304 protein-coding genes, 5 tRNA genes, 1 other RNA gene and 4 pseudogenes (1 of these 314 cut by a window edge) are annotated in these 350,032 nt (G+C 66.6%); 120 read left to right on the plus strand and 194 right to left on the minus strand.

What is annotated here, in order from left to right:
• From L5G33_RS09420 to L5G33_RS09435, 4 genes are all read right to left on the minus strand, one after another.
• Window positions 1-101: the 5' end (the start) of a type II secretion system F family protein gene (locus tag L5G33_RS09420; RefSeq protein ID WP_236997922.1), read on the minus strand. Its footprint begins 688 nt before the window's first position; the window shows 101 of its 789 coding nt (coding positions 1-101); the start codon lies at window positions 99-101; the stop codon falls past the left edge of the window.
• The gene (locus tag L5G33_RS09425; RefSeq protein WP_236997923.1) at window positions 98-1,276 is read right to left on the minus strand and encodes a TadA family conjugal transfer-associated ATPase; all 1,179 of its coding nucleotides are present in this window, start codon (window positions 1,274-1,276) and stop codon (window positions 98-100) included. Before L5G33_RS09425 ends, L5G33_RS09420 begins: the two co-directional genes overlap by 4 nt.
• Window positions 1,273-2,322 carry a septum site-determining protein Ssd gene (gene ssd, locus L5G33_RS09430; RefSeq protein WP_236997924.1) on the minus strand — a complete coding sequence of 350 codons (1,050 nt, stop codon included), beginning with the start codon at window positions 2,320-2,322 and terminating at the stop codon, window positions 1,273-1,275. Before ssd ends, L5G33_RS09425 begins: the two co-directional genes overlap by 4 nt.
• A 127-nt stretch (window positions 2,323-2,449) precedes the next feature.
• A complete protein-coding gene (locus tag L5G33_RS09435; RefSeq protein ID WP_236997925.1) occupies window positions 2,450-3,400 on the minus strand; it encodes an esterase/lipase family protein in 951 nt (316 codons plus the stop codon).
• A 343-nt stretch (window positions 3,401-3,743) separates the two neighbouring features.
• Here L5G33_RS09435 and L5G33_RS09440 point away from each other — a divergent pair, with 343 nt between their 5' ends.
• Complete coding sequence (locus L5G33_RS09440) at window positions 3,744-4,562, plus strand: HAD family hydrolase (RefSeq protein ID WP_236997926.1); 819 nt, start codon at window positions 3,744-3,746, stop codon at window positions 4,560-4,562.
• 406 nt (window positions 4,563-4,968) lie between these two features.
• Here the strand turns inward: L5G33_RS09440 and L5G33_RS09445 are convergent, their stop codons facing one another.
• Window positions 4,969-5,721 carry a Fic family protein gene (locus L5G33_RS09445; protein WP_236997927.1) on the minus strand — a complete coding sequence of 251 codons (753 nt, stop codon included), beginning with the start codon at window positions 5,719-5,721 and terminating at the stop codon, window positions 4,969-4,971.
• A 251-nt stretch (window positions 5,722-5,972) separates the two neighbouring features.
• Here L5G33_RS09445 and acs point away from each other — a divergent pair, with 251 nt between their 5' ends.
• The 3 genes from acs to L5G33_RS09460 all read left to right on the plus strand — a co-directional run bounded on the left by acs (window position 5,973) and on the right by L5G33_RS09460 (window position 9,607).
• The gene (gene acs / locus L5G33_RS09450; RefSeq protein ID WP_236997928.1) at window positions 5,973-7,913 is read left to right on the plus strand and encodes an acetate--CoA ligase; all 1,941 of its coding nucleotides are present in this window, start codon (window positions 5,973-5,975) and stop codon (window positions 7,911-7,913) included.
• 205 nt (window positions 7,914-8,118) lie between these two features.
• Window positions 8,119-8,646, plus strand: coding sequence for a phage holin family protein (locus tag L5G33_RS09455; protein ID WP_236997929.1), 528 nt, complete (start codon window positions 8,119-8,121; stop codon window positions 8,644-8,646).
• A 22-nt stretch (window positions 8,647-8,668) separates the two neighbouring features.
• Window positions 8,669-9,607: an alpha/beta fold hydrolase gene (locus tag L5G33_RS09460; RefSeq protein WP_308191558.1), complete on the plus strand. Its 939-nt coding sequence runs from the start codon at window positions 8,669-8,671 to the stop codon at window positions 9,605-9,607.
• 22 nt (window positions 9,608-9,629) lie between these two features.
• Here the strand turns inward: L5G33_RS09460 and L5G33_RS09465 are convergent, their stop codons facing one another.
• From L5G33_RS09465 to nth, 4 genes are read right to left on the minus strand one after another with little or no spacing between them, the layout of a single operon-like run.
• Window positions 9,630-10,841 (minus strand): MarP family serine protease, encoded by a 1,212-nt coding sequence (locus L5G33_RS09465; protein ID WP_236997930.1) that lies wholly within the window; start codon window positions 10,839-10,841, stop codon window positions 9,630-9,632.
• Window positions 10,838-11,629 (minus strand): NUDIX hydrolase, encoded by a 792-nt coding sequence (locus L5G33_RS09470; protein WP_236997931.1) that lies wholly within the window; start codon window positions 11,627-11,629, stop codon window positions 10,838-10,840. The genes L5G33_RS09465 and L5G33_RS09470 overlap by 4 nt, the downstream gene beginning before the upstream one ends.
• Window positions 11,626-12,330: a TlpA family protein disulfide reductase gene (locus L5G33_RS09475; protein WP_236997932.1), complete on the minus strand. Its 705-nt coding sequence runs from the start codon at window positions 12,328-12,330 to the stop codon at window positions 11,626-11,628. The genes L5G33_RS09470 and L5G33_RS09475 overlap by 4 nt, the downstream gene beginning before the upstream one ends.
• Window positions 12,327-13,013 carry an endonuclease III gene (gene nth / locus L5G33_RS09480; RefSeq protein WP_236998213.1) on the minus strand — a complete coding sequence of 229 codons (687 nt, stop codon included), beginning with the start codon at window positions 13,011-13,013 and terminating at the stop codon, window positions 12,327-12,329. Before nth ends, L5G33_RS09475 begins: the two co-directional genes overlap by 4 nt.
• Before the next feature lie 201 nt (window positions 13,014-13,214).
• Between nth and L5G33_RS09485 the strand changes: the two genes are divergently transcribed.
• Window positions 13,215-13,469, plus strand: a complete 255-nt coding sequence (locus L5G33_RS09485; protein ID WP_372476879.1) for a hypothetical protein — start codon at window positions 13,215-13,217, stop codon at window positions 13,467-13,469.
• Between the two features lie 129 nt (window positions 13,470-13,598).
• Entirely contained in the window at window positions 13,599-14,273 is a 675-nt protein-coding gene (locus L5G33_RS09490) for a Crp/Fnr family transcriptional regulator (protein WP_183369883.1), read from the plus strand.
• Between the two features lie 131 nt (window positions 14,274-14,404).
• Here the strand turns inward: L5G33_RS09490 and L5G33_RS09495 are convergent, their stop codons facing one another.
• Genes L5G33_RS09495 through sp36 form a run of 3 tightly spaced genes read right to left on the minus strand, consistent with a single transcriptional unit; the run spans window position 14,405 to window position 15,872 of the window.
• Window positions 14,405-15,220: an MBL fold metallo-hydrolase gene (locus L5G33_RS09495; RefSeq protein WP_236998214.1), complete on the minus strand. Its 816-nt coding sequence runs from the start codon at window positions 15,218-15,220 to the stop codon at window positions 14,405-14,407.
• 8 nt (window positions 15,221-15,228) lie between these two features.
• On the minus strand, window positions 15,229-15,702 hold the full coding sequence (locus L5G33_RS09500) for a RidA family protein (RefSeq protein ID WP_236997934.1): 474 nt from the start codon (window positions 15,700-15,702) through the stop codon (window positions 15,229-15,231).
• A 5-nt stretch (window positions 15,703-15,707) separates the two neighbouring features.
• On the minus strand, window positions 15,708-15,872 hold the full coding sequence (gene sp36, locus L5G33_RS09505) for a Sp36 family protein (protein WP_236997935.1): 165 nt from the start codon (window positions 15,870-15,872) through the stop codon (window positions 15,708-15,710).
• Between the two features lie 50 nt (window positions 15,873-15,922).
• On the opposite strand from sp36, the gene bagA reads away from it, so the two are divergent.
• Window positions 15,923-16,951, plus strand: coding sequence for an ATPase BagA (gene bagA / locus L5G33_RS09510; protein ID WP_372476880.1), 1,029 nt, complete (start codon window positions 15,923-15,925; stop codon window positions 16,949-16,951).
• A complete protein-coding gene (gene bagB, locus L5G33_RS09515; protein WP_236997937.1) occupies window positions 16,951-18,054 on the plus strand; it encodes an ArsA family ATPase in 1,104 nt (367 codons plus the stop codon). The genes bagA and bagB overlap by 1 nt, the downstream gene beginning before the upstream one ends.
• 51 nt (window positions 18,055-18,105) lie before the next feature.
• Here the strand turns inward: bagB and L5G33_RS09520 are convergent, their stop codons facing one another.
• Complete coding sequence (locus L5G33_RS09520) at window positions 18,106-18,438, minus strand: WhiB family transcriptional regulator (RefSeq protein WP_236997938.1); 333 nt, start codon at window positions 18,436-18,438, stop codon at window positions 18,106-18,108.
• 279 nt (window positions 18,439-18,717) lie between these two features.
• On the opposite strand from L5G33_RS09520, the gene L5G33_RS09525 reads away from it, so the two are divergent.
• The gene (locus tag L5G33_RS09525) at window positions 18,718-21,153 is read left to right on the plus strand and encodes a penicillin-binding protein (RefSeq protein WP_236998215.1); all 2,436 of its coding nucleotides are present in this window, start codon (window positions 18,718-18,720) and stop codon (window positions 21,151-21,153) included.
• A gap of 36 nt (window positions 21,154-21,189) precedes the next feature.
• Window positions 21,190-22,167, plus strand: coding sequence for a metallophosphoesterase (locus tag L5G33_RS09530; protein ID WP_236997939.1), 978 nt, complete (start codon window positions 21,190-21,192; stop codon window positions 22,165-22,167).
• A gap of 26 nt (window positions 22,168-22,193) precedes the next feature.
• On the opposite strand, the gene L5G33_RS09535 is transcribed toward L5G33_RS09530, so the two are convergent.
• The 11 genes from L5G33_RS09535 to L5G33_RS09585 all read right to left on the minus strand — a co-directional run bounded on the left by L5G33_RS09535 (window position 22,194) and on the right by L5G33_RS09585 (window position 32,435).
• Entirely contained in the window at window positions 22,194-23,081 is an 888-nt protein-coding gene (locus L5G33_RS09535) for an ABC transporter ATP-binding protein (RefSeq protein ID WP_236997940.1), read from the minus strand.
• Between the two features lie 256 nt (window positions 23,082-23,337).
• Window positions 23,338-23,691 carry an immunity protein CdiI family protein gene (locus tag L5G33_RS09540; RefSeq protein WP_236997941.1) on the minus strand — a complete coding sequence of 118 codons (354 nt, stop codon included), beginning with the start codon at window positions 23,689-23,691 and terminating at the stop codon, window positions 23,338-23,340.
• A 145-nt stretch (window positions 23,692-23,836) separates the two neighbouring features.
• Window positions 23,837-23,910, minus strand: a tRNA-Pro gene (locus L5G33_RS09545).
• A gap of 108 nt (window positions 23,911-24,018) precedes the next feature.
• On the minus strand, window positions 24,019-25,470 hold the full coding sequence (locus L5G33_RS09550; RefSeq protein WP_236997942.1) for a hypothetical protein: 1,452 nt from the start codon (window positions 25,468-25,470) through the stop codon (window positions 24,019-24,021).
• Window positions 25,467-25,925 (minus strand): hypothetical protein, encoded by a 459-nt coding sequence (locus L5G33_RS09555; protein ID WP_236997943.1) that lies wholly within the window; start codon window positions 25,923-25,925, stop codon window positions 25,467-25,469. The genes L5G33_RS09550 and L5G33_RS09555 overlap by 4 nt, the downstream gene beginning before the upstream one ends.
• A gap of 43 nt (window positions 25,926-25,968) precedes the next feature.
• On the minus strand, window positions 25,969-26,400 hold the full coding sequence (locus tag L5G33_RS09560; protein WP_236997944.1) for an organic hydroperoxide resistance protein: 432 nt from the start codon (window positions 26,398-26,400) through the stop codon (window positions 25,969-25,971).
• 60 nt (window positions 26,401-26,460) lie between these two features.
• Window positions 26,461-27,111, minus strand: coding sequence for a hypothetical protein (locus L5G33_RS09565; RefSeq protein ID WP_236997945.1), 651 nt, complete (start codon window positions 27,109-27,111; stop codon window positions 26,461-26,463).
• Window positions 27,108-28,514 (minus strand): hypothetical protein, encoded by a 1,407-nt coding sequence (locus tag L5G33_RS09570; protein WP_236997946.1) that lies wholly within the window; start codon window positions 28,512-28,514, stop codon window positions 27,108-27,110. Before L5G33_RS09570 ends, L5G33_RS09565 begins: the two co-directional genes overlap by 4 nt.
• Window positions 28,515-28,684: 170 nt before the next feature.
• The gene (locus L5G33_RS09575; protein WP_236997947.1) at window positions 28,685-29,977 is read right to left on the minus strand and encodes a lipase family protein; all 1,293 of its coding nucleotides are present in this window, start codon (window positions 29,975-29,977) and stop codon (window positions 28,685-28,687) included.
• 135 nt (window positions 29,978-30,112) lie between these two features.
• Window positions 30,113-31,138, minus strand: coding sequence for an aspartate-semialdehyde dehydrogenase (locus tag L5G33_RS09580; RefSeq protein ID WP_236997948.1), 1,026 nt, complete (start codon window positions 31,136-31,138; stop codon window positions 30,113-30,115).
• Window positions 31,139-31,169: 31 nt separating this feature from the next.
• A complete protein-coding gene (locus L5G33_RS09585; protein WP_236997949.1) occupies window positions 31,170-32,435 on the minus strand; it encodes an aspartate kinase in 1,266 nt (421 codons plus the stop codon).
• A gap of 248 nt (window positions 32,436-32,683) precedes the next feature.
• Here L5G33_RS09585 and L5G33_RS09590 point away from each other — a divergent pair, with 248 nt between their 5' ends.
• The 3 genes from L5G33_RS09590 (at window position 32,684) to leuA (ending at window position 37,427) form a co-directional block, all read left to right on the plus strand.
• Complete coding sequence (locus tag L5G33_RS09590; RefSeq protein ID WP_236997950.1) at window positions 32,684-33,835, plus strand: hypothetical protein; 1,152 nt, start codon at window positions 32,684-32,686, stop codon at window positions 33,833-33,835.
• A 120-nt stretch (window positions 33,836-33,955) separates the two neighbouring features.
• Window positions 33,956-35,452 carry an MFS transporter gene (locus tag L5G33_RS09595; RefSeq protein ID WP_236997951.1) on the plus strand — a complete coding sequence of 499 codons (1,497 nt, stop codon included), beginning with the start codon at window positions 33,956-33,958 and terminating at the stop codon, window positions 35,450-35,452.
• A 127-nt stretch (window positions 35,453-35,579) separates the two neighbouring features.
• On the plus strand, window positions 35,580-37,427 hold the full coding sequence (leuA, locus tag L5G33_RS09600) for a 2-isopropylmalate synthase (protein WP_236997952.1): 1,848 nt from the start codon (window positions 35,580-35,582) through the stop codon (window positions 37,425-37,427).
• 54 nt (window positions 37,428-37,481) lie between these two features.
• Here leuA and L5G33_RS09605 read toward each other — a convergent pair whose 3' ends face one another.
• Entirely contained in the window at window positions 37,482-38,462 is a 981-nt protein-coding gene (locus tag L5G33_RS09605; protein WP_236997953.1) for a helix-turn-helix transcriptional regulator, read from the minus strand.
• 129 nt (window positions 38,463-38,591) lie between these two features.
• Between L5G33_RS09605 and L5G33_RS09610 the strand changes: the two genes are divergently transcribed.
• Window positions 38,592-40,034 carry an MFS transporter gene (locus L5G33_RS09610; RefSeq protein WP_236997954.1) on the plus strand — a complete coding sequence of 481 codons (1,443 nt, stop codon included), beginning with the start codon at window positions 38,592-38,594 and terminating at the stop codon, window positions 40,032-40,034.
• Between the two features lie 119 nt (window positions 40,035-40,153).
• Here L5G33_RS09610 and L5G33_RS09615 read toward each other — a convergent pair whose 3' ends face one another.
• Both L5G33_RS09615 and L5G33_RS09620 read right to left on the minus strand, forming a co-directional pair.
• Window positions 40,154-41,212 carry an alpha/beta hydrolase gene (locus tag L5G33_RS09615; RefSeq protein ID WP_236997955.1) on the minus strand — a complete coding sequence of 353 codons (1,059 nt, stop codon included), beginning with the start codon at window positions 41,210-41,212 and terminating at the stop codon, window positions 40,154-40,156.
• Between the two features lie 45 nt (window positions 41,213-41,257).
• Window positions 41,258-42,715, minus strand: a complete 1,458-nt coding sequence (locus L5G33_RS09620; RefSeq protein WP_236998216.1) for a sugar porter family MFS transporter — start codon at window positions 42,713-42,715, stop codon at window positions 41,258-41,260.
• Between the two features lie 157 nt (window positions 42,716-42,872).
• Here L5G33_RS09620 and L5G33_RS09625 point away from each other — a divergent pair, with 157 nt between their 5' ends.
• Together L5G33_RS09625 and L5G33_RS09630 are read left to right on the plus strand one after the other, a co-directional pair.
• On the plus strand, window positions 42,873-44,219 hold the full coding sequence (locus L5G33_RS09625) for a MurT ligase domain-containing protein (RefSeq protein WP_236997956.1): 1,347 nt from the start codon (window positions 42,873-42,875) through the stop codon (window positions 44,217-44,219).
• Window positions 44,212-44,925 (plus strand): type 1 glutamine amidotransferase, encoded by a 714-nt coding sequence (locus L5G33_RS09630; protein WP_236997957.1) that lies wholly within the window; start codon window positions 44,212-44,214, stop codon window positions 44,923-44,925. Before L5G33_RS09625 ends, L5G33_RS09630 begins: the two co-directional genes overlap by 8 nt.
• A 53-nt stretch (window positions 44,926-44,978) precedes the next feature.
• Here L5G33_RS09630 and L5G33_RS09635 read toward each other — a convergent pair whose 3' ends face one another.
• The 7 genes from L5G33_RS09635 to L5G33_RS09665 all read right to left on the minus strand — a co-directional run bounded on the left by L5G33_RS09635 (window position 44,979) and on the right by L5G33_RS09665 (window position 49,937).
• Window positions 44,979-46,556 (minus strand): alpha/beta fold hydrolase, encoded by a 1,578-nt coding sequence (locus tag L5G33_RS09635; RefSeq protein WP_236997958.1) that lies wholly within the window; start codon window positions 46,554-46,556, stop codon window positions 44,979-44,981.
• 68 nt (window positions 46,557-46,624) lie between these two features.
• Window positions 46,625-47,182 (minus strand): uridine kinase family protein, encoded by a 558-nt coding sequence (locus tag L5G33_RS09640; protein WP_236998217.1) that lies wholly within the window; start codon window positions 47,180-47,182, stop codon window positions 46,625-46,627.
• A gap of 6 nt (window positions 47,183-47,188) precedes the next feature.
• Window positions 47,189-47,800 carry a recombination mediator RecR gene (gene recR, locus L5G33_RS09645; protein ID WP_236997959.1) on the minus strand — a complete coding sequence of 204 codons (612 nt, stop codon included), beginning with the start codon at window positions 47,798-47,800 and terminating at the stop codon, window positions 47,189-47,191.
• A 6-nt stretch (window positions 47,801-47,806) separates the two neighbouring features.
• Window positions 47,807-48,160, minus strand: a complete 354-nt coding sequence (locus tag L5G33_RS09650) for a YbaB/EbfC family nucleoid-associated protein (RefSeq protein WP_236997960.1) — start codon at window positions 48,158-48,160, stop codon at window positions 47,807-47,809.
• Window positions 48,161-48,183: 23 nt separating this feature from the next.
• A complete protein-coding gene (locus tag L5G33_RS09655) occupies window positions 48,184-48,513 on the minus strand; it encodes a hypothetical protein (RefSeq protein ID WP_236997961.1) in 330 nt (109 codons plus the stop codon).
• Window positions 48,514-48,571: 58 nt separating this feature from the next.
• Entirely contained in the window at window positions 48,572-49,432 is an 861-nt protein-coding gene (locus L5G33_RS09660; RefSeq protein WP_236997962.1) for a pseudouridine synthase, read from the minus strand.
• Window positions 49,433-49,499: 67 nt separating this feature from the next.
• The gene (locus tag L5G33_RS09665; protein WP_236997963.1) at window positions 49,500-49,937 is read right to left on the minus strand and encodes an SRPBCC family protein; all 438 of its coding nucleotides are present in this window, start codon (window positions 49,935-49,937) and stop codon (window positions 49,500-49,502) included.
• Between the two features lie 97 nt (window positions 49,938-50,034).
• On the opposite strand from L5G33_RS09665, the gene L5G33_RS09670 reads away from it, so the two are divergent.
• Window positions 50,035-51,453 (plus strand): FAD-binding oxidoreductase, encoded by a 1,419-nt coding sequence (locus L5G33_RS09670; protein WP_236997964.1) that lies wholly within the window; start codon window positions 50,035-50,037, stop codon window positions 51,451-51,453.
• On the plus strand, window positions 51,450-52,718 hold the full coding sequence (locus L5G33_RS09675) for a class I SAM-dependent methyltransferase (RefSeq protein WP_236997965.1): 1,269 nt from the start codon (window positions 51,450-51,452) through the stop codon (window positions 52,716-52,718). The genes L5G33_RS09670 and L5G33_RS09675 overlap by 4 nt, the downstream gene beginning before the upstream one ends.
• A gap of 29 nt (window positions 52,719-52,747) precedes the next feature.
• On the opposite strand, the gene L5G33_RS09680 is transcribed toward L5G33_RS09675, so the two are convergent.
• From L5G33_RS09680 to ffs, 4 genes are all read right to left on the minus strand, one after another.
• Window positions 52,748-55,036: a DNA polymerase III subunit gamma and tau gene (locus tag L5G33_RS09680; RefSeq protein WP_236997966.1), complete on the minus strand. Its 2,289-nt coding sequence runs from the start codon at window positions 55,034-55,036 to the stop codon at window positions 52,748-52,750.
• Between the two features lie 9 nt (window positions 55,037-55,045).
• Window positions 55,046-56,323 carry a glycosyltransferase 87 family protein gene (locus L5G33_RS09685; RefSeq protein WP_236997967.1) on the minus strand — a complete coding sequence of 426 codons (1,278 nt, stop codon included), beginning with the start codon at window positions 56,321-56,323 and terminating at the stop codon, window positions 55,046-55,048.
• Window positions 56,324-56,332: 9 nt separating this feature from the next.
• Entirely contained in the window at window positions 56,333-57,604 is a 1,272-nt protein-coding gene (locus L5G33_RS09690) for an aspartate aminotransferase type Ic (protein ID WP_236997968.1), read from the minus strand.
• Between the two features lie 57 nt (window positions 57,605-57,661).
• Window positions 57,662-57,756, minus strand: an RNA gene (ffs, locus tag L5G33_RS09695) — signal recognition particle sRNA small type.
• Window positions 57,757-57,816: 60 nt separating this feature from the next.
• Between ffs and L5G33_RS09700 the strand changes: the two genes are divergently transcribed.
• Window positions 57,817-57,901: transfer RNA gene (locus L5G33_RS09700), tRNA-Ser, on the plus strand.
• Window positions 57,902-57,994: 93 nt separating this feature from the next.
• On the opposite strand, the gene L5G33_RS09705 is transcribed toward L5G33_RS09700, so the two are convergent.
• On the minus strand, window positions 57,995-59,233 hold the full coding sequence (locus tag L5G33_RS09705; RefSeq protein ID WP_236997969.1) for a tyrosine-type recombinase/integrase: 1,239 nt from the start codon (window positions 59,231-59,233) through the stop codon (window positions 57,995-57,997).
• Entirely contained in the window at window positions 59,230-59,937 is a 708-nt protein-coding gene (locus L5G33_RS09710; protein WP_236997970.1) for a hypothetical protein, read from the minus strand. Before L5G33_RS09710 ends, L5G33_RS09705 begins: the two co-directional genes overlap by 4 nt.
• A gap of 90 nt (window positions 59,938-60,027) precedes the next feature.
• Between L5G33_RS09710 and L5G33_RS09715 the strand changes: the two genes are divergently transcribed.
• The 6 genes from L5G33_RS09715 to L5G33_RS09740 all read left to right on the plus strand — a co-directional run bounded on the left by L5G33_RS09715 (window position 60,028) and on the right by L5G33_RS09740 (window position 68,364).
• The gene (locus tag L5G33_RS09715; RefSeq protein ID WP_236997971.1) at window positions 60,028-60,273 is read left to right on the plus strand and encodes a helix-turn-helix domain-containing protein; all 246 of its coding nucleotides are present in this window, start codon (window positions 60,028-60,030) and stop codon (window positions 60,271-60,273) included.
• A gap of 164 nt (window positions 60,274-60,437) precedes the next feature.
• The gene (locus tag L5G33_RS09720) at window positions 60,438-60,944 is read left to right on the plus strand and encodes a hypothetical protein (protein WP_236997972.1); all 507 of its coding nucleotides are present in this window, start codon (window positions 60,438-60,440) and stop codon (window positions 60,942-60,944) included.
• The gene (locus L5G33_RS09725; RefSeq protein WP_236997973.1) at window positions 60,941-61,975 is read left to right on the plus strand and encodes an AAA family ATPase; all 1,035 of its coding nucleotides are present in this window, start codon (window positions 60,941-60,943) and stop codon (window positions 61,973-61,975) included. Before L5G33_RS09720 ends, L5G33_RS09725 begins: the two co-directional genes overlap by 4 nt.
• A 289-nt stretch (window positions 61,976-62,264) precedes the next feature.
• The gene (locus L5G33_RS09730) at window positions 62,265-62,576 is read left to right on the plus strand and encodes a hypothetical protein (protein WP_236997974.1); all 312 of its coding nucleotides are present in this window, start codon (window positions 62,265-62,267) and stop codon (window positions 62,574-62,576) included.
• A 260-nt stretch (window positions 62,577-62,836) separates the two neighbouring features.
• Window positions 62,837-63,280 (plus strand): ribosome modulation factor, encoded by a 444-nt coding sequence (locus tag L5G33_RS09735; RefSeq protein WP_236997975.1) that lies wholly within the window; start codon window positions 62,837-62,839, stop codon window positions 63,278-63,280.
• A gap of 167 nt (window positions 63,281-63,447) precedes the next feature.
• Window positions 63,448-68,364 carry a DEAD/DEAH box helicase gene (locus L5G33_RS09740; RefSeq protein WP_236997976.1) on the plus strand — a complete coding sequence of 1,639 codons (4,917 nt, stop codon included), beginning with the start codon at window positions 63,448-63,450 and terminating at the stop codon, window positions 68,362-68,364.
• A gap of 505 nt (window positions 68,365-68,869) precedes the next feature.
• On the opposite strand, the gene L5G33_RS09745 is transcribed toward L5G33_RS09740, so the two are convergent.
• The 6 genes from L5G33_RS09745 to L5G33_RS09770 form a co-directional block, all read right to left on the minus strand.
• Window positions 68,870-70,051 (minus strand): AI-2E family transporter, encoded by a 1,182-nt coding sequence (locus L5G33_RS09745; protein ID WP_236997977.1) that lies wholly within the window; start codon window positions 70,049-70,051, stop codon window positions 68,870-68,872.
• Between the two features lie 145 nt (window positions 70,052-70,196).
• Window positions 70,197-71,399 carry an acetate kinase gene (locus L5G33_RS09750; RefSeq protein ID WP_236997978.1) on the minus strand — a complete coding sequence of 401 codons (1,203 nt, stop codon included), beginning with the start codon at window positions 71,397-71,399 and terminating at the stop codon, window positions 70,197-70,199.
• Window positions 71,396-73,489, minus strand: coding sequence for a phosphate acetyltransferase (pta, locus tag L5G33_RS09755; RefSeq protein ID WP_236997979.1), 2,094 nt, complete (start codon window positions 73,487-73,489; stop codon window positions 71,396-71,398). Before pta ends, L5G33_RS09750 begins: the two co-directional genes overlap by 4 nt.
• A 182-nt stretch (window positions 73,490-73,671) precedes the next feature.
• Complete coding sequence (locus L5G33_RS09760) at window positions 73,672-74,217, minus strand: TetR/AcrR family transcriptional regulator (RefSeq protein ID WP_236997980.1); 546 nt, start codon at window positions 74,215-74,217, stop codon at window positions 73,672-73,674.
• A gap of 54 nt (window positions 74,218-74,271) precedes the next feature.
• Complete coding sequence (locus L5G33_RS09765) at window positions 74,272-74,631, minus strand: DUF5709 domain-containing protein (RefSeq protein WP_236997981.1); 360 nt, start codon at window positions 74,629-74,631, stop codon at window positions 74,272-74,274.
• A gap of 18 nt (window positions 74,632-74,649) precedes the next feature.
• Window positions 74,650-75,546, minus strand: a complete 897-nt coding sequence (locus L5G33_RS09770) for a cation diffusion facilitator family transporter (RefSeq protein ID WP_236997982.1) — start codon at window positions 75,544-75,546, stop codon at window positions 74,650-74,652.
• 96 nt (window positions 75,547-75,642) lie between these two features.
• On the opposite strand from L5G33_RS09770, the gene L5G33_RS09775 reads away from it, so the two are divergent.
• Window positions 75,643-76,212 (plus strand): hypothetical protein, encoded by a 570-nt coding sequence (locus tag L5G33_RS09775; RefSeq protein ID WP_236997983.1) that lies wholly within the window; start codon window positions 75,643-75,645, stop codon window positions 76,210-76,212.
• Between the two features lie 102 nt (window positions 76,213-76,314).
• On the opposite strand, the gene L5G33_RS09780 is transcribed toward L5G33_RS09775, so the two are convergent.
• Window positions 76,315-76,878 (minus strand): HdeD family acid-resistance protein, encoded by a 564-nt coding sequence (locus L5G33_RS09780; protein WP_236997984.1) that lies wholly within the window; start codon window positions 76,876-76,878, stop codon window positions 76,315-76,317.
• A gap of 24 nt (window positions 76,879-76,902) precedes the next feature.
• Between L5G33_RS09780 and L5G33_RS09785 the strand changes: the two genes are divergently transcribed.
• The 3 genes from L5G33_RS09785 to L5G33_RS09795 all read left to right on the plus strand — a co-directional run bounded on the left by L5G33_RS09785 (window position 76,903) and on the right by L5G33_RS09795 (window position 80,571).
• Window positions 76,903-77,775: an acyl-CoA thioesterase domain-containing protein gene (locus tag L5G33_RS09785; RefSeq protein ID WP_236997985.1), complete on the plus strand. Its 873-nt coding sequence runs from the start codon at window positions 76,903-76,905 to the stop codon at window positions 77,773-77,775.
• 51 nt (window positions 77,776-77,826) lie between these two features.
• Window positions 77,827-78,594: a deoxyribonuclease IV gene (locus L5G33_RS09790; RefSeq protein WP_236997986.1), complete on the plus strand. Its 768-nt coding sequence runs from the start codon at window positions 77,827-77,829 to the stop codon at window positions 78,592-78,594.
• Window positions 78,595-78,744: 150 nt separating this feature from the next.
• Window positions 78,745-80,571 carry an acyl-CoA dehydrogenase gene (locus L5G33_RS09795; RefSeq protein WP_236997987.1) on the plus strand — a complete coding sequence of 609 codons (1,827 nt, stop codon included), beginning with the start codon at window positions 78,745-78,747 and terminating at the stop codon, window positions 80,569-80,571.
• Between the two features lie 87 nt (window positions 80,572-80,658).
• Here the strand turns inward: L5G33_RS09795 and L5G33_RS09800 are convergent, their stop codons facing one another.
• The 6 genes from L5G33_RS09800 to L5G33_RS09825 all read right to left on the minus strand — a co-directional run bounded on the left by L5G33_RS09800 (window position 80,659) and on the right by L5G33_RS09825 (window position 87,677).
• Window positions 80,659-81,174 (minus strand): glycine cleavage system transcriptional repressor, encoded by a 516-nt coding sequence (locus L5G33_RS09800; RefSeq protein WP_236997988.1) that lies wholly within the window; start codon window positions 81,172-81,174, stop codon window positions 80,659-80,661.
• A gap of 106 nt (window positions 81,175-81,280) precedes the next feature.
• On the minus strand, window positions 81,281-82,057 hold the full coding sequence (locus L5G33_RS09805; protein WP_236997989.1) for an SDR family NAD(P)-dependent oxidoreductase: 777 nt from the start codon (window positions 82,055-82,057) through the stop codon (window positions 81,281-81,283).
• Between the two features lie 84 nt (window positions 82,058-82,141).
• Window positions 82,142-83,836, minus strand: coding sequence for a VanW family protein (locus tag L5G33_RS09810; protein WP_236997990.1), 1,695 nt, complete (start codon window positions 83,834-83,836; stop codon window positions 82,142-82,144).
• A 129-nt stretch (window positions 83,837-83,965) separates the two neighbouring features.
• Window positions 83,966-84,445 carry a MarR family winged helix-turn-helix transcriptional regulator gene (locus tag L5G33_RS09815; protein WP_236997991.1) on the minus strand — a complete coding sequence of 160 codons (480 nt, stop codon included), beginning with the start codon at window positions 84,443-84,445 and terminating at the stop codon, window positions 83,966-83,968.
• Window positions 84,445-86,040 (minus strand): MFS transporter, encoded by a 1,596-nt coding sequence (locus tag L5G33_RS09820; protein ID WP_236997992.1) that lies wholly within the window; start codon window positions 86,038-86,040, stop codon window positions 84,445-84,447. Before L5G33_RS09820 ends, L5G33_RS09815 begins: the two co-directional genes overlap by 1 nt.
• Before the next feature lie 293 nt (window positions 86,041-86,333).
• A complete protein-coding gene (locus L5G33_RS09825; RefSeq protein ID WP_265743697.1) occupies window positions 86,334-87,677 on the minus strand; it encodes an acetyl-CoA C-acetyltransferase in 1,344 nt (447 codons plus the stop codon).
• A 147-nt stretch (window positions 87,678-87,824) separates the two neighbouring features.
• Here L5G33_RS09825 and L5G33_RS09830 point away from each other — a divergent pair, with 147 nt between their 5' ends.
• Both L5G33_RS09830 and L5G33_RS09835 read left to right on the plus strand, forming a co-directional pair.
• Window positions 87,825-89,186: a 3-oxoacyl-ACP reductase gene (locus tag L5G33_RS09830; protein ID WP_236997994.1), complete on the plus strand. Its 1,362-nt coding sequence runs from the start codon at window positions 87,825-87,827 to the stop codon at window positions 89,184-89,186.
• Window positions 89,186-90,067 carry a MaoC/PaaZ C-terminal domain-containing protein gene (locus tag L5G33_RS09835; protein ID WP_236997995.1) on the plus strand — a complete coding sequence of 294 codons (882 nt, stop codon included), beginning with the start codon at window positions 89,186-89,188 and terminating at the stop codon, window positions 90,065-90,067. The genes L5G33_RS09830 and L5G33_RS09835 overlap by 1 nt, the downstream gene beginning before the upstream one ends.
• A 74-nt stretch (window positions 90,068-90,141) precedes the next feature.
• Here the strand turns inward: L5G33_RS09835 and L5G33_RS09840 are convergent, their stop codons facing one another.
• Window positions 90,142-90,756: a TetR/AcrR family transcriptional regulator gene (locus tag L5G33_RS09840; protein ID WP_236997996.1), complete on the minus strand. Its 615-nt coding sequence runs from the start codon at window positions 90,754-90,756 to the stop codon at window positions 90,142-90,144.
• Window positions 90,757-90,785: 29 nt separating this feature from the next.
• Complete coding sequence (locus L5G33_RS09845; RefSeq protein ID WP_308191559.1) at window positions 90,786-91,781, minus strand: glycoside hydrolase family 3 N-terminal domain-containing protein; 996 nt, start codon at window positions 91,779-91,781, stop codon at window positions 90,786-90,788.
• Between L5G33_RS09845 and L5G33_RS19415 the strand changes: the two genes are divergently transcribed.
• Genes L5G33_RS19415 through L5G33_RS09855 form a run of 3 tightly spaced genes read left to right on the plus strand, consistent with a single transcriptional unit; the run spans window position 91,756 to window position 96,611 of the window.
• On the plus strand, window positions 91,756-91,971 hold the full coding sequence (locus tag L5G33_RS19415; protein ID WP_308191560.1) for a hypothetical protein: 216 nt from the start codon (window positions 91,756-91,758) through the stop codon (window positions 91,969-91,971). The two genes, L5G33_RS09845 and L5G33_RS19415, sit on opposite strands and share 26 nt — an antisense overlap.
• A 49-nt stretch (window positions 91,972-92,020) precedes the next feature.
• Window positions 92,021-92,224, plus strand: coding sequence for a DUF2613 family protein (locus L5G33_RS09850; protein ID WP_236997998.1), 204 nt, complete (start codon window positions 92,021-92,023; stop codon window positions 92,222-92,224).
• 25 nt (window positions 92,225-92,249) lie between these two features.
• Complete coding sequence (locus L5G33_RS09855) at window positions 92,250-96,611, plus strand: DUF3367 domain-containing protein (protein ID WP_236997999.1); 4,362 nt, start codon at window positions 92,250-92,252, stop codon at window positions 96,609-96,611.
• On the opposite strand, the gene L5G33_RS09860 is transcribed toward L5G33_RS09855, so the two are convergent.
• Window positions 96,500-97,690 carry an acyltransferase family protein gene (locus L5G33_RS09860; protein WP_236998000.1) on the minus strand — a complete coding sequence of 397 codons (1,191 nt, stop codon included), beginning with the start codon at window positions 97,688-97,690 and terminating at the stop codon, window positions 96,500-96,502. The genes L5G33_RS09855 and L5G33_RS09860 overlap by 112 nt on opposite strands.
• A gap of 68 nt (window positions 97,691-97,758) precedes the next feature.
• On the opposite strand from L5G33_RS09860, the gene pgfA reads away from it, so the two are divergent.
• Window positions 97,759-98,838, plus strand: coding sequence for a cell envelope lipid trafficking protein PgfA (pgfA, locus tag L5G33_RS09865; protein WP_236998001.1), 1,080 nt, complete (start codon window positions 97,759-97,761; stop codon window positions 98,836-98,838).
• Between the two features lie 39 nt (window positions 98,839-98,877).
• On the opposite strand, the gene L5G33_RS09870 is transcribed toward pgfA, so the two are convergent.
• A complete protein-coding gene (locus L5G33_RS09870; protein ID WP_236998002.1) occupies window positions 98,878-100,074 on the minus strand; it encodes a polysaccharide biosynthesis protein in 1,197 nt (398 codons plus the stop codon).
• 101 nt (window positions 100,075-100,175) lie between these two features.
• Here L5G33_RS09870 and L5G33_RS09875 point away from each other — a divergent pair, with 101 nt between their 5' ends.
• On the plus strand, window positions 100,176-101,087 hold the full coding sequence (locus tag L5G33_RS09875; protein ID WP_236998003.1) for an HpcH/HpaI aldolase/citrate lyase family protein: 912 nt from the start codon (window positions 100,176-100,178) through the stop codon (window positions 101,085-101,087).
• 4 nt (window positions 101,088-101,091) lie between these two features.
• Window positions 101,092-102,786: an MmpA family trehalose lipid delivery protein gene (locus L5G33_RS09880; protein ID WP_236998004.1), complete on the plus strand. Its 1,695-nt coding sequence runs from the start codon at window positions 101,092-101,094 to the stop codon at window positions 102,784-102,786.
• Window positions 102,787-102,822: 36 nt separating this feature from the next.
• Here the strand turns inward: L5G33_RS09880 and L5G33_RS19420 are convergent, their stop codons facing one another.
• Window positions 102,823-104,013, minus strand: a complete 1,191-nt coding sequence (locus L5G33_RS19420) for a DUF418 domain-containing protein (RefSeq protein WP_236998005.1) — start codon at window positions 104,011-104,013, stop codon at window positions 102,823-102,825.
• A gap of 101 nt (window positions 104,014-104,114) precedes the next feature.
• On the opposite strand from L5G33_RS19420, the gene L5G33_RS09890 reads away from it, so the two are divergent.
• On the plus strand, window positions 104,115-104,891 hold the full coding sequence (locus L5G33_RS09890; protein WP_236998006.1) for a TetR/AcrR family transcriptional regulator: 777 nt from the start codon (window positions 104,115-104,117) through the stop codon (window positions 104,889-104,891).
• A gap of 9 nt (window positions 104,892-104,900) precedes the next feature.
• On the opposite strand, the gene L5G33_RS09895 is transcribed toward L5G33_RS09890, so the two are convergent.
• Window positions 104,901-106,025 (minus strand): glycosyltransferase family 4 protein, encoded by a 1,125-nt coding sequence (locus tag L5G33_RS09895; protein WP_236998007.1) that lies wholly within the window; start codon window positions 106,023-106,025, stop codon window positions 104,901-104,903.
• A 28-nt stretch (window positions 106,026-106,053) separates the two neighbouring features.
• On the opposite strand from L5G33_RS09895, the gene L5G33_RS09900 reads away from it, so the two are divergent.
• Window positions 106,054-106,815, plus strand: a complete 762-nt coding sequence (locus L5G33_RS09900) for a class I SAM-dependent methyltransferase (RefSeq protein ID WP_236998008.1) — start codon at window positions 106,054-106,056, stop codon at window positions 106,813-106,815.
• 23 nt (window positions 106,816-106,838) lie between these two features.
• Here L5G33_RS09900 and L5G33_RS09905 read toward each other — a convergent pair whose 3' ends face one another.
• The 7 genes from L5G33_RS09905 to L5G33_RS09935 all read right to left on the minus strand — a co-directional run bounded on the left by L5G33_RS09905 (window position 106,839) and on the right by L5G33_RS09935 (window position 115,057).
• Window positions 106,839-107,354, minus strand: a complete 516-nt coding sequence (locus L5G33_RS09905) for a hypothetical protein (RefSeq protein ID WP_236998009.1) — start codon at window positions 107,352-107,354, stop codon at window positions 106,839-106,841.
• Between the two features lie 48 nt (window positions 107,355-107,402).
• Window positions 107,403-109,973 carry an ABC transporter permease gene (locus L5G33_RS09910; protein WP_236998010.1) on the minus strand — a complete coding sequence of 857 codons (2,571 nt, stop codon included), beginning with the start codon at window positions 109,971-109,973 and terminating at the stop codon, window positions 107,403-107,405.
• 2 nt (window positions 109,974-109,975) lie between these two features.
• Complete coding sequence (locus tag L5G33_RS09915; RefSeq protein ID WP_236998011.1) at window positions 109,976-110,764, minus strand: ABC transporter ATP-binding protein; 789 nt, start codon at window positions 110,762-110,764, stop codon at window positions 109,976-109,978.
• Between the two features lie 173 nt (window positions 110,765-110,937).
• Window positions 110,938-112,758: a phosphoenolpyruvate carboxykinase (GTP) gene (locus L5G33_RS09920; RefSeq protein WP_236998012.1), complete on the minus strand. Its 1,821-nt coding sequence runs from the start codon at window positions 112,756-112,758 to the stop codon at window positions 110,938-110,940.
• A 114-nt stretch (window positions 112,759-112,872) separates the two neighbouring features.
• Window positions 112,873-113,214 carry a DUF6802 family protein gene (locus L5G33_RS09925; protein WP_236998013.1) on the minus strand — a complete coding sequence of 114 codons (342 nt, stop codon included), beginning with the start codon at window positions 113,212-113,214 and terminating at the stop codon, window positions 112,873-112,875.
• Window positions 113,215-113,225: 11 nt separating this feature from the next.
• Window positions 113,226-114,371 (minus strand): hypothetical protein, encoded by a 1,146-nt coding sequence (locus L5G33_RS09930; RefSeq protein ID WP_236998014.1) that lies wholly within the window; start codon window positions 114,369-114,371, stop codon window positions 113,226-113,228.
• The gene (locus L5G33_RS09935) at window positions 114,368-115,057 is read right to left on the minus strand and encodes a hypothetical protein (protein WP_236998015.1); all 690 of its coding nucleotides are present in this window, start codon (window positions 115,055-115,057) and stop codon (window positions 114,368-114,370) included. Before L5G33_RS09935 ends, L5G33_RS09930 begins: the two co-directional genes overlap by 4 nt.
• Before the next feature lie 102 nt (window positions 115,058-115,159).
• Between L5G33_RS09935 and trmB the strand changes: the two genes are divergently transcribed.
• The 5 genes from trmB (at window position 115,160) to L5G33_RS09960 (ending at window position 121,594) form a co-directional block, all read left to right on the plus strand.
• Complete coding sequence (trmB, locus tag L5G33_RS09940; RefSeq protein WP_372476881.1) at window positions 115,160-115,996, plus strand: tRNA (guanosine(46)-N7)-methyltransferase TrmB; 837 nt, start codon at window positions 115,160-115,162, stop codon at window positions 115,994-115,996.
• On the plus strand, window positions 115,993-116,649 hold the full coding sequence (locus L5G33_RS09945) for an NYN domain-containing protein (protein ID WP_236998017.1): 657 nt from the start codon (window positions 115,993-115,995) through the stop codon (window positions 116,647-116,649). The genes trmB and L5G33_RS09945 overlap by 4 nt, the downstream gene beginning before the upstream one ends.
• A gap of 116 nt (window positions 116,650-116,765) precedes the next feature.
• Window positions 116,766-119,975 carry an MMPL family transporter gene (locus L5G33_RS09950; protein WP_236998018.1) on the plus strand — a complete coding sequence of 1,070 codons (3,210 nt, stop codon included), beginning with the start codon at window positions 116,766-116,768 and terminating at the stop codon, window positions 119,973-119,975.
• A 21-nt stretch (window positions 119,976-119,996) separates the two neighbouring features.
• Window positions 119,997-121,160 carry a lysylphosphatidylglycerol synthase transmembrane domain-containing protein gene (locus L5G33_RS09955; RefSeq protein ID WP_236998019.1) on the plus strand — a complete coding sequence of 388 codons (1,164 nt, stop codon included), beginning with the start codon at window positions 119,997-119,999 and terminating at the stop codon, window positions 121,158-121,160.
• Between the two features lie 23 nt (window positions 121,161-121,183).
• Window positions 121,184-121,594, plus strand: coding sequence for a DUF3054 domain-containing protein (locus L5G33_RS09960; RefSeq protein ID WP_236998020.1), 411 nt, complete (start codon window positions 121,184-121,186; stop codon window positions 121,592-121,594).
• Here L5G33_RS09960 and L5G33_RS09965 read toward each other — a convergent pair.
• The gene (locus L5G33_RS09965) at window positions 121,591-123,237 is read right to left on the minus strand and encodes an NTF2-like N-terminal transpeptidase domain-containing protein (RefSeq protein WP_236998021.1); all 1,647 of its coding nucleotides are present in this window, start codon (window positions 123,235-123,237) and stop codon (window positions 121,591-121,593) included. The two genes, L5G33_RS09960 and L5G33_RS09965, sit on opposite strands and share 4 nt — an antisense overlap.
• Window positions 123,238-123,367: 130 nt before the next feature.
• Here L5G33_RS09965 and L5G33_RS09970 point away from each other — a divergent pair, with 130 nt between their 5' ends.
• From L5G33_RS09970 to L5G33_RS09980, 3 genes are read left to right on the plus strand one after another with little or no spacing between them, the layout of a single operon-like run.
• A complete protein-coding gene (locus tag L5G33_RS09970; protein ID WP_236998022.1) occupies window positions 123,368-124,093 on the plus strand; it encodes a pirin family protein in 726 nt (241 codons plus the stop codon).
• Between the two features lie 60 nt (window positions 124,094-124,153).
• Window positions 124,154-126,136: a M13 family metallopeptidase gene (locus L5G33_RS09975; RefSeq protein ID WP_265742740.1), complete on the plus strand. Its 1,983-nt coding sequence runs from the start codon at window positions 124,154-124,156 to the stop codon at window positions 126,134-126,136.
• Window positions 126,137-126,187: 51 nt separating this feature from the next.
• The gene (locus L5G33_RS09980; RefSeq protein ID WP_236998024.1) at window positions 126,188-128,239 is read left to right on the plus strand and encodes an MMPL family transporter; all 2,052 of its coding nucleotides are present in this window, start codon (window positions 126,188-126,190) and stop codon (window positions 128,237-128,239) included.
• On the opposite strand, the gene L5G33_RS19425 is transcribed toward L5G33_RS09980, so the two are convergent.
• Complete coding sequence (locus L5G33_RS19425; protein ID WP_236998025.1) at window positions 128,184-129,116, minus strand: DMT family transporter; 933 nt, start codon at window positions 129,114-129,116, stop codon at window positions 128,184-128,186. The two genes, L5G33_RS09980 and L5G33_RS19425, sit on opposite strands and share 56 nt — an antisense overlap.
• 104 nt (window positions 129,117-129,220) lie before the next feature.
• On the opposite strand from L5G33_RS19425, the gene L5G33_RS09990 reads away from it, so the two are divergent.
• Window positions 129,221-130,111, plus strand: coding sequence for a LysR family transcriptional regulator (locus tag L5G33_RS09990; protein ID WP_236998026.1), 891 nt, complete (start codon window positions 129,221-129,223; stop codon window positions 130,109-130,111).
• A gap of 22 nt (window positions 130,112-130,133) precedes the next feature.
• On the opposite strand, the gene L5G33_RS09995 is transcribed toward L5G33_RS09990, so the two are convergent.
• Window positions 130,134-131,294, minus strand: a complete 1,161-nt coding sequence (locus tag L5G33_RS09995) for a L,D-transpeptidase (protein WP_236998027.1) — start codon at window positions 131,292-131,294, stop codon at window positions 130,134-130,136.
• Window positions 131,294-131,602: a hypothetical protein gene (locus L5G33_RS10000; RefSeq protein ID WP_236998028.1), complete on the minus strand. Its 309-nt coding sequence runs from the start codon at window positions 131,600-131,602 to the stop codon at window positions 131,294-131,296. Before L5G33_RS10000 ends, L5G33_RS09995 begins: the two co-directional genes overlap by 1 nt.
• Window positions 131,603-131,654: 52 nt before the next feature.
• Here L5G33_RS10000 and L5G33_RS10005 point away from each other — a divergent pair, with 52 nt between their 5' ends.
• Window positions 131,655-132,512: an alpha/beta fold hydrolase gene (locus tag L5G33_RS10005; protein WP_236998029.1), complete on the plus strand. Its 858-nt coding sequence runs from the start codon at window positions 131,655-131,657 to the stop codon at window positions 132,510-132,512.
• Window positions 132,513-132,551: 39 nt separating this feature from the next.
• Here L5G33_RS10005 and L5G33_RS10010 read toward each other — a convergent pair whose 3' ends face one another.
• The 5 genes from L5G33_RS10010 to L5G33_RS10030 are packed head-to-tail and all read right to left on the minus strand — an operon-like array spanning window position 132,552 to window position 135,957.
• Window positions 132,552-133,166, minus strand: coding sequence for a TetR/AcrR family transcriptional regulator (locus L5G33_RS10010; protein ID WP_236998030.1), 615 nt, complete (start codon window positions 133,164-133,166; stop codon window positions 132,552-132,554).
• Window positions 133,163-134,347, minus strand: a complete 1,185-nt coding sequence (locus L5G33_RS10015; protein WP_236998031.1) for an NAD(P)/FAD-dependent oxidoreductase — start codon at window positions 134,345-134,347, stop codon at window positions 133,163-133,165. The genes L5G33_RS10010 and L5G33_RS10015 overlap by 4 nt, the downstream gene beginning before the upstream one ends.
• The gene (locus L5G33_RS10020) at window positions 134,344-134,523 is read right to left on the minus strand and encodes a rubredoxin (RefSeq protein ID WP_236998032.1); all 180 of its coding nucleotides are present in this window, start codon (window positions 134,521-134,523) and stop codon (window positions 134,344-134,346) included. Before L5G33_RS10020 ends, L5G33_RS10015 begins: the two co-directional genes overlap by 4 nt.
• A gap of 1 nt (window position 134,524) precedes the next feature.
• A complete protein-coding gene (locus L5G33_RS10025) occupies window positions 134,525-134,692 on the minus strand; it encodes a rubredoxin (RefSeq protein ID WP_236998033.1) in 168 nt (55 codons plus the stop codon).
• A gap of 2 nt (window positions 134,693-134,694) precedes the next feature.
• A complete protein-coding gene (locus tag L5G33_RS10030; protein ID WP_236998034.1) occupies window positions 134,695-135,957 on the minus strand; it encodes an alkane 1-monooxygenase in 1,263 nt (420 codons plus the stop codon).
• A 166-nt stretch (window positions 135,958-136,123) separates the two neighbouring features.
• On the opposite strand from L5G33_RS10030, the gene L5G33_RS10035 reads away from it, so the two are divergent.
• Window positions 136,124-136,963, plus strand: a complete 840-nt coding sequence (locus L5G33_RS10035; RefSeq protein ID WP_236998035.1) for an SGNH/GDSL hydrolase family protein — start codon at window positions 136,124-136,126, stop codon at window positions 136,961-136,963.
• 69 nt (window positions 136,964-137,032) lie between these two features.
• On the opposite strand, the gene L5G33_RS10040 is transcribed toward L5G33_RS10035, so the two are convergent.
• Together L5G33_RS10040 and L5G33_RS10045 are read right to left on the minus strand one after the other, a co-directional pair.
• Window positions 137,033-137,108 (minus strand) — tRNA-Arg (locus L5G33_RS10040).
• 62 nt (window positions 137,109-137,170) lie between these two features.
• Window positions 137,171-137,260, minus strand: a tRNA-Ser gene (locus tag L5G33_RS10045).
• Window positions 137,261-137,371: 111 nt separating this feature from the next.
• Here L5G33_RS10045 and hisC point away from each other — a divergent pair.
• Window positions 137,372-138,433, plus strand: a complete 1,062-nt coding sequence (gene hisC, locus L5G33_RS10050) for a histidinol-phosphate transaminase (protein WP_236998036.1) — start codon at window positions 137,372-137,374, stop codon at window positions 138,431-138,433.
• Window positions 138,434-138,436: 3 nt separating this feature from the next.
• Here hisC and L5G33_RS10055 read toward each other — a convergent pair whose 3' ends face one another.
• Window positions 138,437-139,432 carry an alpha/beta hydrolase gene (locus L5G33_RS10055; RefSeq protein WP_236998037.1) on the minus strand — a complete coding sequence of 332 codons (996 nt, stop codon included), beginning with the start codon at window positions 139,430-139,432 and terminating at the stop codon, window positions 138,437-138,439.
• 98 nt (window positions 139,433-139,530) lie between these two features.
• Here L5G33_RS10055 and L5G33_RS10060 point away from each other — a divergent pair, with 98 nt between their 5' ends.
• Window positions 139,531-139,962 carry an acyl-CoA thioesterase gene (locus L5G33_RS10060; RefSeq protein WP_236998038.1) on the plus strand — a complete coding sequence of 144 codons (432 nt, stop codon included), beginning with the start codon at window positions 139,531-139,533 and terminating at the stop codon, window positions 139,960-139,962.
• Between the two features lie 6 nt (window positions 139,963-139,968).
• Here the strand turns inward: L5G33_RS10060 and L5G33_RS10065 are convergent, their stop codons facing one another.
• The 6 genes from L5G33_RS10065 to L5G33_RS10090 all read right to left on the minus strand — a co-directional run bounded on the left by L5G33_RS10065 (window position 139,969) and on the right by L5G33_RS10090 (window position 145,990).
• Window positions 139,969-141,171 (minus strand): hypothetical protein, encoded by a 1,203-nt coding sequence (locus L5G33_RS10065; RefSeq protein WP_236998039.1) that lies wholly within the window; start codon window positions 141,169-141,171, stop codon window positions 139,969-139,971.
• A 113-nt stretch (window positions 141,172-141,284) separates the two neighbouring features.
• Window positions 141,285-142,367: an acyltransferase family protein gene (locus L5G33_RS10070; protein WP_236998040.1), complete on the minus strand. Its 1,083-nt coding sequence runs from the start codon at window positions 142,365-142,367 to the stop codon at window positions 141,285-141,287.
• Window positions 142,368-142,384: 17 nt separating this feature from the next.
• Window positions 142,385-142,999 carry a response regulator transcription factor gene (locus tag L5G33_RS10075; protein WP_236998041.1) on the minus strand — a complete coding sequence of 205 codons (615 nt, stop codon included), beginning with the start codon at window positions 142,997-142,999 and terminating at the stop codon, window positions 142,385-142,387.
• Window positions 142,996-144,213, minus strand: coding sequence for a sensor histidine kinase (locus L5G33_RS10080; protein WP_236998042.1), 1,218 nt, complete (start codon window positions 144,211-144,213; stop codon window positions 142,996-142,998). Before L5G33_RS10080 ends, L5G33_RS10075 begins: the two co-directional genes overlap by 4 nt.
• Before the next feature lie 41 nt (window positions 144,214-144,254).
• The gene (locus L5G33_RS10085) at window positions 144,255-145,022 is read right to left on the minus strand and encodes an ABC transporter permease (protein ID WP_236998043.1); all 768 of its coding nucleotides are present in this window, start codon (window positions 145,020-145,022) and stop codon (window positions 144,255-144,257) included.
• Between the two features lie 62 nt (window positions 145,023-145,084).
• Window positions 145,085-145,990 (minus strand): ABC transporter ATP-binding protein, encoded by a 906-nt coding sequence (locus tag L5G33_RS10090; protein WP_236998044.1) that lies wholly within the window; start codon window positions 145,988-145,990, stop codon window positions 145,085-145,087.
• 148 nt (window positions 145,991-146,138) lie between these two features.
• Here L5G33_RS10090 and L5G33_RS10095 point away from each other — a divergent pair, with 148 nt between their 5' ends.
• Window positions 146,139-147,392: a sigma-54-dependent transcriptional regulator family protein gene (locus L5G33_RS10095; RefSeq protein WP_236998045.1), complete on the plus strand. Its 1,254-nt coding sequence runs from the start codon at window positions 146,139-146,141 to the stop codon at window positions 147,390-147,392.
• A gap of 3 nt (window positions 147,393-147,395) precedes the next feature.
• Here the strand turns inward: L5G33_RS10095 and L5G33_RS10100 are convergent, their stop codons facing one another.
• Window positions 147,396-150,758, minus strand: coding sequence for an arabinosyltransferase domain-containing protein (locus tag L5G33_RS10100; RefSeq protein WP_236998046.1), 3,363 nt, complete (start codon window positions 150,756-150,758; stop codon window positions 147,396-147,398).
• A gap of 13 nt (window positions 150,759-150,771) precedes the next feature.
• Window positions 150,772-154,008 carry an arabinosyltransferase domain-containing protein gene (locus tag L5G33_RS10105; RefSeq protein WP_236998047.1) on the minus strand — a complete coding sequence of 1,079 codons (3,237 nt, stop codon included), beginning with the start codon at window positions 154,006-154,008 and terminating at the stop codon, window positions 150,772-150,774.
• Between the two features lie 152 nt (window positions 154,009-154,160).
• Between L5G33_RS10105 and exaC the strand changes: the two genes are divergently transcribed.
• Window positions 154,161-155,684, plus strand: coding sequence for an acetaldehyde dehydrogenase ExaC (exaC, locus tag L5G33_RS10110; protein ID WP_236998048.1), 1,524 nt, complete (start codon window positions 154,161-154,163; stop codon window positions 155,682-155,684).
• 117 nt (window positions 155,685-155,801) lie between these two features.
• Entirely contained in the window at window positions 155,802-156,215 is a 414-nt protein-coding gene (locus L5G33_RS10115) for a DUF779 domain-containing protein (protein WP_236998049.1), read from the plus strand.
• Between the two features lie 53 nt (window positions 156,216-156,268).
• On the opposite strand, the gene L5G33_RS10120 is transcribed toward L5G33_RS10115, so the two are convergent.
• From L5G33_RS10120 to L5G33_RS10130, 3 genes are read right to left on the minus strand one after another with little or no spacing between them, the layout of a single operon-like run.
• Entirely contained in the window at window positions 156,269-156,853 is a 585-nt protein-coding gene (locus tag L5G33_RS10120; RefSeq protein WP_236998050.1) for a TetR/AcrR family transcriptional regulator, read from the minus strand.
• A 13-nt stretch (window positions 156,854-156,866) separates the two neighbouring features.
• Window positions 156,867-158,099 carry a hypothetical protein gene (locus L5G33_RS10125; protein ID WP_236998051.1) on the minus strand — a complete coding sequence of 411 codons (1,233 nt, stop codon included), beginning with the start codon at window positions 158,097-158,099 and terminating at the stop codon, window positions 156,867-156,869.
• Window positions 158,100-158,108: 9 nt separating this feature from the next.
• Complete coding sequence (locus L5G33_RS10130; protein WP_236998052.1) at window positions 158,109-159,644, minus strand: NAD(P)/FAD-dependent oxidoreductase; 1,536 nt, start codon at window positions 159,642-159,644, stop codon at window positions 158,109-158,111.
• 152 nt (window positions 159,645-159,796) lie between these two features.
• Here L5G33_RS10130 and L5G33_RS10135 point away from each other — a divergent pair, with 152 nt between their 5' ends.
• Complete coding sequence (locus L5G33_RS10135) at window positions 159,797-161,554, plus strand: penicillin-binding transpeptidase domain-containing protein (protein ID WP_265742789.1); 1,758 nt, start codon at window positions 159,797-159,799, stop codon at window positions 161,552-161,554.
• 158 nt (window positions 161,555-161,712) lie between these two features.
• Here the strand turns inward: L5G33_RS10135 and L5G33_RS10140 are convergent.
• Window positions 161,713-161,790, minus strand: a pseudogene (locus tag L5G33_RS10140) (hypothetical protein); the annotation flags it as partial.
• On the opposite strand from L5G33_RS10140, the gene L5G33_RS10145 reads away from it, so the two are divergent.
• Entirely contained in the window at window positions 161,770-162,030 is a 261-nt protein-coding gene (locus L5G33_RS10145) for a TetR-like C-terminal domain-containing protein (protein WP_236998054.1), read from the plus strand. The pseudogene L5G33_RS10140 and the gene L5G33_RS10145 overlap by 21 nt on opposite strands.
• 60 nt (window positions 162,031-162,090) lie before the next feature.
• Here the strand turns inward: L5G33_RS10145 and L5G33_RS10150 are convergent, their stop codons facing one another.
• Together L5G33_RS10150 and L5G33_RS10155 are read right to left on the minus strand one after the other, a co-directional pair.
• Complete coding sequence (locus tag L5G33_RS10150; protein ID WP_236998055.1) at window positions 162,091-163,575, minus strand: HNH endonuclease signature motif containing protein; 1,485 nt, start codon at window positions 163,573-163,575, stop codon at window positions 162,091-162,093.
• Window positions 163,576-163,705: 130 nt separating this feature from the next.
• The gene (locus L5G33_RS10155; RefSeq protein WP_236998056.1) at window positions 163,706-164,695 is read right to left on the minus strand and encodes a YeiH family protein; all 990 of its coding nucleotides are present in this window, start codon (window positions 164,693-164,695) and stop codon (window positions 163,706-163,708) included.
• 118 nt (window positions 164,696-164,813) lie between these two features.
• Between L5G33_RS10155 and L5G33_RS10160 the strand changes: the two genes are divergently transcribed.
• The 4 genes from L5G33_RS10160 to L5G33_RS10175 all read left to right on the plus strand — a co-directional run bounded on the left by L5G33_RS10160 (window position 164,814) and on the right by L5G33_RS10175 (window position 168,594).
• A complete protein-coding gene (locus tag L5G33_RS10160) occupies window positions 164,814-165,734 on the plus strand; it encodes a LysR family transcriptional regulator (protein WP_236998057.1) in 921 nt (306 codons plus the stop codon).
• 600 nt (window positions 165,735-166,334) lie between these two features.
• On the plus strand, window positions 166,335-166,829 hold the full coding sequence (locus L5G33_RS10165) for an MspA family porin (RefSeq protein ID WP_308191565.1): 495 nt from the start codon (window positions 166,335-166,337) through the stop codon (window positions 166,827-166,829).
• Between the two features lie 688 nt (window positions 166,830-167,517).
• On the plus strand, window positions 167,518-168,201 hold the full coding sequence (locus L5G33_RS10170) for a hypothetical protein (RefSeq protein ID WP_236998058.1): 684 nt from the start codon (window positions 167,518-167,520) through the stop codon (window positions 168,199-168,201).
• 12 nt (window positions 168,202-168,213) lie between these two features.
• Window positions 168,214-168,594, plus strand: coding sequence for a hypothetical protein (locus L5G33_RS10175; RefSeq protein WP_236998059.1), 381 nt, complete (start codon window positions 168,214-168,216; stop codon window positions 168,592-168,594).
• A 629-nt stretch (window positions 168,595-169,223) separates the two neighbouring features.
• Here the strand turns inward: L5G33_RS10175 and L5G33_RS10180 are convergent.
• Together L5G33_RS10180 and L5G33_RS10185 are read right to left on the minus strand one after the other, a co-directional pair.
• Entirely contained in the window at window positions 169,224-169,460 is a 237-nt protein-coding gene (locus L5G33_RS10180; protein ID WP_236998060.1) for a hypothetical protein, read from the minus strand.
• A 20-nt stretch (window positions 169,461-169,480) separates the two neighbouring features.
• A pseudogene (locus tag L5G33_RS10185) lies at window positions 169,481-170,794 on the minus strand (ISL3 family transposase).
• 296 nt (window positions 170,795-171,090) lie between these two features.
• Between L5G33_RS10185 and L5G33_RS10190 the strand changes: the two are divergent.
• The gene (locus L5G33_RS10190) at window positions 171,091-171,708 is read left to right on the plus strand and encodes a class I SAM-dependent methyltransferase (protein WP_236998061.1); all 618 of its coding nucleotides are present in this window, start codon (window positions 171,091-171,093) and stop codon (window positions 171,706-171,708) included.
• Between the two features lie 48 nt (window positions 171,709-171,756).
• Here the strand turns inward: L5G33_RS10190 and L5G33_RS10195 are convergent, their stop codons facing one another.
• Window positions 171,757-172,497: a LysR family substrate-binding domain-containing protein gene (locus L5G33_RS10195; RefSeq protein WP_236998062.1), complete on the minus strand. Its 741-nt coding sequence runs from the start codon at window positions 172,495-172,497 to the stop codon at window positions 171,757-171,759.
• 47 nt (window positions 172,498-172,544) lie between these two features.
• Here L5G33_RS10195 and L5G33_RS10200 point away from each other — a divergent pair, with 47 nt between their 5' ends.
• Together L5G33_RS10200 and L5G33_RS10205 are read left to right on the plus strand one after the other, a co-directional pair.
• Window positions 172,545-172,937, plus strand: coding sequence for a DUF5997 family protein (locus L5G33_RS10200; RefSeq protein WP_236998219.1), 393 nt, complete (start codon window positions 172,545-172,547; stop codon window positions 172,935-172,937).
• Between the two features lie 28 nt (window positions 172,938-172,965).
• Complete coding sequence (locus L5G33_RS10205; protein WP_236998063.1) at window positions 172,966-173,385, plus strand: nuclear transport factor 2 family protein; 420 nt, start codon at window positions 172,966-172,968, stop codon at window positions 173,383-173,385.
• Window positions 173,386-173,420: 35 nt separating this feature from the next.
• On the opposite strand, the gene L5G33_RS10210 is transcribed toward L5G33_RS10205, so the two are convergent.
• Together L5G33_RS10210 and L5G33_RS10215 are read right to left on the minus strand one after the other, a co-directional pair.
• Window positions 173,421-174,332: a D-isomer specific 2-hydroxyacid dehydrogenase family protein gene (locus tag L5G33_RS10210; RefSeq protein ID WP_236998064.1), complete on the minus strand. Its 912-nt coding sequence runs from the start codon at window positions 174,330-174,332 to the stop codon at window positions 173,421-173,423.
• A 45-nt stretch (window positions 174,333-174,377) separates the two neighbouring features.
• Entirely contained in the window at window positions 174,378-174,971 is a 594-nt protein-coding gene (locus tag L5G33_RS10215) for a TetR/AcrR family transcriptional regulator (protein ID WP_236998065.1), read from the minus strand.
• A gap of 68 nt (window positions 174,972-175,039) precedes the next feature.
• Here L5G33_RS10215 and L5G33_RS10220 point away from each other — a divergent pair, with 68 nt between their 5' ends.
• Both L5G33_RS10220 and L5G33_RS10225 read left to right on the plus strand, forming a co-directional pair.
• On the plus strand, window positions 175,040-175,663 hold the full coding sequence (locus tag L5G33_RS10220) for an NADPH-dependent FMN reductase (RefSeq protein ID WP_236998066.1): 624 nt from the start codon (window positions 175,040-175,042) through the stop codon (window positions 175,661-175,663).
• The gene (locus tag L5G33_RS10225) at window positions 175,660-177,081 is read left to right on the plus strand and encodes a DHA2 family efflux MFS transporter permease subunit (protein WP_236998067.1); all 1,422 of its coding nucleotides are present in this window, start codon (window positions 175,660-175,662) and stop codon (window positions 177,079-177,081) included. The genes L5G33_RS10220 and L5G33_RS10225 overlap by 4 nt, the downstream gene beginning before the upstream one ends.
• Before the next feature lie 2 nt (window positions 177,082-177,083).
• Here the strand turns inward: L5G33_RS10225 and L5G33_RS10230 are convergent.
• A pseudogene (locus L5G33_RS10230) lies at window positions 177,084-177,500 on the minus strand (cysteine hydrolase family protein); the annotation flags it as partial.
• Between the two features lie 66 nt (window positions 177,501-177,566).
• Complete coding sequence (locus L5G33_RS10235; RefSeq protein WP_236998068.1) at window positions 177,567-177,971, minus strand: PaaI family thioesterase; 405 nt, start codon at window positions 177,969-177,971, stop codon at window positions 177,567-177,569.
• Between the two features lie 122 nt (window positions 177,972-178,093).
• On the opposite strand from L5G33_RS10235, the gene L5G33_RS10240 reads away from it, so the two are divergent.
• Window positions 178,094-178,564, plus strand: a complete 471-nt coding sequence (locus L5G33_RS10240) for a winged helix-turn-helix transcriptional regulator (RefSeq protein WP_236998069.1) — start codon at window positions 178,094-178,096, stop codon at window positions 178,562-178,564.
• 55 nt (window positions 178,565-178,619) lie between these two features.
• Here L5G33_RS10240 and L5G33_RS10245 read toward each other — a convergent pair.
• From L5G33_RS10245 to L5G33_RS10260, 4 genes and pseudogenes are all read right to left on the minus strand, one after another.
• A pseudogene (locus L5G33_RS10245) lies at window positions 178,620-179,534 on the minus strand (MFS transporter).
• Between the two features lie 126 nt (window positions 179,535-179,660).
• Complete coding sequence (locus L5G33_RS10250; RefSeq protein ID WP_236998070.1) at window positions 179,661-179,957, minus strand: hypothetical protein; 297 nt, start codon at window positions 179,955-179,957, stop codon at window positions 179,661-179,663.
• Window positions 179,958-179,983: 26 nt separating this feature from the next.
• Entirely contained in the window at window positions 179,984-180,799 is an 816-nt protein-coding gene (locus tag L5G33_RS10255; protein WP_236998071.1) for a mycofactocin-coupled SDR family oxidoreductase, read from the minus strand.
• A 36-nt stretch (window positions 180,800-180,835) separates the two neighbouring features.
• Window positions 180,836-181,645 (minus strand): MaoC/PaaZ C-terminal domain-containing protein, encoded by an 810-nt coding sequence (locus L5G33_RS10260; protein ID WP_236998072.1) that lies wholly within the window; start codon window positions 181,643-181,645, stop codon window positions 180,836-180,838.
• A gap of 190 nt (window positions 181,646-181,835) precedes the next feature.
• On the opposite strand from L5G33_RS10260, the gene L5G33_RS10265 reads away from it, so the two are divergent.
• From L5G33_RS10265 to L5G33_RS10275, 3 genes are read left to right on the plus strand one after another with little or no spacing between them, the layout of a single operon-like run.
• Complete coding sequence (locus L5G33_RS10265) at window positions 181,836-182,714, plus strand: LLM class F420-dependent oxidoreductase (protein WP_236998073.1); 879 nt, start codon at window positions 181,836-181,838, stop codon at window positions 182,712-182,714.
• Window positions 182,711-183,181: a nuclear transport factor 2 family protein gene (locus L5G33_RS10270; RefSeq protein WP_236998074.1), complete on the plus strand. Its 471-nt coding sequence runs from the start codon at window positions 182,711-182,713 to the stop codon at window positions 183,179-183,181. The genes L5G33_RS10265 and L5G33_RS10270 overlap by 4 nt, the downstream gene beginning before the upstream one ends.
• Before the next feature lie 43 nt (window positions 183,182-183,224).
• Window positions 183,225-183,794, plus strand: a complete 570-nt coding sequence (locus L5G33_RS10275) for a TetR/AcrR family transcriptional regulator (protein WP_236998075.1) — start codon at window positions 183,225-183,227, stop codon at window positions 183,792-183,794.
• A gap of 52 nt (window positions 183,795-183,846) precedes the next feature.
• Here the strand turns inward: L5G33_RS10275 and L5G33_RS10280 are convergent, their stop codons facing one another.
• The 8 genes from L5G33_RS10280 to L5G33_RS10315 are packed head-to-tail and all read right to left on the minus strand — an operon-like array spanning window position 183,847 to window position 191,894.
• Window positions 183,847-185,022 (minus strand): lipid-transfer protein, encoded by a 1,176-nt coding sequence (locus L5G33_RS10280; protein WP_236998076.1) that lies wholly within the window; start codon window positions 185,020-185,022, stop codon window positions 183,847-183,849.
• Entirely contained in the window at window positions 185,019-185,453 is a 435-nt protein-coding gene (locus L5G33_RS10285) for a MaoC family dehydratase (RefSeq protein ID WP_236998077.1), read from the minus strand. The genes L5G33_RS10280 and L5G33_RS10285 overlap by 4 nt, the downstream gene beginning before the upstream one ends.
• Window positions 185,450-185,866 (minus strand): Zn-ribbon domain-containing OB-fold protein, encoded by a 417-nt coding sequence (locus L5G33_RS10290; protein WP_236998078.1) that lies wholly within the window; start codon window positions 185,864-185,866, stop codon window positions 185,450-185,452. The genes L5G33_RS10285 and L5G33_RS10290 overlap by 4 nt, the downstream gene beginning before the upstream one ends.
• Window positions 185,863-186,402, minus strand: coding sequence for an FAS1-like dehydratase domain-containing protein (locus L5G33_RS10295; protein WP_236998079.1), 540 nt, complete (start codon window positions 186,400-186,402; stop codon window positions 185,863-185,865). The genes L5G33_RS10290 and L5G33_RS10295 overlap by 4 nt, the downstream gene beginning before the upstream one ends.
• Complete coding sequence (locus L5G33_RS10300; RefSeq protein ID WP_236998080.1) at window positions 186,399-188,081, minus strand: AMP-binding protein; 1,683 nt, start codon at window positions 188,079-188,081, stop codon at window positions 186,399-186,401. The genes L5G33_RS10295 and L5G33_RS10300 overlap by 4 nt, the downstream gene beginning before the upstream one ends.
• The gene (locus tag L5G33_RS10305; protein ID WP_236998081.1) at window positions 188,078-189,577 is read right to left on the minus strand and encodes an MFS transporter; all 1,500 of its coding nucleotides are present in this window, start codon (window positions 189,575-189,577) and stop codon (window positions 188,078-188,080) included. Before L5G33_RS10305 ends, L5G33_RS10300 begins: the two co-directional genes overlap by 4 nt.
• Window positions 189,574-190,716, minus strand: coding sequence for an acyl-CoA dehydrogenase family protein (locus tag L5G33_RS10310; protein ID WP_236998082.1), 1,143 nt, complete (start codon window positions 190,714-190,716; stop codon window positions 189,574-189,576). The genes L5G33_RS10305 and L5G33_RS10310 overlap by 4 nt, the downstream gene beginning before the upstream one ends.
• Complete coding sequence (locus L5G33_RS10315) at window positions 190,713-191,894, minus strand: acyl-CoA dehydrogenase family protein (RefSeq protein WP_236998083.1); 1,182 nt, start codon at window positions 191,892-191,894, stop codon at window positions 190,713-190,715. The genes L5G33_RS10310 and L5G33_RS10315 overlap by 4 nt, the downstream gene beginning before the upstream one ends.
• A 481-nt stretch (window positions 191,895-192,375) precedes the next feature.
• On the opposite strand from L5G33_RS10315, the gene L5G33_RS10320 reads away from it, so the two are divergent.
• On the plus strand, window positions 192,376-193,467 hold the full coding sequence (locus L5G33_RS10320) for a YdcF family protein (RefSeq protein WP_236998084.1): 1,092 nt from the start codon (window positions 192,376-192,378) through the stop codon (window positions 193,465-193,467).
• A 63-nt stretch (window positions 193,468-193,530) separates the two neighbouring features.
• Here the strand turns inward: L5G33_RS10320 and L5G33_RS10325 are convergent, their stop codons facing one another.
• From L5G33_RS10325 to L5G33_RS10335, 3 genes are all read right to left on the minus strand, one after another.
• Window positions 193,531-194,508 (minus strand): alpha/beta hydrolase family protein, encoded by a 978-nt coding sequence (locus L5G33_RS10325; RefSeq protein WP_236998085.1) that lies wholly within the window; start codon window positions 194,506-194,508, stop codon window positions 193,531-193,533.
• Window positions 194,505-195,404 carry an ABC transporter substrate-binding protein gene (locus L5G33_RS10330; RefSeq protein WP_236998086.1) on the minus strand — a complete coding sequence of 300 codons (900 nt, stop codon included), beginning with the start codon at window positions 195,402-195,404 and terminating at the stop codon, window positions 194,505-194,507. The genes L5G33_RS10325 and L5G33_RS10330 overlap by 4 nt, the downstream gene beginning before the upstream one ends.
• Before the next feature lie 74 nt (window positions 195,405-195,478).
• The gene (locus L5G33_RS10335) at window positions 195,479-197,593 is read right to left on the minus strand and encodes an FAD-dependent oxidoreductase (protein ID WP_236998087.1); all 2,115 of its coding nucleotides are present in this window, start codon (window positions 197,591-197,593) and stop codon (window positions 195,479-195,481) included.
• A gap of 598 nt (window positions 197,594-198,191) precedes the next feature.
• Between L5G33_RS10335 and L5G33_RS10345 the strand changes: the two genes are divergently transcribed.
• The 4 genes from L5G33_RS10345 (at window position 198,192) to L5G33_RS10360 (ending at window position 202,448) form a co-directional block, all read left to right on the plus strand.
• Entirely contained in the window at window positions 198,192-198,596 is a 405-nt protein-coding gene (locus tag L5G33_RS10345) for a hypothetical protein (protein ID WP_236998088.1), read from the plus strand.
• A 314-nt stretch (window positions 198,597-198,910) separates the two neighbouring features.
• Complete coding sequence (locus tag L5G33_RS10350; protein ID WP_236998089.1) at window positions 198,911-199,480, plus strand: hypothetical protein; 570 nt, start codon at window positions 198,911-198,913, stop codon at window positions 199,478-199,480.
• Between the two features lie 298 nt (window positions 199,481-199,778).
• The gene (locus L5G33_RS10355; protein ID WP_236998090.1) at window positions 199,779-201,290 is read left to right on the plus strand and encodes a carboxylesterase/lipase family protein; all 1,512 of its coding nucleotides are present in this window, start codon (window positions 199,779-199,781) and stop codon (window positions 201,288-201,290) included.
• Window positions 201,291-201,866: 576 nt separating this feature from the next.
• Complete coding sequence (locus L5G33_RS10360) at window positions 201,867-202,448, plus strand: CPBP family intramembrane glutamic endopeptidase (protein ID WP_236998091.1); 582 nt, start codon at window positions 201,867-201,869, stop codon at window positions 202,446-202,448.
• Window positions 202,449-203,419: 971 nt separating this feature from the next.
• Here the strand turns inward: L5G33_RS10360 and L5G33_RS10365 are convergent.
• Window positions 203,420-203,504: transfer RNA gene (locus L5G33_RS10365), tRNA-Ser, on the minus strand.
• A 128-nt stretch (window positions 203,505-203,632) separates the two neighbouring features.
• On the opposite strand from L5G33_RS10365, the gene L5G33_RS10370 reads away from it, so the two are divergent.
• Window positions 203,633-204,598, plus strand: coding sequence for an NAD(P)H-quinone oxidoreductase (locus L5G33_RS10370; protein ID WP_236998092.1), 966 nt, complete (start codon window positions 203,633-203,635; stop codon window positions 204,596-204,598).
• A 67-nt stretch (window positions 204,599-204,665) separates the two neighbouring features.
• Here L5G33_RS10370 and L5G33_RS10375 read toward each other — a convergent pair whose 3' ends face one another.
• Both L5G33_RS10375 and L5G33_RS10380 read right to left on the minus strand, forming a co-directional pair.
• A complete protein-coding gene (locus L5G33_RS10375; RefSeq protein ID WP_236998093.1) occupies window positions 204,666-205,151 on the minus strand; it encodes a MarR family winged helix-turn-helix transcriptional regulator in 486 nt (161 codons plus the stop codon).
• A 99-nt stretch (window positions 205,152-205,250) separates the two neighbouring features.
• Window positions 205,251-206,447 carry an aminotransferase class V-fold PLP-dependent enzyme gene (locus tag L5G33_RS10380; protein WP_236998094.1) on the minus strand — a complete coding sequence of 399 codons (1,197 nt, stop codon included), beginning with the start codon at window positions 206,445-206,447 and terminating at the stop codon, window positions 205,251-205,253.
• Between the two features lie 71 nt (window positions 206,448-206,518).
• On the opposite strand from L5G33_RS10380, the gene L5G33_RS10385 reads away from it, so the two are divergent.
• From L5G33_RS10385 to L5G33_RS10415, 7 genes are all read left to right on the plus strand, one after another.
• Complete coding sequence (locus tag L5G33_RS10385) at window positions 206,519-207,064, plus strand: bacterial proteasome activator family protein (protein WP_236998095.1); 546 nt, start codon at window positions 206,519-206,521, stop codon at window positions 207,062-207,064.
• 22 nt (window positions 207,065-207,086) lie between these two features.
• Window positions 207,087-207,965, plus strand: a complete 879-nt coding sequence (gene wzm, locus L5G33_RS10390; RefSeq protein ID WP_236998096.1) for a galactan export ABC transporter permease subunit Wzm/RfbD — start codon at window positions 207,087-207,089, stop codon at window positions 207,963-207,965.
• Window positions 207,966-207,976: 11 nt separating this feature from the next.
• Window positions 207,977-208,786: a galactan export ABC transporter ATP-binding subunit Wzt/RfbE gene (wzt, locus tag L5G33_RS10395; RefSeq protein ID WP_236998097.1), complete on the plus strand. Its 810-nt coding sequence runs from the start codon at window positions 207,977-207,979 to the stop codon at window positions 208,784-208,786.
• The gene (gene glfT1, locus L5G33_RS10400; RefSeq protein ID WP_236998098.1) at window positions 208,783-209,703 is read left to right on the plus strand and encodes a galactofuranosyltransferase GlfT1; all 921 of its coding nucleotides are present in this window, start codon (window positions 208,783-208,785) and stop codon (window positions 209,701-209,703) included. Before wzt ends, glfT1 begins: the two co-directional genes overlap by 4 nt.
• Before the next feature lie 159 nt (window positions 209,704-209,862).
• Window positions 209,863-210,747, plus strand: coding sequence for a TIGR03619 family F420-dependent LLM class oxidoreductase (locus tag L5G33_RS10405; RefSeq protein WP_236998099.1), 885 nt, complete (start codon window positions 209,863-209,865; stop codon window positions 210,745-210,747).
• Between the two features lie 50 nt (window positions 210,748-210,797).
• Complete coding sequence (locus L5G33_RS10410; RefSeq protein WP_236998100.1) at window positions 210,798-211,817, plus strand: fused (3R)-hydroxyacyl-ACP dehydratase subunits HadA/HadB; 1,020 nt, start codon at window positions 210,798-210,800, stop codon at window positions 211,815-211,817.
• Window positions 211,818-211,882: 65 nt separating this feature from the next.
• Window positions 211,883-213,004, plus strand: coding sequence for a DUF5685 family protein (locus L5G33_RS10415; RefSeq protein ID WP_236998101.1), 1,122 nt, complete (start codon window positions 211,883-211,885; stop codon window positions 213,002-213,004).
• Window positions 213,005-213,079: 75 nt separating this feature from the next.
• Here the strand turns inward: L5G33_RS10415 and L5G33_RS10420 are convergent, their stop codons facing one another.
• Window positions 213,080-213,511 (minus strand): GtrA family protein, encoded by a 432-nt coding sequence (locus L5G33_RS10420; protein WP_236998220.1) that lies wholly within the window; start codon window positions 213,509-213,511, stop codon window positions 213,080-213,082.
• Between the two features lie 197 nt (window positions 213,512-213,708).
• On the opposite strand from L5G33_RS10420, the gene L5G33_RS10425 reads away from it, so the two are divergent.
• A complete protein-coding gene (locus L5G33_RS10425) occupies window positions 213,709-214,926 on the plus strand; it encodes an alpha/beta hydrolase family protein (RefSeq protein ID WP_372476882.1) in 1,218 nt (405 codons plus the stop codon).
• On the opposite strand, the gene L5G33_RS10430 is transcribed toward L5G33_RS10425, so the two are convergent.
• Window positions 214,916-215,326, minus strand: a complete 411-nt coding sequence (locus L5G33_RS10430; RefSeq protein ID WP_236998102.1) for a universal stress protein — start codon at window positions 215,324-215,326, stop codon at window positions 214,916-214,918. The two genes, L5G33_RS10425 and L5G33_RS10430, sit on opposite strands and share 11 nt — an antisense overlap.
• A gap of 112 nt (window positions 215,327-215,438) precedes the next feature.
• On the opposite strand from L5G33_RS10430, the gene dprE1 reads away from it, so the two are divergent.
• The 4 genes from dprE1 to L5G33_RS10450 are packed head-to-tail and all read left to right on the plus strand — an operon-like array spanning window position 215,439 to window position 220,378.
• A complete protein-coding gene (gene dprE1, locus L5G33_RS10435) occupies window positions 215,439-216,857 on the plus strand; it encodes a decaprenylphosphoryl-beta-D-ribose oxidase (RefSeq protein ID WP_236998103.1) in 1,419 nt (472 codons plus the stop codon).
• 37 nt (window positions 216,858-216,894) lie between these two features.
• Entirely contained in the window at window positions 216,895-217,656 is a 762-nt protein-coding gene (gene dprE2 / locus L5G33_RS10440; RefSeq protein WP_236998104.1) for a decaprenylphospho-beta-D-erythro-pentofuranosid-2-ulose 2-reductase, read from the plus strand.
• A 49-nt stretch (window positions 217,657-217,705) separates the two neighbouring features.
• On the plus strand, window positions 217,706-219,625 hold the full coding sequence (locus L5G33_RS10445) for an arabinofuranosyltransferase (protein ID WP_236998105.1): 1,920 nt from the start codon (window positions 217,706-217,708) through the stop codon (window positions 219,623-219,625).
• A gap of 6 nt (window positions 219,626-219,631) precedes the next feature.
• On the plus strand, window positions 219,632-220,378 hold the full coding sequence (locus L5G33_RS10450; RefSeq protein ID WP_236998106.1) for an MBL fold metallo-hydrolase: 747 nt from the start codon (window positions 219,632-219,634) through the stop codon (window positions 220,376-220,378).
• Between the two features lie 80 nt (window positions 220,379-220,458).
• On the opposite strand, the gene L5G33_RS10455 is transcribed toward L5G33_RS10450, so the two are convergent.
• From L5G33_RS10455 to aroQ, 3 genes are all read right to left on the minus strand, one after another.
• Entirely contained in the window at window positions 220,459-221,415 is a 957-nt protein-coding gene (locus L5G33_RS10455; RefSeq protein ID WP_308191562.1) for a type IV toxin-antitoxin system AbiEi family antitoxin domain-containing protein, read from the minus strand.
• Between the two features lie 127 nt (window positions 221,416-221,542).
• A complete protein-coding gene (locus tag L5G33_RS10460; protein ID WP_236998107.1) occupies window positions 221,543-223,042 on the minus strand; it encodes a DEAD/DEAH box helicase in 1,500 nt (499 codons plus the stop codon).
• Window positions 223,043-223,339: 297 nt separating this feature from the next.
• Complete coding sequence (gene aroQ / locus L5G33_RS10465) at window positions 223,340-223,783, minus strand: type II 3-dehydroquinate dehydratase (protein WP_236998108.1); 444 nt, start codon at window positions 223,781-223,783, stop codon at window positions 223,340-223,342.
• A 211-nt stretch (window positions 223,784-223,994) separates the two neighbouring features.
• Here aroQ and thpD point away from each other — a divergent pair, with 211 nt between their 5' ends.
• From thpD to L5G33_RS10490, 5 genes are all read left to right on the plus strand, one after another.
• The gene (gene thpD, locus L5G33_RS10470) at window positions 223,995-224,852 is read left to right on the plus strand and encodes an ectoine hydroxylase (RefSeq protein ID WP_236998222.1); all 858 of its coding nucleotides are present in this window, start codon (window positions 223,995-223,997) and stop codon (window positions 224,850-224,852) included.
• A gap of 79 nt (window positions 224,853-224,931) precedes the next feature.
• The gene (locus L5G33_RS10475) at window positions 224,932-228,240 is read left to right on the plus strand and encodes an arabinosyltransferase domain-containing protein (RefSeq protein ID WP_236998109.1); all 3,309 of its coding nucleotides are present in this window, start codon (window positions 224,932-224,934) and stop codon (window positions 228,238-228,240) included.
• Window positions 228,241-228,387: 147 nt separating this feature from the next.
• On the plus strand, window positions 228,388-229,434 hold the full coding sequence (locus L5G33_RS10480) for an NAD-dependent epimerase/dehydratase family protein (RefSeq protein WP_236998110.1): 1,047 nt from the start codon (window positions 228,388-228,390) through the stop codon (window positions 229,432-229,434).
• 35 nt (window positions 229,435-229,469) lie between these two features.
• Window positions 229,470-232,835, plus strand: coding sequence for an arabinosyltransferase domain-containing protein (locus tag L5G33_RS10485; protein ID WP_236998111.1), 3,366 nt, complete (start codon window positions 229,470-229,472; stop codon window positions 232,833-232,835).
• The gene (locus tag L5G33_RS10490; protein WP_236998112.1) at window positions 232,828-236,172 is read left to right on the plus strand and encodes an arabinosyltransferase domain-containing protein; all 3,345 of its coding nucleotides are present in this window, start codon (window positions 232,828-232,830) and stop codon (window positions 236,170-236,172) included. The genes L5G33_RS10485 and L5G33_RS10490 overlap by 8 nt, the downstream gene beginning before the upstream one ends.
• A gap of 49 nt (window positions 236,173-236,221) precedes the next feature.
• On the opposite strand, the gene L5G33_RS10495 is transcribed toward L5G33_RS10490, so the two are convergent.
• Window positions 236,222-236,692: a DUF2231 domain-containing protein gene (locus tag L5G33_RS10495; protein ID WP_236998113.1), complete on the minus strand. Its 471-nt coding sequence runs from the start codon at window positions 236,690-236,692 to the stop codon at window positions 236,222-236,224.
• A 65-nt stretch (window positions 236,693-236,757) separates the two neighbouring features.
• Here L5G33_RS10495 and L5G33_RS10500 point away from each other — a divergent pair, with 65 nt between their 5' ends.
• Window positions 236,758-237,519, plus strand: coding sequence for a TSUP family transporter (locus tag L5G33_RS10500; RefSeq protein ID WP_236998223.1), 762 nt, complete (start codon window positions 236,758-236,760; stop codon window positions 237,517-237,519).
• 46 nt (window positions 237,520-237,565) lie between these two features.
• On the opposite strand, the gene L5G33_RS10505 is transcribed toward L5G33_RS10500, so the two are convergent.
• The 16 genes from L5G33_RS10505 to L5G33_RS10580 form a co-directional block, all read right to left on the minus strand.
• Window positions 237,566-237,886 carry a putative quinol monooxygenase gene (locus L5G33_RS10505; protein WP_236998114.1) on the minus strand — a complete coding sequence of 107 codons (321 nt, stop codon included), beginning with the start codon at window positions 237,884-237,886 and terminating at the stop codon, window positions 237,566-237,568.
• 8 nt (window positions 237,887-237,894) lie between these two features.
• Complete coding sequence (locus tag L5G33_RS10510) at window positions 237,895-239,448, minus strand: acyl-CoA carboxylase subunit beta (protein WP_236998115.1); 1,554 nt, start codon at window positions 239,446-239,448, stop codon at window positions 237,895-237,897.
• Window positions 239,445-244,706, minus strand: coding sequence for a polyketide synthase Pks13 (pks13, locus tag L5G33_RS10515; protein ID WP_236998116.1), 5,262 nt, complete (start codon window positions 244,704-244,706; stop codon window positions 239,445-239,447). Before pks13 ends, L5G33_RS10510 begins: the two co-directional genes overlap by 4 nt.
• Before the next feature lie 95 nt (window positions 244,707-244,801).
• Window positions 244,802-246,700 (minus strand): long-chain-fatty-acid--AMP ligase FadD32, encoded by a 1,899-nt coding sequence (fadD32, locus tag L5G33_RS10520; RefSeq protein WP_236998117.1) that lies wholly within the window; start codon window positions 246,698-246,700, stop codon window positions 244,802-244,804.
• A 114-nt stretch (window positions 246,701-246,814) separates the two neighbouring features.
• Window positions 246,815-247,822 (minus strand): LLM class F420-dependent oxidoreductase, encoded by a 1,008-nt coding sequence (locus L5G33_RS10525; RefSeq protein WP_236998118.1) that lies wholly within the window; start codon window positions 247,820-247,822, stop codon window positions 246,815-246,817.
• Window positions 247,823-247,955: 133 nt separating this feature from the next.
• Window positions 247,956-248,933: a cutinase family protein gene (locus L5G33_RS10530; protein WP_236998119.1), complete on the minus strand. Its 978-nt coding sequence runs from the start codon at window positions 248,931-248,933 to the stop codon at window positions 247,956-247,958.
• 4 nt (window positions 248,934-248,937) lie between these two features.
• Window positions 248,938-249,492, minus strand: coding sequence for a hypothetical protein (locus L5G33_RS10535; protein WP_236998120.1), 555 nt, complete (start codon window positions 249,490-249,492; stop codon window positions 248,938-248,940).
• 107 nt (window positions 249,493-249,599) lie between these two features.
• On the minus strand, window positions 249,600-251,066 hold the full coding sequence (locus tag L5G33_RS10540) for an alpha/beta hydrolase-fold protein (RefSeq protein ID WP_372476883.1): 1,467 nt from the start codon (window positions 251,064-251,066) through the stop codon (window positions 249,600-249,602).
• Between the two features lie 286 nt (window positions 251,067-251,352).
• On the minus strand, window positions 251,353-252,351 hold the full coding sequence (locus L5G33_RS10545; RefSeq protein WP_236998121.1) for an alpha/beta hydrolase: 999 nt from the start codon (window positions 252,349-252,351) through the stop codon (window positions 251,353-251,355).
• Between the two features lie 328 nt (window positions 252,352-252,679).
• A complete protein-coding gene (locus tag L5G33_RS10550; protein ID WP_236998122.1) occupies window positions 252,680-254,707 on the minus strand; it encodes an arabinofuranosyltransferase AftB family protein in 2,028 nt (675 codons plus the stop codon).
• Window positions 254,694-255,617: a decaprenyl-phosphate phosphoribosyltransferase gene (locus L5G33_RS10555; protein WP_236998123.1), complete on the minus strand. Its 924-nt coding sequence runs from the start codon at window positions 255,615-255,617 to the stop codon at window positions 254,694-254,696. Before L5G33_RS10555 ends, L5G33_RS10550 begins: the two co-directional genes overlap by 14 nt.
• Window positions 255,618-256,199, minus strand: a complete 582-nt coding sequence (locus L5G33_RS10560; RefSeq protein WP_236998124.1) for a phosphatase PAP2 family protein — start codon at window positions 256,197-256,199, stop codon at window positions 255,618-255,620. It lies immediately after the preceding gene.
• Entirely contained in the window at window positions 256,180-258,090 is a 1,911-nt protein-coding gene (locus tag L5G33_RS10565; protein ID WP_236998125.1) for a glycosyltransferase, read from the minus strand. Before L5G33_RS10565 ends, L5G33_RS10560 begins: the two co-directional genes overlap by 20 nt.
• Window positions 258,091-259,290, minus strand: a complete 1,200-nt coding sequence (glf, locus tag L5G33_RS10570) for a UDP-galactopyranose mutase (protein ID WP_236998126.1) — start codon at window positions 259,288-259,290, stop codon at window positions 258,091-258,093. It lies immediately after the preceding gene.
• 227 nt (window positions 259,291-259,517) lie between these two features.
• Window positions 259,518-261,143: a SpoIID/LytB domain-containing protein gene (locus L5G33_RS10575; RefSeq protein ID WP_236998127.1), complete on the minus strand. Its 1,626-nt coding sequence runs from the start codon at window positions 261,141-261,143 to the stop codon at window positions 259,518-259,520.
• Between the two features lie 175 nt (window positions 261,144-261,318).
• On the minus strand, window positions 261,319-261,708 hold the full coding sequence (locus L5G33_RS10580) for a DUF5313 family protein (RefSeq protein WP_236998128.1): 390 nt from the start codon (window positions 261,706-261,708) through the stop codon (window positions 261,319-261,321).
• Window positions 261,709-261,808: 100 nt separating this feature from the next.
• On the opposite strand from L5G33_RS10580, the gene L5G33_RS10585 reads away from it, so the two are divergent.
• Together L5G33_RS10585 and L5G33_RS10590 are read left to right on the plus strand one after the other, a co-directional pair.
• On the plus strand, window positions 261,809-262,261 hold the full coding sequence (locus L5G33_RS10585) for a MarR family winged helix-turn-helix transcriptional regulator (protein WP_236998129.1): 453 nt from the start codon (window positions 261,809-261,811) through the stop codon (window positions 262,259-262,261).
• Between the two features lie 157 nt (window positions 262,262-262,418).
• Complete coding sequence (locus L5G33_RS10590) at window positions 262,419-263,792, plus strand: MFS transporter (protein WP_236998130.1); 1,374 nt, start codon at window positions 262,419-262,421, stop codon at window positions 263,790-263,792.
• 30 nt (window positions 263,793-263,822) lie between these two features.
• On the opposite strand, the gene L5G33_RS10595 is transcribed toward L5G33_RS10590, so the two are convergent.
• The 5 genes from L5G33_RS10595 to L5G33_RS10615 form a co-directional block, all read right to left on the minus strand.
• Window positions 263,823-264,785, minus strand: a complete 963-nt coding sequence (locus tag L5G33_RS10595) for a D-alanine--D-alanine ligase family protein (RefSeq protein ID WP_236998131.1) — start codon at window positions 264,783-264,785, stop codon at window positions 263,823-263,825.
• Window positions 264,786-264,795: 10 nt separating this feature from the next.
• Entirely contained in the window at window positions 264,796-265,941 is a 1,146-nt protein-coding gene (alr, locus tag L5G33_RS10600) for an alanine racemase (protein ID WP_236998132.1), read from the minus strand.
• A gap of 185 nt (window positions 265,942-266,126) precedes the next feature.
• A complete protein-coding gene (locus L5G33_RS10605; RefSeq protein WP_236998133.1) occupies window positions 266,127-266,996 on the minus strand; it encodes an SGNH/GDSL hydrolase family protein in 870 nt (289 codons plus the stop codon).
• 188 nt (window positions 266,997-267,184) lie between these two features.
• Complete coding sequence (locus tag L5G33_RS10610) at window positions 267,185-270,586, minus strand: pyruvate carboxylase (protein ID WP_236998134.1); 3,402 nt, start codon at window positions 270,584-270,586, stop codon at window positions 267,185-267,187.
• Window positions 270,587-270,813: 227 nt separating this feature from the next.
• Window positions 270,814-270,984: a hypothetical protein gene (locus L5G33_RS10615; protein ID WP_236998135.1), complete on the minus strand. Its 171-nt coding sequence runs from the start codon at window positions 270,982-270,984 to the stop codon at window positions 270,814-270,816.
• A 112-nt stretch (window positions 270,985-271,096) separates the two neighbouring features.
• Between L5G33_RS10615 and L5G33_RS10620 the strand changes: the two genes are divergently transcribed.
• On the plus strand, window positions 271,097-271,687 hold the full coding sequence (locus L5G33_RS10620) for a TetR/AcrR family transcriptional regulator (RefSeq protein ID WP_236998136.1): 591 nt from the start codon (window positions 271,097-271,099) through the stop codon (window positions 271,685-271,687).
• A gap of 18 nt (window positions 271,688-271,705) precedes the next feature.
• Here the strand turns inward: L5G33_RS10620 and L5G33_RS10625 are convergent, their stop codons facing one another.
• The gene (locus tag L5G33_RS10625; protein WP_236998137.1) at window positions 271,706-272,236 is read right to left on the minus strand and encodes a GtrA family protein; all 531 of its coding nucleotides are present in this window, start codon (window positions 272,234-272,236) and stop codon (window positions 271,706-271,708) included.
• A gap of 401 nt (window positions 272,237-272,637) precedes the next feature.
• Between L5G33_RS10625 and L5G33_RS10630 the strand changes: the two genes are divergently transcribed.
• Window positions 272,638-274,581, plus strand: a complete 1,944-nt coding sequence (locus L5G33_RS10630) for an SDR family oxidoreductase (RefSeq protein WP_236998138.1) — start codon at window positions 272,638-272,640, stop codon at window positions 274,579-274,581.
• Here the strand turns inward: L5G33_RS10630 and L5G33_RS10635 are convergent.
• From L5G33_RS10635 to L5G33_RS10655, 5 genes are all read right to left on the minus strand, one after another.
• Window positions 274,578-275,468: an oxidoreductase gene (locus tag L5G33_RS10635; protein ID WP_236998139.1), complete on the minus strand. Its 891-nt coding sequence runs from the start codon at window positions 275,466-275,468 to the stop codon at window positions 274,578-274,580. The genes L5G33_RS10630 and L5G33_RS10635 overlap by 4 nt on opposite strands.
• Window positions 275,469-275,514: 46 nt before the next feature.
• Window positions 275,515-276,885 (minus strand): NADP-dependent succinic semialdehyde dehydrogenase, encoded by a 1,371-nt coding sequence (locus L5G33_RS10640; RefSeq protein WP_236998140.1) that lies wholly within the window; start codon window positions 276,883-276,885, stop codon window positions 275,515-275,517.
• 87 nt (window positions 276,886-276,972) lie between these two features.
• Window positions 276,973-277,881: an MBL fold metallo-hydrolase gene (locus tag L5G33_RS10645; protein ID WP_236998141.1), complete on the minus strand. Its 909-nt coding sequence runs from the start codon at window positions 277,879-277,881 to the stop codon at window positions 276,973-276,975.
• Window positions 277,882-277,950: 69 nt separating this feature from the next.
• Window positions 277,951-279,168, minus strand: coding sequence for a CoA transferase (locus L5G33_RS10650; RefSeq protein ID WP_372476884.1), 1,218 nt, complete (start codon window positions 279,166-279,168; stop codon window positions 277,951-277,953).
• 2 nt (window positions 279,169-279,170) lie between these two features.
• On the minus strand, window positions 279,171-280,358 hold the full coding sequence (locus tag L5G33_RS10655) for a CaiB/BaiF CoA transferase family protein (protein ID WP_236998143.1): 1,188 nt from the start codon (window positions 280,356-280,358) through the stop codon (window positions 279,171-279,173).
• Window positions 280,359-280,490: 132 nt separating this feature from the next.
• On the opposite strand from L5G33_RS10655, the gene L5G33_RS10660 reads away from it, so the two are divergent.
• The 5 genes from L5G33_RS10660 to L5G33_RS10680 are packed head-to-tail and all read left to right on the plus strand — an operon-like array spanning window position 280,491 to window position 284,645.
• On the plus strand, window positions 280,491-281,663 hold the full coding sequence (locus tag L5G33_RS10660; protein ID WP_236998144.1) for an acyl-CoA dehydrogenase family protein: 1,173 nt from the start codon (window positions 280,491-280,493) through the stop codon (window positions 281,661-281,663).
• Window positions 281,660-282,487, plus strand: a complete 828-nt coding sequence (locus L5G33_RS10665; protein WP_236998145.1) for an HpcH/HpaI aldolase/citrate lyase family protein — start codon at window positions 281,660-281,662, stop codon at window positions 282,485-282,487. Before L5G33_RS10660 ends, L5G33_RS10665 begins: the two co-directional genes overlap by 4 nt.
• 54 nt (window positions 282,488-282,541) lie before the next feature.
• Window positions 282,542-283,285, plus strand: a complete 744-nt coding sequence (fabG, locus tag L5G33_RS10670; RefSeq protein WP_236998146.1) for a 3-oxoacyl-ACP reductase FabG — start codon at window positions 282,542-282,544, stop codon at window positions 283,283-283,285.
• A gap of 2 nt (window positions 283,286-283,287) precedes the next feature.
• Complete coding sequence (locus L5G33_RS10675; protein ID WP_236998147.1) at window positions 283,288-284,178, plus strand: HTD2 family dehydratase; 891 nt, start codon at window positions 283,288-283,290, stop codon at window positions 284,176-284,178.
• Between the two features lie 11 nt (window positions 284,179-284,189).
• The gene (locus tag L5G33_RS10680) at window positions 284,190-284,645 is read left to right on the plus strand and encodes a MaoC family dehydratase (protein ID WP_236998148.1); all 456 of its coding nucleotides are present in this window, start codon (window positions 284,190-284,192) and stop codon (window positions 284,643-284,645) included.
• A 70-nt stretch (window positions 284,646-284,715) separates the two neighbouring features.
• Here L5G33_RS10680 and L5G33_RS10685 read toward each other — a convergent pair whose 3' ends face one another.
• From L5G33_RS10685 to L5G33_RS10720, 8 genes are all read right to left on the minus strand, one after another.
• Complete coding sequence (locus L5G33_RS10685) at window positions 284,716-285,396, minus strand: GntR family transcriptional regulator (protein ID WP_236998149.1); 681 nt, start codon at window positions 285,394-285,396, stop codon at window positions 284,716-284,718.
• 69 nt (window positions 285,397-285,465) lie between these two features.
• Complete coding sequence (locus L5G33_RS10690) at window positions 285,466-286,677, minus strand: acetyl-CoA C-acetyltransferase (RefSeq protein ID WP_236998225.1); 1,212 nt, start codon at window positions 286,675-286,677, stop codon at window positions 285,466-285,468.
• Window positions 286,678-286,706: 29 nt separating this feature from the next.
• On the minus strand, window positions 286,707-287,855 hold the full coding sequence (locus L5G33_RS10695) for an acyl-CoA dehydrogenase family protein (RefSeq protein WP_236998150.1): 1,149 nt from the start codon (window positions 287,853-287,855) through the stop codon (window positions 286,707-286,709).
• A gap of 92 nt (window positions 287,856-287,947) precedes the next feature.
• The gene (locus tag L5G33_RS10700; protein WP_236998151.1) at window positions 287,948-288,712 is read right to left on the minus strand and encodes a crotonase/enoyl-CoA hydratase family protein; all 765 of its coding nucleotides are present in this window, start codon (window positions 288,710-288,712) and stop codon (window positions 287,948-287,950) included.
• A gap of 5 nt (window positions 288,713-288,717) precedes the next feature.
• The gene (locus L5G33_RS10705; protein WP_236998152.1) at window positions 288,718-289,452 is read right to left on the minus strand and encodes an SDR family NAD(P)-dependent oxidoreductase; all 735 of its coding nucleotides are present in this window, start codon (window positions 289,450-289,452) and stop codon (window positions 288,718-288,720) included.
• 62 nt (window positions 289,453-289,514) lie between these two features.
• A complete protein-coding gene (locus L5G33_RS10710) occupies window positions 289,515-290,345 on the minus strand; it encodes a mycofactocin-coupled SDR family oxidoreductase (protein WP_236998153.1) in 831 nt (276 codons plus the stop codon).
• 20 nt (window positions 290,346-290,365) lie between these two features.
• Window positions 290,366-291,247, minus strand: coding sequence for a DUF6282 family protein (locus L5G33_RS10715; protein ID WP_236998154.1), 882 nt, complete (start codon window positions 291,245-291,247; stop codon window positions 290,366-290,368).
• Window positions 291,244-292,017: an SDR family NAD(P)-dependent oxidoreductase gene (locus tag L5G33_RS10720; protein WP_236998155.1), complete on the minus strand. Its 774-nt coding sequence runs from the start codon at window positions 292,015-292,017 to the stop codon at window positions 291,244-291,246. The genes L5G33_RS10715 and L5G33_RS10720 overlap by 4 nt, the downstream gene beginning before the upstream one ends.
• 135 nt (window positions 292,018-292,152) lie before the next feature.
• On the opposite strand from L5G33_RS10720, the gene L5G33_RS10725 reads away from it, so the two are divergent.
• Window positions 292,153-293,382 (plus strand): cytochrome P450, encoded by a 1,230-nt coding sequence (locus tag L5G33_RS10725; RefSeq protein WP_236998156.1) that lies wholly within the window; start codon window positions 292,153-292,155, stop codon window positions 293,380-293,382.
• A 66-nt stretch (window positions 293,383-293,448) separates the two neighbouring features.
• Here L5G33_RS10725 and L5G33_RS10730 read toward each other — a convergent pair whose 3' ends face one another.
• From L5G33_RS10730 to L5G33_RS10740, 3 genes are read right to left on the minus strand one after another with little or no spacing between them, the layout of a single operon-like run.
• On the minus strand, window positions 293,449-293,649 hold the full coding sequence (locus tag L5G33_RS10730) for a ferredoxin (RefSeq protein ID WP_236998157.1): 201 nt from the start codon (window positions 293,647-293,649) through the stop codon (window positions 293,449-293,451).
• Window positions 293,650-293,704: 55 nt separating this feature from the next.
• Complete coding sequence (locus L5G33_RS10735) at window positions 293,705-295,150, minus strand: MFS transporter (protein WP_236998158.1); 1,446 nt, start codon at window positions 295,148-295,150, stop codon at window positions 293,705-293,707.
• 49 nt (window positions 295,151-295,199) lie between these two features.
• On the minus strand, window positions 295,200-296,213 hold the full coding sequence (locus L5G33_RS10740; protein WP_236998159.1) for an LLM class flavin-dependent oxidoreductase: 1,014 nt from the start codon (window positions 296,211-296,213) through the stop codon (window positions 295,200-295,202).
• 167 nt (window positions 296,214-296,380) lie between these two features.
• On the opposite strand from L5G33_RS10740, the gene L5G33_RS10745 reads away from it, so the two are divergent.
• Window positions 296,381-297,508, plus strand: coding sequence for a CaiB/BaiF CoA transferase family protein (locus L5G33_RS10745; RefSeq protein ID WP_236998160.1), 1,128 nt, complete (start codon window positions 296,381-296,383; stop codon window positions 297,506-297,508).
• A gap of 55 nt (window positions 297,509-297,563) precedes the next feature.
• On the opposite strand, the gene L5G33_RS10750 is transcribed toward L5G33_RS10745, so the two are convergent.
• The 4 genes from L5G33_RS10750 to L5G33_RS10765 all read right to left on the minus strand — a co-directional run bounded on the left by L5G33_RS10750 (window position 297,564) and on the right by L5G33_RS10765 (window position 302,222).
• The gene (locus L5G33_RS10750; protein ID WP_236998161.1) at window positions 297,564-298,379 is read right to left on the minus strand and encodes an SDR family NAD(P)-dependent oxidoreductase; all 816 of its coding nucleotides are present in this window, start codon (window positions 298,377-298,379) and stop codon (window positions 297,564-297,566) included.
• 176 nt (window positions 298,380-298,555) lie between these two features.
• Window positions 298,556-299,011 (minus strand): nuclear transport factor 2 family protein, encoded by a 456-nt coding sequence (locus tag L5G33_RS10755; RefSeq protein WP_236998162.1) that lies wholly within the window; start codon window positions 299,009-299,011, stop codon window positions 298,556-298,558.
• A 37-nt stretch (window positions 299,012-299,048) separates the two neighbouring features.
• Window positions 299,049-299,858, minus strand: coding sequence for an SDR family NAD(P)-dependent oxidoreductase (locus tag L5G33_RS10760; RefSeq protein WP_236998163.1), 810 nt, complete (start codon window positions 299,856-299,858; stop codon window positions 299,049-299,051).
• Between the two features lie 6 nt (window positions 299,859-299,864).
• On the minus strand, window positions 299,865-302,222 hold the full coding sequence (locus L5G33_RS10765) for a CaiB/BaiF CoA transferase family protein (protein WP_265742743.1): 2,358 nt from the start codon (window positions 302,220-302,222) through the stop codon (window positions 299,865-299,867).
• Window positions 302,223-302,458: 236 nt separating this feature from the next.
• Between L5G33_RS10765 and L5G33_RS10770 the strand changes: the two genes are divergently transcribed.
• Genes L5G33_RS10770 through L5G33_RS10780 form a run of 3 tightly spaced genes read left to right on the plus strand, consistent with a single transcriptional unit; the run spans window position 302,459 to window position 304,806 of the window.
• Window positions 302,459-303,190 carry a FadR/GntR family transcriptional regulator gene (locus tag L5G33_RS10770; protein ID WP_236998165.1) on the plus strand — a complete coding sequence of 244 codons (732 nt, stop codon included), beginning with the start codon at window positions 302,459-302,461 and terminating at the stop codon, window positions 303,188-303,190.
• A gap of 1 nt (window position 303,191) precedes the next feature.
• A complete protein-coding gene (locus L5G33_RS10775; protein ID WP_236998166.1) occupies window positions 303,192-303,611 on the plus strand; it encodes a Zn-ribbon domain-containing OB-fold protein in 420 nt (139 codons plus the stop codon).
• A 7-nt stretch (window positions 303,612-303,618) separates the two neighbouring features.
• Complete coding sequence (locus L5G33_RS10780; RefSeq protein ID WP_236998167.1) at window positions 303,619-304,806, plus strand: thiolase C-terminal domain-containing protein; 1,188 nt, start codon at window positions 303,619-303,621, stop codon at window positions 304,804-304,806.
• Between the two features lie 90 nt (window positions 304,807-304,896).
• Here the strand turns inward: L5G33_RS10780 and L5G33_RS10785 are convergent, their stop codons facing one another.
• Both L5G33_RS10785 and L5G33_RS10790 read right to left on the minus strand, forming a co-directional pair.
• On the minus strand, window positions 304,897-305,676 hold the full coding sequence (locus tag L5G33_RS10785; protein WP_236998168.1) for an SDR family NAD(P)-dependent oxidoreductase: 780 nt from the start codon (window positions 305,674-305,676) through the stop codon (window positions 304,897-304,899).
• Window positions 305,669-306,613 (minus strand): zinc-binding dehydrogenase, encoded by a 945-nt coding sequence (locus L5G33_RS10790; RefSeq protein WP_236998169.1) that lies wholly within the window; start codon window positions 306,611-306,613, stop codon window positions 305,669-305,671. The genes L5G33_RS10785 and L5G33_RS10790 overlap by 8 nt, the downstream gene beginning before the upstream one ends.
• Window positions 306,614-306,824: 211 nt before the next feature.
• Here L5G33_RS10790 and L5G33_RS10795 point away from each other — a divergent pair, with 211 nt between their 5' ends.
• On the plus strand, window positions 306,825-308,015 hold the full coding sequence (locus L5G33_RS10795; RefSeq protein ID WP_236998226.1) for a CoA transferase: 1,191 nt from the start codon (window positions 306,825-306,827) through the stop codon (window positions 308,013-308,015).
• Complete coding sequence (locus tag L5G33_RS10800) at window positions 308,012-309,400, plus strand: amidohydrolase family protein (protein WP_236998170.1); 1,389 nt, start codon at window positions 308,012-308,014, stop codon at window positions 309,398-309,400. Before L5G33_RS10795 ends, L5G33_RS10800 begins: the two co-directional genes overlap by 4 nt.
• Before the next feature lie 30 nt (window positions 309,401-309,430).
• Here L5G33_RS10800 and L5G33_RS10805 read toward each other — a convergent pair whose 3' ends face one another.
• The 15 genes from L5G33_RS10805 to L5G33_RS10875 form a co-directional block, all read right to left on the minus strand.
• Entirely contained in the window at window positions 309,431-310,537 is a 1,107-nt protein-coding gene (locus tag L5G33_RS10805; RefSeq protein ID WP_236998171.1) for an acyl-CoA dehydrogenase family protein, read from the minus strand.
• A 71-nt stretch (window positions 310,538-310,608) separates the two neighbouring features.
• Window positions 310,609-311,868 (minus strand): acyl-CoA dehydrogenase family protein, encoded by a 1,260-nt coding sequence (locus L5G33_RS10810; protein WP_236998172.1) that lies wholly within the window; start codon window positions 311,866-311,868, stop codon window positions 310,609-310,611.
• Window positions 311,869-311,873: 5 nt separating this feature from the next.
• Window positions 311,874-314,237: a CaiB/BaiF CoA transferase family protein gene (locus L5G33_RS10815; RefSeq protein WP_236998173.1), complete on the minus strand. Its 2,364-nt coding sequence runs from the start codon at window positions 314,235-314,237 to the stop codon at window positions 311,874-311,876.
• A gap of 145 nt (window positions 314,238-314,382) precedes the next feature.
• On the minus strand, window positions 314,383-314,523 hold the full coding sequence (locus L5G33_RS10820) for a hypothetical protein (RefSeq protein ID WP_236998174.1): 141 nt from the start codon (window positions 314,521-314,523) through the stop codon (window positions 314,383-314,385).
• Window positions 314,524-314,566: 43 nt separating this feature from the next.
• A complete protein-coding gene (locus L5G33_RS10825; RefSeq protein ID WP_236998175.1) occupies window positions 314,567-314,716 on the minus strand; it encodes a hypothetical protein in 150 nt (49 codons plus the stop codon).
• 194 nt (window positions 314,717-314,910) lie between these two features.
• The gene (locus L5G33_RS10830) at window positions 314,911-315,894 is read right to left on the minus strand and encodes an ABC transporter substrate-binding protein (protein ID WP_236998176.1); all 984 of its coding nucleotides are present in this window, start codon (window positions 315,892-315,894) and stop codon (window positions 314,911-314,913) included.
• Between the two features lie 192 nt (window positions 315,895-316,086).
• Entirely contained in the window at window positions 316,087-316,941 is an 855-nt protein-coding gene (locus L5G33_RS10835; RefSeq protein WP_236998177.1) for an ABC transporter permease, read from the minus strand.
• A 43-nt stretch (window positions 316,942-316,984) separates the two neighbouring features.
• Entirely contained in the window at window positions 316,985-317,824 is an 840-nt protein-coding gene (locus tag L5G33_RS10840) for an ABC transporter ATP-binding protein (protein ID WP_236998178.1), read from the minus strand.
• An 11-nt stretch (window positions 317,825-317,835) separates the two neighbouring features.
• A complete protein-coding gene (locus L5G33_RS10845) occupies window positions 317,836-318,861 on the minus strand; it encodes an ABC transporter substrate-binding protein (protein WP_236998179.1) in 1,026 nt (341 codons plus the stop codon).
• Window positions 318,862-319,003: 142 nt separating this feature from the next.
• Window positions 319,004-320,296 (minus strand): acyl-CoA dehydrogenase family protein, encoded by a 1,293-nt coding sequence (locus tag L5G33_RS10850; protein ID WP_236998180.1) that lies wholly within the window; start codon window positions 320,294-320,296, stop codon window positions 319,004-319,006.
• A 52-nt stretch (window positions 320,297-320,348) separates the two neighbouring features.
• Window positions 320,349-321,113 (minus strand): SDR family NAD(P)-dependent oxidoreductase, encoded by a 765-nt coding sequence (locus tag L5G33_RS10855; protein ID WP_236998181.1) that lies wholly within the window; start codon window positions 321,111-321,113, stop codon window positions 320,349-320,351.
• A gap of 68 nt (window positions 321,114-321,181) precedes the next feature.
• Window positions 321,182-322,219, minus strand: coding sequence for an NADP-dependent oxidoreductase (locus L5G33_RS10860; RefSeq protein WP_236998182.1), 1,038 nt, complete (start codon window positions 322,217-322,219; stop codon window positions 321,182-321,184).
• Window positions 322,219-322,980 (minus strand): 3-hydroxyacyl-CoA dehydrogenase, encoded by a 762-nt coding sequence (locus L5G33_RS10865; protein WP_236998183.1) that lies wholly within the window; start codon window positions 322,978-322,980, stop codon window positions 322,219-322,221. The genes L5G33_RS10860 and L5G33_RS10865 overlap by 1 nt, the downstream gene beginning before the upstream one ends.
• Window positions 322,981-323,048: 68 nt before the next feature.
• Window positions 323,049-324,227 (minus strand): thiolase family protein, encoded by a 1,179-nt coding sequence (locus L5G33_RS10870; RefSeq protein ID WP_236998184.1) that lies wholly within the window; start codon window positions 324,225-324,227, stop codon window positions 323,049-323,051.
• 44 nt (window positions 324,228-324,271) lie between these two features.
• Window positions 324,272-325,750 carry a class I adenylate-forming enzyme family protein gene (locus tag L5G33_RS10875; protein WP_236998185.1) on the minus strand — a complete coding sequence of 493 codons (1,479 nt, stop codon included), beginning with the start codon at window positions 325,748-325,750 and terminating at the stop codon, window positions 324,272-324,274.
• Window positions 325,751-325,993: 243 nt separating this feature from the next.
• On the opposite strand from L5G33_RS10875, the gene L5G33_RS10880 reads away from it, so the two are divergent.
• The 4 genes from L5G33_RS10880 (at window position 325,994) to L5G33_RS10895 (ending at window position 329,784) form a co-directional block, all read left to right on the plus strand.
• Window positions 325,994-327,040 carry a phosphotransferase family protein gene (locus L5G33_RS10880; RefSeq protein ID WP_236998186.1) on the plus strand — a complete coding sequence of 349 codons (1,047 nt, stop codon included), beginning with the start codon at window positions 325,994-325,996 and terminating at the stop codon, window positions 327,038-327,040.
• 16 nt (window positions 327,041-327,056) lie between these two features.
• Complete coding sequence (locus L5G33_RS10885) at window positions 327,057-327,983, plus strand: enoyl-CoA hydratase (protein ID WP_236998187.1); 927 nt, start codon at window positions 327,057-327,059, stop codon at window positions 327,981-327,983.
• Between the two features lie 181 nt (window positions 327,984-328,164).
• Window positions 328,165-328,905, plus strand: a complete 741-nt coding sequence (locus tag L5G33_RS10890) for a FadR/GntR family transcriptional regulator (protein ID WP_236998188.1) — start codon at window positions 328,165-328,167, stop codon at window positions 328,903-328,905.
• Window positions 328,906-328,977: 72 nt separating this feature from the next.
• Window positions 328,978-329,784 carry a hypothetical protein gene (locus L5G33_RS10895; protein WP_236998189.1) on the plus strand — a complete coding sequence of 269 codons (807 nt, stop codon included), beginning with the start codon at window positions 328,978-328,980 and terminating at the stop codon, window positions 329,782-329,784.
• 69 nt (window positions 329,785-329,853) lie between these two features.
• On the opposite strand, the gene L5G33_RS10900 is transcribed toward L5G33_RS10895, so the two are convergent.
• Both L5G33_RS10900 and L5G33_RS10905 read right to left on the minus strand, forming a co-directional pair.
• Window positions 329,854-330,363 (minus strand): SRPBCC family protein, encoded by a 510-nt coding sequence (locus tag L5G33_RS10900; protein WP_236998190.1) that lies wholly within the window; start codon window positions 330,361-330,363, stop codon window positions 329,854-329,856.
• A gap of 190 nt (window positions 330,364-330,553) precedes the next feature.
• Complete coding sequence (locus L5G33_RS10905) at window positions 330,554-331,138, minus strand: TetR/AcrR family transcriptional regulator (protein ID WP_236998191.1); 585 nt, start codon at window positions 331,136-331,138, stop codon at window positions 330,554-330,556.
• Between the two features lie 82 nt (window positions 331,139-331,220).
• Here L5G33_RS10905 and L5G33_RS10910 point away from each other — a divergent pair, with 82 nt between their 5' ends.
• Window positions 331,221-332,309, plus strand: coding sequence for a saccharopine dehydrogenase NADP-binding domain-containing protein (locus L5G33_RS10910; RefSeq protein WP_236998192.1), 1,089 nt, complete (start codon window positions 331,221-331,223; stop codon window positions 332,307-332,309).
• Window positions 332,310-332,462: 153 nt separating this feature from the next.
• Here L5G33_RS10910 and dnaB read toward each other — a convergent pair whose 3' ends face one another.
• The gene (gene dnaB, locus L5G33_RS10915; protein ID WP_504864847.1) at window positions 332,463-334,676 is read right to left on the minus strand and encodes a replicative DNA helicase; all 2,214 of its coding nucleotides are present in this window, start codon (window positions 334,674-334,676) and stop codon (window positions 332,463-332,465) included.
• A 484-nt stretch (window positions 334,677-335,160) separates the two neighbouring features.
• Window positions 335,161-336,360 (minus strand): oxygenase MpaB family protein, encoded by a 1,200-nt coding sequence (locus L5G33_RS10920; RefSeq protein ID WP_236998228.1) that lies wholly within the window; start codon window positions 336,358-336,360, stop codon window positions 335,161-335,163.
• A 123-nt stretch (window positions 336,361-336,483) separates the two neighbouring features.
• Here L5G33_RS10920 and L5G33_RS10925 point away from each other — a divergent pair, with 123 nt between their 5' ends.
• Entirely contained in the window at window positions 336,484-337,041 is a 558-nt protein-coding gene (locus L5G33_RS10925; RefSeq protein WP_236998193.1) for a TetR/AcrR family transcriptional regulator, read from the plus strand.
• A 16-nt stretch (window positions 337,042-337,057) separates the two neighbouring features.
• Here L5G33_RS10925 and L5G33_RS10930 read toward each other — a convergent pair whose 3' ends face one another.
• Complete coding sequence (locus L5G33_RS10930) at window positions 337,058-338,272, minus strand: acetyl-CoA C-acetyltransferase (protein WP_236998194.1); 1,215 nt, start codon at window positions 338,270-338,272, stop codon at window positions 337,058-337,060.
• A gap of 94 nt (window positions 338,273-338,366) precedes the next feature.
• Here L5G33_RS10930 and L5G33_RS10935 point away from each other — a divergent pair, with 94 nt between their 5' ends.
• A complete protein-coding gene (locus tag L5G33_RS10935; RefSeq protein ID WP_236998195.1) occupies window positions 338,367-339,551 on the plus strand; it encodes an acyl-CoA dehydrogenase family protein in 1,185 nt (394 codons plus the stop codon).
• A gap of 55 nt (window positions 339,552-339,606) precedes the next feature.
• Here L5G33_RS10935 and rplI read toward each other — a convergent pair whose 3' ends face one another.
• The 4 genes from rplI to rpsF all read right to left on the minus strand — a co-directional run bounded on the left by rplI (window position 339,607) and on the right by rpsF (window position 341,348).
• Window positions 339,607-340,056, minus strand: a complete 450-nt coding sequence (gene rplI / locus L5G33_RS10940; RefSeq protein WP_236998196.1) for a 50S ribosomal protein L9 — start codon at window positions 340,054-340,056, stop codon at window positions 339,607-339,609.
• 18 nt (window positions 340,057-340,074) lie between these two features.
• Entirely contained in the window at window positions 340,075-340,329 is a 255-nt protein-coding gene (gene rpsR / locus L5G33_RS10945) for a 30S ribosomal protein S18 (protein ID WP_236998197.1), read from the minus strand.
• Between the two features lie 42 nt (window positions 340,330-340,371).
• Complete coding sequence (locus tag L5G33_RS10950) at window positions 340,372-340,932, minus strand: single-stranded DNA-binding protein (RefSeq protein WP_236998198.1); 561 nt, start codon at window positions 340,930-340,932, stop codon at window positions 340,372-340,374.
• 134 nt (window positions 340,933-341,066) lie between these two features.
• Window positions 341,067-341,348 (minus strand): 30S ribosomal protein S6, encoded by a 282-nt coding sequence (gene rpsF, locus L5G33_RS10955; RefSeq protein ID WP_236998199.1) that lies wholly within the window; start codon window positions 341,346-341,348, stop codon window positions 341,067-341,069.
• A 139-nt stretch (window positions 341,349-341,487) separates the two neighbouring features.
• Between rpsF and L5G33_RS10960 the strand changes: the two genes are divergently transcribed.
• Complete coding sequence (locus tag L5G33_RS10960; RefSeq protein WP_236998200.1) at window positions 341,488-343,728, plus strand: GNAT family N-acetyltransferase; 2,241 nt, start codon at window positions 341,488-341,490, stop codon at window positions 343,726-343,728.
• On the opposite strand, the gene L5G33_RS10965 is transcribed toward L5G33_RS10960, so the two are convergent.
• From L5G33_RS10965 to L5G33_RS10975, 3 genes are all read right to left on the minus strand, one after another.
• Window positions 343,682-345,199, minus strand: coding sequence for a glycosyltransferase family 87 protein (locus L5G33_RS10965; protein WP_236998201.1), 1,518 nt, complete (start codon window positions 345,197-345,199; stop codon window positions 343,682-343,684). The genes L5G33_RS10960 and L5G33_RS10965 overlap by 47 nt on opposite strands.
• A gap of 28 nt (window positions 345,200-345,227) precedes the next feature.
• Window positions 345,228-347,495 (minus strand): transglycosylase domain-containing protein, encoded by a 2,268-nt coding sequence (locus L5G33_RS10970; protein ID WP_236998202.1) that lies wholly within the window; start codon window positions 347,493-347,495, stop codon window positions 345,228-345,230.
• A 123-nt stretch (window positions 347,496-347,618) separates the two neighbouring features.
• Window positions 347,619-348,026, minus strand: coding sequence for a DUF5318 family protein (locus L5G33_RS10975; protein WP_236998203.1), 408 nt, complete (start codon window positions 348,024-348,026; stop codon window positions 347,619-347,621).
• Window positions 348,027-348,174: 148 nt separating this feature from the next.
• On the opposite strand from L5G33_RS10975, the gene L5G33_RS10980 reads away from it, so the two are divergent.
• Together L5G33_RS10980 and L5G33_RS10985 are read left to right on the plus strand one after the other, a co-directional pair.
• Window positions 348,175-348,822 carry a PadR family transcriptional regulator gene (locus L5G33_RS10980; protein ID WP_236998204.1) on the plus strand — a complete coding sequence of 216 codons (648 nt, stop codon included), beginning with the start codon at window positions 348,175-348,177 and terminating at the stop codon, window positions 348,820-348,822.
• Window positions 348,815-349,909 carry an inositol-3-phosphate synthase gene (locus L5G33_RS10985; RefSeq protein WP_236998205.1) on the plus strand — a complete coding sequence of 365 codons (1,095 nt, stop codon included), beginning with the start codon at window positions 348,815-348,817 and terminating at the stop codon, window positions 349,907-349,909. The genes L5G33_RS10980 and L5G33_RS10985 overlap by 8 nt, the downstream gene beginning before the upstream one ends.
• Window positions 349,910-350,032 lie beyond the last annotated feature (123 nt).

The raw sequence follows: 350,032 nt of genomic DNA on the forward strand, positions 1-350,032 counted from the left end.
TTCTGCCGATGCCGCTCGGCAGACGGAAGCCGCGACCAGACGGCGGGCCTCGGCCACAACAGCAGACCGATCCCGCCTGCCGCGAGAAGGGCGGCGGTCATCGCGGCCGCCTGTCGGCGATCAATGCGTCGATCCGGGCTCGCGCCGCCGTGAACCCCGACCGCCGAGACCACGCCCGTTCGATCGTGGTGAGTCCGTCGTCGGCCCGGGTCAGAACACCGATCTCGAGGAGACCTCGGTGTCCGTCGCGGTCCCGACCCAACCCGAGGACGAGTTGGATCGCCGCGGCCAGCTGACTGTGCAGCGCGGCCCGGTCCATGCCACCCAGCGCGGCGAGCGCCTCCATCCGAGCCGGGACCTCCGACGTCGAGTTCGCGTGCAGAGTTCCCGCACAGCCGTCGTGCCCGGTGTTGAGCGCGATCAGGAGGTCGATCACCTCAGCGCCCCGTACCTCGCCGACGACGATCCGGTCCGGCCTCATCCGCAACGCCTGCCGGACGAGGGCCCGGACCGGCACGTTCCCGACCCCTTCGACGTTCGCGTTCCGGGACACGAGCCGCACGATGTGCGGGTGCTGCGGCGCGAGTTCGGACGCGTCTTCGACGGTGACGACGCGGTCACCCGGATCCACCTGGCCGAGGAGTGCGTTGAGCAGCGTCGTCTTCCCGGATCCGGTGCCGCCGACGATGAGGAACGCGAGCCTGGCCGCGACCGCCTCACGGAGCAGGTCGGCGGCTTCGCCGGGGATCGAGCCCGTCTTCACCAACGCGTCGAAGGTCTGTGTCGCGCCGCGCAGAACGCGCAACGAGATGCACGTGCCGTCGACAGCCAGCGGCGGGATCACCGCGTGCAAACGGACGGTCACGTCCCGTCGTCCGACTCCCGCCAACTGTCCGTCGACCCAGGGCTGAGCCTCGTCGAGTCGTCGGCCCGCGCCGAGGGCCAGACGACCCGCGAGTCGCCGCACCGAGGCCTCGTCGTCGAACCGCACGCCGGTCAGCTCCAGCCCGTCGCCGCGGTCGGCCCAGACGCGGTCGGGCCCGACGACGAGGACGTCGGTGACATCCGGGTCGGCGAGCAGCCCCTCCAACCGTCCCGCACCGACCATCTCGGTCTGCAGATACCGCAGCACGTCGAGCAGATCGGTGTCGCCGAGCAGCCCGCCCGACTCCGCCCGGATCGCGTCCGCGATCACCGCGGGCTCGGGGTCACTGGTCTGTGTCGCCAACCGGTCGCGCACCCGATCCAGCAGGTCGGCGCGTCCGACGGCGGTCATCGCGCCGCTCCCGCATGCAGCCGACGGTAGACGTCCTGCGCGGCCGCCGTCAGCGGGCTGCGGGACCGCAGCGACAACCCCGAGCCCTCGCACCGCTGTGGGAGGGCCCGCTCGGGCCGGTACCCGCCGAGCAGCGGCAAGCCGATGGCGGCCGCCACGTCGCTCGCCCGAAGGCCGCCGGGCGATGGGCCGCGGACCACGAGCACGACGTCGCGTTCGGGAACGAGCCGAGCGGCCGTACGACGTGTGGCCGCGACGGAGTGAACGGATGCGGTGGTCACGACGACGGCGAAGTCCGCGCTGTCGACGAGGGCCGCAGCGACCGGCCCCGGTTCGCGTCCCACGTCGGCGACGACCACATCACCCGCGCTCCGTCCGGCGTCGACCACGGCGAGCACGGTGTCGGGCCGCAACGGTTCGACATCGTCACGCGCGGACGTCATCACGCTGACCCGCCCGACCCCGGGAAGTGCGGCGCGCAATGCCGGCCCCGCGATGACTCCGGTCTCGCCGGTGACGTCCGGCCACCGCAGGCCCGGTTCGTCCTCCACCCCCAGAATCAGGTCGGCTCCAGCACCGGACTGGTCGGCGTCGAGCAGCAGGACGCGCTCACCGTCGCGCGCAGCGACCAGCGCGACGGCAGCGGCCAGCGACGACGCCCCCGCTCCCCCGTGCCCGCCGATCACCGCGACCGCGCCCGCGGGCCGACGGACCGGCCGCCGGAACTCCGAGAGGGCGCCGACCAGGCCGGCCTCTTCGTCCGGGAGGATGAATCCGCCCTGCGCCCCCAACGCGAGTCCGGTCTGCCACGCGCGCGGGTCGTCGTCGGAGGCTCCGACGACCACCACGGCCGGACGCTTCGGCGGGTGCAGGACGGCGAGGACCGCCGTCGCGTCGGCGTCGACGACCACCGCGCACGCACGCAGCCAGTCGTGGCGGCACGACGCCGCGTCGCCGATCACCATTGTGTATCCGGCCGCCGCGGCGCAGCGTGCGAGGTCGGAGTGGAGTGTGTTGTCGGTGAGGACCAGCAGGGCATCAGTCATGGCCTGATAATGCGTCGATCACCGCACATCGAAAAGCCCGTTATCCACAGGCTGGTATCTCTCCAGGTCAGTAGCCCCGTCGGGTACTCAACAGCCAAGGCAGTCGCTCAACCACCCCGCCCGTAACTCAGAAGTGCTGCCCGGTGAACGGTGCGACGTACTCGCATGGCACTGTGACCGGATGCGCCGGATCGAGCGCATTGAGCACTAGGTAGGCGGCGCGGCGCGAACTCGCGATGGCCAAATGGTCGCTGAAGTCCTTGGCGCAGCCCTGCTGGACGACGATGTTGGCGACCGATTCGCCTGCGCGCGGCTTCACGTAGCCCGAGGTGTACGGGACGACGAACTCGTCGCCGCGCGTCATGATGTTCGTGTAGTCGATTCCCGTCACGTACGGGCTGCCGCCTGCCCATATCTTCTTGTTCATCGCCGACCCCGCCATCATGCCGCCGCAACCGGTGCAGACCGGCATGTCGATCGCACCGAGCATTCTTCCGATGTTCGGGATGGGGACGGTGCTCGCCGCGCCACGCCACAGTGGTGCGAGCGAGACGTACTTGGTCACCTTCTCGGCTCCGCCGAGGAACTTCACGTAGTACGTCGGCATGTAGGTGCCCTGGGAATGGCCGATGAGATCGACGGTTTCGGCACCGGTGGCTGCGAGAACCTTGTCGACGAAGCGGTCGAGCTGTCGAGCGCTGACGTCCTGCTTGCCCATGCCGCCGATCTGGTTGACCGGCCACGGAGCTCCCGGGATCGCTCCATAGGTCAGGGCGAAGACGCAGTATCCGCGATTGGAGAGGAGCGCCGGGTACGGCCCCCAGTTGGTCGCCTGCGCGCCGCCGGTCCCGTGCACGAGAATCACCGGGCGCGGATGCTCCGGCGTCGGCGTACAGCCGAAGTCATTGGACCCGGGCAGCGATCCGCCGGGATGCTGCAGTTCATAGGGGATTCCGCTGAAGAAATTGTAATGCTCCGGCAGCTTGTCGTTCGGCGCGGCCGACGTTGGCCCGGCGACGGCGACGACGGCTAACAGCGCCGCACAGACTGCGATCAACGAACGTTTGACAGGCTTCATGTGCGACCCCCTGAGTATTGCCAAAGCAATTGTTCGGCGCAGTAGAACCTACGCCCGGAGCGCGACGAATACTGGGAAACGTCTCAAACAGCCTGGAGAATTCGATTCACGGCGAGAGCAATGCTCGATCAGCCGTACAGAAAGGCCTCAGAATAGAAGACGACCCCGGCCAGGGGGGAGGAGGCCGGGGTCATCAGCAGTTCAGCCCCGGGGGGTCGGGCTGAATGCTTCCGGCATTGCCGGACAAACCCCAAGTTACACGCGCCGACGCGAAGATTGCAAGTCCAACTATTACCCATTTCGTGTTCCGTGGATCACATTCCGGCGATGTACGATATCGAACGTGACCACGGCAGAGCCTACGCGCATCGCCGCCTTCTTCGACCTCGACAAGACGGTCATCGCGCGCTCCAGTGCCCTCGCATTCACGCGCCCGTTCTACGAGGGCGGACTCCTGTCGCGCCGCACGATGTTGCGGTCCGGAATAGCGCAACTCCAGTTCCTACTGACCGCCGCCGACGAGAACCACGTCGACAAGCTCCGCAAACACGTGACCGCCATGTCCACCGGTTGGGACGCCGCGCAGGTGCGGTCGATCGTCGCCGAAACCCTCGACGACGTGGTGCGCCCGGTCGTATTCCCGGAGGCCCTCGAACTGATCGAGCAACACAAGGACGCCGGCCACGACGTCGTGCTGATCTCGGCATCGGGCATCGAGATGGTCGAGCCGATCGGCGAACTGCTCGGCGTCGACATCGTCCGCGCCAGCATCATGCGCGTGATCGACGGCCTCTACGCCGGCGATCTCGACTTCTACTGTTACGGCGACGAGAAGGCCACCGTCGTCGAAGAGTTGGCGGCCGAGCGCGGATACGACTTGAGCCAGTGCTACGCCTACTCCGATTCGGCCACCGATCTCCCCATGCTCGACGCCGTCGGCAGGCCGGCCGTCGTTAATCCAGGCAGAACTCTCCGCCGTCACGCCGCCGATAACGAATGGGAGATCCTCGACTTCGCTACGCCCGCAGCCGCCTCCCACCGGCCGAGTCCCGGCACACTCGGACGAGGAGCACTGTGCGCCACAGGGATCGGAGCGATCGCCGCTGCAGCGGTCATATATCACCGCCACCAGGCCCGTCACCTGCAGCTTCGTGCCGCCTGATCGATCTCGATCGATTTCCGTCGAACCCCTTGCAGTGACGACGGTCACAGGGTAAGAATGTGGTTACGGAATCACAGACGGCAAAGTTCAGGCCAGCAGAGAAGGCCTGAGCCCCCGGATCTGAGGTTCCCAGCACGGGCGGCAAGCACCCACGCGGAGCACGCCGCATTGGCAGAAGCGTTGTGCGCCTGCGAACCCTCGGCCACCATTCGTGAACTCACACAGGGAAAGCGTCGCTGTATTTCGAGTACACGTTGAGGTGGACTTGGGAACGCCGAGGCGGCCCACACAACCCACCCAGCACGCCTGGTAACTTTCGCTCGTGCTCGCGGGCGGTGCCCGGTCGAGATGACAATCGACCAACGGCATCGCCCGCAATCGTGTGCGGCTCGTTATCGTGTGCAGCTCAGCCAGCGGCCGCGTCGGCGATCGACTTGGCTTCGACGGCCCCCGCCTCCATCGCCTCACAACACAGGACGATCCACGCTCCGATTGCGGAAGGGTCGCCGGTGCCAAACGTCGTCGACAGTTCGCGGTACTCGCCGATGCGTTTCAACCACGTCACCTCGGGGACGCCGAGCAGATGCGGATCCAGGCCCGTCGACGCGGACACTAGGCGCGACGCCCCGCGTGCGACCACACCGTTCCCCTCGGTGAACGGCGCCAACGACAGCAGTTCGCCGTGGACGATCGCCGCCACCACCGGTGCGGGGACCGTCGTCCCGCCGGTGATGAGCTGGCCGAGGAAGTCCAGACGCTGCGCGATATGAGGATCCGACCGTGGACGGCCGAGCAGTTCAGGATCGTCGACGAGACCGGCGGCGGCGAGCGTGTGCAGTCGAGCGAGAGCCTGTGCAGGGGCGCGACGAAACACCGACACAAGCTGGTCGATTCCGTCGGTGTCAAGAGCCTGGGCCACCCGGATCGCACCTTCGGTGATCGGGTCGTTGAACTGTGCGTCGCGCTGCAGTTCGACACTGCCGCCTTCGATGGCGGCGGACGAACGACCCGCACGCCACGACGCCTCGCGCGATGTCTTATCCCACCCGCGCAGGTTGGTGCGATGCCGATGCACCACACCCAACGCGTCCCTTGCCAACTCCGCGGCATCGCGGACGTCGGGCAGGTCAAGCAACGGGGCCAGCGGATCAACACTCACACCGGCCACGATATATGCGTCCGCCGCGCCGTCGTGCGATGCGTCGACGGCTCGACCTCGCGCAGCATCCACCCATCGCGCTCGAGCGACCGCTCATCGCGCCAGTGCCGCTCACGGTCGCTACCCGCTACGCGCTTGCAACGTACGGTGACTACCCTCACAGGTAGGCGGCATCCGGTGCCAGACAACACTGTGCGCGGTGGCCGACGTGCTCTCAGCGCGGCAGTTCGACAAGGAAAGGCAGACGAGGAATGACCGAAGCCAGCAAGGTGTACCCACCCTCGAAGGAGTTCGCCGACAACGCGAACGCGACCGTCGAGATGTACGACCGCGCCGACGCGAACCCCGACGAGTTCTGGGCCGAGCAGGCGCGGCGCCTCGACTGGACGACGCCGTTCGGACAGGTCCTCGACTGGTCGAACGCTCCGTTCGCGAAATGGTTCGTCGGAGGCGAGTTGAATGTCGCGGTGAACTGCGTCGACCGCCACGTCGCCGCGGGCAAGGGCGATCGGGTCGCGATCCACTGGGTCGGCGAGCCGCTCGACGACACACGGGACATCACCTACAGCCAGCTCAAGGACGAGGTGTCGCGCGCCGCGAACTACCTCTCATCGATCGGCCTGGTCGCAGGCGATCGCGTCGCCATCTACATGCCGATGGTCCCCGAAGCGATCATCTCGATGCTCGCGTGCGCACGCCTCGGTCTGACGCACTCGGTTGTGTTCGCCGGCTTCTCGGCCGCCGCTCTGCGCTCCCGCGTCGACGACGCCGAAGCGAAGGTCGTCATCACCACAGACGGACAGTTCCGTCGCGGGAAGCCCGCCCCATTGAAGGAGGCCGTCGACGAAGCCCTCGGCACCGGCGCCGACGCAGCGAAGTCGATCGAGAAGGTCATCGTCGTGCGCCGCACCAACCACGACCCGGACCTGAACTGGGTCCAGGGCCGTGACGTGTGGTGGGAGGACACCGTCGCCGAGCAGTCCCCCGAGCACGAGCCGGAGTCGTTCGACGCCGAGCACCCGCTGTTCCTGCTCTACACGTCCGGCACCACCGGCAAACCGAAGGGCATCGTCCACTCGTCGGGCGGCTACCTGACCCAGGCCGCCTACACCTTCCACAACGTGTTCGACCACAAAGAGGGCCGTGACGTCTTCTGGTGCGGAGCCGACATCGGCTGGGTCACCGGCCACTCGTACCTCGTGTACGGCCCGCTCTCGAATGGTGCGACCGAGGTGATCTACGAGGGCACCCCGAACTCGCCGGACGAGCACCGCCACTTCCAGATCATCGAGAAGTACGGCGTCACCACGTATTACATCGCACCGACCCTGATCCGCACGTTCATGAAGTGGGGCCGCGAGATCCCCGACGCGCACGACCTGTCGTCGCTGCGTCTGCTCGGCAGCGTCGGTGAGCCGATCAACCCGGAGGCGTGGCGCTGGTACAGCGACGTCATCGGCGGCGGGCGCTGCCCGATCGTCGACACCTGGTGGCAGACGGAGACCGGCGGCATCATGATCTCCCCGCTGCCCGGCGTCACTGCGACCAAGCCGGGATCGGCGATGCGTTCGCTGCCCGGCATCAGTGCGTCGATCGTCGACGACAAAGGCGCCCCCGTGCCCGACGGCGAGCAGGGCTACCTGGTCCTCGACCGTCCGTGGCCCGGCATGCTGCGCGGTATCTGGGGCGACCCGGATCGCTTCAAGGAGACCTACTGGTCGCGGTTCGCCGAGCAGGGCTGGTACTTCGCGGGCGACGGCGCCCGCTTCGACGAGGACCACGCGCTCTGGGTGCTGGGTCGCGTCGACGACGTGATGAACGTGTCCGGGCACCGCATCTCGACGTCCGAGGTCGAGTCGGCGCTCGTCGCACATCCTGCCGTCGCCGAAGCCGCCGTCATCGGCGCCGCCGACGAGACGACCGGCCAGGGCATCGTCGCGTTCGTCATCCTGATGGAGCATGCGGCACCGGGCGACGACCTGGTCGCCGAACTGCGCCAGCAGGTGGCCGTCGACATCTCGCCGATCGCCAAGCCGCGCGAGATCAACATCGTCCCGGAACTCCCCAAGACCCGATCGGGCAAGATCATGCGCCGCCTCCTCAAGGACATCGCCGAAGGCCGCGAACTCGGCGACACGTCAACCCTCGTCGATCCCGCGGTCTTCGAGGCGATCCGCGCCAAGCGGGCCTGACCGTCTTCACCGACTGGGTCGGCCCACCCTGATCGAGCGGAGTCGTGATAGCGACTCCGCTCGATCGGCTGCGGCCGGCCCCCTCCATAGAGCAGTCGTGCGGTCGACCGAGGAGGTTAATGCCCTCGATCCGCGTGTGGGCGTCGGATCGAAACTTCAGGCATGGCAACATGAAGGCCGACCAACGTTCAGCAAGGGAGAACTCGTGAGCGGCAATCAGGACACCTGGCCTCCGCAGCCCGCCGACGCTCCGCGCGTCCCGTCTATTCCGATGTCGGATGCCAACCTCGGCAAGGACGGCGAGCCGACCATCGGCAACCTCGTCAAGGACGCGTCGGCCAACGTGTCGACGCTGTTCCGGGCCGAGGTCGCACTCGCCAAGTCCGAACTCGTCAACGAGGCGAAGAAGGCAGGTGCGGGCACCGGCTTGATCGTCGGCGCAGCCGTCCTCCTCCTGTATGCGAGCTTGTTCTTCTTCGTATTCCTCGGCTTCCTGCTCGACCTGTGGCTGCCGACGTGGGCCGCGTTCGGCATCGTCTTCCTGATCTTGCTGTTCGTGTCGATCGCCGCGATCGTCGCCGGCTACATCTTGTTCCGGAAGCTGCGGAAGCCCGAGAAGACCATCGAATCGTTGTCGGAGATCAGCAGCGTGGTTCCGGGCCGGGAGAAGTCGTCGACGGGCGGCGTCGCCCACCCGCAGATCCCGCCGGCACGTGATCCGATGAGCCGCTGACGGCTCTTCACAGATCGACGAGTTGAACAACGACACTCCTCCGGACCCCACAGAGGTTCGGTTCGACGGGCCGTGGCAGCACTTCGACGTGCGTGCGGGCGGCCTGCGCTTCCACGCGGTCGAGAGCGACCGGTCGATCGCCGATCGGCCGCTCGTCCTGCTGCTGCACGGTTTCGGTGAGTTCTGGTGGACGTGGCGTCACCAGCTTCCCGCATTGACCGCTGCCGGATACCGCGCAGTCGCCGTCGACCTGCGCGGATACGGCGACTCCGACAAGCCGCCACGCGGCTACGACGGGTGGACGCTGGCAGGCGACACGCACGCGCTGATCCGGGCGCTCGGGCATTCGTCGGCGTCCCTGGTCGGGCACGCCGACGGCGGTCTCGTCTGCTGGGCGACGGCCACTCTGCATCCGCGCGCGATCGACCGGGTCGTCGTCGTGTCGTCCCCGCATCCCCGCGCCCTGCGTCAGGGCGTCCTGTTCAATGCGGAGGAGCGATCGTCGTTCTTGGCACCGTTCATCCACAATCAGCTACCCCGAATCGGGGAGCGACGGCTCACTCGCGGCAACGGCGCATTCATCGACGAGTACTTCCACGCCCAGTCCGGCGAGGCGTGGCAGGAGACCGCGGACTTCGCCGAGGCGATCGAACGCAACCGGCTGGCCATCCAGATCCCCGGCGTCGCTCACTGCAGCCTCGAGTATCGCCGATGGGCGTTCCGTTCCCAGTTCCGTCCCGACGGCTGGCGGTTCATGGAAGTGATGGACAAACGGCTCGACCAACCGTTCCTCGCGCTGCGCGGTCGGGAGGACGACTACATCCTCGATTCGTTGATGGCCGACAGTGAGCACTGGGCTCGCGACTTCACCTACCGCACGGTGGCCGGTGCCGGGCACTTCCTGCACCAGGAGGCGCCCGACGCTGTGAACGCCGAAGTGCTCGACCACCTCGGCGCCTGACGGCACACGACGGGCCCCGTGCTCAGTGCGCGGACACGCAGCGCTGCGTGTCGGCTTCGGCCGAACCCGAACGCTTCTCCGACTGGGCGAGGTCGCTCTGCACTTGGTCTGCGGTCAAGACGAACCCGGTGTGGTCGGCGGGATTCTCGGACGCGCCGAACACCACGCCGAACACCGATCCGTCACGGTTGATCATCGGGCCGCCCGAATTGCCGGACCGGATGTTCCCGCGGACCGTGTACACCTCCCGGGAGATCTGCTTGGCGTGCTGATAGATGTCGGGGCCGTTCAACTGCACGACGTTGCGGATCCGGACCGGCGTCACCGTGTACGGGCCGTTCTCCGGGTAGCCGAGGACGATCGCGTCATCGCCGGTGCCGCCCGCGTCGGTCGCGAACTTGAGGGCCGACGCCCGCAGACCCGGCACGTCGAGGACCGCGATGTCGTTGCGCGAGTTGAACCAGACGACCGTCGCCTCGAGTTCACGACCGTCGGCCACTTCGACGTTGACCGAGTCGGTGCCTGCGACGACGTGCGCGTTGGTCATCACCCGCTCGGGTGACACGACGAATCCGGTCCCCTCCAACGCTTGCCCGCAGCTGCGGGCGACGCCGTTGATCTTGAGGACGCTCGGCTGCACCTGCTGCACGACTGGGAGGTCGGCCAGCCGACCGTCCGGCGCGTCCACATTGGCGACCCGCGTCTCGCCGAACGGGCCGATGACTTCTTTGATCCCGGACGAGTCGATGAGGTCGGTCAGTTCGTTCGGCAGGTCACGCATCCACTGCGGGGCCACCGCGTCGACGCTCTCCACCACTTTCGATCCCGCGACGGCGTCGGAGATGCGGACTTGCCCGGAGCTGGCGAGCGGGAACGACAGCAGCCATGCGGCTACGAGGATTGCAATCACCTGCAGCACCGAGCCGGTTCCGCTGTCGAGATGCCGCAACGTCCGCGAGTGAATGCTGCTTCGGGCGGCGCGTCCGAGCACCATGCCGGACAGTTCGCCGACGACGATGAGCACCACGATCAGCATCACGCCGATCACGAGGCGGAGCCGTCGGTCGTCGAACTGCTCGATCACCAGTGGCGCCAACAGGATGCCTGCGACCGCACCGATCATCACGCCGATGAACGCGAGCGCGGACGCTGCAGCCCCCTGCCGGTAGCCACTGAACGCGGCGAGCAGGGCGACCGCGAGGATGATGAGGTCGACCCACAGCGACCCGCTCACCGGGGCGGCTCCACAGCAAATCCGGACACTTGGCGCCCACCGGTCTCGGAGATCATCTGCTCCAACGGACGGACGTCGTCACGGTCCCACGGCACATCCCAGCCTGCGGTCTCGGAGATCGCGGCGAGCAGACCGCCGGTGAACCCCCAGACCAACATGCCGTCGTAGACGAACGCCGGGCCCAGATAGGGTGCCATGCCCGGGATCTCGCGGATCACTTGGAATCGATGCTCCGGACTCAACAGCTCTCGCAAGTTCACTCGCGTCACTCGCGCCGTCTCTCCCTCGTCGACGACGCTCACCTGCGACGGTCGCGACCAGTGCGCGAGGACCGGCGTAACCTCGAAACCCGACGGGACGGGGAAGACGGGCAGCGTGGCGAGCACATCGACGCCGTCGGCGACCAACCCGGTCTCCTCCCACGCTTCGCGGAGCGCGGTCCCGACCGGGTACTCGTCGCCGGGGTCGCGGGCCCCGCCGGGGAACGCGATCTGTCCGCCGTGGGTGCGCAACGTCGTCGCGCGCTCGGTCAACAGGATGTCGGCGTCGGCGGGGACACCGCCCGGATAGTCGGTCGCGGCGGCGAACGATCCGCCGAACAGAACGAGCACGGCCGCCGAGCGAGTCGCGACGAAGTCGGCAGCGATCCGGGCTCGGTCGCCGCCCCGGTTGAGCACCTTCTTATTGACCACCGATACGTCGTCGGTGACGGAGCGCAGCCATTCGGGCACCTCGGTGCGGGGCACCAAGAGATTCGCGTCGGGCAGTTTCGGGTCGTGTCGAGTCACGATGCCTCCCCCACGTCGACGCCGAGGTGTTCGCGGACCGCTGAGGTCAGGTCCTGGTACGTGTCGAACACACGAGGCAGGACGGCGGCGACCGTCCCGTCGGCGCGGATCATCACCGTCGACGGGAACACGCGCGGCGCGGCGACGGCCTTGGCAATGTCGCCGTGCGGATCGGTCACGACCGGCAGGTGCGCGTTCAACTCCTGCAGGAACTTGAGCACGAAGTACTCCTTGTCCGCGCCCTCCTTGGCATGCACCGCCAGTACGTTCAATCGGTCGCCGGCCTGGGCTGCGAGCCGGTCGAACAGCGGAAGTTCGCGGCGGCACGGCAGGCACCACACCGCCCACATGTTGATCACGAGCGGTCGGCCCGCGGTGACCGTCCCGAGGTCGACCACTTGTCCGTCGGCCATGCACGGCGCCGAAACCCCGGCAAGCACGCCGGTCGCGGGCCCGGTTCCACTCGGGCATGCGGTGAGCGCGGCCGCCGCACGGGCCTGGGCCACCTCGTCCGCCGACGCGCCCGCATCGGTTACTCCCGATGTCGGAGCGGACGAGCTGGGCGCGGGCGCCGACGCGGGTTCGTCGCCGCCGCGCGGCCAGAGCGCGGCCACCAGCGCGATCATGACGACTACGAACGCGATCATCGCGCGCATCCCCGGTTGCGCCAACGCCTTCTTCGCCGTGTCGAGCCGACTCATGTGTTCACCCCGGCCAGTTCAAGGAGATGCTCAGTCTCCGGCCCCTTGACGAGAGCGGCGGCCTTCATCGGGTCGAGCTGTCCCTCGCCGTACGACGGACAGTCCTTGGCGAGCACACACACGCCGCACGCGGGCGTCCGAGCGTGACAGACGCGTCGCCCGTGGAAGATGATCCGGTGCGACAGGTCGGTCCACTCCTTGCGTTCGATGAGCTCCCCGACCGCGCGTTCCACTTTCACCGGGTCGGTCTCGTCGGTCCACTGCCAGCGTCGGACGAGCCTGCCGAAATGTGTGTCCACGGTGATGCCTGGCACACCGAAAGCGTTGCCCAGCACCACGTTCGCCGTCTTACGTCCGAATCCCGGCAGGGAGATGAGTTCCTTCAACGTGCCGGGCACCTCGCCGTCGAACCGTTCGACGAGCCCCTGGCCGAGACCGATGATCGAGTTCGCCTTGTTCCGGTAGAAGCCGGTGGAACGGATCATCTCCTCGAGTTCGGTGCGGTCGGCGCTCGCATATGCGAAGGCGTCCCGATACCGTGCGAACAATGCGGGGCTCACCTGGTTGACGCGGACGTCGGTGCACTGCGCCGACAGGATCGTCGCAACAGACAGCTCGAGTGGCGTGGTGAAGTCGAGTTCGCAGTACACGTGCGGAAACGCCACGTGCAGGGCCCTGTTCATCCGACGTGCTCGTCGGACCAGGCCCAATCGGGTCTCCGGTTTACGGCTGCTCACAAGATCCCAGGTTAGCGGTCGCCTGCCGACACGCGTCTGCACCCGCGCCGTGAGCGACGATGTGGTCACAACTCGGTGACGACGGGCCTTCTCGTTTCACCCTCGCCCCGACTTCGTGTTGACTGGGGAACCATGCAAGGACTGGCCGTGCTTCTGATCCCCCCGTTGCTGATGCTGTTCGCGCTCGCGATGGAGAAGGTCCAGAACGGTTTGGACCGACTGTCCGTCGGCCGTGCGCACGTCGAGGAGTTCCTCGACACGGCGGACGAGACCGACGTCGGCAATCTGGCGAAGGACGGTCTGCCCGCAGCGTTGGACGAACTCCGTCAGCGGCGGAACAACGACGAGGTAGGCGATCCGGTCATTCCAACCGGTTCCGATGCTCGCAACCGCGCGAGTTGATAGGTTCGAAATTCAGACATTGCGCACCATTGTCAATGCCTGCCGCACAAGTGATCAATTCAACAACTATGATTTTTGCCAGTAGTGTTGATCACTGAACATGCGTTCGGAACAAGAGAGGTTCTTTAGGTGGAAGAAGTACTCGCCAGGGCAGGCATTTTCCAGGGGGTTGAGCCCACGGCTGTAGCTGCACTCGCAAAAGAGTTGCAGCCGGTCGAGTTCCCTCGCGGTCATGTGATCTTCCACGAGGGTGAGCCGGGCGACCGACTGTTCATCATCCTCTCGGGCAAGGTCAAGCTGGGCCGGCGTTCGCCGGACGGCCGCGAAAATCTACTGACCATCATGGGTCCGTCCGACATGTTCGGCGAACTCTCGATCTTCGACCCGGGCCCGCGCACGTCGTCGGCCACGACGGTCACCGAGGTCCGCGCCGTCACCATGGACCGTGACGCGCTCAAGAAGTGGATCAAGGACCGTCCGGAGATCGCCGAGCAGCTCCTGCGTGTTCTCGCGCGCCGGCTGCGACGGACCAACAACAACCTCGCCGACCTGATCTTCACGGATGTGCCCGGTCGCGTCGCCAAGCAGTTGCTCCAGTTGGCGCAGCGCTTCGGCACGCAGGAGGGCGGCGCGCTGCGCGTCACCCACGACCTGACGCAGGAAGAGATCGCGCAGCTCGTCGGCGCATCGCGCGAGACGGTGAACAAGGCCCTCGCCGACTTCGCTCAGCGCGGTTGGCTGCGGCTCGAGGGCAAGAGCGTCCTCATCGCCGACTCGGAGCGTCTCGCACGACGAGCCCGCTGACCGACGGACAACAGCTGTAACGCAACGACTCAGCCCGGGAGACTGTGCACCGCATCGGTGCGAGTCGCCCGGGCTGAGTACGTTCTACCGAGTGCGTCGGTCCAGCGTCAGAGGGGCAGGCCTCAGGGACGTCAGAGGGTCCGCAGATACTCCAGTTGCGCCTTCACGCTCATCTTGGCTGCCGGCCACAGTTCCTCGTCGACGTCCGCGTACACAGTCTTGACGACCTTCATCGGCTTCGCCTCGTGCGGCGACTTGCCGAGTTCGACGAGGGCTGCGCGGATCTGCTCCAGCCGCTCCTCCCGGTGCTGTTTGTAGAAGCGCGCGACCGGACCGAGCTCGGCATGGTCGGGACCGTGGCCAGGCAGCATCGGAACGTCGGCCGCCTCCACGATCAACCGATTCAGTGAGTGGAAGTAGTCGCCGAGCGTCCCGTCCCTCGGGTCGAGGACTGTAGTCCCCGATCCGAGCACGGTGTCTCCGGTGAGGACGGCACGGTGTCCGTCACACTCGACGAGAAAGCTCGTCGAGTCGAGAGTGTGCCCGGGCGTGTGCATCACGGTGATGCGCAACCCGGCGGCTTCGATCACTTCGCGGTCGGTCAGCCGCGGCGCATCGAACGAGAAGTCCGACGAGTAGGCGCGCGTCGGAGCCCCGGTCATCTTCCGGAATCGTTTGAGGGCGCCCACATGATCATCGTGCCGGTGCGTGAAGAGCGTCAATTCCACCTCGCCCGCCTCGTCCAGCACATTCGCCAAGTGCTTGCGATGCTTACGCGGCCCGGGGTCGACGACGACGGCGCGCGACGCGCCTGGCGCCCGCAGGATCCACGTGTTGGTCCCGTCGAGCGTCATCATGCCGGGGTTCTCGCATAGGACGACCGACGCGAACGGGGTCACCCGGCGGGCCCGCCCGTAGGCGGGATGGGTGAGTTCGGCTGGGGCCATCTCCTCACTCACCGGACCTGGACGACCAACTCGACCTCCACGGGGGCACCGAGCGGGAGCTCGGCGACTCCGACGGCCGACCTCGCGTGGACTCCGGCGTCGCCGAAGATCTCACCGATCAGGTCCGACGCGCCGTTGATGACGGCGGGCTGGCCGGTGAATCCGTTCGCCGACGCGACGAAGCCGACCACCTTGACCACGCGCACGACCGCGTCGATGCCGACCTCGGCATGCACGGCGGCCAACGCGTTCAACGCGCACTGGCGCGCCGCCGCGTTCGCCGCATCAGGTCGGACGACGCCCTCCGCACCCTCAGACACCTTGCCGGTGACGTCGAGGGCCCCGTCGACCACCGGCAGCTGACCCGAGGTGTAGACCATGTCGCCGACGCGCAGCGCGGGCGTGTAACTGCCGACGGGCGCGACCACGTCGGGCAAGGTGATGCCGAGTTCCGCCAGCCGAGCGCTCCACTGTCCGCTCATCGCAGTCAGCTCTTCGGGCGCTTCAGGTATGCGACGTGCTGTTCGCCGGTCGGGCCGGGAAGCACGCTGACGAGCTCCCATCCGTCCGATCCCCACTGGTCCAGAATCTGTTTGGTCGCGTGCGTGAGCAGCGGAACTGTCACGTATTCCCAGGAAGTCGGTGCTGTCATGTCGCTCACCTTATCGGTTAACGAACTGTCACGTCGGCGAGGCCGATAAGGTGAACGGCGTGGTCGAGAAACATGTGACGGACGGTCCCACGAGTCAGTGGTCCGATCAGGCCCGCCAGGCACGACTGCATTTCGTGTCAGGCAAGGGCGGAACCGGTAAGACGACGGTCGCTGCCGCGCTCGCGTTGACGTTGGCCTCGCGTGGCCAGCGCGTCCTCCTCGTCGAATGCGAGGAGCGCCAGGGCATCGCGCAGCTTTTCGACACGCAGCCGCTGCCGCCGGTCGACACCCAGGTCGCGACTCTCGAGGGCGGCGGCTCGGTGTGGGCACTCGCCCTGCAGATCGAGCACGCGCTGCTGGAGTACCTCGACATGTTCTACAACCTCGGGTTCGCCGGTCGCGCGATCAAACGCGTCGGCGCGATCGACTTCGTGACGACCGTCGCGCCGGGCCTGCGCGACGTCGTGATCACCGGCAAGGTGAAGGAGCGCGTCATCGCCCTCGACAAGAAGGGGCACCGTCTCTACGACGCGATCGTCGTCGACGCACCACCGACCGGACGTATCGGAAACTTCCTCGACGTCACGTCCGCGATGCGCGACCTGGCCAAGTCCGGCCCGATCCGCAAGCAGAGCGAAGGCGTCGCGACGCTCCTGCACTCGGCCGACACCATGGTGCACCTGTGCACTCTCCTCGAGGCGATGCCGATCCAGGAGACAGTCGAAGCGGTCGACGAGCTGCGCGCCAAGGGTCTGCACATCGGCTCGATCATCATTAACCGTGTCGAGACCGCGCACCTCCCCGACGACGAGCTCGACGCGATTGCCGAAGGGAGGATCGACGCCGACCGGGTGCGGTCGACGTTAACCGATGCGGGGGTCGAGTTCACCGACGACGACCTCGCCGGGCTGCTGACCGAGTCGATCGAGTACGCCGCTCGCGTCCAAGCCCAGCAGGTGGCGCACGCCGAACTCGACGACGTCGACGCCCCGCAGATCTCCCTGCCGTCCATCGATCAGGGGATGGATCTGGGCGGCGTGTACGAACTCGTCGCCGTGCTGAAGAAAGCGGGAGCCTGATGCCTGACCTGAAGATGGGTGCGGTGCTCGCCGACCCGAGTACTCGCGTGATCATCTGTTGCGGCTCCGGCGGCGTCGGCAAGACGACGACGGCCGCGTCGATGGCGCTGCACGCCGCCGAGAACGGCCGCAAGGTCGCCGTCCTGACGATCGATCCGGCGCGTCGTCTGGCCCAGTCGCTCGGCGTCAGCGAGCTCACCAACGAGCCGCAGCCGGTTCCGATCGCAAGCGCGGCGGCATCGGGCGGGTCGCTCGACGCGATGATGCTGGACATGCGCCGCACCTTCGACGACATGGTCGTCGAGCATTCGACGCCAGATCGTGCCGAAGCGATCATGAACAACGCCTTTTATCAGACCGTCGCGTCGTCGTTCTCCGGCACCCAGGAGTACATGGCGATGGAGAAGCTGGGCAGGCTCCTCGACGAGGACCGGTGGGACCTCATCGTCGTCGACACTCCCCCGTCGCGGAACGCGCTCGACTTCCTCGACGCACCGCAACGTCTCGGGTCGTTCCTGTCGGGTCGGCTCATGAAGATGCTCGTCGGCGGCGGGCGCGGCGTCGGCCGCGTCGTGACCGGGGCGATGGGCATCGCGATGCGCGGCATCTCGACGATCGTCGGCGGCGACATCCTGCGCGACGTGGCGACCTTCGTGCAGTCGTTGGACTCGATGTTCGGCGGCTTCTCCGAACGCGCCGAACGAACCTACTCGCTCCTCAAACGGCCGGGCACACAATTTGTCGTGGTGGCGTCTCCGGAGGCGGACGCTCTGCGGGAAGCGTCGTTCTTCGTCGACCGCTTGTCGAAGGACACGATGCCGTTGGCGGGCTTGATCGTGAACCGCACGCACCCGAATCTGACATCATTGCCGACACCGGCCGTCGAAGCCGCGGCGAGCACGGTCGACGACGACCTGACGCGTGGCGTCCTGCAGGTGCACGTCGAGCGCGCCACCATGGCGAAACGCGAACTCCGTCTGCTGCAACGGTTCACGTCGTCACACCCGAGCGTCCCGACCGTCGGCGTGCCCGCACTACCGTTCGAAGTCGCCGATTCGGACGCGCTCCGCGCGGTGGCCGAGCAGATCATCAGCCGCGGCTGAGACCAGTTCAGCGAGAAGAGGCCCGGCGCATCAGCGCCGGGCCTTTTCGCGTCAGTTGTTGGTGTCGGGGACGGCGCCGATCCGCTGCCTGCGACGCTGGGCTTCGAAGAACGCCGCCCAGGAGGTCACCTCTGGGTGCTGGCGGAGCAGCGCGCGGCGTTGGCGTTCGGTCATGCCGCCCCACACGCCGAATTCGACCCGGTTGTCGAGTGCGTCGGCACCGCACTCCATCTGCACTGGGCAGTGCCTGCAGATCGTCGCAGCCTTGCGCTGCGCGGCCCCTCGAACGAACAGGTCGTCCGGGTTCCCGCCGCGACAGCGCGCTAGCGAGACCCACGTCAATCGAGTGTCAGTATCTCCGGACGGCAACGGTGCGAGAGTCATTGCGCGATCCCACCTTTCACAAACCCATCGACACGAACCGGCGCTCGGTACGCGCATAAGATCTCTTCAGTGAATCCACCCTACAAATCACTACTTTGTGGGGTACCTCACGTCCATCACACTATTGAGACCCTAATCGCAAATCAAGTCGAGATCGGGGAGCGAGGGTATCGAAGGTGGGATCGGCCAGGTCGCTACCGCGATGAGATTGCATTCACACGTATCCTGGCGACCGTGCGGAAGACATCGAACCTAGTCGGCCTGGCCGTAGCCTGCGTCATGGCGGGCGTCCTGGTGGCCGGCCTCCTCTTCCCCCTCGCGGGCGGGGTCGGGGTACTGACCAACCGGGCCGCGGCGACGATGGAGAACAGTTCGTCCGAACTGCTGAGTGGCACTGTCCCCGAAGTCACGACGGTGACCGACGCTGCGGGCAAACCCATCGCCACGCTGTTCGACCAGTACCGCTACCAGGTCGGATACAACGACATCTCCCAGGACATGATCCGCGCGATCATCTCGATCGAGGACCGTCGCTTCCTCGAGCACGACGGCGTGGACTGGCGCGGCACGATCCGCGCGGCGTTGAAGAACTCGTCGTCGGGCGAAGTGCAGCAGGGCGCATCGACGCTCGACCAGCAGTACATCAAGAATTATCAACTGCTGGTGCTGGCACGGACCGAGGCCGAACGACAGGCCGCGATCGAGACGACGCCTGCGCGCAAGCTGCGCGAGGTCCGGATGGCGCTGACCTTGGAGCAGACGCTCACCGATCAAGCCAAACGCGAACAGGGACTCGACGACGCGGCGGCCAAGCAGGACGCGAAGAAGCAGATCGTCACCCGCTACCTGAACGTCGTTCCGTTCGGCAACAACGCGTACGGCATCGAAGCCGCGTCGCAGACCTACTTCGGCCACTCGGCGAAGGAGCTGACAGTCGAGCAGGCAGCGATGCTCGCGGGCATGGTGCAGTCGAGCTCGGCGCTGAACCCCTACAGCGACCCCGAGGCCACCACCACGCGCCGCAACACCGTGCTCGACACCATGATCGGCAACTTCCCGGAGCGAAAAGCCGAGCTCACGGCGGCAAAGAACAAGCCGCTCGGCGTCCTGCCCTCCCCCCGCACACCCGTCCAAGGCTGCATCGGTGCGGGCAACGACGGATTCTTCTGCGACTACGTCCTGCAGTACCTCGCCGACAACGGCATCTCCCGCCAGACCGTGATGCGCGGCGGCTACGTCATCCGCACCACCCTCGACCCGCAGGTCCAAGAATCTGCGCTGCGCTCAGCCAAGGCACAGGCGAACCCGCACACCACCGGCATCGCTAACGTGATGAGCCTGGTCCGTCCGGGCAAGCAGTCCCACGATGTGGTCTCGATGGTGTCCAGCCGCGACTACGGACTCGACGCGGCGAAGGACGAGACGGTGCAGCCGCAGCCGTTCTCGATGGTCGGCGACGGCGCGGGCTCAATCTTCAAACTGTTCACGACCGCCGCCGCCATGGAGAAGGGCATGGGCACCGACGCAGTGCTCGCGATCCCGTCGAGTGTCGCCGTCTACGGGATGGGCGACAGCAACGGCCTCAACGGCTGCCCGGTCAACGCGTACTGCGTCAAGAATGCAGGCGCTTACCCGCCGAACGCATCGGTGACGCAAGCTCTCGCGACGTCGCCGAACACCACGTTCGTCCAGCTGCTCCAGCAGGTCGGCGTGAAGCCCGCCGTCGACATGGCGGTGCGCCTGGGGCTCCGTTCGTACAATTCCCCCGGAACGTCCGGCAACGGCGACCAGAGCCTCGCCGAGTACATCAAGAAGGGCAACTTCGGTTCGTTCACGCTCGGCCCGTTCGCCGTCAACGCGCTCGAACTGTCGAATGTCGCGGCCACGCTCTCGTCCGGCGGCGTCTGGTGCCCGCCGAACCCCATCCAGTCCATCCAGCAGGTCAAGCGCGACAAGTACGGCAACCGCGTGATGGATGAGAACGGCAACCCAGCGATGGTCCCGGTGCCGTTCACGCCGCCGGCCTGCGAGCAGGTCGTCGACTCGGGTCTGGCCAACACTCTGGCGAACGCGATGAGCGAGGACGACCGCGGCGGCGGCACCTCAGCTGCCGCGGCAGCGTCGACCGGCTGGACACTCCCCCTCTCGGGCAAGACGGGAACCACTGAGGCGCACCGATCGGCGGCGTTCCTCGGATTCACTAACCAGCTCGCGGCCGCGTCGTACGTGTACAACGACGGCCCGACCCCGAGCGGCATCTGCACCGCTCCGCTGCGCCAGTGCTACGACGGCGACGTCTACGGTGGTTTCGAGCCGGCCCGCACCTGGTACAACGCGGTGAAACCCGTCGCCACCAAGTTCGGTCCGGTCGCGATGCCGCCGAAGGATCCGTCGTATGTGGTCGGCAGCGATCGCGGACGGATCCCGAACGTGAGTGGCCTGCCCGCCAGTCAGGCGACGTCACGCCTGCAGGAGGCAGGGTTCAAGGTGAACGAGCTGGAGGTCGACAGCGGACGCCCCAAGGGCACCGTGGTGTTCACCGCCCCATCCGACAGTGCGATGCCCGGCAGCACCATCGCCATGTATGTGAGCAACGGCCGCGGCACCGAGAAGAACGACCGCGACGGCGACGGCGGCGGCGGGACCGGGTCGACGCAGAAGACCGTCGAAGTGCCCGGTGTGGGGCCTGTGGTGATCGAAGTCCCCGACGAGTGACCTGACCGCCGACGCGGGCAGCGCTATCGTGGAGGCATGGATTCTGGTTCCGGCACAGGCATCTCCGCGACGAGCCTGGCACGACTGTCCGCGGGGGCAGCAGGCGCCGCGGCGGCGGGTCTGCTCTACTCGACGGTGATCGAACGCAATGCGTTCGCGTTGCGCCATGTGACCGCCCCGCTGTTGGAGGCCGGCTCGTCACCGCTGCGGGTGCTGCACATCAGCGACATCCACATGACGCCCCACCAGCACCTCAAGCAGGCGTGGATCGCCGAACTCGACTCGCTCGAACCCGACTTGGTCGTCAACACCGGCGACAATCTGGCCCACCCCAACGCTGTCCCCGCCGTGGTGCAAGCGCTCAGCGGGCTCCTGTCGCGGCCGGGCCTGTTCGTGTTCGGGTCAAACGATTATTTCGGCCCGAAGCCCAAGAACCCGTTCAAGTACTTCAAGAAGGACCACAAGCGGACGCACGGCGAGTCGTTGCCGTGGCAGGATCTGCGCGCCGCCTTCACCGAACGCGGCTGGCTCGACGCGACGCACACGATCCGCGAGATCGAGGCGTCCGGTGTCCGCATCGCGGCCGCAGGCGTCGACGACCCGCACATCGAACGCGACCGGTACGAGACAATCGCCGGACGTCCGAACCCGCTCGCTCAACTGCGCCTGGGTCTGACCCATTCGCCGGAGCCGCGGGTCCTGGACTCGTTTGCCGACGACGGCTACGACCTGGTGATGGCAGGCCACACCCACGGCGGGCAACTCTGCGTCCCCGGGTATGGCGCGGTGGTCACGAACTGTCACATCGACCGGTCACGCGTGAAGGGTCTGTCCCGCTGGGGCGCAGACATGGCGTTGCACGTCAGTGCAGGCCTCGGCACGTCACCCTACGCTCCGGCCCGCTTCAGCTGCCGTCCCGAAGCGACGCTGCTGACCTTGACGCCCGTCTCCAACGGCGGCCACGACGCCGACGTCGATCTGCAACTCCCCAGCCTCCAGGGCGTCCCCGTCTAAGCTCGCGTGCCCCGTCACACACCCGGTCACACATTTGTGTGGCTGCGCCCGATCGGGACGATCATGGGACGATCGCTGACCGGGTCGTCGACGACACGTGACCGGAGGCCGAAGACGTCGAAGAGGAGTTCCTCGGTGATGACCTTCGACGGCGGGCCCTGTGCGATGACGGAGCCGTCCTTCATCGCGACGAGGTTGTCGCTGTAGCGGACTGCGAGGTTCAGGTCGTGGAGCACCATGAGGACGGTGCGGCCTTCCTCGTGAAGGTCATCGACGAGATCGAGGACGTCGAGCGCGTGCGACAGGTCGAGGAAGGTGGTCGGCTCGTCGAGCAGGATCATGTCAGTGCACTGAGCGAGCGTCATCGAGATCCACACCCGCTGCCGTTGTCCCCCGGAGAGCGAGTCCACGGTGCGATCGGCGAGATCCCGGATACCGGTCTGGGTGAGCACGGCGTCGACGATGTCGTCGTCCGTCGACGACCACTGTCGCATCCAACTCTGGTGCGGATGCCTGCCCCGGGCGACGAGGTCGGCGACGGTCAAGCCCTCGGGCGCGATCGGCGACTGCGGCAGCAGGCCGAGCTTGGTGGCGACCTCTTTGGTGCGGTACTCGGCGATGTCCTTGCCGTCGAGTACCACCGAACCCGCTGACGGTTTGATCAGCCGGGCGAGGGTGCGCAGCAGCGTCGACTTCCCACAGCCGTTGGGTCCGATGATCGTGGTGACAACCCCGGTCGGCACGTCGAGGTCGAGGTCGCCGATGATCGGCGTCCCGCCGTAGCCGGATGCTATCGAGCGGGCCGCCAGTCGAGTCTCGTCGGGGAAGGTGTCGATCGCCGCGAACTCCTGAGCATCTCGGACGGAGGCCGGGCTGCCGATCGATGCCAGGACGGGCGCGACTGCCTTACTCATATCCATTCTAGTAATGCTAGCCTTAGCTGCCTTATCGTGGTGACCTCGGATGGCGCGTTCCGGGCGAACGTGCCACTCGGACAACTGGTCGCGAACCCGCATAACCCCCGATCCGAGGTCGGCAACCTGAGGACCTCGCGACCATTTCGGAGCGGCAGCTGCAACCGGGAACGGTGGTGAGTCGCTCGGCGTGGCTGGCGCTGTGGCCCATCGCGGCCGAGCGGCTGGGCCGGCCAGTACCCGCCAGGCCAGAGTTTCAGTTGAGCATCCAATTTCCCCGTCTGTCGTGGGATAGATACCCCCGCTCGACGGTGAACTCCAGCAGTTCGGTCTCGATCATGTCGGCGAGGCGATCGCCTTCTGCCGTCCACGCGTCGACATCGAAATCCCGCGGCCAGGTGTGCTGCTCCTGTTGGGGCGACTGCGCGAAGTTGTTCTGCCATTGGTCGAGCCACGTGCGCAACGCGCTTTCGAGTTCCTCGCTGAACCCGAAGTTCTTCGGCCCGGGCAACCAGCCCCCAGGTTCCGGAATAGGTGCATCACCGGACCACAGCCCCCACGGAGCGCCGTAGTCGGGATAGAGCATGAGCCGTTTCGTCGTAGCCGGCATCGCCGACATCCTCCCCCAGTCACGTCCATCTCGGGTTAAAGGCCCTCCATCTCCGTCGCCGTCTGTGAAGGCATTGGAGAGACGAGGAGGCCCCCGGCTTGCGTCTCCGCAGGCCGGGGGCCTCTTCTGCTATCTCAACCTAGCGTCGGGGTGGCGGGATTCGAACCCACGACCTCTTCGTCCCGAACGAAGCGCGCTACCAAGCTGCGCCACACCCCGTGTGCAACCTGATACAGCCTACAACGACGACCTGCGAAGTATTAAATCGTCTGCTCAGAAGGGGTTTTCGGCCCTCACGCTGATATTCCCATCACGGATACGCCCCCATCACTGATACGACACGAACCATGGTTCCGGGTTCACTCGGAGAGTGTGACGGGGAGAGAACATCGGTTTGTCCTCGGTGTAGAAGTTCTTCCACCCGAGCCAGACATTCGGCGGCAGTCCTGCGATGATCCGCCGCCAGGTCTCCATCTTGACCGACGGCGTCCCGTGCCCGTCGGCGTGGATCACGGTGGCGAGCTCGGGGTGCGACGTGTCGATCAGACGGCGGTCGCCCAGCATCGCGGCGTCGAACTGGTGCAGGACGAAGGCCTTCTGCGGCAGGTTCTCGCTGCGGACGAGGCCGGCAAGCCAGTCGGCGGTCCGATTGACTTCGGCCGGTTCGACGGAGCCGATCTGCGTCAGATGCTTCTGGTTCGGTTTGAGTCGCCATTCGGGGTCCAACGCAAGCCCGACGTTCGGTCGGCGCAACAGGCCCCGATACTTTTTAGCCTGCGTGAGGAAGTCCATCCGCCCGGGCTGAAGGTCGAGCGTCACATAGACGCCCGCCTTCTCGGCGGCGTCGATCCACGGCCGAAGCGTCGCCGGGTCGAGCATGTTCGTGTAATCGCCCCGGCTTCCCGGGTCGGCGGACGCAACGGTCGCGATGATCTCGAACGCCGGGACCACCGGCACGTCCGACAGCGCATCGTACGGACGCGTCATGCGCTTGACTCGCCGGATCGACTCGTCCACTCCCTGCGCGCCGAGAGGACCGAGGTCGGCCGAGCCGGGCGACCCGTAGAGGGCGACAACGCGTCGTCCGGGAAACACGAGCTGGCCGCCGCCGGGGAGTTCGGGGACGGTCCGTGCGGCGTCGACCTGGCCGGCGAATGTCTTCTCGTCGCCGAACGCACCGATGGCGACGACGGGCCGTCCCTCGTCGGATTTCAGCGCGGCGACCGACTCCCCAGTGGCGCGCGCGTCGCCGACCGGCAGCCCGACGACGGACGTTCCGGCCGATTCGGCCGTGGTGACGGCATCGGGCCCTCCGGCGACAAGGACCAGCGCGTCCTGCCCGGCGACAGCGGAGACCACTGCGGGCGCAGGGGCGTCGTCCGAGACCGGGACCCCGAGGTCGGGCACGTCGCCCATCTCGATCAACCCGACGGTGCGCAGTCGCGCGAGCTCGTCTCGCACAGCGTGGACGTCCCGTCCGACCTCGAACATCGGGAGCCGGTTCTCGACGGCCGTGTCCCGGGCACGCTGCACTTCGGCGGCAGATGCGTCGGCGCCGAGCACGACGGCGGCCGGAGCCGAATCAAACAGGGTGCGGCTGACGAGAACCGCGGCGGGTACACCGGGATCACGGACGACGGTCAACGACGGCAGTCTGGTCGCCGCCGGTGCGGCTGCGCCGAGGATCGGAACCGACGACGCGGTGAGCGCTCCGACGACGATGATCACCAGTGCGGCGAGGATCGGGTGCCGCAAAGCCGTCGCCCGCCGACGAGTCATTCGTCGTCGGACGGTTCCGTGTAGGAGACGGTGACTCGCGGTGTGGTCGCAGCGTGGAAGATCGCGGCTCCGGCGTACCCGAGTGCGGCGAGCGCGAAGACGACCGTCGCGGCCAGGAGCACGCCCCACATGACCATCGCGACGACTCCGTCGAACGTGTCGAGGGCGAGGACGCCCGCTCCGGCGAGTACCGCGCCGAGCAGCGCCCAAGCGACACTGCGCAGCCGCGGCCCGATCACCGAACTGTAGAACAGACGCCGGTAGACCGTCGTCTCGAACTCGTCGACCGCTGCCAACCGCACGGCGTCACCGTCGGCCAGCTCACGCAGACTCCTCGCGAGCTCGGCTTCTCGCAGTAGCGAAGCCGCCTCTCGCTGGCGGTAGGCGACGAATGCGATCGTCGCGATGGTCACGGCGAAGATGCCGATGCCTGCTGTAAATGCCCAACTGTTCACGAGGGACAACCTACCGCCAGCGGGTCACGAATTGAAACGTGTTTCACACACGCGACGTGACGGTGCTGGCGATGTTGCCACGGGTCGCCTTCGAGTACGGGCAGAAGCCGTGCGCGGCGAGTGCCAGCTCGTTGGCCTGTGCGGTCTCCAGGCCCGGCAGGTACACCGAGATGTCGGAGGTGAGCCCGAATCCTTCGTCGGCGTCGTCTTTGCCGATGCCGACGGTCACGCTGACCTCGGCGCCCTCGGGCACTGTGACGCCGGCGTTCTTGGAGACGAGGCGGAGCGCGCCCATGAAGCACGCCGCCCAACCGGCCGAGAACAGCTCTTCCGGGTTGCTGCCGTCGCCGTTTCCGCCCATCTCGACGGGAGGCGCCAGGGTGAGGTCGATGCGCCCGCTCTCGGACACCACTTCGCCGTCACGGCCACCGCCGCGGGACGTCGACGATACTCGGTACACGGGGGTCACAGTCATGAGAGTCTCCTTGTTTTCGCGTGTCGTCGCCGACGGTCTTCGCGGCGCACGATCTCCAACCTACTCGCCACGGGCCACCCTGATGGGGCGCACGCGCATCGACTGCGGCAGCCACTGTCCGACGCTGCGCCGCAACGTCATCAGCGCGGACACGATGAGCAGCGCGAACTGGACCCATGCCATCGCCCACACCCATCGGGGCGAATCGGGATAGTTGAACAGCAGGTCCGCGCACACCGGAACGAACAGCAGGACCACCACGACAGTGGACAGATAGACACTGCGCAGATTACGGCTGTGTGCGCGTTCGATGCCGACGAGCATCAGCCACGAGAGCGCGACGACGACCGGGATGCCGATCAGGAACGCGAGCGGCCAGAAGTGCGCAAGCGACTCCGCCTTGGCCGCCGGGTCGACGTCGGGAACATCCTCGAGCCCGGGCTGCAACCGCCCGGCGAGCCGAGACGTCGTCGCCGACAGGTTCGTGAAACCGTAGACCACCCAGATCAGGCCTGCCGCCGCGGACAGCAGCCACGCGACCCGGGCGTCGCGGGCGAGTGCGGTCGGTGACGGCCCCGGGTCGGTGGGCCGTCCCGGGTAGCGGTCACGCTGCTCGGCATCCTTGGATCGACGGGCGATCTCGGCCATGTCCTGCGCATCCAGCTCGGCCTGCGTCGGGATGCGGTCGGGGTCGCCGTCGGGGAACGTCATGGGGCGATCTTAAGCATTCGCGTCACCGTCCCCTGCCAGAGCACGCCACCGGGCCCGATCATGCCCGTCAACTGCATCGGTTCGTCGACTGGTGCGTCGCCGACCTTGCGGGTGACTTTGCGTGCTCCGGTCCGGAAGTCGACGCCGACGTAGTTCACCGATCCGAGCTGTTGCGGGCCGAGCCGATACGGGCCATATGCGAGCCCGTGGATGAGCCCGTCGGCGCGCGAGAGTCGCGGCAACGTCGCCATCCGGTCGCGGTAGTTCTCCCAGACGCGCATGCATTTCCCGTCGACAACGTCGATACGCGTCATGGCGCCGGTGAACGGGGCGCCCGCCGGGCGACTCGGTCCGGTCACCGCCATCGGCGGGTACTGGTAGCCGTATGTGCTCGGGATGACGATACTGTCGCCCCACGCCATCGGTGAGTTCTCGGTTCCCTGCGGCGACCGGGTGAATGCGCGCATCGAACAGACCGGCGCGCCGGTGTCGGCGTTCAGGACGTGCAGGCGCGGCACGTGCGCGTTGTCGACAATCGCGACCCAGCTGTCGCCGCCCGACCCGAAGTAGGTGGGAGTGGTGCCCGAACCCCAGGTGAGTTGACCGGGCTTTCGTGCCGGTCCACGGTCGTACGCGCGGCGCCACACGGTGCGAGGGACGCCGTAGTCGCCGGCGCGCATCTCGTACAGCGCGTGGGTGGTGAGGACGGATGCGCCGTCCCGCCGGATGGTCAATCCGTTCCCGAGTCGCTCGCCGACGGGCAGACGGTTCGCGGCGACGCGGCCGTTCGGCGCGATGGTGCCGACCACTCCCTTCGTCGTCACGAACCAGACGCGTCCGTCGAAGTCGGGCGCCAGACCAGTCACCTGATCGCTCCCGATCCGTTTCGAGATGTCGACGCGACGGTCGACCGACAGCTTCCAGCCGTTCGGGGTCCGATGGTGTCCGACGTGCAGGACGGCTCCGCTCCCGTCGGCGACGACCACCCGGTTCTTCTCGTCGAGGTAGCCGTAGACGCCGCCGAGGAGCCCGCCCTTCGTGAGCGGCAGGGTCGCGAGGACTTTTGCGGAGTCGGGGTGGAAGAGGGTGACCACCGGAGTCGCGACCTGCGGCGGATCGCCGGCGAGGTACGAGGTGCACAGCGAGACCGGGTAGCCGTCGGTCCCAACGAACGTCGCCGCGCACACTCCGCCCGGAACGCTCGACGCGGCGAGATGCCCCGTCGTGCCCGGCCCGCGCAACTGCGTGCTGTCGGTCGACGCCGCGTCACCGTGCATGAGCGACGTCCACGGTGTCGCGACCCCGGGAGGCGAACCGACGGGCGGTGCGGCCTGTGCCGGTGCGACTCCGGCGGCGAGTGCCACGGTCGCCATGACGGCGAGGGCTCGAGTCAGACGTTTCACGCAATCGAGTGGAACACGTTTCACCGATTCTGGGAACGGTAATCCGGGGGATGCGCACAAAATGCACTTCGTCCGAGGGTTCGGGGATGTGACCCGAACTCTCGGACGAAGGAAGCTCGACTAGTCAGCCAGACAGGTTCCACTGCTCAGTCGGCTCAGCGGTTGAACACTCAGCGGTTGAACTCGGCCAGGAGGAAGCTCGTCGCCGGGAGCAGCTTGAACAGCATCGGGACCGCGTGGTTGACCACGAGGCCGGGGAAGATCGGCGGCGTGTAGTCACGGGTCAGGCGCACATTCGCACCCTGCTTGCGCCAGTCCTTGTACAGGGTGACGACCTGGCCGGTCGGGATGACGTCGTCGTTGACACCGGTGGAGATCAGGACGGGCGCGTTCGGTTTGAGCGAGCCGATGCGCTGGTCGTCGAGCATCTTCTGGACTTCGGGGTGCCGCTTGATCACCGACGCGAGGGACTTGCCGTCACGGGTCCACTGGTTGGTCCGCTGGAAACCGAACGCCAGACCGGAGTCGCCGATGCACTGGGTCGCCGTGTCATGGAGCACGCGTTTGCCCTGCGCGTTGGTCTCCTTCGTCAGGATCGGGCTGAGTTCCGGATAGCGGGCGTCGAGACCGTTGATCGCGTAGCCGATCGCCCCGGCGATGAACGTGCCGTCGATCTTCGTGATGACCTTCGACAGGTCGGCTGGCGGGGCACCCGCGTAGGTGGCCTTCACGTTGAGGTCGGACGCGTACGTCTCGGCGAGCTCAGCGGCCGACGCGGCGGCGCCGCCGCCCTGCGAGTAGCCGGTGAATGCGACCGGCGCGTCCTTCGAGGCCTTCGCAACCTTCAGTCCGGCGCGCGCGGCGTCGAGCATCGCCCGGCCGGATTCGAGCCGGTTCACGTACGTATGGATGCCGGGAGTCCCCATGCCGACGTAGTCGGTGATAACGACTCGGACACCGTTGAGCAGCATCAGGTACATCTCGGGCGCCGTGTAGTTGACACCGATACTCGGCTTGGTGAGGTCGATCGCCATCGGGAAGTTCATCATCTTGGACCCGGCACACTGGTCGCCCTGCCCGACGGTGCCCGGCCCCACCACCACGGTCGGGCGCTCCCCCTTGCCGTTCCACTTCGCGGTCGGCTCGACGACAGTGCCCGTCACCGCGGTCGGCTTCCCGTTCTGGAGCTTCGACGTGTACATGAGACGCGTCGCCGTGCCCGGCCACTGCCCCTTCATCCCCGGGAGTTGCAGCAGCAGGTCGCTGTGTTCGGTGCGGATGATCGAACCCGGCGTCGAATCGTACGTCGACGGAGGAACGTAGAAGTTCCGTGCCGCATCTGCGGTCCCCGAATCACCGACTGCGACAACCCCGGCAGCCGCGACGACGGTGACCAGACCAGCGGCGACGGCGTGTCGTGACGCCCGAACAGAACGTGAGACTACTCCCGAGTATTTTCTCATGGGTGCAATGTAGCGCACGATTGCCCGAAAGCTGTAACGGGGGACACCATCCGTGCGATACGCGCGAGCCATACGATTTCGGGGCGGTGACCGCCATGCGGTCACCGCCCCGAAAGGTGGAAATACGAGCCTGGACTACACCCGCCGCGCGGCGCTCTGACTAGTGGTGAACGCCGCACCCGTGCGCAGGTTGTCGCCCGAGACGAACAGCGCGAGACCAGTGCCGTCCGGGGCGCCCGGATCCTGACGGATGCGGCCAACCAGCGAGACGTCGCCGCCCGCCGCGTCGAGCGGCGTCGGAACGTCGACGACCTGCACCCCCGCGGCGTCGGCCAGGATGGCGCGCGCCTCGGCGGGAGTGACCGACTCGTCGAACTCGGCATTGATGGCCAGCGAGTGACCGGTGAACACCGGCACACGCACACACGTACCGCTGACCAGAAGATCCGGGAGGCCGAGGATCTTGCGCGACTCGTTGCGCAGCTTCTGATCCTCATCGGTCTCACCCGAGCCGTCGTCAACGTAGTCGCCCGCGAGAGCGACGACGTTGAACGCGATCGGTGCGACGTACTTGACGGGCTCGCCCAGGTCGACGGCCTTGCCGTCGTGCACCAGCTTCTCGGCGTCGTCGACGCCGTTGCGGATCTGTCCCGCGAGCTCGGCGACTCCGGCCAGCCCGCTGCCGGACACCGCCTGGTAGCTCGACACGATCAGTCGCTTGAGACCCTTCGCGTCGTGCAGCGGCTTGAGGACCGGCATCGCGGCCATCGTCGTACAGTTCGGGTTCGCGATGATGCCCTTCGGCGGATTCTTCGCGAGTTCGCCGTTCACTTCCGCGACCACCAACGGCACGTCGGGGTCCTTGCGCCACGCCGACGAGTTGTCGATGACAGTGACACCCGCCGCCGCGAACCGCGGAGCCTGCACCTTCGACATCGTGCCGCCTGCCGAGAACAACGCGATGTCCAGGCCAGTCGGGTCCGCCGTCGTAGCGTCCTCGATGACGATCTCCTCGTCACCCCATGGCAACGTCTTGCCCGCCGAACGCGGCGACGCGAAGAATCGGATCTCGTCGACCGGGAAGTTACGCTGCGCCAGGATCTCGCGCATCACGGCGCCGACCTGACCCGTCGCACCCACCACTCCAAGCTTCACGCCCATTACAATCCCCCGTCGCTTCGCTCGCCCATGATTACCGCCCCGTTCCTGCGTACACCACGGCTTCTTCTTCGCCGCCGAGGTCGAACGCCGCGTGCAGCACCTGGACGGCACGGTCGAGGTCTTCGTCGCCGACGAGCACGGAGATGCGGATCTCCGACGTGGAGATCAACTCGATGTTGATGCCCGCATCGCTGAGCGACTCGCAGAACGTCGCGGTGACGCCGGGATGGCTCTTCATACCCGCACCGACGAGCGACACCTTGCCGATGTTCTCGTCGAGCACGACCTCGGCGAAACCGAGCTCGTCCCGCAGCTTGCCGAGTTCGGTGACGGCGAGCTCGCCGAGCTCCTTCGGCAACGTGAACGTGATGTCGGTCTTGCCGGTGTCGATCCGCGACACGCCCTGCAGGACCATGTCGATGTTGATCTCGGCGTCGGCGACCGCACGGAACACCTTCGCGGCGAATCCCGGCTTGTCTTCGATGCCGACAATGGTCACCTGAGCTTCGCTGCGGTCGTGCGCAACGCCGGTGAGAATCGCTTCTTCCACGGGGATGTCCTCCATCGAGCCGGACACCACAGTGCCCGGGTTTGTCGAGTACGACGAGCGCACATGAACGGGAACGTTGTAAGCCCGTGCGTATTCCACGCAGCGGAGCATCAGCACCTTCGCGCCACACGCCGCGAGCTCCAGCATCTCCTCGAACGAGATGTTGTCGAGGCGGCGCGCATTCGAGACGATGCGCGGATCAGAGGTGTAAATTCCGTCGACGTCGGTGTAGATCTCGCAGACGTCGGCGTTCAGCGCCGCGGCGAGAGCGACGGCGGTCGTGTCCGATCCGCCGCGGCCGAGCGTCGTGACGTCCTTGGTGTCCTGCGAGACCCCTTGGAATCCGGCGACGAGCACGATCTTGCCGTCGTCGAGCGCGCTGCGGACTCGGCCAGGCGTCACGTCGATGATCTTGGCTTTGCCGTGGCTCGACGTCGTGATGACGCCAGCCTGCGAGCCGGTGAACGATTGCGCGTCCTCGCCGAGCGATTCGATCGCCATCGCCAAGAGCGCGTTCGAGATGCGCTCACCGGAGGTGAGGAGCATGTCCATCTCGCGCTGCGGCGGGTCCGGATTGACCTGTTCGGCCAGGTCCAGCAGCTCGTCGGTGGTGTCACCCATCGCCGATGCGACCACGACGACGTCGTTGCCCGCGCGCTTGGTCTCCACGATCCGTTCGGCGACACGGCGAATGCGCTCGGCGTCCGCCACAGAGGAGCCGCCGTACTTCTGGACCACCAGTGCCACGTCGTGCACCCTTCGTTGTCTTACGTTCGGTCAGGGGACAACCTTACCGGTCCGATTCGTCTGGCCACAGGTGCCGCGGATCGATGTGACCGCGGCTACGTCGGAGACGTCCTCATAGGAACAGTCGGAGACGTACTCATCTATACAGTCGGAGACGTACTCATCTATGCAGTCGGAGACGTACTCGTCCATGCAGTCGGAGACGTACTCATCGGAGCAGTCGTAGAGGCCCCGTAGGATTTGCGGCGATGACTCCCGCACTCCGATGGAATCCGGCTGCCACCGCCGTTGCCGTGTACCTCGGTGTACGCCTCGTCGGAGTGCTCGTCCTCGCATGGTTCGGAGCCATCCACGACCTCTCCCTCGACGATCTCTTGTCCAGGTGGGACGGGGTCTGGATGCTCGACATCGCCGACTACGGATACGACGGCGTACCCGAAACCGGTACGGATGCCCAAGGCGTGCACACAGATACGACGGCATACGCGTTCTTTCCCGGCTACCCGATCCTGGTCGGCTTGTTCGCGAAGCTCCCGTTGGTCAGCCCGTTCGGCGCAGGCATCGCACTCAACGTCGTGATCGGCGCCGTCGCCGCAGTCGGCGTCGCCCGCCTCGGCGCGGACTGCGCGAAACGCGTGCGTCCCGACACCGCGGACGTCACGGCCCGCAACACCGGCCTGATACTCGTCGTCTTGTTCGCGGCCGCCCCGATGGGTGTCGTCCTGTCGATGACCTACACCGAAGCGCTCTTCTGCGCGCTCGCCGTGTGGGCGCTCGTCGGCGTCCTAGAGGAGCGATGGCTGCTCGCCGGGCTCAGCGCCTTTGCCATCGGCCTGGTCCGTCCGACGGGCATCGCGGTAATCGTCGTCGTCATGATCGCCGCGATGATCACCCACCGCGACGGCACCCGGGCATGGATCGCAGGCATCATCGCACCACTCGGGTACATCGGTTACCTGTGCGTGGTTTGGGCGAAGACCGGGAGCCCGTCCGGATGGTTCCGCATCCAGACCGAAGGCTGGAACACCTCCTTCGACGGCGGGAAAGCCGTCGCGTCGTTCCTCTACGACACGCTCACCGGCTCGCTCGACGCGGTTTCGGTACTCACTGCGCTCGTGATCATCGCATCGCTTGTTCTACTCGTCTGGTCGTTCGCCGACCGCCTGCCGTGGCCAGTCCTCGCCTACGCGACACTCGTCATCGCGTCGGTCCTGTTGTCGAGCGGTCTGATGCCGTCGCGGCCACGACTGATGCTGCCGGCGTTCGTCATCGCACTGCCGATCGCGATCCGCCTCGCCCGGTCATCCCGAACCGCGGCGATCTCCACGGCCGTCGGGGCGACGCTCGCGTCCGCGTGGCTCGGCGCCTACATGCTGACGGTCTTCGACTTCGCCATCTGAAATCGATTCGGCGGATTTCGATTCGGCTGAAATCGATTCGACTGGGCGACCGGTCGAAACGTATCGTGACGGTGGAGTAGATCGCCTCAGCCCATCCGTGATTCGCAGGAGCGAAAACCCATGTCAGCGCCGCGTTCGGTCGCCCGGCCCGCGACTCGTCGCACGTGGTTCGGCCTCATCGTCTTGCAGTTGCCCGTGCTGCTCGTGTCGATGGACTTCTCGGTGCTCTACCTCGCGATGCCGACGATCAGCGACGCGCTCGAACCCACTGCCACGCAACAGCTCTGGATCCTCGACATCTACGGATTCATGATCGCCGGGCTGCTCATCACGATGGGCAACATCGGCGACCGGATCGGCCGCAGGCGGATCCTCCTGGCGGGTGCCGCCGTCTTCGGCGGGGCGTCCGCGCTCGCCGCGTTCGCCTCCGATCCAAGCTTGCTGATCGCCGCCCGCGCACTCATGGGCATCGGCGGTGCGACGCTGATGCCTGCGAGCTTGTCCCTGATCGCCAACATGTTCCCGCTGGCCCGAGAGCGGGCCCGCGCCATCGGCGTGTGGACCGCGGCGTTCGCGGGCGGAGCCGCCGTCGGGCCGGTCATCGGCGGAGCGCTCCTGCACCACTTCTGGTGGGGTGTGGTCTTCCTGATCAACGTGCCAGTGCTCGCCGTCCTGTTCCTGGCCGGTCCGTCGCTGCTCCCCGAGTTCCGTGCCGCCCGCACCGAACCATTCGACGTCTTCGGCGTCGTGCTGTCGCTCGCAGGCATCCTGCCGGTGGTCTACTCGGTGAAGACGTTCGCCGTGCACGGTGCAACCGCGACCGCCGTCGTCACCGGGTTGTTCGGCATCACGATGTTCGCCGCGTTCATCCGACACGAACGACGCGCCGCCGCACCCCTTCTGGTGCTCTCGTTGTTCTCCAACCCCTCGTTCAGCTCGTCGCTGGCGGTGGCGATGGTCGGGATGATGGCACAGGGCGGCCTCGCCTACCTGACGAACGTGTACCTGCAGTCAGTGCTCGGCTACGACGTTCTCACCGCGGCTCTCGCCGGCATCCCGATGGCGATCACCGTCGCCGTGTTCTCGATCTACGCGGACCGCGTCACGCGTCTGGTCGGCGTGCGGTTCGCGCTGGCCGGCGCCGTGATGCTCGCGGGCGCGTCCGCAATCGCGCTGGTGTCGTTGTCGACGTCCACCCCACTGTGGGTCTATCTGGTCATCACCGCAGTCGCAGGCATCGGTTTCGGAATCCAGTTCTCGCTGGTGAGCGACGTCGTCGTCGGTTCGGCTCCCCCGGAGAAGTCCGGTGCCGCTTCCGGCGTCTCGGAGACCAGTTTCGAACTGGGCAACGCCCTCGGCCTCGCGCTCCTCGGCTCCCTCGCCACTGCGGTGTTCCTCGCAGGCGACGGTGGACACGGGTTCGCCGACTCGCTCGGCGAGACGCTGAAACAGTCCGGCCGCACCGGTCCCGTCGCCGACGCCGCCCGCAGCGCGTTCGTGGACGGACTGCACGTCGCAGCTCTCACCGGCGGCGGTCTCCTCGTCGTGCTGGGTGTCGTCGTGGTGGTCGTCATGCGCGGCTCCACAGAGCGCCGAGAAGAACCGGTGCTACCATGACAGACATGCGCGCACTGCTTCTTCTCGGCTGCCGCGGCGGGGTCTGATTCGACCGGCCCTCCGTCGCGGGGCTTCTCTACGCGCCGGTCAACCCCATCATTTGTTCTGATCAGGAGATTGACCAATCATGGCACCAGCAGATGCTTTCACTTCCGGACCGAGCCGCATCGTAGAGCCGGCAGGCCCGATTCCCGACGGTCAGCCGAGCTGGAATCCCCAGCGCAATTCGGCGATGCCCGTCCACCGCTACCGCAGCTTCGCCGACGAGGTCGAGAACGTCGCCCTGCCCGATCGCACCTGGCCGGACAAGGTCATCGACCGCGCCCCCGCGTGGTGCGCCGTCGACCTGCGCGACGGCAACCAGGCGTTGATCGATCCGATGAGCCCGGCCCGCAAGCGCCGCATGTTCGATCTGCTGGTCCGGATGGGCTACAAGGAGATCGAGGTCGGCTTCCCGTCCGCGAGCCAGACCGACTTCGACTTCGTCCGCGAGATCATCGGCGACGGCGCGATCCCCGACGACGTCACCATCCAGGTGTTGACGCAGTCGCGTCCGGAACTGATCAAGCGCACCTTTGAGGCGTGCGCAGGCGCGACCAACGTGATCGTCCACTTCTACAATTCGACGTCCGTGCTGCAGCGCCGTGTCGTGTTCCGCGCCGACAAGGCGGCGATCACGAAGATCGCCACCGACGCCGCGAAGCTGTGCTTGGAAGAGGAGAAGAAGCACCCGGACACCAACTGGCGGTACGAGTACTCCCCGGAGAGCTACACCGGCACCGAGTTGAGTTACGCGAAGGAGGTCTGCGACGCCGTCACCGAGGTCATCGCGCCGACCCCCGAGAAGCCGATGATCATCAACCTGCCCGCGACCGTCGAGATGGCGACCCCGAACGTGTACGCCGACTCGATCGAGTGGATGCACCGCAATCTGGCTCGTCGCGACTCGGTCATTCTGAGCCTGCATCCGCACAACGATCGCGGTGAGGGCGTCGCCGCAGCCGAACTCGGTTACATGGCGGGCGCGGACCGTATCGAAGGCTGCCTGTTCGGCAACGGCGAGCGGACCGGAAACGTTTGTCTGGTGACGCTGGGCATGAACATGTTCAGTCGCGGCGTCGACCCGCAGATCAACTTCTCCGACATCGACGAAATCCGTCGCACCGTCGAATACTGCAACCAGTTGAACGTCCCCGAGCGCCACCCGTACGGCGGCGACCTGGTCTACACGGCGTTCTCCGGCAGCCACCAGGACGCCATCAACAAGGGCCTGGACCAGATGAAGTACGACGCGGACGCCGCCGACAAGGACGTCGACGATCTGCTGTGGCAGGTCCCCTACCTGCCGATCGACCCGAAGGACGTCGGCCGCAACTACGAGGCCGTGATCCGCGTCAACAGTCAGTCCGGCAAGGGTGGCGTCACCTACATCATGAAGGCCGACCACGGCCTGGACCTGCCGCGCCGCCTGCAGATCGAGTTCAGCCGCGAGATTCAGAAGATCACCGACGGTGAAGGCGGCGAGGTGAACCCGAAGGAGATGTGGGACGTCTTCGCTCAGGAGTACCTGGAGCCGGTGTCCCCGCTGGAGGGTGTCCGCAAGCAGCTCGACACGGCCGAAGGCGATGAGGGCGAGGACCGCATCGAAGCCATCGTCAAGGTGGACGGCGTCGAGAAGGAGATCAGCGGCAGCGGCAACGGTCCGTTGGCGGCGTTCGTCGCAGCGCTGGGCACGATCGGCTACGACGTCCGCGTCCTCGACTACCACGAGCACGCCATGACGGCGGGCGACGACGCGAGCGCCGCCTCGTATGTGGAGACCGAGATCAACGGCGAGACCGTCTGGGGTGTCGGCATCGCACCGTCGATCACCACCGCGAGCCTGCGCGCCGTTATCTCCGCGGTGAACCGCGCCAACCGTGTCACCACTCCGGACGAAACGGCCGCCGAAGGCGCACGCACCTACGCGCCGTAGACTGCGTCGCCGATCTCGATACGGCGTCGCCGATCTCGGCCCTACCTCGCCGGCCTACCCGCGGTCGGCGAGGTAGAGCGCCCGGGACTCACGCGCGTTGCGTCCACGCAACTCGTGAAGGACCTCGGGCGGGACGTCGACGAACTCGTAGTCGGCGTCCAAGCTGCCGACGGCCACTCCGATCCAGCGCGCGTCGTCGATCTGCATTGTGACGAGCGCGCCGTCTGCGTGGTCGGCGACCTCGGCGTGTCGCCCGATCCGCTGCCGGACGAGTCCCGCGTCGGCGTGCACGAGAACGACGACGGCGTGCTGCTCGCGTCCGGCCCGGAGGCTGTCTCGAACATATTCGGCGGCGTCGCCGCCCGGCACCTGCCGCGGGTTGAACCGGCGCTTCTCCGGGCGCGCGTCGTGGAGCCGGTCGAGCCGGAATGTCCGCCAGTCCTGCCGCTCGAGGTCGTATGCGAGGAGGTACCAGCGTCGCCCGACGGGAACCAGCCGCAGGGGCTCCACTCGACGGCGCCGGGGAGCGCTCCCCGACCGGGCGGCGGGCGCGTAGTGGAACGTCAGCTCGGTCGCATCGCGGCAGGCCAGCGCCGCGGTTGTTAGCGCCTCGGCTTCGACGGCGGGCGCGGTGACATCGTCGCCGACGGTCACGCTCATGGTGCGCAGGGCGTCGGCGCGACGACGCAGTTTCGGCGGCAGGACCTGGGTCACCTTGGCCAGCGCACGCACCGACGCCTCGGCGAGGCCTGCGGCGGGACCCGACGCGGCGCTCCGCAGTGCCGCAACGATCGCGACCGCCTCTTCCTCGTCGACGACCAGCGGTGGGAGCGAGCCGCCCGGAGCCAGCTGATATCCACCGCCCGCGCCGCGCACCGAATCGACGGGATACCCGAGCTCGCGTAGACGTTCGACGTCTCGCCGCACGGTGCGTTCGGTGGTGTCCAAACGCGCCGCGAGGTCGGCGGCAGCCCACAACCGGTGGGCTTGAAGCAGCGCCAACAGTTTCAGCGTCCTCGTCGTCGTATCGGCCATGACCTCATAGTGTCGCAGATTGCGGACAGTTCTTGACCTGTTGAATCACGATCCATTGCGGACGAATGCTGTCCACTTTGCTTCGTAGCGTCATCGGTGAGAATCCGAACACCACGTCAGGAGCGGCCGATGTCCACCACCGTAGATACCGTCACAACCGATTCGCCACCCGACCATTCCCCGGCGATCGGCGGACGAGCGCGGACGATCGCCCTCGTCTGCCTGTTGGCCGCGTCGTTCATGGAACTCATGGATGCGACGGTCGTCAACGTCGCATTGCACACCATCGCCGACGATCTCGGCGCGTCCGCGACGTCGTTGCAGTGGATCGTCGCCGGTTATCCGCTGGCCTACGCGGTAGGACTGGTCCTCGGCGCGCGGCTCGGCGACCAGTTCGGGCGTCGCCGACTGTTCGTGCTGGGGCTGGTGGCATTCGGTGCGGCGTCGCTTGCGTGTGGCGTCGCCGGTACACCGGAACAGCTGGTCGTGTTCCGGCTCGTGCAGGGCGCCGCGGCCGCGCTCATGGTGCCACAGGTCCTGACCAACATCCAGGTGTTGTACCCACCGGCCGAACGCGGCCGCGCGATGGGTCTGTTCACGTCGATCATCGGCATCGCAGCGGTCGCCGGACCTGTCCTGGGTGCGGTCATCACGGACGGCGACTGGTTCGGCATGTCGTGGCGCCCGGTGTTCCTGATCAACGTGCCGATCGCCGTGATCGCCGTAATCGCGGCGCTGGTCTTCATCCCGGAGACTCGGGCGGATAGACCTGCACCGATCACCCTCGGATCGGTCGCCCTGCTCGGCGGTTCCCTCGCCGCGATCATGGCTCCCATCACTCTCGGACCGGAATCCGACTGGCCTGCCTGGGGTTTCGTGGTCATCGCGACGGGTGTCGCGGGGCTGGGCGTCTTCGCTTACCGACAGGTCGCCACTGAGCGGGCGGGCGCGGTGCCGATGGTTCCGCCGTCGGTGTTCGCGACCGTTTCGTTCCGCAACGGCGTGCTCGCGTTCGCGGCACTGTTCATCCCGACCGGCGGCTACTTCCTCGTCCAATCCCTGCACATGCAACTCGCCCACGGCTGGTCAGTGCTGCACACGGGTCTCATGTGGATTCCGTTCTCGATCGCGGTCCCACTCGCGGCGGGCCTGTCGGCGACCGTTCTGGCCCAACGGTTCGGAAAGCATGTTCTTCAGGTCGGCGCCGTGGTCCTCATCACCGGGATCACGTCGATGATCGTCGCGAACGGGTCGGCGCATCCGGCGTTCTGGTTCACCGTCGCACTGATCGTCGCCGGCCTCGGGTTCGGCCTGATCGTCGGCGCTGCCGGACTCCTTGTCCTCAACGACGTGCCGGTCGAACAGGCGGGTGCCGCATCGGGAGTGTTCAACACGGTGCAGGCGTTGTCGGTCGCGGTCGGCGCCGCAGTGATCGGCACTGTCTACTCCACCGTCGCGGAGTCGTCGGGGTTCGACGCGGCCTATCGCGCGGCGATGCTCGCCATGATCGCGCTCCTCGCAGTGGGCGCGGTGATCGCGCAGTCGATGCCGCGCGTGGCCGTCACTCTGTAGCGACCGGCACTCGCTATTCGGGCACTGCAGGGGTCCCCGAGGGAAATACGCCCTCGGCGACCCCTGCATTGCCCGTATTTCTGGGTGACCCAATCGTGCGCAGCAGTACCGGGTGGGCCTCAGTTCACCGCGTCCATGGCGCGGGCTGCGGCGTCGGCCATGCGGCCGACGACTGCGCGGGCCGTCGGGCTGATCAACCCCATGTTGGCGAAGCCGTGGATCATGCCGCCGACGCGTTCGAGAGTCACCTCGACGCCCGCGCGTTCGAGTGCTGCAGCGTATTCGAGGCCTTCATCACGCAGCGGGTCGAACCCCGCGACCACGATGTGCGCGGGCGCCAGCCCGGCGAGGTCGCCCTTCAACGGGGTGGCCCGCGGATCGTCGAGCATCTCGGGAGACGGCAGGTAGGTGGCCGTGAAGAAGTCCATGTCGGCCTCGGTCAGGAAGAGCCCCTCGCTGAACTCGTGGACGGACGGGCGCTTCGTCGACAGGTCGACCGCCGGGTAGATCAGCAGTTGAAGGCACGGCACGACTGCGTCGTCCCGCACCTGCTGCGCGACAACAGTACTGAGGTTGCCGCCTGCCGAATCGCCCGCGACGACGATCTTCCGGGGATCGAGGCCCCAGTCTGCGGCTTTCTCGACGGCGAAACGGAACGCTGCGACACAGTCGTCGACCGCGGCGGGAAACACGTGCTCGGGGGCGAGACGGTAGTCGATCGACAGCACATCGGCGCCCGAGGCCACCGCAAGTGCGCGAACCAGCGAATCGTGGCTGGCACGGCTGCCGACGACGAACCCTCCGCCGTGCAGGAACACGATGAGCCCGCGCGCGCCCTTCGCCTCGACGCGGTACCAGGTCGCCGAGATCGGACCGTCGGGCGACGGGATCTCGAGGTCCTCCTCGATCGCGAACGGCGGGAAGTCCTCTGCCATCGCCGCCGACGCTTCGTCGAGTGTCACGCGGGACGCGCCGACGCTCCCGTTCATCAGCGCCGCGCCGGGCACGTGTCGCGACGCGAAGGCGACGACGGCGATCTCGGGCAGGAGTCGCTCGCCGTCGGCGTTGACTCGTGTCCGGCGCTGGAGGACGCCGAGCGGCGTCTTCGCGAGGACTCTCATCGCCGACCGCTGGACACGGCCTTGCAGGGACAGGTTGATCGACGTTGCGCGGCTCACACCCGAGAACCTATCACCAGACATTGACACGGTCGGTGACGGCGGTCACCTGATGCCCGCCATCTCGTCCATGTCCTCGAGAGTCTTGCCCTTCGTCTCCTTCACGAACTTGGCGACGAAGAGCAGACTCAGCACCGCGAAGATCGTGTAGAGGCCGTACGCCACGCCGAGGTTGAACGACTTGAGGCCGGGGAACGAGATCGTCACCGCCCAGTTCGCCGCCCACTGCCCAGCGGCTGCCAAGCTCAACGCCGCGGCGCGGATGCGGTTCGGGAACATCTCGCCGAGGAGCACCCAGACGACCGGTCCCCAACTCATCCCGAAGAAGACGACGAACAGGTTCGCGGCGACCAACGCGATCGGTCCGGCGACGTCGCCGAGCACCGGGTTGCCGTCCACGACGTCGGCCGTCGCGAAGCAGACCGCCATCGTGCCAAGTGAGACGGTCATGCCGGTCGAGCCGATCAGCAAGAGCGGTTTGCGCCCGATCTTGTCGACGAGCGCGATCGCGATGATGGTGACGAGCACGTTGGTAACGGAGGTGATGACGCTGATCAGGAACGATTGGCTCTCGTCGAATCCAGCTGCTTCCCACAGGATGTTGGAGTAGTAGAAGATCACGTTGATCCCGACGGCCTGCTGGAAGACCGACAGCAGCAGACCGACCCACACGATGGGGTACACGCCGCCGGTCGGCCGGATCAGGTCACGCCAGGACGATTTCCGTTCGGTGGCGACGCTCGTCTGAATCCGGTCGATTGTGATCTCCAGATCGTGTTCGCCGAGCAGCTTCGTGAGCACTCGCCGAGCTTCGGGGATCTTGTGCTGCGAGATCAGGTAGCGCGGCGATTCGGGGATGGTGCTGGCGAGCACCCCGTAAACGACGGCGGGGATCGCCATGACGATGAACATCCACCGCCACGCCTCCAGGCCCAGCCACAGGTCTTCGCCCGCGCCGCCTGCGAAATGCGCGAGCAGCCAGTCGATGAGCAGCGACGCGAAGATGCCGAGGACGATCGCCATCTGTTGCAGTGAGCCGAGCCGGCCGCGAAGCCGTGCGGGTGACGTCTCTGCGATGTACGCGGGGGCGATGACCGACGCGATGCCGACACCGACACCGCCGATCACCCGGAAGAAGACGAGCGTCCACAGGTCGTCGACAACCAGGTCGCCGAGGCCTGCGCCGAACGAGCTGACGAGGAAGAACACCGCCGCGATCTTCATGACGCGCAGGCGGCCGATCCGGTCGGCGATTCGTCCGGCGAGCATCGCGCCGGCGGCCGCACCGAGCAGCGCCGAGGCGACAGCGAAACCCAGATAGAGGTCGCCGACCCCGAAGTGGTCTTTGATCGACGAGTTGGCACCGTTAATGACGGCGCTGTCGTACCCGAACAGGAGCCCGCCGAGTGCGGCAACCGATGCGATCCGTACGACGCCCTTCGCGTTTGGTTCGCCGTCTCCGTGGATCGACTCAACCTCTGGGATCGCTCCGCCCTCCGCCATTCTCATTCCCCGTCTCGTCGTTGGACCTCGAGTCAGCGTAGTTCCGCAAACGGCGTCTGGCGGGTAGAAACGTCGACTCGCCCTGTCGCACTACCCTGTCGGGGCCGTCACACGACGCGTCCCGAGCGTGCGCGGCCGGGTGTGGGAAACTCGTGGAATGCCAGCAGCAACGCGTCTACCGCTTCGCACTCGCGCCGCGCTCGCCGCCGCAGCCTCCGCACGGTGGGCGTCGCGCACCGCCGGTCGCGGTAAGGGATCGATGATCGGCGGGCTCATCGCCGAGAAGATCGATCCGCAGATCATGCGCCGTCTCGCCGCAGGTAAGAAGACTGCTTTGGTGACGGGCACGAACGGAAAGTCGACGACCACCCGGATGACTGCGGCCGCGCTGGCCACGCTCGGCGAGGTCGCAACCCAGGACGACGGCGCCAACATGGATGCGGGGATCATCGCGACCCTCAGCCTCCACCAGGACGCGCCGCTCGCCGCGCTCGAAGTGGATGAACTGCATGTGCCGCAGGTCGCGGACAGCACGTCGCCGACGGTGATCACGCTGCTGAATCTCTCGCGCGATCAGCTCGACCGTGTCGGCGAGATCAATGTGATCGAGCGTCGACTCCGTGCGGCGGTCGCCGCCCACCCGGACGCGGTGATCGTCGCCAACTGCGACGACGTCCTCGTCGCGTCGGCCGCGTTCGATTCGCGCAATGTCGTCTGGGTCGCGGCCGGTGCGGGCTGGGTCGGCGATTCCGTCGGTTGCCCGCGGTCGGGCGAGCCGATCATCCGGCGCGGTGACGACTGGTTCTCCAGCGGCGACGAGGCGTTCCGCCGTCCGACGCCGCGCTGGTGGTTCGACGACGACAACGTCTACGGTCCCGACGGTTTCCAGGCGCCGCTCACGTTGAAGGTGCCGGGCCGCGCGAACCGCGGGAATGCGACGCAAGCGGTCGCGACGGCCGTCGCGATGGGTGTCGATCCGGTTGCTGCGGCCCGTGCGGTGGGCACGGTCGGCGAGATCGCAGGCCGGTACGGCGTGGTGCGTCTCGGAGACCACCGGGTCCGCACCCTGTTGGCGAAGAATCCGGCCGGATGGCAGGAGGCGTTGTCGATGATCGACGAGGACGCCGACAGTCTGGTGATCGCAGTGAACGGACAGGTTCCCGACGGTGAGGATCTGTCGTGGCTGTGGGACGTGCGGTTCGAGGCGTTCGAGAACACGACGGTGATCGCGGCCGGTGAACGGTCGGCGGACCTGTCGGTCCGCCTGCTGTACGCGGGCGCCGAGCACACGGTGGTCGACGATCCGTTGGCGGCGATCAGGTCGTGTCCGCCGGGTCGAGTCGAAGTCCTGGCGAATTACACGGCGTTCCGTGATCTGGCGATCGCGTTGGATCGCGCGGGCGCCGGGAGCGAAGCGAGCGGGCCCAATCGACAGGGCGCCGGGAGCGAAGCGAGCGGGCCCAATCGACACGCCGCCGGGCAGGAGAGGATCAGCGATGAGTGAGTCGAGTCTGCGGATCGGTCTGGTGCTGCCGGACGTCATGGGCACGTACGGCGACGGCGGCAACGCCCTGGTTCTGCGTCAGCGGGCCCGGATGCGCGGCATCGACGCTGAGATCGTCGAATTGACGTTGGACGACGACGTCCCCGACTCGTTGGACGTGTACACGCTCGGCGGAGCCGAGGACGCCGCGCAACGACTGGCCACTCGTCATCTCTCCGATCATCCGGGGCTGCAGCGTGCTGCGGAGAAGGGCACGCCTGTCCTCGCGATCTGCGCGGCGATCCAGGTGCTCGGCCACTGGTACGAGACGTCGTCGGGCGAGCGTGTGTCGGGCATCAGCATGTTCGATGTGACGACGTCGCCCCGCGAGGTCCGCGCGATCGGCGAGCTCATCACCGCCCCGTGTCTCGACGGGCTCACCCAGCCGCTGTCGGGTTTTGAGAACCACCGCGGCGAGACGGCTCTCGGTGCGGCTGCCAAGCCCCTCGGGAGGGTGCGGCACGGGGTCGGCAACGGCGGCGGCGATGCGGTCGAGGGTGTCGTCCAGGGCAGTGTGATCGGCACGTACATGCATGGCCCGCTGCTCGCCCGGAATCCCGAGTTCGCCGACTATCTCCTGGCGAGGGCGACCGGTTCCGAACTGGCTCCGCTCGATCTGCCGCAGGTGGACAGGCTGCGCCGCGAGAGGCTCGCTGTCGGGCGGTAGTGTCGCGGCGGCGCCGACTCGGTCGGCGTGGCCCAGCAGAGGACGCGCGAGTGTCAGGGAGCCTGGGTCAGCGAGGTCGTGATCGGAGCCTGCGGCACCGACGTCACGTTGGTGCGACCGGTCCGCAGATACTGGGCGGTCGCGGCGTCGAGCGGTTTGTTCGACCGTCCGAGCTGTCCGTGGTCGCCGCCGCCGACGGTGATCAGGTGTGCGCCCATCGCTTTTCGGGTCGCCATCGACGCGCGGTACGGGGTCTGCGGGTCGCCGATGCTCTGGATCTGCAGCGGTTGCACGGAGAGTTTGTTGCGCAGCGGGATCCGCGTGGTGACGGGCGCGGCGCCTGCACAGCCGATCCCTGACCCGAACGTCAGCCCGGCCGTCTCGAAGATGTCGCCGGTGACGAGGGTCTGCATCATCGCGGCCGGGGCCAGGAACGGGTCCTTGGCCGACCAGTCCTCGTTGCACAGCATGATCGACTGCATGTCCTGCGAGTTGGTGACCATCTCTGCCACGTCGGCGGGGAGCTTGCCCTGCCTGCTCTTGCCGGTCATCCGCTGCGCGACCATCGGCCAGTAGTTGCGGCTCGGCGCCACCTGGCGGGTCATCCCGAGCAGCGGCGACGTCGCCTGCACCTTGCCTGTCGTCAATGTCGCGACGAGATTCTCGATGCGAGCTCGCGCGTCGGCGGTCAGGTTCACGCCGGCGATGTACTGCTGCGCAATGGTCTTCAAGCCTGCAGGCACGTCACCGACGCGGGCGGGCGGAGCGCTGAACGACGGCGGCACACCCGCTTCTCGCTCCACCTGGGCGCTCCACCGCTGGTACACACTCAGCGGCGTCTTCCCAAGGTGGTACACGTCGTCGTGGTCGGCGATCCACGCCATCATGGCGTGCGCACGAGCCTTGTACCCCGATGTCTGGTCTTGGAGGAGCTGGCCCCATGCGCGTTTCGGGTCCATCGCGGAGTCGAGGACGAGGCGGTCGGTGTGGGACGGGAACAGCGTCGCATAGGTCGACATCAGCCACGTCCCGTACGAGATCCCGTACAGGCTGACCTTGTCGACGCCGAGGGCGCGTCGCACCTGTTCGATGTCGCGCGCGTTGGTCGCAGTCGTCAACGTCTTGGTGTATCCGGGCGTGTTCTTCTCGCACCGGTCGCGGTTGAGGGCTCCGGCCCCACCGGACGCGTCTGATGCGTCGACGCGATCGCATTTCACCGGGGTCGAGCCGAGGAGGCCGCGCGGTTGGACGGCGACGAGATCCCATTCCTGCCGGATCTCGGTGGACGGCGAGCTCGCGGTGAACATGCTGATGCCGTCGCCTCCGGGTCCGCCCGGATTGCCGACCAGCACACCACGTTTGGCTCCGGTCGCCGGAATACGACTGATGGTGATCGAGATCTGCGGGCCGTTCGGTTCGGCGTAGTCGCGGGGAACCTGCAGCGTCGCGCACTGGGTGTCCGGCGATGCCCCGTGGATCGGGTCGCACGCACCCCACGCGAGGGCGTGCGGTGCGGCGTCCGCTGCTGCGGGTACTGGAGCGAGGATCCCTGGGACGAGGAGCCCTGCAGCGATGGCGGAGGCGCCGACGGTCGCGGCTGCACAACGGATTGAGCGGAAGACGGGGATCACTCCTCGTGACACAGGTCGAATGGCGGGTCGATTGTTCGAACTACATATACCGCATCAGGGTTCGGGCACTAGCCGATAACCCGGCAACGCTCACGCGCACCGTCCACGGCGAACCAACCGTCCTCGAACTGCTGCCAGGCAGCGAGATGCCGTCGAGCGGGCTCGCCGTCGCGCATGATGGTCCGCTCCAACCGCTCCTGCGCGGACGGACCGTCGATCCAGTACGCGGCGGTCAGTTCGTCGGCGACGGCTCGCCGCGCCGCGGTGACGCCTTCGACGATGAGCAACGGCTGCCAGCGGATCCACACCGACGGACCGATCTCGGGCACCCCGTCCACCCAGACGCGCGGCCGGTACACGTAGTCGTGGCGGCGCTCGAACGCGCGAAGCACGTCACGTTCGAGTTCCGGCCACCACGACACTGGATCGTCCCAGGTCGCGAACTCGTCGGTGCTGATGAGAACGGACTTGCGTCCACGATCGGCGAGTGCGCGGACGAGTTCGGCGGCGAACGTGCTCTTGCCCGAACCGGAGCGGCCGTCGATCGCGATCAGTCCTGCGGTGAGACCGTCGCGCACCGCGACCTCGTCGGCGAGCCGGGCCCACCGGTGCGTCCAGTCGTCCAACACCGGTCAGACCAGGATGCGGCGACCGGACAGTGCGCGGCCGAGCGTCAGTTCGTCGGCGAACTCGAGGTCGCCGCCCATCGGCAGACCGGATGCGAGTCGTGTCACCGACAGACCGGGAAAGTCTTTGAGCATGCGAAGCAGGTATGTTGCGGTCGCTTCGCCTTCCGTGTTCGGATCGGTGGCGACGATGATCTCGCCGACCACCGAACCGTCGGACTGTTCGGCGAGACGCTTGAGGAGTTCCCGGATCCGCAATTGGTCGGGGCCGATGCCCGACAGCGGATCGAGTGCACCGCCGAGGACGTGGTACCGGCCGTCGAACTCCCGGGTCCGTTCGATCGCGTAGATGTCCTTGGGCTCTTCGACGACGCAGATCTTGGTCGCGTCTCGCCGCGAATCGCTGCAGATGCGGCACAGTCGGTCGGCGGCGATGTTGCCGCACTCGTCGCAGAACGTGACGTCGTCGCGCACTTTGCCCAGAGCCGCGGTCAGTCGATCGATCTCGGTCGTCTCGCCGGCCAGCAGATGGAACGCGATGCGTTGCGCGCCCTTCGGGCCCAGCCCGGGGAGTTTCGCGAGCTGGTCGATGAGGTCCTGGATCGGTCCTTCGTACATGAGTGGTCAGCCGAGTCCAGGTAGTCCGCCTGCGAGCGGACCCATCTTGTCCTGGGTGACGGTGTCACGGTTACGAGCGAGGTCGGCGAGTGCACCGACGATCAGGTCCTGCAGAGTGTCGATGTCGTCCGGGTCGACGACGTCGCGCGAGATCTCGACGCCGGTCACCTCGCCGACGCCGTTGCCGGTCACGGTCACCAGGCCGTTCCCGGCCTGTCCGGTCACTTCGGTGTTCGCTATCTCGTCTTGCGCGGCGATCACCTTGGCCTGCATCTCCTGCACCTGTGCGAGGAGTCCGGACATCGGGTTGTCATCGCCGCCACCGCCGAGCAGGGAGCTGGGATCGAATGCGTCAGTCACAGGGTCCACGATAGTCGGTCGCGTCAGCGGAGCAGTCGCTCAACATGCTCGGCGAGTTCATCGACGCTCACCTCACCGTCGGTGACGACGTCGAAGGAGAGGACCTCGTCGCCGAACAGTCGTGCGGCCCTTCCGATCAGCGCGAACTCGAATCGATCGCCGACGCGGCGCCACTGCGTCACGGCCCCGTACACAGGTGCGCTCGCTCCCGTCGTCAGACAGTATTCGTCGGCGCGCGGCCCGCCCGGCAGGTCCCGCTGCAACTGCACGCACGCGTCCGACTCCTCGTCGAGGAAGACGACGGCTTCGCATCCGAGGTCGCTGTGCCGCTCGTACGTTCCGAAGATCGCCATGACTGCAGGGTACGGGCGACGGCGTCCATCTCAGTCGGGCGACTGGGCCCGTAGGCGGTCAGAGCGTCGAGTCGCTCACGAACCGACGCGACACTCCGGTGTACGGGTCGTCGAACTCGATCGCATAGGCGAGCAGCTTCAGCGGACGGGAGAAGTCGTCGACGGCGGCGTCGACTCGTTCCCGATCGACCTCCGGGTACAGCGGGTCATCCACGATTGGAACCCCGACCCCCGCCATGTGCAGGCGCAGTTGGTGTGTGCGGCCGGTCGCCGGCAGCAGACGGTAGACGCCGAGGCCGTCGGCGCGCACCGAGTCCAGTGCGATGTCGCTGACTGCGTTGACCTCGCCGTCGACGACGCGAGCACGCAGGTCGCCAGAGTCCTTCTCGATGCGGTTCTCCACACGCACGCCGTCTGCCAACGCAGGGTCTGCGGGTGCGAGCGCCCGGTACTCCTTCCTCACGCGACGCTGTGCGAACAGGTCCTGGTACGCGGCACGCGCGTCGGGGCGTCGAGTGAACAAGAGGACGCCCGCGGTCAACCGATCCAACCGGTGAACGGGCGCCACGTCGTCGCCGAACTCGCGCCGCAGACGCACCAGCGCGGTCTGTGTGACGTGCGCGCCGCGCGGCATCGTCGCCAGGAAGTGGGGTTTGTCGACGACGATCAACCGGTCGTCGATGTGGCGCACCGGCATGTCGAACGGGACCGGCGGTTCGAACGGCAGGTCGCGGTAGAGGTAGACGGGGGCCGGGCGGACGACGGGCGCGTCCAGGTCGATGGGCGCGCCGTCGACGTCGACGATCTCGCCCGCCTGGGCGCGCCGCATCACGTCGTCGAGCGTCCAGCCCGCCAGGACCGGAGCCCGCAGCAACGTCTCGGCGACGGTCGTCGGCGCATCTCCGGCACGCAGAACCACCCGGGTGGCGTCGACGCCGTCCCGGGTGGCCAGAGGTTTGACGCGTCTGCGCCCTCTCCTGCTCAGATCACTTCTCGAGGCGCGACTTCAAGTTGCCGAGCAGCTCGGTCTGAATCCGGTTAAGGCCCTTGGGTGCGAACGTCTTCTCGAAGAAGCCGCCGATGCCGCCCGCACCCTTCCAGCTGGTGGTGGTCTCGACTCGTGCGCTGTCGCCGACCGATGTCACCGTGTAGGTGGTGACCATCGTCGAGTTGCGGTCAGTCTCGGTGATCCGGTCGCCTGCGACGGTGACGTCGGCGAGGACGTCGCGTGAACGCTTCTCGGTGGCCTGTAGAACCCAGTGCACGACGGTGCCCGCGCCCTGTCCGCCTTCGTCGACGCGGTAGTCGCGGTAGTTGGCCGGCAGGATCGTCGGACGAACCTGCGCGTAATCGGCGAGAGCGGCGAAGACCGTCTGCGCCGGTGCGCCGATCTCGACGGTGGTGGTAGCGGTGACCTGTCCCACAGTGGGTGACTCCTTCATGAATGTGCGATGCTCCCGCCGTCGAAGGTGGGAACCCGTGCGTGAACCACGGTACTGGGGCTAGGGCTAGCCTGGTTCTGTGACTGGCGATCGTTTGGAATACCGCGGCTCAGAGTTCGCTGAAGGAGTGGAGCGACTCGTCTCCAGTTATGCGGGAATCCCCGACGGTTCGACCGTCCGGCTCGCGAAGAAGACGTCCAATCTGTTCCGCAAACGCGCCGACACTGACACCCCCGGACTCGATGTCTCGGGACTCGGCAAAGTGATCTCGGTCGACCCGACGACTCGCACCGCGCAGGTCGCAGGCATGTGCACGTACGAGAACCTCGTCGACGCGACCCTCCGTTACGGATTCGCCCCGACCGTCGTGCCGCAGCTCAAGACGATCACCCTCGGCGGCGCCGTGACCGGGATGGGCATCGAGAGCACCTCGTTCCGCAGCGGACTCCCCCACGAAGCCGTTCAGGAGATCGAGATCCTCACCGGGGCAGGTGAACTCGTCGTCGCACGACCGGACAACGAGTATCGCGACCTCTATTTCGGGTTCCCCAACTCCTACGGCACGCTCGGCTATTCGGTGCGACTCGCGATCACACTCGAAGAGGTCAAACCATTCGTCGAACTGCGCCACGTCCGGTTCACCGATCTGCGTGCCATGCAGGACGCGATGACGGCGATCTCGTCCGACCGCGAGTACCAGGGCGAACCCGTCGACTATCTGGACGGCGTCGTGTTCAGCGCCGACGAGAGCTATCTCGTCCTGGGCCGGCAGACCGACGACCGTGGCCCGGTCAGCGACTACACCGACGACCACATCTTCTACCGATCGATCCAGCACGACGACGTCGAGACCCCCAAGCGTGACCGTCTGACGATTCGCGACTACCTGTGGCGGTGGGACACCGACTGGTTCTGGTGTTCGCGTGCGTTCGGCGCACAGAATCCGAAGATCCGACGGTTCTGGCCGAAGAAGTATCTGCGCAGCAGCTTCTACTGGAAGCTCATCGGCTACGACCATCGGTGGAACATCGGCGACCGACTCAACGCCCGCAAGGGTCTGCCCGCCAACGAGCGCGTCGTCCAGGACATCGAGGTCCCGATAGACCGTGCCGCCGACTTCGCCGAATGGTTCCTGACCGAAGTCCCCATCGAGCCGATCTGGTTGTGCCCGCTGCGCTTAGCCGAGCCGTCGCCCGACGGTTCAGCGAGCGTGCAGCCGTGGCCGCTGTACCCGTTGGAGCGCGCCCGCACCTACGTCAATTTCGGGTTCTGGTCCGCCGTGCCCGTCACACCCGGTGACCCCGGGTACACCAATCGGCGGATCGAGAAGAAGGTCGCCGAGCTCGGTGGACACAAGTCCCTGTACTCGGAATCCTTCTATCCTGAGGACGAATTCTATGAAATGTACGGGGGCGTCGCGTACCGCGAACTGAAGTCACGGTACGACCCGAAGGGACGCCTCCTCGGCTTGTATGAGAAGACGGTGAAGCAGAAGTGAAACTAGCCAACATTTTCGAGAAACTGGTCGGCCAGGATCTCAACGTCCGAATCACCGCGTACGACGGCAGTACCGCCGGACCGACGGACGCCGAATACGGGCTTGACCTGAAGACGCCGCGCGGGACCACCTATCTGGTGACCGCGCCCGGCGATCTCGGTCTGGCGCGCGCCTATGTGGCAGGCGACCTGGAGTTGATCGGCAACCATCCGGGCGACCCGTACGAGACGTTGCAGGCGTTGGCGGGCGACCTCAAGTTCACCAAGCCCAGCCCATTGGAGATGGCGCAGCTCGTCCGCGACCTCGGCGTCGAACATTTCAAGCCGATCGCGCCGCCGCCGCAGGAGTCCCTCCCCCGCTGGCGTCGGTTCGCCGAGGGCTTCCGGCACAGCAAAGACCGCGACGCCGAGGTGATCAGCTACCACTACGACGTCTCGAACCGATTCTACGAACTGGTCCTCGGCGAGTCGATGACGTACACCTGCGCCGTCTACCCGAATCGCGACGCCACCCTCGAGGAAGCCCAGGAGAACAAGTATCGCCTGATCTTCGACAAACTGCGTCTAAAGCCGGGCGACCGCCTCCTCGACATCGGCTGCGGCTGGGGCGGCATGGTCCGCTACGCGGCGCGACGCGGCGTCCACGCCCTCGGCGTCACGCTGTCGAAGGAACAGGCGCAGTGGGCGCAGCAGGCGATCGTCGACGAGGGGCTCACCGAGTTCGGCGAGGTCCGGCACAGCGATTATCGCGACGTCGCCGAGTCCGGCTTCGACGCGCTCTCGTCGATCGGTCTCACCGAGCACATCGGTGTCGCCAACTACCCGAAGTACTTCGGGTTCATGCGCGACAAGGTGCGCGACGGCGGCATGATCCTCAACCATTCGATCACTCGGCCCGACAACGCCGCCCGCAGCAAGGCGGGCCCGTTCATCGACCGCTACGTGTTCCCGGACGGCGAGCTCACCGGCAGCGGGACGATCATCTCCAAGATGCAGAACGTGCCCGGCCTCGAGGTGGTGCACGAAGAGAACTTCCGCAGCCACTATGCGATGACGCTGCGTCATTGGAACCGCAACCTCGTCGAGAACTGGGATGAGGCCGTCGCCGAAGTCGGCGAAGGCACCGCCCGGCTGTGGGGCCTGTACATGGCGGGCTGCCGGATCGGATTCGAACGCGACATCGTCCAACTGCACCACGTGCTCGCGACGAAGCTGCCTAACGACAAAGCCGACCTGCTTCCGCTCCGTCCGTGGTGGCAGCCGTAGGGCGAATCTGCTGGTAGGGCGAGAAGACCCTACTCGAGCGGACGCGCGCCGAGCTCGGACGTCATCAGATCGACCGCAACCTGGTGGGGGTCGAGACGAGGGTCCGGGCTCGCGTCGTGCGCCTGCGCAACCATCTCGGCGCGTTCGGCGTCGGTCAGATCCTCGTCAGCCGTGAGCGATTCAGGTTCGGGTTCCGGTTCAGGCTCCGGTTCGGGAGCCTGCTCCTCCTGCGGTCGGCTCGGACGCGTGAACGTCTGACGTCTCTGCGGTTCGGCGGCTGGAGCCGTCGCTGACGGCGGCGGAGTGTCCGGTGATGCCTGCACGACGCGGACGCTGTGCCCGGGGCCGAACACGTCGACGACTGCGGTCGTGAGAGTCCTCAGCCCGCGCTCGTCGGAGAGTCGGCCGACGAGCGCGGTGTGCGGGTGGCCGAGGACGATCTCGGTCCCGACGACGTCATGCACCGACGCCGACGACAACATCGCCTCGAGCACGGTGCTCTGTGCGCGGACCGCGGACCGGATGTCGGGCCAGCGCGTCGAGACCGTCTGCACCGTCAGGCCCGCAGCCACCGGTTCAGGCTCTGCCACGGGTTCTGGTGTCGGCTCCGGCGCGCGCCGTGCCACGCCATACGGTTCCGGCGGCACGTCGGTCGGCGGCTCAGGCGGCAGTGGGACGTCGTCGTACGGATTCTGCGACGCCTCCGGCACAGCCTCGACAGGCGCTGCCGGGACAGCCTCACTATGCACCTCCGGCACAGCATGCTGCGCTGGAGGCTCGGGACGAGTCGGTCCGCGCTCAGCTAGCGGAGCGGGAGCCTCTTGTTGTCGGGGAGCCGTCGGGTGAGCCTCCGGTTCCGAAACTTCAGGCTCGGGCTGCGGGGGTTCAGGACGCCGGGGCTCGGACTGCGGGGGTTCGGGCGCAGTCGGCTCCGGGGCGCGAACGACGGGTGTCGGTTCAGGCTCGGGCGCGGGTTCAGGCTCGAGTGCTGCTTGTCCACCCGCTGGTTGTTCGGCTTCTGCCGTCGGAGCCTTCGCCTCGTCGGCTTGTTCGGCGGCTTTGCGTTGCGACGGCCGGACGAAGCGCGGCGCCGGCCCGTCGGGTGCGGGGGCGGCAGCTGGCGGGGGCGGCGTTGCCGCCTTGGCGGTCGGCGTGGATCCCGCGCCTGCGGGATGTTGTTCGAGCATCTCGATGCGCTGCAGCAGCGCGGCGTCGTCCGCAGACACCGCGGGCAGCAGCATGCGCGAACACATGACTTCCAGGAGGAGCCGCGGCGACGTCGTTCCCCGCATGTCGCCGAGTGACGCGTGCGCGACCTCCGCGTAGCGGGTCAGCGTGCCCGCACCGAGATGCTCGACGACCGCCCTCATCCGGACCAGTTGGTCGTCGGGGGCTTCGACGAGTCCGCGTTCGGCAGCGTCGGGCACTGCCTGGAGAAGGATCAGGTCGCGGAAGCGGTCGAGCAGGTCGATGGCGAAGCGACGCGGATCGTGTCCTGCATCGACCACGTCCTCGACGACGCCGAACAGTGCGGCGCCGTCGCCTGCGGCGAGCGCGTCGACTGCGGCGTCGATCAATGCGGAGTCGGTGACGCCGAGCAAGCTGAGCGCGCGATCGTAGGTGACGCCCTCATCGCCCGCCCCGGCGAGCAGTTGGTCCAGGATGCTCAACGAGTCGCGCGGTGACCCGCCGCCCGCTCGGATCACCAGCGGGAACACCTCGGAGGCGACGGTGACGTTCTCCTGCGCACAGATCTTCTCGAGCAGGCCGCGCATCACCGGCGGCGCCAGCAACCGGAACGGATAGTGGTGGGTCCGCGACTTGATGGTGGTGAGCACTTTCTCAGGCTCGGTGGTCGCGAAGATGAAGATGAGGTGCTCTGGTGGCTCTTCGACGATCTTGAGGAGCGCGTTGAAGCCAGCCGAGCTGACCATGTGCGCCTCGTCGATGATGAAGACGCGATAGCGGGATTCGGCGGGGGCGTAGAAGGCGCGGTCGCGAAGGTCGCGGGTGTCGTCGACGCCGCCGTGGCTGGCCGCGTCGAGTTCCACGACGTCGAGGTTGCCCGGGCCGCCGGGGCCGAGGGACACACACGACGAGCACGTGCCACATGGGGTGGATGTCGGCCCCTGAACGCAGTTGAGGGACCGCGCCAGGATGCGGGCCGACGACGTCTTACCGCATCCTCGCGGACCCGAGAACAGGTAGGCGTGGTTGATGCGCCCGGAGTCGAGAGCACGACTCAACGGCTCGGTGACATGTTCCTGGCCGACGACTTCGGCGAATGTCGCCGGACGATACGTGCGATAGAGGGCCACACGTGCACACTACCGGCGGTCACCGACAGCGGTGACGGGCGGATCGATGGTCGCGGGCGGGCGCAGACAGAAGCCGATCGTGGCGATCGCGACGACCACGAGGAGCACGTTGTACGGCTGCACCGCGAACCAGCCGATGATGTCGGCGTTGTGTTTGAAGAACAGCCCGGTCAGGTATGCCTCTTCGACGCTGCGGTTGGCGTACCAGATCGGGTAGGCCAGGTGCGTCGTCCACGCGACGGTCGCGAGGAGGCCGAGGACAGTCAACAGCGCGACGAGCCCGCGACGCCACCGGCTCGCGCCGTCGATCACATGGTGGACGGCGACGACGAGCAGCGGTACAACCCACACCCAGTGGTGGCCCCAGGCGACCGGCGACACCGCGCACGAAGCCATCCCGACGAGTGTGATCGCGAGCAGTTCCTGGCCACGGCGGTGTGCCAGGACGGCCGCCGCCATGACGAGTGCGAGGACCGCCGTCGCCAGCACGATCCACACGACGGTGCTCGGGTGGTCGGTCCCGGCTATGTTGGCGATCGCGCCGCGGACCGACTGGTTGCCGACGGTGTGCGGTGACGACACCCGATTGGAGTCGAAGAGCGTGTCGGACCAGAACCGCGATGACGCACGCGGCATCACGAGAAAGCCGAGCACCACGGAGCCGAGGAATCCGGCGACGACGCCGATCGCTGTCTTCCACTGCCGGAGCGCCGCGTAGTAGACGACGAACAGCATCGGCGTCAGTTTGATGCCTGCGGCGAGGCCTGCACCGACTCCCCGCAGTCGGCTCCCTTCCGGCCGGACGAGGTCGGCGACGATCAGCAGCATCAGGAAGACGTTGATCTGTCCGAACCAGATAGTCGATCGGATGGGTTCCAGGAGGGCCGACGCGGCGACGAGCGATACCGCGATCGCGCGGAGCCGCCACGTCGTCGTGTGGCCGAGGCTGCGGAATCCGACGACGATCACCAGGTAGAGCGCGACGAAGATCCCGATCGACCACACCGCGTGTGCGACCGGCGCGGACATCAGTGCGACCGGGATGAACAGCACCATCGAGAACGGTGCGTAGGTGAAGTCCATCCGGCCGAGGAGTTTCGCGTCGTACAGGTCGCCGCCGTCGAGGACCACCTGCGCTCCGGCCCGGTAGACGTCGAGGTCGAGGAAGTTGTCGAAGAGGCCCCAGTACGGAGTGCTGTAGGGGACGATCAGGTACTGCAGCCACAGCGACAGCGCCCCCGCGACCACGAACCCGATGAGCGCGGGCGTGGACCGTTCGAGCTTCACATGGTCCGCCTACGCTGAGTCGAGGAGAACCTCGGTCGCGCTCAGCAGAGCGCAGGTCGCGACCCCGTCCATCGCTGTACGCAGTTCGTCGGTGGTCGGGAAGGTGGGCGCGATGCGGATGTTCCGATCGTGCGGATCCGTCTTGTACGGGAAGGCCGATCCGGCTGCGGTGAGCGCGATCCCGGCGTTCTTGGCCAGCTCGATGGTGCGGGCTGCGGTGCCGTCGACCACGTCGAGACTGATGAAGTAGCCGCCTTCCGGCGTCGTCCAGGATGCGATCTTCGCGTCACCGAGGCGGTCGTCGAGGATGTCGAGGACGAGCTGGAACTTGGGCGCGATGATGTCGCGGTGACGTGCCATGTGGGCACGGACGCCGTCTGCGTCGACCAGGAACTGCAGGTGGCGCAGCTGGTTGAGCTTGTCGGGGCCGATGGTGGCCGCCGAGATGTGCTCGACGTACCAGTCGAGGTTGGCTTTCGACGACGCGAACGCGGCGACGCCTGCACCGGCGAAGGTGATCTTACTAGTGGAGCCGAACACATAGACGCGGTCGGGGTGGCCGGCTTCGGCCGCGAGATCGAGGATCGGCAGCGGTGCGGGCGCGTTCTCGACGAGCGTGTGGACGGCGTACGCGTTGTCCCAGAAGATGCGGAAGTCGGGTGCGGCGTCGAGCGCGAGGAGGCGGCGAGCGACGTCGTCGGTGACGGTGTAGCCGGTCGGGTTGGAATAGGTGGGGACCAACCACATGCCCTTGATCGACGGGTCGTCGGCGAGGAGCGCGGCACAGGCTTCGACGTCGGGGCCGTTGGGGTTCATCGGAACGTTGATCATCTCGATGCCGTACAGCTCGGTGATCCCGAAGTGTCGGTCGTAGCCGGGGACCGGGCACAGGAACTTGATGGGTTCGGCCGACCAGGGGCGCGCGGAGTCGACGTTGCCGTGCAGCAGGGAGAACACCACGATGTCGTGCATCACCTGGAGGCTGGCGTTGCCGAGTGCGAGCGTGCGGTCGGTGCCGGTCGCGAAGAGTTCACCGAAGAGCTCACGGAGCTCGGGGAGGCCGCTGACGCCGCCGTAGTTGCGGCAGTCGGTGCCGTTCGGGCTGGTGTAGTTCTCGCCCGGCAGGGACAGCATCGGCGCGGACAGGTCCAGTTGGTCGGCTCCGGGCTTGCCTCGGGTGAGATCCAGCTTCAGACCTGCGGCGCACAACGTCTCGTAGCGCTTCTGCAGGTCGTTTCGGGTGTTGCGGAGTTCTTCGACACTCATCGAGTGAAAGTTCAACGTGAACCTCTCGCGCAGTCCCGGCCAGTCCCGGCTGCAACTTGTAAACACCTGGAAATAAGGGGATCCCGCGCACCCGAGAGAGCCCGTTGACCCTTGCTGCCTTCCGGCCCTGGGGGAGTTCACAGGATGCACGCCGCGCGGGATCCGTCGTCCAGTGTAGCGGTCCCGTTTTGTGATCGGTAGCCGGCACCGGTTAGCATCTTGGTGCTGGAGGATTCGCCTAGTGGCCTATGGCGCTCGCCTGGAACGCGGGTTGGGTTAACGCCCTCAGGGGTTCGAATCCCCTATCCTCCGCCGATAGGAAACTGCCCGGTACCTGCACTAACGCAGGTGCCGGGCGGTCCCATTTCGACCCCTATGCAACGACCTATGCAATAGCGGGCTCCGTCAGCCGCCGTTGACCGCCGCCGCGAACTTGTCGGCCGCGTCCCGCTGAGCACCTTCCAAGACGTGCGCGTACGTGTTCAGCGTTACCGTCGGCGTCGCGTGCCCGAGCCGCTTAGCGACCGCGTGCACCGGGACACCGGCCGACAGGAGGATCGACGCGTGCGTGTGCCGGACGTCGTGCAGCCGGATCGCCGGTAGCGAGTTCTCGCCCAGCTCGGCGCGCGCGTTCTTGATCCGCGTCCGCCACCGGCGCGACACCTCGTTCGGTGACCGCGCGCCGCCGGTCTGCACGTTCGGGAACACGAACGCCGTCGGCCGGGTCAGGTCGAGCGTCACTGCGGCCAGCTCGCGACGCCAGGCCTTCACGACACGCATAGTCTCGGCGTCGACGTCGACCGTCCGCACACTGCCCGTCTTCGTGGTCTTCGTCGTGCCCGTCGGCGCACCGGTGTCGAGTGCCCGCCGGATCGTCACCTGACCGGCCGCGAGGTCGACGTCGCGCCACTGCAACGCCAGCAGTTCCGACCGGCGCGCCCCGGTACCGGCCGCGAGCGTCCACAGAGGGTGAAGGACGTCGCCGGTGTGGGCCGACCACTGCAGGAACGACCGCAGTTGTGCGCCTGTCCACGCGTGAACCTCCGGCTTCCCGGCGCGAATCGTTCGGCCGGTCGGCGCGTTGACCACACCCCGGCGGCGCGCGACGTTGACCGGCATCAGACCGTCCTCGACAGCCGAGTCGAGTAGCGACGAGAGGAGCGCGTGGACTTTGCTCACGCTGTTCTCCGACAGCCCCTCGCCCCTACCCTTGGCGTCGCGTCGGCCCGTCCGCCGGAGTCCGGCGTAGTGACTCGCGATCATCGATGCAGTCACCTTGTCGACGGCAGTCTTTCCGATCCTGTACGGCCGCAGGTGGTTCTTCACGATCCGCTTGTACGCGTTCGTCGTCGACCGTTCGAGCGGCCGGGCGTCTATCCATGCGTCGGCGTAGTCAGCGACCGTCGCGACGTTCTTTATGAACGACTGCCGCGCCCGCAGCTTCGCCTTCGCGTCGTCGAGCGCGTCGTCGGCGTCGGTCGCCGATGTGAATCCGCCCTTACCGACCTGCCGCAGCCCGCCGTCCGGGTCCGCCCAGTCGACGGGCACCCACAGTTGGTATCGCCAACGCGTGCCCGCCTTCGTCGTGTAGCTGGTGATCGATCCGACGCCCCGCCGTCGACTCGAACCGTTGCGTTTAGTCATTGCCCGTTCTCCTTCGATGGTTTCTGACTCGGCCTCGTCCGCTTGCGGTATCCGGCGTCGGTCGCATGTTGGATCGCTCGGCGCGCGGTGCTCTCGCTGAGATGGAGTTCTTCGGAGACCGCGCGGTGCATCGGAGCGCCCTCGCGCCTCGCCCGCTCCGCGATCCGCGCGACCTCACGCAGTTGCTCCGGTGTCCTGCCCGGACGCCCCCGCTTACGCTTCGGCTCCGCCTCCGGCCTCGCCACGAGGTCGGCCGCGGGTAGATCGGGCAGCACGAGGTCTGACGCATGGTCGTCGCGCGGGTTCACGTGCAGGCGGGCGGCAACCGCCGCAAGTCGTTTGAGCGGTATCCGCCGTAGGCCGTCGTGTGTGAGGTGTCCGCCACCCGAGTCCACGACGAGCGAGACGACTACCGGCCCGTCGTCGGTCAGTCCGGCGCGGACGTAGTACGTGACCGGGTGTCCGTTGAGCCGCACCATGACGTACTGGTCGCCGGGTTTCTCGACGAGCCCGGCCGGGTCCTCGCCCGTGATCCTGATCGGATAGATCGCCGCATCTTGCACGGCACCCGGCTTGCCGCGTGCATCCTTCGTCAGTTCGTGCACTCGTTTCAGTGCGGGTAGATCGGCGACCGCGTCCACGGCGGCCTGCAGCTTGTCGTAGTTCGGCGACTCGGACCAGTCAGAAGTTGGAGGCCGACTCATTTAAATACGCTCCATTGCAGTCCTTGCTTGATGCGGTAATTCACGTAGTAATTGAAACACAGACCAACACATCAAGGAACAGGAAGAACCGTGCCCGACACAACCGTCACCCTCGCCGCCGACGCCGCACTCGACCTCGAATGGCTCCGCAGCAGCACCGCCGCGGCACTCACGCTTACGCAGACCGCCGACGTCATGGGAGTGGACCCCCGAACGATCAGCGCCGCCATCAAGCGCGGCGAACTCCCGTCCATCAGGATCGGCCGCCGCATCCTCATCCCACGGCCGCTGCTACTCGCCCTCATCGAAGGCAGCACGCAGTCGGCCGCTCGGTGAGCACGCCGAGCGCATGACACACACGAGTCGACTGGCGGTAGGGGCCGGACTGGGTACGAGCGAGAGTTACGACATTGAACAAGAACCGGCCCGAAATGAGCCAGGGCCAGACGCCGGCCAAGCGCCCGGCCCCCAACAGTCCAGCTAGCGAAACCGATTGGCGCATGGCAACACCTGACCCAATAGCAGCCCTCGCCGAGGTCATGGTCGTACCCGCGGACGCCGTCGCCGACGTCCTCGACGTTCTCAATCTGGCCGACGTCGCCCTCATCGACCGGCCCACCGCGGTCGTACTCCACGCGGCGCAGCAACTCGCTGCCGCCGGTATCCGACCAACCGCCGAGGCGCTGAACGGCCGCCTATCGCAGACCGGTCAGTACGACGGCCACCGCGGCAAGCTCGTCGCCAACAGGGTTCTCGACGCCGCTACGACCGCACCGATCGTCACCGACAGCCCAGCACGCGCCGTCCTCGCCGAGGTCGTAGCCCCGATCGCCGAGCAACTGCTACTGGACAAGCTCGCCGCGATGGGTACCGCGCTCGTCGAATACACGAGCGACGGACGCCTCTACGACGCGGTCGCCGGACTCTCCCGCGACTACCGCGAAGTCACCCGCGTGCATGGTTTTGTCCGCGCGCTGCACGCCATGACCGAGGGGGCCGCATCATGAGTGCCGGGCGACTCCCCGACCTCGCGCCGGTCAATGCCGAAGTTGTCGACGGATACGACGACCGGGCACCTACACTGTTGACGTCGTTCGTCGGAGGCGGGTCGTTCGTCCACGATCAGCCCGCGCACACGCCCGCGGTGTGGGGCCGTGGCGACGACGTCTTGTTGGCCGAGGGTGAATCGCTCATCATCGCCGGAGGTCAAGGCGTAGGGAAGACCACGCTCGCGGGTAACGTCACACGCGGCCTCGTCGCCGACACTCCACACGACGTGCTCGGCCTCCCAGTGACCCCGCGTGACCGCACCCTGTATCTCGCGATGGACCGGCCACGACAGGCCGCGCGGTCACTACGCCGCCAGCTCGCCGACGTCCCGCGCGACGTGTTGGACGAACGCCTGACGTTCATGGTGGGCCCGCCGCCGCATGACCTCGCGCGTCACCCCGGAGTCCTCGCGGCCCTCGCCGAGCAGGCCGGTGCACAGATGGTCATCGTCGACAGCCTCAAAGACGCTGCAATTGGCCTGTCAGACGACGAAGTCGGTGCGGGTTGGAACCGGGCCCGACAGAACGCACTGCGTGCCGGTGTTGACTTACTCGAACTGCACCACATCAGGAAGGTGCCCGCCGACAAGCGCCCAGACATCGGCGATGTTTACGGGTCTACGTGGATCACGTCAGGTGCCGGGTCGGTGCTGCTGCTTGCCGGTGCACCGGGTGACCCTATCGTGAAAGCTTGGCATCTCAAACAGCCTATGAACGAAGTCGGCCCGTGGAACCTGCTGCACGACCAGCAGGCCGGGACGATGACCGTCGACGGTGCCGACGACTTGCTCGCACTCGTTCGGGCATCCGGTGGTGTCACTGCGAAAGATGCCGCCGCCCGACTGTTCGACACCCTCACACCAACGCGCGCGCAGAAAGAGAAGGCGCGCCGTCGTCTCGTCACTCTCGTCGATCAGAACCTCGCCTATCCGTCGTACACGGGTGCATCCACGCCGACTGTTTACGTGCCCGCGGGGGTGCCCGCATGAGGTCACCACGATCTACGAATAAGGGTGCACGCAAGGTGCACGCGGGCATGTCCGGGAAATGCCCTCACCCACGAGCACGCAGGCGCACGCGGGACTTCATCGCCACTGGTCGCGAGCGCACGGTAGGTGCACGCGGGTGCACGCGCCACGGGGTGCACGCTCACCACCCCCTCTTAGAGGGGGTGAGCGCTCCCGTACCCCCGCCAAACGATTCGAATCCGAGGGGGCTGGGAGGGCAGCAGAGCCCCGCCGTGATAGGTGCAATCCACGTCAACCAGGAGAACGAACAATGACTGCCCGCGCTTGGGATAGCCCCAACCTCGAACCCCGCGACGAACTCGACCGCTGCCGCTGGCACTCCGGGCTATGCGCCTACCGCGACGACGATGCCGCGCGCTGTCCGCTGTGTCACCTGACGCTGACTGTCCGACGGTGTGACTGCATCCGGGCAGACGCCGAACCCCTCACGGTCGACCGCATGGCCGCGATCCTCGCCTCCGGCCCAGACACCAGCACGACCGCATTCGCCCGCAAACACGGTCTGGACGTGCATCGGGCTCGCAGGGTCTGCAGCGTCCTACGGATGAAGGCGAAGCCGTGAGACCCGCGCCAACACCCAACACAGCGCCCCGCGAAACAGAGGTAACTCTCGCTCGCCGACGCAACCGGAATGGCCACACCCACCCAAACCCACCGGGCACGTCATCCTCAGTGCAGTTCCTCGCCGACAATCTGCAGAAGGTCCTCGGCATTGGACCCGTCATCGAAGCCGACGAGGACGAATGAACTTTGCGCTAGCCGATCTGCACCACGGGCAGCGGCCGGTTCTCGCTTGTCAGTCCTGCACGCTAGTCTCGCCGAATGGACGGGGATAGACGACGCACGTCCACGCGAGGGGAGCTTCGGGAGGCGTACGAGTCGGGTCTGGCGGGTGGACTTCGCGCCACCAACCCATACCCGTCGGGTGTCCTCGCCGCCGCGTGGCGGTCCGGCTACGGGGAGTGGCTCGCCGAGCGGCACGCCGGTCTCAACGCGCGAATGCAGGCCGCCGCCCGTAAGGAAGTCACCGACGACGCCCGCCGTGTGGCGGCAGCGGCGCTCCCCGGCGACGACGTACCCGACTACGGGTGGGTGTCCGACGACTGGCGCGTGGTGATATTTCCGCTCCGCTTCTCGCTCAGGGCGGTGGTCAGGGACGGGGTCGTCACCACTACGAACGTCGTAACCCTGTTCGCCGAACTCGACCTGATGACAATGTTCGGGGACTGGCCACCCGAATCGGACGAGCCCCAACCCCTTATGTAGCCACACGTCCCCATAGGACGCGACGAGGCCCCCGGTGGTGACACGCTCGGCCGCTACGGGTTGGTCACGAACGGTGAGGACTGGCCAGTCAGAGGTTCACGCACCGCCCACCGGGGTCGCCGCTACTCTGATCGAATATCCCCTTCGACAGCAGGAGACGCACGGCCATGGGGTCGATCCACGAAGTCATCGAAGCATTCCGCAAGGCACCCTCGAACTCCGAGCGGGGCACCAAGTTCGAGGAACTGATGGTCCGGTACTTCGAACTCGACCCGGTGCTCTCGCAGCAGTACGAGTCGGTGTGGCGGTGGATGGACTGGCCCGGCCGTCAAGGTAAGCCGGACACCGGGATCGACCTTGTAGCCCGTGAACGTGACACCGGCGAGTACTCGGCGATCCAGTGCAAGTTCTACGAGCCGACCCACACCCTCCGTAAGGAGGACATCGACTCGTTCTTCACCGCGTCCGGTAAGCAACCGTTCTCGAATCGGATCATCATCTCCACCACGGACCGCTGGGGTAAGAACGCCGAGGACGCCCTCGAAGGCCAGACGATCCCGGTGCAGCGGATCGGAATGGCCGAGATTGCCGAAGCGCCGATCGCGTGGGACATCGCGTGGCCAGATGAGACCCCCACAGTCAGTTTGGCCCCCGCGGTCAAGCACGAGCCGCGCAAGCATCAGCACGAGGCGATCGACGCGGTGTTCCGCGGCTTCGACACCGGGCATGATCGGGGCAAGCTGATCATGGCCTGCGGGACCGGTAAGACGTTCACGGCGTTGAAGATCGCCGAACGCACCGCGGCTGAGAACGGTGGCAAAGCCACGATCTTGTTTGCGGTCCCGTCGATCTCCCTACTGTCGCAGACCCTGCGTGAGTGGTCCGGGCAAACCCAGCTCGACCTGCGGGCGTTCGCAGTGTGCTCAGACAAAAAGGTCTCGCGCTCGGCCGAAGACATCACTGCCGTGGACGTGGCCATCCCGGTAACGACCGACGCGGCCCAGTTGGCTGCCGAGATGGCCCACAGGAAGCGGGCGGCCGGGCTGACGGTCGTGTTCACCACCTACCAGTCACTGCCAGCAGTCGCCGAGGCCCAGAAGCTGGGCGTGGACCCGTTCGATCTGGTGATCGCGGACGAGGCCCACCGCACCACCGGGGTAACCCTGCTAGACGCGGACGAGTCGCACTTCGTGCGCATCCACGACGCCGACTACCTTCACGCAACCCGTCGCCTATACATGACCGCGACACCACGGATCTATGACGAGAAGGTCAAAGCCAAAGCCGACGACGCCTCCGCCGAGGTCACCTCGATGGATGACGAGGACGTGTACGGGCCCGAGTTCCACCGCCTCTCGTTCGGTCACGCTGTTGAGCGCGGTCTGCTCTCGGACTACAAAGTCTTGGTCCTGACCGTGGACCAGGAGATGATCGCCGACACCGTCCAGCAAGGCATGTCCTCCGGCTTCGGCGAACTCCGCCTCGACGACGCATCCAAGATCGTTGGCTGCTGGAACGGCCTCGCTAAACGCGCCGGAACCACACCCACGGGTACAGGGTTCACGCCTGGCGAGGCCCCCATGCGGCGGGCCGTCGCGTTCGCCAAGGACATCAAGGCCTCCAAACAGGTCGCCGACGTGTTCCCGGCCGTGGTGGACGGCTACCGCACTCTCTTGACCGATGCCCGCGAGGAGGGCCGCGGTGTCGAGGAGACGAACCTGGACCTCTCGTGCGAGGTCCGGCACGTCGATGGCACCTTCAACGCTCTTGAACGGGGCCGCGAACTGGCATGGCTCAAAGCCCCGTCGGCCGAGGACGAATGTCGCATCCTGACCAACGCCCGCTGCCTGTCCGAAGGCGTCGACGTACCTGCCCTGGACGCGGTGCTATTCCTGCACCCCCGCAACAGCGTCGTCGACGTCGTCCAGTCCGTCGGCCGGGTCATGCGCAGAGCCGACGGCAAAGACTACGGCTACATCATCCTGCCGGTCGCCGTGCCCGCAGGGGTCGAGCCGTCGAAGGCGCTCAATGACAACCAGCGGTTCAAGACCGTGTGGCAGGTCCTCAACGCGCTGCGCGCCCACGACGATCGGTTCAACGCGTTCGTCAACTCCATCAGCCTCAACTCCACTGCCGCCGCGGAGAAGGGACAGGGCTCGGGCACCCTGTTGGGCGGGCACATCGGTCCCGTCAGCACGCCGAGACCCGGTCCGGGTGAGACAGAGAGTCTTGATGAGAGCGGGGACCCGTACGCCACTGACCCGGCACAGGCCGACCGTGAGCTGGCTAAGCAGATGGCGCTGTTCTCACTCTCGGAGTGGCAGGAGGCAATCTACGCCCGGATCGTCGACAAGGTCGGTACCCGCACGTACTGGGAGGACTGGGCCAAGGATGTCGCGGACATTGCCTCAGCTCTCATCAGCCGCATCCGCGCGATCCTCGGCGACGCCGACGCCACTGTCTCCGACGGCTTTCACAAGTTCGTGACCGGCCTGCGGGACAACCTCAACGACTCCATTACCGATGACGACGCGATCAGCATGCTCGCCCAGCACCTGATCACTAAACCCGTCTTCGACGCCCTATTCGCTGGACACGCCTTCGCCGACTCCAATCCTGTCTCGGTCACCATGCAGAAGATGGTCGACACGTTGGGTGGCGTAGGCCTGGAAGCCGAGACCACCAAGCTTGAAGGCTTCTACGCCTCGGTGCGCACGCGAGCTTCGGAGGTCACTACCGCTGCTGGCACCCAGCAGGTGATCGCCGAACTGTACGAGAAGTTCTTCAAACTCGGCTTCGCCAAACAAGCCGATGCCCTCGGTATCGTCTACACCCCCACCGAGATCGTCGACTTCATACTCCACGCTGCCGACCACGCCTCCCGCGACGCGTTCGGGCGCGGCCTCACCGACGACGGCGTCCATATCCTCGACCCGTTCACCGGCACCGGCACCTTCATGACCCGGCTCCTGCAATCGGGGATCATCAACCCGGCTGACCTGGCGCGCAAATACGCCAACGAGCTACACGCCAACGAGATCATGCTCCTGGCGTACTACATCGCCGCAGTCAACATCGAAACCACCTACCACGCCCTCACCGAGACCGACGAGTACGAGCCATTCGAAGGCATCGTCCTCGCCGATACGTTCCAGATCACCGAGGACGGCGACAGCTTCGATGAGGTCATATTCCCGCAGAACAACGAGCGCATCACCCGACAACTGGCAATGCCGATCAACGTGATCGTCGGTAACCCGCCCTACTCCGTCGGACAGAACAGTGCCAACGACCTCAACGCCAATGTCACCTACCCGACCCTGGACAAGCGGATCACCGACACCTACGCCGCACGCTCCACCGCACAACTCAAGAACAGCCTCTACGACTCCTACCTTCGGGCGTTCCGATGGGCCACCGACCGCATCGGCGACACCGGCATCGTCGCTTTCGTCTCCAACGGCGGCTGGATCAGCGGCAACACGGCAGCTGGCGTTCGACTGGCTCTCGCTGAGGAATATTCGCGCGTTTACGTCTACAACCTGCGGGGAAACGCTCGCACAGCTGGTGAGCTACGCAAGAAGGAGAAGGGGAACGTATTTGGCAGCGGCGGACGTACAACCATAGCGATCTGGATCGGGGTCAAGGACCCAACGCACACGGGTGGTCTGGAGCTCCTGTACCGCGACATCGGCGACTACCTGAGCCGCGACGAGAAGCTCGCCACCGTCGCTGGTGGGCGCCTCGACACAATCGACTGGGAAACGATCACCCCCAACGAGTACGGCGACTGGGACGACCAGCGCGACGCTGAATTCTCCACCTGGCCCGCCATCGGAAACAAGGACGTTCGGTCAGGTGCCGTCACCGTTTTCGCCAAGCACTCGCGTGGCCTAGCAACCAGTCGCGACGCCTGGTGTTACAACTTCTCCATGCCAAAGCTGCGTGCGAACGTATCTAGGACGGCCGAGTTCTATAACGCCGAGGCCGATCGCCTTGCACCGCTTAGGGCTCCAGCTTCAGAGGTCAACAACTTGGTCACGGTGGATTCCACCAAATTCTCGTGGGACCGGGTAAACAAGAAGCAGGTCCTTCAAGGAAAACGCATCGAAATCGACCCCGATGGCTGGCGGATCGGCTCCTACCGGCCATTCAACAAACGGCACGTGTACTTCGACCCACGACAACAGCTGAACAACTGCACATACCAGCTCCCGTCGATGTTCCCGACGCCCCACCATCGAAACCTCGGAATCGTATTGACGGGGCCAGCATCGCACTTCGAGTTCGCACCGTATATCACCGACCTGCTACCGAACCTGCATGTGCTAGACACCGCCCAATACTTCCCGCGTTGGACATACGAGAAGGTCGAACCGAGTGAAGGTGCCCTCGACTTCGGTACGGGTGCAGGAGAGGCCGATGAGTGGGGATACCGGCGGGTAGACAACATCACCGACGCCATCCGGACCCTCTATATCGACACGCTTGGCGGCACCGTCACCAAGGACGACATCTTCTACTACGTCTATGGACTCCTCCACGACCCGGCATACCGGTACACATACGCGACGGACCTCCGCAAAATGCTGCCCCACATCCCCACGCCGGACAGCCGAGAGCGCTTCGACCGACTCGCCACGGCCGGACGGCAACTCGCTGATTTGCAAGTCGGCTACGAGAGTGTCGACCCTTATCCGCTCGACGTGGAACTGAAAGCGAACGCGGGGCCTGACGACCGCGAGACTTGGCGGGTCACGAAGCTCGGTTGGGGGAAGAAGAAGGATCCCGGCACGGATAAGAATGTCGATGATCGAACCACCATCGTCTACAACAAGAAAGTGACGATCGCTGGGATCCCGCAGGACGCTGAACGCTACATGCTCGGGCCCCGATCTGCTCTTGCCTGGATCATTGATCGCTACCAGGTGAAGACTGATAAGGCATCCGGCATCGTCAATGACCCGAACGACTGGTGCGACGAACACGACGACCCCCACTACATCGTGGACTTAATCGCCAAGGTAACCACCGTCGCCGTAGAGACCATGAAGATCGTCGATAGGCTAAGTGCTTCGGGGTAGCCATGCGGAACGGGCCGACAGGCATGAACACCGAGAATTGCCATACCCGAGGGCCAGATGGAGCGCAACTGCGGCGAGTGCCCCGAGCGACCGCTTCCAGATCGTCGTCAGACAGGTCGGCATTCGGGTTGACGCTATGGGGAGCCCGACGAGCACGCCCGCCTACGGCGAATCGCCCACATCTAAACAAGCCCCAAACTCGAAGCCTGGACGACATCGCTCACTCGTTCGACTTCATGCAACGAACGATGCAACACCGACGTTGCATGACGGCGACGCGCCATGTACCCCAATGCGTCCGTCCCGCAACCCGCCGCACGTCAGAGGCAATTCCACGTATCGCACAGTACCGCAGTGCGGGTACGCCCGTAGGGGTTCGAATCCCCTATCCTCCGCCATGCGTCTGGACTCCTGCCCGAGGAACGAGGGTGGGGGTCCAGACGCATATTGAGCAGAGTGGATTCACCGAGGAGCGTAGCGACGGTTCCCCTATCCTCCGGCCTGATCACAGAGTCGGCGCGTCCTCCCGACGCAGTGGGCCGAACTTTTTGCGTAGCCACTTGGAGAAGCGGCTCTCTTCGGGCGGTGCGATCTTCTTGTCCGGGTTCCAGGTGAACGCGGTGTCGAGGAAGGCGACGAGAGGTACGGCGAGGAGACCGCCGACGATACCGGCCAGCAGGAGCCCGAGCGCGATCGCCAGAATCACGGCGACGGGGTGCAGTCGCACCGAACGTCCGAGGACGAACGGCTGCAGGATGTGACTCTCGAACGCCATCACGAACACCAGGATGGCGAGGACGATCACGGCGTTGAGCAGTCCCTGCGTCGTCAACGTGACGACGACGGCGAGTGTGCCCGACACGAACGAACCGACTATCGGGATGAACGAGCCGAGGAAGATGATCAGGACCAGCGGCAGCGCGAGCGGAACGCCGAGGAGCGCCAGTCCGATGCCGATCACCGTCGCGTCGATGGCGGCGACGATCACGGTGGCACGAACGTACGACTCGAGTGTCCGGAATCCTGCGGCACTCGCACCCCGAACCCGGTGGCGACTACTTTCGGGCACGAGTCTGGTGACGTAGCGCCAGAGGCGGTGGCCGTCGTACAGGAAGAAGATCACCAAGAAGACGGTCAGCAGCGCGCCGCTGCCGATGCGTACGGCGAACTCGGCGGTCCCGAGGGCGCCGGACGCCAGCGTCGCCTCGTTGGTCTTGGCCCAGTGGATCAGGTCTGTCGATATGGAGCTGATTGTGTCGTCGCTGATGGGAAGATTGCTGTCGGTCAACCACTTCCGTGCGTCGTTCACCGTGTCGGTGAACTCGGAGACCAGTTCGGAGCCGGACGCTACACCCTGCTGGACGGCGAACGCGACCAGCCCGATGACGACCACAATCGTGGCGATCACCGCCGTCAGTACGGCTACGATCCTCGGCACTCGCTTGCCGGTGGCCCACTCCACGCTTGGGCGCAGCATGGCCGTGAGCAGTAAGGCGAGCGCCGTCGGAAACAGGACGTCCTCGAACCGGTGGAACAGCCATGCGAGGGCTGCGACGCCTACGCCGATGATGAGAAGGCGCCACGTCCACGCGGCGGTGGCCCGGACGGCGGGAGCAACCTTGGCGTCGTCCTCCTCACGAAGGGTCGAACGACGAGGTTCGTCGGAGACTCCGGATTCGCCAGGCACGACGCACAGCATATCGGCCGTCGGACCCGTCGGCGTCCGACTTCGTCTGATGGTGCGCGTCCTTGAACCGACCCGGCCTCAGCCGCCCGCTCGCACCGCCGCTACACACGGGCGGAAGGACTTCTCACCTCGGGAGGGGCCGCAGTCAGCCGGCGACAGCGACCGCCGCCCGCGCGATCGCGAGTTCTTCGTTGGTCGGCACCACCAGCACCGCGACCGGCGAGTCATCGGTCGAGATCACGCGAGGCTCATCGGACCGGACCGCATTGCGTTCGGAATCGATCACCACGCCGTAGCGCTCGAGCCCCGCCAGCGAGTCGGCTCGCACCGGTGCGGCGTTCTCCCCGACGCCCGCCGTGAACACGATCGCGTCGACCCGACCCAACTCGATCATGTATGCGCCGATGTATCGGCGCAGACGATGCAGGTAGACGAGGTACGCCTGCGTTGCGGCCTCGTCGCCGGCGTCGATGCGTTCGAGAATCGCGCGGAAGTCGTTCTCACCGCACAGTCCCTTGAGTCCGGAGCGCTTGTTGAACAGCACGTCGATGTCCTCGATCGACATGTCGGCGACCCGAGCGAGATGGAAGACGATGCCCGCGTCGATGTCGCCGGTGCGCGTCCCCATCACCAGGCCTTCGAGCGGTGTCATGCCCATTGTCGTGTCGAACGGGACCCCGCCGCGGATGGCCGATGCCGACGCCCCGTTGCCCAGATGCAGCACGATCTGATTGATGTCGCTCGGCGCGTGGCCGAGAAACTCTGCGGCACGCTGCGACACATACTCGTGGCTGGTCCCGTGGAAGCCGTAGCGGCGGATCGCATACTTGGCTGCGACCTCCGCGTCGAGCGCGTAATGCGCTGTCTCGTCAGGCAGGTGGCTGAAGAACGCGGTGTCGAAGACGGCCACCGCGGGAACGTCGGGAAGCAACGCGCTCACCGCGTCGATCCCGGTCAGGTTGGCCGGATTGTGCAGGGGCGCCAGCGATGAGATCCGCACGATCTCCGAACGCACCCTCTCGGTGATCAACGTCGGCTCGAAGAAGCTGCGGCCGCCGTGGACCACGCGGTGGCCGACGGCTGCCAGCCCCGACTCCGCGACGTCCACGCCCTCCTCAGCGAACAGTTCGACGACCAGTGCGATCGCCGCCTCGTGGTCGGGCAGCGCGACCTCGCGGCGGACCTCGGTGCCGCGATACCAGTGCTTGATCGACGAGCCCTGCTCCCCGATCCGTTCGGCGAGACCGTCGGCGATGACCTCTTCGGTCGCCGGGTCGAGCACCTGGTATTTGAGTGACGACGAGCCGGCGTTCACCACCAGAACGGATCCTTCGATGACCGCGCTCACTTGTCGATTCCCTTCTTGATGTTCTGTGCTTGGATCGCGGTGATCGCGACAGTGTTGACGATGTCCGACACGAGCGCACCACGCGACAGATCGTTCATCGGCTTGTTCAAACCCTGCAGGACGGGGCCGATCGCGATGGCGCCCGCGCTGCGTTGGACGGCCTTGTACGTGTTGTTGCCCGTGTTCAGGTCGGGGAAGATCAGCACCGTCGCGCGTCCGGCGACCGGCGAGTCGGGCATCTTCGTGGCTGCGACGCTCGGCTCGATCGCGGCGTCGTACTGGATGGGCCCTTCGACCAACAGCTCCGGCGACCGTTCGCGGACCAGATCCGTTGCGGCCACGACCTTCTCGACGTCCTTGCCCGACCCTGATCCACCGGTCGAATACGACAGCATCGCGACTCTCGACGAGATCCCAAACGCCTCCGCGGTGCGGGCCGACGAGATGGCGATGTCGGCGAGCTCTTCGGCCGTCGGGTCGGGTACCACCGCGCAGTCCCCGTAGGTGAGGACCTTGTCGGCCAGACACATGAAGAACACGCTCGACACGGTGGAAACGCCGGGCACCGTCTTGACGATCTCGAACGCGGGCCGAATCGTCTGCGCGGTGGTGTGCACGGCGCCCGACACCATGCCGTCGACGCGGCCGGTGTGCAGCAGCATCGTCCCGAAGTACGATTCGTCGCGCACCACTTCGAGCGCGCGATCGCGCGTCATGCCCTTATGTTTGCGCAACTCGGTGTACGTGTCGGCGAACTCGTCGACCAGTTCCGACGACGCCGGGTCGATGACGTCGACACTCGACAGGTCGATGCCGAGTTCGTTCGCCCGGCGGCGCACCGCCTCCGGGTTGCCGAGCAGGGTCAGCTTCGCGACCCGCCGACGCACCAGCCGGTCGGTGGCCCGCAGGATGCGGTCGTCACCGCCCTCCGGCAGCACGATGTGTTGCACGTCCGACCGTGCCTGCGACATCAGCTGGTACTCGAACATCTGCGGGGTGACGACCTCCGGGACGTGCAGATTCAGCTCGTCGACCAGCTCGGTCGCCGACACGTGGCGTTCCATGAGGGCCAGCGCGGCGTCGATCTTGCGCACCGACGCCGACGACATGCGTCCGCGCGTCGACGACGCGATCCGTGCTGTCTCGTATGTCCCGTGCTCGCTCATCAGGATCGGCAGGGTCGGTCGCAGACCTTTGACGAGCCCTTCGATCATCGGATGCGGCCGCAACCCGCCGTTCATGATGATCCCCGACAGTCGCGGGAACCCTTCGGCGGCGTTCGCGTTCACCAGGGCCAGCAGCACGTCCGAGCGGTCGGCGGGCGCGATGACCGCCATCGACTCGCTCAACCGCTCCAGAATGTGTTCGACGGTCATCCCCCCGACCATCACATCGAGTGCTTCCCGGTCGAGAAGGTCTCGGTCGCCGCTGTACAGGGTAGCCCCGAGCGCCTCCTGGAGTTCGCCGATCGTCGGCGCCGTCAACACCGGATCCTCGGGCAGCGCCCACGCTCGGACGCCGGTGTCACGCAGGGCGTTCGCGACGTCGATCAGCGCTGCCGGATCGCACCGGTTGGCAACGATGCCGACCGTCGACGCGTGCGATCCCTTGATGTCGGCCATCAGCATCTCGGCGAGCGCACGGATCTCCGCAGGCTCTCGGTCGAGTGCCTTCACCACCAGGATGATCGGCGACGACAGGTTCGCGGCGATCCGCGCGTTGTAGCTCAACTCGGACGGCGATGCGATGTCCGTGTAATCCGAGCCGATCACCAGCACGTTGTCGCACTGGTCGGCGACCGTGTGGAAGCGGGCGACGATGTCGGCGATCGCGGAATCTGGGTCGGCGTGCACCTCGTCGTAGGTGACGCCGATGCAGTCGTCGTACGAGATGTCGACCGACGTGAACTGCAGGAGAAGGTCGAGGATGTAGTCGCGTTCCCCCGCCCCGGCGCGGGCGATCGGCCGGAACACGCCGACACGTCCGCCGGTCGCGGCGAGCAGGGCGAGGACCCCGAGCGCGACGGTCGACTTCCCCGTGTCTCCTTCGGCTGATGCGACGTAGATGCTGCGGGCGCCAGAGCCTGTCATGACGTCCAGCCTATCGGTAGCGACGGCGGCTTCACCGGATGTGAGCGGCCGAAAGCCGGGCGGCGTCGACGGGCGGTTCCCGAGCCGAGGTGAACGGTCGGGCCATCGGGCCGAAGGCGACGAACGGCCGCGCCGCCACGGCAGGACGAGCTCGCAGCGACTCGTTCCTCGATGGACTCGTCTCAGCGGATGACCGCGCGTACCACCAGATCGGCGACCTGTTCGTCACTCATCGAGCTGCCCGGCACCAACATGCACGAGTAGACGACGCGCACCAGGAACTCCGCCGCAGCGCGCGGATCGGGGTACAGTTCCTGCGCCTCCGCGTCGGACACGTCGACGATGCTCATGTCGACGACCCGCTCGACGAGACTTGGACTCGCGAGGCCGGGGGACACGAGGGCTCGGACTATCTCCTCAGGTTCCTCGCGCAGAACGTATTGGAGCGCGTCATGTGCGCGGATGTACTCCAGCGACTTGAGGACGCGCACCCGGACGCGTTCGGCGGCGTCGGCTTCGTCGGCCCCCCATTCGGCCAGACGCAGACGCAGTTGCTCCAGTTCGTGCGAGACGATCGCGTCCACCAATGCGTCGCGGCCGCCGAACATCCGATACGCGGTGGCACGCGCGACGCCTGCGTGCCGAGCTACTGACGTCAGGCTTAGTGCCTTCGCCCCGAAACGCGACACCAGGCCGACACCGACTTCGAGCATCCGGTCACGATCCATGGGAAAACGTTATCGAACCTTGGCCCGCCCGGCTGCCGAAGGCTCCCGTCGCAGCTACTCCACGATGTGAACGGCGGCCTCTTCTGCGGTCGCGCCCGCGCCGTCGACTCCGGCGTCTCGGCCGAAGACGTTGGAGTCGTCGTCCGACGAGACGAGCCGACCCGACCGTTGTTCACCTGCGTCCTCCGGCTCGGGAAAGTCCGGGTCGTTGTCGGCGGCGGCCGTCTCCGGAACCTCCTCGGCGAGCCTTGAGTCGAGGCTGTCGTGCTCGTGCCCGCCTGGCTCGTAGTCGGGCGGCGAGTAACCGCGGTCGAGGACATCCCCGACTTCCTCGTCGAGCAGTGTGTCCTCCGGTTGGAGTTGGTCATCGTCGTCGACGGAGTAGTCGCCGTCGCGGTCGTCAGATTCACTCATGGCTTCAGGGTAGGTCCGTCATCGCCGCCACGGCTCGTAACTGCGCGGATCGTCGATCGGTTCGATGTGGATGGTGCAGCGGAGGTCGTCGACGGCTGCGTACAGCGCGGCCTCGACCTCTTCGGCCAAGTCGTGTCCGCGGCGCACCGTCCAATCGCCGGGGACCAGCATGTGCAACTGCACGAAGCGCACGTGTCCGGCTTCGCGGGTGCGGACGTCGTGGAAATCGACTCCCGCCGAGCGGAAATTATCGAGCACCTCGTCGACGACGGCGCGGTCGGCGGCGGGGATCACGGTGTCCATCAGCCCCATCGTCGAATCGCGCACCAGGCGCCACCCGACAACGATGATATTGACGGCGACCGCGATCGCGACGAGAGCATCCAGCCGGGCCCACCCGGTGATCGCGACGAGCCCGACGCCGACGATCACTCCGGCCGTCGTCCACACATCGGTGAGCAGGTGTTTGCCGTCGGCTTCCAGCGCCGCGGACCGGTGCGCCCGACCCACCGACATCAGCTTCCACGCGACGAGCCCGTTGACGACGCTTGCGATCACCGAGATCCCCAGTCCGAGCCCGACCGACTCGAGTTCCTCGGGGTGGATGAGTCGGTCGATGGCCGAATAGCAGATGAATGAGGCAGCGACCACGATCATCACGCCTTCGACGACCGCGGAGAAGTACTCGCTCTTGGAGTGCCCGAAATTGTGGTCGTCGTCGGATGGACGGGCCGCGATACGCAGGGCCACGAACGCGCCGACCGATGCGACGAGGTTGACCACGGACTCCGCCGCGTCCGACAACAGACCGACCGATCCGGTCAGCTGCCAGGCCACCGTCTTGAGCACGATCGTCACGATCGCCGCCGCCATGGACACCAGCGCCCACCGGCTGAGATCACGACGATCGGTCATGCCCCCAGCATGGCATCATGCACCGGACCCGCGACGGAGCTCGAGCGTAGAGGTGATTCACCCACGCCACAGTGTGATGCAGGGCACTATGGAGGCATGCTCGACGAGTTGAACTCCCAGGCGCGCGAACTGTACGACGCGGGCGAGTTCAGTCACGCGCTCGCCGACTATTCGGTCCTCCGCGAGATTCGGTCCCGCAGAGAAGGCCCGTACTCGGTGAAATACCTTGCCGCCCTCCATGACTGCGTGCGTTGCATGTCGCATCTGAATCTCTGGATGGATTCGAATCTGCTGTGCAGTGAGCTTCACGCCAAGTATGTGCGCACCCACGGCCGCGGCGGTGGCGACACCGTCGACGTCGCCCGCCACTGGGGGTGGGCGATGATTCACCTCGACCAGTCGAGGTCGGCTGCCGCCTTGTGCATGACGACGGCCGACGCCATGTGGGACTCCGACCGGTCCGGCGCCGACCTACTGCTCGGCGCGGCCGCCGCACAGTCGCCGGAGGCGGCCAAACTCGCCGCCACCGGCCTCGTCGACGGCGTCCGGTTGATCCACGCCGCCGACCTCGTCACCGTGTTGGACCGGTGGAACCGCGCGCTCGTCGACGACGGCGCCCGGACATCGGCGACGACGGATTCACTCGCCCCACGCGTGGCGGCATAACGCTGCCGCGTCCGACTCCGCTGGCACACGTCTCACAAAATCAGCCGTTCCGCTCCTCCAACGAATTCGGGCCCGGTGTCCATATGAGAGTTGTGCCCGCGGTCAGGCTTTCCGCTTGGCGGGCAGCGCGAACAGCGTGACGATGCTGACCGCGATCAACATGATCGCGATGAACCACAGGATGGTGCTGAGCGTCCAGATGGCGGGCAGCACGATCATCGCGATACCCGCGGCCACGGACACGATGCCCGAGACGATCACCAGCCAGCGCGGCACCAGGTATACGGACAGCTGCGCGCCGAACAGATCCTGGAGGCCTGCGAAGATCCATCCGACGCCGATGAAGATGCCGAGCAGGGTCAATGATTCGGACGGGTTGAGGATCGCCAGGACGCCGGCGGCGAGCACGATGCCACCGAACACGGCGAGCAGCATCCGGGAGCCAAACGGCGCCGCAGTGGTCGCGAACGCCACGAACAGACGGATCAACCCGGCCACCACGAGGGACACACCGAACAGGATCGCGACCACAGTCAACGTCACGCCCGGCCACACGAGTGCGGTGATGCCGAGGGCGATGCCGACGATCGACGTCGTGATCAGGAAAGACCGGACGGCGTTGACCGCGGAATCGGGCAGAGCAGACGGGGCTGAATTGACAGTCATAGTGAAAGCGTAACGTCGGAGAACATGTCTCAGACGTCGTTCTTCACCCCCGGCGATTCACAACGCGCCGACCCGACACGTTTCGCGATGAGCTTGTGGGGGCCGGACGCGTTGAACGGCCCAGCAGTGTGCGGCCTCGCCGCGTACGCCGCGGAACGCGACCACTCCCGCGAAGGGTGGTTGCCTGCACGGTTCACGCTGGAACTATTCAAGTCAGCGCGCAGGCTGCCGACGAGCACACAGACGCAGACCCTCCGCGACGGGCGCCGCATCCGCGTCGTGCAGGTGAGCGTTCGCCAGCACGACGAGACCGGAAACGACGAGACCGGCACGCTCGTCGCGCAGGGCAATGTCGTGTTCCTGAAACAGGGCGACAACCCGCCGGGAACGCGCTGGTCCCGCCCCGACGAGCCGATCGCCGTCCCAGCGACCCCCGTCGGCGACTTCCACACCCGGTTCTCCGACACCGAGCACGACTGGAGCTCTGGCATGGGCGCATTCCAGAACGGCAACCGACGTCGCCTGTGGAGCAGACCGATCAACGTGCTGCCCGACGAGCCCCTCACCGCGTTCCAGCGCGCCGTGATCGCGGCGGAGGGCACGAGCCTGGCCACCAACTGGGGCGAGGGCGGCATCGGCTTCATCAACTGCGACCTGACGGTCGCGCTAAGCCGACTCCCCGAGGGCGACCGGGTCGGCGTCGAATCCGACAGCCACCTCGAGAACGCTGGCGTCTCGGCCGGCACCGCGAATCTGTTCGACGAGCACGGCCAGTTCGGCATCGGTCTGGTGACCGCCGTGGACAACACTCGCGCCATGATCGACTTCCGGGAGGTCACGCCGCGGTCCGCGTACTCCGAAGACAGCCCGTTCGTCGGAGACGACCGCAACGTCTGACGAGGCGCCTGGGCTATATCCCTATATGGCCGTCTCCCATATCGTTGGCTCATGCGTATCGGAGCCCATCTTCGTCAGGACGAGAACCCCGTCGCCACCGCAAACGAGCTCGGGATCGACATCTTCCAGATGTTCGTGACCGACCCTCAAGGCTGGAAGAAGCCGCAGCCGCACCCGCATGCCGATGAGATTCGCGAGTCGCCGATCGACGTGGTGGTGCATTCGAGCTACCAGATCAATGTCGCAAGCCTGAACAACCGACTGCGCATGCCGTCGCGCAAGGCCGTCGAGCAGCAGGCGGACGCTGCCAAGGATCTCGGGGCGATCGGCCTCGTCGTCCACGGCGGACATCTTCGCGACGGGGAGGACGCCGCCGCGGGGTTCGCCAACTGGCGCAAGCTGTTCGAGAGACAGGCCGACAAGGGCGGTTTCGGCGTCCCGATCCTGATCGAGAACACTGCAGGCGGCTCGCACGCAATGGCACGCACGCTGGAGTCGATCGAGCGTCTGTGGGACGCGGTCGGCGACTACGATCAGGCAGGATTCTGCCTGGACACCTGCCATGCATGGGCGGGCGGTGAGGACCTCGTCGGCCTCGTCGAACGGATCAAGGCGATCACCGGACGGATTGACCTGATCCACCTCAACAATTCGCGGGACGAGTTCGATTCCGGTCGTGACCGGCACGCGAACATCGAGTCGGGCCACATCGCTCCCGACGTTCTGGCGGAGTTGATGAAGACGGCCGGAGCACCTGGCGTACTGGAGACGCCGTCGGACGGTATCGCCGACGACCTGTCCTACCTGCGCAGCCACTGAACAGCGAACGCCGCGACATCCGCTTGCATTTGTTAGCGGGACCACACCCGTCTGTAGTTGCCTCGGCAAGTATCGAGCGATAATCTGTCCATAGTTACCGGCAAGTAACATAGCCGGACAGCCTCTCAATCATCGGTTAGGAACGTTCCCATGGGCCATTACAAGTCCAACCTCCGCGATCTGCACTTCAACCTCTTCGAGATGTACGAACTCGACAAGGTCCTCGAGTCCGGACAGTTCGGCGACCTCGATCACGAGACCGCCGTCGACATGCTCCGCGAGGTCAAGAACCTGTCCGAGGGCGTCATCGCCGACTCCTTCACCGATGCGGATCGTAACCCGCCGGTGTTCGACCCGAACGAGCACAGCGTCACCATCCCGGAGACCTTCGCGAAGTCGTACCACGCACTCATTGAGGCCGGCTGGGACAAGGTCGGCGTCGACGAGGAACTGGGCGGACTTCCGGCCCCGCGCTCGCTGTACTGGGCCATCGGCGAGATGATTCTCGGCGCCAACCCGCCGGTGTTCATGTACGCGGCCGGTTCGGGCTTCGCGAACATCTTCTACGACAACGGCACCGATGAGCAGAAGAAGTGGGCGACGATCTGCGCGGAGCGCGGCTGGGGCGCCACCATGGTCCTGACCGAGCCGGACGCCGGTTCGGACGTCGGTGCGGGCACCACCAAGGCGACGCGCCAGGAAGACGGCACGTGGCACATCGAGGGTGTGAAGCGCTTCATCACCTCGGCCGACCAGGACATGACCGAGAACATCTTCCACTTGGTGCTCGCGCGCCCCGAGGGTGCCGGCCCGGGCACCAAGGGCCTGTCACTGTTCTTCGTCCCCAAGTTCCACTTCGACCACGAGACCGGCGAACTGGGCGACCGCAACGGCGCCTTCGTCACCAACGTCGAGCACAAGATGGGCATCAAGGCGTCGGCGACCTGCGAGCTCAGCTTCGGCCTGCACGGGACACCCGCCAAGGGTTGGCTTGTCGGCGAGGTCCACTCGGGCATCGCCCAGATGTTCGACGTCATCGAGCACGCTCGCATGATGGTCGGCACCAAGGCCATCTCGACCCTGTCGACCGGTTACCTGAACGCTCTCGAGTACGCCAAGGAGCGTGTCCAGGGCGCCGACCTGACCCAGATGATGGACAAGGCCGCTCCGCGCGTGACCATCACCCACCACCCGGATGTGCGTCGGGCACTGCTGACCCAGAAGACCTACGCCGAGGGTCTGCGCGCCATCTACCTGTACACCGCGTCGCACCAGGACCCGGCCGCCGCCGAGATCGTGTCGGGCGCCGACGCCGAGCTCGCGCACAAGGTGAACGACCTGCTCCTCCCGATCGTCAAGGGCGTCGGCTCCGAGCGTGCGTACGAGAAGCTCACCGAGTCGCTGCAGACCCTCGGCGGTTCGGGCTTCCTGCAGGACTACCCGATCGAGCAGTACATCCGCGACTCGAAGATCGACTCGCTGTACGAGGGCACCACCGCCATCCAGGCGCAGGACTTCTTCTTCCGCAAGATCATCCGCGACAAGGGCCAGGCGCTGGCGCATGTCGCAGGCCAGGTCCAGCAGTTCATCGAAGGCGGCGAGGGCTTCGCCGACGAGCGTGCGCTGCTCAAGACCGCTCTGGAAGACGTGCAGGCGATGGCAGCCAAGCTGACCAGCTGGCTGATGGCCGCGCAGGAGGATCCGAAGCAGCTCTACCTCGTGGGTACCGCGTCGGTCCGCTTCCTGATGTCGGTCGGCGACCTGCTCATCGGATGGCTGCTGCTGCGCCAGGCCGTGGTCGCGCAGGCCGCGCTCGACAACGGCGCCACCGGCGAGGACGTCGCCTTCTACCAGGGCAAGGTCACCTCGGGCCGCTTCTTCGCAAAGAACATGCTCCCGCAGCTCACCGCGATCCGCCACATCGTCGAGAACAACGTCGACAACGAGCTCATGGAGCTCGACGAAGCCGCTTTCTGATCGGTCCTCACCAGCCGAGAAAGAAGCTGAACGAGAGCCCCCGCCGTGATCGGCGGGGGCTCTCGTCGTCTCTGTCGCTCCCCCGGCTCACTCTCCGCCGAACTCCAGGTCCACCAACAACTCAGCGGCGATGCGTTCCACGTCGGCTCGGACCGCGGCAAGGTCGGTGCCCGACGGCACAAGCACGTCGAGCGTTGCCTCGAACAGCATGCCGCCCGCCATCGGCGCTTCACGCGTTCGGGTGGTCAGCTTCTCGATGCTTACATCGTGCAGGCTCAACGCGGTCGACAGTTCCTGCACGATCCCGGGTCGGTCGTTCCCGAGGACGTCGATCGTCAACGCGGTCCGCTTTCCGTCGCGGGGCGGCTCACCGCCTGCGTGGACGGCCACCTCAAGGAGTCCGTCGAGTCCGGTGACGGCGGCGATCAGCCCGTCGGCGTGCTCCGCAGGGACCGCGACGGCGACGATGCCCGCGAACTTGCCCGCCAACTGCGCGAGCTGGCTGCGCTCCCAGTTGCCGCCGTTTCCCGCGACCGCATCAGCGAGAGCCGACACGAGTCCGGGACGATCATCGCCGATGACTGACAACACCAGATTCCGCATGCCGCAAGCGTATCGGGAGCGAAACAGGGATTCCCGCCGATCGGATCGATCGGCGGGAATCCCTGGGTATTCGGTGTCTGGGTGTTCGGTGTCTGGAGTCGAGACCCTACTTCGGTGGCATCCGGATGCCGCCGTCGACGCGGATCACTTCGGCGTTCATGTACGAGTTGGTGATGAGCTCTTCGACCATGGACGCGAGCTCGTCCGGCACACCGAGACGCTTCGGGAACAGAACGCTCTCACCGAGCTTGGCCTTGAACGCCTCGGAGTCGGGGCCCTCACCGTAGATCGGCGTGTTGATCAGGCCCGGAGCGATGCAGTTGACGCGGACGCCGATGGCCGACAGGTCACGCGCGACCGGCAGGGTCATCCCGACGACGCCGCCCTTGGACGACGAGTACGCGGCCTGGCCGATCTGGCCGTCGAACGCGGCGACGCTGGCGAGGTTGACGATGGCACCGCGCTCACCGTCTTCGTTCGGCTCGTTGCGGCCCATGGCGGTCGCCGCGAGACGGACGGAGTCGAAGGTGCCGATCAGGTTGATGGCGATGACCTTCTTGTACAGGTCCAGGTTGTGCGCGGACGCGAATTCGCCGTCGCGGCCGACCGTGCGCTGCGCCCAGCCGATGCCTGCCGAGTTGACGACGGCCTTCAACGGGCCGAGCTCGACGGCCTTATTGACGGCGGCTTCGATCTGGGCGGTGTCGGTGACGTCGACGGTGACGAAGACGCCGCCGATCTCCTTGGCGAGGGCTTCGCCGTCCTCAGCCTTGAGGTCGGCGATGACGACCTTGGCGCCGCGTGCGGCGAGACGACGGGCTGATGCCGCGCCGATACCCGACGCGCCACCGGTGACGATTGCACTTGCTCCAGTGAGTTCCATGTTCGGAGCTTAACGAATCAGTGACCGGCGACACGGGTCGGGTATGCAACTCGGTGCAGTGAAGCGCGCACCCTCCCGCTGCGGCTATCGACAACGCACGATCGGCTCCGGCGCGTACTTCACGGTCCGCGTGTGGCGGTAGGTCTCTTCGCCGGTCTTGTGGTCGGTGATGATCCGCGTGTCCGACGCGGTGAAGCCGCCCGCACCACTGCTCGGAACGCAGTCATCACCTGCCGGGACCCTCACGACTTCCGGCGAGGTCGCGGCCGTCCGCGGCCCGGTCACTGATTCGACGTCCATGGTCTTCGTACTCCACATGCGCACGGTGATGCTCGACGACGACCACTGTGTCTCGATGTACACGCCGTGCTTCGTGTTGTTCTTGAACTGCAGGTCGATCAGACCTTCGAACACCGTCGCCTCGCGCGCTTCGGGGTACCGCGAGATGTAGTAGGCGTGCTCGGTGTGCCCGGCGTCCTCGAGTCCGGCGAAGTAGGCAGCGTTGTAGAGGGTCGTCGCGAACTGGGAGATTCCGCCGCCCACCGCGTTCGACGGTCGTCCGTGGTCGATAATGCCCGACTCGACGTATCCCTGGGCCGTGCCTCGGGGCCCGGTGTACCCGTTGAGCGAGAACGTCTTCCCGGGCAGGACGACAGCACCGTTGACCTGCTCGGCGACGAGTCGGATATTCTCGCCCGACGGCCCGCTGAAGCCGCCCGTCGTGAACTCGGAGACCACCTCGTCGACGCCGAGTCTGCGAGCAGCCGCTGTGTCGAGGGACGGTTTGCGCACCCGGTACGGGAGCTTCTGCGCGCGATCCTCCTCGGCGACAGCGGCTGCGGCGATCGTCGACGCCGTCTTGTTCCAGTCGACGCGGGCGCCGTCGCTTGACGGGACCACCCGAGGCGATCCGCCCGACAGTCGGAAGGTGGCTTCGACCGGTTCGGATTCGGTCGGTGCAGTCCGCTCGCCGAGCTCCCTCTTGGCCGCGGCGACATCGACATGCGGTGTCAGCCCGCCCTTGCCGTCGGCGACGAACGTCACCAGGCGGCCGAGTTCGCGGCGGCTCACCGAGATCGTCGCGCCCCGGCCGTCGAGCCGGACCGGAGACGCCGTGACGGTCTGCGCCTGGTCGGCGACGACGGCGTCGACGGTCTGCGCCGACACCGTCGGCGAGAACGGTTCCATCGCGAGATCGATCGGTCCGCCCGCGAGCCACTCGTCTTCGACGGCCCGCAGTGCCGCGTCGCGGTCGATCCGCATGCCCTTGGCCGGATAGTCGGCGACCGGGGTGATCCCGTCGAAGTGGACTCCGCCTTCCACCGCGGCCTTCTCCAGAACCGACTTCTGCTTGTCGAGTTCGGCGTCGAACGCGGCCCGATCGACGCGGACCACGGGGTGGACGTCGCGGTGGCCGCCGAACAGCGCGGTCAGCCTGGTGAGCGGGTTCCGCGGCTGCACCTTGAGCGCGTCGAGGGTGGCGTCCACGTCGAATCGGGCACCGAGCGCCCCCGGATCGATCGAGGCCGTTCCCGACGCTGTCCGCACGGTGATCGGGCCGTGCGAGACGACGTCGAGTCTGTTGAGGCTCTCGCGTGCTTCGGCGTCGGACTTGTCCCCGAGGTCGAACTCGGCGATGTGGACGCCGCGCGCCGTCTTGCCGTGTCCGAGCGCGTAATCAAGTGCGAAGCCGAGGCCGACGAGGAGGATCGCGGCGAGGAGTCCTCGCACGATCCACCATCTGGCGCCCGCGCGGCGTTCGCGTCGTCGTGAAATCACAGCAGCTCGATCATATGCGGATAGCAAGACTCCGGCTGAACCGCCGGGTCGGGGGTCTGGCGGTTCAGCCGGAGCTACCTGGTCTATAGATCGGCAGCCCGTGGGCGTTACACATCCGTCGAAACTTTTCTATGGACCGGTCTCACGCTGGGGTTTCTCGTCATCGGCATCGACCATCGCGTTGAGGACCCGCCACAGCGCGTCGATCATGACGGCTTGGTCGTCGTCGTCGAGGACGGTGAGGAAGCTCTCCGTCAAGCTCCCGAATCGTGCACGCGCGGCATACGTCGCGGTCCTGCCCTTGTCGGTCAGGTGGTGACCCATGGCGCGGCCGCCGAGCGATTCACGACGCACCATCCCACATTCGGTGAGTCGGGCAAGAATCTGACTGACTGCCTGGGGCGTTGTATGCGTGGCCTCCGCCAGTTCGCACCCGGTACTTCCGGGCAGTTCGTCGATCGCGGCCAGGACGGGGATCTGCGCCTGCGACAGCCCGAGCTCCGCCAAGTCCGGCGAGGAGTGACGGGACAACGCCAGATTGAGGTCCCGGATCATCAACGCGAACTTAAGCCCCGGCTCGGTCGCCGTCCCCGAAAACAGCCGAGTCATCAGACTTGCACCGGCTCTTCGACATCGGGTTTACGGCCGACGACGCGCAGGACTGCGCAACTGACGGCCAGGATGCAGAAGACAATGGCCGCGGCGACAGCGGAGAGGCTGAATCCGTGCGCCTGAGCGGCACTCAGTGCGTCGTGCAGTCCGAGTTCGGGGAACTGCGACTGTGCGACGGCTCCACCGTGCTGCACTCCCTGCTCGTCGACGATCTCGTGAACGACCGCCGCGGACTTCTCGTCGATGCCCGCGTCGAACAGCTTGTCGGGCAGCGCACTGAGCGCCCACGACGCCGACAGGATCGAGAACACCGCCGGGCCGAGGGCACCGCCGGTCTGTCGGACGGCGTTGATCGCGGCGCTCGCCATGCCCGCCTGGCGGTACGGGACGGCGTTCACCGCTGCCGCGGTGACGGTGGCGAGCACGCCGCCGATGCCAACGCCGGTGAGGATGAGCCGCAGATCGGCTTGCCACACGGGTGCATCCGCATCGATGAACGACAGGAACACCATGGCGAGGCCAGTCCATCCGCAGGCCGCGGCGAGCACGCTCTGCGCGTTGAAGCGGTGCAGAGCACGACCGGCGATGTTCGACCCGACGACGGACCCGCCGATGAGGAAGATGTAGCGATTCGCCACCTCGATCGGGCTCAACTCGAGGGCGCTGAAGTAGAGCGCGAGGCCGAAGTTGACGCCGAGGTACGCGAACATGGCGATCGCGGCCACCAGCGCAGACATGGAGAAGTTGACGTTCGAGAACACGCGGAGGTCGAGCAGCGGTGCGTTCGACCGCAGTTCGACGACGATGAAGCCGGCGATCGCAACCACTGCGACGACGAGTCCGGTGATCGACTTCGGGCTCGAGAACCCATCGGCCCCACCGACGATCACCGCGTAGACCAGTGCGGCGACACCGACGGCGGTGAGGATCTGTCCGGGAACGTCCATCCGTCCGCTCGTGGCGCCTCGACTCTCCGGCACCAACCGGACTCCGAACGCGAGGACGAGCGCGGACGCGACGACGACCGGAATGAACAGCCAGTACCACGCCAGCACGTCGAGGATCGCGGCGGAGATGTAGACGGCGACCGCCATCGCCGCCATCATCGCTCCCGACCAGGCGGCGATGAGCACGGCACGACGCCGGTGGTCCGGCTCGGCGACGCTGATGATCGCCAACGTCGTCGGGATCAGCGCCGCGGCGCCCATACCTGCGATGCCTTGCCCGATCCAGATGAAGTAGATGGCCGCGTCGCCGTCGACGAGGCCCGCCGAGGTGGCGACGAGTCCGCCGAGCATCGCGAGCACGAGACCGATGACCAGGACTCGTCGACGGCCCCACTTCTCGGCCCACGCGCCGAACGCGAGGATGAGCGCGGCCATCGGCAGGACGAGCATCGAGACGACCCACTCGAGGTCGGACGCGCTCGCCCGGGTCTCCTGGGCGATCGCCGACAGTCCGACGGTCGCCGCCATGATCGGCAGGTACCCGACGAAGATGCCCGCGCACGCCACCGCGGCGACGACAGCCGTGCGCGGTCGCGGTTTGTCAACGATCTCGGGTGGCGTCGTCGCCTCACTCTTCACACTCATCGGGCCATTGAATCAAGGGCTTGATTCGTCACGCTAATGGAGAGCCACGAGATGTGACGAAAGATACGCCGAGCCGACGGACGAGTCGGGCGCTCAAGACAAAGTGCCGCACGCTCGTCTCACGTTCCACAGCCTCGATGCGTCTTAGCAACCTGTGCGGAGGCTGCTAAGACGCATCGATGGTGCGACGAGAGAACTGAGCATGCGGCAACGGAATCGAGGCTGCGTCGACGCGGTCGAGACCGCGCGGGGCGCCCCCGAGTCAGTGTGGGATCGAGTCAGTGCGGGATCGATCAGCCTTCGACGATGGCGGTGACGCCTTGACCGCCCGCGGCGCAGATCGAGACGAGGGCGCGACCGCCACCGTTCTCCTTGATCTGCTTCGCGGCCTGGGCGATGATCCGACCGCCGGTCGCGGCGAACGGGTGTCCCGCCGCGAGCGACGAGCCGTTCACGTTCAGCTTGCTGCGGTCGATCGCGCCGAGCGGCTTGTCCAGGCCGAGACGCTCACGGCAGTAGTCCTCAGACTCCCACGCGCCGAGGGTCGCGAGCACGACGGACGCAAACGCCTCGTGGATCTCGTAGAAGTCGAAGTCCTGCAAGGTAAGGCCGTTGCGCTCGAGCAGACGCGGCACAGCGTAGGTCGGGGCCATGAGCAGCCCGTCGGGACCGTTGACGTAGTCGACCGCCGCCGTCTCGGTGTCGCGCAGGTACGCGAGGACCGGCAGTTTGTGCTCGGCGGCCCACTCGTCGCTGGCGAGCAGGACGGTCGACGCTCCGTCGGTGAGCGGGGTCGAGTTGCCCGCGGTCATCGTGGCGTCGCCGAGACCGACGCCGAACACCGGCTTGAGAGTGGCAAGCTTCTCCACCGACGAGTTCGGGCGGAGGTTCTCGTCGCGCGTCAGACCCATGAACGGGGTGACCAGGTCGTCGAAGAACCCGCGGTCGTATGCCGCGCCCATCTTCTGATGGCTCGCCGCGGCCAACTCGTCCTGGTCCTCACGCTTGACGCCGAACTCCTTGGCGGTGATCGCCGCGTGCTCACCCATCGACATCCCCGTGCGGGGCTCGCCGTTGCGCGGGATCTCGATGCCGAGCTTGGTCGCGAGACCGAGAGCGGCCTTGATGCGATCGGCCGTGCTCTTGGCGCGGTTCACCTCAAGCATCTGGCGACGCATCTCCTCCGAGACTCCGATCGGCGCGTCCGACGTGGTGTCCACGCCCCCTCCGACAGCGACGTCGTACCGACCCGAGGCGATGCCGTCGCCCACGGCGGCGATCGCCTGCAGGCCGGTGCCGCATGCCTGCTGGAGGTCGAACGCCGGGGTGTACGGCGAGAGACCGGAGCCGAGGACCGACTCGCGGATCAGGTTGAAGTCACGCGAGTGCTTGAGGACTGCGCCGCCTGCCACCATGCCGAGCTGCTCGCCCTGCAGGTTGAAGCGACTGACCAGGCCCTGGAGTGCTGCAGTGAACATCTCCTGGTTGCTCGCGGTCGCGTACGCACGGTCCTGCCGGGCGAACGGGATGCGGTTGCCGCCGAGGATGGCGACCGGGCGCAGCTGACGGGTTTCTGGCTTGCGGGGCGTGTACGAGGCCACGTGCTCTCCTGTGATCGGACCGACTGTTGTCAACATTCTTACTCCCGAGTAAGTTGTTTGTCGACCTCAGTGATCTGCGTCGATCGTCACAGCATCCGTTCTGTGCAGGCGACGACTCGACGCCTACGGTCACCACAGAAGGTATCGACTCGAATCGTCACCGACCTATCAAAGGAGTCAGTCGTGGCAGGTAACACCGACCTCTACTCGTCCCTCGTGAACTCGGGCCCCGGCGGCTTCATCGCCAGCCGCGTCGGCCTCCCCCAGCCGCCGCACCTGCGCCGTCACTCGGCGAGCAAGCCTCCACTCGGCGGCCCCGTCCTGCTCGGCGGCTCGGGCCGCCTCGTCGAACCGATTCGCGAGATCCTCTCGGCAGGCGACGACTACCAGCTGGTCGAGAACAACACGGGCGGCCGCAGCGCCGACAAGCTCGGTGCCGCCGTCTTCGACGCGACCGGCATCACCAAGCCCGCCGAGCTCGAGCAGCTCTTCGAATTCTTCACTCCGGTCATGCGCTCGACCGGCAACTCGGCACGCTTCGTCGTCCTCGGCACGACTCCCGAGCTCGCGAAGACTCCCGACGCACAGGTCGCCCAGCGCGCCCTCGAAGGCTTCACCCGTTCGCTCGGCAAGGAACTTCGCAACGGCGCCACCGCGCAGCTCGTGTACGTGTCGCCGAAGGCCAAGACCGGCCTGTCTGGTGTCGAGTCGACGCTGCGCTTCCTGCTCTCGGGTAAGTCGGCGTACGTCGACGCTCAGGTGATCCGGATCGGCGCCGATGACGGCGCCGCGATCGAGAACTGGGACAAGCCACTCGCGGGCAAGGTCGCCCTGGTCACCGGCGCCGCACGCGGCATCGGCGCCACCATCGCCGAGGTACTCGCCCGAGACGGCGCGCACGTGATCGCCGCCGACATCCCGGCGGCGGGCGAAGCGCTGTCGGAGACGGCGAACAAGGTCGGCGGCACCGCGCTGCCGCTCGACGTGACCGCCGAGGACGCGGGCGCGAAGGTCGCCGAGCATGTCCTGGAGCGCCACAACGGGCTGGACATCATCGTCAACAACGCGGGCATCACCCGCGACAAGCTGCTCGCCAACATGGACTCGGGCCGCTGGAACTCGGTGATCGGCGTCAACCTGATCGCACCGCAGACGCTGGTGAACGAACTCGTGGAGCGTCAGGCGCTCAACGCAGGCGGCGCCGTCATCGACGTCTCGTCGATCGCAGGCATCGCAGGCAACCGCGGGCAGACCAACTACGGCACCTCGAAGGCGGGCGTCATCGGCGTGGTGAACGCGTACGCGCCGATCCTCGCGAAGCAGGGCATCACGATCAACGCGGTCGCACCGGGCTTCATCGAGACGGCGATGACCGCCGCGATCCCGCTGGCCACCCGCGAGGTCGGCCGCCGCATGAACTCGTTGCAGCAGGGCGGCCAGACGGTCGACGTCGCCGAGACCGTTGCCTACTTCGCCAACCCGGCCAGCAATGCGGTGACCGGCAACGTCGTGCGGGTGTGCGGCCAGAGCCTGTTGGGCGCCTGATGTCGACCGTCACCCTCTCCGCCGTTCCCGGGCCTGCGACGATCTACCCGAAGGCCGTCAGCGCGATGCTCCCGGTGATCGGCAAGCCGGCGAAGGTCGCGACGGACGCGGGCCTGCCCGACACCGTCTTCCGGCTCGAGGACATCCGAATCGACCGCGACAGCCTGCAGAAGTACTGCCACACGACGGGGCTGCCATTCGGCGCGACCGTCCCGGTCACGTACTTGTTCGTGCTGTCGTTCCCGCTCGCGATGACTGTGATGGTCGACCCGAAGTTCCCGCTGGGAGCAATCGGTTCCGTGCACATCGAGAACACGATCGAGCGGTTCCGCGCGATCGGCGTCGACGAGCCGTTGACGATCGAGACTCACGCGGAACGCCTGCGTGCGCACCGCAAGGGCATGCTCGTCGACATGGTCTCGGAGTTCTTCGTGGGCGCCGAGCGCGTGGCGGTCCAGACGAGCACGTTCCTCAAGCAGCAGCGGACGAGTCTGTCCGACGGAGCACGGGGCCCCGCGCCGAAGGAGACCGTCCCGCCACCGCCCGATCGCATCGTGTCGGTCGATTTGGGTCTGATCCGCCAGTACGCGGACGCGTCCGGCGATCGGAACCCGATCCACATGGCCGATTTGTCGGCCAAGGCGTTCGGCTTCTCCAAAGCGATCGCCCACGGCATGTGGTCGGCGGCCACCGCCTTGGCGAACATCGAAGGCTCGCTCCCCGGAGCCGTCACCTACACCGTGCGGTTCGGCAAGCCGATCCTGTTGCCCGCCAAGGTGAACGCCTACACCGAGGCCGTCGACGGCGGATACGACGTGTCGCTGCTCAACCGACGAAAGGGTTACCCGCACCTGACGGGGACGGTCCGTCCGCGCGGCTGACACCCGAGCTCAAACGACTTCGGCACTTTCTTTCGGCGTATGGCCGAAAGAAAGTGCCGAAGTCGTTTCAGGCCTCAGTGCTCGTCGCCGAGTGTCGAGCCGACGCCGACGAGGCCGCGCCAGGTGATGCTGAGCAGCAGGTCGGTGGCATCGTCGAGATCGATGTCGCCGTCGGAGATGCGGTCGGCGACCGCCTCCCCCGCACCGACCAACGCGACGGCCGTCAACTCGAAGTCGATGTCGCGGGCGCCCTCGACCGTGGTGCCGCGACGGATCAAGGCGGTGATCATCCGGGTGATCGCCTGGCGGCTCTCGATCACGACGTCGGCGAACGCGGCGGTACCGACCGATACGCGGTACAGCACCCGCCACGACTGCGCGTTCTCGTACACGAACCGCAGAAACTCACGGACCAGCGTCCGCGCCTGCTCACGCTGCCGGAGGCCGGGATCGAAACCCGCACTCATCGCCTCCATGAAACGGCCGGACTCACGCGCGATGCACGCACTGAACAGTTCGTCCTTGGAACCGTAGTAGAGGTACAGCATCGGTTTGGAGATCTCGGCCTGAGCGGCGATGGCGTCCATCGAGCTGGCGGAGTACCCGTGCTCGGAGAACACCGTGATCGCCGCGTCCAACATTTGCTGCTCGCGGACTGCACGGGGCAGCCGCTTCGTCCCGCTCGCCATACCCAAAACTTACCATTGGGTAAGTTGTGTCAGCAGGTAATCGCACCCTTAGCTCGCAGAATCCGGACGACCGACTGATCGACGCGCTTAGTCGACAGCTTCTTGTCGGCGACGGCCTTCTCGAGCGCATCGAGGACGGAGCCGACCTCATCGGTGCTCAGCCACAATGCGATGTCGGATCCCGCGTTGATCGCCTTCCGGACGGCGACCTGTATCGGATACTTCTCGCTGATCGCCTTCATCCCCGACAGATCGTCGGAGAAGACCACGCCGTCGAACGGGACTCCGCCGTACCGCTTGCCACTGCGGAGCATGCCGATCGCCCGCGGGCTGATGCTCGCGGGCGTCTCCGGGCCAGTCAGTCCCGGGACGATGAGGTGCCCGACCATCACGCCGGCGTCGCCCGGATCCTTCAACAGGGTCTTGTAGGGGACGAGATCGGACTCGATGAGCTGACTGAACGGCGGTGTCCTGACGTTGCCTGTGTGCGAGTCGCCGGACCCGTGACCGTGTCCGGGGAAGTGCTTGTAGACGGGCATGATCCCGGCGTCCTGCAGGCCTTTCGCGAATGCTCCCGCGTATTCGGTGACGACAGCCGGATCATCGGAGAACGAGCGGTCGCCGATCACCTCGTCGTCGGCCTCGTCGCTGACGTCGGCACTCGGCGCGAAGTCGACGGTGATGCCCAGCTTCTTCATCTTCTCGCCCGCGTCCTTCGCGAGCGCACGAACCTGAGCGGGCGTCTTGGTCTCGGCCAGGACGCGCGCCGACGGCATGTCGATGCCCAGCTTCGCGAGGCGACTCACCCGGCCGCCCTCCTGGTCGACGGTCACCATCAGCGGATACTTCTGCGCCTTCGAGAGCTTTCTCACCGACCCGTCGGTGAGCATCCCGAGGTCACTCCAACTGCCGACGAACACGCCGCCGATGTGTTCGTCGGAGACGACCTGCTTGGCGTCGGCAGCTCCGGTGACGCCGACAACGAGAAGTTGAGCAAGCTTGTCCCGCAACGACATCGACTTCAAGTCGGACGCTCCGCATGTCTGTGCCACCGACGTACTCGACGCCGTCGACGACGGACTCGACGACACAGACTTGCTCGACGTCGGCGAAGTCGGCGGCGCGGCGTCCGGGTCGGAACTGCTGCAGGCGGACGCCGACAGCAGCATTGTGGCCGCGACGACGGCGGTGAAACGGCGGGGTGCACGCATGTGACCAGTTTCGCACGACCGGCCGACTGTTCCCGGGTGGTACCTTGTGGTTCATGGTTCGCGACCGCTTGATCTACGGGATTATCGCCGCGGTCGTCGGCGTAATCGTCGGCGTCGGCGGCGTCTTTCTGGGCGGCGTCCTCGCCTCCGAGACCAAGCCGTCGACCGACGTGAACAGCTTCAACGGCCAGGACGGTTTCGTGCAGGGCTCCGTCGAATACGGTTCGCGGGGCGGCTCCGGGTCCGACAACTCCTGACGTCCCGACCACTCCTGTCATCACGGTGAGCCCCGACCGGCGTCTATCGCGACGCGGTCTCGGCGTGACCGCGTTGATCCTCACGCTCGTCTCGTTCTGGCAGGCGCCCGGCAAGGTGTCCCCGGACACGAAACTAAATCTGACCGTCGACCCGATCGGTTTTCTCGCGAACGCGACCCATCTGTGGTCGCCGACGATGCCGATGGGGCAGATCCAGAACCAGGCGTACGGGTACCTCTTCCCGCACGGCGCGTTCTTCGCGCTCGGCGACCTCGCCCACCTCCCGCCGTGGATCATCCAACGCCTCTGGTGGGCGATTCTGCTGACCGTGGGGTTCGTCGGTGTCGTCCGCGTCGCCGAAGCGCTGCGGATCGGCTCGTTCGGATCGAGGTTGATCGCGGCGGCCGTGTTCGTCGCGTCGCCGCGCGTCGTCACAACGTTGGGCACCATCTCGTCGGAGACGCTGCCATTGATGTTGGCCCCGTGGGTTTTGCTGCCGGTGATCCGAGCACTCGACGCCACCTCGACGAGGCCCGCATGGCGGGAGGCCGCGCGGTCCGGGTGCGCTGTCGCGCTGATGGGGGCCGTGAACGCGGTCGCCACCGGCGCGGCGGTGAGCGTCGCCGTCCTGTGGTGGGCGGCCGCCACGTGCTCGCGTGATCGGGACCGCCGTCGCCGGGGCCTACGGTTCGCTTGCGGCTGGGTTCCCGCGCTCGCCGCCGCCTGCCTGTGGTGGACGGTTCCGCTGCTCATGCTGGCGCGGGTATCGCCGCCCTTCCTGGACTTCATCGAGTCGGCGCAGGTGACCACCGAGTGGACGTCGCTCACCGAAGTGCTGCGGGGGACGGGGTCGTGGACGCCGTTCGTGTCCGGCGAACGCGCGGCTGGCGCGGTGCTCGTGTCCGAGTCGGCGGCTGTCCTCGCGACCGGTGTGCTCGCCGCCGCCGGGCTGGCGGGTCTGGCGATGCGTGCGATGCCGCACCGTCGCCGATGGCTCGCGCTCCTGGTGATCGGTCTCGCCGCCATGTGCCTCGGCTACCCGGGCGCGCTCGGGTCGCCGATCGCCGAAACGGTCCGCGGATTCCTCGACGGCAGCGGCGCCGCGCTGCGCAACGTACACAAGTTCGAGCCACTGATCCGGTTGCCGTTGGTCTTCGGAGTCGCCCACCTGCTGGCACGCGTGCCGTTCCGGTCGCTGCTGGCGGTGTCGTCGAAAGCCAACGGGTGGGCTCGCCCGGCCGCTGCGGCGATGGTCGTGGTGACCGCCGTGGTCGGTGCCGGGTCGCTCGCGTGGACGGGCGGGCTGGCGCCGACGTCGAGTTACGACGCGATTCCCGCCTACTGGCATCAGACGGCCGACTGGCTCGACGAGCATGCGAGCGACTCCCGCGCGCTCGTCGTTCCGGGGGCCCCGTTCGCGGACCAGATCTGGGGTCTTACGCGCGACGAGCCGCTGCAAGCGCTCTCGGACGCGCCGTGGGCGGTGCGAGACGCGATTCCGTTGACGCCGCCCGGCGCGATCCGTGCGATGGACTCGGTGCAGCGCACGCTCGTGTCCGGGCGTGGCTCGGCGGCCCTCGCCGACACCCTCACCGCTCAGGGCGTCGGTTACGTCGTCCTCCGCGCCGACCTCGATCCGGCGTCGTCACGGTCGGCGCGGCCGATCGTCGTCGCGGACGCGCTGCGCCGCTCCCCCGGGCTCACCGAGGTCGCACAGTTCGGCCCCGAGGTCGCCCCGCCGACCGTCGACGGAGTGGTGGTCGACGACGGCCTGCGGCCCACGATGCCCGCGGTGACCGTGTACCGCGTCGGGGCGGGGCGCGGCACCGGCCCGCTACTGACCCCGCTCGACGAGGCGCCGAGGGTGAACGGCGGTCCGGAGTCGCTGGCCGCGATCAACGAGGCGCGCGCCCGCACGGGACGTCCCGCTCTCGGGACAGCGCTCCTGACCGCCGATGCGCGGCGCGCCGGCGTCGGCGACGGCCCCGGGGCGATCGTCACCGACACGCCCGCCGACCGGGAGACCGATTTCGGCCGCGTCGACGACCATTCGTCGGGGATCCGGGCGCCGGGCGACCTGAGGCTCACGAAGAACGCCGTCGCCGACTATCCCGTGGCCGGCACGCCGCTGGTGCGCGGGCAATGGCTGCTCAACAACCAGCCCGGTCAGGTGCGGGTGACCTCGTCGGGGTCGGCGGCCGACGCGACGCAGCCCGGTCGAACAGTTCCGGCGGCCTCGACGAAGGCGGCGTTCGACGGCGACGTGAACACAGCGTGGGTGAGCCGCGGCCTCGAGTCGGCGGTCGGACGGTGGGTGGCGCTCGAGTTCACGCAGCCGCGCCGCGACCTCGCGTTGACGGTGACGACGGCGAAGGCGTTGGGCTCTGACGTGTCGTCGCTGCTGGTGACGACGGATGCGGGCAGCACGGTGGTCACCGACGTCGAACCGGGGGTGCCGACGCGCATCGTCGCTCCGGCAGGCCAGACACGGCGTGTCGAGGTCCGTGCGATCCGGACTGCGGACGGCACCGCGGGCAACCAGTTCGCGCTCGCGGAGGTCGCACTGTCGGATGCGGGCAGCGGGCTGGACTACTCGGTCCGGCACCGGGTAGTTCTCCCCGAGCTCGATGCGGCGGATCACGTCGACGGGTGGGTGCTGTCCAACGAGCTCGGCAGCCGCGCCGAATGCGTGACCGACGACGACCGTGTCCGTTGTGCGCCGACGCTCGGGATCGCCCCGGAGGCTCCCGGAGCCTTCGGGCGCGCGGTGTCGGTTCCGTCGGACACCGACGTGACATCGAGCGTCGTACTGCGACCGAAAGCCGGCAGCGCGCTGAACGACCTGCTCGCACGGGCTGGCGTCGTCACAGCGGAGGGTGCGGCGTCCGTGACCGATCCACGTGGAAACGCATCGGCCGCCGTCGACGGCGACCCCCGCACTGTGTGGACCGCACCCGAGACACCGGCATCGACCGGCAAGAAGAAGCCGCGGAAGCCGTCGATCACTCTGCACCTGCCGTCGGTGCGCGAGGTGTCCGGACTCAAGCTGACGCTGCCCGACGACTATCCGGCGAGCCCGACCCGCGTGACCGTCGACCTCAGCAGCGGTGAGAAGAAGCAAGGCGGCCAGACGAGGCAGACGGTTCGGGTCGGCGACGACGGCACCGTGCCGTTGACGCCTACGCGGACGGACCGGATCGTGGTGACTGTCGACGAGACGAACGATCTGATCGACGTCAACGATCTGGGTTTCGCGCGGCAGTCGCCAGCGGGCATCGCGGAGGTAGAAGTCTTGCCGACCGTCGCAGGTCCCGCGACGGCCCGGTCCGGCCCGGCCGTAACCGACGTGGACCGTCCGATAGTCGTCGGCTGCGACACCGATCCGCAGGGCCCGCTCGGCCTCGGTCTGTCGGCGGCGGGACGGATCCAACGGCTGCAGGTGTCGACGACGGCGGGGGCGCTGCGCGACGGCGATCCGGTGGTCGCGACGGTGTGTCCCAGCGAGCCGCTGCGCCTTCCCGCCGGCGAGCAGGAGGTGACGGTGAATCCCGGCGACGCGTTCACCGTCGACTCGGTGGAACTCCACACGCCCGGGCCCGACCCGGTCGGGACGAGTGTCCCCGCCCAGACGCGCGCTTGGGATGCGACGTCGCGCGAGGCGATCGTCGACGCCGCCGACGCACCGCGCATCCTGTCCGTCCCGGAGAGCACCAACACCGGCTGGCATGCTCGACTCGACGGCCACGACCTCGAGCCGATCGTCGTCAACGGCTGGCAGCAGGGGTGGATCGTCCCCGCCGGCGCCGCGGGAACGATCGCTCTCACCTTCGACTTGGACACGCCGTACCGCTGGGTCCTTCTCGTCGGGCTCATCCTCGTCGCCGCGCTGTTCGCCGCCGCGTTCTGGCCCACACGCCGATCGAGCCCTCCACCCCAGTCAAGCCCTGCACCCCAGTCAAGCCCTCCACTTCGTTCACACTCAGTCGAGACCCGGCTGACGACACCGGACGTCGAGAACTCGTTGCTGCCGGCCACCCGGCTCGCGCTCCTGCCTCTCGCCTCCCGGCCTCTCGCCGCTCTAGCTCTCGTCACCGCATATCTCTTGACCGGCGTGTGGGGCCTGCTCGCGGCAGCGGTCACCGGCGTCGTCGTCGCCTACGCGTCGGCGACGACCCGTGTCACGCTCGTCTTCGCGGCGATGTCGCTCGCGACAGTCGCGCTCGCGACCGGCCCGTGGCATTCGGGCACCGCGTACGCCGGGTACGGGGTGCTGCCTCAGCTGGCGGCGCTGGTCTCGGTGTCGGCCGCGCTGTTCTCGGCCGTGTTCGAGCGACGTCTCTCGCGGCGGGCGAGAGCCCGCCGGCACGGCTCTTCCACGAACGTGTAGCTGGCGGCGGAGACCGGCACCGTGACGGCGACGGTCAACAGCCACACCTCGACGAAGTGGCCGTCGAACGCGACGATCCCGAACAGTCCGAACACGGCGGTGAGGACGGCGACGTGCCAGATGAAGATGCCGTACGACCAGCGGCCGAGCGCAGCCATGACCGGCGAGTCGAGGAACCGGAACGGTCCGTCCCGGAGGACGAGTGGTGCGAGGATCGCGTAGGCGCCGATTCCGCCGAGCACCATTTTGGCTGCGTACTGCGCGTCGTTCATGGGGGCGAGTCCGACGGGGCCTGCGAGCGGGGTGGACGCGAGACCGTAGGCGATCACGAACACCACGAACATCAGCGGCCGGTTCGACGACGCCCGCACGATCGGGGACGCAGCGTCGAAGACGCCCGCACGGACGGCGGCGACGATCTCGGCGAGCAGCAGCCCGCCCGCGAACCAGGGCAGGTGCCCGAAGACCCAGTTCTTTCCTTCGACGCCGTCGGCGAGCGGTAGGAGATTCGCCAGCCATGCCCAGCCCAGGCTGAGCACGCTCACCCCGAGGATCAGCGGGATGCGCAGGCGTGCGCGCCGTCCCCGCAACGCGACGAGGCCGTATCCGATGATCGGGAGAAGAAGGTAGAACGCGACTTCGACGGACAGACTCCACATCTGAGTGAGGCCGGGCGCGAGGGTGAGCGGGACGAACACCTGGGTGAGGGTGAGGTTGGCGATCCACACGGTCGGCGACGCGTCGCGCGCCTGCGGCAACAACAGCAGGACCGCCGTCACGACGATCGCGTACGCGGGCCAGATGCGTACGAACCGGTGGCGGAGGTAGCGGCGGACGTTCGGCGGTTCGATCCGGCCGCGCGCGGCACTCGCATAGGGCCGCCACAGGAGGAAGCCGCTCAACGCGAAGAACAGTGCGACGGCGAGATCGAGTCTGCCGAGGACGGGACCGATCACCGGCCAGTGCAGTGAACGGGTCTGGAAGGCGACGTGCGTGGTGAGGACGCCGATGGCCGCGACCGCCCGCATCCCTTCGAGCTGCGGGTAGAAGCGCCTGGCGGGCGCGGTCGCAGCACTCATGTGTGGTCCTTCATCGTCGGGTCCACAGTAGCGGCCCGGTCGCGATCCGTGCCCTACAGTAGAAACACATGATCGAGACCCCGTCGCCGCGTCTGCGCACGCGAGATCTGCTGGCGCCGTCCGCGTTGTTCCTCGGCGCGCTGTTGCTCGCGGGAGCCATCGCGCTGGGCCCGGTGGTCGGCGCGTCGTTGAAGAAGATCCCGTTGGACGTCGACCTGACGTGGGTAGCCGACGGTTCGGACGGCTCGCGCGTGTTGAACCGCTGTTCCATCGACGAGCCACGTGCCCAGGTACTCGCCGCCCAGGTCCAACAGCGGCGGCGCATCGTGGCGGTGCGTCCTGCCGACTCGGACGTCGTCACACTTCAGGCGGGCACCTCGCTCGGCGTCAGTGAGTACCGGGTGGACGGCGAGGCGGTCGACGCCGACGACGTGTGCGACACCGAGACCCTGTCCGCGACGGTCGACCGAGTGACGATCGACCGCCGTACCGCGCTGCCGTCCGGGCAGCCATCGGAAATCCAGTACGACGACACGAAGGGCGCCGTGACGCTCCCCGACCGGAAGGGCTTCACCTATGTCCTGCCGTTCGAGTTCTCCGGCTCGGATCTGACGTACTTCGACATCGTGAGCCGCACGCCGGTCCCGCTGATCCGGGAGGGGACGCAGACTGTCGCAGGCCGCGAGACCGTCCACCTCGCGGCGTCGGTCGACGATGCGGACCTGTCGCGGTTCGATACGCGCGCCGTCATCACGCGCCCGGCATCGTGGTTCGGATCGTTCCGCGGAGTACGGCCCGACGAACCGCTGACGGCTGCGCTCCACCATTCGGCTCAGCGCGACCTGTTCGTCGACGAGACGACCGGCGTAGTCGTCGAGGAGCGGGTTCGACTGGTCGAGGAGTATCGCTTCACCTCGGACACCGCGTCGCGGTCGCCTGAGCTCGCCGATTTCCGGCTCACCAATGTCGACACGACGCTGCACAGCGACCCGCAGAGCCTTCAGGACGCCGCCGACGCCGCATCGTCACGCGACTGGCCGGTCACGCTCACAACGCTGATCCTGCCGATCGTGTTCGGTGTGCTCGGCATCGCGTCGCTGGTCTTCGGCGTCGCCGTCACGCTGCGCGACCGGCGGAATCGTCCTTAGCCGGTAGTTCACTGTCGCCTGGTGACAGTGAACTACCGGCTAATCGTCAGCCATCCTCACCCAGGCCCACGTGCCGACCACCGACGACACGGCAGCGCCCGCGGCGATCACCGCGAGTGAGACTACGGAGTCGGCGACGGAGAAGATCAGGCCTACTTCGACGACGAGGACGGCGAACGCTGGAGCGGCGCCGCGCGCGCGGTTGCGGGCGATCGCCGCCAACAGCATCAGTTGCAGCACGGCGAGCAGTGATCCGGTCGCCGCGAAGAGCCACATCAGACCGGCGACCGGTCGATAGTCGTCGGAGATCGCGATCGGCACCAGGGGTCCGCAGACGGCAGCGAGCGCGGTGACCGCGCAGCCGATGCCCGCCAAGACGCCTGCCGCGCGGCGCAGCGCGGCGCCGGACCGGACCGGGTCGGCCAGACGCGGATAGACGACGACGCCGATCGCCTGCGGCAGCCAGAACGCACCCTTCGTCGCGACCGCACCCAACGCGTACACGCCCGCGTCGCCCGCTGACAGGACCGACCGGGACAGCAGCAGGTCGACCGACACTGCGACGATCATCACGAACTGCACGCTCGACGCCGACAGCACGTCACCCATCGACACCGACGACCTCGTCCGCCCGCCCGTGGCGCCGCCGACCCGACCTGCGACCGCCGCGACGGCGAGCGCGGCGACGACGGTTCCGACGGTTCCCGCAGCGAGCGCACCGGTCGGGCCGGCACCCGCCCACACCGCTGCGACGACCGGCACCGATTTGGCGACCCCGACCCCGGCGAGGACGCCGCCGAGCAGACCGAACCGACCGGCCCCCTGCAAGAGCCCCTGTCCGCCCGCGATGACGGCCAGCGGCGCGGCGCCGGCCAGCGCGGCGACCGTCGCCGACCACGAGGTGTGCGCGATCTGCATCATCACGCCGACGCCGACCGCCGACCCGACCGCGACGAGGACGCCGACCACGCCGATCAATCGCCACAGCCGTCGACGCGACGTCCCGGTCACCACCTCGCGGGCGACCACGGCCTGCACCGCGAGCGCGGGCACCGACAGGACGAGCATCGCCGCGTTGAGAACGGAGAACTCGCCGAACCCGTCCGGTCCCAGGACCCGGCTCGCCGGAACCTGGACGAGGTAGGCGAGCAAGTTCGCCAGCAACGTTCCGACGGTGACCGCGCCGAGCGCACGCACGGTGGCGCCCGGTCGCGGCGCACGCGCGGTGATCGTCATGGCACCAGTGTGCCCGTACCGGCGGGTAGACTTGCGCGGCGGCATCCGCCCCAATACCCGTAGAGCATCCCGCACCGTAGAGACCAGTAGGCAGAGAGTCGATGTACGACACCGAATTTACCGCGCCCGATCCCTCCGACATCGGATCCCGGATCGACCCGGTACTCGCGCGCAGCTGGCTGCTCGTCAACGGAGCCCAGCACGAGCGTTTCGAAGCCGCGTCGCATTCGCGCGCCGACATCGTCGTCCTCGACATCGAAGACGCCGTCGCCCCGAAGGACAAGGACGCCGCCCGCGACAACGTCGTGCAGTGGCTCGACGACGGCAACACCGACTGGGTGCGCATCAACGGTTTCGGCACGCCGTGGTGGTCCACCGACATCGCTGCGCTCGGGTCGACCTCCATCGGCGGCGTCATGCTGGCGATGGTCGAATCCGTCGACCACGTCACCGAGACGGCGCGACGACTCCCGAACATCCCCGTGGTCGCTCTCGTCGAGACGGCGCGCGGCCTGGAACGCATCGCGGAGATCGCGTCGGCGAAGGGGACGTTCCGCCTCGCGTTCGGCATCGGCGACTTCCGCCGCGACACCGGTTTCGGCGACAACCCGACGACGCTCGCCTACGCACGGTCGCGGTTCACAATCGCCGCGAAGGCCGCCGGGCTCCCGTCGGCCATCGACGGTCCGACTGTCGGCTCCAATCCGCTCAAGCTGAACGAGGCGACGGCGGTCAGTTCCGAGTTCGGCATGACCGGCAAGATCTGTCTCACCCCAGACCAGTGCGCGGCGGTCAACGACGGCCTGTCGCCATCGCTGGACGACATCAGTTGGGCACGTGAGTTCTTCGCCGAGTTCGAGGGCGACGGCGGCGAGATCCGCAACGGCTCCGATCTGCCGCGCATCGCCCGCGCGACGAAGATTCTCGACCTGGCCCGCTCGTACAACATCGTGTCGAAGGACTACGGCGTCTCCGACCAGTCGCACGCGTCCACCGACACGTTCCACTACTGATCGCATGCTGTACCTGGTCAGCGCACTTCTGACGGCGCTGATCTGTGGGCCCCTGTACGGCGGGCACCTGGTGTATCGCGACGCGGTGGCGGTGCCGCAGTTCTCGTTGTCGGCGGCCGCGTTCGGCGTCGACGGTTCCGCGCCGCGCGCCGTCCCACAGGACGCGGTCCTGGGCCTGGCCTCACGGATAGTCGACGGCGGCTGGCTCGTCGCTCTGTTGACGACGGCCGCGGTCTTCGGCGCGGGCGTCGGGTTCGGCCGACTCGCACGCCGCCTGGTGCCGCAGGCGGGTGCCGCGGGCGCGGTCGCCGCTGCGGCCGTCGGGATCTGGAATCCGTTCGTCGCCGAACGGCTCCTGCAGGGGCACTGGAGTCTGCTGATCGGGTACGCGACGCTCGGTCCGATCGTGCTGGCCGTCCTCGATCTCGGTGACCGACGGTCGTGGCGTCCCGCCGTGCTGCTCGTCGGTCTGTTCGCGGCCGCCGGGTTCACCCCGACCGGTTCGATCCTGGCGTTGACGATCGCCGGCGTCACCGCGATCGCGGCGCGGCCCGGACTGCGCGCGAGCCTGGCCTGCGGTGCCGGCTGGGTGGTGACCGCGTCGCCGTGGCTGGTCGCTGCCGCGGTGTCCGACGCCTCCCAATCATCGAGCGGTGCGAGCGCGTTCACGCTGAGAGCCGAACCCGGGCTCGGACCGCTGGGCACCGCCGCAGGTCTGGGCGGGATCTGGAACGCCGACGCGGTGCCGGCGAGTCGCACGACGTGGTGGGCCGTGGTCGCCACCGTAGTGTTCCTCGCCGTGATCTTCGCCGGAAGCGTTCGGCTGTTCGCATCGGCCGAGCCCACCCGCTCCGGCGAGCGCACGCGCAGCCGGGATCCTCTCCTCGTGCTCGCCGTCCTCGCGCTCGTCGTCGTCGTTCTCGTCATTGCTTTCGCGACCGGCCCCGGCGTCGCCGTGATGGATGCGCTCCTCGCCCACGTCCCGGGCGCTGGTCTGCTGCGCGACTCGCAGAAGTATCTGGCGCTGGCGGTCCCGTTCGCCTCGCTCGCCGTGGCGGCTGCGGTCGGCGCGCTACGGCGGTGGGTGCCCGGCGGGTTCGCGGCCTCCGCGATCGGCCTGCTGATCCTTGCTCCGCTCCCGGATCTCGCCTGGGGCGTCGGCGGTCAGATCCGGTCGGTCACGATCCCCACCGACTACACGCAGGTCGCCGACGTGGTCGGCGACGGCGGCGGCAGGTCCGTCGCCCTCTGGCCGACGGCGACGGTCCGGTCGCTGTCGTGGACCGGCGGGCCATCGCTCTCGCCTCTGCCCCGCATGATCGACGCGCCCGTCGTCGTCGACGGGGCCCTCGTCGTCGACGGTGAATCGCTCGACGCGCCGAGCGGTCGGACCGCCGACATCGTCGCCGTCCTCGACGAGGGTGGCGACCCGGCCCGCCTCGCCCGGCTCGGCGTCGCCTGGGTGGTCAGCGAGGAGGCCGATCCGCCTGTGCTACTCGCCGCGGGCGCCGACGAGGTCGTCACCGGCGATCACCTGCGCCTGTTCCACATCTCCGGCGCCGAGCCCGCGCCGTCGCCGAGTGCCGTGGCCTGGGCCGCGGCGATCTCCGCGCTCACCCTGTGGTTCGTCGCACTCGCCGCAGGCGTGATAGCGGCATTCCGCCACGCCTGGCCGCCCCGACGGACCGCCGCGTCTTGAGTCGATGTCCGGGTGAGCGGGTGGCATCGTCGGTGGTCAGTCTTCGCCCCGAATCCATCCCGGCCGTTGCCAGTTGGTGAGCCAGCGGAGCAGCCACTCGACCGGCCCGTACTTGTGCCCGGCCAGCCATACTGCGCTGATCACTGTCTGAAAGCCGAACACCGCCACGGATATGACCATCAGTCCCGCCGGTCCGATCTCTCCGGCGAGACCGAACCCGAGACCAGTGAACAGCAGTAGGCCGATCAGCGACTGCATCAAGTAGTTCGTCAAGGCCATTCGGCCCGCCGTGGCGAGAGCCCCGCCCAGCAGTCGCCGACGCGGTCTGTGCAATACCCGCAGCAGGGTCGCCACGTAGGCGGCAGTCAAGAACGGCGCCGTCGCCACGCTGACGAACACCGCCGAGGTAACGGCATCGCCGCCCAACGCTGCGTACGCGATCCCGCCGGCCAACCCGACCGGGAATCCGATGAACTGGATGCGTCGAAGCACTGTTCCGTGACCGGCGATGTCAGTCAACAGTCCACGTCGGCCGAAGACCATCCCGAGTAAGAACATCGCCAATGCGGTCGGTCCCTGCAAGGACACTGCCTGCACGACTAACAGTCCGATGCCGTCGAGATGCTGACCGATGATCTCGCCCAACGAACCTCGCATCGCTTGAGTCTGGTCATGCGCGTTAGACATGGCCTCGGCATCGGTGGGCATGAACGACGACCTGTCCAGCAGTACTGCGCTTCCGCCCAAAGACACGAGCACCACAGCGTAGATGCCGCCTGCGGCCCGGAGCGCGGTCGAGTCCGTCACCCGATACGTCACCAGGAGAACCAAGCACGCGATGGCGTAGGTGGTCAGTACGTCGCCGCTGTACAACACGACGATATGCACGATACCGAGCAGGAAGAGTCCGAGGATTCGACGCCGCATACGCGCCGAGAAGTCGGCGCCCGCGCGAGAGGCAGCAGCCATCTGGAGGGTGAAGCTGTAGCCGAATAGGAAGGAGAACAGTAGATAGAACTTCATCGAGAACAGGGCTGATAGAACGAAACGGGCCGCGTTGTCCACCGGCGAGTCGAAGGCTGGATCGTCGACGAGGTTGCCCGCGAACCCCGACGCCATGAACGTGATGTTGACGACGAAGATCCCGAACAGCGCGAAACCGCGTAGGGCGTCTACGTTGTGGATTCGCGTCGCCACCGAATCGGAGCTCGTGCGTGATGCTGCCACGAGATTTAATATACCAGGTATAGTTTATGTCTTACGTTATTTGCGGCGAGGTATCCTCCATCGACCGATCAGCATCCGAGCCGACAGGAAGAGACCGGCTAGTGCCACCGACCGATCTGCCGCCACAACTGCGGAGGTTGTGGCGTATCCCGGAACCCGAGACGCGGCACGGGCGGCCGTCGCTCCTAGACACCGAGCGAGTCGTCGAAGCCGCCATCGTCTTGGCCGACCGCGACGGTGTGGAGGCTGCGACACTGCCCAAAGTGGCGGTCGAGCTGGGGGTCACCGCGATGTCGCTCTATCGTCATGTCGGTTCCAAGCTCGAACTGCTCGAACTGATGGTGGATCGGGCGAGCACACCGCCGCGGGCCGAGAACGACGAGCGGCCTCGGACCGCCGACGCCTGGCGTGCGGCCATCCAGACCTGGGCCGACAGGCTCTGGGACCTCTACTGCGAACGACCGTGGATCGTGCGGGTGCCCGTTCACGGTCCACCCGCGGGGCCCAACCAACTCGCCTGGCTCGAGCAGGCTCTCGGGGCGTTCGTAGGCACCGACTTCACCTGGCGAGAGAAGCTCGGCTTCTGCATGGTGGTGAACGGCCATGTACGTCAATCCGTTCTGCTGACCCAGGAGCTCGCCGCGGGACGCACCACGGAAAAGCAGGCCGAGATCGAACACCGATATGGCCGCACCATGGCAGATCTGGTCGACGCCGACCGCTTTCCCGAACTGACGTCCATGTTCACCGCCGAAGTCTTCGACGGTGCGGATGAACCGTCGATGTCCACAGCACGCAGAGACTTTCACGCCGGCCTCACGCTGATCCTCGACGGTATCGACAGGCAGCAGCGCACACGGGCAGCGGATCCGGGATAGACCTGTGGGCTAGAGCTCACCGAACAGGGTCTCGAACCCGTCAGCCGTCGCCGCCCACGAGTAGTCGCGCGAGCGCTTCATCGCCGCACCGCCGAGCCGCGCCAGCCGATCACGATCGGCGACGAGGCCGGCCACAGCTTCGGTGAGCTCGTCGACATCGTCGACGAGGACCCCCGTCACCCCGTCGACAATCGAGTCGGTCAGACCCGCCGAACTCCGGTAGCCGGCGGTCGGCACGCCGTGTTGTGCGGCTTCCACAACAGCAAGTCCCCACCCTTCCTTGCGAGACGGCATCACGTGCAGATCAGCGTCCGCCAGGAGCTCGTGTTTGCGGGTCTCGTCGACGTGGCCGTGGAACGTCACACGCTCTCCGATCGCCAGATCCGCTGCAGCAGAGCGCAGTTCGTCGTGCCACCAGCCACTGCCGACGACGTCCAGGTGGACGTCGACGCCTCGATCGGCGAGTGCGGCGACCACGTGCAACGCGTGCTCGACTTGCTTGTGCGGGACGAGTCGCGACACCGCGATCAACCGCACGCCGGGACGTCGCGTCCGCCCCCCGACCCCGTCGGGCACCGGGTCGACGCCGTTGCGGATCACCGTGATCCGGGAACGGTCGACGCCGAGACCCACCAGTTCCGACGCCGACGGCTCGGACACGGTCACGTACCGGCTTGCGCGGTGCACGCGTGGCGACAGTCGCGACTCGACGAACCAACCGACCCGCGACAGCACCGGGCCGGCCACCGGCCACTGCTCCCGGTGACAGTGGTGCACCAGGACGACGGCAGGCGCGTCGACCAGAAGCCGCGCGAAGAACGGGACGCCGTTCTGCGTGTCGACGACGACGTCCGGGCGGTAGCGGGCGAGCCTGCCCCGACCGAGCCTGGCGGCCGTGAGGGTCGCCGCGACACGGAGGTAGACGGTGAGGCGCCCGCCCGCCCGCAGCACCCGGACCCCGTCGGACATCTGACGGCGCGGTGCGCCCGGATACGACGCGGTCAGGAGAGTGACGCGGAAACCTCGTCGCGCCAGTTGGGAGCCGACCCGTTCGAGGTACCGTTCACTGCCTCCGCCCTGCGGGTGACCGGTGTCGCGCCAGCACAAGAGCAGCACGTCGGTCGGCGGGGTCACCCGAACAAGGGTATGCCACGCTAGTGAAATGTCGACGTCGAGATTCGCGCGCCGGGCCACCGTCGCCCGCTCGGTTCGACTGTTCCGGGAGTTCCGCCACGAGCAGACCGAACCCGACCGCTTCTACAGTGCGCTGGCCGACGACACCGCCGTGATGATCGCCGACCTGCACCCTGCGCCGCTCGACGGTTCGACGGTTCTCGACGTCGGCGGCGGTCCCGGCTTCTTCGCCGACGCGTTCACCGACCTGGGCGCGCGCTACCTGTCGGTGGAGCCCGACGCAGGCGAGATGCACGCCGCGGGACTCGACCACCGGACGGCGGTCCGGGCGCAGGGCCAGCATCTGCCGTTTCGGGCCGACAGCGTCGACGTCTGCTATTCGTCGAACGTCGCTGAGCACACCGATCGTCCGTGGGACATGGCCGACGAGATGGTCCGTGTGACACGACCCGGCGGCACCGTCGTCGTCAGCTACACCCTGTGGTGGGGTCCGTTCGGCGGCCACGAGATGGGACTCACCCACTACCTCGGCGGGCACCGCGCTGCACGCATGTACGCCCGCCGGCACGGGCGCCCGCCGAAGAATCTGTTCGGGGAGTCCCTGTTCCCGATCACCGCGGCCGCGGGCCTGCGCTGGGCGCGTGGAGCGGGCGACGTGGACCTCCGTCTCGCATTCCCCCGTTACCTGCCGCGATGGACGTGGCCGGTCGTCAAGGTCCCCGGGGTGCGGGAGGTGGGCGCCACGAACCTCGTGCTGGTGTTGCAGAAACGGTCCGCGACGCCGGGGTGAGCAGGCGTCCTCTGCCGCGCTGGTCAGCGGGGCAGCGTCGCGCGACAGCTGAAGGGGCCCACTCCGGACGTCGAGGACGCCAGCAGTTCTTCGCCCTGCATGATCGTGCAGGTGATCCGGCCGCGGACGACGATGCCGGAGACCTCGGCGCGACGGTCGACGACCGTGGTCCGTTGCTGCCAGGGCGTTCCGGTCACCACGACGACCCGCGACCGGCTGCCCGCGCGGTAGCCGACGCCGACGACGTCGCCGTCACCGGTGAGCTGGTAGATCACGGTGCCCGGCTCACCCGTCGGCCTCGTATGCGTGGACTCCGGCGTCGTCGGTGTCGACGCCGGAGTCGACGTGGTCGACGTGGTCGACGTCGGAGCCCTCGTCGACTCGCTCGTGGCCGGGACGGTGGTCGTCGCGGGAGCGGCACCGGAAGTCGACGACGTCTTGTCCCTAACCACCAGCACCGCGACCACGATCAGCGCGATCAGCGCCACGATCACCACCACGGACAGCACGGCTGTACGCGCGGTGCTCCGGTTGCTCATGGCACCCGACTCAGTGCGGTGACAGTCACGACGATCACGGCTCGACGATCATGACTCGACGATGGCTTCGAGCGGTCGCGTCCGTGCGGCGGTGACCGCAGGCCACAGCGCGGCGATGACACCGACGACCGCCGCGCCGACCAGCGTTCCGCCGATCAGAGTCCACGGGATGACGACGGCGTCCAGCCCCCAGTAGGCGAGCGTCCGGACGAGCGGGATGGCGATCGCAAGCCCCAGGACGACGCCCAACAGCGCACCGAACACGGCGATATACGTCGACTCCAGATAGATGGAGCGGCGGACCTGCGACCGCGCCATCCCGACCGCGCGAAGCATCCCAATCTCCTTCTTACGCTCCACCACCGACAACGCGAGCGTGTTGACGATGCCGAGCACCGCGATTGCCAGCGACAGCGCCAGCAGTGCGTACAGCGTCACGAGCATCTGGTCGACAGTCGACGACACCGAATTCTTGAACTCTTCACGATCCTGGATCTGGACGACCAGATACTGCTTGGTCACGTCCTCGATCTGGCTGCGCAACTCGTCGACATCGGTACCGGGCTTGCCCTTCACCCAGATTGGTACGGCCTGACGCATCGTCTCGACCGGTACCAGCTTCCGGTAGGCGTCGGCGCCGACGATCCGCGGTCCGATCACCTCGCTGTCCTCGTAGATCCCGGTGATCGTGACGGGCACGACGTCACCGGTCAGCGCGGTGAGCGACACCTTGTCGCCCAGCTCGAACCCCTGGTCGCGGGCCGTCGACTCGTCGACCGCGAGCCCGTCGCCCGGCACGTCGAGGCTGCCCTGCTCCGTCTTGATGACTGCGACGTCGTTGAGCGATCCGCCGAGCGCCGCGGTCATCCAGAACGGCTTGTCGTCGAGTTTCGCGGTCGCGACCGCCTGGCTGATGACGACTCCCGCGTCTGGGACTTTCTCACGAACCGTGTCGGCGATGCCGATCGGCAACGGTCCGTTGTTGGTGGACGACATGATGAAGTCGGCTGTCACACCCTTGTCGACGGCGTCGTTGACGGTGCCTTTGAACGAGGTGCCGATGGTGCCGATGACGACGACGAGCATCAACCCGAGCGTCAATGCGAACGCGGTGGCCGCCGACCGCCGTGGGTTCCGCACGGCGTTGGTCCGCGCGAGCCGACCGACGGTCCCGAACGGTTTCGCGAACACCGCACCGAAGCCGCCGACGATCGGCTGAGACAGCGCGGGCGCGCCGAGCACCACGGCGATGACGGCGAGGAGTGCTCCGAGCCCGACGATCAGCGCTGGGCCGGTGCCCTCGCCGAGCCCGCCGACGACGAGCGCGAGCACACCGAGCACGCCGACGATCGCTGCGGCGAGCGTCCGCTTGCGGAGCGATCCGGCGCCAGGCTCCACCGTGCTCGCTCGCATCGCCTCGACCGGCGGGATCCGCGACGCGCGACGCGCCGGGATCCACGCGCTGAGCATCGTGACGACGACGCCGACCAGAAGGGCCGCGATAACTGCGGTCGCACCGATCTGGATGCCGTTCGACGGCAGCCCCTGCGACTCGGTGAACGCAAGCAGCGCGGCCGCGATCCCGATACCGAGGCCGAGGCCGACGAGGCCGCCGATCACGCCGACGATCGATGCCTCCAACAGCACCGACCGGGACACGTCCTTTCGACTCGCGCCGATGGCGCGCAACAGCGCCAACTCCTTGTTTCGCTGGGCGACGATCATCGAGAACGTGTTGTAGATGATGAATGTGCCGACGAGCAGGCCGATCGCCGCAAATGCGAGGAACACCGCTTGGATGATCGTCAAGAATTCGCCTACCTGGGCCTTCTGGTCCTCGCGAACCTGATCCCCGGTGCGGACCTTGTACAGGTCGTCGACGGTCTTCGCGTCACCGAGCGCCGCGTGCACGGCGTCCCGCAGCTGGGTGTCGGAGACACCGGGCTTCGCGGACATATCGACGACGGAGACGTATTCGCCGTCGGAGAAGTACTGGTTCGCGGTCTCCTCGTCGAATGCGATGCCCACGAAACCGCCGGTGGACGTCGGCATGTCCGTGAGGCCGACGACCGTCACCTGGAGGGGATCGGAGACACCCGTCCCGAGGACGACGGTCGTCGTGGACCCGACGTGCAGTCCGGCCTTCTCCGCGGCGTCGTTGTTGATGAGGATCTCGTCGGCGTGAGCCGGCGCGCGACCGTCGACGATGGTATTCGCCGAATCGCCGATCGCGCGGTCCGGCGGCAGATACGCCGAAGCGACGCTCGGTGCGCCACCGGTCTGGATGGGCTTGCCGGACGAGTCAGCGACGGTGACGGGTCCACCGACGTTCTCGACGAGACGGTCGATGCCGAGCTCATCCTTCTTGTTCCTGAGCTCGTCGACGAGCTCGACGGGCACGCCGGGAGCGTCGGACTCGGCGGCCGTCACCTCGACGGCGACACCCCGCGCCGCACTGTCGAAGATCGAGTTGAACGCTTGCGAGACAGTCGATGTGAAGATGAGGGCTGCGGCCACGAAGCTCGTGCCGAGAACCACCGAGAACACGGTCAGGACGAGCCGGAGCTTATGCGAGGACAGGCTCCGCACAGAGACGCGGCGCATCACGGACGACCCCATCGTCAGTGCTCCCCGGTGGTGGAGCCGCCGGGTGTCGCGTCGTCGAGATGCTTCATCACTTCGAAGACGTCGTCGGCTGTCGGCTGGCGTAGCTCACGGACCAGTTGACCGTCTGCGAGAAAGACCACCCGGTCGGCGTACGCCGCCGCCCGCGGGTCGTGGGTGACGATGACGACCGTCTGACCGAACTCGTCGGTCGCCGCCCGCAGGATGTCGAGGACCTCGCCGGACGACCGGGAGTCGAGGTTGCCGGTCGGCTCGTCGCCGAAAATGATGTCGGGCTTGCCGACCAAGGCACGGGCACACGCCACACGCTGCTGCTGCCCACCGGACAACTCGCTCGGACGATGCGCCAGCCGGTCGCCGATGCCGAGCCTACCGATCACCGTGTCGAACCATTCGCGGTCGACGTCGCGTCCCGCGATCCCTTGCGGCAGGGTGATGTTCTCCTCCGCCGTCAACGTCGGCACCAGGTTGAACGCCTGGAAGACGAAACCGATACGGTCCCGGCGCAACTTTGTCATGTCCTTGTCGGAGAGCCCCTCCAGGTCGACCGACCCGATCCGGACCCGGCCGCTGGACGCCGTGTCGAGGCCTGCCAGGCAGTGCATGAGAGTGGATTTGCCCGAACCCGACGGGCCCATGATCGCGGTGAACTCACCCGCCTTGAAGTCGATCGTCACGCCACGTAACGCGTGGACGACGGTGTCACCTGACCCGTACGTCTTGGTCAGTGTCTCGGCACGTGCGGCGATCTGCTCACGCTGGTCGTCTCCAGCTGCGTGTGTCATAGGTCCCAGGGTTCCAAACCCGGAGGCTAAGCGCTATCGGGAATTTCCCTGAGACGAGTCGACCGCCGCACACGAGACGAGTGGAGTCGAGGTCCCCGGGGGGATCTCGACTCCACTCGATCGGAAGAACTAGGGCTCGACCAGCAAGGACTAGGCGCGAACCGGGGCTGCTGTCAGGCCAGGCGTTCGCGCAAGCCGTCGAGCTCGTCGCGAAGGGCGGTGGGCAGCTTGTCGCCGACGAAGCCGAACCACTCCTCGATGCTCGGGAGTTCGTCGCGCCACTCGTCGACGTCGACGGCGAGAGCCTCGGCGACATCGTCGACGGAGACGTCCAGACCGGTCAGGTCCAGTTCCTCCGGCTTCGCGACGACGCCGATCGGGGTCTCGACACCCTCGACGTTGCCCTCGATGCGGTCGACCATCCACTTGAGGACGCGAGTGTTCTCGCCGAATCCCGGCCACAGGAAGCGACCGTCAGCGCCGCGCCGGAACCAGTTGACGTAGAACACGGCGGGCAGCTGAGCGCCGTTGCGGCGACCGATGTTGAGCCAGTGCTCGAAGTAATCGCCGACGTGGTAGCCGAGGAACGGCAGCATGGCCATCGGGTCGCGGCGCGTGGTACCGACCTTGCCCTCGGCCGCAGCGGTCTGCTCGGAACCGACCGTGGCGCCCATGAACACGGCGTGCTCCCAGTCGCGGGCCTGCGTGACCAGCGGGACCGTCGTCTTACGGCGTCCACCGAACAGGATCGCCGAGATCGGCACGCCCTGCGGGTCGTCCCACTCGGGGGCCAGCGTCGGGCACTGCGACATCGGGGTGCAGTACCGCGAGTTCGGGTGGGCAGCCTTCTCGTTCGACTCCGGCGTCCAATCGTTGCCATGCCAGTCGATGAGGTGGTCGGGGGCGTCGCCGATGCCCTCCCACCAGACGTCGCCGTCGTCGGTGCGCGCGACGTTCGTGTACAGGGTATTGCCTGCTTCGATGGTCTGCATCGCGGTCGGGTTCGAGTCCATACCGGTTCCGGGTGCGACGCCGAAGAAGCCGAACTCGGGATTCACCGCGTACAGGCGGCCGTCCGCACCGAAACGCATCCACGCGATGTCGTCGCCGACGGTCTCGGCGCGCCAACCCGGCAGGGTGGGCAGGATCATCGCGAGGTTGGTCTTGCCGCAGGCCGACGGGAACGCGGCGGCGATGTAGTAGACCTTGTCCTCGGGTGAGATCAGCTTGAGGATGAGCATGTGCTCGGCCAGCCAGCCCTCGTCGTGCGCCATCGCCGACGCGATGCGCAACGCGTAGCACTTCTTGCCGAGAAGGGCGTTGCCGCCGTAACCCGAGCCGTACGACCAGATCACGCGGTCTTCGGGGAACTGGACGATGTACTTGTCCGGGTTGCACGGCCACGGCACGTCCTGCTGCCCGGGCTCAAGCGGAGCTCCCACTGAATGGAGGGCCTTCACGAAGAAGCCTTCGGTGCCGAGCGTCTCGAGGACCTTCGGGCCCACCCGCGTCATGACGCGCATAGAGAGGACGACGTATGCGGAGTCGGTGATCTCGACACCGAGCTTCGGGTCGTCCGAGCCGAGCGGACCCATGCAGAACGGAACAACGTACATCGTGCGTCCGCGCATGCATCCGCGGTACAGCTCGGTCATCGTCGCGCGCATCTCGTTGGGGTCGACCCAGTTGTTGGTCGGTCCGGCGGCCTCTTCGGTCTTGGAGCAGATGAAGGTGCGCGATTCGACGCGGGCGACGTCGGCGGGGTCGGAGAGCGCGAGGAACGAGTTCGGCTTCTTCTCGTCGTTCAGCTTCACCATGGTGCCCGACTCGACCAGCTCGGCCGACAGTCGGTCCCACTCCTCGTCACTGCCGTCCGACCAGACCACCCGGTCGGGCTGCGTCAGTTCGGCGACCTCCGCCACCCAGGCAAGCAGTCCGGCGTGTGTGGTCGGGGCGTTCCCGGGCTCGAGGCCCGGAATGGTCGCAGCGGTCATGCGGATCTCCTCAGTAACGGCAATGCCTGCGCCAGTAGTTCCGTCCAGGCGCAGTTGTCGTTGAGGATACGCGTTGTGTACCGCGGTCCGGCAGTCGGTTGGGCGAGGAATTCGTCACGGCAGGCGACCGAGTGATGTGGGTCTCCATGGGAGCGGTTCGTCGGATTCTGCGGTGACGGTGACACCGCCTGCCGTTTCCAGTCGAGTCACCCGATCGACCTGCCCGTCTCTGTCGGTGTCGGTGAGGATCGCCGGATCGCCCGCGATGTCGGTGAGGATCGAGTCGGGCACGCCGTCCGCGTCGGCGTCCAGGTCTGGCGGGCCGAGATCCCACAGTTGACCGTCGTCGTAGATCCACAGGTCGTCACCCGCGTCGACGGCAGCGACCGATTCCGCGGAGACCGCGTCGTCCGCGGGTTCAGTACCGAACCAGTCCTCCATCGCGCCTTCCGTCACCCTCTACTAGGTTAGACGCGCCGGACCGGCATTCGGTTCCACGTGTGGCGTCCGACCCCGACTTCGACTGCGCTCAACTGCGCGACCAAGCGGTGCTCCGCTGCCGTTCTACTCAATGTCACTGTGTCGGCGGTCCACTTGCGCAGCGCCGCGCGAACCGACGCCGTCCGTCGGACGCCCACGATCCAGGCGGCGACTGCGAGACCGGTCAGCGCGGTGAGCACCGCGCCGGCCCACCCGAGTCCGGCCCACTGCACCATCGGCGTCACGAGCATCCGCCCGACACCGAATCCAGCGGTGACTCCGAACAGCAAGACCACGGCGTCCTCGGCACTCGGTCGGCGCTCCGGCGGCGACGGGACCGTTCCTGTCGACGGCGGCAGCTGCCGCAGCGGACCGCCCGTCGCGTCGTCGAGACCGAGCGCGGCGACGGTGTGCACCCGGTCGAGCCGGTCGATGAGCAGGGACTGCGCTGCCGCGTCGACGGCGGCGATCGCACTGCTCAACCAGCGGGTATACGCGTCGGCGTCACGGGGTCGGAGGCCACCGCACACCCGTTCGGCAGTCACCCCGAGGCCTTGGAACGCTTCGCGTGCGGAGGTGACGACGTCGGCTCGCGCGGCCGTCACTCCGGCGCGGACGCCGGCCAGACGGTCGGCGCGGGTCGGCGCGGGCTGTGGCGCCCTGCGGGGTTCGGCGGACGCGAGCGCGATGACCTCGGTCGGTGGGCGGGTCGGCACCGACGATCCCGCGGCCGCTGCCGCGCCAAGGGTCGAGCACCACTGCCGCAGCTCATTGAGGCCGCCGCCGGTCGCGACCGAGACGGCGAACATCGCGAGACGGCGGTCGGGGTCGAGGACGTCCCGTGCCCGTTCGGCGAGAGCGGGCCAGTCCGGGTACCGCTCCACCCGGGTCGCGACGAGTGCCGTCGACGTTCCACGGTCTGCCAGCATCGCGAGCAGTTCACGCTCTTCTGCTCCCGGGTCGCACGACAGATCGAGCACCACCACTGCGCAACGGCAGGCCGGGTCCGCGTCCACATCGCCGCCGATCGCCGCCGCGAGCGCGCCGGGGTCGCCCCCGGCGGTCCCCACCACGACTGTTCCGATGACGTCTGATCCGTTGTTGTCTGGCGCGGAATCGACGGGGCCGATCACGGGCGAGCTCCCACCAGGGCACGCTCGGACTCCTCACGCGAGGAGTCGCGTGCCGCGAGCAGGCGCAGATCCGTACACAGGCGGGCATCGCGCCGCCTCGCGACCGCGGTGGACGCGGCCCGGATCGCGTCGGCGACGGCGTCGATGCCGCTCGCCGCGTGCAGGCTCGCCGCGAGCGCGTCTGCCGTCATACCCGGTTCGGCCGCCAACCGGGCCCTGGCCAACCCAACCCCGTACAAACCGTAGCGACGCAACAGGTCGTCGGCCGGTTCGCGGGAGAGGAGCGAGTCCAGGTCGGCGGGCCCGACAGTCGCCGACGCCAACAGCGCCGACACCGGCAGAACCTGGCGACCGAGCGCACCCTCGGCCGCGAACGCCGCCGCCCGCGCGTCGTCTCGAACGTCGGCCTTTCCCGCGACGACGATCAACGGAGCGGCCGTCGCGCACGCCCGTACGTCGCACCGGCGCGGCGCCGCACCGATCACTCGGACAAGCAGGTCTGCCTCGCCCGGCGGATCGACATCGAACGAGTCTGCATCGCCGATCACCGTGCACGACAGGCGAAATCGCGCCCGTAAGGCTGCGGCCACGGTCGACGAGCCCACGCCGCGATGCCCGCCGACGGCCACGGCCAACGGCGCCAGACGCCGTCGCTGAGCTTCCCTGAACGCTTGACTGTCCCCCATGTCGAACGCCTCCCCCAAGGTCGGGTACGACGCTACGCGCCGTGGTCCGCGCACGGAGCCTGTTGCGAACATCCGGGTGTCGGTTGTCCACACTCGCCGCAAGTGCGACACGATGGAACCGTGAATAACGACGAGAACCCCGTCGCCGGCCCGTCCGCGCCCCGTGACAACTCGCGCCTATACCCTCGTGTCACGAGCTTCCGGTTCCGCCGCGGTTCGCTGACCAAAGGCCAGCAGCACAATTGGGAGACGTTGTGGCCCACCCTCGGCCGCGATCTGCGCACCGGGCCGGACGCCGCAGACGAGCCGCCGCTGAACACGGCGGACTGGTTCGGCCGCGACGCCCCGCTCGTGATCGAGGTGGGTAGCGGCACCGGCATCTCGACGGCGGCGATGGCCGAGGCCGAACCCGACGTCGACGTGGTGGCCGTCGAGGTCTACCAGCCGGGTCTCGCCCAGCTGGTAGGACTCGTCCATCGCGGCGGCCTCGAGAACGTCCGGATGGTCCGCGGTGACGCAACCGTCGTGTTCAGTGAACTAGTCGCGTCGGACAGCCTGACCGGCGTCCGAGTGTTCTTCCCCGACCCGTGGCCCAAGACGCGCCACCACAAGCGTCGCTTCCTGCAGTCCGGGACGATCGAGCTGATCGCCGACCGGCTGAAGCCGGGCGGCGTCCTGCACATCGCCACCGACCACGCCGACTACGCGCTGTGGATCGCCGAACTGCTCGCCACGCAGCGTCCGGACCGCCCCCATGTGGTGCCGTTGACTTTCGATTCGCCCATCCTGCTGGAGCGTCCGACGACTAAGTTCGAAGGACGCGCCCAGGTGGAGGGCCGCGACGTCAACGAGTTCGTCTACGTAAAGCCTTTCGAGCACACAGAGAAGCCTTTCGAGCGCGCCGGGACGAGCGACCGCAATCAGGAGGATCCGTCATGACCGCACCCGAGTTCGCCGAAGCGATCACCGGTACCAGCGCGGCCCGCCGGGTTCTGCTGGTCTGGGACGCTCCCAACATGGACATGGGGTTGGGCAGTCTCCTCGGCGGCCGCCCGACCGCTGCACACCGTCCGCGCTTCGACGCGCTCGGCCGCTGGGTGCTTCAACGGACCGCGGCGATCGGCGCCGCCACCCACGACGAGGTCGAACCGGAGGCGACGGTGTTCACCAACATCGCTCCGGGGAGCGCCGACGTCGTGCGCCCATGGGTGGAAGCGCTGCGGAACGTCGGCTACGCGGTGTTCGCGAAACCCAAACTCGCCGACGACAGCGATGTCGACGACGACATGCTGAATCATCTGCAGGTGCGACGACACTCTCCCGGACTGGCGGGGGTGATCGTCGCCTCCGCCGACGGTCAGGCCTTCCGGGAACCGCTGCTGGAGCTCGCCGCCGAAGGCGTGCCAGTCACCGTGATCGGCTTCCGCGAACACGCGAGTTGGGCGCTCACCGCCGATGAGCTGGAGTTCGTCGACCTCGAGGAGATCCCCGGAGTGTTCCGGGAGCCGCTCCCCCGCATCAGCCTCGACTCTCTGCCCGACGACGGCGCGTGGCTCACCCCGTTCCGACCGCTCAGCGCGCTCCTCAAGTGAAACTGGGCGCCACGCATCTGAAACTGAACGTTTCACCCCAGGTCGTTGTCGTGTTTTCTCAGGTGTAGCTGAGACAATCGCACTTTCGAGTGTTCGCGAGAAGGAAGGAAGCCGGCGTGTTCGGATCCATCGGCTCATTCGTGTACCGAATGCGCTTCGCCGTCATCGCTGTGCTCATCGCATTGATGGGCGGCCTGGGCCTGTACGGCATGGACCTGCCGAACCACCTCTCGCAGAGCGGCTGGTTCGACCCGGAGTCGGAGTCGGTGACCGGCTCGGAGATCGCCGACAGCGCACTCGGCCGCGACCACAAGTCCGACGTCATCCTGCTGATCACACCCGCCGAGGGCACCCGCATCGACGACGAGGCGTTCGGTCAAAAGATGCAGGAGATGACCGACGACCTCATCGCCGCGCACCCCGACGTCGTCAGCCGGGAGGTCGACGAGAACCACGCGGGTCTGATCAGTCCGTTCGACGCGGTGACGAACTCCGCGAACCAGATCGCCGCGGAGCAGAAGCGCGGCCGCATGTGGACTCAGGACCGCGAACACGGCTTCATCTCGATCGGTGTCGCAGGCAACGACGACACCTCGATCTTGAAGAACTACCAGGAGATAGAGCCGTTCTTCGACGATCTCGCCGAGAAGTACGACCTGCCGGGCACCCAGTTCGAATTGGCGGGCCTCCAGCCGGTCGCCAACGCGATGTCCGAAGGAATGGACGCCGACATCAGCCGCGCCGAGGTCATCGCCCTGCCCGTGGTCGCGGTCATGTTGCTGTTCGTGTTCGGCGGGGTGGTCGCCGCCATCCTGCCGGTGTTCATCGGCGGTCTGACGATCGCCGGTTCGCTCGGCATCACCAAGATCATCGCGCAGATGACCGAACTGAACATCTTCGCGCAGTCGGTCATCACACTGATCGGCCTCGGCATCGCCATCGACTACGGCTTGTTCATGGTGAGTCGGTTCCGTGAGGAGCTAGCCGAGGGCTACACAGTGAAGGCCGCGGTCCGAAGAACGGTGATGACCTCGGGTCAGACGGTCGTGTTCTCGGCGACGATCATCGTCGCGGCCCTCGCCTGTCTCTTGATGTTCCCGCAGGCGTTCCTCAAATCCGTGGCGTACGGTGCCATCGCCTCGGTCGGTCTCGCAGCCGTCCTGTCGATCACCGTGCTCCCCGCGCTGTTGGCGATCCTGGGTCGGCGCGTGGACGCGTTCAGCGTGCCGTTCCTCAACCGGAACAAGACCAGGGAAGAGGTAGAAGCAGGGTTCTGGGGAAAGCTCGCCACCTGGGTGATGAGACATCCGCTCAAGACCGCGATTCCGACGGTCCTGCTGCTCCTGGCGCTGATCATCCCGTTCGGCAACATCGCGTTCACCGGGCTCAGTGAGAAACTGCTGCCCCCGGACAACCAGAACCGCGTGGCCCAGCAGCACTTCGACGAACTGTTCCCGACCGAACGCACCGAAGAACTCAAGCTGGTCGTCGTCTACGACCAGAACGGCGACGACGTCGCAGGCAAGCTGCAGACGATCGCTGACGAAGCCAACGAGATCCCCGGCTTCACCAAGGCCTTCTCGCCCACCGCCGAAGGCGGAGCCCTCGACGGCATCTACGGCGACGAGGAGAGCGGGTGGGGCGTCACCCAGATGTCAGCGGGCCTGGTCGACCGAAACGACGCGCCCGACGCCATCGACGCGTTGCGCGACATCGATCCTCAGGGACTGCGGATCTACGTCGCGGGCACACCTGCGCTCACCCAGGACTCCATCGACGGACTGATGACGAAGCTCCCCTACATGGCCGTCCTCCTGGTCGTGGTGGCTGGACTGCTGATGTTCCTCGCGTTCGGGTCGGTCATCCTGCCGATCAAGGCTGCGTTGATGACCGCGCTCGGCCTCGGCTCCACCCTCGGCATCTTGACCTGGATCTTCGTCGACGGAAACGGCTCATCGCTCGCGAACTTCACGCCGGGACCACTGTTCGCTCCGATCCTCGTGTTGATCATCGCGATCATCTACGGTCTGTCGACCGACTACGAGATATTCCTGTTGTCCCGCATGGTCGAGGCCAGACAGAACGGCGCGTCCACCACGGAGGCGATCCGGACCGGTACCGCGAACACCGGTCGGATCATCACGGCGGCAGCCGCGATCCTCGTCGTGGTCACCGGCGCGTTCGGCCTGTCGGACATCGTGATGATGAAGTACATCGCGTACGGCATGATCGCAGCTCTCATCCTGGACGCGACGGTCATCCGCATGCTCCTTGTGCCGTCGGTGATGAAGTTGCTCGGTGACGACTGCTGGTGGTCGCCGCGGTGGATGCAGCGTCTGCAGCAGAAGATCGGGCTCGGTGAGACGACTCTCCTCGATGAACCCGACGAGAAGGAGGACCGCACCTTCGCGGCGGTCGGCGCATCGTCGGGCGGCGTGGTCGCCGCGGCCGAGGCTCCGACGACCGCGATGAAACGGATCTCCGAACGCCCCGTCGCCGGTCGAGCCGAGCCGACCGGTGCGCGACGCGCACTCGTCAAGGCCGACCGCACCGGCGCGTCCGCGGCCGGCGAGCTCGACGACGTGCACGGCACCGACAGCACGCTCGACGAACTGATCTCCGACGACGCTGCCGAACCCGTGAAGGCGCCCGACGCCAAGAAGTGGTCGGAGCCGAAGCCGAAGCCCGCTGCGACCGCGCCGACACCGGCGTCGACCAAACGCAAGAGCGACGGTCCGGACACCGGTTCGTGGAAGCTCGGAGCGGGCGGTGTCCGCCAGACGTCGCGCGACATGCGCCCCCGACCCCAACCGAGTCAGGGCGCGCCGGTCGAAGGGCCGGGCCAGGGGCGACGTCCACAGCCCCCGGCAGCCCGGCAGCCCGGACCCCGTACGCCGCAGCGACCGACGTCTGCGCCGTTGCCCGCGCAGCGTCCGGCGTCTGCCCGACGGGTTGGCCCGCCGCCGGCAGCGCAGCCGCCACAAGCGAAACCCGCGCAGCCGACCCCGCAGCGGCCGCAGCCCGCACCGTCGTCGAACAACCAATCGGCGACGAACAAGCAGGCGGCGTCGAACAACCAGCCTGCGACTACCCAGATTCCGGCGACGCCCGCTCGGCCGACACCGAGACCACGGCCGACACCGCAGCAGGAGCCGCCCCGGCCTGCACGGCCCCCGCAGGCTCCCGACGCCGAGCAACAGTCGCCGGACTCGGACGACGCGCGGTCGGCGCGGGAGCTTCGCCCCGACCGCGGCAGCGAAGGGAACCAGATCAGCGTGCAGGAGCTCCTGCGACGCAGCAGGGGTCATCAGTCGAACGAGGATTGACTCCCCCGTAGGGTGTACGACATGCCCGACGACGCCGCCTCATCGGCCGACGCCCCCGACTCATCGTCGGGCCAGCGTCGGCCGTGGCGTCTCTGGCTTCGCTGGGCCGCGGCCGTCGCGGTCGTCGTGATCCTCGGCGTTGAAGGCTATTACATCTGGCCGCGGCTGAAGGAGACCTGGGACCACATCGGCGAGCTCCGCTGGGAGTGGGTGATCGCCTGCATCCTCGCGGCCGGCCTGTCGATGGACAGTTACGCGCAGGTCCAGCGGGCGCTCATGCGTTCGGCCGGCGTGAAGGTCAGCCAACGCGAGTCGCTCGCGGTCATCCTCGCGTCAAACTCGTTGTCGCAGACCATGCCGGGCGGCCAAGTGCTCTCTCCGGCGTTCGTCTACCGGGAGAGCCGCAAGTGGGGCGCAACCCCGGTGATCGCGTCCTGGCAGGTCGTCATGTCCGGGCTGCTCGCGGGCGCAGGCCTCGCGGTGCTGGGGCTCGGCGGCGCGCTGCTCGCGGGTGCCAAGACCAGTCCGTTCTCGGTCATCTTCAGCATCGCCGGGTTCCTCGTCTTCGCGGTCGCCGTGCAGTATCTGGCCAGCCATCCGCAGATGCTCGAGAACGCGGGACTCCGTGTCCTCTCCTGGGTCAACAACATTCGCGACAAGCCGGATGATCACGGGACCGCGCGCCTCAAGCAGATCATCGAACAGTTGGAGGCCGTCCAGCTCAATCGGCGCGACGGCGCGTTCGCGTTCGGGTGGAGCTTCTTCAACTGGGTCGCCGACGTCGCCTGCCTCGCGTTCGCGTGCTACGCGGTGAACGCGCACCCGTCGTTCGCCGGCCTCATGGTGGCGTATGCGGCCGGCAAGGCGGTCGGCACCGCGATACCGCTGCTGCCCGGCGGTATCGGCGTCGTCGACATCACCATGCAGTTGGCGCTCACCTCTGCCGGCATGCCTGCGGGTGTCGCTCTCAGCGCGATCCTCGTCTACCGTCTCATCAGCTACATCCTCGTCGCCGTCGTCGGCTGGATCGTGATCGCCGTCCGATACCGCGGCGCGGTCAAATCCGATGTGGCCCTCGACAAGGAGATGGCCGACGATCGCGCACGGTTCGTCGACCAGGACAAGGGTGAGTCGACGTCGACGCAGCCGACCGATCAGGACGAGGATCGCCCGAGCGCCGGGTGAGGCTCCCCGACTACCGTAGAGGCATGACCTCCCCTACACCCACCGCATCGCGGCACGCCCGGAGCACCGCTCTCGTCGTCGCAGGCGTCGCCGACCTCATCGCGATCTGCGTGTTCGTCGCGATTGGCCGACGCAATCACGACGAGGCGGGGTCGATCACCGGATTCCTGACGACGCTCTGGCCGTTCCTGGCCGGCGCCGCATTCGGTTGGTGCATCACCGTCGTCGCGACCGGGCGCCGGTTCGCGCCGAACGCTCTGGTCCCCACGGGCGTCGTCGTCTGGGTGTCTGCCGTCGTCGTCGGCATGATCTTGCGAGTCGTCTCCGGCCAGGGCACCGCTACGTCGTTCGTCATCGTCGCGACCCTCGCCACCGGCGTCCTACTGCTCGGCTGGCGTGCGATCGCGGCGCTGTCCTCGCGGCGCTCGCGCTAGCGTTTCGACACCGTGAAGTACTTCTGCGCCACCTGTAGTGCCGCTGTCCCCGACTTGTCGCCTTCGCAGTAGATCACCAGGACCTTGCCGTTGTGCAGGCCGACGAACCAGCCCGGCCCCTGCGGGCCGTTGGTGCCGACGAGGGCGCGCAGGCCGGGAGCGCCGGTGAGGTCGCTCGCGTCGCCAGTCTTCGCGACCTGCGTCATCGTCTGCAGGACGTCGCGCGCGACTTCCGGTGTGAACTGTCCGAGCGCGCCGCCGGTGACCTTCGTCGTCGCCCCCTTGATGATGTACGGCGCGACGGCTCCGGTCTCCCCCGCGGACGCCCTGGCCAACGCGACGCCCAACGCCCCCATGTTCAGCATGGACGCCTGGTAGTCGTTCGGTTTGAACTGGGCGCTCGACACTTTCGGCCGGATCGCCGTCCCACGCGGCAGGCTCACACCCGGCGCGGTGAACTTCACGCCGAGGCCGAAGTGGTACAGCATGTCGTCGGCGCTGCCGGAGTCGCCCCTGGTGGCGCGGTCAATCGCCCCGAAGACGGGGTCGAGAGCCGACCCGGTCGCGTACGACGTTCCAGCGGCCACCTTGCGACGCGCAGCCTCGTCGTTCTGGGCCATCGCGAGGATTCCACCGGTCGACGCGTCGAAGGTCATCATCGTCGCGGGTTGCGCCACGTCGACGACGGAGTCGCCCAACACCAGCTGCTCATTCTGGTCGACAGTGGTCGGGATGTCCTTGGCGGGCGGCCCCTGCTCGTGCGCCAATCGTCTGGGCTTGCTCCCCGGCGTCACCAGCTGGACCTGCCAGCCGGCTGTCGCATCGCGAACGGCGGTCCAGTAGTTCGTCAGCCCGTCCTCGAGGGGGCTCGATAAGCGGCGATCGTCCATCACGAGTTTGCCTGCGTGATCGACGGTGACGCCGGTGATCTTCTCCGGATCGGCGGCGAGCATCTTCATGTCCGGGTCGCGCAGCACCACGGCAGTCACGGGACGCCCGCCCGCTTCATCGACCTTCTTACGGATCACCGGTGCGGTTATCAGCGGAGCGATCGGCTCGATGGCGTGCGCGAGCGAGGTGATCGCGGCGTCCGACTTGCGTCCCGCGGCTTTCGGATCGAAGACGATCTCATTGACCGGCTCCATCTTCATGAAGACTTTGCCGGTCCGGCTGTCGACCGTTGGTGCGGGCGTCGCGTCGGTGCGAACCTTCTGCAGCCGGGATCCGGCAGGCATGTCCGGGTAGACGAGGCCGGGCTCCCACTGGACTTTCCACCCGCTCGACAGTTCGCGCGCCGTGCCGGAGGTGTCGGTCTCGAACGTCCCCTGGCCAGGCCAGACCCACGTGGTCTTCATGGTGAACGACGCCGTGCCGTCGCTGTATTCGATCGGCTTGTTCACCGTGGTCTCGACAGTCTTCGCCCCCATGCCCGCGAAGGTCGCGCCGAGTGACTCCGCGGCGGGCTCGGGCGCCGTTGTCAGGCCGGACGCAGCCTCGACGTCCTGGTCTCCGATCGCCGAGGCGAAATCGCCGACGATGCTCGCCACGTCGGTGCCGTCCCCCGACCCGCACCCCGTGACCACTGTCAGTGCGACGGCAGCGGCCACCGCCGCAGCTGCCGCGCTGTATCCCCTCCACACCATGACACCAATTTTCACTCTTTTCACATGCGTTTCATCGCACGTGGCCTTACATTCGTGACTCGTTGTGGTCACGATTTCGCATCGCCACCGCTTGAATGGTGCAACGTGGCCCTGTCCGCATAATAGATGTATGTGTCCGACGATTCAGCGCGCTGCCGAACGTGTCTCCACCCAGACCGATTGGCTCACGTCGGCGCACAGCTTCTCGTTCGGCGACCACTACGATCCGTCGAACACCCACCACGGCGCCCTGATGGTGCACAACGAGGACACGATAGGCGCCGGACAGGGGTTCGACACCCATCCGCACGCCGAGACCGAGATCGTGACCTGGGTGCTGTCCGGGTCGCTCGTCCACCAGGACTCCGAAGGGAACTCCGGCGTCATCCATCCGGGCCTCGCGCAGCGGATGAGCGCGGGGACCGGCATCCTGCACTCTGAGCGCAACGACCGCGCGGAATCGACGGACCCGGTGCATCTGATCCAGATGTGGGTGTGGCCCGACGAGAGCGGACTCGACCCGGGGTACGAGCAGCGCGACATCACCGCCGACCTCACTCCCGGGTCTCTCGTTCCGGTCGCGTCCGGCGACCCGTCTCACGACTCGGCGATCCGTATCGCCAATTCGGGTGCAACGCTGTACGCGCTCCGGTTGAACGCCGGAGGGTCAGCCACGATTCCGGCCGGGCGCTTCACCCACCTATTCGTCACCTCCGGTTCGATCACCGTCGACGGCGAGCGTCTCGACACAGCCGATGCGTTGCGTGCCACCGACTTCGGCGGCACGACGCTCCGCGCCGCCACCGAAGCCGAAGTCCTCATCTGGTCCATGTCCAAGCGTCTGGGGCAGTGGTGACCGGCCGCCACCGCTGGTCGAGGCCCCATCGGTAGTCGAACAGGGTCGACACCATGCACTATGGAGTGCGTGACTATCGAACAGACCTCCGGACTGGACCTGGAAGGGGTCGACCCCGCGGTGCGCGTCGCCGACGACCTCTTCTCGCACGTGAACGGCAAGTGGCTTGAGACGCACGAGATCCCGGGCGACCGCAGCATCGACGGCGCGTTCCACGTGCTGCGCGACAACGCCGAAGCCGATGTCCGTGCGATCGTCGAGGAGTGCGCCGATAACCCCGGCGACGATGCGACGTCGACGCTGATCGGTGATCTTTACGCCTCGTTCATGGATACCGAGCGCATCGAGGAGCTCGGTCTCACTGCGATCGACGACTACCTCACGGCGATCGCGACCATCGCCTCCCCCGCCGACCTCGCCCGGACCCTCGGCTCGTTGCAGCGGGTCGGTGTGCGCGGCCTGTTCGGCTTCTACGTGGACACGGACGCCCGCAAGTCCGACCGTTACCTCGTGCACGTCGGCCAGGGCGGTCTCGGGCTGCCCGACGAGTCGTACTACCGCGAGGAGAACCACGCACAGACGCTGGTCGCGTACCGCACGCATGTGGCTGCGATGTTCGCGCTGGCAGGCATCGACGATCCGGACGGCGCCGCGGCGACGGTCGTCGACCTGGAAACGCAGATCGCCAGCCACCACTGGGATGTGGTGGCTCGCCGCGACGCCGAGGCCACCTACAACCTGCGGACGCTCACCGAATTCACCGACGGCGCTGCGGGTTTCGACGTCGCGGCATGGCTGCTCGGGCTGGCCGCGCCGACCGAAGAGACGTTCGCCGAGGTCGTCGTCGGCCAGCCGTCATTCTTCGCCGGTGCAGGCGAGCTCATCGCGTCGCGACCGCTCGACGACTGGAAGACGTGGCTGCGGTGGAAGCTGCTGAACTCGGCGGCCCCCTACCTGTCGAGTGCGTTCGTCGACGAGAACTTCGCGTTCTACGGGACGACGCTGACCGGAGCCGAGGAGATCCGCGACCGGTGGAAGCGCGGTGTGGGCTTCGTCGAGTCGAGTGCGGGCTTCGCGGTCGGCGAATTGTACGTGGCCAAGCACTTCCCGCCCGCAGCGAAGGCCCGGATGGACGAGTTGATCGCGAATCTCGTCGAGGCGTACCGCCGCAACATCTCCGACCTCGAGTGGATGACGCCGGAGACCCGAGCACGCGCATTGGCCAAGCTCGAACAGTTCACCCCGAAGATCGGCTACCCGGCGACGTGGATCGACTATTCGACGTTGGCAGCCGACCGCGGCGACCTGATCGGAAACCTGCGTCGCGCGTCGTCGTTCGAGACGTCGCGCGAGCTCGCGAAGATCGGACAGCCGGTGGACCGCGACGAATGGTTCATGACACCGCAGACGGTGAACGCCTACTACAACCCGGGCATGAACGAGATCGTGTTCCCCGCCGCAATCCTGCAGGCCCCGTTCTTCGACCCGGATGCCGACGACGCCGCGAACTACGGCGGCATCGGGGCGGTGATCGGCCACGAGATCGGCCACGGCTTCGACGATCAGGGCGCCAAGTACGACGGAGACGGCAATCTCGTCGACTGGTGGACCGATGACGACCGCGCGGAGTTCGGCAAGCGCACTGCTGCCCTCGCCGACCAGTACGACCAGTTCACACCCGACGGGTTGGACGAGAAATACAAGGTCAACGGCGAGTTCACCCTCGGCGAGAACATCGGCGATCTGGGCGGACTGTCGATCGCGCTCGTCGCCTACGCGATCTCGACCGAGAGCGCGGGTGAGCCGCCGGTGATCGACGGGTTGACCGGCGAGCAACGTGTGTTCTTCAGCTGGGCGCAGATCTGGCGGACCAAGACCCGCGACGCCGAAGCCATTCGCCGTCTCTCGATCGACCCGCACAGCCCGCCTGAGTTCCGATGCAACGGCGTCGTCCGCAACGTCGACGCGTTCTACGCGGCATTCGACGTAGCCCCCGGCGATGCGCTGTACCTGGATCCTGCTGAGCGCGTCCGAATCTGGTAACGCCCACCGCGGTTCTTGGGAAATGCCTGTCACGAGCGGTAGACAGTTCACATGACTTCTCGTCGGCCAGTCCGCGTCCTCGTTCCCGCACTGGCGCTGCTCGTCTGGCTGGTCCTCGCCGCGGTTACCGGCCCGCTCGCCGGTAAACTCAGCCAGGTCACCACCGACGACGCGAGCGCATTCCTCCCGTCGTCCGCCGAATCGACGCAGGTGCAGGCACTGCTTCCCGAGTTCACCGACACCGAATACTTCCCGGCGATCGTCGTCGCCGAGAACACGAGCGGGTGGACAGCTGCCGATTCCGCATATCTGTCCGACGCGGTCGCACCGCTGCAGGGCGCCGAGGACTTCGCGCCGCGATTCTCGCCGCCGATCGTCTCCGACGACGGGCAGGCCGCACAGTTGATCGTCCCGGTCGCCACGGACGGCGAGACCGCCGATGCGGTCGACAAGCTGCAGGATGCGCTCGCCGATCCGCCGTCCGGAGTCACGGTCGCGATGACCGGCCCCGCGGTGCAGGCCGCGGACCTCTCCGGAGCGTTCGCGGGCATCGACGGCATCCTGCTGTTGGTGGCCGGGGTCCTCGTCTTGATCATCCTGGTCGTCGTCTATCGGTCGCCGATCCTGCCGATCATCGTCCTGTTGTCCGCGGTCTTCGGCCTCGCGCTCGCCTGCGGCTGCGTCTACGCACTCGCCGACAGCGGTGCCCTCGAACTCAACGGGCAGAGCCAAGGCATCTTGTTCATCCTCGTGTTCGGCGCCGCAACCGATTACGCGCTGCTGCTGGTGGCCCGTTATCGGGAGCACCTGACCGAGGAAGACGATCCGCGGCGGGCGCTGATGACCGCGTGGCGGGCTACGCTGCCGCCGATCGCGGCATCGGCCGGCACGGTGATCCTCGGCGTGCTGTGCCTGCTGTTCTCCGACCTCAACTCCAATCGGAGCCTTGGCCCAATCGCGGCGATCGGCGTCGCCGCGTCCTTCCTCGTGTCCATCACCTTCCTCCCCGCAGCGCTCGCGCTCCTGGGCCGTACCGCGTTCTGGCCGCGCCGCCCGACGACCGGCGACACCACTGAGCCGCATCGCCTGTGGAAACGGGTGGCCGACATGGTGGCGGCGGCGCCCCGCCGCACCTGGGCCGCGACACTCGTCATCCTGATCATCGGTGCGGCGTTCGCTCCAATGTTCCGGTCCGACGGTGTCGCGACCACCGACTTCTTCCTCGGCGACGCCGAATCGGTGACGGGCGCCGAACTGCACGACGCGCACTTCGATGCCGGCGCTGGATCTCCGACGTGGGTCATCGCGCCGGCCGCCGACGCCGACCAGGCTGCAGCGATCGTCCGACAGGTGCCGGGCGTCGCCTCAGCCGACGTGTTGACCGCTGACGGCGCACCGGTCGTCCACGGAGCGGACGGCACGCGCGCGCTCGCCGCGGTGCAGGCCACGCTCGCCGACGACCCGGACTCGCTGACCGCGCAGGACACGGTCGTCGCGATCCGCGACGCCGTCGGGGAGGACGTCATGGTCGGCGGCCCGACCGCCATCGACCTCGACACTCGTGTCACCGCGCGTCACGACCGGAATCTGGTGATCCCGCTCGTGCTGATCGTGGTGTTGGCGGTCCTCATCCTGCTGTTACGGTCGTTGGCCGCACCACTGCTGCTCCTGGGCACCACGGTGTTGTCGTTCGCGACCACGCTCGGTGTGGGTGCTCTGCTGTTCAACGGCCCGTTCGACTTCCCCGGTGCCGACCCCGTCGTCCCGCTGTTCGCGTTCGTGTTTCTCGTCGCGCTCGGCGTGGACTACAACATCTTCTTGATGACACGAGCCCGAGAGGAGGCTGGGCGGATCGGCACACGCGACGGCATGCTGTCGGCGTTGACCAGCACCGGCGGGGTGATCAGCGCCGCGGGCATCGTGCTCGCGGCGACGTTCGCCGCGCTGGCGGTGATCCCGCTGCTGTTCCTCGCCCAAGTCGCGTTCCTCGTCGCGTTCGGCGTCCTCGTCGACACGCTGATCGTTCGGTCCCTGCTGGTTCCGGCCGTCACCCTCGATGTCGGACGCCGGATCTGGTTCCCGTCGAAACTGTCGAAGGAGTAACGTTCACCGCTTCGCCACGGCCCGGCGCCTGGTCGTTACCGACGAAGCACGCGGCGGCACCGACCACCAGCCCGAGCACGACCCCGATGTCCGGACGTTCGCCGAGGATCGCCCATGTCAACAGTGCTGCGATCGACGGTATGACGCCGAACAGCAGCGATACGGCGGCCGCGCCTGCCTGCCGTATGGCTGCGAGGTACAGGGTGGCCGCGATCACCGAGTTCGCGATCACGAGGACGACGATCGTCCAGACGGCCTGGGCCGGGTCGGAGACGTGCTGCGGGGTGGCCGTCGCGAACACGAGTGCGGGAACGAGGGCGACGCCGACACCGATGGTGTTCACTGCGATCGGATGCCCCTGCGTCAGGTAGCGCTGCTGATAGACGCCGCCGACGGCCAGCCCGATCACCGCGACGACGACCCAGGCGACCGCGGCGTCGACGTGTCCGACATCCATGACGCGCCCGGCGAACGCGATGCCGACGGCCGCCAGCGCCAGCACCGTCGCCGCGATCCGGCGCCGCGACAACCTCTCCCGGAGCATCATCCCGGCCGCGGCGGCGGTGACCACCGGATTCATCGCGATGACGAGCGCGACGAGGACCGGTGACACTCCCGCGTACATCGCCTCGTAGCAGCCGACGAACTGCACTCCCTGGCTCAGGAATCCGACGACGACCGCGTGCCACGCCTGGACGCCACGCGGCCACTCCAGTCGCGCGACCGCGACGATCGCCGCGAGGATCACCGCCGACGCCACGAACCGTGAGACAAGCACCGTGCCGGGCGTCGCCGCGCGAACGGCCGCGGCACCGACCGGGTAACCGAGCGCGTAGAAGAAGGCTGTCGATGCGCCGAGCGGAACGGAGAGTCTCACCCCTCAACGGTGACCGTCGCCGGGGCGCCCCGTCCAACGACGATCAATACTCGATCCGATCAGTGATACTTATCGTTCGCACATGTGTGGCTACACTCGACTTCATGGGCAGGACGTTCGACATCATTCCGTTGCGCTCACTCGTCGCCGTCGCCGCGACCGGCGGAGTCCATCGTGCCGCCACGTCGTTGGCGCTCACCCAGTCAGCGGTCAGCCAACACCTTCGACGGCTCGAACGTGAGGCGGGGCGCCCACTCGTCCGACGGGACGGCCGCGGCATCGCGTTCACTCCGGCAGGCGAAGAACTGCTCTCGCACGCCCGCGCGATCCTCGTCGCACACGACGCCGCGGTCGCCCGTTTCGAGTCCACACGCGAAACGGCCGTGGTGATCGGGGCCGCGCAGAACAGTTCCGCAGTGGTGCTGCCGATGGTCATCGGGAGGCTGCGCGAGAGTTTCCCCGGCACCGAGGTCCGCATCCATCTCGACCGGAACGCCACCGTCCGATCCATGCTCGACTCGGGAAGCGTCGACGTCGCCGTCACCACCCGGATCGCACCTGAACTGCGGGCACGCACCGAAGGGTTTCGGCTGCGCTGGCTGTGGTCGGCCCACCACGGGCAACCCGATCCGGGCACGGTGATGCCGATCATCACATTCTCGGCGCCGTGCACGCTCCGTCAGCCGAGCTTCGACGCGTTCAGCGGAACGCCTGGGGGTTGGCATGTCGCGGCGGAAGTCACTGATCTGGCCACCGGACTTGAAGCGGCCCGCGCAGGCGTCGGCGCGATGCTGGTCCCGGTTCTCGACCGGCTGCCCGACGGCGTCGTCGCACTGCGCTGCGCGCCGCCAACTCCGGCAATCCAATTGGGCGTGGCCTACACCGAACGGACCCGCACCGAGGTTCGAGAGACGATCACCAAGGTTCTCGGCGAACAACTCGGTCCCGAACGCGTCGAGATGCTGCACAACGCCAGCTTCCCGATGCCTGCGTGAGCTGTCCAGCGCACGGACGTCGTCACGCGTCGGCGTTGCCCGCCTTCCAGGTCTTCCACGGAACCGCCCAGTCGCCGTAGGTGTCCCACACCGGCAGTTCGGGCCCACCCGAATTGGTGATCTCGACGACGTCGCCGATGTGGAAGTGGTCGAACATCCACTGCGCGTTCTCGTCACTCAGGTTGACGCAGCCATGCGACACGTTCGACGACCCCTGCTGGCCCGTCGACCATGGCGCGGCGTGCACGAACTCGCCGTCGTTGGAGATGCGGAGATTCTTGTAGACGGTCTCTTTGTAATAGCCTGGATCGCCTGCGCAGACACCGTACGTGCAGGAGTCCATCACGACGCTGTCGAGTCGTTCGGAAACGACATGGGGACCCACGTGAGACGGTGTGCTCGGTTCACCGAGACTCATCGGCATCTGCTTGACCTGCTCGCCGTTGTGGAAGACGGTGAGCAGTTCGGTCGCGCCATCGGCCTTGGCGACCCACGAGTCGTGGACCGTGTAGTCGACCGCGGTGTCTTCGGCCCCGTAGATCCCGTCGCCGAGGTCCAGGCCGTAGATGTTCGCCTCGATGTGGATCTTGGTGCCGGGCTCCCAGTAGTCCTTGGCGCGGTAGTGGACATTCTGGTCGTCGGTCCAGTACCACGCACCGGGCTGATTCGGAGTCGTCGTCACCTTTAGTCGCTTCTCGACCTCCGCCCTGTTGGTCACCGGTTTGGTGAACTGGAAGACCATCGGCTGACCGACGCCGATCCCCTGGTCCGCGACGACCTCCGGCGCGGGCACCACGTTGGCGTACGCGGTGTCGGCCGGGTCGATGGTGGACACGGTGAACGTCTTGCGCGTGTGCTTGCCGTCGTCGTTCACCGCGTCCGCGGCCACCGTGTACTCGGTTCCGTAGCCGAGATCCTCGGTGGTGTGCCAGGCCGCGCCGCCCTCGGTCGAGACGCCGTCGACCTTCTCGCCGCTGCGGTTGCTGACCGTGACCGTCGCGAGGTCGCCGCCGGTGACCCGCAGCAGGATCTCGTCGGTCGGATTGACCTTCTTCGCCGGACTGGCCAACGAGACCTGCGCGGGAGGCGCCGCGGGGGCCTCATCGGCGCCGCAGGCCGCCGCGAGGAGCGCGACCGCGAACACGCACAGTGCGACGACGACGCGCGAGTACCTCCGCGCCATCACTGCTCGCCGTCGATGACCGTGAGAACGCTCGCGGTACCCGCTGCCGCTGCCGCCGTCACTGCGAGCACCGACGGCCAGGCACCGATCTTCTTGGCGAGCGGATGAGACGCTCCGAACGCACCCAGGTAAGCGGCAGCCAGACCGACCGTCACCACGGGACCTCGGGCGAGCCACGACCGGCCCGCTGCGACACCTGCCGCCGCGAGCACGACACCACCGAGTGCACGTCGACCCGAGTACCGGGCGACGGTGTAACCACCGACCAGACCTGCCGCGACGACGGGAACTGAAGAATCGATCTGCATACTCGACAGGATACTCCGGGCAGAAAAGTAGAACAGGTTCTATTCTGTTGGTATGGACGTGACATATGAGGGAACCCGACGCGAAATCGCCACCGACGAGGGCGTCATCGTGTACCACGAGGCAGGCGAGCACAACGACGACGCACTGCTGCTTCTCCACGGGAGCGGACCGGGCGTCACCGGGTGGCGGAACTACCGCGGAAACCTGGAGTACTTCGCCCGGACGCACCACTGCTACATCGTCGAATTCCCCGGGTTCGGGGTATCCGACGCGGTCGAGGGGCACCCCGTGCTGACCGCCGGCTCGTCGGTCATCCGATTCATGGATGCGCTCGGCATCGAATCGGCCGCGATGATCGGCAACTCGATGGGCGGCGTCGTCGGCGTCAACCTCGCGATCAAGCACCCAGACCGCGTGCGGAAGCTCGTCACCATCGGCGGTGTCGGGCCGAACATCTTCAGCTCCAGCCCTTCTGAAGGATTGCGCCTACTCCAGGAGTTCACCGACGCCCCCGATCGCGACAAGCTGGTCCGCTGGTTGAACGCGATGGTCTACGACCGTGCCCTCGTCACCGACGAGCTGATCGAGGAACGATGGGAGGCCGCAATCAACCCGGACGCGGCCAAGACCGCGGCCATGATGTACGGGTCCGCGGCGTTCGAGATGCAGCAGAAGTTCCTCGCCGACGCCGACTTCCCGCCCTACTGGGCGATGATGCACAAGGTCAAGTGCCCGACCCTGTTGACGTGGGGCCGCGACGATCGGGTCAGCCCGCCCGACATGTCGCTCGCGCCGATGCGATTGATCCCTGACGCCCAGCTCAACATCTTCCCCAAGTGCGGCCACTGGGTGATGATCGAGGCGAAGGCGGCGTTCGAGGCGTCAGTGACGGCGTTCCTGGATCAGTAAATGTTGCTGGCCCAGTGAATTACTGGGCACGCCTCTGAATTACTGGGCACGCCTCGCTCCGGTGATGGCGGGCGTCATCACCGAAGCGAGGTCGGCGGCGACGTCGAAGTCCGCTTCGGGCGGCATCGAGACGTAGCTGAGCGCCATCCGCGTGATCATGCGCGCGATCCGACCGGACGCCTCGGCAGGCAACGCGATCCACGACTCTTGCAGGAGTGCGTCGAGGTTGGCCGACGCCGATTCGATGAGTGGGGCCGAGTCGGTGGTGATGAGCCTGAGTAGGTCGGGTTTCGCGTCGCCGCTCAGCAGCGAGGCGATCATGGGGTCCTGCCCGGCGCTGGCGAAGAATCCCGCGAACCCAGCGGTGAACGCTGCTTCGACGTCGTCCGGTGTGGCTTCGACAGCGGCCGAGATCTCCGCGGTGAACTCGTCGACCAGGCGCAGCGCGTACGCCTGCGCCAAGCCGTTGCGGGAGGAGAACTCGTTGTAGACGGTCTGCCTACTGACGCCCGCGAACCGCGCGACGTCGTTCATGGTGACCTGCGCCCAGTCCTTCTCCATGAGGAGTTCCCGGAGACCGTCCAGCAGCGAGTTCCGGAGAAGCCGCTTGCTCGCCGTCGCGTACGACGGTCGGTCCCGGGTCGGAGTGCTCACATCGACAAGCCTACGGCGTTCTCGGACAAGCCTACGGCGATCTCGGAGCGGAGCTCCCGCGCGGCCGCCGCCCGACCGACGGCCACCGCGCCGACCAGGCGGCCGTCGACGCTCACACGGATGCTCGCGTCGGCGTCGTCGAGGGACCCGTCGACGTGCACCGTGCCGTCGACCGACGGCCATCCGACCATCTGAACGTTGATCCCGTACTGCACTGTCCAGGCACGTGGCACGTCGACGAAGCCGTCGGGGCGACCTCCGTCGAGGTGTGCGAGCACCGAGACCGCAACGGCCCTGCCGTGATCGGTCGCCCCGAACCAGTGTCCGCCGAGCGACCGCCGGCCGGTCAACGCATCGGGTAGAGCGGCCGCGTCACCGGCGGCGAACACGTTCGGGGTAGCGGTCGCGAAGCACCGGTCGACGATGATCCCTTCATCAATCGTCTCGATGCCGGCCGCCTGCGCGAGGGTGACGTTCGGCGTCATCCCGACCGCCGCGACGACCGGCCCCTCGATCTCGGAGCCCTCGTCGAGCGTGATCGCCCGCGCCGATGCCGCGCGCACTCGGGCGCCGAGCCTCACCGACGCCCCGTGGCTCTCGTGGAGTCGCAGGAACCAGTCCGACACGACGGCGGGCGCAACCCGCCCGAGGAGCCTCTCGGCTGCTTCGACGACGTCGACGGACGCGCCGTGCGTGGCAGCCGACGCCGCCAACTCGAGTCCGATGAGCCCGCCGCCGACCACCGCGAGTCGACCGGACTCGTCGACCGCACGACGCACCGCGAGCGCATCGGACAGGGTCCGCACCGAATGCACGTCCCCGCCGAGCCAGTCCGGCCTCGCCGAGTCCGCTCCGGTCGCCAGAACCAGTGCCCGGTAACCGATCTCCCGGCCGTCGTCGCAGACGACGACGCGTCGCGGGGTGTCGATCGCAGTGACGGCGACACCGCGGACGAGGTCGATGCCCCGCTCGGGCCAGACGGCAGGCTTCTGCAGCATGATCCGCTCGAGTGAGAGGTCTGCGGCCAGCAGGTCCTTGGTGAGTGCGGTACGCCGGTAGGGATGCTCGGCCTCCTCTCCGATCAGCGTGATCGGACCGTCGAATCCGCTGCTGCGCAGGGTCGTCGCCGCGGTGACACCTGCGGTGCCCGCGCCGACGATGACGATGGCTTCGGCGGTCACGGCCGTGCGATCTCGACCATGTCGAAGTCGGCCTTCGCGGCGCCACAGTCCGGACAGGTCCAGTCGTCGGGGATATCGTCCCAGCGGGTGCCGGGCTCGATCCCGTCCTCCGGCCAGCCTTCCGCCTCGTCGTACTCGAATCCGCACTGAGCGCACTGGTACAGCTTGAAGTTCATGTCATGCTCCGATCTCGATGAAGTCGGCCTTCTCACGGACCCCGCAGTCGGGGCACGGCCAGTCGTCGGGGATGGCGGTCCACGCAGTCCCCGCGGGGTATCCCTCGCGCGGTGCGCCGACCGTCTCGTCGTAGGTGTAGTCGCAGACTTCGCAGCGGTAAGCAGCCATGATCACGCCTGCCCGTACTTCGCGAGGAGGCGAGTCTCCTTGCCCGGCTGCAGATTCGCCCGGGTCAGGTCACCGTCGTAATGGGCGACGACTCGCTTGTCCATGATCTTCCGCCAGATCGGCGGGAAGTAGGCGACGGTGATCATGCTGGCATAGCCGGACGGCAAGTTCGGCGCCTCGTCGAAACTGCGGAGCGTCTGGTAGCGGCGGGTCGGATTCGCGTGATGGTCACTGTGTCGCTGCAGGTGGTACAGGAAGATGTTGGTGCAGATGTGGTCGCTGTTCCAACTGTGCAACGGTGAGCAGCGCTCGTAGCGGCCGCGTTCGTTCTGCTTGCGGCGCAGCCCGTAGTGCTCGAGGTAGTTGACGGTCTCGAGCAGCGAGAAACCGTAGATCGCCTGGATCACCATGTACGGCAGGATCTGCCACCCGAAGATCGCGGCGAGCGCACCCCACAGCACCACCGACATGGCCCACGCGTTGAGGACGTCGTTGGTCGGGTGGAAGACTGGTTTGCCGACCTTTCGCAGACGGTTCGCTTCGAGGGCCCATGCCGACTTCAGGCTGCCGAACACGCTGCGCGGCAAGAAGGTCCAGAACGTCTCACCGAACCGCGAGCTCGCCGGATCCTCGGGGGTCGCGACGCGGACGTGGTGGCCGCGGTTGTGCTCGATGAAGAAGTGGCCGTAGAAAGTCTGCGCGAGGGTGATCTTCGAGAGCCAGCGCTCCAACGACACCTTCTTATGGCCGAGCTCGTGCGCGGTGTTGATGCCGATGCCGCCCATCGCGCCGATCGAGATGGCGAGGCCGATCTTCGAGGCGATTCCCAGCGAACCGCCGTCGACTCCGAGCCAGCTCAGGTCGCCGAATCGCCCGCCGGGCCCGGCCGTCCACAGATACGCGGCGAAGACGAGGCTCGCGAACTGAAACGGGATGTAGGCGTACGTGCAGTAGCGGTAATACTTGTCCGCCTCCAACTGCTCCATCAGTTCCTCGGGCGGATTCTGTCCGTCCGGCCCGAAGAAGATGTCGAGGATCGGCAGCAGCACGTAGATCAGGATCGGGCCGATCCACCACCAGACCGGCGAGACGGCTCCGAGCCATCCCACATCGAGTGTGTCGCCGAGCCAGTTCATCAATGCGATCAGTCCGGTCGCCAAGAAGACCGAAGTGGGCGGGATCAGCCCCAGCAACCAGAGGTGACGCTTCTTGTCGCGCCACGCTGTCGCATCGACCGGGCTCTCGTCGAGTGTCGGGTTCGCCATCATTCTCCTCCTGGGCTGACGATCAAGTGATGTTGACATTAGTCGTTGTTACGTACGTTGTCTATACATTTGATTGATTTTGTAAACACAACGCGATGTCGATCGGTCGATCGCTGGTATCGGGTGTCGTCCATTCCTCGACGGCACTCGGCACTAGGATCGGCGCATGGAGTTTTCGAGATTCGTCGCGATCGGCGACTCCCAGACCGAAGGCATGTGCGACGAGGTCGCCCCCGACATGTATCGAGGATGGGCGGACCGACTCGCCGACCAGTTGGCCGCGCACAACCCCGCGGTGCGCTACGCGAACCTCGCGATCCGCGGCAAGAACACCCGGAACACGCTCAACGAGCAACTCGAACCCGCACTCGCCCTGAAGCCGGACCTGGTCGCCGCGCCGCTCGGCATGAACGACGTGATCGGCCGGGCCGACCTCGACGTCGTCCACTCCGACCTCGAGCAGATCTACGATGCGCTCGCCGATTCCGGTGCGACGGTGATCGTCTCGACGTTCCCCGACATCGCCCAGATCAATCCGCTCGGCCGCCTCTTCGAGTCGCGACTGTTCGAGATCAACGACATCATGCGCGGCTTCGCGCGTCGCCACGAATTCGTGCTCGTCGACCTTTTCGCCGCGCCGATCCTGCGTGACCGCCGTTCGTGGTCCACGGACCGGCTACACGCGTCGAGCCTCGGCCACGAACGGTTCGCGGCCGGAGCCGCCCACGCGCTCGGCCTGCCCGGCGCCGACCCGGAATGGGGCCGCCCGCTCGATCTCGTCGGCGACCCGCACCCGATACGCCGCACCGCCGACGACGCCCGCTGGCTCGTCGAGTTCTTCAGCCCGTGGATCGTCCGGAAGCTGCGCGGCCGATCACTGGGCGACGGCCGCACTCCGAAGCGCCCCGAACTGACCGCCATCGCGACGCCGATCTCGCATCCGCGGGTCTCGTCGACATCCGCGGCATCTCTGAACGCCGCGAATGTCGGTGAAGCCCGCGCTTAGCCGGAAACGCCAATGAGGACACCGCGACTGTGAATAGCTACAGCTGCGATGTCCTCATTGGGGACTATCTGGTGCGCCCGTAGGGATTCGAACCCCAAACCTTCTGATCCGTAGTCAGATGCTCTATCCGTTGAGCTACGGGCGCGTGGCCCGGATCGAGTGTACCCGATCCGATATTCAGTTCTTCCAAGGCGTGACCTCGGTCGGCGGAGGCGAGAGGATTTGAACCTCCGGTCCCGTTTTAAGCGAGACAACTCATTAGCAGTGAGTCCCATTCGGCCGCTCTGGCACGCCTCCAGCGGAGTTCTTTCCGAACTGCCGAGGCAAAACATTACACAGACACCTCCAGCGGACGCAAATCGGCGGGCGGATGTGCATCGACGCCCTGGTCAGGCATACATTCAAAGGGTGACACCGCGCATGAGACCCGACCTGGAATCCCTGCCCGTCTACGTTCCCGGCAAGACTTTTCCCGGAGCGGTCAAGCTGGCGAGCAACGAGGTCATCCATCCCCCGCTGCCCAGCGTCCTGACGGCCATCGCCGACGCCGCGTCGAACGCCAACCGCTACCCGGACAACGGGATGGTGGAGCTGACCGACGAGCTCGCGAAATCGGTCGGGGTCACCCCGGCCGAGATCCAAGTGGGCTGTGGATCGGTGATCCTGTGCCAGAACCTCATCACCGCGACGTCGGGTCCCGGCGACGAAGTCCTGTTCGCGTGGCGGTCGTTCGAGACGTACCCGCTCGCCACGCGAATCTCCGGCGCGACGCCCGTACAGATCCCGTTGACGGGGGACGGCGTCCACGACCTGGACGCGATGGCCGCGGCGATCACCGAGCGCACCCGCCTGATCTTCGTGTGCAACCCGAACAACCCGACCGGCACAGTCGTCGAAGCACAGGCGCTCCGCCACTTCCTCGAGACCGTGCCCAACCATGTGGTCGTCGCCCTCGACGAGGCCTACTACGAATACATGCGACTCGACGGGCCGCTCGCATACGACGCCCTCGAACTCCGCCGCGAATTCTCGAACCTCGTCGTGCTGCGCACCTTTTCGAAGGCGTACGGACTCGCCGGGCTGCGCATCGGCTACGCGCTCGGCGATCCGACGGTCATCACCGCCCTCGGCAAGATCCACGTGCCGTTCAGCGTGGGCAGCGTCGCCCAGGCCGCCGCAGTGGCGTCCCTGCGCGCCCAGGACCAACTATTGGCCCGCACCGACGCCGTCGTCGCCGAGAGGACCCGCGTGACCGCTCGACTCCGCGCTCTCGGGTACCCCGTGCCGGACTCGCAAGCCAACTTCATCTGGCTCGCCCTCGGCGACCATGCGGCGCCGTTCGCGGCCGCAAGCACCGACGCAGGCGTGATCGTTCGCCCGTACGGCGACGACGGTGTGCGCGTGACCGTCACCGACAAAGCCGAGAACGACGCGTTCCTGGCGTTCGCGCAGGAGTGGGCTCGGCGGTAAGCGTCAGAGAGCTGGGGCGATGGCCTGCCACGCGAGAGGCAGGTCCTGCTTCCAGTAGTCCCAGCGGTGCGTGCCGATGAGACGGAAGTTCGATTGGAACGGCACGTTCTCGACGCGCAGTTTGGCGGCGAACTCGAGCGAACAGCGATTCGCACCGACTTCGAGCGCCGAGCCCGCGGCGATCTGGGCGTCCACCGGTCCGTCTTTGGGGTCGATGTCCGCAGTCAAGTCGAGCGGGCCGACCGCACCCGAACCCGACGACAGGAAGATCGCCTTGCCGCGCAGAGCGTCGATCCGGTACGCGGGGTCGTGCGCCCGCCACGTCGCACCGCCGGGCCTGCCCCACATCTTGGTGGCGTCTGCGCCGGTCTGTGCGAGCGTCGCACGGACGTAAGCCTCGTTCGCGGGGCCGGTCACCGGTGGGCATCCACTGAGCGAGGCCACCCCCTGATACAGGTCCGGATGCCGAGTGGCCAGGGCGAACGCCGCCTGGCCGCCCATCGACAGACCGAGCACACCGTTGCGGCCCGAACCCGAGAACTTCTTGTCGATGAGCGGCGGCAGCTCCTTGGTCAGGAATGTCTCCCATTGCGGCTTGCCGACCGCCTTGTCCTTGCTCTTCCAGTTCGTGTAGAACGATGCCTCACCGCCCGCGGGGAGCACGACGTTCACGTTGCGTCCGGCGAAGTAGCGGCCCGCACCGCCCTTGGTGATCCAGTCGCTCACTTTCTCGCCCGCGTCGGCGCCGTCGAGCATGTACAACGCGGGACGCTCGGCGGTGCCTCCCGGCGTCAGTACCGTGACCCTCATCTTCTTGCCCATGGACGGGGAGTTCACCGTCAGGTCGACGCGATACGTCGTCACCTTCTTCAGCGCCACGATCCGCGCGACGTCCTTCTTCGACGGAGCAGCGTCAGCAACCGTAGCCGGAACCAATGCTGCAACAGCAGCCACAGCAGCTACAACTGCGACACGTCGGGTAGATCGAATGGACCACATGGACGCTAAGAGTACCTAATCGAACCGGAAAACCGATGTCCGTACTTTAAAGACTTCTCGACGGGGTCGTTTCGTCGCACCGTGGCTAGACTGCGCGGATGACCGATCCCGCGTTCGCGTACGTCGCTCAGGTTCCCGTCCGGTGGTCCGACATGGACGCGTTCGGGCACATCAACCACGCACGCATTGTCACCCTGATGGAAGAAGCGCGGATCTCGTGGCTGCTCAGCGCGGGCGACGAGTACGCGCCGCTCATCAAGAGCGCGATGATCGTCCACGTCGACATCCGCTATCAGGGGCAGCTCCGCCACGACGACTCGCCGGTGCGCATCGGCATGTGGATCAAAGGGCACCGTTCCGTCGACTTCACCATTGGGTACGAGATCCGCGGCGCACAGACCGGCGACGACGCGAGGCCCGAGTGCGTGGCGAGCACGCAGATGGCCGTCGTCGACATCGAGAACCACCGACTGCGGCGACTGACCGATGTGGAGAAGGGACACTTGAAGGATTGGGGCAGGACGCCGTGAGCTGTTCTACGGCTCGTAGCGCTGCCCAAGCTCACGCTGCACGCCCGGCCCCAGCTGGGCGATGTTGCCCTGCAACACATCTCGGTAGACGCGGAGTTGTTCTTCACCGCTGCGCACCTGTTGGGACAGACGGCGGGTGTGGTCGGCCCCGAGCTCCCGGTCCCCGGACCGCGACAACAGGTGATCGATGCGGGCGTCGATCGTCGACGCCCTGTCGAACTCGTCGAGCAGCCGGAGTTCGCTCGCCGCGGACTCGACGGTCGCCGCGATCTCACTGAACGCGTGGACGCGGTCGACCAGCTCAGACCACACCGGCCGGAGCGCGTTCTCACGGGCCTCGATGTGCGCGATGAACCCGGCGTCGAATCCGCCGTTGTGCCTGGCCTGGTCGAGGTCGACGCGCAGCGCGCGCAGCGCGACGATGTCCGACGCGATCTCAGCGAGCTCTGCGTGCAGATTCACCTGGACGCGCTGCATCTCGAAGTGGTCCGACAGCCACGCAGGGTTGGCGCGGATCCGGTCGTAGTAGTGGCCCGCGACGAACAGCAGCGTCTCGTAACCGTCGGCGAACGAGGCGCCGCGCGACGATGTTCCGGCGGCGACGGCATCGGGACCGAACACCTGCGCCGCCATCTCCTCCACCTGCCTGCGCGGTCCGCGGCCACCGACCTGTCCGACGACGCCGACGAACTTGTCGAACACATCCGTGCCGGCTTTGCGTGCTCCGGTCGGGCGATTCGGGACGGGCGTGCACAGCAGCCCGGAGAACAACTGCTCACGCTCGTCGATCTCGAGGTAGACGTTCTCGCGGCGTTCCCGTCGCACCGCACGGGTCCCGCTCGGCATCACGCCCTTGGCGACGACGACGGCGCGGTGTGCGTCCTCGCGGCGACGGTTCAGCGCCGCCAACCGCGACCGGACGATCGGCACGACGAGGCCGGGCAGCACCGTGGTGTCGAGGTACTTCTCCGCATGCAGGATGCTGCGCTGCACGCGCCGCAGTTCGCTGTAACCGTTCGACGGAGACGGCAGCGGGAGATTCAAGGACGCGCGCCGCACGAGCGTGCCGCGCGCGGTCGGCGTCAAATAGCCGGACGCGATGAGCAGACTTCCGAGGTCGGAGAGTTCGGGCGGCTGCCCGGGCACCCGAGCGTCGCTGGTCCATTGCCGGAGATCGGCAGCGGTGACCGAACGGTTGGGTGCAGACATGACATCATGTTACCGGTGGTCGGCCCGCGCTCCAGGAGGTCTGCGTCACTGGTGGCCGGTGCGTGAGCAAGTCACCTCCCCAACATCGCCTCCCCAACATCGCCTCCACAGCATCACCTCCATAGGGGCGACGTCGCCCGATGCAGAACCCACGCGATCGGCACGCTGATCGCGCTGGTCACCACGAACGCGAACAACACCGAGCCGGTGAACACCCGATAGCCGCGCAGGTCCATCACCAGTTCCAACACCATGACGTGGACCAGGAAGAACTCGTACGAGATCTCGCCGAGCCAGACCATCGGTCGCGACCGGCACAACCGGGACCACCAGTCGGACGAGCCGACCACGAGCGGGCCGATCAGACCGACGGCGACCACCGCGTACAGCGTGTGTTTGGCGACCGCCGCACCCGCATCGTTCGGGACGATCGTCGCCTCGCCTGCGAACGCCCCCGCCGACAGGACGAACGCGCCGGCGGCTACTGCGACGCTCGGGGTGGCCGGCCACGAACGGATCAGCCGGCCGAGCACAGCGAGCAGCATGCCTGCGACGAACCAACTGGCGAACGCCGGCGCCCACAGTCGAGCGGTCGGATCCACTCCGTCACCGTGCGTCGCGAACGTCCAGACCGGCGAGACGAGCAGCAGCCCGCCGAGGACCACGATCAACAGGTCCGGCCGCCACCGGTCCCGGCACACGTAACGCGCCAACGGCCAGGCGATCACCGGCAGCGCGACGTAGTAGACAACCTCCGCGGCCAGACTCCACATCTGGGTGAGTCCCGTGTGCAAGTGGCCGAACCCGTACACCTGCGTCAACGTGAGGTTCCGAATCAGCCCCGACATCCCGTGTCCGAGATCCGACGAGTCGGTGCGGAACACGAAGATGACGTAGACCGCGCCGACCGTCATCACGTACGCGGGCATGATCCGACGGACCCGATGCCACGCATACCTGCGAAGCGGCGGATAAACGCTGCTCTCGGCTCGCAGCGACCGCACCCACGGCGAGAACAGCAGATACCCGGACAGGACGAAGAAGATCGTCACCCCGACTTCGAACCGCGCGAAGAGCCTGCCCGCGTAGTCGTCGGTGTAGTGGCCGGTCCAGAACGCCGCGTGGGTGAGGCACACCGTCGCCGCGGCGACCGTGCGGATTCCGGTGAGCGCAGGCTTGCGTCCCGAGTCCGGCACCCCACCGGCCGACGCGATCAGATCCAGCCTCGCTCGTGGGCGACCCGGGCGGCCTCGGCGCGCGTCGACGTACCCGTCTTCCCGATCGCCGACGACAGGTGGTTGCGGACGGTGCCGTGCGACAGATGGACCTGGGCGGCGATCGCGGCGACCGTGCCGCCGGACAGCGCTTCGGTCAGCACGTCCGACTCCCTGCGCGTCAACGGGTTCTCCCCACTCGTCAGGCTCTCAGTCGCGAGGGTCGGATCGATGACGCGCAGCCCGGCGTGGACGCGGCGGACGGCGTCGGCGAGTTCGGCGGCAGGCGTGTCCTTCACAACGAACCCCGAGGCGCCGGCGTCGATGGCACGCCTCAGATAGCCGGGCCTACCGAACGTCGTCACGATCAACGATCGCACGCCGGGCAGCGTCGCGGACACCTGCGCGGCCGCATCGATGCCGTCGATACCCGGCATCTCAATATCGAGCAGACAGACGTGCGCACCGCAGTCCCGCGCCGCGTCGACGACCTCGTCGCCGCGCCCGACCTGGGCCACCACCTGCAGATCCGATTCGAGATCGAGGAGTGCGGCTAGCGCACCGCGGACCAGCGCTTGGTCGTCGGCCAACAGCAGCCGGATCGTCTCACTCACCGGTTCATCCCATCATGAGCGGCCCCGTCGTGTTCACGCCCGACACGGTCACGAACAGTAGTGGCGCGGACTGTCGCGGTGACCATAGTCACGGTGACGAGCGTCCCGTGCTCGTCGGACTCGACCCGAAGTTCCCCACCCGCGTCGGCGACCCGTTCGGACAACCCGCGCAGACCGTTTCCGAATGCGAGCATCGCCGAACCCGTTCCGTCGTCGGCCACGGTGATCTCGTCGCAGCCCACCCGCACCCGGCACGACGACGCCCCACTATGGCGGACGATGTTCGTGACCGCTTCGCGCAGCACCCAGGCGAACAGCGTGGCGTGCGGCGTCCGGGCATCGGCCGGGTCGGGGAGGTCCGCGACGATCCCCGCCGCGGCCAATGCGCTGGCCGCCGACGCGAGACCGCTCGGCAGTTCCGGTGTCCGCAACCGTCCGACCGTCGAACGCACTTCGGCGAGCGCCTCCCTCGACAGCGCGTTGACCTCTGCGATCTCCGCTTTCGCGCGCTCCGGGTCGAGGTCGATGAGCCGGGAGGCGAGTTCGCTCTTCACCGAGATGACGGTCAACGAATGGCCGAGGATGTCGTGGACGTCGCGCGCAACGCTCTCCCGTTCGGCGACCACCGCGAGTTCCGCGTTGAGCTCGCGTTGACGCTCCACGCTCTGTTCCCGGTCGCGTTCGCGTTCGCTGACCGCACGGATCGCGATCATCGTCATACCGATCGCCACCATGATCGCGATCACCCCGAAGTCGACGTCCCACCCGAGCAGTCGCGGCACCAGGTACGACGCTGCGATCAGCGCGAAGATGGCGGCGACCTGCACCCGGCGGGGCGCGATGAACGACACGACCGCCATGAGGAAGCCCGCCAGCGCGAAGGTCTCTTCGTGAATGATCGGGAACAGCAGGCACGCGAGAACGACCAGAACACCGGAGACAGTCCACCGGACCGCGTCATGGTCGGCGTCGGCGCTCGGCACCGCATCCATCAGCAGCATGCACGCCACGAGGTAGACGGTCGCGAAGACTCCGAGATCGACGAGTCCGAGCGCCTTCACGAACGTCGTGTTGTCCGACTGCGCCACCGAGACCACCGGATAGACCAGAAAGATCATCCAGACGGCTCCGAACACCCAACGCCACTGCCGCCACGGCATCCGATCGTCGTCGAAGAACGTCACGATCCGATCGCGGGACAGGAGCGGACTCATCGGTGATCCTTCAACTCAGGTTCTTCGACTGGCGGTTTCTTCTACTGGCGCGCGCTACTGCGAGAGTAGAAGAACGCCGCCGCGACGGCGAACGCCCCGGCCCAGAAAACGATGTTCGCGACCATCACCCACACCGGGATCTGCGTCCCGTACACGGTCATGCCGTCGTCGAGCGGGTAGCGAGCCAGCGAGACCACGCCGAACATCGGCGTGAACTCGGCGATCCGCAGCATCGCACCGCTGAGCGGGACGAACACGTTGCCCGCGAACGCGAGCAACGCGAGGACGCCGCCGAGAGCCTGCATCGCGCCGTCGGACTTGAGGACACTGCCGAGTGCGAGACCGAGCGCCGCGAACGACGCCGACCCGAGCCAGCCGATGCCGAGGCAAGCGACCCACACCCAGATCGGAGCGCTCGCGCCGCTGATCGCGCCGACTATCGCGAGCACCACGACGGGCAATGCGCTCATCACGAGCGCGAGCGCGATCTTCGTCGACACGTACCCGGAGGGTTTGAGGGGCGTCATCATGAGGGTGCGCGTCCAGCCGGCCTGCTGTTCGATGGCGACCGCCGCCGCATTGGACGCCGCAGCCAAGATCGCGCCATAGACGGCCATGCCGACGAGAACGTAGAACGCGACGTTGCCGTCGCCGACACTGTCCTCACTCGATTGAGTAGCGCCGAAGACCAGGTAGAGCAGGGCGGGCATGGCGATGGTGAAGATCATCGCGCGACGGTTCCGTAGTACGCGGCGGACGTCGAACTTCAGGTAGGTCGGCGCAATGGCCGCGCCAGTGAGAACAGACATGTCAGGTTCCTTCGATGAAGTGAGGCGGGTAAGAAGTGAGGCGGGTAGGAGGCCAGGTCGAGTCAGGCGGTGGCAGTCAGGGTGACGAACGCGTCTTCAAGGTTGTGCGCCGCGATCTCGACGTCCCGCGCGTCCGTGCTGGTCAGCAGATGGCGGGCGAGGCAGTCGGAGTCGGGCGACGACAGGTAGAGGCGGCCGCCGCGCCGTTCACGCACCTCCAGGTCGGTAAACACTCGCCGCAGATCCGGGATCGCACCGTCGTCGAGCACCGCGGACACGACGCGACGACTCGCACGCGTGCGGATCTCGGCGGTCGACCCGTCTGCGACGATCCGACCGCCCGCGATCATCACGATCCGGTCGGCGAACGCGTCCGCCTCCTCCAGGTAGTGGGTGGCGAACACGACGGTCCGACCATGCCGCGCATCGGCGCGCATCGCCGCCCAGAACGTACGTCGCGACTCGACGTCCATGCCCGCCGTCGGCTCATCGAGAACGATCAGGTCCGGATCGGGCAGCAGCGCGAGCGCGAACTTGAGGCGTTGCTGTTCGCCGCCGGAGCACCGCGACACCTTGCGGTCGGCGATGTCGGCGATGTCCGCACGCACCATCACCGCATCGATGTCAGCGGATCGATCGTGCAGCGACGCGACGACCCCGACGGTCTCGGCGACCGTGAAGTCGTCCATCAGTCCGCCCGTCTGCATGACGGCGGCGACCCGCCCGGCACGTGCGGCTTCGCGGGCTGGCCGGCCGAACACGCGGACGTCACCTGCATCGGGCGACGTGAGGCCCAGGATCATGTCGATCGTCGTCGTCTTCCCGGCGCCGTTCGGGCCGAGGAACGCAACGATCTCGCCGGGACGGATCGTGAGGTCGATCCCCTTCACCGCGTCGACCACAGAGCCTTTCGGTCCGCGGAAACGCTTGGTCAATTGTGCGACTTCGATGGCTGGTACGTGGTTCATGACATCTACGATTCCGCTCCGGCGACCATGACGCCTCGCGCAGATGTCACGTCTTGCCCGTGACGTCTGTCAGGGGTAGCAGACGCTTCGTGACGCCGATCACTGATCATTTGGCACAATCAAGGGCAGAGTGCGACCGGAGGATGCGATGTCGGATGGCAAGGCGACCGTTACCCGGGTGAAACGTGCTTACGAACAGTTCCTGTCGGGTGTGACTCCATCCGAGGGAGCAGTGCGTTCCATGGTCCAGGAATCATGGGTCCGGTCGCGGAGCCGCGGCGTCGGAGACGACCCTGATGTGACGCCGGACGACATGTCCGACAACGACTTCTCCGAGTATCGGGCGGCGCACCGTCTCGCGCAGGTGCGGCCCCTAATCACCTCACTCATGCTCGACGACGTGGCTGACGCGGGAGTCGTCGTCGCACTCACTGATCGCCGGGGCCGTCTCCTCTGGGTAGACGGCGACCGGTCGACGCGCGGCAAGGCCGCCAAGATCAACTTCGTCGAAGGCACGGTGTGGAGTGAGGATCAGGTCGGGACAAACGCTCCTGGGCTCGCGCTCAGTCTGGACCGCGGCGTCCAGATCATCGGTCCCGAGCATTATGCGAGTCCCGTCCAGAAGTGGAACTGTGCGGCCGCGCCCGTCCACGACCCGCTGACCGGCGAGGTGATCGGCGCGATCGACGTGACCGGCGGGGCCGCGGCCGCAGCGCCGTTCGCGCTCGCCGCCGTCCGGTCGGTGGTGGCCGCGGTCGAACGCGAACTCCGGTCGACCGCTGTCGACCTATCCCCTGAAGCGATGCTGGACTGTTCGCTCGACTCCCGGTTGACGGTGTTGGCGGGAGAGCCGACGTGGTGCGCGCCCGGCGGACGACGGCACGTCCTGTCGCCGCGGCACGCCGAGATCCTGCTGCTGCTCCATCTTCATCCCGAAGGCCTGTCGACCGACCGCCTCGCCGACCTGCTGTCGGACGACGACCTCGGCTCGGTCACCGTCCGCGCCGAGATCTCCCGACTGCGCCGCGAGGTCGGCGACGCGGTCGCCTCCCGCCCCTACCGGCTCACCGGCGACGTCTCCTCCGACGTCACGGACGTGCGCCAGAACATCATGACGGGCGACCTGCGGGCCGCCGTCTCCACGCTGGGTCGAGGCGGACTGCTCGCGGACTCGCTGGCGCCGGGCATCATCGACGCGTTCGACGAGATCCGGGAGGACCTCCGATCGGCTGTCTTCGCCAGCCGGGATGTCGCGACGCTGCAGGCCTGGGCGTCGTCGCCCCACGGCCACGACGATTTCCAGGCGTGGACGACACTGCACCGCGCGCTGCCGTCCGGACACCCGGACGCCGCGATAGCCGCGGGCCGGGTCCGGCTGCTCAACCGCCGTTTCGGCGTCTGAGGGTCAGTTCGAGTTCTTGTACGGGCGCATCGGGCCGGGCGTCCACAGGCCGTTGTGCTTGGTTTCGCTGACCTCGAGTTCGGCGGTGACCTGCGGGACGAGCGGGACCAGACGGCGCAGAGACCCCCAGTCCTCGGCCCACGCGTTGCGCAGATAGCCGGGCTTGGTGATGGACCGCAGCGAGTTCTGTGTGATGCCGAGCGGACCCCCGTAGTCGCCGGCCATCCACCGCTGCGAGTTGACGCGTTCGCCCTCTGCATCCGGCGTGATCCGCCATTCCGGGACTTCGAGAACGCCGTCGACGGCCGCGGCCGGACGCTGGCACGGGAACGCCAACGCCACTTCCCAGTCGAGGAGGACGGGAGCCTCGCTGCCGACGAGAGAGTTCACCGTCGTCAAGTTCGTGACCCGCGGCGGTGTGACGGCCACCCACTGGTTCGGGGCGGGCGAGACGTCGTCGGCGACGATTCGCACCACGGTGGCGCGTGGCGGTGCGTCCTTCAACGGGAAGCGCAGATTGCGCCATTCGGGGGCGCCGCCCGCATCCAACGGCGTCATCGACGCGACCGGCGTGACGGCCCCGTCACGGCCAACTCGACCGAACTCGAGGCGGACCTTCTGTCCGCTGTTGAGCACGTTCAAGTCGTCGATGTACTCGATCTGTCCGGCGACCGACATGGTCACCAGCGGTGCGTCCTCACTGCGTTCGGGCAGGCCGTACCAGTCGGACGTCAAGTGCCCACGACCGTCCGGGGCTCCGTAGGTGCCGAGCACGGGCACCCGCTTCTGATCGAGTCCGAACGGCAGCTTCACGGCCGAACCGTTGACGCCGCGGGTGCCGACGGTGCCGCCCCCGGTGTCGCCCGATCCGGCGTTCGTCGACGAATCGTCGGCGTCCTCGTCGCTCGACTGCTGGATCGCTCCACTCGAGTCGTCATCGTCGTCGGAGCCGGAGTCGGAGTTCTCGGCGTCGGCGTCCAGATGAGCTGACACACCGTCCGGGGCGAAGCCCTCGGACTCGCCGGCCAGCGCGGCTCCGACACCGACGTCACGTTGCCCCGTGACGTTGGCAGGCACGAGCAGGCCCTCGTTCGGGTCTGCTTCGACGAGCACGTCCTCGGCGAGGGCACACGGCTTGCCCCGGAACGAGTCGATGTTCGAACTGGTCCACGTCCACGAGTCGCTTCGCGCGGCCTTCGCGAACGAGGCGAACGTGAAGAGCAGGACGACGGCGCACACGATCGACAACGAGTACGTCGGCATCCGGCCGATGAGACCGGTGTTCGCCGGGACCGGAGCCTTTCCGCTCTGGTCGAGCTGGTCGTCGCGGTAGTACTGCCACACGCCCAGCAGCGTGATCGCGACCGCGACCGCCAGGATCGGCCAGAACAGGCCGACGCCGCCGATGTGCGGGGTGTCGTCGGCCCACGGGATCCCGTAACTGCCGACGTACCACCACTGGTTTCGTCCGGCGAAGGCGACGGCGAGCGCGTACGCGGCCGCGGCGGCGAAGAACGTCCGATTGCAGCGACGGGTCAGCACCGCGGGCCGCACCATCGCGGTCGCGGCGGCCGCGAGAACCCCCGTCAGACACGCGATGGCGCCCAACTGGTGGGTCGCCTTCGTCGGGACGAACGCCAGGACGACGACGGCGCCCGCGGTGACGGCGACCAGCCGCCACAGCGGCGAACTGGGGACGCCGGGCACCCGTCGTCTGCTCAGTAGGACGAGGACGATGAGCAAGACCGCGAGGATCGTCACGAAGATGCCGATACGGCGCGCGATGGAACCGTCCGGAGTCGGATTGAGCAGCACGTAGTAGCGCATGCCTTCGTTCCACCATTTGTTGGTGGGACCGACGATGCCCTGGACGCGGACGCCTTCCATGATCGACGCGATCGTCTGGTCCGCGAAGATCTCGTAGAGGACCGCCAGTCCGGACGCGAGGAGCGGCACCAGCATCGGCAGCCACCCGTCACGGCCGCTGCGCGTCCGCAGACGCGCGATGAGCGGACGCAGTCCGGCGAGCAACGCGACGGCGGCGATCGCCCCGACCGGGTGGATCGTCAACGTCAACGCCGCGGCGATGATCGCCAGCGCCCATGGCACGAGGCGGCCCGTCGCGATTCCGCGTTCGACGAGGATCCAGGTCGCGAGCACACCGACGGTGATGGCGGGCTCCACGCGCAGACCGTTGTTGAACGGCAGCCAGACGGCGAGGAACGCGAGGGCGGCAGCCCAGTACGCGGCGTGCGACGTGCGGACCGCGCGGCCCAACCGAGGCAGGGCGAACCGGCTGATCAGGAACCATCCGGCGAGGCCGAACAGCAGCGGCAGGAGACGCAGCCACGGCACCGAGGTGCTGACCTGCATCCACAGCGAGAGGTATTGGTAGTGCCAACCGAACGGATCCTGCGGCACACCGAAATACCGATAGTAGTTGTCGAGATAGCCTGCGCCGGGAGCGATCCGCCCCACCGTCACCTGGTATCCGTCGTCGGCTGTGTTGCCGCCGATGAACAACCAGACGATGAGCACGGCGGTCACCAGCACATCCGGGACACGGGGACGCCACCAGCCGCGCGCCAACATGCGGCGCAGCTTCTTGCCGTCCCGGGCGTCGAGGACCGCGAGCGCGACGATCGACGCGATCGTCAGCAGGACGCCGAGGATCAGCAGCGCGCCCTTCAATGTCGTCGGGCTCGAGATGAATCGGGTGTCGACGGTCGAGTGGAAGCTCAGACCGTCGGTCGCCGCCGTCTTCGGCAGGTCGGTGTAGACGCCGATGATCTGCGGACGCGAGTTCGGGTCGGGCACGTCGAACGTCGTCTGCGAGTTCGCGTCGGCGAGCCCTTCCACGGCGCCGCGGGTGCCGTCGGTGTCGGCGTGCACGACGATGCGGCAGTCGGCGGACCGCTGCGCGTCGGTGCGCGGCACATTCAGGACCACTGCGTTGCGCTGGGTCACCAGGATCCGATCGGCGGTCGCGCGCACGAACAGGCCGACGGTCCCCGCGTCCTCACCGGGCGCGGGCACGGTCGACAGGAGGACGCCACCGTCCTTCGGGAGGTCGGCGGCCAGACGGCACGGCACGGCGAGGTCCATGTCGACCGGCACGTACGAGACGTTGGGTGCGGCGACACTCTGCACGACCGGCGACGCGCCCTGTTCGGTGGCCTGCGGCCACTTCAGCTCGGTCTGCGTGTACGAGACCGGCAGGATCGGGGCGATCACGGCGAGCAGCGCGCCGAGCGCACCCGCCACGACCGCAACGATCTTCGCGATCTTCACGGTGCGCGCGCCAGGTCCGGTCGACCCGGCGGCAACGTCCTCCTGCGGCGTGTCCACGTTCTCCACTTCGCTCATAGGTTCCGGCCGCTCACTCACTCGGCTCCACCGCCCTGATCGGTCCGGTCCGGTGCCAGCCCCAGCCGGTGCTGGTATCGGTGCTCACGTGCGCTTGCGGTGCGTCGGGCATCAACGGCGTCAGTTTGATCAACGCGCCCCAGTCCTGATGCCAGTCGTTCTCCAGATAGGTGGAGGCGGTGGACGGCGTGGTGACCGCGTCGACGACTCCCTCGATGCCGCCGCCCGAGATGTGCTGCCACGACTTCGACTTCGACCCGGCGGTGATCTGGTCGGGCGCAATCTGCCAGGCAGGTACGTCGAACACGCCACGGTGCGCGGTCATCGGCTGCTGGCACGGGAACTGGGCGCCGACCGACAGGTCCAGGAGCACCGGCTGCTCGTGGCCGACGACCGTGTCGAGCGTCTTCAGTCGCGGTGCGCGCGGCGGGGTGATCGCCAGCCACTCGTCGGGATTGACGTTGGAGTCGTCGGCGACGATCCGCATCGCGGTCGCGTCCTTCGGCACATCAGCCATCGGGATCCGCAGGTTGCGCCACGGGCGGTTCGCTCCCCAGTCGGGGTCGATCGGGATCACCTGCGAGATGGTCTGGAACTCGTTCCCGGCGCCTGCCCGGCCGAACTCGACGATCAGCGACCGCCCGGGACGACTCGCGTCGTCCTCGTCGATCGAGTGGATCGATCCGGCAGCCGAGATCACCAGGAGCGGCGAGACGTCACGCGCGGGCAGTCGGTACCACGATGACGTCAACGTCGCGGTGCCGTCGTCGTAGCCGTAACTGCCGAGGACCGGTGTGGTCGCCGGATTCAGGCCGAACGGCAGGGCGGCGGTCGACCCGTTGACGGTCGTCGGGCCGCGCCCACCGGTGGTGCCGGGCGTTCCGAGGGTCACCGAGAACGACCGCGAGACCTTGCGCCCGGTATGAATGGTGCCCGCGCCGATCCCGATGTTCTCGGGGACCAGGTCGTCGGCGACACCGTCGGGGGAGAATCCGCGCGCATCGCCGGCCAGCGCCTTCGACGCGCTGTCGGTGCCGATCGGCGTGAGCATGCCCGCGTTCGAGTCGGGCTCGACGAGGACGTCGTCGGCCATGCCGCACGTGTCGCCGGTGAGTGAACGCAGGTCGGCGGACAGGTGGGTGTACGTGTCCGAGCGGGCGACGGCGGCCCGCGCGAACAGCGCGAACTCGGCGAGCAGCAGCGCGACGACGATGATCAGCATGGGCGCCGACCGCATCGCGGCACGCCAGCCGGACCGCTCCGCCACGGGGCGGGGCGGACGCACATGGCACCAGATCGCGGCGAGGAAGCAGATTCCAGTGAGGACCAGGATGATCGTCGGGAGCGGCTGCCCGGCCAGGCTGGGGATCTTGTCCGACCACGAGATGCCGAGGTCGAAACCCCAGCCCCACGCATTGGCTCCGGCCGTCGCCCCGGCGCACGCGAGCATCAACGCAGCGAGGTAGATCCAGAAGTCGCGGGCGCTGCGACGCGCCTGCTGCGCCATCACGACGACCACGACGGCGGCGAGAGCGGAGCCGAGTCCGGTGAAGACGCCGAACTGGACGGTCCACTTGGTCGGCGTGAACGACAGGAGCAGGACGGTCAGCAGGGTGGCTCCGACCAGCCGCCAGACGGGACCGCGTGCAATGCCCGGGATGTGCTTGCGCCGCAACAGCACAGCGAGCGTCGCGAGCAGCGCGAGGACCAAGATCAGGACGGGCAGACGGCGGGCGAGGGCCCCGTCGTCGTGCGAGAGCGTCAGGAAGTAGTAGCGCAGCAGTTCCTGGTACCAGGTGGCGGTCGGCCCGACCGTGTACCGGACGCGGATGGCTTCGGCGACGGTCGCGATGGTCTGCTGACGGAAGACGATCAGCACGACGAACGCGAACGCGGCGCCGACCGGTGCCGCGAGCGCCACCAGTCCGACGTCGCGGCGGCGGGCGCGCACCGCCCGCAGCATGGGCCTGCTGCCCGCGATGAGGACGGCGAGCGCGATGATCCCGTGCGGTGCGACGGCCATCGTCAGGCCGGCGAACAGGGCGGCGAGCGCCGCGGGCAGGAGTTGACGCGTTGCGACGGTGCGCTCGACCATCCACCAGGTGAGGAGCGAACCTAGGATGATGACGGTCTCACTGCGCAGCCCGCTCGCGAACGGCATCCAAAATGCCACGAACACTGCCGCCGCGGTGAGGACTGCGAGGTGGGAGCGGCGCAGCGCGACGCCGAGACGCGGCAGGAGGACACGGGACAGGATGAACCACGACACCAGGCCCGCGACGAGTGCGGGCAGCCGCATCCACACGGTCGCGGTCGAGATCTCGGCCCAGTGGCCGAGGAACGAGTAGTACCAGTCGAACGGCGCTTCGGGCACGTTGAACCAGCGATAATAGGAGCCGAGGAATCCGGCGTCGTCGGCGTTGCGACCCATCGTCAGGATGTAGCCGTCGTCGGACGATCCGGCTCCGAGGAAATGCCAGACGACGAGCGCGGCCGTCACCAGGATGTCCGCAGTGCGCGGGATCAGGAGTCGCCAACGACCTTTGGGAGCGAACCGGTGGCGATAGCCGCCGAGCACATCGAGTCGGTACGCCGCGAACAACGCGATCGCGGCGGCGATCACGCCGACGACCAGGGCGAGCCACTTGAGGATCGTCGGCGTCAGATCGAACCGGTTGTCGACGTCGACGTGCACGGCGAGACCCGACTGCTGTGCGGCTCCGACCTGCGCCGCGTCGAGCCCGGTGAACACGCCTGCGACGAGCGGCTTCTGCGCGTCCTCATCCGTGGCGGCTGGTCCGAGACCGACGAACTGCGCGAACACCGTCGGGCCGTCGGTCCACACATGCAGACGGTCGACGTCTGCGAGCTCACCGCGGGTGGCCGACGCGACCTCGACGCCGCGGACGACGACCGAAGCGCCACGGGGCGAGGCGGTAATCGCGAGCGCGTTGTCGCGGAACCCTTCGGCTGACGACGGCATGGTCGAGACGATCGTCGTCGACTCGTCCTGCATGAGCGTGTCGCGCCCGATCGTCACATCGAGCCCTGCGGGCGTTTGCGTGGCTAACGGGGCGACGATCGACCCGTTCGCGGAGTCGAGTTGTTGTCCGGTCGGCCAGTCAATGGCCGCATCGTGCTGGGTGACCGGCAGGAACGGTGTAGCTACCGCTGCTGCGATCGCGATCGTCCCGGCCACAGCCGCGATGATCGCGTACGTCCGAGCGCGCGCTGTAGTCGGAGTAGGCATCGCGTCGATGCTAGGCCATGTCACCTGAGTCTTCCGTGAGTGATCGCCCTGCCGTCAGTTACGGCGTTGCAACGTCACTGCAACCATCTCGAGCCTACTGTGTGCCTCACATCACTAACCGTCCTGCAAAGTGACATGAGAAGGAGTCAGCGATGACTGTCTACGCGAAGCCCGGTACCACCGGTTCGGTCATGAGTTTCGAGTCCCGCTACGACAACTGGATCGGCGGCAAGTGGACGCCACCCGTGAAGGGCCAGTACTTCGAGAATCCGTCTCCGGTCGACGGCCAGACGTTCTGTGAGGTCGCTCGTTCGACCGCTGAGGACATCGATCTCGCGCTCGACGCCGCACACGCCGCAGCGCCCGCGTGGGGCAAGACGTCGGTCGCCGAGCGCGCGGTGATCCTCAATAAGATCGCCGACCGCATCGAAGAGAACCTCGAGAAGATCGCGGTCGCCGAGTCGTGGGAGAACGGCAAGGCGGTCCGTGAAACGCTCGCCGCCGACATTCCGCTCGCCGTCGACCATTTCCGCTACTTCGCGGGCGCCATCCGCGCCCAGGAAGGCGGCATCTCGGAGATCGACAAGGACACGGTCGCCTACCACTTCCACGAGCCGCTCGGTGTCGTCGGACAGATCATCCCGTGGAACTTCCCGATCCTGATGGCGACGTGGAAGCTGGCGCCTGCGCTCGCAGCGGGCAACGCCATCGTCATGAAGCCTGCCGAGCAGACACCGTCGTCGATCCTCTACCTGGTGAGCCTCATCTCCGATCTGCTGCCGGACGGTGTCCTCAACATCGTGAACGGTTTCGGTGTGGAGGCCGGCAAGCCGCTGGCGTCGAGCAACCGGATTCGCAAGATCGCGTTCACCGGTGAGACCACCACGGGCCGCCTGATCATGCAGTACGCGAGCGAGAACCTGATCCCCGTCACCCTCGAGCTGGGCGGCAAGAGCCCGAACATCTTCTTCGACGACGTGATGTCGTCCGACGACGGTTTCCTCGACCGCGCGTTGGAGGGCTTCTCGATGTTCGCCCTCAACCAGGGCGAGGTCTGCACGTGTCCGAGCCGTGCCCTCGTTCAGAAGGGCATGTACGACGACTTCATGGAGAAGGCTGTCGCACGCGTCGCCTCGATCAAGCAGGGCAACCCGCTCGACACCGACACGATGATGGGCGCGCAGGCCTCGAGCGACCAGTGGGAGAAGATCCGCTCCTACCTCGCGATCGGCAAGGAGGAGGGCGCGAAGGTCCTCACCGGCGGCGAGCCCGCCGACCTGGGCGGCGACCTGTCGGGCGGCTTCTACATTCAGCCGACCGTGTTCGCAGGAAGCAACAACATGCGGGTGTTCCAGGAGGAGATCTTCGGCCCCGTCCTGTCGGTCGCATCGTTCTCCGACTACGACGAGGCGATCTCGATCGCCAACGACACCCTGTACGGTCTCGGCGCGGGCGTGTGGAGCCGTAACGGCGCCGTCGCCTACCGGGCCGGTCGCGACATCCAAGCGGGCCGTGTGTGGACGAACACCTACCACGACTACCCGGCGCACGCCGCCTTCGGCGGATACAAGCAGTCCGGTGTCGGCCGCGAGAACCACCTGATGATGCTCGGCCACTACCAGCAGACCAAGAACCTGCTGGTCGGTTACGCACAGAGCGCCAAGGGCTTCTTCTAAGCCCCCATAGACCTCGCCCGGGCCGGCGACCCCGGCCCGGGCGAGTACCAACCCGCTGTCGAGCCGGGTCGAGCGCCTAACCTCGAACACAACACTGATGGTGAAAGGACAACGGTCATGTCTGAGACCCCGGATCGGGTGACGGCGACGGAGTCCGCCGTCGAACTCCTCACGAAGCTCTCCGAACTGCACGGCGGTCTGATGATCCACCAGTCGGGCGGATGCTGTGACGGGTCGGCGCCCATGTGTTATCCGGTCGGCGAGTACCGGATCGGGCAACGCGACGTGCTGGTCGGCACGATCGGTCTCCCCGATCCGCTCCCCGAGGTCCGTGTCTGGATCAACGGCGACCAGTTCGAGTTGTGGAAGCACACCCAGCTGATTCTCGACGTCGTTCCCGGGCGTGGTGCGGGCTTCTCGTTGGAAGCCCCAGAGGGCGTTCGCTTCCTCTCGCGTTCACGCACCTTCAGCGACGACGAGAACGCGCTCCTCGCGGCGTCGCCCCCGAACGTCGGTGCCGACTTCGAATAACTCACCGACCGTAGTTCGCCGACGGCGCAGCCTCAACTCTGTTGTCGAGCTGCCTACCGGCACACCCAGGTCCGGATGAACGTCCGCAACTCGTCGTCGGACCTGGGTGGATGGTTCGGGTAGAGCTGGAAGCTCAACCAGATCCGCATGACGAGTTCGGCCAGCCCCTCCATGGCGGTGCTGTCGTAGCCTTCGCCGTTCCAGTCGACGTTCAGTCGGCGCAGCATCTCCGCACCGAGTGCGACGGCTCCCGACGACGTGGCCTCCCGCGTGAACAACTCCCCTTCGCCTTCGCGGAGCATGAGCCCGAGGGCGGGCTCCTCCGGGAGTCGGCGCAGGCAGTAGAGGATCGTCTCGGTGATCGCGTCGTCGACGGTCTCCACCCACCCCAGTTCCTCGCCCATCCGGTCGAGGAAGTCGCCGGCCCCGGCCGCGGCGACAGCCGCGAGCATGTCGTGCACCGAGGAGAAGTAGCGGTAGACGGTCTGCCGGGTGACGCCTGCCTCTTCGGCGACGTCGCCCAGACGCGTCTTTCGCAACCCGAACCGTTCGACACAACGGGTGGCCGCTTGAAGGATCCGATCACGGGCCTCATCGGCGCTCTGCGGCAGATCCCCCTGCCAACCACGAGTCCTCACATCGGCCATGTTCTCACACGGTCGTCGCCGTCTCGTCCGACGCCGAATCGGACTCTGCGGACTCGACACGCTCGGCTCTGCCGCGTCGAACGGCGAGGGTCAGAACCCCGATCGCGATCACATAGCAGCCGATCACGTACGGGAGGCTGCCGGTCGGCGTCCCTGACTCCGGCGAGGCGTCGGAGCCGGTCACGCCATCTACGGCCCCGAAGTACGACGGCAGCACGACGATCCAGAGGACCGCGTGCACGCCGAGGAACAGCCAGGGGAAGAAGCGTAGGAACGGCGCGGCCTCGCGTGCCGGTCGGGCCGACGTCGCAGGCAGACGACGCAGTTTCCACGCGAGCAGAGCCAGTCCGATCACCCAGACACCGAACACTTGGATCGCGAACACCACTGTCTGCGCGGTCAGGTTCGCTCCGTCGCCCCGCCCGAAGACCGCAGTGGTGATCGACAGCAGCGGCATGGACACCACCGCGACCGCACCTGCGACGACGATCCGCCAGGTGAGCGACCAGCCCCTAATCGAACGACCCTGGGTCGTCGGATTCTTCACCAGAACGACACACATGAACGTCAGGACCGCGAAAGAGACGGTCGCGAACAGCCACGCGCTGCTCCACGGGACCGATTCGAACAGCGGGACGGCCGACGGATTCCCGAGGACGTCGGGCTGCGCGCCGTAGAACGGCTCGTCGACGTTCCACGCCCACCATTTCAGTTGCGGTCCGAGCTGGTCGAAGATCTCGTAGAACACCTGGTAGACGAGACCGAACACCACCGAACCGCGCAGCGCCGACCATTTACCGCCATCGAAGAAGCCGAGGGCGCGGACGATCTCGTAGGCCACCTGACTCATCGCCGGATAGAAGCACACGATGTAGAGCGGCAGCCTGTCGTACATGAGGTCGACGGTGAAGACGTTGTGGGCGAACATGAACCCCATCGCGTCCTGCATGCCGAACCATTCCGGAAAGTACAGCGGCGGTTCGATGATGAACAGGTAGACCAGCGACCCGAACCACAGTGCGAGGTTCGTCGGGTCGCCGTCGCGGCGAAGCCTGCGCACGGCGTGCACGAGCGCGAGGATCGCGCCGACGACGATCAGGAGTTCGAGGATCGGCAGCGTCCAGTTCGCGAGATCGAGCGGATTGCGCAGGGTTACGATCGGGTTCGCGTCCTCGCAGACGAAACCGAGATACCGGGTGATGACGAATGCCGGAGTGTCCGGATCGCAGACGGCCATCGTCGCCCCCTACGCCCGCGCCAGGCTGCGCGGGTCGACGCCGCGCGGAATGACTTGGGCGCGGCCGCCCGGCGTCGGGACGCCGTCGCGCCAGATGTCCGACGGCGGGGGGAGTTCGCAGTCGAAGCCCATTGGCAGTCGGGTCCGGCCGAACAGTCGTTTCACACCGTGCCGGGCGAGCCCGAACAGGACGCGTGGGCTCTTGACCATGTCGGTGACCGACTCGTCGAGGTTGAACACCGCGGTGAAGTGCTCTTCGACCTTCGCGTCCTCGCGGACTGTCGCCGAGATGTGGTTGAAGATCGGCCATGCCCCGCGGAACGCGAGCCGCTGCCGCCACTGCGGAGCGAGCTCCGTACCCTCCGCATTCGCGTAACCCTGGTCGCGGGCCAGGGCGAGCGTCCAAATGTCGTCGAGCAGCGATCGCTGGGCCGCGAAGTAGTTCTTGGTGAACGCTCCGTCCACCGCCGACGCGCTCTGCAGGTGATCGGCCAGCAGCACCGCACACTTGCTCGCCGAGCTCATACCCTGTGCGTAGAACGGATTGAATCCGCAGATGGCGTCGCCGATCACGACGAGGCCGGCGGGCGGGTTCTCCAGCTCGTCGTACCGCCTGCGACGGTTCCCCGTCGACTTCGTGACGAACACGTCCGAGATCGGCTCGCACAGGTCGACGGCCTGGCCGAACGCCGGCGCCCGCAGTTTGTGGACGGTCTCGACGAATTCCTCCTCCTCGCGCGGCATCGGATGGCCCCACGAACCCATCGTCACCAGGACGCGATCCCCTTCGATCGGGAAGATCTGGCAGAGGAAATCGTGCTCGGGCGGATGCGGTCGGGTCTCGGCCGTGGGCATCACCGACATCTGCGCCCACCACCACCAGTCGGGCAGGTCGGCTGGCTTCTGGTACCAGCGCGACGTATAGGTGACGCCCGCGTCCAACGACTGGATCGGCGTTTCGGACCAGCCTGCCTTGGTCAGCCACTTGGAGACCTGTGATCCGCGGCCGAGGGTGTCGATGACGAGGTCCGCGTCCACCAGGTCTCGGCTCGATCCGGTCTCGCGTCCAGTGACCCAGACGCCGGTGACCCGTCCGGCGTCGGAGCCGCCCCCGACGGTCTCGAGTCCGACGACGGCCACGCCCTCCTCGATCTCGACGTTCGACACGTCGGCGAGCTTGGCCCGGAGCGTCCGCTCGATGAGGAGCCGTGACGAGTAGACCATCGACATGGTGCTTTCCCCGCGCGGAACCCAGCCGGCGCCCTCGCAGTGAGCCGCGGCCTGCGACGGCATCATGTGCAGTGCGCCCGCCTCGATGAGCGCGTCCTCGAATCCGGGGAAGATCCGGTCCATCGCGCGGCGGCCGGAGTTGAGCAGGAAGTGCGGATGTTTGCTCTGCGGCACACCGCGGCGGTGCTCGGCGTCCTCGGGGATCACATCGCGTTCCAGGACGAGTACTTCGTCGAAGTACTCGGCGGCGGCACCGGCCGCGCACATTCCCGCAACGCTTCCTCCGAGCACGACAGCACGGCTTCCCAATCTCATCACATTCCCCTTTACGTCATACATTTTCTGATTGATGTCATATCGTAGGGTGTGGTGTGCGACACGTCAACGAACTCGCCGACAGGTTAGATTCGGGGCATGGACATGCTTCGACACATCCGGGCCGTCGTCATCGAACGCGGGCGACCGTGCTGATCACAACGCGAAGCATCGCCGCGGCGACGGTCGCGGCGCTCATAGCAAGCTTCGGCGTCGCCTGCGGATCCGATGAGTCACCCGCCGAGAGGCTGGCCGGCGCGTTGACCGGCCACGATCCGGTCGCGGCGGCCGAATCCACGACCGAGGGACCTACCGCAAGGAAGGCGTTCACCGACACGTTCGACGGGATGGGCGAGGCCACCGCGGACGTCTCGGTGAACGACGACGACACCGAGTTCACGTGGACATGGACGCTCCCGAAGGACCGCACGGTCACCTACCGGACGCCAGTCGAGACGTCGGGCGACCACGTGACGGGGTCGCCGACCCACAACCCCCCGCCTCTCCAAGCGGGCGGCCCCCAGCGGGAAAGCGACCAGAAGAGTTTCGACACTCCGGTGACGGATCGACAGAACCGTCCGCTCCTCACCTGGCAGACGGTGACGGTCGTGTCGCTCGACGCCGGGAAATCGGAGTCGGCCGAATCGGCGTCTGCGCTGGCGGGGAAGCTGAAGGCGGTCGCACCGGAGGTGTCCGCGTCGTCGATCCGTGCCGGGCTTCGCGGGAAGCAGGGTCCGCAGACAGTCGTCGCGCTGCGTGCAGCGGATGCGAAACGGGTCGGTTCGCTCGAGCGCATCGACGGTGTGACGACGCGTACCGAGGGGCGGTTGTTGACCGCGGAGAAGAATCTGCGGTCGCCTGCGACGAGCGGCCTCGAAGAGCATTGGCGGACGGTGGTCGACGCAGCGGCGGGCGCCGCCGTCACCGTGGTGAACGCCGACGGCGAGCCTACGAGCGATGTCCAGAAGTTCCCCGGTAGGACTCCGGCTCCGGTGCGCACCACGCTGGACGTCGCGCTTACGCAGGCGGCGAACGACGCCGTCGCTGAAGAGAAGCGTCCCGCGATGATCGTCGCGATCCGGCCGTCGACGGGCGGGATCCTGGCTGTGGCCCAGAATTCCGCGGCCGACGAGGACGGACCGATCGCATTGACCGGCCTGTACGCGCCGGGGTCGACGTTCAAGACGATCACGACGGCGAGCGCCTTGAAAGCGGGGGTGACCACGGCGAACGCCCGGCTCGCCTGTCCCGGGACGCAGACGTTCGGCGATCGGAAGATCCCGAACGAGGACGAGTTCGATCTCGGCACCGTCCCGTTGCACACCGCATTCGCTCGCTCGTGCAATACGACGATGGCCGGGTTGTCGACGAGGCTCGGCGACACTGATCTCGCCGACACCGCCCGCACCTTCGGCCTGGGCGTCGACTACACGGTGCCGGGTCTGACGACGATCACCGGAAAGGTGCCGACGGCCGACACTCCGGCGAAGAAGGTTGAGAGCGGTATCGGGCAGGGGGCGGTCACGGCGTCGCCCTTCGGGATGGCGGTCGTCGAGGCGTCGTTGGCGGGCCGGAAGACGGTGACTCCCACGCTGATCGACGGGCTGCGCACCGGGTCGAACACCGAGCGCGCCACGATTCCCGCCAACGTCGCGACCCCGATCCGATCGGCGATGCGGGAAGCGGTCATGTCGGGGACGGCGACGAGTCTGCGCGACATTCCGGGGCTCGGCGGCAAAACGGGGACCGCTGAATTCGGCGACAACAAGCATTCGCATGGCTGGTTCGCAGGCATCGTCGACGATCTCGCGTTCGCGACTCTGGTCGTCGGCGGCGACAGCTCGACGCCCGCGCTGAAGGTCAGCGGCGACTTCCTCCGCGACGCCGAAGGCGACCTGCCGATCGCGTGACGGCACAGCCGGGAAGATCCGCACTCACACCGCCATGCGCTGGGACGACGTCGCTGCACCCGGGCCGACCGGCTGCCAGCCGACAGCTTCGGCAAGCTCTCAGGACGCATACCGCTGCCGATGGTCTCATGTGCGCCGATCACATAGGTCTCATGCCAGAGCCCGACCGCGTTCTTGTCCGCGAAGCGCTTGACGAATCCCCTCCACTTGGGAAGATGGGGTCCCGCGCCGAGCAGCGGGAATCGAACCGGACGACGAGTTACTGGAAGTCGCCGCGGTCCATCAGACCACTTGCGACAGGCGTTCGTCGTGCAGTCGAAGCGGGTGTGTTCCGCGCCGAGGATCCGGAGACGATCGTGGCATCGCTGTGGTCACAGGTACACGGAATGGCGTTGCTCATGCTCGGCGGGCATTGGCCGTCAGCAGCTGACCCTGCGCGGGCGGCGACCGCAGCCGTCGACGGCTGGCGCGCATAGGCGTATCCGCCCGCGCACCTGTGCCCGGCGCTCGCCCCAGCTGGTCGAGGGAACGCCGGCTCAGGCGGCGGAGAGGAGGCGGGAGAGCAGGGTCTCCACGGCCGAACTCGCCCCGCGGGGCGGACCGTGCGGAAGCAGACCCGGACACTGCCCGATGTGATGGATCGGATTGACCTGCCAACCGCGAGCGCTTCCAGACGGCCGCCACCCGACCCGACCGACATTGACTCCCCTGTCGGCGACGATGGCCGTCTCCCATTTACCGGGACCGACACCTTCCGCGCGGTTGTGTCTGCCACACGCGGCGCCGAGGTTCACCAGGTCAGTGCGACCACCGTTCTCCCACCGCACCACATGGTGGGCTTCGGTGCGCGAGAACGGAACATTGCAACCGGGAGCGGTGCACCCACGGTCGCGGACGAACATCTCCAACCGCTGCGCCTTCGACGCGAACCGCCGACCACGCCCGAGATACAACACCTCCGACGTGGCGTTCTTGAACACCGCCAGACGCGGCACCGCATGAGCAGCCAACTCGACGAGCTCTTTCACCGGGATGTGCGCGCCGGTCGCGGTCAACGCGACCCCGGCGTCGGCGGCCAACTCCTGATCAGTAACCGTCACCACCAGCTCGGCCGGCAGCCGATCCGGGCGCCCCAACGCGCCGTGACCGAGGACGAAATCGACCATCGCGGCCAGCGCATCATGATTGCGCTGCGCCGTCGTACGAGTGTCGCGGTCGCGCGCCGCGATCAGGACGGCCTCATCCAGATCGCCCCGATCCACAGCGCCATGCGGCGACTCCGGGTCCTCCGGGTTGTTCATCCCGGGCGCGGCCCACGCGCCAAGCACCACATCGAGTTTGGCCCGCAACGCCGGAGTGATCGACGCCCGCAACGTCGACATCAGCCGCGCATCTTGCGGCCCCAGCGTGAACCCCCGAGTCCGTCGACGATCGGCATCATCGGTCAGCTCCCCATCAGGGTCGAGATGGCCGAGCAGACGCCGCCCAGCCGTGCGAACCCCCTCCGGGGAGAGCGTCCGAGCAACTTCAGCCAGTTGCGCTTCAGCGGCAGCGACCGTGTCGGGGTCGACCCGGGCGGGAATCTTGTCGATCACCGCGGAGATCTCGGCGACATGCCCACGATTGATCACACCATCACGCAAAGCCCTCGCAGCCGCCGGATTACGCGCCGAAAGCCGATCACCGACCACCGACCGAAACTCGCCCGTCGCGAACATCAACGCGATCCGCGCATTCGCCTCACGCACTCCCAACCGCAGCCCATTGGTCAGATACTTCTGCACCGTCATATAGCCCTGAGCCTGGAACGCGAAACGATCCGACAGTTCGATCATCAGACCCGTCGTCGCCGCCTCCACACGAGCGCGCATCTGCTCGTTGGTCTCCGCCGCAACGAGCAGATCCCCGGCCGCCGCTGAGGTGAACGAGACGTCGTTCAGCTTCGCGGCGGCCGCGTTCATCAACTTCAGCAGAGCGACAGGCGACTCCGGGAGAACGTCGTCGGATATTGACTCACTCACCGAAACCACCCCCCTCTAATCCATCGATGCCACTGGTCAGGACCTGTTCTTACCTTCTGACTGCAGACTAGCAACAGAGTCCGACAATTACGCATCGGCGGAATTGTCGCTTACTTCATCGCGCTTGGAGTCACCCGACGATGAGCGCGCCACCCAGACCGAGGGCACCGACGAGCACCGTCGCACACGACGCCAGGATGAACGGGCGCGAGCCGACGGTTCGGAACAACGAGAGTCGAACGCCGGTGCCGAGCGCGAACATGGCGCCAGTCAGGGCGATCACCTGGATGTGCTGGCCTAGGTCGAGTACCGGTTCAGGAACCACGTCGACTGATCGTGCGACGACGAGCGCGAGGAATCCGAGAACGAACAGCGGAACCAATGGCGGCCGCTTCCCGCCGTCGCCGACCGCCGATCGCTGCCGGATGCTGATCACCGCGAGCACCGGGGCCAGCAGCACCACGCGCGCCAGTTTAACGACGACCGCGACCCCGAGTGCGCTTGAGCCGATCATGCCACCCGCGGCGACAACCTGGGCGACCTCGTGTATTGATCCGCCCGCCCACTCCCCGGCGTCGAGTTCGGACATCCCGAACACGTGTGCAAGGAACGGCACCGTCGGAATCATCACGGTTCCGAAAACCACGACGCATCCGATCGCGGCCGCCACCTCCTCCTCGTCGGCGTCGACCACACCGTCCACGGCGGCGACGGCTGCCGCTCCGCAGATCGAACTGCCGCACGCGATGAGCAGCCGCTGCGTGTATCCGATACCGAGCAGCTTGCCGATCCACAGCGTGCCCGCGATTCCGCCTGCCACGATCACGACGACCATCGCGATCACACCGAACCCCAGACCGAGGATGTCGCCCAGTACCAACTGCAGCCCCAGCAGCGCGACACCGATCCGCAGCACCGTCTTGGAGACGATCGCCAATCCGGGACGGGTCGCGGCAGGCAGTGGCACCGCGTTGGCGCAGATCGCTCCGAGGACGATCGCGATCAGTAGCGGACTCACCGCGGGCACGAGCGTGTTCACCGCTACCGCGACGGCAGTGCCGACAGCGGCGAACGCGAGGCCCGGTGCGGCGCCGGACACCGGCGCTCGGAGAATTGTCATGCATCCAGCGTCGACCCCTCGCCCACGGACAGGAACCCGACATCTGGATATGGAGACATATCGCAGTGATATGGATGTGCCATATCCGGAGTGCATCCGTGCAGGTTAAGGTCAACGCATGGACCCGCGATCACTCGACCTCGGCGCGCTCGAGCTGCTTGTCGGCGTCGACGATCACGGCAGCCTGAGTGCAGCGGCGCGTGCGTCGGGCATCGCGCAGCCGAATGCGAGCCGATCGATCGGCCGTCTGGAGCGACAGCTCGGAGTCCCGTTGCTCAAGCGCGCGACCGCCGGCTCGACGCTCACTCCCCAGGGCACCGTTCTCGTGCACTGGGCGCGGCGCACCCTCGATGACGCGACACGGCTGCTCGACGTCGCTTCCGGCCTGCACACCGACCACACCGCCGAGCTCACGGTCGGCGCGTCGATGACCGTCGCCGAGCATCTGCTCCCCCGGTGGCTCGGCGAGTTCCGCGGCCGGTTCCCCGAAGTCACCGTCCACCTGCGCGTGCAGAACTCGTCAACCGTGTTCGTCTCGCTCGCGAACGACGCGTGCGACCTCGGCTTCGTCGAGTCACCGACGGTCCCGTCCAACCTGTGCAGCACCGTTGTCGCCCGCGACCGTCTCGTCCTGGTGGTCCCGCCCGATCATCCCTGGACGAGGCGGCGACGGACGGTGACCGCGGAAGAGCTCGCCTCGACTCCCCTCCTCGTCAGGGAGCCGGGCTCGGGCACCCGGACGACACTCGACGATGCCCTGTCCGGCTATGCGCAGGCCGATCCCCTGCTGGAGCTCGGCAGCAGCGCCGCGATCCGCACCTCCGTGGCTGCGGGCGTCGGCCCCGCCGTCTTGAGCACCCTCGCGATCGCCGGCGATGCTCGGTCGGGCACCGTGCGGACCGTGGACGTCGACGGTCTCGACCTGACTCGTTCGCTGCGCGCCGTCTGGCGGCCGCCCCGCGAACTCCGCGGCCCGGCAGCCGATCTCGTGCGTATCGCGAGGAGGACTCTCAATCGCGGTGGCAACTCCATCGGGTAGATATGTGACCATCGATCGTCCAAACATCGCTATTGTCCACGACCCGTCGCCGATCCGGACACGGTTCCGATCGTCGACGCGGGATAGTGGGCCCTCAGTCGCCGAGTGTCTTCGAGCTGTGCCCGCTGCGCGCGTTCGGGAACGACGCTGTGTCCGCGAACCCCGCTAGCCTAGGCTAGGCCAGGCTAGCGCTGATTGAGAACCGCTAGTAGTTGGGGCGCAGTTTGCGGTTCATTGAGTAGCAAGACGCCCCACCGGCTTCCGTTGGATTCGAAATATGATGCCTGTCACATATTTGCCGTGCGATTGCTCCGACACTTAGGTCGGGCGCACCGTCCAGACTGTCCAGTTCGGCGGTTCAGGGAGGAATCAGCCAGGGCTGCGGGGGCCTTTAAAGATCATCGCACAGCCCTGTATGTGCTTTAGAACGTCGAAATACTACTGCCCCCAAGGGGAGTCTCGGTGAAGAGAGTTTTTGGCGTCATTGGTGCGGTGCTTGTTGCGTTTGCAGGTTTTGCTGGCGGCGGTGAGGCGTCGGCCGGACCCGCCCGCGCGTTTGCCGATCAGTCGCTGTCCAAGCATTCCGACGATGCTTGGGCAGTGAAGCTATCGAAGTCTGGGGAGAAGGTCAGGAGCGTGCCAGCGCTTAGTCGCGGTCATGGATCGTATGAAGCATTCCTGTCCCTTCGTGGTGCCGCGGAGATCTCGGGATCGGGCAAAGTTCCAGTGGACGCGGCCGTAGTCTCGACCGGGTTTCAGGTGTCCTGTCAGTGGCAGATGGACGGTGTGAACGTCGGGATTACTGCTGGTCCGACTGCCCAGATGTCGATCTCGTATCCGCCCGCCGTCGTTCTAGGCGCGCAGGTCATGCCGAACATCTCGACAACGCTCAAGAACGGGGTGTCGGTCGATGTCCCGTTCGGACAGAAGGCTCTCGCGGGTCCGGCGGCGGGTGTCCGGCTCGACGGGGTCCGCGTGGAGATCTCCGGGTGCGTGGGCGCCCGCCCGGCAGTACGTGCGTATGTGCGTGTGGCCATGACGACTAAGGCCAACGACAACACCTTCAACCTCTACGGCAAGCCGCACCTGCTATGACCTGGCATTTGATGACAGGCACGTTCGTAAGGAGCGCGTGAAGATGCGAAGCAATCATGCTGACGCAGCGATAGACGATGTCTGTCCAGACGTGCTTGGGCGATCGCGCGTGAGCAGAAACTCTGGCCGTCGGTCAGGAGGTAGGCGCCGGAGGGTGCAAGCGGTCTCAGTGACCGTCTGCGTCGGCCTGCTCGCTGCGATGATCGCTGTCCTAGTGTCGGGATTCGGTGCCGGCCGCGCGAGCGCCGATGCGCTGTGTGACCAGATGCGCGCCGAGCATGGACCGGCCTGGCCATGCATATCGGTGCCGACCTACACACCGCCACCGACCATGCCCACTCAGCCGGCCACCCCGAACGCACCGGGCGCACCGTCGGGCAATGGTCCGGCTATCGGAGGAGACGCGGGACCATCTGCTGGGGAGGGTAACGGGACACCGATTGTTCCTACCCAGGGCGCGCAGCGATCAGAATCCGACTCACCTGGCGATCAGCCATCCGACCCGTACCGGACGACTGCCCCTGGTTCGACCGGCTCACCTGACCGCACCGCCCCCGATTCGAGGGTTCCGGACCTTAAGCCCACGCCGGCTGATGTCGAGACCCTGCCGAACCGCAACCCAGAGAGCCCCAGAAACTTCAACCTGCGCAACCCTTCGCCAGACGAAGGGACACGGTCCATCCAAAAGATGGGATTCTGCATCCTAGGCCACCACGACGATGGCGGCTGCGTCGGTGGAAGCCTTCTCGAAGGCAGGGCAGGTCGCTGGCTTGGAATCATCGGGCAAGGCGCAGCCGAGGCCATCGGCGTGGCCGCAGTCGCACTCCTCGTCATCTACCTCTTTCCGGAGACTGCGGCGGCAGTGTTTGCAGCAAGAGTCGGTGGATGGATATTCGACGAGATCCTAGGGATCATCTTCGGTAAGAGCCTCTTGAGTATATTGAAGCGCACGCTTGGTGCAATTGGTCTGAATATCATTCGCGATGGCTTCTGGAATGACATATGGAACAACCTATGGAAATGGCTAACGACATGGGGTGGCGGTCCCTCGGGCGAGACTGAACCGAAGCCGGATGAGGCGCCGGAGCCGAAGGCACCGGAACAACACCAACAGCAACCCCGGGAGCAGGAAGCCCAGCCGCAGCCGCAGCAAGGCGGGGAGCAGCAACCCCAGGAGGAGCAGCCCCAGGAGCAACCGCGGGAGGAGCCGCGGGAGGAGCCGCGGGAGGAAGATTCACATGTGCCGAATACTGACTTCGACAACCCGGACAATAAGGTGTCGCCGAAAGGCCCTGGGCCCAACCCGGCCCCAGGTCCAGATGGAGGGCACAGTAATGGTGGGCCCAGCAGTGGCGCAGAGGAGCTAGTTTGATATGAGGCGGAAATGACTAGAGAGACACAGAAGCCAGGAATCGTGTTCACCGCGATGGGATGCCTGGTTTCCTACGCGCTGGCGGTTGGGATCGGAATAGCGATTTCGTGTGTTTCAAAAGACTCAACACCGGTGAAATCTGGACTTGTTTCGGCCACGGCATTAATGGTGCTGGTGCTCATATCGAAGATCCTGCGCGGCGCCTTGAAGCCAGTTGCGTACTCAATCGTATGCACACTCTCCGGGGGTGCGTTGATCTATTTTGCGGCATACCGGTACGCACTGGGTGACTCTGCCGCCGCCTCGATAGTCCTCATCGCAATAGGCGCTTTGATCGCGGTGGGAAACGGTCTCGACGCTGTTCGTTCAATCAGGCCCGAGGGCGCCGCATGAACATGGCGGATGACCCCTCCCAGGGGGACGATCACGAGCCTTTGCGCGGGAGAGGCAAGGGCCGAGGGCGAATCGGGCGTCGGATAAACGCGAAGTTTATATTGCTTGCCCAAAGTGATGCTAACCGGAGGTACCTGGCTTGGCGCAAGGGTCACAAGTGGCTTGCGCGCTTTACGGACGCGATCCTATTTGTGGCGGCCTGGGCACTAATGTCCTCGATCCTTGATGCGTGGGTATTTTGAGCCCTCGTTTCAGGAAGGCGCGCGGAAAAGTGCCTACTAATGCCCCAAGGGGACAGAGTGGAATATTTTCGAAAATGCGCGAATTCTTCGAAGGGAGATTACGTCAGCAGGCCGAGAGTGAGAACGGTGTCCGAATGAGTGCATGGATGGAGCGCCACCCTTGGATACGACGGTTCCTGCAATACGGACCGTTTCCGTAGCCTGCTGCACGGATCGGTCTTTTCGGTGCCTTTCGAGCTGACGAAAGCTGCGCTCGCTCCGCGGTCGTCCCCTGTTGCCTATCGAGGATCGGGCGCCAAGCGACGACAGGAGGCTGGTCGGCCTCCGACAGGCGAACCCCTCTCGCTGGTCGGAGGAGAGCGCCCGCGCCTCCTGTCGTCGTTCAATTCACCCGGCGAGCCCTGGCAGAGGTAACGAGATCACCTGGGGTACCTCACACTTAGTCATGCACCGCCGACTGGGGATGTCTTTGAGCATGGCGCCGAGTGATGCCCACATTCGAAGGGCTTGCTCGTGCTCCATGTCGATCAGCATGTCGTCGACCTCGAGAGTGATGAGATCGTCGCCGTCGACGTTCTCTTCGCTGAGGATGACTTCATGTCCGATCGACGTGACGCAAGCCACGATTTGTGGCTCTTCGCCTTTCAGAGTGCGTTGATGCGTTCGGCGAGTTGTCCGGAGTGTCGTAGTGACCTCAGATGTAGTGGTCGAGGTTGCGGAAGCCTTGTGCGATGCCGCGTAGGTGTTCCAGGCGTCCGTTGATGGCTTCGACGGGTCCGTTGGAGACGCCGACGTCGAAGTAGGCCCGGACTTCCTTGCGGCGGTTCCACAGGGTGCGGCCGAGTTGAGCCAACTCGGCCAGGCCGGGAGGTAGGCCTTTGTGGATTCGTGTGAGGACCTTCCACATCAGCTTCTTGCCCTCGCGACGGTGTGGATGCTCGTAGGCGGCGATGACCTGCAAATACACTTGGTGGGTGACGTCGACTGCGACGTGTTCATCGTGGCTGGTCAACGACTCGAACAGCAGAATCTTCTGCTTGTCGGTGAGCAGGTCGGTGCGGGTATGCAGGATCCGTCGGATTCTGTAGAGGGGGTCGCCTGTGCGGCCGCGGTGGCCGCAGGTGGCCTGTTGGATGCGAGTGCGGCAGCGGTCGAGCTTCTCGCCGGCGAGGCGGACGACGTGGAACGGGTCCATCACAATCCGGGCCATGTGGAGTTCTTCGGCGGTGGCGCTCTTCTAGCCGGTGAACCCGTCCATCGCCACGACCTTCACTCGATCCCGAAACCGCTGGTCGCGGGCGGCCATCCACGTTCTCAGGACCTGTTTGGAACGACCGGCGATCATGTCGAGGCAGGCGGGCCGGACCGGTGCCATCGATGGCTGGCGTCAGGTCGATCAGCACGGTCACCCAGCTTGAATCGCCTTGTCCGCGCACATGTTTCCACTTGTGTTCATCGATGCCGAGATGTCGGACACCCTCGAGATGACCGCCATCGTAGGCGAGTCCGCGGGCCGCATCGACAGCGATCTGATTGACGCTCTTCCAGGCGATCCCGAGGTTCGCGGCGACGGCGGCCACACTCATCTTGTCGATCACGATGCGCCGCAGGATCCAGCGTTCGGTCCGCCTGGTCAGCACCGCCCGCGGTCGGGCGATGTGCTCGATCCTCGCGCGGAAGACCACCGTCGAGCACTCGGCGGTGCGGCGCTCAAATCGCGGGACGGCCACATACAGCAGGACCGGATGGCCCACCGCCGGGGTGTCGGTCAAGACCCGATCAACGTGGTCACGGAGCCGACCTGAGCTTTCACAGTCTGGACAGCGCGAATCAGGAGCCAAGACCTCGCAGAAAATGTTCGTACGGTCCTCGGCGTCGATCCCTGCTCCGGTGATCGTCACACCGAGTTCGACGGTTCGGCAGATCGTGTCAGCAACAGCGCAAGTAGGCTCGTTCATGGGTCCTGGTGGTGTGAGTTGTTTGTGTAGGAGCTTTCATTCTCACACTCCAGGGCCCGCCTACATGTTGTGGTTGACCGCGACCTGCCGGGCATCAGCTACGCACTCTCAAAGGCGAAGAGCCTCTAAACAGCGACGGTTCGCAGCAGCTCTCAATCAGCTTCCAGTGCGTCCAGAAGCGGTAGGGCGGCCAGTCCCTCCCGAGCCAAAACTGCGGCAGCTTGGTGTGAGCCTCACCCCACCGATCTGGGCATCCGAGTCGCGTACCTGGACACCCACCACGTTAGATACTCGGTGTGAGCGATCAACCCGGATACGACGTGCTCGCCCAGACGTACGCCGAACTCATCGAGGGTGCGTTCCAGTCGCCGTTGGAGCAGTCTGCGGTCGACGCGTTCGCCGTCCACGTCCGCGCCGCAGGCCTTGGCACCGGGGTCGTCGACGTCGGCTGCGGGATCGGACACGTGGCGGCATACCTGAAGACGGCGCGGTTCGCGGTCACCGCGGTGGACCCGAGCCGCGGAATGCGCGACCAGGCTCGCCAGACGCACCCCGACCTGGACGCCGTCGACGACGACGCGTCATTGCGCACCGTCGATCTGGGTCGGGCGGCCGGTGTCATCGCCCGGTACAGCCTCATCCACCTGGCGCCCGAGGCCGTCCGAGAGACCTTGCATGACTGGGCCTCCCGTCTCCGACCGGGCTCCGTCATCCTGCTGGCCGGGCAGTCGTCCGACGAGCCGGGCGTGCGGGAGTTCGACCACGCGGTCTCGCGAGCCTGGCGCTGGCACCCCGACACCATCGTCGACGCCCTAGCCGCCGCAGGCTTCGTCGAAGTGTGGCGGATGGTCAGCAGACCCGCCGAGGGCTTCCACAGATTCCCTGAGTTCCAGGTGTGCGCAGTCCGTGAGTGAGATCAAGGCCGGCTCCTCTGGGGTGCAGCTTCGAGGCTGACGTGTGGGTCAGCGGGTGCGACGGCGCTTCGCGCCCTTGCCTCTCCCCGGCACCTTTCCGGCGGCTTCGCGGGCGGCACGCTTGGCTGCGGCCTTCTCCCTGGCGGACCGTTTGGGTGCGGGCTCAGCGTCTCCGCGCGACGAGGTGGCGCGCCGACCTCGGACGACGCCGATGAACTCGTCGGCGAGAGGTGTGGTGGGATCCGGCCAGAGCAATCCGACGGTACTGGTCGGCGCGTCCGTCACCGGCCGGTAGACGAGGTCCTTCCGGTGGTGCAGCCGCGCCAACGACTGCGGGACTACCAGGAGGCCGATGCCCGCCGCGACGAGTTCGACAGCGTCCGCCGTGGTCTCGGGTCGATGCTCGATGGCACTGCCCGGACGGTCTGGGACGATGATCGGTTCGTCGGCGGGCCACAGGAACTGTTCGTCGGCGATGTCGGCGAGCGTGAGTTCGTCGACCGCGGTCAGCAGGTGGCCCTTCGGGACGACGACGACCGTCGTCTCCTGGTAGAGCGAAATGCGGTGGTGCGGGCCGGGATCGGCGTGGTCGAGGGCATCAGGCAGGCGCGTGAGCGCCATGTCCACGGCACCGTCGGCGACGGCCGACGCCGTCGCTGCGACGTCGAACGGGACGAGCTCGAGGGGCGCGTCCGGTCTCCGGTCCTGCCAGATCCGCACCCACTTGGCGGGGGTCGCGCCCGGCACATAGGCCAAGCGGAAACGCTGCGGGGTATCGGCCGTGCTCACGAAATGAGGCTACCGCCCGATACGCTGGTCTCATGAGTTCGCAGTCGATGAAACCGGCCACCGCCGCCAAGAAGCTGGACGTGTACCTGCCCGCGACCCCGGCCGAGTTCCGCGATGGCACCATCAGTCGTACCGAACTCGCTGCACTGCAGACCGATCCACCGCAGTGGCTGCGGGACTTGCGTGCCAACGGCCCACACCCGAAGAATCTCGTCGCGGGCAAGCTCGGCATCTCGAATTCCGGGCTGGTGCGCGGCGAGATCACCGAGGCACTGACCACAGAACAGATCAACGCGCTTCTCGCGGAGATGCCCGACTGGCTCGCCGCGGAACGGGAGCAGCATGTCGAGGTGCTCCGTGAGGAGCGCCGGGTCCGGTCGTTGCACGCAGACCGTCGTCGGGCGAAAGAACAGGCCGAAGCCGAGACCGCAGGCGAATGACCGGACGCGGATGGCGGTTGGCGCCCACATGATGGAGTTGCAGCAGATCTCGGACCGATTCGAGATCCAGCAGTTGATGATCGACTATTCGACGGCGATCGATTCGCGCCGCTTCGATGACCTCGACCGACTATTCACGCCCGACGCCTACATCGACTACAGCGCCTCCGGCGGCACACAGGGACCGTTCCCCGAGGTGAAGGCGTGGTTGGCCGACATCCTGCCGAGGTTCCCCGCGTACGCCCACATGCTCGGCAACTTCGATCTGTCGATCGACGGTGACACCGCGACCGGGCGGACCATGTGCTTCAACCCGATGGTCCTGTCCGACGAGCCGAAACAGGTCATGTACTGCGGAATCTGGTACGTCGACGCGTTCGTCCGCACCGCGGACGGCTGGCGGATCACCCGTCGCGTCGAAGAGAAGGCCTTCGACCAGATCATCTGACCGGCCCTGCATCGGTCCCGGAGCCCGGGTATCGGTCAGTAGCCTCGGTCGGCGGTCACGACGGCGAGCAGTTCCTCGCCTGCCACATACCGTCGCAGGTTCTCGGCCAGGTACGGTGCCATCTCTTGGGTGAGCCGGCCCGTCGGGTTGGCGACGTGGGGCGTGATGACCACGTTGTCCAGGTCGTACAGCGGGTGGTCGTCGGCAGGCGGCTCCGGGTCGGTGACGTCGAGAGCGGCTCCTCCGATCACGCCCGCTGTCAGCGCGCGATGCAGTGCGGCTTCGTCGATGAGCGGCCCCCGCGCCACGTTGACGATCCACGAGTGCGGTCTGAGCAGAGCCAACGTCCGATCGTTCATCATGTGCCGCGTCTCTGGCGTGTCGGGCGCGGCGAGCACAACGTGGTCCGACTGCGCCAGCGCCTCGTCGGTTCGATCGGACGCGACGGTGACGTCCGCGCCGTCGACCGGCCGCCCGGACCGATTGACAGCGAGGACGGTCGCCCCGCACGCCTTCAACAGCGGCGTGAGTTCGCGACCGATACCGCCTGCACCGACGATCGCGACGGTGCTGCCGCGCAGCGTCCGCACGGCCGGATCGACGGCGTCCTTCGCCCAGCGCGTCTTGGCCGATCGGACGATCTGCCGGGTGCCGCCGAGCAGGAGCGCGAGAGCGTGTTCGGCGACCCCACGCGAGTAGAAGCCGGACGCGTTGGTCCAGAGCCGCTTGTCGTCGAGGACGCCGGCGTCGACGAACCGCTCGATGCCCGCAGTGCTGAGTGCGACCCACTCGACGGTGTCCGGGAGGTCGGGGAATCCGTCGGGTCCACCGATCCACACCAGGACCTGCGCCTGGGCGAGGGGAACGACCGATCCGCCGACCTCCCGAATTGCGGAGGCGAGGTGCTGATCGGGAGCCGGCTCGACGGCGACGCGCAGTGTGCTCATGAGGTCATGATCTATCACGATCGGGGCCCTCACGCCCGATCTGCTTCACGACCGGTCCGCACCGTACGCGGCGAGGAAGACGTCGACACCTGCTCGCACCATCTGCCCGGCGTCCACACCGGCGACGGAGTCGACCGAACCTGCGGTCAGTTGGACGAGCTGGACCGCGGCGATCCGCTCGTCGTCGATGTGAAAGACGCCGTCGTCCGCGTGCCTGCGCAGGTGACCCGCGATCGCGTCGCGCACACGCCGGGGACCCGCGTCTTGCCAGGCGGCGAGGACGCCCGGATCGATGTGCTCGGCATCCGCGTTGACCTGCCGGACCATCGCGAAATGCAGAGCAGTCTCCGGCTCGGGAGTCGACCACGCCTCCCCGAAGGCGACGAGGTCCGCTCGCGGGTCGACGATTCGGTCGAGAAGCTTTGCCGCACGAACGATTTGACGGTCAGCGACCGCTGTCGCACTGTCCAGGATCACCGCACGGAACAACGCGGCCTTCCCCCCGTACTGGTTGTAGATCGTTCTTGTCGAGACTCCCGACTCCGACGCCAGCACACCGATCGACGCTCGCGAGTACCCGTCGCGCGCGAAGACACGTAGCGCACCGTCGAGCAGGTCTCGTTGTTTGTCTGCGCGCATATCCCTCTCCCGAAATCATGAGTGCATCAACCATTGTACTTAGTGCAATGGTCGTTGTACATTGAGGCATGGACATCACCCAGACACCCCAGACGCCCACTCCGCTACGCATCGCCGTCGTCACCGGAAGTACCCGCCCCAACCGCCGTTCACTTCTCGTCGCCGAATGGACGCGAGAACGAGCAGTGCAGGCACTCGGCGACCGCGCCGCCGTCACTCTCGTCGACATCGCCGACTTCGACCTGCCCCTGCTCGACGAGCCGGTCGCCGCAGCCGTCGGCGAGTACACCCGCCCGCACACCGTTCGCTGGGCGCGCACGATCGACGAGTTCGACGGTTTCGTCTTCACCACCCCCGAGTACAACCACTCGATGCCCGCCGCCGTGAAGAACGCCATCGACTACCTCTTCTCCGAATGGAACGACAAGGCAGCAGGATTTGTGAGCTACGGCCTCGACGGGGGCATTCGCGCCGTCGAACATCTGCGTCTGACATTGGCTGAAGTGAAGGTCGCGTGCGTCCGAAGCCATGTCGCGCTGCGGCTGTCGGACGACTTCGACCTGACGAGCATGATCGAGCCCGGGACAGTCTGTCCCGGACCTCGAGCGGAAGCGATTCTCGACCGCATGCTCGACGAGCTCGTCGCCTGGTCGTCCGCGCTGGCAACGCTCCGAGTCGGGAAACAGTCATGACCACGGAGCAACCTGTCCGCACCCGGCAGACCGACGCCGCGAACGACCGCATCGACCGAGCAACCTGGAAGCTCTGCTGGGTGGTCGTCCTCGGCGCCTTCGCCACCGGTCTCGACTCGTCGATCGTCAATATCGGCCTCGACTCGATCACCACCGAACTCCACTCGACGCTGTCCACCACACAGTGGATCGTCAGCGGTTACCTCCTCGCACTCGCCGTCTCCCTGCCTGCTGCGGGATGGCTGGGCCGCCGATACGGCTCGGGGCCCGTGTGGCTCACTGCGCTCGGATTCTTCACCGCGGCCTCGCTCGCGTGCGCGGTCGCATCGACGCCCGAGGGCCTCATCACCGCACGCATCGCGCAAGGGTTAGCGGGCGGCGTCCTGATCCCGACCGGGCAAACGATCCTCGGAGCGGCGGTCGGCCCACGCAGGCTCGGCAGGGTTATGGGCGTCCTCGGAATCGCGGCGAGCGCGGCACCGGCGATCGGACCGTTGGTCGGCGGTCTCATCCTTCATTCATTGCCGTGGCCGTGGCTGTTCGCGATCAACGTGCCGATCGGCATCGTTGGAATCATGTTGGGCCGCAAGATGTTGCCGTGCAGCCGACCGTCGGATCCCGGCCCGATGCATTGGACGGGGTTGGCGAGCATCAGTGCCGGGCTCGCGCTGGTCGTCCTCGCGACGAGCCGCTGGGGTGACGCGGGACGCCTCGATCCCGCCACCGTCGCCATCGCCGCGTGCGCTGCGGCAGCCCTGGCCACCTTCGTCGTCGCCACGCGCCGGACCGCGCATCCACTGCTCAATCTGAGCCTGTACCGCCTCCCGGCCTTCCGCGCCGGATCGATCGCCGCCGCGTGCTCCGGCGCACTCGTGTTCGGCAGCGGCGTGGTGCACGCGTTGTACTTCCAGCTCGGCCACGGTCAGAATCCGCTTCACGCAGGGATGAGCTTGATCGGCGTCGCCGCGGCCACCGCGATCACCGCGCCTGCGGCCGGACGGTGGATCGACCGGCACGGACCGGCACCCGCGGCACTGGTCGGCGGCTGTCTCGCCGTGGCGACAACGCTGCCGTTGGCGATCACCCCGCTCGATCTGCCGACCCCCGTCGTCCAACTCGTGCTGGTCGCCTACGGCGCTTCCGTGAGCCTCGTCGCGATCCCTGCGGGTGTCACCGCGTACGCGGCGGTCCCATCGACGAATCTGGCCGACGCGATCACCCAGGTGAACATCCTCCAGCGGATCGGCGGATCGCTCGGCGGTGCAGTGTGCGCGGTGCTCATCGCGTCCCACACCGCAGACCTCCCGACGGGATTCCGACTAGCGTTCGGCGCGCTGGTGGTCGGAGCAGTGGGGTCGCTACTCGCCGCTCTCCTGATCGCGTCCGCGACGCGGCCGGGCGCGATTGTCGAGCCGTGAAGTCAGGACAGGCCGCGCACTACGTCGTCGACGCTGCGCAACCGGGTGCCGATCAACTCCAGGTCAGCGAGACGGCCAGCGGTGACCTGCGAGGTCGCGTCGGCGACGAGCACCGTCCGGTAGTCGCGCTCGGATGCGTCGAACAAGGTCGCGCGCGGACAGTTCGGCAGGTTGCATCCGGCGACGACCACCGTGTCGACGCGGGCTGTGCGCAGCACGTCATCCAGCCCCGTGCGGTGGAAGGCTGACCAGCGGGGCTTGTAGAGGACACGTTCGCCGGCGCCGACCGCCTGCGGCCTTCCCGATCGCAGGAGATCCCAGTCGAGCTCGACTGCGCCGGGGAGCAACTCGGCCGGGATCTGGGCACCGACCGTGCCCGGCGGGACAGGTGCGTGCCCAGCTTCGATCGAAGCCCGTCGTGCTGAACGTCGACCAGGACGAGCGCGGACCGCGCCCAGTGCGGTACCAGGTAATCGATCACCTGATCATTCTGGCAACGGAACGTTCTGCAGTCTCAACTGCCCGCGCGCGAGAGTCTTCCCGGTCGACTCGTCGGCGACCTCGACGAGCCAGAGTTGCTGGGTCCGCCCCTGTTGAATCGGCTCGGCCACCACCGTCGCCCGACCGCCCTTCGACGGCCGCAGGAAGTCGGTCGCATTGTGCACACCGACGGCGAACTGACCACTGTCGGCGACCGCGGCACTCGCACCGATACTGCCAGCGCTCTCGACGAATGTCGCGTAGACGCCACCGTGCACCACACCCCACGGCGTGTGATGGCGCTCGCCCAGGTCGACATGACCTTCCACCCGCGTGCCCGTCGCGAGAGTCACCTCAAGCCCGGAGGCCTTCAAGAACTCGCTCGCAGCGTCGATACCCACATCAGGCATTCCGGAACCGTCTGCCACAACACTCTCCTATCAACGACGCCTTCACCACATCTGACTTCTGTAATCGAAGTTAGATCCAGAGATGCTGACTGTCAACCACGAAGTCAGATAGGATTCACTGCGTGAACTGGCTCGACTACGACACCGACAACTGCTCGGTGCAGCGCAGCCTCGACGTGATCGGCGACCGCTGGAGTGTGCTGATCCTGCGCGAAGTGTTCAACGGAATCCGCCGATTCGGCCAGATCAAAGAGCACACCGGGGCCTCCGACTCGGTGCTTGCACACCGACTCCACAAGCTCGTCGACGAGGAAATCCTGTATGCGGCGGACTACGCGGAACCCGGCGCCCGGCGCCGCAAGGAGTATCGGCTCACCGATGCCGGACTCGACCTCCAGCCCGTTCTGTTGTCGTTGCGAGCCTGGGGCGACGCCCATCGCGCCGGCCCAGAAGGACCGTCGCTCGAGGTCCGACACGACGACTGCGGCGCCCGCGTCGACCTCGAACTGCACTGCGAAGCCGGTCATCGGATCGACGACCGCCGGGGTGTCCATACCGCACCGGGCCCGGGGGCGCGTCGAGCGGGCCGTTGATCCGCGCCTCAGCTCTGCTGTTTCTGTGCGCCGTGTCCGTCCCACTGGTTTCCGGCTACACGCGATCGAGGTCCACATCACGCGTCTCCTTCATGACGAGCAGTGCGACCAGGGTCGAGCAACCCGCGATCGCGAGGTAAACGCCGACCCATCTGACGCCGTAGTCAGCGACGAGCCAGGTCGCGATGAACGGCGCGATGGCCGCACCGAGGATCGAGGCGAAGTTGTAAGCGATGCCGCTGCCCGTATAGCGGACGTTGGTCGCGAAGAGTTCGGGAAGCACGGCACTCATCGGGCCGACGGTGAAGCCCATCTGAGTGAAGCCGACGAAGAGAAACTGCGAGCACCGTGCCCTGCGTGGTGTTCGCTGGATCGAGAATCCACTTGAAGGTGAGTCGGTATACGATCATCAGCACTGTCGCAACGATGAGCAGACGGCGGCGTCCGACACGGTCGGCGAGACGACCGGACACCACGACGAAGACCACGAAGAAGAAGACGGCGACTAGCTGCATCTGCAGGAAGTCGCCGTACGAGATGGACAGCTCCACACCCGACTCGTCGACCATCTTGCCGTCGTGGACGGCCTTCGCGAAGACGGGGTCTCAGCCAACTTCAAACGCACATACAGGCCGACGCTCACCATTATCGACGACAGCAGGACGGGATCCGCCAAACCCATGCCATGAATCCGTGGTTCGGTTCGGCTGCGGCGGCTTGCTCGAACGTCGGAACGACGCCAACCAGGACGGTCGCGACGCCCATCGTGACGAGCGGACCCGACCAACCGCGAACGACGTGAAGAGCGCCGCGGTGTCGTCGCCCTTGGGAAGAACAGCGTCGGGAAAACAAGGGCCGCTGCAGTCGCATAGATGTAGAAGTCGAAGAACTCAATGGTGGTTCCGACCATGGCAGCGACGACGATTCGTCTGCGATTCGTTTCGAGAAACGTAGTACATGCAGACGACATGCCGGGCGCCGACCCGACAGAAGCGAGCCTCTCCGTTCACGTGAACGACGAAGGGCCTTTCGCTGTACCCGCTCACTACGGTCGGCGGCGTGGACGGCGAGGTTCCCGAAGCGATCGAAGTAGGTCTCACGTTTTCAGGTGCACCCCGTCGTGTTGGCCGACGACCCGGATCAGGACGAGGTCGTCCGGCTCGTTGAGTTGCCCCTCACGCACGACCCGTCGGCCCGACGACCGGAACGGGTTCGCGCTGTCGGACGCCGACTTGTCCGTGCTCGGTTTCGATCCTGCACGGTACGTCGAGTATCCCTCCGACGCCTGTTCCGTTCGCCGCAGGCACGTCGACAATGGGAGGCTCCGGCCCGAGCGAACCTCGCGCGGGAGATCGACGCGTTGTGAATCGCCCTCGCCCCCGATTCGTCCCATCGGAAGGCCTTCCCGGCGCCCCCCAGTCAGCGAATGAGGGTTCCCAGGTCGACGGGAATCTGCGATCCAGTGACATGGCGAGCCTCGTCGGATGCCAACCACGCCACTGTCGCGGCTATGTCTTCGGCGTCGCTCATGGTGTCCGGCAGCGCATTCATGAAGATGGGACCCAAGGTGTCGGCGTGCTCCGTAATCAACTGCTGCATATCGACGGGTTGCATATCGGTGTTCACCCCGGCGGGGTGGACGGTGTTGACCCGAATCCGATGCTGCCCGAGTTCGTTCGCGAGTGTCCTACACAGACCGACGAGGCCGTGCTTGCTCGCCGAGTAGGCGGCTGCGAACGGTACCCCGCGCAGTCCCGCAACGGAACTCGTCATCACAATGGCTCCACCTTGTCCCTGCTCGAGTAGGATCGGCACCGCGGCCTTCACCGTGTGGAACACCCCGGTCAGGTTCACGTCGATGGTCTCCTGCCACTGGTCCAGCGCGTGTTCCCACGTTGTGGCCGCGCTGCAGACACCAGCGTTCGCGATGATCACGTCGAGCCGGCCGAGTTCGCCGACCCCGTCTGCCACCGACTGCTGAAGTGCGTCGTAGTCACGAACGTCGACCTCCGCCGCCACAATGCGTCGTCCGAGCGCTTCGACCTCACCGACGGTCACAGCCAAGTCGTCGGAGGTCGCTCCGGGATAGGCGGGGAAATCAAAGGACTTGCAGATGTCGACGGCGATGATGTCGGCGCCCTCGCTCGCCAACCGGACTGCTTCGGCTCGCCCTTGCCCACGCGCTGCACCGGTGATGAACGCGGTCTTACCTTCGAACCGCCGTATTTGGGTCATGATTCTCCATTCGTGACTGTTGAGGTCTGCTGGGGCTCAAGCGAATGAGGCTCGGCCGGCCGTCAGGATGGGCCCGCGGGCAGTGGCGACGTCGAACTGCGCGTCCACGGCATCACCCCATGCGCGTATCTGTGAGGTGTCGCCAGGAAAGACCGGCGCTGCAAATCGGCCGGACAATGCGGTCAGGCTCGCCGGATGCGCACCCAGCATGTCCGCCAGAGGCAACGTCGCCGCGGCGAGCGTGCACAGCCCCTGCAGGATGGGACGTGGTTGCCCGATGCTTGCTGCCGCTTCGGGATCGATGTGGATGTGGTGTCGGTCGCCGGTCAGCCGGTAGAGCGCAGCCTGATCGACGCTGGTACCGAGGACACCGACCGAGTCGGGATCCTGTTCAGGCGCGGGCGATACCGATGGGCCGCGCTCGCCACCGAAACCACCGAATCCCGGGGCGAAAAGGGACCATCGCGCCACGAAGTAGTCGCTCTCGACGACCACTTCGTAGACCGCAGCGCGTCCTTTGTCCCAGACCTCACCCACATGTGCCGACATCGCGATCTCGCCGGACCGAGGTAGAGGTGCGACGACATCGAGAGTCTGCGATCCGTGCAGGGCCGATTTCGTGTCGAATGCTCCGAGCGCACCGAGTTCGTCCGGTGCCCACTGGGCGAGTGTCAACGCAAAGGTAGGCAGCACGCGAAGTCGATCTTCGAACACCAAGTCGAGGTCTACGGCTCGCGCACCGACTGCCAGTGCATATAGGATCGCGTCGCGCTCGTCGTAGCGCACAACCCGCGTTCCCAAGTCGACGCCGACCAAGCGAGCGGGAGTCGATGCCAGTTCGGTCATCGATCAGGGTCCTTCCTAGGCGTGCCGCGGAACTGTGGAACCGCAGACTCAGGCGGTCGCCGATCGGTGACCCCAGTCACTGTAGCCATTGGCTTCATTAACGTCAATGTACACGGAGGCTGCCCGGGAAACTCCCAAGAGTCGTATGCTGACCAAACAAGCGCTTGGTTGGCATCTGAAGGGTGAAGACATGAAATTCGCGGTGATCGCTCCTCCTGGAGCTGGACAATCGGCCGACCCCGACTGGATGTCAACATTCGCGCAGCACGTGGAGATGTGCGGGTTCGAATCGCTGGTGCTGGTCGAGCACACCGTGATGATGAGCCAGTACACCAGCGAGTATCCATACGCCCCTTCCGGGCGTGTCGATCTGAGCGCAGACTGCGACCTGCCCGACCCACTCGATCTGCTGTCATTCCTCGCAGCCCACACCGATACGCTCGGGCTCGCGACCGGCGTCTTGGTCCTGCCGAACCATCACCCCGTGGTGCTTGCCAAGCGGTTGGCGACACTCGACCGGCTCTCCAAAGGGCGATTGCGCGTATGCGTCGGAATGGGGTGGATGCAGGAGGAGCTCGAGGCGTGCGATGTCCCGTTCGCTGCGCGCGGCCGCCGCGCTGACGAACAGATCGCGGTCCTTCGCCAGCTGTGGGCGGGCGGAGCCGGGGGCGTCGACCACGACGGCGAGTTCTTCTCGTACCACGGCGCAGTCAGCTACCCCAAGCCTGCGCGGGCTTCCGGTGTCCCGATCCACATCGGCGGACACAGCCGGGCCGCCGCACGCCGCGCGGGTCGGCTGGGCGACGGTTTTCAGCCACTCGGCGTGCGTGGCAAGCAGCTGATTGAACTCCTGGATTTGATGCGCACGGCCGCCGACGCTGCCGGCCGGGATGCTGACGCCATCGACCTGTCCCTGGGCCACCTCGCGTCGCGGATCGACTTGGAAGGCGTGGCGTCGTTGGAGCGCCTAGGCGCCAACCGACTCGTGCTCGCGACCACCGAGACCGCGGACCTCGAAGAACTCAAGGACGAAGTGTCTGCCTGCGCCGACAGGCTGGAACTGCGATGATGCTGACACTCGATGACCGTCGTCAGATTGACGATCTCGTTGCCGGGTACGCGCACCTCGTCGACGCGAGGGAATTCGAGCGCATCGGTGACCTGTTCGTCCCCGACGCGGTGCTTACGGCGCCGGACCCGCCCGACGAGATGGGGCCCGTGCGGGCGTGCGGCGGAAGATCTGCGATCGTAGACGAGCTGAGCCGCCTAGGGGCGTTCGCCGTCACCTATCACGCACTCGCCGGAGCTGTGGTCTCCACCACCGGACCGGGCCGCGCGCGCGGAAGCGTCAAGTGTGTGGCCCACCACGTCATGTCGGCGGGCAAGGGTGCCGCCGACTTGACCTGGCACCTCCGCTACACCGACGAGTACGACCACTCGACCGGACGGTGGTTGATCGCTGACCGGGCGATCACGATCGATCTGATCGACCTGCATCCGGTGAAGCGAGCGCGGCCGCGGCCCTTTGAGGCCTGATCGGATCCGAGCGCCTGTTCACCCGCCGTATAGCATCGAGTAGATGGCTACCACGAGCAACATCAGCGGAAGTACTCGCGATCGAATCGTCGAAATCGCCACGGAGCTGTTCCTCACGCGTGGCTATGTCGAATCGCCACTGAGCGCGATCGCAGCTGAGGCCGGGATTACCAAAGCATCGCTCTACTACCATTTTCCGAGCAAAGACAGCCTCCTCATGGCAATCGTGGAGCCCTTGCTTCAGCGCATCGACGCCTTTCTCGCCGAGACACCCGCGCGGTACGACGAGTTCGAGGACCGGTGGCGTTTCGTGATGACATACGGAGCGCTACTGCAGTCGGACCGGCGCGTCATCACCCTGCTGAGCAAGCGGTCATGGGAATTGGACGACAACGGATTGGACGAGCGCTTCCGACAGCACATCGAGCGCGCCATTGAGCTGGCGACCCCGCCGGGCGCCGACGCCGAGACGCGCGTGCGCGTGATGCTCGGAATGGACATCTTGCAGCGGGAGTTCACCTACGCTCATGGCCGAATCCCGCTTGCCGACGTCGACGACCAGTCTCGTCAGGAAATCGCAGTGGACGTGATCCGCGGACTGTTGCAGTCCTGACCGGACTAAACGGACCGCTGGAGCGCGGCGGGCCACTGCGGCGCACCTAGGATCAGCCCACACCCAGGATGAGCGCTGACGTCGGCACTCCAGTGCCCGCGGTGACGAGCACGTTTCGCGCGTTGTCGACCTGGTTCACGGCCGTGCCTCGGATCTGACGTACCCCCTCGGCGATTCCGTTCATGCCGTGGATGTAGGCCTCGCCGAGTTGGCCGCCGTGCGTGTTCACCGGCAGCGACCCGCCGCGGACGGTGTGGCCGTCGCGAATGAAGTCCTTCGCTTCGCCTGGCTCACAGAAGCCGAACTCTTCGAGCTGGGCCAGCACGAACGGGGTGAAATGGTCGTACAGCACCGCGGTGTCGATGTCAGACGTGGTGAGGCCGGTGTCCGCCCACAGACGGCGAGCGATGTCCCCCATCTCGGGCAGCGCTCGATCACCGTCCTTGCGGTAGTAGCTCGTCATCGCATGCTGGTCGTAGCCCGAGCCCTGAGCAGCGGACCGGATGGTCACCGCCTCGCCTGCGAGGTCTTTGGCACGTTCGGGTGTGGTGACGATGAACGCCTGACCGCCGTCGGACTCCTGGCAGCAGTCCAGCAGGTGCAGGGGTTCGGCGATCCACCGCGACGCCTGGTGTTCCTCCAGCGTGATCGGACGGCCATAGAACCACGCCTTCGGGTTTGTCGCCGCGAAGTCGCGGACACCGACGGCGACGCGACCGAAGTCCTCGCTCGTCGCGGCGGACAAGTGCAGGTACCGCTGGGCGAACATCGCGACCCACGAGGCGGGCGTCATCAGCCCGGACGGCAGATACCACGAGAAGTGCGTCGCACGCGCGTCCGGCGCGAACCCCTCGGTGCTCATCGCCTGACCGAACCGGGCGCCACTGCGTTCGTTGAACGCGCGATAGCAGAGCACGGTCGTCGCCATACCGGAGGCGACGGCCATCGCCGCGTGCGCGATGGTGCCGGCCGCAGCGCCGCCGCCGTAGTCGACGAGACTGAAGAAGTCGATATTGTCGCAACCGAGGCCGCGAGCGACGTCGATGGTCGGCGAGGTGTCCATCGAATACGTCACCATCCCATCGATCGTTCGCGGGTCGACACCTGCGTCTGTGCAGGCGGCGAGACTCGCCTCGAGCGCCAGTTGGAGCTCGGAACGACCGGACGCCTTCGAGAATTCGGTGGCGCCGATGCCTGCGATCACTGCCTTGTCGCTGATATTGCTCATTTCTGCCCCTGTTTCTCGTCGGTCCAGAACCCCACCTGCACGGTTCCCGTGACATGCGCGCCCATGCTGTTCGTCCCGACCAACGCGACGGTGAGGTCATCGCCGTCGCGGGCGGTCACCTCGCCGGTGAACGTCATCGTGTCGCCGGGGAAGTTGGGCGCCCCGAGTCGGATGTTGATGCGGGAGATCCGCGACGTCGGGCCCGCCCATTCCGTCACGTACCGGTTCACTAGCCCGTTGGTGCTGAGAATGTTCATGAATATGTCTTTGGTGCCCGCGGCCACGGCGACGTCACGATCGTGATGCACCTTCTGGAAGTCGCGGGTCGCGATAGCGCCCGAGACGATCAGTGTCGCCGAGATCGGCACCGTCGACTCGGGGAGCGTCGTTCCGACGTCGGTGATGGGCGGGCGGTTCAGCGTGCGCGTCATGCGGGCACCTCCGCACGCACCCGCGCCACGGGAAGGGTCAGTTCGTCGTCCATCCGTTCGGGGGCGACGCTCAGCGCCATTCCGATCTCGATGTCATCGCGTGCGACGTCCTCCAGTGGCATCACGACACGGGCGCCTTCCTCGAGTTCGACCAGCGCCACGACGTATCCGGGTCGGAACGGCGGCACCACCGGGTGATGCAGCACGACGTAACTGAACAGCGTTCCGCGACCCGACATCTCTTCGCCGTGCCAGTCGAGACTGTGGCATGACGGGCACATCGGCACCGGCGGATGACGGAGTTCCGCGCATCCGTCGCACTTCTGGATGACGAGTCGGCCGTCGTTCAGTGCCTCGAAGATGAAGCCGTTGTCGAGGTTGACGGACGGGCGGGGGCGAAGCGCATCGGTCATCGCTCTTCCTTTCGATCTGCTGTGTCGCGTTTGCTGGGGTCATACCAGAGCGTGCGGAAACGCATGGTTCCCACGCGTACGTCGTTCTGGTCGGTATAGGTGACGAGTGTCGTGATGAAGTACCCCTCACCGAGCCCGGTCGTCTTCGGACCGACTATCGACTCGACGCGCTCGTGTGCGGTGAGCAGGTCGCCCGGCACGAGCGCCCGGTCGTACTCCTGGTCGCTGTTGACGGCGACCACGGCCGAGTATCCCGCGTCGCTGACCGCGCTGTACGCGTCTTCGACGTCCGTGCGGATCTCCGGCTCCGACGGATTTGTCATGTTCCAGACCTGCAGCGCCGATACCGGTGCGATCACGTCGGAGTATCCGGCGGCCCGCGCCACGTCGGGGTCGAAGCAGCGGGCATCGGTGTCCCCGAGTGCCTCACACAGATGATGAATCATCGGCCGATTCACGGTGTCACGTGCGACGCTCACCCGTTCGTGGCCTCGCTCGATGATCGCCGTGACGCTCGTCAACGGGTCGCTGATCATGGCATCTCCTTCGTTTGACCTTCGGGAACGAGGTTGGCGCGACCACACTCGGCGAACCGCTGTGCGATGTCGTCGCGGATCCCCGCGTCGATCGGGGTGTATGTGAGTGCCGCAGTCGGGCGGTAGTACACCGGTTCGGCAACGTCCCACCCGTGCCGGCGCAGGCGAGGCTTGTCGACCTTGCGCGTCGCAGTGACCGGTACGTCCTCGACCACACGGACGTATCTCGGAGCCCACTTGGCTCCGAGATCCGACTGGGCGGCGAGGAACTCTGCGAACGCGGCCGGATCGAACGACGTCGGATCCGCGATCTGCAACGTCGCCATCACCTGGTCACCGGTGCGCGCATCGGGCACCGGGTAGACGAGCGCGACCTGGACGTGGTCGAAGCGGGCCAGAATCCTCTCGATCGGGGCCGCCGAGAAGTTCTCGCTATCGACCCGGAGCCGATCACTTCCGCGGCCCGCGTAGTAGAAGTAGCCCTGCTCGTCGCGGTACCCGAGATCTCCGGTGAGGAAGATCTCGCCGCGGATGCGTTCGTCCATCGCGGCCTGATCTCGGTAATACCCTTCGAAGCCAGCGGCGCCACGCATATTCACTAGCTCGCCTGTCGCCTCGTCCGCATTCCGAATGCGTCCCTTCTCGTCGAAGAGCGCGCGCGGGCACTCGGTCATCGTCTCGCGGTTCATCACCGCGGCGTCGGTGCCCGCGTGCGGCAGGCCGAGAGATCCGGGAGGTGAGTCCTCGGTTCGGCTGATGCTCAAGCCGCCCTCGCTGGATCCGTACGACTCCGTCGGCCAGACTCCGAAACGTCGATGGAATTCGCGACGGTCCAGATCCGATGCCTCAGTGCCGAAGCAGGCTCGCAGCCGGGTGTGCGCTTCCTCCTCCCGTTCGGGCTGTGCCAGCAGGTAGGCGAGGGCACGACCGACATAGTTGAAGTAGGTGACGTTGTATTTGATCAGATCGGGGACGAACCTCGATGCCGAGAACCTCCGGGCCATCGCGAACGCCGCGCCGACGTTGACGGCGGGAGCCCAGCACGCGAACAAAGCGTTGCCGTGAAAGAGCGGCATACAGTTATAGGGGATGTCGTCGCGGGTCACACCCATGTGTGCGTAGTCGATGGTGCGCGCCATGCGTCCGGTCGAGCAGATCACCGCCTTCGGCGACCCGGTCGAACCCGAGGTGAACATCAACAGCAGTTGTGTCTGCGGATCCCCTGGCGACTCCACGTCCGGCCGGTCATCAGAGTGGCGACCGAGCAGGTCGGCGTAGGCGGGGTCGTCGAGCAACAGTACGCGGTCCGACGAGATGCCGATGTCGGCACCGTCGAGATGCGCCATCAATTCTGATGTCGTGACGAGGATTTCGACATCGGTGAAGCGAATGTCTCTGGCCAGCTCTTCGCCCCGACGGGTGAAGTTGACGCCGACAGCTGTCGCGCCCGAATATGCGGCCGCACCGACCAGGAACAGGAACTCCGGTTCGTTCTCGAGCATCACACCGATGTGGAATGGGCGTGCGTCGTCGTGCAGGGCGAGCATCATGTTCGCGCGCCGACGACTCTCGGAGACGAACTGGCGCCAGGTCCAGGACTCGTCTTCGAACAGCAACCCGACGTGGTCGTCGTCGGCGCGGCGGTCCAACGCATCGCGAGTGGTCAGGACGGTGTTCATCGGATCTCCTCATCGAGAGCAGGGGAAGGGGCAGCGGACGGTTCGCCCTGCGCGTGCGGTGGCTGCTGCGCGGGGATCCGCGAGACGACCACCATGGTGAGCAGACAGGCGGCAATGCAGACGCCGACCACCAGGTTCAGACCGGTTCGGGATGTGAAACTGTTGTCGCCGAGGATGATCGGCGACACGGTGAGCAGAATGGCCACCAGCGACGCGGCGACCGCTTGGAAGGTAGTGCGCACCACCGCATTGATCCCGGTGGCGGTCGACGTGTGCTCGGGAGTGACGCATTCGACGATCACCGTCGGCATTCCCGCATACAGGAATCCGTTTCCGAAGACGCTCAGCAGCAGCCCGGCGATGACGACGACCGGATTCGTCGGGGCAAAGCAGACGATCCCTAAGCCGACGATGACCAGACCCGAGCCGGCCATGAGGCCGGTCCGAGCACCATAGTTCTGACTGGTTCTTCCGATCAACGGCGCGATCGCGAATGATGCTGCGGCGGTGAGGAATCCGAGAACGCCGGCCATCGTCGCGCTGTATCCCAGGCCGACCGGCAGGGAAATGTCGCCGCTCGGGGAGTTGATGACGTTGGGCGTGCGATACAGGGTGATCGAGAGGACCGTCCCCATGCCGATCGGGCCGAGTGCGATCAACGCGGTCGCGACCATACCGAGTGAGAATTTTCGGTCGGCGAACATGGCTAGATCGATCATCGGGTCGGCGATGCGGCGCTCCCACTGATACCAGAGCACCAGGGCTGCCACACCGATGACGATGAACACCAGGACCTGCGTGCTGTTCCAGCCGACATCCTTGCTCGTGGTTGCGCCATAGAGTGTCGCAGCTATGCCACCGCCGAACAGAATGCCGCCGAACCAGTCGATGCCCTTCGCCGACGCCAAGGTCTCGGGTGGGTCGCGCCGAATCATGGTGCAGGCCAGGAAGGCTGACGCTCCTGCGAGGATGGCGGCAGACCAGAAGATCCAGTGCCAGGTTGCGTGATCGAGCAGCACGCCGCCGACTAGGGAACCCGAGGCGCCCGCGACCAGTGCTGACGTGCTCACTACGGCCACTCCGAGCGCGATCCGGCCCGCTGGGAACGACGCGCGGACGATTCCGATCGCCAGCGGAAGGATCGCCCCGCTGACGCCTTGCAGAGCGCGGCCGGCGATGAGGACGGTCAAAGACGGGGCGCACGCACTGATCACCGAGCCGACCAGAGAGACGATCAGCACAGCGATCAGTACGTTCCGCCGACCGAATTGGTCACCGAGGCGTCCGACGAAGCAGGTCGCGAGCGCCGCGGCCAACGCGTAGACGGTGACGATCCAGATCAGCGCCGACAGGTCTTTGGTGAAGAACTCTCCGGGGGTGTACAGCAATTGGGTCGCCATCGTGGTCTCAAATGCTGCGACGACTTCGGCGAAGACAAGCACCACAAGGGTGCCGATGACCCCGCCCTTCAGTGTCGATACTGGTGGGGTACTCACTGTTCGTCCTCCGTCGTCACGAGCGCACCGAGTTCGTCCCGGATCGAATCGGCTGCACCCCAGAGGATGTCGATCTCACGCGCCCATACGAAGAATCGATGGATGTGGTTGTCCAGGTCGGCGCCTGCGCCCCCGTGCAAGTGTTGGGTGGCGTGGACGACCCGGATCCCAGCCTGCTTCGCCCACCACGCTGCGACCAGTGCGCTCTCGTGGGCGTCGACACTCTCGCCGGGCTCGGTACACGCCGCATCCAGTCCGAAGGCGGCGTCGAGAACGGTAAGCTCGATCACCTCGGAATCGATCGACGCGTCGGCGGCGCGCATGGCGACGCCCTGGTTGGTCGAGAGGGGACGTCCGAACTGCTCGCGTTCGGAGACGTACGACGCTGTGCGGCGGACGGCTTCGTGGCACACCCCGCCCTGCAATGCCGCCGCGGCCACCAGCAGGTGCCTCCGGACCCACCCAGCGGCATCCGACCCCACGCCGACGAGTTCCTCGGCGGCGATCTGCACGTCGATGAAGGTTACGGCGGCGTGGAGTTGACCGCTGATGCCGCGCCAATGATCGAGCGAGACTCCGATTCGGTCGACGGGAACGACGGCGACCCGTTCGCCGTCGAGGGTGTGGAACGTGACCATCACATGGGAGGCGGCCGGAGCCAGATAACCGAAGTCGACTGCTCCGGTGAGAGTGAAGCCATCGGACGCTGAGGCTCCGTCGACGCGGGTGAGCGCCTCAGGGAGCAGCGCCGCGACCCGTGCCGAGCCCGCGACGATCTGTGCGAGCGTTGCCGACGGCCCGCCCAGCGAAGCGATCGCGAGGGCGGCCACCGCAGTAGTTGCGAGCGGAACCCGAGCGAGGTGCATGCCCTGTACGCGCAAGACTTGGACCAATCCCGACATGCCGAGGCCGGTGCCGCCTGCTGAGGATGGAAGGACCGCTTCGAGCAGACCGCCGTCCACGAGGTGCGACCAGATGCGCTCGTCGTACGCAGTCTCGTCCTCCTCCCCTGCCACAACGGCGGCGTCAGTGCTGAGCTCGGAGAACATCGCGACTGCCGCCTCGACCAGGCCCTTCTCGTCCTCCGATAGGTGAAAGTCCATGCACGGCGCGGGGTCCGTTGTCACCGTCTCGGTCATCGTGCGCTCCTCGTCATGCCAAGTCGCGTCCACGCGACAATCTCTCGTTGAACCTCGGCGACGCCGCCGCCGAAGGTGTTGATCTGCGCCGACAAGTTCAGGTGCGCCAGTCGACCGCCGTCGAACCGCCACGGCTCGTCGGTCACGCGCAGACCTCGAGCGCCGGTGATCTCGAGCAGTTTGCGATACACGTCGACCACCGATTCGGTCGCGAAGACCTTGGCTGCCGAGGCGTTGCCGGGATGGACGTCGCCATCGGCGGCGGCAGAGACGAGCCGCCAGTTCATCAGGCGCATCGCACGCAACTGCGCAGTCGCCTCAGCGAGAAGCGAACGGACCCAGCCCTGGTCACTGAGCCGCCCGCCGTCGGCAGTGCGCTGCTCGTTGGCCCACGCGCGGACGTCGTCGAGGAATCCCTCGCACATCCCCGAGTACGCGGCGAGGCCGACTCGCTCGTGGTTGAGCTGTGTCGTGATCATCCGCCAGCCGCCGTTCACCTCACCCACGACGTTGGATGCCGGTACTCGCACGTCGCTGTAATACGTGGCAGTAGTGCTTGCATCGCCGAGACAGCGAATGGGCGTGACCGAGAATCCGGGATCAGTGGTCGGCACGAGAATCAGCGAGATGCCCTTGTGCTTGGGAGCATCAGGATCGGTGCGAGCCGCTAGCCAAATCCAGTCGGCGCCGTCGGCGCTCGAGGTGAATACCTTGCCGCCGTTGATCACGTAAACGTCGCCGTCACGGACCGCCCGTGTGCTCAGCGAGGCGAGGTCGGTCCCGGCTGAGGGTTCGGTGTAGCCGATCGCGAAGACCAGTTCTCCCGCAAGGATCCGCGGGAGGAAGTATGCCTTCTGCTCCTGCGTTCCGTATTTCATCAGCGTGGGACCGACAGTGGTGAGCGTGATCATCGGGATGGGCGCCATTGCTCGGTACGCCTCGTCGAAGAACACGTACTGGGCGGCTTCGCCGCGACCCTGGCCGCCATATTCGACAGGCCAGCCGAGGCCGAGCCATCCGTCGCTGCCGATCTGGCGGAGGATTCGGTCACGTGTGGGGCCGCCTGCCTCGCCCTCGCTGAGCAAGGCGCTGCGGATCTCGGGAGTGAGGAGTCGTGTGAAGTAGCCGCGAAGCGCCTGGCGCAACTCGCGAATCTCATCAGATAGGTGGAGGTACATCGAGGTTCGGTCTCCCTCGGAGTCGGTGGGTATCTCCCTGTGATTGTGGGGGTGGTCACACGCTATCTACCTGCCGCACGGTAGGCAACCCCTTATATGGAAGCCCCTCGGCCAGACTGTGCGCACACGAGCGCCGACTCATCGGCGTCTTTATCAAACCGCCTCCCCGGTGCACCGAAGAGAGATATCGTCCCGCGCGCGACCGGCTGATCCATCCGGACTGCGGCACTTTCTATCGCGGCAATTCGGGCACTATCGCCTGTTTGACCTGCGGATTCTTTCCACAGCGGGAGACCCGGCACCGCCCCGATCGCAACCTTCGATCGACGCGCCCGGGCGCGACCCGCCGCCAACGGGTTCGCGGAAACGTGCCACGTCGGCGACATCGGTACGCGTGAATATTTCAGGTGGTAACCCCGCTGCCCGAGATCAGTACGCGGTGCATCCACGGCTCCGGCACCGCCGACCATAGAGTGCAGTCATGACGATCACGACGATCTGCTTCGGAGTCCTCGCCCTCGTGCTGTGGGCGGTGACGGTGACCCGTATCGTTCGGGAGCCTCGACGCACGAGTTACGGCATGGCCATCATCGGGTGCACAACCGCCACCTGGGTCTTCATCGTTCTGCTGTGCGCAGCACTGTCACCAGAGTCCGATCTCACCGACATCGCCGTCTTCGGTCCCGTGATGCTCGTGCTCGTCGTCGTGTTCGCGACGGGCGTGTATCTCCTGTTCAACGCTGTCGTCGTGGTCCGCCGCGAAGGCCTTCGGGTCGCGACCCTGGTGCCGGCCGCGTTCGGCCTGTTCCTGTTGGCGGTTCTCGCCGCTACGGTCGCCACCGGGATCGCGTTGGCCACTGTCGACTCGTACCTCACGATCGCACTTCTCGTCCCGTTCGTCGTGATACCGATCGCCATCGTGGTGATCACACTCGGCGGGTACACCGCGTATGCGGCCGTGTACGGACGTTTCAACAGGCCTGCCCCGTCCGACGCCGTCATCGTCCTGGGCGCAGGACTCTCCGGCGCCGCGGTGACGCCACTGCTGGCTGCCCGGATCGACCGCGGAATCGAGATGCTCGACGCAGCAACGGATCCGAGCCACGAGCCGCTACTCCTGCTGTCCGGCGGCAAAGGCGACGACGAGGTCGTCTCCGAAGCGGAGGCGATGGCGCGGTACGCGGTGGACGCCGGCGTGGCTGAGAATCGGATCGTCCGCGAAGACACGTCGACGACCACCGAGGAGAACCTGGTCAACTCGCGTGCAGTGCTCGCGGGCAGCGGCTGTGCCGCGCCGACGTTGACCGTCGTCACGAGCGACTTCCACGTCTTGCGCACTGCATCCCTGACGCGCCGCCTCGGACTGGACGCCACGGTCGTCGGCGCACCAACCGCCGCCTACTATCTGCCCGCCGCGTTCCTCCGCGAGTACACGGCGTGCCTGGTCCACTACCGCCGCGCCAACATCGCGATCTGGGCCGGGGCCTCATGTCTCGTGTGGGCGCTGCTCGCGCTCGTCTGGTACCTGGCCGGTATGCAGACTGAGGTCGTGGACGCGGTGTCCGTGTACTGACGCCCCGGCCTGTCAGCTCCCTCGGCTGTCAGCTTCCCTCGGCGTCGATTCAATCCCCTCGATTCAGTCACGGTGGGCGTTGTGCGCCGCCCGACTGATCGTCTCGATGATCTGCGGGAAGGTCGCCGAATCTGAAGCGACGATCTGCGTGTGATTGACGCCGGGGAACCTCACGAGAGCGCCCCGGCCGCCCGCCTTCTTCACTGCCCTCACGTAGTTCGTCGCCATGCTGGGTGCGACAACGGTGTCGGCGGTGCCGGTCATCGCGATGATCGGAACGTCGGGGTCGATGTTCTCGATCGGGCTGACTGACGCGTAGTGGTCGGGCACCTCGCTGGGCATACCGCCCATCACGCTGCGGGCGCGCGGATTGCCGTTGAGCGCCGCCCGCCGCATGTCGAGGGTCCCGGCCAGCGAGATCACATAGGTGGGCCGGAACTCCGGCTCGGCGCCGATCTCGTCGTCTTCGAGATTGTGGCGGGTCCCCGACCACATCGCCAGTTGGCCGCCCGCCGAGTGTCCGGCGACCACGGCGTCGTCCGTCGAGATCTCCGGCAGCGCCGCTTGAACGTTCGGAACGAAGTCGAGCGCGGCGGCGACGTCTTTGAAGGTGGTCGGCCATCCGCCGCCGGAGCCGACCCGCCGATACTCAAGGTTGTAGACGGCGAGGCCGCGTTCGGCGAGCCGCCGAGACAGCGACACGAACACATCGGCACCGAGCTTCGACTGCCATCCGCCACCGTGGACGAGTACGACCAGCGGCACGGTGCCCGGTTCGTGGTCGCCCGGCGGCAGATACACGTCCGCCCAGTTCTGTCGATCGTCGCGGTCGCCCGTCGTCGTCGGATACAGGTACCGGTCGACGGTCACGTCCGACGTCGACTCGACGTTCGCGAGAGCACGGGCCGCAGCCCCGCGGTCTGCCGGTTCGGCAGGGGTGGCGTCCGAGGCCGCGTCGTCGTCCGCGGCGCAGCTCGTCACCGTGAGCGCTACCGCGACGGTCGACGCGGTGATCAGTCGGCCGAGCGTGCGCATCCTCATATGGTCGCTCCGTTGATGGTCGAAGCGTTGATCTCGCCGTCGAGCCCCCACTTCTGGGCGATCGTCGTCATCTCGCCTCGGTCGATCAGCTCCTGGACGGCGGACTGCAGCACCTCGCCCAACGGTGACTTCTTCGCGATCGCGAACCCGTACGGCTGGGAGTCGAACACCTCGCCCGCTGCGGCGAGTTCGGCGTCGCTTCGACGGACGGTCGTCGCGACCACGACGGAGTCGGCGGACATCGCGTCGGCCGACCCGCCGGTGAGCGCACGGACCGCGTCCTCCTGGGTGGGTGCGGCGACGATCTTGATGGGTTTGTCGCCGACTGTCACGCACGCCTTGCTCTTGGCGGGCAGCTCGACCGTGTGCTGGACGGTACCGGCCGCTGCTGCGACGGTGCGCCCGCATGCGTTGTTCGGGTCGACTGTGTCACCGGACCGCTGCGCCCACTGGGTGCCGCCACGGAAGTAGGTCACCATGTCCATGGTCTTCTGGCGAGCCAGGGTGTCGAAGAATCCACGCGACCCCACGTCGTAGGTTCCGTCGACGACTCCCGGGAGGATCTGCTCGAACCTGGTCTGCTGCAGGTCGAGCCGTAGGCCGAGGAGGTCGGCGACCCGATTCAACACGTCGACGTCGAAGCCGGTCAACTGTCCGTCCTCGCCCATGCCGACCATCGGCTCGTATGGTGCGCTGGTGCCGACTGTGAGCTCGCCTGACGCCCGGATCTCGTCCGGGACGCGGCCCGCCAGGCCGGCATCGCCCGCAGCCGAGGCGGGTGGCTTCGATTCGTCGGTCTGCCGATCACCGCCGTCGGAGCCGCAACCGGCCACGAGGAGAGTCACGACGAGGCTGATCAGCAGCGCGGGGGTCCGCCTGCGCGGTCTACGGCTCACGACATCGGAGTCTATTCGCTTTCCACCGCAACGACTTCCGGATCAGCCAACTGGCCGACGCCCCAGCCGGCCGGTCAGTACGCGGTGGCGAACTTCCACGCCGAGTGAATCGCACCTTCGATGTAGTCGACCTGCCCGGCGTCGCCGACCACCTCGACGGGGATCCCCGTCGCCTCGAGTTCGCGTGCGAGCGGAGCCCCGGCCGCCGTGTCGGCGGCGTAGACCACCGTCGAGGCCGGCGCCGTATGTGCCTCATCCTTGACGGTGAATTCGACGGCATCGGACGTGATGCGGGTGACCGTCGCCTGGCGGTGCACGTGCACGCCGAGTTCGGCGGCTCGGCGCACCGCGGTCCAGCGGCGTGGCATGGCCATCGGCAGCCCGAGGGGCGTACCGGATTCGAGAAGGGTTACGTTGCGTCCGCGGTCGGCCAGCCACTCCGCGAGCTCTAGGCCGACCAGCGATCCGCCGATCACTACGACGTCGTGCCCCATCGGCAGGAACGACCGCGTGAGTCGGCGAATCGCCGTAGGACTCTTGGTGACGCCCGACAGCTTGCCGAGCTTGCCCATGGCGCGCAGGACGAGTGAACCGTCGGAAGCCGCGGCGTTGCCCAACAACAGGTTTCGCAGAGTTTCACCGGTGTGGACATGCGGTAGATCACCACCGGGGATGTCGGGACGGGGGCGCACGGCGCCGGTGGCGACGACGACGTGGTCGGGGGCGAGGCCGCGAATCAGCTCCGGGGTCGCGGTGGTCTTGAGTCGGATCTCGATGTTCAGCCGCTTCATCTCGGCGGTCAGCCAGTCGAGCAGTCGTTCGTTGTCCGGGGTGGTCAGCGTCGAGAACCACAGGGTCCCGCCTAGGCGATCGGATTTGTCGACGACCGTGACGTGGTGGCCGCGCAGGGTGAGCAGGCGTGCGGTTTCCAGGCCCGACGGCCCGGCGCCCACGACGACGACCCGTTTACCGCGACGCGCCGGGTGCAGCGGAAGGAGCCTCTCGTCGCCCAGTGCCGGATTGACCGCGCACAGCGGGGTGTCGTCCCAAAAGTTCTCCTGCACGCACACATAGCAGTTGATGCACGGGCGGACCTGCTCGGGAGTATCGGCGGCGAGCTTGTTGACCAGCTCCGGATCGGCCAACAGCTGGCGACCCATCGCAGCGAAGTCGATGCGGCCTGCCGCGATCGCCTCCTCGGCGACGTCGGGGAGCATGCGCCCGACGGCGATGACCGGGATCTGTACATGCTTCTTGATCTCGGCCGCCAGATCGAGGTAGGCGCCGACCTTGTTCGGCAGCGGGCCGTCAGTGAAGTTGGAGAACGGGTTGCGCCCCCAGCCGGTCACGTGAATGGCGTCGGCGCCTGCTTCTTCGAACAGGACCGACGCGGCGCACGCCTCGTCGTTCGTGAGCGCACCTTCCTGACCGAACTCGGCCCCTGCGACGCGCACCAGCACGGCCATCGTGTCACCGACCGCGGCCTTGACCGAGGCGATGACCTCGCAGGCCAGCCGGGCACGACCGGTCAGGCTGCCGCCGTACTCGTCGTCGCGCAGGTTGTCGATCCGGTTGAGGAATGCGCCGAGGACATAACCGTGGGCGCAGTGGATCTCGATGGCGTCGACGCCCGACTGTCGGCAACGGACGGCGGCCTCGGTCCAGGTCTGGATCAGCCAGGCGATGTCGTCGGCGGTGGCGGTGTGGGTGGACCCTGCCTTGCCGCCGGTGACGGCGGCCATCTTCCCGAGTTCTTCGGGGGTGCTGTCGACGAGCGCAGACATGTCGTAGGTGTAATTCGGCTTCGACGGCACCAGCAGCGGGCGGTCGTTGAGGGTGTCGATGCGGGCGACCTTGCCGTGGTGCGTGCTCTGTACGCAGAGCTTGCCGCCCGCCTCGTGAACGGCGTCGGCCAGTGCCCTGAGGCCGGGGACGAACCGGTCCTCGGAGAGTCCCGGCTCCTTCGTACTGGTGGCGCCGATCGGGTACGCGACCGCTGCCGCCCCGGTGATGATCAGGCCGGTACCGCCGGCCGCGCGTGCGGCGTAGTGGTCGATGTCCTCCTGCTCGATGACGCCGTCAACGCAGACGTTCATGTCCATCGCAGGCAGGACGACCCGGTTGCGCAATGACATCGGGCCGATCTGACCCCGGCCGAGGAGGTGCGAATAGGAACTTGTTCTAGCCATGAATCGAAGAGTACGCCACCGTTTCAATCATTGATTGAAAAAGTGGGGACATCGCTGCTTTGCGGCCCGGTAGCCGCGGCATGTGAGGAACCCCCAGTCTGTCGCTCTGAGCACGCTGCAGATGGTCTCCACTCCGAACTGATCACGGTGCACGTCGACGAACCGGATCGTTTCGTCGTGGGGCGGTCGAGCTCCGCGGCGAGAAACGCCGATGCCTTCGTCAGAATCTCGTTCGCACGGCGGGCCTCGGCTACCCACCCGCCGCAGCCGACGATTCTCCTCCTCGAGTGATCCTTGCGGACCGGACGATCACGATCACGGAACTCTGGACTGAACTTCTTGGGCATACTCCGATTCTCATTCGTGAGACTCGGACCTGAAGCCGGGGCGCTTCACCCCGTTCGACGCAAGCACGAGTTGTTCATCGACACACTGATTGGCCGATCGTGGCAGCAGCCCCCTGTCATTTCGCTGCTGCGTGCGTCGATGCGCTCAGACTTAAGTACTAGAAGGGTCCAACTCAGGGTAGGACTTTCGTTAGCGCCCGATAGACGTCCGAGTGATGCCTCCGAGCACGCCCCTGCCTATCGTGATGACCATGACCTCAGAAACTATTGACACAGCAAGTTATCTTGCGGCCTTCCGCAGCGAACTCCAAGGGGCTGGACGTGGTCGGCGATTCTCAGCCCTGCTGAACCAGAGGACCCTGTTCCCCCATCGAGGGCGAGCCACGTTGACTCCCCATTATTTGACGTTGAGCGAATGGAACAGTCAGGGTCCGCTGCAGATCTTACCGGAAGCAGTCCTTCGCGTTACCCGTCAGTTCGATTCCCAGTATGGTGCTTTCGTCGGTGGTGCTTCAAGCAAGTGGGGCGCACCGGTGATCGTCGACTTGGACGACGAGCGATCTATCTACTTCTTGTTCGACCATCGGCCGTTCTTGGAGAAGACTAAAAATCCGCATTGGGAAGACCTCCTCCTCACCTGGTTAGCGAAACGATGAGCAGCTAACGCCGCGCGGGACGTGCCTGCACGTTCGTGACGTGGGCGCGACATCTCCACGTACCTCTGCCATCGTGCCGGCGTGCCTGTGGGCGCGTGTATGCGCGCCTAATCGCCGGTGAGAGCGTCCTGAGTCTCACGACGACCTAGTGCGCCGGGGTCCCGTCATTCCTACTCGCCCTCGACAGAATGCGACGACATGATTGCATCGACACGACAGCACCCACGTCGACGATCACTTGCCTTCGTGTGCGCAACAGCACAATTAGCTTCGAATGTAGGGCGTCCAGGACCGGCGGCAAGCAAGGCGGACCGGTGAAACTCAAATTGTGTTCACGTCTATCGACCACCTTGACTATCTTGCTGGGCGTCGCCTCCGGAATTGGACTTGCGCTTGGTGCACTGAGTGCTGTGTCGTCCGCAACGAAAGTCGTCGAGCACCGGCCGGAGGACAACGCCGTATTACCACATGTTGTGATCGGCTTGCTGGTGCTGGGTTTCATCATTGGAGCGATGATTTCAACTAGGTCGATGCGCTGGTTTTGGTGGCCGATCGATGCATCCGTTGGTGAGCGATTCGGGCGGACCTTTCGGTCATCGCGTAACTCGTTTTCCGGGCTATTGCGATCCGTTGGCGCAGTCATCCTCCAGGCGTTTATGGCGCTTCTCGTATTCAGAATGGGATTTCAAGCTACGGCGGGGATGGCGTCCTCGTTTAGCGTCAATGCGTGGGGCGGTCCATCAGCGTTCGGTGCCTTCATGGCGCATGGAGTCGATGCCGTGGTGTGTTTGATTGTTGCGTGCCTTGCACTTGACAGGGTTCTCGTGCCCACCAACCCGAGCGTTCGTACCGATGCCGGCCAGGGAGCCGGTCGACCTGGTTAGTTGGAGTCCCCGTCTTTCGGCCAATTGTCTACTCGTGCGTTGCGTACCAGTGGCGCCTTGCCCGAGTTCGTCGTGCCGGAGCAGACGACCGCGAATCATCAGCGCTGTAGCGATCTCGCGGGACCAGTCACAGGCGTTCTCCGCTGGTAAAGCAATCCACTGTTTCCTGAAAGAATATGGCGATCTGACGATGTCAAGCTCGATGACTACGCACCCCCACCGACATGAGCCTCGTCGACGACGACCCAGTGCCCTGGTGGCCGTGGTCTGTGCCGTCGCTCTGACAGTTGGTTCTATCGTGCTCGTCTCTATTCGGGCCGGTCATGACACCGATCCCGCGGTGATCAGCACCGGCGACGGAGCGCTACGTGGGTCCCTCAACGGCAGCACTCGTCAGTTCCGGGGTGTCCCGTACGCCGCGCCGCCAGTCGGCGATCGTCGCTGGGAACGTCCCAGTCCTCCCGAGAAGTGGGATAAGGTTCGCGACGCGACCAAGGCCGGGCGACGCTGCATTCAGCCCGACGACGACAACGAGCGTGATCCGCGTTCGTCCGAGGACTGTCTGTACCTCGATGTCACCGCTCCCCGGTCAGTGCCGGTCCCTGTACCGGTGATGGTCTGGTTCCACGGCGGTGCCTTCAGCTCGGGCGCCGGTAGTGACTACGACCCGCGACGGCTAGTCAATCAGGGTCGTGTCGTAGTGGTAACGGTGAACTCTCGGTTGGGTGTGCTGGGCTACTTCGGAGGCCGCGGCCTCCAAGACTCGGGCACGTACGGACTTGCGGATCAGCAAGCCTCGTTGAGTTGGGTCAAGACCAACTCGGCAGCATTCGGCGGCGACCCGGACCGCGTGACAATCTTCGGAAACTCCTCTGGGGGCGCCAACGTGTGCGCGCACATGGCATCTCCGGCCTCTCAAGGGCTGTACTCCCGCGCAATCATCCAAAGTGGCTCCTGTTTACAGGAGTGGCGCGAGGGGGTGATGTATCCAGATGCCGAGCCTTTGAGCTATTGGACCAGCCGACAGCAGATTGCTAAGTCCGGTCGCACCGCCGCCTCGGCACTCGGATGCGACACCGCACAACCTCTGGCCTGCCTGCGCCGGGTTCCCGCCAGCAAGCTGCTCTCCATCAACGGACATTTTCTGGCCATGGCCTACGGCACGCCGCTACTTCCCCACGATCCGCGACAGCTACTTCGAGAAGGAAAATTGCATCAGGTGCCCGTTCTGCAGGGCAACACCCGTGACGAGCATCGGCTTTTCGCCCGGTTCTTCGACATCGTCCCGACTTCTGGCGCGGGGACGTACCGATCTCTGCTCACCAAAGTCTTCCCGAACCGCGAAGCGCAGCTTCAGCGCCTGTACCCGCGGCCGACCGGACGCTACTCGACCGAGCGGGCATGGGCAGCGATCGGGACCGACAGCAGCTGGGTCTGCCCCACACTGCGGGCAACCCGACAACTCAGCAACCATGCATCGGTCTACAGCTACGAGTTCGCCGACCCACACCCACCAGCCGACCCGGCGTTTCCCTCCGGGTTCCCCACCGGGGCGCCGCACGGTTCTGAAGTGCCCTACCTGTTCGATCTCGAGCCCCGCCCTCACCAGACGCGCAACCAGCGCGCCCTGTCCGATCGCATAATCAAATACTGGACGACGTTCGCCGCCTACGGCAGTCCCACCAAGGCCAACGGCTGGCCGAAGGCGGACAGCTCTAAACCAAAGACGCTGCAGCTTCGCCCCGCGGGCGACCGGGTAATCCGTGCAGACCGGACGCACCATTGCTGGTTTTGGCTGGGCCCTACGTGATCGGCCACCCAACCCGGGCTCTCCCCGTCGGCCCGGTACGCCACCGACGGAGTCTTCTGGCCGGTGCCTCATGCAAGTTGGGGCGCTCAGCATAACTCTCGAACAATCTCGATGTGATCAGACAAGGCCAGCACAGGATACTGATACCTCTACCGCAAAGCTGGCCAGCTGGAGTGACCTATTCCGCGGATTCCGAAAGGCCTGCCTTCCATGCAAACAAATCCCAACAGTCGTCCATCACGATCACGCCCTAGCGACGCACCATATGATCTACGTGGCACCATCCACGACACTTTTCAACAGCATCCTCTCGCCGCCTTCTTCGTCACAGCTTTCGCGCTGAGTTGGCTGGCCTGGACTCCGTATCTGCTCTCTGACAATGGACTTGGAATCGCGCACTACGCCGTACCGGGCGAGCCGGGAACGAGACAGCTTCTCGGGATACTGCCTGGTGCGTACCTCGGTCCGGTCACTGCGGCATTCATCGTCACCGCCGTGGTCGATGGCCGTGCGGGACTAACAGCATGGGCGCGCCGATTCACTCGACTGCGTGTGGGGTGGAGGTGGTACTTCGGCGTGCTGCTGGTGGTGCCAATCTCGCTGTTGGCCACCACGCTGCTGTTTCCGAATACGTGGGGGCACGCGAAATGGATTCCGTTCGCGGCACTGATCGCCTACGTCCCGATGCTGATCGTGCAGATTGTCACCACGTCCCTGGCAGAAGAGCCCGGATGGCGTGATTTCGCGTTACCCCGGCTTCAACAACGATGGGGCGCGATCCACGGGACTCTTATTCTCGGTCTGTTATGGGGCGCATGGCACGCACCATTGTTTCTCACTGACTGGGCAGGTGAACACGTCCGCTGGTGGGAGCCGGCGCTGTTCGTACTCTCGTGCGTCCCCCTGAGCTTGGTCATGACATGGGTCTTCAACAAGACCGGTCAAAGCATCCCGATGGTGATGCTCCTGCATGCCGGGATCAACAACACTTTCAGTGTCTTGTGGCCCGAATCCTTCCCGAACCAGGATGCCGAATCCATGACCATCCTCGTGCAGCTAGCCGCTTCGACGGCCGCCGCGGCGTTCCTAATCGTCCGAACACGAGGCACACTCGGCCTTGCACCGTCAGAAGGGCGTCTTGTCAAGAATCGAGTTTAATAGAAATCGATCAGTTGTTCTGTGAGGTAAGTTCGACGGCTCAGTTCTAGGCTCACCGCCGCGCCGCGCGGTACCGAAAACCCCACACGAACCCTGCACCGCGTGTTTGGGGTTTTCTGCTGTCTCGCTGCCCCGATACCTGCGCCGACGACGCCCCAAGCGCTCACCATTCAAGAGGCGAAGGCTGGGCTCGCTCAAATTTTCGGAGTCGACGTCGAAGCGATCGTAATCCGCGGCTAGGAAAAGCTATTTCAGGGAGGGGGGCTATTTCAGGGAGGGGGGCTATTTCAGGGAGAGTCCGCGTAGGAATCCGACCTGTGCACACTGTCCGCCATCCAAATCCGGCAAACCCCACTCAACGCGGCGTCCGTGGCGGACGGCAACTGACTCTTGCACTAACTGTTCGACTCGCTCCGCGAAGGCCCCACCGCGCGTCCATCTTTGGACCGCGTGTGGGGCCTTCGTCTGTCTGCACACCTGTTGTGGACGGACCGGCTTCGCCGTTCCGGGGCGTCGAGACTTCTCCGCAAACGACCGCGTCGGACCAGCCGACGCATCACCAAGGGCGCCGAACGCGGCGACGCTGATCAACGCGACCAGAACAGCGCACATGACGCCGATGAACTTCTTCACGATTCCCCCACATTCACACGGCGATTACGGCTGGAGGGAAAGCCACAGCCCCCGACCCGAGGGGCATCTAGTACTCGTACGTACGAGTAGTGAATCCCCCGGGCAACCTGGACGATTCCTCCCGAATCGCCACAACAGATGAGACGGACGCTACAACCGGTAACAGCAACCCGTAACCAGGCAGCGAATAGCGCTGACACAGATTACCCACGTGAATCTCGGTGAGCCGACTTCGATGGCGGCACGCATCGCACGGGAGAGAGCGGCGGCGAGAGCGTCCCGCGCATCAGTTTCGTCATTCGTGGCGGGCAGACGCGTAAGAGCCTGGCCCTTCTCTGCGGAAGCGGAGGGATTTGAACCCCCGGTGGTTTTACCCACGCTCGCTTTCAAGGCGAGTGCATTCGGCCGCTCTGCCACGCTTCCTTCGAAAGACGGCCCGCGCGCAATCTGCGGCAGTCGCGTAGCGACGCGGAGCAAGTCTTCCGCCGAAGAGGCTATCGCATGAGCTCTGCGGGCGTGCCCACCGGCCGGATCGGTGGAAGACTGGAGTCATGCGCGCCATCCCCGAATCGCAGAGCCTGGACATCGTCGACCTGCCCGATCCAGAGCCGGCACCCGGCGAGGTGATCGTCGATGTCGCGGCGGCGGGCGTCAACCGCGCCGACATCATGCAGCGTGCAGGGAAGTACCCGCCGCCGCCGGGGGCGTCGAACGTGTTCGGGCTCGAAGCGTCCGGCACGATCTCGGCGATCGGCGACGGCGTCTCCGGCTGGGCGGTCGGCGACGACGTGTGCGCGTTACTCGCGGGTGGCGGCTACGCGGAGAAGGTCGCCGTTCCGGCAGCACAAGTGATGCCCGCGCCGCGGGGCATCGACCTCGTCTCGGCGGCGGCACTCCCCGAAGTCGCGTGCACCGTGATGTCGAACGTCGTGATGACTGGACACCTCACACCTGGCGAACTACTCCTGGTACACGGCGGCAGCAGCGGGATCGGCACCCACGCAATCCAACTCGCGCATGCGCTCGGCGCACGAGTCGCCGTGACCGCACGTAACCAGACCAAACTCGAACGCTGCCGCGAACTCGGCGCCGACGTCCTCATCGACTACACGACCCAAGAGTTCGACGACGTCCTCGCCGAACAGGGCGGAGCCGACGTCATCCTCGACATCATCGGAGCCAAGTACCTCGGTAAGAACGTGAAAGCACTCGCCACCGGCGGTCGACTCGTCATCATCGGAATGCAGGGCGGCGTCAAAGGCGAACTCAACATCGGCGCCCTCATGGCCAAGCGCGCCGCCGTCATTGGAACCACGCTGCGCGCACGACCCGTCACCGGGCCCGGTTCCAAGGCCATGATCGTCGCCGAGACAGTCGCCCGGACCTGGCCGCTCGTCGAAAGCGGCGACATCGCACCGATCATCGACTCCACGTTCCGCTTCGACGATGCCGACGCCGCACACGAACGACTGAACTCCGGCGAAGCCGTCGGAAAAGTGCTGCTGACGATGGAGTGAGGTCCTCGATTCGCTCGACCGAAAGCGGTGTTCGTCCATAGGTTCTCGGCCGTCGAGCAGTGTCGCGTTACAGGCCTTCGCGGACGATTCGCTCGCCGATCTTTCCGAAGGTGCGGCACAGTGTGTCGAACTCTTCGGGGGTCAGTGAGTCGATGACGAGTCGTCGGACGGCGCGGTCGCGTTCGTCGAGGATCGGCTGCACCATGTCACGACCGGAATCGGTGATCATCACCCACTTCTGGCGGGCATCGTAGTCAACGTTCTCGAGACGAGACGCATACCCGTTCTCGATGAAGCGGGCCACCTGTCGGGACACCGTGCTCAGTGGAATCTGGGTTGCCTCCGCGAGGTCGCTGATCCGCAGCCCCTCCGCAGTGGCCAATACTTCGAGGACGCGCCAATCGGCGCTCGTCAAAGCCGACGACGAATCGATCTGCTTGAACAGCGACCTATACAGCATCCAACCGCCCGTGACGAACTGCTGCCACAGATCGCGCTCGGCGCTGTCGAGAATCGGTGCGAGTCCCCCGTCACCGTCATGTTGTTGCAACACCGCTGCCCCTTCAGCCCCCTGAACTACATACTTTCGAACGCAACCATACGGTCGGGGTTCCGGTCGCTCCCAATCGAGGCCGCCCTCGACGAGTCTCGCTCAGCCGAACGAACCGAGCACCCGCGCCAACTGATCCATCTCGTACGGCGTGGAGTAGACGCCGAGGCCGACCGTCACCGCGCCGCCTGCGTCAGCGACGCCGATCGCGTCCAGAGCACGGTTCGGTACAGCGTGCAGCGCGCTGATCCCGTTGTCGTTCAACCGAACACCGACCTTCTCCGCGCTCACCCCGTCGACCAGGAAGCTCACGAGCGGAACTCGATGCGTGTCGGCGCCGATCACCTGGACGTGTCCGAGATTGTCGAGAGCGTTCACCAGATAGAAGGTGAGGCGCTGCAGATACTCGTAGGCGCCGTCCATCGACGTCGTCAGCCGACGACGCCGATTCCCGGTCGCCGACGAATCGAGACCGGCGAGGACCTCCACCGAGGCGACCAGTCCGGCGAGCCACGCGGTGGGCGTGGGCGATGGTTCGAGCCGAGCGGGGCCGGTCGCGTGCGGGTCCATCGACACATTCGTCAACGACGCCATCCGCGACTGATCAGCGAACACCATCGCCGACATCCGCGGACCGCCCCACCGCTCCGCGCTCACCAGCACGACGTCCGCGCCCATCTCATTCATCGACAGCGGGACAAACGGCGCCGCACTCGTCGCGTCTACCACCGTGAGCGCGCCCGCAGCGCGGGCATGTCCGGCGATCTGCCCGATGTCGGTGATCGCACCCGTCGTCGACGACGCCAACGCCACCGACACCACGCTCGTCCGATCGGAGACCAGATCGGTGAACTGCCACGGCGGCAGCGAGCCGTCCTCGATGTCGATCTGCGCCCACCGGACCGCTGCGCCGTGCCTGGCCGCCCCGCGCAGCCACGGCACGATGTTCTCCTCGTCGTCGAGGACCGACAGCACGACGCCGTCGCCGATCCACGACGTCACCGGGAGGGACTCGACCAGCGCCGACACCAGCGCGCCCCGCGACGGACCGAAGACGACGCACGCCGGGTCCGCGCCGAGCAGGTCGGCGATCGCCTGACGCGCCTGCATTGTCGTCGCAGCCGCGTCCAACGACTGGCGGGACAGCCCGCCGCCGAGCACCGGGTACGACCGGACGCCGCGTGAGACTGCGGAGGCTACGGCGTCGGGGATCTGCATTCCGCGCTGGGAATCGAGGTGGATCCAGCCGTCGCCCAGGGAGGGGAACAGTCCTCTCACGGAGGCGATGTCGAACGGCATGACCCCAACGATAGACACCTGTCTCGCACCGATCACGTCAGAACGACGACGCACGCGGCACAATGGGAACCATGCTTCCCGAGATGTTCGGCACTTCAGGCCCCGGAAACCCGCTGTCGTCCGATCCGTCGGCGACACCAGACGAACCGGTCATCGAATTCGCGGCCGCAGGCGCCGAGAACGGTGACGCGGCATCGAACCCCGTCGCGGGCATGGTGGAACAGCCCGCCAAGGTGATGCGGATCGGAACCATGATCAAACAACTCCTGGAAGAGGTTCGCGCCGCTCCCCTCGACGACGCGAGCCGCACCCGCCTCGCCGACATCCACCGCACGTCGATCGCCGAACTCCAGGACGGTCTCGCCCCTGAACTGCGGGAAGAGCTCGACCGGCTCGCGCTCCCCTTCTCCGACGATCAGACACCGACCGACGCCGAGTTGCGCATCGCGCAAGCCCAGCTCGTCGGATGGCTCGAAGGCGTGTTCCACGGCATCCAAACCGCGCTGTTCGCACAGCAGATGGCGGCACGCAGCCAACTCGAGCAGATGCGGCAGGGAGTACTTCCCCCCGGCCCCGGTGACATGTCCGACACCCACAGCACCGGTCAGTATCTGTGACCCGCCGGTATGCTGTGACGTTGTGTCAGCCGTAGCCAACGACGGCGGAGCAGCCGGTCGAACTGTCCCGCCGCCCCCGCCCACCTCGGATTCGCGAACGTTCGGACGAGGCATCCAGGATCTCGTCGAGGGTTTCCGAACCTCCGAACTCTGGCTGCACCTGGGCTGGACCGACATCAAACAGCGCTACAAGCGTTCGGTCCTCGGACCGTTGTGGATCACCATCGCGACCGGCGTCACCGCCGTCGCCATGGGCATCCTGTACGGCGAACTGTTCCACCAGGACATCAAGGTGTTCCTGCCGTACGTGCTGCTCGGCTTCATCTTCTGGGGCTTCATCGAGACGTCGGTTCTCGACGGGTCGGTCGTCTTCTCCACCAATGAAGGTCTGATCAAACAGCTGCCTGCGCCGATCAGCGTCCACGTGTACCGGGTGGTATGGCGGAGCCTCATCATCTTCGCGCACAACATCGTGATCTACGCGATCGTGTTCGCGGTGTTTCCGCAACCCATCGATTGGTCGGCGTTGCTCGTGATCCCAGCGATAGCTCTCTTCGCCGTGAATGCGACGTGGGCCACGATCGTCTTCGGCATCCTGTCGACCCGATTCCGCGACATCGGTCAGCTTCTGACGACCGCCGTGCGTCTCGTCTTCTTCATGACCCCGATCATCTGGTCGGCGCAGACCCTCGACGCAGTGGGCAGCGAAGGATCGAGCCGGATGAAGCTCGTCGAGCTCAACCCGATGTTCCACTACTTGGAGATCTCCCGCGGACCACTGCTCGGCCAACACGTCGAGTTCTATCACTGGGGCATCGTGCTCGGGTGCACTGCGCTCGGGTGCGCCGCCGCCCTCGTCGTGATGCGCAACTACCGTGCCCGCGTGGCGTACTGGGTTTAGGAGACACACCCGTGGCAGACAACACCGACATCCGCGTCGACACGTGGGACGCATGCGTCGACTTCCCGATCTTCGACGCCAAGACCCGTTCGTTGAAGAAGGCGGTCATCGGCGCCGCCGGCGGCGTCATCGGTTCCAACGGGTCGAAGACCGTCGTCGTCGAAGCAGTCCGCGACATCAACCTGCACCTGGAGCACGGTGACCGCGTGGGCCTCGTCGGCCACAACGGCGCAGGCAAGTCGACGCTGCTGCGTCTGCTGTCCGGGATCTACGAGCCGACACGCGGGTCCTGCAAGGTACGCGGCCGCGTCGCGCCGGTCTTCGACCTCGGTGTCGGCATGGACCCGGAGATCTCCGGGTACGAGAACATCCTGATCCGCGGCATGTTCCTCGGCATGAGCCGCAAGGAGATGCTGCGCAAGACGGACGAGATCGCGGAGTTCTCCGAGCTCGGCGACTACCTGTCGATGCCGCTGCGCACCTACTCGAACGGCATGCGTGTGCGCCTCGCGCTCGGCGTGGTCACCAGCATCGACCCCGAGATCTTGATCCTCGACGAGGGTATCGGCGCCGTCGACGCCGAGTTCATGAAGAAGGCCCGCGTCCGACTGCAAGCCCTGGTCGAACGCTCCGGGATCCTCGTGTTCGCCAGCCACTCCAACGAGTTCCTCGCCCAACTGTGCGATCGCGCGCTGTGGATCGATCACGGCCAGGTTCGCATGGACGGCGGCATCGAAGAGGTCGTCGGCGCGTACCAGGGCCCCGACGCCGCGGCCCAGGTCCGCAAGGTGCTCGCCGAGAACGACGAGGCCGCGCGGTGACCACTGTCGTCGCCGTCGTCGTCACTCATCGACGGCCCGAACTGCTCGCCGAGTCGCTGAACGTCGTCGCGAATCAGAACCGACCCGTCGACCACCTGATCGTCGTCGACAACGACGCCGACCCGACCGTCGGTGAACTCGTCGACGGCCAGCCGGTCGAGACCACATACATCCCGTCGAAGCACAACCTGGGCGGCGCGGGCGGATTCGCGCTCGGCATGCTGCACGCGCTCGCGCTCGGAGCCGACTGGGTGTGGTGCGCCGACGACGACGGCCGCCCCGAAGGCCCCGAGGTCCTCACGATGCTGCTCGACTGCGCCGACCGCCACGCTCTCGGTCAGGTGTCTCCGGTGGTCGTCAACATCGCCGACCCCGATGCGCTGGCTTTTCCGCTACGACGCGGACTCGTCTGGCGGCGCAAGCGCTCCGAACTGTTCGCGGACACCCAGCCCGGAGCGGAGCGGTCAGACGACCTTCTCCCCGATATCGCGTCGCTGATGAACGGCGCCCTGTTCTCCGCGGACACGATCGAACGAATCGGTGTGCCCGATCTTCGATTGTTCTTCCGCGGCGACGAGGTGGAGATGCATCGCAGGCTCGCGCGTTCGGGAATCGCCTTCGGCACCTGTCTGACCACCGCGTATCTGCATCCGGACGGCAGCGACGAGTTCCGGCCGATCCTCGGCGGCCGTATGCACACGCAGTACCCGGACAACGAGGTGAAGCGGTACTTCACCTACCGCAACCGCGGCTACCTGATGAGCCAACCCGGCATGCGCAAACTCCTGCCCCAGGAGTATGCGCGGTTCGGATGGTTCTTCCTCGTCCAACAGCGTGACGTCGCAGGCTTCCGCGAGTGGATGCGCCTCCGCAAGTTGGGGCGCGGGGAACGGTTCGCACGCCCCGACACGCGTTGATCTGCGCGTTCGCCGGCTCTGTGTAGAAGTTCGGCTTTCTCAGCGGCCTCCGAGGGCATACTGCCCTCGGAGGCCGCTGGGCGTACCGATCTTCTCGGCATCGCCTCGTCGTAATCAATCCATCGACATCTAACTAGAACGTGTTCTACCCTGACTGTCATGCGATTCACCTATGCCGAAGCCATGACGGACGTCAGCTACTACGCACCACTCGCGCAGGCCGCGGAGAAGTCCGGCTTCGCCGGGATGACCATCCCCGACTCGATCGCGTACCCGGAGGTGTCGGACGCCACCTACCCGTACACCCCGGACGGAAACCGAGAGTTCTTGGAAGACAAGGACTTCATCGAAACGTTCATCCAAGCGGCGGCGCTGGGCGCGGTGACCACGACGCTGCGTTTCCTACCGTTCGTCCTCAAACTGCCGATCCGGCCGCCCGCCCTCGTCGCGAAGCAGGCTGCGTCAGTCGCCTATCTGACGAACAACCGCTTGTCGTTGGGTGTCGGAACCAGCCCCTGGCCGGAGGACTACGACATCATGGGCGTGGACTTCAAACGCCGCGGCAAGCGGATGAACGAGTGCATGGACATCATCCGCGGCCTCACCTCCGGCGGATACTTCGAATTCCACGGCGAGTTCTACGATATTCCGAGCATCAAGATGTCGCCGACGCCGACCAAGCCGATTCCGCTGCTCGTCGGCGGACACGCCGACGTCGCCTTGCGGCGCGCGGTGATCCGCGGCGACGGCTGGATGCATGGCGGCGGCCCCGGCGAGGAACTCGACGCCCTGCTCGACAAGATCTCGGCGATCCGCAAAGCGGAGGGCAAGGAGAACGACCCGTTCGAGATCCACGTGATCTCGATGGACGCGTACACAATCGACGGCTGCAAGCGCCTCGAGGACAAGGGCATCACCGATGTGATCGTCGGATTCCGTCTCCCTTACGTCGTCGGGAACGACACCGAACCGCTCGAGAAGAAGATCGAACACCTCGACTGGTACGGCGAGAACGTGATCGCGAAGGTGAATAGTGGGTCATAACGCAGACGCGTGGTAATTCTCGTGCTTACCGCTCGGTAGAATGGTTACTCATGACTAGTAGTGGAACCGATCGCACCAAGGCCATCGAAGCAGAGATCGGCAAGGTGTTCACGACTCAGGACTACTACGAGGTCGGCCGCGAGAAGATCCGCGAGTTCGCTCGGGCCCTGCACGACGACAACCCCGTCCACTGGGACGAGGCGAAGTCTGCCGCCGCAGGCCACGACCGGCTGCTCGCACCGTTGACGATCGTCGTCCTCGACGGCACCAAGGCGCAGGCCCAGCTGTTCGAGATGATCCCAGGCAACCCGCTGAAGTCGGGTGTCCTGCAGGTGGAGCAGCGGTTCGTGTTCCACAAGCCGGTCACCGCGGGCGACCGCCTCAAGTCGGACGTCTCGCTGGACTCCTACAAGTCCGCGGCCGGCGCCGACCTGTTCACGGGCAAGACGGTCATCCGCGATCTCGACAAGGGTGTCATGCAAGAGTCGTGGACCACGCTCGCCGGCCCCGGGGAGTCCGGCGACGGTCTGACCGACGAGTTCCAGTCGATGGTCGACGACGTCATGTTCTCGCCTGCTGGGTCCCACGTGCTGCCGCTGGTCCCTGCTGAGGCCGCCGAGATCCCCGACGACGAGCCGCGGGCGTTCGGCGCGATCGCGTTCGACTCACTGACCGAAGGCCAGGAGATCCCGCCGCGCAGGCAGAAGTTCACGCGCGGCGACCTCGTCAACTATGTCGGCGTCGCAGGTGACCCGAACCCCATCCACTACAGCGACGAGCTCGCGGCCGCCGCGAAGCTCGACACCGTGGTCGCGCAGGGCATGCTGACCCTGGGCACAGCGGCCGGCTACCTGTCGGAGTTCGTCGGCGATCCCGCCGCATTCCGCGAGCTCAGCGCCCGCTTCTCGAGCGCCGTCTACGTTCCGCCGACAGATGCGGCCTTCGTCGAGTACACGGCGAAGATCAAGACGCTGTACCCGGAGACCAAGCGCGGACTGATCACGTTCGGTGCGACGGTCAACGGCAAACGCGTGTTCGGCAAGTGCACGGCGCTCGTGCAGTTCTCCTGACACGCCGGCCTGTCTTTCGACTGCGCTTCCGAAGGAATCCCGGTCCGCGACAGTAGATTCGACGCATGTTCGGTCTGCTCCAGCCGTGTCGGCACGTGCTCGACGACGATCTTCGTGATCAGTGGCGCGCGCATCTGTGCGGCCTGTGCCTGTCATTGCGCGACGGTTACGGTCAGACGGCCCGGCTGACGACGAACACCGACGCCGTCATGGTGTCGGTGTTGACCGCCGCGCAGCGCATTCCGGACGCCGCCACGCGGACCGCTGGGCCGTGCGCTCTCCGCGGCATGCGACGCGCTGAAGTCGTGACGTCGAACGACCCCGGGGTGCGACTCGGGACGGCCGCGTCGCTCACCCTGGCGTCCGCGAAGGCGCGGGACGCGGTGGCCGAACAACGGCACGGGCTTGCACCTGCTATGCCGGTGCGCACCCGCGCGGCAGGGATGGCTGTGCACGGATTGGAACGCCGGGCGGCACGCGCCGGCGATGTACTCGACGTCTCGACGATCCTGACCGTGCTCGATCGTCAGGCCGAAATCGAGACGACGTCGACCGATCTCGATGCGCTGACCGAACCGACCGCGCAGGCCTGCGCCGCCGTCTTCGCCTCCAGCGCCGACCTGGCCCAAGCTCCTGCCAACCGCGACGTGCTCGCCGACATCGGAGCCGATTACGGTCGCCTCGCGCATCTCCTCGACGCCGTCGACGATCGGCTTGCCGACGACGCAGTCGGAGCATTCAACCCGCTGACCGCGACCGGAACGTCCGACGAACTCGCGCTCGCGGGGTCGACGATGCTGGCCGCCCGCGTCGCCCACCGGTACCGGGATCTCGCACTCCACGACGACCGACTTCTGCGCGCACTTCTCGTCGACGGAGTCGCCCAGGCCGTCCGGCGTCGTCGCCGCGCAGGTGAACGCGCGCGGATCGAGGCGATCGGATCAGGCCTGCAGACGTGGCCTCCTCAGCAGCCTCTCGACTGGCCGGAGGGATGGCCGTATCCGCCGCCGTTCCCACCGAACCGATCGTGGTACCAGCGGATTCTCCCGTTCAGCGGCGTCACGTTCTGCGGTCCGGCGCTGTGCACCAGCCACTGGAACCACTGCACGGACAAGTACCGCTCGCCGCTATGCGACGGCTCCGACTGCTGCGATTGTTGCGACTGCTGCGACTGCTGCGACTGCTGACCTCAAGTTCCCCGCTCAGCGCCACCATCCGCCGTGGAGCGATGCCGAGGCTGTCCGGGAGACTTGAGGTCAGCATCACCTGATCTTGAAGATCACAGTTCGTTGGACGACGAAGTTGATGACGGTCGCCACGCCCTGCGCGACGACGAAAGCGCAAGCGCTGGCGACGAGAGACGAACCCCACTCGTGCATCAGCAGGCTGTACAGGCCGATGTTGACAAAGAACGTCACCGCGTACAGCAGGACGACGGCGATGAAACGCGCCTTGCTCGGTTCCGCCCGGAATGTCCAACGGCGGTTGATCAGGTAGGCGATGGTGGTGCCGAGGATGAAACCGCATGCCTTCGCGAGCCAGTACGGGGCTCCGGCGACGCTCTGAAGTAGCAGGGTGAGCGCGAAGTCGAACACCGCTGACAGCACGCCGGTCGCGACGAAGCGAACCAACTGAGTCTTGAGATCGACGCTCGTCGACGCCTCTTCGTCGTCGAACGGCAGCTCGATCGGCATGGGAGCGTGCCGCGTCGCGAAGTCGTCGTGTGCGGGGTGCACAGGGAACGGAACGCGGTCGACGTCGTCGGGTGTGGAGTCTGACACCGGACCAGCCTATCGGTCCGCGCGCCCAGACGGACGCAGGAGAATCGGTGAACAGCAGATTCGGGCAGACTTTCGCCGATCACCGGCCGGGCGGGCTAAGGTCCAAAGCTATGCCCGCCGCCTTCTCCGCTCACCGCCTCACCCGCCGTCTCTGTGCCACCGCATTGGCGTGTGCGACGGTCGCAGGCATGGCGTTGACGACGCCCGCCGCACATGCGGAGACCACGCCGACGCCGGTCTGGTCGGGGCTGGACGCACGCTCATACGACGGCCCGATCGGAGCCCACGGCACGCTGCTCGCCAAGACGCCCCTCGACCCGTCGATCACGCTGCCCGCTGCGGGCGACGCCTACCGGATCCTGTACTCCTCTCCCGACTTCGACGGGAAGCCCGCGGTCAGCACGGGCGCGGTGTTCCTCCCGAAGCGACCGGCTCCCGCGGGCGGACACAAGGTGATCGCGTGGGCGCACGGCACTGTCGGGCTCGGTGACACCTGTACGCCGTCGGCCCAGCCGCGCAGCGACCGTGACGTCGCATACCTCGGCCACTGGCTCGACCAGGGCTACGCGGTGGTGGCCACCGACTACGTGGGTCTTGGGACGCCAGGGCTGATGAGCTATTTGAGCGGACAGGTGGCGGCAACGTCGACCGTCGACTCGGTGATCGCAGCCCGACAGGCGGGTCTCCCCCTGTCGAAGACGTGGGCGATCGTCGGCCAGTCACAGGGTGCGGGCGCAGCCCTCAATGCGGCGCGACGGGCCACGTCGCTGTCGAAGGGCAGCGGGCTCGACTACCGCGGCGTCGTCGCGACCGGGGCGCCCGCGAACATCGAGCACATCGTGTGGCAGGCGGGGCCGCAGTTCCCACCGGTCGCGCTGCCGTCGGGGCTCACCACGTACGCCGCCTACATCGTCGCCGGATTCGCCGACGCCCGTAGTGACCTGCACCCCGAGCGTGTGCTCAGCGCAAAGGGACGACGCGTCGTGCGGCTCGCCGAGAAGCTCTGCTACCCCGAACTCAAGTCCGCGCTCGACGGAGCCGAGATCAACTCGTGGTTCACTCGGCCGCTCGCGTCGATCCCCGGCGTCCAAGCCGCCCTCGTCGACTACATGAGCACCCCGTACTCCGGCTACGACCGCCCGATCTTCCTCGGTCAGGGACTGAAGGACATCGACGTCCCGGCACCGTCGGCGATCTCGCTGTACGCACAGATGAGGGCCGCCGGTCAGCCCGTCGACTTCCACGTCTACCCGACGCAGGACCATTCCGGCACGGTGCTCGCATCCATGAAGGACTCGACGCCGTTCCTGAAACGGATCATGCGGTAGCCCGCTGCGGCTTCACCACCATCACCGGTTTCGCACATTCGATCAATAGATACTGGGATGTGCTGCCCAACAACAGCTTTCCTACTTGCGTGCGACGACGCATCCCGATCACGAGAAGCTGTGCGTCCGGCTCGTCCATCGCCCGTAGAAGCTCCTCGGACGGGTCGGCGCCGATCTGCTGCCGGATCTCGAAGGGCACACCCGATTCCACTAGCCGCTCCTGGACCTGCGCGATCTCGTCTGCGTCAACGATCCGGACGGTGCGGGCCGAGCTGCCTCGCCCACCTTCGGACACAGCGTTGATCACCAACACACCGGTGCCGCGCACCGATGCCTCGTCGATGGCCTGCTCCAGGCAAGCCCGTCCGTGCGAACCGCCTGCGTACCCGACCACGATCATGCTTTTCCTTCCGGTTCCCCCGGCGGCCTCCCTCGCCTTCACAGACGAATGTAGACGACGGGCATCACATAGACGGCGGTCGGACACGAGAGGCGGGTAACCTCTACTGACGATGACGAACTCAGAACTACTTCCAATCCAGACTCGGACTCTGATGGGTTGGGGTCGTACGATGCCCACCGAAGGGCATGTGCTGACCACGCCGTATCCCGAGGTCATCGCCGACGCCGTCGCACGCGTCGCCGACCAGGACGCGGACAAGCCGTCGTATCTGAAACGCGGAGTGATCGCGCGGGGGCTCGGCCGGTCGTACGGCGAGAACGCGCAGAACTCCGGCGGCCTGACGATCGACATGACTCAGCTCACCCGGATCTATGACATCGACACGGAGACGGCGATCGTCGATCTGGACGCAGGTGTCGACCTCGACACGCTGATGCGCGTCGTGCTGCCGTACGGCCTCTGGGTCCCGGTGCTGCCGGGTACTCGTCAGGTGACGGTCGGCGGCGCCATCGGCTGCGACATCCACGGCAAGAACCATCACAGTTCGGGCAGCTTCGGCAACCACGTCGTCGAGATCACCCTGCTGGTGGCCTCCGGTGAGATCCTCACCCTCACCCCTGAGGGCAGCACGGACGACCCGGACGCGTCGATCTTCTGGGCCACGATCGGCGGCATCGGCCTGACCGGAATCATCCTGCGCGCCAAGATCAAGATGACGCGCACCGAGACCGCCTACTTCATCGCCGACGGCTCTGTCACCAAGAGCCTCGACGAGACCATCGCTCTCCACATGGACGGGTCCGAAGAGAACTACACGTACAGCTCCGGTTGGTTCGACGCGATCAGCAAGCCCCCGCGTCTGGGGCGTGGCACGTTCTCGCGCGGCTCGCTCGCGACACTCGACCAGCTGCCCGACAAGCTCGCCAAGGACCCGTTGAAGTTCGACGCGCCCACGCTCGTCAACTTCCCGGACATCTTCCCGAACGGGCTCGCCAACAAGATGAACTTCTCGATGGTCGGCGAAGCTTACTACCGGATGGGCGGCAACTACCAGGGCAAGATCCAGAATCTGACGCAGTTCTACCACCCGTTGGACCTGTTCGGGAACTGGAACCGCGCCTACGGCTCGCACGGATTCCTGCAGTACCAGTTCATCGTTCCGCCGGAGGCCGTCGAGGAGTTCAAGGGCATCATCTACGACATCCAGGCTTCCGGACACGTCAGCTTCCTCAACGTGTTCAAACTGTTCGGTGAAGGCAACCAGGCTCCGCTGAGCTTCCCGATGCCCGGCTGGAACATCTGCGTCGACTTCCCGATCAAACGCGGCCTGCACGAGTTCGTCTCCGAACTGGACCGCCGCGTCATGGAGATCGGCGGACGCCTGTACACGGCGAAGGATTCGCGGACCACCGCCGAGACCTTCCACGCCATGTACCCGAAGGTCGACGACTGGATCGCGACGCGACGTCGCGTGGACCCGAACCAGGTGTTCATGTCCGATATGGGTCGACGCCTCGAACTGGCCTGACGCCGACTACACACATCACAGACGAAAGCAGATACGCATGTTCAACGCCGTCGGCGTTCCGCAATCCATCCTGATCCTCGGCGGATCCTCCGAGATCGGCCTGGCCATCGCGGCCGAGTACCTGACCAAGGGCCCCATGCGCGTGGTCCTGGCGACCGTCCCCGGCGACCCGGCAGCCGAGGCCGCCGTCGCGCAGATGACCGACGCCGGAGCGTCGTCGGTCGAGCAGATCGACTTCGACGCGCTCGCCACCGAGACCCACCGGAACGTCATCGAGACGGCGTTCGCGGGCGGCGACATCGACGTCGCCGTCGTCGCCTTCGGCATCCAGGGCGACGACGAGCAGGCCTGGCAGGACCAGAAGCTCGCCGTCCTCGAAGCGAACATCAACTACACTGCGGCCGTCTCCGTCGGTGTTCTCCTCGGCGAGAAGATGCGCGAGCAGGGTCACGGCCAGATCATCGCGATGAGCTCGGTGGCTGGCGAACGCGTCCGCCGCTCCAACTTCGTCTACGGCTCCACCAAGGCTGGCCTCGACGGCTTCTACCTCGGTCTCGGCGACGCGCTGCGCTCTGAAGGGATCGGCGTCCTGGTGATCCGCCCGGGTCAGGTCCGCACTCGCCTGTCGGCGCACGTCGCCGAAGCCCCGCTCACCGTCAACAAGGAGGACGTGGCGCGTCTGGCGATCGCAGCCGTCGCGAAGGGCAAGGAGATCGTCTGGGTTCCGGGCCCGTTCCGGTTCATCATGATGGCGCTGCGCCACGTCCCGCGCCCGATCTTCCGCAAGCTGCCCATCTGATCTCGTGCAGTCCACCGCCGACGCCCCCGAAAAACCCCGACGCGAGTTCGTGAAGAACCCGCGGGCACGCGACGTTGCCGAACTGGGCGGCGCCGTCGTCCTCGCCGCCGTCGTCGCCTTCGCCGGCCTGAAGGTGATCGGCGCCGTCGACTGGCCCGCGTTCAACACGTCGAACGTGTCGCGGGCCGTCACCACCCTCGGGCAGGCAGTGGTGATCGTCGTCGCGGCGCTCACCGTCGTCGCCTACCGATCAGGGCGGTCGCGGACGTGGACGTCCTGGGTGTCGTCGCTGGCCTCTGCCGGGCTGGTGACCGTGACGCTCGGCATGCCGTTGGGCGCCACCAAGCTTTACCTGTTCGGCCTGTCCGCCGACCAGCAGTTCCGCACCGAATACCTGACGCGGCTCACCGACAGTCCACATCTGGCAGACATGACCTATGACGGTCTCGCCCCTTACTACCCGGCGGGCTGGTTCTGGTTCGGCGGCCGATTCGCGAGCCTCATCGGCATGCCCGGCTGGGAGGCGTACAAGCTGTGGGCGGTGCTGTCGATCGCGATCGCCGCAGCACTCGGCACCGCGCTGTGGAATCGAATGGTCGGTGTCTCGACTGGTACTGCCATCGGCCTCGCGTCGACCGCCGTCACCCTCGTCTACGCGTCGCCGGAACCGTACGCGGCCGTTCTGATCCTGGTCGGCGTCCCGATGGTGGTCGTGACGGCGTCCGCGCTGCGGGGGCGCCGTCGCCTCACCGACGGGCCGACGACGCTCGGGCGCACCGGCTGGCTGTCCGTCGTCGCCGCAGGTCTGTTCATCGGCGTATCGGCATGCGTGTACACGCTGTACACCGGTCTGTTCGCGGGCACCGCCGTTCTGATGGCGATCGGCTATCTCGTCCAGTCGTATCTACGACGTCGGAACACCGCGGTCCCCGGGACGTCAGAGCGCCGCGCCGAGCAGCTGGCGGTGATCGTCCGGCTCGCCGTCATGGGTGCGGTCGCGGCCGCAGTAGCGCTCATCGTATGGACGCCCTATCTCGTGGAACGCGCGTCGAGCAGCGTCACGCCGGACGGGAGCGCCGAGCATTATCTGCCGGAGAACGGCGCAGTGGTCGGCCTACCCATGTTCCAGCTCAACCTGGTCGGCGTCCTCACCCTGATCGGTCTGCTGTGGGTTCTGCTGCGCGCGACTCGGCGCACGATCGGCTTCGCTTTCGCGTGGACGTTGATCGGCGTCCTCGGCATCACGTGCGTGTCGTTGGCGCGGACGGCGATCGGCTCCACGCTGCTCTCGTTCCGCCTCGAAGCGGTGACCGCCGTCATCCTTGCCGCCGCCGGAATTCTCGGCGTCGTCGAGCTCGCGCGGGCCGCCGTCGCGAAGTTCGGCGACGTCCGCACGGCGATCGGTGTCCTCGCGGCGATCGTCGCGGTCGCGCTGGCGCAGTCGATCCCGTCGCACCTGTCCGCAGAGATCACCACCGCGTACACCGACACCGACGGGTACGGTCAGCGCGCCGACCAGCATCCGGCAGGCGCCGAATCGTACTATCCGGAACTGCACCGTCTGATCCGGGAACAGACCGGGAAGCCGGCGAACCAGAATGTGGTCTTGACCGCGGACTATGGATTCCTGTCCCTCTACCCGTACTGGGGATTCCAAGGGTTGACCTCGCATTATGCGAATCCGCTCGCCGACTTCACCAAACGCGCCCAAGCCATCGAACAGTGGTCGTCGACGACCACCACGCAGGAGCTGACCACAGCGATGGCCGCCACACCGTGGCGCAGCCCCGATGTGTTCCTCTTCCGGTACAGCGCCGACGGCTACACGCTGCGGTTGGCCGAAGACGTCTACCCCAACGATCCCAATGTGCGTCGATACACGGTCACGTTCTCGCCGACCGTGTTCGACGACCCGATGTTCACCGTCACCGAAGTCGGACCGTTCGTCCTCGTCGTCAAGAAAGGCTGATCCGATATGCCGGACCTGAAGATCACGACCATCTCGCACGGCGACACGAAGACGCACTTCGTGTCGACATCGACGGTCAACTGGGTGATCCTGCAGGATCAGACCGGCGTGACCCTCGTCGACGGCGGGTACCCCGGGCACGCGGGTGCCCTGCTCGAATCACTGCGGCGGGTCGGCAGTGCGCCGCAGGAGATCCGCGCCGCGCTGCTCACCCATGCGCACGTCGACCATCTCGGCGGCATCGCACGTCTGCGGCGCGAGTATTCGTTCGACGTCTTCGCCGATCCGGCCGAGGTGACGCACGCACGCCGCGACTACCTGGAGCAGGCCGACGCGTCGACCATCGCGCCGCTTGCCTACCGTCCCGCCGTCGTCGGTTGGCTTGGCCGTATCGTGCGGCTGGGCGCACTCGACAAGGACGGGATCCCCGACACCCAGGCGTTCATCGACCCGTCGACCCTGCCCGGTTCGCCTGTCGCGGTCCCGACGCACGGTCATACCCGCGGGCACAGCGCGTTCCTCGCCGGGGACGGCGAAGTCCTGATCTCCGGTGACGCGCTGGTCAGCGGCCATCCGATCGCCAAAAGCCCGGGTCCGCAGTGCCTCGATCACGTCTTCACCCACGACGTGTCGGCTAACGAGGCCGCCGTCGCCGCCCTCGCCGACCTCGATTCCGTCGTCGTCATGCCGGGCCACGGTCCGATGCTGTGCGGCGCCATCGAGACCTTCGTCGAGCAGGCGCTTACGCGCTGAAACGCCTCGTCCGCCGATCCGTCCCAGCATGTGGCACAGATCGGCGGACTAGGCTGCCGAGTCGGCTTCGGGCTGTTCGATCAGACAGTCAGGACCGCACGGACGAGGCCGCTGAGCCCACCCCTGGTTCGCCAGCGCCCGCGCGACTCCCGACGCTGTCGAACACGGCCGCTCGAAGACCTGCCCCCCCATCCGAGCCGTAGAGTCAGGCGGTCGCCGAGGACCGCGGCATCGAGGTCCCGTTGCAGGTCATGGTCTCGAGAGACTGCGTCGTCGTGCCCAAGCCGTCCATCGAGTTCGACGATGAGACCGAAGTCCTCATACTCGACGTCGCGGAAGCCACGTCGACCGACGGTCGTCGGGGCCTGCCGCAGCGGCGCGGGAAGGCCATGCGGGCGTTCTACTTTCGCGAGGTATCGATGCTCGAGCACCGAGCACGCGCCCGTGTCGACATCGAGCAGCACCTCGTGCAACAGTCTTCGCCGCCGGATCCGGCAGCGTCTGTCGAGCGCGTCCAGGAGACGGCCGGGCGTGGTTATCCGCACTTGCACCGCATCAGCCAGCGCCGCAATCGCCATCGTCGTGGTCGCGGCTCCCGCAGCAACGTCGAGGACTGCATCGTCAGTCCGAATGCGGGGAGGATGCGCATCGCGGACGACAACGTCGTCGAAGTCGGTCCGGTAGTGGACGACAACACCTGGCCTGCGCGTGACACTCCGCCGGGCATCGACACAGACATGGATGGGCCCATTCGCCTCCCCGACAACCCCGGTGACCGCACACAACGCCGATCGGTGGCTGAGAGCTGCAGGCGCCGCGTCCAGCACGGCACACCACGCACGCTGGACCCACGTCATCGGACCTGTGTGCGTCACGTAGACGCCCTCATACACGGCGACCCACGATCCACGCCGCAACTGTCGTCGCAGGTACGCGGTGCCTAGTCCGCACGCCAGCACCTGACGTCTGCTCACCACCCCGCTCTGCTCGCGGGTCAGGCCGCGCAGTCGCGCCTCGGACTCGTCGAACTCCCCCATCTCAACAGTCTGGCGGGAGCACAGACGCGGCAAAAGGGGGTGTCGGACATCTGTGGATAACTCCTGAAACACCTCGTCCGCCGATCCGTACCAGCATGTGGCACAGATCGGCGGACGAGGAGAGAACCTAGCGAGAGGACGGTGCTCCGGCAGGTCGGCGGGCGGAACGACGACGATTCGGGTTCGCCGCCGAACGCGACTGGCCCGAATGCTCACCACTCGCAGCACCGCCACGGCCACCACTCGCAGCACCGCCACGGCCACCACTCGCAGCACCGCCACGGCCACCACTCGCGGCACCGCCACGGCCACCACTCGCGGCACCGCCACGGCCACCACTCGCGGCACCGCCACGGCGCCCACGACCGGTACCGCGCGATCCGCGTCCACCCTGGCCGGAACGACCCTGGCCCGAACGCTGCTGCTGCGCAGGAGCCGCGGCCACCGGGAGGTGGCGGAGCGGCGCGTGTTCGCCGACCAGTCCGAGGACCTCCGGCGACGAAGCGGTGACCTGCTGACCCGGAACCTTGATCGCGGCCTTCTGCAGGAGCTTACGCAGATCGCCCCACTGATCGGGCAGGCAGATGGTGACGACGTCGCCCGACGAACCGGCGCGCGCCGTACGGCCCGAACGGTGCAGGTATGCCTTGTGCTCGGCAGGCGGATCGACGTGGACGACGAGTTCCACATCGTCGACGTGCACGCCACGCGCAGCGACATCGGTGGCGACCAGGACCTTCGCACCGTCGGGCGCCGCGAACGACGCGAGGTTCCGATCACGCTGAGCCTGCGACAGATTGCCGTGCAGATCCACTGCCGGGATACCTTCCGCAGTCAGCTTCTTCGCGAGCTTCTTCGCCTGATGCTTCGTGCGCATAAACAGGATGCGGCGACCCCTACCGGAAGCGAGTTCGTGAACGAGCGCCGCCTTCTCCGTCGCACCCGACACCCGGAAGACGTGGTGCGTCATCTGCGCGACGGGCGACGTCGCGTCCTCGAGCGAATGGGTGACCGGCTTGTTCAGGAAACGCTTGACCAGCTTGTCGACACCGTTGTCGAGCGTCGCAGAGAACAGCATGCGCATGCCGCCGGCGGGCGTCGCAGCCAGGATGCGCGTCACCACCGGGAGGAAACCGAGGTCGGCCATGTGGTCGGCTTCGTCGAGCACCGTGATCTGCACGTCGTCGAGCGAAACGATCCGCTGCTTCATCAAATCTTCGAGGCGGCCCGGGCAGGCGACGACGATATCCGCGCCCGCACCGAGCGCACGCTCCTGCCGCGCCTGCTTCACACCACCGAAGACGGTGGTGACGCGCAGTCCGACGGCGGCGGCGAGCGGTTCGATCTGGGTGGCGATCTGGGTCGCGAGCTCACGTGTCGGAGCGAGCACGAGTCCGGTGGGGCGGCCGGAGCGACGACGCACTCCGGCTTCGGCGAGACGCACGACGAGCGGGACGGCGAACGCGACGGTCTTGCCCGAGCCGGTCTTGCCGCGGCCGAGGACGTCACGGCCGACGAGCGTGTCGGGGAGAGTCTTCTCTTGGATCGGGAACGCGGACGCTTTACCGTCGGCGGTCAACGCGTCGACGATGGGAGCGGGCACGCCGAGATCAGCGAACAGAGTCATTAATAGCCTTACTGGCAGGGATCAGTCGCACGGCACGGTAGAGCCGATACGGGTAGATCGAGTGGCGAACACGCGGTCCGCGTGTCGGTTCGCCGTATGAATTTCACGCACCCGCGATCGAGTCGGGGTCTGCGTGGGGCGTTCTACGACGCACGGTGCCGGGCACCGAATGACTACAGCCTACCCGACCGACGACCCGCGACTCCTATCGCGAGAGATAGTGGGACACGCGACACACTGCCGACGAGGACCGCCGACCAGTCGTGGCGCGAGTCGGGCGACCAGCCGCACGGCCACTCAGCCGACGAGCGTCGTCAGACGTCGCACCGCGAACTCGTAGCCGGTGATCCCACAGCCGGCGATGACCCCCGCAGCGATCGGCGAGATGTATGAGTGATGCCGAAACGCTTCCCGCGCATGGACATTGCTGATGTGGACCTCAATGATCGGAACATCCGGGATCACCAATGCGTCGGCAAGAGCCACCGACGTGTGCGTCCAACCGCCCGGGTTGATGACGATGCCGCTGACCTCGCCGCGGGCAGCGTGAATCGCGTCGATCATCTCGCCCTCGTGGTTCGTCTGGAAGGCGCGCAGCCCGAACCCAACATCGGCAGCCGTCCGCTCGGCGAGACGCACGGCGTCGTCGAGCGTGTCGGCGCCGTACACGTCAGGTTGCCGGGTTCCGAGCATGTTCAAGTTGGGGCCGTTGAGCAGCAGGATCGGCAGCGCGGAAGACATACGTCTCATGGTAGTCGGGAGCTCCACATCGCTCGACCAGCAGGGGAAATACCGAACACGGGCCCGGCCCGTCGGCGCGAACTCTGGTAGCGGTGGAGGGGAGGGTCGGCGACCGTCGGCCCGTACACCGCATTACAAAAGGGAGGATTCCTTGACCACCGCGACGAATGTGCAGGACCGCTATCGCACGCGCCTGACCGAAACCGCCCCGATGATGCGCAGACCCGATCCGACCGTGTGGGGCGAGGCCGACGGCCCGTTCACCACCGACCAGGTCGCGGCGTACGACGCGAAGGGATTCCACATCGAGGACGGGCTGTTGACACCCGCCCAGGTCCAGACCTGCTGGACCGAGTTCGAGCGGCTCGCCGCCGACCCGCGAGTCGACGCGTCCGGGGCCGTCGTCCGGGAACGGGGCAGCGACGCGGTCCGGTCGATCTTCGCCGTCCACCGGTACAGCCGGGTGATCGACGCGTTGGCGCGGACTCCGCGCATCCTCGATCGGGCGCGACAGATCCTCGGCTCGGACGTCTACATCCATCAGTCCCGAATCAACGCGATGCCCGGCATGGTCGGCACCGGATTCGGCTGGCATTCGGACTTCGAGACCTGGCATGCCGAAGACGGTCTGCCTGCCCCGCGCACGGTCAGCCTATCCATCGCGCTGACCGACAATTTCGCTTTCAACGGCGGCCTCATGCTGATGCCGGGCGCACACCGCGTGTTCGTGCCGTGTGTCGGCGAGACCCCGGACGACAACTTCCGCGAATCGCTGCAGAAGCAGAAGGCCGGAGTGCCGTCCGACGACGCCGTCACCGAACTCGGCTTCGAGTACGGGATCGAGCAGTTCACGGGGGCAGCGGGCGCCGCGCTGTTCTTCGACTCGAACTCGATGCACGCGTCGAGCAACAACATCACGCCGTATTCGCGGGCGAACGTGTTCCTCGTGTTCAACAGTGTTGAGAACGCGCCGCTCGCCCCGTTCGGGGCCGAATCGCCGCGACCGAATTACATCGCCGACCGCGATACAACACCGCTAGTGCCGATCCGGGACACCGAGTTCGCGTGATCCCCGGCCGGAGTCCGGCTCACGCGTCGGGCTCCGGCCACAGGCACCGGGGCAACCCCAAGCATTAGGATGTCACCCTGTGCCATCTATCACCGCCCGTCGGGCGCAGATAACTGCGATCGTCACCGGTCTGCTCGGCGTGCTCCTCGCTCTGGCGACGCCGCTGCTCCCGGTGAAGCAGACCGTCGCGGAGATCAGTTGGCCGCAGGCCGACGCCGTCGGCTCGGTGTCGGCGCCGCTCTTCTCCTATGTGCCGATCGAACTGACGGCGAGCGTTCCGTGCACGGCCGTCGACCGGCTCCCCGACGGTGCGTCGGTCCTTCTCTCCACTGCGTCGCCGTCCGCCGAGAAGGCCCAGCAGCGTGGACTGTTCATCCGGGTGACTGGCGAGCGGTCGACCCCTGAGGCCTCTCGCAGTGTCGAGGTCATCAATCGCAACATGCCGTTGGTGTCGGCGCCCCTCGCCGACGTCCGGTCCGGTGAATGCCGCGACATCGAGGTCCACGCGACGTCCGACGCGGTGACTGCCGAGTTCACCGGGCTGACCGGTGACGACGACGAAGCCCTCGAGGGCAGCGCGACCGGCGGTGACCAACGACCGCAGATAACCGGTCTGTTCACTCAGCTCGACGGCCGGGTCGACGACATTCCGGGACTGAACGCGCATGTCGTCATCGACTCGCGCTACAGCACGACACCGACCGCACTGAAGTGGGCGGCCATCATCGTCGGGATACTCGCCGTCATCATCTCGCTGGTCGCGCTGTCCCGGCTCGACGCCACCGACGGGCGCCGACACCGACGATTCTTCCCTGCCCGCTGGTGGCGGTTGAAGCCGCGCGACTACGTGGTCGTCGGGCTCCTGCTGGTGTGGCACATCATCGGGCCCAACACATCCGACGACGGTTACCTCCTGACCATGTCGCGGGTCGCGCAGGACAGTGACTACACGGCCAACTACTTCCGCTGGTTCGGGGCCCCGGAGGCCCCGTTCGGCTGGTACTACCAGGTGTTCGGCTGGCTCAGCCACGTCTCGGTCGCCAGTGTCTGGATGCGGATTCCGGCCCTGGTGTGCGGCATCGTGGTCTGGCTGATCGTCAGTCACGAGATCCTGCCGCGTATCGGCCGCGCCGCACTCACCCGTCCGGCGGTCGGTTGGACGGCCGCTGCGGTGTTCCTCGTCGCGTGGTTCCCGTTCAACAACGGACTGCGCCCCGAACCGATCATCTGCCTCGGCGCCCTGATCACCTGGTGCTCGGTGGAGCGCGCCATCGCGACCGGCCGACTGCTGCCCGCCGCGATCGCGTGCACCGCGGGCGCGTTCAGCATCGCTGCCGGCCCGACGGGCGTGCTGGCGGTGGCCGCACTCGTCGCGGGCGCCCGCCCGATGTTCTTGGCGGTGGTCCGGCGTGCTCGGGAGGTCCGACTGCAGACCGGTTCGGGGCGGCTGGCCGCGTACCTGAGTCTGTTCGCGCCGATCGTGGCAGCCGGGGTGCTCGTCATCTTCGCGGTCTTCTCCGGTTTGACGCTCGCCGCCTTCATGGAGAGTTCGACGATGAAGACCGATCTCGGGCCGTCGCTCGAGTGGTACAACGAGATCGACCGGTACTCATCGCTGTTCGCGTTCTCCGCCGACGGTTCCATCGCGCGCCGCTTCGCCGTCGTCATCATGATCTTGTCGATGGCGGTCGCGGGCGCCGTCCTGATCCGCAAGTCCCGGATACCCGGCACCGCGCTCGGTCCGGCGCGCCGCATCGTCGGCATCACCTTCGGGTCCCTGCTGTTCCTGATGTTCACCCCGACCAAGTGGACCCACCACTTTGGCGTGTTCGCCGGGCTCACCGCAGCGCTGGCGGCGCTGGCCGCGATCGCGGCGAGCGCGGGCGCGACTCATTCAAGACGCAACCGCACGATCTTCGCCGCACTCGTCGTCTTCGTGACGGGCCTGGCGTTCACCGCACCGAACTCCTTCTATTACGCGTCGGCGTGGGGCATGCCGTGGGGCACCTCCCAGGTGATGATCGGCGGCATCGCCCTCGGCCAGATCCTCCTGTACGTGTCCCTCGCGCTGATGGCGCTGGCGCTCTGGTTCCACTTCCGTGAACCGTTCGCGGGCGTCGACCCCGAGTCGGAGCATCAGCCGCGCCCGGTCCGACGAGCCACCCGAATCCTCACCGCGTCGCCGTTGGGCCTCGCGGCCACCATGATCGCAGCATTCCTGCTCGTGACCGCGGCAATGACCGGGATTCGCCAGAGCGACTCGTACTCCGTGCCGCGCTCGAACATCGAAGCCTTTACCGGACAGCAGTGCGGGATGGCAGACAAAGTGTGGGTCGAAGACGACCCGAACCTCTACCAGTTGAGCCCGGTGGACGCCTCGCTCACCGATCCGCTCGCCGGACCGACCACTGCGCCCGCCGACGCCGAGCGCGCCGCGACCAGCGGTTTCAGCGCGAACGGCGTTCGTGAAGACCTCGAGACTCTGGCGCCCGCCGGGTCGCTCGGCGTCCTCGCATGGGGCGCGGGCCTCGACCCCGACCTGCTCATCGCCAATAGCGGCGGAACCGGCGGAGGGATCGCCGCCGCCGCGGGCACCAACGGTTCGCGGGCGATCCTGCCGTTCGGGCTCGACCCGGCCCGGACTCCCGTCATGGGCAGTTACTCCGAGATCGACCAGAGCCCGGCCGACCTCACCTCCGGCTGGTACCGGGTGCCCGCCGACTTCCAGAACCGGCCGCTCGTCACGTTCTCGGCGGCAGGCGTGTTCGGATCCAGTGAACTCCATCTCGAGTACACGACCGACGAGGTGACCAACTCCACGCGCGACGCCGACCTGACGGTCGCGGGCGAACGACAGATGATCGATCCCGGACCGCGTCCGAGTTGGCGCAACGTCCGCGTCGAGACGGAGTCGCTCCCGTCGGACACGACGGCGGTACGGATCGTCGCCGACGACGACAACCTGTCCGAGGACCACTTCATCGTCGTCACACCCCCGCGCATCCCCGAGATGACGACTCTGCAGGAGACGGTCGGCGACACCGACCCGGTCCACGTCGACTGGACGTCCGGTCTGGTGTTCCCGTGCCAGCGTCCGTACAACTTCCACGCGGGCGTCGTCGAGACGCCGAAGTGGCGGGTCCGACCTGGCGCCGACCTCGCCGCCGCGGTCAGCGCATGGCAGGGCGCCCTCGGCGGCGGACCGCTCGGCTGGCTCCAGGTGTCGCAGCGGCCGGACACGGTCGCGACCTACCTCAAGGGCGACATCGGTCGCGACTGGGGCGCGTTGGAGCGCTACACCCCGTACGACGAGGCGACACCGGCGCAGATCGACTACAGCACGCAGACCCGCAGCGGTCTGTGGAGTCCGGCGCCGATCCGCCGCTGACCCCGCAAGAAATCCGTGCCCGCCTCCGTCCGGCGAGGGGTTGGCACGCGCTTCGCCGTGCCTTAAGCTGACCAAACAGATTAGAACGTGTTCTAATTTTGCGGCCGTCCGACACGGTTCGCTTCCGTCGAACATGAAGGACAACGCATGAAGGTCGCTGTCACCGGAGCCGCGGGATTCGTGGGAACCAACCTCGTCGAGCGGCTCGTCGCCGACGGGCACGACGTGGTCGCGGTCGACCGGGTGTCGCCCGCGCACTGCCTCGACCACCCGCACGTCACCTGGCGCCGCGCCGACGTCTTCGACCAGGACGCCCTCGCCGAGGCGTTTGCCGGGGTCGACACCGTGTACCACCTGGTCGCGATGATCACCCTCAAGCAGGCAGACGATCTCGCCTGGCGCGTCAACACCGCGGGTGTCGCAGCGACGGCCCGCGCCGCACTCGCCGCGGGCGTCCGACGATTCGTCCACTGCAGTTCGATCCACTCGTTCGACCAGTACACCGACAGCGGGACCGTCGACGAGACCTCCGCCCGCTCAGACGATCCGGCGCTCCCGGTGTACGACCGCTCCAAGTGGGCGGGCGAGCAGGAACTGCGCAAGGTGATCGCCGACGGACTTGACGCGGTGATCTGCAATCCGACCGGCGTCTACGGTCCGGTCGACCACGGCCTGTCACGCATCAACGGCATGCTGCGCGACGGCGCGCAGGGCAAGGTCCCGCTGTTCCCCGAGGGCTCCTTCGACCTCGTCGACGTCCGTGATGTGGCGATCGGACTGACGCTCGCCGCCGAGCACGGGGTCACCGGGGAGAACTATCTCCTCGGCGGCGAGCAGGTCCGAATCTTCGACGCCATGCGGACCGTCGCGGGCCTGTGCGGCCGTTTCCGTGCCCTCGCGGCGATTCCGCTGCCGGTGATCAAGGCGATCGTCCCCGTCGCCGAGCCGATCAGCCGACTGTTCGGCTCCGATCTCGTGTCCCGTGCGTCGATCTCCGCCCTCCTCGCGCAGCCGACGGTCGACATCACCAAAGCGACCGAACACCTCGGATACCGCCCGCGCAGTTCGAGCCGAACCCTCGCGGACCTGGTCGCGTTCCTCGCCGAGTCCGGCCAGATGGGTTCGGCGCGCCCATCGTCCGGCGCGCCTTTCACGCCGGTTCTCCCGGACTCGCCCGCCATAACGCCCGTTTAGCCAGGCTGAGGCACCGTCGACTAACGTCAAGTTCCGTGCCAGAGTCGAGCCCAGACCCGTCCGATCCGCAAGCGCCCGGTAGAGCTGCGCTGTCCGCGAGTGCGGCCCGACTGGTCGCCGTCGTCGCCGGGCTGATCGCGGTGCTCGCGGCGGTCGCCGTCCCCCTGCTGCCGGTGTCTCAGACCAGCGCCTCGATCAGCTGGCCGCAGGGTCAGGACTTGAACGCCGACAACCCGTCCGTCGTCGCACCCCTCATCGCGCAGACCGCGCAGTCGCTGGACGTAACGATCCCGTGCGCCGCACTCGCGACCCTGCCCGCCGAAGGCGCAACCGTCCTGACGACGATGCCCGCGAAGGCCAAGGGAGCCTCGCAGCGGACGCTGGCCATCACCGCCAATCGGACGTCGATCACGGTGTCGGTGCGCGCGAACGTCGCCGCGACCGCGTCCCGCGCCGACATCGCCGCAGGAAAATGCCGTGACCTGCACATATTCTCGTCGGCGACTGCGACCGGAGCCCAGTTCACCGGGCTCGGACCGGCCAGCGAGCTCGACCCGAGCAAGCGGCCACAGATCGACGGCTTCTACACATCGATGAGCACCCCGCAGGTGGCGGCGATGGCCGACGCCGGGATGCACGCTCGCATCGACGTGGACAATCGGTACGAAAGCTCGCCGACACCGCTCAAGATCGTCGCCATGGTGATCGCCGTCCTCGCGACGCTGCTCGCCCTGTTCGCACTGTGGTGTCTCGACCGGGTGCACGGCTACACCGCACGACTTCTCACCGAGTCACGCACGGTTCTCGACCTTGTCCGTCCTCGGCTGAGCGATGCCGTCGTGACCGTCGTCCTGGTCATCTGGACGTTCTTGGGCGCGGCGGCGCCCGACGACGGCTACATCCTCACGATGGGTCGGGCCGCTGACGCTTCCGGTTACATGTCGAACTACTACCGCTTCTACGGCATCGCCGAGGCGCCGTTCGACTGGTACTACAGCTTCCTGTCCCTCTGGTCGCAGGTGTCGACCAGCATCGTCTGGATGCACCTGCCGATCCTCGTGGCCGGGCTGGCGTCGTGGTTCGTGCTCTCGCGGATCATCCTGCCGCACCTCATGTCCGGGACCGGCAAGGTCGGTCTCATCGGCCGGTTCGGGTCGACGGCGTGGGCCGTCGCGACCGCTGCCGCCGTATTCCTCGCGTTCTGGCTGCCATACTGCTCGGGCCTGCGCACCGAAGGGGTCATCGTTCTCGGCTCGCTGCTGACGTGGTGGGCCACGGAGGCGGCGATCACGCGGCGACGGCTACTGCCCGCCGCACTCGCCGCGGCGCTCGCCGCCGCGATGCTCGCGCTCGCCCCGCAGGGCGTCATCGGTGTCGCGATCCTGCTCGTGGCGGCCCGCTCGCTCCTGCACGTCCTCCTCGACCGTCGCCGAGAGACGGGCCTGCTGCCTCTCCTCGCGCCGATCGTCGCCGCCGGAACCGTCGTCTCGGTGATCGTGTTCCGCGACCAGACGTTGATGACCGTGCTCGAAGCCGTCAAGACCCGCTATCAGACCGGGCCGATCATCCCGTGGCACCAGGAATTCTTGCGTTACTTCTTCCTGACCGTCACCACCCCCGACGGCGCGCTCGCCCGACGCATCCCCGTCCTGCTGATCTTCGTCGCCGCGATCGTCACCGCAGCCGTTCTGCTGCGCCGCCGCAGCATTACCGGTGTCGGGTCGAGCCCGACGTGGCGTCTGATCGGCGCATTCGGCGTCACCCTGCTGCTGTTCTTCCTCTCCCCGGTCAAGTGGACGATCCACTTCGGCGTGTTCGCCGGAGTCGGCGCCGCACTGGCCGCAGTCGCCTGTCTGGCCATCGCACAGGCCGGAGCCCGGTCCTCACGCAACCTCTCGTTGCTCTCTGTCGGCCTGCTCTTCGCGCTGGCCGCCGCGGCCGCCGGAAAGAACGCGTGGCCGTACGCGTACCGCTTCGGGATCACCTGGTTCGACATGGCTCCGGCGGTCAAGGGCATCCAGGTCTCGTCCGTCCTGCTCGTCCTCGCTGTCATCGCCGTCGCCGTCGCCCTGTGGCAGCACCTGCGCAACGACTACATCACCAACAAGGGCCTCGCCCACCACGACGCAGGCCAGCCCGACAGCGCCGCAGACCGACGCCGCTTGGCGTTCGCGCACACGCCTCTCGTACTGATCGCCGGACTCATGGTGGTCGCGACCCTTGCCGTCTTCGGCAAGGCCGTCGTCACCCGCAGCCCCGCGATGACCGTCTTCTCCAACAACGTCGACGCCCTCGGCGGCGACACCTGCGGCATGGCCGACCAGGTGCTCGCCGAACCCGACCCGAACATCGGCATGCTGGTGCCAGCCGACGGGACGTCGGCGACCGCTGCACTCGCCGGAGACAAGCCGGTCGGCTTCTCCCCCAACGGAATCCTGGACGATCTCACCCCGACGCCGTCCAGCGCGCGGGCCGGCCAGATGCATGTCGCAGGCTCCGTGGCGAAACCGTTCTCCATCATCGGCGGACTCGGCGCTGGCACCACCGGAGGGTCCGGCCCGACGACGGTCAACGGGTCCACGCACGCGCTGCCGTTCGGCCTGAACCCGGCGACCACACCGGTCCTCGGCAGTTACGGGTTCGCCGCCAACGCCTACCTGACCACCGGTTGGTACGGGCTGCCCACGCGCGACGCGTCGCCGATCATCGCGATCTCGACGGCGGGCGCCGTGTCGACCATCGACCGCGACGGCAATCCCAGGTTCGGCCAGAAGCTCGTCGCCCAGTTCGGCAAGCGCGGACCCGACGGCCGATTCGTCCGGGTCGGCGGCGACGTCGTCCCGATCGACGCCGGCCCGGTCACCCCGAATCTGCCGTGGCGCAATCTGCGTGTCCCGATGACGGCGGTCCCCGCGCAGGCCACGGTGATGCGGCTCGAACTCGCCGACACCAACCTCGGCCCCAAGCAATTCATGGCGATCACCCCGCCGCGCGCCCCGAGACTGGTCACCCTGCAGGAGATGATCGGTTCCACCGATCCGACGCTCATCGACTTCATGGCCGCCGCCCAGTTCCCGTGCCAGAATCCGATGACGTTCCCACACGGGGTCGCAGAGGTCCCGGACTGGCGGATCCTGCCCGACTTCGTGACCGCAAACTCGCAATCGCGCACGTGGATGGCGGCGAGCGGCGGCGGCCCGCTGTCCGTCGTCGAATCGACGACGACGCAGGTCACCGTCCCGACGTATCTACGCGACGACTGGCATGAGGACTGGGGGTCGGTGGAGAGACTGAGCCCGTTGACCCCGGACGCCGCCACCGCGCGCGTCGACACCGCACCGGTCACCCGATGGGGACTGAGCCGTACCGGATCGATCCGGCTGGAGCCGAACAATGACTGACCTCACCGACGCTCCGAACGATTCCGGCACCCGCCGACGTCTGCGCGGCGGCGACTATCGCGTCACGAAGGTCGTCGCGATAGTCGCGGGCCTGATCGGCTTCCTGATGGCGTGTCTGACGCCGATCCTCCCGATCGATCAGAAGACCGCCGAGCTCACGTGGCCGCAGAACGACGCGATCACCGACGTCACGGCACCGATGGTGTCGTTCGTGCCCATCGACATGACGACGTCCGTGCCCTGCTCGCTGGCGCGTGAACTCCCGGCCGAGGGCGGCGACCTCATGTCGACGCTACCGAGCCAGGGACGTCAGGCGACAGCCCGTGGACTGTTCGTCCGCGCGACCGCCGATACGGTGTCGATGGTGGTGCGCGACGTCGTGCTGCTGTCGGTTGACCGCCGCGTCGCACAGTCGTCGCCCGACTGCGCATTCACCCTGACCGGCGGTGCCGACGGCGTAACCGCGGCGATCACCGGCGTCCCTGAGGGCGCAGCCACCTCGTACCGCAACGCCGACCCCGACATGCGCCCGCAGATCGTCGGCGTGTTCTCCGATCTGCCGTCGAACGCACCTCGCGACGGTCTGTCGGTGCACGCGACAGTCGACACCCGATTCATCAATTCGCCGACGCCACTCAAGCTCGCCGTCATCATCGTCGGAATCGTGATGACGCTGCTGTCGCTGATCGCGCTCGGCGTCCTCGATTCGCGGGACGGCCGCGGCCACCGACGGTTCCTGCCGCGCGGCTGGTTCACCATCCGCGGCCCCGACGTCGCTGTGTTCGTCGTTCTCGCCGCCTGGTGGTTGATCGGCGGGAACACCTCCGACGACGGCTACAACATCACCGTCGCCCGAATCACCGGCGAAGCCGGGTACGCCGACAACTACTTCCGCTACTTCGGCGTGCCGCAGGATCCGTTCGGCTGGCACTTCCAGGTGCTGTCGTGGATGACGCACATCTCGGTGGCGACCCCGTGGCTCCGACTGCCGGCGTTCCTGCTCGGGCTACTCGGCTGGTGGATCATCAGCCGTGAGGCCATCCCGCGGCTGGGCCGGGCGGTCCGCAACTCGACGGCCGCGGTCTGGGCGGGCGCCACCGTGTTCCTGGCGATCTGGATGCCGTACAACAACGGCATCCGCCCAGAACCAGCGGAAGCCGTCGGCGCACTGCTGACCTGGGTGTGCGTCGAACGCGCCATCGCGACGAAGCGTCTGCTGCCGTACGCGATAGCGACCATCGCCGCCGCATTCACGTTGGCGCTCGCGCCCGGTGGACTCATGGCGGCAGCCGCCCTCATCGCCGGCCTGCGGCCCCTGGTGAAGGGCATCGTGTCGAGACGTAGGCGCGACGGCCTCGTCGCGCTGGTCGCCCCGCTGCTCGCGTCGGGCACCGCGGTGCTGTTCATGATCTTCTATTCACAGGCTCTCGCACCGCTGTTGGAGGGCAACAAGGTAGCGACCGAAGTGGGCCCGACCGAGGAGTGGTGGCGCGAACCGACCCGCTACTACTGGCTGGTGCTCGACACCGGCGACGGCACGTTCCCGCGCCGGTTCGGCATCTTGATGATGATCCTGGCGCTGGTCGTCGCGATCTTCCGTCTCATGTCGAGCAGACACCCGGCGGGAATCGCACGCGGACCGTTCTGGCGGTTGATCGGCGTCATGATCGGCACGATGTTCTTCACATCCTTCACGCCGACCAAGTGGACCCACCACTTCGGCATCTACGCGGCAATCGGCGCGGTCCTGGTGGCCGGTACGACGGCGATGATGGCGCCGAAGCTGTTGCGGTCCCGCCGTAACCGCACCTTCTTCGCGGCGGCAGTCCTGCTGGTGACGGCGGTCGCGACGGCAGGCACCAACATGTGGTGGTACGTCGGGTCGTACGGCATCCCCTGGTGGGACCGTCCGATCGAGGTGGCGGGCATCAAACTCAGCTGGGTGATGCTGGTCCTCGCTCTCGGCGTGGCAGCCGTCGGACTGTGGTTCCACTTCCGTGACGACTTCACCGACGACGACGTCCGCACCGGCGCGCGTAAGACAGGCCTGCTCAAGTTCACCTTCTCTCCGATCCCGGTGATCGCGGGAATCGTCGTCCTTATCATGCTCGGCTCGTTCGTGAAGGCTGCGTGGGTGCAGCGCGACAGCTGGTCGTGGGCCACTTCGAACGCCCGTGCCCTGACCGGCGACGAGTGCGCACTCGCCAACGACGTCCTCGTCGAAGCCGACCCGAACAAGGCGGTGTTGAAGCCGGCGGCCGTCGACGGACGCGCCGCACCATCGGCGAAGGCTGCGCTGGGCTCCGCGAACATCGGGTTCACCGCCGATGGCGTCCCGTCGAACGTGCTCATCGACCCGCTCGATCAGCGCCGCTCCAGCGACGACGAGGAGGACGACGACGTCATCACCCCGCCGACCGCGGGAGGCGACTCGGTCGACTCCGAGCTTGACGACACCGGGTCCGACGAACTGGGCTCCGACTCGGCCGGCGAACCCGCACCAACGGCAGGCGCGGTGAAGCTGCCGTACGGCTTGGATCCGGCGACGACGCCCGTGCTCGGAAGTTACGGCTCCAAGCAGACGAGCGAACTGACGACCGGCTGGTACGACATGGGCGTCCAGGCCGGCGACGCCGGCGAGAACCGTCCACTGCTGTCGGTCGCCGCAGCCGGATCGATCGAGGCGGTCGGCGAACTCGGTGGCCTCACGCAGGGACGGCGGGTAGTCGCCGAATACGGTCGGGTTGAAGCGGACGGCCGCGTCGTACCGGTCGGGGCTCCGCAGGTGCCGCAGGACGCGTTCTCGACGTCGTCGAACTGGCGGACGCTGCGTTTCGTGTTGAAGGACGCACCGCCGCATGCCTCCGTGGTCCGCCTGCACGTCGTCGACGACGCGATGGCCGTCCAGGAGTGGGTGGCGATCACCCCGCCGCGGCTCCCGACGCTGGCGACGTTGAACGACGTCGTCGGACGGACCGACCCGGTGTTCATCGACTGGATGCCCGGCCTGGTGTTCCCGTGCCAGCGGCCGATGGCCGTCAGCCACGGGCTCCTCGAACTCCCGAAGTGGCGGATCATGCCTGATGCGGAAGCCACCCGGAAGAACACACAGACGTGGTCGGACGGGGTGAACGGCGGGCCCCTCGGCATCACAGAGGCGCTCCTGCGGTACACGTTGGTCCCAACCTATCTGCGGAACGACTGGGGTCGCGACTGGGGCGGTCTGGAACGCTTCTACCCGCTGGTCCCCGATGCGCGGCCCGCCGACATCATCACGGGCTCGCACACCGTCAGCGGCCTGGAGAACCCGGCCCCGATGCGCGCAAAGGGATACTGACCTGGCTTCGTCCGAGAGTTGAGACCACTATGTGGTCTCAACTCTCGGACTACATACCCCAGACGGCGCGGGACCCGGTGTCCCCTGCGCGGAAGACGAGGTAGACGGCAGCTATCGCGGCAGCGACGGCGAGGACGCGGGCGGCCGCGTCGACTGTCGTAACCGCCGACGGCGACAACCGGAGACGCCCGGCCACCAGCGGCAGCCCGATCAGGTAGAGGAGGGCCGCGGCGCCGAACAGACATCCGCTTCCGACGATCACGACGTCCCCCGCCGACGTGTGCTCGTCGACGGCAGGCGACGACAGACCGAGACGGTCCTCGAGATTCTCACCGGCCGTCGACGCGATCGGCGTGGCGATCAGGCCAACGAGCGCGAGGATCAACGGCATCGGCCCCATCCACGTACGCGCCCGCGGCCACAGGGCCGCGACGACCACGGCCAGAGCGGCCAACGGCACAATGACGACGACGAGGTGTACGACGAGCGGGTGCAACGGCAGACCATCGATGGTGTCCATAGCCGAAAGCTAAGCAGCCCCGCGAACGGGACGCTGGGTAATCTGTGAACGTGGATCTGCCGAGCATGCCGCTGCTGTCACTTCTCGTCGGCGGAGCTCTCGTCGCGGGATGGATGGACGCCGTCGTTGGAGGGGGCGGTCTCGTCCTGCTTCCGCTGCTCCTCATCGCGTTCCCCAACGCCGTACCCGCCGCGGCCCTGGGCACTAATAAGCTGACCGCGTTCTGGGGGACTGCGACCGCCGCTGTTCTGTATCTGCGGAGAGTTGAGGTGAATCGCCGAATCGTGGCGATCAGTGTGCCGCTCGCGGGTCTGTGCGCCGTCGGCGGAGCACTCGCCGCATCGGCCGTCAGCTCGGACATGATGCGCCCGTTCGTCATCGCCGCGATGCTCGCCGTCGGCGCATTCGTCGCACTGCGCCCCCAGTTCGGCGCCACCCGTGAATCGTTCGCACCGGTGTCGCGCACACGGTTCATCGTCGCCGTGTGCACGCTCGCCGTGATCGGCTTCTACGACGGCGTGTTCGGCCCCGGTACCGGACTGTTCCTAATCATCACGCTCACCGCGCTACTGCATCAGAGCTTCCTGCAGTCGGCGGCGATGGCGAAAGTCGCCAACACCGCCACCAACGTCGGCGCGCTCGCCGTGTTCGCGTCCCAGGGCCACGTGATGTGGCTGCTCGGCGCGATCCTCGCCGTCGCCAACATCGCCGGCTCCGTCGTCGGTTCCCGACTCGTCCTCGGCAGCGGAACCAAGATAGTCCGCTACGCGCTGCTTGTCATCGTGGTCGTCATGGCAGCGAAACTCTCCTACGACCAGTTCACGTAGTCTCGCCGCACACCCGATCCAGCTGCAGGGCCGGTCTAGCTGCAGTTCAGTCGATCTGCAGCTCGCCCATCGCATCCCAACCGTCGCCGTCGACCTGACGGGAGAGGATCTTCGGCGTCGACACGAGATGCGGACGCATCGACTCCAGTCCCTTCGCGAAATGATCGCTGCTCACATGAGGGCCTGCACCGTCGTCGGTGAACGCCTCGACGAGGACGTACTCGTTCGGGTCCTCGATGCTGCGCGACCACTCGAACCACAGGTTCCCCGGCTCGGCACGCGTCGCGGCGGTGAACTCGGCGACTTCCTCGGGGAATCGCTCGGCGCTCGCGGGCTTGACCTGGAACTTGACGACGATGAAATACACGGGCTCTCCTAGATCGGCATCAGGTAGTGCTTGCGCTCAGTGCGGATGACCTGCTTGTCGCGCAGCTGGGCGAGAGCCTTACGGAGCTGCAGACGCGTCTGGGCCGGCTCGATCACAGCATCGATGTAACCCTTCTCCGCCGCCAGGTACGGGTTCGCCATCATCACGTTGTAGAAGTCGACGAAATCCCGACGCACCTTGTCCGCGTCGGCGACCGACAGGCCCTCCGTCTGACGGCGGGTCAGCATGACCGCAGCCGACTCGGCGCCCATCACCGCGATCTTCGCCGTCGGCCACGCGAAGTTGATGTCGGCGCCCAACTGCTTGCAGCCCATCACCGCGTACGCACCGCCGTATGCCTTCCGCAGCACGACCGTCACTTTCGGCACATCGGCTTCGACGTACGCGTACAAGAATTTGCCTGAACGCCGGATCGTGCCCTTCTGCTCCTCGACGACGCCCGGGAGGATTCCGGGAGTGTCCACCAGGAACACGAGCGGAATGTTGTAGGCGTTGCAGATGCGGACGAAACGGGTCGCCTTCTCCGACGCGTCCGTATCCAACGTCCCCGCCATGACGTTCGGCTGATTCGCGACGACGCCGACGCTGTGTCCGTCGATACGGGCGAAGCCGGTGAGGATGTTCGGCGCGAAGATCTCGGCTACCTCGTGGAACGCGCCGTCGTCGAACAGCCGCAAAATGATGTCGTGCATGTCGTAGCCGGCGTTGTCGCTGTCGGGCATGAACTCGTTGAGGCTGAGATCCGACTCGGTGATCTCCGGCTCCAGACCGGGGTTGATGACCGGCGGCTGCTCGTACGCGCTCGACGGCATGTACTGCAGGTACTCGCGGACCCAGTCGAATGCGGCCTTCTCGTCCGCAGCGACGTGATGGATGTTTCCCCAGCGGGCCTGGTTATGGGCGCTGCCGAGATCCTCCGCCGAGATCTCCTCGCCATTGACCGCCTTCAGGATATCCGGCCCCGTGACAAACATGTAGCTCTTGTCCTCGACAGCGACCAGGACATCGGTGTTGGCAGGCGTGTAAACGGCGCCGCCCGCACACTTTCCGAGGATCACCGAGACCTGCGGCGCCAGACCCGACAGCAGGTCGTTGCGTCGACCCATCTCGGCGTACCAGGCCAACGAGGTGACCGCGTCTTGGATGCGCGCGCCCGCCGAATCGTTGATGCCGACCATCGGACAGCCCAGTTTGCTCGCCCACTCCATCAACGTCGACACCTTGCGGCCGAACATCTCGCCGACGCTGCCGCCCATGACCGTCTGGTCGTGGCTAAACGCGGCGACCGGTCGGCCGTGCACCAATCCGTGTCCGGTGACGACACCGTCGCCGAAGCCGCTCTCATCCGCGCCGGGAGCCTTCACCAGTGCGCCGATCTCGACGAACGTCCCCTCGTCGAACAGCATCTCGAGTCGCTTACGCGGAGAGAAGATCCCCTTCTTCTCCCGCTTGGCCACGGCCCGCTCGCCGCCCGGTTCCTCGGCGATCGCGAGCTTGCGTCGCAGCTCGGTGAGCTTTCCGGCAGTCGTATTGTCTGTCACGCTTTCTCCAGTCTTTCCATACGCGCGCTCAGATCGGCGGCGACCTTCGCGATATGTGGCTCGTCGACGATGCCCAGGTGATCTCCACCGATGTGCAGGATCTCCAGATCGTCGACGACTTCACCCCACCGGCCGTCTTCGTCGATCTCCGCCCACTGCGGTTCCAGCTCGATCGCGCCGTCGTGCATCTTGTCGGCGCGGTACAGGACCACCTTGCCGTCGTAGCGCGACGGCTTGATGTTGCTCAACACACGGTTGTCGATGAACGACGTCCGTTGATGCTCGATGATCCCACCCGGGATCTTCGCGTCCGACATCGCCATCATCTCCATGATGATCGCGAACTGCTCGTCGTCGTCCGCTTCGACGAGACGATCCATCGGGACCGGAATGTTCTCGTCCAGGCCGTAGGTCCGGACCGCGAACGTCTTCCACCGCTCGAGCCGGGCCCGCTTGTTCTCCGGGGTGTCCGGCACCTCCGTCCGAGGACGCACCACGTCGATGAGGCCGACGAATGACACTTCCTCGCCAGCCGCCCGCAACATCTGCGCGGCGCCGTACGCCAGTCCGCCGCCCAGGGACCAACCGACGAGGACGTACGGTCCGTGCGGCTGGATCTCGCGCAGCTTCGGCATGTACTGCTCGACGCGCTCCTCGATGGACCCCTCCACACGGTCGAACCCGATCACCGGCACGTCCTCCGGCAGACGCTTCACCAACGCCTCATACGCCGTCGTGTTGCCGCCCGCCGGATGGAACAACAGCATCGGTGTCGGGTCGCCCGCCGCACCCGAGAAGACGTGCTGCGGCTTCCCGTCCTTCGTCGGCACCCGCAGGTAACGCACGAATCCGTCGATGTCGCCCGCGTCGTCCATCTGCTGCCGCACATAGTCGGACAGTTCCTCGATGGTCTCGGAGTCGAGGACGTCCTCGACATCGACCTCGCCGCCCGTCCGCTCATTCAGGCGCTCAGTCAGTTTCTGCGCCGTCGCCTCGTCGAGCACCGGCAGCTTGTTGAAGACGCCGCCCGCCGACTTGCCGGTCACCACCGCGTACGCACCGAACGTGAGACGCTCCGCGGCATCGCGCGGCGGGACATCCGAGCCCGCCGCCTCCGCTACCGCAGCCTGCGACGAGATATCCGTGGACTCGAGGTCTCCACTCTTCTCAACAGGCGGGGTGAGCTCTGCAGACGGGGCGGGCACTACCGGCGTGGACTCAACCGACGTGGCCTCGACCGACGGGGCCTCGACCGGCGGGGCGGAGGATGCGGGGGCGGCCTCCTCCTTCGCGATCTGCTCGTCGATGTAGGCGTTGAGTGCCACGGTGTCCAGTTCGCCGCCGTTCGCCGCCTCCTCGTTGAGGGTGTCGAGCTGGTCGCGGTGCGTCACCGCGAACTGCACGAACTTCTCGACGTCCGACAGGTTCGCCTGCCGCATCGCCTGCAACTGAAGCTGCGGGATATCGAACTCGTACTCGACTCGGTTCTTGATGCGGACCGCCATCAACGAGTCGAGGCCCAACTCGATGAGCGCGATCTCGCGCGGCAGATCCTCCGGGTCATAGCCCATCGACTCGCCGACGATGATCGCGAGACGGTCGCCGACGCTCTGCCCCGAGTTCGGGCTCCACTTGTCGCCGATGTCGTCGACGACGACCACATCGTCAGGTCTCGGCTCTGCTCGATCGGCAGGCACCTCAGATCTCGGCTCCGCTCGATCAGCGAGCGTCTCTCGATCAGCGAGAGGAGACGCACCAGCGGTGACGGCGGCTTCGAACAGCAGCGCGTGGCCGCCGCTCGCATCGGCGTGGACGGCGAGCGCACCGCCGCCCGGATGCTTGGTGAACGTCGTCGTGACCGTGCCCTGTGCCGGGATAGGTCGCACGGACTCGGTCGCCACGACCGCGGCTTCCGCCCCGAGGACCTGATTCGCCGCGGCGAGCACCAGCTCACGCGGATCGGTGACCGCCGACGCGTTGACCTCCCACGCGTGGCGGCCGTCGGGCAGCCCGACGTGCGATCCGGGGGCCGTACCGGCACCCGACCCGCTCGCGATGCTCCCGGTCAGCCAGTGCGGCTTGCGGTCGAACCTGGTGCGCGGAATCTCCGCGAACGACACGTCGTGGCCCGAACCGAACAGCGACGCCACGTCCACCGGGTGACCGTGCACGTACAGCTTCATCAGCGCGTTGACCAGGCCGTAGCTCTCATCCTCCTTGCGGCGGAGAGTCTCGACGAGTTCGGCGTCGTGCACCCCGGCGCCGAAGGTCGTCGCCGCGACCGAGATGAGGACGGCCGGATTCGGTGACAGTTCGACGAACGTCCGATGACCGGCCTCCACCGACTTCGCGATCGCCTGCGCGAACCAGACGCTGTGGCGGAGTCCCTTGAGGAAGTAGTCAATCGTGTGGATCGGCTCGTGACCGGACCGGTAGAACGCTTCCCGGTCGACCGAACTGTAGATGCCGACCGCCAGACGCTGCGGCTCGATCCCGGTGATCTCGTACGAGAGCTCGCCGAGCAGCGGATCCATCTGCGACGTGTGGCTCGCGCCCTTCGTCTGCAGTTTGCGCCCAAGCTTGCCCTCCGACTCGGCGCGCTCGACGATCGCGTCGACCTGCGGCTCCGGTCCACCGATCACGGTGTGGGTCGGCGCCGCGTAGACGCAGATCTCCAGGTCTGGGAAGTCGACGAGGACGTCGTTGATGTCGTCGGCGCTGTACTCGACGAGCGCCATCAACCGGATATCGTCGCCGACGAGCATCGACTCGCCCTCGCCCATCAGACGCGAGCGCTGGCAGATGACACGTGTCGCATCCTCCAGCGAGAGACCGCCGGAGAGGTAGGCGGCCGACGCCTCGCCCATCGAGTGCGGGACGAGGACACCCGGCTGAGCTCCGTAATGCCGCATGGTGTCGGCGAGCGCCACCTGAATCGTGTAGATGCCGATCTGCGCCGTCTCGATTGCGTACGTCTGCTCGTCGTCGAGGAAGATCTCGACCATCGAGTAGCCGAGTTCGCGTTGGATCAACGCATCGACCCGGTCCGCGTACTTCGCGAACACCGGGTTCTCGGTGTACAGCTGTTTGGCCATCTTCCGATGCTGGGAGCCGAAACCCGACAGCAGCCAGACTGCCGACGCTGCGTCGGGTGCGTCGCACGTGTACACGAACGGCAACTGCTTGCCGTCCGCGACGGCCCGCACCCCCTTGACCGCGTCCTCGTACGAGCGCGCCATGACGACCGACCGTGTCCGACCGTGATTACGGTGTGCGAGGGTTCGACCGATGTCGACGAGCGGGGTGGCCTTGCCCGCATCGGATTCGAGCCACTCCAAGAGGTCGGCGGCACTCTTGCGACGGCGCGACGCGAGGAATCCGGAGATCACGAGCGGCACCACGGCGCCCTCTGCGGCAGCCGGTGCGAAGCCTTCAGCCGGATCGGCCTCGGCGACGGCGACCGGTTCGGGGGCCGTCTTCACCTGCGCGGCCAGCACGGCGCGCTCGGCCTCGGTGAGGAAGTCCTCGTCGTCGTCCAATTCCTCGTCGACGACAGGCGCAGCCACAGCGGGCGCCGCATCGACGACAGTGGAGGCGAGATCGGACGGCAACACCTCACGAACCACGAGGTGCGCGTTGGTGCCGCCGAAACCGAAGCCCGACACACCCGAGATCGCGTGCCCCGAGTACCGCGGCCACGCCGAGTTCTCGGTCACGACCTTCAGGTTCGTGGTCTCGAACTGAATGTACGGGTTGGGTCCGACGTAGTTGAGCGACGCCGGGAGCTCGTCGTGTTGCAGCGAGAGCACGACCTTGGCGAGCGCGCCCGCTCCGGCCGCCGCCTCCATGTGACCGAAGTTGGTCTTCGCCGAACCGAGCAGCATCGGATAGCCCGGCAGACGTCCACGCCCCACGACGCGGCCGAGCGCATCGGCCTCGATCGGGTCGCCGAGCACCGTTCCGGTCCCGTGCGCTTCCACGTAGTCGACCGTCCGCGGGTCGATGGCCGCATCGGTGTACGCCGACCGCAGAACCTGGACCTGGGCTTCGGGGTTGGGCGCGAAGATGCCGTTCGACCGGCCGTCCGAGTTCACCGCACTGCCCGCGACCACCGCGAGCACGCGGTCGCCGTCGGCCCGCGCATCGGCGAGCCGCTTGAGCACGAACACGCCGCCGCCTTCCGAACGGATCATGCCGTCCGCGTCCGAGGAGAACGCCTTGATGCGACCGTTCGGCGCCATCGCGCCGATCTGGTCGAAGCCGAGCGTCGCGGCAGGCGTGATCAGCATGTTGACGCCGCCCGCGATCGCGACGTTCGAGTCACCGCTGCGCAGGCTGCGCACCGCTTCGTGCACGGCGACCAACGACGACGAGCACGCTGTGTCGATGGCCAGCGACGGCCCGTGGAAATCGAAGAAGTACGAGACGCGGTTCGCGATGATCGACGTCGCGGTACCGGTCAACGCGTACGCCGCCGTCTCGCTGGCGCCCTCGCTCAGGCCGAGCGTGGCCAGCAACTGATAGTCGTTGGTTGACGTGCCCATGAACACGCCGACCTGGCCGCCGCGCAGATCGCTCGCCGGGATGTGGGCGTGCTCGAGGGCCTCCCACGTCAACTCCAACGCGAGACGCTGCTGCGGGTCGACGTTCTCCACCTCGCGCGGCGACATCTGGAAGAAGTCGGCGTCGAAGCCTGCGACGTCGTCGAGGTAGCCGCCCTGCACGTTGCCGTTCTCGATGGCTTCCGCCAGACGAGGGTCGGCCTTGAACTCGCGCCAGCGGTCATCCGGCAGATCGGAGATGCCGTCGACACCGCCGATGAGGGCCTGCCATGTCGAATCCGGTGTCTCGCCCGCCTTGGGGAAGCGGGTCGCGAGACCGACGATCGCGATGTCGTCGGCGTCGTCGCGCTCACGCTCCCAGAAACGGTCGGCGTCGACGTCGACGTCGGCTTCGGGATCGCCTTCGATGATGCGGGTCGCCAGCGACGCGATCGTCGGATGGTTGTAGACGGCCGTCGCATTGAGGATGACGCCCGTCTTGTCTTCGACGTCGGCCGCGAGCGCTACCGCGTCACGCGACGAGAGGCCGAGCTCCTCCATCGGACGTTCGACGGGGATCGTGTCGATGGGCTGGCCGACCGCGTTCGCGACCCACTGGCGCAACCAGTCCCGCAACTCGTCGACGGTCAGGCCGCCGGCGGTCTCGCCAGTGTTCTCGGGGTCACCGGACGCACCGGTTGCAGTGTTCTCAGACATCGTTCCTCACCCTACTGCTCGGTCCCCGACCCGTGGTAACAGACAAGCCCGGTACGTCGTGGCTACTGGCGACGCACCGGGCCGGTCGACTGCTTCTACTCGCCCGCGTCCGGGAACGCGGTCTGCTGGTAGCCGCCGCGCAACGTGCCGTCGATGTAGGCGGCCTTCGTGGCACGGCGCGCGATCTTGCCGCTGGACGTACGCGGAATGGAGCCGTTGGGGACCAACAGGACGTCGCGCGCCATCACGCCGTGGCGGCCGGCGATCGTCGCGCGGACCGCGTCGGCGACCTCCCGCGGGTCGGCCTTGCGCCCGGGACGTTCGGCGACGATGACGAGCTGCTCGGACGCGTCGTCCGCGTCGCGCGCCAGACCGCTGAAGTCTCCTTCGAAGACCTCGTCGGGCAGTTGGTTGGCGGGCACGGCGAATGCGGCCACGAAGCCCGGACGGATCGCGACGCTCGCCTCCTGGGCGCTGCTCTCGAGATCTTGCGGGTAGTGGTTGCGGCCGTCGACGATCACCAGGTCCTTGACCCGACCGGTGATGTAGAGCTCGCCGTCGTAGTACACGCCGTAGTCGCCGGTGCGCATCCAGGTGCCGTCGGCCGGGACGCCCTCTGCGTGGCTGCCCTCGGGCAACGGGTTCGCCAACACGTTGTGGAACGTCTCACGGGTCTCCCCGTCCTTGTTCCAGTAGCCGACGCCCATGTTGATTCCGTGCAGCCAGATCTCGCCGACCCGGCCGTCCGCGAGCTCGGTAGCCGACTCGTGGTCGACGATCACCGCCCACTCACTGAGTGCGACCTGCCCGCACGAGACCTGTGCCACCGAATTGTCGGTGCCTTCGGCGACCTCGACGAACTCGCCTGCGTTCAGCTTGTCACGGTCGACATAGCTGATCTTCGCCTTGTTGTCGCGCTGCGTCGCAGACACGAACAGAGTGGCCTCGGCCATGCCGTAGCACGGCTTGATCGCCTTCTCGGACAGCCCGTAGGGCGCGAACGCTTCGTTGAACTTGCGCATCGAACTGACCGTGACCGGCTCGGAGCCGTTGATCAAGCCGATGACGTTCGACAGGTCGAGTTCTTCGCCGTCCTTGGGCAACCCGCGCGCGGCGGCGTGCTCGTACGCGAAGTTCGGGGCGGCGGCGAAGGTCGGCGAGTTGTCGGCGTCTGCCGCCAACTCCTTGATCCAGCGTCCGGGACGACGGACGAAGGCCATCGGGCTCATGATCGTGATGTATCGGCCGCCGAGCGCGGGCAGGATCACCGTGAGCAGACCCATGTCGTGGAACATCGGGAGCCAGGTGACGCCGCGTGCGTTGCGGTCGATCTCGATGCAGTCGTAGATCTGCAGGACGTTGGCCGCGACCGCCTGATAGGTGATCTCGACGCCTGCGGGCACCCGCGTGGAGCCCGACGTGTACTGGAGGTAGGCGACTGATTCGAGGTTGTTTCGGCTGGCCTCCGGCGGGGTCCACGCCGAACCGACAGAGTCGGGCACGGCGTCGACGGCGATGACGCGCGGACGATCCCTGGCGGGCCGGTCGGAGAAGAAGTCACGGACCGCTTCGGCCGACTTCGTCGAGGTGAGGATGGCCGCCGGCTGGCAGTCGGCGAGGACGCCCACGAGCCGGTCGGTGTGGCCGGGTTCGTCCGGGCTGAACAGCGGGACGGCCACGGTGCTCGCGTACAAGGATGCAAAGAAGCCGATCACGTACTCCAACGACTGGGGCGCGAGGATTGCGACGCGGTCGCCCGGCTTCGTGACCTGCTGCAGGCGCGCCGCGACGGCGCGCAACCGCTTACCGAACTGCGCCCACGTGAGGTCGATCGCCTCGCCGTCACGTTCGCGACTGAAGTCCAGGTACCGGTAGGCGAGGGTGTCGCCGTTCTCCCGGACGTTGCGCTCGACGTAGTCGACGAGGGTCGCGTCGTCCTCGAAACGAAGATTGCCGGTCTCGTCGAGGAACTCCTCGAGCTCGTTGTTCAGCATCCATTACTCCTGTATCCGCGGCTCACGGCCGCGGTGTCCGGTGTGTTCGTCACGTGCTCGACGGCGCGGTTCGACCCGCGCCGGTCCCCGTTCACACGCAAAACCTCGTTGATTCTACTCTCCCCGTAGAAGCGGGATGACGGGTGCGAAAGCATCCATCTGCGTCGGGAAGATCCCCACATAGCTCATGGTGGTCCGGCGACGGACCTCGCGGATCTGCTCGGCGATCTCCTCGAACGTGCCGAACGCCAGGTACGGCGACGACAGGATGTCGTCGACGCCGAGTTCGACGTCGCGTGCGATGTTCGGCGGATATCCCTGTTCGAGCGCCTTGAGCGCCATCTCGGCGGTCGCGACTCGGTCATCTGTGACGACGATCGTGGCGATCGTCCAGTTGAGTTCGATCTCGTCGAACCGGTCGCCTGCGGCTTCCCGGATCCGGTCGACGCGTTCGATCGTTTTGGCGATCGTCATGTCCGACAGTCGCAGCAGGCCTTCTTTGGTGGTGCCGGTCGCGACGGAGATGATGTCGGCGTGCTTGGCCGCCAACGCCAGCATCTTCGGGCCGCCGCCACCGACCGCGATCGGCGGGCGCGGGCCCTGACGCGGCCGGGGTGTGCCTTGCAGACCGTTGATTTGATAGAACTCGCCGTCGAAGTCGACGGTCTCGCCGCGCATCAGAGCATCCAGGATGGTCAGCGCCTCGTCGAGCCGTCGGATGCGTTCGCCCGGGGTGCCGAACTCGATGCCTGCCTTGTCGAACTCCTCTTTCATCCAGCCGGAGCCGATACCGAGCTCCAGACGCCCCTTCGACAGGACGTCGATGGTCGTCGCCTCCTTCGCTAGGAGGGCGGGATGACGGAAACCGTTGGCGAGGACAGAGGTGGCGAGCCGAATCGTGCTGGTCGCCTGGGACAACGCCCCGAGTGCGGCGAGCGGGCCGACCTGGTTTCCGAGGTGGTCGGGGATCGCGAACGTGTCGTACCCGTACTCTTCGGCGGTCTGGGCGAGCTTGACGAACTTGCGCGCGCCGCCCTCGTCCTTGTTCCCTTCACCGCCTGCACCGAAACGAAACTTACGCAACCCGTCGGCGTTATGCGTCGCCGAGTCCGAAGTACTCACGAAGCGTCTCCTCGTCTCAGGTGTGCCCGGCCGGACGGCCGGGGCCTCAACCCGAGCAGATTACCGCAGGTACACCGCGTCTTCCCAACCAAGCAGCGTGATCGGGCACAGGACTCGGCGGGAAAGTTACCCGTCAGTTCTGTCGGTTGATCAGACTAGCGGCCCAATCGGCCATCCACTCCGTCGCCGGAGCACCGTCGAGTTCCCAGTACCGGGTGGTCGCGTACATGGCGTGAACAGGATTGTTCGCGGCATCGGCGAACTGACCGATGGCCTTGAGCGGTGCGGTGACAGTCGGCGCATCACAGATCAGATCGCCCTTGGCACAGATCGAATACGTGCGGTCGGCGAGTGTGCCGAATCCGCCCGACCGGGCGCCACTCATCGTGGTGCCGGGCACGAGCGACCCGAATCCGCCGAGCGACACCTCGGCACCGACGCCGTCCGGGCTAGGCCCCACATCGTGCTGTTGGCCGGATTGGCGACGGCCGTCGGCGATCAGTCCGACGCCGAGGACGAGATCCTGATCCTGTGCAGACAACGGTCCACGATCGTTGCCGATGTCGGAGGCGATGTCACCGACGATGACGGCGCCCTGGGAGAAGCCCATCAACACATACTTGGTGAGCGGGCAGTGCTCGGAAGTCTCGGCGATCTTCTCCTCGGCGCGCTTGCGTCCCTGCGCGCGCGACGTGTTGTAGGTGGCCTGCCGGTCGCCGAGGTTGGCTGGGTTCCGGAACTTCGCCATGTACGGCACGGTGTAGACGTCCACGGTGCTCTCCGGGAACTGTTCCTGAAGTTGCGAACTGACCTTCAGCATCAGTGAGCGCTTGTTGGCCGTCGGATCGTGCGGGTCGTCGTTCGCCTTCGACTCCCAGGTGCCGGGCACGACGAGCGCGAGCACGTCCGAGCAGTCGGCGGGTTGGGTGTCGGGGCGTTCCGGCGCACCCGAACTCGGCGGCGGGGTCTTCCCGCCCGGTTCGGGCGGTGGCGGCTTCAACAGCACGAACAACAGGACCGCCACCAGTGCGACGGCGACGAGCCCGAGGAACGCGACGATCAACGCGACTTTCCCGAGACGGCGGGAAGCGGATCCCTTTCGTTTTCTCACCTGGTCAGCAGAGCTTACGATCGGCGGCGTTGATCACCTTGGCCGCCTGCCCTTTCGCCTGCGCCTCACCATCGGTCATTGGGCCGATCGCGGCAGTGACGAACGCCTTGATCATCGTCGAATCAGTCTTCTGTGCACGCTGGGCGCACACGTACTGCCCCATGGTGAGTGCGACGTTGTTGTCGGTGTCGCCCATGAACTCGACGTTCTGACGTTTGAGTTCGGCCAGGTACTCCTTCTCCGCGCTGGTCAGCTTGGAACCGCTCGGCGTGGTGACCCCGGGGAAGTTCTTCGGCACCTTGGTCGAGGTGTTGGGTTCGGTGTCGGGCGCCGACGAACTGGCGCGCGAGGCACCGTCCTCGGCCTCCTTCGAGGCTTCCTCGTCAGCGGACGACTTTGACGCGAGCGACGAGTCGGATGCGTCGACCGACGTCGTGGTGACGGCGTCAGTGCCGATCGGGGCGCTCGTTGTCGTCGAGTCGTTGCACGCCGCCAACGCACCCACGGCGATCACTGCAAGACTCGTGATCGCCGCGACGCGGAAGAACTTCACACTCATGGTTGCGACCTTACCTGCATCGACAGTCGGAATCGGGGCCCGAACGGGACCCCACGCCGAAGGCACGGACAATCCTCAGGGAGCGTTCAGACACGCGGTGCCCCAGGTCACTCGACCCGCGCGCCCGTCTGCGGCGTCCACACGATCTTGCCGCGTTCGAAGGTGTTGTACTTGACGCCGTCCCGCCCGGTCTTCTCGTCGGACGTCGGAAGGCCGAGCCGCTCCATGGTCGGGACGTAGACGCCGCCGATCGCTCCGCCCACCACCTTGGGCCCCTTCGGACCGGTGAAGATACGACCGTTGCGGAAGTCCTGCGCCCGCCCGCCGGGCACCGCGTACTCGGGGGTGAGGCAACCGCCGAGCCCGCGAATCTGCGGAGCCTTCTTGAAGGCGTCGCCCACGGTGCACGCAACCTTGTCGCCCGACAGTCCGAGTGCGCCGGCCACCTGCGGCCATGCCTGGACCATCTCGAACTGCCAGTACGGCCACGTGTGGGTGCCAGACGGCCGGTAGACGGCCTGCCCGTGGATCCCCAGGCGGCCCAACTTGGACGCGAACTGCTGGCTGGTGACGCGCGAGAGGACTTCCAGACCGACACCCGAGTAGTTGGTCGCGAGCAGCGGGATGTCGGACGGCTTGTCGTGCGGGCCGACGACGCCATTGCCGGACGAGATGTACAGGCTGGTGCCCTTCAGCTTGTCGGCGAGCAGATACGGGTCGTGTTCCTTCCACGCGGGATCGCTCGGCGGGCCGAACATCTTCGCCGAGTCGTACCCACCGCCGTCGCGCACCGCGAACTGGATCGCCTGCGGCATGCCGTACGACGTCAACTGCAGGATGCCCGAGAACGAGCCGGCGAACTTGTAGAAGCCGGGATTCCGCGCGGCGAGCATCATCGCCGCACTGCCACCCATCGAGAGGCCCTCGACGGCGCGGACGTCGGTCGAGCGCCAATCGTTCTCAAGGATCGGCGGCAGCTCCTTGGTCAGGAACGTCTCCCACTTGTAGTTCTTGCCGCGGTCGGGCTCTTTCCAGTCCGTATAGAAGCTCGACTCGCCGCCGACCGGGAGAACCACGTTGACGTTCTTATCGGCGTAGAACTGCTCGACGTTGGTGTTGATGATCCAGCCGCTCTGGTCGTCCTGCGCACGCAGACCGTCGAGCATGGTCAGCTGCGGGAACTTCGCGGCGGGCTTGGCGAACCAGTCGCGGGCCAACAGCATCTGCACCTGGATGTCAGTGTTCATCGCAGGCGAATGCACCCACAGCGCGACGCGGTGCGCCGAGTACCAATTGACCTTCGTCACCGTCGCAGGCGCCGTCGGCTTGGCGGCCGGAGTGTTGTCTGCGCGCTTCTTCGACCGATCGTTCTTCTTCGATCGATCGTTCTTCTTCTCGGGCGCCTTCTTCTCCGGAGTCTTCTTTTCCGGTTTCGGCGCGACCTGCGTGGTCGGCGCCGGGTTCGGGTCGGCATGCGCGATCGGCGCACCGCCGACCACGAGTGTCGCGCTCGCGGCCACAGCCACCGCCGCCACGACCTTGCGCGGCATGGCCGCCGTCTTCCAGATCTTCACTTCGTGCTCCTCGAGGTGCCCCGGGTTCGTCTCCGCGCGCTGTTCGCGCACGCGTGTCTGAGGTTTTTCTACACTGAAGGTAGAGGGTTTTGTGCGCGCCACGCTGTTACTCGTGTGAATTGTGTGACTAATGTTTCATACGGTTCGCGGCGACCTGGGGTTTTACTGATCGTCCAGTCGACTCTCGCGTGTCGCCACACGGATACGTCGACGGGACGAGCCCACAAAAAGAACGAGGCGCCTCCCGTACGGGAGGCGCCTCGTCGTGAAGCGAGTCAGACTCGGATCAGCGGAAGAATCCGCGGTGCAGTGCGTTCCACACCATGTCCTGCCAGTAGCCCCAGGCGTGGGTGCCGTTGGCGTAGTAGGTCATCGGACGCAGTCCCTGGACCGTCGCACTCAGTTCGAAAGCCTTCGTCTGGGCGAATGCCAGGAGCTCCAGCGGGGTGCCCTTGAAGAAGTCGTCGATGACGTTCTGCGGGTAGTTGTAGCGACCGAACAGACCGTTGCCGGCACCGATGTACAGCTTGAGGCCGCGCAGCTGGTTGATGATGCGTGCCGGGTCGTTGGCGGCCCAGCGGGGGCTCCACGGAGCGCCCCACATCGAGTCGATGTTCCAGGGCGCCGGTGCGACGTCGAGCATCGCGACACGGAGCATGGTGCGCATGCCCGGAGCGGTCAGGAAGTTGTAACCCGACAGCGAGCCGGCTGCGTAGTAGAGGTCCTTACGCTTCGCAGCGTGGACGAGCGCGGCGCTACCGCCCATGGACAGGCCCATGATCGCGTACTTGTTGCGCTTGCCCTTGAAGCCGCGGCTGCGGAGAGCGGGCACCAGGCGGTTGTCGATGACGCAACCCCACATGTACCGCTTCTTCTGGCCGTTGAAGTTCGAGGGCGCATCCCAGTTGGTGTAGAAGCTGTTCGGCCCGCCGACCGGCTCGACGACGTTGACGCCGTGGTTCACCAGGTTCTGAACGTTGCTCTCGATCTCCCAGCCACTGCGGTCGTACCGGGCACGCATGCCGTCGAGCAGGATCACGGTGCGCTGGTTCGAGTTCTTCTTCCAGGCACGGACCTTGACCTTGCCCGGAGCCATCGACTTGTTGCCGAACGCGCCGTTAGTCGGCATTCCGCAGGCGTCGATCCAAAACTCCTGGAACCCCGGGGCGGCGTCTGCCTTGCCCGAACCGATGGCCGTGCTCATCATGCCCAGCGCGGTGACGACCGCGAGGACGACCGCCGTCACCTTGCGCCCGAGGCGCCGCGTGCTCTTCGCTTCACGCATTGACTGAAATCTCCCTAACGTTGTTCCGACCCGGAGGTGGGCTCCCCACCCTCGGACCTTCTGTCGGCCGGTGCCTCTCGCGATTCACTCACGCCACATCCGCATCGGATGGACGAAGCTTATCGGGAGCAGCACCCCAACCCAAACGCTGTGATTCGAATCACGCGTGTCGGTACTGGTGCAGCCATCCGATTCGCATTCGACCCACGGGGGTCGAACCTTGTCACACTTTTATCGATCGATCGGGAAAGGACGTTACCGTTTCGAGATCATCGACGGCAAGCTCTTGTCGTATCTCTCACTCATATAGATCACAGGCTCCGCTTCGTTACTTCTCATCGAGGTTCGCGGGCATCGGCAGCCCGCACCGCAGGATCTCGTACTCGGGCTGGCGAGCGATCCGGTACCCGTTGAAGTGCAGCGAGTCGGTCAGATTGGCCTTGAACCGCGCGAACGTCCACGTGTCCTGATATGACGCGAATCGCTCTTGCGTGTCGGGGCACTTCAACGCGGCCCGTGCCAACTTCACCTGATCCCTCGACATATACGCGGGCAGGCCCGGCCGAGTGATCACCCCACCCGATTCGGCGACGACCCATGCACTCGACAAGTCCTTGTCGTGCCCGATGCGTCCGTCCTCCAGACGCGCCGTGTGCGCGGCGAGCGGATACGCCAGACCCATCTGGTCGACGACTCGGACGTCCAACGGCGCGTTCATGCTCGTCATACCGAGGTTGAGGAAGTAGACGGTGGTCTGTCGCGGGACACCCGGCGGCATCTTGTCGGGCAGCGCCGCGACGTACCACTCGTCGAAGTTCTGCGACGGCAGGATGATGCCGCCCGTCTTGTGCACTTCACGGATCGTCTCGACCATCGCGTTCATGCGCGGATATTCGAGGTAGTCCTCCGCCGTCACCGGGTTCTCGTTCGCCATGTTCGTGACGTAGAAGGTTCGTTCGTCGACGATGCCGTTGCGGCCGATCGTAGTTCCCGCATTGGGCAGGGTGTTCGCGTGGACGGCGACACCCCACCAGACGGTGGCTCCGACACCGGCGAGGACGGCGACCGCTGCCGCGAGCCGCAGCTGTCCGCTGCGGGTCCGCACAGTTGCCGGAACGACGACGGGAACCACCATGACCGGCAGCAGCAGAATGAACAACGGGGTGAGCAGGACACGGCCGTGCATGAAGTCGCCGCCCTGACGCACCCAGTAGACCGACAGGATCAGTCCCGCGACGAGCATCGTCGCGACGACTGCGCGGGAACTCTGACAGCCGGTCGACAGTGAAGAAGCACGCCGGACGAACCGTTCACGCGACGACGGCGCAGCGTGATCGTCGAGAACCTCGGGGAGGTCGTCGTCACGCTCGGCCGACGGGCCGCCCCCGGCCACGCCGTCGGCCTCCTCGACGGTCGTGGACCGATTCAGGAGGGCGACCGCGGCCAGCAGCACCCCGACGACCGCCGCGATGATCACCGGCAGCAGAAGGGCGTACGGGCCGAACAGGTTGCCGAGGTACTGCAGGCCCTGCGACCACTTGGACCCGCTGGCGTCCTTGGCTATCGCCGGGTTGGGGACGAGCACCGCGTAGTAGCCCATGCGGAAGATCTGGTAGCCGACGGGCAGCGCGCCTGCGACGACGACCATCGCGACCCGCATCTTCCAACTGATCTGCGAGCAGAAAAGGAGCAGCAGGACGAGGACGCCGACGATGGCGCCCTCGGGACGGATCAGCGGCGCGAGGCCCGCGGTGAACGAGAGAAGCAGGAAGGCGGTCCGCGACCACCGGGTCGGTTCGCTGCCGCGGCGATGCGCCCACGCGATCAGCTGACACCAGAGCGCCGCGACCCAGAAGATCGTCAGTCCGTTCTCCAGGCCGGACGTCGCGAAGTCGCGGGCGGGCGGTATCGCGATGTAGACGATCGCGCCGAGCGGCAGCAGCAGACCGAAGCCTGCTGACGTGACTCGCGCGCCGTAGAGGCGCGCCGTGCCGTACATGGCGAGCGGGATCGCGGACACCGACAGGATCAGCGCCACCCAGAGCGCGACGTACTCAGTGTGCTCGGCTCCGGTGACCCACGAGAAGAACCACATGATGTAGGTCCACGCCGTGGACGTGTTCGCTTCGACGCGCTCGCCCGCGTTGAACACGGGGCCGTTCCCGGCGAGCAGGTTGCGCACCGTGCGCAGCACGATCAGTCCGTCGTCCGCGATCCATCGGCGCTGCCAGGCGCCGATCGCGAACAGCACGGTCACCGCGATCGCACCGATCGAGAAGCTCGCGACCGGCGCGATCAAGCGGCTGCCGTTCAGGCGGTCACGCAGTGAGGAACGCTCTGTCTCAGACCGGGACATAGACGGCCACAGCCACGAGAACCACCCACGCCACGGCGAGTGCCTGCAGCACCCGGTCGCCGAGCGCGACTTCTTCGGGCTCGCCGGCCTGGCCACCGTCGACGTCGACCGCGTAACGCAGGATCGCGATGGTGAACGGCACCATTGAGATCGCGTAGAAGACGTTCTCCTCGTGGCTGGCGTCGAACGCCCACAACCCGTAACAGAGGACGACGGCGGTCGCCGACAGCGTCCAGACGAAACGCAGGTAGGTGGTCGTGTAGTACTGCAGCGACTTGCGGATCTTCGCACCGGTGCGCTCGGCGAGCTGCAGTTCTGCGTAACGCTTGCCCGCAGCCATGAACAGCGAACCGAACGCCATCACGAGCAGGAACCACTGCGACAGACCGTCCGGTAGCTCGGCGGCCACACCGCCGGCGATCGCACGGAGCAGGAAGCCAGACGAGACGATGCAGACGTCGACGACGGCCTGATGCTTCAGCCCGAAGCAGTAGCCGAGCTGAATCAACAGGTAGACGGCGATGGTGACGGCCGTCTGCCAGTTGGCCAGGAAGGCGATGCCGACAGATGCGACGGCGAGCACTACGGCGAGCGCGAACGCGAGATTGCGGGGCACCACGCCCGCCGCGATCGGCCGGAACCGCTTAGTCGGATGCGCGCGGTCGGCTTCGACGTCGAGTGCGTCGTTGATCAGGTAGATCGAAGACGCGACCAGGCAGAAGGCGACGAAGGCGATACCGACACGTCCCATGGCCGCACCGTCGGTCAGCGTGTCGCTGCCTGCGGCCATCGGGGCGGCCAAGACCAGGACGTTCTTGACCCACTGCCGGGGACGCAGCGCCTTGATCAGTCCCGCCGGAAGACTCTTCGGCGGACCGGTGACGCCGGTGTCGTTCGGCTCCTCGCTCATCTACTGCTCCTCGTATTTCGCATCGGCGGCGATGACCGCTCCGGCCGTGAGCGCCCCGACGATCGCACCCGCAGCCACATCGGAAGGGTAATGGACACCGAGCACCAAACGTGAAACGAGCATGGGCGGCACCAGCGCGGCGGGCAGCGCGGCGGCCGGCAGACCGGCGGCTCGGCCCAGCAGGATCGCGGCGGCCGTCGTCGACGTGGCGTGGCTCGACGGGAAGCTCAGCTTGCTCGGCGTGCCGACTCCGACGCGGATGTCCGGGTGGTTCGGACGACGTCGTCGCACGATCCGCTTGATGACGACGGATGCGGCGTGCGCGGTGAACGCTCCCGCTCCGGCCTCGACATAGCGTCGACGTGTGATGGCGTCACCTCGGCGGTGTGCGGCGAGCGCGCCCGCGCCGGCGAGCGCGAGCCAGCCGAGGGAGTGCTCGCCAACGTGGGAGAGCCCGCGCGCGCCCGACAGAACGCCGGGCCGGTCGGCGATGGCCGACTGGACGGCGACAAGCAGCGCGGCCTCGCCGCGAGCGGGCTCGTCGCTGCCGTTGCCGTTCAACTCAATCGATTCCGAAGACACGCGCCCAACTCTCTTTGCTCACCAGGTCGTCGTGCGCGTTCCGATACTCGACGCGCATGTCATCGAAGCGGTCGCGCAATTCCTTGACGAGATCGGCCGATTCACGGCCGAGCGCGATCATCGTGTCGCGGTCGCGTTTACGGTAGACGACGCCGCGGCCGTCCGCCGTCGTGACGGTGACGCCGTCGACGCGACCGAGGGAGAACCAGCGGGCCTCGATCGGCGGATAGTTGGCCTGCGGCACCTCGTGGTGGCGTGGGTCGGCTGGACGCGCGTTGTTGACGATCGCCTTCACCAAGGTCTTGACCTTGGCGGCCTTGCCCTCAGGGACGGCCACACCGAACGCGGTCGCCTCGCCGGAGGTCCGCGGCAGTTCCTGCGCGGACGGCAGGACGACGGCGTCCGGGTACTGCTTTCGGATGCCCGCGACCTTGCCGAGCGCGGTCGGCAGGATCGACCGGATGTGGTCGGGTCCGGCGAGGAAGTCGCGGATCGCCTCGTTCTGGATGGCGACCGTCGAGTACTCGAGACACAACAGATGTTTCGCCGTCGCCTTGGCCATCGACTTGAGGATGCCGTCGATCGAGCCGTCGGTGTACATCGATGCGACGACGAGCCGGTTCCGCAGGTGGAAGTACGCCTGCCAGTCGATGGCGTCGTCCTTGTCGCTCCACGCCATGTGCCAGATCGCGATGCCCGGGACGGTCGCCGTCGGGTAGCCGGCCTTGGCCGCGCGGAGCGCGAACTCCCAGTCGTCCCACTTGATGAACAGCGGGAGAGGTAGTCCGATCGTTTCGGCGACTTCGCGCGGGTACATGCACATCCACCAGCCGTTGCCTTCGACGTCGATGCGTCGGTGTAGGTGCTGTGAGTTCTCACGGTCGGTGAGCGGGTACTTGGCGAAGTTGTGGTCGTACTCCACGTGCGGCGCTGCGGTCCACATGAACTTGTTGCGGTCGATGACTTCGCCCATGCAGTGCAGGTGGCTGCGCTCCTGCAGGTTGAGCATCTGGCCGCCGACGAGCATCGGGCTCTTCGCGAACCGCGACATGGCGAGGGCACGCAGGATCGAGTCGGGCTCGATCATGATGTCGTCGTCCATGTACAGGATGTACGGGCTGTCGGTGAGGCGAAGCGCTTCGTAGAGGATGCGCGAGTAGCCACCGGATCCGCCGAGGTTGCCCTGGTCGAAGATGCGCAGACGGTCGCCGAGCGCAGTCGCGGCCTCGGTGTATCCGGGCTCGTCCACGACCTTCTTGGTGCCCTGATCCGGCATGATGACGGCGTCGATCACTCCGTCGACGAGCGGGTCCGACGTGAGCGCGGCCAGTGCCGCGACGGCGTCGGTCGGACGGTTGAAGGTGGGGATTCCGACGGTGACGCCCGCGCGGTCGTCCCCGGCGGGTTCGATCGTCGCGTACCAGCCCGCCGACACGATCTCGGTCTCGGTGTCGGTCGTGACGTCGAACCAGATCCAGCCGCCGTCCTCGAACGGGCCGAGATCAGTCTCGAGTTCGATGACTCCGGTCCCGTCCTCGCCGATCTCGACGAGGTCGCCGCCGACACCGATACGCGAGCCGTCGATCTTCGATCGGTACAGGTCGACGCGGGCGGTGCCGGTGACTTCCACTCGGAGGACCACAGATTCCAGGACGCTCCAGCGCCGCCAGTACGACGCGGGGAACGCGTTGAAGTAGGTCGCGAAGCTCGCCTCCGAGTCCGCGCCGATCATGACGCTCGTCCGGTTCGGCGCGTGGGCGCGGCCGCTGTTGGTCGACGCCTCTTCGAGGTACAGCGATCGCACGTCGAGCGGTTCACCGGGCCGCGGGAAGATGACCCGCTGCAGAAGACTGACGGCTGTGCTCTGCGTTCCCGTTTCCGAGTTGCTCATCTACTCCGCTCCCGACGCCAGCGGCGCACCGTCGCGCAGGTGCGGGGCCAGCGTGTTGTCGAACATGGTCAGTGCACTGGCGATCGCCATGTGCATGTCGAGGTACTGATATGTGCCCAGACGTCCGCCGAACAGGACTTTGGAGTCGGTGGTCTCGAGTTTCGCGAGCTCGCGGTAGGCGGCGAGCATCTCGCGGTCGTCCGGGGTGTTGATCGGGTAGTACGGCTCGTCGTCGTCGTTGGCGAAGCGGCCGAACTCGCGCATGATTACGGTCTTGTCGGCCGGGTAATTCTTGCGTTCCGGGTGGAAGTGGCGGAACTCGTGGATGCGCGTGAACGGGACGTCGGCGTCGTTGTAGTTCATGACGGGCGTGCCCTGGTAGTCGCCGGTCGGCAGGACTTCGGTCTCGAAGTCGAGAGTTCGCCAGCCGAGTCGGCCCGCCGAGTAGTCGAAGTAGCGGTCCAGTGGGCCCGTGTAGACGATCGGAGCGTCAGGGTTCGCGGCGCGTAGGTCGTCGCGAACATCGAACCAGTCGGTGGACAGGCGGACAGTGATCTTCTCGTCGGCCGCCATGTTCTCCAGCCACGCGGTGTAACCGTCGACGGGCAGGCCCTCGTATGTGTCGTTGAAGTAGCGGTTGTCGAAGGTGTAGCGGACCGGCAGGCGGGTGATGTTGCCTGCGGGCAGGTTCTTCGGGTCCGTCTCCCACTGCTTGGCGGTGTAGTGCTTGATGAACGCCTCGTACAGCGGGCGGCCGACGAGGCTGATCGCCTTCTCCTCGAAGTTCGCGGCCTCGGCAGACTCGATCTCCGCCGCCTGCTCGGCGATCAACGCGCGCGCCTCGTCGGGCGAGAAGTATCGACCGAAGAACTGGGAGACCAGGCCGAGTCCCATGGGGAACTGGTACGCCTGACCGCCGTGCATCGCGAACACGCGGTGCTGGTAACCGGTGAAGCCGGTGAACTGGTTGACGTACTCCCACACCCGCTCGTTGGAGGTGTGGAAGAGGTGGGCGCCGTACTTGTGGATCTCGATGCCCGTCTCCGGCTCAGCTTCGGAGTACGCGTTGCCGCCGATGTGATCGCGGCGGTCCAGGACGAGCACCCGCTGTCCGAGCTGGGTCGCTGCGCGCTCTGCCACGGTCAGGCCGTAGAACCCGGAGCCGACGACGATCAGATCGAATTCACTGTTGTTCGTCACAACAGGTCAGGGTAACGGACCGAACCTGAGTATTCGCCGAGCACGCGGCCGGGCGGGCGGCAGATCACAGTCTCAACCGACGTACCGCACCCTCAACTACCGTCCCACAGTCTCAGTGCGTCTCCGCAGCCTCGACCCAGGCGGTGAAGACGCATTGAGAGTGCGACAACGGTGTTGAGTGTGCGACAGCAGCGCTGATGCTGCCTGCGGTAGCGGAGTTCAGGTGGTTAGCGCAGCGCGTCGGCGGTCGGGAAGCCGAGCTTGTCCAGGCCGCCCTTGTCCAGGTAGTCGGTGAGAGCGTCACCGAACAGGGCGTGCGCGCCCGTCATCGGACTGAAGTAGAGGACGCCGTTCTGCAAGACCTGGACGAGGCCCTGCATGCCACGGCCGTCGGTGAGGAGTTCGGGAGCGCTGACGGTGCCGGTGGAGCCCTGGCTGTTGTCGCTGCGCTCCCGGTTCACCGGACGGTCGAGCGACGCAGCCTTCTGGTTGAGCGCCTTGGTGCCCTCTTCGATCAGCTTCTGGATCAACGGTTGCACCTTGTTCGCGATCCCGTCCAAATCGTCAGGCATGCCGAGTGCGGACAGCCCTGGGACTACCTTGTTCAGGACGTCGCCGAGTGGACCGAGGTCGAGGAGCCCCCCACCACCGGGGGACTCCGGACCGACCTGGGGTTTGACGATCTTCGGCATGGACTTCTGGCCTTGGACGGCGAACCAGTCGGACTTGAGTTGCAGCTTGGTGCGCGCCTGATCGCCGGTCGCTTCCACGGTGCGATCGGTTCCGACGACGCGGACCTTCACGACGCGTCCGCTGCCGTCGCCGAGCCCGTTGGCCTCGCTGACCTCGAAGCTCTTGAGTCCGCCGACACCGAAGGCCGACGCGATGCTCGCGGCGCTGACCGTCGCCGTCCAGTTATGGGTCGGCGAGATCGAGTCACCTGCGTCGACGACGGCTGGGAAGAGTCCGCCCGCTGTGTATCCGCCGGTGGACGCCGAAAACTCGGTGAGCGCAGGTTTGCCGTTGAGCAGCCTGATCTGGCCTGCGGTCGCGTCGGCGGCACGGCTCGTGCGCGGATCCTCACCGCCGGCGCCGTGGTACATCTGCGACTGCTGGGTGTTGTCCATCTTGCGGCCCTGTTCCAGGCCCGCGACGACGTACGAGCGGGCGGCGACGGCTTGCGCCTTGAGCGCTTCAAAGCCACCCGAGTCGCCCCACGACGGCATGGACTCCTTGGGGATCACACCCTTGACGTAGTCGTCGACGTGCAGTTTGTTGACGACGCCGGACGAGTCGACGCCGATGGAGCCGCGGTACGCTTCGTCGCCCGAGCAGAAGGTGAGAAGTTCGTTCGCGGGACGGTTGGGCGCTGTGTTGATCGGGTCGACCTGGGCGGCTTTGACCGTCTTGACGACTGCGCCACCGCATCCTTGAGTGATGGCGGCGTTGCCCCCGGACAGACGAACCGCCTGTCCGGGAGCCACCGTCTGGCCACCTACGCGCATGCCCGCTGCCGCATGAACACTCACCGACTTCTTCTCACTGAGTGAGACCGTGACGTCGGGCTTGCTCACCTTCCCCGCGGTGGTGTTGCCGTAGTAGTGGCGCAGGATCTGATCCGCAGACCACCCCTTCTTGGCGTAGCCGTACGCTCCCCACTGCCCGAGGCCACGTCCGTGTCCGTGTCCGTGCCCGGTGAGGGTGATCGGCGAGTCAGCCGCGAGGCCGACGTCGTCGTTCAGGATGTCGGTGCCGCCGACGACTAGACCACCCACGACGAGCGCAGGGGCCAGCCCCAGAGCGGCGAAGGTGAGACTTCTCTTCTTGGCGCGGCTGGGTCGGACATTCGGCACTGCAAACCCCTTCGGGCGGGACCACACGCACAACTCTCGTGGCCTGTGTGACTAGTGGGACTCCTGTGACAGTAGTGACCAAAGCGGCGACATGCCAAGCTCACACGGTCACAACCGAGTCACGTCTATAGAACACAGGTTCGACTATCGCCGCACGCTCATCGAACCGGCCGACTCAGGCTCCAGAGCGACGCGAGGCATAGACGGCCTCGTACTTCACTTTCGCCACATCCGCCGCCGCCTGCTGACGCTGGGTCAGCGGGGAGTGTCCGAGCCCGTGCTTCATTAGTCGCCTGACCCGGTTCTGGTCCTTGTAGGCGATCGAGTAAATGAACGCCAACAACGCGCCGAGCAGAACCATCAGCGCGCGGATCCACCATTCTCCAGGGAAACCGAAGTACAGAGCCAGATAGATCGGAACGAACGCGGCCTGCGCGCGGATCAGATGCCTCGGCGTGGCGAACCGCCCCGTCAGGTCATTGCGGACCCAGTCGTATTGCGAGTCGGGCAGCTTCGCCCCGTACACGTAAGCGACCCACTGGATCGGATTCGGGCGACTGCTCACAGCATCTTTCCTGACGTCGATTCAATCGTGCACTATTCAATATCGCACAATTGTATGCGCTATTCAATCGTGCACTACCAGATCGGTCTAGACTGTCGCCATGAGCACCGAGATTGACGGCAACCCACTCCTGCTGCACCGGCAAGTGTGCTTCGCCGTCGCCGTCGCCAATCGGTCGATCCTCAAGATCTATCGACGCGTCCTCGAACCGCTCAGCCTGACCCATCCGCAGTATCTCGTGATGCTCGCCCTGTGGGAGACGTCGCCCCTGCCAGTCAAAGAGATCGGCCGCCTCCTGCAACTCGATTCGGCCACGCTGTCGCCACTGCTCAAACGGCTGGAGACCAACGGGCTCATCACCCGTAGACGCAGCATCGACGACGAGCGCACCGTCGACATCCTCCTCACCGAAGCGGGCACCGACCTGCGGGAGCAGGCACTCGCCGTTCCCGGCCAAGTGGTCGACGCCCTCGGCGTCGACCTCAACGATCTCGAGGAGTTGCACACAGTCCTGACGAAAGTCAACGAAGCCGCGCTCCGCGCTGACAGTTGAATCACGCCGCGCTCCGCGCTGACAGTTGAATCACGCCGCGCTCCGCGCTGACCAGTTGAATCACGCCGATTCACGGAACGACCGACACGGCGGGTAGAACGGAGAACGTGACTCCCTCTTCCGCCCTGTGCACCTGTGGATTCGGGGCAGAGACTCGATGAACACCAGCAGGGAGTCGGTGAACACCAGCAGGTCACTCGTTCCCAGCCTCATCTATGCGGCGCTGACGACGTCGATCGTCAGCTCGCTCGGCATGCTCCTGGTGCCGTCGATCGCGTCCGAACTCGACGTGTCGGTGAGCGCAGCGCAATGGATGCTGACGGTGAACCTTCTGGTCGGCGCCGTCGCCACCCCGATCATGGGCCGACTGTCCGACGGCCTGAACACCAAACGACTGCTGCTGATCTCGCTCGGCGTCATCCTCGTCGGGTCGGCCGTCGCCGCAGCCGCACCGACGTTCGGGATCTTCCTCATCGGTCGCGCCCTGCAGGGCCTGACCTACGGAATCGTGCCGATCACCATCGTGCTGGCCCGACGTCACCTCGGCGCGGGTCGTGCCGATCCGGCGATCTCGACGCTGTCGGTCACGGTCGCGACCGGGCTCGGCCTCGGCTATCCGTTAACCGGCGTCCTCGCGAGTCTCCTCGACTACCGCGTCGCCTTCTGGTTCGCGGCCGTCTTCGTGCTCACGGCGATCATCGTCGTCTGGAAGTGGGTGCCCGCCGACGGCGAGGCAGGGACGGCTCGCCCTTTCGACACCGCGGGGGCCGCACTCTTGTCCATCGGGTTGGCGGGATTGCTCATCGCCGTCAGCCAGGGGTCGCATTGGGGCTGGCTGTCGGTGCCGACGATCATCGTCGCGCTCGTCGGCGCGACCTGCCTCGTCGCGTGGGCGACCGTCGAGCTGCGCACGCACGATCCGCTGATCAACCTGTATGTCGTCAGATCCCCCGACGTCCTCCTGGCGAACCTGACCGCCATCGGCCTCGGTGTCGCGATGTACATGAGTCTGTCGACCATCAGCATCATCGCGCAGGCCCCGAAGGCCAGCGGTTACGGCCTCGAGCTGCCGTTGTTCTGGGCCGGATTCGTGATGCTCCCGCTGTCGATCGGCAGCCTCGCAGGCAACCGTTTCGTCCGGCGCCTCGGCCCCGGATCGATGACGACGATGCTCCCCGCCGGATCGTCGTTGATGGCGGCATCCGCGCTGATGATCTGGCTGACCAACGACGAGCTGTGGGAGATCCTCGTCGGCATGACCCTGTTCGGCCTCGGTATGGGCTCGGCGTACGCGGCGATGCCGACGTTGATCGCGCGCAACGTCGCCGTGTTCGAAGTGGGCAGCGCCGTCAGCTTCAACCAGGTCCTACGCACGGTCGGCGGCGCCGTCGGCAGCGCGATCGTCGGCTCGATTCTCGCCGCGAGCCCCGGCGAACACGGCATCACCGTCGCACTCGGCGTGGCCGCGGTGACCGCGACGGTCGTCTGCGTCGCGCTCGTGGTCAACCAGATTCGGGTGGGACGTAAGTAGACGCGAGAGGGCGCAATCACGTCTCCGCAACTACTCACCGGCGATAGCGTCACTGACCAGTAGGTTGACCAGATCTGGATATCCCGTTCCGGCCGCGGCGAACATCTTCGGCGCCTGGGACTGTTCGGTGAATCCCGGCATCGTATTGACTTCGTTGAGGACCGGCCCCTCATCGGTGAGGAAGTAGTCGATCCGGGCCAATCCGCAGCAGCCGAGTGCGTCGTACATGGCGACAGCGGCATCGGCGAGCGCAATGCGGTCGGCATCCTCGATCTCCGCGGGGACACGGAAGCCTGCGGCCCCACCGTATTTGTCCGCGTGACTGAACAGCTCCTCGACGATGATCTCCAGAGCGGGTGCGACGAGACGCGACCCGTCGGGCCGACCGAGGACAGCGACATCGATCTCGCGGCCCACGACGACGTCCTCGACCAGGACGCGGTCGCCGAACTCGAACGCATCAGCCAACGCCGTCGCCAGCTCGACGGGCGTACGCGCCAAGCCGACTCCGAAACTGGAGCCTGCCGAAAGCGGCTTTACTACCACAGGCTGAGAAAAGGCGTATGACGCTGCCGTGCTCTCAGTCAGTAATGTCGCCGGCGCAGTCGCGATACCCACCGCACCGGCCACAAGTTTGGTGGCCCACTTGTCCATGGCCAGCGCCCCAGCACCCACCCCGCTTCCCACGTAGGGGACGCCTACTAGTTCACACAGTCCGGCAACAGTTCCGTCCTCGCCTCGGGGCCCATGGAGAGCGGGAAAGACCACATCACAGTCGCGGAGCATGGTGACCGCTGTTCCGAAGTCGATCTGTCGTCGGCCAGCACGCCATTGGCCAGACGGGTCGATGGTGAACGGGATGGCCTGGTGCCCGAACGACTCGAGCGCGGCGACGACGGCTGCGGCAGACGCGATGGATACATCGTGTTCACAGTTTGCGCCGCCGCCGATGACGGCGACTCGGTATTGGGCGGTATCGGGCTGCTTGATCACGCTGTGGTCCTCAAATGAGTCGAGACAGTGGCGGTGTGACGGTGCGATTCAGTCGTGGCCCTAGGCGGGTGACGATTTCGTGCTCGATCGTGTCTGCCCAGTGCGCCCAGTCACGAACGGTCGGCTCGCCCGCGTCGCCCGGTCCAAACACCATCGCCAGATCGCCTGGAAAGACCGCCAAGTCGCCGATGTCGACGACCGTCATATCCATGGAGATGAGTCCTACAATCGGGCAGCGTCGTCCCGCCAGCAGCACTTCAGCACGGCCCGATGCGACACGCGGCAGCCCGTCTGCATACCCGAGCGGCAGCAGCGCCAACCGAGTAGGCCGTTCAGCGACCCACGTGTGGCCGTATCCGACCGCGGTTCCAACACGCACAGAACGGATCGTGACGACCGGCGCAGTCAACGTCAGCGCGGGACGGAGTTCCGTGGTCTTCGACGGATCGATCCCGACTAGACCTGCACCGATGCGACTCATAGTGTGATGGGTTCGGCGGTCGGTGAGGGTCGCCGCTGTAGCCGCGAGATGTCGGTCGACTGGACGCAGGCCGGCGTCGTGCGCGACTCGTAAAGCCCACGCGAAGCGTTCTCGCGCCACATCGTTCGCCGCAGCGCCAGCCTGCGTGTGAGTCGACTCTCCCGCGCATCCCAGATGTCCCATCACACCGACGACACGGATCTGACCCTCGCGTTCTGCTCGCGCCGCACAGCAACACACATCGGGCCAGTCCTCGGCTCGCACACCATCGCGCGCCATGTCGACATCGAGATGCAGATGAACCCGGCTGCCCGGAGCGGCCCTTGTGACGGCACACAGGTGCTCCGGTGAGGGCACCGCGACGTCGACCCGTGCGGCCTGTGCCGCACCCCAATCAGCGTCGCCGGGGTTGAGCCACGAAAGTAGCGGTGCGTCCACGCCGCCGGCGCGCAACGCGAACGCCTCCGCCAGGCTCGCGACCCCGAGCCGGGAGGCCCCATGGGCGAGCGCGGTGCGCGCGATTGCCGTCGCGCCGTGGCCGAAGCCGTCAGCTTTCACCACCGCCATCAGCTCTCCGCCCGTACGGTCAGCGAACAGGCGAGTATTCGCGGCTACCGCTTCGAGGTCGATCTGCAGGCGAGCGACTCCACCGCCCGCTCTAGGAGCCGCGCTCACCGCCGCACTCCTCGACACGTGTCAGACCCGGACGAAGAACCCCGCGCGACCACCGATCGCCAGGAATGAGGAGGAATAGTCGTCATGCCTACGACGATCACCGGCCGCGGTCCCATGTCTATCCCCGGCAGGTCGCACTGCCGTCGCGTTTCGGACGCAGTCGACCCGAGACAGAACCCGGTGCCCTATTTCAGGTCGAGGGCCTTGGCCGTGACCGCGGCCATGCGGCGCTCCCCCAGCGCGTTCGGGTGGACGGGCACGAACTGGACGGTGGTCAGCAGCGGCTCGATCCATCGCACGCCGATCGGCTTGCAGGCGTCGTGGCCGGTGGAGGGAGTCGCGACGTCGACGAGAGTGACGCCTGTCTTCTTCGCCGCACGTGCGATCGCGTCGTTGAGCTCGGCCTGCACGCGGTGGGTGAACTTGCCATCGCCCGCGGAGATCGGCATGCCGTTGCACGGCGCATTACGGTCGGGCGCGATCCAGGGGTAGTTGAGCGCGGCGACGCGGGCGTTCGGCGCCTTCGCTCGCACCGCCGCCATCGCCTTCACCAGGTTCGGGTAGGTCGTCCCACGAATCGTCTTGGCCACCGACTTCGCGTACTTCGCCTCACACGGTGCTCCGTGCATCGCCGTGCTGATCCCGGCGACCACACAGTTCATGACGGTCCCCCCGAAGAGGTCCTCGTCATTGCCTCCAATGGAGAAGGTCACCAGGTCGACGCTCTCGTCGAGCGCATCGAGCTGAGGTTTGACGCCGGACTGCTGCGAGGAGAAGAAGTCGTCGGTCGTCGCACCGCCGCAGCTGACGTCGGTGAGGTCGAATCCGTTGGCCCGCGAGATGATCTTCGCGTAGTTGTGCGCTGACTGGGCGCACCCGAGGCTCGCGTCCGCGGCAAGCGGAAGCACCCCGGAACCCGCCGAGTAGCTGTCGCCGAGATTGACGTACTTCACCGGATCGGGGCTCGCGTCCGCGACGCCCGGCGTCAGTCCGACAGCCAGCACCGCCGAAGCAGCCAAAGCCCCTATTGCTGTCGCCACATTCGTGAACCGCATCCCCGCACTCCTCCATGTCGATCGATCGAACTACTTCACGTATGGAGTGCACGCTAAACCACTGACCGCGGGCGCAGGGACGAAACGGCTCGATTCGTTGTGGTGCAGTGCGCGTAGTGTCGGCGCAACTCGACCGGCGGCAGGGGCACGAACCCCTGCCGCCGGTCGAGCGAGACTTTCCGAGGGCGCTACTCGTCGTGCAGGACGACGAGAAGGTCGCCTGCTTCGACCTGCGCGACGTCGCCGATGGCGGTGCGCGTGACGGTGCCGGAGTGCGGCGTCGTGATCGGCGCCTCCATCTTCATCGCTTCGATGGTGCCGATCTGACCACCGGCTTCGATGTGATCGCCTTCGGTGACCGACAGGGTGACGACGCCTGCGAACGGCGCGGCGATGTGGCCGGAGTTGTTCTTGTCGGCCTTCTCCGCAGTCTCGACGTCCGCCTTGATCGACCGGTCGCGGGCGGGCACCGGCCGCAGGTGCCCGTTGAGGATGCACATCACGGTGCGCATGCCCTGCTCGTCCGGCTCGGAGATCGCTTCCAAGCCGATCAGCAGGTTGACGCCCTTGGACAGTTCCACCCGATGCTCCATGCCGGAGCGCAGACCGTAGAGGAACTGGGTCGCCGACAGACGAGAGGTGTCGCCGTAGGTCTCGACGTGCTCCAGGTACTCCTTCGTCGGGCCCGGGAACAGCAGCCGGTTGAGTGTGGAGCGTCGAGTCGCCGAGTCGCCTGCCAGTGCGGCCTCGTCCTCGTCGGACAGTTCGGCCTGCGGTTCGGGTTCGCTGCGCCCGGCCAGGGCACGGCTCCGGAACGGTTCCGGCCACCCTCCGACGGGCGTGCCGAGTTCGCCTTGCAGGAACCCGATCACCGAGTCCGGGACGTCGTAACGTCCGGGGTTCTCGGCGAACTCCTCGACGTCCACGCCCGAACCCACGAGCGCCAGGGCCAGGTCGCCGACGACCTTCGACGACGGTGTCACCTTCACCAACCGGCCGAGGAGACGGTCCGCCGCCGCATACTTCGCTTCGACTTCTTCGAAACGATCAGCCAGGCCGAGCGCGGTGGCCTGCGCCCGCAGGTTCGACAGCTGGCCGCCGGGGATCTCGTGCGTGTAGACGCGACCTGTGGGCGCGGGGACGCCGGACTCGAACGGCGCGTACACCTTCCGCAGCGTCTCCCAGTACGGTTCCAGCTCGCACACGGCTTCCAGGTTCACACCGGTGTCGTGGTCGCTGTGCGCGGCCGCGGCGACGATCGCCGACAGGGACGGCTGGCTCGTCGTTCCGGACATCGGTGAGCTCGCACCGTCGACGGCGTCCGCGCCCGCCTGCCATGCCGCGAGGTAGGTGGCCAGCTGTCCGCCCGGAGTGTCGTGAGTGTGCACGTGGATCGGGAGGTCGAACTCCGACCGCAGCGCCGACACGAGCGTCGTCGCCGCAGGTGCGCGCAGGAGCCCGGCCATGTCTTTGATCGCCAGCACGTGTGCGCCCGCGTTCACGATCTGTTCGGCCAACCGCAGGTAGTAGTCGAGCGTGTACAGCTTCTCATTCGGGTCCGACAGATCGCCGGTGTAGCTCATCGCGACCTCGGCGACGGTGGTGCCGGTCTCGCGGACCGCGTCGATCGCCGGACGCATCTGGTCGACGTTGTTGAGCGCATCGAAGATCCGGAAGATGTCGATTCCGGTCGACGCCGCTTCGGCCACGAACGCACGCGTGACCGACTCCGGGTACGGCGTGTACCCGACGGTATTCCGCCCGCGCAGCAGCATCTGCAGGCAGATGTTGGGGACGGCTTCGCGCAACTGGGCGAGCCGATCCCACGGGTCCTCCTTCAGGAAGCGCAGCGCGACGTCGTACGTCGCGCCGCCCCACGCCTCGATCGACAGCAACTCCGGCGTCAGCCGCGCCACGTACGGCGCGACGGCGGTCAGGCTCGACGTCCGCACTCGAGTCGCGAGCAGCGACTGGTGCGCGTCGCGGAACGTCGTGTCGGTCACCGCGAGTGCCTTCTGCGCGCGCAGACTCGCTGCGAAGCCCTCCGGTCCGAGTTCGAGCAGACGCTGACGGGACCCGGCGGGCGGCTCGGTCGACAGGTCGACGGCAGGAAGTTTGTCCGCGAGATTCACGTGGACCGGACGCACCCCGTTCGGGTGGTTCACGGTGACGTCGGCCAGGTACGACAGGATCTTCGACGCGCGGTTGCCCGACGAGTTCAACGTCAACAGCTGCGGGTGGTCTTCGATGAATGACGTCGTCACCCGGCCTGCGCGGAAGTCCGGGTCGTCGAGCAGTGCCTGCAGGAACGGAATGTTGGTCGCGACACCGCGGATCCGGAACTCGGTGACGGCACGGCGTGCGTGCGCGACCGCCGACTCGAAGTCGCGTCCACGACAGGTGAGTTTGACCAGCATCGAGTCGAAGTATGCGCCGACCTCCGCACCGAGTGCGGTACCGCCGTCGAGCCGGACGCCGCCGCCACCCGGGGTGCGGTAGCCGGTGATGCGGCCCGTGTCGGGCTGGAATCCGTTGGCCGGATCCTCGGTGGTGATCCGGCATTGCAGGGCGGCACCGCGGATCGTGATCGACTCCTGCGACAGACCGAGTTCGCTCAACGTCGCGCCGGCGGCCACCCGCAGCTGCGACTGCACCAGGTCGACGTCGGTGATCTCCTCGGTCACCGTGTGCTCCACCTGGATGCGCGGGTTCATCTCGATGAACATGTGGTGGCCGCGCTCGTCGACGAGGAACTCGACCGTGCCTGCGCACGAGTAGTCGATCTGCTTGGCGAACGCGACCGCGTCCGCGCAGATCTTCTCGCGGAGCGCCGGGTCGAGATTGGGCGCGGGCGCCAGTTCGACGACCTTCTGGTGGCGGCGCTGCACCGAACAATCCCGCTCGAACAGGTGAATGACGTTGCCGTGCGTGTCGGCGAGGATCTGCACTTCGATGTGGCGCGGGTTGATGACGGCCTGCTCGAGGAACACCGTCGCGTCACCGAACGCGGACTCGGCTTCGCGCGACGCCGCTTCGATCGCCTCCCGCAGGCCGCTGATCTCTTCGACGCGCCGCATGCCGCGGCCGCCGCCGCCCGCGACAGCCTTCACGAATACGGGGAACGTCATCGACTCCGCTGCGGTGAGCAGCTCGTCGATGTCGTTCGACGGCTCCGACGACGGCAGCACGGGGAGCCCTGCGGCCTTGGCCGCCGCGACCGCGGTCGCCTTGTTGCCCGTCAACTCCAGCACGTGCTGCGGCGGGCCGACGAACGTGATGCCGTTCGCTGCGCAGGCCGCGGCCAGATCCGGATTCTCCGACAGGAACCCGTAGCCCGGGTAGATGGCGTCCGCGCCGGCCTTTTTGGCGGCATCGATGAGCAGGTCGATGTCCAGGTAGTTGCGCACAGGGTGGCCGGGTTCGCCGATCTCGTACGACTCGTCGGCCTTCGTGCGGTGCGCCGAGTTGCGGTCCTCGTGCGGGAATACCGCGACGGTGCCGATCCCCAGTTCATAGGCTGCGCGGAATCCGCGGATGGCGATCTCACCGCGATTGGCGACAAGGACTTTCGTGAAATTCGTGCTGGTCATCGGATCGGTGGTTCCTTTGATCATCGTCGGGCGACAACCGCGCCAGGTGTGGCGAGGCAGTCGCGTTTACCGGTGCGCAGTCGTTGCGGCGCATCGCTTCTCAAACGCTAGTCGGCGCGCCGTCCGATCGATACGGCTTGGCTGATCCGGTCGATGAGATCTCAAGATGTGTCCGATCGCTTTGGGTGATGACACGCGCGGCGCTGCCGGGCGGTCACCCGCGTCGGCTACGCGGCGTGCCGCGGGACGTCACCCCACTCGGTCGGGTCGATCGGCACGACGACCACTGGCTCAACGACGTCGTCGTAGTGCGGCAGCGTCGCACCGTGGCGGATCGCATTGGCGGTGTCGAGCGCTCGGATGAAGGTGCGCACCCCACGTCCCAGTGACTTCAGCATGAAGTTCTCCTTCCCGGGAGCGACGCCCGGTTCGATGCCTGACCAGTCGGTTCAGGTGCCTGAGCCCCTCGACTCGTATACCGACCTGTATACGTCACCTATACTGCCCTGTATGGATACCCGTGTGCAACCGAAATCTCTGACTCCTGCGGCACGCGCCATCCTCGACTCCGCGTCTCGCCTCTTCTACGAGCAGGGCATCAACTCGGTGGGCGTCGACACGATCTCTGCGGACGCCGGGGTCACCAAGAAGACCCTCTACGACCAGTTCGGCTCGAAGGCCGCCCTCGTCGTCGCGTACCTCGACGAACGCGACCAGGACTACCGCGACTGGGTGGCGCGAATGTTGACCGAGGTCGACGACGACGGCGACGCGAAGGTCCTCGCGGTGTTCGACGCGTTGCAGTCGTGGATGGACGCGCACAGTCCGCTCGGTTGCGCATTCGTGCACGCGCACAGCGAGCTCGTCGGGACCGCGGACCATCCGGCGCACGAGGTGCTCCGCGGCGGAAAGCTGTGGATCAAGGACCTGTTCGCCGATCTGACCCGCGAGGCAGGGCACCCCGATGCCGACAGCCTGTCGGTTCAGCTGCTGACCCTCATCGAAGGGGCAACCGTGCTGCGGTCGATCTCCGACCTCCCCGAGGCCATGCCTGCGGCCCGACGCGCGGCGGCAACGCTGTTACGGTCTGCGAACGCCTGAGTCAGCACCCTTCGACGGCTACGTGTTCGCGTCGGCGGCCGATTCCGCACCTTCGTCATCGACGCCGATGAACTCCGGGAACACCCACTTCCGGAACGCCCACCACCGGAACGCCATCGCCAGGAGGGTGCCGATGATCGAGCCACTGACGAAGTCGGCTACGTGTTCGCCGAACGCCGACAGGTGCGGCATCTGCAGGTCGAACACGTAGCGCGACATCGCGAGCGGAATCTGGGTGAGTCCGAGGGCGATCGCGCTGACGACGAAGAACAGCGACGCCTCGTGTCGAACGGAACGTCCGCCACGTTCGGCGAACGACCATTCGCGGTTGAAGACGTACGACACGATGGTCGCGATGAGGGTGGCGATCGAGAACGCCGTGACGGGTTTCTCGTCGAGCACCGTCGTCTTGAGGCCGAAGAACAGCACCGTCGTCAGGATGAATGTGAACAATCCGACGAGAGCGAATCGAATGAATCCGGCGTAGGCGATCACGGTCGGAAGGATCCGTTCCGGGATCATGCTGACAAGCCACTTCGACGGGTTCACCGTTTGGAGACTACCGCCCGGTCGGCGTGTTCGCGTCGACTGCGATCCGTGCACTCTCGCCGAGACCAATCGCGGGCGAGGAGGCCCACGGTGGTCGGTCAGGCGGCGGACAGGAGACGCAAGCGCCGGGCCTCCATGGCCGTGGCCGATGCCTCCTTCTTACCTTCTGACCACAACCAAACAGCAGGGTCCGATAGTTCCTTATCGCCCACATTGTCGGCAGAGGTCGGACAGAAAGGCATCGAGCGCATGCATCTTGATCCGCGAGGCATTGGGCCATTTATCGGCGCCGTACCGCCCTGCCAGACCTTGCCATCAATCGATGTAAGTGCCAGACTGGCCCTACCTTACTCAAAAGTAAGGTTGTTTGACCTGGTAGAACCGGCAAACGAGGAGCAGCCATGCAGACAATTCTCATCACAGGCGGTAACGGGTTCATCGGTCGGCGTGTTCTGGAGCGGCTCGCGCAGTCGGGGGAGTACACCGTGTTCGCGTTGATCCGCCAACGCTCGACTCACGACTTTGCGTCCTTCTTGAGCCGAGTCGACGGCGGCGACCGCGTCTTCACGGTGAACGGAGACATCGCCGAACCGGGTCTGGGACTCGATCCGACGGCGCTCCCGCAACAGCTCGACCACGTGTTGCATCTGGCCGCTATCTACGACATGGACGCGAGCGCCGCGGCACAGCACCGCGTCAACATCGAGGGCACGCGAAACGTCGTCGAACTCGCGCACACGGCCGGTGCGACCATGCACCATGTCTCGTCGATCGCCGTCTCCGGCGACCATCGCGGCCGGTACACCGAAACTGACTTCGACCTAGGGCAGCCGCTGCCGACGCCGTATCACCAGACGAAGTTCGAAGCGGAGATGACGGTCCGCGAACGCACCGATCTGACGTGGCGAATCTATCGCCCCGCGATCGTCGTCGGCGACGCGACCTCCGGGCGCATCGACAAGGTCGACGGTCCGTACTACTTCTTCGAAAGCCTCGCCCTGCTCAGCGTGTTGCCATCCTGGCTGCCGGTGCCGTTCCCGAATCTCGGGAAGACCAACATCGTCCCGGTCGACTTTGTCGCCGACTCGATCTGCGCCCTGCTTCCGGCCGACCCGGACAAGCAGCACGCGGTGTACCACCTGAGCGATCCGAACCCGCCGTCGATCACCGACATGTACAACGCGCTGAGCCCCAGCTTCGGCGGCCCGCGAGCCTTCAACGCCCTCCCGAACGGCCTGGTGCAGCCTCTCGTGCTCCGATCGCGGAAGGGGCGACTCCGAACTGCGCGCGACGCCGTCGCACGCGGACGCAACATTCCCCCAGCTGTACTCGACGCGGTGTCGTTCTCCGCCGACTTCCGCGCTGATGCCACATCGCGGACACTCGCTGACCTGGGGGTCACGCTTCCGGCGTTCCCCGACTACGCGCCAATGATCTGGAGCTACTGGCGGGATCGCCTCGACACACGAGCTAATCGGCAGCCGTCGGCCGACGGACCTCTCGTCGGCCGCAACATTCTGATCACAGGCGGCTCCAGCGGGATCGGCAAGGCCACCGCGGCCATGTGCGTCGCGCGCGGAGCTAACGTGTCGATCTCGGCACGGGACCCAGCTCACCTGACGAGCACCGTGACCGAGCTGCTGGCCGTCGCACCCAAACCCGGTATCACCCGAGGCGAGGTCCACGCCTATCCGTGCGACGTCGCCGACGAGAAGGCGTGCCGGGAACTGGTCGCACGGATCGTCGCCGAGCAGGACCATGTGGACGTCCTGGTCAACAACGCCGGGCATTCGATCCGCCGGGAGGCGTTCAACTCGGTGGACCGGGCTCATGACTACCGCCGCCTGATGGACGTCAACTATTTCGGCACCGTGAACCTGACGCTCGCACTCCTGCCGCACATGCGGCGCAGGCAGGCCGGCCACATCGTGAACGTCACCTCCGTCGCGGTGCAGGCCCACGGCCCCCGGTTCAGCGCGTACACGGCGTCCAAGAGTGCGATCGAAGCGTTCAGCGATGTCGTCGCCGTCGAGACCCGGTCCTCGCACATCACGTTCAGCAATGTCCGGCTACCACTGACGAAGACGCCAATGATCGCGCCGACGAACTCCTACAAGCGACTGCCCGGCGTGTGGAGCACCGAGAAGTCGGCCGCCCGCGTGCTTCACGCGATCACCGATCGCCCGGCGACCGTCAACACGGCCCAGGGGAATCTCATCGGGTTCGCCCGGCACGCTTTCCCGAAGACCACCGGCAGGGCCATGACCGCGACGTACCTGATGGGGGCTGATTCGCGGGCGGCTCGGGGCGAGCGTTCAAGCGCCACGCACGACTTCCGGCGCTAATGCGGGAACGACACTGCAGTCAGCTCTTCCGACAGATCCCACAGCGCAGCGCACATCGACAGGTCACTCGCCCGGGCGGTTCGACCCGCGAGCGCGGGGTGCCCGCGCGTCTCGTTGAGCTTGTCCGGTCCGGCGTATGAGCCGCCGGGCAGATCCTGGCTCGCTGCGAACAGCATCGGCCACGTGCCTGCCTCTGCGGATTGTGCGATCAACTTGTTGCCGAGACGTCCGCCCCAGTCGAGCACCACATTGTCGGTCCGTGTCTGCAGGTTGGTCGCCGCGTAGCCGGGGTGTGCCGCAAGTGAACGGACCGTCGACCCCGTCGCGGTGAGACGACGCTGCAATTCGAGCGAGAACATCAGGTTGGCGAGCTTCGACTGCCCGTATGCGGCGACCCTGTTGTAATTCCGCCGCTCCCAGTTGAGGTCGCCGAGATCGATGCGGCCGGACCGATGCATCATCGACGACATCGTGACGACGCGGTCGGTGATGTGCGGCAGCAACAGATTGGTCAGCGCGAAGTGGCCGAGGTGGTTGGTGCCGATCTGCGTCTCGAAGCCATCCACGGTGCGCCCCTCCGGCACGTTCATCACGCCCGCGTTGTTGACGAGGACTGCGATGTCACCGGACCATTCGTCGGCGAACGCACGGACCGACGACAGGTCGGCGAGATCGAGCCTGCGTACCTCGGTGTCGCCGTCGATCGACGCGGCGGCCTCCTCACCCTTGGATGTATTACGGACAGCGAGAACGACTTTCGCACCCACTCGCGCGAACTGACTGGCCGCGACGAGCCCCAGTCCGCTGTTAGCTCCGGTCACCACCACCGTGCGGCCGGTGAAGGGCGGAAGGTCGTTCGAGGTCCAGGCCATCGTGTCGCTGCTCATGTGACTGTTCGTACCACTAGTCGACGCGGAGCGACACCCCTCGAGTTCACCCGATCCATACGGTCTTGACGTTGCAGAACTCTCGGATTCCGTGTGCGGCCAGTTCGCGGCCGGTCCCCGAGCGTCGGGTGCCGCCGAACGGGAGTTCCGGGTAGGAGACGGTCATCCCGTTGATGAACACCTGGCCGGCGTCGAGATCGGCGATGAACCGGTCGACCTCGGCGGCGTCGGTGGTCCACGCGTTGGACCCGAGGCCGAAGTCCGTGGCGTTCGCGATGTCGAGGGCCTCGTCGACGTCGGCGGCGCGGTACAGACCGGCGACCGGCCCGAACACCTCTTCGGTGTACATCCGCATCTCGGGGGTGATCCCGGCGATCACCGTCGGCGGGTAGTACCACCCGGGTCCGTCGAGCCGCGTTCCGCCGCACAGAGTTTCGGCCCCGCGCTCGACGGCGTCGGCGACCAGTTCCTCGACATCGGCACGGCCCTGGTCGGTGGCGAGCGGTCCGACGTCGGTGTCCGGGTCGGTCGGATCTCCGACGGTCAACGCCTTCATGGCGTCGACGAACTTCGCGGCGAACTCGTCATACACATCGGTGTGGACGATGAATCGTTTCGCGGCGATGCATGACTGCCCGTTGTTCTGCACGCGCGCGGTGACGGCGGTCGAGACGGCGGCGTCGAGGTCGGCCGACGGCATCACCACGAACGGGTCGCTGCCGCCGAGTTCGAGGACCGTGTGTTTCACCTCGTCGCCCGCGATGGCTGCGACGGACCGGCCGGCGGGCTCGCTGCCGGTCAGGGTGGCGGCGGCGACACGGGGGTCGCGCAGCACGGATTCGACTGCGCCCGCACCGATCAGGAGAGTCTGGAAGCAGCCCTCGGGGAAACCGCCGCGGCGAATCACGTCGGCGAGGTACAGCGCCGATTGAGGAACGTTCGACGCATGCTTGAGCAGCCCGACATTCCCCGCCATCAGTGCGGGCGCGGCGAAACGCACCGCCTGCCAGAGCGGGAAGTTCCACGGCATGATCGCCAGGACCACCCCGATCGGCTGGTATCGCGCGTACGCCTGACTCGCGTCGACCGCCGCGGAGTCGGCGGGCTCGTCGGCGAGCATCTCTTCGGCGTTGTCCGCGTAGTACCGGAACCCTTTCGCGCACTTGAGGACTTCGCCCTTCGCCGAGGCGAGGGTCTTGCCCATCTCGAGGGTCATCATCGCGGCGACGTCGTCGGCTTCGGCTTCCAACAGGTCCGCGGTGGCACGCATCCACTGGGCTCGCTGGGCGAAGGTCGTCGACCGGTAGGTCCGCGCTGTCTCGGCACCGAGCGCGAGTGCCTTCTCGATGTCGTCGTCTGATGCGGGATCGAACGTCTTGACGGTCTCGCCGGTCGCGGGATTGATGGTTGCGATCACTGTGGAACACCTCTTACTCGCGTGCGGTCTCGGTCACCTCGAGTCTGCCACTCGGGCTCGAACATGTCAGAGGCTCGCGGGCCGCGGTCAGAGCGCGACCGGCCGCCACAACGTCGGTAGATGCAGTGCCACTCCGTCGGCTTGGGCGAGGCGAGCGAGCGTCGTCATCGTGACGTCGAGGTCGTCGCCCGCGTACGGCAGCGCGCGCAGCGGCCGGTCGAGCGGACGGAAGAAGTCGTCCCAGTGGGTGCAGACGACTCGATGTGCGCCGACCGTCCGGACCGTCTCGTGCCAGAACGTCTCGATGTACTCCGGCGACTGCACACCGAGCTGCCCGATCCCGAGGTAGACGACATCGGCCGTCTGCCCGGCGAGCGCGCCCTCCACGTATCCCGCGCTCCCGACGATCAGAAGGCGACGGTCGGATGCTCGGTGCACCACGACCGTCGACCACGCCTCGCCGCAGCGGTAGGCCGAGGCGCGCACGGGTTGGACGACCGGCGCGGTGATGTCACCCGGATAGCGGTCGGGCGGGCAGTGGTCACCGCGGATGAGCGTGACGTCGAACGCGCCGGCCGAGACCGTCGAACCGGCGTCGACGACGCGGACCCGGCCGTCGGGCAGCCCGTGCCCGAGGTAGGCGACGGATGCTCCGCCGATCAGGTCCGCGCCGGTCCGCCGGGCCACGGTCGCCGAGTCGAGCGCGTGATCGAAGTGTGTGTGCACGGGGATCACCGCGTCGAGGCGCTCGACGCCGAGCCTGGTCAGTGCGTCGTCGATCCGCGGCGGCGACGAGCGAAGTCTGCGCACCCCGACCGACAGCAGTGACGGCCGCGTGAAGAATCCGTCGGTCATGATCGACGAGGCCCCGTCGGTGATGAGCAGGGTCGTGACACCGGCCCACGTGATGGTCAGCGGTGCGTCGGCAGGCGCCGCGGGCAGGTCGAAGTAGCGGTCGTAGTCGTCGAGGCGGGGCCTGCCGGGGCGGATGCGCATGGGGTAGATCGTAAGGGGCGCCCGACCCTGGCACCCGCCGCTGTGGATACGCCCCCGCCTGGCAAGCCGTCAGCCGATCACACCGTCGTCGCGAAGCCGCCCCAGCTCGCCGGCGTCGAGCCCGAGCACCTCGGACAGGACGGCGTCAGTGTCGTGTCCCAGCGGCGCCGCGGGCACACTGCCCGAGTACTGCGAATCAAAGCGAGCCGCGGAGTTCGCAGAGATGATCTCACCGACCCCCGGCTGCACGAGCGACTCCAGGACCGGCTCGGACGCCGGATCTGCGGCGAAGTCCGCGGCCACCCCGGCCGCCGAACGGTACGGCCCCCACAGCACGCCAGCGTTCTGGAGGGCGGCGTGAACGTGCGACGTGGAGTTCTTCGCGAACCACGGCGTCAGCACCGCCTCGATGACGCCGCGATGTTCGTACCGCCCTTCGTCGGTGAAGAAGTCCGCGTGCAGCGACGCCGACAGCGCCGCGAACACCTCGGCGGTCCCAGTCGCCTCGCCGATCGCCTTCCACTGGCGCGGCGTCAATGCCACGATCATCACGCGGTCGCCGTCGGCGGTCGCGAAGTCGACGCCGAAACCCCCGTACACGTGGTTGCCGTGGCGGACGCGGTCGCCGCGCTCCGCGGCTTCGGAGAACCAGCCCATGTTGGCGACGGCGGCCATCGCGACGTCGGCCAGCGCGATCTCGACGAGCGCGCCGTGACCGGTCCGATCACGCCGCCGCAACGCGGCGAGCACCGACGAAACCACCTGCTGGCCGCACAGCAGATCCCAGGCCGGGAGCACGTGGTTCACCGGCGCGTCGGTGTACACGGGCCCGGTGAGGTCGGCGACGCCGGCCGCCCCGTTGACGGTGTAGTCGACGGCGGGCCCGCCGTCAGCGCGACCCTGCACGCGGACGGCGATCACGTCCTCGCGCCTGGCGCGGAGAGTCTCGTACGAGAACCACGAGCGTCCGACGGCGTTGTCGACGACGATGCCCGCATCAGCCCCTGGAGCGGTCGCGAGGTTCAGCAGTAGCTCACGGCCCGCGTCACTGCGCACGTCCACCGCCACTGATCGCTTCCCCCGGTTGAGGGAGTTCCAATACAGACTCTCGCCGGTGCGGTCCGACAGCGGCCACCGCCGGTAGTCGGCGTTGCCGCCCAGCGGATCGACGCGAATGACGTCGGCGCCGAGCTGCGCGAGCGCCATCCCGGCACTCGGTCCAGCGACGAAGCTCGCGAACTCGACGATGCGAACGCCATCGAGTGGTTGCGCGATCGGATCGGACACAGTCAACTCCCTGATATCTCAGATTGTGTTGCGGCAGAGGAGAGCTCTGCACGAATGGCATCGGTGTGCTCACCCAGCCCCGGCACAGATCCCGACCGGATCGGCCAGGATCGTGCGACCGCGGGTGGACGCAGCGCGGGAACATCGCCCGTCGGGGTGCCGACCTCGCGCCACCGGTCACGCGCGGCCAGCTGTGGGTGTTTCACGAGATCGTCGACGGTGTTGTACCGCGCATTGCCGATCCCGTTCGCGTCCGCCGCGGCCAGGATCTGCGCCAACGTGTGGGCTGCACACCAGTGCCCGACGACCGCGTCGACCTCCGCGCGACGCTCCACGCGCAGGCTGTTCCGGGAATAACGTTCATCGGCGGCCAGGTCAGGTCGGTCGATCATCGTGGTGAGTCGCCGCCACTCGGAATCGCTCGTGGTCCCGAGAACGGCGGTCTGGCCGTCGGCCGTCGGGTATGCCCCGTAGGGCGCGATCATCGGCGACCCCATGCCGACCGGAGTCGGCTCGGTCCCGGTGTGGATCACCTGGTTGAGCGCGAAGCCCATGTACTCGGCGACCACGTCGAGCATCGCGATCTCGATGACAGCGCCGCGCCCGGTTCGCTCCCGGTCGTACAACGCGGCCAGCACCGTCGAGTAGACGTACATCGCGGTGCCGACGTCGGCGATCGGAATGCCCGCCTTGGCCGGCGCGCCGGCCTCGCCGGTGATGGAACAGGCTCCGCCCTCCGACTGGACGAGCAGATCGTACGCACGTTTGTCGTCGAGGGGACCGCCCTTGCCATAGCCCGACACGTCGACGACGATCAACCGCTCGTGCGCTGCGGCGAGATCGTCGATTCCGAGGCCGAGACGCTCGAGTGCTCCGGGCGCGAGGTTGCTAATCAGCACATCGGCCCGGCCGATCAACCCGATCAGAATAGTCAGATCGTCCGGGTCCCTCAGGTTCAGCGCGGCTGACTCCTTACCGTGGTTGAGCCACACGAAGTGCGCGCTGAACTCCCCGTTGACCGCAGTGTCGTAGTGCCGCGTGCTGTCCCCGCCGTCCGGCCGCTCCACCTTGATGACGCGGGCGCCGAGATCGGCGAGGTGACGCGTCGCCAGCGGAGCCGAGATCGCCTGCTCCAACGAGACAACGGTGACGCCCTCAAGTGGTGCACGACGTGACGGCCCATCACTCATGGCACGGCCCCTTCTTGTCGTCGACCAACACCCGCCGTCGAATGTCGAAGCGGCGGTGGCATACATTCGATCCAGATCATATATTAAGCGAAGAAGGCGCATCAGTCGCCCCAACAGCCGAGGAGGCCACGGATGTCAGAGGTCAGTCCAGAAGACTTCACCGCGATCAACGAGTCCGTCCGCGAATGGATCCGCACCCGGGTGGTCCCCCGCGAGCGCGAGATCGCCGACAACGACGCGATGCCTGACGATCTCCGCCAACAGGCGAAGGAGATGGGTCTCTTCGGATTCGCCATCCCTCAGGAGTGGGGCGGCCTCGGCCTCGACCTGGCCCAAGACGTCGAGTTGGCGATGGAGCTCGGATACACCTCTCTCGCCGTCCGCTCGATGTTTGGGACCAACAACGGCATCGCAGGTCAAGTGCTGGTGAACTACGGCACCGACGAGCAGAAGACCCAGTGGCTCGAGAAGATCGCCTCCGGCGAGGTCGTCGCATCGTTCGCACTGACCGAGCCCGGCGCTGGATCGAACCCCGCCGGCCTGCGGACCAAGGCCGTCGAGCAAGACAACGGCGACTGGATCCTCGACGGCGAGAAGTGCTTCATCACCAACGCCGAGTCCGCCGACCTGTTCGTCGCGTTCGCGCGCACCCGTCCGGCCGATGCGAACGGTCCCGGCATCGCCGTGTTCCTCGTTCCCGCCGACACCGCCGGTCTCACCGTCGCACCGCACGACGAGAAGATGGGCCAGCAGGGCGCATGGACGTCTAACGTCGCCTTCTCCGGAGTGCGGGTCCCCGCGTCGGCAGTCGTCGGCGGCGACGTCGACGCCGGGTACCGCGCCGCGATGACGTCACTCGCCCGCGGTCGCGTCCACATCTCCGGCCTCGCTGTCGGCGCTGCTCAACGTGCACTCGACGAGTCGCTGCGGCACGTCGCCGTCGCCACTCAGGGCGGCACCCCGATCGGCGACTTCCAACTGGTGCAAGCGCATATCGCCGACATGCAGATCGGCGTCATGGCCGGCCGCGCGCTCGCGCGTGACGCCGCCGCGAAGTGGGTATCCGAGGAGGATCGTCGCATCGCGCCGTCGGCCGCGAAACTGTTCTGCACCGAGATGGTCGGGCAGGTCGCCGACAAAGCCGTCCAGGTCCACGGCGGATCGGGTTACATGCGCGAGATGCCCGTCGAACGGATCTACCGCGACGTCCGCCTCCTCCGCCTCTACGAAGGCACCAGCGAGATCCAGCGCCTCATTATCGGAGGCGGCCTCGTGAAGCAGGCGAAGAAGGAGGCGGCCAAGTGACGGCGGCGGCTACCGCGTCCACGCTCCTGTTCGTGCCCGGCGACCGCCCCAACCGGTTCGACAAGGCCGCCGGAGCGGGCGCGGACCTCGTCGTCCTGGATCTCGAGGACGCGGTCGGCGCCGACGCCAAACCTGCTGCCCGACGCAACATCGCCGAATGGGCTGCCCGGAACGCGTGCGCCGTCCGGGTCAACGGCGCCCGCACCGAATGGTTCCACGACGACCTGAGGTCGCTCGTCGGCACCGGTGCCGCCGTCATGCTGCCCGAAGCCGAGAACCTTGCCGATCTCGCGATGATCAGCGATGTCCTCGGCATCGACACCGCGGTGATCGCGCTCATCGAATCGGCCCGCGGCGTGTTGAACGCCGCGGCTCTCGCGGCCGCGCCGAACGTCGTCCGTCTGGGTGTCGGGACCTTCGACCTCGCCGCACAGCTCGGCATCGACCCGCTCGACACCGAAGCCCTCCTCCCGACCCGCGGCGCACTCGTCTTGGCGTCGGCCGCCGCGCGCCTGGCCGGGCCCGTTGACGGTGTCACGGCGGCGATCGACGATCCCGACCGGCTGGCCGCCGACACCACCTACGCGCGGCGCCTCGGCTTCACCGGAAAGTTGTGCATCCACCCGCGTCAACTCGCCCCGGTCGCCTCGTCGTTCGCGCCGAGCGACGACCAGCTCGCCTGGGCGCAACGCATCGTCGACGCGTTCGATGCCCCTGCTGGTTCGACCACCGCTGGTTCGTCCCCCGCTGTCGCCCAGGTGGACGGCGAGATGGTCGACAAACCCGTCGTCGACCGCGCCCGCGCGATCCTCGCGCGCCGCTGACCTACCCCCTTCTAGACCCCCTCCACGCTCGTCCCCTCCACGAAAGGACACCCCATGTCTGCACTCCTCGACGGCAAGGTCGCCGTCATCACCGGCGCGGCCCAGGGCATCGGCCTGGCGATCGCTGAGAAGTTCGTCGCCGACGGTGCTCGCGTCGTCATCGGCGATATCAACGCCGACCAGGCCGCGACCGCCGCCGCGGGCCTCGGCGACACGTCCGTCGCCCGAGGCGTCGCGTGCGACGTCACCTCGGCAGCCGACGTCCAGGCGCTCATCGACGCTGCCGTCGACGCGTTCGGCGTCGTCGACGTGATGGTGAACAACGCCGGGATCACCCGGGACGCGACCATGCGCAAGATGACCGAAGACCAATTCGACCAGGTCATCGACGTCCACCTCAAAGGTGTCTGGCACGGCACGCGGGCCGCCGCCGCACACATGCGCGAACGTAAGACCGGCTCGATCATCAACCTGTCGTCTATCTCGGGCAAGGTTGGTCTGGCCGGCCAGACCAACTACTCGGCCGCCAAGGCTGGCATCGTCGGCTTGTCGAAGGCCGCCGCCAAAGAGGTCGGGTACCTCGGTGTCCGCGTCAACTGCATCCAGCCCGGCCTCATCCGCACCGCGATGACCGAAGCGATGCCCGAGCGCATCTGGGATCAGAAGATGGCCGAGATCCCCATGGGCCGCGCGGGCGAGCCGAGCGAGATCGCGAACGTCGCGACGTTCCTCGCCTCGGACCTCTCGTCCTACATGACCGGAACGGTCCTCGAAGTGACCGGCGGGCGGTACATGTAGCCATGGTCGACACTTCTACAGTCTGGGAGCCGCACACGGTCGTCACGGACGAGCTCATCGACCCGACGCCGGTCGCCGCGTTGGCGAGCATCTTCGACGACGGTCTGCCCACTCCGCTGCCGGGCGACGAGCTGCCACCGCTGTGGCACTGGGTGGCGCTGCCGCGGTGGGCGGAATCGTCCCAGCTGAGCGTCGACGGGCATCCGTTCCGCGGCTCGTTCCTACCGCCGATCGAACTTCCGCGGCGCATGTTCGCCGGTGGCAGCGTCGAGTTCCGCGCACCGCTGCACGTCGGTGACACGACACGGCGCGAATCGCGGGTGGAGTCGGTGACGGAGAAGGACGGCCGCAGCGGCAAACTCGTCCTCGTCACCGTCGCCACCACACTGCACGGCTCCGACGGCGAGCCCGCCGTGATCGAACATCAGAACCTGATCTATCGGGACGCAGCGGCACCGTCGGACGCGCGTGATCGGCCGTCTCCGGATGCCGCGTCGGCGTTCGTCCCGAGCGGCGCCCCGGTTGTCGCCCGCGACGACGGCGGCTGGGACCTGCGGACCGACCCGACACTGCTGATGCGTTTCTCGGCGGCCACCGCGAACACCCACCGGATCCACTACGACTGGCCGTACGCCACCGGAGTCGAGGGCTATCCGGGCCTCGTCGTGCACGGCCCGCTGATGTCGTTGGCGCTCGCCGAGACGCACCGGCTCTCCGGTGATTCCCGAGCGATCTCGTCTCTGTCTCACCGCAATTCGGCCCCGCTGTTCTGCGGGCAGGACGCGTGGCTTCGCTCCGAGGACTCCGATGGAGGCCGCACCGTCTCTCTCATCGGTCCGCGCGGTCTCGACGCGGGACCGCACACCAGCATCGACCTGCAGTTCGCCGACTGAACGGATCCGTAATGTCACATGTCTTCGCCACTCTCGACGATGTCCGGGCCGCGCTCGGCACCGAGATCGGACCGAGCGCTCCGATCGTCGTCGAGCAGGAACGCATCAATCAGTTCGCAGACGCCACCGGGGATCACCAGTGGATCCACGTCGACCCCGAGCGTGCCGCCTCCGGCCCGTACGGGACGACGATCGCCCACGGATATCTGACGTTGTCCCTGCTTCCGTCGTTCGGCTCCGACCTCGTCTCGTTCGACTTCGGCAGCGCCCGAATCAACTACGGCGCCAACAAGGTTCGCTTCCCCGCGCCGGTTCCCGTCGGCTCGTCGCTCACCGCGACCGTCACCATCGTCGACATCGCCGAGAAGCCTGGCAGTGCGACCGTGACCGCCCGCTACACCGTCACCGTCGACGGCGCGGCCAAGCCCTCCTGCATCGCGGAGACCCTCGTCGTCATCACCGACTGACTCGCCAGTCATAGACAGATCGCGTTGCACAACGGTCGCCAGACGACCGTTGTGCAACGCGATCGGTGAATCAACCCCACATGCCCTGGGATTCGAGGAACGGAACCAGTTCGTCCGCACCGTCCATGATGTGCGCGTGCATCACCGATGCCGCTACCTCGCCGTCCCGGGCTCGCAACGCATCGAGGATCTTCGGGTGGGCCACCTCGGTGTCGTGGTTGTGTCCCTCGATGTCGTTGTAGAAGCGGTTCGGCAGCTGCTTCACGAGACCGCCGAGCACCAACGTCATCCGTGGCGACTCCGCCGCGAGGTTCACCGCTCGATGGAACTGATGGCCCAGACGCACCGTGGCCTCATCGTCGCCGGCCTGGTCCGCGCACCGGTGCTCGGCTACCAGGTCGGTCAGCTCGGCGAGGCGTTCGTCGGTAATCGACGCTGCGGCCCGCCGGGCGAGTTCACTCGCGATCGATGCCTGCATCAAGAACATGTCCCGGATGTCGCGGCGGCTCACCTCGGCAACCCGGTAGCCCCGACGCGGCACCAGTTCGACGAACCCTTCGCCTGCGACGATCAGCAGTCCCTCCCGCACCGGCGTGTTGCTCACGCCGACCGCTTCGACGAGCGCCTCCGTGCGAAGGAACGTTCCCGGCCTGGCCTGTCCGGTCAGTATCGACTCACGGACGTACGCCGCGACGTGCTCGGACAGTTGTTGGCGACGGCCTCCCGGACCGCCCTGCTCGATCGCCGCCATCCGCACGCTCCTATTCGCTCGTCACAACTCACTCGCCATTGATTGGGCGTCTTCCGCCGGCCGGCTGGTCTACGACGCGGTCTCGAACGTTGCAGCCAGGCCCTGCCCGCCGCCGATGCACATGGTCACCAGCCCCGAACCCCCGCCGCGACGGGTCAGCTCGTGCATCAGGGTGGTCACCATGCGGACACCGGTGGCGCCGATCGGATGCCCCAGGGAGATTCCGGAGCCGTTGACGTTGAGCTTGTCGTGATCGTGCCAGCCCCACCCTTCGAGCACGGCGAGCACCTGGACTGCGAACGCCTCGTTCAGTTCGACGAGGTCGCACCGGTCGAGCAGTTCGGGCACGCTCGTGCCTGCGCGTGCGGCGAGCTTCTCGACCGCGGGGACCGGTCCGAATCCCATCCGGTCGGGCGCGCAGCCCGCCGCCGCCCAGCCGGTGAGGAAGCCGATCGGCTCCAGACCGAGCTCGTCGAGCTTGTCTTCGGCGACGATCAGGCAGCCTGCGGCGGCGTCGTTCTGCTGGCTGGCGTTGCCCGCGGTCACTGTGCCGCCCGGAGTGAGCGTCCGCAGCTTGGCGAGGGTCTCGACACTCGACTCCGGTCGGACGCCCTCGTCGCGAGTGAACTCGATCGGATCGCCCTTGCGTTGCGGCACCGACACGGGCACCACTTCGGCGTCGAATCGGCCTTCGGTCCATGCTTGTGCCGCGCGCTGATGGCTGCGCGCCGCATAGGCGTCCGCGGCCTCGCGGGTGAGACCGAAGTCGGCGGCGAGGTTCTCGGCGGTCTCGATCATCCCAGAGATCTCCCCGAACCGGTGGACCGGCTGCGACCGTTCACGGCCGCGGTCAAGCCGGTCGTACAGCACCGAGTTCCCCGCACGACTGCCCCACCGGTTGGTGGTCGAGTAGTACTCGATGCGGCTCATCGACTCGATCCCGCCGGCCAATACCACGTCGGCACCGCCGGTCCGGACCATCATCGCCGAGGTGATCAGCGACTGGAGGCCACCGCCGCAGCGGCGGTCGAGCTGCATGCCCGGCACCGAGATCGGCAGTCCGGCGTGCAGTGCGAGCCAACGGCCGACGCACGGCACCTCGGAGTTGGCGTACGACTGGGCGAACACCACGTCGTCGATGCGTTCGGGGTCGACGCCGGAACGCTCGATGACCGAGGTCACGACGCCTGCGCCGAGATCTTCCACGGGCACGTCACGCAGCGAGCCGCCGAACGTGCCGACCGGGGTGCGCAGGGGTGCGACGACCGCCGCGCGCTTCAACTGCTGGGTCACTGGCTGGCTCCTGTCGATCAGATCTTGTTCCGCGAGATGATCTGCGCGGCGATCACGTTGCGCTGGATCTCGTTCGTGCCTTCGCCGACGATCATCAGCGGCGCGTCACGGAAGTAGCGCTCCACGTCGTACTCCTTCGAGTAGCCGTAGCCGCCGTGCACACGGATCGCGTCCAAAGCGATCTGCATGGCGGTCTCCGACGCGAACAGCTTGGCCATCCCCGCCTCCATGTCGGCACGCTCACCGCGATCGAGCTTCTCCGCCGCGTCCGCGGTGAGCAGACGTGCAGCCTGCTGTTTGGTGCCCATGTCCGCGATCAAGTTGCCGACGCTCTGATGCTTCCAGATCGGTTTGCCGAACGACTCGCGCTCCTGCGCGTATTTGGCGGCCGCATCGAGCGCCGCCTGGCCAACGCCCAGTGCCCGCGACGCCACCTGGATGCGCCCCATCTCCAGGCCGCGCATCATTTGGCCCCACCCCCTATCGGGTTCGCCGCCGAGCACAGCATTCGCGGGGACGTGCATCCCGTCGAACACCAGCTCACACGCTTCGACACCGCGATATCCGAGCTTGGGGAGCTTCTTCGAGATCACCAGACCGTCGCCCGGCTCCACCAAGATGACGCTCATACCCTTGTGCGTTGGCGACGCGTCACGGTCGGTGATGCACAACAGGCCAATCAGCCCCGAGTGTGCGGCGTTCGAGATCCACGTCTTGGAGCCGGTGATCGAGTATCCGCCGTCGGCCGGGGTCGCGTAGGTGCGCATGCCCTGCAGGTCGCTACCGCCGCCCGGCTCGGTGAGAGCCATGGTGGCGCGGATCTCGCCGGTGGCCATCTTCGGCAGATACTTGGTCTTCTGCTCGTCGGTGCCGAACGTCTTGACCAGATAGGTGATCACCGAGTGCCCACCGATCGCGCCCGCCAGGCTCATCCAGCCGCGGGCGAGCTCTTCGGTGACCCGCGCGAAGCATGCGGTGCTCACGTCCACGCCGCCGTGCTCGGCGGGAGCGAGGAGACCGAAGAAGCCCAGCGCCTTCATCTCTTCGATGAATTCCTCGGGGTACACGTCCGGCTCGTCGAACTCGCGGACTCGGTCACGGACACGTTGGTCGGTGAAGTCGGCGACGAGTGCCACCATGTCCTGTTCGTCTTCGGTCAATGCCATGACTCGATAGTTCCTTCCGCGGGACAGACCCCGTCAGTGTTTAGCTTAATATATGTGTTTGCCGCACGGCGACGCCGTGAGGGGCCTGACGGTCACTCGCCACGCCAGTGCGGCGGCCTCTTTTCGGCGAAGGCGCGAGCCCCCTCCTGCGCGTCCGCGGAGGCAAAGATCGGGCCGACGATGCTTCGCTGCCGGTCGAACATCTCATCGGACGGCCAGTCGGCACTGTCGCGGATGATCTGCTTGGATGCTCGTACGGCGAGCGGACCGTTCGCAGCGATCGCCCCGGCGAGTTCCAGCGCCACCTCCAGCACTGCCCCTTCGTCGGCCAGACGATTCACCAGACCGAAATGGTGGGCACGCTCAGCGTCGAGGAACTCGCCGGTCAAGGCCAACTCAAGCGCAACCGACTGCGGGATCCGCTGCGGGAGTCGCATCAGCCCACCGGCCGCGGCGACGAGACCTCGTTTGACCTCGGGAATGCCGAACTTCGCGGTACGCGCCGCCACGACGAGGTCGGCCGCGAGCACCGCCTCGCAACCACCGGCGAGAGCGTAGCCTTCGACAGCTGCTATCAGCGGCTTGTCCGGCGGAGCCTCCACGAGGCCGAGGAATCCGCGGCCTTCGATCACCGGCGACTCTCCGCGCACGAACGCCTTCAGATCCATTCCTGAGCAAAAGGTTCCACCCGCGCCGGTGAGCACGCCGACCGACAGATCGTCGCGGCTGTCCAGTTCGATCATCGCCGCAGCAACACCTTCGGACACGGCGGCGTTGACCGCGTTACGTGCCGCGGGGCGATTCAGTGTCACTACCAGCACGCCGTCGTGTTCCTCGACCAGCACTTCGTCACTCATCGTCGTCACCGCGCCGTCAGGCCGCCGTCGGCGGTGACCACCGAGCCGGTCATGTACGACGCCTCCGACGATAGGAGGAAGGCGATGATCCGCGCCATCTCCTCCGGTTCGGCACGACGCCCCAGCGGAGTCGCGGCGACTGCGTTGCTCGTCACGCCTTCGACCTCTCGCGCTCGGCGCGCCAGCGGGGTGTCGACGACACCGGGGCACAGGCAGTTCGCCCGCACACCGTGCTCGGCGTAGCCGGCCGCGACCGACCGGGTGAGGCCGACGACACCGCTCTTGGACGCATCGTATCCGCAGGTGTTCGTGTTGGCAGCGACAAGCGATGCCACCGAACCAATGGTCACCACACTCGCGACATCGGCAGCCAACAGGTGCGGCATCGCCGCGCGGATGGCCAAGAACGTCCCGTTGAGGTTAACGTCGATCACCGCATGCCAGTCGTCGAGCGACATCTCGTGCGGCAAGCCGGAACGGGCGATGCCCGCACAGGTGAGCACGCCGTCGAGTCCGCCCAACTCGTTCGCCGCTGCGGCCACCGCGGCGTCGACCGACGCCGCGTCTGTCACGTCGCACTCGAACGCCGTCGCGCCATCGATGTCGGCGGCGAGCCGACGAGCGGCGTCGAGGTCTCGATCGAGGACGGCCACGGCGGCTCCTTCGTCCGACATCTGCTTGACGGCCGCCGCACCGATCCCGCCCGCTCCTCCGGTGACGAGAATCCGTCTACCCTGCAAACGCCTTCCACCATGGAAGTGTTGGTTCCCCGTGTTCGTCGCTTCAGACATCATCGCTCCGTTCAGCCGATCCGACGGCCGCAGTCGACCGGGAGGGAGACGCCGGTGACGAAACGAGCCTCGTCGGACGCCAGGTACAGGACCGCGTTACTGATGTCGACGGCTTCGACCCAACCCTGGCCGAGCACGTCGCCGCCGCGCGCGCGTTCGCGCAGATCGTCCGTCGTGGGATTCTCGAGGTCCGGACAGAACACCCGCAGCGTCGACTCACTGAACAGCATGTCGGTGGCGACGTTGCCCGGGTGGACCGCGTTCACCCGGATCTGGTGCTTGCCGAGTTCAGCGGAGAGCGTCTTCATCAGCCCGACCACACCGCTCTTGGACGCGCTGTAATGCGCGACGTTCGCGGCGCCGACCATGGTGACGACCGAGCTCGTCAGGACGATTGAGCCGCCCCGACCAGCCGAGATCAGGTGCGGCGCAGTGGCTTTCACTGTGCGCCACACGCCCGTCATGTTGATGTCGACCATGTCCTGCCATTCGACGTCAGACAGGTCCATCGTCGGACGGCATCCGCAGACGCCCGCGTTGGCACTCACGATGTCGATGCCGCCGAACGCGGCGACGCCGTCGGCGGTCACCTGGTCGAGAGCGGCCTGGTCACGGACGTCGACCTTGCGAACCATCACTCGGCGGCCGAGTTCGCGTACCAGTCTCTCCGTCTCGCGGAGGTCGTCCTCCGTCGCCATCGGATACTCCAGCGACGACACGTCTTCACACGAGTCGACGGCGATGATGTCGGCGCCCTCCTGCGCCAGGCGCACCGCATGCGCTCTACCTTGGCCTCGCGCCGCACCCGTGATGAACGCGACCTTGCCTGCTACCCGTCCCATACCGATCTCCTCCATAGTCATCAGTCCAAGCTCAGCAGGCGGGCCGGCACTGAACCGGCCATCACCCGCAAGTCCTGCTCATCGACTCCCGCGTCCCACAGGGAGTTGACGTAGCCTTTCAGCCCCGCTGCCGGGTGGGGCAGCGAGTCGGTCCAGCCGTAGTCCGTCGACACGATCGCCTGATCGGCGCCGATTCGCGCGATGGCGGCGATCACCTGGTCGAACGTCGACGGCTTGCCCATGCACGTGTGGGCACAGAACTCGATGACGGCGCCGAGATCGGCGAGTTCCGCAGTCTGGTCGACCGACAGGCCCGGTCCGGCGCTCGCATGCATCGCGTGCGTGACGACCAGCCGGCCGCGCCGGCCGAATTCTCGCGCCACCGCGTAGTGCTCGTCGACTGTGATGTGGCCCGTGGCCAGCACAGCATCGTAGGCCGCGACGAGGTCCATGACCGCGCGGACCTCAGGCAGCAACTCACCATCGGGATCGAGCACGGCTATTCCCTCCGAGACGCCGAACGCAGCTGCGACGGCGGCCGGCCGGTTCGACACGGACGAGAGTGTGGGCAACCAGATCACCCGCGCGCCCGCCCGCAGCGCGGTCTCGACTGCCTGTGGATTGATGCCGCCGACCGGGTGATCGCAGCACATACCCGCGATCGAACGCACGTCTGGGACGGCCTTGTTGGCCAGATCCGCGACTGCCGTGGACGGGAACTCGTGCGCTTTGAGCACGACGGCACGCATCCCGGCAGCGAATGCCTCCTGGGCCGCCTCGATCGGATCAACGGCGTGCGGATGCTTCGCCAGCTTCTCGACGAGCGGTTCCGGGCCGAAGTGGCAGTGCATGTCGATCGCACCGTCGAAGTGGATCGGCGCCGTGCCGGAGTCGCGTGTCATTCGGCCGTGACTCCGCCGTCGACGAGAATCGCCTGACCGGTGATGTACGACGCGTCGGAGGATGCGAGGAATGCGACCACCGAGGCGATCTCCTCTGGTTCGCCGTATCGGCCGAGTGGCACGCTCAACGGCTTGGACGGGTTCCGCACGGTGCCGCCGGCCGGCACTATCGACGCGGTGTTCGCACTCAGATTGGTCTTCACCGCTCCCGGGCAGACACTGTTGACGCGAATGCCCTGCGGCGCGTACTCGACGGCGAGGGTCTGGGTCAGCATCTTCACGCCGCCCTTGGAGGCGCGGTACGGCGCAAGTCCGCCCTGCGTCGCAACGTAGGACGAGGTGGAGCCGCAGGTGATGATCGACCCGCCGCCACGGCGCAGCAGCGAGGGCAGCACGGCCTGGACAGCGAAGAACGTGCCGTTCAGGTTGATGTCGAGAACACTCTGCCAGTCGTTGACGGACATCTCGTGGCTGTCGATCCGAGCGCCTGAGACACCGGCTCCGGTGAACAGCACGCCGATGTCACCGAAATCGTCGACCACTGCGTCGATCACTTCGCCGATCCGTTCGCGATCTCGGACATCGGCCTCATAAGCTTGAGCGCGACCGCCAGCAGACCTGATGTCCTGGGCCGTCTGTTCGGCGGCGTCGGCGTGGAGATCGACGACGGCCACCGCGCCGCCCTCGGCAGCGAGCCGCCGCGCAGACGCTGCACCGATACCGGAACCACCGCCGGTCACCACGGCGACCTGGTTGTGCAACCTGTTCATACTGGGCCTCCTCCTCCATATTTATTCGAATGATACGCATCATTAGGATTGAGCGTCAACCATTGATCTCCATCACAATGATGCTAATAATTAGCACTAGTCACTGTATCGACTCTGAGGACGAGGAGCTCCCCTATGACCGAAGAAGCCATCACGACGCCACCCCGCGAACTCGGCGGTTGCCCGGTGTTCCACACCGACTACCGTCTTGAGCGACCGGCACTTGAGACGTACCGCCTGCTCAATGCAGACCGCGAAGCGTCGCGGTTCGCCTGGAACGACTCCACCGAGGAGGGGTTCTGGGTCATCAATCGCTTCGACGACGTCCGCGAGGCACTCCAACGCGGCGACGACTTCACGAACGACCAGGTGAGCGCATTCCACCGATCGCCCGCGATGCGACTAATTCCGGAGAACCTGAATCAGCCCGAGCATGCCGAGATGCGCAAGATCCTCAATCCGTTCTTCGCCCCCAAACTGGTGCGGCGCATCGCCGACCTGGCGCAGGAGCGCGCCACTGCGCTCGTCGCAGACATCGCCCCGCGCGGTTCGGAGGACATGGCGACCGGCTTCGGCATGCTCTACCCGACCGAGCTGTTCCTGGCCCTCCTGGGGCTGCCGGTCGAGGACGGCACCACGTTGATGCCGTGGGTTGAGGGCCAGTTCACCGGATTCTTCGATAAGACCCCCGAGGGTCAAGAAGTCGCCGCGCAGACCCGCCAGGCACTCGACGAGTACTTCACCGCAGCTATCACCGACCGCCGCGCGAACCCAGGCGACCCGACGACCGACCTGGTCACCCGACTGATCACCGCCGAGTATCAAGGCGCGCCCATTCCCGACGACATGATCCTGACGATCTGCTCGACGATCATGTCGGCTGGACTCGACACGACTCGTAGCGCGCTCGGGTACACGTTCCTGCACATGGCCACCCATCCGGAGGATCGCCAGCTGCTCATCGACGAACCGGAACTGTGGCCGAACGCCGTCGAGGAGATTATCCGCTTGTACGGTCTGGTCTTCCAGGATGGCCGCGAAGCCGCCCACGACATCGACTTCCACGGGCTGCCGATCAAGAAGGGCGACCTGGTGTGGCTGGGTCTGGCCGCCGCGAACCAGGACCCGCGAGCGTTCGACAACCCGGAGAAGTTCGACCCGGAGCGCGATAACCTGACCCAGCACCTGGGATTCGGTGCGGGCTTCCACCGCTGCCTCGGGATGCACCTCGCGCGGGCGGAACTGGTCGTCGCCCTCACTGAGTGGCACAAGCACATCCCGCACTACCGCATCGCGGAGGGCACCGAGCTGCGTGAGCGGGGCAGCCAGCTCCGCCTGCAGAGCCTCCCTCTCGTGTGGGACTGACCCCCGCATCACGACTTCGGCCCGGAGCTCTCGCGATTTCCGGGCCGAAGTCTGTGTCGAGTCGGGTCAGGCGTCGCGGATGCTGATGGCACCCTCGGGGCAGGCCTTCGCCGCCGCTGCCGCCTCGTCGTGCAGGCCGTCGGCGACCTCCCAGCTGGTGCCCCGCTCGACGACGAATCCGTCGTCGTCGTCGGTGAGCAGCCGGTCGGCCACCGAATAGCATCGACCGTGCCCAGTGCATTTTTCACCGGCAATCGAAATGATCATGGGTAACTCCTGGTTGTTCAGTGCTTGACGGCACGCGAGCGCGGCCGTTCGTCGTTCAGTTGGGGTCCTCAGCGGCATCCTCTGCGGCGTCTGACCGCACCAGCGCGACGAGCAGCAGTCCGACGATCGCGATGCCTGCGCCGATCAGCCAGCCGATCTGGAAGCTGTGCTGGGTGGGAATCGACACGCCGCCGATGTGCAGGACCTGAGCGGTCAGGATGCCGGTGATGGCGGCGCTGCCGACCGCACCGCCCAGCGGAGCGCTGATCTGGCCCATACTCGCGGCCGTCGCAACCTGTTCGGGACGCAGTGCCCGGATGAAGGTCATGTAGGCGCTCGCCGACGCGAGCCCGTACGAGAGACCGATGATGGACGACCAGACCCAGATCTGCCATTCCTGGTCGTGCTCGAAAGCCATGAGCAGCATGCCGACAGTGCACCCGGTGAACGCCATCATCGAGATCACTCGAGTGGGTACGTACCGGCTCAACGGCCCGGCACCTGCGCTCCCCAGGACGATGCCGAGGCAGTACACCAGCATCAACAGGCCACTGGTCAGGCCGTTATAGCCGAAGCCGAAGCCTGCCGATTCCGGCGTCTCACTGAACTTCGGAATCGTGAAGTTGACGACCCAGGTGAGGCCGCCGGCAAGGAAGAACACCAGCCAACCGCGCAGGAAGTTCGCGTTCCGCAGCGCACGGGTGTTTACCAACGGCTCGGCGACGCGTTCCTCCAGCCGCCACCAGACTGCGACGGCGACGGCACCGAGGATCAGCGGCACGAGCACCGTCGCAGACGACCATCCCCACTCTGACCCCATGCTGAGGGGCACCAGGATGAGGGCGAGGGCTGCGGCCAACAGCACTCCGCCGATCCAGTCGACGCGGCCCGTGCTCGGTGCGTCATGGGCGGGGATCACGACGAGCGTGGCGACGACCCCGACGAGACCCAGCAGTGCCAGGACGCCGATGATGATTCGCCAGTCGACCTTCACCGTGTCGGCGAGGAGGCCGCCCACCGCGAACGAGAGGCCCGCCGCTACGCCCTCGGCGGCGGCGATCCACGCCAGGACGGTGCTCAGCGCCCGGCCGGACAGATTTGCTCGTGCCATCACCAACGCGAGCGCGATGGCACCAAGGGTGAAGCCGCCGATGAATCTGCCGATCAACAGGACAGTCATGTTCGGAGCGAAGGCGGCGAGAAGGCTCCCGAACGTCAGCAGCCCCATCGTCACCAGCGCCACTCGTCGCTGTCCGAACAGGGCGGCGGTCGGCGGGAGGAGCGCCGTGCCGATCGCACCGCTGAGCGAGCCGATGATGACCACCCAGTTGAGCAGACCGCCGGATGCGCCCAGATCGGGGCCGATTTGACCGAGAAGCTTGATCGGGATGGTCGTCACCAGGGTGGCGAGGATGACGAAGTAGCCGATCAGCGCGACCAGTGCGCGCGGCATTCCGGGTGGGGCGTCGGTTCCCTCTGTAGTCGATGTAATGCTGGTCATTGTGCCTCTTCGTTGAGTAGTGGAGGTCCGTAGCTGGTCGGCAGGCGGGTCACGAGGGTTCCGCGTCGCGATACCCGCGAACGACGAGTTCGGGGAGGACCTCCGTCTCGAACAGACGTAGGCTCCGCCATCCTGCTTCGAGTGGAAGACCGCCCATCAGAGGTTGAAAGACGAGCTCGGAGTCGTCGCCCAGTTCGTCGCAGAGCGCAAGGCACTCCTCCGGCGTCACGACTCGGATGTTGGGGTCTCTCTTGAGATCCGCGACGCCGTCGGCGGCACGGTAAGCCGTGGTGCCGACTCCACGCTCGCGGGCCCACGCGGCATTGGAGTTCGTCGTGTACAGCACGTGCGGCGCAACGACGTCCCAATCGCGCGCTGGATCGTCGGAGACGAACAGGAACAGCGGTCCGAGCGCGGGAGCCTGCGGCGGCACCGGTCGGCCGAGCTTGCGCAGCTCGGCGGCGTACACCTCGTACAGGCGATCCTTCTCCGCACCGGCGGGTCGGTAGCCGTCACCGATCCGCGCTGCGCGCAGCGCGGACGCATCGGCGGATCCGCCGACGTACAGCGGCGGACCCTCGGGACGCGCGGGTCGGGGCCGCACCTGCACCCGCTCGCCGCGGAACTCGAACTCCTCGCCCGTCCACGACTGCCGCAGCACCTCGATGGTCTCTTCGAGAATCCGTGCCCGACGACGTCGGTCGACATCGAACATCCGGTACTCGAAGTCGCGATAGCCGATGCCCGCCGTCACCTCGACTCGGCCGCCACCGATCAGATCCAGCGCGGCCAGATCCTCCGCGAGGCGCAGTGGATGATGCAGGACCGCGACGAGCGCGGAGAGGTGCACCCCCAGCCTGCGGGTCCGACCGAGGATCGCGGATCCCAGGATCATCGGTGACGCACAGTAGCCGTCGTCGGCGCCGTGATGTTCGGCGAGGTAGACCGTCTCGAAGCCCACCTCGTCGGCCCAGGCGGCGTGATCGAGGACGGCGGCGTATTGTTCCGGGCTGCCCACTCCGATGTCCGGTGTACGCATGTCGTATCGCAGGGCCAATTTCATGTGGCGGTGCCTCACTCCCTGTCGGCGCCGGAACGTGTCCCGCGCCACTGTCGATTCAGTAGAACCATAGCAACCATGCGCATGGATGTGTAGTGTTCAACTGATTCGACACGGAGCGACCGCATCACCAGGTGTTCAACCTGGCACGATGCCAGAGAGGGAGAACGATGACCGCGACCACACCAGGAGCCCTGACCGGCATTCGGATCGTCGACTTCAGCCGAGTTCTGGCCGGTCCGTACGCGACGATGCTGCTATCCGACTTCGGCGCCGCCGTGACGCGCCTGGAGCGGCCCAACGTCGGGGACGACACCCGCGGATGGGGTCCGCCCTGGCACGAGGGCGAATCCACATATTTTCTCGCTCTCAACCGGAACAAGACGTCCATCGGGTTCGACCTCACCAGCGAGGCCGACCGCGCGATGGCCCATGAGATGATCGCCGAAGCCGACGTCGTGGTGGAGAACTTCCGCCCGGGCACCATGGAGCGGTACGGGTTCGGGTACGAGCAACTCGCCGCCGAGAATCCGGGCCTCGTCTATTGCTCGGTGAGCGGGTTCGGATCGGACGGGGGCGCGCATCTGCCCGGCTACGACCTGATCGCCCAGGCTACCGGCGGCCTGATGAGCATCACCGGGCATCCGGAGACCGGCCCCGCCAAGGTCGGCGTGGCGATGGTCGACGCGATCACCGGCCTCCACGCGGCGATGGGCATCCAGACCGCGCTGATTCACCGGTTGCGGACCGGTGAAGGCCAGCGCGTCGAGGTCAACCTGCTGTCGTCGGTGTTGGCGTCGCTGACCAACCAGGTATCCGGTCACATCATCACCGGAAACGTCCCTGGCCTGATGGGCAACGCGCACCCGAGCGTCGCGCCGTACCAGCCGCTGAACACCGCCGACCGGCCGCTCGCCGTGGCCGCGGCGAACGATCGCCAGTTCGCCGCACTGTGCCGGTCGCTAGGACTGCCCGAACTGATCGACGACCCGCGATTCGACACCAACGCCAACCGGGTCATCAACTGCACGGAACTAGTGGAGTCGCTCGAAACGGTCCTGCGCACCGACACCGCGGACCACTGGTTCGCCGTTCTCGGCGACGCTGATGTCCCCGCAGGCCCGATCAACGACATCGGGCAGGCCATCGAATTCGCCGACAGCCTCGGGCTGAGTCCCGTCGTCGAACCGTCGGACGAGCCCGCAGGCACTGGCGTCGCGCAGATCCGCAACCCGATCCGCCTGTCGAAGACGCCGCCGACGTACCGGACCAACCCACCGAAGCTGCCCACCCGCTGAGCCACCGTCCGCGGCCCGATGCGAAATCTGCTCCAACGGGCCGCGGACGAGAAGATCAGTCGATTTCGATCTCGGCCTCGTCCCGCACTCCGCGCCAGGCCGTCATCCCACCGTCGACCGGCAGCGCCACACCGGTCAAGAACGACGCATCGTCACTGCCAAGGAAGCATGCCGTCCGCGCAACTTCGACCGATTCCCCTAGCCTGTTGAGGAGATGCGGGCCGTACATCTCGCGGGCACGCGCCTTCTTGTCCGCCGCCGCGGCGAGATGCGCGTCGCTCATCGGTGTCCGGATCGTTCCCGGGCAGTAGCAGTTCACCCGAATCTTCGGACTCAGATTGACCGCGGCCACCCGCGTCAGTTGGATCACCGCTGCCTTCGACACACCGTATGCCGGCATCCGGGTACCTGCCATCCCGGCGACGGACGCCGCGTTCACCACTGACGGACCGCGCTCGGACTCCCGCAAATGCGGTGCGGCGAACTTCATCGCCGACCAGACCGCTTTTAGGTTGATGTCCATCACGGTGTTCCAGACGTCTTCGTCCAGACCCTCTAGGGTGGCCTGCTGCGGATCGGTGAACATGTGGTCGAGGACGCCCGCGTTGTTGAACAGAGTGTCCAGCCCGCCCGCCCACGAGGCGAAGTCCTCGACCATCGCGCGCACCTCTGCGGTCGACCGCAGATCAGTGTGGATCACTCGCGTCCGCACGCCCGCCTGGGCGAGAAGATCGGCTGTCACCGCCAGCTCTGCCTCGTCCACATCGGCTATGCCGATAGCGGTCGCACCCTGTCGGCCGGCTTCGAGGGCGAGCTCACGGCCCATCCCTTTCGCCGCACCTGTGATGAGAACTCTCTTGTCGCCGAGCATCGGTCAAACCTCACTGTTGTTGATGTGGACATTCTTCAGCGTTAGTCGCGGTCTTTCGGGCTACCCGTCGATGACGACCATGCCGATCGATGCTCGAGTACCCAGGTTCTCGAGGACTGAGCCGACGGCGGCGAGCTGCGGACGTATCAGGCCTTCGTCATGTCGAACGTGCCGGCCTACTTCGGCCACCCGGTCGCCAGGTCGGTGCTCACGTCGATCGCGATTCGCAACTCCGAGAACATCGGCCGCGCGCCGGCCGTATCGATGGTGGCGGTGTAGTCGCCCCAGCCGATCACGGATCGGTCCTGCCCGCGGCCGGTGAAGAGGAACTGCGACTGCGTCCGAACTCTGGTCGCCTCCACCGACGTGACCTGGGTGTTGGCGACGAAGTGCCGCTTGATCGACGGATCGGCGGCGAACGCACCTTGGAAGAATTCACGGATCTGCGCGACGCCTCGAGCCTCCCGTGACGGTGTGCTCAGCACCCCGTCGGCGGCGAACAATGCCGTCACGGTGTCCGGGTCCGGATCGTCGAGCACCCGCGCATAGGCGTGCAGATGGTCGCGCGCGGTCTCTACCGCCTCGAGCCGTCGCAACCGGTTGCGCAGGTCGGTCACTTCGTCGTTCACCATGCTCCTACCTCCAGGGTGGGTCGATCTCGAGTCTGGTTCAGTCCAGCGGCACATCGTCGTGCGTGCCACGCCAGGCCATGGTGCCGCCATCGACCGGCAGCACGACGCCGGTCAGGAACGAGGCGCTGTCACTGGCCAGGAAGCACGCCGTCCGCGCCACCTCCACCGGCAGACCGCGCCGCGGGATGAGGTGGGTTCCATACATCGATCGCGCCTGTCGGAGCCGGTCGTCGCCGGCGGCCAGGTGGGCGTCGCTCATCGGTGTCCGAATCGAACCCGGGCAGTAGCAGTTCACTCGAACATGCGGTGACAGGTTAACCGCGGCGACCTTCGTCAATTGGATCACCGCGGCTTTGGAGACTCCGTAGGCCACCATGCTGGTCCCGGCCAGCCCCGACACCGAGGCGGCGTTGACCACCGACGGCCCCCGGTCGGATTCACGCAGATGCGGCGCGGCGAACTTGATCGCCGACCAGACGGCTTTGAGGTTGATGTCCATCACGGTGGTCCAGACGTCTTCGTGCAGCGTCTCGATACCGGTTTGGTCAGCTGGGGTGAACATGTGGTCGAGGACGCCGGCGTTGTTGAACAGCGAGTCCAGTCCGCCCGCCCAACCGGCGAACTCCTCCACCATCGCCTCGATATCCGACGTGGAACGCAGATCCGCAGTGACCGAGTGGACCCGAGCACCCGTTTCGGCGACCTCCTGCACGGTCTGCGCGAGCTGGACGGCATCGACGTCGGTGACGCCGATGTGCGAGGCGCCTTGACGGGCGGCCTCCAGGGCGAGGTCGCGCCCCATCCCCTTGGCGGCGCCGGTGACCAGCACCCGCTTGTCAGTCAACACGGGATCTCACACCTTCGATTCGATTGCCGCGGGCTCACGACACACGCCGCGCTCCACCATGTCGTCGATGGCCGCGACCGGATAGCCGAGCTCGGTGAGGACCTCACGTGTGTGCTGTCCCAGCAACGGGCTGGGCCCACGCACTGCGCCCGGAGTGTCCGAGAGACGGATCGTGACACCAACCTCGCGGCACCAGCCGTACTCCGGATGATGCTGTTCGACGACCTGCCCGGTCTCCGCGAGAGACTCGTCCCATAAGAGCTCCGGCATGACCGGATCGTCGGCAGGAATCTCCACCGGCACGCCCGCACCGTCCAAAGTGGCGAAAGCGGTCTCGGTGCTCATCGACGCGAACACGCCTTCGAGTTTGGCCGCCAGTTCGTCGGAACCATCAGCCCGCTGCTGCTTCGTCCCGAACTCCCGGTCCCACTCGGAACGGCCGAGCGCGTCGGTCATCGCGGCGAACTTCTGATCGCCGAAGACCGCGATCATCACCCAACCGTCAGATGTGCGGTACAGCCGGTAGAGCGGTCCCCATCCGGTCGTGTCTGAGTCCAGCCCATACGGCTCGAGCGGATTGCCGTCGCCGTCCGCGGCCATCTCTGTCCGCACCAGCAGGCTCGAATGCAGCTGCGGGCTCTCCAGGTACTGGCCGGAGCCGGAGTTCTGGCGAGCCACCAGCGCCATGGCGATGCTGACCGCGCCGAGGAACCCGTTGTAAAGGTCCTCGTTTCCCATCACCCGTCGGATCGGCGGGTTATCGGCGCCCGCACCGATGAAGTTCATTCCGACGAGGCCGGACTGCAGCGGCGCGAAACTCTTCAACGACGACTTGGGGCCGGTCGAGCCGAAACCGGGGAGGTACGCATAGATCAGGTTGGGGTTGATCTCGCGCAGCTGTTCGTAGCCCAAGCCGATCTTCTCCGCCTTGCCCGGCCGGAAGTTGACGGCGACCACGTCGACCTCCGCGATGAGTTTGCGAACGGCTTCCTGCCCCTCCGGGGTGCGCATGTCGATGCACAGACCGCGCTTGCCGCGCTGCGAGCACTCCCACAGGTCACCGAGCGGACGCATCTGGTCGCCCGACGGTGGCTCCACCTTCACGACCTCGGCCCCGAGATCGCAGAGCAGCTTGGATCCGAACCCGGTCGCGAAGAACGAACTGAAGTCAGCGATCCGCACTCCTTCGAGCGGCCGCGTCAGGCTGCGCGAGCCGGTCGGCCGCCATGCCGGGCTCTGCTCCAGTTCGCCGACCCGACCGTTGTGAGCTCCGACCTGCGGGGCCGGCGTCGGGACCTCGGGCGGGGTCTTCTCGAAGCGCACCACTGGTCCGATCTGCCGGACGGTGCCGTGGTCGGCATCGGCCAGGTCGACCGCGACACCGGCGTGACGCACCTGGTCGTCATCGAAGATCTCGTGGGGATGCAGCACCGGCAGGCAGGCGATGTCGTGTTCCGCGAACAGAGCGACCCACTCGTCGCGCGGACGCGACTTGAACGCTTCAGGTACGAGGTCGCGCGCGATCACCAGTTCGTCGTCATCGAGCGGCACCGACATCTCGGGGCCCTCGATCGTGCGTACACGATCACCGAAGCCGAGCAGGTCCATCATCCGTTTGTAGGATCCCGGACCGCCGGTGTGTGGTATCAACCAGTTGCCGTCGGCGCATTCGAACGGATCCGTAATCAGCCGTTTGTTACCGAATCCCTGCTGCGTTCCGCTGCGGGCCAGATAGGAGATGTCCTTTTCGTTCCACCACCAGTTCATCGCTCGGATGGCGAGCATCCCGTCGAGCAGCGATGTGTCCACGCGCTGACCCCGACCGGTGAGTTTGCGCGCGTGCAGCGCCGACAACACGCCGATGACCGCCAGGAACGCGGTGCCGTATGACACGGTCGGGTGACCGAGGAACGTCGGACCGGGCCGATGCGCACGCTGTTCGGCGCTCATGCCGAGGCGGGCGTTGAGCAGGGCTTCGTATCCCGGCCTCGTCGACAGCGGCCCGGTTGTCCCATATCCCGTCACTGTCAGGCACACCAACTGCGGGTATCGTTCGCGCAGAGACGCGTGGTCCAGGCCCTTTGCCTCGGCCCGTCCGGCACCCCAGGCCTCGACGAAGACATCCGCCGACCCAAGCACCTCGTGCAGCGTCTCCAGCCCCTCCGGAGTATCGATATCCGCTGCGACGCTCCACTTCCCGCGGTCGAGGACCTTTCGCAGCGTCGCCTCGGCCCCCGATACGTCACTGCGGCGTTCCACTTTGACCACTCGCGCGCCGTAATCGGCCAGCATCATGGTGGCGATGCCCGACGGCATACCCCGACTCGCATCGACTACTACGAGCCCATCGAGTGGACCAGGCATAAGACACTCCCTCACTGTTCGGATTCTCTGGTGGCCGATTCTTTGGTGGAATCGGCCACCAGCAGGGCGAATTGACACGCGCACCGCGCTGCGGAGATCCACGAGGCGATCGAGAGAAACTCTTCCGCTATTGAGATCGGTCGGCGAGCCTCACAAAATCACACGATCTATACATATCAATAACATTGAATGTAAGGTACGGGTGACGCGAGCACAAGAGCCAGGAGAACACGACCATGTCGACGACGGAACGCCCGAAGAAGACTGCGCTACTCGTGGCGCAGCGCATTGTCGATGACATCCACCGGCGGGGCAATCAGATCGGCGATCGCCTACCACCGGAGAAGGCCATGCTCGAGGACTACAACGTCGGACGCGGAACCCTGCGCGAGTCGCTGCGATTCCTTGAGTTGCAGGGCGTCATCACCCTCAAGCCCGGCCCCAGCGGGGGCCCGATCGTGCAGCGGCCCGACAGCTCCGCGATCGCCACCTCGCTGAGCCTGCTGTTGCAGTTCCAGCAGGCGCCGTTCGAGACTGTCGTGGAGACCCGCGCGGCGCTCGAACCCCGAATGGCACGGCTGGCCGCCGAACGGATGCCTGCCGACGAGATCGCCGCCCTGTTCGCGATCATCGACCTGGAGCAACAGAACCTCGAGGACGAGAACGGCTTCCTCACCCAGACTCGTCGCTTTCACAACAGCATCGCCGAGGGATCGGGAAACTTCATCTTCGCCGCGTTGTTCACCGCGCTGTCGGACATCCTCGACGGGTCGTCCGTCGGCGTCCAGTATCCCTCCCGGCAACGCGAACTGACCGTCGACATCCACACCTCGATCGCCACCGCGATCTCCGACCACGACCCCGACCGGGCCGAGGAGCTGATGAACACGCATATGACGGCGTTGACCACCTACACCGAGAAGCACTACGCCAAGGCGCTCGCGGCGCCAGTCAAGTGGAGGATGTGACGTGACGACACCGATCCGACCGGCCCCGTTCCCCGACGATGTGACCGAGGGGTTCTGGGAGAGCGTGCGCGCACGCAGGTTGAGCATCCAGCGGTGCGCCGCGTGCACACGCTTCAACCACGCACCAAGCCTGACCTGCCCGGCGTGCGGCAGCGAAGACCTCGGTTTCGAAGAAGTCTCCGGCTACGGCACCGTGCACAGTTTCACGGTGCTCGAACATCCGCCGGGCCCCGGCTTCGCCGAGCTGCTGCCGCTCGTCGTGGTGATCGTCGAACTCGTCGAGCAGCCGGGTCTGCTCCTCGTGGCGGACCTACTCGACGCCGAGCCGGCGCAGGCTCGGATCGGAGCAGCGGTGCAAGTGGACTTCGAAGAGATCTCCGAGGACTGCGTGCTCCCGCAGTTCCGACTGACGGAAGCGTGAGACGAAGATGTGGGAACTACGTGACAGGGTCGCCGTCGCGGGCGTCGGATACAGCGAGATGGGCCGACGACTGCCCCGCACACTGGCGTCGCTGACGGTCGAGGCGTGCGACCGCGCCCTCGACGACGCGGAACTGACTCGGGCCGACGTCGACGGCATCGCGACGTCGCCGTCGATGCCGCGGTACGGGGGCACGAAGGGCACGGGCGAGGGCATCGATGTCGTGACGCCGTACTACCTGCCTCAGGTGCTCGGCATCCGACCGCAGATCACCTGGACCGGATCGACCAACGGAATGGTCACCCAGAGCGTGATGGACGCTGCGATGGCAATCCGCTCCGGAGTCTGCAACTACGCGATCGTCTACCGGTCGCTGCACGTGCCGAAGGGCACGTACATCAACTACGACAGTTCAGTCGCGGCCGGCCCCGACCAGTTCCATGCGCCGTTCGGTTTCAGCATGCCGCCCGCCTGGGCCGCGACCGTCCTCCGCCGCTACCTCGATCTGCACGGACTCACCCGCGACGATCTCGCGCCGTTCATGGTCGCCAATCGCGCGAACGCCCAGCGGAACCCGAACGCGTACTGGCGCGGGACCACGCTCACCGCTGACGACTATCTGAACGCTCGGATGATCGCCGACCCGATGACGATCCTCGACTGCGATCTTCCGGTGGACGGTTCCGTCGCGCTCCTACTCACCTCGACCGAACGCGCCCGCGACCTGCGCCGGGCGCCCGCGCTGCTCACCGGCTTCGCCGCGGGAACCCACACTGCGCCGACGAGCGCCGTGATGACGCTGGAGGATCTCATCGAGGGCTCCGAGCAGATCGCCCGCACCCTCTGGCAGACGAGCGGGCTGGGTCCGGCCGACATCGACAACGCGCAGCTGTACGACGGCTTCAGCGTCTTCGTCCACACCTGGCTGGAGGGCATGGGCTTCGTAGGCCGTGGCGAGGCGGTCCCGTTCACCCGCGACGGACACACCGAATTGACCGGTCGACTCCCGGTCAACACGGGCGGCGGCGCGCTCGGCGAGGGTCGCCTGCACGGTATGACTCATCTCACCGAAGCCGTAATCCAGGTGACCGACCGAGGTGGCGACCGTCAGGTGCCGGGCGCGTCCCGATCACTGGTGACCGTGTCGAACGGTCTGGCGAAGTCGACTGCGTTCGTGTTCAGCCGCGACGACTGACGCCCGCTCCTGCGGAGCCTGACGAACAGACTCGCGACCCTCCTCGTCGGTGAGGAGGGTCGCGAGTTCGCTCTCAGCCGTTCCGCGGAGTCACGACTCGGCGAACCGCCCTTTGGCGAACGCCGCCGAGCCAGACGCGTGCGTGTACCCGGCGTCCGCGACGAGTTCGGTACCCGTGACGAACGCAGAGTCCGGGGAGGCGAGGAACGAGACCGCGCCCGCCACGTCGGAGGGCTGCCCGGGGCGGCCGACCAGCGGGATCGGAGCCATCGCTGCAGTCGCACCGTCGAGATCGGTCGGGTCGTCGGCGAGCACCGCGGCCGTCATCGGCGAGACGATCGCCCCCGGGACGAGCGAGTTCACGCGGATGCCGTAGTCGCGCGCCTCGGCGGCAACGGCGCGCACCAGGCCTGCCACACCAGCCTTGGTCGCACTGTAAATGTGGGGGCCGACCCCACCCACGATCCCGCCCGGGCTCGCAGTGACGATGATCGATCCGCGCCCGCGCGGACGCATCACGCGCACCGCGTGCTTGAGGCAGAGCACTGTGCCGCGCAGGTTCACCGCAATGGTGTGGTCGGCTGCAGCCATGTCGGTCCGCTCGATCGGCCCCAGGGCACCGAAGACGCCTGCGTTGGCGAAGAACACCTCGAGAGACTCGCCTGCGCGGTCCACGACCGCCGCGACGTCCGCTTCATCCGTCACGTCAGTGCGGACAAACTCCCCACCGAGGCGATCGGCGAGCGCCCGACCGGCGTCTTCCTGTAGGTCGGCTATCAGGACATGGAATCCGTCGGACGCCAACCGCTCGGCGCATGCGGCGCCGATACCGCTGGCTCCACCGGTGACAATCGCCGCTCGGTCACTCATAGACGGCCACCAGTCGCCCTTCCGCCTCGCCCCGGTGCAGCCGGTCGAGCGCTGCCGGAATGTCCTCGAACGTGATCGGTGAGATCAACGGATTCAACTCGCCCGCCGCGAACAGCTCGTACACCGCTGCGATGTCCTCGACCGAGCCGCTGCGCGACCCGATGAGTGTCACCTGCTTGAAGATCAGCGATCCGGTGGAGATCTCTGCGGACAGCTTGCCCATTCCGACCTGCACGACGGTGCCGAACTCGCGGACGGCCTCGATCGCTGCCGCGGTCGTCGTCCCGAAACCTGCGAAGTCGACGACGAGATCGAGCTTCTCGTCTGCGAAGTCGGTGATGTCGCCAGACACCGCCTGTGCGCCGATCTCGGTGGCGGCGCTCCACAGCGACTTCTTTTTCTCGGCGACGAAGACTGTGGCGCCGAGCACCACTGCGATCCGCGCCGCCATCTGGCCCAGCCCGCCGAAGCCGATGATGCCGACCTTGTCGCCGCTCGTGACACCGCCGCGGCGCACCAACGCCCGGTAGGCCGCCCGCCCGGCGTCCGTGCCCAGCGCGGCCTGCTCGAATCCGACCTCTGCGGGGACCCTCACCAGGTCCTCCGGCAACGCCGTGCATCGGAACGAGTAGCCGCCATCGCGCCCGAGCCCGGGGCGGGTCCGCCCCGCGGGGAAGACGCCTACTCGGTCACCGACCGCGAAACCCTCGACGTCGGGCCCCACTTCGATGATCACGCCCGCGAGCTCGTGCCCGAGTGTCAACGGGAACGGACCGATCCGCTCGGACCACTGCGGGTCGTGCAGGATGCCGACGTCGGTGTGGCACAAGCCGGCCGCTTTGATCTCGATCAACACCTCGTCGGCCGCGGGGCGCGGCTCCGGAAGGTCGCGGAGCTCCAGCGGAGTGCCCGCACGTTCGAACTGCCATGCCTTCATGTCCAGGTTTCCGTTCTCTAGGTTGGCCTCACACGTACGGGAGTCCGTAGTCGACGATGACGCACGGGCCGGCGACGGGATCGACTCCGCACCCGGTGACGGTCAGCGGTAGCACTATTTATGATAACGATTACTAGCTGTTTAGTGAATACCCAATTCCGCTTCGCGAGCGCGCAGTACACTCGCCCACGTGCCAGGCCGAACCGAGGAGATGTCGCGCCGCGTGATCGATTGGGCACGCAGCGGCGTCCCGGTACTGACCGGATTCGGCGATGGCCCCCCGCTGATCCCTCCCGGCCACGCCGCGACCGTCGCCGATCGACACGCCGCCCGGATCGCCGAGGCCACCGAGGGACGAGTTCGGCTCGCTGGCGCGCGACTGCTGTCCGAACGTGCGGCCTACACCGGGTTCACCCGGCACGGGATGACCTCGGCTGGTCGGCACTGCCGACTACTGCCCACGCTCGACGGCTGGGCCGCGGTCAGTTGCGCACGACCAGACGACCCGATTCTACTTGGCGCCCTGGCCTGCGCGGACGTCCGCGACGATCCGTGGCCCGCGGTCGCCGACTGGGTGCGCTCACACACCGGAGCCGAACTCGCCGAGCGCGCCGAGCTTCTCGGCGTCGCGGCTGGGCCGGTCGGGACAGTCGGCCCGGTCGAGACGGCGCAGTCGACCGCGCAGGCCGCGACCCTGCTGCCGAGGTCGGTCGCCGGACTGCGGGTGGTCGATTTCAGCGCACTGTGGGCGGGCCCGCTATGTGCCCATCTACTCTCTCTCGCGGGCGCTCGCGTCATCAAGGTCGAGACGCCCGGCCGCCCGGACGGCGCACGGCGCGGCGACAGCGAATTCTACCGACTCCTGCACGCCGGGCACGAATCGGTCGTCCTCGATCCCGACGACGACGCGCAGCGAGATGCGCTCGCCGCGCTCGTCGCCTCCGCCGACATCGTCATCGAGGCATCGCGGCCCAGGGCCCTTGCCAGGTGGGGACTCGACGCAGACCGGTTCGTCGCGGCGGGCGGCACCTGGGTTTCGATCACCGCACACGGCCGGGAGTCGAACCGGATCGGTTTCGGCGACGACATCGCCGCATGCGCCGGTCTAGTGGCGCGCGCCGACGACGGCACGCCGCTGTTCGTCGGCGACGCGATCGCCGATCCGCTGTCCGGACTCGCCGCGGCCGATCTCGCGATGTCGAGAGGCCCCGACGGTTCCGGACAACTGTGGGACGTCGACATGTCGTCGGTGGTCGCCACGACTCTCGATCCCGCGACGCAGACCGAACCCGCCGGCGACGCGCTCCTCACCGCGCCGCGCCGACGACCGAGCATCGACCAGGCACCCGTCAGCGGACGCGACACCGCGGCGGTGCTCGCCGAACTGGGAGTCGCCCGGTGAACCGTCTGGTGATCGCGAACGCCGACGTTGCGGGAGTCCGCACCGACGTCCACCTGCGCGCCGGCCGAATCGACGCCGTCGGGACCGGATACGCCCGGCCGTCGACGCCGACGCTGGACGCCGCTGGGTGCGCGGTGCTTCCCGGACTGCACGATCATCATCTCCACCTGCACGCGCTCGCCGCCCACTGGCGCTCGATCCGTTGCGGCCCCCCGCATGTGACGACGGCCATTGACCTGGCCGCGGCCCTCGCCTCGGCCCCCGGCGACGGGTGGATCCGCGGCGTCGGCTACGTCGAGACTGTCGCGGGCCATCTGGATGCCGACGCCCTCGACGAACTGTGCCGGAATCGTCCGACGCGCATCCAGCACCGCAGCGGAGCCATGTGGGTCCTCAATTCGACTGCCGCCCACCTGGTCGACCTGCAGAACGCCACCGAGCCCGGCGTCGAACGCGACGACAGCGGCCGGGCCACCGGTCGCGTCTGGCGCGCCGACACCTGGCTGCGGTCTCGTCTACCCGATCACGGCCCGCCTCCGCTGGACGAGGTCGGCATGCATCTCGCGGCGCACGGAATCACCGGGATCACCGATGCGACGCCAGATCTGGACGGTCGCACCTTCGCGGCACTGACCGATGCGGCAGCGACCGGCGCCCTCCCCCAACGCCTCCAGTTGCTCGGCGTGCCGCTGCACCGGTCCGGCGGCCGCAACGTCGCGACGGGGCCGTACAAAATCGTCATCGCCGACTCCGACCTGCCGGACATCGAGCAACTCGAGGACACGATTCAGCGAGCACACGCACTCGGTCGTCCGGTCGCGGTGCACTGCGTGAGTGTGGAGGCGTGCTGGCTGCTGGTGGCGGTGTTCCATGCGGTAGGCACCGTGCCCGGTGACCGTGTCGAGCACGGCGCGGTGATCCCTGACGAGGCGATCGGAACGTTCCACGACCTCGGCCTGACGGTGGTGACGCAGCCCGGGTTCCTCGCCGACCGCGGCGACGACTACTTGCGGCGCGTCGACCCGCACGATCTCGAGAGCCTCTACCGTTGTCGGAGTCTCCTCGCCGCGGGCATCGGGCTAGCACTCTCGAGCGACGCGCCGTACGGCCCGGTCGATCCGTGGCGGATCGTCGCGGCAGCGGTCGATCGCACCGCCCCCGACGGGCGAGTCGTCGGACAGTCGGAGACCCTGACGGCGGCGAGCGCCCTCGACCGCCTCCTGGCTCCGCTCGACGACCCGGGCGGGCCCGCCCGCACTATCGCGGTCGGCGCAGACGCCGATCTGATCGTTCTCGACCGACCGTGGGCGCAGATGCTCGACGACCCGGCAGCCGTGCGGGTGCGATACACCCTCGTCGGCAGCCGGGTCGTGTTTGAGCGATGAGCGGCGCAGCACCGCGTCATCGCGATCGGATCAGATGCCGACCAGATCGGCGAGCAGATCGCTGTGATGCTTGCTGTTACCGAACAGCGGCTCGGTGGCCTTCGCGCGCCGGAAGTACAGGTGCGGGTCGGCTTCCCAGGTGAACCCGATTCCACCGTGCACCTGAATGTTCTGCGATGCGCATAGGGTGAGGCACTCGGCAGCCTGCCCCTTGGCCATCACGGACACGCGACTGAACTCGTCGCTGTCCTGGTCGGCGCACATCGACGCGTACATGACCGTCGCCTGCAACGCGTCGATCGCGATCGCCATGTCCGCACACTTGTGCTTGATCGCCTGGAACGAGCCGATCGGCCGGTTGAACTGCACACGCTGCTTGGCATACTCCACGGCCATCTCCAGCGCTGCCTCCGCAGCACCGAGTGATTCGTTGGCGAGCAGCGTCCGAACCACGTCGACGACGTGCCGGATCGGCTCGGGCTCCGCGCCGAGCAATTGCGCGGGAGTGTTCGTGAACTCGACGGTCGCCACCGGACGCGTCAGATCCAGAGACGGCTGTGAAGTGACCTCGACGCCGTCGGCGTTAGCATCAACAGCGTACAGCGCCACCTGGTCCCCGGCCGGTGTCAGCGCCGGGACGACGAACAGGTCGGCGATGTGTCCGAAGGCCACATAATCGACCCGCCCGGTCAGGGACTGGGCCCCGGGGCCGTCGTCGACCGCGCGCACGCCTGCCACGTCCACCGAGGTGTCGTCGGGACCGCTCAGTGCGAGCGCACCGATCGCCGAGCCCTCGACGAGGCGCGGCAGCAGATCCTGCTTCTGTTGGTCAGTTCCGAGTCGAAGGATCGCCTCGATGGCTCCGGTCGTGGTGACCATCGGGACCGGGGTCAGCGCGCGCCCCAACTCCTGCGCGACCAGGCAGGTCTCGAGGAAAGTGAACCCGCCGCCACCGAACTGCTCGTCGATATGCAGCCCGGGAACGCCCATGTTCGATGCAAGCAGGTTCCACGTGTCGGCGTCGTAGTCGCCGGACTCGGCGAACTCGCGGACTCGACTCATCGGAGCACGCTCGGTCAACAGGCGGCGCAGCGACTTGCGGAACTCCTCCTGATCATCGTCGAATTCGAAATACATGCTGGTGTTTTCCGTTTCATCCAGGTCGCCGACACAGCAGCGAAGAGGTTCGAGGGCGTGGACGTTTCGAGTCAGGCGGGTTGACGACGCCCGATGTCCTGGAACGGCCCGCCGTCCAGGCGCGGTTCCTTGGGGAGCCCGAGGAGTTGTTCTCCGATGATGTTGCGCTGGATCTGCGAGCTGCCCCCGTAGATCGTCGCGGCGCGCGCATACAGTGCGATGTCCGTCCAGCACTTCGACGAGTTGTCCGTGCCCGGGTTCGGTGTCACGAGGATGCCGTCGTTGCCTGCGCCGCTCGGCGTGAGCGCTTCGAGGCCCAGGATCTCCATGCCGATCTCGGTGAGCCGCTGAAAGAACTCGCTCCAGATCACCTTCGAGAACGATCCGTCCACACCGTACGAGCCGCCGTTGAGCAGCTTGGTCAGGGCGCGGTAGCCGCGGAACCGCATGGTCTGCACGCGCGACCAGCACCAGGCCAGTTCCGCGCGGATCCGCGGATCATCAGTCAGTCCTCGCTCGCGTGCCAGCTCGATCAGGCGCTCGACCTCACGACCGAACCGCACCGCGTCGGTCGTCGCTCGCACGCCGCGTTCGAAACCGAGGAGGGTGTTCGCCGTCTTCCAGCCGCCGCCGACCTCGCCAAGGACGTGGGTGACGGGCGTGCGCGCATCGGTGAAGAACACCTCGCTGAACGCGACGTATCCCGCGGCGTTGAGGATCGGGCGGACCTCGACACCGGGCTGGTCCATCGGCACCAGGAGGAACGACAAACCCTTGTGCTTGGCGACCGTCGGATCGGTGCGGGCGATCACGAAGATCCAGTTCGCGCTGTGTCCCTGCGACGTCCAGGTCTTCTGACCGTTGATCACCCATTCGTCGCCGTCCCGGACGGCCCGCGTACGCATGCCAGCGAGATCGGAGCCGGCTTCGGGTTCGGAATATCCCTGACACCAGACGTGCTCTCCGGAGAGCACACGGGGCAGGAAGTACTCCTTCTGCTCGTCGGTGCCCAGGACACCGATCGTGTTGCCGAGCAGCTTGATGCCGAGGGTGTCGTTCTCAGTGCCGTCGGGCACACCGAGTCGCATGAGCTCCTCGTTGAGAACCACCTGCTCGATGCCCGACAGTCCGGCTCCGCCGACCTCTTTCGGCCACGAGACGGCGAGGAGCCCATTGTCGGATAGCACCTTGCGCCAGTTCTTGAGGAACACTTCCTGCTCGGCGAACGGCAAGGCACCGATGCCCTGCCAGTCGTCCGGAAGCTCCGATTCGAGCAACGTGCGTATCTGAACGCGGTACTCTTCGGCGGCCGCGGGATAGGTGATGTCCATGATTCTTACGATTCCTTTGCTGCAGCAGTGGGCAGCTTGCACACGGAGGCCATCAGCGAGGCGGCTTCGTCCGCGCTCCAGCCCAGTTCGTCGAGGATCTCAGCCGTATGCTGGCCGAGACGCGGGCTGCCGCCCTTGAACCGTCCGGGAGTGTCGGACAGGTGGATCACCATTCCGACCTCGCGCGACCAGCCGTACTCTTCGTGGTGGTGTTCGACGACGCGACCGGAGTCGGTGGCCCATTCCTCCCACAGCAGCTCCGGCATGGCCGGGTGATCGAGCGGGATTTCGGCGGGGACCGCGTTGCCGTCAAGGATCGCGAACGCGTCGTCGCTGGTGAGCTCCGCGAAGCGGGCGGTGAGCAGTTCCGCGAGGCTGTCCGCGTTCGTCCGGCGTAGGGCCGCGTCGGCGAACCGCGCGTCACTGGCCAGGCCAAGGAGGTTCAGAGCGTCGGCTAGGCGACAGAAGGCGGCGTCACCGAATACCGCGATCGCGATCCAACCATCGGAGGTCCGGTAGAGGCGGTACAGCGGAGAAAGCCCCATCTGTTCGGAGTCGAGCTGGTGGGCGGGCACCGCCGCACCGTCGAGTGTCGCCGAGTGCTCGCTGATCACGAACAGGCTCGAGTGCAGCTGCGGGCTCTCCACGTACTGCGCTTCGCCGGTGTTCAGCCGGTGGTGGAGCGCCAGCAGCACGGTGACGGCGCCAAGAAACCCGTTGTACAGGTCTTCGTTACCGATGACGCGACGGATCGGCGCGTTGCCCTCGCCCGCCCCCTCGAAGTTCAGTCCGACCAGTCCCGAGACCAGCGGAGCGAACGACTTGAGCGTCGACTTGGGGCCGGCCGAACCGAAGCCCGGGAGGTACGCATAGATCAGGTCGGGATTGACGGCCTTGAGCTGTTCGTATCCCAGACCGATCTTCTCGGCCTTTCCGGGACGGTAGTTCTGCATGACGACGTCGGCGTCCGCGACCAGGCGGTGGGCGATCGCCTGACCGTCCGCGGTGCGCAGGTCCAACGCGATGCTCCGCTTGCCTCGGTTGGCGCCCTCGAAGAGGTCGCCCAGAGGACGCATCTGGTCACCGACGAGAGGTTCGACCTTGACGACTTCGGCACCGAGATCCGACAGCAGCCGGGCCCCGAAGCCAGTCGCGAAGTACGAGCTGAAGTCGACGATCTTGACTCCCTGCAGCGGGGCCGCGATCTTCTCCGCGGCGGGTGCCGACGCCCACACAGCGGACCGTGAGATCTCGCCGAGACGCGCGTTGTGTTCGCCGACGAGCGGCGCAGGCTGCGGCACTGCGGGAGCAGACTTGTCAAAGCGGATCACCGGGCCGATCTGGCGCAGGGTTCCGTGCTCGGTATCCGGGATCTCGACGGCGACCTCAGCGAACTCGACCTGGTCATCGGAGAACGTCTCTTCAGGATGAAGAAGCGGCAGTGCCGCGATGTCGGCGGCGTGGAAGAGTTCGAGCCATTCGTGTCGCGGACGGGTCCGGAATGCCTGTGGCACCTGATTCCGGGCGATGTCGAGCTCGACCTCGTTGAGCGGAACAGCCATCTCGGGGCCGTCGATCAGCTGGGTCTGTTCGCCGAAACCGAGGAGATCCATCATCCGCCTGTACGATCCCGGGCCGCCGGTGTGCGGGATCAGCCACTTGCCGTCTGCGCATTGGAACGGGTCGGTGATCAGGCGCTTATTACCGAAGCCTGTCTGGGTCCCGCTGCGGGCCAGGTAGGAGATGTCTTTCTCGTTCCACCACCAGTTCATCGACGAGATCGCGAGCATCCCGTCGAGGAGAGAGGTGTCGACCTTCTGGCCTGCGCCGTTAATCTTGCGCGCGCGGAGGGCCGCCAGGATCCCGATGGTGGTGATGAAGGCGGTGCCGTACGACACCGTCGGGTGCCCCATGAAAATCGGGCCGTCGCGGTGTCCGACCTGTTCGGACATCTGACCGAGACGCGCGTTGAGCAGAGCCTCGTAACCGGGGCGCGACGTCAGAGGGCCGGTGTTGCCGTATCCGGTAACCGAGCAGTAGACGAGCTCGGGGAACTTCTGGTGCAGTCGTTCGTATCCCATGCCGAGTGATTCGGCCCGCCCGGTGCCGAACGATTCGACGAAGACGTCCGCACCTGCGAGAAGCTGTTCGGCGATTGCGCGCCCCTCCGCCGTGGCGAGGTCGGCTTCGACACTCCACTTTCCGCGGTCGGTGGTCTTGCGCAACGCCGACGGCACGTCACCGGTTCCGCCGGGTCGCTCGAGCTTGACGACTCGGGCGCCGTAGTCGGCCAGCATCATCGTTGAGACGGCAGCCGGCATACCCCAGCTCGCATCGACCACGACGAGCCCGTCCAAGGGACCAGCCATGTGAGCACTCCTTCTGTAATGCGGCGCTCGCTCCGACTCGTCGAAGCTTCGACGAGTCACGCGGCCCTGGGTCTTCTAGTGAGTTCGGGTCTTCTAGCGAGTTCGGGTCTACTAGCGAGCTCCGGGCCTCTGGTGAGCTTCGGATCTAGTCGGACGACGGGAGAGGCTTTGCGGTGAGCAGCTCCATCGGTGCACCGTGGCACGTGAAGCTCCCCTCCCCCTTCTTCACGCAGATGACCTGGGTCTCGCACTGTGCGCAGGTGTAGCGCTTGCCGATCTCGTTCATGGTTTCTCCTCGATGTCGTGACGTGTCAATGGCGTGGGACGCGTCAGCCGCCGACGAAGATGACCTCGAGGGCCACTCCGCAGCAGGCCAACGACGACCCGCCGGCCGTCGTCACGATCGCTTCGGACTTGCACTCGTTGCAGCGCAGTCGGCTTCCGTTGGTGGCTTCCGCGCCAGGGGTGGTGTCGGACATGTCCGCTCCTTCGCCGTAGGTGCGCCGAGTGATCGCATGTCATCTAGCTCTCATGCACCGGCGCGCGTATTATCTATGTTCACTATAATCATAGTCATGGATTATGGCAAGCGCTTTCGGCGGCCGAAAGCACTCGGACACGGCGCCGCCCGGAGGGAATGACCCACTCCGGGCGGCACCGTCCCAAGCGGGTCCTACTTGATCATGATCGCCTCGTCATAGGTGACCGCAGGCTCCGGCTCGAGAACACCCACCGAAGTGAGGGCGTCGACCGTCTTCTGGAACAGCGCCGGATCGACCGCCGCGTCGAGAACGTTGAAGTTCTTCCGGATCTCGGTCACCGCGTCGGCAGGAGTGCCGGCCCCGACTGCGTCGGTGATCAGCTTGTCGACGCCATCAGCGTTGGCCGGGTCGTTCATGTAGCCGTACGCCTTGGCCATCGCCGCGCAGAAGTCCGCGGCCGTCTTCGGGTTCTCCTCCACCCATGACTTGCGGCTCTGCCACACCGCGCCGAGCAACTGATAGTTGGGCAGTTCTTGGGAGAGCTCCACGAGCGGAACCGCGTTCCCCTCCGCAACGATCGTCTCGGCCGTCGGCGTCACGACCATCGCTGCGTCGACCTGGTCGGCGACCAACGCAGCCTGCGCCGTGCCGCCCGACCCGACGTTCACCAGGGTGTAGTCACCCTCCTGCAGCCCGACGCTCTCCAGAGTCTTCACCATCAGATTCGAGGTACCCGTGCCCGCCGCAGCCGGCATGCCCAGCGTCTTGCCGCGGAGCGACTTGAGGACGTCCGTGGCACTTGCGCCCTTCGCGACCGACGGCAACGACGACCCCTTCGGCGCGACGATCGAAGTCGGCACCTTACCGGAGGCGCCGCACGAGGTGGTGACATCCTGACCCTGCTGAACCGCGGCAAAGGCCTGGCTGGGCGACGAAGCCCCGTAGTCGGCAGCACCGCTGGCGAGCAGCTGGTTCAGGCCCATGCCCGACGGGGCCGGGCTGACTTCGACCGAGATGTTCGCACTCTTGAAGTACCCCTGCTGCTCCGCCGCCGCGATCGGGATGCCCCAGATGCCGCCTGGCGTTACCGACACCTTCACCTGCGCACCCGAGCCGTCCGCGGAATCGCCTTCGCCGCTGCCACAGGCGGCGAGCGACGCTGCCAACAGCAGCACTCCCGAAAGCCTAAGAATTCCTGCCCGCATGTCAAAACCTCCATGTAATGACCCCACCACCTAGTGGCGTCTACTTGTGATGGCAATCATAATCATGAAAATGAGGATTGTGATGGATTGGCGAAATCTTGTCGAGGCCGCACACCAGTCGGTGTCCGAGAGCCGCAGAGGCGACCGCGCGGCCTTCCTGCGTCAGTCCTGCCAGCGCAGGAGTCGGCGTTCGAACCTGCTCGAACCGACACTCGCCACGGTCGCCAGGGCTGCCAGGACGATCAGGACCGCAAACACATAGTTGATCTGGAACTCGCTGCTGTATCGAACGATGTCCTGGCCCAGGCCGTTCTTGGCGGCGATCATCTCACTCGCGATGACGCCCAGGATGGCGTAGGTGATGGCCAACCGCAGGCCGGCGAAGATCGTCGGAACAGCCGACGGCAGAATCACCTTCGTCATCAGCTGACGCTTGTTCAAGCCGACGACGCGGGCCATCGTCATCTGGTCGCGGTCGACACCCTTGACTGCCGAACGCGAGTTCTCTACGAGCAGGAAGAACACGATCGACACGCCCATCACGACCTTTGAGGTTCCGGTGAGGCCAAACCACGCGACGAACAGCGGCGCCAGCGCAATACGAGGAACTGCGTTGAGCGGCACCAAGAACGGACCGAAAACCCGATCCAGGAACGGGTTGGTGCCCAAGACACAGCCGATGAGCACGCCCGCCACCGAACCGATGACGAACGATTGGATAACTGCGATGAGGGTCGCCCCCATCGACGAGCGCATCTGCTCGGATGTCAGATAGTCGGTCAGTGCCGACCACACCTCGGAGGGTTTGCTCACGAAGAGCGGGTTGACCCACCCCTGGTTCGCCGCGACTTCCCACAGCACGAGGAAGCCGACGATGATGACGAGCTGGGTCGTCAGCACCAGCGACGTCCGCCGTGACGGGAGCAGACGCAACCGTTTGGTCATCGACGGCATCGCCGTTGGGGATTGGGCGGGGGTCGCCGCTTGGACAGAGGGGGTTTCGACGTGAGTGGTCATGGTCGCCTGTCTGGTATGGAGTGACGGGTTCACGCGGTGTCGGTCAGGGTGCGTCCGCACTCGATGCCACCGCGCCCTCGAGCTGCTCGAACAGTTCGTGCTGAATTTCGCGGAACCGTTCGGTGAAGATGATCTCGTCAACGAGGTGAGCACGCGGCCGAGGCAGATCGACGAGCAGATCGGTCGCTATACGTCCGGGACTCGGAAGCATGACGATGACCCGATCGGCCATCACGGTCGCCTCCTGCAGGTCATGGGTGACCAGAAAGACCGTGCGGCGGGTGCGCCCCTCGGCGTCGACATCCTTCTCCCAGATCTTGAGGAACTCGGCCTGCATGCGCAGCCGGGTCCGGGCATCGAGTGCGGCGAACGGCTCGTCCATCAGGAGCATCTCCGGATCGGAGACGAGCGTGCGCGCGATGGCCACCCGCTGGCGCATGCCCTGCGAGAGCTGTGCCGGGAACTGCTTCTCCTTGCCCGCGAGCCCGACCAAGGCCAGCATCTCGTCGGCGCGCTTCTTGCGCTCGGCAGCCGAGACCTTGCGCGCCTCGAGCGGGAGAGCGACGTTCTTGCGGGCGGTCCGCCACGGGAGGAGTGAGTCGCGGGCGAACATGTAGCCGAGATCGTAATTCGGCGAGCGCGGCGGTTTGTTCGACACGAGAACGGTGCCGTTGGTCGGTTCGGCGAGTCCAGCGGCCATGTTCAGCAGCGTCGTCTTGCCGCATCCGCTGGCGCCGACGATCGCGATGAACTGTCCCTCGGGAACCTCGAAGCTGACATCTTCGAGCGCGACGAAGCGCTCGACTCCGCCGGACCCTCCGTACACCTGGGAGATGTGTTCGAAGCTCAACGCCGGATCTGCGGTGACCTGGGTGTTCGTCATCTCGAATCTCCTCAACTCTGCGCGGTGACGGCCTGGGCGTACGTGACCGCAGGCTGCGGCTTGAGCACACCGATGGAAGTGAGCACGTCGATGGTCTTGGTCATCTCCGCTTCAGGGACGTCGGCGGTCATCACCGAGAAGTTCTCGCGGATCGCCGTCACCGCGCTCGGTGCGGTCTTGGCACCCACTCCGTCCAGAACGAACTGATCGACAGACTTCGCGTTGGCCGGGTTCTGCAAGTACTCGTAGGCCTTCCCCATCGCTGCACAGAACGCCTCGGTCGCCTTGGGGTTGTCCTTCACCCACGACGCTCGGCTCTGCCAGACTCCGCCGATCAACTGGTAGTTGGGGACGTCGTCAGACAGCTCGGCGAGCTGCACGGCAGTGCCGTCGCCGACCACGGTCTCGCCGGTCGGCGTCGCGGCCATCGCCGCGTCGACCTGCTTGGATACCAGCGCGGCCTGGGCCGTGGTGCCCGAGCCGATGTTGACCAGTGTGTAGTCGCCTTCTTTCAGGCCGACACTGGCGAGGGTCTGCGCCATCAGGTTTGCGGTGCCGGTGCCCGCCGCGGCAGGCATGCCCAGCGTCTTGCCCTTCAGCGAGCGAAGGACGTCGAGGCTGGTAGCCCCTTTCGCGGCACTCGGCAGCGTGCTGCCCGCCGGGGCGACGATCGCGGTCGGGGTTCGGTGGTTGCCGCCGCAGGAGATGGTGGCATCCTGCCCCTGCTGAATCGCGGCGAGCGCCTGACTCGGCGACGACGGACCGAAGTCCTCGACGCCACTAGCCAGGAGCTGGTTGTGACCCATCCCGGACGGCGAGGCCTGGACGGTCACGTCGATCGCCGCGTCCTTGAAGTAGCCGTTCTTCTCAGCGACGGCGATCGGAATCCCCCAGATGGTGCCCGGCGTGACGGAGACTTTCGCCGTCGACGATCCGTCGGCGGAGTCGCCCGTCGCATCGTCGCCACCACCGCACGCGGCGAGCGACGCCGCCAACAGCAGCGCGACCCCCGACATTGTCATCAATCGAGCCCGCATAGATCTTCCTCCGGAATTCCGTGATGCCAGTCACTGCATCAATCTGAGTATGAACCTAATCATACGCATAGAATTAGGGCTGTCAATAGATCTAAACGGTCCAGGTCAATGACGAAATATCGGGGGATGCGCTGGGGGTCGATCACTCCTCCAGAGCGGCCAGTTCCTCTGCGAACTTGGCCCGCGCCTGCTCCTGGAGTGCCGGCAGATGATACGTGGGGAACAAGCCGTCGGTCGCCTCGGCGCCGCGAAGCAGCTGCCTGGCCAGGCTCACCTTGTGAATCTCGGTCGCGCCGTCGGCAAGACCCATGTGGTACGACTCCAGCAGCCACTTGCCCAGCGGTAGTTCCTTGGAGACACCGAGGGATCCGTGCAGCTGGACCGCACGCGAGGTGACATCGAGCAACACCTTCGGCATCGCCGCCTTGACCGCCGCGATGTCCTTGATGACCTTTCGGTAATCGTTCTCCTCATCGATCCGCCACGCCGTCCGCAGCACGAGCAACCGGAACTGCTCGATCTGCAGCCACGAGTCGGCGATCATCTCCTGCACCATCTGCTGATCACCGAGACGCTTTCCGCGGGTGGTCCGCGACACGGCGCGCTCGAGCATCATGTCGAGCGATCGTCGCACCAGACCGACCGTCCGCATCGCGTGATGAATGCGTCCGCCGCCGAGTCGGGTCTGCGCAACCTCGAATCCCTGGCCGACGCCGCCCAGGATGTGATCGGCAGGGACACGTACATCTGTCCATCGGGTGTAGGCATGAGTGCCGACCTCGTAGTCGTGGCCCCAGACACCGGTGTTGCGGACGATCTCGACGCCTGGTGTCTCCGCCGGGACGATGAACTGCGACAGACGTCGGTGCGGCTCCGCCTCCGGGTCGGTGACCGCCATGATGATGTAGAACGACGCGAAGCGTGCGTTCGACCCGAACCACTTCTCGCCGTTGATGACCCATTCGTCGCCGTCAAGCACCGCGGTGGTCTCGAACTCCACCGGATTGGATCCGCCCTGCGGTTCGGTCATCGCGTAGCAGGACACGATCTCGTTATCGATGAGCGGCTTGAGGTAGCGATCCTTGAGCTCCGGCGTGCCGTAGTGCGCGAGGATCTCGGTGTTGCCCGAGTCCGGTGCCTGCGCACCGAAGACAATGGGCCCCGAGTGAGTGCGCCCGACGATCTCGTTGAGCAGCGCCAGCTTGAGCTGCCCGAACCCTTGGCCGCCGAGCTCCGGGCCGAGATGGGTCGCCCACAGGCCCTTCTCCCGAACCTTGTCCTGCAGCGGCGGAATCAGCTTCTGTCGCAACGGGTCCTTCATGTCCCACGCGTGGGTGACGACCTGGTCGATCGGTTCGACCTCGTTGGTGACGAACTCGTCGGCCCACTCCAGGACCTTCTGGTACTCGGCGTCTGTTTCGAATCCCCAGCTCATATCGTGGTTCCTCATCGTGTGTAGGGGTGGATTGTCGGCGGTCGATCGGTGTTCAGCGCATGGCTGTGCGGCCACCGTCGACGGGAATGATCGCCCCGGTGGTGTAGCCGGCACCGGGACCGGCGAGGTACAGCGCGGCACCGACGATCTCAACCGGATCGCCTGCCCGCCCAAGGGGGAGGACTTTCATTTTCTCGGCGACCACGTCCATATCCCACGCTTTGCTGATATCGGTGAGAAACGGTCCGGCCATGATGGCGTTGACACGTACCGTCGGCCCGTATGCCTGGGCGAAGCCCTTGGTCAGAATGTTGAGCCCGGCTTTGGCCGCGCCGTAGGGAAGGTCGCCGGGCGTCGGACGCTCCGATGCGATGGAACTGATATTGATGATCGAGCCGCCGCCCGCCTCGACCATGCGCGGCGCGATCAACGTCGTCAGCCGGAAGGCTCCCTTGAGATTGACGTCGAAGACCTTGTCGAACAACGCTTCGCTGATGTCCTCGAGGTTCTCGTACAGTGGCGACATTCCGGCGTTGTTGACCAGGATGTCGACCTTGCCGAACTCCTCGTACACTCGCGCGACGACATCGTCCTGGGCATCCCAGTCTCCGACGTGGCACGCCAGCGGCAGTGCCCGCCGACCGGTGGCGGCAGTGACCTCCTCGGCGAGCTTCTCGCACCCGTCGAGCTTGCGGCTCGCGATGACCGTGTCGGCGCCCGCGTGAGCGAAGGCGAGGACCATTTCGCGGCCGAGCCCTCGGCTGCCGCCGGTGACGAGGGCGACCTTGCCCTCGAGTGGAAGACCTGAAGTCGTCATCGGTGTATCTCCTTGATCGTCGAACTCGTGCTCGGCTGTCGGGGCCGGCGGGTGCCGGTGTGGTCCGGTCACAGGCAGTCTCCCGCCGACAGCGGGACGATTGCCTTACCGGTCGCGCGGCCGTCGAGCATGCCGAGGAAGGCGTCCCAGGCACCGGCGACACCGCCGTCGAAAGCAGTGTGCACCCCTCTGATCCGACCTGTGCGCACCCATCCGGACATCTGCTGCTCGAACTCGTCGCGGGCGGCGAGGTGGTCGCGGAGCAGGAAGCCCTCCATCCGAGCCCGGCGCCAGACGAGCTTGATGAGATTGCTCGGACCGGGTAGCGGGGTGGCGGAATTGTAGATGCTGATCATCCCGCACAACGCGATGCGAGCGTGATCGTTGAGCACGCGGATCGCGGCCTCCAGGTGTTCGCCGCCGACGTTGTCGAAGTACACGTCGATGCCGCCGGCCCCGATCTCGGCGAGTGCCGAGCGGAGCAGCCGCCCGACCTCACCGCCGTGATAGTCGAACGCCGCGTCAGCCCCGAGGTCTCGGGCGAGCTCCACCTTCTCCGGCGAACCGGCACTGGCGATCACCGTGGCACCCCGCAGCTTCGCGAACTGGACCGCGGTGGAGCCGACCGCTCCGGCCGCCGACGACACGAACACCACATCGCCGGCACGCACCTGGGCGATCCGGTCGAGCCCCACCCAGGCGGTCATTCCGGGGATCCCCAACACGCCGAGGTACGCGGCCGGGTCGATCCGGTCGTCGCCGAGCACACGGCACTCGCTGACCGGGACCGACGAGTACTCACGCCACCCGTAGTCGTGCAGCACCAACGTGCCGACCGGCACCGTGGAATCGGCGGACTCGATCACCCGGCCGACGGTCGGGGCGCGCAGCGGCTCGCCGATCGGGTACGGCTCGGCGTACGTCGACTCGCCACCCATCCGGCCGCGCATGTACGGCTCAACCGACATCACCAGGTTCCGCACTCGTACTGCGCCGTCGGCGAGGTCGGCGGTCCTGCTCGCAACCAGTTCAACGTCGGAGTTCTGTGGGCGCCCGTGCGGACGCGAGCGCAGAACCCATTCACGTCCGTCGTGGGGCCCGGTCATCAGCGCGGTGCCATCCGGATCGCACCGTCCAGGCGGATCACCTCGCCGTTGAGCATCGGATTTGCGACGATGTGCGATGCCAGCGAACCGAATTCCGTCGGGTTACCGAGACGGCTGGGATGCGGAGTCTGAGCCCCGAGCGAGGCCTTGGCCTCCTCGTTCAACCCGGCCAGGAGCGGAGTGTCGAACAATCCGGGCGCGATGGACACGACGCGGATCGCCTGCGAGGCGAGGTCGCGGGCCAGCGGAAGGGTCATTCCGGCAACCCCTGCCTTCGACGCGGCGTACGCGGCCTGTCCGATCTGCCCCTCGAACGCCGCCACCGATGCAGTGGTGACGATGACGCCGCGTTCCTCGCCGTCGACCTGCAACCGCGTCATCCGCTCAGCGGCCAGTCGGACGACATTGAAGGTGCCGATGAGGTTGATCGTGACGACTCGAGTGAACACGTCCAGCGGGAAGACGCCCTTCTTTCCGACTACACGCAGCGATCGTCCGGTGCCTGCGCAACTGACGACTGCGCGCAGTTCGCCGAGTTCCTCGGCCAAGTCGAGCGCCGCCACGACCGCGTTCTCATCGGTGATGTCGCCTGGGGCGAACCGAACGTTCTCGCCCAACTCCGCGGCCACCTCCGCCCCCTTCGACGTCGGCAGGTCCAGGAGCACCACTTTGGCGCCCTCGTCCAGCAATGTCCGAGCAGTCGCCAGCCCCAAGCCGGAGGCACCTCCGGTGATCAGCGCGACCTTCCCGTTGACGTTCACGTGTTTCGCCCTTCTCGGCTGTCGCCGAATGTCGTTGTCGCGCGGCGTTCACCGACGACTCTGTGGTGTCAGATGCGTTCGATGAGAAGTGCGTTGGCCATGCCCCCGTGCTCGCACATGGTCTGCAGGCCGTACCGCCCGTCGGTGCGCTCGAGCTCGCCGACCATGGTCGCGAGCAGACGCACGCCGGATGCGCCGATCGCGTGTCCGAGGGAGATCGCTCCGCCGGCCGGGTTCAACCGACTCGGGTCGGCGTCGAACGCTCGAGCCCATGCCAGAGGCACCGACGCGAACGCTTCGTTCACCTCGTAGACGTCCACTGCGTCGATCGTCAGCCCAGTGCGATCTAGGAGCTTGCGGGTCGCGGGGATCGGTGCGGTCAGCATGATCACCGGGTCGTCGCCTGCGACGGTGAAGTCGACGACACGGGCGCGCGGAGTGAGGCCGAGTGCGATCGCCTTCTCCTCCGACATGATCAGCGTGGCGGCCGCCGCATCGGTGAGCGGGGACGAGTTGCCCGGCGTGATCATCCAGCCCAGGTCGGGGAACCGCGCCTCCGACTCCGCCGAGTAGAACGACGGCCGCAGACCCCCCAACCCCTCGGTGGTGGTGCCCGCGCGGATGGTTTCGTCGACGGTGTGCAGACCGTCCGGTGTCGTGACCGGAACTATCTCCCGGTCGAAGTGTCCCGCTGCGGCACTGGCGGCGGCGCGGCCGTGCGATTGCGCTGCGTACGCGTCGACGTCGTCGCGGGTCAGGCCATATTTGCGGGCGACGAGTTCGGCGGCTACGCCCTGGCTGATCCAGCCCTCCGGGTAGCGCTGCGCCAACCCGGTGCCGACCAGGTCGTGGCCCATCGACGCGGTGCCCATCGGTACGCGGCTCATCGACTCCACGCCGCACGCGATCACGACGTCGTACGCGCCGGCGACGACGCCCTGCGCCGCGAACTGGACGGCCTGCTGGCTCGAGCCGCATGCCCGCGTCACCGTGGTGGCGGGCGTGGACTCGGGCAGACCCGCGGCCAGCGACGCCGCGCGGGTGATGTTGCCCGCCTGCTCGGACGCTTGGCTGACGCATCCGCCGACCACGTCGTCGACCAGGACCGGATCGATCTCATTGCGCTCCATCAACGAGCGCAGCACGTCGGCCAACAGGTCGATGGGATGGACGCCGGAGAGTGCTCCCCCCGGCTTCCCTCGGCCCGACGCCGAGCGGACGACGTCGACGATCACCGCGTTACGCATGAATACTCCTCGATATAGATAAGTGGTGGGCCGAACCGGCCCGATCAGTCGGCGACCTGGGCGACCAGGTCGCGGCGGACCAATTTGCCGGTGGCGGTTCGCGGCAGTTCCTCGACGAACACGACGTCGTCCGGGGTCCGCGACCCGCGCAGGCGCTCGCGGCACCACGATCGGACCTCGTCGGCACTCGCGTGAGACGCCCCGGTCGGCACGATCACCGCGCAGATCCGTTCACCCCACTCGTCGTCGGGCACGCCGATCACTGCCAGGTCGCGGACGTCGACGTGATGGGCCAGCACGTCTTCGATCTCGGCGGGTGCGATGTTCTCGCCGCCGCGAATGATCGTGTCATCCGCGCGGCCGCCGATGTAAAGGAAGCCGTCCTCGATGCGCGCCTGGTCCCGAGTGGGGAACCAACCGTCCGCGTCGAGCGCCGAACCCTTGCCCATGTACTCGCCGCTGACCTGTCCACCGCGCACCCACAACAGGCCGGTCTCGCCGGCCGCGAGCACCGCGTCTTCCTCGTCGCGGATCTGCGCCTCGATGCCCGGGACGATGCGCCCGACCGATGAGAGCCTTCCCTTCCGGTCCGGGTCGGCCAGAGCCTCGCGGTGGTCGTCAGGGCCGAGCACTGCGATGGTCGAACTGGTCTCGGTGAGCCCGTAAGCGTTGACGAATCCGGTGTCGGGGAAGGCGACGAGCGCACGCTCGAGGACCGGTTGCGGCATCCGAGCGCCGCCGTACGCAAGGGTACCCAGCCGCGGCGAGTCGCCGCTGCGGCCGTCGAGGTGATCGACGACCCTCGCGAGCATGGTCGGGACGACCATCGCCGAGGTGATCTCCTCGCCCCGGATCAGGTCGAGCCATCCCTGCGGCGTGAAGTCTGGGAGGTACGCCATCCGGCGGCCGGCGTAGACGTTACTGAGCACCGCGCCCATGCCCGCGATGTGGTACGGCGGGGTGCTGACCAGTGTCGCCTCGTCGTCGGCGGCTGATGCGAACTCGACGGTGTTCAACAGGTACGAGAGCAGGTGCTGGTGGCGAAGGAGAACGCCCTTCGGTGCCGACGTGGTGCCGCTGGTGAACAGCACGACGGCCGTCGATCGGTCGTCGGCCGTATCGGTCACGGTCGGCCCCTCCGACGACGCCAGCTCGAGGAACTCGGCGCTGGTGAGAACGACGTCCGCGGCCGTGTCCAGATTGTCTCGGTAAGCGCTGTCGGCGACGATCACCGGCTTGTCGAGTTGTCCGATGAGATCCCGCAGTTGGTCGGCCGGGAGCCGGTAGTTTAATGGAGCGATCGGGATGCCCGCACGCGCGGACGAGAAGGTCAGAACCGGCAGGATCGGACCGTTGACACCCACGAACACGACGTGCGCGGCTTCGTGTTCCCGCAGAATCGCAGCGCCACGGCAGGCCGCGTCGTTGAGCTGCTCGTAGGTCATACCCGAGCCGCGACGGCCCAGTGCCTGCCGTTCGGGATGGACAGACACAGCCATGTCCAGGACCATTTCGATACCCATTGCACCACCTGACGAAGACGTTTGAATGACGAAGTGCGCCCGACACCGACCTGCTCAGGCGGGCTTCCGGGGCGACCTGCGAGAAACGATAACAATTATGCGCCGCAATTTCGAGTATTCATGATTATCGTTCGCCTGGATATGTTAGCTTCGATGTACGAGATGACCTGAATCACGCGCGGTACGCCGCCGTGACACGCCCCGGCGGTGGGCAAGACTAGTACCGAGAGACGAGGTTGACCGATGAGCGAGCCAGAACCGCTGGACGTCGCGACACTGACCGAGTGGTTGGACCAGAAGAACGTCGGCTCCGGCCCGATCGAGAACGTCACGCGGCTGGCCGGTGGAACCCAGAACATTCTCGTTCGCTTCTCCCGCTCCGGCAAGGACTACGTGTTCCGCCGTCCGCCGCTGCATAAGCGCAGCAACAGCGACGAGACGATGAGGCGCGAGGCGCGCCTGCTCGCGGCCCTCACCGGAAGCGATGTGCCGCACCCCCGACTCGTCGCGTCGTGCGACGACCTCGACGTGTTCGGATACGTGTTCTTCGTGATGGAGGCCGTCGACGGATTCACCGCCACCACCGAGGTCCCCGAACCGGTCGCCGCCTCCCCCGAGATGCAGCATGCGATGGGATTGTCGATCGTCGACGGCGCCGCGCTGCTCTCCCACGTAGATCCGGCGCTCGTCGGCGCCGAGCAGGTCGCCCGTGCCGACGGATGGCTCGACCGCCAGGTCGGCCGCTGGCGACGACAACTCGATTCGTACCACGATCTCGAGGGCTGGCCCGGCCCCCAACTCGACGGTGTCGACGAGATCGGCCGGTGGCTCGACGAGAACCGGCCCACAGCGTGGACCAAGGGCATCATTCACGGCGACTACCACTTCGGCAACGTTATGTTCCGCCGCGATCGGCCACAGGTCGCAGCGATCGTCGACTGGGAACTCGGCACTGTCGGCGATCCGCTTCTCGACCTGGGACACCTGCTCGCAAGTTGGCCCAACCCCGACGAGTCACGCACGGTCGGTCTCGCCCGCCAGCTCGACGGTCTACCCCCGCGCGCGGAACTGATCGCGCGCTACGGCCAGGTGAGCGGCCGCGACATGACCGACTTCGACTGGTACCAAGTGCTCGCCTGCTACCGGCTCGGCATCATCCTCGAAGGCACGCACGCACGCGCATGCGCGGGCAAGGCCGACCTCGAGCTGGGTCGCCACTTTCACGGCGTCTCTCAGTCGCTTCTCGACCAGGCGCTGCGTCTCACGCATGCGCCTCACCAAACCCGCTGATCGGAAAGACCCTCCCATGACTGACCTCTCAGGCGACCCCACCACGCCCGTCGATTACAAGTACCTGCGTTACGAGACCTACGACGAGGGCACGATCGCGCGCATCGTGCTGAATCGTCCGCGCTATCGCAACGCCCAGAACCGCGGTCTGCTGGTCGAGCTCACCGAGGCGTTCCTTCGCGCCGAGGGCGACGACACCGTGCGCGTGGTGGTCCTCGCCGGCGAGGGCCCGGCGTTCTCGTCCGGGCACGATCTGGGCAGTTCCGAGTACCGCGCCGAACGTGATCCCGGGCCCGATCAGCACTGGTCGTACACCTGCACCGGTGCCACACACGACGCCGTCGAGTCCCGGTACCACCAGGAGTGGCACTACTTCTACGAGAACACGAAGCGCTGGCGCAATCTGCGCAAGATCACCGTCGCCGAGGTCCACGGCAACGTGTTCGCCGCGGCGCTAATGCTCACGTGGGCGTGCGATCTGATCGTCGCAGCCGAGGGGACTCAGTTCGCCGATGTGGTCGCGACCCGCCTCGGCATGTGCGGTGTCGAGTACTTCGGGCACCCGTGGGAGTTCGGCCCTCGGAAGGCGAAGGAGCTGTTGCTGACCGGTGACTGCCTCGACGCCGAGGACGCACGCGCTCTGGGGATGGTCAGCAAGATCTTCCCGGCCGACGAACTGCACGAGAGCACCCTGGAGTTCGCTCGGCGGATCGCCAAGGTGCCGAGCATGGCTGCGCTGCTCGTGAAGGACTCTGTGAATCAGAGCCAGGACGCGATGGGCTTCTCCACCGCGCTCGATGCCTGCTTCACCATCCACCAGCTCAGTCACGCCCAGTGGACCTACCGGTCCGGCGGCGAGAGCCCCGTCGGCCGCCCCGAAGACGGGCTCCCCGACTGGAAGAACGCGCCGCCGATCGAGCGAGCAGACCCCTACCGCCCTTGACCCCGACTGTCCCGACCGGCCCGCCCCCAGCGGGACGAATCGCGCGTTCGCGCGCGGTCACCTTCCCGCACTCCGCGCCGTGGGACTCTATAGTCCTTCTCAGGTAACGATAGTCATGATTTGATTGGCGAATGGACCGCGACGGAACAGGGGTGCGGCCGGGTATGGAGGGTTACGGGTGATGGCACGATCGGAGTTGCGTCCGCAGAAGACGGCGATGCTGGTGGCGCAGCGAATCGTGGAGGGGATCAACGAGCGAGGTAACCAGATCGGCGACCGGCTGCCGCCGGAGCGGGTGATGTTGGAGGAGTACGGCGTCGGCCGCGGCACTCTTCGCGAGTCCCTGCGCTTCCTCGAGTTGCAGGGCGTGATCTCTCTCAAGCCTGGTCCCGGTGGCGGGCCGATCGTCCGTCAGCCCGACGGCGAAGCCCTGTCGACGGCCATCACACTGCTCCTGCAGTTCGAGAATGCTCCGTTCCGGACCGTCGTCGAGGCACGAACGGCGCTCGAACCGATGATGGCGCGGCTGGCCGCGGAACGGATCAGCGATGAGCAGATCGCCGAACTGAAGCACTCGGTGGATCACATGCGTGCCAACCTCGACGACACGACGATCTTCGTCGAGATGAGCCGGGTGTTTCACGACACGGTCGCGCGCGGCTCCGGTAACGCGATCTTCGGATATCTCATCCACGCACTGCTGGACCTCATCGACGGCTCGGCCGTTGGCATGGAGTACTCGCGACGTAGTCGGGCCGCGACGTGCGACATCCACGAGAAGATCTACCTCGCGGTGGCCGACCGCGACCCGGTAAGTGCGTTGGCGGCCATGCAGGAGCACATCGACGCGATCTGGCGCTATGAAGAGAAGCACTACCCCGAAGTCCTCGACACCCCGATCGCGTGGGGCACCGTCGGCTGACACCGACCGACCCCGAGACGTCCGCGCCCTGAATAGGCTACCTACAAGGGGCAGCGGAGGACTGGTGACGGGATGAACGATGAATGGTTGCGGCAGGCGCGAACGTCGGAGACCCGTGTGCGCATCCGACGCTGGTCCCACCGCGCTGACTTCTACTTCTGGGTCGGACTGCTCGCGGGGGTGGGAGGCATCGCGTACGTGGTCTGGAGTGTGGTCACCCAGCGCGTCGGTGGCCCAGCTTTCTGGGGTGTGATCGCAGGGGCGGTGGTACTCGTCCTTCTCTGCGTGGGCTTCGGCTCACATGCGAGCGGCCAGCTCGCCGAAGCACGCTATGCCGACGGGCATCTGACTGCCGGCTGGGTCACCAAGGTGATCGAGCACACCGGCGGAGAGGGCCCGGACACGTACGACCTCGAGGTGGAGGCCGAGTTGCCGGGCGCGGTCACCATTCGCCGTGAGATCAGAGGGTTCTACGGCTCGCTCTCGGTCGGGGACAGGATCGAATTCCGCCACAACACGGTCGAGCCCGACGACGTCGACGACGTGCTCTACGAACGAGCGGTCCGATCAGCCCAAGGGACACACACCGGAATTGCACGTCCGTCCCGTCAGAGCTTCGCCGACGCCCGTGTGTCCATCGGGACGGTCGACGACGTCGTCAGCTACCCGGCGCACCCCGACGACGCCCTGCCCGCCGACTACCTGCTCGCAGTCAGCGTCGCAAACTCGAAGGCGGGGACCGTCCGTCGCCGGGTGTACGTGAGTGAGAGTCAGCTGCGCTCGACAGGCCCGAGGTTCGGGCGGACGATCTACCTGCGCCACAACACTGTCGATCCCGATGAACTCGACGACGCATTCTTCGATGGATGGGCGGACTAGACGAAAGTCTCGAAGTGCGATGCGCTGAGCAGCGACCTCCAGGGTCACCGTCACGATCGCGAGGGTATACTATTGCTCCAGTTCGACCTTCAGGCCGTCGAGCGTCCGCCGGATGTTTCCCCGCTGGAACTCCGCGAAACCGGGCTTTCGGGTGGCGACCCGGTCGAACACCGCCGCCACAGCATCGGGCCAGCCTCGGTCGTCAGTCCAGGTCTCAGTGACCCGACACCCTTCTGCAACCGGCTCAAAGGTGTACGCCCACGACGCGACCGGGACCTTGAGAAACGGCCTGCGGAATCCGTACTCGCGCACTCGAAACGCGAACCGTCGACCAGGGTCGGCCGCGGTCACTTCGCACCCCGTTCGCCAACGGACTCCGCTCCGCGCATTCGACCCGACGAACTTCATGCCGACGTAGGCCTGGCCCGTGTGCTCGTCGCCCGCAGACTCCTCGATCACGGCGCCGGTATTCTCGGGACTCCACCGGGGCATTTGCGTGACGTCGCTGACGTGCTCGTACGCGGTCAACGGATCGACGGCGATGATGACGTCGTCGGACACTTCCTTGATGCGGGCCATGCTGACACGATACGTCTCGCGTATGCGTCGAGGCCGAGCCTCGACGCATACGGGCCGCGCAGTTGCCGGAACGCCTACTTCCCCGCTGGCCATTCCAACAGCCTCCCCGCTACTTGCACCGGGATCGCTACTTCGAATTTCGTCCCTGCGACACGACGCCGCGTCCGAGTCGGCGAGGATTGGTGATGCGTCACATGCGGAGGTGGTCTGCGGCCGCTACCTGCCGCATGTGGGAGAACGATACCTCGAGGTAGCTGCTCAGCGGGCGTGTGGCCGCTTCGTCGGCAACCCACTCCGCTGCAGCAGCTTGAAATGCCACGAGTGCCATTCCTGCAGCGAGTTCGCCTGTCACCGGGTCGACCCCTCGTTTTCTCAGTGCCTTCACGGCGGCCGTCACGAGCATTTGTTGCTTACTGAGTCCGCGTTCTCGCAGGGGATGCTCAGCGTTGACGATCGCCCGCCATTGCCGCATCCAGTCACGGCGCTGCTCGAATCCTTCGTCCGCGACCGCTTTCAGTGCGTGCTCAAGTGTGCCGAGCGCAGCAAGTTCGGACGGGGCAGTATCGATCAGGTCGGCAAACGTAGTTGCAAGTCCCTCCTCGCCGGCGAACAGCACCTCACGCTTGTCCGGGAAGTGCCGGAAGAAGGTGCGGGTCGTCACTCCTGCGCGAACCGCGATCTGCGGCACTGTCGTTTCCGTGAAGCCCTGCTGCGCGAACAACTCGATCGCCGCGCGCTGCAAGCGTCCACTGGCATCCGCTTCCCATCTCGCCATGCCTTTCAACCTAACCGATGACATGAGATGTCATCACATGTACCGTGATGACACGGGATGTCATCACAATATAAGGAGCAGCATGCCGAACGAAGTCTGGATACTCGGCGCTACCGGCAGGACGGGCGAGGCGATAGGCGAACAGTTGACTGCGCGCGGCGCAACGCCGGTGCTCGTGGGACGCAACCGCGAGAAGTTGGAGGCGCTGTCGGCGCCTGCCGGCTCACGAGTAGTCGTTGCCGAGTCCCCCGCCGACATGGCCGCGGCGATTCGCCGAGAGGAGCCTGCTGTTGTGGTCAACACCGTGGGCCCGTTCAGGCAGACCGCTGGCGAACTGACGAAAGCCGCCGCCGAATCGGGAGGGCATTACATCGACCTAGCGAACGACCTAGCGACCATCCTGGGCCACCGCGAACGCGATGACGCCGCACGACGATCGGGACAGACCATCGTCACCGGGGCCGGTTTTGGCGTTACGGCGACCGAGAGCCTTCTCACATGGTTGACCGCCGGCCTCCCGCCCGCTAGCAAGGCTCGAATCGACATGATCCCGGCGGCTTCTTCAGCAGCAGGTCGCGTGGGTGACGCGATCGCCGGATCTCTCCTCGACGGAATCCCCGGCACACCGGGAGGCGGCCGGTACGAGTCTCGCGTCATCGCTGATGCGAGACTCGCCTCTGCTCCACTGTTCGGCAGGCCGACCTCGCTCGTGACACCCGACGGCGACACCGTGACAACGGCACTAGCACCTCTAGCCGAGTTGCTTGCCGCACAGCGTGCGAGCGGCGCTCCCGCCATCGAATCAGCCTCGAGTGAATCGCCTACCGGCGTTGCGAGCATGGCGATACGTGCGGTGCTGCCGTGGATGCACCTCGGACCGCTTCGACGCTCCGCAGTTCACCTCCTATCAGCGGTTAAGACCCCCGAACGCGCTGCCTCTCGGCGGCACTCGTGGGCGCATGCGCGCGCGGAATGGGCAAACGGCACGGTTCGGGAAGGCTGGCTGCGCTGGGGAGACGCAAACAACGTTACTGCGGCCGTTGCAGCTGAAGTAGCCGCACGACTAGCCGCTGATCAAGGCAAACCCGGTGTCTACACGCCCGCAGAACTGTTCGGACCAGGCCTCGCAGAATCCTGTGGTGGCGCGTACTCCCTAGCTACCCAGAACTGAACCGTCGGGCTGCTGCGCGGATAGAAGCATCATGCCCCTGGGCGCTCCGAACCCTTGAAGAACGTGGTGCCACGACGGATTCCACACAGGCGAGCCATCCGGTCAACGAGATCGAGATCGACGACGATTCGGTATCGACATCCACCTGCCAAGCTATCCCCGCGCCATGTCGACGAACTTCGATAGATGCAACTGGTGCGCGACGGTGATCGTCGCCGTCGGACCGTTACGGTGCTTGCCGACGATGATGTCAGCCTCGCCGGCACGTGGATCGTCGCGCTCCACCGCGTCGGGACGATGCAGCAGAATGACCATGTCGGCGTCCTGCTCCAACGATCCCGACTCACGAAGGTCCGAGACCTGCGGACGCTTGTCGGTGCGCTGTTCGGGTCCACGGTTCAGCTGGCTGATCGCGACCACGGGCACTTCCAGCTCTTTGGCCAGCAGCTTGATCGATCGGGAAAACTCCGAGACCTCCTGCTGACGCGACTCGACCTTCTTGCCCGAGGTCATCAGCTGCATGTAGTCGATGACCACCAGCTTGAGGTCGTGGCGCTGCTTGAGTCGACGTGCCTTCGCGCGGATCTCCATCATCGTCAGGTTCGGCGAGTCGTCGATGAATAGCGGAGCCTCAGTGATCTCACCCATGCGACGCGCGAGGCGGCTCCAGTCGTCGTCGGACATGTTGCCTGACCGCATGTCGCCGAGTTTGACGCGCGCCTCCGCAGACAGCAGACGCATGACGATCTCGGTCTTGCTCATCTCCAGCGAGAACATGACCGCTGCCAGACCGTTGTGGATCGAGGCGGACCGCAGCCAGTCCATGGCGAGTGTCGAGTTGTGGGTCGGCACCATCGCTTCGCCCGCGAGGTACAGGTGCTCGGGATTGTCCACCTGCACGCACCGCACGGGCACGCTCGGCACCGACCGGACCGACGTCACCAGACGCGACCGGACCTGTGTCCGCAACTCCTTGTGGCGCTGCATCTTGTCGTGGACGGTGAACACGTCGTCGGGGGCCGCCAACCGGATCCAACCGCTACTGGCTCGCCGGAACGTGTAGCCGAGGCCGGCGGCGAGATCGCCGACGATGCCCGACATGTGGCTCGTAGCTGCGGGAACGGTGATCCACCCGTCGTCGTCGACCCGGGCACGCGAATCGAGGATTCCCGACAGCAGAGCGCGACGCTGGCCGACTGATCCGCGCAGATACTCGCGCGGCACGCGTCCGCCGAGATCGGCCATCAGCGTCATCACATCGACAGGCCCCTCGGTCTCAATCCGCAGAGAGATCTCCGGATCGTCGTACGCCATCCCGGCCAGCGCGCCGACCGTGTAGGGACCGTAGGCGAGCGGTCGGTGCGGCAACTGGATCGGCGCCGAGTTCTGCACCGTCGCCCGGCCCGCATATCGCTGCAGCGCGTCGGTCGTCACCACTTCGCGTCGGCCGTCGACCTCGGCGAACCACTGGTGCTGCTGGTCGGCGATCAACGACGAGCCGTCGTCGAACTCCACCTCGAAGCACGGACGGTGCGTCATCACCTCGGTCGCGGCTACCACCCTGGTCGGCTTGCCGTCCGCGCCGAACAGACGGTCGCCGACGGCCACCTTGCCCATCGTCGTGAACCCGTTCGGGGTCGGCAGCGGAGTGTCGAGCGCCAACGCCTTCCCCATGCCCGGACGCGCGGCGACGATGATCATCTGGCCGGGGTGCAGCCCGTTCGTCAGCTTGTCGAAATCGGCGAACCCGGTCGGCACGCCCAGCGAGAGGCCGCCGCGCGACGCGATCGAGTCGAGTTCGTCGAGCGTCGGCTGCAGCAGTTCTTCCAAGACGACGTAGTCCTCGGCGGTCCGTCGTTCGGTGACCTCGTACACCTCGGCCTGCGCGCGGTCGACGACCTCGGCGACGTCCTGGCCGCCGTCACCCGCGTAGCCGTACTGCACGATGCGGGTGCCCGCCTCGACCAGACGCCGCAGGATCGCCTTCTCGCCGACGATCTCGGCGTAGTAGCCCGCATTGGCCGCGGTCGGCACCGTCGAGATCAGCGTGTGAATGTAAGGGGCCCCGCCGACCTTGCGGATGTCGCCTCGGCGTTCGAGTTCGGCGGTGACGGTGACCGCGTCCGCGGGCTCACCGCGCCCGTACAGCTCCAGGATCGCGTCGTAGACCGCCTGGTGCGCAGGCTTGTAGAAATCACCGGGGCGGACCCGCTCGAGAACGTCGGCGACCGCGTCCTTCGACAACAACATGCCGCCGAGCACCGACTGCTCCGCCTGCAGGTCTTGCGGAGGCTGACGGCCGTAGTCCTCCCGCGGCGGCGCACTGTGCTCGTCCGGCTCTGGACCCTGGTCCTGCAGTGCCGTCACCCGCGCCTCCCCCGTGCAGTCGATCGTCGTCGGCCCGTCAGGCCGTTGTTCCCATCCGTTCAGCCGCCCATGGGTGAACTGAAACCTTCCCAGAGGTTAGGGCCACGCAACCGGCGCCACAAACCACCCCTGTGGACAACACTGTTGATGAAGTGTGGACAACGTCGAAAACCTCTGGACGACGTGTGAACGCAACTGTGGATGGTCTGGGGAATTCCCCGGCAGATCCTTACTCATTCGCAGGTCAGACCGCCTTCTGCAATTCCCCAACAGCGACTTCCACAATTGTCGGCGTGTTGCGTTGCGCCACGCCCGGGAAGAACTCCACACCAGGTTGAGACCCTGCGCCGCCCCGAGAGGCGTAACCGACCGATTCATCTGAATGACCGACATGTCATCCCGGTCACGAGCATGGGAGTTAACCGGCCCGCCTCGCGGGTCGAGGCGGGTGCACCGCAGCCTCGGTTCTCTTGTCCCACCCTCGTCAGCGACGCAGTGCGCCGGACGCATTGAACTCCGCTTCGCGGTCGGCCATCTGCGCCCGGTACCAGTTCTCGCGGTGCGCGACCATCCACTTCTCGTGGACGCGGCCGATCACCGGGACTCGACGCAGCGTCTCGATCGCGAACACGAGCGGGTACCGCAGGAGGATCCACGCGATCCCGGGCAGCGCATTCGGCATGTCGTAGCGGGCGTACGTCGTCGGGAACATGAACAGCCGCGAGTACGCAGCGTAGATCGCACCGTTGTACTGCTCACGCACCCGCTGCAAGCCGGTGTGCCCCTTCCGCGGCGCGAACGCGCGCGGGAACGACTCAATGAGCTCAGCACCGTGCTCGCCCGCGTCATGACTGCGCGTGGCCGAGACGAGAGCGAGCAGGCGAAGGGTGTCCGCGATGGTCTCCGGGTACCACGTGTTGCGGATGCCGAGCAGATAACCCATGTAGCGCTGGAAGTGGATGAGCGAATTGATCTCGCCGCGCGTGGTCTGCACGCCGACGCCCCACAAGGCGAGCGCCGGGACGACGCTGCCGCCCGCAAGCGTCAACAGCTGATAGGCCTGGCTGATCGGGTAGCCCCACCGCGACTCGTCCCACTCTGGGTGCTTCGCGACGCCGCGACGCACAGCCACGTGCATCACTCGCACCATCATCGCGGTCGCACGCCCCTGGCTCCCCGGCGTCAGCAGTGCGTGGGGCTGCGAGACGTCGATCCAGAACTTCGCCGTCTCCAGGAAGCGACGCAGTGCGTTGTCCCCGGCATACCCGCCCGCCAGCGAGAGCGGTGTCGCGACGGCGGCCTCGGTGTACATCTCGAGGGTCTCGCCGCCCGCGACACTGAACAGGAACGTGCCCCAACGGCGCCACACCTGGGCTCCCGCTTCGACGATCTCGGGGTCGACCCACTCGGGGACGTCCTCGAACTCACGGAACAGTTCGACCATCGCCTCCGGCGGGCTCTCGACTCTACCGATGCCGTGGTCGAGCGCCTGTTTGAGCATCGCTCGACCGGCTTCGCTTCCGATGGCGCCATGAAACACCTCGTCGACGAAGCGCTCGGCCACCGGATCCGAGTGATACATGTCCCCGCAGAACGCCTCGATCTGCTCCGTGGTCGGAAAGATGTCCTTACCGGTGAGCCCCTTCGCGAGCTTCCGCGCACGCCGCACCACCGGATGCTTCATCGTCTCCCGGTACGGGAAAGCCGTCGGTGTCGGGCGCTTGGCCGGTGCAGATGCGGTGACGGGCTTGGGCGATGTTGTGGTCACGCCCGTAACCATACCACGAGGTATGGTTAGACTCGTCTCATGACACCGCGACCTCGCAGCAGCCGCCTGTCGGCCATCGACTGGGTCGACGCTGCACTCGACCTCCTGACCGCCGACGGCGTCGCCGCCGTCAAGATCTCCCGACTGTGCGAGCGACTAAAGGTCACCAAGGGCAGCTTCTACTGGCACTTCGCCGACCTGGACGCGCTGTGGGAGGCGATGGCCGAACGCTGGCGCGAGACACACGACGCCAAGTTCACCGGTTTCGACGAGATCGCGTCACTACCTCCCGGCCAGCGGGTGGCCGCACTCGCGACCATGCTGATGGACGAACGAAATCTGACGGTCGAGGCCGCGATCCGCGATTGGGCACGCGTCAACCCGCGGGTGGCCGAGTCGGTGCGCAAGATCGACAGCGAGGTGTTCGACGCCGTCACCGCGGCGCTACGGGAACTCGACATCGACGAGGAGCGCGCACGGCTGACGGCGGGACTGCTCGTCTACGCCGGAATCGGCTACATCCACGGCCACGACGCGCTGCCGTCGCCGACCGCCGACGAACTCAGGTCCGTGATCGCGGGGTTGCTCGGCGCCTAGTCGTACTCGGCAACCACTAGTCGCCGACCCGCTCGAACACGGCCGCCAAGCCCTGCCCGCCACCGATGCACATGGTCTCCAACGCGTACCGCCCCTGACGGCGGTCGAGTTCGCGGAGCATCGTCGCCAGGATTCGGACGCCCGTCGCACCGACCGGATGGCCGAGCGAGATGCCGGAGCCGTTGACGTTGATCCGTTCGTGGTCGTCTGTGCCTAGCCCGAGGGCCGCGGTGCAGGCCAGGACCTGCGCAGCGAACGCCTCGTTCAGCTCGATCAGGTCGACGTCGGCGAGCGTCAGGCCTGCGCGCTCCAACGCGAGGGTCGACGACGGGACCGGCCCGATTCCCATGCGTGAGGGTTCGACACCGGCGACCGCCCACGTCACCAGGCGTGCCAGCGGACGAAGGCCGAGCCGGGCCGCTTCTTCTTCGGTGGCGACGATGCATGCCGCAGCGCCGTCGTTCTGGCCGCTCGCGTTGCCCGCGGTGACAGTGGCTCCCGGATCAACCTTCCGCCGGACCGGGCGCAGCGCCGCGAGGGCCTCCGCCGAGATGTCGGGACGTGGATGCTCGTCGAGATCATGAAAGACGTCCCCGCGACGGGTGGACACGGTGACAGGCACGATCTCGTCGTCGAACCGTCCCTCCCGCTGGGCGGCGACGGCCCGAAGATGCGAGTCGAGGGCGAGCTCGTCCTGAGCCTCCCGACTGATCGAGTACTCGGCGCGCAGGTTCTCGGCGGTCTCGAGCATCCCACCTCCGACCGGATGCCGCTTGCCTCCGGCGGTGACTCGGCCGCGGGCGATCCGATCCGACAGCGCCGCGTCCGCGCCGCGGAGGCCGAACCGCAAGCCGAGCGCGTAGTGCTCGGCCTGGCTCATGCTGTCGGCTCCGCCCGCGACGACAAGGTCGGCAACACCGGTCTGCACGCGCATCGCCGCGTCGATGACCGCCTGCAACCCGGACCCGCACCGCCGATCGATCTGCAGGCCCGGCACCCGCACGTCGAGTCCCGCGTCGAGCAGCGCGACGCGGCCGATGGCCGGCGCCTCGCCGTTGGGATAGCACTGCCCGAAAATCACGTCATCGATGTCGCTGCTGCCGACGCCCGTCCGACCGACCAGCGCTGCCACCACCGTCGACGCCAGGTCGGCGGCGGGCACGGAAGCGAAGATCCCGCCGTAGCCGCCGACGGGCGTTCGGATCGGCTCGCAGATCACCGCGTCGCGCATCGTCACTCTCCTACCCGGGCCGATTTCTGATCTACGGCCGCAATCGTCTGGCTCCGACGATAGGTTCTTCTCATGGACCGATAGGAAGGTATTCATGAATAGGCTTTGCGCCACAGACGATCTCACTGACGTTCAGCGCGACATCCTCGCGACGGTCCGGGCGTTCGTCGACGAGAAGATCATGCCGGTGGCGACGACGCTCGAACACGCCGACGAGTACCCGACGCAGATCGTCGAGCAGATGAAGGAGCTCGGCCTGTTCGGTCTGACGATCGACGAGGCGTACGGCGGGGTCGGCGAGTCTCTCCTCACGTACGCGCTCGTGGTCGAGGAGCTCTCGCGCGGCTGGATGAGTGTCAGCGGCATCCTCAACACCCATTTCATCGTCGCCTATCTGCTGGCACAGCACGGCACCGACGAACAGAAGGCCAAGTATCTGCCCCGTCTGGCGACAGGCGAGCTGACCGGCGCATTCTCCATGTCCGAGCCTGCGCTCGGCTCCGACGTCGCCGCCATCACAACGACGGCGTCGCCGACCGGCAACGGCGACTATTCGATCACCGGCCAGAAGATGTGGCTCACGAACGGCGGCACGTCGAGTCTCGTCGCCGTCCTCGTCCGCACCCCGGAGGGCAGCGACCGCCCACACCGCAACCTGACGACGTTCCTATTGGAGAAGACACCGGGGTTCGGGGAGGTCGCGCCGGGCCTGACCATCCCCGGGAAGATCGAGAAGATGGGATACAAGGGCGTCGACACCACCGAACTGCTCTTTGACGGCTACCGCATCGCCGCAGACGAAGTCCTCGGCGGCACACCGGGTCGCGGTTTCTACCAGATGATGGATGGCGTCGAAGTCGGCCGCGTCAACGTGGCCGCGCGAGCCGTGGGCGTCGCACACCGGGCGTTCGAGCTGGGCACGGCGTACGCGAAGCAGCGAGAGACGTTCGGCAAGCCGATCGCGCAGCACCAAGCCGTGCTGTTCCGAATCGCGGAGATGGGCACGAAAGTCGAAACCGCCCACCAGATGGTGGTCCGCGCGGCCCGGGTGAAGGATGCGGGTGAACGCAACGACCTCGAGGCGGGCATGGCCAAGTATCTCGCGTCCGAGTATTGCCGTGACGTCGTCGAAGACTCGTTCCGCATCCACGGCGGGTACGGCTTCGCGAAGGAGTACGAGATCGAGCGCCTCTACCGCGAAGCCCCCATGCTGTTGATCGGCGAAGGGACCGCCGACATCCAACGCATGATCATCGGCAGACGACTGTTGGAGGAGTGAGACGACGAAACGCCGGTTCCCGCAAGGGGACCGGCGTTTCGAGTCTATCGGTGCGTCAGGCGACGACCGTCAGGTTGAGCTTCGCTTCGACCTTCGGGTGCAGCTTGACGACGACCGGGTACGAGCCGACGGCCTTGATGTGGCCCTTCGGCAGCGACACGTTGCGCTTGTCGACGGCGGGTCCGCCCGCGGTGCGGATGGCTCCGGCGACGTCGCCTGCCGAGACCGAACCGAACAGCTTGCCCGAGTCGTGGGTCTTGACAGTCAGCGAGACCGCGTCGAGGCCTTCGAGCGCCTGCTTGATCTCGTTGGCGTGTTCCAGGTCGCGCACGGCGCGGGCGTCCTGGGCGCGGCGGATGCCTTCGACCTGCTTCTCGGCCCCACGGGTGGCGACGATGGCGAGGTTGCGCGGCAGCAGGTAGTTGCGGCCGTAACCGTCGCGGACCTCGACGAGGTCGCCGGCTTCGCCGAGGTTCTCGACAGCGGCAGTCAGGATCAGCTTCATTTCAGTTGTCCTTCCCGCTCAGCGTCCGGTCGAGGTGAAGGGCAGGAGCGCCACTTCACGCGAGTTCTTGACGGCCACCGCGATGTCGCGCTGGTGCTGAACGCAGTTGCCGGTGACGCGACGCGAACGGATCTTGCCGCGATCCGACAGGAAGCGACGCAGGAGCGCCGTGTCCTTGTAATCGATGTCGGTCTTCTTGTCCTTGCAGAAGGTGCAGGCCTTGGCCTTGGTGACCTTCTCTACACGGGGCTTGCGCCCCTTTTGCTTTGCCATGTGATGCTCCAGTCGAGTGCCTCCGGGCTGGCGGGCCCGGAATCAGAAAGGTGGTTCGTCGTCCCCACCGGCGAAGCCGCCGCCGGCAGCTGGTGCGCTGCCCCACGGGTCGTCGGCCGGCTGGCTCGATGCGGGAGGGCGGCCGCCACCGGAGTTATTTCCTCCTCCGTAGCTGCCACCGGAGTTGTTTCCGCCTCCGTAGCCTCCGCCCGAGTTCCCTCCGCCGCTGAAACCGCCGCCACGCTGGGTCTTGGTGACCTGCGCAGTGGCGTAGCGAACCGAGGGACCGATCTCGTCCACTTCCAGCTCAACGACGGTGCGACGCTCCCCTTCACGGGTTTCGTACGACCGCTGCTTGAGCTTGCCCTGCACGATGACCCGGGTGCCCTTCCTGAGCGATTCGGTCACGTTCTCCGCGGCGTCACGCCAGATGCTGCAGCGAAGGAACAGCGCTTCGCCGTCCTTCCACTCGTTCGTCTGACGATCGAAGGTGCGCGGAGTGGATGCCACGGTGAAGTTGGCGACCGGCGCTCCGGACGGCGTGAAACGCAGTTCCGGATCAGCGGTCAGGTTTCCGACAACCGTGATGACCGTGTCAGTCATGAGACTCCCCTAAATCGATGTGGAACGCCCCGCGGCGAACCTTTGAAGGATGGTTACGCACCACCCTAAAGGTGCCCGCCGACAATGTCAGGGCAGATTTCCACAAGCTCGTGCAGTGTGGACGCGCCCCGCGCTTACTTGCGCAGGACCTTGGTCCGCAGAACCGACTCGTTCAGCTTCAGCTGACGGTCGAGCTCGTTGACCGTGTCCGGGGTCGCGTTGAGATCGATGACGGCGTAGATGCCTTCGTTGTTCTTGGCGATCTCGTAGGCAAGACGGCGCTTGCCCCAGATATCGACGTTATCCACGCTGCCGCCGTCCTTACGGACGACATTGAGGAAAGTATCCAGTGAAGGGGCGACGGTGCGCTCGTCCAGACTCGGATCGAGGATTACCATCAGTTCGTAGTGACGCATGAAACCACATCACCTCCCATGGGCTAGGTCGGCCGCGGACTGTCCGCGGCAGGAGGGTCGCCTGCGTCGGCAACCCGTTCAGGCTACACGAGCAGTCCGTGACCAGCGAAATCGCGTGTCGGCCACTACTCTGTCCCCCATGCCAGGAGACTTGCCGTCGGTGCGGCCGGGCCGATTTCGTCGTCGCAGCGCAAGAGTCGGCATTCGCGCCAACGGCGAGCGGACGCTGATCCTCACCGTGTCTCTGCTGGCCACCGCGGTGACCGTCTTCTGGGGTTTCCGCGCCAAGTTCGTGTGCGGCGGTGCGCCGTTCGACGACGCGGGGCGCAGCGAGATCTTCCCGAGCGGGCCGAGGGGCACTTTGATCCCCTGCTATTCGGATCTGATGCAACTGTGGACCACACGCGGTCTCGGCGAGCATCTGATGCCGTACGTGCACGGCGGGATCGACGCACAGGGTCAGCTGTTCGGCGGTGTGGTCGAGTATCCGGTCCTGTCCGGACTGCTCATCTGGTTCGGTGCCGCCGGGAGCGAAACAGATGTGGAGTTTTTCACCCACAGCGCACTGATCCTGGCGCCGTTCGCGTTCGCGACGACGATCCTGCTCGCCCTGATGACGCGCTGGTGGGTGCTGCTGTGGGCGGCCACCCCACCGCTGGTGCTGTACGCGTTCCACAACTGGGAGCTGCCAGTCGTCTTCACATCGGTCGCCGCAATCGCAATCATGGCGTACGGCGCGAGCGCCAACCCGGAGACCGGCGGGCGCCGACTGCCGGTGCGGCACACAGCGATCGCGGCGACGGTGATGCTCGGCATCGGCTTCTCGTTGAAGATCTATCCGGGGCTCTTCGTCCTGCCGGTCGCCCTCTATGTGTTGACGTCGGGCGGAGTGACGGGAGCGGGCGGGAGCACTGCCGCGGCGCGACGCGTGCGTGACTGGGCTGGCGCCGGATGGGTGGCGGTGACTGCGGTCGTCACCGTCGCCGCCGCCCAGTTGCCGTTCGTGATCGCCGGATTCGACGGGTGGAAGGCGGCCCTCGACTTCCAGGGGCAACGTCGCGCAGACGTGACGACGAACAGCATCTGGTATTGGGGTCTGCGATTTCTGACCGGTGGCGAGACCTCCGTGTACCGCTCGTTCGTCGACATCATGTCGCCGCTGGCGATCGTCGTCGGCGTCGCCGTGGTCACCGTGGTGGGGTGGCGGATCCTCCAGCGCGACGGTGTCTATCCGTGGCTGCCGGTCGCTGCGTCGATACTCGCCGTGTTCATGTTGTTCCACAAGGTTCACTCGCCCCAATACACGCTGTGGATCCTGCCGTTCTTCGTCCTGCTACGGGTTCGCGCGCCGTTGATCGTGACGTATCTCGTCGCCGACATCGTCCTGGACCTGTCGGTGTTCCGGATGCTCGGTATGTCGAATGACGACGGCCAGTACGCACAGGTGGTGACGGGGATCGTCGCCGCAAGCACGTGGGTGCAGGCGATCGTTCTGGCGGTGTTGATCGTCTCGTTCGTGAGCGCCCGGCCTCGGCAGCCGCTCGCCTCCTACCTGTCGGGCGCCACGCCGCGGCCGGGCCCGTTGACCAGGTTGTCTGCGGCGGACGCCGCCGAGGCGAGGGCATGGGTCGGAGAGCCGACGTACTCGCGCGGAAGCGTCGTGCTCCGCCCGATCGTGGCATCCGACGCGCCCGCGCTCGCTGGGCTCGTCGACGACTCCGACCTTCCCCTCTACCAGTGGACCGGGCCGATTCCACGGACCACGCAGGCAGCGGCGGCGTGGATCGCGGAGGCCGCGACGTCGACGACTCGGGTAGCGTTCGCCGTCGTGCACGACGGCCGGCTGGTCGGTACCACCAGCTTCTACGATGTCGACGCCGCGAACCGGAGCCTGTCGATCGGCTACACGTTCTACAGTGCCGACGCGATGGGCACCGCGGTCAATCCGACGGCCAAGCTGCTTCTGCTCGACCACGCGTTTGACGTGTGCGGAGCGGTCCGCGTCGTCTGGCACACGCACGAGTCCAACGAACGGTCGCGGGCGGCGATCAGCAAGTTGGGCGCCGAGTTCGAGGGGCTGCTGCCGAAGCATCGAAGGTTTGCACGGGGCGAGCGAAGCGAGGGGGAATCGACACCGGGCGAGCGAAGCGAGGGGGAATCGACACCGGGCGAGCGAAGCGAGGGGGAATCAACACCGGGCGAGCGAAGCGAGGGGGAATCAACACCGGGCGAGCGAAGCGAGGGGGAATCGACGACTGCCTGGCGTACGACGGCCCAGTTCGCGATGACCGACGATGCGTGGCCGACTCGCCGGGAGGTTCTCGTTGCGCGTGCTACCCCGCCGGAGAGCGCAGCAGATGCTGAGCGGGAGCGGGTCTGACGAGCACGGGCTTGGCCATCTCCCACACGACGTACGCGCACAGCCCGGCGACCATCAGCCACCGTGCGGCGGACACGATGTAGAAGAATTCGACGGGCAGCCACTTGCGGTCGGGTTCGAGGAACAGCGCCATCCGCGGTACCCACAACAGCGCGTCGAAAGTCATCCACGCCAGGAGGACTCGGCGGTGCGGTATGGCCAGGACGGCGAGCGGAACGAGCCACAGCGAGGTCTCCGGCCGCCAGTCCTTGCCGATCAGCAGGGCTCCTGCGACCAGCAGGAACATCAGGGCGGGCAGTCGCGGTTCTCGCGGCGACCGCATCGCCAGGTATGTGACGCCTGCGACGACGGCGATCATGAGCGCGAAGACGAGCGCGGTGACGAGGACCGCCGACGGCTCCCACCCGGTCATCTGGGTGATCAATCGGTAGACGCTGTCGGGTCCGGCGGCGGCGTCTCGCCAGGCGGTGAACCAGGCGCCCCACCCTGACGGGTAGATGACGGCCACCGGGATGTTGATGACGGCCCAGCTGAGGACGGCTGCGGCGGCGACCACCAGCGAGTCGCGCACCCGTCTCTCCCGCACGCACAGCAGGCCGATCGCGACGAGGAGCAGAACGGGGTAGAACGCGGTGGCTGCGCCGAGTCCGATGAATAGTCCGGTGAGTTTCATCCGGTCGCGCGACCACGCGTACATGGCGAGCGCGGTGAACATGACGGGCAGCACTTCGAACGCGGTGAACGCGTGGACCAGCACGAGCGGGGACACTGCGATGAGCGCGACGACCCACGGGTCTCGTCTGCGTGTCCGCATCGTCGCCCAGATCGCGATCAGCCAGCCGAGAGCCAGCAGCACGGCCGCGATGTTGAAGTAGTTGACGACGTCGAGCGCTCTGGGCAGCCCGATCGCCTCAGTCAGGCTGCCCCATCCTCGTGACGCTTGCGCGACGACGTACATGAATGCGCCGGTTACGACGGGTTCTTCGAGGTACTTCTTCTCGCCGTCGGTGTTCCAGAACGTGCGGTACGGTGCAGCGCCTTCGGCCAGATCGTGCGGCGTCAATCGGTTCTCCGAGTAGCCCGCGACGATGTTCGAGTAGCAGAGCCCGTAGAACTGGCGTTGATCGTCCCAGTCGAGCCGACTCTGGCCGGGCTGTCCGTCGACTGTCGTCTGTTGGATGCAGCCCGCTTTGCCGAACCAGCCGAGGGCGAGGACGGCGAGTGCGATCAGGAACACGACGCGCAATGGCGTCCAGTGGCGGCTGCGTCCGACGGCTGCGTGCACACCGACCGGTCCGCCGATCGAGGTGCTCAACTGCGTGATCATCGGTTCGGTCCACGACGGCAGCACCCGATCGGTGGCCAGCCGGCGGTCGTCGCACAGCGGTGCGGGCGAGTCGACGTCGGCAGCCGAGTCGAGCCCGGCCGACGCTGTCGGCTCGGGCTCACTCGGTGACGATGTCGAATCCACTATCGCGACTCTATTTCAGGCGGCTCCATCACGGCGATGTCGCCGCGCCGCCGGAGTCGTCGTCTCCGCCTTGCCCGCCGATATTGGGCTCCCCGCCGCCGGAGTCGCCGTTGCCGCCGTTCCCGTTGCCGCCGTTCCCGTTGCCACTGTTCCCGTCGTTGCCCCCGCTGTTGCCGTTGCCCCCGTTTCCGTTGCCCCCGCCGTCGCCGTTACCGAAAGGGATGGTCACACCCGGGGCAATGGTGATGTCACCGTCCTCGCCCTGTCCGGGGATACGCGGTCGGTCCCTGGTCCGCGTCGGGCCCTCGGTCTCGGTCGGGGTGTACGTGTTGGTCGGCGGCACGTAGGGCACGCCTGCCTGTCCGCCGACGGACTCCGGCTCCGGGAAATCCTCGATCGGATCGCCTGCGAGCGCAGCGTCCATCTGCGCTTTCCAGATCTGCGCGGGCAGCCCACTGCCGTAGATCGTGCCACCGGAGTAGTTCCGCAGAGCGGTGCCCTTGTTGGTGCCGACCCAGACGGCAGTCGACAGCTGCGGCGTGTAGCCGACCATCCACGCGTCCTTGTTCTCTCCGGTGTCGCCGAGCTGGGCGGTGCCGGTCTTGGCCGCGGACGGGCGCGCACCAAGCGTCGGGTCCGAGAGCGAGTTGCCGTTCGAGTAGCCCGCGATCGGCTCCATGGCGGCGGTCACATTGTCGGCGACGGCCTTCGAGATGACCCGCTTGCCCTTGTCCTTGTCACGTTCGAACAGGACTTCGCCCGTCGACGTCTCGACCTTCTGCACGAAATACGGCTCGCGGTAGATGCCCGACGCGGCGAGTGTCGCGTACGCCGACGCCATGTCGAGGACTCGGCTCGGGTACTGACCGAGAACCACACCGCCTTCGGGGTGGCCGTTCTCCTCGGCGAGAGTGTGCTCGATGGTGCCGAAGCTCTCGGCGATGCCGAGCTTGTGCGCGGCGTCCGCCACGGCCTGAGCCCCGCCGTTGAGATCCATCATCAGGCGGTAGTAGACGGTGTTGAGCGACATCTTCAACGCGGTCGCGAGGTTGCACGTGCCGCAGCTCTCGCCGTCCGAGTTGGTGATCGTGAGGCCTGCCGGCCCCTCGTACGGGGCTGACGAGTACTGCTGCGACAGCGGGATGTCCTGTTCGAGGCCTGCGACGAGCGCGAACACCTTGAAGACCGATCCGGTCTGCAGACCTGCGGACCCGTAGTCCCAGCCGTTGCCGTCCATGCCGCCGAAGTAGCCGACGACCCCGCCCGTGTCCGGGTCGATGGAGACTGACGCGGTGCGCAGGTCCTTCGGTTCACCAGACAGTTTGGCGCGGGCCTGGCTGACGAGCGCGTTCTGCACCTTCGGCCTGATCGATGTGGTGATCTTCAGACCGCCGGTGCGGACGTCCTGCTCGCTGATGCCCAGTTCGTCGAGTTCGGCGAGCACCTGTTGCTTGATGTGCCCGCTCGGGCCCGAGGTGTCAGTCGACGTATCTTGCTTGGCATCGGCGACCTTCGGGAACTTTTGTCGGTCGCGGTCGACCTTGGGCAAGTATCCGATGGACTCCATGCCGTCGAGGACGTAGTTCCACCGGCTGGTCGCCACCTCCGGGTCGACGGCGGGGTCGTAGATCGACGGACCGCGGATCACTGCGGCGAGGAGCGCCGCCTCGCTGGCGGTCAACTTCTTGAGATCGTGACCGAAGTACGCCTTCGACGCTGCGGCGACGCCGTATGCGCCGCGACCGAAGTAGATGGTGTTCAGGTAGGCGGCCATGATGTCTTCTTTGGACCACTGCCGGGACATCTTGGTGGCGATCGCGAGTTCTTTGAACTTGCGCTTGTAGCTGACTTCGTCGCCGACGATCGCGTTCTTCACGTACTGCTGGGTGATCGTCGAGCCGCCACCCGCGTCGCCGCCTTTGAGCTTGCCGAGCGCCGCCCGCGTGAACCCGGACAGCGAGAAGCCGACGTTGTCGTCGAAGTCGCGGTCTTCGGCTGCCTTCACGGCGGCGACCATCGAGGCCGGGATCTCCTCGTAGGTAACGTCGGTGCGGTTGCCTTCTTCGGGAACGATCTGCGCGATCTTCCCGCCGTTGGCATAGGTGATGGTCGCGACCTGGTTCTGTTTGATGTCTCCGGGTGCGGGAACGTCGACCGTCACGTAGGTGAACACGAACACGATCACTCCGAGCAGAGCCACAACGGGCACCACACCGGCCGCCAGGCCGAGAACCCACGCGACCACCTTTGCGGTGGTCCGTCGTCCCTCGGTCTTGTCACCAGCCTCGCTGATCATCGCTCACCCACTTCTCTGTACTCCTCAGCCTGTACAGACTGTCGTTGACAACTCTGACGTACGGCAGCGCCGCTGCCAACTCTTCACGGTCGCCGATCCGGTCACATGGAGTCTTCTCTACGTCTATTTCGCCACGCGGCTCCGCTTTGTTGCAGGCCGGGGCTTCTTCTCGGGTCGGGCCACACCGGCAACGTACGACTGGACGAGATAGTTCCAGCGGCAAGTCCGGCACACTTCGACGACGTGCACCGTGAACTCCGGCGACGACGTCGCGAGAGCCGTGATCTCCGAGTCGGTCCGGGCTGTGCCCGAGGGCGCTCCACCCGCCCCGCCGAACACCCATGACACCAGCGTGACTTGCTCTTTGCGGCAGACCGGGCAGGGCCGCTGCGTGATCTGGCCGTGGAACTTCGCAGCTCGCAGCAGGTATGTGTCGCCGTCGCACACGTCCGACAGCGCCATCTGGCCCGCACGGAGGCGAGCCAGGGTGCTCCTCCGCGCTAGGGCGTAGTCGACGAGTTGGCGCTGCACGGTGTCCAGGGTAGACGCGAGCGGAAGGACGACCGCGTGTGATGAAGATCAACGACCCGCCCCTACTGCTCGGTTCGTTCTCAATTATATCGATGCGATACATTGGATGCTGCATCTAGCCGTCACAATGCGTCGAAAGGGGTCCGTCGTGCTCGAACTCGCCGTCTTGGGCCTTCTCCTCGAAGCGCCGATGCACGGTTACGAGCTGCGTAAGCGTCTGACCGGCCTGTTGGGCGCATTCCGCGCGTTCAGTTACGGCTCGCTGTATCCGACCCTGCGCCGGATGCGCGCCGACGGGCTGATCACCGAGGACGAGCCGGAGACGTTGACCGGCGCCAAGGTCCGCCGCGGCCGCCGGGTCTACCGGCTGACCCCGCAGGGCGAGGCCCGCTTCAGCGAACTCGTCGCCGACACCGGACCGCAGAATTACACCGACGACGGCTTCGGGGTGCATCTGGCGTTCTTCAGCCGCACGCCCGCCGTCGCGCGGTTGCGGATCTTGGAGGGCAGGCGACGTCAGGTGGAGGAGCGTCGGGAAGGGCTCCGCGACATGCTCGGGCGCTCGTCGCGCGGCAACGACCACTACACGCGGCAGATGCACGAGCTGAGCTTGGAGACCTCCGAACGCGAAGTCCAATGGCTCAACAAGCTGATCGCCGACGAAGCGTCGACCGGCTCGAAGGATTTGAATGCCGATGTGCCGGGTTCCGGCGACGGCATCGAAGTAGGAAATGAATCGGCGGTACCGCATTCCGCCGTATCGTCACACGAAGAAGGAGAGCCCGACCATGGGTGAAACCAACAGCGTGCGCGTGGCCATCGTTGGCGTGGGTAACTGCGCCTCATCCTTGGTCCAGGGCGTGCACTACTACAAGGACGCCGACGAGAACTCGACGGTTCCGGGCCTCATGCACGTCAAGTTCGGTCAGTACCACGTCCGCGACGTGGAGTTCGTCGCCGCGTTCGACGTCGACGCCAAGAAGGTCGGCTTCGACCTCGCCGAGGCGATCGGCAACAGCGAGAACAACACGATCAAGATCGCTGACGTTCCCCCGCTGAACGTCCCGGTCCAGCGCGGCCACACCCTCGACGGTCTCGGCAAGTACTACAAGGAGACCATCACCGAGGCCGACGGCGACGGCGTCGACGTCGTGAAGGCACTCAAGGACGCCCAGGTCGACGTCCTCGTCAGCTACCTCCCGGTCGGCTCCGAGCAGGCCGACAAGTTCTACGCCCAGTGCGCGATCGATGCGGGCGTCGCGTTCGTCAACGCTCTCCCCGTCTTCATCGCGTCCGACCCGGAGTGGGCCAAGAAGTTCGCCGATGCAGGCGTCCCGATCGTCGGCGACGACATCAAGAGCCAGGTCGGCGCCACCATCACCCACCGCGTGATGGCGAAGCTGTTCGAGGATCGCGGCGTCGCCCTCGACCGCACGTACCAGCTGAACGTCGGCGGCAACATGGACTTCAAGAACATGCTCGAGCGTGAGCGTCTGGAGTCGAAGAAGGTCTCGAAGACCCAGGCCGTCACCAGCAACCTGCACGGTTCGCTCGCGAACAAGGTGTACGACAAGAACGTGCACATCGGCCCGTCCGACTACGTCGCATGGCTCGACGATCGCAAGTGGGCATACGTCCGTCTCGAAGGCCGCGCCTTCGGCGACGTGCCGCTGAACCTCGAGTACAAGCTCGAGGTCTGGGACTCCCCGAACTCGGCAGGCATCATCATCGACGCCGTCCGCGCCGCGAAGATCGCCAAGGACCGCGGCCTCGGCGGCCCGATCCTGCCCGCCTCGGCCTACCTGATGAAGAGCCCGCCGGAGCAGATCGCCGACGATGTCGCGCGCACCCAGCTCGAAGCATTTATCATCGGCGCCGACTAAGGCTCCACAACTCGTCGCTCGAGCGACGAGCGCGCGATCCCCAAGACACGTCGACGGCACGGCTCACCAGGTGAGCCGTGCCGGCGACCGCGTGCCACAAACGACCACGCACCTCACAGCGGT

It is taken from the genome of Gordonia liuliyuniae (genome assembly GCF_021738805.1).
GTDB lineage: Bacteria > Actinomycetota > Actinomycetes > Mycobacteriales > Mycobacteriaceae > Gordonia > Gordonia liuliyuniae.

Coding starts and splice junctions, on each gene's coding strand:
- L5G33_RS10030 (WP_236998034.1), bottom strand. CDS start 135,957: ATGGCGAACCCGACACTCGACGAGAGCCCGGTCGATGCGACAGCGTGG.
- L5G33_RS10590 (WP_236998130.1), top strand. CDS start 262,419: ATGAACACCAGCAGGGAGTCGGTGAACACCAGCAGGTCACTCGTTCCC.
- L5G33_RS09730 (WP_236997974.1), top strand. CDS start 62,265: ATGACTGCCCGCGCTTGGGATAGCCCCAACCTCGAACCCCGCGACGAA.
- L5G33_RS09815 (WP_236997991.1), bottom strand. CDS start 84,445: ATGACTCGGCTGTTTTCGGGGACGGCGACCGAGCCGGGGCTTAAGTTC.
- L5G33_RS09785 (WP_236997985.1), top strand. CDS start 76,903: ATGTCTCAGACGTCGTTCTTCACCCCCGGCGATTCACAACGCGCCGAC.
- L5G33_RS09630 (WP_236997957.1), top strand. CDS start 44,212: ATGAGTGAGTCGAGTCTGCGGATCGGTCTGGTGCTGCCGGACGTCATG.
- L5G33_RS10335 (WP_236998087.1), bottom strand. CDS start 197,593: ATGGCTAGAACAAGTTCCTATTCGCACCTCCTCGGCCGGGGTCAGATC.
- L5G33_RS09500 (WP_236997934.1), bottom strand. CDS start 15,702: ATGAGCGGACAGTGGAGCGCTCGGCTGGCGGAACTCGGCATCACCTTG.
- L5G33_RS09945 (WP_236998017.1), top strand. CDS start 115,993: ATGACCGCACCCGAGTTCGCCGAAGCGATCACCGGTACCAGCGCGGCC.
- L5G33_RS10780 (WP_236998167.1), top strand. CDS start 303,619: ATGTGGGAACTACGTGACAGGGTCGCCGTCGCGGGCGTCGGATACAGC.
- L5G33_RS10910 (WP_236998192.1), top strand. CDS start 331,221: ATGCCGAACGAAGTCTGGATACTCGGCGCTACCGGCAGGACGGGCGAG.
- L5G33_RS09920 (WP_236998012.1), bottom strand. CDS start 112,758: ATGACCGCTGCGACCATTCCGGGCCTCGAGCCCGGGAACGCCCCGACC.
- L5G33_RS10490 (WP_236998112.1), top strand. CDS start 232,828: ATGACTGACCTCACCGACGCTCCGAACGATTCCGGCACCCGCCGACGT.
- L5G33_RS09530 (WP_236997939.1), top strand. CDS start 21,190: ATGGATTCTGGTTCCGGCACAGGCATCTCCGCGACGAGCCTGGCACGA.
- L5G33_RS10280 (WP_236998076.1), bottom strand. CDS start 185,022: ATGAGCAATATCAGCGACAAGGCAGTGATCGCAGGCATCGGCGCCACC.
- L5G33_RS09915 (WP_236998011.1), bottom strand. CDS start 110,764: ATGACACACGCAGCTGGAGACGACCAGCGTGAGCAGATCGCCGCACGT.
- L5G33_RS10620 (WP_236998136.1), top strand. CDS start 271,097: ATGGATACCCGTGTGCAACCGAAATCTCTGACTCCTGCGGCACGCGCC.
- L5G33_RS09565 (WP_236997945.1), bottom strand. CDS start 27,111: ATGACGTTCCCCGACGGCGACCCCGACCGCATCCCGACGCAGGCCGAG.
- L5G33_RS09870 (WP_236998002.1), bottom strand. CDS start 100,074: ATGACGATCACCGCGCGTGCGCCGCGACCGGGCGCCACCGTGCGTGCG.
- L5G33_RS10885 (WP_236998187.1), top strand. CDS start 327,057: ATGACTGACCTCTCAGGCGACCCCACCACGCCCGTCGATTACAAGTAC.
- aroQ (WP_236998108.1), bottom strand. CDS start 223,783: ATGTCTTCCGCGCTGCCGATCCTGCTGCTCAACGGCCCCAACTTGAAC.
- L5G33_RS10000 (WP_236998028.1), bottom strand. CDS start 131,602: ATGCAGATCGATTCTTCAGTTCCCGTCGTCGCGGCAGGTCTGGTCGGT.
- L5G33_RS10345 (WP_236998088.1), top strand. CDS start 198,192: ATGACCTCAGAAACTATTGACACAGCAAGTTATCTTGCGGCCTTCCGC.
- L5G33_RS10905 (WP_236998191.1), bottom strand. CDS start 331,138: ATGGCGAGATGGGAAGCGGATGCCAGTGGACGCTTGCAGCGCGCGGCG.
- L5G33_RS10985 (WP_236998205.1), top strand. CDS start 348,815: ATGGGTGAAACCAACAGCGTGCGCGTGGCCATCGTTGGCGTGGGTAAC.
- L5G33_RS09720 (WP_236997972.1), top strand. CDS start 60,438: ATGGCAACACCTGACCCAATAGCAGCCCTCGCCGAGGTCATGGTCGTA.
- L5G33_RS10630 (WP_236998138.1), top strand. CDS start 272,638: ATGCAGACAATTCTCATCACAGGCGGTAACGGGTTCATCGGTCGGCGT.
- L5G33_RS10615 (WP_236998135.1), bottom strand. CDS start 270,984: ATGCTGAAGTCACTGGGACGTGGGGTGCGCACCTTCATCCGAGCGCTC.
- pgfA (WP_236998001.1), top strand. CDS start 97,759: ATGATCGAGACCCCGTCGCCGCGTCTGCGCACGCGAGATCTGCTGGCG.
- L5G33_RS09765 (WP_236997981.1), bottom strand. CDS start 74,631: ATGAGTGAATCTGACGACCGCGACGGCGACTACTCCGTCGACGACGAT.
- L5G33_RS10855 (WP_236998181.1), bottom strand. CDS start 321,113: ATGACGACTTCAGGTCTTCCACTCGAGGGCAAGGTCGCCCTCGTCACC.
- fadD32 (WP_236998117.1), bottom strand. CDS start 246,700: ATGCTGAACAACGAGCTCGAGGAGTTCCTCGACGAGACCGGCAATCTT.
- L5G33_RS09965 (WP_236998021.1), bottom strand. CDS start 123,237: ATGGTGTGGAGGGGATACAGCGCGGCAGCTGCGGCGGTGGCCGCTGCC.
- L5G33_RS09740 (WP_236997976.1), top strand. CDS start 63,448: ATGGGGTCGATCCACGAAGTCATCGAAGCATTCCGCAAGGCACCCTCG.
- L5G33_RS10210 (WP_236998064.1), bottom strand. CDS start 174,332: ATGAGCACACTGCGCGTCGCCGTCGAGCCGGCTCCCGATCAGCACCTC.
- L5G33_RS10205 (WP_236998063.1), top strand. CDS start 172,966: ATGATGGAGTTGCAGCAGATCTCGGACCGATTCGAGATCCAGCAGTTG.
- L5G33_RS10805 (WP_236998171.1), bottom strand. CDS start 310,537: ATGTATTTCGAATTCGACGATGATCAGGAGGAGTTCCGCAAGTCGCTG.
- L5G33_RS10545 (WP_236998121.1), bottom strand. CDS start 252,351: ATGCGTGAAGCGAAGAGCACGCGGCGCCTCGGGCGCAAGGTGACGGCG.
- L5G33_RS09990 (WP_236998026.1), top strand. CDS start 129,221: ATGGGCAGGACGTTCGACATCATTCCGTTGCGCTCACTCGTCGCCGTC.
- L5G33_RS09900 (WP_236998008.1), top strand. CDS start 106,054: ATGTCGACGTCGAGATTCGCGCGCCGGGCCACCGTCGCCCGCTCGGTT.
- L5G33_RS10715 (WP_236998154.1), bottom strand. CDS start 291,247: ATGACACGCGACTCCGGCACGGCGCCGATCCACTTCGACGGTGCGATC.
- L5G33_RS09955 (WP_236998019.1), top strand. CDS start 119,997: ATGCCCGACGACGCCGCCTCATCGGCCGACGCCCCCGACTCATCGTCG.
- L5G33_RS10430 (WP_236998102.1), bottom strand. CDS start 215,326: ATGATCGTGGTCGGGTACGCAGGCGGTTCGCACGGACGGGCTTGCCTG.
- L5G33_RS10875 (WP_236998185.1), bottom strand. CDS start 325,750: ATGGGTATCGAAATGGTCCTGGACATGGCTGTGTCTGTCCATCCCGAA.
- L5G33_RS09935 (WP_236998015.1), bottom strand. CDS start 115,057: ATGGGGGACAGTCAAGCGTTCAGGGAAGCTCAGCGACGGCGTCTGGCG.
- L5G33_RS09770 (WP_236997982.1), bottom strand. CDS start 75,546: ATGACCGATCGTCGTGATCTCAGCCGGTGGGCGCTGGTGTCCATGGCG.
- L5G33_RS09910 (WP_236998010.1), bottom strand. CDS start 109,973: ATGGGGTCGTCCGTGATGCGCCGCGTCTCTGTGCGGAGCCTGTCCTCG.
- L5G33_RS10660 (WP_236998144.1), top strand. CDS start 280,491: ATGTCAGAGGTCAGTCCAGAAGACTTCACCGCGATCAACGAGTCCGTC.
- L5G33_RS10005 (WP_236998029.1), top strand. CDS start 131,655: ATGGACGTGACATATGAGGGAACCCGACGCGAAATCGCCACCGACGAG.
- L5G33_RS09780 (WP_236997984.1), bottom strand. CDS start 76,878: ATGACTGTCAATTCAGCCCCGTCTGCTCTGCCCGATTCCGCGGTCAAC.
- sp36 (WP_236997935.1), bottom strand. CDS start 15,872: ATGACAGCACCGACTTCCTGGGAATACGTGACAGTTCCGCTGCTCACG.
- L5G33_RS10795 (WP_236998226.1), top strand. CDS start 306,825: ATGTCGCGCCGCGTGATCGATTGGGCACGCAGCGGCGTCCCGGTACTG.
- L5G33_RS10215 (WP_236998065.1), bottom strand. CDS start 174,971: ATGCGCGCAGACAAACAACGAGACCTGCTCGACGGTGCGCTACGTGTC.
- L5G33_RS10020 (WP_236998032.1), bottom strand. CDS start 134,523: ATGAACTTCAAGCTGTACCAGTGCGCTCAGTGCGGATTCGAGTACGAC.
- L5G33_RS10250 (WP_236998070.1), bottom strand. CDS start 179,957: ATGGGACGAATCGGGGGCGAGGGCGATTCACAACGCGTCGATCTCCCG.
- dprE1 (WP_236998103.1), top strand. CDS start 215,439: ATGACGAACTCAGAACTACTTCCAATCCAGACTCGGACTCTGATGGGT.
- acs (WP_236997928.1), top strand. CDS start 5,973: ATGACCGAAGCCAGCAAGGTGTACCCACCCTCGAAGGAGTTCGCCGAC.
- L5G33_RS10645 (WP_236998141.1), bottom strand. CDS start 277,881: ATGCGCATCCGCCCCGGCAGGCCCCGCCTCGACGACTACGACCGCTAC.
- L5G33_RS10235 (WP_236998068.1), bottom strand. CDS start 177,971: ATGCCTGATGTGGGTATCGACGCTGCGAGCGAGTTCTTGAAGGCCTCC.
- rpsR (WP_236998197.1), bottom strand. CDS start 340,329: ATGGCAAAGCAAAAGGGGCGCAAGCCCCGTGTAGAGAAGGTCACCAAG.
- thpD (WP_236998222.1), top strand. CDS start 223,995: ATGATGCGCAGACCCGATCCGACCGTGTGGGGCGAGGCCGACGGCCCG.
- L5G33_RS10815 (WP_236998173.1), bottom strand. CDS start 314,237: ATGGCTGGTCCCTTGGACGGGCTCGTCGTGGTCGATGCGAGCTGGGGT.
- L5G33_RS10850 (WP_236998180.1), bottom strand. CDS start 320,296: ATGAGCTGGGGATTCGAAACAGACGCCGAGTACCAGAAGGTCCTGGAG.
- L5G33_RS09550 (WP_236997942.1), bottom strand. CDS start 25,470: ATGACTCGTCGGCGGGCGACGGCTTTGCGGCACCCGATCCTCGCCGCA.
- L5G33_RS09970 (WP_236998022.1), top strand. CDS start 123,368: ATGTGTCCGACGATTCAGCGCGCTGCCGAACGTGTCTCCACCCAGACC.
- L5G33_RS10720 (WP_236998155.1), bottom strand. CDS start 292,017: ATGAACAGGTTGCACAACCAGGTCGCCGTGGTGACCGGCGGTGGTTCC.
- L5G33_RS09835 (WP_236997995.1), top strand. CDS start 89,186: ATGTCGACCGTCACCCTCTCCGCCGTTCCCGGGCCTGCGACGATCTAC.
- L5G33_RS10450 (WP_236998106.1), top strand. CDS start 219,632: ATGCCGGACCTGAAGATCACGACCATCTCGCACGGCGACACGAAGACG.
- L5G33_RS10880 (WP_236998186.1), top strand. CDS start 325,994: ATGAGCGAGCCAGAACCGCTGGACGTCGCGACACTGACCGAGTGGTTG.
- L5G33_RS09840 (WP_236997996.1), bottom strand. CDS start 90,756: ATGGCGAGCGGGACGAAGCGGCTGCCCCGTGCAGTCCGCGAGCAGCAA.
- L5G33_RS10755 (WP_236998162.1), bottom strand. CDS start 299,011: ATGGTGAACGACGAAGTGACCGACCTGCGCAACCGGTTGCGACGGCTC.
- L5G33_RS10735 (WP_236998158.1), bottom strand. CDS start 295,150: ATGACCAGCATTACATCGACTACAGAGGGAACCGACGCCCCACCCGGA.
- L5G33_RS09435 (WP_236997925.1), bottom strand. CDS start 3,400: ATGAAGCCTGTCAAACGTTCGTTGATCGCAGTCTGTGCGGCGCTGTTA.
- L5G33_RS10145 (WP_236998054.1), top strand. CDS start 161,770: ATGGGGTCCCGCGCCGAGCAGCGGGAATCGAACCGGACGACGAGTTAC.
- L5G33_RS10820 (WP_236998174.1), bottom strand. CDS start 314,523: ATGAACGAGATCGGCAAGCGCTACACCTGCGCACAGTGCGAGACCCAG.
- L5G33_RS10315 (WP_236998083.1), bottom strand. CDS start 191,894: ATGTACCTCCACCTATCTGATGAGATTCGCGAGTTGCGCCAGGCGCTT.
- L5G33_RS10785 (WP_236998168.1), bottom strand. CDS start 305,676: ATGAGTGACCGAGCGGCGATTGTCACCGGTGGAGCCAGCGGTATCGGC.
- L5G33_RS10160 (WP_236998057.1), top strand. CDS start 164,814: ATGGACCCGCGATCACTCGACCTCGGCGCGCTCGAGCTGCTTGTCGGC.
- L5G33_RS09495 (WP_236998214.1), bottom strand. CDS start 15,220: ATGGCCCCAGCCGAACTCACCCATCCCGCCTACGGGCGGGCCCGCCGG.
- L5G33_RS09975 (WP_265742740.1), top strand. CDS start 124,154: ATGGAGTGCGTGACTATCGAACAGACCTCCGGACTGGACCTGGAAGGG.
- L5G33_RS10130 (WP_236998052.1), bottom strand. CDS start 159,644: ATGAGATTGGGAAGCCGTGCTGTCGTGCTCGGAGGAAGCGTTGCGGGA.
- L5G33_RS10405 (WP_236998099.1), top strand. CDS start 209,863: ATGCGATTCACCTATGCCGAAGCCATGACGGACGTCAGCTACTACGCA.
- L5G33_RS09795 (WP_236997987.1), top strand. CDS start 78,745: ATGGGCCATTACAAGTCCAACCTCCGCGATCTGCACTTCAACCTCTTC.
- L5G33_RS10700 (WP_236998151.1), bottom strand. CDS start 288,712: ATGAGTGACGAAGTGCTGGTCGAGGAACACGACGGCGTGCTGGTAGTG.
- L5G33_RS10835 (WP_236998177.1), bottom strand. CDS start 316,941: ATGACCACTCACGTCGAAACCCCCTCTGTCCAAGCGGCGACCCCCGCC.
- L5G33_RS10890 (WP_236998188.1), top strand. CDS start 328,165: ATGGCACGATCGGAGTTGCGTCCGCAGAAGACGGCGATGCTGGTGGCG.
- L5G33_RS09725 (WP_236997973.1), top strand. CDS start 60,941: ATGAGTGCCGGGCGACTCCCCGACCTCGCGCCGGTCAATGCCGAAGTT.
- L5G33_RS10930 (WP_236998194.1), bottom strand. CDS start 338,272: ATGCGCGACGCGGTGATCTGCGAGCCGATCCGAACGCCCGTCGGCGGC.
- L5G33_RS10285 (WP_236998077.1), bottom strand. CDS start 185,453: ATGACGCGCACGCTGAACCGCCCGCCCATCACCGACGTCGGAACGACG.
- L5G33_RS10635 (WP_236998139.1), bottom strand. CDS start 275,468: ATGAGCAGCGACACGATGGCCTGGACCTCGAACGACCTTCCGCCCTTC.
- L5G33_RS10255 (WP_236998071.1), bottom strand. CDS start 180,799: ATGACCCAAATACGGCGGTTCGAAGGTAAGACCGCGTTCATCACCGGT.
- fabG (WP_236998146.1), top strand. CDS start 282,542: ATGTCTGCACTCCTCGACGGCAAGGTCGCCGTCATCACCGGCGCGGCC.
- L5G33_RS10555 (WP_236998123.1), bottom strand. CDS start 255,617: ATGAGCGAGGAGCCGAACGACACCGGCGTCACCGGTCCGCCGAAGAGT.
- L5G33_RS10730 (WP_236998157.1), bottom strand. CDS start 293,649: ATGATCATTTCGATTGCCGGTGAAAAATGCACTGGGCACGGTCGATGC.
- L5G33_RS09655 (WP_236997961.1), bottom strand. CDS start 48,513: ATGGCGATCTTCGGAACGTACGAGCGGCACAGCGACCTCGGATGCGAA.
- L5G33_RS10270 (WP_236998074.1), top strand. CDS start 182,711: ATGATGCTGACACTCGATGACCGTCGTCAGATTGACGATCTCGTTGCC.
- L5G33_RS09710 (WP_236997970.1), bottom strand. CDS start 59,937: ATGAGTCGGCCTCCAACTTCTGACTGGTCCGAGTCGCCGAACTACGAC.
- L5G33_RS09805 (WP_236997989.1), bottom strand. CDS start 82,057: ATGGAACTCACTGGAGCAAGTGCAATCGTCACCGGTGGCGCGTCGGGT.
- L5G33_RS10895 (WP_236998189.1), top strand. CDS start 328,978: ATGAACGATGAATGGTTGCGGCAGGCGCGAACGTCGGAGACCCGTGTG.
- L5G33_RS10100 (WP_236998046.1), bottom strand. CDS start 150,758: ATGAGCGAAGTGGAGAACGTGGACACGCCGCAGGAGGACGTTGCCGCC.
- L5G33_RS10685 (WP_236998149.1), bottom strand. CDS start 285,396: ATGGCGGCGATCGAGCAGGGCGGTCCGGGAGGCCGTCGCCAACAACTG.
- L5G33_RS09860 (WP_236998000.1), bottom strand. CDS start 97,690: ATGAGTGCTGCGACCGCGCCCGCCAGGCGCTTCTACCCGCAGCTCGAA.
- L5G33_RS10115 (WP_236998049.1), top strand. CDS start 155,802: ATGTCTGAGACCCCGGATCGGGTGACGGCGACGGAGTCCGCCGTCGAA.
- L5G33_RS09580 (WP_236997948.1), bottom strand. CDS start 31,138: ATGGGCGTGAAGCTTGGAGTGGTGGGTGCGACGGGTCAGGTCGGCGCC.
- L5G33_RS10935 (WP_236998195.1), top strand. CDS start 338,367: ATGAATAGGCTTTGCGCCACAGACGATCTCACTGACGTTCAGCGCGAC.
- L5G33_RS10495 (WP_236998113.1), bottom strand. CDS start 236,692: ATGGACACCATCGATGGTCTGCCGTTGCACCCGCTCGTCGTACACCTC.
- L5G33_RS10745 (WP_236998160.1), top strand. CDS start 296,381: ATGACCGCGACCACACCAGGAGCCCTGACCGGCATTCGGATCGTCGAC.
- L5G33_RS10710 (WP_236998153.1), bottom strand. CDS start 290,345: ATGGGACGGGTAGCAGGCAAGGTCGCGTTCATCACGGGTGCGGCGCGA.
- recR (WP_236997959.1), bottom strand. CDS start 47,800: ATGTACGAAGGACCGATCCAGGACCTCATCGACCAGCTCGCGAAACTC.
- L5G33_RS10585 (WP_236998129.1), top strand. CDS start 261,809: ATGAGCACCGAGATTGACGGCAACCCACTCCTGCTGCACCGGCAAGTG.
- L5G33_RS10220 (WP_236998066.1), top strand. CDS start 175,040: ATGGACATCACCCAGACACCCCAGACGCCCACTCCGCTACGCATCGCC.
- L5G33_RS09850 (WP_236997998.1), top strand. CDS start 92,021: ATGGTTCGCGACCGCTTGATCTACGGGATTATCGCCGCGGTCGTCGGC.
- L5G33_RS10950 (WP_236998198.1), bottom strand. CDS start 340,932: ATGACTGACACGGTCATCACGGTTGTCGGAAACCTGACCGCTGATCCG.
- L5G33_RS10960 (WP_236998200.1), top strand. CDS start 341,488: ATGCCAGGAGACTTGCCGTCGGTGCGGCCGGGCCGATTTCGTCGTCGC.
- L5G33_RS10260 (WP_236998072.1), bottom strand. CDS start 181,645: ATGACCGAACTGGCATCGACTCCCGCTCGCTTGGTCGGCGTCGACTTG.
- L5G33_RS09800 (WP_236997988.1), bottom strand. CDS start 81,174: ATGCGGAATCTGGTGTTGTCAGTCATCGGCGATGATCGTCCCGGACTC.
- dprE2 (WP_236998104.1), top strand. CDS start 216,895: ATGTTCAACGCCGTCGGCGTTCCGCAATCCATCCTGATCCTCGGCGGA.
- L5G33_RS10225 (WP_236998067.1), top strand. CDS start 175,660: ATGACCACGGAGCAACCTGTCCGCACCCGGCAGACCGACGCCGCGAAC.
- L5G33_RS10680 (WP_236998148.1), top strand. CDS start 284,190: ATGTCACATGTCTTCGCCACTCTCGACGATGTCCGGGCCGCGCTCGGC.
- L5G33_RS10410 (WP_236998100.1), top strand. CDS start 210,798: ATGACTAGTAGTGGAACCGATCGCACCAAGGCCATCGAAGCAGAGATC.
- L5G33_RS10845 (WP_236998179.1), bottom strand. CDS start 318,861: ATGCGGGCTCGATTGATGACAATGTCGGGGGTCGCGCTGCTGTTGGCG.
- L5G33_RS10740 (WP_236998159.1), bottom strand. CDS start 296,213: ATGAAATTGGCCCTGCGATACGACATGCGTACACCGGACATCGGAGTG.
- L5G33_RS10295 (WP_236998079.1), bottom strand. CDS start 186,402: ATGATCAGCGACCCGTTGACGAGCGTCACGGCGATCATCGAGCGAGGC.
- L5G33_RS09540 (WP_236997941.1), bottom strand. CDS start 23,691: ATGCCGGCTACGACGAAACGGCTCATGCTCTATCCCGACTACGGCGCT.
- L5G33_RS10750 (WP_236998161.1), bottom strand. CDS start 298,379: ATGCTCGGCGACAAGAGAGTTCTCATCACAGGTGCGGCGAAAGGGATG.
- L5G33_RS10265 (WP_236998073.1), top strand. CDS start 181,836: ATGAAATTCGCGGTGATCGCTCCTCCTGGAGCTGGACAATCGGCCGAC.
- L5G33_RS10455 (WP_308191562.1), bottom strand. CDS start 221,415: ATGGGGGAGTTCGACGAGTCCGAGGCGCGACTGCGCGGCCTGACCCGC.
- L5G33_RS10035 (WP_236998035.1), top strand. CDS start 136,124: ATGGAGTTTTCGAGATTCGTCGCGATCGGCGACTCCCAGACCGAAGGC.
- L5G33_RS09760 (WP_236997980.1), bottom strand. CDS start 74,217: ATGGATCGTGACCGGATGCTCGAAGTCGGTGTCGGCCTGGTGTCGCGT.
- L5G33_RS10310 (WP_236998082.1), bottom strand. CDS start 190,716: ATGACCGAGACGGTGACAACGGACCCCGCGCCGTGCATGGACTTTCAC.
- L5G33_RS09610 (WP_236997954.1), top strand. CDS start 38,592: ATGTCCACCACCGTAGATACCGTCACAACCGATTCGCCACCCGACCAT.
- L5G33_RS09595 (WP_236997951.1), top strand. CDS start 33,956: ATGTCAGCGCCGCGTTCGGTCGCCCGGCCCGCGACTCGTCGCACGTGG.
- L5G33_RS10080 (WP_236998042.1), bottom strand. CDS start 144,213: ATGAGTCCGCTCCTGTCCCGCGATCGGATCGTGACGTTCTTCGACGAC.
- L5G33_RS09905 (WP_236998009.1), bottom strand. CDS start 107,354: ATGAGCAACCGGAGCACCGCGCGTACAGCCGTGCTGTCCGTGGTGGTG.
- L5G33_RS09820 (WP_236997992.1), bottom strand. CDS start 86,040: ATGAGTGTGAAGAGTGAGGCGACGACGCCACCCGAGATCGTTGACAAA.
- L5G33_RS09590 (WP_236997950.1), top strand. CDS start 32,684: ATGACTCCCGCACTCCGATGGAATCCGGCTGCCACCGCCGTTGCCGTG.
- L5G33_RS10500 (WP_236998223.1), top strand. CDS start 236,758: ATGCCGCTGCTGTCACTTCTCGTCGGCGGAGCTCTCGTCGCGGGATGG.
- L5G33_RS10085 (WP_236998043.1), bottom strand. CDS start 145,022: ATGTCTGTTCTCACTGGCGCGGCCATTGCGCCGACCTACCTGAAGTTC.
- L5G33_RS10385 (WP_236998095.1), top strand. CDS start 206,519: ATGCTTCCCGAGATGTTCGGCACTTCAGGCCCCGGAAACCCGCTGTCG.
- L5G33_RS10765 (WP_265742743.1), bottom strand. CDS start 302,222: ATGCCTGGTCCACTCGATGGGCTCGTAGTAGTCGATGCGAGTCGGGGT.
- L5G33_RS10055 (WP_236998037.1), bottom strand. CDS start 139,432: ATGTGGTCCATTCGATCTACCCGACGTGTCGCAGTTGTAGCTGCTGTG.
- L5G33_RS10770 (WP_236998165.1), top strand. CDS start 302,459: ATGTCGACGACGGAACGCCCGAAGAAGACTGCGCTACTCGTGGCGCAG.
- L5G33_RS10290 (WP_236998078.1), bottom strand. CDS start 185,866: ATGACCGATGCGCTTCGCCCCCGCCCGTCCGTCAACCTCGACAACGGC.
- L5G33_RS09875 (WP_236998003.1), top strand. CDS start 100,176: ATGTACGACACCGAATTTACCGCGCCCGATCCCTCCGACATCGGATCC.
- L5G33_RS10325 (WP_236998085.1), bottom strand. CDS start 194,508: ATGAGGATGCGCACGCTCGGCCGACTGATCACCGCGTCGACCGTCGCG.
- L5G33_RS09605 (WP_236997953.1), bottom strand. CDS start 38,462: ATGGCCGATACGACGACGAGGACGCTGAAACTGTTGGCGCTGCTTCAA.
- L5G33_RS09980 (WP_236998024.1), top strand. CDS start 126,188: ATGACTTCTCGTCGGCCAGTCCGCGTCCTCGTTCCCGCACTGGCGCTG.
- L5G33_RS10275 (WP_236998075.1), top strand. CDS start 183,225: ATGGCTACCACGAGCAACATCAGCGGAAGTACTCGCGATCGAATCGTC.
- L5G33_RS10610 (WP_236998134.1), bottom strand. CDS start 270,586: ATGACCAGCACGAATTTCACGAAAGTCCTTGTCGCCAATCGCGGTGAG.
- L5G33_RS10840 (WP_236998178.1), bottom strand. CDS start 317,824: ATGACGAACACCCAGGTCACCGCAGATCCGGCGTTGAGCTTCGAACAC.
- L5G33_RS09775 (WP_236997983.1), top strand. CDS start 75,643: ATGCTCGACGAGTTGAACTCCCAGGCGCGCGAACTGTACGACGCGGGC.
- rplI (WP_236998196.1), bottom strand. CDS start 340,056: ATGAAGCTGATCCTGACTGCCGCTGTCGAGAACCTCGGCGAAGCCGGC.
- L5G33_RS09790 (WP_236997986.1), top strand. CDS start 77,827: ATGCGTATCGGAGCCCATCTTCGTCAGGACGAGAACCCCGTCGCCACC.
- bagB (WP_236997937.1), top strand. CDS start 16,951: ATGCCTGACCTGAAGATGGGTGCGGTGCTCGCCGACCCGAGTACTCGC.
- L5G33_RS10320 (WP_236998084.1), top strand. CDS start 192,376: ATGACGATCACGACGATCTGCTTCGGAGTCCTCGCCCTCGTGCTGTGG.
- L5G33_RS10025 (WP_236998033.1), bottom strand. CDS start 134,692: ATGGCTGCTTACCGCTGCGAAGTCTGCGACTACACCTACGACGAGACG.
- ssd (WP_236997924.1), bottom strand. CDS start 2,322: ATGACTGATGCCCTGCTGGTCCTCACCGACAACACACTCCACTCCGAC.
- L5G33_RS09535 (WP_236997940.1), bottom strand. CDS start 23,081: ATGAGTAAGGCAGTCGCGCCCGTCCTGGCATCGATCGGCAGCCCGGCC.
- L5G33_RS10925 (WP_236998193.1), top strand. CDS start 336,484: ATGACACCGCGACCTCGCAGCAGCCGCCTGTCGGCCATCGACTGGGTC.
- L5G33_RS10825 (WP_236998175.1), bottom strand. CDS start 314,716: ATGTCCGACACCACCCCTGGCGCGGAAGCCACCAACGGAAGCCGACTG.
- L5G33_RS10565 (WP_236998125.1), bottom strand. CDS start 258,090: ATGAGCAACTCGGAAACGGGAACGCAGAGCACAGCCGTCAGTCTTCTG.
- L5G33_RS10900 (WP_236998190.1), bottom strand. CDS start 330,363: ATGGCCCGCATCAAGGAAGTGTCCGACGACGTCATCATCGCCGTCGAT.
- L5G33_RS09705 (WP_236997969.1), bottom strand. CDS start 59,233: ATGACTAAACGCAACGGTTCGAGTCGACGGCGGGGCGTCGGATCGATC.
- L5G33_RS10725 (WP_236998156.1), top strand. CDS start 292,153: ATGACCGAAGAAGCCATCACGACGCCACCCCGCGAACTCGGCGGTTGC.
- L5G33_RS10870 (WP_236998184.1), bottom strand. CDS start 324,227: ATGCGTAACGCGGTGATCGTCGACGTCGTCCGCTCGGCGTCGGGCCGA.
- L5G33_RS10200 (WP_236998219.1), top strand. CDS start 172,545: ATGAAACCGGCCACCGCCGCCAAGAAGCTGGACGTGTACCTGCCCGCG.
- L5G33_RS10810 (WP_236998172.1), bottom strand. CDS start 311,868: ATGGACATCACCTATCCCGCGGCCGCCGAAGAGTACCGCGTTCAGATA.
- L5G33_RS09575 (WP_236997947.1), bottom strand. CDS start 29,977: ATGAGAAAATACTCGGGAGTAGTCTCACGTTCTGTTCGGGCGTCACGA.
- L5G33_RS10060 (WP_236998038.1), top strand. CDS start 139,531: ATGACCGATCCCGCGTTCGCGTACGTCGCTCAGGTTCCCGTCCGGTGG.
- L5G33_RS09560 (WP_236997944.1), bottom strand. CDS start 26,400: ATGACTGTGACCCCCGTGTACCGAGTATCGTCGACGTCCCGCGGCGGT.
- L5G33_RS10790 (WP_236998169.1), bottom strand. CDS start 306,613: ATGAAGGCATGGCAGTTCGAACGTGCGGGCACTCCGCTGGAGCTCCGC.
- L5G33_RS10095 (WP_236998045.1), top strand. CDS start 146,139: ATGTCGGATGGCAAGGCGACCGTTACCCGGGTGAAACGTGCTTACGAA.
- L5G33_RS10480 (WP_236998110.1), top strand. CDS start 228,388: ATGAAGGTCGCTGTCACCGGAGCCGCGGGATTCGTGGGAACCAACCTC.
- L5G33_RS10675 (WP_236998147.1), top strand. CDS start 283,288: ATGGTCGACACTTCTACAGTCTGGGAGCCGCACACGGTCGTCACGGAC.
- L5G33_RS10655 (WP_236998143.1), bottom strand. CDS start 280,358: ATGAGTGATGGGCCGTCACGTCGTGCACCACTTGAGGGCGTCACCGTT.
- L5G33_RS09995 (WP_236998027.1), bottom strand. CDS start 131,294: ATGGCGCGGAGGTACTCGCGCGTCGTCGTCGCACTGTGCGTGTTCGCG.
- L5G33_RS09625 (WP_236997956.1), top strand. CDS start 42,873: ATGCCAGCAGCAACGCGTCTACCGCTTCGCACTCGCGCCGCGCTCGCC.
- L5G33_RS09825 (WP_265743697.1), bottom strand. CDS start 87,677: ATGTTGACAACAGTCGGTCCGATCACAGGAGAGCACGTGGCCTCGTAC.
- L5G33_RS10175 (WP_236998059.1), top strand. CDS start 168,214: ATGACTAGAGAGACACAGAAGCCAGGAATCGTGTTCACCGCGATGGGA.
- L5G33_RS10970 (WP_236998202.1), bottom strand. CDS start 347,495: ATGATCAGCGAGGCTGGTGACAAGACCGAGGGACGACGGACCACCGCA.
- L5G33_RS09475 (WP_236997932.1), bottom strand. CDS start 12,330: ATGAGTCGGCTCGACACGGCGAAGAAGGCGTTGGCGCAACCGGGGATG.
- L5G33_RS09520 (WP_236997938.1), bottom strand. CDS start 18,438: ATGACTCTCGCACCGTTGCCGTCCGGAGATACTGACACTCGATTGACG.
- L5G33_RS09425 (WP_236997923.1), bottom strand. CDS start 1,276: ATGACCGCCGTCGGACGCGCCGACCTGCTGGATCGGGTGCGCGACCGG.
- L5G33_RS10105 (WP_236998047.1), bottom strand. CDS start 154,008: ATGCCTACTCCGACTACAGCGCGCGCTCGGACGTACGCGATCATCGCG.
- L5G33_RS10425 (WP_372476882.1), top strand. CDS start 213,709: ATGCCCGCCGCCTTCTCCGCTCACCGCCTCACCCGCCGTCTCTGTGCC.
- L5G33_RS10065 (WP_236998039.1), bottom strand. CDS start 141,171: ATGTCTGCACCCAACCGTTCGGTCACCGCTGCCGATCTCCGGCAATGG.
- L5G33_RS10605 (WP_236998133.1), bottom strand. CDS start 266,996: ATGCGGTTCACGAATGTGGCGACAGCAATAGGGGCTTTGGCTGCTTCG.
- L5G33_RS10090 (WP_236998044.1), bottom strand. CDS start 145,990: ATGAACCACGTACCAGCCATCGAAGTCGCACAATTGACCAAGCGTTTC.
- L5G33_RS09735 (WP_236997975.1), top strand. CDS start 62,837: ATGGACGGGGATAGACGACGCACGTCCACGCGAGGGGAGCTTCGGGAG.
- nth (WP_236998213.1), bottom strand. CDS start 13,013: ATGAACAGGGCCCTGCACGTGGCGTTTCCGCACGTGTACTGCGAACTC.
- L5G33_RS10860 (WP_236998182.1), bottom strand. CDS start 322,219: ATGACCGGGCCCCACGACGGACGTGAATGGGTTCTGCGCTCGCGTCCG.
- rpsF (WP_236998199.1), bottom strand. CDS start 341,348: ATGCGTCACTACGAACTGATGGTAATCCTCGATCCGAGTCTGGACGAG.
- leuA (WP_236997952.1), top strand. CDS start 35,580: ATGGCACCAGCAGATGCTTTCACTTCCGGACCGAGCCGCATCGTAGAG.
- L5G33_RS10170 (WP_236998058.1), top strand. CDS start 167,518: ATGGGATTCTGCATCCTAGGCCACCACGACGATGGCGGCTGCGTCGGT.
- pta (WP_236997979.1), bottom strand. CDS start 73,489: ATGACAGGCTCTGGCGCCCGCAGCATCTACGTCGCATCAGCCGAAGGA.
- L5G33_RS09620 (WP_236998216.1), bottom strand. CDS start 42,715: ATGGCGGAGGGCGGAGCGATCCCAGAGGTTGAGTCGATCCACGGAGAC.
- L5G33_RS10155 (WP_236998056.1), bottom strand. CDS start 164,695: ATGACAATTCTCCGAGCGCCGGTGTCCGGCGCCGCACCGGGCCTCGCG.
- exaC (WP_236998048.1), top strand. CDS start 154,161: ATGACTGTCTACGCGAAGCCCGGTACCACCGGTTCGGTCATGAGTTTC.
- L5G33_RS10550 (WP_236998122.1), bottom strand. CDS start 254,707: ATGTCCCGGTCTGAGACAGAGCGTTCCTCACTGCGTGACCGCCTGAAC.
- L5G33_RS10460 (WP_236998107.1), bottom strand. CDS start 223,042: ATGACTCTGTTCGCTGATCTCGGCGTGCCCGCTCCCATCGTCGACGCG.
- L5G33_RS10535 (WP_236998120.1), bottom strand. CDS start 249,492: ATGAGTGTGAAGTTCTTCCGCGTCGCGGCGATCACGAGTCTTGCAGTG.
- L5G33_RS10415 (WP_236998101.1), top strand. CDS start 211,883: ATGTTCGGTCTGCTCCAGCCGTGTCGGCACGTGCTCGACGACGATCTT.
- L5G33_RS10380 (WP_236998094.1), bottom strand. CDS start 206,447: ATGCCGTTCGACATCGCCTCCGTGAGAGGACTGTTCCCCTCCCTGGGC.
- L5G33_RS10300 (WP_236998080.1), bottom strand. CDS start 188,081: ATGAACACCGTCCTGACCACTCGCGATGCGTTGGACCGCCGCGCCGAC.
- L5G33_RS10370 (WP_236998092.1), top strand. CDS start 203,633: ATGCGCGCCATCCCCGAATCGCAGAGCCTGGACATCGTCGACCTGCCC.
- pks13 (WP_236998116.1), bottom strand. CDS start 244,706: ATGTCTGAGAACACTGCAACCGGTGCGTCCGGTGACCCCGAGAACACT.
- L5G33_RS10920 (WP_236998228.1), bottom strand. CDS start 336,360: ATGAAGCATCCGGTGGTGCGGCGTGCGCGGAAGCTCGCGAAGGGGCTC.
- L5G33_RS09525 (WP_236998215.1), top strand. CDS start 18,718: ATGGCGGGCGTCCTGGTGGCCGGCCTCCTCTTCCCCCTCGCGGGCGGG.
- L5G33_RS10420 (WP_236998220.1), bottom strand. CDS start 213,511: ATGCCGATCGAGCTGCCGTTCGACGACGAAGAGGCGTCGACGAGCGTC.
- L5G33_RS09880 (WP_236998004.1), top strand. CDS start 101,092: ATGCTGTACCTGGTCAGCGCACTTCTGACGGCGCTGATCTGTGGGCCC.
- L5G33_RS09960 (WP_236998020.1), top strand. CDS start 121,184: ATGACCTCCCCTACACCCACCGCATCGCGGCACGCCCGGAGCACCGCT.
- L5G33_RS10125 (WP_236998051.1), bottom strand. CDS start 158,099: ATGGCCGTCTGCGATCCGGACACTCCGGCATTCGTCATCACCCGGTAT.
- L5G33_RS10695 (WP_236998150.1), bottom strand. CDS start 287,855: ATGGCATTGACCGAAGACGAACAGGACATGGTGGCACTCGTCGCCGAC.